The following is a 360,549-nucleotide window of genomic DNA, read 5'->3' on the forward strand; positions in this document are numbered from 1 at the left end:
CTGAGGGCGAACACTTCCTGGTGCTCGATGGTCAGGGCGGGTTGACGCGGTTGGAAGTCGAGGAGGAGTGGACGGCGCTGGCGCCCATTGAGGTCGTTGCCTCGGACTTGAGCGGCCTGTCGGAGGACCTGCGCGTGGCCATGGCTGTGTCCCATGCCAGTCACTTAGTCTACGTCACGGACCCGGTTGCCCTGACGGTTTTGGAGGTCGACCTGGAGTCGGCGGCGGTCACCACAGCCCTGACGCTTGAAGCCGTGCCCGCCAAACTGGCCTGGACCGGATTTGAGGGGACGCACGAAGAGCACGATCACTAAGCTCTGATTCTGCTGAGCGCTCGTTCCTATTTTAGAAAGTATAACCCAGGGCAAGGAAGCCTTTGACCAGCCGCTTTTCATCCACCAGCGGACTGTCGGTCAGGCTGGTATCCAGCTGTTCGACACCGATATTCCCGATCAGCTGCCAGCCCGTGGTGATTTCATAGAACACCGACAGCCCCAGCTCCGGGTTCAGGGCCGACCCGGGAGAGTAAGATGGGCGCCATTTGGTGGCGGCACTGGCCGGCACTCCGAACTCGTAGTCGGCCAAGTCATCGCTCAACCAGTTGATGCCCACGGAGGGTGACAGTCGAGCGTTGCCCCACTGGAAGCCACGGCTGAGCGACAGGCTGGCCACTTGCCCGCCAGAACGATCAAACAGGTCCTGACTGACGCTGCCCGACAGTCGGAAGTTGCCGGGCAGGTCGCCGATGACGGCGAGCCCCAGCATAAATGTAGTGTCCCGGTCACCCATGTCCGCCAGATATGAACTGTCGGCGTCTTCATAGGCACCCAGGCGCAGGTCTCCCTGAAGCGCCAGCCGCCAGTCAGTGCTGCCTGTCAGGGTGTAGCGCACCCTGGGTCCCGTCCATTGCAAGCGCTCCCCTATGTAGAAAATCGCCGGAATCGGCTGCACTGGCTGGGCGTTGCTGTCCCGGTAGGGGGAGCTCTGTCCGACCATCCCGATGCCGACTCCCAACTGGCCCGAAGGGCCGAGGGGGCGGTACAACTCCATCGTCTGTTCCTGGGGCTCGTTCTCGCTCAGGCGGATCTGGGCCCGCTGAAAGCTGGGCGGGCCCTTGGGTCGGTAGCCGTTGGACAGGGCGATCGGCTCTCGTGGGATGCCGATAAAATTCCGGTCCAGCTCGCCGTTGCCGTTGTCGTCCTGAAACAGGAGGATGGCATAGTCGCCCGCCGGCACATCCATCACCATGGGCTCGGCGGTAAGAACATCGAACCGAAGGCTGGGGGTGCCCAGGCTTCCGAACTGGTCCGCATCCTCGTAGAGGTAGAGGATGAGGTCTGCCTCTTGGTTCGCGCTTTTCGCCGTCACAGTAAGCTTCGCTCCGAAGGCGGCCTGGGCCGTGAGCAGCAGTAACAGCATTAAAGGCAGGGTGGTGCGGGACAGTGCAGCCATAACAGGTTTCCGGAACGAAAAAGTCTGTAGCGAGTACGCCGCCGCGGGCGCTTCGGATGAGCATATACTCCCTTGTTATAACCCTAGAGCCAATAACTATTTTCTCTGAGCAGGGCGTTTGGTTATGCTCGCGGGGTTTTATAACTACACTGGACGAGACTGTATGGAATGGCAAGGCTTGCTGTCCCTGCTGCTGACCCTTGGGGCGCTGGGCACGCTGATTTTTACCCGCATCGGACCGCACCTGGTCATGACGGCGGTGATGATTTTACTGATGGTGACGGGCGTGCTGACGGCCGAGGAAGCGCTCGCGGGGTTCAGTAACAGCGGCCTGATTACCGTGGCGGCCATGTTTGTGGTGGCAACCGGTATCCATTCCTCCGGCGGCATCGAGTTGGTGGTCCATCACCTGTTGGGCCAGCCCGGCAGTGTGCGCCGGGCGCAGATGCGGGTGGCGTTGCCGGTGGCCCTGTTCAGTGGCTTTCTCAACAATACACCGGTAGTGGCAACCATGATTCCCGCCGTGCGAGCCTGGGCCAAGCGGATTGATGTGCCCGCCTCCAAGCTGATGATCCCCCTCAGCTACGCCGCCATTCTCGGTGGCACCCTGACCCTGGTCGGTACGAGTACCAACCTGGTAGTCAACGGCCTGTACCAGTCCATGACTGGGGATGAAGGCTTCTCCCTGTTTTCCATCACGGCGGTGGCTCTGCCCGTGGCGGTGGTGGGCCTGGTGTTCATTCTGGTGTTTTTTCCGCGTTGGCTGCCGGACCGTCGGGAGAAGGCACTGTTCGGCAACCTGCGTGAATTCACTCTGGAAGTGGCGGTCGCGCGCGACGGGCCATTGGTCGGAAAGACCGTGGTCGAAGCGGGGCTGCGTAACCTCAAGCGCATCTATCTGGTGGAAATCGAACGCGCCGGTGCCATCGTGCCCGCGGTCGGCTCCGAGGAACCCTTGCAGGCCGGGGACCGATTGATTTTTGCCGGCGATACCGAAGCCATTTCCGATCTGCTGCGCATCAAGGGCATTGTCCCTTCCACGAACGGTGAACCGACGCTGGGGCGCGAGCACAGCGAGCGACGCCTGGTCGAAGCGGTGATTTCACCCCACAGCAACTGTATCAACCAGACCATTCGGGATTCCCAGTTCCGCGAGCGCTACGGGGCGGTGGTGTTGGCGGTGGCCCGCAACGGTGAACGGGTACCGGGCAGCCTCGGCACGATCAAGCTCAAACCGGGTGACACCCTGTTGCTGGAGGCGCGGCCTGCCTTTGTCAGTCGTCAGCAATACAACAAAGACTTTTTGCTGATCAACGACCTCCAAACCGAAGCACCCCGGCACCAGCGCGCCTACCTGGCCTGGGGCATTTTGGCGGCGGTGGTGCTCACGGCCGCTTTGGGTGTGTTGCCGATGTTGGAAGCGGCTCTGGTCGGTGCGGCTGTCATGATCGCCAGCGGGTGCTGCTCGGCCCCCCAGGCGCAAAAGAGCCTGGACCCGACTGTGCTGCTCACCATCGCGGCTTCTTTCTCAATTGGCGCCGCGCTGGATAAAACCGGCGTGGCCCTGTTACTGGGGCAGATGGCGGTGGATCTCAGCGGTGGCCACCCCTGGCTGATTCTGGTGATGGTCTACGTGACCGTTTCGCTGTTGACCGAGTGTGTCACCAACAACGCAGCAGCGATTATTATGCTGCCGGTGGTGCTGGAGATCACCGAGAAGGCCAGCCTCAATCCCGAGCCATTCATTTTCGCTGTGATGATCGCGGCCTCGGCCAGCTTCGCAACGCCACTGGGCTACCAGACCAACCTGATGGTGTACGGTCCTGGCGGCTACCGCTTTACCGATTTCCTGAAAGTCGGCGCGCCCATGAACGTCGTGGTGGGGGTGACCACGCTGGTCGTGCTGATTCTGGGTTGGCCGTTGGTGCTTTAGGGCGGCTGATTGAACCTTCAGGCATAAAAAAGGCGACACCGAGGTGTCGCCAACTAGCCGCAGAAAGGGACTGCTGAAAGGGGTTACTCGTTCGCGGGCTTGCCGATGGTGGCGAGAATGCCGCCGTCGACATAGACCACTTGGCCGGTGACAAAGTTGCTGGCCTTGGAGGACAGGAAGATTGCAGCGCCCTGCAGGTCGTCTGGGTCGCCCCATTTTCCTGCCGGGGTCCGGCTGATGATAAATTCGTTGAGCGGGTTGCCTTCCACGCGAATGGGCGCGGTCTGGCTGGTGGCAAAGTAGCCGGGGCCAATACCGTTGACCTGAACATTGTGACGGGCCCACTCGGTGGCCATGTTCTGGGTCAGCATCTTCAGACCACCTTTGGAAGCCGCGTAGGCGCCGACCGAGTCACGGCCCAGTTCGCTCATCATGGAGCAGATGTTGATGATCTTGCCCTGCTTGCGCTCGACCATTTTCCTGGCGACCGGACGGGTCATGGTGAACACGCCAACGAGGTTGGTGTCGATGACCTGCTGGAACTCCTCAACGGGCATTTCCAGCATGGGGACGCGCTTGATGATGCCGGCGTTGTTCACCAGGATATCGATCGGTCCCACTTCTTTCTCGATTTTCTCGACCGCGTCGATTACCTGGTCTTCTTTGGTGACGTCGAACTTGTAGCCAAATGCCTTGTAACCTTCCGCTTCGTACTCCGCCACGGCCTTGTCGATTTTCTCCTGAGAGGAGTGACCGTTGATCACGATGGTGGCGCCGGCACTGCCCAGGCCCTTGGCCATAGCCATGCCGATGCCGTGCGTTGCGCCGGTGATCAGGGCGACTTTTCCAGTCAGGTCAAATAGCGGGTGTGTCATCTTGCTCGCTCCTTACTTCAATTCGTGTGGCTGGTGGAAGTCCATGTCGGTGTAGTCGAGGTTTTCACCGGCCATGCCCCAGATAAACGTATAGTTTGCGGTACCCACGCCCGAATGCATAGACCAGGGTGGAGACAGTACCGCCTGTTCGTTGTGAATCCACAGGTGGCGGGTATCGTCTTTCGGGCCCATGAAGTGGCAAACGGCCTGGTCTTCCGGCACGTTAAAATAGAAGTAGGCTTCCATCCGCCGGGTATGGGTGTGCACCGGCATGGTATTCCAGATACTGCCGGGTTGCAGCTCGGTCATGCCCATCTGCAGCTGGCAGGTCTCGATGATGCCGTTGATCAGCAACTGGTTCACCCGGCGCTCATTGCAGGTTTCCGAAGAACCCAGCTCCAGCACGTTGGCATCGCCCATGCCGACCTTTTTGGTGGGGTAGGCGTGGTGGGCCGGGGCCGAGTTCAGGTAGAACTTCGCCGGATTGCCGGCGTCAACGCTGCGAAAGCTGACGGCTTTGGCACCGCGGCCGATATAAAGCGCACTCTTGGTTTCCAGCTCGTAGTCGGTTCCATCGACGGTAATGACACCGTCGCCACCGATATTGATAGCGCCCAGTTCGCGCCGATCGAGAAAGTGCTCGGCTTTTTGTTGGTCGACGGGCTCCAGGGTCAAGGTGTTTTTGACCGGCTTGGCGCCACCGACCATCATGCGATCATAGTGGGTGTACACCAGGTTGAGCTTGTCGTCTTCGAAGATCTTTTCGATCAGGAAGTGCTTGCGCAACTTTTCGGTGTCGTAGTGTTTGTAGTCGTCGATATGAACGGCAAAGCGTTCTTCAATCTGTTTCATGGATTACCTCATTCGCCTTTGAGCAGTTTGTGCATCTCTATGCCGGCCAGGATGAACGGCCCCGTGCCCTTGGGATCATTACGATACACCGGCTCGCTCATATAGTACTCGTAGCTGCCGTCTCGGCCAAAGCCTAGGCCGGCGACCAAGCAGATATTGGTCAAACTTACCTTATTGTCAGTGTGAACAATCATGAACTCCTGGATCAGGCCATCATAGGCCTTTTGAGCCACTGATCGGTAGGAGTCATCCAGATAGCCGTTGTTCAGCGCTTTGGCGTAAAAGTAAGTAAACATGGAGGATGCGCTGGATTCGCGGTAGTTACCCGGCGCATCCGGTTGATCCATGATCTGCCACCAGGTGCCGGTGGCCGGGTCCTGGTACGTTTTCAGGTCGGCAGCGATCTCGTTGATCATATCGATCAGCGGCTGGCGCAGCTCGGTTTCCTCTTCGGGGATATAGTCGAGCACATCGACGATGGCCATGGTCAGCCAGCCGAAACCGCGGCCCCAGAAGTGCTCTGATAGGCCTGTCTCCTCATCGGCCCAGCCCTGCTGCTTTTTCTCATCCCAGGCGTGGTAGTAGAGGCCGGTTTCCGGGTCGCGGAGTTGTTCACGGGAAATCTGGAATTCCTTGACCACTTCCTCCCAGCTATGGTGCTGTTGTTCGCCTTCTTCAAACAACAGGGCGTATTGGGCGAGAAACGGCATGCCCATGTAAACGCCGTCAAGCCACAGCTGCCAAGGGTAGCGCTCTTTGTGCCAGAAGGCGCCTCCGCTGGTGCGCGGGTGGTCCTTCAGGTGCAGACGCAGCTGTTGGGCGGCGAGCTTGTAGCGCTCCTCACCGGTTTCTTTCCACAGACGCAGGACAACGTCGCCGGGTTTGATGTTGTCGATGTTGTAGTTACTGGTTTTATAGCGGGCAATCTCGCCGTCTTGCCCGATGAAGGTACCGGTGGTTTTGGCCTTCACCTCGGCGTAGCGGGGCTCATCGGTGACTTTACTGAGCTCATCGTAGGCGAGCGGCAGCAGGCCGATGATGTCGTATTCGAACTTGGGCGGCCGCTCGCGGTTGGTGTCCCAGCCGTCGACGTGATAGCGGAGGGTTTTGCGTTCCAGCTCGGACTCGGCCAGGCGCTGACTCCAGCTCAACGCCGCGTCCGCGTCGGCCGGCGGGTGTTTCTGTGCCTGACTGTGGGCGAAGAAAGTGCGCTCTCGGGGGGGCATGGTCAGGCGCTCTGCCTGCTCCTCAAGGTAAGCGACAAAATCCTCTCGGGTTTTGATGCCATTGGCTTCGCCTTCCCACGCGGCCAGGAAGTAGTAGTCCACATCTTCCCCCGCAGCATCGAGCACGGACACATAATTGTGTTCGTCTTCGGTTTGGGTTTCCAGGTCAGAACGACGGAACAACAGGGCCATACCCAGGTTGTCATCATTCAGGGTTTGCTGGCCCCAACTGGCGACGTAGGTGTACGCCTTGCCCGTGATGTCGACCTCGCCCTTGATCAGCTCGGTACCCGGGTGTTTGACCAGACCGGCGGCGATATTGTCGAGCGGCTCGCTCAACTCCAGATCGACATGCACCAAACGGCTGCCGGCGATCATGGAAAGCTGCGCGGTCAGGTCCAGAGTCTTGTCGGCGACCTGCCAGTCGTTGTATTGAATGCTGAAGGAAGAATAGAGGTCCCCGTTCTCCAGAATGCGGGCATCCCAGCCGTCTACCTCAGAGACCCGTACCACTTTCTCACCGTCCCAATAGCCATAGCCGCCGGCACCGAGTGAGTCGCCCACCTTCAGGATATCCATGCCCCAGTCCGCCATCTCGTGGTAGGAGCCGAAGCCATCCTGGCCGACGTCTTGCAGAACCATATCGGTGGTTTTCTTGCCAAAAATGTCAAAACCGTTGCGCCAGTCCAGGTACATCCGGTAGCCCACCAGATCGGACTCAATACCGGGGCCTTCATAGCGAATGAAGTAGGAGTGATCGGAGTGCTCTTCGGGTGGGGTCAGCTGCTGGACGTTTTCGAATTCCCCGCCGACGTACTCGTATTGTTCTTCGCGATTTTCTTCGGAATGGGGCTGCCATTCACCGCCGGTTTTCCGGGAGATTTCCGCCTGGGTGCGCTTGGCGGCTTCGGGTGACTGGCTGGCCAGGTTCCGTTTGATGATCAATTCGGCGTGGGCTTCCGAGCCGAGGTCCACCAATGTGAATACCCCGTCCTTCTCGCCGTCACCGTCGCGGTCGATCAGTTGGGCCGGGATGGGCGAACCGTTCAGGAGGGTGCCCAGCTGAGCATTCAGTGCCGCCTGGCGATCGAGACCCAGGTCATAAAAGCTGACGTAAACCGGCTCATCGTTCAGTGCACGACTGAGCGCGTTGGACAATTCAATGCGGGCCAGAGGCATCGCCTCGGTGCTTGAATGGGCGCTGCTCTCGGTGGTGGCCGGTTGCGATTCGGAAGGGGCGGGCTTTTCACTGCAGCCTGTCAGGGCGGCGACCGCAATCAGCGCGGTGCCGGGGAGCTGTCGGTATTTCAGCATAATCTTCACCTTTCTGGGTCTCTCTTATTAGGAGCCGGTAGGCTCTGGTTGTTCTAAAAGATGACACATTGTCGGCGTTATTGCAGCGCCGGACGATCGTTGCATTGACGATTGTAGCGGAGGGCAACCGAAGTGGTGGCGGCCCGCGCGGGGGCCGGGCACAGCCTAACCCACCAGTGGCGTACCACTGGTGGGCTTTGGCCTGGTTGATAATCGCCCGGTTTCGCGGCTTTATGTGGCTGTAACAATGCCGTATGCCTTGATAACCGAGGTGGTTTTAAAGCTTGACCGATAAAACTCGGGGCTCCGAACCACTGGAGTTTTGGTCTCTCTCACCTCTCTCCACTGTCTCCCTCTTGCCTCTTTACCTCTTTTTTCATTCGAGGCCCGAGCACCCGTTAATGTCATTGTGGGTTGCTCGATACCGCGCTGGCACAGTGTCTCGGGATAGCGTTTCAGATACTGCCTGTAGGGCTATCGCAACGGTCTATCTTATTTGAGTCCGCTTTTCCGGGCGGGAAAAGCCTGTGCCGTTATGCAGTGGTTTCATTCTGGTACGCCTCGGCGGGAAAATCAAGACTCGAGAACAAATTTTTTTCTGTAATCGGCATTATATTAGTTCAATTATTTCGGTTTTTTGAGTGTAAACGGTTACACATAATTTTGTTTGTATCGGTAATCGGTTACATTTTGCGTCAATTTCGTTGTCCCGGAGCCTGTCGGTAAAAAGAGCGAAAATTTGTGATTTTTTTTGCAAGATGAACTCTCTCCTAAAATTGCGGGTATGACAGCGGTGTCATTTGCTGCAGGTGCGGGTTTTATCGAAATGACACCGCTGTCATTTTGAGATTGAAGAAAACCTCCCAAACGTTGTCCGGTGGTTGGCGCGTTTAAATGGTTGCGACAAAGGTGGTGACGGTGCTAAATTTGATCACGGTATTGACCGAATACCATTGCCGATTTTTCAGGCGCCGCAAGGCGCCTGTTTTTTTCTATCCCAGAAAAAGTGTGGGCCCTGATAAAAAGCTGCGGTCAAAGCAAAGGCCAGGGTACTTCGGCGAACCGGTCAGCAGGATATGCTGACAGGTTGTTTTCCTCCGAAACGGCTTTCCAGCGGTCAGGTGAGAGTGACTTTGGAAGCTCCAATCTTTGGGTGATCATTATTTTGGCAAACATCATTCATCTGCACGAACGTGACAACGTCGGCGTGTGCAAAGCGGCTCTTCCTGCCAACACGGCGTTACTCCAGCCCGATCTGACTCTGATCGACGATATCCCCGCCATGCACAAGGTGGCGCTGGTGGATATAGCGCAAGGGCAGCCGATCCTCAAGTACGGCCAAATTATCGGCTTCGCTTCCCGGGCAATTCACACCGGTGAGCATGTGCACAGCCACAACTGCAAAATGGGGGCGGCGGAGAAAGACTACGGTTTCTGCCGTAATGCCCAGCCCACTGACTTTGTGCCCGAGCAAGAGCGTGCCACCTTCCAGGGGTATCGGCGCGCCAATGGCAAAGTGGGAACGCGCAACTACATCGGTATCCTGACGACGGTGAACTGTTCCGCCACGGTGGCGAAAGCCATCGCTCAGCACTTTACCTTCTCCGGTGAGTTGGAGGATTATCCGCATATTGACGGTGTGGTCGCCTTCACGCACGAGACTGGCTGCGGCATGCGCTCGGACGGCGAGGGATACGAAACCTTGCGTCGCACCTTTGATGGCTACGCTCGTCACCCCAATTTCGGGGGTGTGCTGATGGTGGGATTGGGCTGTGAAACCATGCAGGTGCGCCGCGTTATGGAAGAAAGCGGTCTGGGGGATACCGATACCTTCCAGGCCTACACCATTCAGGACGTGGGCGGCACCCGCAAAGCCATCGAGCGTGGCATTGAGGTATTGCGGGGCATGCTGGCGGGCGTTAATACCCACCGGCGCGAAACGGTTCCAGCCAGTGAGTTGACCCTGGCCGTTCAATGCGGAGGCTCGGATGCGTTTTCCGGTATTACTGCCAACCCGGCGCTGGGAGCTGCGGGTGACATACTGATCCGCCACGGCGGTACCGTCATCTACTCAGAGACACCGGAAATTTTTGGCGCGGAGCACTTGTTGACTCAGCGTTCAAAAACGCCGGAAATCGCACAGAAGTTGCTCGACCGGATCGAATGGTGGCAGGATTATACCGCTCGCAATGATTTCGAGCTGGATAACAACCCATCCCCGGGCAATAAGGCTGGCGGATTGACCACGATTATGGAAAAGTCCCTCGGCGCCCAGGCGAAAAGTGGCTCCACTGAAATGGTGGGTGTCTACCTTTACGGTGAAGAGATTAAAGCGAAGGGGTTGGTGTTTATGGACAGCCCCGGGTTTGATCCGGTGTCAGTCACCGGGCAGGTGGCGTCGGGTGCGAACGTGGTATGCTTTACCACAGGGCGCGGCTCAGCCTTCGGCTTTAAACCCGCACCCAGCCTGAAGCTGGCGAGTAACTCTGAGCTCTTCAGCCGCATGGAAGACGATATTGATATAAATTGCGGGGGCATCCTGGATGGGGAAATGACCCTGCAGGAATCCGCTGAAGCCATCTTCGAGCAGGTTCTGGCCACCGCGTCGGGCGAGCCGACCAGGAGCGAGCTGCTCGGTTACGGGGATAACGAGTTCAATCCCTGGAAGATCGGCGCGGTTGTCTGAAAATATAGGTGGTTGGCTAAACGCATAGGGCGGTCGCCTATAGCCATAGAAAGTAACAAGGGGGCTGTGTCCGATCGATCGGGCGGCAGTACCAACAGTGGACCAACGGGTCACGTAATGCCGGGAGGTGAGAGACTCGGCAGCGCGCTTGCGGTGAATCAGAGCGAGAACGCCTGAACACCGCACCCCTTTGACTCCATACAACAAGAAGTGAGGTGCCGGAGACCCCGGATGCCTCACGTATTAGGACATCATTCCTCGCTGCACCCGCCAAAGTCGGGAAAAGCGACTATGGTTAATGGTGTCCATCACTTGAGGGAGACAATTCAATGAAAATTGCGATACCCAAAGAGCGCCGGGAGCACGAGCGGCGCGTGGCCGCAACGCCCGAGACGGTGAAGAAGTTGATCGCTCTCGGCGCTGATGTGGCTGTGGAGAAAGGTGCTGGCCTGTCCAGTCGAATCACCGATGAGGCCTATGAGGCGGCGGGCGCCAGCCTGATCGCTGATCTCGATAGTCTTTTGGGCGATGCCGATATCGTGCTCAAAGTCCAGCGCCCCTTGCTGGGCGGCGACAATCAGCCCGATGAGCTGAGCCCCATGAAACCGGGCGCGTTGCTGATCGCCGGTCTTTCCCCCTACGCCGATCCCGATGCCATCAAGCGTTACGCCGACGCTGGCGTGACCGCCATGGCAATGGAGCTGGTTCCCCGGATCACCCGAGCCCAGAGCATGGATATACTCAGCTCCCAGAGCAACCTGGCTGGCTATCGCTCGGTGCTGGAGGCGGCCTACCTGTACGACCGCGCCATGCCCATGATGATGACTGCTGCCGGGACTGTTGCTCCCGCCCGGGTGATGGTCCTGGGGGCCGGTGTGGCCGGCCTGCAGGCCATTGCCACCGCGAAGCGTCTCGGGGCGATTGTCTCGGCGACGGATGTGCGGGCCGCCGCCAAAGAGCAGGTTGAAAGCCTGGGCGGCAAGTTCGTCATGGTGGAGAGCGAGGAGACCGCCGGTGCGGAAACCGCCGGCGGCTACGCCAAGGAAATGAGTGAAGATTACCAGCGCCGGCAGGCGGAACTGGTGGCGAACACCCTGAAGAAGCAGGATATCGCCATCTGTACCGCTCTGATTCCCGGCCGCAAAGCCCCTACCCTGATCAACGACGAGATGGTGCACAGCATGCGCCCCGGCTCGGTGATCGTGGATTTGGCGGTAGAGCAGGGGGGCAACTGCACCCTGTCCAAACCGGGCGAAGTCGTGGATGTAAACGGGGTGACCATCATTGGCCACTTCAATATCCCCAGCCGTCTGTCGACCGACGCCAGCGCGCTGTTTGCCAAAAACCTGCTCAACTACCTGACACCTCTGGTGGACGCCGACAGCAAAAAGCTCAGCGTCAACTGGGAGGATGAAATCGTCGCGGCCACAACGCTGACGCGCGACGGTCAGGTGGTGCACTCCGCATTCCAGCCACAATAAAAGGGGGCCACCATGGAAGCCAATTTCATTCAGCAGTTATCGATTTTTGTGCTCGCGATTTTCGTCGGTTACTACGTCGTCTGGAGCGTCACCCCGGCGCTTCACACACCGTTGATGGCGGTGACCAACGCCATCTCCAGTGTGATCATTGTCGGTGCGCTGATCGCCGCCGGGCCCGAGGGCATGAGCTTGTCAAAAATGCTCGGATTCCTCGCCATGACGCTGGCCGCGATCAATATCTTCGGGGGCTTCACGGTCACCCAGCGCATGCTCGCCATGTACAAGAAGAAAAAGTAACCGGGGGAATTTATGACTGACTTACACGCAAATCTGACGGCGCTGGCCTACCTGGTCGCGGCGGTATTGTTCATCATGGCCCTGCGCGGCCTGTCCTCACCTGAGACATCCCGGGCGGGCAACCTCTTTGGCATGATCGGTATGCTGATCGCGGTGGTCACCACCGTGTTCAGTCCGGAAGTGCAATCCTACGAATGGATCATTGCGGCCCTGATCATTGGCGCGGTGATCGGTATTACCACCGCCAAACGCATTGCCATGACTGCCATGCCCCAATTGGTGGCGGCGTTTCACAGTCTGGTGGGTATGGCGGCGGTACTCGTGGCCGGGGCGGCCTTTACCAACCCGGATGCCTTTGGCCTGGTCGCCGCCGACGGCAATATCTTTGTCGGTAGCCGCATTGAAATGGCCTTGGGGGCAGTGATTGGTGCAATCACCTTCTCGGGCTCTGTCATCGCCTTTACCAAACTGCAGGGGCTGGTCTCCGGCGCACCGGTGTCTTTCGGCGGACAACATTTTCTGAACGCCCTGGTGGGGCTGGTGATTCTCGGTCTGATCGTCTTCTTCTGCGTCGACCAGCAACCCTGGATATTCTGGACCATGACTGCCCTGGCGTTTGTGATCGGTGTGCTGATCATCATCCCGATCGGTGGCGCTGACATGCCGGTGGTCGTATCCATGCTCAACTCCTATTCGGGCTGGGCCGCGGCCGGCATTGGCTTTACCCTGAAAAACGATGCCCTGATCGTGACCGGTGCCCTGGTGGGTTCCTCCGGTGCGATTCTGTCGTACATCATGTGTAAGGGCATGAACCGCTCCTTCTTCAATGTCATTCTGGGCGGCTTTGGTGGCGACAGTGACTCGTCGGGCCCGGCGGGTGACTCTGACGATCGGCCTGTGAAGCGCGGCAGTGCGGAAGATGCAGCGTTCATTATGAAAAATGCCGGTTCGGTGATTATCGTTCCCGGCTACGGTATGGCCGTGGCTCAGGCGCAACACGCGTTGCGCGAGATGTGTGACGAGCTGAAGCAGGCGGGGGTTACCGTCAAGTATGCGATTCATCCGGTGGCGGGTCGTATGCCGGGGCATATGAATGTGCTGTTGGCGGAAGCGAATGTACCCTACGATGAGGTATTTGAGCTGGAGGACATCAACAGCGAGTTCCAGACGACGGATGTGGCTTTTGTGATTGGCGCGAACGATGTGACGAATCCGTCGGCGAAGAGTGACCCGGCGAGCCCGATTTATGGCATGCCAATTCTGGATGTGGAGAAGGCGAAGACGGTGCTGTTTGTGAAGCGCGGTATGTCTCCGGGTTACGCGGGGGTGCAGAATGAGTTGTTCTATCGGGACAATACGATGATGCTCTTCGGGGACGCCAAGAAGATGGTGGAGACGATTCTCCGCAATCTTGATTAGGAGGTTTTTCAGCTTCGGGGGTGGGTGAGGAGCACACTGCTTCAAGACACGCCGTGAATACGTCCATGTAGGCTCGAATCGCGAGTCCCTCGCTCCACGGTCTTGAAGCAGTGTGCTCCTCACCCTCTGACCGGTTGGTAGAGGGAATGCTTGATGCGTTAACGTTGGCCTTTGGAGCGACTGGACGGTGGCTCCCCAAAGCGTGTGTGGAGTTGGTGTGACACTCGCACCGAAGTAGGGTCGGTGCGGGGCATAGGGTTGCTGGACCGTGGAGCGAGGGACTCGCGATTCGAGCCCCCAGGGATGGGTTTACGGCGTGTCCAGCAACCCTATGCCCCGTTCCGACCCGGTACAACGAAGTACAAAGCCTTCCGTTGAGAGAGCGAAAGGTGGGCTGTATGATGGTCAACACGACAATAAGAGAGAAGGTCCTTATGCAAAAGATACGAGACAACAAACGATCCAGTTGGAGAGGTTGGTCGCGCTTGTTGGCCGGCCTGGCCATCGCCGCCCTGCTTGCGGGTTGCGACGCCGTGGTGGACAAGACCGTGCACCTGAAAATGGGCCACGACCTCGACCAGAGCACCCCCGTGCACAAAGCCATGGTTCATATGGCTGAACGGCTCGAAGAACTTTCCGACGGCAGCATGGAACTCAAAGTCTACTCCAACGGCCAGCTCGGCTCAGAGCGAGAGCTCATCGAACTGCTCCAGATTGGCAGCCTGGCCATGACCAAAGTCTCCGCCAGCCCCATGGAAAGCTTCGTGCCCAAGATGAAAATCTTCAGCATTCCCTACGTCTTCCGGGACCACGAACATTTCTGGCAGGTTCTGGAGAGCGACATTGGCCGCGACATGCTGGCCGCCGGTGAAACCGTGGGACTGCGTGGCCTGGGTTACTACGACGCCGGCAGCCGGAGTTTCTACACCGTCGATACCCCGGTCCATAAACCTTCCGACCTGAATGGTCTGAAAATCCGCGTTCAGGAAAGCCAGACCTCCATGCAGATGGTCAGCGCGCTGGGGGGCTCTCCCACCCCCGTTTCCTGGGGTGAGCTTTATACTGCCCTGTCCCAGGGCGTGGTTGATGGAGCGGAAAACAACCCGCCCAGCTTTTTCATCTCCAAGCACTACGAAGTGTGCAAGTACTACACCCTGGATGAACACACTTACGTGCCCGATGTGGTCCTGATCAGTGACTATGTGTGGGACAGCCTTACCGAGCAACAGCAGCAGTGGCTTCAGCAGGCCATGGACGAGTCGGTCGAGTACCAGAAAAAGCTTTGGGCCGAGGCCACCGACCACGCGCTGGAGGAAGTCCAGAAGGCAGGTGTTGAGATCATTCGTCCCGACAAAACCCTGTTTATGGATCAGGTAGAGAGCATGCACGACGCCTACAAGGGCGAGCCGGTGTATGATCTGTTGCAACAGATTCAGTCCATGTAAGGACAGGAGCAATAACGATGAAAAGCGTAATGAATGGCATTGATAGTGTGCTCAAGTGGGTGTTGACCGTCCTTATGGCGGTGATGGTTCTAGACGTGACCTGGCAGGTCGTCACTCGTTTTATCCTGTCCGAGCCGAGCTCGGTGACCGAGGAGTTGGCGCGTTTTCTTCTTGTCTGGATCGGCCTGCTGGGCGCCGCCTACGCGTTTCGCGTGCGCGCCCACTTGGGGCTGGATCTTTTGACGTCCAATCTGCCCGTCCAGTCGAGGAAGAAAGTGGAAATTCTGATCAATGTTATCTGCTTTCTCTTCGCCGCAACGGTCATGGTCTATGGCGGCGCGAAGCTCGTGGCACTGACCCTCGACCTTAACCAGACGTCCCCGGCACTGCAGGTCCCCATGGGGTATATCTACACCGTCATTCCGCTCAGTGGGTTGCTTATCTGCTTGTTTGCGGTGGACCACATTATTCAGGGTTATGTGCCCAGTCACGAAGAAGAAGGCTTGCCAGTCGATTGATCCTGGCCGAGCCCGACAATAATAGAGGCGAAGATTTATGGAATTCTCAATTGTAGTCCTGGTTGTCAGCTTCGTGATCCTGCTGGCATTGAACGTACCCATTGCAATCAGTATTGGTGTTTCCACCGTGCTGACCATGCTGTTTACCATCGACTTCCAACCGGCGATGATGACCGTTGCCCAACGTATGGCCGGGGGGATTAACAGCTTTGCGTTGCTGGCGATTCCATTTTTTATCCTGTCCGGGATATTGATGGGGCAGGGCGGTATTGCCCATCGCCTGATTGAATTTGCCAAAGTGTTCTTTGGCATGCTTCCCGGTGGTTTGGCGTTTGTGAACGTCATCAGTTGCACGCTGTTTGGCGCCATTTCCGGTTCGGCCGTGGCGGCGACCTCTGCGGTGGGTGGCTTTATGGTGCCGGCAATGACCAAAGAGGGTTACGATCGTGGTTTCTCCGGTGCCGTGACCGTGACCGCTTCTACCACTGGGTTGTTGATTCCGCCCAGTAACGTGTTGATTGTGTACTCTCTGGCCAGCGGCGGTGTTTCCATCGCCGCCTTGTTCATTGCCGGTTATATACCTGGCCTGTTGTTGATGGCGGGCCTCATGACAGTCTGCGGTATCTGGGCCAAGCTCAAAGGTTACCCGGTAGGCGATCGAATTCCCTTTCGGGATGCGGTTAAAAAAACCATTGATGCCATTCCCAGTCTTTTGCTGATTCTGATTGTCATCGGTGGGATTGTGGCGGGGTATTTTACCGCGACTGAAGCCAGTGTGATTGCCGTGCTCTATGCCCTGGCACTTTCGGTTGTTTTCTACCGGGAGGTGAAGGTCAAGGAGCTACCGGGGATTCTGATCAAATCGGTAGAGACCACGGCCATCGTAATGTTGTTGATCGGTACCTCCACCGCCATGTCCTGGGTTATGTCCTATGAGAATATTCCCCAGACCATCAGTAGCGCCTTGGTTGCGCTCAGCGACAACCCTTACGTGATTCTGCTGACCATTAACCTGATCCTTCTGGTGGTCGGTATCTTTATGGATATGACCCCCGCGGTGCTTATTTTTACTCCGATTTTCCTGCCCGTGGTGACTGAGCTCGGAATGTCACCCCTGCACTTCGGTATTATGATCGTACTGAATCTTTGTATCGGGCTCTGTACGCCCCCGGTGGGCAGTGTACTCTTTGTGGGGTGCGGGATCGCGAAAACCACCATTGCCAAAATGTTCAAGCCATTGTTGCCGCTATACGCCGCCATGTTTGTCGTTCTTCTGTTGGTCACCTATGTGCCGGCGCTGAGCGAAGCATTGCCGCGTTTCTTCGGGCTGTATGATTGAACGAGATGGGCGGGAGTGAGAGAGGGGCGTCCGAGGGGGCGCCCCCCGAAGTCTTTAATTGTTCAGGTGCTGTTCAAACAAGGTCTTTTCGATAACGCCACCGCGGTGTTGAATCACAATACGGGCACTGCGAGTCCCGTTAGCGGCGGATTCCTCCGGGGATGCGCCTTCAAGCCGGGCGGCCAAGTAGCCAGCGTTAAAGGTATCGCCGGCGCCCGTGGTATCAACGACGTTGTCTACTTTGGGAACCGGAACGCGAGTCTCCTGTCCGTCGATGATCAGAATGGTTTCTTCGGCGCCGCGTTTGAGCACCAATTCGGGGACCTTGGCACAGCGCTTTTTACAGCCTTCGACGGAGTCGTCGCCCCAGAGCAGCTGCTCGTCGTCCAAGGTCAGCAGCGCTATGTCGGTCAATGCCAACATGGATTGCATCGCTTTCTGGGCTTGTTCAGAACTGCTCCAGAGACGGGGACGGTAGTTGCTATCGAAAACGATTTTGACGCCTTTTGTACGCAGGTTTTTCAGCGCATCGAACAGGCTCGAGCGCGCAGCCTCACTCATGATCGCCAGGGTGATGCCGCTCAAGTACACCGCGTCGAAGGCTTGCAGCTGCTGATACAATTGCACACTGTCATTGGGGTCGGAAAACAACTCGCGCGCGGGAGCTTCCCGGCGCCAGTAGAAAAACTCGCGCTCGCCATCGGGCGTGTTGCGGATGATGTAAAGCCCCGGTGAGCGGCCGGGAACGCGGGTGATCATCCCGGTGCCGATGCCTTCATCGTGCATCCGTTGGATGATCTGGTCGCTATAGGGGTCGTCGCCCAAACGGGTGACGTAGTCGGTCTGAAGACCCAGCCGGGCCATGTACACCGAGGTATTGTAAGTGTCGCCTGCGTAGGAGAGCGCCTTGATTTCTCGGGTCTCTTCCTGCGCGGTGGGGTAGGGCGAAAGTTCCACCATCACTTCGCCGACTGCTGCTATACGTGCCATAAAAGCGTGCCTGTAGGTCGATATCGGTCGTTAGAAATTGGAAAGCCGCACGGGTGTCGTTGAGTTATTGTTGAGCGGCTGATGTCGGGTAATGAACAGAAAATATACCACCGTGGGAGTGTGATTGCCAATTGAGAGCCCGCTAGCATAAACCGGCGAACCGACCGGTGGCGGGCGTGAAACCAGTCAGTATCAACCGAACGAAAGAGTGATGTTATGAAGCGTTTAAGCAATGAGACCCTGAGCCAGTTACCGTCTGCGGTGCAGACACCGCGTTACGATCGGTCCGCTCTCAAAGCGGGTATTGTGCACCTGGGCATTGGTGCTTTCCACCGCGCCCACCAGGCTTTCTATACCGAAGCGGTGCTTAACCAGTTTGGTGGCGATTGGGGCATTATCGGGTGCAGCCTGCGCTCGGCCGGTGTGCGCGACCAACTGGTTCCCCAGGATGGCCTGTACACGCTGGTAGAGCGCTCCAGTGACAGCGAAAAGTTTCAGGTGATCGGCGCTGTCCGGGACGTAATGGTCGGGCCTCAGGACCCTGCCGCTCTGGTGGCGACCATGGCCGATCCGGCCATTAAAATCGTCTCGATGACGGTGACGGAAAAGGGTTACTGCCACGACCCTGCCACCGGGGACCTGAACCTGAACAACCCGGACATTCGTCATGACCTGAAAAACCTGCACGCGCCCAAGTCCGCCATTGGCTACCTGGCGGCGGCTCTTAAAGCCAGAATGGAAGCCGGCGTTGCAAGTTTCACCGCGTTGAGCTGTGACAACCTGCCAAACAACGGTCAGGTATTGGAGAAAGCGCTGCACCAGTTTGCCGAGCAGGTTTCTGCCGACTTTGCCCAGTGGGTCAAAGACAATACGACTTTCCCCTGTACGATGATCGACCGCATTGTGCCAGCGACCACCGAGGAGGATCGCATCCACGTTGAGAATACAATCGGTTTGAGGGATGAGGGGACCGTATTTACCGAGCCTTTCACTCAGTGGGTTATTGAAGACAACTTCGCCAACGGTCGTCCACAGTGGGAGGAGGTCGGAGCGCAGTTGGTCGATGAAGTGGAAGTGTTCGAGAAGATCAAACTGCGCCTTCTCAATGGAGCTCACTCCACCCTGGCCTATGCGGGTTACCTGGCGGGTTTCGACTATGTGAGTGAGGTGATGGCCGAGCCGGCTTTTGTCAAAATGGTGGAAACCTATCACGCTCGGGAGGCCGGTGAAACGGTCACTGCACCGGAAGGCTTTGATATCGAATTCTACAAAGAGCAGCTGCGCGACCGGTTCCGCAATAAGTCGCTCAAGCATCGCACCTGGCAGATCGCAATGGACGGGTCGCAGAAGTTACCGCAACGGTTGTTGCATACACTGCGCGAGCAGCTGAACGGCCCGGGACACATTGACATCATTACGCTCGGCGTTGCGGCGTGGATCCGCTACGTTTCCGGCGTGGATGAGAACGGACAGCCAATCGACGTGTCGGACCCCCTGGCTAAAACCTTGCGCGATGCCTGCGACTCTGCTGAGGGCGATCCCGCAGCGATAGTCAAGGCAGTGGTCGGAATCAAAGAGGTTTTTGGCTCCGACCTGTTGTCGGAACCCCGTTTCCTTGAAGCGACCACAGCTTGGCTTGAAGCCTTTTATGATAAGGGCGTATTGGCCACCGTGAGGCAGCACTTTGGCGGCTGACGGCGGGCAATTTACCCGCCTGTACGCTCCAGTAAGGCGGGGCCCAAATGGCCCTGCCCCGATACCCAAAAGAATAAAAATATTCTGGGAGATAAAGTAGATGAAAGCTTTCCTGTTATTTCTGGTGGTGTGGTCCGCTGTCGTACTTCCGGGTTGCGACGCCGCCGGTGATGAGTTTCATGCTGTGGTCGATGAGCAGGGCGAAACCGTTAACGGCCTTCCGGTTTTCACCTCCATTGAGGCGGCTCTCAAGGCCGCCCCAGCCGATAGAGAAAACCCCTACCGTATTCTGATCCGTGCGGGCGAGTATCGTGAGAAGCTATTGATCGACAAGCCCAATATTCACCTGGTCGGTGAGGGAATACATAAAACCCGAATTCACTACGATGATTATGCGGGCAAGCCCGATGGTGAAGGCGCAGAGCTGGGCACTTTTAGGAGCTTCGTGGTTAAAGTCACCAGTACCGATGTGCATTTTTATCACTTGAGCATTGAGAACCGCTTTGATTTTCCCGCTAACGATGCCCGAAGCAAGGAGGACCCCGCCAGGGTCAGCGGCAGCCAGGCGGTCGCCCTGCATCTGGATAAGGGCAGCGATCGGGTTCTGGCCAGAGACGTCCAGTTGCTCGGACACCAAGATACCCTCTACGCCAATGGCCACCGCGCCTGGTTTGACCAGAGCCGGATAGCCGGCAATGTGGACTTCATCTTTGGTGCGGGAAATGTGGTTTTCACCGATACAGAGATCGTCACGACCGCGAGAGGGAAAGTGCATGATACCCACGGGTATGTGACCGCTCCCTCTACGAATATCGACTTTGAATTTGGCTTCACGTTTATCAACTGCGACCTGACTCATGAGCCCTCAGTGCCGGAGGATAGCGTGTCATTGGGTCGCCCCTGGCACCCCACCACCACTTTCCCCGACGGCCGTTATGCCAACCCGGACGCGATTGGTAAGTCGGTTTTTATCGGCTGCCGGATGGCGGCCCACATCAAAGAATCCGGTTGGTCTAAAATGGGGGGGACGGCCCCAAACGGCAAGCGCATCTACTTCTATCCAGAAGATTCGCGCTTTTTCGAATACGGCAGTGAGGGGCCGGGTGCCCACCGGAATGAAAGCCGCCGACGCCTGAGCGGTACAGAAGTAAAGCAGTACACGCTCGATCGCATACTCGGTGACTGGGATCCACAAAAAAACGGATCATAAAAAAACCGGGCTCAGGCCCGGTTTTTGTTTCCGTGATGTTGTCCATCAGGCGATGGTGATATCCCGGTCCAGGTAAACATCCTGAATGGCCTGCAACAGTTCTATGCCATCCCCCATTGGGCGCTGAAAGGCTTTTCGTCCGGAGATCAACCCCATACCGCCGGCGCGCTTGTTGATGACCGCGGTGCGCACCGCCTGTGACAGGTCGCCGCTGCCATTGGAAGCGCCGCCGGAGTTGATGAGTCCGATGCGCCCCATATAGCAGTTTGCCACCTGGTAACGTACCAGGTCGATGGGATGGTCGCTGCTCAGGTCGCTGTACACTTTCGGATGGGTCTTGCCCACCTTGACCGCGTTAAAGCCGCCGTTGTTCTCCGCCATTTTCTGTTTGATGATATCGGCCTTGATGGTCACGCCCAAGTGGTTCGCCTGGCCGGTCAGGTCGGCCGAAGTATGGTAGTCCACACCCTCCTGTTTGAAGTCACTGTTGCGCAAGTAGGTCCAGAGGATGGTGACCATGCCCAGTTCATGGGCCTGTTCAAAAGCAGCACTGATCTCCTGCAGTTGGCGACGCGAGTTTTCCGAACCGAAGTAAATCGTAGCGCCTATGGCCACAGCACCCATGTCGTGGGCCTGTTTGACCTGGCCGAACAGCGTCTGGTCATAGCTGGTGGGGTAGACCAGAGCATCGTTGTGGTTGAGCTTCACCACGAAGGGAATTTTATGGGCGTACTGCCGGGCGACCGAGCCCAGCGCTCCCATGGTTGATGCCACAGCGTTGCAGCCCCCTTCGATCGCCAGTTCGACAATATTCTTCGGATCGAAGTAGAGCGGGTTCGGGGCGAATGAGGCTCCAGCCGAGTGCTCGATACCCTGGTCTACGGGCAGCATGGACAGGTAGCCAGTGCCGCCAAGGCGGCCATGGTTGAGCAGCTGTTGGTAGCTTCTTAACACTGGAATGGGACGATCGGTCTGGCTCAGGGTGTTGCCGACGTAGTCGGCACCGGGCAGAGTGAGTTGTTCGGATGCGATTTTCTCACAGCGGTGAGCCAGCAGACTGTCCGCTTCCTCACCGAGCAGTTGGGCGATGTCTTTCATATCTCTTGTCTCTCTCAGTTGATTGATAATGCGCATTGACATGCGTCTATCGTTTTGGCCACCGACGAAAGCCGGTAGCGTCTCCCTCTCCATCATGGTTGCGGTCGGTGGGGAATGCTCTCACCCATTCCCTTTGATCGCCGACAGTAACCATCATGTCTTTTGACTACAGCTCGTTAAATACTGGGCACTTTTTGGGAATAATGGCTTTGTCCAGCACCCGATAGTCCGGCAGGCCGTTGCGGTAGGGCGGATAGGCTTCCCCCTCAATCAGCGGCAACAGATAGCGGCGCGCCGCGTCGGTGATTTCAAAACCGTTGTCGCTGATATAGTGCCGGGGCAGGGTGCGTTCGACGTTGGCGACCTGAGCCAGTGGCGCGCGGTCGATGTGCCAGCGATAGGGGCTGTCGGCCTCGCGAACAATGACGGGCATGACCGCATTCTCGCCCTCCACCGCAAAGCGAACGGCGGCGCGGCCCAGCTCGAAGGCCTGGTCGACGTCGGTTTTCGAGGCGATGTGGCGAGCCGAGCGCTGCAGGTAATCGCATACCGCCCAATGGCATTTGTAACCGCCATGTTTTTTGATTTTGTCGACAATCACCGGCGCTACGCCGCCGAGCTGGGCGTGGCCGAACGCGTCGGTGTTTCCCGCGCTGGAGAGGAATTCCCCTTCGGCATCTTTGGCACCTTCAGAAACGGCAATCATGCAGAAACCTCGTTCCTGAACGGCGCGATCCACGGCCGCCAGAAAGCGGGGTTCGTCCAGGGGAATTTCCGGAAACAGAATAATGTCGGGTCCGAGTCCGCGCTCGTCGCGAGCCAGACCGGCCGAGGCCGCGACCCAACCGGCGTGGCGACCCATCACTTCCATCACAAACACTTTGGTCGAGGTGCGCTGCATGGACGCCACGTCAAAGGAGGCCTCCAGCATGGACACCGCCGTGTACTTGGCCACGGAGCCAAAACCGGGGCAGCAATCGGTGACCGGAAGATCGTTGTCCATGGTTTTGGGTACGCCGATGCAGGTGATGGGGAAGCCCATTTTCTCCGACAGCTGGGAGACCTTGTGCGCCGTGTCCTGTGAATCGCCACCACCATTATAAAAAAAGTAACGGATGTCGTGGGCTTTGAACACTTCAATCAGACGTTCGTACTGCGCGCGGTGCTCGGTCAGGGACTTGAGTTTGTAACGGCAGGAACCGAAAGCGCCCGCGGGTGTATGTAGCAGGGCGGCAATGCTTTCTTCCGACTCGGCACCGATGTCGATCAGCTCTTCGGTGAGCGCCCCCAGAATGCCGTCGCGTCCGGCATAGAGGGTGCCGATGGTTTCGGGATGAGTTTTGGCCTCGGCAATAACACCGGCCGCCGACGCGTTGATCACGGCGGTGACACCGCCGGACTGAGCGTAAAAAGCGTTGTGTGACACAATACGTTCCTTTGGTTGATAAACGGCCGAACATCGGGCCGTAGTCTCTCGTCTCTCTCGTTATTTGGGCTCGTTTTTTTTGGCTTTCTTCTTTGCGTTTCCAACGCTTTTGTATGACAGAAAGACGCGCCGTCTTTGTGCGCGTTGCTCTATTCTGATGAGCCCGTATCGCTTGGTATTGAACCCGTTATGGTCGGGTTTTTCAGTCACATTGCCGATGAATTGATTGTTTTTGTGGTGGGGGATTTTTATTAGGGGGAACGAATTCTAGCACAGGCGAGCCTCCTTGCAATGCCTGTTTTTGATTCTTTTACCGTAACCGTTACCGACCGAGGTTGACGGAAAAGCGGAACGCGATGAGCGTCGTTTACAGTTGTATGATATTTCCCACGGTTTTTTACTCGACCTCTTCGGCGCCATTCATATCCAGCTCTTTGAGCTTGCGTGTCAAGGTATTGCGGCCCCATCCCAGAAGGTTGGCCGCGTCGCGTTTGCGCCCGGCGGTGTACTTGAGAGCGGTTTCAATCAAGGCCCGTTCGAATGTCGGCACGGCTTCGCTCAATAGTTGGTGGTGACCTCGGGCGAGCGCCTGATCGGCCCAATGACGTAGGGCTTTTTCCCAGTCGTCGGCCGGGGCGTTGTCTTCTTTGTTGCTGAGTAGCTCCGGTGGTAGATCTTCAATGTGAACTTCCCGGCCCGAGGCCATCACGGTAATCCAGCGACAGGTGTTTTCCAGTTGCCGTACGTTACCGGGCCAGGACATGGAGCAGAAAAATTCTTCGGTTTCAGGCAGCAGGATTTTGGTGTCCACATCCAGTTCACCGGCGGCTTTTTGCAAGAAGAACTTGGCGAGCTTGGGGATGTCCTCCCGGCGATCCGCCAGCTTTGGAATGTGAATTCGAATCACATTCAGCCGGTGGAACAGGTCCTCGCGGAAACGGCCGTCGTTCACCAGCGCCTCCAGGTTCTGGTGGGTGGCGGCGATGATACGCACGTCCACCTTGACCGGCGTGTGTCCGCCCACACGGTAAAATTCACCGTCGGCTAGCACGCGTAGCAATCGGGTCTGGGTTTCGGCGGGCATGTCCCCGATTTCGTCCAGGAACAGGGTGCCGCCGTTGGCCTGCTCGAAGCGCCCCTGGCGTTGTGCGGCCGCCCCGGTGAAGGCGCCTTTTTCGTGACCGAACAGTTCGGACTCCATCAGATCTTTGGGAATGGCGGCCATGTTCAATGCGATAAAGGGCTGTTCCCGACGGGGGCTGTGGCGGTGCAGGGCGTGGGCCACCAATTCTTTACCGGTGCCGGACTGCCCGTTAATCAGGACTGTAATGTTGGATTGGGATAAGCGACCAATGGCCCGGAACACTTCCTGCATCGCCGGCGCTTCACCAATGATTTCGGTGTTGACCTCCACCGCCTCGGCGGCATCGCCCTCGCTCTTCTGCTCTTGGGCGTGGGCCAGGGCCCGCTGGGTGACAGCGACCGCCTCATCGACATCGAAGGGCTTGGGCAGGTACTCGAAGGCGCCTCCCTGGTAAGCGGCGACCGCACTGTCCAGGTCGGAGTGGGCGGTCATGATGATGATCGGGATTTCCGGGTGTTGGGCGTGCAGGTCCTTGAGCAGGGCCAGCCCGTCAATACCGGGCATGCGAATGTCGCTGATGATGGCATCCGGGATGTCCCGTCCGAGTTGCCCGACGGCACTGTCGCCGGACTCGAACGTGCGGGCTTCGATGCCGGCTCCCTGCAGGGCTTTTTCGAGCACCCAACGGATGGATCGGTCATCGTCGATTATCCAGACTCGGTTAGACTTCTGCATGTTGTGCTTCCATTGGTAGATAGAGTGAAAAGCGGGTCTGCCCCGGCTCACTGTCGCATTCGATCAACCCCTGGTGCTGATGGACCAGGTGTTGGGAGATGGTCAGCCCGAGGCCAGTGCCCTCGGCGCGACCGGAAATCATGGGGTAGAAAATGTTTTTGACAATGTCTTCGGGAATGCCGGGGCCGTTGTCGAGAATGTCGATCCGGCACACCAGAGGGTGGTGCAGTCGGCCGATGGTATAGCGCCGTTGGATACGGGTGATCAACCGAAGCTCGGGGTTGGCGGTGCCGTGCTCCTGAAGGGCCTGCATGGCATTGCGGGCGATATTCAGGAAGGCCTGAATCAGTTGTTCCTTGTCGGCTTCCAGGTCCGGAATGCTGGGGTCGTAATCCCGGCGAATCTGGATGCCGCCGCTGCTTTCGGCCTTGATGATGGTTGCCACACGCTCCAGCACCTCGTGGATGTTCAGCGCTTGGCGCTGGGGCAACTGGTTCGGCCCGAGCATCCGGTCGACCAGGTTGCGCAGCCGGTCCGCCTCGTCGATGATGACGCCGGTGTACTCCTGCAGATCGCTGCCCGGCAGCTCCCGCGCCAGCAGCTGGGCGGCGCCACGAATGCCCCCGAGGGGGTTCTTGATCTCGTGGGCCATGCCGCGGACCAGGTTGCGGGTGGTTTCCTGGGAGGAGGTCAGCATTTCCTCGCGGCTGATTTTAAGCAGGCGGTCGATGGGTTGAATTTCAATCACCAGTCCGCCCTCGTCGCCAAAAGGGGTGACGGTGTAGTCCACGGTGATCTGACCGCCGGTCAGTAACTGCCATTCGGCGTGGCGCTTGGTGTAATGGTTGGACTGCTCGGCGGCGGTCAACAGCTGTTGAGTGGTGTCGGTGGATTCGTAGAAAAAATGGGTCAGGGGCTCGCCCATGGTGCGCTCGCAACTGACCGCCAGCAGAGCTTCCGCGGAGGGATTCATATGGCGCAGTCGCAGTTCTCCGTCCACCAGGATGATAGCGGTGCTCAGGCTGTCGAGCAGCGGTTTATGGAGTTCTCCGGTGTTCACTCAGTGGGGCTCCCGATTCAACGTGAAAGAAGGATGGCCAGCGGATCGCATGCACCGCCTTGGAACACACCCTTATGAGCTGGTCTATGCAAAAAGCAATCCAACTAAAGAGGGCGCGGAGCGCCCATTATTGGGCGCCTTCAGAGGAGAGTGTAGGGGAGATTTTCTGGAATCGCACCAAAATGGTGCTAGTGGCGTCGGCAGTCGCGCACGGCGCCTTTAAACGGTGCGTCAGGGTGTTGCGCGCCACCGTTCAATTCAGTTTTGACGGGCGGTGCACATAAATGGTGATTGTCTCGGTTTCCCGCAGCATGTTGCCATTCTCATCAATGATCATTCCGCGAATCTGATGCTCGCCGCGGAAGATTTCCTCGACCACATATTGGTTCGAGCGGGTTTCCGCCAGCAGCTCGCCGTCCAGGTAAAACGCAAAGGCATGCCCGGCAGCCAGGCCCGGGTTGGCGTTGAGCACAATGGGCAAGTCCCGCTGGCCCGGGTTCACATGGGACTCCGGGGCGGGGCTGGCCAGGCTGAGCTCATAATCGATGGCGCTCTGCTCCTGGTCGTCGCCCCCGTTTCGGTTGCGGTAGGCGGGGCCCGGTTGCTGTTCGGGCAGGGTGTTCACGGGGGGCAGGGTTTCGGCGCTCTCGGGTTGGGCACCATTGGGCGGACGGTCCGAATAGGAGACGTTCCCGTCCTCATCCACGCTCTTGTAGATGGCCTGCCCGAGCGTTGGAGAGGCAAGCAGTGACAGCAGGGTACCAATAAGAATAGGGCGCATAGTCAATTCTCAATAGGGCTTTTCCAGAGTGTAATCCCTGCCACTGAAAAAACAAAAGCCCGCTCGGTTTCCCGGGCGGGCTTTTGGTCGGTTGCCGGCACAAGACCGGCTCCGCCTTTAGCGGCTAGCTCCTACCCCCGCTTTTGACAACTAGTGCCTGCGGTGGCTTTTAGCAACTAGCGTCTGCGGCGGTTTTTAACAACGAGTGCCTACAGCGGTTCTTAACAACTATAGTACAGCTCGAACTCGACCGGGTGCGGAGTCATGTTCAGACGCTCGATTTCTTCGCGCTTCAGTTCGATATACGCGTCGATCACATCGTCGGTGAACACGCCGCCTTCCTTCAGGAAGTCGCGGTCCGCATCCAGTGCGTCCAGCGCCATTTCCAGGCTGGAAGCCACGGTCGGGATGTTCTTGCCTTCTTCCGGCGGCAGATCGTACAGGTTCTTGTCCGCCGCATCGCCCGGGTGGATTTTGTTTTGCACGCCGTCCAGGCCAGCCATGAGCAGAGCGGCAAAGCTCAGGTAGGGGTTGGCGGTCGGGTCCGGGAAGCGGGTCTCGATACGACGGGCTTTGTCGCTGGAGACGTAAGGAATCCGGATGGAAGCAGAGCGGTTGCGGGCGGAGTAAGCCAGCATGACCGGGGCTTCAAAGCCGGGCACCAGACGCTTGTAGGAGTTGGTGGACGCATTACAGAAGGCGTTCAGGGCACGGGCGTGCTTGATGATACCGCCGATGTAGTACAGAGCGGTTTCGCTCATGCCGGCATAGCCGTCGCCTGCAAACTGGTTCTTGCCGTCTTTGGAGAACGACTGGTGCACGTGCATACCGGAACCGTTATCACCGATCAGCGGCTTGGGCATGAAGGTGGCGGTCTGGCCGAAAGCGTGGGCCACGTTGTGCACGCAGTACTTCAGAATCTGGACTTCGTCGGCCTTTTTCACCAGAGTGTTGGCGCCAACGCCAATTTCACACTGACCGGCGGTGGCCACTTCGTGGTGGTGTACTTCGATGACCAGGCCCATGGCTTCCATGGCGTCACACATGGCGCCACGCAGGTCGTTCAGAGAGTCGACCGGGGGAACCGGGAAGTAACCGCCCTTCACGCCCGGACGGTGGCCGGTGTTGCTGCCGTCATAGCTTTCGCTTGAGGACCAGGCCGCTTCTTCGGAGTTGATCTTGTAGAAGGCGCCACCCATGGAGGCGGCCCACTGAACGCTGTCAAAAACGAAGAACTCGGGTTCCGGGCCAAACAGAGCGGTATCGCCCAGACCGGTGGACTTCAGATATTCTTCGGCGCGCAGGCCGATGGAGCGCGGGTCGCGATCGTAGCCCTGCATGGTGGTCGGCTCGACGATGTTGCAGCGAATGATCACGGTCGGGCTGTCGGAGAACGGGTCCATCACGGCGGTTTCGTCGTCCGGCATCAAAATCATGTCGGAATCGTTGATGCCTTTCCAGCCATTGATGGAAGAGCCGTCAAACATTTTGCCTTCTTCAAAGAAGTCCTCGTCCAGATCGCCGGCCGGGATGGTGACGTGCTGCTCTTTACCGCGGGTATCGGTAAAGCGCATGTCGACCCAGCGTGCTTCGTGCTCTTTGATCATGTCCAGTGTTTTTTTAGACATTGAATGCCTCCAATTGGTAATAGCCCCACGGGCTACGGATAAGAAAACCGGTGCATTAAACCTTGTTTTAACGCCGTCGGCTACATCGGCATCGGCTTGTGCGCGTGTCGCCAGCGTTTGTGTGCAAAAAGAGGGCAAGATGTATGCCATTTTGTGCAGGGGCCGCCGGTCGGTGCTTTAAAGGGCGCAGGGTGAGGAGGGTGCACCAAATTGGTCTTTTCCCCGCTCTAATATGGTGCACGCAAAGTCGGTTTTGCACTTAATTGGTGCGTCCATGTTTTTGTTTGCGATTGCCGCTTGTTCTATAATGCGCGCCTTTTCTCGCAAGCCGAATTTGCTAACAGTAGGCGCACATGCATTTTATCGTCAAGGTCTTTCCCGAAATCATCATCAAAAGCCCACCGGTGCGCAAACGCTTTATCAAGCAGTTGCGCGATAATCTGCGCCGGTTGCTACAGCCTCTGTCGGAGGACATTCACGTCAAGCGCGACTGGGAAAAGGTCGAAGTGCAGGCGCCCAATGGCGATGAGGTGTTGACCCGGCAGGTGGCGGACGTGCTGGCCCGAACCCCCGGTATCGACGCCTACGCGCTGGTACAGGCTTATCCGTTGGGCGATCTGGACGACATACTGGCCAAGGCTCGGGCGCACTGGTCCGAAGCGCTGGCCGGCAAGACCTTCTGTGTCCGGGTGAAGCGCAGCGGCAAGCACGACTTCAGCTCCACCGATGTGGAGCGTTACGTCGGCGGCGGCCTGCTGCAACAGACCGAGGCGGCGGGCGTAAACCTGCGCAAACCGGACATTACCGTCAGGCTTGAGGTCAAGCGCCAGTGGCTTTACGTGGTGGCCCGCCAGGAGCGGGGGCTGGGTGGGTACCCTCTGGGCGCCCAGAACGACGCCGTCTTGTCACTGGTCTCTGGTGGCTTTGATTCCATCGTGGCGAGCTACCTGACCATGAAGCGTGGCATGCGCACGCACTTCTGTTTCTTCAGTTTGGGCGGGCACGCCCACGAAATGGCGGTGAAAGAGGTCTCCTACTACCTCTGGCACAAGTATGGAGCGTCTCACAACGTCCAGTTCGTGACTGTGCCGTTCGAGGGCGTGGTGGCCGAGATTCTGGAGAAGGTGGACAACGCCTACATGGGAGTGATCCTGAAGCGGATGATGCTCAGGGCGGCCAGTCGTGTAGCCGAAGAACTGAACCTTCAGGCTCTGGTGAACGGAGAGAGTGTGGCCCAGGTGTCGAGTCAGACCATTCCCAACCTCAATGCCATCGATCGGGCCACTGACACGCTGGTGTTGCGCCCGCTGGTGACCATGGACAAGCGGGATATCATCCAGCTCTCCCGGCACATCGGTACTGAAACCTATTCCGCCAATGTGCCCGAGTATTGTGGCGTGATTTCGGTCAAACCCACCACGGCGGCCAAGCTGTACCGGGTGGAGGCGGAAGAGGAGCGTTTTGATTCGGGTGTGCTCGATCAGGCGATTGCCGAGCGGCGTGTGACGCCAATCCACCATCTGGTAGACGCCGGTGAGCCGGAGCTGGAAGTGCCGATCGAAACCGAACTGAGCGAAGGGGCGGTGGTGATTGATATCCGTCACCCGGATGAAATTGCGCTCAAGCCTCTGGCTTTGCCAGAGCAAAGTCTGCTACAAATACCCTTTTTCAGGCTGAACACGCAGTACCCGAGTCTCGATGAATCCCGCCAGTACCTGTTGTACTGTGAAAAGGGGGTAATGAGCCAGCTGCACGCGGCTCACCTGAGCGATGCCGGGTATCGCAATATCGGTGTATACCGCCCGGTGTGATGCCGATTTGAAGGAGAAGGTCATGTCCCGCGAACCCTCCGCTGGCCAGAAATGGGGGCTGTTTGGCGTCTCGTTGCTGGTGGTGCTATTGTCAGTGGGGTCCACCCTGTACGTGAGCGGCATCCCGGCGGGTTTTTGGGGCAGTGATGATCCCGAGCCGGAGGCCCGTTACAAGCACATCACCCTCACTGACGCCGAAATGGCCTGCACCGCCAGGGCTCGCGAGGTGTTCGGGCCCCGCATGAAGCGCCTGCGGGTTGATCGCTTCTCCAGCCGTCTGGATAAGGCTGACGAACTGTTCAAGGTGTTTATGGAGGCGGATATCTACCCCAACGAGACTCGCGAAGGCGTGGCGCGGGACACCTTTATCAACTGCTTCACGGCCACCGATGCGCCCGAGATCGAGCTGTTCCAGTATGCCAAGGACGGTGAGCAATTCATTGCCCCGGGCGAGGAAGAGAAAGGCATGTTCGGGCTGTAACACTGAGTGGGGCGAGGCTCCAGTACGGGGCGTCGCCACCTGAAAAGCCAATCTCTGGCGTTTTATCGCACTTTATTTGCGGTTTTGCGCATTTTTCCCGCAATTTTCATTTCTGTGTCGCCGTTACGTGGGTATAATGCCCGCCTTTTTCCAGAGTCCTCCCCTGAGAGTTTTCATGACAGACCAATCCGCTATTCAGAACTTGCGCAACATTGCCATTATCGCCCACGTTGACCACGGTAAGACCACGCTGGTCGACAAATTGCTGTCCCAGTCCGGCACCCTGGACCGACGCAGCGAGGGGGCCGAGCGCATCATGGACTCCAACGACCAGGAGAGAGAGCGCGGCATTACCATTCTGGCCAAAAACACCGCCATCAAGTGGCACGACTACCGCATCAACATCGTCGACACCCCCGGGCACGCCGACTTCGGCGGCGAAGTCGAGCGGGTACTGTCCATGGTCGACTCGGTGCTGCTTCTGGTGGACGCCGTTGACGGCCCCATGCCCCAGACCCGCTTCGTGACCAGCAAGGCCTTCGAGAAGGGCCTGAACCCGATCGTGGTCATCAACAAGGTCGACCGCCCCGGTGCCCGCCCGGATTGGGTCGTGGATCAGGTGTTTGACCTGTTTGACACCCTGGGCGCGACCGAAGAACAACTCGACTTCCCGATCATCTACGCCTCGGCGCTGAACGGTGTGGCCGGTATGGACGCCGATGATCTGGCGGATGATATGACCCCGCTGTTCCAGATGATCGTCGATAACGTCAAAGCGCCGGATGTCGACATCGAAGGGCATTTCCAGATGCAGATCTCGGCGCTGGACTTCAATAGTTACGTCGGCGTTATCGGCCTGGGCCGCATCACCCGCGGCAGCCTGCGCCCCAACCAGCAAGTGGTCGTGGTCGATCACGAAGGCCACCAGCGCAAGGCCAAAGTCCTGCAGGTGATGGGCTATCACGGCCTGGAGCGTGTGGAGACCAGCCGCGCCACCGCCGGCGAGATCGTCTGCCTGACCGGTATTCCCAATCTGGGCATTTCCGACACTCTGTGCAGCCCCGAACACGTGGAGGCCATGCCGCCTCTGACCGTAGACGAGCCCACGGTAAGCATGACCTTTCAGGTCAACGATTCACCCTTCGCCGGTAAGGAAGGCAAATTCGTCACCTCGCGCAACATTCGCGAGCGCCTGGACCAGGAGCTGATTCACAACGTGGCCCTGCGCGTACGTCAGGGCGACAGTCCGGACAAGTTTGTGGTTTCCGGTCGCGGTGAGCTGCACTTGTCCGTGTTGATCGAAAACATGCGCCGTGAAGGTTTCGAACTGGGGGTATCCCGCCCCGAAGTAATCCAGCGCGAAATCGACGGTAAGATCCAGGAGCCGTTCGAGCAGGTGGTGATTGACGTTGAAGAGCAGCACCAGGGTTCGGTGATGGAAGAACTGGGCCTGCGCAAGGCGGAAATGACCAACATGGAGCCGGACGGTAAGGGCCGGGTGAAGTTGGAGTTCATGGTCCCCTCGCGCGGTCTGATCGGTTTCCGGGGTCAGTTTCTGACCTTGACCTCTGGCTCGGGCATCATGACCAGTATTTTTGACCACTACGGTCCGGTGAAAGCCGGTGAAGACCACAAGCGTCAGAATGGTGTTCTGGTGTCGATGGTCAAGGGCAAGACGCTGGCTTACGGTCTGCACCCGCTGCAGGATCGTGGCCGTCTGTTTGTGGATTCCGGTGTGGATGTGTATGAAGGTCAGATCGTGGGTCTGCATTCGCGCAATAATGATCTGGTGGTGAATCCGACCAAGGCCAAGCAGCTGACTAACGTGCGTGCTTCGGGCACGGATGAGAACCTGACTCTGTCTCCGCCGGTCCGTCACACGCTCGAGCAGGCGCTGGAGTTTATCGAGGACGATGAGCTGGTGGAAGTCACGCCCCAGAGCATCCGTCTGCGTAAAAAGCACCTGACCGAGAACGAGCGTAAGCGGGCTAAAAAATAAACCCGACTTAGTGGATCTTTGAGGGCACGGCGGAGTGGGGGTATGGTGTTCATAGACCCGCCGTGAACCCATGACGTGAAAGGATTCACTAATGCCGCGATGGCATGGATGCCATGGAGCGGCCCCTGGGGGCTTCTCATCGGCATCCATGCCTCGGCTTTGGCTTCCTGCGTCGCCCTAACACCTACATCCATGTAGGCGTCAGAGAGTCTATGAACACCATACCCCCACTCCGCCTCAATGCCAGCGAATTCACTTTGCTGGTTTCGTAGGGTACGGTAAGGCGTCAGCCGCCACCTACCAAAACTCCCCTCGGTTCTCCGGCATCGTCATCGACCAAATTGGTGGGTGCGCTTCGCTTACCACACCCTACGTTCGTGGATACAAAGAGCGGATTCCCGCACTGAGGCGGCTACGGGGTACACCCGTCGAAGACTCTCTGAGGCATGGATGCCGATGAGAAGCCTACAGGGATGTATTCACGGCGGGTCTTCGACGGGTGTACCCCGTAGCCGCCGGACCTTAATGGAGCCATCCAAGCCTACCCTTTGAATCTTCCCCTTCACCCGTTATAGTTTCGTCGAAATAGGGCTGTCTATTCTGCTCTCGTCCTGAACAAGTATTTGTCGGAGAAAGAAAAAACGAATGGATGTTTGGTGGTTATCGGGATTTGTCTTACTCGGCGCCGTGACCGGCCTGGTCGCCGGCTTGTTCGGCATTGGCGGTGGCGGCCTGATGGTCCCGGTACTCACACTACTGTTCGCCGCCAAAACCTTTCCCGACCAACACCTCGTGCACTTGGCCCTGGGCACCTCCATGGCCGCCATCGTCCCCACCGCCATCGCCAGCCTTAAAGCCCACCACGGCCACAAAGCCGTACTCTGGCCCGTCGTTGCCCGACTCACCCCCGGCGTCCTGCTGGGAACCTTCGCCGCGACCTTTCTGGCATCATCCCTGTCCTCCGAACCGCTGGCGATTTTCTTCTCCATCTTTATGACCTACGTCGCCGTCCAGATGGTACTCAACCGAAAACCCAAACCCTCAAGACAGCTACCAGGCACCACAGCGCTGGTCACCACAGGCGCCGGTATCGGCGGCGTTTCGGCGTTGGTGGCCATTGGTGGAGGCACACTGACCGTGCCGTTTCTGACCTGGTGCAACGTGCGCCTACCGGTGGCCATCGGCACCTCGGCGGCGGTGGGCTTGCCCATCGCACTGGCGGGGGCGTTGGGGTATGTGGTGAACGGCTGGGGCGTGCCGGGGCTGCCGGCCAATACACTCGGTTATGTGTATTGGCCGGCGGTATTGGCCATTGCCTGCATGAGCTATTTTACCGCGCCCGTCGGGGCACGCCTGGCGCATCGCCTTCCGGTTCTTTGGCTCAAACGATTGTTTGCACTGCTATTGGTGGGTCTGGCGGTGGAAATGCTCCGGACGATATTGTGACGATTTTCGGGCGGAGCCTTTATTTTGGGCTGCGATAACGTTGATCGGCGGGCGGAATCATATCGCCATCTTCGTCCATTTCCGGAAAAGGTAGCTTGTACCTCTCGCAGTAGCGCACCATTTGCGGATGCATCCAGCGAAACAGGATCTCTCTGACCTCGGGGTCGTTTTCATCGATTTCCCGGTCGTACTGTCCCTTCTGCTGCCGTTGATGCAGGGCTTCCTGCAGAATGATCGCCGCCGCGACGCTGACGTTGTAGCTCTCTACCATGCCGATAATCGGAATGGTGACGTGAGCGTCGGCGTGCTTGGCCGCGTAGTCACTCAGCCCTTCTTTCTCTGAACCCATTACCAATGCAAACGGCTGGGTGTAATCCAGATCGCGGTAGTGCACGGCTCTGTCGGACCAATGCGCCGCCACCAGCTTCAAGCCGCGCTCGCGCAATACGCTCATTCCCGTTTCGATATCGGGGTGTACCACTGTGCCGGTGAACCGGCCACTGCCGCCGGCGGTATGGTGGTACACCAACCGGCCGCGATGGGGCTGGACCATGTGGATTTCGGGCATGCCCACGGCATCGGCGGTGCGCAACATGGCGGAGATGTTCTGCGCTTTGTGTACTTCATCGGTGAGCAGGGTCATGTCGTGCTGACGCTGACGAAGGACTTGTTTGAATTTTTCGAATCGGGCACGGGACATAGTATTCGGGAATAGTGAGCAAATAGCGGCGCATTATAGCATCGTCGGGCTTTGGTGATTCCCTTGGTGGGCTTGGGTTCTTGAGTCATGTCCGGGTCGGTGAGGGGTAAGCCCTTCCAAGACACGCCGTAAATACGTCCATGTAGGCTCGAATCGCGGGTCCCCCGCTCCACGGTCTTGAAAGGGCTTACCCCTCACCGACCCTCAGTGCCATTATTGAACCAAGGTGGGTTGCGTATCGTTTCTTCTGATTGAGGTGCTATCTCCTGGAACGATACGTCGGCACTGCGGAGGTTGGGCATACCGTCGCGAGACCGTGGAGCGGGGGACCCGCGATTCGAGCCCCCATGGATGGGTTCACGGCGTGTCTCGCGACGGTATGCCCAACCGGAGCATTTCACTACGAAGCGAAAATAGGATTTGTCCGAAGTCCGCAACTATGCCGTCAAAGCTCCTTGCGAAGCACATCCACAATCGCCGCAATATGATCATCCCGGTCATTCAAAGCGGGAATATAGTGATACTGCTCACCACCAGCCTCCATAAAGTAATCCCGGTTCTCCACCTCCAGCTCCTCAAGCGTCTCCAGACAATCTGCGCTGAAAGCCGGTGAGAGAATCGCAATGTGCTTGACCCCATCCTTTGGCAACTGCATCAGCGTCTCATCCGTGTAAGGCTTCAGCCACTCCTCCCTCCCGAAACGGGACTGGAAAGTCGTCAGGCAGCGGTCCTCTTCCAGCCCGAGCTTCTCCTGCACCAGTCGGGTCGTCTTGCGGCATAGGCAATAATAAGGGTCACCGTTGTCCAGGTAACGCTTGGGCATACCGTGGTAGGAGAACAGGATCTTTTCCGGCAGTCCGTGCGCGTTAATATGATCCTGCACGCTTTGCGCCAGAGCGCTGATGTAGAGCGGGTTGTCCACGTAGCCATTGATGAAACTCACCGAAGGCACCCAGCGCCAGGTTTTCAATTCGTCCGCCAGGGCGTCGAAAGTGGAGCCGGTGGTGGGCGCGGCGTATTGAGGGTAGAGCGGTAGTGTGACAATCCGGCGGATGCCCTGCTCCTGAAACTCCCGCAGGGCACTGGCGATAGACGGATTGCCGTAGCGCATGCCGATCTTGACCAACGCTTTCTCGCCCAGGGCGGATTGAACGGCCTCGCCCTGGCGCTGGGTGATGCTGAGCAGCGGCGAGCCCTCGTCTTCCCAGACTGAGGCGTAGGCTTCGGCGGACTTCTTCGGCCGCACTCTCAGGATCACGCCGTGGAGAATCAGGTTCCACAGCAACCGCGGCACCTCGATCACCCGAGGGTCCGACAGGAACTCGGCCAGGTAGCGTCGCAGCGCGGGTGTGGTGGGGGCATCCGGTGTGCCCAGGTTGGTGAGCAGCACCCCGGTTTTGCGTTGCACCGCACGGGTCTCTTCCGTAGGGCTGTGAAAGCGTTCTTCCACGCGGTCATTGACGGCTCGATAGCCTTGGTTCATGGGGGCTCCTGATTCATTGGCGTTCGGTGATCTCTCAACATACCCACTCAGTACGGAGAAATCCACCAGACGGACGCCTTGATCCAGCCCTTTGTGCAGGGCGTATTGTATTGAGACGCGGAAGAGGGTGTGACCATGTTTGAAAACAAGACTGCGAATGACCTGGGGGAGCAACCCAACGTGGAATCGACCCGACAGCCAGCGGTGGCCACGTTGTACTACGACGGACTCTGCCCCCTGTGCCAGAAGGAAATGACGTTGTTGGCTCGCCGCAAAAACGAGGGCCTGAGATTGCTGGACATTCACCGGCAATGGCAACTGCCAGCCAGCCAGCGCGAGGACATGCTGCGCCAGTTGCACTTGAGACTGCCCGATGGCTCTTGGTTAAAGGGTGTGGAGGCCAGTGTCGAGGCGTGGCGGCATACGCGTTTTGGTCGTTGGCTGGGGCTGTTGCGCTGGCCTCTGGTGGCTCCAGTGGTGGATAGGCTGTATCAACGGTGGGCCGAACGACGATTCGAGCGGTTGTACGGCCGAGGAAAGTATCTGTGTCGACTGCCTGAGGAGGCGGACAATGACTCTTGAACGACGCGCGGTGGTGTTGAGCTTCGCCGACTGCTCTCACTATCTGGTGGGTTACACCGAGACACCGGTGGGTATGGCGGATGAGATCGACGTGGTACGGGACGAGGGCGGCAAAGCGAGAAGATTTCCGAGCCTGTATGTGGCCAAGCGCTGGCTTGTCGAACAGGGCGCGGAGAAGGCGTGGTTGGTGATGCAAACGCCTTACGATGAGATGGTCGGGCGACCGGAGCCAGACAGCGGACCGGGAGAAATTCCGCTAATTTTGGTGGAGGGTAAGGACTGACCCGTGGGCTGGACTTCTCCTGGCGCTCACTCAATGGGCGCTGGTGTGCAAAACGATGCAGGCGGAATCGTGTTCGCCTGCATCGTTATCGCTGTTTTCTTACTTGGCGGGCTCAACTTTAATGATGGCGCCGTTGCTGTCATCGGTCAGCAGGTAGAGGTTGCCGTCCGGGCCCTGAACGATATCCCGCAATCGCTTGCCGATGCTTTCGTCGAAAAAGCGCTCTTCATGAGTCACTTTTTCGCCGTCCAGCTCCAGCCGTGAGACCAACTGGAACTTCAGAGAGGTCACCAGCAGATTGCCTTTCCACTGGGGGAACTGGTCTCCGGTGTAAAACGTCATGCCGCAGTTGGCGATGGAGGGGACCCAATAGTGGACAGGCTGCTCCATCCCTTCTTTGTGAGTCCCTGTGCCGATTTCCCCGCCGCCGTATTGCTCGCCATACGTGATGATGGGCCAGCCGTAGTTATTGCCGGCGAGGGTAATATTGATCTCGTCTCCCCCTTGGGGGCCGTGCTCACCGGTCCACAGTTCGCGCGTCTGGGGGTGCAGATCGGCGCCCTGCACGTTGCGATGGCCATAGGACCAGATCTCGGGAAGGGCACCCTTGGTGTCCACAAACGGGTTGTCTTCGGGCACGCTGCCGTCCGGGTTGATGCGGGCCACGGTACCAATATGACTATCGAGTTCTTGCGGATAATTGTCTTCAAAGTCCTGTTGGCGGTCGCCCATGGTAATAAACAGCGTGCCATCGTCCCGGAACACCAGGCGTGAACCGAAATGGCCATTGCTGTTGACCTTGGGTTTCTGGCTGAAAATAACTTCAACCTCTGACAACTGATCCATGGCGTCGGCCAGCAGCTTGCCGCGGGCGACGGCGGTACTGGTTTTTCCGTCTTTCCCCGGTTCTGAGAAGCTGAAATACACCCAGCGATTCTCGGAAAAGTCCGGGTCCAGGGCGACATCCAGTAGGCCGCCCTGGCCGCGACTGGCAATCTCCGGAAGGCCTTTCAGGGCGGGTCCTTTTTCCCCGGCGGGGGTGACCACGCGCATCTGGCCCGCGCGTTCGGTTACCAGCATGTCGCCATTGGGGAGAAAAGTCAGGCCCCAGGGATTTTTCAGGCCGTCGGTAATACGGGTGACTTTCAGGTCGGCCTTTTCTGTCTCCACCGTCATGGCGGAATCATCCGCGAGACAGGCGCTCGCCGACAGGCCCAGTACGGCCGAGGCGAGCAGGGGAGTAAACCGTTTAAGCAGGGAAGCCATTGTGGGTCTCCTTCATCAAAATGAAATCATGATCGGTAATGCACTACGTCACCCATCAGCCAATGAGTCACTGCTGTGGGTGGTCTGGAGCAAAAAAGTGGTCGATCGGACGTGGCTTAAGCCTAGCACAACCAGTGTGAAGAAGGGTTAAGCAGGGGCCGAGCGGCCCCCGGGGCGTTAACGCTTTAAATCGGAAACGGCAAAGTAGGCCGGCTTGGGTTGCAGGTCCCGATCGAACAGCAAGGGGTAGTTGGTCCGACCGCCGACCGGGAAATTGTTCTTCCAGGATTCGCCGTCGTGGGTGCCCCACAGCGTGATCCGGTCAATCTTGTCCCGGTGCTTGAGGAACAGTTTGAACATCTCCACGTAACGCTCGGTGAGCTGCTCCTGAGCGTCCGCTGGCAGGCCGTCAGCGTAGGGGTTCAGCTCGTCCGAGTACTCGAAACTGTCGGAAATTTCCGCGCCGGTGTGTTCCCAGGCGACCGGAAGCACGTCCACTTCCAGTTCGGTGCAGTGAATGCGCATGCCCTCGGCCGCATAGGCTTCGATGCTGGCCTCGAACTCGCGCAGGTCGGGATAGTCTAGTCCCACGTGGCTCTGCAGGCCCACGCCGTGAATGGGAACGCCCCGCTTGTTGTAATCGCGAATCACATCCACAAGGAACGCCCGTTTGCCGGGGTTGTGCATGTTGTAGTCGTTGTAGAGCAATTGAGCGTCCGGCTCCATTTCATGAGCCAGGCGGAAGGCGCGCTCGACATAGTCGGCGTTGCCCATAATGTTGTACCAGGCGCTTCGCCGCCAACCCTTGTCTTCATCAATGGCTTCGTTGACCACATCCCAGATTTTGATCTTGCCCTGGTAGCGGCGCATCAGCGTGCTGATGTGGGTGTCCATGCGCTCTATCAGTTCGGCGCGGTCAATGGGGTTCCCGTCGGGGTAAACAAAGAAGTCCGAGGGGGTCTGGGAGTGCCACACCAGGGCGTGGCCGACGATGGTCATGTCGTTCTCTACCCCGAAGTTGACGAAGCGATCCGCCAGTTCCCAATCCCACTCGCCCTGTTTGGGTTGAACCAGGCCGGACTTCATGCAGTTCTCCGCGGTAATCGCGTTGAACTCGCGTTTGATCAGGGTTTTCAGGTGCTGGTTGTCGTTGGCCAGTGTGGCATTGCTGATCGCAGTGCCCACCAGGAAGTCGTCCTGATACACTTCGGCCAGTCCGGTACGCTCGGCGGCGGTATGGATGGCGCAGGCTTTGATATTCGCCAGAGCCGCCAGTGAAGCGCTGCCCAGCAGGAAGTTGCGACGGGAAAGAGAAGTCATAAACAACGGCCTTCTTATTTGATAAACGGGGCCCGGACAGCGACCGGACCTCACCTTATGTTCACGATGACCATTAAATCACGGATCCCCCCGCTGGGGAAGAGCCTTCAGCGAGCGGGTGAGAGCCTTCAGTGACCCGATGAGAGCCTTCAGCGGCCAGGGTAAGAGCCTTCAGCGGCGGAAGGAAAAAGTCTTCAGCGGCGGAGGAAAAAGCCTTCAGCGCTTCCGAGCGAGGCGAGCGCAGGCGCGGTAGCGGTGACAGTCGGTCTGGTGGTCATTCACCATGCCGGTGGCCTGCATAAAGGCATAACAGATGGTGGAGCCCACGAAATTGAAGTCCCGCTGCTTCAGCGCCTTGCTCATGGCGTCAGACTCCGGGGTGGTGGCGGGCACCTCCTTGAGGCTTTTCCAGGCGTTCTGCTTCGGCGCTCCGTTGGTGAACTGCCACAGGAATTCGACAAAGTCCTCCCCGGCCTTTTCCATTGCCAGCAAAGCCTTGGCGTTGCGCACGGCGCTGGCCACTTTCAGGCGGTTGCGGATGATGCCCGGATTTTGCAACAACTTGTTCTGTCGGGCCTCGCTATAGCGGGCGACTTTCTCGGGTACGAAATCGTCGAAGGCCTCCCGGTAGGCCTCCCGCTTACGCAGCACGGTGATCCAGGCGAGCCCGGCCTGTGCGCCCTCCAGAATCAGAAATTCAAACAGCTTTTGTCGATCGTACAACGGCACGCCCCACTCGTGGTCATGGTAGGCTTGGTACAGTGGGTCCTCACCGCACCAGTCACAGCGCGTCGGGGTTTTGGGGGTGGGCATGGTTCACGCTCCTGATGAATCGCCTTATGCAATTGGATGCGTTGGCGCGGCAACTCCACTACACTAGGTTATAAATGATGGGTGCCCTGCCGGTTCCCTTGCGGTTTACTGCACGGTGTAAGGCGGTGCCAACGTAGCAAAAGGCCATTATGCTCACTTATTATCCCGAAATTAAACCTTTCCAGCGTCATCAAGTGCCCGTGGGTGGCGGTCATGAGCTTTACGTGGATGAGTCGGGCAGTCCCGACGGCATCCCCATTCTTTTCGTTCACGGCGGCCCCGGGGCGGGCTGCGGCAAGTACGACCGGCGCTATTTCGACCCCGACTCCTACCGTATCATTCTGTTCGACCAGCGCGGCTCCGGGCGTTCGACGCCGCACGCCAGCCTGGAACAGAACAACACTCAGGCGCTGGTGGAGGATATGGAGGTCATTCGTCAGTACCTGGGGGTGGAAAAATGGGCGCTGTTCGGTGGCTCCTGGGGTTCGACTCTCAGCCTGGTCTATGCCGAAACCCATCCGGAACGGGTGTTGGGGCTTATTCTGCGAGGCATTTTTCTGGTTCGCCCGCAGGATCTGGAGTGGTTCTACCAGGGCGGTGCCGCTCATGTGTTTCCCGATTATTGGCAGGACTTCCTGCAACCGATTGACTCCTCTAAACGGGACAATCTGATCAGCGCCTATCACGAGCTTCTGACCGGGGACAATGACCTGTTAAAAATGTCCGCGGCCAAAGCCTGGTCCATGTGGGAAGGTCGCTGTGCCACACTGCGGCCCAGCCACGAGGTGGTGGAGTCGTTCTCCAAACCTCACCGGGCCCTTTCGCTGGCCTGCATTGAAGCGCATTACTTTATGAATCAGGCGTTCCTGGAGCCGGATCAGATCGTGCGCGATGCTCACCGGTTGTCGGGCATTCCGGGCGTCATTGTGCATGGGCGCTACGACATGGTGTGCCCGCTGGATAACGCCTTCGCCCTGCAAAAAGCCTGGCCCGATGCGGAGCTGCAGATCGTCCGGGAAGCCGGACACTCCGCCTCGGAGCCCGGCACGGTCGATGCCCTGATTCGGGCCACCGATGCGCTGGCCCGCGAGATCCTTCATGAAGAAGATCATCTGGCCTAGGCACGCGTTATGTTGGGATTGATTCAGCGCGTCAGGCACGCCAGTGTCGTTGTGGATGAACGGGAAGTCGGCGCCATTGGCCCCGGTTTGTTACTGCTGCTGGGTGTGGAGAAAGACGATACCCGGGCCAATGCCGATGCCTTATTGAAAAAGGTGCTGGCCTACCGGGTCTTCGCCGATGAGGCGGGAAAGATGAACCTTAACCTACAGCAGGCCGGGGGCGGCTTGCTTGTCGTTTCCCAGTTCACTCTGGCGGCGGATACCCGTAAGGGCCTGCGCCCCAGTTTTTCCAGCGCCGGCTCGCCGGCACTGGCGGAAGAGCTTTACGACCACTTCGTTACTGGCGCCCAAGAGCGACACGATTCCGTGGCCACGGGAGTGTTCGCCGCCGATATGCAGGTGAGCTTGCAGAACGACGGCCCGGTCACCTTCATGCTGCAAGCTTGATGATTGCGCGAATAACCACCAGTCCGACGTTTTAGCAGAGCTCGACGCCACCGACTCACCAGAGTGTGACGGACTTCATCCCGAATCCCCTTCCCAGAGTAAGATCGTCTTCTACACTCTGAGAGCCTGGCCAAAGGCCGGGCATCAACCCATTCAATTCCCTTTTTAATAAAGGAGGTTGGCATGACTCGATTATCAATGATTGGGTTTGGCCTACTGGTCAGTCTTTGTATGAGCAACGCGTGGGCCGGTGGTAGCCACAGCTGCGGCAAACTGTCGGTGGAGACTCTGACCTCGGGTGCCTACCACCAGACCGTCACTGAAAGGCGTTACGTTCTCGCACGCACTGAAGCAGAGCTGGAAGCGTTGGAAGAACTGGTGGGTACCAGTTTTGATGTGGACCTGACGGAAACCATGGTACTCGGTGCGTTTATGGGCCGACGCAATACCGGTGGTTATTCCATTGAGGTCACCAAGGCGATAGAAACTGACAACGCGCTTCACGTCAAGGTACGCCTGACTTCCCCCGGGCCGAGCTGTCCGGTCACTCTGGCGATTACCTCACCTTACGAGGTGGTTGCGCTTCCCGTTGTGGATAAAGAGCTCGAGATACACGAGCGCACCGAAGTGCGCCGCTGTCGTTAGCTCTCCAAAGCTTGAGGTTTGGGGCCAGTAGGCATCCAAAACGAGCGCCGTTCCGCTCGGGGCGGAGCGGCTACTGCTCCGCCAGCGCCGTGCCCTTCCCCAGGTGTTGTTCCAGAAATCGCTCCAGTGCCCCGAGCGTGGCCAGCCGATCATCGTTGTGACTCAAGTAGTGGTTGGCCCCCTCCAGCTCGATATATTCAAATGATGCCTCAGCCCGCTCAAGAGCTTCGGCCATGTCCTGGCTTTGGCTGACGCGAACTTGTTCGTCCTGTGCGCCATGCACCAGCATTACCGGTATTGTAATGTCCGAGGCGAGGTTCACCGGCGAAATGGCGCTGAGTTGCTCGCGGTCGTCGCCGATCTGCAAATCCACAATATCGGTTTTGGAGTAACGGCTGCTGTAGCGCCGAACCAGTGCCGGAACGTCACTGACGCCGGCGAAGCTGAAGGCGCAGCGATAGAAGTCCGGTGTTTTCGCTGCTCCCATCAGGGCCGCATAACCGCCGTAACTACCGCCCACGATACAGATTTTTTCCGGGTCGGCGATGCCATCTTCGATCATTTTCAATGCGCCGTCCTGAACGTCATCCTGCATTTCCTCGCCCCAGTTTTTCAGGCCCGCCTGCATGAATGCGACGCCCTTGCCCGAGGAGCCGCGAAAATTCATTTGCAAAACGGCGTAGCCGCGGTTGGCCATCAACTGCGTCCAGTAATTAAAGCCCCGAGTGGTTTGCGCAATCGGTCCGCCGTGCGGAAATACCACGGCGGGAACTGGCTCACCCGCATAGTCTTCGGGCAGAGTCAGAAAAGCTTCTATTTCCAGGCCGTCGCGCGCCTTGTAGTTGTACGTTTTTTGGGGCTGCATTTTTTCGGGAGGCAGTTGCTGGTAGCGATACGCGATCGCATCGAGTGTGCCGGCCTCCCGGTCGCCCAGAAAGTAGGTGCCCGAGTCGGTGTCGCTGGAAGCCAGAACCAGATATTTCTGCTCGTCTTCGCTGAAATCAATGATGTAGTTTGTAGTGTTCGGCAGTGCGTTATTGATGGCAGCCTGGAAATTTTTATACTCATCCTTCCAGAAAGTAAAACCTTGCCCATTGACGTGGGAAACGCCGATGACTTCGCCGGTTTTAGAGGAGTAGAGCAGTCTGCCATTAACATCGTTTTCGGGGTCGGCATAGACCAGTTCGCGGCTTACGGGTTCTTCGCTGAGGTCGACTTTGAAGACTGCCCGCAGCCCCTCGTGGTAAGCGGAAATGTATAGGATGTTGGGATCCTTGCCGAAACCGAGGGGGCGGACGGTGTCTTCTGAGAAGGCTTGGTATTGCCAGAGGGTGCGCCAATCTTCCTGCTCGTTATCGCGCACTCGCACACCGAATTGTGTCTCGTCACAGGTCTGCGACAGACGTACGCGATGTTGGCGGTCGGTCATCCAGTGACACACTCCCTTCTCCGGCGGGTGAAAACGGGTGACGTTGCGGTTGTTGAGGTTGACCTTGTAGATCAACGGCTCGATCGAACGGTGGGTGCCAATAATGCCGGACACGTGACCGGTCATTTGCATGAGGATGTGCGCTTTGTCCTCGGGAAGCATGTCGATGACATGGTCTTTTCGAAACGGCGGCACGTCGAATTGGCTCAGAAAACGGCCCGATAGAGCGGTTTGTACTTTGCCGGTTTTGACGTTGACGACCATCAGCGTGGTTTCCCGGCTGCTGAACTTGAATCCGGCTTGGGAGTTTACGCGCGCCTCTGGGTACATGGCGCCCACCAATAGGTGTTCATTGTTCGCCCAATGCATCCAGGTAATGACGTATTTTTCGTTTTTGGCGCTGAGGGGGAAGGTTCTCTCCCCGCTCTCTAGATCGACAATGTTGACGCTGCGCCCGCTCATTTCTTCCAGCTCCACACGAACGGTAGAGGCCAGATGGCGTCCGTTAGGTGAGAGCGACATGTGCTGCACATCGGGAAGGCTGGCAAACGCTTCCAGAGGCAGGCGCTCGGTGTGAGCGGTAAGAGGGAGGAAACAAAAAAACAGGAAAGTGACACATAAATGGCGCACAGAATCGCTCCTTGGTCTGTTGTTATCAGAATGCACCGACTTCTTCTCCTTGATCGGATCCGGCGCTTATGGTTAGGCTAACTTTAAGGTCATGGCCTGTCAAGGTCTGGGCGGTCGCTCGACATTAGTCGCATAAATTGTCGGGCCAGGGATTGAGCCAGTACTCCGACCGGCCAAGGGCGGTTTTATCTCGATGGTAGGGGTGGCACAAGTAAATGAGTTGTCGGTCCTGGAGGTGCAGCTGTTCGAACACCCCCTTGATTAACGGATGTTGGTAAAAGTAGCGATCAAAACTGCCATCCTCTTTGGCCCGGTGCAATCCTTGCTCAATACGCTCGGCGAGTTCCGCTTCGCGGGGGTTAACGTAAAAATAGACCGGCCAGGGGTAAACAATGGCCATTGAGGACTCAACAACCAGCCCTTCGGTGTTGAAGGTTTGCCGTTCGCTGAGCACCTCTTGGGCGCCTCTAGGGAAATAGTCGAAGCGTTCCGCGCGCAACATGCGAAAGAGCGCTTCGTATTTATCGGCGGTCACGACGGGAAGGCCGCTGGCGCGAAGGACCTCTACATCTGGCCATCCCGCCCCTTGTCCCGCGGTGAAGGCGCTAAGCTCTGCAATGTTTTCAATCTCAGCGAAAGCCGCTTTATCCTCTTCCCGGATGAAGGCAATTCGATAACCCATCAGACCTTTCAGCAATGGAAAGCGCACGGCGAGAAACCGGCGGTCTCGCTCCGGCATGGCGGTGGCGTCGATAACATCGATGTGCTCGCCCTTTTCCAGGTCCAGGTACAGACGCGCTTGAGGCGTGGGGTGTTCGCTGATTCGTACCTCGCAGGGGTGGTAGTCCGCTTCGGTTTTATCCAGTGCGAGCTGCAGCAGGCCTGAGAAGTACTGGCGGTGGTCGTGACGAATTTCCTGACGTAGCGGCAGGAGGATAGTGGCGATTTGCTCGCCCGCTTCGGGTTTACAGGCCCGCGCGACAGTTTCGGCGCTAATCAGCCAGGCGCCAGCCAATAACAGGAAGAGGTACCAAGGGCGAGTCATATCATTTCATCACCGACGCAATATCAGAACCGCTAACCCCAAAGATAGCAGAGCCCAGCTCTCTGCAGGGATCTGATCCCAATCGAGTCGGTGCGCCCAGGCAGCGAGTTGCCCGCCAAGATGGGGCCAGGCGGTGAGGCCGGCGCCGATCAGTGCCAGGGCGCCGATCACACTCCGGCGTTGGGACCGGCGGCGGAGTTGCTGCTGTCGCTCCATTTCCGCGGTCTGGGCTTCGAGTTGGGTGGCCACCTGCCCCAGGTTCTGCATCTGTTGCAGGCTGCCGAATACCAGTTCGGGTACCTGGGGAAACTTTTCCAGCCACTCCGGGGCGTAGCGTTGGAATTGCTTCCAAAGGGCCTTGGGATTGAAACGATCCTTGAGCCAGCGTTCCAGAAACGGGTGGGCAGTGACCCAGAGATCCAGGTCCGGATAAAGCTGTCGGCCCAGCCCTTCGATGTTGAGTAGTGTTTTCTGCAGCAACACCAGTTGCGGCTGGACTTCCATATCGAACCGGCGAGCGGTGCGAAACAGACTCATCAGCAAATGCCCGAAAGAAATGTCTTTCAGAGGCTTTTCAAAAATCGGCTCGCACACGGTACGTACTGCTGCTTCCAGTTCTTCGACCCGGGTCCCTTCGGGTACCCAACCGCTCTGCACGTGCAGCTCGGCCACCTGGCGGTAGTCGCGCCGGAACATGGCAAGAAGGTTGCGGGCGAGGTAGTACTGATCTTCCCGGGTCAGTGACCCGACAATTGCCATGTCCACCGCGATGTATTTCGGGTATTCCGGGTTTTCGGTGGCGACAAAAATATTTCCCGGGTGCATGTCGGCGTGAAAAAAATTGTGCTCGAATACCTGCTTGAAGAAAATTTCCACACCGCGTTCGGCCAGGGCTTTCATGTCCGTGCCCTGGGCTTTGAGCTCATCGATGTGGGTGACGGGGATGCCGTGAATCCGTTCCATTACCAGAACATTGTTGCGGGTATAGTCCCAATAGATTTCGGGCACATAGAGCAGTGGCGAGTCAATAAAGTTGCGGCGTAGTTGCGAGGCGTTGGCGGCCTCACGTTGCAAATCGAGCTCGTCAAAAATCGTGCTGCGGTAATCTTGGACCACATCAATGGGGTGAAGGCGCTTGCCGTCTATGCTGTAACGTTCGACCAGTCGGGCGATCATCATCAGCAGGCGCACGTCCTGCTCGATAACCCGCTCAATGCCGGGGCGCACAATCTTGATCACAACTCGAGTGCCGTCGTGCAGGGTGGCGCCGTGAACCTGGGCGACTGAGGCCGAGGCCAGCGGCTCCTGTTCGTAGCTGGCGAAGATGTTTTCCACCGTTTCCCCCAGACCGCGCTCCACCAACTGGCGGAAGTGATCTTTATCGAACGGGGGGACTTTATCCTGAAGCCGGTTCAGATCGTCCATCATGTCCACCGGCACCAAGTCCGGCCGGGTCGACAGCAATTGGCCGAACTTGATGAAAATGGGGCCCAGGTCTTCCAGCGCCCGGCGCAGCCGTTCGCCCCGGCTCATTTTTCCGGCCGGACGGAGTTTGCACGGCAGTAGCAACAGGCGCACGTAAAAGGGAAGCTCGCCCGGCGGGAACAGCAAGTCGAGGCGGTAGCGCCAGATAACAAAACCGATGGTAATCAGACGACGCAGAACGACAAACACGGTTATTCCTTAGGGTGACGGTGGGCGGTGAGCCGGGCGCGCAAATGCGCCAGGCGGGCCTGGGCACGGTCGACATCCAGCGCCAGCTCATCCACGGCTTCGTAAAAGTGGTTCAACTCTGCGGGACCGACCAACACGGCCGCTTCCTGGGTGAGGAATTCGCCCAACAGGCGACGGGCTTCCGCCTCTCTTGCTTTGAGCCAGTGTCCGCCGGTGCGCAGCCATTCGGCGCCCTGGTGACCGGCGACGTCCCCGAGGCGTTCGCTCAGCGCCTCTTCCCAGTCAATGTCCAACTCCCGGGTAATACGCTGCAGTTCCTGAACCAGATGGGTGCTGCCCTCAAGCTGTATACCCGAGCCGGCCAGGGTGGTCTGTGCGCCGCGCGCCAGACCGATAAAATCCTGAAGCCGCCCGGTGAGACGGCTCTGAACATCGCCCTCCCAGTGGCGGCTCAGGCGCAGGCCCTCGGCGCAGGGGTGAACGTACAGAGTCCACTCCGGCTGAGTGAACTGTAGCGCCAGTACCTGCCCGTCCAGCTTTGCCAGGGCCAGCCGGCTCGCGGGGTCGTATTGCAGTGCTCTCTGGATGGCCGCTTCGGCGGCGCTCAACGCCGCCATGGTCGCCGTCGTTGTCATATCAGGGTTTGATGCCTTTGTGCAGCGCGACCACACCACCGGTCATGTTGTGGTATTCGGTGTTTACAAAGCCGGCGTTATCCATCATCGCCTTCAGTGTCTCCTGATCGGGGTGCATGCGGATGGATTCGGCCAGGTAGCGATAACTGTCCGCATCGTTGGCGACCACTTTGCCCATAAACGGCAACAGCTTGAAAGAGTAGGCGTCGTAAGCCTTCTCCAGCAGCGGGTTGTTGGGCTTGGAAAACTCCAGTACCAACAGTCGACCGCCGGGCTTGAGTACCCGGAGCATGGACGCCAGCGCCAGGTCCTTGTCCGTGACATTGCGCAGGCCGAAGGCGATGGTAATGCAGTCAAAGGTGTTGTCGGGAAAGGGCAGGTACTGGGCGTCAGCCTGGGCGTACTGCAGGTTGCCGGCCACGCCCCGGTCGGTCAGCCGGTCGCGGCCGACATTGAGCATGGACTCGTTGATATCCGCCAGTACCACCAGCCCGTCATCGCCCACGCGGCGGGCGAAGGCGTAGCTCAGGTCACCCGTGCCGCCAGCGATATCCAGGACCTTCTGGCCCGCGCGCACACCGGCCAGTTCGATGGTGAAGCGTTTCCACAACCGGTGAACGCCGCCGGACATCAGGTCGTTCATCACATCGTAGCGGGCCGCCACCGAGTGAAACACATCGGCCACGCGCCCGGCTTTCTCCTCCACGGCCACCTGCTCGTAGCCAAAATCGGTGGTTTTTCTGTCGCTCATGGGGATGTCCGTTCGGGGTCCGTTTATAAAGGGCTCATTGTACACGCTAAACCGGCCGCGGGTGATGGTTCGGCGCGTCTGCCATTCAAGGACGGGGCTGCAGTTTCAGCACCTGCTGATCCTGGTCCACCTCAAAGCGGAAGTTGCGCAAGACGTTCATTCCCAGCAGTCCGTCGATATTGCCGGGAGTGTTGAAGTCGAGCACCGCGATGGCCACATCAGTCAGTTGATGCTTCCCCAGTTGCAGACTGTCCACCCGGTAGACCATGCCGCTGGAGGTGCCGCCCGCGGTATTGAACAACTGTGGTCCGAGTTCGGTAAAGCGGGCCGACGCACTGACCCGGTCAAACGCCTGTTGCGAGAGGGTGGTGATGCTGGCGCCGGTGTCGATCACCAGGCGAACGTCCTGTCGACCATCCAGTGTGAGGGGCAGGGCGTAATGGCTGCCGATGGCGTCCAGGGGAATGCTGCCCACCGGTGGGGGTGGTCGGCGCTCGGCTTGAGTGGGCGCGGTGTTGTTGTTCAACAGCGCCGAGGCCTGGGCGCCCACGCTCGGGTGACCGGCCAAACGCTCCAGTAGGTTCCGCCCCGCGACGGGTTCGCCATGGGTCAGATACAACTGCCCGAGGCGCAACAGCTCCGGCGGTTGGCTCAAATCGAGTTGTTCCAGGGTTTCGTAGAAGCTGATCAGCGTCTGCCAGCGCTGCTCGGAGACCAATTGTTGGTCCATGGCGTGGACGAACTGGTCGAACGCCTGGTTCACCAGGGAGCGCTGACTCGGCTGGGCCTCGGTGTAGGAAAACGCCAGTTGGAAGGTGCGGGCCGCTTCCGCCCAATAGCCGGATTGCTGTTGGTGGCGGGAGAGTAGCGTCAGCACGGCGATGTCGTCGTAATGAACGGAGAGAAAGCCCTCGACCAGTTGGGTGAGGGCGAGGTCGTCGCCGGAGCGGAGATAGCCTTCGAGGTATTCCAGAATGATCTGTCGCAACCGCCCAGCGGATGCCAGGTCCTGGCGTTCAACGTTCTGGTAAAGGTCGATGGCCGCGCCGAACGCCCGGTTTTCAAGGCGATCCCTCAAGATGGTTTCCCAGTCAGTTGTTTCTCTTTGAGGGGCGTCCTCGACGGGGGCGCTTTCCGCGAGCGGGTGACTCGGCACGTCGGTGGTATGCGATGGCGTCTCATTTTTCGGGCGGACATTGTCATTCAGGGGTATCGCCCGCCGCTCGGGGGTCGATGCGTGGCCTTCGGGGCTGGCCGGACCTTCTTGGGCCATCGTCGGCGGCGCGTCGTTCCGGCCGAGGTCGGAAGCACCGCGCAGCCACCAGCCGGTGCCCAGCCCGAGCGCCAGGAACAGCGCCGCAAACAGCAATGAGCGCAGGGGAGTGGAGAACATGCCGAGGGCCTGTGAGTGAGTGTGGTGTAAAGGTTACCGCAAAAATGTGATGGGCTTCTATTGTGATTTTTATAATAATGAGTATGATTATCATTAAGGATCTCAAAAACAATTGGAGGCGATATGGAACCAACTCCCGAAGGCTTGCCCGCGGCGCGGGCTCTGTGGGTAGGGCGTGACGATGACTTGCATGCGGTGGTGCGGGCCCGGTTCCGAACGGAGGGATGGTCCATTGCCAGCTGTCGGGCCGGTCAGGAAGCTTGCGACTGCGTTCTGCGAGCGGATATGGACATCCTGATTGTGGACGCCGATGCGCCCGGGCTTAACCCCTGGAGCCTACTGGCGGAGTTGCGGCAGTGGCAAAGCACGCCGGTAATCCTGTTGGCCCGCGACAGCAATCTGTGTGTGGATGCCTTTCGCCGGGGAGCGGATGACTTCCTGACCAAACCGGTGAACCCGGCGGAGCTCCTGGTGCGCAGTGAAGCGCTGTTGCGCCGCCTCAATGGGGCGACGGCAATGGATGCCGCCAACGACACCTTGACCTTAGGGCCCCTGATGCTCAGTCGGTCCGACCGAACGGTCCGCTACGACGAGCGCGCCCTCCGGCTGACGGCGATTCAGTTCAAACTGCTGTGGAGTCTCGCCCGCCATCACAACAGCCTGTTACACAAGGCCGACCTTCACCGTTGGGTGCTCAATAAATCCTATTGCCGCGACGATCGCAGCATTGATATGCACCTGAGCCGGATTCGCAAAAAGCTGATGATCGCCGGTATGCCCGCCGACGCGATCCAGACCGTCCGGGGTCATGGCTACCGCCTGTCGCTTCTACCTCCCGCCGGGGAGCTGATGCCCCGTGTTGAACGTCGCTCGGCCTGCCCGTAAACCGTTTTGACTGTTGACCCTCTCAAGGAGCCTGTTTTGAGCACAGACATTCTGACCTCCCGGGCGCAGGTTTACCTCGACTCGCCCGCTCGAACCCTGCACCGCCTGTGTAAGCATTTCAGCCATAAAGTCAGTGCGCGCTGGGACGACGCCCGGGGCGAGGTGGATTTTGGTATCGGCCGCTGTGAATTGCGGGCGGAAGACCAGGTACTTCACTGCCTGTGTCACTCGCAGGCGCCCGCCGATCTGCGTGATATAGAAGACACTATCGAGCGCCACCTCGGCCCCATGAGTGGGCAGCCCAAGAACCCGCCGGCGGTTCGCTGGGAGCGATGACGCTTCAGAGCAGTGCCGCGCTCGAGGCGCCCGCATTTCCTACGTTTCTTCGCTATGTTGGCGCCTCCGTGGCGGGGCTGCTGGCACTCACCGGTGCGGCGCTGGTGGATGGCATCCTGGTGGGAAGGTATCTTGGGGCGGAGGCGCTTGCTGCGGTAAACCTGTTGATCCCCCTCTGGACCCTGTTGTTCGGCCTGGTGTTGATGCTGGCCATCGGGGGCAGTGTGGTGGCGGGGCGTTATCTGGGGGCTCGCCGGCCGAGCGCGGCCAGCCGGGTGTTTTCCGGTTGTCTGTGGGGAGCGGGCCTGACCGGCGTTGTCCTGACGGTGCTATGCACGATAGGGCGTGGGCCGATCTTGCACCTGCTGGCGGTGCCGGAGGATCTGAGGCTGTTGATCCGGCCGTATTATCACATCGTCTTGCTCGGCTTGGTGCCCCAGTATCTGGCGGTAGTGCTCTATTACTTTTTACGCACGGCCGGTCAGCCGCAACAGGCCAGTCGGGCGCTCGTGCTGGGGGCACTGGTCAATATCCTGTTGGATGTCTGGCTGCTGGCGCTCTTGCGTTGGGATATTCGAGCCGCCGCCCTGGCCACCATCGCCGCGCAACTGACGCAGTGTCTGCTGCTGTTCTACCTCTTTCACCGCTCTTCCCACCCGCTTCGGTGGACAAGGGTCCGCGCGAGTGTCCGGCGCTTGTGGCAGTTTTGCGGCAACGGCCTGTCCGAGTTTGTGAACGAGGTGTCGGCCGGTCTCGTGCTGTTGGCCATTCATTGGTTGTTGAGCCGCCACTATGGCATTGCCGGGGTCGCGGGCTTCGCGTTGATTCACTACGGGCTGCTGCTCAATATCATGCTGGCCTGTGCCATTGCCGAAGTGGTGCATGTGCTGGTCAGTCAGAACCGCGGCGCCGGCCAGTGGCCCCGGGCTCATCGCTTTTTCCGGTTCGGAATGGTGATGGCGCTGAGTTCGGGCATGGTGCTGTGGGGGGCGATCCAATGGGGCAGTGATCCCCTGAGTCGCTGGTTTTTTGCCGACGCCCAACTGGCGGTGGCCCAGTACGCCCGGGAATTCTGGTCGGTGATCGGCCTGGTGTTCTGGCTGACCGGCGCGAATCTGGTGTTCTCCGCCTGGTTTACCGGGTTGCAGCAGCCTGGACGCTCGGCGCTGATTGCCCTGTCCCGCAGTCTGCTGTTGCCGCTTCTGTTTTTGATGGTATTGAGCGTGCAACCCGGAGTCTCTTTTCTCTGGGCGCTGCCGCTGGCGGAAGCCTTTACCCTCGTCCTGGCATTGGCCATGAAGGTGCGTCAATCCTCATTCTGGCGCTCAGAATTGGCTGTTGAATGATTGCCGTGCCAGGAAGTGTAACAATCGTAAAATCAAATGACATTGAGAACCATTCTCATATAATCGGTCGCACATCCTCCTCACAGGCATCGTTACGAGGAACCTGCTATGGCCGATTTTGCTCGACATCTCGCTGAGTACACCACTTTCCAGGCATTTGTGAATTGCTATCTGCGCGAGGTGGATCCCGGGCAGTGGCTGTGTTCGGATTCGCCGCAAACCCGGGCGCTGTTGCCCCAGACGTTGCTCACCGGGAAATCCCTTCTGCAGCTTCATCTGCCTCGCCAGGACGTCACCCTCTGGTTTCTGGTCAGTTACCGTTCGCTCGCCGGTCGCCATCGCATTGAAGCGGCGTTCTGTCGGCACTCGGCGGGGTTTCAGACCGGGCAGCTCAAGCAGGAGGGCTTCTGGAGCACCCTGTTGCTGTTGGTCAAGGAGCTGTTCCATGAGCGCGGCGGGCATGCCGGTGCGGGGTTGAAACACCGCCAACTGGAATTGACCCACCGCCTGACCGACAGCCTGCAGAACACCATCCGCTATCTGGAAGCGCGCTGGCAGACGCCCTACCGCGCGCCGGATCATTTCAACAGTGCGGAACAGAGTCTGCTACTCGGACATTGGTTGCACCCCACGCCCAAAAGCCGACAGGGCATTCTCGATTGGCAGCATGAAATGGTCACGCCGGAATTGCAGGGGCAGTTTCAGTTGCACTATTTCGCGGCCCATCGGGATCGGGTGGAGCAGCAGTCGCTGCTGGCCTCGGAGGCCGAGGTGCTGCTGCGCGAGGCGCTTCAGGTCAGCGATCACTCGGTGGGGGTGGCCCCCCACGAGGTTCTGATTCCCGTGCATCCGCTCCAGGCGCACTGGCTGATGGCGAGACCTCACGTCAAGGCGTGGATGGACGCCGGCGAGCTGCGCTACCTGGGTCCACTCGGTCACACCTTCTCTGCTACTTCCTCCGTGCGCACGGTCTACCACCGGGACGCGCTCTGGATGTACAAGGTCTCGCTGCCGGTGAAAATCACCAACTCCTTTCGGCAGAACAAAGTCCATGAACTGCGGGCGGGCGTGTTGATGGCGGGGCTCATGAAGAACCTGCGCTTTTCCGAGCGTTTCCCCCGCTTTCAGGTGATCAGTGATCCCGCCTACTTAACGTTGCGCCACCCCGACGGTGCGGAGAGCGGGTTTGAAACCGTGCTTCGCGATAACCCGTTCGATGCGGCCTCCGGGCGGAACGTGTACTGCCTGGCGGCCCTGCTGCAGGACGCCTGGCACCCGGAGCAGGAGCGTTCGGTGTTGTCCGAACTTCTGCACCGGCAGGCCACCCGGGAAAAGCGCTCAGTGCAGGCGGTGGGTGCGGACTGGTTCGAGGCCTATTGGCAGTGCGCCGTGGAGCCCTGCCTGGTGCTGTTCGATCACCACGGCATTGCCCTGGAAGCACACCAGCAGAACAGTCTGCTGAGATTGAACGACGGTTACCCGGAAACCTACTACTACCGGGACAACCAGGGCTTCTACCTGGACGAGCAGCAGCGAAATAAACTGCTGGGTTGGCAGCCGCAATTGAGCCCGGACAGCGAACTGTTTTATCCCTCTGCCAGCATTATGGACCGCTTTGGTTACTACCTGTTGGTGAATCAGGTGTTCGCCGTGGTTTATCGCTTCGGCGCGGATGGCATTCTTAGCGAGGACCGCTTGCTCGAACGCCTGCGGCACAAACTGGATAACTTGCGGCTGACACTTTCCGGCAGTGGTCGGGCGCTGATAGAACGCTGGTTGACCCAAACCCAGCTGCCGGCCAAAGCCAACCTGCTGACCCGGGTGGAAGACATTGACGAGCTGGAAGCGGACCTGGAGTTGGCCGCCTACACAAGCATCGACAACCCGCTGTGCTCCGCGAGCCACGCAGCCACGGCCCTCAGGGAGGCGGCTTATGTCTGAAGCAGCCCCCTCGCCCAACGTTGAAGCGGAACCGCCGGTCGTTCCTGAAACGCCCGCCGAGCGCGTGTTCCGCCAGGCCCTGGAAGCGGCACTGTTCGAGGGCTTGATCGACTATGTATTGGTGCCGGCGGAGAAAACGCTCTGGGAAACCCTGTATTTCAGTCTGGGTCGTCATGATTACCGCTGCGCCGGTCGGCTGCGCGGGTTTGGTCGGGTGCGTTTGAACACGGCCACGCTGTCCCGGGTTCACGCGGTACCCTCGGCGGTCGCACCCGAAGAGATGTTGCCACTGTTGTTGGACGCCTTGCCAGGCGACGAGGAAACCCGCCGGCGTTTTGAGCGGGAACTGGTGCAAACCCGGCAGTGGTGCGAGTGGAACGAGCGGCATTTACCACCCTTGGATGAACGCCGTTGTCTGCCTCTGGCGCAACTGGAAATGGCAATGCGCGAAGGCCACCCCTACCACCCCTGCTTCAAGGCCCGGATCGGTTTCAGCGAAAGGGACCACCAACAGTACAGTCCCGAGGCGGGCACGCCCGTGCGCCCCCACTGGATCGCCGTGCCGCGCGAACAGGTGGTGACCGCCGGCGCCGCGTCCCGGGCTGACACTTTTTGGCGCAACGAACTGGGCGATGCCGGTTACCAGAACCTTCTAGAAAGAGCGCGGGTTCGCGGGCTCGATCCCGAGTCGGTGACCTACGTACCGGTTCACCCCTGGCAGTGGCAAATGTACTTGGCGCAGCGGTGCCAGAAGGCGCCCATTCAAGCCGTAGACCTGGGCCAGCCGGGCGATGAGTATTGGGTCAGTCAGTCGGTGCGCACACTGATGAATCGCACCCACCCCGAAAAAGCCGACCTCAAGTTACCGCTGGGTATCGTCAACACCTCGGCGCCGCGCCACCTGCTCAGTCACGGTATTGAATCCGGGCCGCGTTTATCCCGATGGATCGCGGAGACGGTCGAGCGCGATCAATTTTTTCAGAAACACCCGCTGGTGATTTTGCGCGAATACGCGGGGCTGCGGGTAGCGGATGCGTCGGCCCATCCGGACGACGATCCGGAAGTCTGTGGCTTCGGTGCGCTGTGGCGTGAGAGTCTGATCGCCCGACAAAAAGCGACCGAACGAGCCGCGCCGCTGATGGCGCTGGCACTGATCGAAGCCGATGGCAGGCCCTTTATCGACCTTTGGGTGCAGCGCTACGGTCTGGAAGCGTGGCTTCGCCAACTGTTCCGTACGCTGATTCTGCCGGTATGGCATTTGGTGGCCCGGCACGGCATCGCGCTGGAGGCCCACGGGCAGAATACCCTTCTGCTTCATGAGAACGGCTGGCCAGTGCGCGTGGCGGCGCGGGATTTTCACGAAAGCGTCGAATACGTTGAGGACTTTCTGGCTGAGCCCGACAGGGCGCCCGCCTTTTCCCGGGAAGCGCGCTACGCCCACGCCAAGCCCAACCAGTATTACTGGATGACGTCGGTGGAAGCGCTGCGGGAACTGGTGATGGATACGCTGTTTGTTTTCCATTTATCCGAGCTGGCGCTGCTGTGCGAAGAACACTATCGCTTGCCCGAGAGCCGGTTCTGGTCCCTGGTGGCCGAGTGCCTGGAGGGCTACCGCAATGGGGGCCACTGCCGCCAGGAGCGACTCGATCTCCTGGGCTATCAGTCCCCCATGATTCAAGTGGAATCCCTGCTGCGCAAGAAACTGTGTTCCGGTGCCGATGAATATCACCACCGGGTGTTTAATCCTCTGGCGCACGCCAACCAACCATCGTTTTCTCACAAACACGCTTACCCAAAAGAGGTGCCTCATGCTGTTTTACCTCGATGATCACGCTTACGAACAACGCGATCTGGACAATCGCTGGGCGGCGTTGGAATCCCAGTCGGCACTGGCTTCCGCCCGGCGCATCGCGGTGTGCACTCACGATCGTTTCGAATGGCTGGCGATGGCGTTGTACGCCCGTCGGCACGGTCTGTCGGTGGCGCCGCTTCATCCGGATACACCGCTCGCGGCAGCATTGGATAAAGCCGCTCAGCTCGAGTGTGACACGCTGATCTGGCAGAGCTCGAATAATCTTCATCGGCTGGAACCGACGGAGGCGCCCTCGGGGACCTTGATTCAGTTCAGTTCCGGAACCACCGGCGAGCCCAAGCGCATTGAGCGTACCTGGGAGGAGATTGATACCGAGATCGAGCATTACAACCGGGCGCTGAATCTGTCCCCGGAGGTGGTGCCGGTGGTGGCCTGTTCGGTCACGCATTCCTACGGTCTGATTTGCGGGGTCATGGCCTCCATGGCGCGCGGGGCTGTGCCGCATATCGTTACCGGCTGGAACCCCAAACACCTGCTTAGGACCCTGCGTCAGTACTCCAAACCCATGCTTTACAGCTCGCCGTCCTTTATCAAAACCTTGTTGATGCTGTGGCCGGGAGACCAGCCCCTTTACGGCGTTATGACGTCCGGCAGCGTGATGCCGCGAGCCTGGTTCGAGACCTTGACCAAAAAAACGGTCAACGTCTGGCAGCAGTACGGCTGCTCCGAGGCCGGCTGTGTCGCCATCGCCCGTCAGCCGGTGGACGCCGATGTGATGGGCAACCCCCTGGGGCACTGTGAATTGCAGGCGGGACGGGATGCGGATGCACCGGACGAAGTGGTGATTCAACTGGGCGAGCGACAGGTGCGCACCGGCGACGCCGGTTACCTGGATGCCAATGGCGCGTTGCGGTTTTGCGGTCGTCTGGACGACACCATTATTTCCGCCGGTCTGAATGTGTATCCGCAGGAGGTGGAGGACGCGCTTCTGACCCACTCGGGGATTCATGACGTGGTGGTCTTCAAGCTTCCGGATGCGCTGGCCGGGGAGCGGGTAGCGGCGGTGTATACCGGCGACGCCTCTTTGACCGACCGGGAGCTGCGCTCGCTGTATCGCGAGCGCCTGGCGACGTATCAGTGGCCCACCTGGGTTCGGCATTTGGACCGGATTCCGCGTATGCCCAATGGCAAAGTCAGCCGCCGGGCGCTTGCCGCGCGCTTTGCGGCGGAGGGAAACAATGTGATGGAAGAGAGCGGCGAATCGCGCCAGGGGGTGGCCTGATATGACAGCCGTTGCCAACAGTGAGTTTGTGGGCCAAGTACGACAGTTGCTGGCGGTTCATCTGCCGCGTCTGCCGTTGGATGCGGTTACGCCCGAAGCGCACCTGACGTTCGACCTGGGGATGGACTCGGTGGAACTGATGCAGTTGCTGGTCTTGCTGGAAACCGAAGCCGGCTATGCCATTCCTGAGCATGCGCTCGACCCCGACCAGCTGCAAACCCTCGCCGATTTGGAGCGATTGATGACCAGCGCTTCAGAGCCGGCGGATACCGTCGGAGAGCCCGAGCTTGATGTGAAAGTGCACTGCGTTGTCAGTTGCTTGTGCCATCCGGTCAAACGGGCGGGACTCGATCATCGTCCCTTTTATTTTGGCGTCTGGGATGCGGAAGTGTTTGTCGATGAACACGCCCGTTTGCGGTATCACGCGGACGATGTCGATCACGGCTTTTTCTTTTCGTGGTTCGAGCGGCTTTATGGAGCAAGGATTGAACCCTGGTACGACCACAGCCTCAGTAAATCCCGAAACATAGACGCACTCGAAGCCCGGATGCGCCAGCGGAAGTCGTGGGAATACCTGATGGTCATGCTCGATCTGTATCGCCTGCCGGAACGGGAAAACCGGTTTCAACTGAACCCCTTCCCACATTACGTACTGCTGGAAGACAGCGTGCGGAGCGATCAGGTATGGATGTGGGACCCGGACTTCCGCTGGGAGGGCACGCTGGATCGCCGACGCGTTATGCACGCGGTCGAATCGCCGGCGGTGGCCGGTGGCTACATCCTCAACGTGCGCGACTTGCACGAGCCTGAAGCGGAGGCGGTGGCCGCCTACTTTGAAGTCTGCTTTCAACCCACCCTGAATGGCCTGACCCACTCCGTGGAGCAAATCATTCAACAGCATCTGCCTGGCGAGGGAACGCGAGAACCGTCCGCATTGGGTGCGGCGCTGGCGGAGCTGCCCGTTCTGGCAATACGTAAATACGCCTATGAGCACGGGCTGGCCTATTTCTGGCGTGCGTTGGGCCGCTCCGCCGACGAGTTTGAGCAGTGGTGTGATGTAATTGAGGCTCTGGTGAAAGGTTACGAGCAGCTGCTGTACCAGGCCAATAAATGGGCGATGACGCAAAAGCCCGAGGACCTGGCGGCGCTGTCCAACGCCGTGGCCTGGCAAAACGAAAGGGAACATCGCATTAAGCGCGCGCTGTTTCTGGCGTACAACGAGTGGCGCCAACGCTGTTTATCTTCCAGTCCGACGCCGGAGGTGGCCACCCTATGATGCATTTGTCCTTGTGTACCATCAGCTTTCGTCATCACCTGGTTTCTCTGCCGGAGTTGGCGACCTTCGCCGCCCGCTCCGGCCTGGATGGCATTGAACTCTGGGCCGCGCACGCGCGCAGCCTTCGCTCCCAGCCGGCGTTGAACGGCCGGTGGCTGGACGCCATGAACCTCGACGTCTCCATGCTTAGCGACTATCTGCCCTTTACCGGTTCCCCGCGCAAGGGCGAAGAGAAACTGGAAGATCTGTGTGAAATGGCCGAACACTGGAACACGACGAAGTTGCGAATTTTCGCCGGTAAAAAAGCCAGTGCTGATAACTCGTCGCTGGAAGTGCAGTCACTGGTATCGAGAATGCGGGACTACTGCCAGCAGGCCCATGAGTCGGGTCGCGATCTGTTGATCGAAACTCATCCCCACACCCAGGCCGACACCATCGGCTCCACACTGGAGCTGTTGAACGCCGTGGATCACCCGGCCCTGAAGATCAACCTTGATGTGTTGCACATCTGGGAAGCGGGTGAAGACCCGATCAAGGCCTGGCATAGGCTCTCGCCCCATGTCCACCATCTGCACTTCAAGAACATCAGCCAACGACAACACCTGCCGGTATTTGCCCCGGAAAACGTGTATTCGGCGGCGGGCTCTCGCGAGGGCATGGTGCCCCTGTTTGAAGGTGCCTATAACTTTGCCGGCTTTATCGAAATGCTACCCCGCGACCGGGTTCACAGCGCCTCTCTGGAATGGTTCGGCCACGACCCCTACGGCGTCCTCGCCGAAGACAGCCAGCAGATCCGGCGCGTCCGGGCTGGGCGCCTGTGTGAAGCGTAGGTCAGGTAAGGGCGTGAGCCCGCCACCTGACAAACAAACCCTGGGCGTCGTATTGTGAACCACCGCACAAAAGCCATTTTTTTTGAGGCGTGGCGCATTTTTCTGCCTACAAAGCCGAAAGGACTCGCTAGACTTCGGCTCGTTGAGTGATTCCGCGTCGCCATTGGCGGCGAAATCATTCGGAGATTGATGGACGCCAAGGACAGTCATTACGGACCTATGAAACACATTCTTCGCCTCCCCAGGACCGGGCAGCAATACAAGCTGGTTTCCAGCACCGCCCAACCCTCCCAAACGCCCACCCAACGGCCCTTGCAACTGAGCGAGCGACAGCAGAGCACCCTGCTTGCCGAAGTGGAAGTCATGCCCCCGAGCAACTGGGCGCAATTGTGGGAGGCGGTCAAACCCGCCAACAAGCCTCCCCTGGCGGATGCCCCCAGCGTAAAAGCCGCTCTGGCCGAATTGTTGAAAAGCCAGCAACTGCGCTGGCTTTCCCACAACCCCACCGAAGAACTGAAAAAAGCCAAAGGCACCCGCGGCAGTCAGCCCATTCAGGGCAAGCTCGAGAAGGCGGCTTATGGCGGCACCCACTCCGGTCAGTCGGTGGACTCTGCTGCTCCGGAGGCAGGCGACGCGGGTGGTGACGACGCCACGCCGGTGGGAAAGTCACCTGCAAAAGACGGTACGCCCCCGGTCAAGGAGTGCGCCACCGAAGGTGAACCCATCAGCATGATCTCCGGGGAAGAGCTGCTGCAACTGACCGATGCTCGCCTGCCGGGGCCCATGCCGTTGGACTGGACCCGCACCTACCGCAGCTCCCAATGTCAGGATGTGGGGCTGGGGGCGGGCTGGACCCACACCGGCTGTGAAACGCTCACCCTGAGTGAAGACCAGGCCTATTACCGCGATGCGGACGGCCGTGACATCTCCCTGCCACTGCCCGAGATAAAACAGACCAGCCGACACTGGTCCGAGGGCCTGGCCCTGGAGCGCGTCTCCGAGACCGGCTTTCTTCTGCGTCAGGAAGGCCAGTGGACCAAACGCTTTGCCGCGCGTGCCGCACATCGAGACACGCTATTACTGGTCCAACTCCAGCACCCCGCCTATCGTCCGGAGAAGGTGGTGTTGGGCGAGCGGGAGCCCGAACGGGGCTTCGCCATCAATCTTCGCTACAGCGCCGCCGGGCGCCTGCAGGCGTTTGAAGGCAACTGGGGCAAAAGCCTGGAGTTGACCCGGGACGCCTCTCACCGTGTCACCGGGCTAGCGTTGGTGGATGGCGCCAGCGGCCGGCAAAAAACGCTGGCCCAATACCGTTACAGTGAGGAAGGCGACCTCATCGTCCACCGCAACGCGGCGGGGGCGGAAGAGCGCTATCAGTACAGCAATCACCTGATTCGGGAGCGCCAGCTCAAATCCGGGTTTCGTTTCTTCTTTGAGTGGGACGGCGACGCGCCCGGTGCCCGTTGCACCCGTCAGTGGGGCGAGCGGGGAATCTACGACTACCGCTTCGAATGGGACCCGGACCACAAGTGCAGCCGGGCCACCGACAGTCGAGGTCACACCCGGGAATACACCTACAATGACTACGGCCAGGTCGTCACCGAAACCGACCCCGAGGGCGGTCGTCATCAGTACGCCTACGACCAGGGTCGCAAGACCGCCTACACCGATCCGGAAGGCCGTACTACCCGATACTTCTACGATGAAGACAAACGGCCCGCCGGCCTCGAAGATGCCCTGGGCCAGCGGGTCAGCCTGGGCTACTTCAATAACCGGCCTACACGGTTCAAAGACAAAAACGGCCACCTCTGGACCCGCCGCTACGATCAGCGCGGCCTGCTCACCGAACTGAAAGACCCCTTCGGCCTGGCGACTCATTACCGCTACAACCGCATGGGGCTGTTGACCGACGTCCGTGATCCCTCGGGCAATCGGACGCAGTACCAGTGGTCACCCGCCGGCGAGCTGCTCAGCGTTACCGACCCGGACGGTCATCAGCGCCGGTTGCACCACAATGATTGGGGCCAACTGGTTCAGGTGGATATCCGCCTGAAGGGCCGCATCAAAGCCGGCTCCATTCGTTTCAGCTACACCGATACCGGGCAGCTCAGTCGTGTCGTCAGTGCGAACGGCGATACCCACAGCTATGAGTACAACAACAGCGACCAACTCACTCGCTACAGCGACCCGCGCGGGCGCGTCACCGAGTTCAAATACGATGGTCTGAGCCAAGTGGTCGAGCGCATTGACCCGGAAGGCCATCGCCTCCAGTACGAATACGACAACGAACGCAACCTGACAGCCCTGATCAACGAAAACGGCGAGCGCTACGAATTTGTCTACGATGGCAACGAGCGACTGATCAAGGAAATCGGCTTCGACGGTCGGGTCCAGCATTACCAGTACAACGCGGCGGGCCACTTAACCCAGCACCTGGATGCGGGCGAAGTGCTCACCCGTTTTGAACGGGACCCGCTCGGTCGCCTGCAAACCTTGAGCCGGCGCCAGATCGGCTCCGATGAGGTGCAAGAACAAACCCGCTTTGCTTACGACCCGGCCGGTCAACTGACCGAAGCCTACAACGAACACCAGTACCTGAAGTTCGACTACAACCCCTACGGCAAGGTCACCAAGGAGCACCACTGTGACCTGAACGGCAAGCGCGAGCGCCTGCTCTCAACCGCACAAGATATTGACTTCCGTTATATCTGGCCGGGCCTGCGCAGCGGCATGACCCTGCCCGGTGGTGATGTCATCAATTACCGGTTCGATCAACAACTGCGCTGGACCGGGGCCTCGTTCAACGACCAAGTCCTGGCCGATATCGAGCGCGACCCCCTGGGCCGGGAACAGGCCCGCCACCAGGGTGGGCTGACCACCTACAGCGACTACGATCCAGCGGGCCGCCTGCTGCGCCAGCACAGCGAACGGCGCGATCAAAAGCACCCCGGCCCCATCCAGCGCGAATACGGCTACGACGCCTTCGGCAACCTCAGCCAACTCACCGACGGCCCCGACCAGCAGCGCTTTGTCTACGACCTGCTGGATCGCCTCAAACGCGTCGAAGGCACCTTCGAGGAACAGTTCCACTTTGACCCGGCGGGTAATCTGCTGGGCAAGCATGGAACCGCCCAAGGCAACCGCCTCACCCTGCAGGGCGACCGCAAGTACACCTACGACGCCCGCGGCAATTTGATCGAAGAGCGTCGCGGGAAAGGCGGCAAGCTCGTCACCCAGTACCACTACAATCTGGCCAATCAGCTGGTCAAAGTGGAGCGGAACGGTCAATGCACTGAATACCGCTACGACCCCCTGGGCCGCCGTATCGCCAAGCGTTCCGAGGCGCAGGAAACCCGCTTCCTCTGGGCCGCCGACCAGATGGTGCGGGAAACCTCGGGTGAGCACACCAGAACCTACGTCTATGAACCCGAAAGCTTCCGCCCCCTGGCGATGGTCCAGAACGAGCAGATCTACCACTACCATCTGGACCACCTCGGCACTCCGCGAGAGCTGACCAGCGACACCGGCGACATCGTCTGGAAAGCCCGCTACCGCACCTACGGCAACGCCGCCATCCAGGCCGTCGACGACATCGACAACCCCATCCGCTTCCAAGGCCAGTACTTCGACGAAGAAACTGGGTTACACTACAACCGGCATCGGTACTATAATCCCGAGACGGGGCAGTTCACCACTCAGGATCCGATTGGGTTGTTGGGGGGTGTTAACAACTATCAGTATGCGCCGAACCCCACTCAGTGGGTTGATCCTCTAGGGCTAAGCTGCAAAGAGGATAAATATAAGTCGACTCCATTGTTGAGTGAGTATGAGGGCGAAAACAACCCAAATAACCCTCAGCGTTGGAATGCGCCCATGGTTTGTGATTATTTTAATGGGCGCCAGTTAGAGAAGCATGAGCTTGATGTGAAGGATGGTCTGTTGGTTGAAAAGGCAACAGGGCTACCTTTTGATACCGCTGACTCTAATACGCACTGGGGGGACGCGATATTTATAATGGATCCCCAAGGTCGCATTTTCGCTTCGAAAACTCAAATTCCCTTTGAACTACATCACTCCAGCTTAAGCCAGGGACAACCGGTATCGGCGGCAGGGGAGATTAACGTAGCCCACGGGAGGCTGTTGACCTCTTCTAATAAAAGTGGTCATTATGCACCTAGCAATACTCTTAATAATCAATTTTTCGAGGAACTGGAGTCTCGTGGTATGAGCTCGCGTGAATTAGATGAAGTGGAACGCGGAGGCTGGAAAGAAGATGGTACTCCGATGAAACCTGTGAAGCACAAGAGCTTTAAAGAAGCTGAGAGCTGGAGTCCAGGAGATAAAATTCCTTACGATTGGGACGAGTTTTAATGGTAGAAGATACTCCTCCGCAGGGACTAAACGCGCTTCTATACTTTCTTAACTACGTGACGGATCTGTCAACTGAGCCAGTTCTACCGGATCATTTGATGCAGCAAATTGAGTCTGCCTACAAGCCAGAGATGGTAAGAATGATGTGTGAGGCTCTAAAGTGGTCGGTTGAGCATCCTGAGTTTGACTTTGAAGAACAGATACCATTGAGTTACAAGAACGAAGAAATTTACCTATACCTTGAAAAGGTGGATCGGCTTTTTGAAAGCAAAGGAATTTGCTGTAAATTTTTTCGACAAAAGGATGGTTGAAACGATGTGCGCTAGATCTGACGCTTAACCTATATTGGTTTGGGTCTAGCTCTGACCGTTATAAAGTGAATCCTAGCTGAGAAGATAGAGACAAATTTTGGTAGAGCTATAATTAAACATTTTTATAAATTAGGGCGAGTTCAGACGAAAAAGAGACTATCTTGAGGGGTGCTTTTGAAGGGGCAGAACGATTTAAAAATAGAATATGCATTAAAATGAATAATCTATTTAAAAGGTTTAAGGTCAATAGAAAGGGGGTGGACTATATTTGTTCAGATGTTCATGGTCACTTCTCCTTGCTTGAAAAAAAGCTAGAAAAAGAAAAATTTAACCCAAAGGTCGATAGGGTTTTCTGTCTCGGAGATTTGGTTGACCGAGGTCCTGAGAGCGAACTTGCGTTGAAGTGGCTAGATTACGATTGGTTTTTTTCAATTCAAGGAAACCATGAGCGCATGCTCATTGATTCGGTTGATCAATCCTCCGGTCATATGTTTTCTCAATGGTATGCTTGGGGCGGGTCTTGGGCAGAAGCTCTGACGCGGGACGAGTTGATGCTGTTCTATGAGCGGTTCGTCAACTTGCCTGTTGCGCTAGAACTTAATCTTCCTGACGGTAAAAGAGTTGGGTTGGTTCATGCAGAGCTTCCAGATAGCTGTGATTGGAATGATGTGAAGCAGGAGCTTCAAAAAAGCGATAAGTCTGATGTAGAACGGAATCTTCTGATTAGCGATATGCTATGGAAAAAGTCGCAGCCGTATCGGGCGGGTCCTGCGTGTATTGAGCCGGTTAAAAATATAGACCACGTGTTTCATGGACACACAATAGTTGATTTTATAACGACGCACGCGAATCGAACATTCATGGATTTGGGAAGTTATTTGAATGACGACATCGGTCTAATAAGGCCGTTGGATTTTGTATAGGGTGCCGTTTTGATAGTGGTAGGTTAGATGGGAGAGGCGTCATCTGACAATAAATTTCCACATCCCCCCGCTCGCTCAATCCCAGAATTTTTAGTGCTTTCGCGACAAGTAGCGCAGTTAGATCGGGCGGACCTCACTGATGCTCAGTCGTCTTGTGTGACACTTTCCCTGCTGTGGGCACGCATTCTCTTGACGATTATTTTCGCGCCCCCGTTATAAACCCTCGTTTTTCTATAAAACCTGTGTCGCAATCTCGTTATTTCGATTGGCGAAGGCTCAGGTTCTTTTGTAGTCTCCTAAGTAGAATATGTGGTAATGCTCGCGGCAATTCTCGCGACTTGGGGGAAACTTTCTGTGAACAAAATAGTGGTGGTAGCAATTCTGGCGTTGTTAGTGCTGGGAGTCACAACGCTGGCGCTGAAACCCGATCGACCGCAACCGGCTACTGAACGGTCGGGGTCGTCCAACTCATCTTTGGCGGTTGCCTCTGTGAGTGATCCTTTGCCCGTTGGTGCCGCCAATCCTGCAACCCGTCCCTCTACTGTCCGTTCGGGAGTTTCGACCTTGCCTGCAACGCCAACGTCCGCGCCCCGCCCATCAGAGGTGGACCTGTGGCGGCTGGACAAAAGTTCTCCCGATACTCGAGTCGACGGACACCCCGCCAAACGGCTGCAGACTGATCCTGCGCTGGTCGAGCAGTTCCATGTCGGTCAGAAACTGACGATGTACATTCCTCAGCGTGACATGAATGTGGAGGCTCGCCTGGAAAGCACCCGAAACCAGTCGGCGAATGTGCATATTTTTCAGGGGAAACTCCTGAATGGCAGTGACCAAGGGAGCCTTTTGGTGGCACGCGGAAGCATCGAAACCCACGTCACCATATCCACGGACGAAGGCACCTATTCCGCGATCATTGATAACGAAACCGGCAGTACCGTATTGATCGACGAGGGTGATATTACCGCGGACCAGGTGCCCTTTGAGGATGGCATCCCGGTACCACCCATCGAGCAGGGCCCGCCGCCGGGCGGTTAGCCAGAGGTCCTACGACTGTTGCACCCCCGAAGTACCTGTATCTGTATGTGGAGAGCTGGAATGAAAAAGCAAATGTTCAAAAAAGTGGCCGGAGCCCTGGCGGCGGGAAGTCTTTTATTGGGGGCGGCGCTCGCTCAAGCCGCCCCTCTGGTTGACGTGTTGGTCCTTTACATTGACGAGGCGCAACAAACCAGCGCCGGCCGGGATATCGAGGCCCGAATCGGCGCCTATATCTCGTACAACAACCAGGCCTTTGAAAACAGCAATGTGGATATGCGACTGCGCCTCGTTGGGGCAGAAAAAGTCGACCTCGATTATACCTATGTAACCAGCGAAAATCTGGGGGCCCTGCGCAGCAACAGCACCGTGGCGGCCTTGCGCCAGGAATACGGTGCCGATCTGGTTACCCTTCTGAATTTACGGCAGCCCATGTCGGGCGGTTATATTTGCGGTATTGGCTATATTCCGTGGGGAGATGCCAGTAACGGTCGTTTGGCCAGCAATGCCGGATCGGCGGCGTTCAGTCTTGTCGGGGTGGACTGCGGGCTGAGCACCTTTGCCCATGAACTAGGGCACAACATGAGTCTCGGGCACTCCTATGTGCAAAACAGTGGCGGTGGCGTCTGGGAGTGGGCGCGGGGCCATGGTGTACAGGGCCTGTTCAGTACGGTTATGGCCTATCCCCAGTCATATGGCACCAGAAATCAGATACAGATATTCTCCACCCCAGATGTGGTTGACTGTTCCGGGCAGCCGTGCGGCGTGGATCGCAGTCAGCCTCAGGGCGCGGATGCCAGCCGAAGCCTGAATAACCTTGCGCAACAAATTGCGGACTTCATGCCTCATGTAACGGACATTGATGGGCCGGACCCCGATCTTGAACCCTGCAGTAAACCGGAAGTTGAGGGCAACCTTGTCACCAACGGCGAGTTTGATACCTTGCTGGGGTGGCAAGCGCTGTTCAACGTGTCCCGTCTGACGCAGGCTGATCAACAAACCGATTGCGTAGACAAGCTCTTGCGGATCACGGATCGCACTCAGGTGTATAGCGACGGTTACCACGATTTAGGCAGAAAGTTGGAAGTGAACAACGAGTACCGGTTTACCGCGTCGCTCGGCGTGGCCGGAGCCGAACGTGACACGGTACGCATTGCGCTTCGCATAGAAGAGGGGGGTGGCATCCGTTATCAGTATCTGGACCCGGTGTCCGTGACCTCGGCTGAATTGACGGCTTACAGCGCCAGTTTTCTTTTGGACGCGACGACCGTGCCTGATAGTGTCGGTCTGATTCTCTATGGCCCTCAGCCGGGTGTGGATATTATCGCGGATGAGGTGGCGCTGGTGGACGTGTCCAACTCCGAGCCCGAACCGGATAACCAAACGGTGCTGAACGAGAGCTTTGAGCGTGAAGCCAGCGGTTGGTCGAGCTTCGGCGCCAGCCAAACGGCGTTTTCCTCCCGTGCCTCTGAAGGCGACTACAGCCTGCGAAACTATTCGCGCCAGTACAGCTATTCGGGCCCCATGCGGGAGGTCACGGGACTGTTCGATGCCGAAACAACCTACACCATGACTGCCGACATCTATGTGGAAGATGCGTCGGCAAGCTCCGCAAACGCGAGCGTATGGATTTACTACGTCGACGATCAAGGCTCCCATTGGCAAAGCGTGCTTAGTACCATGGTATCCACGAACAGTTGGCAGGGTATCGAAGGTGAATTTACGATCATGCCGGAGGGCGACATTCGCCAAATGCGCTTTCTGATCGGAGGTCCCAGCGCCGGGAGTGAGCTCTATCTGGATGAGTTGCGGGTAGTGCGTCCTTGAAGGCTCTCTGACGAATTCGAAGAAGGTGGTGCGAGGTGCTTTTGCGAGCGCCTCGCGCTGCGGGTGTCCGTAACAGTACGCTTTATTGGAGAGTGGGCTGTACGAGTGGAAACCTAGAAGTATGGAAGGAATCAGGATGTCAGGTGGCGCTTCGCTTACCTGACCTACATTCGAGCCCCCCTGCTTCGTAGGTCAGGTCGGTCCGACGCTTCGGAGCGAAGCGCCACCTGACAATAACTCTTCTTGAGCCCTTTGTTTGCTCAGAGTCAGACTTCCAAACCCTGCCGCAATGACCACTGCAGTGATATCAAACCCCGCCAACACCCAGTCGCCCTGCGCAAGGCTGATCCCCAAGTGGCGGTCGGTGGAAAGCGCATTGATGATAGGGATCATTCCCCACGCGAAAGCATTGAACGCAAAGAACTCCCGCCAGAGTGTTGTCAGAGGCCGTAGCCAAGCCAGGACAAACGTCATCCCCCAAATAATGAACAAGCTGTGCATTTCCCACACCATGCGTCCGCTCCAGTCGGCGGATAACAATCGGTTGGCCCAAAAGTAGGCGGCAATTCCGATCGGGAGTCCCGCGATTACGGCAGCGTAGAACCGTTCTACATTGGCGTAGGCGAAGCGGTTTTTGAGTTGCCGCTTCTTCAGCCAGTAGAGGCTGCCTGTCGCGATCATTAGCGTTCCCAGTAGACCACTGAAAATATAAAGCCAGCGCACACCCCAGTCGGCGAAGAGCCCCTCATGCAGAGCAATCAGGGTTTTCTCCACCGAGGCGGCGCCGCCGTAGAGTTGGTCTCCGCCCTCAATGCGTTCACCGGTGCTGGCCCGGTACAGAATTTTATGGGGTTTGCCCTGATAGTGGCTCGGGGACGCCTCGTGCAAATAAAACGATAGGCGTGCGTTCTGGTCGCCCGGGTATAATACGTAGAGCTGATTGATGGGCTCGCCGGCTTCTTTCTGAGCGGCTTCAAGCAATGGGACCACCGGTACCATTGCAGCTGCCTTGCCGGCTTTGGGTGCCGCCTCGGTGTCGGGGAAGGCTTCGTTTCGAAACGTACGTTCTCCGTCTTCTCCATAATGCGCCGTGACAATGGGTTGCATAAACGTCACGGCGAAGAATACCAGGCCGCTGTACACGATCATCAGTTGGAAGGGCAGAGCCATGACGCTGGTGACGTTGTGGAAGTCCAGCCAGGAGCGAGCGTGCCGGAACAGCCGCAGGGTAAAAAAGTCGCGGAAGATTTTACGATGAATGATGACGCCGGACACCAGGCCCACCAGCATCAGTAGGGTGCACAGGCCCACCAGCCAGTAGGCGGCGGTTTCGGGCAGGTAGTGCAACTGCCAGTGCAGGCGGTACAGCGCTTTACCGCCACCGGTTTTTCTTGGCTGAATCCAGTTTTCGGAGCCGTTTTCCAAAGAGAAGTACTCTGCCTTTCGATCCTGTCGTTGGCCATCGGCTCCGCGCGGCGGTTGCCATTCAATCCATAGGTTGCCATTTCGCGCGGTGGGTAAGATTACGCCCCACCAAACGGCATCCTGAACGCCGAGTTCCTCCAGCCTGTTTAGGCCATGTTGAACGAGATCGGCCTGAGTCATGTTGACCCTGCCGTCGGCCGATGGAATGCGGTACTGTTTTTGGTCGGGGTCGAGCGAGGGCTCATTCGACCACTGCATCGCCAAGGGCCGCTCCGGTTCCATCCAACGGTCGATTTCATAGTGAAAATAACCAATGGTGCCGGTGAGAAAAATAAAAAACATCACGGCGCTGAACAGAATGCCCACCCAGCGATGCAGCCACGCCATGGATGCGCGAAAGCCGGATTTCATGTGAGGGATCCTGAGGGGAGGGTCAATATCAACGCGCTCATGGTTCCGCAGGCGGCGGCCGGAAATAGCAAGCCCGCCCAGGCCCGCCAGTGGCTGCGCACGGCGAATGCCCAAAGAAACGCGGTGGTGTACACAATAAAACTGAGCAGCAGCGCCGTCAGGGTCGCTTGGGCACGGTCCACGGGAAGCAGCAGGCTCAGTAGCAATGGCAGGGTGACACTCAGAACATAGCCTCCCAGCAATGCGGCGACACTGCGGGAGGCTATGTCCAGCAATAGTGGAGTGTGGGGTATTGATCTGGGCATGATGATTACTCCCTCTACACACGGCAAAGAGCGCGAAGGCCTAAACCTCCGCGCTCAGAGCTTGTTGATAGCAGCGGGCCTCGTGTTTAGAAGCGCAGTGCCAGACTCAATCGGACGTCTCGGCCCGGTGCCGGGTAACCGACAACGCCGTCATAGCCGGGAACATGGGTGAAGTCCTCAATGCTACCGTGGTCCAGATATTCTTCATTCAATACGTTTTTGACGGTCAGTGTCAGGCTCAAGCCGTCCATCGCGCTCGGCTCCCAGTGAGCGTAGAGGTCGTGAACATCGTAGCCGGGTTTATCGATGCTCGCTTCGGCGGATTCCACATAAAGGTTGTTGAGGTCCTGAACGATGGTCGCGATCCAGCCAATGTCGACGGTGGAGGTCATCTGGTACGACGTATCGATATTCAGGGTGTTACCGGTGGAGGTGCCGAGGTAACCGTAGGCATAGCGAGTCACCGGTTCGCCGTCAATTTTGGCGGTGGTGTCGAGGAAGCTCCACTTGGAGAACAGTCGTTCGCCGCTGTAGGTAACGCCCAGGGTGTAGCCTTCGGATTCAAGATCACCCAGGTTCTGATAGTGCCGGGACCAGGGCACTTCGTTGCCGATGACGTCTTCAATCGTGGTGTCGTGAAGACCGGCAGAGAGCAGGAAGCGACCAATCTCGTAATCCAGGCCCAGCTCGATGTTTTTAGCCCGTTCCGCTTTCAGGTCCGGGTCGTTGGTCGTGCCGAACAGCTTGAAACCGTCATTGGTTTCCACGCCGCGCAGCGCCTCGGCGTAGCCACCGCTGAGCGTCAGGCGCCGAGTGAAGTCGTAGGAGAAGCCAGCGTTGGGGCTGAAGCCTTCTTCGGTGAACTCGTTGCCTTCTTTATCCACTGCTTCGAACTCATCGTAACGGATGCCGAAGGTCAGCAGCAGGGTATCGGTGGCCTGGAAGTTATCTTGAACAAAGACGCCCAGGACTTCGCTGGTCTCCACAAACGGATCCGCGGCGCCCGCTTCGCCGGCGAGTACTTCGTCATCCCGGTAGTCGGTGCCGTATTCGATGCTGTGGTTGGCGGCGTCGCTGGTGTTGCTGAATGTAAAGCCGGTGGTTTCCACCGAGCTCATGTAGTTGTCCCAGGGCCGGTAGATTTCAAAGTCGGTCAGATAGACATTGGCGTCCAGAAAAACCAGGTCACTGTCCGGTTTATCCCACTCGTATTGCACGGTGCTGGTGGCGCGATCGAACTCTAAGTGCCGCAGTGGGTTATTAGGACCTTCACCCCACTCGGGACGCATCAGCTTCTCACCTTCCTCGCTCAGCTTTTCATGGCTCAGGCTGACTCTGTGCCCGCCATTGAAATCGCCCACCAGTTTGACGAAGCCAAGCTCCTGCTCTGAGTTGGTGCCGGTCAACTCATTGCCGTCAGCGTCTTCCATGTTGTCCTGGTCGGAGGCGACGTAGCTGCCCATTGCGCTGAAGGTGTTGTTGAACCGTCCGAACACAGTGGCGCTGTTTTTGGTGCCCTCGCTGTTGGAAAAATACCCGGTTTTCAGAATCGCGCCCAGGTTGTCATTGCCCAGCAAGTCCGCGGGGTCTTTGGTTTCGAACTTGATGGCGCCGCCCAGGGCGCCAGGGCCGCTGGTGGCGTCGCCGGCGCCGACTTGCACATGAACCTGCTTGAGCAGCTCGGGCTCAATAGTAATCCGGCCGGTGTGGTGGTAGGTCACGCCGGACTGGGTCGCGCCATCCACGCTGATGTTGAGCGTGTCTTCGCCCAGGTTGCGGACGTAGATTTTCTGCGCCGCGCCCACTGAACCGCCTACCAGTACGGAGGTCACACCAGAGAAGATGTCGTCCAGATCATTGGCTTGGCGGCGCTCCAACTCATCAGAACCGAGCAGGCTGTCGACCGGTTGGCCGATGACCACCAGCTCCTCGGCAATGGTATAGGGGTTTTCGGTGTTGTCGCTCTCGGTCGTTCCGGTTTGGGCGACAGTGCTGATCGGCGCGAGTGCCGCCGCGAGAGCGAGCGGACTTAGAAGTGTCGCGGGTTTCATCAAGCGTTGCATGAGTCACGTCCTTTTTAGATGATCTAAAAAAGAAGCATTATCATTTGCATTGTGGCGCCTGTAAACGATTGTTACGTTTGTTACGAAGAGGTTGTTTCAGGTGCCGTCGAGTCCGCTTTCCACGCTGGCAGTGCCCCGTTTCCGAAGGCAGTGAGAGCGCGAATCGGCTACACTGGGCTTCCTTTTTTATTGTCTACCGTCAACACGAAGAGCAGGGAAACGTATGGATAGGATGGCCTTACGGGCGAGCGTCTCACGCAGCTTTTTTTTGTGCCTGGTTTTTTTACTCATCAGTTGCAGCCCGGGCGACGAACCCGCCCCCTCACCTCAATCTTCAAGCGCGGCCGCTTCCAGTTCGTCCGTTGCCCAGCAAGGCCCAGCGGCCACCAGTTTTGAGTTATCCGTGGCCGAGTTGACACCCTCCGGCGAGGGTGAGTTCTCCCTGTCCGGGGAAGTGACGTTGCCCGATGGTGCGGAGCTTTCCGCGGTGGAGGCGCTCCTGGACGCCGAGCTGGACGGGCAACCACTGGCCTTGGAATGGGAACCCATCAAGGCCCCGGTCACCTATCGTTTTGAGGTGCCCGCGATCGGCCAGACCGATGAGCCTCAGACGCTCACCTTGCGCTGGAATGGCGAAGCGGTGGGTTCGCCCCAAAAAGGCCAGCGGACCCTGACGGTGCCCGCCATCGACCAATTCGCGGTCACCGGGGCGCGGGTGGTTCGAAGCCCGGAAGTGTACGTGTCGGTGAGCTTTTCCAAACCCCTCAGCCGCCGGCAGAACCTCAATGGCCTGGTGCAACTCAACGACGAGGACGCGCGGGTTCAGGTTGATGGCACCCGGTTGCGGGTGTACCCGGACGAGGTGCCCGAAGGGGAAGTGACGCTTCGGGTGCTGGAGGTGATTCGCAGCGCCGACGAGCAGACTTTGGCGAGCGATTACCAGGACAGCCTGGTTTTGAAGCTGGAAACCCCCGGTGTGCGGTTTACCGGAAGCAGCAGCATTCTGCCGCCCGCTGACCAACTGTCCGTGCCCTTCGAGGCGGCCAACGTGGATTCAGTGCAGGTGACCGCGTTTAAAGTGTTTGAAGGCAATATGGGGCAGTTTCTGCAGTACCACAGCCTGACCGAAGCGAACATGGACGATTCCACCGGTCGCTACCTTTGGCGGAAAACCTACCGCTTGCCCGAGCCGGCCACTGAAGGCTGGCAGCGTTACAATCTGGACCTGACCGAGTTGATGGCCGAACATCCCGACGGCATGATTCAGCTCGCACTGAGCGTGGACCAGAGCAACTCGCTGTACCCCTGCGACCAACCGCGGCCGGATTCACCGCAGGATGAGGCGCCCCAAAGCCACGAGGGTGACTGGTCTTACGAGAACAACCAGAAGCCCGCCTGGTACCAGCGCTATTACCAGTCCCAGGGTTACTGGGTGTACAGCGAGCGCAATAATCCCTGTCACCAGAGCTACTATCGCTACAGTGATCAGGTTCAAGCCCGACGGGCCTTTCAGGTCTCGGGAATCGGCTTGCTGGCGAAGCTGGGCGGCGGTGACCAATTGGACGTAATTGCTACTGATCTGGTGGACGCTGAACCTTTACCCGGCACGACCCTCCGCGTATATAACTTCCAGCAACAGCCCATTGGTGAGGGCGCGACCGACGAGTACGGTATGGCCTCACTGACCGTCGACGGCCAGCCTTATTATCTGATGGCCGAGCGCGAGGGAAAAACCGGTTACCTGCGCCTCGCCCGCAATGAAGCACTGCCCACCAATCAGTTTGACGTGGGCGGGGAATCGGTGCGCGACGGTCTGAAAGGGTTTATCTACGGCGAGCGCGATGTCTGGCGTCCGGGCGATGACATCCATCTGACCTTCATTCTGGAAGACCCGGACAACGTCTGGCCGGCCAACCATCCGGTGACCCTGGATCTGTTCGACCCGCGCGGCAACAAAGTCACCAGCGAGGTGGCGCGCGAGCCCGTGGACGGTTTTTACACCTATACGCTGAGCACCGATGAAGCCGCCCCCACGGGCAACTGGCGCGCAGTCGTGCACCTGGGCAACCGGGTGTTCGACAAGGTACTGCCCATCGAAACCATCATGCCCAACCGGCTCAAGATGGACTTGGCGTTTGCGCAGACCCCCTTGCGGCTGGATGCCATGCCGGCGAAGGCCACGCTTTCGGCCCGTTGGCTGCACGGGGCCAGTGCGGCAGGCCTGAAGGCCGACAGCCAAGTGCGACTGAGCCCCAAAACCACCACCTTCGAAGGCTACAGCCAGTTCACGTTTGATGACCCGGCGCGGGATTTTCAGAGCGCCACTCAGTCGGTTTTTGAGGGCAACCTGAATGCCGACGGCGAAACCAATTTCGAGGTTCGCCTGCCGGTGGCCTCTCCTCCCCCGGGGCAGTTGCGGGCCACGTTTATCAATCGCGTGTTCGAGCCCGGCGGTGCGTTCAGCACGGCGCTGCGCCGGTTTGACTACCTGCCGTTCGAGCAATGGGTCGGTTTGCAGGTGCCGAAAGGCGACGGTTACAACGGCGCCATTGCCCGCAACCAGAGTCATCCGGTGACCCTTCAAAGCCTGGGCAGCGACGGCGAACCGCTCGCCGAGCGCGAGCTGGAGTTGACGCTCTATAAAGTGGATTGGCGCTGGTGGTGGGATCGCGGCAACGATGATCTCGCGATCTATGTCGCCAGTGAAAACCGCGCGCCGATCAAACGCGACACCCTCACCACCGATCAACAGGGCCGCGCGAACTGGACCCTGGAGAAAGACACCTACGACTGGGGCCGCTATCTGCTGCGAGTCTGTGACGCGGCGGGCAGCCACTGCGCCGGCGAGCTGATCTACTTGGGCTGGAGCCGACAGAATGCGGTCAATCCGGCGACGGCGACCCAGTTGATGCTTTCCACGGATCAAGACGAATACCAAGTGGGCGATACCGCCACCGTCCGATTGCCGGCCATCGAAAAAGGCCGCGTGCTACTCAGCCTGGAAAACGGCCGCGAGGTGCTCGAGCGGCGCTGGTTGGACCTTGAGCCGGGGCAGACCGATGTGGCAATCCCCGTGACCGCGGCCATGGCGCCCAACGTATACGCCCACATCAGCGTGCTGTTGCCGCACCAACAGCGCGCCAGTGATGCGCCCATGCGGCTTTACGGTTTGGTCCCCATCATGGTGGAAGACCCGTCGACCCGGCTCGAACCCGAACTCAACGTGCCCGAGCAGGTGCGCCCCGAGTCCCGTTTCGATATCACCGTGACCGAGGCCAACCAACGGGCCATGACCTACACCCTCGCGGTGGTGGATGAGGGTTTGCTGGGTATCACCGGTTACCGTACCCCTGACCCTCACAAGCACTTCTATCAACGAGAAGCCCTGGGCGTTTATACCTGGGATCTGTTCGATCAGGTGGTCGGCGCCTACGGCGCGTCGCTCCAGCGGGTGCTTGCCATCGGCGGCAGTGACGCCGAGGACGAAGACGACGGCAACCCCAGAGAGCGGCGCTTCCCGCCGGTGGTGAAATTCCTGGGGCCCTTCACACTGGAGGCAGGCCAAAGTCGCGACCATTCCGTGGAGCTGCCGCCCTATCTGGGTGAGGTGCGGGTCATGTTGGTCGCCGGCAAAAACCAGGCTTACGGCAAGGCCGAGCAGAGCGTCACCGTCACTCAGCCCCTGAGCCTGCTGGCCACACTGCCCCGAGTCGTGGGCCCGGGGGAAACCATATCCCTGCCGGTGCAGGTGTTCGCCAACGACGAGGGCATCGATGAGGTGGCCGTCACGGCCGAGGCCAGCGATCTCTTTACCGTGCCCGAAGGCGAAGGCCAATTGAATCTGGCCGATAAAGCCGACGGCATCGTCGAGCTCACTCTGAAAGTCAATGACCAGATCGGCAAGGGGCAGGTGACGGTTACCGCCCGCAGCGGTGACGAAGTCGCCACCCAGACGATTCATATCGAGTCCCGTGCGCCCAACCCGCCGTCGGTGCGGGCCGAGCAGGCCATGGTGGCGCCGGGCGAGGAGTGGACCGCCTCGCTTGAGGCTCACGGCATGGCGGGGACCAACAGCGCCAGCGTCGAGGTCAGCCGCCTGCCGCCGCTGAACCTGGAGCGACGCCTGGGCTACCTACTCAATTACCCCCATGGCTGCCTGGAGCAGACCACGTCCACGGCGTTCCCTCAGTTGTATTTGCACAAGCTGGTCGAGTTGTCGGATGCCCAGGCCCGGGAGCGGGAAGACAATATTCGGGCGGCGATCGAAAAGTTGGGCCGGTTCCAACTGGCCGATGGCCAATTCAGTTACTGGCCGGGGGCTCGTTACGCCAATGATTGGGCCTCCTTGTATGCCGGCCACTTCCTGACCGAAGCGCGGCGGCTGGGTTACGGCGTGCCGACGGAGCGTTACAACCGCTGGCTGTCACAGGCGCAAGCCGACGCCCGTCGCTTCCGCTACCAGAACGGCTTCGTCCAGGTGCAGGCCTATCGGCTCTACGTGCTGGCCCTGGCGGAGGAGGCGGACACCGCCGCCATGAACCGGTTGCGGGAACAATTGCGGCAGGACACCGACGTGGGCAGCGCCACCTCGCGGCGCCTGTTGGCGAGTGCTTACTACCAGCTCGGGCTGCCGGACGCGGGGCAAGAGCTGGTGACTGCGGCCCAGGGTCTGCCCGAATACGAAGACCCCGGCTACACCTACGGTTCCGCGCTTCGGGATCGGGCCATCTGGCTGCAGTTGCAGGTGCGAGCCGGCAATCGCTCAGGGGCCTGGGATCAGGCCGAAATGATTGCCGAGCAGCTGTCCGAGGATCGCTGGTACAGCACCCAGTCCGTGGCCTGGTCATTGCTGGCCCTGGCCGAGTTTGCCGGCGAACAGTCCGCCGACCAGCCGATGGACTTCTCCCTGAAGACTGGCTCGGATTGGCAGCCCCTACAAAGCCAGCAACATTGGTACCGCCAGGCGTTGACCTCTCCACAAGTCGCGGTGCGCAACGAGAGTGAGCAACCACTTCGGGTCATGGTCACCAACCGCGGCACGCCCGCGGCGGCCGATGAGCGTGCCACCAGCGAAGGGCTGAGCCTGGACGTCCGCTTCAGCACGCCGAGTGGTGAACCTCTGGATATCCGTGAACTGCCTCAGGGTACCGACTTTATGGCGAACATCACCGTCACGGGGGACTTCAGTGAGCTGGGTCGCTCACGCATTGAAGATATCGCGCTGAGCCTGGTGATGCCCAGTGGCTGGCAGATCCGCAACGAGCGGCTCGAAGGCGGCGACAGCCCACAGGGTTTTGACTACCTGGATATTCGGGACGATCGGGTGTTGGGCTACTTCAGTCTTTGGCGGGATTATCGTTGGCAATGGCGCTACAACGATCGCCGTCAGGAGCAGGTCACGCTACAGGTCGTTCTCAACGCTTCCTATGAGGGCGAATTCTATCTGCCGGGTTGGCGCGCCGATGCCATGTACAACGAGCGCATTCATGCCAATACCGAGGGGCAGTGGGTGCGCGTGGTGAACACTGACTAACCCATGAGCATGCGTCGCGTAAGGCTCGGTTGGGCCGCCGGGGTGTTGGGGGTGTCTCTGCTGGGGGCGGCGGCTCTGCTGCAGTGGTGGCCCCTGCCCGAAGCCCTCCATCAACGGGATTTCTCCCGCATGTTGCTGGCGCAAGACGGGCAATTGTTGGGCGCCCGCATCGCCGAGGATGAGCAGTGGCGTTTCGCCCCGGTGGAGCGGGTGCCGGCTAAATACCGGCAGGCATTGCTGGCCTTTGAGGATCAACGTTTTCCGTGGCATCCGGGGGTGGACCCTATCGCCATTGTGCGCGCCGCCTGGGGAAATTGGCGGGCGGGGGAAGTCACCAGTGGCGGCAGTACCCTGACCATGCAGCTGGCACGCATGGTGCGGGAGGATCCGCCTCGAACCCTTGGCAACAAGGCCTTGGAAGCCCTGAGCGCGCTTCATCTGGAATGGCACCACACCAAAGAGGAACTGCTGTCGCTCTACGCCAGCCATGCACCCTTCGGCGGCAATATTGTCGGCCTGCGGGCGGCTGCCTGGCGTTACTTTGGACGTGAGCCGGACCAGCTCTCCTGGGCCGAAGCGGCAACGCTCGCGGTCCTGCCCAACAGCCCCGGACTGATTCATCCCGGCCGTCAGCGGCAGGCGTTACAGGCGCGCCGTGATGCCCTGCTTCGCCGCCTGGCCGAGCAGGGCGTCATTGCCCCCATGGATCTCAAGCTAGCGGTTCGCGAACCGCTGCCGGAGCGTCCCCGGACCCTTCCCGACCAGGCGCCCCATCTGCTCGCGACACTCGCCGCGACTTATCCCGAGCGGTCCGTGTTTCAGTCCACGGTTGAAACGGGCCTGCAGGCCAGTGTTAACCGGATTGCTGGGCGCCACGGTCGTCGACTCGCGCGCGAGGGGGCACACAATCTCTCGGTCGTGGTGATTGATCATCGCGACATGACCGTGCGTGCCTACATCGGTAATCACGCCGCGAGCCAGGACGCCCGCTACGCGCCGGCGGTGGATATCGCCCAGCGCCCCCGCTCCACCGGTAGTATTCTCAAGCCCTTTCTGTACGGACTGATGCTCGAAGAGGGCGAGCTCCTGCCCACCACGCTGGTGCCCGATGTGCCCGCCTACTTCGGCGGCTACCGGCCGGAGAACTACGACCGGCAATATCGGGGCGCCGTCCCCGCCCACCGGGCCCTGGCTCGCTCTCTAAATGTGCCGGCGGTACATATGCTGCGGGACTATGGCATCGAGCGCTTCCAGCACCAGTTGCAGGACCTGGGCATGACCACGCTGTTCCGGCCGGCGGACGATTATGGCCTGACTTTGATTCTCGGGGGCGCCGAGGGCACCCTGTGGGAACTCACCAACCTCTACGCCCGACTGACTGCCACCGCGCGGGGCGGTCGCCTTGAGGCACTTCCAGCACGGGCGCGGCGCTTTGCCGGTGAATCTGTGACGCCGATGCCGCCGGACACCCTGGGGCAGGGGGCGTCGTGGCTGACGCTGCAGGCGCTGATCAACGTGGTGCGCCCCGGTGTCGACAGCCTTTGGCGTGATTTCAGTGGCAGCCAGACCATCGCCTGGAAAACCGGCACCAGCTACGGTCTGCGGGACGCCTGGGCCATCGGAAGCAACGGCGGTTATACCGTGGGTGTCTGGGCCGGCAATGCGGGGGGCGAGCCCGCGGCCTCGCTCGGCGGCCAGCACAGTGCGGCGCCGGTGCTGTTTGATGTGTTCGAACAGTTGGGGGACCAGCGCTGGTTTCCCAAACCGGAAAGTGCGCTGAAAACGGTCTCGGTCTGCCGGGCCGACGGCTACCTGGCCGGCGGCCAATGTCCCGCCCGGGAGATCGATGCGCCCCGGAACAGCCACTTCCAGATGGCCTCTCCGCACTTTCAGCGGCTGCATCTCGACGCCACCGGCCAGTTTCGGGTCCATGCCGGTTGTGAGCGGGTCAGTGCCATGCAGACCCGCGACTGGTTTATGTTACCGCCGCTGCAGGGCTACTTCTGGCGCCGGCAACACAATGACTATCACCCGGTGCCCCCCTGGCGCGGAGACTGCATTGCGCGCCTGAGTCAGTACTCGGACGATCAACCCATGGCGCTGATCTACCCCCGCGATGGCAGCCAGGTGTATATCCCCACCGAGCTGGATGGACGCCGGGGCAGGGTGGTATTACAAGCGGTGCACCGCCAATCCGAAACGGAGCTGTTCTGGCACCTGGATGAACAGTTTCTGGGGCAAACCCGACTCTTTCACGAGCAGGCGGTCTCCTTGGAACCCGGCTGGCACAAGCTGCGGCTGGTGGATCGGGACGGTTATCATCTGGAAAAATGGTTCAAAGTCTTGGGCTCTGAGTGAGAATCCGTTAACCTTGTCACGCTAATGGCGCGAGGGTTGTGGCACTATGCGCCCTTTGACAATTGACACGGAACCACAAGGAGTGACCGTCATGCGACCCCTCAGACGACACTGTTTTACCTTCCCTTTGTTTGTTTCCCCCCAGGCTCCACGGCCAGAAGTGGACGGGATACGTTTGGCTGACGATCAAGGACAGGAGTAAGCGAGTGACCCAGATAGGAGAAGGCGTTGCGGCCGGCGGCGGCAAGGACCCAAACAAACCCGACCTCGAAGAAAATCACTGGCTCGAACTCGAATACCGCTACCAGAATGGTGCGCCCATCTACGGCACCTACGAGGCGTTCGATAGTGAAGGCATGCTCTGGACGGGCCGGCTGAACGACGAAGGCCAAGTGTGCCTCGCGGGACTGCCCGCCGGTAACGTCCAGGTCAGCCTGCTACCGGAAGAAAGCACCGACAAAGAGCTCGAAGAAACCCGCAAAGCCATCCAGACCGTCCTCGACCAGATTATCGAAGACCAACGCGCCGAAGCCGAAGAGTACGAGCGCGAACTGGAACAGATGGGCGGCGCCCGCCGGGCTTTTACCCATATCCACTCTTTTGGCAAAGGCCTGTGGAGCGGCGCGGTCGGCGTGATCGAATTTGTGGGTGACACCGCCTACAAAGTCGTTCAGATTGCCGACTACCTCGGCCCGATCAATCAACTGGGCAACGTGCTTAAAGCGGGTTACCAGAGCTATCAAAGCGGCGACCTGACCTGGGACGAGTGGTATGACAGCGTCAATGAAAACCTCCAGAACGAGCACAAGAAAGACGTCGCCCGCCTGCTGGGCGTCGAGCCCGATGACCTGAGCGAAGAGCGCCTGCGCCAGCTCATGCAGATGGTCGCCGAAGCCTACGACATCGCCGCCTTCATCGCCGATGACCAAGAAACCCAGGACATGCTCAAGCAGTTCGCCGAGGACATGGCCGACGCCCAACACAGCGTCGAATGGGCCGAATTCGCCGGCGCCGGCGTATTCGAACTCGTTCTCGGTGCCCTGCTGGCCATCTTCACCGGTGGCGCCGGCAACGTCGCGCAAGCCACCTCCAAACTCCGCCACGCCGCCCGGCTACGCAACCTCGGCCACCTGTTCCGCAAACTGGCCCGCCTGCTGCGCCGCAAAAAACTCAACAAAAGCGTGGATGCACCGGTGGATCAGAAAACGACCACCAATACGGATCAGCCGGATACCATTGATCTGAAACCCAGATACACATCGGATCCAGAGGTTGAAAAGCCTAAAGCGGGAGATCGCATTCATAAACGTGTGCATACGGATGGTGCTGAAGGCGATCGGTACACGCTACAATCGGACGGTAGGCCAATGGGCGCGGAAGAGGGTCCGATGCCAGCTGAATTACGCGGGATGAAAGAGCTTCCTAGCAACCATGACGAATTGGTGGAGGAGGGCTGGCCCACATTAAACCACAATAACAATGAAACCTTTAGAACTTTTACCGAGGCGCGACCGGTAGAGCTGCCCGAGGGCACAAAAATTTATCGCATTGTGGATGAAACTAACAATGACGCCGGGGCCTTCTGGGCTTATGAATTGCCGGCGAACAAGACCGAGTGGCGTAGTGGTTATGCTGTCAAGGACGGGTGGAACGATAATGGCTACTATGTGGAACACGAGGTGGGCGAAGGTGGGCTGAAAGCCTGGGAGGGTCCCGCTGCTGGGCAGCCATATGAAGAGATTGAAGGAAAGGAGTTCTACTTAGGTGGTGGCGATACCCAACTATTTCTTACTCCCGGGAGCATGGAACCGTCTCCTCCCCAACTTACTGATTGGCCAGAATGGTGATTATGGAAAACTCATTGAAAAAGATACTGCTTAACCGAAAATTCTCTAGTGTGGAGTATATGCAGGAGCTGTCCCAATGGCACCAACTTGCCATCGATAGTCTTTCAGCAGCGTTGAACGAATTTTATCTTCACTCCTCTCGGCAGCAGGATTGGCACAAATGGCCTAAGTCTGACTGGCCGGAGACATGGGAGCAAAGAGTTCTGGAAAATCTAAAAGGCACTCAGTCCAACCTTGAAAAGGGTATTGAAAACTACAAGAATGGAAAGGTTTCCACGATCAGAAGTGTGTCCGGGAGTGTGCACAACATCTTCCGAAACCTTGATAACTTCGGTTGGGGATGGTGGAGTCACCTTCCCTCCTCTTACAGACAAGACTTTAATGACAAGCTGGTGAAAGCCAGTAAAATAGCCACAAACATCATGGATACGCTTTCCGATTATTGGAAAGATGACGAAATTCTCAATGAACGGATTACCGGTCCTATTGATGAGAAAGACTTGAGAAGGTATCTAAAACCAGGGGAAACTCTTTAAACCGGTAGACAAATAGAGATCAAGTCCCTCGAAGTTATGGAAATGGCCGGAACAGGAAGTCGCCATGGTTCTCGGTCGCAAATGATGGGTTTTCTATATATCGTAAAGTTTGGAGGACAATTTTTTCTGAAAAGCCGAAGAGCGTCAGAATTAGGAGTTATGCCAGCTTATATAGATGGCCTGGAGAGAAAAGGCCTGCTCTATTTGTTGTGGGCTGATAGCCTGTCTGCAGGAGCGCAGTGTGGTTTCTGTAACACTGTGATTTGGGTCGATGCTTCTGAAGACTTGGTCCTTTCGGAAAAGAAGCCTGATCACGTGCCGAGTAGCGGTGGCGGTTATAAACAGTACTATAACCAAAAGATTACCCGATTTTTGGAGTCTGTTCCCCCTTGCCCCTGTTGTGGGCGTCAAGAATTTGATCGATTTGTAAACAACGTCAACTTTCCTCGCCTGGAAGATGGGACCGTGGTGACGAAGCTAACACCCGAGTCGATAAAAAATGTAGACCCGGAAAAAGTAGACGTTTGGTTTCTTAAGAACGCTTGAAGTTAACGAACTCTTCGTACGTGGGTATTGATAGGTTGAAAGGGAGTGTGTGTTACGGGGCTGGCGGTTTGCGCTTGCTAAGCGATTTTCTAGGCTGGTGGTTTTGTGAATATTAATGAACTGGTCAAGTCCGCCAAAGCATTGGAAGTCTGTTTCCAGAAGACTGGAAATCTTCCTGCAAAGATAGCTGGATTGTACGGAGATTTGAAACCATACATAGAGAAATCAAAAAATGGAGAGCTAGACGCCCCCATGGCTAAGTCTAAGGTTCCCGGAGCCCACCTTTTCAATGATGGCGAGCTACGCCCATATCCGGACTTGGAAAGAGCTTACGCCCGCTTCCGGATGCAGTTATCGGGAGGCCTCTCAAAGAAGCAGGAGAAGGTGTTAGAAGAAATTCGAAGAATGTGAGTGACCTGGTGGCTTTGTGAAACTTAAAGCACTTAACGTAAAATGCTCGGAATGCGGTAGTCAGTATAAGGCTGGAGAGGTGGCCTCGGGATTGTATGGGGAGTTTATTTTACGTAGTTCAACGGCTTCGAGCGAGGCCTATCTGGATGCGCTAAATGACAACACCTATGAAGAGGTTTTTAGTTTAATAAAAACTAATGTAAAGATGGAAGGAAAGAGACCACGTGAAATTGCTGATGTAGTTAGAAAGACCTACGGCATAATTGCGTGCGACCCCGACGAAGAGGGTAGCTACTTCTGTATAGGGAAGTTCCCTCCGTGTCCCGTTTGCGGTAGCCAGAACATCGACTGCTGGGAAGCTATAGAGCCTTCTGAGATGGTGGATAAGAAGATTCCACATGTGACTCATAGGATATGGAGCTCTCTGTCTGGTGTAGAAAAAGAACGGGTAGTCGATGAAGTGTTGTCTAAATTTTGATGCGTGAACCTTGTGAACAAGTCTGAACTTAAGCGGGTGGCCATTAGCCTTAAAGAAGCATTGAGTAGAGAGCGAAGCTTGCCGCCCTGCCTGGGAAAAGTGAAAAACTCTCTTTCGCCTATAATCGAAAGAGCGATTCGAATGGAGGTTGAATTTCCTGTTGACGAAAACGCCATCCCCGGATCGTATCAATTCAATGAAGGGCTTATGAGGAACTTTCCTGATCTTGAAGAAGCTTACGTTGAATTTCGTATACAGCTGTCGGGCGGGGTTTCTTCAACGATGCAAAGCGTTTTGGATTCAATGGAAGGGAAAGATTAGCGAGCTCTTCAAGGGTGAGCTGTCTCAATCGGACGCCTGCAAGGTATCGAAAGGCCGAGAGCTGTGTAAATTCCTGGCGCTCTCTTGGTTGTAGAAAGAACTTGAAGTTACGACGGACTCTTTGGGTATTGGCTTAATCGGGAATTATGGAAAACTCCTTAAAGAAAGTGCTGCTAAAGCGAAAGTTCTCTAGCGTGGATTATATGCAGGAGATGTGTCATTGTCATCAGGGCGCCATAGACAGTCTTATAGTAGCGCTGAACGAATTCTACCTTCTCTCCCCTCGGCAGCGGGACTGGCGCCAATGGCCTAAATCCGATTGGCCGGAAACATGGGGGCAACGGGTTCTAGAAAATCTAAAAGGTACTCAGTCCAGCCTTGAAAAGGGTATTGAAAGCTACAAGAACGGAAAAATATCCACTATTCGAAGTGCATCCGGGAGTGTGCACAACATTTTCCGTAACCTTGATAACTTTGGGTGGAGGTGGTGGGATTACTTGTCGTCAAGCTATAAACAGGATTTCAACGATAAGTTGGTGGTTGCGAGTAAAATGGCATCTAACGTGGTGCGTGAGTTAGCGCAGGCCTGGAAAAGTGAGGATTCGATTTTAAAAGAATCGATAACGGGAAAGATTGATGAAGAGGACTTGACGCGTTACTTGATGCCTGGCGAATCGGTGTAGATGTTGATTGAACTTATGATAAAAAATCGAGAAATGGCTTGGTAATTATTACGCGCAAAAAGAAGTTTAAAGCCATGGGAGTTCTGTGGATAGTAATCTTAAAAAAGCTCTAGTTAGAAGAATGTTCTCCAGCACCGAGTACATAGAGGAAATGAAATTATGGGTCGATAAGGCCGGAGAACAGTTGAGCGAAGCTGTACGTCATTTTTACCGGTTTCCACCGCAAAAAGAGGATTGGCATAATTGGCATCGATCTGATTGGCCGGAAACCTGGGAGGAAAAGGTATTGCAAACTATTTCTTCATATAGCGAGGGGATAAAGAACGCAATTCAAGAGCATAAGAAAAGCGGTGAAAGCGCTCTTGTCGACGGTTGGGCATCAACTATATATAACATTTTCAGAAACATGGACGTGGTTGGCTGGAAATGGTGGGAATATATACCCAAAAATTTCAGAGAGGACTTTGAAGTTAGTCTTGTAAAAGCCAGCAAGATCGGAGCTAACATCACTCGAGAGTTGTCAGGTCACTGGCGTCATCCAGATTCGGTCCTTGATGAAGAGATTACAGGGCCAGTTGATGAGGTGGAGCTAAAGCGTTACTTGAAGCCCGGTGAATCGATGTAGATAATTTTGAATGCTTAGACTGAAGCCGCCTATTATGTATCGACTTGGAAAGCGGGCGAGCGCAAGAAATATCAAGATCTGAAGCTATAACTGCTCCGAGGGAGAAGGGGTTTTTTGAGAAGTGGTCCAGAGGGTATGTGTGCGTGGTGTCAGGAGAGACAGGCCCCTGGCTCCTGGTTAATCAAAAAGAGTATCACTTTACGGATTCGGAGTGGAAGGTTGAGGTTGAAATCCTAAAAGGCGAGAATGTGTTTCGCCTTTGGGTGCGGCGCGAGCTCGTTATTGAAGAAACGTATTCACCGGCTCCGGTGGATGACCTCGATCCTTGGTCTGATGAAGAGTCTGAAGATCTCTTTGTCTGGTTGACCAGAAAAAGAAATGATGAAGAGTTTATAGAGCTGTGGACTGATAAGTAACCGATAGTGAGGTCTGGGCTTTAATGTAGGTGGTCGAGGAAGATATGATCTTAACGATGCCTGAGCGACGAGGTGCGCGCGTAGAGTTTGATGAGAAGAGCTTATCTGTCCAGAAAGCGACTAGGCTTTGCGATCGAAAAAAGGGCGTACTCTCGTTCATTCAGACGCACACGGTAGCACTATATGAGAAATCCGGCGGCCTGATCTTGCAAATTGATCATCAGGTATGGGATCTCTTGTCGGAGCGTGTTTACTGCCGCTTTTCTCACGACTTCAGGTCAAAAACCACCTTGTTTAAGGTAAGCGGCGGCCAGTCTGAATTTTCTGTTGAGTACCCGGCATGGTGGTCATCCATACCGAACTTCGAACCCCTCGAACCCGAAATGGACGCTGAAGAAGACTTTATGGCCTACTTGTGCGAGGTGTCGAAGAATCGGGGTTTGTGTGAATCATTAATCTCTTCGTGGTCCTGAGTAAATAAGCCAAGGATAACTTCCTAGGTGTCGGCAAACGGGAGAAGAGGTTCAATGGATTTTAATAAGCTGAGCGCCGCCGCCGAGGCGGCGATCGATCAATTAAACCAGTACGCCGAGCGGTACGGGGAAGAGGGATTCTTGAAAGCCATACGGCTACAAATGGAATTCATTGTTGAGAACGCTAGCTCGGGCGTTGATCCCGTATCGAAGTTGGGCGATCGGACGTTCACTTATGCGGTAATGGCTTCCAGAGAGTTAGCGAGCCCCGAGGAGGTGTTGATCGCAGACAGGTTAAATCAGGTTACCAGGATACTGAGTGAGAGGTAGGTGGCCGGCCTGCTGGCCACAAAGCAAAATACGAGGCCGGGCCCTGCTTCCGCGCTCAATAATTGAAAATAGGAGAAATGGTTTATGGAATTCAACTCAAAACAAACTCGCTCTAGCTTGTCTCTTACCATGGTTATTCTTTCTGTTGTCCTGACCTCCCTGGCGGTTGTGCTGAATCTTTATATGGGTTCCCTGCAGGAGCCGTTGATCAGCGGCGCCATCGGACGTGGGCTGTTTCCCATTATTTTCAGCGCAATAGTGGTGGGGCTCTTTCAGATAGGGCGTCGCTTCAGAAGCCGTCGGTCCCGCTGGGTAGTGTATACATGGACCATGGGGGTGCTCTTCGTGATCGCCTTGCTGCAGGCGGTGCCCGTTATCCTCACCGGTGGGTTTTGGCGCTAAAGGGGCTGAGTATCCCTCCAACCCCCTCGCAAATTCCCACACTTTAGGCTATGGTATCCTTCAGCCATATGGTCACAATGAATACAAGAGTACTGACCATTGGCGATACACAAATATGTAGTGAGGGGTACCTATGATAAAGACAATCACAGCCATTGCCCGGCCGCTGGCCTTGGCGCTTGGGTCGGCCGCCATTTTCAGTGCCTGTACGGCGCCCGGGGTGGGGTCAGATAGCGGCGAAAGCAACGCCCGTTACGAATTGACCGATAAAGTCTACTTTGCCCGCCCTGGGGCCAATGTCCTGCCATTCAGTAACCCGCCTGGCGGGTTGTTCTTTGACTCCAAAACCAGCGGGGTCGAGATCATTCATCACGGCGAGCGCACCGCGACCAATGGCGATGTACGGCTGCAGGCGACGCCCGAACAGTGGGATGGCATGGGCCAGTTGGTGGAGCGTCGGGTTGAGGCTGACGAGCACCGCGTGGTGACTGAGCTGGCCTATCCCGAGCACGATTTCCAGTATCAGGTGATCACTACCACCGAAAACGGCAAAGTGCGTATCAGCGTCCAACTGGATGAGCCGCTGCCCGGGCATCTGGAAGGCGAAGCCGGGCTGAATATGGAATTCCTGCCAGCGGCCTATTTTGGCAAAGGCTACCTCGCCGATGGCGCGCCGGGCACTTTTCCCCGCCATCCGGCCGGGCCGATGCGGGTAAATGAGGAGGGGCGCACGGTTTCCACACCCATCGCCCAAGGTCGGGAACTGGTGTTGGCGCCGGAAGACCCCGAGCGCCGAATCTCCATTCGCAACCGGCACGATGACCGGGAGCTGATGCTGTTTGATGGGCGCAACAAGGCTCAAAACGGTTGGTATGTGGTGCGCAGCATGCTGCCGGCGGGGCAAACCGGTACCGTGGCCGAATGGGAGCTGGATATCCACGGTATCTCAGGTTGGACGCGGGACCCCGTTATCAGCTATTCCCAGCTTGGCTACCACCCGGCCCAGCCCAAGCAGGCCGTGGTGGAATTGGATAGCAACGCCCCCGGCGTCGACAGCATGCGCCTGGTGAAGGTGACGGAAAACGGTCAGACTGCCGTGGTTCTGGAAAAGGATCCGGAGCAGTGGGGCGAGTACCTGCGCTATCGCTACCTGACCTTTGATTTCTCCGACGTTCGGGAGCCCGGCTTGTACCAGCTGGAGTACGGCGACCAGACCTCGGGCGTATTCCGCATCAGCGAGGAGGCCCGCAGCGACACCTGGCAGCTCACGTTGGACGTGTTCTTTCCGGTGCAGATGGATCACATGACCGTGCGCGAGGCCTATCGGGTCTGGCACGGCGCCTCTCACCTCGATGATGCCCTGCAGGCGCCGCCGAACTACGAGCACTTTGATCTCTTCGCTCACGGCGACACCACCGATACCGCGTTCGAGCCTTTCGAGCACATCCCGGGCCTGAATTACGGCGGTTGGTATGACGCCGGGGACTACGATATTCGCACCCAGTCCCAGTACTTTACCGTGCAGCACCTGGTGCACGTGTGGGAGCAGTTCGGCGTTGACCGGGATACCACCACAGTCTCCCAGGCGAAGAAGTACACACAGATCCACCGGCCCGACGGAAAGCCGGACCTGCTGCAGCAGATTGAGCACGGGACCTTGGGGCTGATTGCCCAGCATCGGGCGGTGGGTCACGCCATCCCCGGCATTGTGGCCGGCCATCTGTACCAGTACCCCCACTTGGGGGACGGCTCCACCAAAACCGACAATAAGGTCTATGACCCGAGTCTGGATCCACTGTCGGATGAGCGCTCCGTGGGTGAGATGTACGAGCCCTCGACGGTCGATCCGACGCCCGAAGAGCCGGTGGTGAAAGAGGAGGGCAATCGCAGCGGCCGATTTGACGATCGTTGGGCGTTTACCTCGAACACGACGGCCCTGAACTATGGCTCCGCGGCCGCGCTGGCCGCTGCCAGCCGGGCGCTTCAGGGCTACAACGACGAGCTGGCCCAAGAGAGTCTGGCTACTGCCGAGCGTGTCTGGGAGTATGAGGCGGGGCGCGAACCCAATACCTTTCGGGTCGGTAACACGACCGGACGTGGTCTCAATGAAGAGCACCTGAAGGCGGCGGTGGAGCTGTTGCTGGCCACCGAGAAAGATCGCTATGCCCAGGCAGTGGGCGAGCTTCTGCCCAAGGTTCGCGATGACTTTGCCGGTCACGCCTTTATGCTGGTGCTGGCCTTGCCCTATATGGACGACGCCTACCGACAAGAACTGGAGCAACTCACCCGTGACTATCGGGCGAGTATCGCGCAGGTGGAGGCAGACAACCCGTTCGGCGTACCCATTACCCGCGGTGGCTGGGCCGGGGCGGGCACCGTGGTGGGCTTTGGAGTTACCAACTACTGGCTCAACCAGGCCTTCCCGGAGATCGTGGAGGAGGAGTTGGTGCATCGCAGTCTGAACTTCATCTATGGCCTGCATCCGGATTCCAGCTACTCGTTTGTTTCCGGACTGGGGCCAGCCTCCCAGACCATCGCCTACGGCAACAACCGGGCGGATTTTTCGTTCATTCCGGGCGGGATCGTCCCGGGGATTCTGGTGCTGCCGCCGGACTACCCGGAAAACAAGAGCAACTGGCCTTTTTTCTGGGGCCAGAATGAATACGTGATCACGGTGGGAGGCAGCTACCTGTTTCTTGCCAAGGCGGCGGAGTCCCTCCTCGCCCGCTGATTGCGGTATCCTTGATCCTTCCGCACAACGGCGCCCGTGAAGGGCGCCGTTTTTGTCTGTGAGGCGTCCATTTTCCCGTTCTTGCCGAACCCTCTATCACCCGCTAGTTTTGGAGATAGACGCAACACCCTTTGAGTTCCACGGTCAAACCGGTAAAGTAGCGGCTCACGGGACGACCCTTGATTGATCGGATCTGGATTTTGTTAACGTTTTTTTCCTCTTCGTGGTGGCGCTGGCCCAGGCTTGGCCTCGGTGTCGCCCTGCTATTGATCGCCCCCTTCAGTTGGGCTGCCCCCGAGATCAAGGTTGAGGGAGGCGACGAGGCCCTGCGCGAAAATGTCCGGAACTTTCTCTCCATCGGGGAGGAGCCTTGCGACACTGCGCTGTGGCGGCTGCGAGCCCGGATGCGCGAACTGGGCCGTCAGGTGCAATCCGCCGCCCGGGCCCTGGGCTACTACCATCTGGAAAGTGACCGTCAGCTCAGCCGCGACGACGAATGCTGGGCGCTCACCATCACCCTGCACCCTGGCGAGCCGGTGCGCATCACTGAAATGGATTTGCAGATCAAGGGCGAAGGCGGGAGCGATGGTACATTTCAGAAGATTATAGATAAGCCGGACCTGAACGAAGGTGATGTCCTGAATCACGGCCGTTACGAATCCCTGAAAAGTCGCTTTAATGTGTTGGCCTCGGCCCATGGCTACTTTGACGGCCAGTTCGAGCGGGCCCGGGTCGTTGTGGATAAGGATGAGTACAGCGCCCACGTGGAGTTGATCTACAACACCGGGCCCCGCTATCACTTCGGGGGCATCAACCTCAAGCACGACATTTTGAAAGAGTCGTTCATTCGCCGCTACCTGACCTTCGAGTCCGGCGACCCCTATGACACCGAACCGCTGCTGGAGCTGAAAAGCCGCCTCAATGCGGCCAACTACTTCCGCTCAGTGCGCGTCACCCCGCAGCTTCAGTCGCTTGAGGGAGAGCGGGTGCCCGTCGACATCGAGCTGGAAGGGCGCAAGCGCCACGCCTATTCGGCCGGTGTGGGCTATGCGACGGATACCGGCGCACGGCTGCTTCTGGGATACGAAAATCGCTACGTGAACCGCAGTGGCCACTGGTTCAATGCCGACTTGGAAGTGTCAGAAGTGGGTACCAATGTAGAGGCCTCCTACAACATCCCCATGAGCCGTCCTGCCCACGAAACCCTCCGGTTCTATTCCGGGTACCAGAGTGAAGAAACAGACGACACCCGCAGCGACGTCAGTACCCTCGGTACCAGCTACACCCGCTCGACGGAGGGCAGTGACTGGCTGCAGACCTACTCGCTCAACTACGAACAGGAATATTACGAAGTGGGGGGCGAACCCGAACAGCGATCGGACCTGCTGATTCCGGCCTTCAGTCTTTCGCGCACCCGTAGCGATGGCAGTAATTACCCCACCTCGGGCTGGAGTTTTCTCGGCCGGGTTTCCGGCTCACCGTCTTCACTGGGCTCGGACACGAGCTTCGTTCAGCTCTACGGCCGTATCAAGGGCATTTACGGTATTGGGCCGGGGCGGTTGCTGTTGCGCCTGGAGGGCGGTATCACCGAAGTGGGTGAAGTGGGCGACCTGCCAGTCTCCCAGCGTTTCTTCGCGGGGGGCGACGCCAGTGTGCGCGGTTACGACTATAAATCCCTGGGTCCCACGGAGATTGACGACCAAACGGGCGAGCCGGTTGTGGTCGGGGGGCGGAACCTGATCACGCAAAGCATTGAGTACGACTACCGCTTCAAGTCCAATTGGGCGGTGGCCGCCTTTTTTGATCAGGGCAACGCTTTTGACCACTCCGATGTGAACATGATGCGCAGCGCCGGTATCGGTTTGCGCTGGATTTCGCCCATCGGACCGGTACGCGTCGACGTCGCCCGTGCCCTGGACGGCGAAGAAGGCTGGAAGCTCCACCTGAGCATGGGGCCTGATTTATGAAGTGGTTCCGGCGAGTGTTGAAATGGTTGCGCTGGACGCTGCTCAGTGTGGTGGGCGTAGTGGTGGTAACGCTGGCGCTGGTCAGCGCCATACTGGCCACCGAGTCCGGCAGCCGCTGGGTGCTCAACCAGGTGGCGGAGCGCTTACCGCTGACCTTTGAGGGCATGAGCGGAGATCTGATCACCGGGCTTGATGTTCAGTCGGTCGAATATCGCCTGGAAAACCAGTGGTACCGTGTCGAGAACTTGTCTTTTCGCTGGCAGCCTCTCTCTTTGCTCTACAGTGCGGTCTCGGTGCAGTCATTGCGGGCGAGCGCCGTCGAGCTTCACTTGCCGCCACCCTCCGAGGAAGAAGAGCCTGCGAGCGCTTCTGAATCCATAGAGTGGCCCGATATTTCCCTGCCGGTTCGCATTGAGCTCGGCGGTGTCGATCTGCGCAATATCCGTATCTATCAGGGAGAGACTGAAACCCCTCTGGAACGGGTCAGCGGTACGGCCAGCCTTGGCACCTTCAATTTGCGGGTCTGGGACCTGACCGTCGCCGCTCCAAGCTATGGCGCTACCGCCAATGGGCGCATTGGCGTCAGCTACCCCTATGACGCCAAGTTGGCCCTGAAATGGCATTACCGCCTGTCGCCCCCGGAGGGGGGCGAGATCGAGTTCCGCGGGGAAGGCAACCTGGAAGGCGACCTGACCAGCCTGACAGCGGAGCACACGTTACAGTCGCCGGTCACGATCGAGAGCGACCTGCGCTTCTGGCCCAACCTCAGCGACCCGGAGGCGGAGCCGAAACTGGTGATGGACAGTCGTTGGCCGGAGCAGGCCCTTCCCGCGGCCGTCGGGCTCCCCGAGACGTTGGCGGATCTGCGCACCAGCGGTCGTCTTCAGGTCGAAGGTTGGCTCAGTGGGTATCAGGTCGATACCACGGTTCGGGCCTCCGGCTCGGGCATACCCGCACTGGAGTTGGATCTGGCCGGTGAGGGCGACCTGAAACAGCTCAATCTTGAGCCTTTGACGCTCGTGCTGCCGGAGGGTGACCTGCAAGCCCGGGGCCGCCTCGCCTGGGCGCCCAAGCTCCAGTGGGACCTGGCACTGTCATTGAATCAACTGAATCCGGCGGCGCTCCCCTGGGCGGCGCTGGAGTCCTGGCCGGGCAGTATCGGGGGCCAATTCACCAGCGAGGGGAAAATGACGCCGGAGGGGCTGCAGGCCGGAGTCAGCGAACTTGATATTGCCGGCCAGCTTCGCTCGTTGGCGCTAAGCCTGACTGGCCACCTCGACTATGACGGCGAACGTCTCCAGGCTCAAGCGCTGGAACTGGCACTCGGGGCTAACCGGTTGACGCTCAATGGCACGGTTTCGGATCAACTTGATATCGACGCACAGCTGTCCGCCCCGGTCCTATCGCAGCTGGACCCGGCGCTGGAAGGGGAGTTGACCGCAGATATCCAGCTCACTGGCCCTCTCAGCGAGCCCGGCGGTCGCGTCAGCGTCGAAGGGGTCGGTCTTTCCTGGCAGGACCGCTATCGCCTGGAGCAACTGACGATTTCCGCCGTAAGGCGAGGCCAGCGCTACCAGGTGGCGTTGGCGGCGGTCGATATCAACGTGCCCGGTGACCAGTTGCAGTCCTTCGCGGTAATTGGCGAGGGTGGCATTGACGACCATGTCATCAATGCCACCCTGGTGTCGGAAAACTGGGGGCAAGCCAACTGGCGCTTGGCCGGTGGGTACACCGGTAGCGCCTGGGACGGCGCGCTGACCAACCTCAAGCTCGAGCCGCCGGATCTGCTTTTTTGGGAACTCGACCGGGAAGCGCCCCTGACGGTGGCCGCCGATGAGGTGGTTGTGCGCTCTTTGTGCCTGAGTCCGGCCCCCCGCTGGCGTCAGGAAGAAGACGGTTCTCGCCGACAGGGCCCGGCCGAGGGACGAATTTGCGTCGATGGCCAGTGGCTGGCCCAAGGCGGTGCCAGCGCCGTGGCACTGGTCGAAGGGCTACCGTTGCGCCTCGCTCACCGATGGTTGACGCCGGAAGTGGTTGTGGAGGGGACTCTGGAAGGTCGCCTGGAGCTTCTGGCCCCACCTCAGGCCCAGCCCAACGCCCAGTGGCATCTCGAAACCCGCAATGGCGCGCTGCGCTACCAGTTTGGCGAAGACGATGCCGAGGTTTTCGAATGGCAGGGTACCCGCTTCGAGGGCACCTTGAAGGAAGGGCAGATCGATGCCCGGTTGCGCAGTGACTGGGGGGACAAAGTGGGCAGTCTGCAGGCCACTCTGGGCGTAAACACGGGCAGTGGCGCGCTGGAAGGACAGCTTCAGGCCGACTTCCATGCCCTTGAACCGCTGGAGGCCCTGGTCGCTCAACTGCAGGATGTTCGCGGGCAGTTTACCGCCGATCTGAAGGTCTCCGGCACCATCAAGAAACCGGACGTCAGTGGTGAGCTGCGGTTATCAGAGGCGACCGCGAAACTGCCGGAGCTGGGGCTACAACTGCAGCACCTGAACCTGCAGGCACAGACGGCGAATAATGAAGTGAATCTGCAAGGGCAGGTCACCTCTGGGGAGGGACAGCTAACTCTGGATGGGCAAGTAGATCAGCCCTGGAGCGCGGATCGCCAAATCAGTGTGACACTGACGGGGAAAGATTTTCAGGTGCTGAACACCCGCGAGCTGATGGTGTTGGTCACCCCGGACCTGACGTTGGAAGTGACGCCTGAGCGTATCGATCTGACCGGCACTGCCGTGATTCCCAAAGCCCGTGCCGAATTCAAATCACTGCCCCAGTCCGCCACCCGGGTATCCGATGATGTGGTGCTGAAAGACCCCGAGGGCGGCGGGGGTGAGCAGGCCGGACGTACCGTCCACGTCGACCTGAAAACGTCATTGGGCGATGACGTCCGTTTCTCGGGCTTTGGTCTGCAAAGTCGTCTGTCCGGTGAGCTGCAAGTGATCAAGGGGCCGGAGCGGGGCCTATTGGTGCTGGGCGAGGTGGGGGTTGCCGAAGGCCGGTACGAAGCGTACGGGCAAAATCTCAAGATCGAGCGCGGGCGGCTTATCTTTCAAGGGCCTTATGACAACCCCGGGTTGGACATTCGAGCGACCCGCACCATTGAGGACGGGGTCGATAGCGACATTGTCGTCGGGCTCCAGATCAGTGGTACCTTGCAGCGTCCCAGGAGTGAGATATTTTCCAACCCCTCGTTGCCGGACAGTGAGGCCATGGCCATGTTGTTTACCGGCAAATCGCTCAATTCCTCCTCCTCGGCGGACGCCTCCATGTTGGTCAACGCCATCGGGGGGCTTGGGTTGAAGCGCAGCGGCTTTATCACGGCGGAAATCGCTGACACCTTCAATTTGGACGAATTCCGGATTCAGACCGAGGACAACGTCCAGGAAAGTTCGCTGTACATCGGTAAATATCTCACCCCGGATCTGTTCGTCCAGTACGTGGTGGGGCTGTTTGATCAGACCTCCAGTGTGGGGCTGCGTTACGAAATTACCGAGTCCCTGCGCCTGGAAGCAGAGTCTGGTCTGCACCAGAGTGTGGACCTGATTTACAATATCGAACGCTAAGATCTCAACCGTCTGTTAACGCAGCAGGGCTGTGGACAGGCGCAAAAATTCCGAGGCCCGTTCGGCATCAATGGGCCGGCTGAAGTAGTAGCCCTGCATATCGTGACAGCCGAGGCGTCGGAGGAAGTCATGCTGCTCGCGGGTTTCCACACCCTCGGCGATGACCCTCAACCCCAGACTCTGCGCTAGCGTAATAATGGTACTGATGATGACCCGGTCGTCGTTGTCCCGGGTAATATCGCGCACGAACGATTGGTCGATTTTCAACTTGCTGATTTTGAAGCGCTTGAGGTAACTCAGCGAGGAGTAGCCGGTACCGAAATCGTCAATGGACAGACTGATACCGGCCCCGTGCAGGCGGTTGATCATGTCCACCGCGCGCTCCGGGTCATCCATCGTCATACTTTCGGTCAATTCCAGCTCCAGATACTCCGGTGGCAAGGATGCATCGTCCAGAATCGTCATGATCAGGTCCGGCAGATTGGGCTGATGGAACTGTGCTGCCGACAGATTGATGGCGATTTTCGGCGGCGCGATTCCGTCGTCAATCCAGCGGCGGAGTTGCTGGGTGGCCTCGCGCAACACCCACTCGCCAATGGGTACAATCAACCCGCTGCTCTCTGCTATCGGGATGAACTCTACCGGGGAAATGCGGCCCAGCTCCGGGTGCGTCCAGCGCAGCAGCGCCTCGAAACCGATGGTCGCTCCGGTGTGCATTTCCTGTTGCGGTTGGTAATGCAATTCAAACTGGTTGGTTTCCAGGGCCTGTCGCAGCGCGTTTTCGATCTGCATCAAACGCACATAATGGGTTTGCAGTTCGGGTGTGAAAAAACTGTAGGTGTTACGCCCTTTCTGCTTGGCCCGATACATGGCGATGTCGGCATTGGTGTAGAGCTGGCTCAAGTGATCGCCATCTTCGGGGTAGAGCGCGATGCCCACTGAGCTGCTGACCGACAGGTCGTAGCCGTCCACCCGGAACGGTCGGTTGAGCAGCGTCAGTAGTTTCTGCGCCGCATGAGCCGCGCCGCTGGCATCCGTATTCGGCAACAGCAGAATGAATTCATCGCCGCCAGGACGGGCGAAGGTGTCCTCTTCCCGCACCATGGCACGCAACCGGTCGGCAAAGGCCTGCAGTAATCGGTCCCCGGCCTTGTGCCCGAGAGAGTCGTTGATGTTTTTGAAGTTATCCAGGTCCAGAAACAGAAGGGCGACGGTGTCGCGGTTGCGCTCGGCAAGTTTTAGCGCGAATGTCGCCCGCTCTTCCAGCAATGACCGGTTGGGCAAGTTTGTCAGCGGGTCGTAGTAGGCCAGGCGGTGGATTTCCTCCTGGTCCTCCTTCAATCGGCTGATATCGCTGATGATGCCGATGTAGTAAGTCGGGCGACCCTCCTCATCGCTGATTTCGCTCACGCTCAACCACTCGGGGTAGATTTCGCCGTTCTTGCGCCGGTTCCAGACTTCACCCTGCCATACGCCTCGTTTCTTGATTTCATTCCACATGTCGCGAAAGAACTCGGCATTGTGTCGCCCCGACGACAACATCTTCGGTGTTTGCCCCAGAACCTCCTCTTCGGGATAACCGGTGATTCGTGTAAACGCATTGTTCACCATGACGATGGCCTCGTCGGCATCGGTAATCAACACTCCCTCGCTGCCGCGCTCGAATACCGTGGCAGCCAGCTCCAACTGCGCCTCGTTCTCCACCTGCTGACTGATATCGGTGTGAGTGCCAACGGTGATGCCGCGCAGCAGACCTTCCTCATCCCGCAGAGATTGGCCGCGCGAGAGAATCCATACCCAGTGCCCGTCGGCGTGTTTCATCCGGAAACGGTTTTCGTACATGCCCTCGGCTCCGGTGGCAATGTAGTTGGCGAACACCGCCTCGGCCTGCTCCCGGTCTTCGGGATGCAGCAAGTCGAGCCACGCTTCGTTCAAATTGGAGTGGCCATTCATGTCATAGTCGCTTTGCAGGCGACCGAGCATGGAAAAGTATTCCGGGCTGCATTGCAGGAAATTCTGCTCGTGAAAATACTCCCAGGCTCCGGTATTCGAGGCAGCAATCAATGAGCGGTAGCGCTCGACGCTGGTGCTCAGCTCCCCGGTGCGCTGGGCGACCTCTCTTTGCAGGTTACCTTTGTGCCACCGCAAGTCCAGCAGGGCCTTTGTCAGGTAGCCCAGCAGTGATGAGATCAGGATTACCGGAGCCCAGGCCACCGTGAACCAGGAGTGCGGAACCCAGCCGCCCGACGGTGTTACCGACAGCGTCCAGGTATTATTGGGTACCGCGATGACCTGTTCGACTGGCTCGTGCAGTTCCGCCTCGCTGTTGCTGCTGATCAACTGCCGCGTCCCGGTTTCCGGGTCTTCCCGCCATAGTTGGTAGTGGTAACCCTGGTCGCCAATTTCATCCAGGCGGCCCACTTCCAGCAACCGCTTCAGTCTGATGGTGACATTGGTGAACCCCCAGAACTCTCCATCGATCGTGACCGGGTAGCGAGCTACGACACCTTTACCGCCCTGTACCAATTCCAGTGGGCCGGCTACGCTCAGTTGGCCCGAGCGCAAGGCCATCCGGCTGCCGGCTCCCTGGGCTTGGTCCTCGAGCTGGTTGAAACCGATCGCCCCTTCATTGCCGCTTTGGGGCATGACCTGGGTGACCACGCCGCCGGGGGACAATGACAGGCCGACCACATCCGGGTAGAAACGCAGCATGTCACCGGCAATGGTTTCAAAGCGGGTTTCAATATCGTCGGAATTGCGGACAAAGGTGGCGAGCGTATAAGCGGCTGACAGCGAATGACGCAAGTGGGCCTCGAGAATACGCGCGCGGTTGGCCGCCTGACTGGAGGCCTGCAGGCGTTTCTCGCGAATATGGGACTGGCGTTCCTCCAGTACCCATACCGACAGAAGCCCGGAGCAGAGAACAAACGTCGCCAGTGCGGCCAGCCAGAAGCTGGCGCGAGGGTAGTGTTCGGCTGGGGACGAGCGGTTGGTCATAGCCAGAGTGCGCGCACCTCAAAAATGTCGGTCAGCGTGGTAGCCCAAGTATAGCGGTGCCACAGCCATCTTGGCCAAAACTTTGGTGCCATCGCTCTGGCGTCTGGATTTGGTACCATGAGTGCTTTATCTGAAAAGCGAGGCTGAAACGAGTGTCCGACATGATCGATATCGGCGTCAACTTAACCAGCGGCCGATTTCACAAAGACTTGAGTGAAGTGATGGGCAGGGCGCGGGAAGCCGGGGTGCATGCCCAAATTGTGACCGGCACCTCGGTGCATGCCAGTGAAGAGGCCCTGGCGCTGGCCCAAAGCTATCCGAATGAGCTCTATGCCACCGCTGGTGTTCATCCCCACGATGCCAAAAACTGGAGCGAAGAGTCCGCTGCTTCTCTCGCCGCGTTGGCGCGCGAGCCTGGCGTGGTTGCCCTCGGGGAATGTGGCCTGGACTTCAATCGCAATTTTTCCTCGTCTGAGGATCAGCTTCGCTGCTTCGAAGCGCAACTGATTCTGGCAGTGGAAGTGCAAAAACCCGTTTTCCTTCACCAGCGCGATGCCCATGAGGCGTTTATGCCACTGTTGAAACACTATCGGCCACAGCTGGTCGGCGCCGTGGTGCATTGTTTTACCGGGACGCGGGAGGAACTCGAGGACTACCTCGCGCTGGACTGTGCCGTTGGCGTTACCGGATGGGTGTGCGACCAACGTCGGGGGGCGGAGTTGCGGGAGTTGGTAAAGCACATACCTGCTGACCGCTTGATGGTGGAGACCGATGCCCCGTATCTTACCCCCCATAACCTGCCGAAAAAGCCCAAAGGCAACCGTAATGAGCCGGCATTTCTGCCCTACGTCATTGAAACGGTGGCTGAATGCCGGGGGGAAGCCCCCGACGCACTCGCTCGGCAAACGGCGCAGAATGCCAGAGTATTTTTCCAGCTGACATGATGGCCCGGCGGCTCCCGAAGGGCGCCCAGGCCCGGGGGAAGCGCCCTTTATAAAAAACGCCGCTGGCCTTGCGCGCAGCGGCGTTTCCGGTGTGTTTCGTGGGCTGGGTGGTTACCAGGCCTGTTCCGGTGTTTCCGGGTTGATAACCTCTTCCGACACGCCCGTGCCCAGTTGCACGTCTTCTTCACTGATGCCCCCATTCAGGTAAATGGCACCGGTGTACCGGCCTTCCAGGCGCAGCGGCCCGCCGCTGACGTTGTCGCTGAGGTTGACGTTGTTGAAGTGCACTTCATAGGAGTCGTCCACGGTCATCGCCAGGGAGTCGGACTCGATGGTCACGTCGTTCATCACAAGGTTTTTTACCCGCACGATCCGCGCGCCCATTTCGGCATTGGTCACCTTGATGTTGCTCAGAGTAATATTTTCCAGCCACTTCTCTGGCAGGCCGATCAGGGAGATAGCCGTCGGAACAGTGTCGATGGTGACATTGCGAATATCGATATTGCGCACGGTAGGCGCCACGCCGGTGGCTTCCGGGCCAGTATAGAAGCTGTTGAAGTTGATGGCTTCGTAAGTGATGTTCTTCATGGTGACATCGCGAATGTAGATGTTCTCGATCACGTTACCCCGGCCGCGTTCGGTCTTGAAGCGGATGCCCCGGTCGCTGCCATCGAAGTAGGCATCGTGCACGTAAATGTTGCGCAGACCGCCGGAGGTTTCGCTGCCAAACACCACGCCACCGCTGCCGGTGCGTACGTTTTTCGCCTCGAAGTGGCGGACCACCACGTTTTCAGACGGGATGTCGATTTCCAGGGCTTCCTCGTTCATGCCAGACTTCAGAACCACGGCATCGTCGCCGGTCTGGAAGTGGTTGTACTCGATCAGCACATTCTTGGAAGAGTCCACCACCACCCCGTCGCCGTTGGGTGCGCGCAGGCTGTTGATGTCCACATCGCGCACGATGATGTTCTCGCTGTAAATCAGGTGGACGTTCCACATGGGTGTATCCAGCAGGTGCACGCCTTCGACCAGGATGTCTTTGGATTTCCAGAACACGATAAAGCTCGGGCGCATGCCTTCGACGCCGGCCCCTTTGCCCCAGCCTCGGCGAGAGAGGGGAACCTGTGTCATTTTGGCGCGCGGCGGGGCGCCGTGTTCTTCAAACCACTCCCACCAGTGGTCGCCCTGGGCATTGAGCAGGCCCTGGCCGGTCAGCGCCACGTTTTCCACCTCTGAGGCGTAAATCATGGGCGCGTAGTTGTAGGCTTCTACGCCTTCGTGGCGTTGGGGAACGACAGGCAGGTAATCGTCTTTATCGGTGCTGAACAGAACCTCGGCGCCTTCGGCGATGTGCAGGTTGATGTTGCTTTTGAGGTGGATAGAACCGCTCAGCCATTTGCCTGCGGGAATCACCACTCGACCGCCACCGGCCTGGTGGGCGGCGTCAATCGCCTGGTGCACCGCGTCGGTGATCATATTGTCCCGGTCATTATTCATCTCCCGGGCGCCGAAATCGCGGATATTGAAACTCTTATTGGGGAAGGTGGGCCGCTTCAGCTGAGGCATTTCGAAGGGTGGGTTCAGCGGCGCGATGTCTTGGGGCACGGGCCCCATCTGGGCGGCGGCGGGCAGCCCGGCTGTGATCAATACGGCCGCGGCCAGCAGCGTCTGCAGACGACGAAGGGGCCACGTCAAGCGCCGAACAGTTGATGAATTCATAGGTTACTCCCGTCAAAATCGGTCTGATTGACATTATAAGTATTAGAAACGCCATGGTGGGCCTCTCACAACCCCCCAACAGCCCGGCGATAGTAGCACTTTTCGGGGTAGCTGTTGACTCCGGGGTGAGGCGGGAAAGGGTAAAGTCCCGTCAAAAACGCCAAAGGCGCGTAATCAACAGAACGCCCGCACAGGTCAGCCCCACGATCAGAGCCAACCAGAAGCCGCTGGCTCCGAGGGCCGGAACCAGCCAGTCTGTGAATGTCAGTACATAACCCAATGGCAGACAGATGCCCCAGAAAGAGAGCAGCATGATGCCCAGTGGGATACGGGTATCCTTGTAGCCTCGCAGCGCGCTGATGGCCGTGACCTGAAGGATATCGGCGAGCTGGAAGATGGCGGCGAAGACCAGCAGCCGGCTGCCCACGGCGATCACTTCCGGGTCACTGGTGTACAGGCTGACCAGGAACTCCCGTCCGAACAGCAGCACCGGTATGTGCACCATGGCGATGCCCAGCCCCAGCAGAAGCGTGGTACGTGCCAGCAGCCGGGCGGTATCCGGGGTGCCTGCGCCCATGAGAAAGCTCACCCGCAATGTCAGGGCGAAGCCCAGGCTCAGGGGCACCATAAAGACCACGGCCGTGATGTTGAGCACAATCTGGTGCCCGGCCACCACCACCGCTCCCAGCGGGGCGAGAAACAGGGCGATGACCCCGAACATGCTCACTTCCACAAACATGCTGGCGCCGATGGGCAGCCCCAGGCGCAACAGTTGCTGAATTCGGCTCCACCGGGGTGCGACCCAGTCGCCGATCAGGTGATAGCGACGGTAGTGCTTGCTGTAATGAAGGTAGGCGAGCATGATCAGCGCGGCGGCGGTATTGGACAGCGCCGTGGCCCAGCCGCAGCCGATGCCGCCCATCTCCGGTAAACCGAATTCGCCGTATATCAGCACATAGTTCAGGGGCAGGTTGATCAGCGCCGAAATCAGGGAAATTACCATGATCACCCGGGTGTGGCCCAGGCCATCGGTCAGCCCCCGCAACGACATCGTCAGCAGCAGCGCCGGCACCCCCCAGACAAAGGCCTGGAGGTAGCCCTCGGCAATAGCGGCGGTTTCGTCGCCCAGGCCCAATAGTGGCAGCAGTGGCCCGGCACTCAGCAGCAGGGCAATCATCAGCACGGTGGACGCGCCGGCGATGTAGAGGCCCTGCCAGGTCACCGACATGATCTGGTCGGTCTCGCCCGCCCCCCGGTGACCGGAAATGGTGGGTTGTTGCGCGCTCAGTACCCCGAAAAAGAACAGCAACAGTGGCGACCACAGACTGGTGCCGATGCCCACAGCGGCCAGGTCTTCGGCGCGATAGTGCCCGGCCATGACCGTGTCGATTACCCCGTTGGCCATCTGGGCCAGTTGCGCCACCACAATCGGGCCGCCAAGCAGTGCCAGGGTTTTCCATTCCGCCAACACCTGAGCGAGACGGCCGCTGCTCGGGCGGGTGGGGAGTGGCTGGTGTTCTTCATCCATCGGTGCGGCGTTCCAGGGTTGAGGCAGTGTCGGCTCGAGAGAGTGTGGGCGGAACACTATACCCGAGTTGGGCCGGCCTTTGGCAAAGCCCTTGACCTTCCGGGGCAGGCCGGGACAATAGGGCGGTGTTCACTTGGGATATGGCGGATAAGCGATAGGCGCATCCGCCGTCGCAATGCGACACGATCGATCACCTCTCATAACCCTGGAGCCACGAATTTGGCCACCAAATCAAAAACGAAAACCGCCTACGTCTGCAACGAATGCGGCGCTGACTTCACCAAGTGGCAGGGCCAGTGCAGCGAGTGCGGCGCCTGGAACAGCCTCTCGGAAGTGCGCCTGGGCCCTACCCCCTCTAACCGGACGGCCCGGTTTGAAGGCTATGCCGGCGCCCCCAGCGGGCAGGTCCAGACGTTGGCCGAAATCAGCCTGGAAGACCTGCCTCGCCTGGGTTCCGGGGCCGGTGAGTTTGACCGGGTGCTGGGCGGCGGCTTTGTCGCGGGCTCAGTGGTGTTGATTGGCGGTCACCCCGGTGCGGGCAAGAGTACCCTGCTGTTGCAGACGCTCTGTCATCTGGCCAGCAAAATGTCCGCGCTTTATGTCACCGGTGAGGAATCGATGCAGCAGGTGGCCATGCGGGCTCAGCGTCTCGGAGTGCCGACCGACGAGCTGCGTATGCTCAGTGAAACCAGCGTGGAGACCATTTGCGCCACGGCCCAGAAACTGGCACCCAAGGTCATGGTGGTGGACTCCATCCAGGTCGTGCACATGACCGACATCCAGTCGGCTCCCGGCTCTGTGTCCCAGGTGCGCGAGAGCGCGGCCTACCTTACCCGCTTCGCCAAGCAGACCGGCACCGTCGTGATCCTGGTGGGGCATGTGACCAAAGACGGTTCCCTGGCGGGCCCGAAGGTGCTGGAGCACATGATCGACTGTTCCATTTTGCTGGAGGGCGACAACGATTCGCGCTTTCGCACCCTGCGTGGGACCAAAAACCGCTTCGGTGCGGTGAATGAACTGGGCGTATTTGCGATGACCGAGCAGGGCATGAAGGCGGTCAATAACCCCTCGGCCATTTTCCTGCAACGGGCGGATGAGATTTCCTCCGGCTCCGTCGTGATGGTCATGTGGGAGGGCACGCGTCCGCTGTTGGTGGAGATCCAGGCGCTGGTGGATGACAGCCACACCGGCAACCCACGTCGGGTGGCGGTGGGGCTGGATCAGAACCGGCTGGCCATGCTGTTGGCGGTGCTGCACCGCCACGGTGGCATCATGATGGCCGACCAGGATGTTTTCGTGAATGTGGTCGGGGGTGTTAGGGTAATGGAAACCAGCGCTGATCTGGCGCTGTTGCTCGCCATTGTCTCCAGCTTTCGTGACCGGGCACTGCCGCAAGATCTGATGGTGTTCGGTGAAGTGGGCCTGTCGGGCGAAATTCGCCCGGTGCCCAGCGGACAGGAGCGCTTGCGCGAAGCGGCCAAGCATGGGTTTAAAAAAGCGATTGTGCCCAAAGGTAACGCCCCGCGCGAGAAAAAAGAGGGGTTGGAAGTGATCGCTGTGCGAACGTTGTCCGAAGCACTGGATGCGATTGACTGAAGCCTTGACGCAACGCTTCGCGCGCGCGTCGATAATGCTCGCGCTCCACGATCGTCGGAGCGCTCGCGACAAAACCTTGAAACATGCTCTATAGTTTACAGAGTGTCCGGTGTCGCCCAACACCATGTGACCGCCTCATCTCATCCACGTGGAGAACAACCTAAAACAAGGGCTCACCGGTGACTCCTACCGATTGATCACTACCAAAGGAGGAAACCGTGGCAAAGCGACTACCGCTTTACTTGGGGGCGTCTGCGCTCACCACTCTCGTTCTGGCATCGCCGACGCCGGCTTTGGCCGAGAACAATCTCTCAGCGGGTATCTGGGGCACCTACGCCTATTTGCCCGATGATGAAACCAGCAAAGACACCTGGGGCGCCTTTGAAGGCGAGGCCCTGATTCTTTATGCCGATGGCAGTGCCGAGGAAGGGGAGGGCCGCTGGCTCTACTCGGCAGAAATGCGTCTCGGCCCCGGCAGTTTTACCGACCCGGCCAACAACTCCACCGGTGATCAGTTCACTCTGCACAAAGCCTGGGTGGGCTGGCAGCTTGATGCGGATCATGTGGTCAAGGTCGGGAAAAGCCAAGTGCCTTTCGGTTGGAAAACCTACAACTTCTGGCCCGGCGACATTCTTCTGGCCGGTTTTGGTGACCAGATGGATGTTGGGGTAAAAATGTCCGGTGAGCGAGGCCGTTGGAACTATGACGCGGCGCTGTACCTGGCCGATGATTGGGGTTCCACCAGCACGGACACCGTCGATGACAACGGCCATTGGGGCAGCTCCACCACCTTTCGCAAAGTTCAGACCTGGGTGGGCAATCTCGAGTACGAATTCCTCGAAAACCAGACCCTCGGTCTGTCACTTCAGAGCGGCAAGCTGCAGGGCTTGAGTGATGCCGATCCGGCGACGCCGGGGACGCAGCGCTGGAATGACAGCGTGGACGGTGACCATCGGGCCGCTGTGCTTCACTACCAGGCGAACTGGAAACAGTGGTACGCGAAAGCCTCCTGGATCACCATGGAGCGCGACTTGCCGTCCCGTTATGCGAGCGATGCCGGGTTGGCCAACACCATCGAGAACAGCCGGCTCGCGGCGGAAATCGGCTACGACGTGGGAAACTGGTCCTACTACGTGGACTTGAGTCAGGCGGAACCGGACACCGCTGGTTCGGCAGCCGACAGTGTGACCGCGATCGCCCCCGGCTTTCGCTACGATTATGGCCCGGGCTGGGTTTATGTGGAATACCTGACGCAGGATGGCTTTGTGGACCGCAATGGCCAAGTGGGCGAAGGGGACTTTGACGCTCTGTATGTTTCTCTCGATTTTTATCTGTAACGCGTTTTATCAATACGCTTTTACCCAAGCAAGGTGGCACTATGTCTGATGAAAATAGCAAAAGCGCCGACCCCAGTTGGATCAAGATCAATCCGCCGGTTTTTTATGGCGCGGCCATTCTCAGTTTAATTTTTGTATTGGGGACCGTGATCGCCCCCGAGCAGGCAAGTACCCTTTTCGGCGCGGTGCAGAATTGGGTCATCAACACTGCGGGGTGGTTCTATGTACTCTCGGTGGCTCTGTTTCTGATCTTTGTGGTGGTTCTGGCATTGTCCGGCTACGGCCGAATCAAGCTCGGCCCCGATCACAGTGAACCGGATTACAGTTATGTGTCCTGGTTTGCCATGCTCTTTTCCGCGGGGATGGGTATTGGCTTGATGTTCTTTGGCGTGGCCGAGCCGGTCATGCACATGATGAGCCCGCCCGTGGGCGATGCCGCCACGGCCGAAGCGGCGCGCGAGGCCATGCGCATTACCTTCTTCCACTGGGGCATGCACGCCTGGGCCATTTACGCTGTAGTAGCGTTGTCGCTCGCGTACTTTGCCTTTCGTCAGAATCTGCCGTTGACCATTCGCTCCTCGCTGTACCCGTTGATTGGGGAGAAAATCTACGGGCCTATTGGCCACGCCGTGGATATTTTTGCCGTGCTGGGTACCCTGTTTGGTGTGGCGACCTCACTGGGCCTGGGGGTGATGCAGATCAACTCCGGCTTGGGCTATCTGTTTGATGTGCCCACCAACGTCGGTGTGCAGATCATGCTGATTGCCTTCATTACCATGCTCGCCACCATTTCCGTGGTGATGGGGCTTGACGGCGGCATTCGCCGAATTTCCGAGCTGAATATGATTCTGGCGGTGATTCTGGTCGGCTTTGTTCTGGTGGCCGGTCCGACGGTCTATCTGTTGCAGACATTCGTCCAGAACACCGGCTATTACCTGTCAAAAATTGTCGATACCACGTTCAACCTTTACGCCTACGAACCCAGGGACTGGATCGGTGGTTGGACGCTGTTCTACTGGGGGTGGTGGATTGCCTGGTCGCCATTTGTGGGCATGTTCATTGCCAGAGTCTCTCGCGGGCGTACCATTCGCGAATTCGTTGTCGGGGTGTTGGCCGTACCGGTAGGCTTCACCTTTCTGTGGATGACGGTGTTCGGTAATACCGGTATTCATATGATTCTGACACAGGGCTTTACCGAGCTGGCCGATGCGGTCGCGGCGGACTCCTCGGTGGCACTGTTTCAGTTCTTCGAGTATTTGCCGTTTTCGACCATTTTGTCCTTTCTCGCCACCATTCTCGTGGTGACCTTCTTTGTCACCTCGTCTGACTCCGGGTCGCTGGTTGTGGACATGTTAACCTCCGGTGGCGCGGGTGACGAATCGCCAGTGTGGCAACGTATTTTCTGGTCGGTGACTGAAGGCGTTATCGCTGCTGCCCTGTTATTGGCCGGTGGTCTGAGTGCACTGCAAACCGCCACCATTGCCAGCGCCTTGCCCTTCACGATCATCATGTTGTTGATGTGCTGGGGCCTGATACGTGCGTTGAGACTGGAATTGGTCAAGCGGACGAGCCTTAAAGATGCCATGCTCGCACCGCGTATTTCGAGCCAATCCCACTCTTGGCAGCAGCGCCTGACGCGCGTCATTCGTCACCCCAAACACGGCGAAGTACTGAGCTTTCTGAGTGGCACTGTCAAGCCCGCGCTGGAGCAGGTAGCCGAGGAGTTCGAAAAACAATCTCTGTCGGCTACGGTGGCGCATGATGACAAAGACAGGGTCTGGATCGAGGTGGCTCACGGTGAGGAGATTGATTTCTTCTACTCCGTACACGCTCGCCCCTATACACCGCCCACCTTTGTGATGAGTGACATACGCCGCAAACGCGGTGAGGAGCTGCGTTACTTCCGCGCCGAAGTGTATTTGCGTGAAGGGGGCCAGGACTACGACATCATGGGATGGACACGCGAGCAGGTTATTGCCGATGTGATTGATCAGTACGAAAAACACATGCACTTCCTGCAAGCCGTCCGTTAATCGTCGCATCATTTGTCCTACCAATGGTTTTCGCGCCGGTGTTCTGGTACACATCGGCGCGAAAACTTTCCTGCCTTGTTAACTGTGCCACAAACGTCACAATCGGTGGCATGGCATACCACTCTTCACTGGTGAAAAGCCTCAGGCTCACTATGATTCGGCCCTGCGTCAATTCGCATCAACGTCAGGGTGACTGTCATGGAAACAATAACAATAAGCAGTAAACGCGGCGTGGCTGCCTTCGCGGTGTCTGCACTTTGGGCGTCGCCGGCGTTCGCGCACGTCAAATGGTTTTCCGAGCCCGCGCCGGATAGCTCACCGGGCATGCCCGAAATTTCTACGATGATGATTGTCGGTACTTTGTTGGTGGCAGGGCTTTTATTGGCAAAAATTGTCGACACAATGGCTCATCAATTTTCATTGACGCCCCGTCGCCTTTACAGCCGCTCGACGCGCCCTCTGCGGCTGGTGTATTACCTTATCGCTATTTATTTTCTCGGTGCGGCGATTACCAATACGTTTCTCGCGCCGCACATTCGCGTACCGGAGTCGGTTCTGTACGCCGGAGTCGCGGTGCAGCTGGTCATCTACAGCGGCTTGCTCCTCGATCGTGGCCGGGGGCTTTGTGCCTTTCTGATTGTGCTGTTGTTTATTGTGGCCGGAGTGTCCGACCCTCTGTTTGTGGTTGAGTACCCGTTGTTGTTGGCGCTGGCCTGGATCGTCCTGTTTGCCGATGAACGGCCGTCGCCACTGGGCTTGCTGTTGGTAAGGTTCCTGCTTGGGTTTTCGCTGGTGACTCTCGCGTTTACCGAAAAGCTTAATGATCCAATGCGCGCTCTGTCGTTGCTCGAACAGCACGACTTCAATTTTATGGCCCGGGCCGGCCTTAACTACAGTGATCGTCTGTTTGTTTACTCCGCCGGCCTGGTGGAATTGCTGATCGGTCTGGTCTTGCTGGCGGGTTGGGTCACACGCTTGACCGTCTCGGTATTGTTCATGTTCATGATCGCCACCAACAGTTATTTTTTCTCAATCGGTGAGCACTACATGGGGTGGGTTGAATTGATCGGCCATCTGCCGATTTTTGCCTGCGGTATTCTCTTGTTGTTTTATCAGCCGGCGCCGGAAGCCCGCAAAGCGTCGGTCAATCGTCGGGGCGGGAAAGCAACAGTGCCAACAGCACCTGATCGACTTCGCTGAGTGGGCGATACTCCACGCCGGCGCAGTTGGCGTCGCGGTAGACCGTGGTGCCGCGAAGCCTCAGGCATTTGCGCGGCTGGCGGTCCAGCAGTTCGGTCACATCGGGGGAGGAGATCTCTTCGAGCTCGACCGTCAGACTGATTTCATCGCCTTCCTGTATGGGGTGGTCGCGATCGATGTCGAGACAGGCCCCGTTAAATGACATGTCCAGCAACCTGACATCCCAGCCACGGCTGTCATGCAACACGTGGGCGTGAGCGTGAACCGGGTGGCGGGGGTGTTCGCGGCGGTCGGGGGGAGCCATTACAGGCATGGCGATCTCCTCTGCAACGTCGTGATCAGGGGGAGGCAGCGTGAATCAGCTCGGAGAGCTCGCGTTCCATGACGGCCGGATCGCCGACGTTCAACTCCACCAGTCGGCGCAGGTGCTGAATGCTTTCCAGGCCGATGATTTCACAGGCCACACCGATGCGGCCGGGCTCGCGGTGGGCGATGCGCCCCTGCATGGCAATATCGACATTGTCGCTGAGGTGGATATCCAGATAAAGAGACGCGTCGACATCAAAGGCGGTATTGTCCGGCACGGCGAGCAGGGCGCCCTTGAGGGAAATGTCGAGCACTTCCGCATCCACGTTCAGCGCACCCTGGCTCACTTCCGCTGGTGCGTTGAAATGAATACGGCTGAACGGGCGGCGCTCTTCAAATTCCGTCATACCGGTCTCTCCTGAAGGTTCCCCTTTTGCGGCAGGGTTATCCCCTAAGTGTAGCCGCTTTTCGAATCGGAACAAGCGCCGGTTTGCGCGCTCCGAGCGGGGTTCCCTATAATCCCCCGCTCACCAACGCAGACGGACAGCATTATGACCCAGCGGCGCATCGGCATTGACCTCGGCGGCACCAAAACCGAGGTGATTCTTCTTGGCGGCGACAGCGAGACCCTGTTTCGCACCCGCATTCCCACGGTTCGGGACGATTACTCGGCCACCATCGAGTCGATTGCGGGTCTGGTGGAGCAGGCCGAAGCGCAGGCCGGGCTCGAAGCGCTGCCGGTCGGGGTGGGTATTCCGGGTTCGGTGTCTCGCAAGACCGGTCTGGTCAAAAACGCAAATTCTACCTGGCTCAATGGCAAGCCGCTCCAGGCGGATCTGTCCAAACGGCTGAAGCGTGAGGTCAAGGTTACCAATGACGCCAACTGCCTGGCTGTGTCCGAAGCCACCGATGGGGCGGCAGTGGGTTATGAGTACACTTTTGCCGCCATTTTGGGGACTGGCTGCGGGGCGGGCCTGGCTCATCGCGCAGAGGCGGTGGTGGGCCCCAATGGCGTCGCCGGTGAATGGGGTCACAACCCCTTACCCTGGACTTCTGAAACCGAGCTTCAGTCCCGTCAGTGCTATTGTGGCCGCTTTGGCTGCCAGGAGACCTTTCTCTCTGGCACTGGGCTGTGCCTGTCTTACAGGCGCCTCACCGGCGAGGCTCTTACGGGCCACGAGATTGCGGAGCGGGCCGGAGCCGGGGAGCGGGCGGCAGTAGCCGTGGTCAACGACTATCTGGACGGCCTCGCTCGCGGGTTGGCCGCGGTCATCAACGTGCTCGACCCGGACGTGATCGTCCTGGGCGGCGGCGTATCCAATATGGCGGTGATCTACGAGCGCGTACCGGCGTTGTTGCCGAACTACGTCTTTGGCGGGGAGTGTGACACGCCGCTGGTTCGGGCCGTGCACGGGGATTCCAGCGGTGTCCGCGGCGCCGCCTGGCTCAACCCCATCAAAAACTGATGGGGATCAGAGCCTTCAGCGACTTGTAGAGAAGAGCCTTCAGCGGTTTGTAGGAAAAGCCTTCAGCGGCTTGTAAAGAAAAGCCTTACCCGAAGAGCGAGAAGCTCTCCACGTTCAGCCAGAGGTGCACCAGAATACTGGCAATGTAGCCCAGAGCGATGACCGGCATCCACTTCAGGTGGCCGAAAAAGGTGTAGGCGCCGCGTGCCTGGCCCATCAGGGCCACCCCGGCGGCCGAACCGATGGACAGCAGGCTGCCCCCGGTGCCCGCCGTCAGGGTGATCAACAACCACTGGCCGTGAGACATTTCCGGCTCCATGGTCAGCACCGCGAACATAACGGGGATGTTGTCGATCAGCGCCGAGGCCAGCCCGAGCGTAACGTTCGCAAAGGTGGGGCCCGCGCCGTTGTAGAGTACGTCGGACATCAGCGACAGGTAACCCATAAAACCCAGGCCGCCCACGCACATCACCACGCCATAGAAAAACAGCAGGGTATCCCACTCGGCGCGGGCCACCCGGTTGAAGACGTCAAAGGGGACCACACTGCCCAGGCGGCGCAGCGCCGCCTCGTCTCCGGCCTGCTCGGCCAGAGCGCGCTTGCGCGCGAGCGAGCCCGGGAGCGTGCGACGCAGGAAGTAGCCAAAGAACTGCAAGTAGCCCAGCCCCATCATCATGCCCGCCACCGGTGGCAGGTGCAGGAAGATGTGACAGCAGACGGCGGTGGCAATGGTCAACAGAAACAGGGCCATGATGCGCAGAGCGCCGCGCTTGAGTTCCACCTCTTCGTAGACGGCCGCAGGCTTACGATCTTCCACGAAGAAGCTCATGACCAATGCCGGTATACCATAGTTCACCAACGCGGGCAGGAACAGGCTGAAGAATTCCTGAAACTGCACAATACCGGCTTGCCATACCATCAGCGTGGTGATATCGCCAAAGGGGCTGAAAGCACCGCCGGCGTTGGCCGCAATGACGATATTCACACAACACAGGTTGATAAAGCGGTTGTCATCCGGCGCCATTTTGGTAACCACGGCGCACATCAGCAATGCGGTGGTGAGGTTATCCGCAATAGGCGAGATGAAAAAGGACAGCAGACCCGTTAACCAGAACAAGGTTCTGTAATTAAAACCCTTTTGCACCATCCAGGCTCGCAGGGCATCGAACAGGCGACGTTCCTCCAGGGCGTTGATGTAGGTCATTGCCACCAGCAGGAACAGCATCAGTTCGGCGAATTCCAGCAACGTGTGTCGGAAGGCTTGTTCTGACTCATGGGCCATACCGCCCTGCACATAGACCCAGCCGATCATCATCCAGATAATACCGGCGGCGACCAGCACGGGTTTGGATTTGCGCAGATGAAGTTTCTCTTCACCCATCACCAATAAATAGGCAATGGTGAAAACGGCCAGGGCGGTGTAACCGACAGTGCTGGTGGTCAGATTGATACTGCCGACGGCGGCGAACACGGAGGGACTGAACAGAGCCAATAACAGGCCCAGCAGCCCAGAAACAGAGAGAGTTTTCTGAGACATCTTGGCTTCCGTTTTTACGATCGGATTGTAGGGGAAGGGGGTGAAAAAGCGCGCAGAATATTACCATAAGCGAGGATGAAATGCTCGCTGTTGGTGCAATTGTTAAGAGGGGCATTTCTGCTGTTTTTGCCCGAAGGGCCGTCAAAAATTGTCACCTGGCGACGTGGATTGTCGGTTTTGAGGCATAAGTGGCGTGCCAAGTGTCTATTCGGTCTCAGTAATTGCCGCCGCTCGAGTGTAGCCTGAGCCAATCATTAGAGGTATTGAATTAGGGGTACACACCATGGCGCTTTTAATGCGTTCCGCTCCAGCCACCGAAACTGAAGCTCGTGACTGGTTGGTCACCGAAATTTCACCCGAACAGTTCAGCAGCCACCGCTCCGCGTTGACCCAAGGCAGCTGGATGGGCTGGTTTGATATGGCGGTGTGGCTCAAGACTCCGGCCGGCGCCATGCAGCCCTTGCAGCTTGAACTCGTTTACCGTGATGCCTCGGGGGAGCACCGGGTTCCGGTGGACCGCTGCCCCACAGGTGGCCATCGCACCGTACTGCTCAATGCGGCCTTGCCTCTTTCCTTTACGGGTCGGGTCCGGTGGGCGGCGTTTGTGCTGAAGCGACTGGCACCCGAAGCCAAAGTCAGTCTGGATCTTTGCCACCTGGTGCCTCAGGAGCGCCGGACTGACCGGGTCAACTGAGGTTTTCGCAGGCGGCATCATACTCTGCTTGCTATACTGGGGGCTCTGTTCGGAGCCCCGCTATGCCTGGAAGCCGTTACTTTATTATTGTCGGTGTTTTTTTCTGCACACAGTTCAGCTCCGCATGGGCGGAGGATGTGATGTTGGGCACCAATGTGTCGGACTTCGAGCAGTTTTATAACCGCGGTGGCGGCTCCATCGAGCATGTTCAGTGCATCTTCTCCAAGCTTGGTTATTCCCCCATCGTTCAGCGAATGCCCTGGCGCCGGGCTCGCCAGGAAGTCTCCACCGGCCGGGTTGACGGATTTTTTACCGCCATCGCCTCGGTCGAGGTGGACAAGTACGCAACGCTCTCTGCGCCGTTGCTGCTCGAGAACTGGTATTGGTACTGGCCTTCCAATATCGACACGCCTCAAGACGGGCGCGGCGAGATGCGAATTGGTGCCATACTGGGCAGTCACCAGGCGGTGTGGCTGGACCAGAATGGCTACCCGGTACACTTGCGGGTGAGCACCCTCTCTCAGTTGGTCAAGCTCATGATCAGCGGCCGAATTGATACCTTTATTGCCGACCGGGACCACATGGAGGCGACCCTTGCCGAGCTCGCGGTCGGTCCCGAGCGCTATCAGCGGCGTTTCCTGCGGTATATGCCCCTCGGCGTGTATTTCGGCAATGAGTTCCTGGCGGAACACCCCGGATTTCTCCCCCGATTCAATACCCAGGTATTCCCCTGCGCCTCATCGGGTTTTGTGATGTCCGCCGATGAGCAGGCCGAGATTCATTACTGGTTGACGCCCCAGGTGACGCAGTGGCTTGAGGCGCAGCGAGTGGCACAGATCATTGCGGCCTACAATGAACGACGCGCGGACTGGCCCCCCCACAAGCGGGACCTGCTGGATGAGGAGTGGCGTGAAGCGTTTCAGACGGGGAATGAGGACGATGTGGCCCGACTGCTGGATAGCGCCCTCTCTGATCAGTTGCGGATGCTCGAGGTGGATAGCGAAGGGTTGGTGACCGAACTCATTCTCACGGACCGGCAAGGGCTCAATGTTGCGGTCAGCGACATGACATCGGATTTCTGGCAGGGGGATGAGAGCAAATTCACTCAGGCCCTGGGGTTGGAGCCGGGCCAGCTTCAGTTCGGCCCGGTCACTTACGATGAGTCCACCCGGTTGTTTCAGGTCCACGTCAGCCGCCCGGTCTATCATCCCGAAAGCGGTGAGCCCCTCGGTGTCATTATTGTCGGGGTCAACGTGGAAAAGGCCCTCTCGCGATCGCTCAAGGGCCAGTAACACTCGGTCGTTATTTCAACGGCTTATACTTCACTCGCCGGGGCTGAGCGTCCTCGCCCTTACGCTGAACAAAGTCCTCGTGGTATTCGGTGTAGTTGCCCTCAAAGAACACCACCTCGGAATCCCCTTCGTACCCCAGAATGTGCGTCGCCACCCGGTCCAGGAACCAACGGTCGTGCGAGATCACCATCACGCAACCGGGGAAGGCCAGAATCGCCTCTTCCAGCGCGCGCAGGGTTTCGATGTCCAGATCGTTGGAGGGCTCATCCAGCAGCAGTACGTTGGCGCCCTGTTTCAGAGTGTTGGCCAAATGCAGCCGACCGCGCTCCCCGCCGGAGAGCTCACCCACGCGTTTCTGCTGGTCCGAGCCCTTGAAGTTGAAGCGGCCCACGTAGGAGCGGGAGTTCACTTCGTAGTTGCCGATACGCAGAATGTCCTGCCCGTCGGAAATCGCCTCCCAGACGGTCTGATCGTCTTTCAGGTTCTCCCGGCTCTGCTCGACGTAGGCCACATCCACGGTCTCGCCCAGGGTGATGGTGCCGCTATCCGGCTCTTCGGTGCCGGCGATCATCCGGAACAGGGTGGACTTACCCGCGCCGTTGCCGCCGACAATGCCCACGACCGCCCCTTTGGGCACACTCATGGTCAGGTTGTCGATCAGCAGGCGGTCCCCATAGCCCTTGGAAACGTTCTCCAGCTCGATGACCTTGTCGCCCAGCCGCTCGCCCGGTGGAATGTAGATTTCGTTGGTCTCGTTGCGGGCCTGGAATTCCTGGCTCTGCAGTTCGTCGAACCGCGCCAGACGAGCCTTGTTCTTGCTCTGGCGGCCCTTCGGGTTCTGCCGGACCCACTCCAGTTCCGCCTTAATGGCTTTCTGATGTGCCGCTTCGGACTTGGACTCCTGCTCCAGGCGTTTTTCTTTCGCCTCGAGCCAGTCGCTGTAGTTGCCCTCGTAGGGAATGCCGTGGCCGCGGTCCAGTTCCAGAATCCAGCCGGCGGCGTTGTCCAGGAAGTAGCGATCGTGGGTAATGGCCACCACGGTGCCGGAGAACTTCTGCAGGAACTGCTCCAGCCAGAACACACTCTCGGCGTCCAGGTGGTTGGTGGGTTCGTCCAGCAGGAGCATGTCGGGCTTGGACAGGAGCAGGCGGCACAGCGCCACGCGGCGGCGCTCCCCACCGGAGAGCTTGGTCACATCCGCGTCCCAGGGTGGCAGGCGCAGGGCGTCGGCGGCCACTTCCAGCATGTGGTCCAGGTTGTGGGCGTCCCAGGCGGTGATGATATCCTCCAGCTCGCCCTGGCGCTTGGCCAGCGCGTCAAAGTCCGCATCCGGCTCGGCGTAGGCGGCGTACAGCTGCTCCAGCTCGGCCAGGGCGTCCACCGCTTCGCGCACGCCATCTTCCACGTTGCCACGCACGTCCTTCTCGGGGTCCAGTTGCGGTTCCTGGGACAGGTAACCCACGGAAATACCCGGCATGGGCCGCGCTTCGCCGTTGTAGTCCTTATCGACCCCGGCCATGATTTTCAGCAACGTGGATTTGCCGGCGCCGTTCAGGCCCAAAACGCCAATTTTGGCGCCAGGAAAGAACGACAGGGAAATGTCCTTCAGAATCTCTCGTTTGGGCGGCACCACCTTGCCAACCCGGTTCATGCTATAGACATACTGCGCCATGGGGGGTAACACCTCATTAAGACGGGATAAACAGACCTACTATAAAGAATCGCGCAAGGTACCGAAAGCGCGGGGAGAGTGCAATTGGTGGGGCGGAGCTTGGGCCGGTATACTCCGATGACCAACCGGAATAACCAAAACAGACGGACTATTACTATGGATTTCGAAGCAAAAAGGGAAGTTGCTCTGAAAGAGCTCAGTGAATCTGGCGTCCAGAAAGCCAACTTTCGACCTCCTGTCCTAGTACTCGCCTGGAAGCTTGGACTTAAGCTGCGCCCGCCGCATTACAACACTTTTTGGGCCAATACGCTCTTCAATGGGTGCTGGTTCTGTGTCCTTTGGGGGTTCGCCATGTGGTTCCTGATCTGGCGCAACCAGGGTATGCCGGTTTTGGGGGCGCTGTTGGCCGCCCTTTTTGCCGGGTTTCTCTTTGGGAGCATGATGGCGGTATATTACCGCTGGAGTGCCCGTAAGTGTCGGCTGACCCCATGGGAGGAAATCAACGACACGGAGCCACAGAGTGCCGAATGAGCTTTTGAGTCGCTATGATTTGATGTGGAGGGACGCCGTCCGGCGGCTGCAGGACGGTCAGTATGAGCTGGATCCGCTTATCAATTCCAGAAATGACACAAGAAGAGGGGTAACGGCGCTCGCTTATCTCAAAAGTAATCCGTATTTGACGAAGGAAATCGGTGATTTCCTGACTGAGCTGAAGCGCTCGGAGCCCCGCCAGTACTTCTATCCCGAGAGTGATCTTCATCTGACGGTACTTTCCATTATCAGCTGTGAGCCAGGCTTGCGTTTGGGCGAGCTTGATCGGGAGGCTTACTCAAAGACCTTCAGGCGTGCCGTGCAGAATGCAGGTTCGATAAAGATTCATTTCAGAGGTGTGACCGCTTCCCCTTCCTGCATTCTGATTCAGGGATTTCCTGAAGGTGAGGGGCTTGGCCGTATTCGAGACCGGCTTCGGGAAGCGTTTGGTGCATCGGGGCTGAAAACCTCAATTGATGCCCGGTATAAGGTGTCGACGGCACACGCGACGGTACTTCGGTTTCGCTCTCCGATACGTGACGCAGAGTTGTTGCTCAAAACTCTGTCGCCCTACAGGGCCCATCACTTCGGGACCCTTGAAGTTGACGAGGTTGGGCTGGTTTTCAACAATTGGTATCAAAACCAGTGGGCAACGACGCCGCTTTCTTGTGCGGGGCTTGGCAATACGAAGGAGCATACCAGCTTCTAATGCAAAGTCTGGTTAGGGTAACCGACTCCATGGCACATTGGAGCGTGTGCGACTCAACGGCGTATACGCGCTGTTTACATTCCGGATGCTTTCGGCGAGAGTTGTGTTGCCGACATGGTTTTCGACGGTTTCCGCGAATTAGCCCGTAACGTTTAACTTTTAGAGAAAAGCCATGAAATCCGTACTCAGACGACTGTTTTCTCCCATTCTCAATTATTTTGAAGCGGGGGAAGAGGAATACAGCTACAAAGCCTCCCATCGGACCATTTTGCTGGTGGTGGGTGCACTTTTTGTCGTGCTGTCGCTGATTTCGCTCGTGGCCGCCTTGGCGGCGGGGACTATCGGGGCGTTGATTCCCTTTGTGGTGTTCTTTGGGGCCGGCGTTGTCTGCCTGGCCGTTGGCGGCCTGGGGAACAACCGGGCGGTGTCCAAGATTTGGGGCAACAAGTAGAGAAGCATTTGGTTTTTCTATATAAAAACTGATTTGCATGTGAATTTTTCGGTGGTTTGCGCTATTCTCCTCTGACCAATATTAGAAAGTGAGAGAGGCCATTATGATAAAAATATCCCGAGCACTGCGCCTTAAGGCGTTTCTGACCACTGTGGCGATTGGCGGGCTCGGCCTGCTGGTCGCTTGCCAGCCCACCTCGGAGCAAGGCGAAACCCAAGTCACCGCGACCCAACCCCCGGAGCTCTGGTATCCGGAGCCCGCCGCCGACTGGAACGCCGCATTGCCCGTGGGCAATGGTCGACTGGGCGCCATGGTATTCGGTGGCGTGGACCGCGAAGTCCTGCAACTGAATGAGGACACTGTCTGGGCCGGTGGCCCCAACAACAACGTCACCCCCTCGCTCAAGCCCCACCTGGAAAAGGTCGCGGAGCTGGTTCTCGCCAACCAACACCTGGAAGCCCAGCAACTGGCTGACAAGCACATTCAGTCTACCAACGACGGCATGCCCTACCAGACAGTGGGCCGCCTCATCATCGACCCGTTGCACGCCGAACAAAGCCAGAACTACCGTCGTTCTCTGGACATCAACCGCGCCTTGGCTCACGTCAGCTACGACATCGACGGAGTCACCTATGGGCGGGAGACTTTTTCGGCCTTGTCCGCCCCGGTTATCGTCACTCGCCTGAGCGCGAGCGAGGCTGGCCAATTGAATCTTGATCTGGGCTTCAGTAGCCCGATGCGGCACACCGTCTCGGTGAACGACGAACGCCTGCGGGTGAATGGTTTCGGCGGTGATCACGAAGGCGTCGACGGCAAAATCCGGTTCACCGCTCTGGTAAAACCGGTGCTGGAAGGGGGCACGCTGGAATCCACAGAGCAGGGCCTGCGTATTCGCGGGGCGGACCAGGTCACCCTATACACCGCCATCGCCACCAATTTCGTCCACTACGATGATGTCTCCGCCGATCCGACGGCCAGGGCCGAGCAGCAGCTGGCTGAAGCGCTGCAACGCTCTTACGAGCAGATCCGCTCGGCGCATATCGCGGCGTATCAGGAGCAGTTCGACCGCGTCAGCCTGGATCTTGGGCGTACCGAGGCAGCGACTCAGCCCACCGACCAGCGGGTGGCCCGCTTCAGTGAACAACATGACCCGCAGTTGGCCGCGCTCTACTTTCAGTTCGGCCGCTATCTGTTGATCAGCAGCTCTCAGCCCGGCACTCAGCCGGCCAACCTGCAGGGCATCTGGAATGAACACACCAACCCGCCGTGGGATAGCAAGTACACCCTGAACATCAACGCGGAAATGAACTACTGGCCGGCCGAGTCCACCAACTTGTCCGAACTGCAGGACCCGTTTTTCGCCATGCTGGAAGACCTGTCAGTGACCGGGAAGGAGAGCGCCAGCAAGCTCTACGGCGCCGATGGCTGGATGGTGCATCACAACACCGATATCTGGCGCATCACCGGGCAGGTGGACGGCGCCCGCGTCTGGGGACAATGGCTGGGCGGTGCCGCCTGGTTGACGCAGCACATCGGCTATCGCTACCACCACACCGGCGATGAAGCTTTCCTGGCGAAATACTATCCCGTTCTGCGCGAGGCGGCTCGCTTTTACGCGGATATGCTCGTGGAAGATCCCGACACCGGCTGGCTCGTGCTGGTGCCCTCAAACTCTCCCGAGAACGATTACCTCCATCGGGACGACGATGTAGAAGCCGCGATCGATGCGGGCATCACCATGGACAACCAGCTGATGTTCGATCTCTTTTCTCTGGTGATGGAAGCGTCAGACGTCCTTGAGCAGGACGCCGAGTTTGCCGCGCAGCTTGAGCGTCTGCGGGCGCAACTGCCGCCCATGCAAATTGGTCAATACGGCCAACTTCAGGAATGGATGCAGGACTGGGACAGCCCGGAAGACAAGCACCGGCACGTCTCTCATCTGTACGGCCTGCACCCGAGCAACCAGATCTCCCCCTACCGCACCCCCGAACTGTTCAGCGCCGTGCGCACCAGTATGGAAATGCGCGGTGACGCTTCCACTGGCTGGTCCATGGGTTGGAAGGTCGGCCTCTGGGCCCGCCTTCAGGATGGCAACCGCGCCTATAAACTGTTGAACGACCAACTGACCCTCGTTGGGGAAACCACGGTCACGGAGGGCGGCGGTACCTACCCGAACCTGCTGGATGCCCACCCACCGTTCCAGATCGACGGTAACTTCGGCGTTACGGCCGGCATCGCCGAAATGTTTGTTCAGAGTCACGACGGTGCCATCCACCTCTTGCCCGCGCTGCCGGACGCCTGGCCCGAGGGCAAAGTCACCGGGCTGGTGACCCGAGGGGGCTTTGTGGTCGATCTGGCATGGGATGAAGGCAAGGTCCAAACGCTGACCCTGCACTCTCGTCTGGGCGGCCCCGTGAGATTGCGCATGGCCAAAGGGCTCAAACCGGAAGCCGACGTGCCGCTGCGGCGCGTGGTCGAAGGCTCTGACCCGGAGAACCCACTGATGCAGGTGCCCGAAGTCCCCGAACCGATCGTGCATGCGCCTGAGAAAGTGGCACCGGCCGGTGTGGCCGACACACAGCTGTGGGAGCTGGATACCCAGAAAGGCCAGACAATACATCTGGCGTTCTGATTTTTCCCGGTATTGGAATACGCAGGGCCGCAAGGATTGCAGTCCCTCTTGCCACCATCTTATACTTCTCAGACTCCCCCGCGGAAGGGGCATAAAAATGACATGGCAGCGCATGGAGAATTTCAATGAAAATGGGGATGTTTCACCTCGCAACGCATTTTTTCACCGCTCTTTTCTTTCTCCTTTTGGCGTTCCATGCCTCAAGCGAGCCGGAGCCAGGCTTTGATTGTGAGAAGGCTTCGAACTTCGTAGAGGTCGCCATTTGTGAAGACACCTTCCTTGCCAGCCTGGATGTGTACCTTAATGTCCTTTACCGTCAGTATTCGAATTTGAGTTTTTCTCCAGAAAGCCTGAAAGCTCAACAAATTACGTGGCTCAAAGAGCGCAACGCCTGTCAGACCCGTGAATGTGTAAAGACGAAGTACTTGGATCGAGTCCAGGACATCATTCAGGGCGCGCAAAATATTGATGAAAACTTCACTGCACTCGATCCTGCTGTTGTTGTGGAAAAGTTTCAGGGACATATGGAAAAGATGGCGGCAAGCGGAGCGATCATACCCCGCAGGGAGAATCCTTTCCTGCCCCCGCTTCCAGTTGAACCGCGTAGTGCTCAAATTGAGTCCTTCGAGCGAAAAGGCACAGAGAAATATGTTTTTCAGTATCGTTACAATCTGAAACATGAGACTTCCTCTGCTGGGTCTTTTAATGGGTCTTTCGTGGTGAATTCCTCGGGTGAGCTGCTAAGCGTAGACACGGTTGAGAAAACCGAAATGCAGACGCTGGGGGTCCCTGGCTCAAGTCGTACCTCCAGTCCCACTCGCAGTCCGGTTCTCAGGCCCACCTCTTCGATGAGGCGAATGGAGGTTGAAATGCCCAGCCGTCCCAGCCGCCCCGGAAGTGGCGCACCGAGCTTTAGCGGGACTGCGAATAATAGTGGCAGAGATACAAACGCTTCGGAAAAAGCAGCATTCAAGAACGACAGTGCGGACCTTGGGGTAACCCATGACGTGTTGAAGGATGCCGCTGACGAGGGCTTTGGTGACGCTGAGAGAGCGCTGACCTTCTTTGCCGTCAAGCCGCACAAATCCATATCAGGGGCGGGAGTGCTCCCGTGTGATCGTCATGATGGCCTGTTGTACCTGCTCAAAGGCAGTGACGGTTATGATCGTATTGAGTGTAGCTGGGGTCACGAAGTGATTGACGTTAGCGACGGCAACGATCACATCGATGGTGGCTGGGGAAACGAGATCATTGTCGCGGGTGAGGGCACCGATACGATTTTGGGAAGCTGGGGAGACGAAGTGATCTACCCCGGACCCGGCAACGACGAAATTGATGGTAGCTGGGGGAATCTGATCCTCATTTATGGAAAAGACTGGGGCACTGACACCGTGGAGGGTGAGTGTTCTCTGATCATATTTTCAAAGGAAAACAAGCCGGAAGACCTGGTGTGGAAAGACAACAAAACCCTATTCAACCAAACGAACGGAGGGTCCATTCAGCTTGACAGTGCTTGCTCGGAGACCTTTTATTCCAGCCGGTCATTCTAGAATACTCGAAACGTAAGTGAGTGCTTGCTCGCTGGTTGGGCCTCGGTTTGGCGTCACGGCGTGGCGCCTGTGCTGGCTAACCCGGTTGTCCCGACTCATCGGGCCCCATGTCTCATGCATTCGCCTCCACAAAGGGCCATCCACCCCATGCCAATTAATGTGGTCGACTAGACTCTCTGCTGATTAACCCCTATGATTGCGCTAACATCCGGCGGTGCCGCCCCTTTCGGCGGGGCTGAATGGCGCCCGGAACGGACAACGACCCGACGATATAACAACAAACCAGGAGATGACCGTGGCGCAAGCGAACTCCAACGAGCGGCTGGCCAAATTGAGCTGGCGCGAACGTATCGGCTATGGGCTGGGTGATGCCGGCTTCAATTTCTATTGGGCCATCATCGGCTCCTATCTGATCTTTTTTTACACCGATGTCTTCGGCATCAGCGCTGCAGCGGCGGCCACCATGGTGACCGTCACCAAAATTGTCGACGCCTTTACCGACCCCGCCATGGGCGCCATTGCCGACCGGACCCGCAGCCGGTGGGGCAAATTCCGCCCCTACCTGCTGTTCGGGGCGCTGCCGATGATGGGCGCCGGGCTGCTGACCATGGTCACCCCCGATCTGGATGAGACCGGCAAGCTCATCTGGGCCTACGCCACCTACATGCTCCTGATGCTCACCTATACCATTCTCAATATGCCCTATAACTCCCTCTCGGGCGTATTGACGGCGGACCCGCAGGAGCGCAACACCCTCAACAGCACCCGTTTTTTCTTCGCCTACTTCACCGGCATCGTGGTGGGCGCCGCGACGCCGGAATTGGCCGAGTACTTCGGCGGCGGTGACCGCTACAGCCCGATCGGTTGGCAGGTCACCATGAGTATTTACGCGGTCATTGCCTCCATTCTGTTTGTGGTCACCTTCTCCACGACCCGCGAGCGCATTGCGCCGCCCCCCGAGCAGGAAGCCCATCCGCTGCAGGACTTGAAAGTTCTGGTCACCTGCCGGCCCTGGTTGGTGATTTTCGTGCTGGCCATGGTGATCATGACCACCTTCACCTTGCGGGGCAGCTCCGCCACCTACTACTTCAAATATTTCGTTGAACGCCCGGACTTGTTGGGCTCGTTTATTGGGCTTCAGGTATTGGGCCTGATGATTGGGGCCATGTCTGCCTCCACCCTGACCCGGTTCGTGGACAAGGTGAAATTGCTCATGATCCTGATGGGGGTGGTCAGCGTTCTGTGCGTGGCCTTTGCCTTTGTGCCCAAGCCGGACGCGCTGGGCGTGGTTGACGTCAACGACGCCTCGCGCGAGACGTTGGCGGCCGAGGATCTGTTGGGTGAAGCGCACCGGCAAGGCGACACTTACACCTGGACCCGCTACGACAAAGTGTTCTGGATCATCAAGGACCGAGTCTCTTTGAGCAACACCTCGCCCACACTGAGCCTGGACGGACTGGATGATGAAACCATCAGCGTGATCCGCACCAGCGCCGACGGCACCGAGCTCGATAGCGCCCAGATTCCGAATGAAATCATTCTGATGTTCGTGTTCAGCATCCTGATCAGTATTGCGCTGGGACCCAAGGCGCCCATCACCTGGGCCATGTACGCGGATGTGGCCGACTACAACGAATGGCGCACCGGCCGGCGCGCCACCGGTATGACCTTCTCCGCCACCACCTTTTCCCAGAAACTGGGCGGGGCCGCTGGTTCGGCCATCATGCTCTCGGTGTTGGCCATGCTCGGCTACGAGGCCAACCAGGCGCAGTCGGATGCCTCACTCGATGGCATTGTGTACATGCAGACGCTGGCGCCCGGCGCTTTTGCGTTTATCGCCATCATCGCGCTCATGTTCTACAACCTGACGGGGGAAAACCTCGAGCAGATTCAGAAAGAGCTGGCCGAGCGCCGGCAGGATTAATCCCGGGTTTGAATTCCTTTAAGGGCGCGCCGGCCGCCGGCGGTGCGCCCGTTTTGTGACAAGAGGTCGTCCATGCTGTTTCCGTCCGATCAGGGCCGTCGTTTCAACCTCCAGAGCCCCACCCTCATGCCCCGCGCGGCCGCGTTTCTGTGGAACCGGCGAATGATGATCCAGGCCAACTGCCGGGGCTACGCGGTCAGTCAGTTCATGCAGCCGGAGCCGGCCAAGTACGCCTATGCGCCCAACCTTGAAGCCAAAACCTTCATGCAGCCGGAGCAGCCCTACTACGCGCATCACCCCGGGCGTTTTGTGTATATCAAAGACGAGGACACGGGCGAGATTTTCTCCGCGCCCTACGAACCGGTGCGCGCGGCGTACGAACAGTTCAACTTCTCCGCCGGACAGAGCGATATTCTCTGGCAGATGAGCTGCGCCGGTATCGACGTGGAAATGCAACTGAACCTCACCGCCGAAGACGTGGTCGAGCTCTGGGAAATTCGGGTACGTAACCGCAGTGATCGGCCGCGTCGGTTGAGTGTTTATCCCTACTTTACCGTGGGTTATATGAGCTGGATGAATCAGTCCGCCGAATATCGCCCCGAACTGGGAGCGGTGGTGGCCAGCTGCGTTACGCCCTATCAGAAGTACCCGGACTATTTCAAAAACAAACATTTTAAAGACAAGACGTACCTCCTGCACGAGCGCGAACCGGTGGCCTGGGATGTGCAGCGGGAGAACTTCGAAGGCGAGGGCGGCCTGCACAGTCCCACCGGGGTACAGCAGGCGCGGCTCGACTCTAACGACGCCCGCTACGAAACCCCGCTTGCGGCCCTGCAGTACCGAGTGGAACTGGCGCAGGAGCAAAGCGAGGTGTATCGCTTTGCATTCGGCCCGGCCTACGATGAGGCGGAAATCGAAACCATTAAAACGCGTTACCTCTCCGCCGACGGTTTTACCCGAGCCCGCACCGACTACGCCCGCTACGTCGCCCAGGGCGAAGGTGTGCTCCATATCAACACCCCGGACGAAAATCTGAACCATTTCGTCAACCACTGGCTGCCACGCCAGGTGTTCTACCACGGCGACGTCAACCGCCTGAGCACCGACCCGCAAACCCGCAATTACCTGCAGGACAATATGGGCATGACCTACATCAAGCCCGAGGTGGCCCGCCACGCCTTCCTGCATGCGCTCGGTCAGCAGGAATCAACGGGTGCCATGCCCGATGGCATACTCCTGCACGAAGAGGCCGAGCTCAAATTCATCAACCAGGTCCCCCACACGGACCATTGCGTCTGGTTGCCGGTATGCCTGCGCGCCTATCTCGACGAGACCAATGACCAGGCATTGCTGAACGAGCCTGTCACCGACGCAGAGGGCCAGACTCGCACTGTATTCGAACGCATCAGCCTTGCCATGGATTGGTTGTTGCAGGCACGGGATGAGCGCGGGCTGAGTTATATCGCCCAGGGTGATTGGTGCGACCCCATGAACATGGTTGGCTACAAAGGCAAGGGCGTATCGGGCTGGCTCTCGGTGGCTACCGCCTATGCGCTCAACCTTTGGGCCGACGTCTGCGAGCAACAGGGCCAGGGGAACCTTGCGTCGGGCTATCGAGACGGGGCGCAAGCGATTAACCAGGCGGTCAACAAACATTTGTGGGACGGCGACTGGTACGGCCGGGGCATCACCGACGACAATGTGGTCTTTGGCATCGCCCAGGATCCGGAAGGGCGCATCTTCCTCAACCCCCAAACCTGGGCCATGCTTGCCGGCACCTGCGACCCTGAGCAGCGCCAGAAAATGCTGAACGCGGTGGAGGCACAACTGGAAACCCCCTACGGCGTCATGATGCTCGCCCCGGCCTACACCGGCATGCGCGACGACGTCGGCCGTGTGACCCAGAAGCATCCGGGCTCGGCCGAGAACGGTTCGGTCTATAACCATGCGGCGGTGTTCTACGTATTCAGCCTGTTCGAACAGGGGGAGACCGAGCGCGGCTATCGCCTGTTGCGCCAGATGATTCCGGGGCCCGCGCTGGACGATTACCGCCAGCGCGGCCAGATGCCGGTCTACATTCCCAACTATTACCGCGGCGCCTACCACCAATTCCCCCGCACTGCCGGTCGTTCGAGCCAACTGTTCAATACCGGCACCGTCAGTTGGGTGTACCGCACCTTGGTGGAGGGCCTGTTCGGTCTCAAAGGTGAGGGCGAAGGCCTGCGCATCGCGCCCCAACTGCCGAAGAGCTGGCCCAGCGTGCGGCTGACCCGCCAGTTCCGGGGCGCCATTTTAGACGTAACCATGGAGCGGGGCGCAGAGGGCCAACCCATGACCCTCCGCGTGGACGACAAACCGGTTGACGGCACTCTGTTGATCGGACTGAACGCGGGGCAGCACTACAAAGTGGACGTCACCCTGCCGGGCTGACGCTTGGCGTGTAGACATCAGTGAGAGGCTCGGAGCAGCCTTCGCCGCATTGCGGCGGAAGATTTCATGGGGCTATACTGACGCTCGAATCATAGGAGGGAAAATATCATGATGATATGGCGAGCCATGACGGCCTTGACCGCAGCCCTGGCGTTGGGCGCCTGCCAGACCGAGCCCGAATCACCGGGAGACGTCCAAGCCCGCAGCTGCGCTGGCGGTTCGGATGTATGCGAATCGCAAGAGCTGCCGCAACTACCCCTCACCGCACGAGGGCAGGAGCCGGGCTGGCTGTTGAACATGAGCCAGTCGACCCTCACCCTTGATTACCAGTACGGCCAAAAGCAGTTCAGCGCCCCGACCCCGGAGCCGGAATCGACTGCCAACGGCGCCCGTTACCTGACCCGCAATGACGGCCAAACCCTGGTTTTTGAGCTGACCCGCGACTATTGCGAGGACAGCATGAGCGGTATGCCTTATCCCTACACCGCCACAGTCACCCTCGCCGACGAAGCAACCCTCAATGGCTGTGCCGGTGACCCCCGCGCCTTGCTTGTCGGGCCGGAGTGGGTTGTGGAAGACATCAACGGCCAGGGCATCATCGATAGCAGCCGCATTACCCTTAACTTCACTGAGAACGGGAACGTTCAGGGCCTGGCCAGCTGTAACCGCTACAACGGCCGCTACCAACTGACGGGACAGGGGCTTCGCATCGAACAGCTGTCGCAAACCCGAATGGCCTGCGCCCCGGCGTTGATGCAACAGGAGCAAAAAGTGCTCGAGACCTTGGCCAATGTGACGCGTTTTCGTCTTGATAAAACGGGAGCGTTGCACCTGGAGGGGGGCGAGGGCAAAGCATTAAAAGCTTACAAAAGCGGAACTGTCGAGTGATATAAAAGAGTGTTCGCCGGGAAAGAAGCCATAGGTTGCGTCCTGCTGATCGCGCATTCTGTTAGTGTTAAGTGGATGATTTTTTGATAAAGGAGGTAAATATGAAGCCAGTGGTATGGATGGTTGTAGTTATTCTACAGGTCACAATTCTAGGGTGTACCGATGGTTCTCAAGCCAAAATTTCAGCATTTGGTGGAGCTGCAAAGATAAAGTGCTACTCAGGGGATACTCTTATTTTTTAGGGCGAAAGCACCGGAAAATAAATAGTGAAGCGAATAGTGACGGTTATTACTTTGTAGATAAGCGTGACGGAAAATTAAAGGAAATTTCCGGAAACTGTATAATCGAGTACGTTGAATACTAGTAAACGCGTGTTTTCTGGGGGCGTGCTTTCTGCCCCGGTTGGGCCGCTTGGTAAATAAAGTTATGTTATCGGGATATATTTTTTCAGGACGTTAAAAACCAAAAGGAGGGATGACTGGAATGGATAATAAAAGAAGAAAGGTATCTAAAGGGTGGGTGGCTGTTTCATCAATATTGGCTGCTGTTGGAGCTGTCGTGCCTATACTTGTGTCGCTAGCGATTCCAGCTTTTAGTAAAACATTTGAATCATTTGGTACAGATCTTCCATTGCTGACTGACGTCGTCATAAATGCTCGGTATTTTTATATTTGGCTGTCAGGTCTTTGTGTTCTTGTCGCAGCAAGCAACATTCTTCTCAGGCTAAAACCCGTGTTAATCGTTTCGTGCACTTTCAGTGTTTCACTCATGTTACTGTTGCCTTTGGCAGCGATTGCACTTTATCTTCCGGCTTTCGGTCTGCGTGGAGTGTGATTTTTAACAAGAAGTTAGATCGTATGATACAAACAGTTACTCGTTGCTGTGAGGCTTGGAGGTTGCTGCGCTCGGTCGTGGTTTTCTTGGTTATGTATGACGCCAAATTTACGCTCCAGGGGGGTAGGTTATGAAAGAATCACTGCAGAACTGGTGGTCTACCGCTGATGCTAACGAAAAGCGCGCTCTCATCGTTCTTGGGGTAATTGGAGCTGGAATTTTCTTGTTTGCATCAGGGGTTACAATAGGTCGTGCCATGGCAGCGCTATAAAACTCCTGAATGAGAGCTCGTTGTTTTGCGGCGGCGGTTCAAACCAGTTGCCATTGAAGGAGGTCGAGTGATAGTAATTTATGGAATAAAAGAACGGCTAAATCCCATAAAGTCGAACCTGTCGGATGTCATTCATGGGTGTATGCGATCAGTCTTGGGAATGCCGGAAGATAAACGTGCCCACAGGTTTATCCCATTGGAGCCGGAGGATTTCTATTACCCAGGCGGCAGGAGCGACGCTTATACCGTAATTGAGATTAACATGATGGCGGGCCGAAAACCGGAGACGCAGAAAGCTCTTATCAAATCACTGTTTAAAGAGCTTGATTCGCAGCTATCCCTGGCGCCAATAGATGTTGAAATTACGATCAAGGAGCAGCAGCCGCACCAGTGGGGCTTCCGGGGAATGACAGGGGATGAGGCGAACGACTTGAAGTATAAAGTCAACGTGTAGCCCAGTAATCAGAGCGGCGCCCCCTATCAGGGTTGGCGCTGAAGGTATAGTGAGGAGCAATGATTGTGATGAAATATTTATACGGTGCAATGCTGGTGACAGTGCTGTCTGCATGTTCAGGGGATAGCTCTGACTCCTCCGACCGGCATTCGGTCTACGTTTATGATACTGATCTTTTCCGGAGTTGCGATCACCCCGAAAATGAGACATTGCAGCAAAGCGCGCAAACCCTGATTTCAGGCGGGGTGGATGTCATTTCCTCTTCCTGCGGGCAAATTACGGGACTGGCGTGGCCTGAGGTGTGCGGTGCTCCTACGGGCAGAATCAATGTCCACCTGATCCATCGGAATAATTTGGTGGATGCGGAGCCTTTGGGGTACAAAAGCGTCGACCGAATTGGTGAGGTCACCACGAATTACGACGCTGGCGTTCAGGGCGAGGTAGGCTACGAGCTTATTGAATGCAACGGTGGCGAGTAGCAAGTTTCCTCGTTTGCTATGAAAACAACAGCCTTTACTGTCTGGTGTGGGTGGTTCCCCGGATCTCCTTCAGAGGGTGCTCCTCACAAAACACCTCCTGCACCGCCATCTGCCAGTATGTATGGCTGAAACTTTAGCGGAACCTGACCGCCGCCGCATTACGCTGAGCTTACTTGCTAAAGGCTCGCCAAAAACCGCTCATAGGCGTTGATGGCATGATCCATTCGGGCATTGAGTGGCTCATCAATGGTTTGCCGCTCCGGGTGGCGTTTATAATAGGCTACCGACTGGCGAATCCCCTGTTCAAAACGCGTGGTTGCCCGATAGCCCGGCACAAAGGTTTTGATTTTGGTGTTATCCAGCACGAAGCTGTTGCTCGCATCGCCGCGCAAAGGGCCTTCGAATTCGGGTAGGAAGCGTGAAATACACTCTGTGGTCATGTGAATGGGCTTGGCTTTGACGCCCACCGCACTGCCCAACTCCGCAAGGTACTGATCCCAGGTTTTCACTTCATCGGAGGTGATGTGAAACGCGTGCCCCCGGGTTTGGCTGTGCCCCAACAGGCCGATAAAGCCCTTGGCAAAGTCGGTGTTATGGGTAACGCACCAGAGGGAGCTGCCGTCGCCGGGGACGATCACTTTCTTGCCTCTGGCAATTCGGTCCACCAGCGTCCAGGGGTGCGTAGCGCTGTTGACGGCAAACGGGATGCTGCCATCGCCGTAGGTTTGCGACGGCCGGACAATGGTTGCGGGAAAGCCATGCGTGCGGAACGCGGCCAGCAGCGTCTGCTCACAGGCTATTTTGTCGGTGGCATAGTCCCACACCGGGTTGTACTGCGGTGTCGATTCATCCAGCACGTAATAGGCCGGCGGTCTCTGGTAGGTCGCCACTGTGCTAATAAAAATATATTGGTCGGTTTTGCCGGTAAAGTACTCAATGTCCCGTTCAATGTCGTCGGGATGAAAGGCAATCCAATTGACCACCACATCAAAGTACCGGTCCTTCAGTAGGGACTTGATCTCGGAGCGGTTATTGATATCCCCCTTAAGCACTCTGGCGCCGTCGGGCGCACAATCGTTTCGGTTTCCGCGATTGAGCAGGTAGAGCTCCACGCCCTCATCCACCAATAATTGGGACACCGCCGTACTGATCTGCCCGGTGCCGCCAATAAACAGTACTTTCATTCGCCTGGCTCCTGAAACATTAATTTAATGATTGTGAATAATCATGCAGTGCTGAGTGTGCAGGAAACTCTCTTGGATTGAAAATCTGGGACAAGTGTACCTTTCAGACTAAAGGGGCACCAAACTACGCGTAGACCGTAAGTGCTAATGGCTTAAGTTGCGTCTTTTCCGCGGGGAAGGCGGATGAGAGCGCTCCAGATCTGTGTCCTTGCCATGGCGGTCATCACGACGGCATGTGTATAATTGAGCATATTGAGTATTAGTGAAGTCATACGCCCTGCGACGCTCGTGGGGAACGCCAGTATGAAGTCACTTTTACATTACAAGGCGATAGGCTATGAAAGAGTCGCTGCAAATATTGAAGGAGGTTAAATGATTGTAATTTATGGAATAAAAGAACGATTAAACCCAATAAAATCGAGCCTGTCCGATGTCATTCATGGGTGTATGCAGTCAGTCTTGGGAATGCCGGAAGATAAACGCGCCCACAGGTTTATCCCATTGGAGCCGGAGGACTTCTATTACCCTGGCGGCAGAAGCGACGCTTATACGGTGATTGAGATTAACATGATGGCGGGCCGAAAGCCGGAGACACAGAAAGCTCTTATCAAATCGCTGTTTAAAGAGCTTCAGTCGCAACTATCCCTGGCTCCAATAGATGTTGAAATTACGATCAAGGAGCAGCAACCGCACCAGTGGGGCTTCCGGGGAATGACAGGGGACGAGGCGAAAGACTTGAAGTATAAAGTCAACGTCTAGTCGAACAAGTAGCGGGCGATGGTCAAGGTAGGCTGTTGTTTTCATAGCAAAAAGAACCCTGACCAAATCTGAATATTCCGATTTCGTCTTTGCAGCCTGAGGGGCGCCGAACTACGCTTAAGCTGTAAGTGATAATGATTTCATTTACGGTTTGTCCAAGGAGAAAAGCGTATGAGAGCGTCCCAGATCTGTGCCCCTCCCATGGCTGTCGTCACGACGGCCGGTCTTCTGTTACTGATGTACTCCCTGATCAACACCGATTTCGAAGTCCCGCTTGTTACCGATCGGCCAACCATCGAATCCGTGGTGATGCCGAAAACAGAGTTGGAGGTTATGTACCCAGACCCTGCCGTGCGGCCGGATCCCCCGGCAAGCCAACCGGAGCCGATTGTTGAACCGCTACCGGATACCCGTGTCGCGACCGTTACCGATATCAATATTGGTGTGCCACAAGCCCAGAATACCGATCCCCGGCTTATTGATTACACCGGTGGCGATTTGATGCCCATTGTCAAAGTGGCACCCCAGTATCCGCGCGTGGCGTTGACCAGAGGGCTGGAAGGGTTTGTGACGGTCTCATACACCGTGACGGAAACCGGAAGAACTCGCAATATCGTGGTTCTGGAGGCTATCACCAAAGACGGAAAAGCCACTTCGGTATTCGATCGCGCTGCCATTGCGGCGGCTGAACAGTTCAAGTATCAGCCGCGCGTCCAGGATGGCACGGCCGTCGAAGTGCACGGAGTAAAAAATCGATTTGTCTTTGAGCTCGATTAGGCTTTCCTTTCCTGCGGGCCCGGCTGAAAGCTGGCCCGGTCCGCTCTTTGGCTCCATGACAGCACTCGACTAGTGGCCGAACTGGCTGCTTTGACGCTTTCGGTAAGCCAGCGGCGTGACGCCGAGCATCCGCTTGAAGTGGCGAATGAAGCTGCTATGGTCGTAGAAGCCGCAATCCAGAGCCACTTCGGAAACCGGTGCTTTGCCGTTGCGCAGGTGCTCACAGGCGATCAGGATGCGTAGACGAATAATATATTCTCGCGGGCTTGCCCCGAACGTTTCCACAAACCGGCGCTCCAGCTGTCGTTGAGAAAACCCGAAGTGTTGGGCGATGTCGGGAATGCTCAGGCGCTCTGAGTAGTGGGAGCGAATGTATTCCACCACTTTGAAAATGGGGCGTTCGGGGTGGTCGTGCATGCGCTCATAGCTTTGGACAATGCCGCACAACCCCACCACATCACCCTGGTGATCAAACAGCGGTACTTTGTGAGTGACGCACCACTCGGGCAAACCTTCGCGGGTGGGAAACAGCTCGATAAGGTCATGCAGTGGGGCGGCGGACTGAAATACGGCCGCGTCGTCCCGCCGGAATTTCTCGACCATATAGAGCGGAAAGAGCGTGTCATCCCGTCGGCCATGGAGCTCCTCGGCAGAAGAGCAGCCGCAGCGTTCCGCGAACGCCTGGTTGCCTGTCATGATATGGCCATCACGGTCTTTGACGAAGTAGAGCACGTTGGGCATATACTCGAAAATACGCCCGGCCGAGTATCGGGGGTCGAGTTGAGCCAGCCACGTGTCGAGTTGCTTCATGTCGAAATAATACAATTTTTTTACGACAAGGTACAAGCCACCTCTTCCCTTTAGCGCTAGCATGAGCCCAAGTGATAAATTTAATGAATTGGGAGTAATACAATGCAATTTGGCGCCAGCACATGGCTGTGGACCTCGCCCTTTACCAGCGACCAGGTGGAGTTACTGCAGAAAATAGCCGGTCTGGGCTTTGATTTCGTTGAGCTTCCGGTCGAGGATCCAGAGCATATCGCAGCAGATAAGCTGCGCCCTGTGCTGCGAGACCTGGGGCTGGAGGCCGTGGTCTGCACCGCTGTGGTGGGGGATCGGGACCTGAGTGCCGAGGATCCGGCCATACGCCAGAAAGCCCTCAACTACTTTGAATCCTGCCTGACGCTGGCCGAGGGCCTGGACTCCGGCGTCCTGGTCGGACCGCTCTACGCCCCCGTGGCCAAACCCCGGCTATCCACCGAAGCCTTGCGCACGGCTGAGTGGGAACGCTCGGTCGCCAGTCTGGCGCAGCTGTCCCAAACCGCCGGCGAGCGGGGCATTCGCCTGGGGCTCGAGCCGCTCAATCGCTTTGAAACCGACATGGTCTGCACTGTTGAGGATGCGAACCGCATGCTCGCGGATGTGAACAGCCCACACCTGGCCATTGCCCTGGACAGCTTCCACATGAACATCGAGGAAACTGACTTTCGCGAGGCGATCAGGCAGGCGGGTGAGCGGTTGGTTCACGTGCAGGTGTCTGACAGTCACCGCGGCGTCCCCGGAGAGGGCAACAGCGACTGGGCCGGGCTGCGCGAAGGCCTGCGGGCCGTGGGCTACAACGGCAAACTGTCGATCGAGAGCTTCTCCCCCGATGCTTCAAGCCTGGCCGAGGCGGTGTGCATCTGGCGGCGGTTTGCTCCCACACAAGACGAATTTGCCCGCAAGGGGCTGGATTTTCTGCGCCGTTGGTGGGCGCAGGGCTAATAATGATGATTAATTGAGACATTCCCGACGAGGAGGAACCATGGCGAATAACAAATTGCGAGTAGGACTGGTTGGACTGGGCTTTGGGGCGGAGTTTATCCCCATTTACCAGGCACACCCGAACGCGGAAGTAGTGGCTCTGTGCCAGCGCAACACAGACAGCCTGAACGAGCTGGCCGACAAGTTCGACGTGCCCGCGAGCGGACGCTACAGCACCTACGAAGACATGCTGGCCGACCCCAATGTGGACGCGGTACACATCAATACCCCGATTGGTGACCATGCCAAGCACAGCATTATGGCGCTGGAGGCGGGCAAACACGTTGCCTGCACCGTACCCATGGCCACCAGCGTGGAAGATTGCGAGCGCATCGTGAAAGCCACCAAGGCGAGCGGCAAGGTTTACATGATGATGGAAACCGTCGTCTACAGCCGCGAATATCTGTTCGTCAAAGAAATGTACGACCGCGGTGACCTGGGCCGCATTCAGTTCCTGCAGGCGAGCCACCAGCAGGACATGGACGGCTGGCCCAGCTACTGGGAAGGCATGCCGCCCATGCACTACGCCACTCACTGCGTCGGCCCGGTACTGGGCCTGCAGCGCAAGCTGGCCAGCCAGGTGCAGTGCATCGGCTCGGGCAAGATTCGCGATGAGTTCGCCAAAATTTACGGCTCGCCCTTCGCTATTGAATCCTGTCACATCCAGATGCAGGACTCGGACGTGGGCGCCCGCATTTACCGCTCGCTCTACGACACCGCTCGCCAGTACCGCGAAAGCTTCGATGTGTACGGTTCGGAGAAATCCTATGAGTGGCCGTTAATCGAGGGTGAAGATCCGGTCATGCACACGCGGGGTAAGCCCGAACCGGACGTACCGGAGAAGGTCAAAGTGCCGGATTACGCCCACTTGCTGCCGGAGGAAATCCGCTCCTTTACCGGCCAGGGTGTATACGATGAAGAGCACGAGCACCTGAGCTTCACCCAGGGGGGTGGTCACGGCGGCTCGCACCCGCATCTGGTACACAATTTCATCCGCGCCGTGCTGGAGGGCTATAACGCCTATCCCAACGTGGTGGAGTCGGCCAACATCACCTGTGTGGGTATTCTCGCGCACGAATCGGCGCTTGCCGGCGGTGAAGTCAAGGCCATGCCAGCATTTACCCTGGAGTGAGGCTCGCCTCACTCCAAAACGGCACACTCACAATAGCGATAATATTATGAAAATAACCCAATACAGAGGGGCCGTTCGGTGGCCCCGCGTTTCTACCGTGGTTCTGGCCTTGATCGGGTCATTGCTCGTTGCCTGTTCCAACTCCGAACACGAATCAAAGGGCGGCACTGCGACGGGCAGTGATCAAGACGGCGTTATCAATCTGTTGTTTATCGGTCACGGCCACCGCGAAGGTGCCGGCATTCACATGTCATACCGCAATGCACCGCTGTTCAATCAGTCGCTTGGCCGCGAAAAGATCTTTATGGAGTACGTCGAAGATCTCGAGCGCTTGAACGATGAAGGCTTGGCGAATGTTGATGCCGTCATGCTTTACGCCAATTACGCGGAGCTCTCGCCCGAGCGGGAAGCGGCCCTGCTGCGTTTTGTGGAAGAGGGCGGGGCTTTCTTACCGGTGCACAGCGCCAGCGCCTGCTTCGGTCACTCCGATGCGTTCGTTGACCTGGTTGGCGGGCGCTTCCAGAGCCACGGCACCGGTGAGTTCACCGCGACCATCGTGCCGGGGCAGGAAGATCATCCGATCATGAAGGGTTTTGACACCTTTGAAACCTGGGATGAGACCTACGTTCACAGCGATCACAATGAAGAGGGCCGCACCGTATTGATGCAGCGCGAAGAAGAGCCCTGGACCTGGACACGCGAGCAGGGTGAGGGCCGGGTATTCTATACCGCTTACGGTCACGATGAGAGAACCTGGGGCCAGCCGGAATTTCATGACCTGCTGATTGGTGGCATTCTCTGGGCGGTCGGTGAAGAAAAGCGTGAAGCCAACCGCGCGCTCGTCGAAACGCTGCCGGAGGCGACCTACCGCGAAGAGGGCACTATTCCCAACTACCGTCGCATTGAGCCCGCTCCGAAATTCCAGAAAGCGTTCAGCGTGGAAGACTCCATGGCGCTGACCATGGTGCCGGAAGGCTTTGAGTTGCAGCTGTTTGTCAGCGAGCCGGACATCGTCAACCCCATGGCGTTTACCTGGGATGAGAAGGGCCGTCTGTTTGTGGTGGAGTCCGTTGACTACCCAAACAACCGAAAGGACGGCGGTGAGGGAAATGACCGTATCAGCATGTGTGAGGATGTCGATCGGGATGGCCGGGCTGACCACTGTAAAGTCTTCGCCGATGGTCTGAGCGTTCCCACCGGCATCACGGCCTATGACGGCGGCTTCGTGGTCTCGCAGGCACCGGACTTTCTGTTCCTCAAAGACACCACCGGCGACGGCAAAGCCGACGTGCGCAAAGTGCTCAATTCGGGCTGGGGAACCCGCGATACTCACGCTGGCCCCTCCAACCTGCAATACGGCCACGATAACCACCTCTGGGGCGCGGTGGGCTATTCCGAGGCGCCGGAAAACGAAAACGGCGAGTCTTTCCAGAATGGCATCTACCGGATGGATTTCGACGGCAGCAACCTCGAACCCGTCGGTCAATTCAACAACAACACCTGGGGCCTGGCTTTCAGTGAAGAGTTCGAAGTATTTGGCTCCACCGCCAATAACGCCCCGGTTTTTCACGTTCCCCTTTGGCGCAACTATGTCTACGGTAAGCACGAGGAAGTGCCACCGCAGATGGCGGCGCAGATTGAAGACTTCCCGAACATCTTCCCCTCTACTTACAATTTTCTGCAAGTGGATTACCACGGCCGCTACACCGCCGGGGCCGGGTTGAATATCTACACCGCGCGCGCTTTCCCCGAAAAATTCTGGAACCGTGGCGCCTTTATGGGCGAGCCCACAGCGCATCTATTGGGTCAATTCTTTATTGAAGCGAAGGACAACAGCGTCGGTTACCAGGCAAAAAACCGCGGCTCGATCATCACCAGTACGGATGAATGGTTTTCTCCGGTGCACATGGAAGTCGGGCCCGACGGCCAACTGTGGGTGGCCGACTGGTACAACTTCATCATCCAGCACAACCCCATTCCCACCAAAGAGTCAGCGGGCTTTGATGCCGAGGAAGGCAGCGGCAACGCCCACATCAACCCACTGCGTGACCGCCAACGCGGCCGGATTTATCGCCTGGTGGCGAAAGAGGCGCCCGAGTACCAGCCGCTGGACCTGAGCAACGCCGACACCGCCACACTGGTGGAAACACTGTCCAACGACAATATGTTCTGGCGCATGACCGCCCAGCGCAAACTGGTGACCGAAGAGCGGGCCGATGCTGTCCCGGCGTTGCGGGCCATTCTGACCGGCGACCCCCGGCGTGATGCGTTGGGGCTGGACGTTGCCTCCATTCACGCCATCTGGACATTGCACGGCCTGGGTGCCTTCACCTCGACCTCCGGTGACGCGCTGGACGTGATTCAAAGCGCATTGGGTCACCCCTCGGGCGCTACCCGCAAAAATGCGGTACAGGCTTTGGTCGAAAACGGTACACCCGCCGACCTGATGTTGGCGGCTCAGTCCCTGGACGATGAAGATCCGCGCGCGCGCCTGTGGGCGTTACTGGCCATCGCTGAGCAAGCCCCCTCAAAGCAGGCGGCGGAGCAGTTGCTGAGCATGCGCACAGAGCTCCCGGTTGATCAGTGGTCGGCCCAGGCATTTACGCTGGCGGCCCTGAGTCATGATGCTTATTACTGGGAAGCGCTGAACGATGTCGACGTTACCGTCGAGGGCGATCTTCTGAAAAACTTTGAAAGCCACGAGCAGACGCCTGAGTATCTGGTGGCCAAACGTGTTCTAGCCGCCGACGCGGACGACCTGACCGAAACGCTGCGAAGCTGGGACGGTTTGCCTTCCGAACGGCTGGCGCTGATGAGCCTGGCGGTATTGGATGTCTGGCGCGATCGAGGAACCGAGCCCAGTGATTCGGAGCTGAAGGCGTTTCAAGCGCTGGTGGAGCAGGTGGACACCGAATCACAGATGGCTTTGAAGCTACGTTCCTCAGGGCTGGGGCTCGACTTCGCTCGTGTGGATGAGGCGGAGTACGCTGAATATCACGCGCAGAATGTGTTTGAGCCACAGGTCTGGCAGTGGGGCAGCGCCTCCAGAGGTGAAACTCTGTATCAGCAACACTGCGCAGGCTGTCACGGCGGCAATGCCGTGGGCGATCGCGCTCAGGCAGCGCCGCCCTTGGCGGGCATTGAAAACTGGTACGCACAAACCCAACTCCAGAAGTTCCACGCGGGGGTGCGCGGTACCCACTTCCGCGATCCCAATGGCATTTCCATGCGGGCAGCTTTGGACTTCCTGAAAGCTGAGGCTCAGCCGAACGGGGCCATCTCCAACCTGGCGCGCTACCTGGAAAGTCTGGAACGCAAAGAGCAGCCCGCAACGGTGGAAGGCAACGCCGAGCTGGGCGCCCAGCATTACGCCACCTGCGCCTCCTGTCACGGAGCTCAGGGGCAGGGCAATCGCGAGTTGGGCGCACCAGCGCTGGCTGGCCAGGCGGACTGGTACTTACTCACCCAGTTGAAGAACTATCGCTCCGGTGCCCGCGGCGGCGACCCGCGTGACCCCGCTGGTCAGCAAATGGCGACCTTCGCCAATATGCTGCCGGACGAGGAAGCGCTGCGGGACGTGGTGGCCTACATTCGTACTCTGGAGGGCGAAGACGAAGAATAGGTTTAAAATCCGCTGGACTTGTCCGCCCTACCGAAGGTTACGGTAGGGCGGCATTCAGGACATGGGTCTTCCCTCATGGGTATACTTGGCCAACATCGAAATGGACTGAAGGAGTGTACTGATGAACCGCTTAATATTACCGCTACTCTTATCGTTTGCCTTGCTCACCGCCTGCGGCAGTGACTCGGCCACAGAGCCGGCGCCTGAAGCTGAGCTGGTGCGGTTTGAAGTGGAGCCCTATCGACAGGCCTGCGTGGGGGAGGGACAGTTTCTCTGCCTGATCGTGAGAGCGGAGGATGAGGAGAGTGCGTCTTTGTTCTACGGAGGAATTATCGGGTTTGACCACCAGTGGGGCCACCAGTACACACTGCAAGTCCGGCGCGAGTCCATTCCCGAGGAAGAGCTCGTGGCCGATGGTTCCTCGGTCCGGCATGAACTGGTGGAGATCGAATCAGAGACCGAAGACCCGGAAGGCACTCGCTACGAGCTGACCGGCATTTTTCTGCTTGACCACACCTTCGAACGGGTTGACGGCCAGTACGAGATGATCGGTAAACCCTTCCAGTGCCAGGACACTGAAGTGTGCGACGACCTTGTTGCTATCAACGATACAGGCGGCATGGTGAACGTCACCATGGAGTACCGCGGCAACGGCGAGATCCGGTTGATTGATTGGGAGTAAAGGGGAACTCCCCAGCCGTTCATAAACGCAATCGGAGTAGACTCGCCAAAGGCGGGGGGGCGTTTATGCCCCCAGCCTACCCTCTACCGAACGCTACGGCGCTTGGCTGTCGAGCTCTAGCGCCATATTCCGAAACGCCTCTACCAACGTATCAGCTTCTTGCGCGCCTGAAATCAGGTACTTCTCGTTAACGACAAAGCCTGGCACCGACGTGACACCGGCGCTTTGATAGGCGCGCTCTTCGTCCATGACCGCCTGAGCGAATTCATCGCTTTCCAGAACCCGCTGGGCTTCGGCCGAATCCAGCCCGGCGGCTTTGGCGCAGCCGAGCAACACCCCGGTCTTGGAGACATCCTCCGCCCGCCCGAAATAGGCCTCGAACAGCGCCTTTTTCAGAAAGGTGGCTTTGTCATGAGTGGCGGCCCACTTGACCAGCCGGTGGGCGTCAAAGGTATTGCAGGTATAGCGCTCCTGCATTTTCTCAAAGTTGAGCCCCAGGGACTTGGCGATGTCCATCATGTTCGCCTGAGCGGCCCGCATCTCCTCCTCCGGCCGGCCGTACTTGCGTGCCAGTGCCGGCAGAATCGGCTCGGGCTCGGCGTTGTCGTCCGGGTTCAGCTCAAAGGCCCGCCACTGCTCGGTAAACTCAATCTCACCCGACAGCGCCCGTTTCGCCTGATCCAGCCGCGCGTAGCCGATGGCACACCAGGGGCAGGCAATGTCGGATACGATATCGATATGTAGGTGCTTCATGGGGTACTCCGGGCCAAGTGTTCTGCGAGTGTATCAAAGGTGGTCTACGAGTATGACCGCTCATGGAGCATTGCTAAGGGGTGAATCTTGGGCTTCGAGGGCAAGGGCAACTGGCCTTTGAGCCGAATATCAGCCATAATCGGCTCAAATTATGATCCAATAGAGTGTGGTAAACGGCTCATGTACATCTGGCAGCATCCAGACTGGCCCCATTTTTACTGGGACGAGACACGCCTTCGTCCCCGACTGGATTATTTGCGCCTGTTGCAGGGTCGTTTGCTGGGCCGGACCGAGGCCGCGCCCGAACAGGCCGACCTGGAAGTGGAAATGGATGCGCTTATCCAGAGCGCTATCCGTACCAGCGAAATCGAAGGTGAGCACCTGGATGTGGGCTCTGTGCGTTCTTCAGTCGCTCGGCAGTTGGGAGTGAAGCAGGCTGGTCTCGTTGGTAGGCCGACCCCCGAATCCGAGTCGCTGGTCGAGCTATTGCTGGAAGCCACTCGCAAGCCCGGTGAAGCCCTCACTCTCGAGCAGCTGTGCCGATGGCAGGCGATGCTCTTCCCGAAAGGCCCGGGGCTGTTGGCCGATATTCGGGTGGGGGCCTTGCGCGGCGAAGCGCCAATGCAGGTCGTATCCGGCCGTGTTGATCGCCCCAAAATCCATTTTGAAGCGCCACCGCGGAAAGGGCTGGATACTGAACTGAAGCAATTTCTTCAGTGGTTCAACGAGCCGCCGGGCAGTCTAAACTTGTTACTGCGCGCTGGTATTGCACACCTGTGGCTGATCACCCTGCACCCTTTTGATGACGGTAACGGACGAATTGCTCGTGCGGTTACCGACAGAGCACTGGCCCAGGCCGAGCGACAGTCAGTGCGGTTCTACTCCTTGAGCGCCGCCATCATGACTCGCCGCAATGCTTATTACGCCCAGCTTGAACAAAGCCAGCGTGGCGAACTCGATATAACGCCCTGGTTGACGTGGTTTCTGGATACGCTGGAGGAGGCTTTAGAGCAGGCACTCTTTCGCGTCGACCGGGTGCTGTCCAAAACCAGATTCTGGCAACGCCATGCCACCACCGTACTGAATGAACGGCAGATCAAGGTTCTGAGTCGTTTGCTGGATACCGCAGGAGACGAGTTCGCCCAGGGAATCAATGCCCGCAAATACCAGTCTCTGGCCAAAGTGAGTAAGGCCACCGCCACCCGTGATCTGACTGAGCTATTGGAAAAAGGCTGTCTGGAGAAAATGCCGGGTGGTGGGCGTAGTACGCGGTACACGTTGGCGATACGGCCCAAGTAGGTCGGGTTAGCGCAAAGCGTGTAACCCGACAGCCTCCGCGTACCGACTCTGCTAGTGCCATCTGATGGGGGCATCAACTACGCGTATTTATAGATTCGTGTGGTCGATCTGGGTGAACCGTAAACATCTCAAGCGGCTTGGGAGTTACCAGAATAAATTGCCCGAGCAACTTCCTCCGGCGAGGCACCCAGCGCCAGCAACGATTTCACCAGCAGATCAATAGAAACGCTGGGGTCGCCAGCTTCCATCTTGGCAATCCGGGATTGGCTGGATTTTACCCGTTTGGCCAACTCCACTTGACTCAAGTGTTGTTGGCTACGCCGGGCCTTTAACGAGTGACCGAGGGCCAGTTTCATTTCGATATAGGCGGACTCGTCCGGCGACAACTCCAGGAAATCCTGTGCATCTCCGACGGTCCAGCCAGCGGCTTCGAGTTTTTTGCGTTTATCGGCACGCATCGTCGTACATCCTGAATCTGGTCTTACATAGGTCGATAACCGATTTGGGGGTCTTGCCGGTCTTCTTCTTGAACACTTCGGCGATAATGATTGCGTCAGCGTCAATGCGGTAAACAATTCGCCATATCTTGTCTTCATCGGTAATTCGGAGCGCATGAGTATGTCGGCCAATCGATGGCATTGGCCTTGAGTGCGGCATGGTAAGCGCGACACCGCGTTGTAGCTCTCGCATTAGAAAACCTGCCTCTATTCTGGCTGCTGCCGAGAAGGGAGGCGATTTGACGTGTCCGTGTAGCCATACCAGTGGCTTGTCCTTTGGGCTCATGACGGTAAATATATGTCAGATATGGCATATTGTCAATGCGTGGCGCCCGCGTTGCTTGCGAGCCCGTGCGCCTGGGACTATATTCCGAGAGGTCTCCACCAACGTCAATCAGCAATCTGCCCAAAATTCCCGCTCTGAAAATCCCGCATGGCCTGGCGAATCTCCTCCTCCGTGTTCATCACAAACGGCCCGTAGCCGACAACCGGCTCGTCGATCGGCTCGCCACTGAGCAGCAACACCACCGCATCGCTGTTGGCCTCCAGAAACACCTCCGTACCGCTGGCGTCCAGCGTCACCAGATCCGCCTCGCGGGCGACTTCCTGGCCGTTCACCTGCACGGTACCATGCAGCACCACAACGCTGGCGGTCCAACCTTCTGGCAGGGTAAAGGGCGTTGCCGCACCCGCGCTCAGGCGAATGTCCCAGACATTCATGGGCGAGAACGTCCTCGCCGGGCCGGTGGCGTCGCCATAGCGCCCGGCGATCACCCGTACCCGGCCCGCGCCATCGGGTAGCGACACGCTGGGAATTTGCGCATCGGTAATGCCCTGGTAACCCGCCGACTGTCCCAGGTTGTATCGCGGCGCCCCAGAAGGACCTGCCCATGCTCGTGTCGACGCCATCGACATATCATACTACCATGTCGATTATTATCGATTTTATCGACATATTGCCCGGAAGCTTGTCGGGTCACTCAATGATTGGCGGCCACGCTTATGACATTTGAAGGCTGGATGCGGCTTAGGGGGCTTTCACCCTCTTCCATCAAAAAATATGACGGTGCTATTAAGGGGCCTATGTCCGAATGGGCAATGGACGGAGGCCTTATAGAAGGCCCCCTCACATCGATCCAGAATCACGGCCAATTCGAGACCATTGCCTCGGCGTTGAGGGACCTCCCGATATATCGGGAACGGAACGAGCGTGGTCACAATATGTACAACAGCGCGCTTAATAAATACGCGGAGTATTTATCCGAGAAGTTCGACAATGACGTTGAAGCCGATATCGACTCCATCCTTTCGGAAGACAGCGTCTCAGCCACCGAAAAGAGCAATCTCATCAAAAGCCGCATTGGCCAGGGCGTTTTTCGCCAGAGGCTAATATCGTTTTGGGGTGGCTGCTCAGTGACCGGTTACAACGATCCAGTGATGTTGGTTGCCTCCCACATCAAGCCATGGTGTGTCGCAACGAATGCAGAGAGGCTTGATCGGTACAACGGACTGCTACTGTTGCCGACTCTGGACAGAGCTTTTGATTCCGGGCTGATAACGTTTGGCGAAAGCGGCGGCATCATTATTTCGCCTCAGCTAGAAAGCCCCGAGCTACTACCTGTGTCGCCCGCCATGAGTGTACAGCTTCGTCCGATGCATGGTGAATATATGAAGTTCCATCGAGAGAGGGTATATCGTCATTCTTAGTTGCCTGCTCGCTGGCTCATGGGTTGGCGTATTAAGTCTCACACAAAATCAATGCGGCCCTAGTCGCTTCACCAAGGCCCTTTTGGAAAGTTGGAATATCCTTTTTCGGGGGGAAGATGAGACCTACGTGCAGAAGCTGGCTTCAGTCGTGACCTAGATGGGAGCAAAGGGAGTGTTCCATGAACGAGCTTTTAATTCCTTTTGGAATTCACTTGGAAACGGGCGAAATTATAGAGCCTGAAGACGCGCCCAGTGGGCGCGCCTGCAATTGTCTATGCCCCGGTTGTAGAGCCCCTTTATTGTCTCGACACCCAAAGGTCAAACGTTATCATTTTGCTCACGATTCGCGCCGATATGGTACCAAGCCAGAAGAGGACTGTCCGTTTAACTCCGCGCTAGCGGTCGCAATGATGGCGCGTGAAATAACGACCGAGCTGGCAGGAAAAATACTCGAGACACCACCGTTGAAGGATAGCCTCTACTGCTCCTCTTGCGGTGGATCGGACAAGGTTCAGGTTAGCCTCGGTGCGATAAACACAATTGATCAAGCCGAGGCCCATGTGAACGTTTACGGTCATCACGCTGATTTAATGCTAGAGGTGGGAGGTTATACGCTTCTCCTTGATCTGGTGTACAAAGGAAAGCCGCCTGTCTCGCCGAACACAAATAAGTTGCAGGCGGATAAAGTCGCTCTTTTAACCTTAGATTGCGATAGCTTCTCTATATCATCCTTTAAAAGAGACCGTAACCTTCGTTTCTCAGAGGCTGTTCTGGATTTTATCTTGCGTGACGGGGTAAAGGCATGGGCGTTTCACCCTAAAACCCTGTCAAAGCTCGAAAAAGCCAGGCGAAATCATCAATGCGTCAAGCCAACGTTTTATGTGGGTTCAGTTGGAGCCCCTATTCGTCGTCGCAATCCTCTCCCCGAACCGATAGGCGAGCGGTGCGAGAGCGATCCAAAGCACTATCAGTGCGTTATCTGTGGTGTTGAGTGGATACATGATGTCCCAAGCGCGCCTCGTTGCCCCAAGTGCCAAAACAGCCATCTCTATGCCAGAGAAATTGATTGACCAGCCCACCAAGCTAGAGTTTTGGTGACATACTGCTGTCTGATGTGATCCCAACTCCCTCATTTATCAGTGTCCGGGGTATGGGGGAAATGGGTGTCAACGGATTTTTGTGATTGAGGTCACAAATAGTCAGTTGTCCCAAAATCTGGATTTGACAGTCTTGTTCAATACGAATTAAGGTTCACGCAGCTATTGAAAGGAGATTCAAGTGAAGTATCCCTCTTTTGTGATTGGCCTTGCCATTTTCCTGCAGGCTTGCGCCTTGACCCCGTTGCCTTATATTACTGAGTGCGATCAGCCCGCATGCGAGCGACAGGCCTCCGAACAACCACTGCCTAACGGTGCCTCGGGCGGAGTCGAAGTCGTAACCAACAGTCACTTATCGTTTCATGTCGGTAGCCCCCCCAAGAAGCTTGTTCATCAGCAGGATATGCTGTTTATCATCTTCCCTGACGACACGAAAATCGCCGCATCGACTTTATCAGTAAGCGATTTTGGCTTGGAGAATAGTGAGCTTTCCGCCTATTCGCTCCTAAGCCTATCTTTAATGGAAAAGTTCAGTTCTTTACCGAACAGCCTAAGTCGGGCCGAACGGCATGTCATTCGGTCAATAAAGGTTGATGCGATGAGCGGTGACGAGACAGTGCGTTACACCCGTGAAACCATTACGATTTACCTCTATTCTGAAGCAGACGATAAATACAAGGCCTATGTGGTATCTGGGAAGGAGTCAACGTCCTGGACAATGCTGGACTTTTACGGTCTGAAGGGAGAAGACGTCAAAGACGTACTTTCCACTATTAAGCCGTTCTAAAACCAACTTTTGTAAGGAGACATTATGAGCGAACCATTGACCGCATCGGAAGTTCAAGACACGAAGGACATTCTTCAAAACTTTTACGGAGCACAGACACAGAACTGGCGGATTACCGTGAGAACCCTAGAGGTTCTGGGTCGTCTGATTGAAAAAACGAGGGCTTGTGACAGCATGATGGATTTAGTTCCGAGACCGTTTGGTGGTGGCTCGGTGATTAAGTGGGGCCAGAAACAGATACGACAAGCCGTGCTCAGAAAGTTAAAAGACAGCAGTGGAAAACATTATATTGCCTGCATGAGGGCTTCCGCCGCATCGATGAGAACGGATTTTTATATGGCGGGTCTCTAAGCGTATTTAGTTCGCTGACTTCGGCGGTCACCGTATGAGTTGGTGGATATTTGAAGAAACATGGCGGATGCGCAGGCTTATCCGCCATACCAAGACTTTCCGTAGGGCGGATAAACCTGCGCATTCGCCATTGCCTGTGTGAAATTATTACCCTCTCAATTCAGAATTTCACTTAGATACTGCCCCGTATAAGACCGCTTCCGCTTGGTCACAGTATCCGGTTTACCTTGCGCAATAACTTTCCCACCATGCTGGCCACCCTCCGGCCCCATATCGATAATCCAGTCGGACTCGGCAATCACATCCAGGTTGTGCTCAATCACCAGTACGGAATTACCCGCATCCACCAGTCGGTGCAGTACGTGCAGCAGTTTGTCCACGTCCGCCATGTGCAGCCCTACGGTGGGTTCGTCCAGCACGTAGAGGTTGTGCTGTGAGCGTCTTCCTTTGTTGTCTTCCGGGGTCATGTTGGCTTTGCTGAGTTCGGCCACCAGTTTGATACGTTGGGCTTCGCCGCCACTCAGGGTCGGGCTTTGTTGGCCCAGAGTGAGGTAGCCCAGGCCCACGTCCTGCAACAGGCTCAGGGCGTGGTGGACTTTGGTGATGGGGGCGAAGAACTCGGCGGCCTCGTCGATGTTCATGGCCAGGACGTCACCGATGTGTTTGCCTTTGTAGGTGACGCTCAGGGTTTCGTCGTTGAAGCGCCAGCCGTGGCACACGTCGCAGGGCACGCGTACGTCGGGCAGGAAGTTCATCTCGATTTTCTGCTCGCCCTGGCCGCCGCAGGCTTCGCAGCGGCCATCGCCGGCATTGAAGGAAAAGCGTGCGGGGGTATAGCCGCGCAGGCGCGCGTCCACGGTGCCGGCGAAGAGTTTGCGGATGGTGTCCCAGATGCCGATGTAGGTCGCCGGGCAGGAGCGCGGCGTTTTGCCGATGGGGGTCTGGTCGACTTCCAGAATGCGGTCGATGCTTTCCCAGCCGGTGATCTGTTCTACGCCGGTCCACTGCTGTTTTTTCTTGCGTTTGTGGGTAATGGCCTGCTTCACATTGGGGTAGAGCACGCCCCGTATCAGCGTGCTTTTGCCGCTGCCGCTGACGCCGGTAACGGCAACCAGTTGGCGCAGCGGGACCGACACGGTGACATTGTTCAGGTTGTTCTGCCGTGCGCCGGTCAGTTGCAGTTGTTCTTTGTCCCAGAGGCCGCGCATCTCCGGGTTGCGCAAACCGGGCAGAGGGTGGCGTAGCGGTTCGGAGAGCATTTTCCCGGTGAGGGAGCGTTTGTTGCTCATGATCTTTTTCAGGGTGCCGTACGCCACGACTTCCCCGCCGTTGACGCCGGCGCGCGGGCCCATGTCGATCAGGTGGTCTGCTTCGCGGATGGTGTCTTCATCATGCTCGACCACCACGACGGTGTTGCCCTGGGTCTGCAATTCGCGCAGGGTTTCGATCAGGCGGCGGTTGTCGCGCGTGTGCAGGCCGATGGTGGGTTCGTCCAGTACGTAACACACGCCCTGCAGGCTGGAGCCGAGCTGCGCCGCCAGGCGGATGCGTTGGGCTTCGCCGCCGCTCAGGGTGGGCGCGGCCCGGTCCAGGCTCAGGTAGTTGAGCCCGACTTTCTGCAGGAACTGGAGGCGGCTGTGCATTTCCGTGAGCAGGTCGCGGGCAATGGCCTGTTCGTACGCTTTGAGCTTGAGTTTTTTGAACCATTGCTCGGCGGCGTCTACCGGCAGTGAAGCCAGGTCGGCGATGGAATGATCGCGAAAGCGAACGGCCCGGGCCGTCGGGTTGAGGCGTTGGCCGTCGCAGCTCGGGCAGGTTTTCTCCGTGCCTTCTTCCTCGTCGGGCCGCCAGGTACGTTCTTCCCCGGTCTGCTCCTCGTCAAAGCCTTTGATGATTTGTCCCGTGCCGTAACAGCTTTTGCACCAGCCGTGTTTGGAGTTGTAGGAGAACAGGCGCGGGTCCAGTTCATCGAAGCCGCTGCCGCAACTCGGACAGGCGCGGTTGGTGGAGAACAGACGTTCGCCGCTGGCCTGTTTGCCGGTGCGTTTATCCACCGGGGCGACAATGACCACGCCGTTGCCCAGGCTCAGGGCCTGTTCCAGCCCTTCCCTCAGCGCGCGTTCGTTGTTGGGGGAAACGGTCACGTCTGACAGCGGCAGTTCGATATTGTGCTCGCGGTAGCGGTCGAGTTTGGGCCAGTCGGCGGTGGGTTGGTAGTCCCCGTCCACCCGCAGTTGCGGGTAGCCGCGCCCGGCGGCCCACTCGGCCAGCTCGCGGTAGATACCCTTGCGCGCCACGACCATGGGGGCGAGCAGCGTGACCTCCCGGTTGCGGTAGTCTTTCTGAACGCGGGCCAGAATGGCTTCGGGCGTTTGTGGCTCGATGGGCACGTCGCAGTCCGGGCAGTACTGGGTGCCGAGTTTGACGTACAGCAGGCGCAGGTAGTGGTAGATCTCGGTCAGGGTGGCCAGGGTACTTTTGCGACCGCCGCGACTGGTGCGCTGTTCGATGGCGACAGCGGGCGGGATGCCGTAGATGGCGTCCACATCCGGGCGGGACGCGGGCTGCACAAACTGGCGGGCGTAGGCGTTCAGGGATTCCAGGTAGCGGCGCTGGCCTTCGCCGAAAATCAGGTCGAAGGCGAGGGTGCTTTTACCGCTGCCGCTGACCCCCGAGATGACCGTGAGCTTGTCCCGCGGAATGGTGACGTCGATGTTCTTCAGGTTGTGCTCGCGGGCGTGGTGAACGCTGATCACCCGCTCGGCCGCCGGCGCGCGTTTTTTGGCGATGACGGGCAACGGGGCGCCCTGGGTCAAGGACTGTTCGTAGTCCTTGAGCGCCTTGGCGGTATAGCCGTCGGGTTGGGCCATCAGCTGCGTGGGTGTGCCCTCGGCCAGCAATTGACCGCCGGCATCGCCGCCTTCGGGGCCGATGTCGATCAACCAGTCGGCCCCGCGAATGACGTCCAGGTTGTGTTCGATCACCAACAGCGAGTGGCCGGCATCCTGTAACTGCCGGAAGGCGCCCATCAGGGTGGCGATGTCGGCAAAGTGCAGGCCGGTGGTGGGTTCGTCGAACAGGAACAGAATGTGCTCTTGATCTTTGGCCCGCGTGTTCGCGAGGTGGCCGGCCAGTTTCAGGCGCTGGGCTTCGCCGCCGCTCAAGGTGGGTACGGCTTGGCCCAGTTGGACATATTCCAGGCCCACGTCCGAGAGCGGTTGCAGGCTGCGTTGCACCTCGGGTTTGTCCCGGAAAAATTCCAGCCCTTCGGCGACGGTCATCGCGAGGGCGTCGGCGATGGAGATGGCCCGCGGGGTGTCGTTGCCGGCGGCGCCTTCCAATACTTTGACTTCCAGAATTTCATCCCGGAAACGTCTGCCATCGCAGTCCGGGCAGCGCAGGTACACATCGCTCAGAAATTGCATTTCCACATGCTCAAAACCGTTGCCCTGGCAGGTGGGGCAGCGGCCATTGCCGGAGTTGAAGCTGAAGGTGCCCGGGGTGTAGCCGCGTTCTTTGGCCAGGGGGGTGGCCACAAACAGTTTGCGAATCGCGTCGAAGGCGCCGACGTAGGTGGCGGGTGTGGAGCGGGTGGTTTTGCCGATGGGGCTCTGGTCGACCATGACGGCGCGGTCGATGTGTTCCAGGCCTTCTATGCGTGTGTGTTCGCCCGGGGCTTCGGTCTGCTCGCCCAGGGATTTTAGGATGGCGGGGTAGAGGATCTGGCGCATCAGGGTGGATTTGCCGGAGCCGCTGACGCCGGTCAGGCAGACGAGTTGGCCCAGGGGGATGCGAACGTCAATGTTCTTGAGGTTGTTTTCTCGGGCCCCATGGATGGTGATGGCGCCTTGCTGGTCCGCCTGGTCCGGAGAGACCTGTCCGGGACTCGCCGTGGACCCATCCGTGGGGGCTCGAGCACAGCTTCCCTGCTGAGCACGGTCCCGGACAGGTGTACCCGGAACCTGCTCATGGTTGCCCGAAACCTGTTTGGTTCCGTTCAAGTAGCTCGCGGTGAGGTTGGTTTTGCGTTTGAGCAACGCCTTGGGGGTGCCGAAGAATTCGATGTGGCCGCCATTGCGGCCGGGGCCCGGGCCGATGTCGAGGATTCGGTCGGCGGCCAGGATCACTTGGGGGTCGTGTTCGACCACGAGGAGTGAGTTTCCGGCGTCGCGTAGGCGGTGGAGGACTTTGACCAACCGCTCGATGTCCCTTGGGTGGAGGCCGGTGCTGGGTTCGTCCAGGACGAACAGGGTGTTGACCAGGGAGGTGCCGAGGGCGGTGGTGAGGTTGATGCGCTGGACTTCGCCGCCGCTCAGGGTGCGGGATTGGCGGTCCAGGGTGAGGTAGTCCAGGCCGACTTCGCACAGGTAGCCCAGGCGCGCGCGGATTTCTTCCAGCAGTAGCTGGGTGGGTTCATCCGCCCGGCTGTTCAATTGTTCGAAGAAATCGCCGCAGCGGGCGAGGGGCAGTTGCATCACGTCGGCGATGTTCAGCCCCGGCAGTTGGTTGAACTGGGCGGGCGATAGGGTGCTGCCCTTGGGCACGAAACGGTGGCGCCCGTTCAGGGCCTGCTCGGCCGCCTCGCGGGAGCCGACGCGCCACCAGAGTGAGCCGGGCTTCAGGCGGGCGCCGCCGCAGTCCTGGCAGGGGGTGTAGGCGCGGTATTTGGACAGTAGCACCCGGATGTGCATTTTGTAGGACTTGCTTTCCAGCCAGTCAAAGAACTCCCGTACGCCGTACCAGACGCCTTTGTCCCAGCCTCCTTCGCCCTGGAGAACCCACTGTTTCTGGTCTTCCGTGAGGTCGGCCCAGGGCTTGGTGATGGGGATGCCGCGCTTTTTGGCAAAGCGGATCAGGTCCCGCTGGACTTCGTTGAAGGATGGCGTCTGGATCGGTTTGATGGCGCCGTCTTTGAGGCTCTTGCGATCATCGGGAATGACCAGTCCGTAGTCCACGCCGATGATGCGTCCAAAGCCCCGGCAGCTCTCGCAGGCGCCCAGCGGCGAGTTGAAGGAGAATTGGCTCGGGGTCGGCTCCGGGTAGTCGATGTCGCAGCTCGGGCAGTGGTGGTGGCTGGAAAAGCGCACCGGTGTGCCCGCCTCGCGATTGTCGTCCAGCGGGTAAAGCAACACGTGGCCCTTGCCGAAGTGCAGGGCGGTTTCCACCGCCTCAGTCAGGCGGCTGCGGTTCTCAGCGGTGAGCTTCAGTCGGTCCTGCACCACTTCGGCCCGGTTGCCGTCGCGCCGGTGCAGGCGGGCGTAGCCCTGCTGGTTGAGCAGTTGCAGCACCTCATCCTCACTGAGCTTTTCCGGGACGTTGATGGGCAGGCAGATCATCAGGCGCTGGCCCTTGGGCCAGTCCCGGTACAGGGCTTCCACGATGCTCTGCGGGGTGTCCTTGATCACTTCCCGGCCGCAGCCCTGGCAGTACAGGTGCGCGAGCCGGGCGAACAGTAGCTTGAGGTAGTCGTTCAGCTCGGTCATGGTGCCCACGGTGGAGCGGGAGGTGCGCACCGTGTTGCTTTGCTCAATGGCGATGGCCGGCGGAATGCCGTCAATGCTGTCCACGGCGGGCTTGTCCATCCGATCCAGAAACTGGCGGGCGTAGGCGGAGAAGGTCTCCACGTAACGGCGCTGGCCTTCGGCGTAAATGGTATCGAACGCCAGAGTGGACTTGCCCGAGCCACTGACGCCGGTGACCACCACCATTTCCCCCAGGGGGATGTCCAGGTCCAGGTTCTTGAGGTTGTTCTGCCGCGCGCCGCGCACGGTGATGACTTCATGAGGCATAGAGGCTGCTGCGTCCGGTGTTGGAGGCTGATAGAGGCTCCCTAATATACGGGAGTTGGTCAGTACGACCAAGGCGGCCGGAAGGATGACCGGCCCTGTGTTATAGTCACAATGTAACTAAGGCGGCCTCGACGCCGCCGTTCACTCAGAATAATCAGAGGATTCCGTTATGTGGCTGACCGGTCCCAGAGCGTTGCGTTCACTCGGCGCGTTTGCGCTGCTTTTTCTATTGGTGCTGACCGGCTGCGCCATGCCTTCCGGTAAGCCGGACGAGGCCAGCGTGCGCACCTGGGAAATGCAGCAACTGGTTTTCCACGCCGAGAACCCCTACAACAACCCCTACACCGAGGTGGATGTCTGGGTGCGCCTCACAGGCCCGGATTTCGACAAGCGGGTGTACGGTTTCTGGGATGGTGGCAATCGCTTTGTGGTGCGTTTAGTGGCCACAGCGCCAGGTGAGTGGTCCTGGGAGTTGGGCTCCAACCAGCCGCAAGACGCCGGGCTGACTGACCGCCGCGGGCACTTTACCGCCGCAGGCTGGAGCGAGGCGGAAAAACAGGAGAACCCCAATCGCCGCGGTTTCGTGCGCGTCAGCGAGAACGGTCATGCGCTGGAATACGCCGATGGCACGCCCTTCTTTATGGTGGGGGACACCTGGCTGGCCGGCTCCACCTGGCGTCTGCCGTTCCGTGACGCCATCACCTCTGATGGCTATGTGCCGGGCCCCGGTATTGGCTTTGAAGATGCGGTGAACTATCGCAAGAACCAGGGCTTCAACTCCGTCAGTATGATTTCCGCTTTTCCGAACTGGGAGGCGGATATGAACCCCAGCACCTATGCCGATGAAAACGGCATCTACCTGCGTAACGCCTGGGAAAAGTTCGGGTATGACGTGTCCGACGAGCAGGGCACCGATGCCTCGGGTGGCGACAGTTACTGGGGGACCTTCACCGCCAAAAATATGCGCGACGAGTATGGTCACTTGCCGTTTGTGCCTTCCGAGGTCCATGAGGGGGTATCAAATTTTAACCGCCCGCAGCCGGAATACTTTCAGAGCCTGGACCGGAAAATGGCGCACCTGTCCAAGGAGGGTTTCGTTCCCCTGTTGGAAACCGTGCGCCGGGATGTCGGGCCCTCCTGGGATGCCTATTTTGATTTCAAGGAAAGCTTTGCCCGCTTCGCCCAATACTTGATCGCCCGCTACGGCGCCTACAATTTTGTCTTCAGCGGCATACACCTGGATTGGGTGCCGGAGGATTTCAGCCTGACCGCCGAGCAGTTCAATGAAGCGCTGACTTACCACCTGGACACCTACGGGCCTCCGCCATTTGGCCAGCCGCACACGGTGTTGATCGATCGGGCCACCCATACGACCCTGGGTTCCGGCGATGAAGTGCCCTGGCTGGATATGCACAGCGTGGGCAACAAGCCGCGGGATCATCGAGTGGGTGAAAACCTGGAAGCGCAATTCTTTCTGGAAGATCCGCCCAAGCCGACCATCAACTTTGAACCCTATTACACGGGTTGGCTACACGAGATCAATAAGCCCGGCGGCGAAGAGCCCCCGCCCAACTCGCGGCGCGATAATTACTTCGCCCGGGCGCAAATGTACGGGTCCGTCTTATCCGGTGGTCTCGCCGGGCATGTGCATGGCACCGCCGCCTATGACATGACCAGCACCGGTGAGCCCGCCGGCGCCCGGCCCCATATTTGGGATGCGTTGCGTTACGAGTCGGCGAACTACATGCAGCACCTGGAATCCTTCGTTCTGTCCGAGGGAAAACGCTACCAGAATCTGATACCCGCCACCGACGACATAACACCACGCAAGGCGCCCAATGCACCTGAAGATGGGCTCGATGGCTGGTCTTACATGATGCGCACCGCCGAGGCGGATTTGGCGCTGCTGTATTTTGAGAACGCCTCGGTGGCGCCGCGACTCAGCGGGTTTGATCCGGAGGTTACCTATACCCTGCAATGGTTTGACCCGGTACATGGCCAGTGGCAAGAGCCGGTCACCGTGATAGCGAATGCGGATGGGGTGATAGAAGTCAACGTCTTTCCGGGCGGTCAACCCCTGGCCAAGCGGGACTGGGCGGCAAAAATCATGAAGTAAAAAAGCGGGTCGGGGGACACCCCGACCCGGTGGTACTTTACTTGGCGCCCTCTAATAGCCGACGCGCTCGGCGTAGGCAATAATTTTCTCGCCGTAGTCACCGCCCCAGCTGTAGCCGTTGCGACGCTCGGCTGAAATTTCCATGATGTCGTAATACTTCCCGCCGTCCCGGTCGCTGAAGAAACCTTCGTTCGTTTGAAGATCGTAAAAGCGATACCACATCCGGTCGCCTTCACTGTAGACGATTTTCTCCTCGACCGATTTGTTGTACGTGTGATCCGCCAGATAGGTGTCCGGACTGCGGAACCAGGCGATACCGGCATGCACCGCGGCCTTGACCTCGGGCGTCTGCGGCTGGGTCATCAGGAACGCAATGATTTCCACCGACTCACTGCCGCTGAGGGATTCAAGCTCATAGGCCCGGGCCGCTTTCGGCAGGTAGTCGTCCTTGCCGTGCTGGGCGCACCAGACGGTCAAATCCCCGTCCTGCTCCCATTGGGCTTTGAGGATGTACTCGACGCCGTGGTCGATGGCCTGCTTCATCTGGGCCCGATCGGTGTCGTCGAAAATATCGGTGTCGAACGGTGCGTTTTCCAGGTGTGCGTGATACAGCGCAGTGAGCACGCGGGTCATGGCATTGTCATTGAAGGTGACGTGATCGGAGTAGCCCCCGCGCAGGGGATAATACTGGGGCCAACCGCCGGCGTCGTATTGGGCTTCGAGCAGGTAGTCCATGGCCTTGCGCACCGCATCGCGGTATTTGGTATCGCCGGTCTCGTTGTAGACCTCAGCCAGGTAGATCATTTCCGTCACCGTCGCGCCGTTGTCGATAGTGCCCAGGTCATTGCCGCCGGTACCCATGGAGTCGTAGGACTGGTTTTTGGGCCAGCCACCGTGATCGTATTGGTAAGACAGAACGATATCGGCCTTGCTGTCGCTCCAGGCGTTTCGGGCCGAATTGAAACGGCTGTGAACCGGGTTGCCGCTCTGGTCCAGCATCAGGCCGTCGCCTCCGCTGCTCGCGTCGCAGTCCACGGCGGAAGGGTTGTTGCCGACGATGGTCAGAGAGTCGACATTGGGCAGCCCTTCCGAGCTGCTGGCCACAAGGCGGATGTCATTGTTGCCCGCCGTAAGGGCGACGGTGGCGGTGGCGGAGGTCCAGGCGGTCCAGGCGCCCGTGGTGGGGAAATCAATACTGCTCTCGGTGCTCTCGTTGACCTCAACGTCAGCCGGTCGTGGATTGACGGAAGCGTAGCGAACCTCCAGCGTGTACTGTCCGTCCTCGGGAACGCTCACCCGATAGGATATTGCACCGCCCGTGATATTGTCAGTGTTGGCGAAGCCGGTGCCGTTGAAGCCCTCATTGTCACTATCAATGGTGCCATCAAGGTGACAGAAACCCGCGTCGAATTCTTCAATGGTGACGCTGGTCCCATCCCCGGTGCTGGGCGCACTTGAACTGCTCAACGACGAGCTGGAACTGCTGGACTCATCATTGGCGCTGGATGAGGATGAAGTATTTTCTGAGGGCGAGTCTGAGCCGCCACACGCGACCAGCAAGCTGCCGATCGCCGCGTACAGGGCGAGGTTAGGGATTTTCATGGTTGATGATTCTCTCTTTTTTATCGGTTTGTGATGATGTTCGACGCTTACTCTCGGAGCGCCATGGTTATTATCATTGTCGCAGGCATTATTGCCCGTCGTTGTCATTTTGAGACAACAATATGAGAGTTTTTTAATGAACCGTCAAGGATGACGGTGTAGGGGAGTCGTGCGGTGTTGAGCCCTTTCGTCACGAATGCAGGGCGAAGGGAGCGCTGCCGAGAGCCTTGGGCTCTCGGCAGCGTGAGGAGCTAGTACCCTACGCTTTGCGCGTAGGAGATGATGTCTTCACCATAATCGCCACCCCAGCTGTAGCCGTTGCGGCGTTCTTCGGAAATTTCCATAATGTCGTATACCTTGCGGCTGTCCCGGTCACTGAAAAAGCCACGGTTGGTGTACAAGTCATAGAAGCGATACCACATCCGGTCGCCTTCGCTGTAGACGATTTTCTCCTCGACGGAACTGTCGTAGGTATGGTTGTCGAGGTAGGTGTCGGGGCTTCGGAACCAGTCGACCGCCGCCCGAACGGCGGCTTCAATTTGCGGCGTTTGGGGTTGGGTCATCAGAAACCCGATCACTTCCACTGACTCACTGCCACTTAACGATTTCAGCTCATAGGCGCGCGCCATCTTGGGTTCATAGTCGTCTTTCCCATGTTGAGCGCACCAGGCCGTCAGGGTTCCGTTTTGTACCCACTGGGCGTTGAGGATGTAGTCCACGCCCTGGTCGATGGCCTGCCGCATTTGCGCTCGATCGTTTTCACTGAAGATGTCGGTGTCAAAGGGTGCACTTTGCTGGTTGGCATGGTGCAGTACGGTCAGCACGCTGGACATGGCATTGTCGTTGAAGGTGACGTGATCCGAGTAGCCTCCGCGCAGTGGGTAAAACTGCGGCCAGCCACCCGTGTCGTATTGGGCCTCAAGCAAATAGTCCATGGCTCTGCGCACCGCGTTGCGGTAGCGGGTATCGCCGGTATCCCGATAGACTTGGGCCAGGTAAACCATTTCCGTGACGGTGGCGCCGTTGTCGATGGTGCCCAAGCCGTCACCACCATCGCCCATGGAGTCGTACTCCTGGTTCTTGGGCCAGCCGCCGTTGTCATACTGGTGGGAAAGAATGATGTCTGCTTTGCTCTGATCCCATTCGGTGCGGGCACTTTCGAAGCGGTCGTGGACCGGGTTGCCCTCTTGTGAAAGGAGTGGGGCGTTATCTGCGCTACTGCTACTGGAGGAGCTACTCTGGTTGGAGCAATCCGCCGCGGTGGGGCTGTTCCCGACGACTGTCATTGCATCGATATTGGGCAAGCCATCACTGCTGGTGGCAACGACGCTGATGTAATTTTCCCCACCGTTCAAATTGACCGTGCTGGTGTCGACCGTCCAACTGGTCCAGCTACCGGTAGAGGGGAAGCTGAGGTTGGCCTCGTTCGAGCCGTTGACCACGACAATGGCGGGTCTGTCGGTGGCAGAGGCATAGCGCAGTTCCAGAAGATAGCTACCATTGCTGGGGGCATTGACGCGGTAGCGAACGGCGCTGCCGTTGGCATTGTCGGTATTGGCAAAGCCCTCACCGGTAAAGCCGGCATTGTCATTGTCGACCGTTCCGTCGACGCCACAAAAACCGGTCTGGCTTTCCTGGATCGTGATTTCTCCGCCGCTGGTCGAACTGGTGGAGGACTGGCTGCTCGAAGACGAGGTGGTGCTTGTTGAAGAAGCGCTGGATGTCGACGAGGCGCTGCTGCTGGAGCTCGACGGAGGATTGTCGCCACAGATATCACCAGTCACCACCGGCGTCTCGGCCGTGCCGTTGGTGTTGACCTGAAAACCGAACGAGATGGACTGTCCGGGTGAAAGGGTGCCGTTCCAGCTGAGGTTTGAGGCTGAGTAAGGATTGCTTCCGCTGACATCGGCGTTCCAGCTGCTGGTGACCTCGTTGTTGTCATACGTCCAGGAAACGTTCCACCCATCAATGGGGTCCGAACTCGTATTGGTGATGTCGATGGAGGCGGTGGCGCCACTGCCCCATTCGTTTTGTACTCGATACTCACAGATAGCACTTTGAGCGTTGACACCTGAGGCCGCGAGAACGCCGGTTGCCATCATCGTTGACAAGGTGAGCAATTTTATCGTTGATAGTTGCATTGAGGATCTCCGTTCTTTATTGCTATAGAAAACAAATTTTTTATTTCGTTTAATGACTACTGAAGCGACTGCTTAACCTCACTGGCTTCACGCATCCGATAGTAGGCATGGAGATCCGCTGATTCAAATATGGCAACAATATTAAATGCAAAAATGAGACGTAAGTACGGAAATCAGGGATTGCCAGGGTAGAAGCCGGTTCCTCTTGGCCCGACCGGCGTAGGATTGAGCATTTTTGTTGACCAATGCGACAGGGTGCGTAGTCGGAAGGGTTGAGTGTGCTGACGTTATCCGCCATTATCATTTTCTGATACGGGCCCTCTTCCGAGCGGGCAGATACAGCCAAAAAGGTCACTGACAATGGAAGAACGTAACAAGCTCGCGGTGTTGATTGACGCGGACAATATCAATGCCTCCATTTGTGAGGCCCTCGTGGGTGAGATCGCCAAGTATGGCGTCGCCAGTGTTAAAAGGGCCTATGGCGACTGGACGACAGACCAGCTCAAGCCCTGGAAGTCCGTATTGCACGAGTACGCCATTGGACCTATGCAGCAATTCAGTTACACCAAGGGAAAGAACTCCACGGACTCCTCCATGATTATCGATGCCATGGACCTTCTCTATACCGAGCGATTCGATGGCTTCTGTCTCGTTACCAGCGATAGTGACTTTACCAAGTTGGCGACAAGAATTCGTGAATCCGGTCTGCTGGTTTACGGTTTTGGCGAACAAAAAACGCCGGATTCGCTTCAGGCGGCCTGCGATAAATTTGTCTTTCTGGAAGCGTTGGCGTTACCGGAAGAAAAAGAAGGAGGGAGCGAGGGAAGCAGCAAGCCCACTCGTCGGAAAACCAAAAAGGAACTGAACCAGGATGCCAAGCTCGTAGGGTTGCTGCGTGGCGCGGTTGAGGCGGCGGCTGATGATGACGGTTGGGCGTCCATTGCCGCGGTCGGGTCCCATATCGCCAACCAGAGCTCTTTCGACTCGAGAAATTTCGGTTACAAAAAACTGAGCAAACTGATCGAAACGACTGAGCTGTTTGATATGGAAAAACGCAACGTCCGAGGGAACAATGCTTATGACCTGTATATTCGAGATAAGCGCACAATGTAGTTCACACTCGGGGGCAGAGAAAACTGAGAGGCGAAGCGCGTTCGATGCATCAATTTGATATCGCTTTATTAGTAATCGTGGGCAGCGCTCTGCTGCTGGGCCTGGTGTCAAAGTTTCTTAAACGGATTGGACTGCCCGATGCCGTGACGCTGCTTCTGCTCGGCGTGGCCCTGGGGCCGGTCGGCCTTGGCTGGTTGCACCCCGACTCCTGGGGAAAACCCATGATGATTCTCGAGCAGGTGGCCCGGCTGGCCTTGGCGATTGGTCTGATGGATATCGCGCTTCGGCTACCGAAGCCCTACGTGTTCACCCACTGGCGTAGTCTGTTGGTGGTGCTTGGGGTCGGAATGTTATTCATGTGGTTGAGCAGTAGCGTGCTTGTGGGAGCAGTTCTGGGTCTCTCATGGGGTTCGGCCCTGCTGATTGGCGCGGTGGTGACTCCCACTGATCCGGTTGTGGCGTCTTCCATGGTGACAGGACCGGTGGCGGAAAAGACGCTCCCTTCCCATTTGCGCCGAATCATTATGGCGGAGTCGGGGGCCAACGACGGCCTGGCGTATGTTTTTGTACTCGGCATGATTTTCTTTCTGACTCTCTCTCCCCCGGAGTCGCTTGCAACCCGTGTGGTGGAGGTGATGGTTGCGGATGTCCTGCTGGCCTTGTTGCTGGGTGCGACGATTGGTTATCTGGCCGGTTTCGGTTTGCGGGCGGCGGAAAAAAAGGACCTGATGGACCCCCAATCCGTAGTGATGTTTGCGACGGCACTTGCGTTGGGGACCCTGCCCTTGGTCGATCTTCTGGGCAGTAACGGCATTCTTGCCGTTTTTGTGGCCGGGTTGGCGTTTGACCAGCAGGTGGGCGTGCGCGAGCGGCGACAGGAAGAACATGTTGTCGGTGGATTTGACCGGTTTTTTACCGGCCCCATTTTTGTGCTGGTCGGGCTTATGCTCCCCTGGAGCGAGTGGGCAGCGATGGGATGGCCGACCGTTGGTCTGATCATTAGTATTTTGTTGTTCCGGCGCCTGCCTGTGCTTCTGTTGTTGAGTGGGCGGCTGCGGGAAGTTCCCAGCCTGGTGGACGGCGCTTTTGCGGGATGGTTTGGCCCCATCGGCGTGGCGGCGGTTTATTACGCGGCACTGGCTTCTCACGAAACCGATGTGCCGGAACTGTGGCCAGTGGTAAGCTTGTTGGTTTCGGCCTCTGTTTTAGTCCACGGCCTGACGGCGGTTCCTTTTTCTCACCTGTATCGCCGACTGACAGCTTCTTAATACGTTATCGACTAGATGAATACTCTCGCTGCCCATCCACCCGAGGTCACTTTGGACTTGCTTCGGGAAGAACACGCCTCCGTCCTGTTTCAACTGGTTGACCAGAGCAGGGCGCATCTTCGCCGTTGGCTTCCCTGGGTAGATGCCAATCGCTCAGTCGCGGATACCGAGACGTTCCTGCGCGAGGTGATTGCGCAGCATCGGGCCGGGAAAGGGCCCCAATATGCGGTGTACTGGCGCTCGGAGCTGTGTGGTGTTTGCGGCTTTCACACCTTCGACCTCACAACGCGCTGTGGCAGTGTCGGCTACTGGTTGGGGGCGCGATACTGTGGATTGGGGCTCATGACCGCTGCGATCCGCCAACTGGTTGAGGTGGGGTTTGGCGAGTACCGACTTGAGCGCATCGAAATCGCCTGCGCCACACAGAACCTGAAAAGCCGAGCGATTCCCGAGCGGCTGGGTTTTTACTATGAAGGCGTGGTACAGAACCGAGAGTATGTCGATGGTCGCTATGTGGATCATGCGATTTACTCCCTGCTGGCGCAGGAAACGCCAATGACGGAGTAGCCCGAACGGGTGTCAACACGAGACATCGAGGTATATACTCGGCTATGGAGATAGAGAGTGAGAGAACCTGCATCAGACAGGAATGATCACCAATAAGTAATAAACCAGGTGAACCTTATGCCAATCAACCTTTTACGTCGCCCTGTGATGGGTGCGGCTCTGTTCGTCTGTGCAATGCATCCCGCTGTTGCGCAGGAACCCCTTCCCTTCGCCGATGAACCAGTGATCAAGGTCGATCTGAACTTCGCTGGGCGCCAGGAGGGCGAGGTCAACCAACCCGGTTTTGAGCCCTGGCCAATACCCTCGGCCCGCTCGGTCAGCCAAGCTTTCGATGGCGTGACGTTTACCCTGTCTTCTTCTGGAGACGGCGGTCTTGGGCTTCGCTCCAGCTGGTACAAAACCGCCATTGCCACCGCGCAACTGACCGGCGATGGTGTGTTGGTGGATTTCGGCGACGGCGACCCTCAGGGCGGCGCCGTTTCCCTGACCGTGAACGGCCTGTCGGAGGAAACCCACACCCTGCTGCTCTATCTGAGTAGCGTGGATAATTGGGCGGAGTCGTCGGTAGCGCCACTGAATATTTACGTCAATGATCGGCGGGTCCACACCGATGTCGTCATGAGCAGTCGGGTGACCGACAACAGCGACGCACAGACCGCCTACGTAACCTTTTCGCCCGACGGCGGACAGGTAAAGGTGCGCATCGAGGCCGATGGCGGGACGGGAGCGGATATCGAGAATGTCGTGCTCAACGGCTTCGAACTCAATACGCCCAACTTTGCCAAACAGGCCCGCGCCCCCGTGCCGGCCGATGGTGATCTCCATGCCGATGCCGATGTCGGGGCGGGTGAGCTGCGCCTGGAATGGACGGCGGCCGAAGGCGCGGTGAAACAGGCGCTGTATTTCGGCACCGATAAAACGCGGGTGGCCGAAGGCGACGACTCGGTGTTCGTTCGCGAGCAAACGCAGACGTACGCCGACCTGACCGGTCTGTACAGTCTTGACGACTACTTCTGGCGCGTTGATCAGATAGAAGCGGACGGAACCGTAACCCGAGGTAATGTCTGGCGTTTCCGCCCTAGGCAACTGGCCTTTCCTGATGCTGAGGGATACGGGCGGTTCGCCATCGGCGGCCGCGGAGGCAAAGTGGTGAAAGTCACCAACCTGAACGACAGCGGGCCGGGCAGTTTGCGGGCTGCGGTGGAAGAGGAGCAGGGACCGCGCACGATCGTATTCGATGTGTCGGGCATAATCACTCTGGAATCGCGCCTGTCCATCAATGACTCATTCGTAACCGTCGCCGGGCAGACCGCTCCGGGCAAAGGCATTGTCATCCGCAGTGCACCGTTTGGCTTGAGTGGTGCCAACGATGTGATCCTGCAACACATTCGGGTGCGGTTGGGGGCGGGCGAGACCTATGACGGCATCGGCATGGCAGGCAGTGATCACTCCATCGTGGATCACAGTTCCATCAGTTGGACCATTGACGAGGCTTTTTCGTCCCGCAACGGGAAGAACATAACTTTGCAGCGGACCCTGATTGCCGAAGCGTTGAACGTGGCCGGTCACAGTAACTATCCGGAGGGTACTGCACACGGATACGCCGCCAGCATCAGCGGCGACATTGGCAGTTTCCATCACAATCTCTTGGCGCACAACGCGGGGCGAAACTGGTCGTTGGCCGGCGGCCTGGACGGTGATGGAAACTACGCCGGTCGGTTGGATATCTTCAATAACGTGGTTTACAACTGGGACAACCGCACCACCGATGGCGGTGCGCACGAAGTCAACTTTGTGAACAACTATTACAAGCCGGGGCCGGCTACGAGCGAAATGTACGCGCTCAACATTCAGTACGATAACTTCCCCGGCACTCAGCGATATTATTGTCTGGGCAATGTGATTCCAGGGCAGGCCGATGAGTTGAATCAGCGCTTTGCCTGTCGAGTAAAAAATGGACAGCCCGATGGTTATCAACCCTTCGTTTACGAACCCTTTTTCCCTTCACACGCGACCATTCACACCGCGAGACAGGCCTACAAGAATGTCCTTTCGGATGTCGGCGCGATCGCGCCGGTGCAGGATCACCAGGACATTCGGGTGATCAATGAAACTCTGGCTGGCACGACCAGTTCAACGGGTAGTCAAACCGGTTTGCCCGGGCTGCCGGATCATCAGGACGATGTGGGCGGCTACGAAGATTACCCAGAAGTGCACCGCGATGCGAGCTGGGACCCGGACAACGACGGCATGCCCACCTGGTGGGAAAACCAGCTCGGCCTCGACCCGCAGTCAGCCGGCGATGATGCCAATCGTGACCCCGACCGAGATGGTTACACGCAGCTTGAAGAGTACCTCCACTGGGTGAGCGGCCCGCTTCTGATGACGACCGCGGGGCATTCGATTTCTGTGCCGTTGGTCGAGCTTTTCCGTGGCTATACCGAAGCGCCGCGCTACACCGTACGTCATGTTGGCAACGGTTCGGTGGACATTGCCGGCGAGGCAGCGGTATTCACGCCGACCGAATGCGGTCTGGGCTTCTTTTCCCTCAAGGTGACCGACGCCTCGGGCGATTTTATGACCCGCAACGTCAGGGTCTTCGCCGATGCGGATGGCTGTGAACGAGAGCCGGATTACTCTGACGTGATGGTTGAGCAGCCCCGAGTTGTACCACTGGAGCCTGACGAATCCGATGAACCCGATGCTCAAGGCGGTAACGATGGTAACGATACCCCGGTTGGAGGCGGAAGTTCAGGTGGCGGAGGGGCTCCTTCGTTACTGTGGCTCTCGCTATTGCTGGTGATGGCGTTCCGGGGCATGCTGGGTGCGCGCCTGGCTCAATAACGGGCGATCAAAAACGTTGGCGGTGCCGTTGCCAGCTTTGGTAGGGTACGGGCTTTATTGAGTTGATTGAAGAAGAGGTAACGAAATGGATCAGCAAACCCGAACGGAAGTTGAGGCGGCCGCGTTTCGTCGATTGGTCGAGCACCTGGATAACCGGAAAGACGTTCAGAATATCGATCTGATGGATTTGGCGGGCTTTTGCCGAAACTGCCTTAGCCGTTGGTATATGGAAGCGGCAAACGAAAAGGGCGTGGAGCTGGACAAAGAAACCGCGCGGGAAATTATCTACGGCATGCCGTATGCGGAATGGAAAGAGCGGTACCAGAGCCCAAAGTAGAAATGGCGAGGTTCATAGACAGGGTGGGTGGGGAGGAGCGTCCCTGCTCCCTGAGTGTTCGGTCAGCGCACGGCTCCTGACACAATGCCAGGAGCGTGCGTTGCGACTTACTCCTCTGGAGTGTTGTCCCACAAGCGGATCAGCAGGTTCCATTTCTCCTGCTCGAAGCCTTCCCAGGTACCCCACTCATCGGTGTTGGAGACCGGATCGTAAGCATGCTCGTACAGGCCACCCGTATCCTCCGATTCGGGGTTGGTGGACCAGTAGCAGCCTTCGATGTCCTTCTCGATCATGTAATCGACCAGAGCGTTCTGCCACTCCATATCGATACCAGCGTCGACGTGGTCCCAAAGAGTGCGGTGACGCGGTGGTGCATCGGCGGGCCAATTTGCGTGGCCACCAAACTCACCGATGATCATGGCGTAGCCTTGATCACGCAGATAGCCGAAATGCTCTTCCCAACCGGCTTCGATGCGCTGGGGGTCGATCACAATATTACAATCCGCTTCGCCGGCTGCATCACCTTCCATACCCTCACACTCGGGCTGGGCAGGGTCCATAAACTGCTTCTGTACGAACACGGATGGGCCGTAGGTGTGCGGCGACAGGATCAGGCGCTCCTTCGGAATGTCCAGCGGTGCATCCGCAAACGGATAGAGGTTCTCACCCCAGTTGGGGTTGGTCTCTTCTGAGCCGTGAGGTACTTCTTCGCCCGCAGAGGTCCCACCGGAAATACCTTCAACCATAATCAGGACATCGGTGTTGACTTCGTTGATCGCCTGATAAGCCTTCTCAGACAGGTCTTTCCACTCGGCCCAGGTGTAGTCCCAGGGTTCGTTGAAGATGTCGATGGCCATGATGTTGTCAACGCCCAAATCCTCCGAGAGGCCGGCGATTTCACGCAGGTCTTCCAGCCACAGCTCTTCGTTGTACAGGTCGACCTGAACATCCGGATCGTCTACCGGGCCGCACGAATACCCTTCACGTTTGAAGTCATAGTTCTCACGCTCAGCGTCGGCGTAGGGGGGCGTGGCACCCAGACGACCGGCGCGCCAGCCCACATAGTTGGAGCAGGAGTGAATGTCGATAATGACGTTGATGCCGTTTTCGTCGGCCTGAACGATGAAGTCTTCCAGCGCTTGACGGGCGTTATCCTGTTGGACCGAGGGGTGGTTTTTCAACACACCGCCCTCACGTACGTAGCCGATCCCTTGCGGATCGTTCGGGTCCAGAGTCTGAGGCGCGATGGGCAGACGGATGGTGTTGATACCTTGAGCGGTAATCTCATCCATGGTCTGCTGAATGGTGCGACCGGAGTCGACCCACCACATGTTGCCGACATACAGCTCCATGGGTGCGCCATCGGGATTATTTTCCGCATCTTTTGGCTCATGCTGACCTTCAAGGCCGAACCATGCCGAGCACTGAACCGGGTAGGGTTCACCATTTTGGGTGATGCTGCCCGCCTCGTTCACGCGGAAGGTGCCACCGGTATCGCCAGCGCTGCTGGCGCTTGAGGCGGAGGAGCCAACGGACGAAGCAACAGAAGAGGCAACGGAGGATGCCACGGAAGATGCTACGGAGGAAGCAACGCTGGATTGCTGAGAGCTTGACTGGCTGCCGCCCACGATGCCGTACGGCGCGGGCTGAGAGCTACAGGTCGGGCGGCTGACGCAGCTTTGTCCGTTCTCGTAACCCCAGCCGCTGTTGGTATCTTCACAAAGCGGAGTGAGGGTGCCGTACCAGTTACATTGTTGACCGTCTTCGGTTCCAGTGCTGCTTACCGCGGAGCTGGCCGCGCTGCTCACAGAACTGCTTGAACTGCTCGCCGGGGCGCTGCTGGAAGTGCCGCCACCAGAGCAGACATCACCGGTAACCGTCGGTGTCTCAACGTTGCCGTTGGCGCTAACTTGCATGCCAAATTCGATGCTCTGGCCCGGCTGAATGGTGCCGTTCCAGCCCATGTCGGTGGCGGTGTAGGGGTTGCTGCCGGAGACCTGAGCGTTCCAGCTGTTGGTGACCTGGTTGTCGTTGTAAGACCAGCTGACGTCCCAACCATTGATGGTGGTGTTGCTGTTGTTGGTGATACGGATTGCAGCGGTGGCACCGCTGCCCCACTCATTGCTCACGACATATTCGCAGTTCGCCGATTGCGCGGCGGCACCCTGACCTGCCGCAGCCAGGCCCAAGCCCAGCATGGCGGCGTATATGCCATTGCCTTTCAGTTTTTTGCTTATCATTTGTGGTTATCTCCTGGTGTTTCTGAAATGAAGACACTCACGCGCCTACTATTGTTATATAGCGCGACAAAGTGTCGACGCTTGCACCGCTTTCGGGTATTACCCGAAAGGCGGCGATCATGGTATCTCAAATTGTTAAAGTGAAAAGGACTGTATCCTTATAGTTTGATCTACTACTTTTTTTAATGATTTATCGCTTTTAGAACGTTGCACTTTTATTAAGAAAAAGAAAAAAAGTCGTCAAAAGTTGTTTTTGGAACAATAAAAAATATTGGCTTTTTCTTGGGCTGACAATAAACGTCAAAAACGAAGGCGTATATGAAGGGGGGGGCTACATTCGGGAACGAAATAAAGGGGACGCCACTCATTTCCAATGCTGATGACTGAACACATAGTGTTTTCGCGTCATTCAACAACCTGAAAAGCGACAAAGGCTGGGCGGTGCGTTTTTGCCGAGCCTATCGAGGATAGGGGCTGTTGGTGGAGATGGGCGTCAACGACGTGAGTTTATCCTCGTACTTCAAAATCGGTGTTCGCCTGAGGGGCGGCGGGTTTGATGTCTACTTGGGTCACCGAAGCGTGTTTCGGTCCTTCCCAAAGCCATCCCTCAAAGGCATCCAGAGCGTCGATATCGCCCTGCGCGAGTGCTTCCACACGGCCGTCCGGTAAGTTTCGGACCCAGCCGGCAAGGCCGAGTGCCTGGGCCTTCTGTTGGGCGTTCGCCCGGTAGCTCACTCCCTGAACCACTCCGCTGATCACAAAATGTCTGGCGTGTGTCATCGAAAGCTCCTTTCGGCTTCTACCTCAGACGTCAGTTCTCCAGGGAGCACCGGTTGGTAAAAATCCCCGAACAGTTCCGGGATGAGAATTTTACGCTCTCCCGTGGCCTCTGCCAGCTCGGTGTCCTTCCAGGGAATAATGTAGAGCAGTTTGGGCAGTTCCTTATTGGCCTTGATGGTTGTGGCGTCCATCTCGATCTCGATGCGTGGGACTTGCTGAGCATGGGCGTTGAAACCCACAAGCAGCAATAGGGTCAGGAGTGCGGTGCGCATCTAACCTCCCTGGCGCTCAAGCGCGCTCTGTAACTGTCGTACCCACTGGGCGGTGCGCTCGTCACTATCCACCAAGGCAAGGTACGCTTCGTAGTGTTCAATGGCAGAGCTTAGATCCTGATAGTAGGTGTCGTAAAGCAGGCCAAGGTTGTAGTGGGCGTCGGCTGAGCGAGGATCCTGTCGTAAAGCGGCTTCGAAGTGTTGTTCAGCGGTTTCGATCTCGGCGCGTTTCAGGGCCATGGTGCCGGCGAGGTTGTGCGCGGAAGCGAGGTCTGGATTGAGTTTCAGGGCATTCTCGAGCGCTTTCTCCGCTTGTGGCCCATGGTCGTTGTGGTAGTAGGCCGTCGCCAGGTGTACCCATAGTTCCGCCCGCGCGGGGCGTTGTTGTACCAATCGTTCGATCTGCTCGGCGGCGGCGGAGTAGTCGCCGGCCTGCCCATGGCGCAGCGCTTTTTCATAAAGCTGCTGTTGGGGCTCGGTCAGTGGCGTGGACGTACCGCTTGCGCTGACCGATAAGTTGTCAGTGGTCGGCGTCTGGCTGCAAGCGCTGAGTAATGCTATTGCCAGTAAGACCATGACGACTTTGCCATGGCGTCGCGGGTAAATGGTCATGGCTGTGCCTCGCGTTGTTGCGCGAGCGGGGGCGTGCCGGTCTGCCCCTCGCTGTGGTTCAGGGTAAAGCGGGCCTTGGGCTCGCGTGCATAGCGGACCGGAAAGAGCACCGCCAAGCGCTGACGGCTTTGCGCCATCCACTCGTTGAAGCCCTCCGCGCGGGCGCGTTTGAGGTTGCGCTCATAGAACTCGATGGCCTTGTCCTCGAAGGGGAAGGCGCGGTCCTCCAGCAGAATGTTGTATTGAATCAGCGTCTCGCCGCTGAGCTGGGGTGGCCGGTCGGATTCCAGCAGTGCCCGCGCCAGGGTTTCGTAAATACGGCCGATCCGGTGAGTGGCTTCGGAGGTAACATCACTCAATCCATAGGAGGCAGCCTGGGCATAGCGCTCGATCGCACTCTGCATATGTTCGGTTTTTCGGGCCAGACTGTTTTCCAACGGCAGTGACAGAGGCGTGTTGTCGTACTGTTCGTGGTGGCTGCGTGCCAGACTGAGTGCGGCGCTCGCCGCAAGGCGACGGGTGCGTTCAGTTTTCTCGTTGTCGGGCTGCTGGCGGTCTTGGGTCAACAGCTTGCGCTCCCAGAACTGGCGCTTGTCCGGCTCTGCAGTCTGGGTATACAGACGGGCCAATTGATGCATGGCTTCGGCGTTCTGGGGATAGGGCGTAGGATAGCTGTGGGCGTACCGGCGAAAGGCGTTGATGGCGCCCTCGACATTTTTTTCATCCAGATAAAGCTGTGCGGCTTTCCATTGGGCCGCCCGTTGCGCGGTCGCGTCTTCCTCCGAGCCCGCGAGCTTTTCGTATTGGCGGGCGGCTGCTTCCGTCTGGCCACTGGCCAGGTAAGCGTTACTCAGCTGGCGTTCGGCGTCCGCGCGCAAGGGGTGGTCGGGATAAACGGATTGGAAGCGTTGAATCAAACCGATGGTCAACTCCCATTGCGCTTGCTCGGCGGCCAGAGACAGCGCGTTGTACAACCCCTTGGGGGCGTTGTCGGTGTTCGGGTCCATCTCGTGAATGCGCTGGTAGTGGCGGATGGCCTCCTTCCACTCTTTCGCTTGTTCCGCGCTTTCGGCTTGTCGGTACACGCTGAGCGCCCGCTGTTGATGGGCTCGCTGACGCAGTGAGTCGGGCAGAGCGGTCAGTGCCAGTAAGCGACTGGCGGTTTGTTCGGCGTTGGCATATTCCGACGCGTTCAACTGGCTCTGCAGTATCAGTGGATAGGCCTCGGACTGCGTTTTGGCGTCATTCAGGGCGTAGTGCGCGAGCGAAATGGCGGTGTCGTAGTGTTCGGCCTGGTAGGCGTACTGCGCCGCGTTCAATGCGATGGCGGGGGTGCGCTCGTCATTCGGGTAGAGCCGGGCAAAGGCCTCGGCGTATCGGCCATAGTCATCGGTCCAACGTTCCGGTGCCTGATCGGTGAGGGTGTTCAAGAGCGCAAGGGCCGCATAGGCGGCTTCGGGGTCGAGAATGACAGTGCCGTCAAAGGCCGCGCGCCGGCACTGATGGAAGGCGGCCTCAGTATGCTCGGCTTCCGCCAGCAGATCCCCATAGGCCAGAGCAATGCCGTCTTGCTGGGCATAGCCGTCGAAGTGTTCGAGGTAGCGCTCGTACCACTGCTTTGCCTGGTCGAAGTGGCTGGACTTGCCGCTGTCCTGATATCGGGCGTGATGGTAGCGGGCGGCGTCTTTCCAGTGCTGACGTAACTGTGTGCGACTTTGCTCGGCGGCGGCCGAGCGGGGTTCGGTGCCCGCTCGCTGCTGATAGCTCTGGTACAACTGTTCGGTGGCGGCGATGGCCTGCTGCTGAAAGCCACCTTCACGCCACAGCTCCACCATTTCAGAGCGCGCCTGCAGCGCTACCCATGGGTCGGGCTGCGTTTCCAGCAGGTGTTGCCACTGGGCGACCGCATCGGAGGTTCGACCCTGGGCGTGCAGCAGTTTGCTGGCGGCCCGGTAGGGCGCATACCAGTCCTCGATACCGTGTTTTCGGAACAGGCTGGTGACCATATTGGGCGAAGGTGCTTCCACCATGGCGAGCGCCAGGGAACGATAGTATTCGTCGTAGATGACCCGGTCTTCGTCACCCAGCGGCGTTTCACTCAGCGTTGCGGCGCTGGGAAATTCCTGGGCGTGAATGACGGCGATAAAATCTTCCAGTGCCGGTTCAATCAAAGACTGTTTGTACCGCGACCAACCGCGTTTGAACAGCGCACGTTCGTGAAAGCCGGTGTCCCGGCTGCTGTGCAGCGCGGCGGTATAGGCGATTTCCGCGGCCAGATAATCGCCCCGACTGAAAGCCGACTCCGCCAGGCGGAATTGGGCTTCGGGGTATAAGGGAGAGTCGGGGTGCTGGTTCACCAACTGTTGCAGAGCGTTCAATGAGGCTTCATGGTGGCCGAGCTGGTCGTGGCTCTTGGCGAGCTGATACCACTTTCGGTCGTTGCCTTCGGCTTCGGGAAATTCGGTCAATGCGGTCTTGAGCAGTTCAATGGTGCGCTCCAGTGTGTCGCGGTAGCGGCGGTCTTCCTGATAGTTGTCCTGGTCGCTCCAGCGATGGCTCTCCTTGAGCTCCAGATCGGCCAGGCGGGCCAACGCCTGATTGCGCGCGCGATCACTGTCGGGCGCCGACTGAAGGAACTGATAGTAAGCCGCTTTGGCGTCGTTGCTGTCGACGCTACCGCTCAGGGCATTGTTGGACGTTGTCGCCGAGACGCGCGAGGCCTGATCCAGCTCCGCCAGGGTGGCGCGCTTGGGCGCTTGTTGGCTGCAGCCGGTCGTGAGCAGAACGATGGCCGCGATGGATAATGAGAATTTATTGCCGATCATAAATTGTGGCAAGCCCGTACTGACTTTGGCTCAGGTAGGTGTGAATCTGTTCACGCCGCTCCTTCAGAGCCTGGTTCGAGGGATTGTCCTCCAGTTGTCGGTCAATGGTTTGCAGCTTTGCCTGATAGTGCAGCAGCGCTTCCTGGTAGCTGGCCTGCGCCAAGGTCAGGCGGTTCATCTGATCGTAGGTAAACGCCACGAGAAACGGCCCGTCCGGCAAGGCTGGGTGGTTCAGGGCCTTGAGTTGGAGAAACGCATTCAGTGCGCCGGTGTAGTCCTGCAGATGCAGAGCACTCAGGCCAATGCCTCGCCAGGCGAAGGCCGCGTAGCGGCTGTCCTGGTCCAGAGTGCCAAAGGTTTCCCGGGCATCCCGGTAAAAGCCCTGCTGTAATTGCGACAGCCCCAGCATCATCCGCAATCGGTTTTTGGATTCCGCGTCAATGTCTTCCGTCAACAGTTGCATCAGCTCGCGTTGAGCGTCGCTCCACCAGTCCTGTTTGAGGTAGGCGATGGCGAGGTTGGTGCGCGCCTCGGCGTAGTAGGGCTCGCCTGGTTGGAAGGCCTCGTACACCTCAATGGCACGCCGGTGTTGGCCCTGACGCTGCCAGTTCAGGCCCTGAACCAGGCGCAAGTACAGGCGCTGTGTTTCGCTCAACGCATAGTGCTGAGAGAGGGTGGGCAAGGTCTTCTGCACGCTTGCCCAGTCGCCCGCCTCGACCGCCGCACGGATGTCGGCCACGCGCTCGCTCAGGGCGTCCCGGGGGGCGCCCGGCGAGTGCGTACTCCATCCGATCAACAACGCGAGCGTCAAGGCCCCGTATTGTTGTTTGCTCCACCGTTTCATCGTGGCTGTGTCAGCCTTCCAGCTGACACTGGAACTGGCCTTCCTCATCGATGCCCACGTGCACCCGGGTCAGGGGCTCGTCGGACACCATTCGCGCCAGACATTCGGAGGCCAGCTGCGGCAACAGCGTGCGGGTCAGAATGTTTTCGATGTTGCGCGCGCCGGTGTCCACTTCCTGGCTGCGGGCGACAATGTGTAGGAGTACATCCTCGTCATAGCTGAACGCGGCGTTGTAGTGGTCGTGCACGCGGCGGCGGATCTTTTCCATGTTAATGGCGCAGATGCGCATCAGGTCTTCATCGCCGAGCGGGTAATAGGGCACGATGGTGGTGCGCCCCAAAAATGCGGGTTTGAAATGATTCAGTAACTGGGGGCGGAAGTTATCCAGCAGTACGTCCGGCTCGATGGGCGCTTCCTGGGACTGACACAGGGCCCGGATGTGCTCTTCCCCCGCGTTCGAAGTCATGATGATCACGGTGTTGCGGAAGTCGATATCCCGGCCTTCCCCATCCTTGATGGTGCCTTTGTCAAACAGGTTGTAGAACACATCCTGAACGCCGGGGTGGGCTTTTTCCATTTCATCCAACAGGATCACGCTGTAAGGTTTGCGCCGAACCGCTTCGGTCAAGACACCGCCTTCACCGTAGCCCACATAGCCGGGAGGGGAGCCGAGCAGCATGGAGACTTTGTGCTCCTCCTTGAACTCGGACATGTTGATCACGGTGAGGTTGTGCTCGCCTCCGTACAGGGTATCGGATAGCGCCAGGGCGGTTTCGGTTTTACCGACACCGCTCGGGCCGACCATAAAAAACACGCCGATGGGTTTGCGCGGATCGGTAAGCCCGGCGCGGGCAGTGCGGATGCTCTGTGCAATCGCCTCCAGCGCGTGGTTCTGCCCGATAACCCGGTCGCTCAGAGTGTCACGTAACTTGAGCACGGACTGGATCTCATCCGCCAGCATCTTGCCCAGGGGGATGCCGGTCCAGTTGGACACCACCTCGGCGATGGCCTGGCCGTCCACATGGACTTTGATCATGGGGGTGTCGCCCTGGCACTCGGCCAATTGGCTCAGCAGGCCCTGCAGTTCCTCTCGGGACTGTTCGGGAGATTGCTCAAAGGGTGTGCCTGGCACTTCTTCTGATACGCCTTCGAGGGATTGCTCGTGGGCCGTCTCAATGTCTTTCTGGAGACGGTTGATAGACTGAACCAGTTCCTGTTCCGTCTGCCATTGCTGCTGCTGGGTATCGAGGAGGCTCTCCAATGCGGTCTGTCGTTCTTGCAACTGGTCAATGCGCTCCTGGCAATTACCGAGCGCGGCGTTTTCGCGCGTCAGGTTGCGCAGGGTGGCCGCGATCTGTTCCAGTTCGCGCCGGGTATCTTCGATCGGGGCGGGCGTGGCGCTTTGGCTTAACGCCACGCGGGCGCAGGCGGTGTCCAGCAGGCTGACGGATTTGTCGGGGAGTTGGCGCCCGGGCATATAACGACTGGACAGGCGCACGGATTCGACAATGGCCTCATCCATAATACGAACACCGTGATGCGCTTGGAGCATGCCGCCGATGGCGCGCATCATATCGATGGCTTTGGTCTCGTCGGGCTCCTCCACTTTCACCACCTGGAAGCGACGGGTCAGTGCCGGGTCACGCTCAAAGTACTTTTTGTATTCGGCCCAGGTGGTGGCGGCGATGGTACGTAGTTCCCCTCGGGCCAGTGCCGGCTTGAGCAGGTTGGCGGCGTCACCCTGGCCTTCTTTGCCGCCGGCGCCAATCATGGTGTGGGCTTCGTCGATAAAGAGAATGATGGGTTGTGGCGAGGCCTTGACTTCGGCAATGACGGATTTGAGACGGTTTTCAAATTCGCCTTTGACGCTCGCGCCCGCCTGAAGCAGGCCCAGGTCCAGGCTGCGCAACGCTACGTTCCTCAGGGGCTCGGGGACATCGCCCTTGGCAATGCGCAAGGCAAAGCCTTCCACCACGGCGGTTTTACCCACGCCGGCTTCCCCGGTCAGAATCGGGTTGTTCTGACGACGGCGAATCAGAATGTCGACGATCTGTCGGACCTCCTGGTCCCGCCCCCAGACCGGGTCGATCTTTCCGTCTTTGGCCGCCTGGGTCAGGTTGACCGTGTACTTGTCCAGGCAGGGGGTATTGCTTGCCTGGGCTTGCGATTGCGATGGCTCACCCGAGTCGGTGGCGGCGCTCTGCAGTTCGGATTCCGGGGTCGTGCCCACAATGGCTTTAACCAGTTCCCGAACGGATTCCGGTGGTACCGTCTCCAGTTCGCGGCAACTGGCCACGGCGGAGCGACGCAGGGTATCGTCCATCAGTAGCGCCGCCAATAAATGGGCGCTGGTGACTTGCGGATGACCATATTCCACAGAGGCCAATACCCAGGCATGTTTGGCCAGATCCACGACACTTTGCGCCAGGGCCGGCGGACGGGTGCTGCCGTTCTTCAGACGGTCCAATTCCCGGTTGAAGTGGGTGATCAACGTGTCAGGGGAGAGTTCGAACTTCTCCAGAATCGCTTGGGCGTCGGTATCGTTCACCTCAAGCAGTTTCACCCACCAGTGTTCGATTTCCACGTTGTAGTGGCCCCGGGAAAGGCAGAGTCCAGCGGCGCCTTCCAGTGCGTTGCGGGTGGTGTTGTTCAGTTTGTTGACCAGTGATTTCAAGTCCAGGGTAATCATCGGAGGCTCCTTGGTTAGGCCGCGTCGCGGTCGGTTCCATTCGCGGTTGAGTTCGGATATGAGTCGCTTCCGGCATGTTGTCCGGAAACGGGAATTTTGAGCGTGTCCTCGGGTGAGGGCGCCCGGTAAATGCTTTGCGGCAGCCGGCTGTCCCAACCGAGCCGCGAGGGCATGGCGCCGCCCAGGGCCATGTCTTTGGGCAAGGCGGTGGTTTTGACATCGAGAGTGATATCAAATTGATTGTCCACACCCAAATAGAGTGAACTCAGTTCGTTGAGTGCATTCAGTGCCTGGCTACCCGGCGCGAACCGCTGGTACTGCGTTTCGTCCAGTGGCCCGATTGTCAGGTCCACTTTGTTCTGTGCCAGCCAGGATTTCTGGCCCAGCAAAGTGCTGCGCCCCAGGCAATTGTTCTGTCCCTTGGGCTCGGTGAGCGTCGGCAGGCGACAGCGCATGCTCGGGAGTACGTCGCACCAGGTGCCGGAGAATTCGCTGACCTTGGCGGGGACGCGAAAATACCCGCGAACCATCTGCTCCAGGTTGCCGGCGGTTTTGACTTGTTGGCTGAGCAGGCCCCCGTAATAAATCAGTGCTTCCCCAGGTAGCTGGGCCGAGTCTCTCAGTAGCCTGGGGGATAGCCCCAACATGGACAGCAGAACTTCTGTGTGGCGATCAATGGTTTTTCCGTGACCGCGATGGCGCCGTGCCCGCTCATACTCCAGCGGGAGTTTGTATTTACTGGCGGCGCGCCAGTAAAGACTGGCGCTACGGTGGTTGAACATATCCAGAAAGCGCGTAAGCGCGGGGTCTTTGGCTTTCTGTCGTTCGAGCAACAGTTCCGTGTAGTGAAAGGGCAGTGGCCCGATGGCGCCGTCCAGGCCGAAGGTGTTGCACTGCAGGGTCCACTGCTCATTGTGGCGCTGTAGCTCAGAGACTTCGGCCGTGGGGAAGCTCAGACTGTGCTGGCTTTTAAGGCGCACAGCTTCCTGGCCCGGTGGCCGAAAGTCGACGCCCGGTGCGACCGTGGCCGGTCTGTGGGGGCTGGCGCTCTCCTTGCCTTCTGAATGATGCGTTTCCAGCAGACGCAGAATCTGCAGAAAGGAAAATTCCTCCGGCGCGGCTTGTAACTGATCGATTACAGACATTGCCGGCCTCCCGCGCGAATGGGGCACTCTTTGTAGAAACCGTCGTGTCCCTTGCGTCGGATGCGCACTTGGCTGAATGAGTTTATGGAGCAGTAGAGCGCAAAAAAGTGTTCAATCACCCGGGTGAAGAGACACAGACTGATTCCCGAGAGCAGGCGATCGTCAACTGTCAGCGTCACTTCCATGCCACGACATAACGTTGGTCGCCCGGCGATGTGCAGGGGCGCGTTCACTGGCCGAACCTGAAGGTCGACAATCGCTTCCACCAGAGATCGGTGCGCCGAGGTCTGTTTGAAATCGTACAGACGTAACATTTCCTGCAGCGCTTCCCTGGCATCGGGCCCACTCAGTGAACGTTGGTTGAGCTGCAGGTGAGACAGCAGTCGCCAGCGGGCGCTGTTGCCCAATGGTGGACGAATGGTCTCTGTCGGTTGCGTCAGGCAGCGGATGGATCTGGTCGGCGGGCTGCCGTCGGCGCACTGCAGTTGCGGCTCCTTGCTGTTGAACGGCAGGCGCGCTGGCTGGTCCCGGTTGCTACAGGTGGTCTGTATCATCAGGGTTTTCTCCCGGGCGACGCTGGGAGCGAAGTCCAGATCCACCAGGCTCAGGTAGACATCGGTACCGTCGTCCCGTTGGCTCGGCTTCAGCTTGGCGTGGCGTCGCTGGGCAAACCAGAACGTCTGGTCCTGATGATAATCCCGATCATGATTGAGTCCATAAAAAGGGCGGTATTCGGCGCTCTTGCCATAGGCATCCGCCGCGATGACCTGGTCGACCGAGTAGATCTCAAAACCGGTGGGACGGCGAACGTCCGGTAGAATCTGGTACTCATACTGCCGGTGGTCCAGCTCGATCGGGTCGGTCTGGTGCGCAAACAGGTTGACGGCCGGCGTCGCGCCCATGACAAAATTCTGGGCTCGCACGTGATGTTCGAGCTCGACATCGGCCTCGCGCAGGTAGATGTAGAGCTCCAGTTCGGGTAGCTCGGGACAGAGCCGGTTCACGTCGATGCCGTTGATATCGATAAACAGAAACTTTTCCGGAAAAGCGAAGTACTCCGTGAGCAGGCGGAACCCGATAAAGGCGTTGTCGGGGTAGGGCAGCAGCCCTTCATCCGTTTCAAAACCGACCGGCTGAATGGCATCTGCGCCGAGAAAAACCGGGCGAGTGCCGCCATCGCTGATCACCACGTTTTCACATTGGTTCACCAAGAGCTCGTACAACGGATGGATATGCTGTGACTGACCTTTCAGGTAAAAGCGCAGTTTTTCCGGAAGACCTTCGGCCAGGTTACCGCTCTCAAAGAAGGGTTCCAGGCGCAGCTTGAGGACGCTCGCCGCGCCGCGCAGACGGTCCGAACCCGGTGTGGCAAACGGGCGACCCATCAGTTGGGCATCGGTCAGGCGCGCCGGCACCATGTCGGTGTCGTAGCAGGTCGTGAACCGACACTTTTCGCCCTTGAACGGACGGGTGTCGAGTGCGGTACCTTTGGGGACCGTAAAGGTGGCCTCCAGCTGTTCCGGGTCCGGCTCGAACTGGACAATCGTCATGGAGGGAATCGGACGCTGGTAATGCGGAAACAGCGTCGTCAGCAGGGCGTCGCTGAATTCCGGGAAATCGTCATCCAACCGGTGTTGAATGCGTGCATTCAGATACGCGAAACTCTCCACCAACCGGGATACGTGCGGGTCTTCAATGGTTTCGGAGGAGATTCCCAGTCGGCTGGCAATCTTGGGGTTTTCTTTTGAAAACTCCGCGCCCATTTGCCGAATGAAAGCCAGCTCGCGCTCGTAGTAAGGCAGCAGTTCATCAGCCATGGAGCGACTCCTTTACATTTACGCTGCGCGAGACTGGCTCAAGGATAGAGTCGAACACCACACTCTGCGGCGCCGGGTCGGCCCAGAGGACGGCATCGATGCGAAAACGCAGAGTGCGGTCGGTTCGTTCGCGGTTTTCCAGGTGGGTGATCTTGACGCTTTTAAAGCGGGGTTCGTAATCCCGAAGGATACGCTCGAGCTCCCGTACAAACGCCTGCTTTTTTTCCGGATTGGAAATATTGACTGTGGCCAGGTCCGGAAGGCCGTAGTTGAGTAGGGAGTGCTCCAGCTCGGTCAGCTCCTCGGGTGGTGAGACCATGCAGTAGCGACTGTTGAGTAAGCTCTCCAGGTCACGCCGCACGCTCTGGCGCAGTTCTGTCAGATACTGGTGGCGCCCCGGTGGCGGCTCGCGCGTGGCTTCCGGCTCGCGATCGATCAGACGATCGAGAATGGACGGCCGAAGCTGCTTGGTTTTTTCCACGTAGCTCATTGTGTGATGACTCCTTTCCCCTGAATCAATGGGCCTGTACCAACTCGGTGACCAGCTCCAGCTCCGACACCATCTGGTCTACCTGGTAATGCGGCACAAGATGAATGATGCAGGCGTATTGCCCCGGACGTTCGGGGTGCTCGTTGACCGTCACCGCCGCTTCTCTGAGCGGGTAGCGGGCCTGCTCTTCCCATTCCAGGTCTTCCCGCCCGGTAGTGTAGCGGAATAGCCATTGACGCAGAAAACGTTCGCATTCGTCAGCGCTGATGAATGCGCCGATTTTGTCCCGGATCATGACCTTGATGTAGTGCGCCACTCGAGAACCGCAGAGCACATGCTGGAGCATGGCCGAGAGCTTGGCGTTGACGGTCTGGTCGGCGGAGCGTTTGGGCTTCTGGATGGAGGCGTTACTGTAGAACGCCGAGAATGGCGTCTGGTAGCACTGACATAAGGAAATGAAGCCCAGCTCGGCCAGCTCCCGCTCTCGCCGGTCGGTAATGACCACATCCGTCAGCGGTTTGGGGATCTGATTGCGCGCATCCCCTTCAAAATAATCCACCGGCAGCGTGGTGACCAGGCCGCCGCCCACCTGATCTCTCGGGACCCCCCGAATATGACCGAACCAACCGACGTTTGCGAACTCGCGGATGAGCACGCCTCCGAAAGCGTAGGCGGCATTGCCCCAGAGGTACCCGTCGCCATGTCGGCGGCCTTTTTCTTCCCGGAAGGGAACGCCCTTGAAGCTGCCGGCTTCGGCGCGATACGGCCGACGCATCAGAGTTCGCGGCAGGGTCAGCCCGACAAAGCGCGAGTCGGACTTTTCCCGAAGAGAGCGCCACCGGATGTACTCTTCCTGGGAGAAGACGGCGTCCAGGTTGATCGGTTTGCCCAATGCGGAAAAATCGTCCACGCCAAACAGCTCCGGAGAGGCTCCCGCCACAAAGGGTGCGAACGCCGCCGACGCCACTTGAGAAAGGCCCTCAAGCGTAGTGATGTCGTCGTAGGGGTGGCCTGAACTCGGTCGGTGGCTGATTTGAAAATCGCCAATCAGTACACCAAACGGTTCACCCCCGGGGTGACCATATTCGTCGTTGTAGACCTTCTGGAACAGTTGGCTCTGATCAAAATCGAGCGCTTTGTCGATATCCCGACTCACTTCAGCCCAGTGTATGTCGAGCACTTTTATCTTGATGTTCCGCGCCCCTTCGGCTTGCAGCACCAGATACCAGAGGCCGCGCCAGGAGGCTTCAAGGGCTTGAAAGCGCGGGTGGTGCAGAATCGCATTGATCTGTTGGCTGATCAGCCGATCAATACGGGCCACGGTGCGATTGATCGAGATCTTGATGTCGAGAGCGCTATCGACGGGTCCTGCCGGCGCCATGTCTGACAGAAAGTACGCCAGCGCACGTCGGGCGTCCGTTTCCGCCAAAAAATCATCGAGCCCGGTCAGGTGCGCGCGTTGCTCGCACACGGTCTCCAGGCTGACGGTCGCGCCGGAGGAGCGCGGGGAGGCTTCGGCAAGGTTCGTCGACATTGCTTAGATCAGAGTCCAGTCAATTGAAAGCAGTGGCGGCCAGACGGCCGCCACTTTATCGGTGCACTTAGCCCGCTTTGGGGATATTGGCAACCAGGCGCAGGGAGGCGGTGAGCTCTTCCATTTGCAGCCAGGGCCGCATCCAGGCGACGGCGTTGAAGACACCGGGTTGCCCGGGTACTTCTTTGACTTCCACGTGGGCTTCCGCCAGCGGAAAGCGGGCTTTCATTTCGGCGCTGGCACCGGGGCTGCCGTTCACGTAGTTGCCGATCCAACGGTTCAACCACTCTTCGGCCTCGCTCGCCTCCATGAAAGAGCCGACCTTGTCGCGGGCCATGACTTTCAGGAAATGGGCAATGCGCGAGGTCGCCATGATGTAGGGCAGACGAGCGGAAATGGCGGCGTTGGCCGTGGCGCCAGGGTCGTCGAACTTGGGCGGCTTCTGAGTGGTCTGGGCACCGAAGAACACGGCGTAATCAGTGTTCTTGTAGTGACACAGCGGCAGAAAGCCAAGTTTACTCAGTTCCGCTTCGCGCCGATCGGTAATGCCGATTTCGGTCGGGCATTTCTGGTCGACGTCACCATCGTCGCTGACAAAGGTGTGGCTTGGCAGGTGATCCACCCGACCACCGCCTTCGGCGCCGCGGATGCTGGTGCACCAGCCGTATTCGGCAAAGGCACTGGTCAAGGTCGTGCCCAGGGCGTAGGCGGCGTTCATCCAGCAGTAGTCATCATGGTCGGTGGCCAGGTGTTTACCATCTTCACCCACAGTGACTTCTTCAAAGTTGAACGCTTCCACCGGCTTGGTGGCGCTGCCGTAGGGCAGGCGGGCCAATACGCGCGGCATGGTGAGCGTGACAAACCGGGCGTCGTCGCTTTCGCGGAAGCTGCGCCACTGGATGTACTCGGCCGAGTCGAAAATTTTCTCCAGATCCCGCGGCTTGGACAGTTCGGTATAGTCTTCAAAGCCGAACATCTTCGGAGAGGCTGCCGAGAGGAATGGGCAGAAACCGGCAGCTGCCACGTTGGACATCTGGCTCAGCAGAGAGATGTCATCCGGATGGGAGGAGAACTCGTAGTCGCCGATCAGGGCGCTGTATGGCTGGCCGCCTGCAGTGCCGAACTCGCTTTCGTAGATTTTCTTGAAGATCTGGCTCTGGTCGAACTCAACCGCCTTTTCCAGGTCCTTGGTCAGTTCTTTTTTGCTCAGGTTGAGCATGCGGATCTTCAGCTGCGAGCCGGTTTCGGAGTTCATCACCAGGTGGTTCAGCCCGCGCCAGGAGCCCTCGAGCTTCTGAAACTTCTCGTGATGCAGAATCTCCGACAGTTGCTCGGACATCAATTGGTCCACGGCGGCGATGGCTTTGTTGATGGTCACAGTGAGGTTCTTGTCCCACTTGACGGTGCCGGCCATGGCTTCCTGTGCCAGGGTTTTCAACAGGTCCTGGGTCTCGTCGGCCGGGGTCTGACGGGTCGCGGTGATGGCCTGTTCGAGAAAACTGACCTCTTCGACCTCAGCTTCCGCCTGATCTACGACTTGCTCTTCATTATTCGCCATCTTTCGCTTCCTCCTTTTTCTCCTCGCCAACACCCAGCTCGCCGGACAGGGCCGACAAGGCTTCGGTATCACTCAGAACGTTTTCCAACAGGGTTTCCAGATCTTCCGAACGGTCGGCCTTGGTCAGCAGGTCGCGCAACTTGTTGCGGGTTTCCATCAGCTTGCGCAGGGGTTCAACCTGCTGTACCACGCGGTGAGGCTCGAAATCTTCCATGCGGTTGAAGTCCAGGTCGACCTTCATTTCGCTGCCGTCGGCTTCCAGTTTGTTTTCCACCTGGAAGCCAAGCTTGGGGTTGATCTTTCCCATCAGGTCGTTGAAATTGTCCCGATCGATCTGGGAAAACTTGCGTTCCTTGAGCGATTTCTTCCCTTCGGTGTTATCGCCCGAGTAGTCGCCCATCACGCCCATGACAAAGGGCAGCTCTTTTTCGCTGATGGCGCCGTTGGTTTCAACGTCGTAGGTAATATGAACACGCGGCTTGCGCACGCGCTTGAGTTTATCGTGGATGCTATCGGACATAATCCCTAATCCTCTGTCAGTGGTTTGGATCGTTTCGGTTCCTGCAATCAGGGCGCGTTAATCTTCTTCGATTTCCACTCCCGTAAGCTCGCTGTAATGCGTGCGAGAAGACGAATCCGGAATCAGTTCCTGAATCAGCTCGTCCAGGCGCATATTGCCCCATTTGACGGCCTTCTGAAGGACGTAAGAAACCGGTGAATGCGGTTCGGTTCGGCGGAAAAATTCGGAGATTTCCCGCAGTTGGCGGAAGGCGTCTTCCCGCGTCATGGCACCTTTGCGCGTCGCTTTTGCGGGTTCTGAGGCGCTGGTCGCCTCGTCTTGGTCAGTATCCTCTTCGGTTTCCGCGCTCTCGTTGGCCGCGGCAAACTTGTCTCGCCCCAAGTGGTTGATGGCGCCCCGACACTCTTCGAGCACATCAAGGATGTTACGTGCTGGCGGGGCAGTGTCGATGCCGCAGTGCTGATCCAGCAGTTGGTGGCAGGCGCGAAAGTGTTCCAGCGCCTGGTCCAGATCACCCAACTGGTCGGTGAAAAATGTATCGGAAGATTCCAGGACGGCCTTTTCGATATCGGTGATGCCATAGCCCAGCTTGTCTTCCTTGGCCTGGCGCGCGTCTTCATCGGCGAGCTTTTGAATATCGAGTGCCTGTTGGTACTGCCAGAAACTGAAAGGCGCCGGAGGCTGGCCTTCGGTGATGGGTACTTTGCGGATGGGAGCAATCAAAACGCCTTCCGCACCCTCGCCATTGAGGCCGGACAGTGGCGCGACCCGGGTTTCCAGGCCGTCTTCATCGGGCATGGGGTACAGGTCGTCCCAGTACTGCTCCACCAGACCGTGAATCAAGGCAAATGCATCGCGCAGGCCCTGAAAGCCGTACTTTCGTACCAGCGCTTCGGTGTACCAACTGGCCACTTCGAGATCTTTGCTTTGTTCTTTTAGTAGCTGGGGGGCCAGGGTCAGAACTTCCCGCCAGTGCTCGTCAGCTTCGTTGGAGTCGCCGTCGTGAACACTCTTGCGCTCGGCGGCTCGGGCGCTGGAGCGCTCGCGTTTGACGGTCTGATATAGAGATTGCGGCGAGGCATCGGCGCGAGCATCATCGCCAGCAGGCGTCTCGTCCGAGATGGGAGCCAGTAGAGCGTCCAGATCGATTGCGTTTGGTGAAGCCATTGCCTTTTATCTTCCCTTTTCTGTCTCGCAAATTCCTGTCGCGTCCAACCTTGGAGTAAAGGTGACCATGAAGGTGGTTTCTTGGTTTTCTGAGGTGGAGCAGGTGTCGTCCGTCGCATTTATAAACATAAAGGTCCCTTTTTCTTGATGCCTTGGCGATTTGGGAAACTACCACAGGGCGACGCTAAACTTAAACGTTTCTACCGAAATTGCCAATGAAAATTTGAAGCAATGTCGAAAAATGTGACCAAGTGCAATTTTTTATTTACCGATTGCGGGAAAAGCTGTTGTACAATTCCGTCGAGCAACAGAGTTGTGGCACACTGCGCCCAGTAGTCAGTGGCGATGCGACCATAAGCCGCGGCGATGCGACAATAAAGCCTCCGCTTGGCGCATTTATCACTCTAAAAGAAAACGGATATTTTCGGGATGACATTTGGATGACTCTACACCTCAGGATAACCAAAGCACCGGACGGCACCTCTCCTTCTCAGACGGTTCACGCAATAGACGAAGCCGGTGGCACCCTGGGTCGCGGCCCGGATAACACCCTGATGCTGCCGGATCCGGAGCGTATTCTCTCAAGCCGACATTGCGAGTTTGTGCACCAGGGCGGTCATTATCAGATTGTCGACTGGAGCACCAATGGCACATTTTTGAACAGCTCCTCGGAGCCCCTGGGCAAAGGAACATCGGCCGCGCTCAATCACGGCGATGTTATAGAGGTGGGGGATTACTGTTTTACCGTAGAGCTCGCCACGCCGATGGATACGGGTACACAAAATACGCCCTTTGCGTCGCCCGGTTCGCCGTTCGCGACAGTGGAGGAGCCTCTGCCCAGCGCGGCCTCCGCAATTCCTGACGACCCCTTTCAGAGCGACCCGTTCGGGGCTATGCCCGAGCCCGCACCAGTGAATGGGCACGACTCCCTGGACCCCCTGCAGCTGTTAGATGGCGTCAACGCTCCCCCTGCGGGTGGCGACATGCCCGCCTCAGCCTGGGAAGCGCCGATTTCCGACGACCTCGGTTTTTCCGGTCGGGCTCAGGGCCCGGGGCCGTTTGCTGAACCGCCGGGGCCGGACGACAGGTCGTTGGCGCCTCAAGATCCCGGGGCCGAGGCTTTGGCCTGGCCCGAGTCCAAACCGGAAAACCTGATACCGGACGACTGGATGGAGGCGGACGATTGGCTGGAAGACCAGCCCGCCGCGCAAGCACCGGTCCCTCCGGTTTCCCCGGTTGACCCGGAGCCGCCTCGTTCCGAATCATCGTTGGAATCTCGGGAGCCTGAGCCGCCATTCGAGCCCGAAGAAGCGGTGGCACCGGAACCTCCCCCCGTGCGGATTCCGCGTCCCGGCGCCCAGACAGCGAAAACGGCGCCGCCACCGCGCGAGTCTGCCAGCGACAGCGATGCGCTTTTTTCGGCAATGGGGATCGACGTTCAGCGTCTTTCGGATGAAGAGCGTGCTGAGTTGCTGCCGTTGATCGGCAAAATGATGCGCGAAGTGGTGGATGGCATGATGCAGGTCTTGCGCTCGCGGGCGAGCATCAAGAACGAATTCCGGATGAATGTCACCACCATCCAGCCGGTGGAGAACAACCCGCTGAAATTCTCCGCAGACGTGGATGAAGCGCTCGACAACATTTTTCTTCGCCGGTCCCAGGCTTACAAGGAACCTCTCAGCGCGGTGCGCGAGGGGTTTCAGGAGATCGCGGAACACCAGTTGGCCATGATTGCCGGCATGCGCAGTGCGTTCGAACAGATGTTGCGCGACTTCGATCATGAGCGTCTCGAGTCCCGCTTCGATCAGCAGGGCAAGCGCAGCGCAGTGGCAATGGTCCGACGCGCCCGGTACTGGGAGCAGTATCAGGATTACTACCGGGAGCTGAGTGACAACATTGAGCGCTCGTTTCAGCAGATTTTCGGCGACGAGTTCGTTCAGGCGTATCAGGATCAGCTGCGACGCCTTTCCTCGTTGCGCTCCTCCTGATGCTTTTAAAACACTGTAAAAGGATTATCGCTATGCGCATTTTGAACCGTGGTTTCCTGCTGCTTGCCCTCGTGGCTATGACGCTGGCCGGCTGTTCCAGTCGGGAGAGCAAGGTGGGTGGCATGCTCAATTTGCAAACGGACCTGACGCTGACGTTGGACGCGGCGAAAGCCATTAACCCGGACGTGCAGAACTCCCCCTCCCCGGTGTTTCTGCGGGTGTATGAGCTCAACTCTAAGGAGGCGTTTGCCCAGGCCGACTTTATTGAGTTGTATGAGCGCGATGAGTCCGCTCTCGGCGACACTCTGGTACAGCGACGTGAGCTGTCGCGGCTCGTGCCCGGGGAGGTGCGCTCCCACAAACTGGTATTAGACAGCAATACCCGCTATGTCGGTGTCCTGGCGGAGTTCTTCCAGTTTGAAGATTCGGTGTACAAGGTCGTCGTGCCGGTCACCTCGCGCAATGTGTTTCGCGACACGCTGAAAGTGCGCATCTCCGGCAACCAACTCTCCGTCGTCAATTAATCGGAATAGGGAACGTTTTATGTCACTCAGCAGCAAGGTGATCTGGTCAGAGGGAATGTTTTTGAACCCTCAGCATTTCCAGCAGTACGACCGCTACGTCGAGCGCTATATCGACGCCAAGTGCAGCGCCCTGGGGGCGTACGGTTGGGGTCTGCAGTCCTGGGAGCTGGATCAGCAGCTGTTGAATCTCGGTAAGCTGTCGGTGCTTCAGGGGCAGGGGGTATTCCCCGACGGAACGCCGTTCAACTTTCCGGAAGTGGACGATGCCCCGCCCGTTTTGGAGTTGCCTGAAGGGCTGCATAACACCCTGGTGTATCTGGCGGTTCCGGTGCGCCGCGCTGGCGCCGTGGACGTGTCGCGGGATGATGATACGCAAGCGTTGGCGCGTTACTATGTTTCCGAAGTCAGTGCCCGCGATGTCACCTCAGACGGCGGGGATACCCGTCCGGTGGATGTGGGCAAACTGCGCTTGCGACTGATGCTGGAAACCGAGGACTTGAGCGGTTACGCCTGTATTGGCGTGATCCGCATCGCGGAAACCCGAGACGATCACAAAGTCCTGGTGGATGATCAGTACCTGCCCACCTGCCTGGATGTATCAGCCGCGCCTAAACTGGGTGGTTTCCTGCCGGAGCTGGGCGGCCTTCTGCATCACCGTGGAGAAGCCATCGCCGGGCGGCTGGCCGACGCACGTCGGGGCGGTACCGCCGAAATCGCCGACTACATGATGCTGCAGATGATCAATCGCGTCGAGCCGCTGATCAATCACCTCGCGCAGGTGCGCAACCTGCATCCGGTGATTCTGTTTCAACAGTTGTTGCTGATGGCTGGCGAGCTGTCGACATTTGTGGCCAAAGACAAACGCCCGCCGGATTTTGCACCGTATCGGCACGACCAACTCCAGGAAACCTTCCAGCCCCTGATGGGTATTTTGCGTACCTATCTGTCGATGGTCTACGAGCAGACCGCGATCGCGCTGCCGTTGGAAGAGAAGAAGTATGGTATTCGCGTCGCGGAGTTGTCGGATCGCAGTCTGTTGAACTCCTCTTCCTTTGTGTTGGCGGTTCGGGCGGATGTGGCGGAGGAAACCTTGCGTTCGCGGCTGCCCGCGCAAATCAAGATCGGGCCGGTGGAGCGGATTCGTCAACTGGTGAATGCCGCCATGCCGGGCATCGAAATCAAGCCTTTGCCTGTAGCGCCCCGGCAAATTCCTTACCGCTCCGGTTACGCCTATTTCGAGCTGGAAAAGCGCAGCGCTTTCTGGAAAGAAATGGCTATGTCCGGCGGGTTTGCTTTGCATGTGGGTGGGGATTTCCCCGGGTTGGAAATGGAATTTTGGGCCATTCGGCAATAATGCCGGGAAAGGACTGAGGAGCGCTTATGGATTCCCCCGATAAAACGGTATTTCGCCAGCCCAAGCCGGGTGGTGACCGCACGCGCATGAAGCCCTCTCCGGGCGCCCGGGTGGAACCACCACCGCGGCCGGCCGAGCCCATAGCGCCACCGCCACGTGAACCCGTCGCTGCGCAAGCGTTACTTCCCAGTCGCGGGCTAAACCCTTTGGTGAGCGCGGCGGATACATTGTTGGCAGTCCATAGCAAAGTGCGGCAGTCTGCCCGTCATCCCGACGTCGCGGGGCTCTATCGGCAACTGACCCAGGAAATTCGCCAGTTCGAAGCGAAGGCGCGTGAGCAGGGCCTTCCCCCCGAAACGGTGTTGGCGGCTCGCTATATCCTCTGCTCGGTATTGGACGAAGCCGTTCTCAATACGCCCTGGGGCAGTGACAGCCCCTGGGCGCAACGCACCTTGCTCAGCGCCTTTCACAACGAGACCTCCGGCGGCGAGAAGTTTTTCCAGATTCTCGATCGTATGAATCAGGCGCCGTCGCAAAACCTCGATATGCTGGAGCTGATGTATCTGTGCTTGAGTCTGGGTTTTGAGGGGCGCTATCGGCTGGCCCACCGGGGCCGGGATGTGCTCGAGCAGATCAAAGACGATGTTTATCGCACGATCCGCCGCTACCGGGGTGAGCACGAACGTTCGCTGTCGCCCTCATGGGAAGGATTGGGGCGGACCCGCTCGACCTTGACTGAAGCCATTCCTTTATGGGTCTGGGCCGCGATGGTCGCATTGGTGTTGGTGCTGACCTATTCGGGCTTTCGCTATTGGTTGTACACCAGTTCTTCTCCTGTGGTGGAGCAGTTGCAAAGCGTCAACGAATCCATTGAGTCTTCCAGTCCGAACGCTTTGTAGGGGCGAAAAAGGGAACCCACGCACTTATGAAACGCATAAAAGCTTTTTTTAGCCACCCGGTTACCATCTCTCTATTGGGCGTGCTGCTGCTGTCGCTATTGATCTGGTTTGGCGGCCCTTACATCAAATTTGGTGAAGATAATGTGGCGCCTCTGGGCGGAAGCACCGCGCGGCTGCTGGCCATCCTGGTATTGCTGGTGCTGTGGGGGCTGAACAACCTCAGGCTTCAGTGGCAAGACCGTAAACAGAACAGTGCCCTGGTGGACGACATCAAGGATAGTCATCAGGCCGGCGCTCAGGATTATGCGGGCAGCCAGGCCAGCGATGAAGTGCACCAGATTCAGCAGCGATTTACCGACGCGCTCAGCACCTTGCGTCAGCGTCGCTTTCGGGGTGCCGCGAATAAAAATCGGGCCCTCTATGAGCTGCCCTGGTACATCATTGTGGGCCCGCCCGGTGCGGGCAAAACCACCGCTCTGGTGAATTCCGGGCTGGAGTTCCCGCTGGCGGACAAGTTCGGCAAGGGAGCACTGCAGGGCATCGGAGGCACGCGCAACTGTGACTGGTGGTTTACCAATGACGCCGTGCTGGTGGATACGGCCGGTCGTTACACTACCCAGGACAGCCACCGGGTGGTGGACAGTTCAGCCTGGGAAGGGTTTCTGGCTCTGTTGAAAAAACACCGCCGTCGCCGCCCGATCAACGGCGTCATTGTGTCGGTCAGTGTGCAGGACCTGTTGACCCAGACGGAAGAAGAGCGTCTGCGTCACGCCCGCACGATTCGCACCCGGATCGATGAGCTGATGGCCAAGCTGGAAGTCCGGTTCCCGGTGTACCTGATGTTCACCAAGGCTGATCTGATTTCCGGCTTCAATGAGTTTTTCGAAGATCTGGGAAAGGAAGAGCGGGACCAGGTATGGGGGTTGACCCTGCCCAGGGCCAGCCAGCCGGATGAGGCCCCGGATTTTGAGTACATTGGTCGGGAGCTGCAGAACCTGGAGGCCCGCCTGTACGATCGGGTGCTGTGGCGCATGCACCAGGAACGTGATGGGGCCCGGCGCAGCGCCATTGAGCAGTTCCCCAAACAGGTGGAGCAGGTGAATGCGCTGGCCCAGTCCTTTGTGCAGCAGACCTTTGCGGCGAACCGCTATCGTTACCAGCCGTTTTTGCGCGGCGTGTACTTCTCCAGTGGCACCCAGGACGGCACGCCGATTGACCGTCTGATGAGCGCTGTCTCCGCGCAGTTCGGGTTTGCGCGTGAAGCGATGGAAACGGGACTCAACCGCGGGAAGAGTTTCTTTTTGGGGCGCCTGTTCCAGGATGTGATTTTTCCAGAATCAGAATTGGTGGGTACCAATCCGCGCTACGAGCGCTGGCGGCGCTGGGGGCGCCGGACCGCTTACGGTGCGCTCGCAGCCTCCGTGGTAGGGCTGCTCACGGTATGGACCGGCAGCGTTGGTCGCCATGCCGGTTATATGGAAGATGTCCGCGGCCACCTGAGCGACTTCGAAGCCGCCTCTCAACCCGATCACTGGCGTGGAGGGGCACGCGCTACTCTGGCACCTCTTACGGCCCTGGCACAAGCCAGCAGTGTCTACGATCAGGAGGCGCACCCTTGGCTCAGTGGTGTTGGCCTTTACGATGGACGCATTGATGAGCGCGCGGACGCGGCCTATCACCAGTACCTGCGAGGGCCTTTCTCCCAGGCGCTGTTGCGCGAGCTGGAAACGGCTCTGCTCGATACCGATGAAGACCTGGCGCTCTACAATCACTTTCGGGTGTATCAGATGTTTGGCGATGTTGAACGCTTGGAGCCCGAGCGGGTGATCAACTGGTTTGCCGGGCACTGGGAGCGAAACCCTGCGTTGGCGGGCAATGAACAGGCACAATTGAAGCAGCACCTGGCTGATCTGCTTGCGCTGGATCTGAACAATCAGCCGCTGAATCAAAGCCTGAGTCGCCGAACGGCTCAGCGCCTGCTACAGGTGCCGGTGGCGCAACGGGTTTACAACCGCATCCAGGACAAGCCCGAGTATCAACGTCCGGTTGATCTGCGCGCGCAGTACGGCGATCAGTTGACCACGGTTTTCGAACACGGCCCGGCGCTACGTGAAGCCAGCCAGATTCCCTGGATGTTTACCCGCGAAGGTTACAAGACCATCGATCTTTCGAGTCGCTCGCCGGTGCTTCGTGAGCTGGTCAATGATCGCTGGATTTTCGCCAGTCTGGACGAGTCTGCCCAAGAGTTGAGTGAAGAGGATCTCGGTGAGTTGAGCGAGCGGGTGACCGCACTGTACCTGGACGACTACATCCGGGCCTGGAGTCACGCGCTGCAGTCGCTGGAAGTGAAACCCTTCAGCAGCCTGAACCAGGGTAGCGACGTTCTGGCCCGGGCGGCGGACCCCTTGTACTCTCCGCTCTACAGTGTGCTTCAGGTCAGCGCTCAGCAGACGCGATTGACCAATCCGAAAATGAAAGAGGCAGTGGGGGGCGCCGGTCGCAGTCGGCGCGCGGATATGGCGACCGACCTGATTGCCTCCACCATGGACTCGACGCGCGTTGACAAGCACTTCAGTGAAATTCACCGGCTGATGGGCGGTGACAGTGGTCAGGCACCCATTCATGTGGTGTTGGATGAGCTGAGAAAGCTGAGCGACTTTTTGCAGGACATCCGCATGGCTCCGAACCCGGACCAGCGGGCCTTTGAAATTGCCCGTGAACGGTTTGCTGCTGGTGCGGGAAACCCGGCGACGAGTTTGCGCGGTTACGCTCGCAACCTGCCTCAACCCCTGGAGCAATGGTTAACGACGTTGTCCCAGGAAACCTGGCGGGTGATCCTGATTTCCGCCCGGTCCCACGTGACCAAAGAGTGGCAGATACAGGTTTACCAACCCTATCAACGCATGGCCGCCGGCCGTTATCCGCTGGTCGCCGGCGCCGATGCCGAAATGTCACTGTATGACTTTAGTGAGTTCTTCAAACCGGGCGGCATGCACCAGCGGTTCTTCGAGCAATACGTGGCTCCGTTCGTCAACACGCGTGGGCAATGGTCCAACCGCTCCGTCGATGGCTACAGCCTTGGTCTCTCCCCATCGGCTCTGACACGATTGCGCCAGGGGATGGAAATTACCGAGGTGATGTTCCAGGACGGAGAAGCCACGCCCAGCTTGACCCTGGAATTCAAACCGCGTCTGTTGAGTAAAGAGAACGCCCGCTTCTCGGCGGATATGGGCGGGGAAGTGCTCAGCTACAACCACGGGCCGAAATTCTGGCGCTCGGTGGAATGGTCCGGCAACCGTGCCGAGAATCGCTTGCGGCTCCAGTTTGAAGGCCTCAATGGTGGTCGGCGAGATCGCACCTACACGGGCCCCTGGGCCTGGTTGCGGGCACTGGATGAAGCGGATGTCGACAAGACGCCCCGCGCCGACGTGTTTCACCTGACCTTCGCGGTTGTCAGTGCTGAGCGTCGCGACGAAATGGTCTATGAGGTCAAAACCCGTAGTGTCGACAACCTGTTTAACAATAACCCGCTGCGTCAGTATCGCTGCCCGGAGGTGCTGTAATGTTGAGGAATGCCTCCACGGGTTTTTTTGGCAAATTGCCGGCGCACGGGGACTTTATTCACCGGGGCTTGTCGACTCACTGTATCAACGTCTGGGACGACTGGTTACAGGCCGTGGTCGGCGCCACCCAGGAACAGTTGGGGGAACACTGGCTGGACGTTTACCTGACCAGTCCCATCTGGCGTTTCGCACTTTCCCCCGGCGTGATTGACGGGCATTTGTGGGCGGGTATTTCCCTGCCGAGTGTTGACCGGGTGGGGCGCTACTTCCCCTTTACGATTCTCAGCTGTGCCGCTGCGCAAGTGCCCGCCACGGTAATGCTGACCGACAACGATGACTGGTTTGAAACCATGGAAGAGATCGCCCTGGCGGCGCTCGATGGGCAACTGGTGCTCGAAGAGATGGCGGCACGCGTTCAGCAGGTCCCATTGGCCACTTCGTCCGCCTACACCCAGGCGCGTCCGGCGCCGGGAGGCGGTCAGCGAGTGGTCGCCATGCAGGATGAAGAAGACAGCCCCGGCTCGGTTTATCCGTACCTGTTGGACGCCGCGCTGACGTCTGCAGCACCGAGTTACAGCATCTGGTCGACCCGTGGGTCGGACCGGGTGGAGCCCTGCGTCGCCACCGCCAATGGTCTGCCCCCCGTGGCCAGCGTGGCCGCGATGTATACCGGTCAGTGGCGGGACTGGCAATGGGAGCAGCCGTACGATCGTCGAGGAGGGGAGCATGGAATCTAGAGCCCTGTCGGAGCCGGATACCACCTACCGCCGTCCGATCCGGTGGCGGGCCTGCTCGGCGACTCACGAAGGCGCCGTGCGCAAGTTGAATGAAGACGCCCTGTTGGCCCGTACTGACTGTGACCATTGGGCGGTCGCGGACGGCATGGGCGGGCACGAGGTGGGCGACCTGGCGAGCCAGAAAATCGTCGAGGCCCTGGAGAGCCTGAGTGTTCCCGAACACCTTGCCGATGCTGTGGACTGCGTCGAGGACTGCGTTCTTGGCGTCAACCGGGATCTGCAGCACTACGCCTTGACGCACCTCGATGGCGCGACCATGGGCAGCACGCTTGTGGACCTGCTGATCCGCGGCCGTATCGGCGTCTGCTTCTGGGCTGGTGATTCACGCCTGTATCGCTACCGACGACACCAACTGAAGCAACTGACTCGCGACCACAGTCAGGTGGAAGACATGGTGCAAATGGGACTCATCAGTCGCGATGAAGCCCGGGGGCACCAGTGCAGCAACGTCATTACCCGGGCAGTCGGTGTGGAGGATCGACTGTATCTGGATCTGCGCCTGTTTGACGTTCAGGTGGGAGACCTTTACCTACTGTGCAGCGACGGCCTGCACGGCGTTGTCGAGCCGGACAGTATTGCCGAGATTCTCGACCGGCGCGACCCGCAAGCGTGTGTGGACGCACTGATGGAGGCGGCCATGGCGGCCGGTGCGCCCGACAACATATCCGTCGTCGTTATTAAAGGAGAACCCGGCCGGGTAACCGCTGCTGGTCGGGATCAAGTGCTAGAGGACAGCAACGCGAGTTGATGGAACGCCATGAGTGATCAAAAGGATCCGAAAACACGAGTGTCACCCAAGAAGCCTTCGCCCCGGAAGGATGAGACCGTATTTGCTCCCCCAAAAGCAAAGCTCACCCCCGAGAAGAGCGAGCCCGGTGCTGACGCGACCCGGTATGTCTCGCCGGCGCGCCGGCAACAACGGGGCCCCGGCGACGCCACTCTGGTCAATCCCCATTCGCCTACCGTTGTGGCACCCAGAAAAGAAGGCGCCCGCTCCAGAAAGAAAGCGTCCCCGGAGGCGCCACACGGACTGCTGAAAAACCGGTTCATGCTGCAGGATGTGCTCGGTGCCGGCGGCATGGGGGTGGTCTACAAGGCCAAGGACCGATTGAAAGTGGAAGCCCAGGATCGCGATCCCTATGTGGCGATCAAGGTTCTGAGTGACGAGTTCAAATCCCACCCCGAAGCATTTATTGCCCTGCAGCGGGAGTCGCGCAAGACCCAGCGTATTGCCCATCCCAATATTGTGAATGTGCACGATTTTGACCGCGACGGTGACATGGTTTTCATGACCATGGAGTTTCTCGACGGCAAACCGCTGGACAAGCTGCTCTCCCAGTACCGGGGCGTGGGGCTGCCGAAGGAGGATTGTCTCAAAGTCCTTGAGGGAATCTGCTCCGCGCTCGAGTATGCCCATGCCGAGAACATCGTTCACGCTGACCTCAAGCCCGGCAATATTTTTGTGACCCACCGCGGTGTACCCAAGGTGTTTGACTTCGGGATTGCACGAGCGGTCGCCAAAGCTGAACGCACGGACGATAACCTGGAAGACAAGACCGTCTTCGACGCGGGTAACCTCGGTGCGTTGACGCCGGCCTATGCCAGTCTTGAAATGTTGGAAGGCTCGCCCCCGGATCGGCGGGATGACATTTATGCACTGGGCTGCATTGCCTACGAAATATTCTCCGGGGAACATCCGTTCAACCGTGTTCACGCCGATGATGCGGCCCGTCAGAAATTGCGAGCCAAGCGTATACCCGGTTTGAACCGGTACCAGTGGCGGGCCATCGAGAGTTGCCTCGCGTTTCGGCGGGAAGACCGGATGGCCTCGGTGTCGGATTTCTGGAAGGCCTTCACTCACAAGCGGGTAGCGACGCTCAAGTACGCCGTCGGGGCATTGGTGGTGCTGACCTCGATGGCAGCCGCCGCCTACCAGTACCGCGCGGAATGGATGCCCCAGTTTTCAGAGCAGGAGGTACGCTCGGAGATCGAGCAGCAGTTGCGCCTGGAAATGCAAAGGGAATCCCTGTTGGCACTCTTGGCGAACGCCACGTTTACCCCCCGGTGGGAGGATAATCTCTGGCAAAGCTACCGAGACCTTCGAGAAACATTGGGTGACTCCGACGTCTGGATGGAGACCCAGCGGTCGACCGTTTACCAGAAGTACCTGGACCAAATCGGTGAGCGTTTGGCCGACGATGATTTTGAAGTGGCTCAGCGGTTGTTGGCCAATGCCCATCGTTACACCGATGATGTTGCGGCACTGCAGGCGCTGGAGCAACAGGTGGCCGAGGCGATTGAGCGGGCCAAAGAAGAGGAGCGTCGTCAGGCACAGGCACGGGAAGCCGCCCAGGCGCTCGCCGTGGAGCAACAACAGAAGCGCGCCCAACAGGTAAAAATCAATCACGCATTTGATACGGCCCTGGCCACGGTCGATCGACAGTTGGCCTGCCGACAACAGCTGAACATGGAAGACCTTACCATCGCGATCCGAAAGTTACGCGAACTCGATGCGGGTCGCTATCGCAAACAGGAAAGTCGCATTGTCAGCAATCTGGCCAGCTGCATTGAAACCATTGGTTCGACCTTCCCCGATCGGGCGATGGTGTTCAAACAACAGGCAATGCAGCTGTTCCCCCGCAGCGCCCAGATCGCGGGCATCGCCATCGAGCCCAAAGACCCTTGCGACCCGTCGCTGGCGGGTGCGGGCAATCGCGGCCCCAGGGCGAGCTGTCGCGATGCCATCGCCGGTGTGGGAACGGGGCCGACGTTGGTAGTGATCCCCGGGTTCGGCGGCCGACCGCCTTATGCGATCGGGCAGGAAGAAGTAAACGTCGCGGATTACAACCACTTTTGTCGCGCCACCGGTTGTGAGCCGCTGACACGCCACGGCGAACAATGGCCGGTCACCGGCGTCAGCTTTGAACAGGTGGAGCGATATGCGAGTTGGCTGACGGAAAAGACGGGCTATCAGTACCGGCTGCCCACAAAAGAAGAGTGGCGTCACGCCGCCAGTGCGAATGGTTCCCCTGCGGATCCCAACCGCAATTGCCGATTTGAGTCTCGCGGCATTCAGCGGGGTGGGTCCCTGGCGCGGGCCGGAGTCGGTCAACAGAATCGTTGGGGATTGGTCAATCATCTCGGAAACGCCCGGGAATGGGTCTATGCCGGTGGCCAAGCAATGGCGGTGGGGGGCTCCTACGATACCCCCATGGACGAGTGCACTCTGGGTCGTGAAACCGCGCACTCCGGCCAGGCGGACGCCCATACCGGCTTTCGTTTGGTGCGGGAACTGAATCTCGAATAGGGCTCGAGTTATGAACACAGAAAACACCGTGCAACGCATCCATCAGTTGGTGGACGAGTACAACAACCATCAACTGTCGACGGCGGATTACCGGCTTCGCCGGCGGCAGTTGCTCGTTCATATTGATGCGAATGTCAATGGCGTGGCGCCGCAAAGCGAAACGCCAACCGATTTGATCACTTTACGAAAATCCAATTAATTGAGGGCAGAGTATGGACTTCATTCGATTTTTTCAGGTGGGGGGGCCGTTTATGTGGGCCATCCTTTTTATCATGGCCGTCGGTCTGGCGATCGTGTTGGACCGGTTCTTTTACCTGACCCGCACCCAGAAGTCGGTCAATCGGGTCTGGCAGAAGCTGGCTCCGATGCTCAAAGCGCAGGACTTCGAGCGGGCCTCCCAGTCACTGACTGATCTGAAAGACCCGCTGGGTCGAGTCTTGAGCTATGGCTTCTCCCGCTTTAAGGGTTCGCCGAAACGGGACCTGGTGGAGTCTGCGATGGAAGAAGGTGTCATGGAAGTCGTGCCGGAGGTGGAAGAGCGCACCCATTACCTGGCAACGCTGGCGAATGTTGCCACACTGCTCGGTCTGCTGGGGACCATCGTCGGGCTTATTCAGGCCTTTACCGCCGTGGCGGAAGCGAACCCTGCGGATAAGGCGGAAATGCTCTCGGCGAGTATTTCGGTGGCAATGAACACGACGGCGTTCGGGCTTTGTGCGGCGATTCCGCTGTTACTGTTTCACTCCTATCTTGCGACCAAGGCGAGCCGCGTTGTTGACAGCATTGAAACCTCTGCGGTCAAGTGCTTGAACCTGATGGTGCGGGAGTAAGGCAATGCGAATGCGCCGCAAGCGCCAGAGCGTTGAAGCCGCCGAGCTGAATATCACCGCGTTCATGAACCTGATGGTAATACTGGTTCCGTTTCTGTTGATCACTGCGGTCTTTTCGCGCATGACGGTGCTGGAGCTGAACCTTCCCGCTTTGGACGGTGACGCCTCGGCCGAGCAGGAACCGGTAGATCTTCAATTACAGCTCATTGTCCAGGATTCCTACCTCGCCCTGCGAGATGCCAACCTGGGTCTGATCCAGCAGATTGAGCGCACGGATGATTCCAGGCAATGGTCCCGGTTGAGGGAGCTGTTGTTGGAGTTGAAAACACGCTTTCCCGAGGAGACCGGTATTGCCCTGCTCCTGTCCCCCTCGGTGTCCTATGACATGATGATCCAACTGATGGACCGGGTGCGGAGCGCGGAACAGGTACAACTGGGTACGCTGGAGCGGGTCGAGCTCTTTCCGGATATCTCTCTGGGCGATGCACCCGATGAGCAGGGAGGGAATGCATGAAGTCCTTAAGCCGAAGAGCGCGCCGTATACAGCGGCGCCAGGGCCTGCGGAAAGTTCCCGGCCTCAATCTGGTGTCTCTGATGGATATTTTCACGATTCTCGTTTTCTTCCTATTGGTGAACGCCTCCAGTGAGAGCGATATTCCGAGCCAGAAAGTGCTGACGTTGCCGGAGTCCACCGCCGAGAATGCCCCCGAGCAGACGCTTCGGGTCATCATTACGCCCGATGACATTCTGCTTCAGGGTGAGCGTGTTATGGCCACCGCCGATATCGATTCCAGCTCGGGCGCTCCAGCGGTTTTGGCGCCTCTGGAGCGGGCATTGCAATACCGGCAGTCGTTGGCGGCCTCCCCCGATAACACCCTGACGGTGGTGGCTGATCGATCGGTGCCCTATGCGGTTGTCAGACGGGTGATTGAAACCAGTCGGACGCTGAAGTTCGAACGCATTGCTTTTGCGGCAAGCCAGGTGTCCGACAGTCCGTTATCCGAGAATGCTGAGGGAGCCGAGCCCTGATTATGTCCCCAACGACTGACACACTCGACTACGGTGCCCTGGTCACCCAGTGGCAGCCTGGAGGAAATCGGAACACCGGCTACCAACGTTGGCTCTGGGCCTGTCTGATCGTGGCTTTCGTGGTCGCGGTCACTCTATCCCTGGTGGATGTGCCTGAGCCGGAACGAGCGACACGGGCGGATATCCCCGAGCGCGTCGCTCGTTTTATGGTGGAACAACCCAAACCACCACCGGAGCCGGCTCCCAAACCTGAACGTAAGCCCAAACCGCTCCCTGTGGTGGAGCCGGAGCCATTGGTCGAGCGGGAAAGACCGCCACAGGAAAACCGGGAACCCGTGACCGAAGCGCAGAAAGCTGCCCGCGAGGAGGCGGAGCAATCGGGTCTTCTGGCTATGGGCGATAAACTGGACGGACTGATGGATACCTCTGGGGTGGACACGATGCTTGGCACGGAAAGCAGCGGTGGAGCCAGTGTGGGCTCGAGCGCGGCCGGCTATGGGGATGGCGATCTGGCATCGGCCAGTGGCCGCACCCGGGCGTCCAACGTGGATGCCAACACGGTGAGCGTCGACGGGAATGCACTGGCAAGGCGTGAAATCGCCAAAGTGCAGGCGCCCGAATCGATGGAGTCGACGGCCGATGGTCAGGCAGAACGGACCCGAGAAGGTTTCGCCAATACCGGACGAACCGACGAAGAGGTGAGCCTGGTGTTCGACCGGAACAAAGGCATGCTCTATTCGCTCTACAATCGTGCTCGAAGAAGTACGCCCGGACTACAGGGCAGGTTGGTGGTTGAGGTGACCATTTCGCCCTCTGGGCAAGTGACAGCGGTGGAGATTGTTTCAAGCGAACTCGACTCTCCTTCTCTGGAGCAGCGGATACGGGCGCGGATATTGCAGTTCCAGTTTGAGCAGAAGCAGGCGGAAACCATCACGATCATCTACCCCATTGAATTTTTGCCGTCGTAGCATTGGTTCGGATGAGCGCGGCGGAGTTTGACGCCGCCAAATCGATAGTGGCGTCACAAGCATTGTTTGATGGTTTATTAGGCGGTAAAAAGATTGAACTGGTTCACATTAAAACTGAGATTTTTTCGTCTTTAAGTGACGCTTTTCTCGAAGTGGGAAAAAACCACTTTAAATTTGAATGTGCGGTTGTTCGTGCCATTTGAATTGGATATTATCTCGAACGGATAGCAGGGTTGAGTCGCTTTCCACTGACAAATTGTTGAATGCGAACAGGGTTCAGGAAATTGTCAGTCGGGAGTTGCATTCAGGTCTGGCTATCTACAAACAGCAAACGCAAGGAGACTAAACAATGGCAATTTATCTTGAATACGAAGGCATCAAAGGAAACGTAACAGCGGAGGGTTATAAGGACCACATTGCTGTTCAGTCCCTGTCTTTCGGTGTAGGTCGCGGCATCTCTATGGAGCCCGGCAACCTGTCCAACCGTGAAGCGACTCGCCCCACCGTAAGCGAAGTAACCCTGACCAAAGTGGCTGACAACTCGGCAACCGCTCTGTTCAAGGAAGCCGTGACCGGTTCCGCGGGTAAGAAAGTAACCGTCAAGTTCGTGCAGACGGGTGCCGACAAGGTTACCGAGTACATGGATTATGTACTGGAAGATGTTCTGGTCAGCGGTTATCAGATTTCCGGCAGCGGAGACGGTGACCCGGTCGAGACCATCTCCCTGAGCTTCTCGAAGATCATGGTTAACTACAATGACTTCGACAAGTCCAACAAGTCTTCCAGCCCGCAGCGCGTGGGTTACGACTTGACGACCGCCAAGCCGCTGTAAAAGGCGCATTTTGCCCCGGAGGTTCTCCGGGGCATCATATTCATTCGCCAGAGCTCCCGCAGTTCTGGATCCAAGGAACGATACCGCGCCAGGTCGCGTGGCTAAAAGGTTGCTAAGTCTATGGGGCAGCTTACTCAGGAAAATCGTCTGGTCGCCATCAGCGACTTTTCACTCGGAAAAGACACATTTCTCGTCAAATCCCTGAAGGGTGCAGAACGGGTGTCGGACGTATATGCGTTCACACTGACCCTCGTGTCCGAAAAGCTGGACATAAAAGCGAAGGACGTGATGGGGAAGCTCGGGTGCGTCACAATCCAGGACGGAAAAGAGCGTGAGTTTTCCGGGCACGTTGACCAGTTCACGGTCGGCGAAGTTAAGGACGACAACCTCAGAACCTATACCATGGTACTCAAGCCGTGGTTATCCTTTTTGCAGTACTCCAATAATCACCGAGTCTTTCAAAACAAGACAACCAAGGATATTGTCAGCGATATCTTCGCCGAACAAGGTTTGAAGGATTTCGACTTCCGCGCCGAAGGTGGCGCCGTTAGAGAGTATTGCGTCCAGCATAATGAGAGCGACCTGCACTTCGTGCGGAGGTTGCTGGAGGAAGACGGCATCGCCTTCTTCTTCGAACATACCAGCGGCAAGCACAAGATGATCCTGGTGGATCAACCCAACGCCTACCCCACGTTGCCCGACAGTGACCTGGAATACTCTCTGGGCGTGTCGCCGGACAGGCAAATTCACCAGTGGGAGCACCGCTATCAATATCACAAAGGCACCTGGTCGCTGACTGATTTTGATCTTACCGAGCCCGACAAATCACTGCTGGATTCAGCGCAAAGCCAAAGCGATTTCGCTCGGAATAGCCAATTTGAACACTATGAGTACCCCGCATTCTACAATTTGGCTGAGCCAGACCTGATTCCCAAGCTTCGCATGCAGGCTGAGGAGGTTCAGCGGGACCAGGTTTTCGGAAAGTCAAATTGCAGCCAGCTTCTGGCCGGAGGAAAGTTCTCCCTCGCCAAGCACGAATCCAGTGCGGAAAAGGGAACCTACATCCTGCTGGAAGTCACCCACGAAGTGCTCGACGAAACTCAGACCACGGGTGGGGAAGCGGACCAGAAGTACCAGAACGAATTTATCTGCGTGCCCTCCGACACGGTCATCCGGCCCAAGCGCCTGCATAAAAGGCCCGTTATGCCCGGCCCGCAAACGGCATGGGTGGTTGGCCCCGAAGGGGAAGAGATTTACATTGACGAGTACGGTCGTATTAAAGTCCAGTTCCACTGGGACCGCGAAGGCCAGCGCAACGAGGACAGCTCATGCTATCTCAGAGTGGCTCAGTCCTGGGCGGGCAACCAATGGGGTGCATCGTTTATTCCCCGAATCGGGCAGGAAGTGGTTGTGGACTTCGTCAATGGCGATCCGGATCGGCCCCTGGTCACCGGAGCGGTTTACAACGCCAAGAACCGGCCGGTGTACAGCTCCAAGACCCAAAGTGGCTTCAAGTCCCGCTCGACAAAGGGCGGTGGGCCAGACAACTACAACGAATTCCGCTTTGAGGACAAGAAGGGAGCAGAGCAGATTCTGCTTCACGCCGAGAAGGACTACGACGTAGAGGTTGAGAACAACCAGACGCTGACGGTCGACAACGATCGAACCAAGACGGTCCGTAATGATGAAACTTCGCTGATCGAGAATGACCGTAAAAAAACGGTTAACAATAACCAGAGCGAAACCATCGGCAAGGACAAAACGATTGACGTCGGTAAAGACCATCGGGAGGTCATCGGCGCGAATAAGCAGCTCGAGGTGAAAGAGAACCACTCGGAAGTGATCGGCAACAATATGTCGGTAACGGTCAAGAAAGATCTGACCGAGTCAGTGGAAGGCAATTACCGGGAGTCCGTAAAGAACGAGTATTCGCTGGATGCCAAGATCATCAACCTTCAGGCGGGCGATGAAATTACCTTGAAAACCGGCTCCGCCATGATTCAGATGAAGAGCAATGGTGATATCACGATCAGTGGTGCCAATATCAATGTCAAAGGCTCTGGAAATGTGGTGCTCAAAGGCAGCAAAGTGACCAGCAATTGATCGATAAAGCGGGGATGTTAGTGACATGACGGAAACCTCTTGGCGCGACGCCGAAGCAGCGGGTGACACCGAGGTTCTCGAAGAGCACTGGCCTCAGGGTGAGTTTTTGCTCGGGACCTTGGTCGATCTCGATGACCAGGGTCTGCCCTGTGTGCGTGTGGCGTACAAAGGCGCTTATCATCGGTTGTTGGCGACGCCTGCGACCCGCGTGACCCGTGAGGCTCTCGGGCGCCAAGCCGTAGTCATGTTCGCCGGGGGCAGTATTCAGGCGCCGGTGTTGCTCGGGTTTGTTCACTCGCCGCTGGATATGGCGTTGGAAGAGTTTGCAGGAGAATCAGAAGAGACTTCTCCCGGCAAGATGGAGGCCGAAGTGGACGGCCAGAAAACGGTCATCGAAGGCAAGCAGCAAATTGTATTGCGTTGTGGCGCGGCCAGCATCACATTGACCGAATCGGGGAAAATTGTGTTGAGAGGCGAGCATCTGGTCAGTCGTTCCAGCGGCGTGAACCGGATACTGGGCGCTTCCATTCAAATGAATTGATGGGCGAGGGACATGCTCCAGCTTGATAACAGCACACCGTTTGAGGCGGAGTTGTCGCTGCTGAATGACGAAAGCGGCGTTGACACGCTTTACATTATCGTCAAGGCGACGTTCGAGGACCGGGGGGGCTGGACTGTCTCCGACGAGCCCCATCCCATCTGGCAGGGCGACAGCTACTACGGCGAACCCGGTGCTTCCAGCCTGCGTTATCCGAGTGAGCAGCACTTGGGCAAGACCGCCACCGATGTATTGGTGGAAGGTCATGCTTGGGGCGAGGAGGCGAGGGCGGTCTGCCGACAGGCGGTGGGCGTGTCGGTGGGCTCGGTAAGCCGCGAGTTGGCCGTGTTCGGCGATCGAGTGTGGGAGCGTGGCCGAATATCCTCACCGGAGCCCTTCGTGCAGATGCCGATTCGATTCGAACGGGCTTACGGTGGTTCGGTTGAACGGGACGGGCGTTGGGTCGTGTACGACGAACGCAACCCGGTGGGTCGGTTTGCTCTGGGCCGCTGCTCCGCGGAGGATGCAGAGGGCGAGCCCCTGCCCAATGTCGAGCATCCTCAGGCGTTGTTGCAATCGGTGAATGATAATCCCGAGCCGGTGGGTGTGGGGGCGGTGGCACCGAATTGGTTGCCGCGAACACGCCATGCCGGCACCTATGATCAACAGTGGCGTCAGACGCGCGCTCCTTTTGCGCCGGAGGATTTTTCCCGGCGCTTTTTTAATGTGGCGGCTCCGGGGCTTATTTACCCGGGCTGGATGGAGGGCGGGGAGCCGTTCTCATTGGGTGGAATGCATCCGGAAGGTCTTTGGCAGGGTCATCTCCCGAGGGTGACTCTGTCGGTGAAAGCCTCGCGGCGTGGAAGCGTCTCCGCGTTGGAGCCTCGATTAGAGACGCTCCTTCTTGAGCCCGAACAGCGTCGGTTGGCGATCACCTGGCGCGCTCAAATGCAGTGCCCTAAAAAAGTACTGGATATCGAATCGGTTCAGGTGGCTTTGGGGCGAATGTCCTGAAGGCGCAGCGCCTTGCAGGTAGTTAATACATAAGGATCAGGTATATGGCACAGACGACCTTCGCCAACGGACGCGGTATCGCTCACAAAGGCAGCGGCGGTATGAGTACCGTTTTTCCCGATGTCTGTAAGACCCCTGTGGGCTCTTCGATCATTCCCATACCCTATCCCAATATTGGTCAATCCTCCGATACCTCAAAAGGGCCGAAATCCGTCAAAGTGGATGGTGAAATGCCGATGGTAAAAGGCGCGGTGTACAGCAAAAGCAGTGGCGACGAGGCCGGCGTAAAAAAGGGCATTATCAGCGGTAAGCACAAGGCCGAGTGCGAGTACATGATGTATTCTTTTGATGTGAAAATGGAAGGTAAGAACGTCTGCCGCATGGGCGATCCTTTATATCACAACAAGAAAAACATCATGGGTTAGGCGGACATGACGGCGGCGATTAAACATATCAGCGCACCTGACCTGGGCTTTGAGTCTCAGTTCGACGACTACGTCGATGAGAGCGCCTTTCTCTGGCTGCTGCGCTCCCGGGCTCTGTCCCAGCCACACTATTCCCCCCATGATCTGGCTGAGTTGGAAAGCCGGATCGACGGTCAGCTTCTGGCGCTGTCCATGGCGCCCGAGTCGGCGTGGCGATCGTGTCAAAAAGCACTGCTGCAGAATGAGCCGGGAGAGGTGTTTACCGCTTCGGTGGTAGCGTTTCAAAGCCTGGATGTGAATCGAATCCAGCGGGCGGTGGAAGCGGCCACGGATACGCCGACAGGGGTCTCGGCACTGGTTTCCGCATTGGCGTGGATGCCCGGACGGTATTGTCATGAGTGGCTCAAGCGGTTTCTCACCAGTAAAGAACTTGCTCACAAACGGCTGGCGCTGTCGGCGTGCATTGCTCGTGGTGAGGACCCCTGCGATTACTTGACCCGAATATTAAGACGAGAGGATTGCCGCGCGAACGAGACCCTCTACGCGGAGGCGGTGAAGGCCGCCGGTGTTTTCAAACGGCGCGATCTGTCGCCGTTTATTGCCGAAGCACGTGAGGCAGAACAGTCTGCCGTGCTTTTCGCTGCTCATGAGGCGGCGATCCTTTTGGGGGACCGGCGGGCAGCGCTTGGGCTGACACCACTGGCGCTTGAGCCGGGTAGGTTCCAACTCGCGGCGCTGGATCTGGGTGCCCGGGTTCTACCCACCGCCGAGGCCAAGCGCTGGATTTCAATCGTGCATCAGAAAGCGGATGTATCCGAGGGCCCCCGCCTGGCGATAAAAGCGTCGGCGGCGCTCGGTGATCCGGAAGCCATTCCGTGGCTGCTGGGCTGCATGAAGAGTGCCGAGCTCGCCCGGTTGGCCGGGGAAGCCTTCTATCAGATTACCGGCATCCATCTCGAGGATCAGGAGCTCTGCCACCGGCTGCCTCAACTCCCGCGCGACGCCTCCGAGGACGAGCCGGATACGCCGGTCCCCTCTCCCGACGAGGATGAGCACTTGCCTTGGCCCAACTCTGAAAAAGTCACGATGCTCTGGCAAACCGTCAAACACCGGTTTGAGGGGGGACAACGCTATTTACTCGGCCGCCCTGTGTCGGCGGAACACGCTCGCGGGGTGTTTCAAAATGGTTATCAGCGTCAACGCCGGGCCGCCGGCCTGGAGTGGGCGTTGCTTGAACCGGCATGTCCTCTCCCCAGTCTCGAGCAACGTCAGGAGGTTCTATGAGTTCAGAGCGGGTGCTTTATCTCGCGGGAAGCGGGATGATTACCGCCATTGGTGGGTCGACCGAAATGGTATGGGCGGCAACCGGAGCGCAGGTCAGTCGCTACGCGACCAGTGGGTATTTCACCGGCGATCGAAAACTGATTATTCAGGCGCTGGTTCCCGATCAGGCTCTGCCGGACCTGCCGCATTATCTCAGTGCTTATCCGTCGCTGTCTCTGCGTGAAAAGCGCATGCTGGCCATGTCTCGCGTGGCGGCCACCCAGGCTCTTCAAGCTTATGCCGGCTCAGTGCCGGTACCGGTGTTGTTCGCCGGTCCGGAATCCTATCCCGGAATCGACTCTCAAATCAGCAAAGGCTTTTCCCGCGCATTGTTTGAGCAGCTGGAGCATTTGCCCATCGCCGCGGGTAAAAGCCGGAGTGTCAGTATAGGACGGCCCGCAGCGATCGAGGCGATCAAGCTGGCGTTCCACTATGCGTACGATGTGGGTCACACCAATGTTCTGGTGGGAGGGGCGGACAGTTATCAGTTTTCACCGCTGTTGAAACTACTGGATGGTCAAAAGCGTCTGTCGGCGCAGAACCTGGCGCCCCACTCGGGCAGCGATGCGTTTGCCCCTGGAGAGGCCTCGGGCTTTTTGTGGTTGACCTCTGATCCGGCGCAGGCGCTTCAGCATCGGGGCCGACGGATTGCATTATCGGAACCGGGTTTCGGCTATGAGACGGGACACTGGTTCAGTGAAAAGCCCTATCGCGGTGAGGGGTTGGACCAGGCGTTCAAGCAGGCGATTGCGGGGCGTTTTGCGGGCAAGACCATCAAGAACATATACAGTAGCGCGAATGGCGAACGTTTTTGGGGAAAGGAGTTGGGCGTCGCCATGACCCGGAACCACCAAAACTTCAGCGACCCGAAAGTGCATCACCCGGCGGAGTTTTACGGAGACATTGGCGCCGCGACCGGCGCCGTGCTGATTGGATTGGCGAGTCAGACGGCCCTGCATCTGCCGGGAGACGATACCCACCTGGTGTACGGTTCAGCGGATCAGAGCTACCGTGGCGCCATCTGCCTGCAGGCCGAGCCGGTAGCGGCCTGAGGCAGGAGCCAAGCGGGTCGCGGCGAAAAGCGTCCGGAGCTGCCTCGAGACGAAGGCCTCTTCTAGCGTTCCCGCGCGCGATCCGTGATGCTTCGACTGTTACGAGCCGCGTCCACCCGTTCCCTTGTGCTTCTCTGAAAACTCTGCTGGCTGCGTTCCGGTTGGCGGTACTGGCGCTCCCGGGCGCTGTCTCTCGGCTCCTGCCGTTCCACTCGGGAGTGACGATCGGTCCGGGTCGTGTGGCGTTGTTCCTTGGCGTGGTTGGTTTCCTGTCGTTGTGCCCTGTGTTGCTCCGTTCGGTTTCCGTCATCCCGGTTTTCCCGGCGTGCATTCAACGGTGCTTTGTAGTTGTCCTGCCGCTCCAGTCGAGGTAGCTCCCGCTCGTTCGCGCGGCGTTCGGGTTGGGTGTGCAGCCGATGTTGCAGGGTGGCAGCCCGGTGATGTCGTTCGGTGGCCAGGCCCGGTTGAGCTCGATGGGCCCGGGCGGGGGTGGTGTATTTGTGGCGCACGTTGGTGTGCCGATACTCTACGCCGCGGCGGTGGGTGGGATTGTGGTGCCAGCGCTTGGCTTTTTTGTAGCGCACGACGCTGCGGCTGGAGTGAAAGCGCGGACGTTGGTGGCCGTGGTGGACGTCGATGACCACCGTGTGGTGGTTGCTCCACTGAAAGCCGCTGAAGTAAAAACCGTGATGGTCAATCCGGGTTCCGAAACTCCAGAATATGCCGCCATGCCAGTAGCCCCGGGAAGGGCGATGCCAAACCGTTGGGGGGTGGTGGTGCCAGCGCCAAGGGCCGTAGACGACACGGGTGTCATAGTAGGGAATGTAAATGACCTCCGAGACCCGTGGCTCCACAATAATGGTTTTCTGCTCGACCACGACCTGCTGGTGTTCCGTGGTTTTCAGGTGCCCGGACTCGTAAGCTCTCTGGCGCAGGTCCTGAACGCTGGCCAGCACGTTTTCCTCATCCTGAAGGAAAGCATCCCCCAGGCGCTGGGTCCAGTCCAGGTCATCGCTCATACGCTCGAGCAGGTGAGGAAACGCGACCAGCGCTTTCACGCTGGGGTCCCAGGGTTCATTGTCGACCGCGCTCACGGCCGCGCCGCCGTCCTGGTCGGGGTGACGTTCCGCCCAGCGGTGGGCCTGAACCACTTCCAGTGGGTAGGTGCTGGCAATCAGAACGTGAGACAGAACGGTGTCGGGGTAGAGGGCGATCGGGGCGAGTAGCTGGTTCAGCTCGGCCTGGCTGTAATAGTCGTCGTCGGCCAGGCAGCCAAGGCTCAGCAACAAGAGCAGAGTGGCGCCGATGGCTTGTGTGACTGCGTTTGTCTTCATGGGGTGTCCTCCCGGAAGTGGCGCTCGTTCGCCGAGCGTACACCCCCTTTATAGCCTCGGACGGCTTAACCAAAGCTGAATATTGCCGGATAGCGGTTGGACCCGATAGTCTCGGTCCGGTTCAGTTCACCGCCACCAGCGCGCGGCGGGGGGCTAACGGCATGCGCGCCAGAGGTTGGTGTTTGTTGCATGGTCTCGAGGGCCGGTCAAGTCAGCAGCGGGGTTGAACGCCACAAAATGAATGACGCTCCGGTTGCAGGTGAGGAATTTTCTTGGAAGGGCGCTGGTCGATTGGTGTACAATTCTGCTCCATTTTTAACTTCCGGCGGGCTGTTGCCTGGCCTGTCGCCCTTCTCAGGATGTGTTCATGTTTGACAAAACTCAGACGATTGCCGATTTTGACCCCGAAATCTGGGGTTCCATCCAGAATGAAAGCCGTCGCCAGGAAGAGCATATTGAGCTGATTGCCTCGGAGAACTACACCAGCCCGTTGGTGATGGCCGCCCAGGGCACCAAACTGACCAACAAGTACGCTGAAGGTTACCCGGGCAAGCGCTACTACGGTGGCTGTGAGTATGTGGACCAAAGCGAGCAGCTGGCGATTGAGCGGGCCAAGGCGTTGTTCGGCGCCGACTATGCCAATGTTCAGCCCCACTCCGGCTCCCAGGCCAATTCCGCCGTGTACGCGGCGCTGTGTAAGCCGGGCGACACTATTCTGGGTATGAGCCTGGATGCCGGTGGGCACCTGACCCACGGCGCCAAGCCTAACTTCTCGGGCAAAGTCTACAATGCCGTTCAGTATGGTCTGAACCTTGAAACCGGCGAGCTGGACTATGAAGAAATCGCCCGGCTGGCCCGTGAGCACAAGCCGCGCATGATCGTGGCCGGTTTTTCCGCCTACTCCCAGATCGTCGATTGGCAGAAATTCCGGGACATCGCTGACGAAGTGGGCGCTTACTTGCTGGTCGATATGGCCCACGTGGCCGGTCTGGTTGCGGCCGGGGTCTACCCGAGCCCGGTGCAGATTGCCGATGTCACCACCTCCACAACCCATAAAACGCTTCGCGGGCCTCGGGGTGGGATCATCCTGGCCAAGGCCAATGAAGAGATTGAGAAGAAGCTCAATTCCGCGGTATTCCCCGGCGGTCAGGGCGGCCCCTTGATGCACGTGATTGCCGCCAAGGCCATCAGTTTCAAAGAGGCAATGAGCCCCGCCTATAAAGAGTACCAGCAGCAGGTTGTGAAAAACGCCAAGGCAATGGCTTCCACATTCATTGAGCGCGGTATCAAGATCGTTTCGGGTGGCACCGAAAACCATCTTATGCTGGTGGACCTGATCGGTAAGGAATACACCGGTAAAGACGCCGATGAGGCGTTGGGCCGGGCCAATATTACTGTCAACAAGAATGCCGTGCCCAACGATCCGCGCTCTCCTTTCATCACCTCTGGCCTGCGTGTCGGCACCCCGGCCATCACCACTCGCGGCTTCCGCGAAGAGGAGTGCAAGCAATTGGCGGGCTGGATGTGTGACATTCTGGATGCCCTGGAGGCGGGCAGTGCCGACGCCGTGATTGACGAAGTCAAAGGCAAGGTGCTGGATGTTTGTGGCAAGTTCCCGGTCTATGGCCGCTGAAGGGCTGTGCAAAAAGTGCGCAGCTGTGCTTGCAACCCCCCTGCAAACTCCCTAGAATAGCCGCCCCTAACCGGCCCGGGCCTTTTGGCCCGTGCCACTCCTTGCTTCACTCCGATGGTTATCGGGGGAAGCTTTCACCCGTAAGGAGCAACAATGCGTCATTACGAAATTGTCTTTATGGTCCATCCTGACCAGAGCGAGCAAGTGCCCGGTATGATCGAGCGCTATACCGCCAGCGTCAAAAACACCGGTGGCCAGGTCCACCGTCTGGAAGACTGGGGTCGCCGTCAGATGGCTTACTCCATCAACAAAATCCACAAGGCTCACTATGTACTCATGAACGTCGAGTGCACCGATGAGGCGCTGGAAGAGTTGACCACCAACTTCCGTTACAACGATGCCGTCCTGCGTAACCTCGTGATTCGCGAAGACGAAGCCATCACCGAAGATTCTCCCATCCTGAAAGCGGACAAAGATGCCCGCGAGCGCACCTCCAAGCAGACTCGCCCGGCGCGCCGCGAAGAGGGTGATAACGCTTCCTCGGACGATGACAACTCGTCTGACGAGAAGTCTGAAGCCGCAACCGAGAAAGAAGGGGAATAAGAGATGGCACGTTTTTTCCGTCGTCGCAAGTTTTGCCGTTTCACCGCCGAAGGCGTGAAGCACATTGATTACAAAGATCTGGAAACACTGAAGGCGTACATCACCGAAACCGGCAAGATTGTACCCAGCCGTATTACCGGTACCAAGGCCAAGTATCAGCGCCAGCTGTCCTCAGCGATCAAGCGCGCTCGCTACCTGGCTCTGATTCCGTACACCGATAGCCACGAGTAAGACGCGGCGTTTTATCGGTTGTTGAAGGAGTGCGAACTTGCGGGCGCTGGCTGAGTTCATATTGCGCGGTCGTCTGCAGGCTGCAGTGGTTGCCCTGATCGGAAACTGGATACCACTGCTCACTCCCGCCGCGGTGGCGTTGGTCACCTTGCGCGCGGGAGCAAACAACGGGCTGCTGATTCTACTCTGGGGCTTGCTCCCGGCGTTGTTATTGCTCGGGATCAGCCAGATCGCTCCGGCGATGGCTCTGATGGTGATGGGCGGCACGGCCCTGACTTTTATGGCCGCCCTGCTGCTGCGGCGCGGGAGCGGCTGGCCCACCTGCCTGATGGCGTTGGTGGCGCTGGCGAGCTTGTTCTCGTTGTTGTTGGCCGTGGCATTGCCGGAGAGCGTTCAGGCAGTGCAAGGCTGGTTTGAGCAGGCCTGGAGCGAAATGAGAGGCCCAGAGGGTGACGTGCCGGCAATCGGTATCACCTTTGCGGTGGGGGTAGTTGCCTGCAGTATGGCATTTCCCTCAGCGCTGGGCCTGATACTCGGGCGCTGGTGGCAGTCGCTGGTGGTGAACCCCGGTGGCTTCGGCGCTGAATTCAGGGCCTTGAAGCTCCATCCGGCGCAGGCGGCGGTGTGCATGGCCGCAGCGATGTACTGCCTCTTTCAGAACCTGGACTACACGCTCTGGTTCTGGCTGTTTGCGCTGCCCCTGCTGTTTCAGGGGGTTGCCGTGGTGCACGGTCTCGCGGCAATAAGAGGCTGGGGCACACAGTGGTTGGTGTTGTTTTATGGTGCCCTGTTTTTACTGGGCCTTGTAGCGCATCTGTTGGTGCTGTTCGCATTTCTGGATACATGGCTGAATTTTCGCGAGCGGGCAAAACCCCGGGCCTGACGGCCCGCGCTTCGCTCGCCGGATCATACAACTTAGAGGGTATACGAGATGGACGTTATTCTGCTTGAGAAAGTGGGCAAGCTTGGTGGCATTGGTGACCAGGTTGCCGTTAAAGCCGGCTTCGGCCGCAACTTCCTGCTGCCGCAGGGCAAAGCGATTCCGGCGACACCGGAAAACGTGAAGGAATTTGAAGCGCGCCGCGCCGAGCTCGAAGCGGCTGCCGCCGAGAAGTTGAGTGGAGCGGAAGGTCGCGCTGCCAAGCTGGCCGAAGTCAGCGTCACCATCGCTGCCAATGCCGGGGACGAAGGCAAGCTGTTCGGTTCCGTCGGCACGCGTGACATCGCCGAAGCGATCACCAAAGCTGGCGTTGAAGTCAGTAAGTCGGAAGTGAAGCTGCCCCAGGGCGCGATTCGCGAAACCGGTGAGTACGAAATCGACGTGCAGGTGCACGCCGAGGTGACTCAGACTGTCAAGCTGAGCGTGGTGGCCGAGTAATCCACCCTCAGGGGCGGGCCCGCGTGGCTCGCCGGTGACAAATCTGACGAATTCGGGCACTATCGACCCCTCGGGGAGCAATCGATAGTGCCCGTTTTTGTGTGTGACAACCCCTGATGAGATTCCATGTCTGACTTACCGCTGGATATACCGCCGGAGGAGGAAACCTCTCCGGCCAAAATGCCTCCGCCCCACTCGGTAGAAGCCGAGCAGGCGGTATTGGGTGGCCTGATGCTGGAGAACATGCGCCTGGAAGCCGTGCGCGAAATGCTCTCCGAAAAAGATTTCTTCCGGGACGACCACCGGCAGATCTTCAAGATGATGTGTGAGCTGTCGGAAGAAAACCAGCCGCTGGATGTCATTACCCTCTCGGAAGAGTTGCACCGTCACGACGAGCTTGAACGTGTTGGTGGTTTGGGCTACCTGACCGAACTGGCCGCCAACACCCCGAGTGCGGCCAATATCCTGGCCTACGCCAACATCGTGCGGGAGCGTTCTACGCTCCGACAACTGATCAGCGTCGCTCAGGAAATCAGCAAGTCCGGCTATAACCCCTTGGGGTTGGATGCTGATGATCTGCTGCAGATCGCCGAAAAACGGGTGGCGGAAATCGCTGAGGATCGGCCCAAAGAGGGCGGATTGCTCGAGCTGAACGAACTGCTGAAAAGCACCGTTCAGCGGATTGACGAGCTGTTTCGCTCCGGCAGCGATCTCACCGGGGTCAGCTCCGGCCTGGAGGACCTGGACAAGCGCACCTCCGGCTGGCAGCCCGGAGAACTCATCATTCTCGCGGCCCGGCCCTCTATGGGTAAGACCGCGCTCGCGCTGAATTTTGTTGAATCTTCCATTTTCACCCAGTCCCGTCCCACTCTGGTGTTCAGCATGGAGATGCCCTCGGCCTCCCTGGTGATGCGGATGATGTCGTCTATCGGGCGAATTGATCAGGGAAAAATCCGTAACGGCAAGCTCACCGAAGAGGATTGGCCCAAGCTGTCCGCGGCGGTCAGCAAGCTTAAAGACAAGCTCCTGTTTATCGACGATACCCCGGGCCTCTCTCCCACGGAGATGCGGGCACGGGTGCGTCGTATCTCACGGGAACACGGCAACCCGGGCATGATCATGGTGGACTACCTGCAGCTGATGCAGCTGAGTGGCCCCAGCGAGGGGCGGACCCAGGAGGTCTCGGAAATTTCTCGCTCGCTCAAGGCCATGGCGAAAGAGTTCGACTGTCCGGTTATCGCTCTTTCCCAGCTCAACCGGGGGGTGGAGCAGCGTCCCAACAAACGCCCGATGAACTCGGACCTGCGGGAGTCGGGCTCCATCGAGCAGGATGCCGACGTGATTTTGTTCATCTATCGGGATGAATACTACAATGAAGACAGCCCGGATAAGGGGGTGGCCGAGCTGATTGTCGGCAAGCAGCGTAACGGGGAGGTGGGTACCAGTCGGGCGGCCTTTATCGGCAAGTACACGCGCTTTGAGAACCTGGCGCCTGAATACATGCAGCAGGACGAGTATTGACGTCAAAAGCAACGTTTGGCGCCGCCAAGTGGGTCCATTGAACAAAGATTGTACATGGCGATTCGAGCGTGTATTATCCCCGCCCCACTCTGGGTAAAATGGTAACGTCCGGCTTGTCGCGGGCGCTGAGATCAAGACGCCACATCGCCGCTGAAACGAGCCAGTCATGCAGGTTTTTCACCAGATCCAGTCGTTGCGCAAAGCGCTGGCCGATGAGCGTCGCCAGGGCAAGCGTATCGGCTTTGTGCCCACCATGGGCAACCTCCACGATGCGCACCTGGCGCTGGTAAAGCAGGCTCGGGTGCACTGTGACTGTGTGGTGACCAGTATCTTCGTCAATCCCCTGCAGTTCGGGCTCAACGAAGACTGGGACAAGTACCCCAGAACCCTGGAGGCCGATACGGCCAAGCTGGAAGCGGTGGGCTGCGACTACCTGTTCTGCCCGGACGAGACGGAGATTTATCCCAACGGTATGGCGGAGCAGACCCGCGTCGTCGTGCCCTCCATGACAGATGTGCTGTGCGGCGCCAGCCGGCCCGGCCACTTCGAGGGCGTCACCACCGTGGTGACCAAGTTGTTCAACATTGTTCAGCCCGATGAAGCAGTGTTTGGCGCCAAAGACTTTCAGCAACTGGCCGTCATACGCCGGATGGTGGAGGATCTGTGCCTTCCCGTTGAAATCCGGGCCGGAGAGATTGTCCGCGAAAGTGACGGTTTGGCGCTCAGTTCGCGCAACAGTTTTATTGGTGAGGATGAGCGCCCGGCGGTGTCTCAGTTATACCGGAGTCTGTGTTGGATCCGGGAGCAGATTCAAGGCGGTCGGCGGGATTATCTTGCGCTGGCCACGGCCGCGAAGGAACAGATTCAGGCGGCGGGTTTCAGGCCCGACTATGTCAGCGTGTGCAACAGCCACACACTGGACCCGGCAGCGGACGACGATGCCGAGATTACCATCCTGGGTGCCATGTACACCCGGGGAGCGCGCTTGATTGACAATGTATCCCTTGTGTTGGACGCTTAAGTCCGCACCGAACACGGGAGAAGCTTATGCTTTCAACCCTGCTGAAAGGCAAACTGCACATGGCCGCGGTAACGCAGGCCGAACTCTGGTACGACGGCTCCTGCGCGATTGATCGCGATCTGGTGGAGCTGGCGGGTTTGCGCGAATTCGAGCAAATCGACATCTACAACGTCAACAATGGCGAGCGGTTCACCACCTACGTCATTCTCGCCGAGGCGGGCTCGGGCACCATTTCCATGAACGGCGCTGCCGCGCGCAAGGTTCAGGTGGGCGACCGGGTTATTATTGCCAGCTACGGCCAGTACAGTGAGGCGGAGCTGCTGAACCATAAGCCCCGCCTTGTCTACCTGGATGAATCCAACCGCGTCGAGCGGACCTCGAATACCATCCCTACCCAAGTGGCGTAACCTTAATCGAGTTCCCCCTCAGCCAGGGCAAGACGCTCTTGCTGAGGGAGAGCTTTCGTCTTTGCCTCCCTTTCAAATATCCGCAACCAGAAATGTCTTTCGCGGGAGATGGTTACCTCTGATTGACAACGTTGTCTGTGGCCAATTTTGCGAACTGCTGTTAAGCTTTACCTCTATAGCTCTGCGACATCGTCAACAATGATCGGATAATAGACATCAGCAAGCGAGGCCATTCATGTCCGAACAACATCTGTACCCTGTTCCCGACGCCTTTAAGGCGCACGCCGCTATCGATGCTCAAGGGTATCGTGAAATGTATCAGCGCTCGGTGGAGGATCCCGACAGTTTCTGGGCGGAGCAGGCCGAGGCCTTCCTGACCTGGGACAAACGCTGGGATACGGTGTGCGAGAGCGATCTGCGCAAAGGGCAAATCGCCTGGTTCAAAGGCGGCAAGCTCAATGTGAGTGTCAACTGTATTGATCGTCACCTGGAAACCCGCGCGGACCAGGTGGCCATCATCTGGGAAGGGGATGACCCCGCTGAAGATCAGATGATCACCTATCGTGAGCTGTCCACCGAAGTAAACCGCCTGGCCAATCTGTTGCGTGAGCGCGGCGTCAAAAAGGGCGATCGGGTGTGCATTTATATGCCGATGATTCCCGAGGCCACTTACGCCATGTTGGCCTGTGCCCGGGTCGGTGCGATTCATTCTGTGGTCTTTGGGGGCTTTTCGCCGGATGCGCTGAAGGACCGCATTCTCGATGCGGATTGCCGCGTCTTGATCACGGCGGACGAGGGGGTTCGCGGCGGCAAGCGTATCCCACTCAAAACCAATGCGGAAAAGGCCCTGGATAACTGCCCCGACGTGCACACCTGCCTGGTGGTGAAGCGCACCGGCGCCGACATTGCCTGGAAAGAAGGGCGGGACATCTGGTACGACGACACCGTCGAGACTCAACCGGACCATTGCGAACCGGAAATGATGGACGCCGAGGATCCGCTTTTTATCCTCTATACCTCCGGCTCTACCGGCAAGCCCAAGGGAGTGATGCACACCACCGGTGGCTATTTGCTGCAGGCGGCCATGACCCACAAGTACGTATTCGACCACCAGGAAGGGGATGTGTACTGGTGCACGGCCGACGTGGGCTGGGTGACCGGCCACACCTATATCGTTTACGGGCCTTTGGCCAATGGCGCGACTACCGTCATGTTTGAAGGGGTACCCACCTATCCGGACGCCTCCCGTTGCTGGCAGGTTGTGGACAAGCACCAGGTCAATACCTTCTATACCGCACCCACGGCCATTCGTGCGCTCATGGGAGCGGGTGACAAATGGGTGACCCAGACCTCGCGCGAGTCCCTCAAGCTACTGGGTACGGTGGGTGAGCCCATCAACCCGGAGGCATGGGAGTGGTACTACCAGGTGGTGGGGAACAGCCGCTGCCCGATCATGGATACCTGGTGGCAGACCGAAACCGGTGCCCATATGTTGACGCCGCTGCCGGGCGCCACGGACCTCAAGCCCGGCTCGGCCACCCTGCCGTTTTTCGGGGTGCAGCCGGTGCTGCTGGACAATGATGGTAATGAAATCAAGGGCGCCGGATCCGGCAACCTGGCGATCAAGGCCCCCTGGCCCAGTCAGCTTCGCACCGTCTACGGGGATCACCAGCGCTGCATCGATACCTATTACAGCACCTATCCCGGGTATTATTTCACCGGTGATGGGGCCCGTCGCGACGAAGACGGCTACTACTGGATCACCGGTCGGGTGGACGATGTGTTGAACGTCTCCGGTCACCGCATGGGGACCGCCGAAGTGGAGAGTGCCCTGGTGCTTCACCCCAAAGTCTCCGAAGCGGCCGTGGTGGGTTATCCCCACGACATCAAAGGGCAGGGCATTTATGCCTACGTGACGCTCATGAGCGGTGAAGAGCCCAGCGACGAGTTGCGCAAGGAGTTGGTGGCCCTCTGCGTCAAAGAGATCGGCGCCATCGCCAAGCCGGACATTATCCAGTGGGCGCCGGGACTGCCCAAGACCCGCTCGGGTAAAATCATGCGGCGTATTCTGCGTAAAATTGCCGCGGATGAATTGGATAGCCTGGGGGACACCTCCACACTGGCCGACCCGACCGTCGTCGATGATCTGATCGAAAACCGGGGCGGTTGAACCGCCCCACAATAACCCCTAGGGGAGTCGAACATGAGAGAGAAACGGCGGAAGAATCATCAACCCTGGCAGGCGCTGTTACCGGCGGTCATCGTCGGTGCCAGCCTGCTTGTGAATGCGATGCCTTCTCTGGCAGAAAAGGCTGAGCCCGCGGTCCAGTCAAAGGCGCCTGAGCGGCTTGAGCGCCAATGGGAAACGCAAGGGCTGCGAGTGCCTGAATCTGTTCTTTACTACGAGGCGGAAGGCGAGCCCTACCTGTTAGTCTCCGAAATTGATGGCGAGGGCAACAAGGCCGATGGCAAAGGAGGAATTGCCAAGCTATCCCTCAGTGGCGAAATTCTGGATCAGGACTGGGTGACCGGCCTGGATGCGCCCAAAGGCATGGCGATTTTGCGCGACACCCTGTACGTGGCTGACCTGGATGAAGTGGTGGCGATCCGTTTGAAAACCGGGCAGGTGCAGGCACGCATTCCGGTCGAAGGCGCGGTCTTTCTGAATGATGTGGCCATTGATGACAGCGGTGAAGTTTATGTGTCCGATACTCGCACCGGCAAGGTTCATCAGATCGGTCGTGGTGCTGGCGCGGAACTGTTCCTCGAAGGGCTTGAAGATCCCAACGGGCTTTATGCCGATGGCGACACCCTGTATATCGGCGCGGGCAAAACGTTGCTTAAGGTGGCCGCCGACGGTCAGCAGGAAACCGTTGCCACCGGTTTTGAATCCGGCATTGATGGGGTTGAGAAAATCGGTGCCGACGAGTTTCTCGTCACCTGTTGGGTGGGGCTGGTGTATCACGTCAAGAACGGCGAGGTTACCCGCCTGATGGATACCCGTGACCCGAGAATGAACACCGCTGATCTCGGCTGGAACCCGGTCGATGGTATCGCCTATATCCCGACCTTCTTTACCAACTCGGTGGTCGCCTATCGCTGGCGCTGATTGAGCTATGCCCCCAGAGCTGATCGACAGCCACTGTCATTTTGATTTCGAGGCTTTTGATGAGGATCGAGAGGACATCTGGTCCCGCTGTCGGTCTGCGGGGGTGCGTCAGCTCCTGATCCCGGGGACCGAGCCCGAACAGTGGGCGCGGGCTCAGGGCCTGTGCGAGGCCATGCCCGACTGGTACTTTGCTGCCGGCATCCATCCCTGGTGGCAGTACAAGGTCCGGGGGAAGGAATGGCTTGACGCCTGCCGGCGCGCGCTGTCTCATTCCCATTGCCTGGCGGTGGGTGAATGCGGTCTGGACAAGTTTATCGACACACCCATGGCGGAGCAGGAGGCACTGCTGGAGCAGCACCTGCAGCTCGCTTATGAACAGCGGCTCCCCATCGTGCTGCACTGCGTGAAGGCTCACAACGAGCTGATTCGGTGGCTGAAACGGTACCCGCTGGAGCGGGGAGGTGTGATTCACGCTTTCAGTGGCAGCGTCGATATCGCCGAGACCTACTGGCAGATGGGATTTCGCTTGGGCGTTGGAGGCACCATAACGTATGAGCGGGCCAAGAAAACCCGCGAGGCCGTCAGTCGTATTCCGGCTGAGGCGCTCCTGCTGGAAACCGACGCGCCGGACATGCCGCTGTGCGGAAGGCAGGGAGAGCGGAACAGCCCTGAGTACCTGCCGGACGTCGCCCGAGGGCTTGCGGAGCTTCGGGGCGTGACCATTGAAGAAATAGCCGCCATCACCACCGCGAACGCCCAATTACTTTTTGGGTTTCAGCACTGAACAATCCTGCAGATATCGTTCAACGGCCTGTGCCGCGGCGGCAAACCCGAAGCTGCCCGTCACCATCAACACCGACCCCAATCCGCCCCCGCAATCGAGCTTGACGCCGCTGTCAGGATCCCGGTTGCCTTTATCACCGGTGCAAACACTGCCGTCCAATTGGGGGAAGTGCATCTGTTCATGGGAATAAATGGCGTCTACCCGGAAGCGCCGCTTGGCGTCCTTGCGAAAACCGTGGTGCCGGTAAAGCAGGTTCCGGACCTTGCGCAGCATGGGGTCATAGGTCGTTTGCGCCAGGTCGTTGCAGGCAATCTGTCTCGGGTCCCGCTTGCCCCCCGATGAGCCCACTGTGATCAGACGCATTTTCCGGCGGCTGCAGTAGGCCACCAGGTGGGCCTTGATGTGAGCGGCGTCGATAGCGTCAATCACGATATCATGCTGTGGCCCGATCAGGGTTTCGACATTGTCGCTGGTCAGGAAGGCTTCTTCACTGTGGATTGTCAGCTCCGGGTTGATGGCCCTGAGCCGGTCGCTGACCACCTGGTTTTTTGAGGCGCCAATGTAACCTTCAAGGGCGTGCAATTGTCGGTTGGTGTTGGTGACACAGACCCCATCAAGCTCAATCAGCGTGAGAGTGCCAATGCCGGTGCGGGCCAGTGCTTCCGCGGCCCAACTGCCGACGCCCCCCAAACCTACCACCGCGATATGGGCGTGAGCCAGGTGTTCAAGCGCCGCCTCCCCGTAAAGCCGGCCGAGGGCGCCAAAGCGTTGTCGGTAACCGGTACTTAAAACCGGGGTGTCGGTGCTGGGGATCGGTTTCATAAGCCTCCGAACAGCTGAAGTGATTCAGGTGCCATTTTAAAGGATTTGTCACACCCCGGCTAAAAATTATCCTAAAAGGGTTGAGATATATGAAATCCTATGCAAGTATTAAAGCGCTGGATTCTAATACAAGCTTCGCGAGACAGTGCTTCCAGGCATTGATCATCGTAAAAAGCGACCGGCAACAACCATAAGTGATGATAGTTTGAGTGAGAGAGAGGAATGGGAGAAATGAACACGTCACGTGTCGTTCTGTCTGCCAATGGAGATGCTTTGCCAAAAAAGCACTCTGTTGTGTCCCCCCTGAGTGTGCCTGCTTTCAAGGTGCCTTTGTAAATCTTACGTGTTGGCTTATCTGTGTTCGTTCGCAGAGGCTACTTATTGTCGCTATGGTGGCGTTTGTCCTATTTCCGTCTATTCTGAATAGGACAGCGATTGCTGGTCGTTAAAGCTTTTATTTTCTCCTGATTAAGACGGGGGAAACTGATGACAGTAGTGAGAGATTGATAACAACCGTAAGAGATAATAACTCAGGAGGCATCATGTCCTACATGAAAAACATCATCGGCCGCCGGTTTCTGGCCAACACCTCGATGACTGCGTTGGCCCTGGCTGTTGCTGGCGCGGCGCAGGCTCAAACCGCCGTTCAGGAAGAACCTGTATTAGAAGAAGTGGTCGTCACGGGGTTTCGCCAAAGTTTGGAGCGTGCTCTGGACATAAAGCGCGAGTCCGCCAATAACGTTGAAAGTATCGTCGCGGAAGATATGGGTAAAATGCCCGATCTTAACCTGGCGGAGTCCCTGCAGCGGGTTCCCGGTGTGGCGATTACTCGTGAAGGTGGCGAGGGCCGTAGCATTACCGTTCGGGGTCTGGGGCCCGACTTTACTCGCAGTACTCTAAATGGCATGGAAGTACCCGGCGGTGCCGGCGGTCTGGATTCCTCCGGTGGTGTGAATCGCGGCCGTTCGATGGACTTCAATATCTTTGCCTCCGAGCTGTTCAACCGTATCGACATCCACAAGTCTCCCACCGCTTCTGTGGAAGAGGGTGGTTTGGCCAGTACAGTGGAATTGCATACCGCAAAACCCTTTGATAACCCCGGTCTGAATCTCAGCGCCAGTGCCCAAATGACCGTCGATAATATTTCCGGTGAAGAGGATCCCCGCTTTTCGGCGTTGGTCAGCAACACTTTCATGGACGATACCTTTGGCGTCTTGTTCTCTGTCGCCAGTTCTACTCGTACGGTTCGTCAGGAAGGTTTCGGTACCGTCCGCTGGACCTCTCCATTTGCCAATGGCGACCGCGGCTGGGCGGATACCAGTGGCACTACGGTCAACGGCACGCCGAACCCGGATGTGAACCACCCAGAATATGAGGCCGGTGACGATCCGCTGGATTACATGTGGCACCCGCGCCTGCCTCGGATGGACTATTTCGGCAACACTCAGGACCGGACTGGCGCGACAGCCTCGTTCCAGTTCCGTCCGAGTGATCGTCTGGAAATGAGCTTGGACTTCGTTGGTTCTCGGCTGGAAAACGATCGCGAGTCCTACAACTACTTCGCCCAGTTCCGTAACCTCCAGGACACCATTACGCCCAATAGCGTGACCCTGGATCCCAGTGGCCGCTACATGGTGGCAGGCAGCTTCAGCGGTGTGCAACCGCGCTCCGAGAGTCGCGGTCAATTCTCCGAAACAGACTTCCTGCAATCCGTATTCAGTGCCGATTACGACCTATCCGATCAGACAACCTTGAGCTTCGTGTTGGGGAATGCCACCTCAGAGCACGACGAAGAACAGTACCGGTTCAACCTGACGGCAAACAGCCCCTCCACGTTCTCGTTTGACTTCAGTGAGAATGCCAATATTGCCGAAATGAGTTATGGTTTCGATATTCTGGATCACAACAATTACGAGTTCACGGGCCCCGTGATTCGTAAGGACGTCGTTGAGCGAGATAACAACACCTTCCGGGTTGATTTGGAAACGCACCAGGGTGATGCCTCCTTCAAGACCGGCTTTATCTATAACGACCGCACGGTGGACTCGCTGCGTTATGACCCTACCGAGGGTACTTTGACGCCGCCGTCTGACACGTCTGACTCTCTCACAACCACTATTCGTGGCTTGGGCATTGACGACTTCGCTGATGGCCTGGACGCCCCCGGTGACTTCCCGACCAACTGGCTGGTGGCGGACTTCGGCAATACCATTGAAGCCTACAGCGCGGGTCAGTTCACGCCAGTACCTCTCGACTCCTCTTCCTGGAACGTACAGGAAGAGACCATGGGTGTGTATGGTGAAATGGACTTTGAAACCGACGTGTTCAACCGTCCATTGCGGGTCAACACCGGTCTTCGTATCGCTCGTACCTTCATGACCTCTGAAGGGGTGGCTGAGGATCCCATCACCGGAGATCCGGAACCGATTACTGGGGAGAACAACTATACTGATATTCTGCCCTCCACCAATATCGTCTGGGAAATTGAGGAAGACCTGCTGATTCGCGCGAACATCTCGCGCAATATGACCCGTCCCGGTCTGGGCAGCCTGTCTCCCACCGTGACTGGTGTGACACCGGTCAACGGCAATATCAGTCGGGGCAACCCGGAGCTTGACCCCATCCGTGCCAACGCCGTGGACCTCGGTGTCGAATGGTACTTTGGCGATCAGGGGCTACTGGCCTTGACAGTCTTCCACAAGGACATCGAAAGCTTCATTATCGGTGACGAAGTTGAAGGACCCCTGTCTGCGGAATTGCGTCAACTGGTGTCGGGTTACCCAGAGTACGACCCCGACTCACCACTGTATGAACCGAGCTCCGTGCCGGTTGATGGCAGCGACTGGTTTGTTTCCCAGCCGGTGAATGGCGATGGGGCACAGTTGGATGGTTTCGAGTTGGCCTACCAGCAAACGTTCACCTTCCTGCCCGCACCGTTCGACAATATGGGGGCCATTGCGAACTACACTTACGTAGAGTCCGAAGCACGTTTTGGGGATGTGGTCAGCACCCTGCCGGGTCTGTCTGAAAGCAGCTACAACTTCACGCTGTATTACGAAACAGACCGCTTTGGCATCCGTGGCTCCTGGAATGGCCGGGATGATTACATCACCAGCCCGAACGGCAGCAACGGTAACGCTCAGGAAGCGACCACCGGTCCGACCCGTCTGGATATGTCAGCCTTCTATAACATCACTGACGACTTGAAGTTGACATTGGAAGGTATCAACATGACTAACGAATCCGAGCGGTTGTACACCACCGGTCCTCAGGGTGACCTGAACTTGGTGCGTGAATACAACACCACCGGCAGGGAGGTTTACTTGGGTCTGCGTTACACTTACTAACCAATCCAAGTTTGCTGCAGGGCAAGCGCCCTGGTAAACCTGAAGCGCCACCCCACAAGGGTGGCGCTTTTTTTTACAAGTGCAAAAAGTGCAAGAGGCGGGAGATGTGGTTACACTGATTGCAGTAGGTATTCATACCCTGCAGAGGTTAAGAGTGACGTTACGATTGCCCCCCATCCAAAAATCCGCTTCTGGTGAGGCCCGACGCATTGGCGTAGAGCTGGAAATGAACGGCCTGACGCTGGACCGGTTGAGTGCCGAGGTGGCGCGGCACTTCGGGTTGACCGTCAGCACGGGAGGCGGTCGCTACGAGCGTGTGCTGACCGGGGATCCGGCCGGGGAGTGGCAGGTCGAGTTTGATTTTGATCTGCTCAAAAAACTGGGGCGAGAACAGCGCGACGCCGGAACGCTGGCCGGAGAGCTGGGGGACTCGGCAGAGGAGGCGCTAAAGTGGCTAGCGGAGAGTCTGGTGCCCATGGAGCTGATCAGCCCGCCGTTACCCATGGATCGTCTGGGGGAGGTGGAATCTCTCATCAAGCGTCTGCGGGATTGCGGCTGCAAGGGAACCTCGGACAGTCTGTTAAACGCCTTTGGTATGCAATTCAACCCGGAGGTGCCCGATAGCGACTCAACGACGATTACCCGTTATTTGAAGGCGTTCGTCTGCCTCTACGAATGGCTTTACGCGCGCGCCGACATCAACTTGTCTCGTCAGGTCACGAACTATATCGACCCCTATCCGACCGATTACTGTCGCCGATTGGTGGAAGTGGCGTACTGGCCGGATCAGGCCGCGCTGATTGACGATTACCTCAGAGACAACCCCACGAGAAACCGCGCGTTGGATATGTTGCCACTTTTCGCCTTTCTTGATGAGCCGCGTGTTCGAGCGGTGGTCGGAGATGCCTTGGTCAAGGCCCGCCCCACGTTCCATTACCGACTCCCGGATTGCGAAATTGATCGTCCCGAATGGAACCTCTCGACGGCCTGGAATGACTGGGTCGAAGTGGAGCGGCTGGCAGAGGACCCGGATCGGCTGGCCGGATGCTGTCAGGCCTATTCTGATTTTCTGGACGATCCGGTCGACCGTTGGTTCGGAGATTGGGTAAAACACCTGGAGGCGAAGTGGCTGCACCCCTGATCGCGGTGACCGGCCCGCAAAAAGGGGCTTGGGGGCCTCGCTGGCTGGTGGCGCTTTTGCTGCGCCGCTACGGCGCTCAGCCGATACAGGTACGCCCGAGCGACAGTGATGCGTTGCCTGCCTTTGATGGCGTTGTTGTCACCGGCGGGCACGATGTTCAACCGGTGTTGTATGGTGCCGAACCGGAAGTACAGCCCAAGTACGATCCAGAGCGTGACGAGCTGGAAAAGCGGGTCATCCACAAAGCGCTGGCCGAAGCGCGGCCCATTCTTGGAATCTGCCGTGGGGCTCAACTACTGAATGTTTGCCTGGGTGGCTCGCTGGTGCAAGACCTGCGCCTGCATCGCCGAAACACCTCTCATCGTCGCTCCATCCTACCGCTGAAAACGCTGGAGGTTGAGGCGGGAAGTCGGTTGTCGGAATGGATGATTCGCCCCCAACGCCAAATCAACAGTCTGCACAATCAGGCCATCGACCGGTTGGGGCGGGGGTTGTCCGTCTCCGGGCGAGATCATGATGGCATCATCCAGGCGGTGGAGGACGCCAGTGTCGACTTTCGGATCGGCGTTCAGTGGCATCCCGAGTTTCTGCCCTTTATGGCCTGTCACCGGCAATTGTTTTCAGCACTGGTTTCCAGTTGCCACCGTTCGCCATCGGACAATCGGCAGGTATAAAAAAACCGGCCCCGGGGAGTGGGCCGGCCAACTTGCAAACGCAAGCGGGTGGAGTGAAGTCGCTATCAGAACTGCAGGCGCAAGCCCACTTTTACAGTATCCAGGTCGGTATCTTCTACCCCTTCCCAGTCTTCGATTTCAGTGTCGATCTGGTAACGGCTGTACTCGACAATCATTTTCAGGCTGGAAGTGAGCGCGATATCCGTGCCCGCGGCAAAGAACGGATCGTTGCCATCGGTGTCAGCGCTGCCGACTGGGGTGTCGATGCTGGCGTCCCAGAAAAACTGACCGCCTTTGGCATACAGCCCCCAGTTGTCAGACATTGGCAGTCGGCCCACCAGGGCCAGACCGTAACCTTCAGCCTCGGCTTCCGCCAGGTCACCACCATATTCACCAAAATAGGTGGCGCTGCCTTCCAGGCCGAGGTAGGGGTTGAAGAAACCACCGAATGTGACTTCAATCAGGTCCTTCTCGTCGTCGAACTCGCCCCCACTGGCTTTGAAGCCACCGTAGCTGCCGCCGATGTAAGCATGGGCGTCATTGTCCGAAGACTGTGCCAGCGCGGCTCCCGATGTGAGTGTCAGCAAGCCGGCAAAACCGTAAACAATAGACTGTTTCATGCGATGGTTCCTCTTTGGTTGTCTTTGAATGAGTCGTGTCAGGCACGACGGGAACACAGTCCCTGTGCTCGGTCGTTTTGAAATAGGGGAGTCGAGAATGAACTCCTTTTCACCTCGCTCCGGGGCACCCTAAGGTTCCTGCGGGTGCAGTCGCGCTATCCCTGATATTCCGATTGCGACACGGTTCCATCTCCGTTGGCGTCCATGGATTCAAAGCGGCTGTCGCTGATGCCTGCATTTTTCGCTTCGTCCTTGTCGATGCTGCCATCACCGTTCTGGTCAACAACAGAGAAAGCGGAGCTGTCATTGGTACCGGTTTCGGTGTCGGTGTCGCCGTTGCCCCAATCCTGAGCAACTGCGGACAGAGAGCCCAAAGAAAGCAGAGCGGTAGCCGTCAACGCGTAAATAGTCTTCATGTTCATAATGTCACCTCATCGTTCCTGTTGATGTGTTTGCCAGCGGATCTGATGTTGCGCTGGTATCGAGGATATTGCGAAGGTTGTGCCACTATTGTAAAAGTCTTTAAAATCAAATGGTTATGTTGTTTCTTGTGGTGGCTTGCTCGTCGTGGCGAGGTGGACGTGTTGCTGAATTGCGACAGGGTTTACCTCTCGATGACGTGGAGCCCAGTAGAATAGGGACGGTTGACGTGTTGCTAAACAGCAACAGTTTGAACATTGGCCGCAAAAGGCGTTGAATCAGGTCTTGGAGAAGAGGAGTTCCCCCATGTCTCAACCCAAAGGGCTGTCGCTGTCCCAGCAATGGTTGCTGATCGCCGTGGTCACGATGGTGCCGGTGCTGGTCGTGGTGGCCTACGCCTCCTGGTCGCTTTATCAGCAATTGCAATTGCAACGGGAGCTGGTCAGTCGCTCCGATAGCCTGCGGGTGCAGCACAGCCAGCTTAATGAAGAAGCGCGTGACCTCGAGCGTTTCGCCCGACAATATCGCCTGTTGCGCGACGATACGTTTCTGGAACCCTACATGGAGAAATATCAGAGTCTTCTCTTGGATGTGGGCGAGCTGAGGGATTTTTTGCGGCGGGAGCGCAACGCGCAAGGCGGTCCTGTTGCCGAAGCGCAACACAATGAACTGGCAGCCACCCTGACGGGCTTGAGTGCTTCTCTGGCAGGGTTGGAGCCTGCCGTACTGGAAAGCTCGGATGAGCAGGGTTTTGCCGACGCACTCCAGGAACTCAGTCAGGCCCGGGCGCATTTGGGCTCCGCCGTCTCCGCTTATGGCGATGCGCTCAGAACCCGCGGAGAAAAAGCGCTGCAGGATATTCTGCAAAGGCTGTTTCTTATGGGGGTAATCAGCCTGCCGTTGACTCTGACATTAATGGCGCTGGGGTTCTTACAGATGATACGGCCTATTCGCCGGCTTTCCTGGGCTATTCGAAACCTCGGTCATGGCGATTGGAATACCCCCATTGCCGTGACGGGGCCCCGGGACTTCCAGGCGCTGGGAGAGCGTCTGGAATGGATGCGGGATCAGTTGCGTGACGCAGATCAGCAGAAGCAGGCCTTTTTACGCCACGTCTCTCATGAGCTCAAAACCCCGCTGTCGGCGATTGTCGAAGCGGGCTCTCTATTGAAAGACGAAGTGCCCGGCCCAATCAACACCAAACAGGAGTCCGTCGTTCGTATTTTGTTGGAAAACTCTCGCAATCTGCAGGAACTTATTCAGCAATTGTTGAACTACAACACTACCACTCACAGTGTCGGTTTGCGGCGCCAGTCCGTCAGTGTGTCTGAACTGTGCGCCCGGCTCACGGCGCGCCTGGATCAGCAGAACTGGCGTCACCGCGTTATCTGGGAGTGCGCGGGTCGCCCGGACACGCTGAAGGCCGACCCGCAATTACTGGAGATGATATTGACCAACTTACTCTCCAACGCCTACCACTACTCTCCCCATGACGGTCGCGTCAGTGTCTCCTGGGGAATGGAGGATTCCGAGGCCTGGATCTGTGTCGAAGATGAGGGCCCGGGAATCGATGCCGCCGATCAGGAAAAGATTTTCCAACCCTTCGTGCAAGGCCATGTCCGTCGACACGGGTCGGTGCACGGTAGTGGTGTTGGCTTGGCCATCGTAAAAGAGTCCGTCGCCCGGTTGGGGGGAGAAGTGAAGGTCGAATCCCGACCGGACAAGGGCAGTCGCTTTTTGTTGCGATTTCCGATGAGCCCGTCGTCAGATAAGGAGAATGTTGCATGATACGAAAGGGCGCAATCGGCGTATTGTCAGGGTTCCTGATGAGTTGCGCGTTGATGCAAAATGGCACTCTGGAGCCACAGCCTCAGGTGAAAGGAGCCCCAGAGTGCCCCGTGGTGTTGCAGGCTCGGCCGGAGCCGGCGTTTGTACCCCAAGGCGAGGCGATTGCCCTACTGGAGTTTCGTCGCGTTCAATGCGCTCGTCCAGAGTCTGAGCGGGATTCGATGGTGCAAAGTTATCTTGAACGGTCCTCCAGGCAGGCCGTAATGCGAACCCTGATGCTGGCGACCTGCGCTCCCGATCAAACGCCCGGGCTTTTGGCCAATTCACTGGTGAAGGCTCGGGACATGGAGCCGCACTCGGCGGACATTGCGGCGTTGTTGGACTTGCTTGCCGCCCAAGCCGAATCCTATGGGTTGCTTGAGCGGCGTCTTAACGCGACCCGGAAAAAACTGGACGATATGATTCAAGGCATTCGAGCGATTGAAGCCGAGATGGGCGAGGCCTCCGTCGGCGAGGGAGCACAACCATGACAGCAACCAATACGGAAACCGCAACAGACCCATTGATTTTGTTGGTGGATGATGACCCGGGCATACTGCAATTGTTGAGTATGCGGCTCAACGCCCATGGTTACCGGGTCAATACCGCAGCCAGCGGGGGCGAGGCAATTGCGAGCCTGGAGCACGAGTTGGCGGCGGCCGTGGTCACGGACCTGCGCATGGAGCCGATGGATGGCATGACGCTGTTTTATCATCTTCAGCAACACTGGCCCAACCTTCCGGTCATCATGCTGACCGCTCACGGTTCGATTCGGGAAGCGGTTGATGCCACCCAGCAGGGGCTGTTCTCTTTTCTCACCAAGCCGGTGGACAATCGCGAATTGCGGCAGGTATTGGAGCAGGCGATTGAGCTGGGCGGTACTGGTCCCGTGCCCGATGCCCAGTGGTCCGATGCCATCGTCACTCGCAGCGAAAGCATGTTCAAATGCCTGGAGCAAGCCCGGCGGCTGGCCCGCAGTGACATCAATGTGCTGATCAGCGGGGATAGTGGCACCGGTAAGGAGTTGTTGGCGCAGGCGGTTCATAAGGCCAGCCCCAGGGCCGAGGCGCCGTTTATTGCCGTGAACTGCGGCGCTATTCCCGCGGACCTGCTGGAGTCGGAGCTGTTCGGTCACACAAAAGGCGCGTTTACCGGTGCCACTCAAAACCGGGACGGGCTGTTTATCGCCGCCGATGGGGGCACCCTGTTTCTTGATGAAATCGGGGATATGCCCATTGGTCTGCAAGTGAAACTCTTACGTGTCCTGCAGGAGCGAAAAGTCAGGCCACTGGGCTCCACCTCGGACCGGACGATCGACGTCCGGGTGCTGTCCGCCACGCACCGGGACCTGGATCAAGCCATCGCCGAACAGACCTTTCGCGAGGATCTTTACTATCGGCTCAACGTCTCGCAACTGTCGTTACCCCCGCTGCGAGAACGCAAGGAAGATATCCCCTTGCTCAGTCACCACCTTCTGCAGACGATTGCGCAGCGAACCGGCGATACCGTCCGGCAGCTGTCGCCAGGCGGTCAGCGGTTGCTGTTGCAGTACGACTGGCCGGGCAATATCCGGCAACTGGCCAACGTAATCGAGCAACTGGTCGCGCTGTCTTCCGCCACGGTCATTCCGGAAACACTGGTGGCCGAAATTTTGCCTGAACAGGAAGAGCCGTCTCTCATGCCTCTCAAAGAAGCGAAGAAGCAGTTCGAGCGGGATTACGTCGTAAGGCTGCTGCGCATGACTGGCGGCAATATTACCGAAGCGGCGAGGCTGTCCGGGCGTAACCGCTCCGACTTTCACAAGATCATGAAGCGCCATGACCTGGAGAGCGACCGGTTTCGCTCGGCGCCTTAGCTCGCGCCGGGGTGGCGTAGAATCCAGTGCGCCCAGCCCGTATAATTCCGCCAGAATTTCGACTCGCCGACCTGGAGCCCCCATGGCTGAGCGCCCCTCTGAAACTGACAATTACCTGGAGATATTTCTTCGGGACACTCCGATGATCGATACCCGGGCGCCGGTGGAGTTTGCCAAGGGCGCCTTCCCCGGGGCGGTCAACCTGCCGTTGATGACCGATGAGGAGCGTGCCCGGGTGGGCACCTGCTACAAGGAGCAGGGCCAGTCTGCGGCGATCGAGCTGGGGCACGAGCTGGTTCAGGGAAGCGTCAAACAGGCACGCGTGGAAGCCTGGATGGATTTCGCCCGGGCCCACCCGGACGGCTACCTCTACTGTTTTCGCGGGGGGCTGCGTTCGCAGATCTGCCAGCAGTGGCTTTACGAGGCGGGCTGTGATTACCCGCGTATCACCGGTGGCTACAAGGCCATGCGCTGGTTCCTTTTGGAGCAGATGGAACGCCTCTGCGCTTCTCATCCAATGGTGGTTCTGGCCGGGCGCACCGGTGTGGCCAAAACCGATTTCCTGCTGCGCTGGCCCCAGAGCATCGACCTCGAAGGGCGGGCCAATCACCGGGGCAGCGCCTTCGGCCGGCGCGTTGGCGGCCAACCGAGTCAGATCGATTTTGAGAACTCGGTAGCGGTAGACCTGCTGCGTTGTCATCACCGCCGGCCCGAACAGCCGGTATTGGTGGAGGATGAAAGTCATCTGATCGGGCGCTGTGTACTGCCGATGCCGCTGAAAGAGGCCATGGAGCGTGCTCCTGTCGTCGTGCTGGAGGTGTCTCTGTCAACACGGGTCGAGCACACCTACACCAATTACATTCTGCGTAAGCTTGCCGAATGGCAAGCCCATCTGGGGGAAGAAGCGGGTTTTGAACGGTTCGCTGAGGACCTGCGCGTTTCCATGGGACGGATCCGAAAGCGCCTGGGGGGCGTGCGCTATGATGAAATGAGCCGGTTGCTCGAGCAGGCGCTTGCGGCTCACCGCGCTGGAAATACCCACTTGCATCGTGTCTGGATACGGCGTCTGCTGGAAGATTACTACGATCCCATGTATCACTATCAGTTGGATAAAAAGTCCGATCGGGTCCGCTTTCGGGGCGATCCCCGTGCCGTAGAGGAGTACTTGCAGGAGCGGATGGGCTTGGCGCTCTGATCCAAACTCACTCCATCGTCGTTCTCCCGTCTGACAGAAACGATGCGGGACGACTATGGTGCAGGTCAAACTCATTCTGGGCGATCAGTTGAACGCCCATCACTCCTGGTTCCGTCAGGCGGATACGTCGGTCGTTTTCGTCATGGCCGAGCTTCATCAGGAAGCCGATTACGTCCGCCACCACCGGCAAAAATTATTGGCCTTTCTGGCCGCCATGCGCCAATTTGCCGGGGCCTTGACGAAAGCGGGTCATCGGGTCCGTTACTTTACACTCGACGACAGCGCCCGCTTCAGGGACCTGCCCGAGCTCTTACGCTTCGTGTTGGAAGAAGAAAAAGCCGATGGCTTTTCCTATCAGCAACCGGATGAGTACCGGTTGGACCAACAGCTGGCCGAGTTTTGTCAAAGCCTCACCTTAGACACCCAGTGCGCGGACAGCGAGCACTTCGTGACCCCGAAGGACGCCTGGGACCGCTACCCCACTCACCGCATGGAGTTCTTTTACCGAGCGTTGCGGCGCGAGCACAAGGTGTTGCTCACAGAGAACGGAAAACCCGAAGGGGGGCGTTGGAACTTCGATGGCGATAATCGCGAGGCGCTACCACGTGCCCAACCCCTGCCCGAACCGCTTTTGTTTGCCCAGGACGTAACAGACATTGATGCCATGCTTGATCGACACGGGGTGAACAGCATGGGGAACGCCGACCCGAAAGCCTTGCTCTGGCCTCTGAGCCGCTCTCAGAGTCGGCAGTTATTGTCGCGCTTTCTCTTGAGCGCAGCCTGCCGCAATTTGGCCGCTACCAGGACGCCATGACCCCCCATGGCTGGAGTCTCTACCACAGCCGGCTTTCCTTCAGCCTCAATACCAAAATGCTGCATCCGATGGAGGTCATACGGGCAGTGGAGGGCCATTGGCGGGAGCATCCCGATCGAGTGTCGTTGGCACAGGCCGAGGGCTTTATTCGCCAGGTGCTGGGGTGGCGGGAATATGTCAGGGCGCTTTACTGGCGGCACATGCCCGGCTATGGACGGCGCAACTACCTGCGCGCCCAACGTTCGCTGCCGTCCTATTACTGGACGGGAAAGACCCGGATGGCCTGCATGGCTCATGCGATCGGTCAGTCGCTCGATTACGCCTACGCTCACCATATTCAGCGGTTGATGGTCACCGGCAACTTCGCCCTCCTGGCCGGAGTGCACCCGGACGAGGTGGATCAGTGGTACCTCGGCATCTATATCGATGCGGTGGAATGGGTGGAAATGCCCAACACTCGCGGCATGAGCCAGTATGCCGATGGCGGCCTGATGGGGAGCAAGCCCTACGCGGCCTCGGGGCAATACATTCACAAAATGAGCCACTACTGTGAGAACTGTGTCTACAGCGTCAGGGAAAAGACCGGCGAGGGCAGCTGTCCCTTCAACAGCCTGTACTGGCACTTTCTGGATCGAAACCGCGAGCGCCTCAAGGATAACGCCAGACTGAAGCTGGTTTACGCCAACTGGGACCGACAAAGCCTCGAGAAGCGTCAGGCGACGCTGCAGACGGCAGCGCGTTACTTGCGCGAGATCGATCAGCTGTAAACTTCGACTTTCCTGAACCCGACAACTAGGATAAGGTTGTCGGAAAAATATACAGGAGAAGTGGCAATGAATCGGGACCCCGATACAAGTAAAACAACGAACAGCCGTTTCGCCTTTGGGCTGGAAAAGGCACTTGCGGTATTGGTTGTATTAACGGTGGCAGCCCTTGTCTTTGAACGCCAGATACTGCAGACCTCTCTCACACTGGACGCCAGTGACGGATCAGTGGCCGTTTACGATGATTCGGTAAGCGGAGGCACCACCGAATCCGAAATCCTGGACTCCGAGGCGATTAGCTGGCGCTGCAACCTCGCAGAAAGCAAGCAATACAGCTATTGCGGTTTTGAACTGATCTTTGACCCGTTGCGACGGCAAAGGGGGCTGGACCTGAGCCGTTACGACCAGATTCATCTATGGCTGGATTACGAAGGGCCCACCGAAACCATTCGCGTCTATTTGCGCAATTATGATCCGGCTTACAGCACTCCAGGGCGCAATGACAGTACCAAGTACAACCAGGTGGAGTTCGATCGTAAGCGCACTGAAGGGGATGGCCCCGCGTCCTTTTCCATGAAGGATTTCTTCGTGGCCAATTGGTGGTTTCAGCACAACCGGTTGCCGCCGGAGCTGACTCACCCTCAGTTCGACAATATCGTGGTCCTGGAAATTCAGACCGGTCTCTCACCGGTGGCGGGCGAACACCGTTTCCGCCTGTCTAAGGTGGAGCTTGTCGGGCAAGCCCTGTCTTCCGAACAGTGGTATTTCGCCATTATGGCGACATGGCTGGTCGTGGCGCTGGGGTTCCTATCGGCCCGCATATGGCGGCTCAAGCAGGAGGTGACGCTCAAAAGCCGTCGAGAGCGGGAACTGGTGGAGGTGAACCGCCTGTTGGACCGACGCGGGCGCTCGTTGGAGGATCGGGCGAGAAAAGACCCGTTAACCGGAGCCTTTAACCGGGAAGGGATAGAGGAGGCCATCAAACAGGGATTGCTGGCGTTTCGCCGCAATGGCGAGCCTTTGTCGTTGATCTTCCTGGATGTGGACCACTTCAAGGCTGTCAATGATAACCATGGCCACGGGGTGGGGGATCAGATTCTCTCGGGGCTGGCGAGCACGGTTCAGAAGCACGTGCGGGGTAGCGACGGCTTTGCCCGCTGGGGCGGGGAGGAGTTTGTGCTTGTCTGTCCCAACACTGGCCGAGCGGAGGCGACCAACCTGGCGGAGAAGTTGCGGGGATTGCTCGAAGGCGAGCAGTTCGGCACACCGGTATCGATTACCGTCAGCTTTGGTGTGGCGATGCTGAAAGACGGCGAAGGCGTGGAGCAACTGTTTCACCGGGCGGATGAGGCGCTGTACCTTGCCAAACAGCTGGGACGTAACCGGGTTGAAACCGCCGAGTAAAGGCAGTCCATACTCCATTCTGGGGATTGCCTGAGGGGCCGGGGCGTGCGATCATATGGAAATGGTTCTCATTTAACCGTGTCCCTTTTTAAGGCTTTTCAATCCACGAGGAAACCCCATGACGTTTACACGTTCCCTGATGATTCTGCCCCTGCTGGCGACCCTGTCCTTGTCTGTTCAGGCGGACGACAGGCTCGACCACTACAAGGGCAAGCCGGCGGACACCCTGGAGCAGGCCCTGGCCAACTTCGCCGAAGGCAACCGCGAGCTGCGGCAACTGTTAGAAGGGGAAGTCAGCAATGCGGATCTGGCCCGGGTTCACCAGCTGAGCTACACCCTGGAAAATGCTCTGGGCAAGATGAACAAAGAGATGAGGGTCTTGGCCATGCTGCTGGAACAGGTTCACCTGGCTTCAGAAACCGCGAAGGCGGAGACGGTGCAGGGCAGTGGCCGGGCCTATTTTGAGATTGTGGATACCCTGGAGCTGGGCGGAGACGAGCAATAAAGCCGTAACGCTCTGTCTTGCCTGGACCTTGGCGCCATAAAAAAGCCGGCTCATCGGGAGCCGGCTTTTCTCGTTCAGGGCAACCCTTAACGCGTCCGACGACGGACCCGGAACAGAGCCAGCAAACCGGTCGCGAACAGGAGCAGAGAGGTCGGCTCCGGGACGCTGGCCTTGGTGACGGTCAGCAGGTTCTGAGAATAGCTGTTTTCCAGGTAGTGGAAATCGTATACGCCAGTCACCAGGCTGTTGTCCGTCAGGCTGTTCAGCCATCCCTGAGCGGTGGCTTTCGCGCCGCCAAACCAGTCTGCTTCAAAGTGGTGGTAAGACAGGTTCAGAGGCTTCCAGGAGTATTCTTCAACCACTTCCCAGAGGGCCAGTTGGAAAGCCGCGCTATACTGGACTGTGCTTTGTGCCTCGTCGTAGTAGTTGGAGAACAGCCGATCAATATAGGTGGCTTGAGTGGCGCTGAACGCTCCCAATCCACTGGTGACGTTATAAGTCTTGGGGCTCTTCAATGTGGTATCTATCTGCACACAGAAGGCACTCAAGCCATCGTCCCACTCCGCGATGCCGGTGGTGTTCTCTGACGTGGAGAAGTCGAATTCGCCAGCGTATACCCGCTGGGAGCTCCAACCGTCATAGATATTGCCTGTCGGGGCGCCTTCGCTCGACAGGTTATTCTGGTAAGTCAGTTTGATAGTGGCAGCTTGAGTCGCTGCTGCAGCCAGGGTCAACAGACCGGCTGTCATGGCCAGACGCAATACTTGGATGGTTTTCATAGCAGTTCCCGTGCAATTTTTGGCATATTGGGACCGGTGTAGGTTTTAGGCCGCTGACCGGCGGTAAGCGCCAAAATAAATGCACGAACCGTTCCGAAAAAATAAAAGCCTTTCAGTTCAGTGGCTTAGAGCGTCAAAAGAAAGTTTTTGGCGCCACCCTTGAAGGGCTTTGTTAAGTTTGTCGACGCTCCTTCCTGGGCGTTACTCACTCTCCGTCAGACACGTGCGGATTCCGATCGGATGGGCCAGGGTTTTGTGTACCGGGCATCTGTCGGCGATTTCCAGTAACCGCTGACGCTGTTCGCTGGTCAGGTCCCCCTCAAGGTGAATCCGACGCTCGATCTCCTCGATCATCCCCTCTTTGGATTCGCAATCGGCACAGTCTTCGGCATGAATACGCCGGTGTTTGAGGTGGACCTGAATATCTTCAAGCGCCAGCTTCTTATGGTTCGCATACAGGCGCAGCGTCATGGAGGTGCAGGCGCCCAACGACATAAGAAGCAGGTCATAGGGTGTCGGGCCCAGGTCAGTACCGCCTTTATCGGTGGGCTCGTCGGCCTGCCATTGATGATCGGCGGTATAGAGTCCACGCAGGAACCGGGTATCCTTTTCGGTGATCAACACTTCGCCGCGCTCGACAGAAGGGCGGTCCTGGCTCTCTGCCTTGGGGGCGTTGAGTTTTAGGTAACGACTGGCCCAAGCCGTTAGCGTCAGGGCGACGTACTCGGCATCCTCCCGGCGGCTGAGGAGGTGGTCGGCATCGTCCAGAGACACGAAGCTCTTGGGGTGCTTGGCGGCCTGATAGATCTTGGCCGCCTCACTGACATTGACGGTCTGGTCCGCGGGGGAGTGAAAAATCAGAATGGGTTTGCGCAGATCCCCCACGGTTTTCTCTACGGGCCAGAGCTTCAGATCCTCCAGCAGGTCTGCTCCCAGTTCAAAGGGGCGTCCGCCGATATTCACTTCCGCCTGTCCGTCCCGCCGGATATCACAGGCCTGATCGGCAAACAGGTGCTCGACGTGCTGGGGGGTGGCGGGTGCGGCGATGGTCACCAGCGCCTCGACCGAGTCAATATGCTTGGCTGCCACCAGAGCGGCGGCGCCTCCCAGACTGTGGCCGATCAGCAATTTTGGTGCCTGATGCTCACGGGCAAGAAACTCGGCGGCGGATTCCAGGTCGGAGACATTGCTCGTGAAGGTGGTGTTGGCGAAATCACCGTCACTGCCCCCGAGGCCGGTAAAGTCAAAGCGCAACACCGCAATGCCCTGGTCGGCGAGGCTGCGGGCGATCCGGGTGGCGGCAATGACGTCTTTGCCGCAGGTAAAACAGTGCGCAAACAGGGCAAACGCTTTGGGCGCGCCGCTTTCCGGCAGCTCCAGCGCACCGGCCAGGGTGTGTCCGGCGCGGTTGGTGAATTCGACTTTCCGGCGTGACATGGGCAGTCCTGTAGGTTTGGTGAGTGGCAAACGACATTCGGTTCAGATTGCCGATCATGGTAACCTGTCGAAGAACATTGTGTGAGTGCGAGAACGCAATAATGACAAAACGATTGACGGCTATGTGCCGAACATCCTTCTATCGCCGGCTTGGCCTTCGCTTGGCCAGCTGTGCCCTGGCGGTGTTGGCAGGGCCTTCGCTGGCCCAGAGCGAGCCAGACCCTTCCTCCTTGCAGCTGGCGTCCATTGGAGCGGCGGTGGCCCCGATTGATGCCCCGGCGCCAGTGTTTGCCAAGCGGGGGGACTGGGTGATGCCAATTGCCTCGGTCACCAAGCTGATGACCGCCTTGGTGGTTCTGGAGTCAGACGCCGACCTGGACGAATGGCTTACGGTCGAAAAGCGCCACTTCCCGGCGGCCAATAATGCTTTTTCGCGTATTCGCCCCGGCTCCGAGGCTCGGCGTCGGGATCTGCTGCAGATTGCCGTCATGTCCTCGGAAAACTACGCGGCTTATCTGCTCGCCCGCCACCACCCCGACGGCTACGATGCGTTTATCGATGCGATGAACGAGAAAGCGAGCGCGCTGGGAATGACGAAGACGCATTTTGTGGACTCCTCCGGTCTGTCCGAGAGCAATGTATCCACGGCGTCGGACCTGCTTAAGCTGGCCCAGGCCGCCTATGCGAATCCAGCCTTGCGAGACCTGAGTGGTGACGGGCGTCATACCGTCCATTTCCGCAACCCGGACTATTCGCTCTATTACGGCAACACCAACCCCTTGGTGCACAGTTCACGCTGGGACGTGGCGTTGACCAAGACGGGGTACCTGAACGAGGCGGGACGCTGCCTGGTGATGGTGGCAGACATCGAAGGTGAGCCCACCGCCATTGTGTTGCTGAATTCCTTCGGCACCCGCACGCCTCTGGGGGACGCGGGCCGGATCCGGCGGTGGCTGGAAACCGGGCAGGGCGGTTCGGTGGCCAGCGCTGCCGTTCGGTACGAAGAGGAAACGGTGCGCAAGTGGCAGGAGCGAGTGTCTGGTGCTGAAACCGCTGGCACCGAGGCATCGGGCAATGAGTCTGCTGGTGCTACCCAGGCTGGCGTACAGTCGCCGGGCAAGCCCTAGCCCACAGAGAGCCCCGCGAGCCATAGCTCCTGGGCTCACCTTTCCCCGGCGCAAAAAATATGTTCTTATAGTCAATAAGACATAATATAATAACGACCCACTCCGGGGGCTCTATGAGTCGACCATTGATCTCTCAATCAGAATCGTCCATTCGTCGGCACTGGTACCTGCTCGGCTGGGCAGCGGCGCTGCTGATCCCTTTGGGGATGGGGGCCGGGCTCTCGGCCTGTCAGCATCAGCGCTCCCAATCCGAGCCGCCCATTGACCGCCAGGCCTTGGTGACGCGCCACCATCCATCCGTTCAGACGCTGAATCCGCTGTCGCCGTTTTCTCTGGGCAATGGCGAGTTTGCGTTTACGGCGGATGTCACTGGTCTACAAACCTTTCCCGCTGAATACGAATCGGGTATTCCGCTCGCCACCCAGTCCCACTGGGGGTGGCACTCAGAGGCGAATACCCGGGGGTACGAGCTGTCAGACACGTTTCAGCGCTATGACACCGACGGCCGCCCCGTTACCTACGCAGCCGACATGGAATCCCCCGCCGGTCAGTGGCTGCGGGCCAACCCCCACCGTTTGCACCTGGGCCAGATCGGCTTGGCCATGACGGCGGGCGACGGTGAGGCCGTCGGCCCGGAGCAACTTACCGAGATTGACCAGGAGTTGGACCTATGGCGAGGCGTACTCGACAGCCGGTTCGCCCTGGAGCAGACCCCGGTGTCAGTCCAGACGGTAGTGCATCCGTCCTTGGACCAAGTGGCCGCCCGTATTCAGTCGCCGCTGCTGGCCAGCGGGCAGGTACAGGTGAAACTGGCGTTTCCCTACGGCTCTCAGAGCTGGGGAACACCAACGGCGGACTGGTCCCGGCCTGACCGGCACTCCACTCTGGTATTCGAGCAGGGGCAGCAGTACCTGTTGCTGCGTCGTCGTCTCGATAACACTGAGTATTTTGTGCGAGTGAGCTGGGAAGGTGAGGCGACCGTCAGTCAGCCGGCGCGACATGAATTCCGGCTCTCGACTTCCCAGAACGAGTTGGCGTTGACGGTGCAGTTCAGCGAAGCGCCGCCTGCGGCCGATACCGCTGACATCGAGCAGACGCTGGCGGCCAGCGCCCAGCACTGGCCAGACTTTTGGCAAAGCGGGGGCGCCCTGGACCTCTCCGGCACCGATGACCCCCGGGCCCGGGAACTGGAGCGGCGGGCGGTGCTCTCGCGCTACCTCACGGCGATTCAGACCGCCGGCTCACTCCCGCCCGCAGAAACCGGGCTGACCGGTAATAGCTGGTTCGGCAAGTTTCATCTGGAAATGCACTGGTGGCATGGGGTGCACTACGTACTCTGGGATCGCCCGGAGCTGTTTGAGAAAAGCCTTCCCTGGTATCAGACGGCGTTGGTCGCCGCCCAAGAAAAAGCGCAGCGTCAGGGCTACGAGGGCGCGCGCTGGCCCAAAATGGTCGGGCCCGATGGGCGGGAAAGTCCCTCGAGCATCGGCGTATTTCTGATCTGGCAACAACCCCATCCGATCTACTACGCTGAACTGCTGTATCAACACCACGGGCAAGACCCGGAAGTGCTCGAGCGTTACCGGAACATTGTGTTTGAAACCGCTGCCTTTATGGCGGACTACCCGATCTGGGAGCCGGACAAGCAACGGTACCGACTGGGGCCGCCGTTGATTCCCGGGCAGGAAATCTACCCGCCCTCCGAAGCCTTCAACCCCACCTTCGAGCTGGCCTACTGGCGCTATGGCCTGAGAGTGGCCCAGCAGTGGCGAGAGCGGCTCGGGTTGGAGCGCCAGCCGAAATGGGACCAGGTGCTGGGCAACCTGTCGGCCTACCCCATGAATAACGGTCTGTACCAGAACTCGGAAAACGCCCTGAATACCTTTGGCGATGCCAAACACCGCCGTGACCACCCGACCATGCTCGGTGCTTACGGCATGCTGCCTGGCGCGGGGATTGACGAGAGCGCCATGGGCGATACCTTGGACGCGGTTCTGGCATCGTGGAACTGGGATCACACCTGGGGGTGGGATTACCCCATGGTCGCCATGAGCGCCGCTCGCCTCGGTCGCCCCGAGCAGGCGGTAAACGCCCTGTTGATGGATGTGCAGAAAAACCGGTACCTGAACAACGGCCACAATTATCAGAATGAGCGCCTGACGTTGTATCTGCCGGGCAACGGCGGCCTGCTCACCGCCCTGGCAATGATGGCAGCGGGCTGGGAAGGCGCCTCGAATAGACCGGCGCCGGGCTTCCCGGAAGACTGGAACGTGCGTTACGAGCAGCTACACCCTCTTCCCTGATTGACGGGCCGATACAGCACTGGAGCAAACACAATGCATCACTTGAGACAACACGGTTTGGGCCTCTGGCTGCTGGCATTATTGTTGCTCGGGGCCTGCGCGACCCAGGGACCCACCAGCGATCAAAACCATTGGCAAAGCGGAGACTACCGTTTGTCACTGGGTGAGCGCGGGCTGGACATTGAGTACCGGGGCGAAGTATTTGCCACCATCGACTCGTTCGAATTCAACTTTGTCAAAGGCACGATTACCGAGCTGGTCAAGCCGTCCGGTTCGAGCGACGGGCAGGCTCGACTGGACGTCGTGCTGGAGGGAGAAGATGGCTACACCCACGACTTTCCCGAACGTCTTCGTGTGATGGTGACGCAAGAGAACGGCCGCTTTCACTTTGAGGCCTCCCACCCAGGCTTCCACCACATCGGCATCAATCTGGTGGATCGGGACGAGCACTATTTTGGCTTGCTCGAAAAGCTCTACCCGGACAATCGGAAAAGCCCGGACTTGCGAGGGGAAACCGTGACTGTGGATGTCTATCATCAGGGCGAGCGCGACTACGCGGAAAACTACGCCTCGGCCTTTTCGGCGTTCTACATCAGCAGCGCCGGCTATGGCAGCTTCTTCGATACGTTCGCCAAAGGTGAGTATCGGTTCGCGCAAAGCGGGTTGACTCACGTTTACCACCAGACCGACGCGTTGGATTGGTATCTTATCCATGGCCCGACAGGGCAACGCATTCACCGGCGTTACTACGAGGTGATCGGCGAGCCCAAATCGGTTCCCCTCTGGGCTCTAGGGCCGGTGGTGTGGCGGGACTACAACACCGGAAAAGCGGAAATTCTCTCCGACCTGGAACATTTCAGCGCGCTTCGTATCCCGCTGACCGCCACCTTCGTTGACCGGCCCTACAGTGACGGCGGGCACGAATGGTCCAAAATGAATTTCACCGAAGCCTTTGCTGACCCCGAAGAGTGGATCGGTACGATCAACCGCGACTATGGCATGGAGGTGATGAGTTGGGTTGGCCCCATGACTTTCGGCGATACCGACTTCCCCGGTTTGCTTCCCAATCACCGGACCTATATCGACCTGACCGACCCCGAAGCGCTGGTGGAATTCGAGCGCCGTTTGCAAACCCTGCAGTACGACGTGGGCATTCGCGGCCATAAAATGGACCGCGCGGATGAAAACTTTCCCATGACCGCCCTCTGGCACGAGCCGGTGCCGGAATCGCAAACCCGCAACACCTATGTCTATCTTTACTCCAAAGTGATCGACCAGTTTCTGCGGGGCGCCCACGGCGACAACCAGTTCAACTTCGCCCGTGCCGCTTATCACCGGACCCAGCCCTTTTTGAGCGCTGTCTGGGGTGGCGATGTGCGCCCTAACTGGCAGGGCATGGCGGGAAATCTGGCCAATGCCATGCGCGTTGGGTTTATGGGTTTTCCGGTCTGGGGCTCGGACACCGGCGGCTATCTGGGTGACGGTCGTATTGACGAAAAGCTCTACGCCCGCTGGCTGCAGTGGGGGGCCTGGAATGGCATGTTTGAAATAAAACTCGATGGCATCGGCGGGCAGGGGGAAGACCGCGTGCCCTGGCACTATTCCGAGCGTTTGCAGGCGGTCTTCCGTGAGGCTGCCGAACAGCGCATGGCCATGATTCCGTACAGTTATTCCCTGGCGAATACCTCGGCCTCCAACGGCGTGCTGATGAAACCCATGGCTTACGTCTATCCCAATGACGAACACACCTACGACCTGTGGGATCAGTACCTCTTTGGCGAGGCGTTTCTGGTGGCACCCATGCTGAGCCCGGACGATCAGCGGTCGGTCTATCTGCCGGCGGGTCATTGGTACGACTTTTACGACCTTACCCGCGCCTTTGACGGAAAGCGGACGCTCAGCGTCACGGCGGAGTTCGACCGCATCCCGGTCTTTGTTCGGGGCAATTCGCTCTATGTCACCGGGGATATCTATCGTGGCAGCGACCGCCGCTGGCGAGGTCCGCTGGAACAGGGCCGTTTAATCCTTCACGCTCTGCCGGGGCGTCCGGGGCAGGACACCGTATTTACCTATGTGGATGCCCTCGATGGAGATAGGGAGAAACGCATGACCCTCACCCGATCCGTGAATGAGGTAACACTGCAGACGCCAGCGTTGACAGTGCCGTCTGTTGTGCGGCTCCGCCTGGATCAGGCCCCTGCGCAAGTGTGGCTCAACGGTGCCCGAACAGAGGCGACCTACGATGCGGAGCGGAAGATACTCGCGCTCCCTCTGTCGGCTGGCCAGGACATTGAGCTCCGAGTCACGCTTTGAGATAAAGTACTCCGACCCGCTTTCAGGGCGGGTTTTGGGGGCTCTCTCTGTAAACGAATACATATAGAGCGTGAATTCCCTTTCAGACTGCAATTCTCCTCAGCAATACTTAATCTAACCCATTGATTTTAATGAAATATTAAAAGCAGTTTGATCTGTAAAATTGTAATCGGTTACAATTTTGCCGAGAATGGGATTCCATAACAGCGATAAATCAGCAGTGGCGCCTGTCGCCGCCCCAACGCAGTAGAGGTTAGAGATGATAAGAAAGAGTGTGAACAAACGTGCCTTGTCCGTATGGGTAGCCGCCCTGAGCTGCGCGTCCGCCCCTCTCGGTGCGGTCGCCCAGTCCGAGCAAGGTGCCGACTTACTGGAGGAAATCGTCGTCACCGGTATTCGCGCTTCTCAAGAAGCGGCGGTGGACATCAAACGCAACTCCAAGGTAGTGGTGGATTCCATCGTAGCGGAAGACATTGGCAAACTGCCCGACGTCACCATTGCCGATTCCCTCCAGCGGGTGACCGGTGTGCAGATCCAGCGTACTGCCGGGGAAGGCACCAGCCTGAACGTGCGCGGCATGCCCCAAGTGCTTACCACATTGAATGGTGAGCAATTCCTGAGTCCCTGGACCATTACCAATGTCGGCGCCAACTACTCGGACATCCCCGCCCCCATGATCGGCGGTGTCGATGTGTATAAATCCCAGCAGGCGGCGCTGCCCGCCGGTGGCATTTCCGGTGTCGTGAACCTGAAAACCCGACGTCCGCGCGATCTGGAGCAGGGCTGGACCGCCGTGGGCGCGGTGGAAGCTTCTCGCGGTTCCATCACCGAAGAGGACAACGCCAGTGGCAACGCCTTTGTCGGCTTTAATGGCGACCGTTTCGGTTTCACCTTGGCGGGTTTTGTGTCCAACTCCAATTCCGCCAATTATGAAATCTGGGAAGATGTGCGCCTCGGCTTTGTCAACGAGGGCGGCGACCCGCTGGACCTGAACAACAACGGCGATCTGAATGACCGCTACCTGGTGCCGGGTGGCTACGGTGTGAATGCGTTTGTCATGGAGCGTGAGCGTCAGGGCCTAGCGACGTCTGTTCAGTACGACTTTACCGATGCCCTGCGCCTGACAGCGGACGTGTTCTATACCAAAATGGATCAATACGATCGCGGCGTGGAAACCCAGTTTAACGGCAGCAACAGCGATGCCTACGATGTACTGCGCCCGGGCACCCTCACTCAGCAGGAAGCCGTGCTGCCAGCGACCGGTGAAACCCCCGAACGGGTGATCAACACGATTCAACTGGCCGTGGTGGAAGCACCGGATTTTCAGGCAACCACCCGCAGCCGTCAGAACTTTACCGAAGCGCTCAACACCAACATTGAGCTGTCTTTCGACGACGGTGGCGACTTTCGGGGCAGCGTTCGTTACGTGCGTGGCGACGCAGAAAAAACCTACAAAAACGCCACTTTCCAACAGGGCACGCCCGAGTGGTACTGGGTGGATGAAGACGGCGATGGCCAGGACGACCCGGTCGAGCCTTTCTGGGTGACCGTGGATTACCGCTCTCACTATCCGAGCTTTTCGTTTGAGGATGACCTGTCCAGCGCCGAACGTCTGAACCTGTTCCAGGCCTTTGCCGATGGCACCGAAGAGGACGCCAGTCTGGACGTTTTCCGCGCGGATGGCACCTACGAGTTTGATTTTGCGAGCTTTTACTCAGTGGATTTCGGAGTGCGCCACGGCCGTCGTGACGTCGAGCATGACCGCTTTATCTACATGACCCCCACCGGCTACTACTCCACCTGGGAAGACCCCAATGTGCCGGAAGAGAAGTGGTTTGAGCCACTGCCGGGCGACTACAAATGGCAGCAATACCCGGACTGGCGCGACTTCGCCGGTAACGAACAGCTGGGTCTGGAGCCGCACGACGAGCTGCGCGAAATGTTGATCGCCTACAACGATTTCGGCCCCTTTGAGGGCTGGGAATCTGGTGTCGCGGCGCTTGATCCCAAAAGTCTGGATGACCTGAACGGGTTCATGAACGTCATCTATCCGGGCGCCCAACGGTTCAATGACCCTTCCCGGGCCTACGAGGTTGAGGAGACTGAGGCCTCCGCCTACTTCCAGCTGAATTTCGATAACGTCGATGGCCTTTGGGGCGTGCCGTTTGACGGCAACCTGGGCGTACGCGTTGTGGAAACCGAGCGTGAAGTGGTCAACGCGGTTTACGACCAGGGGTCGGTTCCCGCGGAGGGCACCTACTACGGGGGTGGTTACCCCGCGACTCAGGGGCAGCCTCAAGGTTGGCAGATCATGTACAAGACTCTCGGTGAGGAAACCACTGAGACCTCTTTCACGGACGTGCTGCCCTCCGCCAACATCAACTTCTACCCGAAAGATGACGTGATCGTGCGTTTTGGCTATAGCGAAACCATGGCCCGCAATGATCTGACCAATGTCGGCTCGGGCGAAACCCTCTGGTTCCAGGAGTACCGCGTGTACACCGAAGATGGCAATCAGGTTGATGAAAACGGGGACAGCTACAAGGTGGTCACCAGCCCTGGCGGCGGCAACGATCAGGGCAACCCCTACGTCGAACCCTGGCGTGCCAACAACTATAACGCTTCGACCGAATGGTATTTCGGGGAAGGCGGTATGCTGGGCGCCGGTATTTTCCTGATCGAAGTGGAAAGTGCGACTCAGACCTTGCAGGAGCAGCGTCAATACCCGGACTCTGATGGCGTGGTACGCCGGTCGGCCAACATCTGGACCACCAAAAACGTACCGGCCTCGGATCTGAAAGGGTTTGAAGTGGGCTACAAACAGGCCATGACGTTCCTGCCGGGGCTGTGGAGCAACACCGGTGTGGAAGCCAACTACACCTACTCCGATAACGACTCCGGTGCGCAAGATCTGGAAGGCAACACCTTCCCGCTGAACGGTAACTCCGAGCACCAGGCCAACCTGATTCTCTGGTACCAAGGTGACCGGTTGAGTTCGCGCATCGCCTACAACTGGCGCAGCGAAATCTTCCAGGGTCAGGTCGGTTTGAACACCAACGAAGCGCCGATCAGCCTCGGTAACTGGAGCGAAGCGGCAGGGTATCTGGATGCGTCGGTGAACTATGACATCACCGACAATATTTCCGTCTACCTGCAGGGCACAAACTTGACCGAAACGGACTATCGCAACTATGCACAGTTCGAAAGTCAGTTCCGCTCAATCAGCGTGCAGGAGCGGCGCATCGCTATCGGCCTGCGGGCCCGTCTGTAAGACTCTCCTTGATGGGGCCCTTCGGGCCCCTTTTTTAATGGTCACCTTCTTTCGGGATGATCGATCCAAAGCCGGCTCATCCAAACTGTCTCGCTTCTCGATCTGGGGCGGCTTAGTATTTTTCGTGCCTGGCAGGAGGTCATTGTGTAATCGGTATCTTTGCGGGGCTTATATAAGCCGATCTTACTCGGCCAGCATTGGACCGCCATCTGAGCGGAATGTGTCACTTTTCTATAGTCAAAGTCACTAAAATTCCAGAATGTCGGCTTTATTTAGCTGATTGTCGCCAAAAACATCACTTTTAGTCCTTCTGCTTGTTTTTAATATTCTAGGCATATTTATCTGATTTATGCTTGCTCTACAGGAAGTGATCGCATAGAATTTATTGTAACCGATTACAAAAATAACGGTTTACGTCTCCAAGGCTCTCTTGGCGTTCGATAACTTCGACTCAGCAAACACTAACAATAACCGTCAGTAAACCCGATCTGATCAGTGAGGATGACTATGCCTACCAACCCCAGATTTTCAAAAACCCGCCTAGCCTGCGCTATTGCCACCGGCACCCTGGTTACCCTGGGCGTTCCTACATTCGCCCAGAGCCAAGCGGAGGAAGCATCCCCCGGTGTTGAGCAGGTGGTGGTGACCGGCATCCGGCGCTCCTTGGAGCGCTCCATCGACGTAAAGCGCGACGCGAATTCGGTTGTGGACGTGATCACCGCGGAGGACATTGGCAAACTCCCCGACTCGACAATCGTTGATTCGCTCCAACGGGTCACCGGGGTGCAAATCGAGCGGTCCGCTGGCGAAGGCTCTCGAGTGAGCATTCGGGGCTCAGCGAATGTGATGACCATGCTTAATGGCGAGCAGTTTCTGTCCGCCGGGAACATTACCGGTGTTCAGCCGGACCTGACGGATATTCCATCCACCATGGTTTCTGCGGTTGAGGTACAGAAGTCGCCCACAGCAACCACTCTGACTGGCGGTCTTACCGGCACCATTAATCTCAAAACACATCGGCCTCTGGATCTCGACGCAGGCCATACCACTTCCACGGAGCTGACATTGGCTACCGGCTCCAGAACGAAAGAGGAGGACTATGGCGTTCAGGCGTTCACCGGTTTTAATGGCGGCGATTGGGGCTATACGCTCAACGCCTCCTACTCGGACTTTACGCTGGGCGATGACCAGTCCGGTTCCAATGGTGGCGACTACGCCGGTTGGTGGGGCATGCCCAACGAGAGCTGGGCGTTGCCACAGCCAGGGGAAGATCTGAACAACAATGGCGAGATGGATAACTTCATTCAGTATCAGGGGTTCGCGGCGGCCAACCGCGTCAATCAAAGAAAGCGGTTGGGCATCAATGGCTCTCTGCAATTCCAATTGACCGATGCGATCTCGCTGTTGGGTGAAGCGTTCTATACGGATATGGAGCAAAGCCGTCGTCAGAGAGGCTTGTCGGTTACCGGGGCCTGGACGAACGACTGGACCAATCCCGTTTTCGGCGAACGCCGAGAGGCGCCTGAAGGGGCCAGCTATGGCGACTTTTACTCCGTGCAAGAATGGCAGATTAATGCCCTTCGTGTGGTACCCAACTCCAATGAGCAACTCGATCAACGCGAGTCACTCAACACCAATCTGGAATTGAGCTACGACAATGGCGGGGCGTTTACCGCCACCGTTCGATACGTGCATGGCGATGCCAGCAATGATTCCATGTCGTTTCAGATGGACGCCTATATCACCGATGGTACTCAGCATAACGGCTATTCCACGTACCCAGATGGCACGGAGGAGCCCGTTAACGTCGGCGGTTATCACGGCAGCCCCGCCCTGGCCTCCGACGGCACCCCGGCTTTGAATGAACAGGGCGAGTCGAGAGGCAACGCCGTGGTGGGGAGCGTGGCGTTTGTGGGGGACGGTCTCGTGTTTGATCTGCCCTCTGATCTGGGGGCGGATATATCTCAGTACGGTTTGGTTTCCAATCACCTGTACGGCCAGAATGGTGAGGCATCTCTGGATGTTCTGAGGTTCGATGCCTCCTATGAGTTGGATGTCGTTAATCTAACTTCAGTGGATTTTGGGGTGCGTCTGGGCACGCGCGATGTGGATTACGATGATTGGATCAATATTGCACTTCTGGAGAATCAGGCGGGAGAACCGTATGGCATCCGTTGGAAAGATGCGGACGGCGGGGCACCCAACACGGGTGAAACCTCTTACTACAACATCAAATTCTCGGATCCTATGATTCGAGATTATGTGGTTTCCGAGTCGGATTATCCTGGAGTCACTGGGGTAAACGACATTCTATACCTTGACCCGGCAAAGGTGGACGGTCGTAGTTTCACTAACACGCTGTTCCCCAATAATTTTGATTATGCCAACCCGGGTAATTCCTATGAGGTCGAGGAGAAGACCCAAACACTTTACGCGCAGCTGAATTTTGAAGGGGAGTGGGGCCAATTCCCCTACCGTGGTAATGTGGGTTTTCGGTACATCAAAACCGAACTGGAGACCACCTCCAACATTACCGAAGGAAAGGTCGATGGCGAGACGACCTTTACCTATAACGGAACAGACTACCTGATGGGGTCTGGTTGGGATAACAAAAACGTGGGCACTTATGTCACTCCCAACGACTATGACGACTTCCTGCCGGCGATCAATTTGGCAGTGACGGTGGCTCCGGATCATCTGTTGCGGTTTGCCTACAACAAGGCAATGACCATGCACAACCTGGATAACCTGGGGCAGGGTCTGACCGTGCAGCGACTCTATACCGAAGAGTATGGTGATGGGGTTTTCACCGTGGATACGGCCAGTCAGAACGGTAACCCCAACCTTGAGCCTCAGCGCACGACAAATGTGGACTTGTCTTATGAGTGGTATTTCGGCCGAGGGGGGCTTTTCAGTGCAGCAGCGTTCTATCGCGACAACGAGACCACGTTGATTACCGACTACATTATCCGTGACGATCTGGCGGATTCGGATGGGGTGATCCGAAATGACTCCGTGCGCACTAGTACGCTGGTTTCGGTGCCTGGCGGTGAGACCAAAGGGTTCGAGGTGGGCTATCAACAGGCCTTGGAATTTCTGCCCGGTTTCTGGGAGGACTTCGGTATTACCGCGAACTACACCTATTCTCCCAGTGAAAGCGAACAAACCGGCTTCTATGGGCAGAAGTTGCCTGAAGGGCGCAACTCGGAACATCAAACCAACTTTATCGTTTGGTACGAAAACGAACGCTTCAGCGCACGCCTGGCTCATAACTGGCGCAGCAAACAGTTGGAGTGGGTGGCAGACGTTTGGGGTACGCCGCTCGCCGTGTGGCAAGCGCCCACGGATGATCTGAGTTTATCCATGAGTTATGACATTGATGATACCTTCTCCATCAATTTCGAGGGAATCAATCTACTCGAGGAGCAGCGTACGCGCTACTTGGGATGGGAGGATCAGAAAGACAAATTCTTCTTCACCGAACGCCGGTTGAACGTGTCGCTTAGAGCCACCTTCTGAGGGTGGATGCTCCGTTCCGCTGAAAATTCTCCTTTCTGGGGCCAAATGGCCCCTTTTTTACGTGTGCCCGACTTGGATGACGTTTCCCAAAGCTGTTGACGACAGGCGACACCTGTAAGGTTGGTGCTGTACATAAACCCGCCTGTGAGAGCTAGCCTAGCGTCGGGCGATGATCCACACCGCGTGGACAATACCGGGAACATAACCGGCCAGCGTCAGCAGAATATTCAGCCAAAAGTGGCCCTTAAGGCCGACCTGAAGGAAGACCCCCAGTGGTGGTAGAAGAATCGAGAGCAGTACTCGCAGAAAATCCATATAACCTCCTGGTCGAGAATGTCAGGGAACGGTCACCGCTTGCCATAGAAGCCCAAACAGCCAAATGACCAGTGACACTGCCCCTACGACTACCAATAGCAGCAATAGTGCCGTAATCACTCCAAAAAACCGGCTGCGGTTTCGGGTTTTTCGCGGAGACGCCTCGTAATCCTGAAGGAGTTGGACGTTGCGCCGATTGGCCCGCCAAGTGACGTCAAAAATATCCCCAATCAGCGGGATGGAGCCCAGCGTGGCATCCAGAACAACATTGATGCCCATCCGTATCAGTACCGAGCGCGGAACCCCCATCTGCGCTGCCTCTTTGAGAATATAGCACGAGAGCAACGCACTGATGCCGTCACCGACCAGCGGAACCAATCCTATTAACGGGTCGAGCCCCAGTCGGACTTGGGTGCCGGGGATGCGGACAGCGCTGTCCAGATACCAGGCCAAGCGGTCCAGCCCCCGGTTTGAACGGTTGTGAGTCGATTTGTCCGCCACTTCAATCCCCATCGTTGTCACTTGTGATAGCGAAACTATGGGGGTGCGACGCACGGGAATCAAGTGTTGTCAGATGGACCGAAGGGTGGGGCCGAACCGCGTATGACAACAAATGTTTATGACGCACTCGTGACAGGCGGCCGTAAAAACGCGGAAAGATAAAAATAAATATTTTTGTGTCCCCCTTTTTAGCCCCTTTGTCTCTAGGTAGCCAGAACTGCCAAAACCCGGGCCCGGTTTTTAGCAGCACCTGTCCATTAGAAGCAATATTGGGGTACACATGAAACATCCATATTTGAGAAAAAGCCTACTGGCTCTGTGTGTGGCAAGCGCGGGCGCCTCGGCGCAAGAGGCGGCTTCCACCGATATGCTGGAAGAGATTGTTGTCCGGGGCAGCTTTTCGCAAAGCTTACAGTCCGCCATTGATACCAAGCGCAACGCCGACAGTGTGGTTGATGCCATTATCGCGGAAGACATTGGTAACTTTCCCGCGCAGAACATTGCCGAAGCGCTTCAGAGAGTCACAGGCGTTTCCATTGTTCGGGACCGCGGTGAAGGGGTTTATGTTCGAGTGCGTGGTTTGGGCTCCAACTTTCAGGTCACAACGCTCAACGGCAGAACAATGGCAGTGAATGAAAACGTGCGCACCTCCGGTCAATTTGGCCGGCAGTTTCGATTTGACACCTTGCCGGCGGAGCTGGTGTCCAGCGTTGAGGTCATAAAAAGCCCAACCGCGGATATGGACGAAGGCGCCATCGGCGGTACCGTCAACGTGAAAACCTTCCGTCCCCTGAATATCGGGGAAGACAAAGTCGCGGTTTCAGCCCAGGCCAGTCACTCGGAACTTGCTGAGCAGACCGACCCCAGACTTTCCGGCCTGGCCAGTTGGACCAATGATGACAAGAGCTTCGGTGTTCTGGTGTCCGGTGCCTACGCCGAGCGAAGTGTTCGCCAGGACCGCTCCCTGAATTTCGGCTGGACCGAAATTCCGGAAGGAGTCGGTACCGATGGTGATGGATCCGCCGACACCGGCGCCATCATTACCCCTGGAGGCATTCGGCCGACACTGGAGTTTGAAGATCGTGAACGTCTGGGCCTGGGCACGGCGGTTCAGTGGCGCCCGGCGGATAATGTCGATATTAACCTGGACGTGCTCTACGTTGATCAGAACGTTAATTATGACGAGTTTACCTACAGCGCCGACTACAACTATGATGAGCTGGTTCCCGGGTCAGCGGTTATTCGTGATGGTGCGCTGGTCGGTGGCGCCACCGAAAACGGCTCAGTGCAAATCGGTCGAGAAAGTTCGGGGATTCATGATGAAAACCTGGCTGTCGGTCTCAACGGTGAGTGGCTACTCGATAGCTGGACACTGTCTGCCGACCTGTTCCGCTCCGTCGCCGATAGCGAAGATGCCGACCCGATTCGCCGCACCCGCTTTCGTCGTACCGAAGGCATTGCGCTTGAGTTCCTTTTTCCGAAAGTGGATGGCGAATCCGTGCCGAGCATTGCCTATAACAATACGGACTTGAACACTCCGTCAGAGTGGCCTGGGCGTCGACTGGAGTGGCGTACGATTCGGGCCGAGGATGAAGAGCAGTTTGTTCAGTTTGATGCTCGTCGCGATCTTGACTGGGGCGGTTTCACCGGCTTTGCTGCCGGCGTCAAACTGCGCGAGCGCTCGCGCGACTATTTCCGTCGGGACATCCGCCTGTACGAAGGGATCGAAGGAGTCACGTTTGATGATAGCTATTTTACGGACTTCCCCGTCGACGACTTCCTGGGGGACGCCTCTGGCAGTTTCCCCCAGAAGTGGCTGATTCCTGACGAAACGCGTTTCTGGGAGAATTTCCCCAGCGCCGATCAACTGGACGAGCCGTTGACCAACGGGGATCTTCGCAACTCCTATCAGATCGACGAGAGCATCAACGCGGCCTATGCGATGCTGGACCTGGATACTGAAGCCGGTGGCATGATCCTGAGGGGCAATGTCGGGGTGCGTGTCTCACAAACAGAGCAGACCTCCAGTGGCTACGCGTCGGTCGATGGTGAAGCACAACCGGTCAGCTTCACCAGTGACTACACCAACGTTCTGCCCTCCGCTAACCTTGCGCTGGATATCACCGATTCGGTGACGACTCGGCTCTCGGCCGCCAAAGTCATTACCCGTGCGGATTTGCAGGATATGGCTCCACGATTGACCTTCAACTCCGGAGACATTTTGACCGCTACCGGTGGCAATCCGAATCTGGAGCCGTTCGAAGCCTGGCAGTACGACGCCACGTTGGAATGGTACCCGAACGAGGTGACTGCGTTGACCGCGGGGCTTTTCTACAAAGATATTTCCACATTCATTCAGACGCAAATGTCCGACTTGGCGTTCAACGGTGAAGTCTATCGCCTGACCTCTAAGGTGAACGGGTCCAATGCCGACGTGTCCGGGTTGGAGCTGGCCTATCAACAGGTGTTCGAAAGTTTACCCGAACCGCTGGATGGTCTCGGGGTGCAGGCCAACTATACTTACACTGACTCCAACGCGACTTACGTAGACGGGGACGAGACCATTGAGGGTGACCTTGAGGACGTGGCCAAAAACAGCTACAACCTGACGATCTTTTATGAAAAAGGCCCCTTCGCACTGCGTTTCAGTTATAGCTGGCGTGATGGTGTTCTGAACCAGATTGGAACCAACTCCCTTTCGACAGAGAATAAGGACGAGTTCGGCTCCCTGGATTTCAGCAGCTCCTTTGCGTTCAACGACGCGGTGGAGGTGTACCTGGAAGGCATCAATATTACTGGTGAAGTTCAGCAGGAGTTTGTAGATGGCGATGAATTCAGGAGCTACACCGATTACGGCCGTACTTTCTCTCTGGGCGTCAGGGCAACATTTTAACGGTGGGAGTTTAGACCGAAGCCCCGTAACGACAGCAGACTCTCCTAGGACCTCTGTGTGAGCTGTCCTCTCTTTGGCCGCATTCGGATGAATGCGGCCCTTTTTATTTTGAGGTGAACGATGAAAGTATCAAGACGTCACTTTTTGCGAAACGCCAGTGCGGCCGCAGTGGCATTTGGTGGGCTGGCCAGCCCCTGGGTTCGATCCCAGGTGTATGCGGTGGACCCAGAGTATGGCGTAGACCCGTTTGGGCAGCTGGTCAGAGATCCGGCCGGTTTGCTAAACCTACCGCCCGGTTTTAGTTATCGCCTTCTGTCTCGCACTGGCGATCGAATGAGTGATGGGCTAATCACGCCCAGCGCGCCGGACGGTATGGCGGCCTTCCCCGTCCCCGGGCGGAAACACAAAAGCTTTTTGGTGCGCAACCACGAGCTTGATTCTCTAGGCGCCGAGGTGGACGCCTTTGGCGGTGACCTCAATCGGGCCAGAAAACACGTCGGAGAAAAAGCGTTCGACCGTTTTCAAGCAGGGTTGCCCGTCAATGGGGGCACCACGACACTGGTGTTTGACCACCAGACGGGTACGCTTGAGCGGTCTCACTTGAGTCTTATCGGAACAGCACGCAACTGTGCCGGTGGTCCGACTCCCTGGGGTTCCTGGTTGAGCTGCGAGGAAACACTTGTGGGTGAGGGGCAAGGTTTTGGCCGCGAGCACGGCTATGTGTTTGAGGTTCCCGCCACCGCGACCGGCCTTGTCGACCCCATTCCTTTAACCGATATGGGTCGTTTCACGCATGAGGCGGCGGCTGTGGATAGTGAATCCGGGGTCATCTATATGACAGAGGATTATGATCACGCCTTATTTTATCGTTTCCTTCCCAATGAGCCCCAGCGGCTGGTGGCCGGAGGTAGGCTGCAGGCGCTGGTGATTGAGGGCTGGCCCTCGGCGCTGACGCGAAACTGGCCGGAGGACGTCGGTGACCAGAGCGCTCGCCCGGTGTCCATTGGCGAGAGTTTCCGGTGTCGCTGGATGGACCTGGAGGATGTGACCTCTCCCGATGGTGACTTGAGTATTCGGGGCGCCGACGAGGGAGCCGCCCGTTTTTCCCGCTGTGAGGGGGTTGCCTCTGCACGCCGAACCGACGGGCAGCGGGAAATCTTCTTCGCCGCTACCGGGGGTGGGCCCAAACACATCGGTCAGATCTGGCGCTACCGGCCGAGCCCCGACGAAGGCACCCGCCGGGAAAAGGAAAATCCGGGCGAGCTGACGCTGATGTATGAAAGCCGGGACCGGTCCCTGATGGAGTCCTGCGATAATTTGGCCATCGCGCCTTGGGGCGATCTGATTATCTGTGAAGACAGTTACTCTGACCAACCGGACATGGTGAATTACATTCGAGGCATGACCCCTCAGGGGCGTGTCTACACGCTCGCCATGAACGCCCACCCGGATAAGGGCGAGTTTTGTGGCGCCTGCTTTTCGCCGGATGGCAGCACGCTTTTTGTGAACATCCAACGCCCGGGGTTCACCCTGGCGGTAACCGGGCCGTGGCATCGGGTCCGTCCGAGTGCTTGACTCACGAACCCAGCGAAGGCGTCCGCTCCGGAATATAATTCGTCACAAAAACGCCACGTAAAGTTCATGCGTTTCCCTGTCCCTTAAAAGCGGTTTCAAGACTCTTATGAATGTCTGCTGAGGTTTTCAGACGCTGCACTACCTTCCCATTATCATAGGAGATCTTTTGTGAATCGTTTTTTAGGGGTTGTTATGGCGTTGGCGTTCAGCGCCCACGTCGACGCCGGTGAGGCGCTCAGCGTTCTTACTTACAATGTGGCGGGCTTGCCGGATGCGTTCAGTTCCGCAAGCCCAGCGACCAATACCGAAAAAATCAGTCCGTTGTTGAACGGCTACGATATCGTTCTGGTTCAGGAAGATTTCAGTTACCACAGTGACCTGGTTGGCCAGCTGAACCATTCCTATCAATCACCGCACTCGGGCGATATTGCCCTGGGCGATGGCATGAACCGATTCGCCTTCACCGATGTGACGGACTTTACCCGAGTGCAGTGGGATGACTGTCACGGTGTGTTTGATGACGGCACCGATTGTCTGACTCCCAAGGGGTACTCCTTTTCACGAATGACGTTGGATAACGGTGCCGTTGTCGATGTATACAATCTGCATGCGGATGCGGCCGTGGATGCACAGTCCAATGCGGCGCGAGCAAGCAATCTGATGCAGTTGCTGGCTGCGATCGAGACAGTTTCCGCTGGCCATGCCGTGGTTGTGGCGGGGGATACCAACTCCCGCTATACCCGCTCCCCCGACAAACTGCATGCATTCATTGCGGCGGGTTTCACCGATGTGTGGGTGGCGACCGCGCGCGGCGAAAACTACCCGGAAAGTGGTGATCCCGCACTCACCGACTGCTCGAACCCGAACAGCGGTAACTGTGAGCGAGTGGATAAAATTCTGTTCCGCAGCTCGCCCGCTGTGCGGCTGTCTTTGGCTCAGGCGCAAGTGCCGGCCGAGTTTGTGGACGAGAACGGCGATCCACTGTCAGATCACGACCCCGTGGCCGCATTGTTCGATGTAAGCTTTGATAATGGCTTGAGCCTGACTGAAACGGTGGGTGGACCTCACGGTCGTTTCTTCAACGACTTGGAGGTACTCCATAACAACGGTTACCCGAGCGTGCAAAGTGTCACCGTTCGGGCCGGAAGCCGTGTAGACGGGTTGGCCTTCGGTTACCGCAATGGCTTGACGCTCAGTCACGGCGGAACCGGTGGTTCGGTGCAGGCCATGACATTGGCCGAGGGTGAGTATCTTGAGCAGGTAACGGCCTGTCAGGCGAAACACAACGGGCATACCCGGGTATTTTATCTGTCTTTGACAACCAATATGGGCCAAAGCTTGGCGGCAGGAAGCTACCAGGGAACCTGCCGAACGCTAACCGCACCCGCCGGTTCGGGATTTATCGGCACCTATGGTCGTTCGGGCGATGAGATAGACCGAGTCGGACTGGTGGCTCGGGAGCAGTAACCCGAAGAAAAAGGGGCGGTCTTTCACGGCCGCTCCTCGGTGCCAGCCCGTTACTGCAAGTAGGCTTTCATGCCGAGCAGAAAGGTTCGGCCATAGTAGGTATAGCCCGCAAACTCGCTGCCGGCGACGGACTCCCACTCCGCTGCGTTGGTCAGGTTGATCCCCTCAAGGGTCATGCTCACACCGTCCGACAGGTGATAGGCGAATTGTGCATCGAGCGTGCCAAACGCATTGCTATCATGAGAAGCGAGGGTGGCGGTGCCCACGTTTTTCAGAACCCGGTCGCGCCAGTTGTAGTGAGCCCGAACGCCGAATCGCCGGGTTTCATAGACCAGCCCCAGGTTTATGGTCCGACCGGAGACATCGGCAAGGTCATCAGTGACGCTTTGACCATCAAGTCGGTAGTGCGCCCGCGAGTCGGTGAGCGTCACGTTGGCCTGTAAACCCAGTTCTCCCGAAAGCGGGGAAGGCAATGGCAGCATGTGCTGGAAGTCGAATTCCAGGCCTTGAACTCTGGCTCGTGCGCCGTTGCTTTTTGTGGTCAGCTCATAAGGCGTTCCATCAAGCTCAATGTTCAAAATATCGTTTTGAATAAAGTCGTCAAGATCGGTCCAAAATGCCCCGGCGCTGAAAAGGCTCTTCGGAGCGAAGTACCACTCCCAGGCCAGGTTGGTCTGCCAGGCCAGGGTAGGGGCCAACAAGGGGTTCCCGCCTACAGCGGTATGTTCGTCCCCGGAGTTGAGGGTCAGCCTTGGCGCCAGGTCTTGAAGGTCCGGTCGGTTCATGGTGCGGGCCAGAGCAAACCGCCACTGATGGTTCGTTGAGACTTGGTATGCCATATTGAGGGCGGGCAACCAGTGTCCGTAGCGGCTCTGGGCGGAGACCGGATCTGGAGGTTCTGAGTCCCCTCTGCCGCGATAACCGAAGGTGCGCTGCCGGGTGAGTGCATAGCGCAGGCCGATGTCTCCTCGCCATGGCGCTTGCTCCCAGTGGAGTTGTGAATAAAGGGCACTGACGGCTTCCTGAACCTGGTAGGAGTTCTGTTTGTCCTCGGCTGAAGGGGGGCGCTTTGCCAGCGCTTGAGTGTCCACCGCCGCCCAGAAAGCTGATTCGTCCGGGACCCACCATTGACGGGGAAGGCGTCCGGCGTCGCGGGTGAGGAAGTCGTCCACGGGCAATGGTTGGAAATGGCCCAGCGGAAAGTAGCGCCCATCGATGCCTTCGGTGATCAGCGCGTCTCGTCGCTGATAATCACGGCGGCGCTCCCGCCACTGCAGCCCGGTCTCCCACTGGGTAACCGCCCTGTTCTCGAACTGTCGAAGGGCGCTTAGCCCGACACTGGAGTAAGAGTCTTCGGAGTCGATCTCGCGCCATTCCAGGCGGCGCCCAGGGAAACGGGTCGGTGTGTCGAGCGTATCATCCAGCGAATCGATGGACGGTAGCCGGTTGGCATCGTTTTCAAAATACCGAAATGCGAAGGAAACGTCGTCTTCCCGGCGAAGGCGTGTTCGTCGTATTGGCTCGCTATTGTAGCTTCGGGTATCGGACTGAGTCAGACGGGCCTGCCATCGCCATGGACCACCGGTGTGCCGCAGTGCGAGGCTGTGTGCCTCAAAGCGGTCGGTCAGCTCCGTGGACTCGGTACCAATCTGGGATGATCCCGTTTCGGTGCGCCCGGCAACGAGAGCCTGTCGCCGCCATTCGATGCTTGCGAGGTCCAACTGGGTCGGGTCGTAGTCAGCGCTATAGCTGTATTCCCGGTAGCCGATGCGCTGGCCGAGGGCGAACGAATTGAGGTCGATTTCGGTGTGCTCCCCCAGCCGCCACTGCACGGCGGCGTTCAACCCGAGTCGTCGACGGTGCTCCAGTTCCAGTGTGGGCCGAACGCTGCCGGGCGAGAGGCTGTTGGCGGGAGGTGCTTCTGCATCTGTCGTCTCCGGCGTCAGTGAATACCACCGAAAGTTCAGCGCCCGATCCTGGCGTAGATGGCGCTCGCTGTAGCTCGCCCCCAGTAAAACACCCAGCGTTTGCTCGGCGTTGTGCCATGAGCCAATCAGGGAGGCGCGAGGGTCTTGTCGGTCAGCCAACTCTGAGTGGCTTATCGCCGTGGTGACATTCAGCGCCGGGGCGTCCAGCGCCAGCGGTTGGAATGTTTCGAGGTTCACACTGCCGCCGATGGCCCCTTCGGTATCGCTGGCCTGGGGTGATTTTCTCACCGTCAGACCGGCAATGAGTTCCGCCGGCAAAGTATCGTAGTGAAAGCGTCTCCCGTACTGTTCGGAAGTGCGAGTGTTCTCGTTGCTCGCGATCGGCGCACCGTTTAATGTGAGGGTGTTGAATTGTGTGGGCAACCCTCGAATACTGATGAACAGCGCTTCTCCCCGATCCCGAACGACAGAGACGCCGGGGCTGCGTTTGATCGCCTCCGCCACATTGAGCGCGGGGAATTCGCCGATTCGTTCGGCCAGTATGATGTCTTGATGTCGGCTGGCCTGTCGTTCCTGTTGTAAGGCGCGGCCCAATGCATCGGAATAGCGTCCGACGACCAAGAGCTCGTTCAAGGTCGGAGTGGCTTCGGGCTTTGCCGTGGCTGGCGCGGGTTGGGGGAGGATCAGCCAGCCGTCCCCAGTGGCCTGAGCGGTGAGTCTGGTGTCGGCCAGCAGCTGATTCAGCGCTTCTTCCAGTGACAACTCGCCTTGCAGTGCTGTGGAGCGTGTGCCCCGAACGGCGTCGGGTTTGAAAATGACCGGTCGCTCCGTGACTCGGGAAAAAGCGGAGAGGGCGTCAGCGAGAGGCTGGGCCGGTATGTCAAAGCGCTCCGCCCGGGCCACGAAGGGGGCGAGTGAGCACAGCACTCCCAAGCACAGGACGAGGCGATGGACTGCTCGGGCGGTAGACATCACCCAGCCTCCCGGCATCAGTCCGATGCGGGTTCGATCCAAATGCGTCCTGGCTGGTGATCGACCTTAAGTGGGTAAAGTTGGCTGAGCATGGTTAACGCCGTGTCCGTATCCTGCAGACGAAACCGTCCGGCCACTCTCAGCTCACCCAACTCAGCAGACGCGAGGCGGATCGGGGTTGGGCTGTGTCGGGACAGCTTCTCCAGCAGAAAAGCCAGGGTCTCATCCTGGACTTCGACCCAGCCCGAGCGCCAATCGACCAACTGAGCCAGTGCCACGGCTTGTACCTCCGAAAGCCCTGTTTCGGTAATCCGTACCCGCTCTCCCGCCCGCAGCAAGCTCGGCTTGGCATCGGGATGGGCTCGCACTTCAATGGCACCTTCATGGACGGTGACATCAATACCGCTGGCGGTGCGATCGATATTGAAGGCCGTGCCTACCGCAGTGACGGATGCCCTCCCCATCTGAACGGAGAATGGACGCTGCTTGTCCGGTGCCACGGCAAAATAGGCGGCGCCGCGCTTGAGCGCCACGAGGCGGCGGGTCTCTTCCAGGCGCACCTCCAGCGAGCTCAGAGCCGCCACGTGTACCGAAGAGCCGTCAGCCAGAGTGAGGTCCTTGGGGGCTCCCACCCCGGTCGCCACGGATTGCACAGTGACCGCCGGGCCTGTTGCGGGGGGGTAGAAACTGGGTACAAGCCACACGGCCAATAGCAGGCTGGCGAGGACGGCCCCGCCCCACCAGAATCGGTGCCAGGCGCGGGAGGCGACCCGGTAGCGCTCGCGCAGCGGGGTGTGCGTCTGGCTCTGCTGGGCGGCCTCGGTAAGCGCGGGGTCGGACCAGGTACGAAGCAGTCGATCAAAAAGAGCCTGGTTGTCGTCGGTGTTGAGCCAGCGGTTGAAACGATGGGCGCTGACTTTGTCCAGCTCTCCGTCTGACAGGCGCTCAAGCCAGGCGGCGGCCTCTTCATAGGCCGCCGTGCGGGGAGCGTGTGTGTTGATCGATTTGGAGCTCATGGTATGTGGCTAAGCCGTGTCGTTGCGGTCAATAGCTTGTTGCAGATCAATCATCGCCCGGGTGATGTGTTTCTTCACCGCTTCCTCGCTTAAACCGAGAGAGCGGGCGATCGCCTCGCGGCTCTCGCCGTGCAGGCGGCGGCGAATCAGCACCCGGCGGCGAAGGGGCGGCATGCGTTGTAGAATCGCCTGAAACTGACGGAAGCGCTCATCGCTCTCGGCTTGCTGCTCTGGCGTTGGGCCGGGGCATTCCGGGTCCATTTCATCGGTCAATGGGGTCGTTCTCGAGGGCGCTGTCATCAGGTTCTTGGCAATAGTCAGAGCATAGGCCACGGGGTTTCTGATGGACTGCTCCCGCGCCTTCTCCAAAACCCGAACAACCGCTTCCTGATAATAGTCAGCCACTTCAGTGGCGTCGGAGCTGTGTCGGGACAAGTAGCGCTTGATATGGCTGCTGCCATCAACCAGCGCTCGGCACAGCGCTTCCTGCGAGCCAACATCGGGTTTGGACATTGCGGGTTACCCTGGCTGTGGAATGGTTTTGAACCGGGCCACCCTAGCAGGGCATTGTGACAGTATTGAGAAAAGCTTAACGGCAGTCGGTTAATCGAGAGTCAATCGCTGCTCCAGACGGCTTTCGTGATGCTCGCCGGGCAGGTCTGTTTTCTGCCACTCTTCGCGTTCGGTGATGATAAGGCGGCCGTCTTCGACATGATAGTGGTTGACCACCTCTTCCCGGTGCTCTCCGCGAATCACAAACAGGATGCTACCTTTGGCCTCAAGCTTGAGGCGGCTGGCCAAGGGAGTGCCGTCAGGCGCTACCCACACCTCCAGGGTGGAGTGAAACTCCTTGATGTACCGGCGCATGCGTTTGTGCACCACGGATTTGTCCCGATCAAAGATCAGTCGGGTGGCGGTCCGGCCATTATATTCATCGGCGGCGGCCTCGCGAAAACGGGCGCGCTCCAAGTTTCGGTGCAATGCCTGGGCCGGGGAGAGCAGCGGTCGCAACTGATTCATGTCCAATCGCCAGATAAAGTCGTTTAGCGGGGTTTTGGCATCCGGGTCGCGCACCCGCCGTTGAGCTTCCTCGTCCAGGCGTTCGAGTAGATCGGGGCCGTACTGCAGGGTAAAACCCTCAGCGGTGTCGGCGAGGCTGATGGTGATCGCTCGTGTGGTTTCTTCCCTGTTCTCGCCTTTGCCCTCGGCCCGCCACAGTTCTGACTCCAGTTGGGCGCTGACCGGAGTCGCAGTGTCCAGTCGCTCCAGCGCTTCCATTAGCGCTGCCGGGCTTTCCGCCACCGCCCGGCCGGCCAATACTATCGCCAGCACGGTCAATGTGATTGAACGCAGGTTTACTCGGCGCATGGTGTCACTCCTTCCCGGTGTGCGTTGTTATTGGTTGACGTCTGAGACCCCCAAGGGGCCCGAAAGTGCCCTGGCTTGCTCCCTGTCTACCGGGATCGTTGCAGCTGTGCCATAATACCGCCCTGACAATAAGCCTCGGGTTTCGCTGAGCTCCATCGCCGGCGACAGAAGGGGTAAATCGCTAATTGAAAAACGCATAAGGAAGGCATCCCGGGCAGCCATACGGTCATATCACGGTCTCAGGCAGTTCCGCACCGCGAAAGACAGACTCCCCTGATCTCTTCCTGAATCCAAATGACGTGGTTCACGCGTCTACTTGTCTATTGTGTCTATCGCGAATGGGTAGGCGTATTCACGAGGGAATTGATCATGTTGAAGAAGTTCATTCTGCCGTTAGGCATCACGGCGGCGGGCATCGGCGCCATCGTTGTTCTGTTCGCGGCCAAGCCCCAACCCACGCCGCGCCCACCGGCGGAGGAACCCGCCAACGTCAGTGTTGCCGTCACGCAGATGCAGCCGCAAACCTTACGCCTGTCGGTACAGGCGCAGGGCACCGTCATGCCCAAACGCGAGATTGACCTGGTGGCGGAAGTCTCCGGCCGCATCACGCTGGTGGATGCCGGTTTTGTGGAGGGTGGTTTTTTTCAAAGCGGACAGCCGTTGCTCCAGATTGATGATCGCAATTACCAGGCGGCGGTGCTGGAGGCCCAGTCCCGGGTGGCCGAAGCTGAGCAGCGCCTTGCGGAGGAGCGGGGTCGCGCCCGTCAGGCCCAGCGGGAATGGCGGGACCTGGGGGAGGAAAACGCCAACAACCTGTTTCTGCGCAAGCCCCAGGTCGCGGCCGCCGAAGCGGGCCTGGCCTCGGCCCGAGGCGCGCTGAACGTCGCACGCCTGAACCTTGAACGAACCCGTATCACTGTTCCCTTCAACGGCCGGATTCGTCAGAAAGAGGTGGATATCGGTGAGTTTGTCTCGGCCGGTACCCGCTTGGCCACAGTCTACGACGCGGAGGTGGTGGAAGTGCGCCTGCCGCTGACCGAACAACAGGCGGCACTGATTGATCTGCCGCTGACGCCTCAGAACGCCATGGATTCCAGACCGCCGGTGCCGGTGACAATTCGGGGGAGTGTCGCGGGCCAGGCGCAGCAGTGGGACGGGCAACTGGTTCGCACGGACGCTTTTGTGGATGCCGACTCCCGCCTGTATTACGCCGTGGTGGAGGTACAGCGCCCTTTCGCATCTACCGACGCCCAAGGCCAGCCTCGGGCACCTCTGCTGCCCGGGCTCTTTGTGGAAGCCGATATTCAGGGAAGGGAGCTGGAGCGTGTGGTGAAGCTTCCACGCGAGGCGCTGTTTGAGCGCGACACGCTGTTGGTGCTTGATGAAGACAACCAGGTTGCGGAACAGCGCGTGACAGTCTTGCACAAAGACGCGCGTCATATCTGGGTGCAGTCCGACTTACCCGAGCTGACCAGAATCACGCTCGAGAAGCAGTCGTTGACGCCCGCCGGCACGATCGTGGACCCCGTCTCTGCTGTCGGCGGCGATGCCGTTGTAACCGCAGTATCCTCAAGCAACGACGGTCAGGGAGAGTAACCCATGCGAGCCCTGATCAAATGGTTTGTCGACAACCCGATTGCGGCCAACCTGCTGATGTTGGCCATGCTGGTCGGTGGCCTCAGCAGTTGGAGCGTGATCAAGAAGGAAACCTCCCCGACTTACGAAGGCAATCGCATTTTCATCTCCATGGCTTATCCGGGCGCGGCCCCGAGCGAGGTGGAGCAGCAGATTGTGGTGCGCATTGAAGAGGCCATCGCGGACCTGCCGGGTATTTTCCAGATTACGTCCGAATCCCGTGAAGGTTATGGCTCGGTCAATGTGGAGGTGACGGAAGGCTTCGATGTGCGCGAGCTGCTCAGCGACCTCAAGGGGCGGGTGGATGCGATCAATACCTTCCCGCCCTCCGCCGAGCGTCCGGTCATCAACCAGCTCGTGGTGCGCGATACGCTGATGTACATTGCGCTATACGGCGATGCGGATCGGCGCCAGCTGAAAGACCTGGGATACCAGATTAGAGACGAGATGGCCTTGCTCGAAGGGGTTTCCGAAGTCGTCATTACCGGTCTTAAAAACGATGAAGTCAGTATTGAGGTGTCCGAAGACGCTCTGCGCCGGTACAACCTGAGTTTCAATGAACTCGCCGAAGCCATCCGCGAATCTTCCGTTAACGTTCCCGCCGGAACCATTCGCACCAAAGACGGTGACCTGCAGATTCAGACTCGCGCCCAGGCGTATGACTATGAGGATTTCGCTCAGATTGTGGTGCGCAGCACCCGCGACGGTGGCCAGCTGCTGCTTCGTGACGTGGCGGTCATCAATGACGGCTTTGCCGAGCAGAATATCGACTTCACCATGAACGGCAAACCCGGTCTCAACATGGAAGTCAAAATGAGTGATAACCCCCTTCTGTTCGAAGGCACGGAGAACGCTCGTCGCTACGTGGAGGAATTCCGCAAGCAGTTGCCGGAAGGGTTGGAACTGAAAATCAACTTCGAGTCCAAAAGCATTTTCGACAGCCGCTTTAACCTGCTCAAGGATAATGCCCTGAGCGGCCTGATACTGGTTTTCATCATCCTGATGCTGTTTTTGCGACCGATGCTGGCGTTGTGGGTAGTGGCGGGGATCGCGACCACCTTTGCCGGCGCCATCTGGCTGCTGCCGTTTCTGGATGTGTCAATCAATATGCTATCCATGTTCGCCTTCCTGATGGTGCTGGGCATTGTGGTGGATGACGCGATCATCGTCGGGGAGAGTGTGTACCGGCATCAGCAGCGGGGGGAGGTTGGCAGCGTCGCGGCGGTTCGCGGCACCAACTCGGTTCTCAAGCCGGTGTTCCTCGCCGTCATGAGCACCATGATTTTCTTTCTGCCCATGCTCGATGTCCCTTCAGATATCGTGGTTTTCACCCGGTCCATTTTCTGGGTGGTATTTTTGTGCCTGGCTTTCTCCCTGATGGAGTCATTGTTTGTACTGCCCGCCCACCTTTCGCACATGAAGCCGGAAAAGCCCAGCCGGTTTTATCCGGCCCGGAAAATGGAAGCGATTCGCCACCGCTTCTCTGACGGTATGGAGCGTTTCGCCACCCAGCGTTATCAGCCCGCACTGGCGGCCATGATGCGCCGCAAGGGCAGCACCTTTCTCGGCTTCTTCTTCGTGTTCGCGATTACCCTCGCGATTGTGATGGCCGGGTGGATCAACGTCAGCTTCTTTCCGCAAATTCCCTCACCGATGGTGATGGTGAATGTTGGATTCTCGGAGGGTACCCCTTTCTCCCGGACCCAGGCGGTGGCCCAGCATATTCGCGATCAGGTTGACGTCTTGGCTGAGGACCCGGAGTTGTTGGAGCAAAACCGGGGGAATACATTTATTCGGGAGGTCAACCGCAACCTTAATGGCAATAGCGCCACCATCTTTGTGGGCTTGACCAATGATGAAGACCGCCATGTTGGCTCCGAGGCGATTGCAAACAAACTGCGAGAGTTGATCGGCCCTCTGCCCGAGGCCCAAAGTTACTCCCTGAACGCCACCATGAGCGGGAGCGGGCCAGACATCACCTTGAACCTCAACCTTTTGGACAATCGACGTGAAACCCAGCAGGCCGCTGTGGATGAAGTGGTCAAGTCGCTTTCCAGCTACCCGGGCGTGTTCAATGTGCGCAGTAATCTCGACTCCGAACGCACTGAAGTGGAAGTTTCGCTCAAGCCCTACGCCGAGACCCTGGGCATCACCCAGAGCGATGTGGCCAGGCAGGTGCGCCAAGGGTTTTATGGCGAAGAGATTCAGCGTATTCCCCGCGCCAAGGAAGATGTACGGGTCATGCTGCGCTATCTGGAAGAAGAGCGCCGAACCCTGGACACCCTCGACCATATTCGCATTCGCACTCCGGATGGGCGTGAGCTCCCCATCGCAGCGGTGGCCGACGTCGAGCTGGTGCCGGGGGCCAGCACCATCCGCCGGGTCAACCGCCGTCGGAATATTGCGATTACCGCAGAGGTGGAAGAAGGCCACGACGCCAATAAAATCGTCAGCACCATGATGGATGAAAACCTGATGAACTGGAAACAGGCGTTTGTCGGTTTCAGTTTGTCCACCGATGGCGGGTTGCGCAGCCAAGCCGAGTTTGGGGACAATTTTGCGTCCAACTTCCTGAAAGTCTTCGTTCTGGTATTGGCGCTGTTTGCGATCGCGTTCCGCTCGCTCTCGCAGCCGCTGCTGGTCATGCTGGCTGTTCCCTTCGGCTTTGTCGGGGCGGTGCTCGGCCACCTGATCGTGGGGGTGGATTTCAGCCTCTTTTCCGGCTTCGGCTTCCTGGCCTGCTCGGGAGTGGTGGTGAATGACAACCTGGTCTTGCTGGAGCGAATCAATACCCTCAGGGCCAGGGGCGAGGCCACGCTGGAAGCCGTGATGAACGCCGGCGTGGACCGTTTCCGCCCCATTGTGCTGACCTCGATCACCACCTTTGTGGGATTGCTGCCGATCCTGTTTGAACGCAGCCTCCAGGCTCAATTCCTGATTCCCATGGTGGTGGCGTTGTCGTTCGGGGTTCTGTTTTCCTCCGTGGTGACGCTCTTTCTGGTGCCCTGCGCCTATTTTGGGGGTGTTCGGCTTCGCCAGCGCGTACTCGGCCTGTTCGGGCGACCGTCGCCGGAGCTCAGCACGCCCGCCGCACCGTAGCCGTTCCGCACTCTTTGCGTTCCGGCGGGAGACTCATCCCGCCGGAACGATTGTCCGTATCCCCTCGCGCAATGAAACCTGAGCGATGCCCGGCTGTCTGTTGATGACGCTGCCTGGAGGGGCTATGCTCGAAAAATGCCAGTGCAGCGCCACCGCATACTAGCCAGAGGAGAGCAGAACCATGACCATTTTCGAAGCCCTGAGAGAGGACCACGAAAAACAGCGCAGCCTTTTGACCATGCTGTGCGAAACCGAAGGCGAATCCAAAAATCGCCGCGATCTTTACCGGGAGGCCCGGGATGAGCTTCAGCGCCATGCTGCGGCCGAGGAGCGTTATTTCTACGTGCCTTTGATGCAGCACGAGTTGACTCAGGAAAAGTCTCGTCACAGTGTGGCGGAACATCACGAGATTGATGAATTTATCGAAGCGCTGGACGAGACTGACATGTCCTCCCCTGCTTGGCTGATGACGGCCAAAAAACTCAAAGACAGGGTCTTTCACCACCTGGAAGAAGAGGAGCACGAAGTATTTCAACAGGCGGGGAAAGTGCTCCAAGACAAAGACAAGATTGGCTTGGCTGCCGACTATCGAAAGATGATGGCCAGCCCGGGTTCAAATTAGCGAAACTGCTTCCAGCCTATAATATTCATTAAACCGTCATCGAATAGGTGCTGATTTGTCATAGCGGTTCCTTAATGTCCTTGTCTTTTCTAGGTCGTTGAAGGAAATCTGCTATGCGTTACTCTATTGTGCTCTACCTGGTCCTGTTACTGGTGTCCTGTGGGGGCAGTGATAGCCCCTCAGGGGAAACGCCGAATCAACCGGCTCCGCCGCCCGGGGAAGATCAAGAGCCTCCGGAACCAACGGATTCGGATACGGGCGGTAACCCGCCGGCTGAAGAAACGCCATTACGGGTAGGCTTGCTCCCCGACACCCAAGGCGGTGGCGACAATGTATCTATCCACCCGATGGAGGCTGTGCTCAGCAAGCTTGATAGCATGGATGTCGACATCGTTATTGCGGTGGGCGACCTGACCGATCATGGGACCACCAAAGAGTTTGAACAGTGGACAAGCGTTGCGGAAAAGTACCGAGAGGCGGGAGTCGAGTTCCTGCCGCTAATGGGGAACCACGAGGATAGCTACGCTTACACCGTCGAATGGATCGATAATATGAAGGACTATATTCCCGAGGACGCGGTGCATATGAGTGGCGCCGAGTACCTGGATTATTATGTGGTTCGAGATAATGTTCTTATTATCGCCCTTCGTTACTACCACCTCCCGATTGCGTTTCAGTGGATGAAAGGCGTTATCAATGAGCACCGCGACAGCGTTGATCACATAGTCATCGCGAGTCACGACGGCCTGATTGGTGCAAAGTACGGTGAAACCAGAGAGCAGATTGTCGAGGGCGTAGCGGGCCCCAATCGCCTGCTGGATCAATGGGATGACATTCGCGATTTCTTCTCAAAGAACGACGTCATCTGGGTTCAAGGGCATGAGCATATGTATCAACGCTCAGTCGTGAAGGCGCCCATTGGACTGGATGCTGGTTCGTGGGAGAAAAACAACAGAAACTACCGCCTGCCTCAGTACACGCAAATCATGTCGGGTAACGCCTCTTATAAAGGCTATGAATTTCGTTATGGGGAGCGGGAGCTGGTGCAAGCTATTGTTCAGCAAAAAATGAATACAATGGCGAATGGCTCCGAAGCCTTTGATGCGAATGCCGGAATGTTAACCTTTACTGGCAAGCGGGTGGACTTTGAGACCTATTTTACCGAGCACACAGTAACGGCCAATGAGGAAGGGCCCAAGGAGCTGGCGGACCCCGAATGGCATTTGCTGGATAGATTTTCTCGTACGCTGGACCGATGCGAGCGCCTGGTTTACGCCAATACAATCCCCGAAGGTACACGCCCGGTTATGGTCCTCGACCCACTGTATCGGACCAACGAGTGTTATGCCGCTGATGGCAGCGTGGCGGAACTGATTGACGGTACGAATGACACGTTCAATCGGGTTGAAAGCCGCACCAGAACCTTGAGTTGGACCGAAGGCTTCAGTATCGCCCAAAGCCAAAGCGAGCTGATGCGAATGGCGTACCAGTATCTGTTCCAGTTCAGTCAGCCGTGGACGCCGAACCTGAACGGCGAGAACCGTATAGTGCCTAGCATGGACGATGCCTCAGAGGTGGAGGTCCCGGAAACCACGATCGATCTTAAAGAGCACGTGATGCTGAGCTGGATGCCCGCAACCTCCGAGACAGTCAGCGATATTCTTCTTGTCAGTGGTACTCAGAACCAGACCGGAACCTACAGTAGTGCCTATGGTGCTCCGAAGGATATCGAGGCGGATACTGGCCTTCCGGGAAGTCAGCCCGATGGCTCCGCAAAGGCGCCGGTTGTATTGCCTGAAACGGCCAGTCAAAGCTGGGACTTGGCAACCGCCGTTTCAGATGTCTATGTACTGCAGTTTTACGCACCTGAGAGTGAGGATCCCGCCCAGCTCACGCTGGGAGTAAAGACGGAAGACGGGGACTGGGTCGCTATGGCCGACGCTAGCTGCGTCATTGAGGCGACGTACAACCCCGAGTACCTCGTACAGATGCCGGAGCGTGAGGCGAACTGTGGGGACGAACCTCTTGTGGGCTATGACGCTAACCACGGTGGTCGATGGTGGGCTGTTCTCAACGCCGATGTTGAAGTGGCGCTTGTTCAAAAATAGCTGTTTTAGCCCACGCCGAGAAATCAAGGACGATTTTCCGTAGCTTAACGAGACCAGAACCCGGGAAAGAACAGTGCGAGCGCGGTGAAGTATTCGAGCCGCCCCAGAATCATGGCGCCGAACAGGGTCCAACTGCCGGTATCGCTGACGCTCTGGAAGTTGCTGCCGACTTCTCCAAAGCCGGGACCAAGAACGTTGATGCAGGCGGCCACGGCGGTGAAGGCGGACCAGAAATCCAGCCCCGTGGCCATCATGACCAATGTTAACACCATGCTACTGGTGGCCGAGAGCGCCATAAACGCCATGACCGCGCTGCGCACGGAATGGTCCACGGGTTGACGCTGAAATTTGACGAGAAATACTCCTTTGGGGTGCACCAACTGGTGAAATTCCCGTCGTATGATTTTGAAGGTGATAATGTTCCGGATGATTTTATTGCCTCCGGCGGTAGAGCCGGCGCAGCCGCCCAAGTAGGCGGTGACTACAAGGAAAACGGACGTGGCCAGGGGCCATGTGCTGAGATCCGCGGCGCCGTAGCCGGTGCTGGTGATAAAGGAAATAACGTGGAACAGGGCAAAGCTGATCGACGACGCCAGGGTGGGGTAACTTGATTGTTGGTACAGATAGAGCGCCAGGGCACTCGCGAGCACCAAAATACAGATCAGAAAAACCCGGGTTTCCTCGTCTTTCCAGTAAAGACCCAGCATGCGCCCTCTGAGAACACGAAAATGCAGCGCAAAGTTGATGGCCCCAAGCAACATGAAGACATTGCTGACCGCCAGTATCGTATGGCTTTCGAAGAACCACATACTGGCATCGTGCGTTGAAAAGCCTCCAGTGGACACCGTGGTAAAACTGTGTGCGATCGCATCATAAACCGACATGCCGGCCAAGGCATAAGCAATGGCGCAGGAAATGGTGAGCATCAGGTACACAAACCACAAATAGTGGGCGGCGCTGGAAATCCGGGGAGAGAGCTTGTCGTCCTTAACTGGCCCCGGCGTCTCGGCTTTGAGCAGCTTCATACCGCCGACATTCAGCATGGGCAGTACCGCCACCACAAAAATCACTACCCCCAGGCCGCCCATCCATTGCAGGAATTGCCGATACAGGAGGAAGGACTTGGGCATATCATCGAGCCCGGTCAGAATCGTGGCTCCGGTGGTTGTCAGAGCGCTGATGGACTCGAACGCAGCGTCGGTGTAACTCACGTCGGTGACGAGCATAATGGGGGCTGCCCCTAGCAGGCCGCAAACAACCCAGGTGAGCGTGGCAAAGATCATCGCATCCCGGTAGGAAATCCGGTCCATACGGAACTGGCTGTGAAGGCTGAATAACAGCCAAGCCAGAAGCATCATGGCTGTACCCGGAATCAGGAACTCCAGGTGCACGTGATCGTTAAAGGGCTCCAGTGATAGCAGGCCGAAAATGACTTGAACAAATCCCATCCAAAGGCAGGGAATGGCGAGCAGTTTCAGTATGTTCCTAAGGCTGTTCATATCACGGGGTTCAATCCGGTCCCGGGTTGGCGCTGTCAGAGGAAATGCTCGGCTCGGGGCAGAGGATGAACCGATAACCGATGCCCGGTTCGGTCTTGATAAATTCCGGCGCATCGGGGTTGTCGGACAGTTTTTTGCGGAGTTGGCTGACGATAATTCTCAGGTAGTGGGTATCTTCGTTGTGAGTTTCACCCCAGACCGCCGTCAAAACAGATTCATGGCTCACCAGACGACCGTGATTGCTCGCCAAGTAGTACAGAACCGCGAACTCCTTGCGAGCCAATGTCAGCGGCTCGCCCGAGAAGTACACGTTGTGGTTGTCCGGGTCTATGACCAACGCGCCAAAATCGAGTGTCCCGGTGCCGGTTGAGGGCGGCTGTCCCGGTAAGTCGCGCAGCAGTACGCGAACCCGCGCGATGAGCTCCTTGATCCCAAAGGGTTTGCTGAGGTAGTCATTGGCCCCGCCTTCCAGCAATTTGACCTTCTCCTCCTCGGCGTCCCGGGCGGTCAGCACCAGCACCGGGACGCGGCTCCACTGACGAAGCGCTTGCAATGTGGTGAACCCGTCCTGGTCGGGCAGCCCCAGGTCCAGAATGATCAGGTCCGGTCGGTGGCTGGATGCCAGCTCAAGCCCGCGTGCGGCGTTCTCGGCCTCCAGATAGGAGAAGCCTTCGGCGCCGAGGGAGATTCGCATGAACCGCCGAATCTGAGGCTCATCGTCGATGACCAAAATGGTGGGTTTCATTCCGCCGTTTCCTCCGCGATCGGAAGGGTAATGGAAAGAATGCTGCCAGCCTCTCCGGGCGCCAGGCAGATGCGGCCCCCGTGGGCGCGCACCAGCCCAGCGGCTACCGATAGGCCGAGGCCAATGCCACCTTCGCCGCTATCGCCGCTGCGGGTGGAGTAGAAGGGATCGAACACTTTCTCGCGCAATGCGGGGTTGATACCGGGCCCCTGATCTTCCACCGTGATAAGCATCTCGTTATCGTCAGATACTTGAGCACTGACGATAACGGGGGTAGCCGAAGGGGCGTACTTCAGAGCGTTATCAATCACGTTGTATAGGGCCTGATCGATCAGGGTTTCTCTGACCAGCACTGGTGGTAGGGCACCGCCTTTCCGGAATTGAATGCGCGGTGAGTCGAACCGCTGTATGACGCTCTCTATGATGGGCGTGATAGCCTGTGGGCGGGCGTTCAGTCTCACGGCGTTGTGTTGGAGCTTGGTGGCTTGCAGCAGGTTTTCGACGTAGCGGTGCAGCCGGTGGCTCTCCTCCAGAGCTCCGCTGAGCAACTCGTTTTTTTCGTCGTTGCTCAGACGGGGCAGGTAGGTTTGTAGCGTGCTCAAGGTGCCGATGATGGTGGCCAGGGGTGTGCGTAGGTCGTGGGAAATGGATAGCAGCAGGCTGGATTTAAGTTGAGCCTTTCGAAGCTCTTCCCTCTGCGTACGGAAATGGATGGTCACCTGGCTGGAGATCAGCGCGATGATCAGAAAAACGATCATGTTTGCGATATCCTCCATCTCCGTCATATGGAAGGTATAGCGGGGTTCGGTAAAGAAGTAGTTGAATACCAGCGCCCCCAGTGTCCCGGTCACAATAGCGGGAGCCGTTCCGCCCCGTAAGGCGACGGTAACAACGGCCAGCTGCAACAACAGAAGGGTGCCGAGGGTGGGTAAAAACCAGATTTCCAGAGCGAAGGACAGGGCTCCGGCTAACACGGTAACCGCGATGGCAAACAAGTAAGGTGACATAGGTGGCTTTAAGTCGGGTAGTATCGCCTGAGGGGAGGGGCCCCAGAAGCTTAGTGAACAATGTACCCCATGAACGCCTGATCGAACTATAAAATTACCGTAAAATCTTGCCCTGACTTCTTCCGGTTCAGTGATGATGGGTTCAACGGCTTTTGTTTGACAAAGCGGGGAATAAAACCCGTCGTGAGACGTTGTCTGTGATATGAGGCCTCGATGACTTTGGATTTTCGCTCGCAATTGGTGGCCCTGCTGCCGCGCCTGAGACGGTTTGCCCTCGGGCTGACGGCCAACCGGGAGGAGGCCGATGACCTGGTGCAGGCGGCTTGTGAGAAGGCGCTGACCAAACAGCATCAGTGGCAGCCGGGCACGCGGTTGGACTCCTGGGTCTATCGCATCATCCAGACCCAGCGCATCGACCATCTGCGCCGCACCAAGCATGCCCCGGTGAGTCTGGATGAGGGAGTGCTGGCGGAACGGGAGGATAGCCACAGTGCGGACCGGGCCGAGAACGAAGACCTGTTGCGGCACACGCTCAAGGCCCTGGAACAATTACCGGAGGAGCAGCGGGTGGTCATGATGCTGGTGGTGGTCGAGGGCTACTCCTACCGGGAAGCGGCTGAGGAACTGGGCGTTCCCAGCGGCACGGTAATGAGCCGACTGGCCCGAGCGCGCTTGAGGGTGCAGGCGCAACTGGCGCCCACTGACGATTAACGGATCGCCCACTGACGAAGAGATACACCGCGATGAACGATGCCGACTTTGAACTGATCATGGCTTACGCTGACGGCGAAACCGGGCCGGAAGACACCGCCCGGGCCGAAGCGTTATTGGCGGAGCAGCCCGAGGCACGCGCGACGCTGAAGCGATTGCGGGCGGTGGACTCTCAGGTAAAAGCGAGCCTGGCCTCGGTGCTGGATGAGCCGGTGCCCGAGCGGCTGACTCGCGCCGCATCGGACGAAAAGCCAGCCGGCGCGCGCGTGCTGCGCTTCCCGATGAAACAGCGCCCGTCCCATTGGGCACTGGCGGCCTCGCTGGTTCTGGCGTTGGGAGCGGTCTTCTTTTGGCGGGGAGCCCCCGGGCCGAACGCCGAGGCCATGCGGACCTTCGTGTTTCAGACCCTGGAGCAGACCCCCAGCGGCGAGCGGCGGACGCACCCGAAGCAGGACTGGCAGGTGATGCCGCTGGCCAGCTACCAGACCCCAGACGGTCGGTTCTGTCGGGAGTACGCGGGGCGGACCGACAGCGACACGCTTGCCGGCCTGGCCTGTCGTTCGACCGATGGCCAGTGGCAGACGCTGGTGTCTGAGGCGCAAACCCCGGTCGAGGGTTACCAGCCCGCCTCCGGGCCTTTCCCGCAGGCGGCGGTGGTCCTTCAGGAACTGAACGCCGGTGAACCGCTGAGCGCTGAAGAAGAAGCCGCTCTGTTGAACCGCGCCCCGGATTGAGGGCTTGTAGTGAGAACCGCGAGATGACTCTATTGTTTGCCAGCCATTTGTTGTCGGCCCGTCGTCGCCGCTGGGTACTGCTGCTGAGCCTGCTCTGCGCCATGCCGTTGGTGCCGCGGGCGGAAGAGCCGACCCCTTTCTGGAGTGAGGTCCGGGAGAGCGTGGACCTGTCGGTTTCCGCCGGAGCCCGTCATGAAGACAACCTGGTGGTGGAAGAGCTCGACTCGGTCTCCCGGGAGTCGGGCTCGGCCTGGGTGGGTTCGGTGGACCTCGACCTGGAGCACGAACTGGCGGGGGGACGCGAGCTCGGCGCCGGTTACTTTATGGAGCAGCGGACCTTTGAGCAGCACCCGGAGTATGACCTGGGGCTGCATTACGGCTATGGCGACCTGAGTCAGCGTTTGGGCCCGGTGCGCGTGACAACGCGCCTGGACGGCAGCGTGGCCTATCTGGGCGGGACCCGGTTGCTGGAAAACCGGCAGATCGGTATGGAGCTATCCAGCCTGGTCAATCGGTCGCTGTATGTCCGCGGTGAGTTGTCCTTCAAACAGACGGACCTCTTGCAGGCCCCGGAGCGCAACAACGACGATACCCGCACCCAGCTCGCCGGTTACTACTTTCTGGACGGCACCTCGCACTATGTGAGCGCTAACTATCGGTTCAGTGCCAAGCGCGCCCAGCAGTTTCGTTTTGATTATGACGCCCATCGGTTTGGTCTGCTGTACAACCGGCGCCTGTCGAGTTGGGCCACCCTGAAACTGGACTGGCGCTACGAGGAGCGCCAGTACCTCAGCGATACCTCTACCACAGCCAATGGCGTGCGTCTGGACGAACGTCAACGCTGGCGGGCGCGGCTGGAGGTGCCATTCACAGAGCGGTGGGAGCTGGAACTGCGTTACGAGCACCGGGACTACGCTTCCAACCTCGATAGCGTGGATTACACCGACAACCGGCTGGAAGCGCGCCTCACCCTGGAGCTACTCTGACAGCTGACTCTGCCCCGCCAGGCCGTGGCCGAACATCGGGTCCTTACCGGGCTCGCCCAGGTCCAGGGTGTCCGCTTCCAGAGCCTGAAGGGCGGCTTCGGGGGAGTAGCCCTCCGCCAGATACCGGACCAGAAGGGCGGTCACCGCCGGCGCGGCGAAGGAGGTCCCGGTCACCGCTTCAAACCCCTGCTCCCCCGCGGCGGCGCTCAGGCCCACCCCGTAGGCTGAAAAATCCAGATGATCACCGCGCACCGCATAGGCGTAGAGCGCTCGCTGCCGATCAATGGCGGTGACCGCGACCACCGTTGGGTAGGCGGCCGGGTATTGTGGGTCGGCCAGAGGGCCAGCATTGCCTGCCGCCGCCACCGGCACTATGCCCCGATCCCGCACTCGCTTGAGTGCCGTTTCCAGCGTCTGGTTGGCGGGGCCGGCGAGGCTGATATTGATGATGTCCACCGACTGGGAAACCAACCAATCCAGAGCGGTAATCAGGCTTTGTGTGGTGGCGATGGAACCGTAGCGGGCCTGTTCGGAAAAGACCGAAGCGGCGTATAGCTCAGCGCCGGGCACCAGGCCTTGCCACTGCGGAGTGCGCCCCACCAGCAGCGAGGCGATGGCGGTGCCGTGTGCCCGGTCTCGCTCGGAGGGATTGAGCACAAAGGCCTTTTGGGTCAAACGAGCGCCCGAAAAAGCGGGGTGGTCGGCGTTTACCGGGCCGTCCAGCATACCGATGCCGCCCTGTGCGTGAGCGGGTGTGGCGGGGGCGTAAAGCGCCGATAGGGACAAGGGGCCATTGGTGCTGGCCCTGGCGCCCTGGTTCAATTCGTAGCCGTGGTTAAAATCCACTGATAAACCCGGATAGGCCTCTCGCAGCTCGGCCCGCAAGGCCTCCAGTGACACACCGCTGCGAACGGTAAAGTTGCCCAGGTTTGTGCCCAGGGCGGGCAGGGGGCGGCGTTCTCTGAGCCTGAGCGCCGAGTGGCGGTTCAACTGATCCAGCAAGGCTTCATCAGCCAGCACCAGCATGTCGTTGCGGACGATAACCTCCCCGGTGTTCAGTTCAACCAGGCTGTCCAGGTCATCTTCCACGGCATCCAGCAGTCGCTCTTCCAGGGCGTCGGACAGTCGGTCGTCGTCGAGGCTGTCGTCTGCCGGCTCCAGGTCCTCGTCCAGCTCCTCCAACTCTTCAGTCAGGTCATCATCGTCCAACTCATCGAAATCGTCCTCGTCCAGTCGGTCTTCGGCGGCGTCCTCGGCCAGGTCCTCCGCAAGGTCTTCGGCCTCGTCATCGAGGTTGTCCTCCACCGCATTCTCGGCAGCCTCTTCTGCCAGTTCTTCAGCCAGATCCTCGGCCTCATCCTCCAGGGAGTCTTCCACGGCCTCTTCGGCTGCATCGTTGAGCTCGTCCTCGACTTGCTCTTCTACCTCGTCTTCAAGTTCGGCCTCGATATCGTCCTCAATGTCATCGTCCAGGTCTTCGATCTCATCTTCGAGATCGTCCTCAACGTCTTCCAGGTCGTCATCGCCCAATTGTGCCAAGTACAGAACGGGAGTGGGCGATGCGCTGTTCCCGGGGAACGGAGGCTGTGCCGTGCCGGTCGTGCTCAGCAGAAGGCCCATAACGCCGCCGAGGAGCCATTGAGGAAAGAGGGAAAGACCAGTAGAGGGCATGGTGGCTGGCTCGGGGTTGGGGCAACACCCACAGGGGTGAGCGAGTGGTTGTCTGGAGTTGTCCGGTACGGGGCGATTCAGGAGACAGAATAGAGCAGGGGAATTCCATTTGGCAATCCGTGTGACCTAAGCGGGCCCTTCCTTGGGGCCCGTGGTCGTGGCTCAGGCCTTAGGCTTCGGCGCTGTCATCGTCTTCCTGATCATCGCCGCTCTCTTGGTCATCGTCCTCTTGATCGTCTTCATCATCGTCGGAGCTGTCTTCGTCGTCCCGGTCGTCGGTGGTTTCCACCTGGTCGTCGGATTCGAACTCGACTTCTCCTGCGATCAGCAGGCCGTCAGAGCAAGCGGCGGCGTCCTCTTCACTCCCCTCGGCTTCGATCACGGCTCCGCTACTCAGAGCGGTGAAGAAGTTCACCCGGCCCAGGCTGCTGTCGTCGTCATCACCGAATGCGCCGTCGCTCAGGATGCTGGCAGTATCGATGGTGACACCGAGCATGGTGAAGGTGCCGGTCGAAACATCGATGCTGCCGGCTTCCACCGGGCCGCGCAGTGAACACGCCTCGTCATCATCGTCGTCGCGCTCGATCCGGTTCCAGGTGAGGGTGCCGTCTTGCGCGAGGTAACCCCGGGCTTCAATGGCATCACCGGCCTGCAGACGGGCCATGAACTCTTCCGGCTTCAGGCGATCGCCATCGTCCCCATCGTCGTCTTCCACCCGACTCAGGCCGGTGGGGGTGATGGTCACGCCCATGCGGGTGGTGAAACTCTCGGTACCGACGGTTTCGACACGGTCGGAGATTTCCACGTTGTTGGTCCGTTCCTGCTTGATACCATCATCGTCGGCGTCGATCTCAAGGTGGCCCTCGGCATTGAACGAGCCTTCGATTTCCACCTTGGTGCCGACCAGGCCGGCCAACAGGCTGGCGTCGGTCACGGTAATCACCTGGCCGTTGATGGTGACGCTATTGGGGGTGCTGTCGGTGTCGACGGCCTGCACAATGCCCTCGATTTCGAACTCACCCTCGCGCTCGTCTTCGTCTTCCCAGCGGTCATCTTCGCGTTCGATGTTGGTGGCCAGCAGGCTGCCGTCCGCTTGCACTTGCCCTTCGACTTCCACGAACCAACCATTGCTGAGCTGACCTTCCTCCAGGTCGTCCTCCAGCGCGCTCACCTCGTAGTGAACCTCCAGATCGCGAATCATGAAAGTGCCGTTAGCGGTGTCCAACCCGGCAATCGTGCCTTTGACTTCCGCTTCGTTGTCATCGTCATCACCGTCATCGCTATTGCCATTAAGCCGCTCCAGGCGGGTGGCAATAAAGCCGGAGTCAGTCGGGAAGCCGCTCACTTCAACCACCACGCGCCCTTCGCTGCTGTCCAGGTCGTTCAGATCGACACGGCCGTCCATATTGGCATCGGTGACGCCGTCGCCCAGCACGGTATTCGCATCGACGGTGACGGTTTGGCCCAACACCACCAGGGCGCCAAGGCTCGGATCCTCCGCGTTGGCGGAGACAGAACTGACCGGACCTTTGAGGTCCTCATCGAAGACCACGCGGGTTGCGCGACGGTCGTCACCGTCCTGATTCGCTTCGACTTCTACCCGCATGCCCAGGCGAAGGTCCTCTTCGGACATACGGCCTTCACCTTCAAATTCCACTTCGGCATTGGCAGTGTCGTAGCGAACGCCGTTGACATAAACGCTGCCGAAACCGGTAATCACCCCGGAGGAGCTGACCTTGTTGCTCGAGTCGCCGCTATTGTCGGGGTTGCTGGTGTTCGGGGTAGAGTCCCCGCTGCTGCCACCGCAGCCGGTCATGATCAGAGCGATGGATGTCGCCAGTGCGCTTTTTGTCAGATGTTTCATAGTGAGACCTCTTCTTGATTGATCGCTTAACTAGGGCGACGGGTCGCCGCCTTTCTGTGTGTTTCATAAGCGACAACGGGGGAGGCGGGGTTTTATTCCAAAAAATTTGCGAGGTTTCGCAAAATGTGAGGCAGTTCACGGGGCCAAGGGTGCTTGCTGGGCGACGCCGGTGGCCGAGACAGCCCTTGTGCCGGGTGCTACTATCGCGGAAAACCCGATTCAGACGGCTCGATGCCCCAGGGCGCGAGCACCGCAAGACACAGGTACTGGCTATGCAACACCTGGATGTACAGGTCACCGAACAGGCGCTTGACTGGTTGCGCGAGGGCGAGACGGTCTGGTTCTGCACCGTGCTCTCAACCTTTGGTTCCTCCCCCCGGGAGCCGGGCTCACTGTTTGTGGCGCGGGCCGACGGCCGCCACGCCGGTTCGTTGTCCGGAGGCTGCGTGGAGGAAGACTTTCTCGAACGGCTGCGCGCGGGGGCCTTCAATCAGACGGTGGAGCAAATCCGATACGGCTCGGAAGACGGTTTCGCAGGGGCCCGGGTCAGCCTGCCTTGCGGCGGGATACTGAACGTACTGATCGAACGGTTGAAGCCCGAGGAGCACAACCTCCAGCACATGGAAACCTTGCGGGCGAGCCTGCGCGGCCAACAGGGGGGAGTGCGGCGGGTGGCTCTCGACACCGGCGAAAAAACCTTTCTCGACGATGACCGCCCCGGCCCGAGAGTGACAGAGGACAACGCCCAGCGCTGTGTGTTTATCCGCGTGGGGCCGGCGGCGCGGCTGATCATCGCGGGCGTATCCCCAGTGTCGGTAGCGTGTGCGGAATTTGCCAAAGCCCTGGGCTATGAAGTCATCCTCTGTGACCCGAGAGAAGAGGCGTTCGCCGACCTTCACCTCGACGGCGTAACGCTGGAGCCGATACTGCCTTCACTGTATATCGCCACCCCCGGCCACTGCCATGGCGCCACCGCTATCGTCGCCCTCACCCATGACCCGCGAATTGATGATCTGGCGATGATCGAAGCGGTCGTCACCCCGGCCTTCTATATAGGAGTGATGGGCTCACGACGAACCTCCAAAGCCCGCGCCGAAAGACTGAGCCGCTCGGGAGGGCTGACCGAGCAGCAGATTGCCCGCATCCAGATGCCCATAGGGCTGGCGCTGGGGAGCAAAACCCCGGCGGAAATCGCGCTGGCGGTGATGGCGGATATACTGCGGGTGCGGCGGGGTAGAGAGCGGGAGGCGCTTTAATGGGCTATGGGGACGCTACGCAGCCCACTTTTTGCCATTCACCGAAAGCTCGGTTACCAGCGCCTCACCCATGCGCATTTGTCCGCCGTGGGCGCGGAATATGGCCTCGGCGGTTGACGTGTTTGTTTCAGACATAATGCTGCCACTTCTTGACAAGTGCTAACGCTATGTCTGACGAGTGGGGTCTGGCCTCTATCCGGTGGGCTCTACAAAAGCCGTAAGTAGGCGACAGGCACGCTCGACTAAATCGTTCGGAGCCCTCTCTATAAACTCCGCTGCTCTAGAATGGAAGTCGAATGAACGGGCCTGGAATGGGTGAATAACGCCTTTAGTACTGGTGCGGTCATCAAGCCCTACCTCGATAGGTAGCCCTCGATTTGTGCTTGTTATTGGGGCCACGATGGCGTAGCCGAGCTTTTCGTTGAAAACCGCCCTGGAGAGTACGATTCCGGGGCGGCGTTTGTTGATTTCTTTGCCACTGCTTGGGTGGAAGTCAATGGAAATGATGTCGCCTTGTTTTGGAATGTAACTCAAAACAGCTCCTTACCCATGGGCTGATCGTCCAGCCACTCTCTGTCCTCTTCTGTTGGAGCCAGCATGTCAGGCGTTATACCTTCCAAAAGCTCCTCTAAGGACGGGTCTTTCCTCCTAGGCGTCAGGACGATTTTGTTTGCTTCAATGGTAAGGTCCAACGACGACCCCACCTCCAAATGCATTGTTTCTAGAATCGCTTTAGGCAGGGTTACTATGCTTCCCCCGCCAGACTTCCGGATTGCTACCGTAGCCATTATGGTTACCCCTCATGTTTATACTGCTAGAGTGCAGTGTTCTTTATGGTGCATAAGCGAAGTTATACTCTAGTATAACTGCGGTCTTGTTGCAACAGTGGAGTGCATGTGGGCCACCAATTCGACACTTGAGGCTCAGAAATGAAAAACCTCTGAAATTCACTATTAAAATCAGGGACGTAGGTCTTTCTGTGTGGTGAAGGCGGGGAAAGCTGCACTGAAAGTTGCTCCTGCATTTTCAGCGTTTCCGCCATCCATGGCGGACCACCCCGACTCAGCGAGTCCAGCGCTCTCTGCCTGGCAGCCAATAAATGACCCCCAGATCTTTCGATCTGAGGGTCATTTATTGGTGGAGGCGGGGGGAGTTAAGCCCTTTTGGGCGGTCACTCAGTATCCCCCAAAATTACACTATACCTTTAAAATCAAAAGCGTAGGTATACATGTTGTCCACCTTGAGCCGCTATGCTGCCCGTCTTCTTCGACACAATTTCGACTCTTTTTTGTAAAGCTACATTTCATCGCTTTACCTCCTCGCCTGTGTAAGCAACTTCCTGTTTCCCGGCTAGGTGCTCTTCATGATTGATTTCCCCTATTGCTATATTCGCTAATATGGGTACCAATACGGGTATTAACCCCTGTTTTATCGTTCTGTTTCTGTATATCCCGATAGCTGCTTTCGTCTTGTGCTTCTTTTTTCCAAGCTTTAGTTTAGCTTTGATCTTGAAAAATATCGGCATCGTGTGGTTCCTCCGCAATAAGTATTGAGAACTCAGGGACTTGCGGAGGCCGTGTGATTGGCCTTACAATGACGGCTCGAATCTCATTTGCTCTGAGATTGGAAGCCCCGATTGGCTCGCAATGCTTGGTCGGGGCTTTTTTGATTTGAGCCTTCCCTCGAGTTCCTTGGTAACTAACGCATTCCAGATGCATCCAGCGCTTTTCTTGTAGCTCAAGATGATCTTTTGGGATAGTATACTTCCGGAGTTTTGAGGTCAAGGGTTTATAGAGGTCTCTACGAATTTTAACCGTTAAAATTCTACCTGTAAAAGACCTAGTTGTTATGGTTGGTGGTCCGGTTATAACCTAATTTGTTGTTTTGGGCTTCTTTTTACCGGGGCTTGCTTATTTGCACTTGGTCCTCATGCTCCCTTCCTCTTCCAACGATTAGCAACCTTTGCGGCGATTAACCGACCTTCCCTTGAGTTCCTAAGCTCTCCTTCGCCTCCTTGGTCATGGGGCTTATCTGCCCTGCTTCCGGCAATTCTTCACCGAATACCAGCCAATGCCTGTACTCCGGAAAACAGGCAGCAATAGCCGTTAGCTCGCTTGCTCTCAATGCCACCTTACGGCGTTGCACCTGAGCATACCTCGCGTAGCCCACTCCCGCTTCTTCCAGAACTGACTTTTTGCTTCGATCAGTGAATTTAAATAATAGTCTAAGCCTATCTGTCTCGCTCATGCGATATAAAACTATGCTATGAAATTATTTCAACCCTTTGAGATGGTTTCAGCACTGATGAGGAATAGCTCTGGCAAAGGTAGCCGGTCGTTGATGTGAAACATAGTGAGACAAAGCGCACGGACTTTCAAGAACTGGAAAGAAACCTTGCGCCCGCTCCCGAAAGGGGTTGTTTGCGCTCTGCGGCACATCTACGTGAGCCATTTCATGATGAATGGTGACGCCTTAACGGGTACTTGAACACAGTGGTATAAGGCTGACGATGCGGTATGTTCATCTTTCGTCTCAGCACTTAGCGGGGCTGTGGATTATCGTCCAAGGCTTGGTCAGTTGGGCTCAACTGGCTGAGACGGTGGAGGTTACTTGTACTCAATCCTGGCAGTCGATGTCCACACCAACATCATTCAGCCAGCTTCCTTTGCACGATTTCTCCTCGCTCAGCCTCCTTGATTGAGGTTTGGAGGGCATGGGCATTGGCTCGCGTAGACAGAAGGTGGCAGGTTTCCTCGTAAGCCTGAAAGTCTTCCAGGCTCATTAGTACCGCTGACCGGGTTTTTGAGCGACGAATCATCAACGGGGCGTGACCCTCATTCACTTTGTCCATAAAGCTCGCCAAATTCTCTCGGAAGGCGGAGAAACTAATAATTTCCACAATAGGCATCCTCGTTTGGCGGTTTGACTCGTGCAGGAAATCGTACATAGGCACGGTTTAATAGGCAAACAGGGAGCTTTTGGGGTGGATTTCGATGCTTTTCTACCGTTGAGGGTCAGACATAAAAAACCCCCAGATCTTTCGATCTGAGGGTCATTTATTGGTGGAGCCGGGGGGAGTTGAACCCCCGTCCGCCGGTACTCCGCTCTTGGCTCTACATGCTTAGTTTCCGTTTATTGATTTAGCCTCTTACAGCCCAACGGGCAGGACGTAAGACGCGATCCTGTTTAGGTTTTAACGGATCCACCACAGGCGAGTTTCACCGCGATCCAGTTCTGTTTGACAGTCAATAACGCGGTACTGGCACCTTGCTATTGACCGCTAGCAGGTTTTAGGCTGCTAGAGCGTAGTTGTCGTCGTTGGCAACTATTAGGTTGCAGCTTTGGATTTACGTGATTGGCTGCCATCACGACATGCACCTTGAGTTTCGTCACCGGCGTCGAATCCAAATCGGCCCCTAAAAACAGGGGGATCTGTGATTTGCCGGACCCGAGCATCAGCTTCGGGCACCGTCTGGGACTTCGGCCTAGGCCGGGAGTTCCATCTAGCTGGTTATTGTAGGGCTCAGGCGCACCCAAAACAACCGCTTTGTTCTATAGTGGGGCCATGAAAGACCTGATCCACCAATTCGGCCGATTGCGCCTGCTGGCGCTGGGGCTGACGTTTTTGCCCCTGGCCGCGATTCCGCTGGCCGGGGTGGTCTGGTTGTGGCAGACCGGGCACCTGTTCCACTGGCTGCTGTTGCTCGTGGCGTGCGGTGGCCTCGCGCTGCTGTTGCAGTGGTGGCTTGTCTATAACGACCGGCGCCGCATTCTTGAGGCCCGGACCCGGCCCGATGGCAATTGGTCCGCCACGGCCGAAGGGGCCTGGGAGAAAGTCGAGGCGCTGGCGCAGAGCGTGGAGCCGCAGAATTATTCCTGGCGGGAGGGCGCGCCGTTGTGGTCACTGGGGCAGGGCACGCTGGAGCAGGTGGCCAGGCATTTTTTCCCCGACAAAGAGCGGCCTTTGCTGGAGCTGACGTTGCCCCATGCGCTGTTGATCATCGAGCGGGCCAGCCGGGAGCTGCGTCAGGAAATTGTTCACACCCTGCCATTCAGCCACCGGTTCAGTCTCGGTTCTCTGGTGCGGGCACGTGACTGGCAGCAGACCGCCACGCGCTATCACAACGCCTACCGGGTAGGGCGTGCGCTGTTGAGCCCGGCCGGGGCGCTTTATAAAGAGTTCAACCGGGCTGTGGGTGGCCATATTCTGGACTATGGCAGTGAGCGGTTGCAGCGCTGGTTGTTGCAGGAATATGTGCGCAAAGTGGGGTTCTATGCCATTGAGCTCTACAGCGGCAATTTGCTGTTGAGCGGCGAGCTGACCAGTGGCATTGGGCATCCGTTGCAGGTAGTGGTGTTGGGCCCTGCCCAGAGCGGTAAAACCACTCTGATCAATGCTTTTGCGGCGGAAGAGGCCCGGGCCGAACCGGCCAGAAGCGAGAAGTGGGGCGATGTCTATCAACTTCACTCTCCCGAGTGGGGCGAGCTGGAGCTGTGGGATACCCTGGATTGGAAGCGTCTGCCCCGTCGCCATGCCCGTCGGGTGGTGGCTGCCGGCCGATATGCTCATCTGGGTGAGCCACGCGCAGACGGCGGACTGGGCGTACGAGGCCGAACAGCTTTCCCGGGTAAAACGCTGGTTGGCGGAGCGGGTCGGGCAGCCGGAGGCGCCGCTTCTGGTGGCATTGACGCCCAGCGAGGCAGTGGAGGCGGTGCAAGAGATGGCGCGAGTGGCTGACCGGTTTTCCCTCGCGCCAGAGAGTGTTGTGGCAATGCCATTGAGTCCGCCGCCGACGCAGCCCCCGGCGAACCGGCCGCAGAGAACGCCAATATGCGAGCCGCTGCATGCCGCCTTTGTTGTCCACTACCCCCAAGCGGTGCGCTGCCAATATTGGCGCTACCTGCGTCGACAACGCCGAGCGGAAAATCGCGAGTTGGCGGGCCGCCAGTTGCGCAATGCGGCCAGCAACGCCTGGCGGACCGCCCGCGGTGTGTTCCGGCGCGCACCAAAGCGCTAACGGCATCGTGGCCCCGGGGGTCAGAACTGGTTCAGTGGCAGCTTCAGGTAGTGGGTGCCGTTGTCTTCCGCGGGCGGGAAATGGCCGGCCCGCATGTTGATTTGGATCGAGGGCAGAATCAGCGCGGGCATTCCGAGAGTGGCGTCCCGCTTTTCGCGCATCTGGACAAACGCCTCCTCACTGACGCCCTCGTGAATATGAATGTTGTGCCGTTTCTGCTCGCCGACGCTGGTTTCCCATTGGTGAGCCTCGCGCCCTTCGGGCAGGTAGTCGTGACAGAGGAACAGCGTTGTATCGTCATCAAGGGCGTAAAGCTTTTGTACGGAACGGTATAAGGTTCGAGCGTCTCCCCCGGGAAAATCCGCTCGGGCGGTGCCGTAATCGGGCATGAAGAGGGTGTCCCCCACGAATGCCGCCTTCTCCACCACGTAGGTCAGGCAGGCGGGCGTGTGGCCGGGCGTATGGAGGACGTGGGCCGTCAAGTCACCAATCTGGAACTGGTCCCCTTCCTCAAAGAGTTGGTCGAACTGTTTGCCGTCCCGGGAGAACTCCGGGCCAATGTTGAAGATCCGACCAAATGTCGTCTGCACCGTCCGAATGTGGGCACCGATGCCGACCTTGCCGCCCAGCGCGTCGCGGATATAGGGGGCGGCCGACACGTGATCAGCGTGCACGTGGGTCTCCAGTACCCAAGCGCAGCGTAACTGTTCCTGCCGCACATAGTGGATGATCCGGTCGGCCGACGCGGTATCGGTGCGCGCGGCGGCGGCATCGTAATCCAGCACCGAGTCGATGACCGCGCAGGCACGGGTGGTGGGGTCGGATACAACATAACTGACGGTGTTGGTGGCATCGTCAAAAAAGGCTTTCACTGTTGGTTGCATGATGCTCTCCTTCGGGCCTTTGGGGGGCCATGCGGCCCATCGTGGATACGCCGTCGCGGGAAGAGACCGCGGCACGTTGACAACGTATCAGTACATTCGTATATTCGCAAGTATGAATATACTGGGTGTGCCGTTGCTGGTGCACCCGCTTTGTGTGCATGGGAGTGAACCTGATGTTGCAGGAGCTGCTGGTCATCATCTCGGGTAGTCTGGTCGGGTTCCTGCTCGGCATGCTCGGGGGTGGGGGCTCGATTCTGGCCGTACCCTTGCTTTTGTATGTCGTAGGCATGGCGGATGTTCACAAGGCGATTGGCACGTCCGCCGCCGCGGTGGCGATAAGCGCGGGCATGAACCTGATGATTCACGCCCGCTCGCACACCGTGAAGTGGCCTTGCGCCGTTGTGTTCGCGATTTTCGGGGTGGTCGGCGCCGCGGCGGGGTCAACTCTGGGCAAATGGACGCAGCCGGCGTTGTTGCTGGGCTTGTTTGGCGTTTTAATGGTGGGCGTCGGTGGGCTGATGCTTTTGGGTAAAGCGAACGGTCATAATCCGGACGTTCGCCTGACTCGGGCGTCTGCTCACTGGCTGCTACCCCGCCTGGCCATTGGGGGACTGGTGGTAGGGTTCCTGGCCGGTTTTTTTGGTATCGGCGGAGGCTTTTTGATTGTCCCCGGGTTAGTGGCTTCCACTGCCATGCCTCTGATCAATGCTATTGGCTCCTCTCTGATCTCCGTCTCCTCCTTTGGTATTACCACCGCCGCGAATTACGCGATCGAGGGCCTGGTGAACTGGCGCTACGTTCTGCTCTTTTCTGTGGGTAGTCTGGTGGGCGGGTTCCTCGGGGCCTGGGTTAGCCGTCACCTGGCGGTTCGCCGCCGCCTGTTGAGCGTTCTCTTTGCGGTCTTTGTCATGATGGCGGGGGTGGGGGTTATCTGGAGCGCCGTATAAAGGGATAACGGCGAGTGTGATCGCGAGGCGGCTCATCGGGGCCAAGAAAAAACCCGAACCACACTGGGTGGTCCGGGTTAAGGTTTCAAATGATGTCTGTTTGTATCGAATCAGTCCCGGGTCTGGGTGCGGGTCACGTCGGTGCTGATCTCGGCCACTACGCGGCGGTTCAGTTCGCGGCCTTCGACCGTATCGTTGGTCGCTGTGGGACGCTCCTCGCCGTAGCCTACGGCTTCAACACGATCGGCAGAGAGTCCGAAGCGGTTGATCAGTACCTGGCGAACCGACTCGGCGCGGCGCTGTGACAGGTCCTGGTTGTAGGCGGCCGCACCGGTGTTGTCGGTATGGCCTTCCACGGTGACCTGGGTCCGGTCGAACTGGTTCATGAAGTCCGCGACCTTCTTGATCTCCGACATATAGGCTTCGCGTACTTCGGCGCTATTGGTGGCGAACTCCACCCGCATCTCGATGGAGACGTTTTCGCTCAGCTCAATGGGGCAGCCGGTGCTGTCCACCTTGTACTGGCGGGCGGTGCCGGGGCACTGATCTTTGGAGTCGACCACGCCGTCCCGATCGCTGTCGCGCTCGCAGCCGCGGCTGTCGACGTTGGCACCGCGGGCCGTGTTCGGGCAGTTGTCCCGCTCGTTGATGACGCCATCATTGTCGCTGTCCAGTGGTTGACGCGGCTCCGGGGTGGGCTCCGGCTGCGCTGCTCTTTCACCGCTGTAGCCGAACAGGAAGCTCAGGCCGGTGCTGAATGCGACGTCAGTGTATTCGTAGTCAATGCTGTTCATCGCGCGCACGTCGGTGCGCCACAATACACGTTTCGTTAGTTCATATTTGATGCCAACACCGGCGTTGATCAGCGTGTCTTCTCCGTCGCTGCCGGTGTATACGGGGCTGTCGATCATTTGCTGGCCCGCGCCGAAAGCGAGGTAGGGGCGGGCCCTTTCGCCCAGGTCGGCGAGATGGTACAGCGCATCCAGCCGGTACTGTTCGCCGTCGACTTCGAACCCAGCGCCTTCCTCACGATTGGCTTCGAACTGGGTACCCATGAGTTCAATGCCCCAGCGGTCAGAGAGGTTCATGCCCAGACCGAGGTTGTAGTGGGCGGTGTCCTCCAGCGTATTACCGAACAACGAGCGTCCGATGCCGCCGTGCAGTTCGAACATGGGTCCTTTTTCCTGGGCGCTGACGATGGGGGATAGCGCAAGGGTCAATGCAGCGAGGGAAGCTCCGAGTTTCAAGGCCATTGTGACTCTCCTGATATTTCCGTGGCGAATGTAAGCATAGTGTAGACAATCTCGGTCCGGTTGTTGTTCCGGCGTTGTCATTTCCAGACTCTAATCGTGATGGTTGTCGTCTGAATTTCAAGGGGGACTCTCTTGAAGTCCGCCCCGTTTACGTTGCCAGCGTGATATCAGATCAATGCATCGGACTTGTCCCCTCCAAAATTGTGTGGCACTTAAACACTCAAATATTTTTGAACCAGTTCATCGCTGAGCTCCGATATGGCGCCGGAGGCCTGGTTGTGGCCCTTCTCCATGATGAAAAAGTCATCCGCGACTTTCCGGGCGAACGGCAACTTCTGCTCCACCAGCAACACCGTCAACCCCAACTCCTTATTCAATTTTCGGATCACGTTTCCGATGTCCCGCACAATGTTCGGTTGAATCCCCTCGGTTGGCTCATCCAGCAGCAGTACCTTCGGGTCCAACACCAACGCCCGGCCAATTGCCAGCTGCTGCTGTTGGCCGCCGGACAAATCACCGCCCCGTCGGTGGCGCATATCCAGCAAAACCGGAAACAACTCGTAAATATGATCCGGAACTCGGGTCACTTTATCGCTGCGGGCACCGAGGGAAATTTTCAGGTTTTCCTCGACCGTCAGCTGCGGAAAAATTTCCCGTCCCTGGGGCACGTAGCCGATACCGGCGCGAGCGCGCGCCTCGGTAGAAAGCTTGCTGATATCTCGCCCGTTGAGTTTGATCTGGCCTTCCTTGATCGGCAGCATGCCGGTAATGCATTTGAGCAGCGTGGTTTTCCCCACGCCGTTGCGGCCGAGAAGGCAGCCGCAGGTGCCCTCACGCACCTCCAGGGACAAATCCCAAAGAATGTGGCTCTGGCCGTAAAACTGGTTCACATGGTCAATGGTCAGCACGCTTACTCTCCCAAATACACTTCAATCACTTTCGGGTTATTTTGAACCTGGTCCATGGTACCTTCGGCCAGGACCGATCCCTGATGCAGGACCGTGACCTGCCGGGCGATGGAGCGCACGAACGCCATATCGTGCTCCACAACAATCACCGAATGTTTGCCGGCCAGTGAGGTAAGCAGCTCCGCCGTGCGTTCGGTTTCCTCGCCGGTCATTCCCGCCACCGGTTCGTCGACGAGCAACACCCGGGGGCTTTGCATCAGCAGCATGCCGATTTCCAGCCATTGCTTCTGGCCGTGAGAGAGCAGGCCGGCGGGCCGGTACAGCTCGGGCTTCAAACCGATCTGCTCCACCACTGAACCGATGCGATCTTTCTGTTCACCGGAAAGTGAGCGCGTCAACGTGAACCACACCCGCTTGTCGGCGCTGGTGGCAAGCTCCAGATTTTCGTAGACCGAGAGGTGCTCGAAAATTGTCGGCTTCTGAAACTTTCGACCAATACCGCCTCGAGCGATCTGGTGTTCGGACAATCCCAGCAGGTCGATCTGTTGTCCAAAATAGACGCTGCCTTCATCGGGGCGGGTTTTTCCGGTGATCACGTCCATCATGGTGGTTTTGCCCGCGCCGTTCGGGCCGATAATGCAACGCAACTCGCCATCGTCAACGTAGAGGTTCAGATTGTTGAGCGCTTTAAAGCCGTCAAAGCTGACGGTGACGCCCTCTACATAAAGAATGGGGCCGTGGCTGGTATCCAGCGGTTTGCCAAAGTTCGGGTCGCGAACCGGCAGCGCCCGCTGGCTGAATTGGTGAGCTTGCTTGATCAGGTTCACAGGGCCTCCTTGGATTCGGTGCTCTCTTCGCTGTTGTCGCTTTCGGTTTTCTTTTCACGCTTGAGCTTGTCGAACAGCCCGACCAAGCCCTGAGGCAGGATCAAGGTGACGATCACAAACAATGCGCCCAGCACAAACAGCCAGCTCTCGGGCGACCAGGTGGTAAAGAGGGTCTTGGCATAGTTCACCGAGAAGGCGCCGACAATCGCGCCAAACAGCGTGCCTCGCCCGCCGGCGGCGACCCAGACCACAAACTCAATGGAGTTCAGTGGAGAAAATTCGCCGGGGTTGATGATACCCACCTGAGGCACGTAGAGAGCGCCGGCAATGCCCGCCAGCATGGAAGAGAATACGAACAACCACAACTTGTAAGATTCGACCTTGTAGCCGCAAAAACGGGTGCGACTTTCCGCATCGCGAATGGAGACGATCACCCGCCCCATCCGGGACGTCACGATATACCGACAGGCCAGGTAGCCGAGAATCAACATCAGCGCGGAGGCGACGAATAATGAAATTCGGGTGCCCTTGGCCGTGATGGAAAACCCGAGAATGTCTTTGAAGTCGGTCAGGCCGTTGTTGCCGCCGAAGCCCATTTCGTTGCGGAAGAAAGCGAGCATCAGCGCGTAGGTCAGGGCCTGGGTAATAATGGCAAAGTACACGCCGGTCACCCGGGAGCGAAATGCCAGCCAACCAAATACCAATGCCAGCAGGCCGGGCACCAGAAGCACCATCAATGCCGCGAACCAGAACATATCAAAGCCCTGCCAATACCAGGGCAGGCTGTCCCAGTTGAGGAATACCATAAAATCCGGCAGAACCGGGTGGCCGTATTCGCCTCTGTCGCCAATCTGGCGCATCAGGTACATGCCCATGGCGTAGCCGCCCAACGCGAAAAAGGCGCCGTGGCCCAAGGACAGGATGCCAGCGTAACCCCAGATCAGATCTACCGACAGTGCCAGCAATGCAAAGCAGAGAAATTTGCCCAGCAGGGTCACGGTGTAGGTGGAGACATGGAAAGCAGAATCGCTGGGAACCAGCAGGTTACACACCGGGACCACAATGGCCATCAGAACAATCAGCCCCAGCACAATCATGCCGCCCCGGTCACTCAGTAATAAACGTTGTGTCAACATAAATAGCTCTCGCTCGTTCGTTGGGGCCTGTTATTCGGCCGCACGTCCTTTTTGGGGAAACAGTCCCTTGGGGCGTTTCTGGATAAACAGAATCAACATGACCAGAACCAGTACTTTGGCCAGTACCGCGCCCGCCCAGGGCTCCATGAACTTGTTGATGACACCCAGGCCCATGGCGCCCACCAGGGTGCCCCACAGGTTGCCGACACCGCCGAAAACCACGACCATGAACGAGTCGATGATGTAGGCCTGGCCCAGGTTGGGCCCGACGTTAGTCAGCTGCGACAGCGCCACCCCGGCCACGCCGGCAATACCGGAGCCCAGGCCGAAGGTCATGGCATCCACCCAGCTGGCACGCACACCGACCGCACGCGCCATTGAGCGGTTCTGGGACACCGCCCGAACCTTCAGGCCGAGAGAGGTGCGTTTGAGAATGGCCATCAATAGGAAAAACACAATCAGGCCGAAGGCGAGAATGTAGAGTCGGTTCAGTGTTAGCGACAGCGCCGGGTTCAACTGCAGCGAGCCGCTCATCCATACCGGCAGCTCCACGCTGCGGTTGAGCGGCGAGAAAATGGTGCGCGCTGCTTGCTGAAGAATCAGGCTCAGGCCAAAGGTGGCGAGCAGTGTCTCCAGGGGGCGACCGTAGAGGAAACGAATAACACCGCGCTCAATAGCAATGCCCACCAGTCCGGATACCAGAAAGGCGGCGGGAACCGCCATGGCCAGGCTCCAGGCAATCTGGTCGGGGAACAGCTGCTGAATCACCCAGGTGGTATAGGCACCAATCATCATCAGCTCGCCGTGGGCCATATTGATCACACCCATCACCCCAAAGGTGATGGCCAGTCCGATGGCGGCGAGCAGCAGGACCGAGCCGAGACTCAGTCCGAAGAAAATGCTTTCAACGAGTTTGTAAAATTCAAGTTTGGTCTGGATGGACTCCAGCGCTTCCGCGGCCGCTTCCTGTACGGCGGGTACCGGGTCGTAATCACGCAGACGACGCAGTTCATTGCGGGTCTCGCCCACCAGGGAGCCGCGCAGCGACTTGATGGCGGACAGGCGCACTCGCTCGTTGTCACTCTGCAGGTCGTACAGCGCCAGTGCGCTTTCAATCGTTTCGTTGACCAGACGGGCGTCTTCGACCTCGCCCCGGGCTTTCAGTAGCTCGACGTTGTTCTCGTCGATGCCCTCTTTGATCATCCGTTGAACCGCTTCGTAGCGGGTCTGGGTGTTCTCGGAATCGAGGTTCAGCCGCGCGAGGATGTTGCGAATCTGGGTTCGCATCCGCGTGGTGACCGGAATTCGTTTGGTGTCGATGTCGGTGCCCAGGCTTTCCCCCGTCAGGGCATTCTCCAGGCTGCCGTCGGCACGTTCAATCAGTATGCGGTTTTCATCCTCATCATCGCTGTAAAGGTTTCCTTCCAGCAAGGCGGACAGAATGACGGGGACTCGGGGGTGAGCCACTTGGGTTAGGGCGTCGATGGCGTCGTCCCGTTTCATCAGGCTCGCCTGTGCGATGGCTCGCGCCTGTTCGGCCAGAGCCTCTTCATTCTGAGCGTAAGCCGTTGTGCACACGCACAGCAACAGTGGCAGTAGAAGACTCAGGAACAGTCGCCCGATATGGGTCCTTGGTTGACCAGTGGTATTCATAACGTCGTGCTCTTATTGCCAGAATTGGTGCACCGCCCGAAGAGACTCCGGGCGGTGGTTCTTCCTGTGGCCTGTCGTTCTGTTTTACTCGGCGGCTTCCGCGCCCAGGCACTCTTTGGTTTTGGTGTTGTAGTTACCGCAGTTGATCGGGTCGGTCCAGTCGGCGATCAGGTTCTTGCTACCTTCGAGGTAATCGGACCATGCATCACCGGGTACCAGGTCTTCGGTCTGCCAGACGGTCAGGAACTGGCCGTTGTCCTGGATCTCACCGATCAGTACCGGCTTTTCGATGTGGTGGTTGGGGAGCATTTCGCTGACGCCGCCGGTCAGGTTGGGAACCTTCACGCCGACCATGGCATCAATCACGGCGTCAGTGTCGGTGGTGCCGGCCTTCTCGACCGCCTTCACCCACATGTTGAAGCCAATGTAGTGCGCTTCCATCGGATCGTTGGTCACGCGCTTCTTGTTGCCGATGAATTCATGCCACTTTTTGATGAACGCTTCGTTCTGGTCGGTATCCACGCTCATGAAGTAGTTCCAGGCGGCCAGATGGCCTACCAGCGGCTTGGTGTCGATACCGGAAAGCTCTTCCTCACCGACAGAGAACGCCACCACCGGAATGTCTTCGGCCGATACGCCCTGGTTACCCAGTTCGCGGTAGAAGGGCACGTTGGCGTCACCGTTGATGGTGGAGACCACAGCGGTGGGTTTGCCTTGGCTGCCGAAGCGCTTGATCTCGGACACAATGTTCTGCCAGTCGGAATGGCCAAACGGGGTGTAGTTGATCATGATGTCTTCGTCGGCCACGCCATTGGCTTTCAGGTAGGCTTCCAGAATCTTGTTGGTGGTGCGGGGGTAAACATAGTCGGTGCCGGCCAGAACCCAGCGCTTGATGCCTACATCGTTCATCAGGTAGTTCACGGCGGGAATGGCTTGCTGGTTCGGCGCCGCACCGGTATAGAACACATTGCGAGAGGACTCCTCCCCTTCGTACTGCACCGGGTAGAACAGAATGCCGTTGAGCTCTTCAATCACCGGCAAAACGGATTTTCGGGACACCGAGGTCCAGCAACCGAAAATCGCATCGACGTTTTCCTGAGTGATCAGCTCCCGAGTCTTCTCGGCAAACAGCGGCCAGTCAGAGGCCGGATCCACCACGACGGGCTCGAGCTTCTTGCCCAGCAGGCCGCCTTTTTTGTTCTGCTCTTCGATGAGCATCAGCATGGTGTCTTTCAAGGTCGTTTCCGAAATGGCCATGGTGCCCGACAGAGAGTGCAACACACCGACTTTGATGGTGTCTTCCTCCTGGGCCTGAGCGGACATACCGGCAAGCGCCAGACTACAGGCGGCACCGAATGTCCCGATCTTCTTCATTAGTTGCGTTAGCTTCATGGGTCAATCTCCGTTGAGGTGGTCTTTAAAATGTGTACCGCGGGTTAACGTGGTGAATTAACCTCCTGTCAAATACGGCTAATTTCTTCTTCCTGAAATCGGTGGCCCGTCGCTGGCTCAGTCAAGCTGAACGCGGTGGGCTTTGGGTCTGCCTGGCCTCGTGCAGCATGTGCAGGGTGATTTTTCGAACTTCGGCCTGGCTTTCCTCAATGTGACTTTTCAGCAACAGCTGCGCCTGTTCAGCGCGTCGTTTTATGATGGTTCTCAGAATCTTGGCGTGCTCTTGGTAGGTGGCCTCAATTCTCGGACGTTGGGTGAAATCGATGCGGCGAATGATCCGGAGGCGCTCGGTAATGTTGTGATGAACTCTGGCCATCTCCTCGTTACCGCAGGCTTCTACCAGGTGTATATGAAAGCGCTCGTCGGCTTCGCGCACGGTGGGGCCATCGTCCTGGCGGTCACTGGCCGCCACCAGCCAGAAATTTTTCAAGGCATCCAGGTCGGGTTTTCCGTCCATTTCACACAGTTTGCGAACCGCGGCCTGCTCGAGAATGATGCGCAGCTCATAGAGTTGATCGAATTTATGAAAGTCGAATGGCTTGACCTGCCACCCGGCCCGAAACAGAACGTCGACGAAGCCTTCCCGCTGTAACAGGGTCAGCGCTTCGCGCACTGGAGTGCGGCTGGCGGACATCCGCTCGGCCACTTCTTTCTCGGTGAACCGGTCGCCGGGCAGGAGCGCAAAGTCGAAAATCTCCTGTTTCAACGCGCCGTACACACGTTCGGTCAAACTCATTCGTTCGGCTTTCTGGTTCACGAGCATTCCGCCTTGAATATCATCATGTATGCAAGATGGTATTCAGCAGGAACTGTGCCAAAGCGTGCCGATTGCCGCTTGGGTGGGCTAAGTGTCTGAAACGACGGGAACTTCTGAGTTCTATTCAAGGGTTGAGACGGAGGGGCAATAACGCCGGCGCACGATCGCATGCACTTTTATGAAGCGCGCAATACGTTATTTGCCTCATGTTTGTTCGCACTTTAGCGTCGCTGAATCCGGCTGGCCGGCGACGCCTGTCGCGTTATTGTTGATTAATGTGACAGGCGTTTAAAACGGTGATGCAGTCGCGCTTTCCCCTGTGACCTGTGACCGCGTTAGCGGGCGCCATCTTTGATATGGTCCGCCCAGATAAGAACCAGGGAATACAAGGCTATGACCATCAAGCGCGCGCTCATTGTTGACGACTCCAAAACCGCTCAGCACCGGCTGAAACGAATGCTCAAGAAGTACGACCTCGATATCGTCGCGGTCGACTCTGCCGAGTCAGCTTTGAGCTACTTATCCAGCAGCGTGCCGGATGTGGTATTCATGGATCACCTCATGCCGGGTATGGACGGTTTCCGGGCGCTTCAGATCATCAAATCCCATCCTGCCACCGCCACGATTCCGGTGATCATGTACACCTCCAAAAGCGGCGATGTGTACACCAGCCAGGCGCGTGCCCTCGGCGCGCTGGATGTGGTCAGCAAAGACACCATCAATGCCTCGGATCTTCGCGACGTTCTGAAAGCGATTCACATTTATCCGCTCGAGGACGATTCGTCACAGAGTTCCAAGGCGGCTCCACCGAAACCCGTTCCAGCACCTGAGGCCGCCCCTCTGGCGACGCTGTCGGAAAGGCCCACCGAAGAGCGGCGCCAGCACGATCGTCGCCAGGGCACGCTTTCCACCGAGCTGCGCTTGCGCGACCTGGAACACAGCATTGATGACAGCCGCCGTATTATTACCTCGCGCCTGGTGCGTGAGGTGCAGGGCGTACGGCATGAGGTGCGCAAGGTGCTCACCGACATGACGGAGATGAAAAACCGCGTCGAAGCGGAGCGCGAGCCCCGTTATGACGAACCGCCACCGGCCCCGGAACCGGCGCGCCGACTCTGGCCCACGGCGTTGGTATTGGTGCTCGCCGGCGTGGTGTGTGTGGGGCTTTGGCAAATCAACCAGCGTATCGATCAGATGGCCCGCGAGCAGGCCGAGGGTGTCCGCCGGCTTGCCGAGCAACTGCCGCCCACCGATACTGTGGCCATGACCCCGGCCGCACAGTTGGCGGAACCGGAACAGGCTGAGTCTGACAACCTCTCGAATCAATATCTGCCGGACTTGTCCTGGGCGCTGAACCAGAGCAGTGTCCAGCCGTTTCACAAGGACATCGTCTCTCCCGAGTTGCAAGGGCGGCTGCGGGAGCTGGTGGCCCGTCTGGACAGTCGGCATTTTCAGGGCCGGGTCAGGTTGAGCGTCATGGGTGGGGACTTCTGCATCGTCACCAACATGAGCGGAGAAGCACAGTTGCCGGCCGACAGCACCCAGTTGGGTGGCTGCATCTTGATGAGCGAATTCCACGGCGCGGAGCCGACGGAGTTGATGGCGGAGCGGCTGGGGCCGATCATGCGCGAAGCCGCCATGCTCAGTCAGGGCCAGATTCAAGTGTCGATTCAGCCCATGGTCGATTCCTTTCAGAGTTATCCGCCTATGACGCCCACCACCAATGCCGGCGACTGGAATCAGGCCGCCCAGGCAAACAATCGGGTGCTGGTCAGTGTGGAACCGGAACAGCCGAAAACCGCCCAGTCGGAATAACAGGGCGGTTCTTCAACCGCCCGTTCGTTTTTATTCCTCCAGAACCAGCAGGATGTCGCCGGCATTGACCGGCTTGCCGGGTGAGCAATGCACAGCGCTGACTTTGGCTTTGCGATCGGCGTAGACGGAAAACTCCATCTTCATCGCTTCGACAATCAATAGCGGCTGGTCCGGCTCCACTTCCTGACCCGGCTCCACCAGCAGCTTCCAGATATTGCCGCTGATATCGGCGGTGACCGCATGGCCGTCCACCTCGTTCGGGTCCACAGCCGGCCCGGCCTGCAGCGCCGCCTCTACCTGCTTTTCTTCGTCCGCCTGCCAGAGTGCCACCTCTTCGGTAAAGGCCACCTGTTGCTTTTCCTGGAACGCCGCAATGCTCTCGGCGTTCTCTGCCAGGAAGCGTTCGTGTTCGGCGATGTCGAAATACGACTCCTCGATATCGATGTCCAGTCGCCCCTCGCGGAAGGCCTCGCGCATCTCTGTGAGCTTTTCTTCACTGACGGGGTAATAGCGCACCTGGTCGAAGAAACGCAACAGCCAGGGCTCGCCGTTGATAAACATGTTGCTCTTGAGAAACTTGTTCCAGATCGGCAGGGTGCGCCCGACCAACTGATAACCACCGGGGGAATCCATCCCATAAATACACATGTAGACGCCGCCAATGCCGACGGTGCCTTCGGCCGTGTAGGTGCGGGCCGGATTGTATTTTGAAGTCAACAAGCGGTGGCGAGGGTCCACCGGCACGGCGCAGGGCGCGCTCAGATAGACGTCCCCCAGACCGAGTACCAGATAGCTCGCGTTGAACAGCACATCGCGCACTTGGTCGATGGATTCCAGGCCGTTGATGCGCCGCATAAACTCGGTGTTGCTCGGCAACCAGGGGGCGGTGTCGCGTACCGATTGCCGATACTTGGCGACGGCCTCAAGCGTGGCGGAATCTTCAAAGGCCATGGGCAGGTGAATAACGCGGCTTGGAACCCGCATCTGGTCCACGGGCGGTAGTCTTTCTTCAATGGCCAGCAGCTGTTTGACCAGATCGCGCTGGTGCAAGACCCGACTGTCGTAATTCACCTGCAAGGAGCGAACGCCGGGAGACAATTCGATGATGCCCTCGATCGGTTTTGCCTTGAGCGCCTCCATCATGGCGTGCACCCGCAAGCGGAAGCGCAGGTCCATCCGCAGTGGGCCGTATTCCATCAGAATGTATTTGTCCCCCGCCTGGCGGTAGACCACTTCCGGGCGGCCCTCGGCTTCGGGCAATGCCGCCAGAATACAGGGGGACAGATCGTGTTCCCGCTCGGGAATCGTGAACTTACCGATAGGCTCCGGGGAGGCCAGTTGGGCGATCGCTTTATCCTGAGCGGTTTCCAGGGCGAGCGCTTCGTCAAAGCTCAGCTGTTTGAACCGCAGCTTGTCTCCGGGTTTCACTTGGCCGACTTTCCACAGCTCGGCTTTGACAATGGTGACCGGGCAAACGAAGCCGCCCAGGCTGGGGCCGTCTTTGGTGAGAATCACCGGCATGTCGCCCGTGAAGTTGATCGAGCCCACGGCGTACTCGGTGTCGTGAATATTGGACGGGTGCAGGCCGGCCTCGCCGCCGTCGCTGCGGGTCCAACTGGGCTTGGGGCCGTTCAGGCGAATGCCCAGCCGGTTGGAGTTGTAGTGCACCTCCCAGGCGGTATTGAAAAACATGTCGATGGACTCTTCCTTGAAAAAGTCCGGTGCCCCATGGGGGCCGTAGAGCACACCGATTTCCCATTCTCGCGGCCCCTCGGCGGCTTCTCCAGCGTAGTCGGGAATCAGCGCGGTGGGGCAGGGTTCGGGTGAGTGGGTGGGCGCCGGTGTTTCGCAGGCGGCCAGCTCGGGGTCGCTCACTCGCAGCATATCCGCCGCACGCAAAACGCGCCCGCCATGACCGCCGAACTGACCCAGGGCAAAGGTCGAACGGCTGCCCAAATACTCCGGCACGTCAAAGCCGTTGCGCACGGCCAAGTAGGTCCGGCAACCGTTCACGGACTTACCCACCTCGAGCACCTGCCCGGCCTTCACGCCCACCGGTTGCCAGAACTCGATGGCCTCCCCATCAACGGTGGCCGGAGAGCGGCCGCCGGTCAGGGCGATGACTGCATCGGTATGGAATTTCAGCTTGGGACCGACGATGGTGAACTCCAGCCCCGCCGCCTGCTCGTGGTTACCCACAATGCGGTTGGCCAACCGAAAGGCGTAGTCATCCATGGGGCCGGAAGGCGGAACGCCGATGCCCCAGTAGCCCACTCGGCCGGGATAATCCTGAATGCTGGTGTAGGTACCCGGCTGCATGACTTCCACCACCGGGGGGCGATACTCGAAACTTGCCAGTTTGTTGGTGGCCACGTCCCCGCTGGCGAAAAAGTCGGACGCCACGATCTGGCGAAGGTAATCCAGATTGGTGGCGATGCCGGCCATGCGCGTGCTGTTGAGCGCAGTGATCATGTTGGCGATGGCGTCGGCCCGGTCTTTACCTTTGACGATGATCTTGGCGATCATCGGGTCGTAGTGGGGGGAGACATCGGTGCCGGTGGACACCCAGGTATCGATCCGCGCGTTCTCGGGGAACTGCACGTCGGTCAGTGTTCCGGGGGACGGTTGGAAGTCCCGCACCGCATCCTCGGCGTAGACCCGCACTTCGATGGCAGCGCCTTCGGGCTTGATGGTCCGGTCCAGATCCGGCGCTTCGCCAGCGGCGGTCAGAATCATCCACTCGACCAGATCCACGCCGGTGCAGGCTTCGGTAATGGGGTGTTCCACCTGGAGGCGGGTGTTGACCTCAAGGAAATAAAAGTCATCGCGCGCCGGGTCGTAAATGTATTCGATGGTGCCGGCGGATCGGTACTTCACCGCCTCGCCCAGGCTGACTGAAGCTGCCAGCAGTTTGTCCCGTGTGGCGGCGGGCAGTTTGGGCGCGGGGGTTTCTTCTACAACTTTCTGGTTACGTCTCTGCAGGGAGCAGTCCCGCTCGCCCAGCGCCAGAACCTTCCCCTTGCCGTCGCCAAAAATCTGGACTTCCACATGGCGGGCGTTGTCGACAAAGCGCTCGAGAAACACGCCGCTGTCACTGAAAAAGTTTTGCCCGAGGCGCTTGACGCTTTCAAACGCCTCCACCAGAGCGGCTTCGTCGTCACAGCGGGTCAGGCCGATGCCGCCACCGCCGGCGGTGCTTTTGAGCATCACCGGGTAGCCGATTTTTGTGGCGGCGGTTTTGGCCTCGTCCAAGGAGTCGAGCAGTCCGGTGCCGGGCGTCAATGGCACGCCCGCCTTTTCGGCAATTTCACGCGACGTGTGCTTCAGACCGAACTCGCGAATCTGTTGCGGCGTGGGCCCGCAAAAGGCGATGCCGGCGGCTTCGCACTGTTCACAGAACTCGGCATTTTCGGACAGAAAGCCATAGCCGGGAATGATCGCCTGGGCGCCGGTTTCTTTGGCGGCGGCGAGAATTTTATCCACCTTCAGGTAGCTGTCAGCGGCGCTTTCTCCGCCGAGGGCGATGGCGATATCCGCCGCATCCACATGGGCACTGTTGCGGTCGGCATCGGAGTAAACCGCCACCGACGTAATGCCCATGCTCTTGAGCGTTTTGGCAATGCGTACCGCAATTTCCCCGCGGTTGGCGATTAGGACGGTCTGTAACATGTTCGGTCTCCGTGTCGGTCGTCGGAAAAATCTCGTCGGTCGTTCAGGTTCCGGGTGGCTTGCTAGCGCTGGGCCATATAGGCGCGCCAGCCGCCCAGTTCGGTAATGTCGTCAGCGCCTTCGGTGGCGATGGTTTCGCAGATGAAGCCTTTCACCTCGCGCCCGTCTTTGAGCGTCAGAGTGCCAATGCCCAGGGGCGAGGGGATCAATGCGACGAAGGAGCCAAACTGATCCACGGGAATATCCCAAAGCTCCACAATAAGCTCGCCGCCACTTTTGGCTTTCACCAGGCCGGGTTTGGGGGGAGTGGTGTTGGGCAGTGCATACAAACGATAGTGGGAGGCGGTCACCGTGCTCTCTACAAAGCGAGCGCTGCGCTCGGTGAGTTGATAATTCAGCGGCATGCCACTCAAGTGCGCGCCCACGACGGCAAGGCGCACGTGGCCGGCCGGGGGCTCGTCGCTCGCGGCGGGCTCGGGCAGGGAAAGATCGGTGGCGCCGCGCTTCCAGGGGTAGGCGCTCTGCCAGCGCCGGCCGAAATCGGCCAGGGCACCGTCCTGCCAGGCGGGCCCGATCAGAGTAATGCCAAAGGGCAGGCCGTCACCGCGAAGACCAGCGGGCAGTGCCAGGGCGCTGCAGTCGGCCAGGTTGACGAAGTTGGTCCAGGTGCCCAGCTGGCTGTTGATACGCACCGGGTCGGCCTGTACCTGCTCAATGCTCGGCAGACGCGGCGCGGTGGGCACCAGCAAGGCGTGGACTTCAGTCATCGCGGTTTGAATGGTACGGGCGAGTTCAGCGCGTTGATATTCCGCCCGGTAGGCATCGGTGGCGCTGAATTTGGAGGCCTGCTCGATAATGCCGCGCACCACCGGGTTCATCGACTCAGCGTGTTCGGCCATGAACTCCGCAATGGCGGCATGGCGCTCGGCCACCCAGGGCCCCCCGTAGAGCAGCTGGGCGAGGGTCTGCATGGGGGTGAAGTCCATGGGTACCAGCTCGACGCCTTCGGCCTCCAGTCGCTTGAGGGCCTTCTCCCAGGCCTGTTCGGCGGCGTGATCGCCAAACCAGTCGTGCTTGTCCGGAATGCCGAAGCGAAGGGCCTTGGGCCAGTAGCGGGTCGGGCGGGGTTGGGCACGGGAATAGCCATCCGCCGGGTCAAAACCGTCCATGAGGGTAGCGACGGTCTCGGCGTCCTCCACGCTCAGGGCAAAAATCGAGACACAGTCCAGGCTTCGACAGGCCGGTACCACGCCCTTGATACTGAAGCGGCCCTTGGTGGGCTTGAGCCCGACCAGGTTGTTGAAACCGGCGGGCACCCGGCCCGAACCGGCGGTGTCGGTGCCCAGGCTGAAGGGCACCAGCCCCCGTGCGACCGCCACCGCTGAGCCGGAGCTGGAGCCCCCCGAGACATAGGCCGGGTCAAAGCTGTTGGGCACCGCCCCATAGGGAGAGCGGGTGCCGACCAGGCCGGTGGCGAACTGATCCAGGTTGGTCTTGGCGATGACAATGGCGCCCGCGGCCCTGAGCTTTGCCACCGTGGTGGCGTCTTCTTCGGGCGTATAGCGAAACGCGGGGCAGGCGGCGGTGGTGGGCACGCCGGCCATATCAATGTTGTCCTTGATCACGAACGGCACCCCGTACAGGGGTTGCTCCTGAGGAGAGGTCAGCGCCTGAATCTGAGCGTCCACCTCGGCTTCGGTGAGGATATAGATCCACGCCGGGTCGTCGTCGGTGAGTTGCCCGCGCAGAGCGTGCAGGGTAGCGGTCGGGTCCAGGGCCTCGTCGCGGTAGGCCTTTTGCCAATCGCTCAGGGTCCAGCCGGTTTGTGGCGTCATTGCGGCTCCTAAAAAATACTATCTTGTATGCAAGACGGTATTCAGCAGGAACTGTGCCAGCGCTCGACGCTGGTCGCTCGGGGGTGAGAAAGCCTTGTAAAAACAGGGCGTTAGGTCCTTTCCTTGGCGAGAGGGTAAAGCGGAAAACGGTGGAGTTGGCGGATCGGGTGCGCTCCGTTTGGGCAGGGCCGCCTTCGGATGGGCAATGCTGGTGCAAAAATCGGTGAGAGAGTCGGGGTCGACAGCGGCGTGCGATAGGGACAGAAGGCGTTCGCTCACGACGAGGGTGCTCCCGATCGGGGGCGGATTCACCTCACGGGTAGTTTTTCAACCACCGGCTAGGTTACATTGCAGAAACTTTACCAAAAGGTCGACGAGGAAGAGCCAATGGCAATGAATTGGGAGCAACTGTTGTGCGCGCATCGGCTTGGACGACGGCCGGCGAAAAGTGAAGAGGGGCGTTCTCCGTTTTACTCCGATCACGACAAAATAGTTTTCTCCGGGGCTTTTAGACGACTGGCCCGCAAAACCCAGGTGCACCCGTTGGCTGCTAACGACCATGTGCACAATCGCCTGACCCATAGCCTTGAAGTGGCCTGCGTCGGCCGAACGCTCGGGATGCGGGTGGGCAACGCCCTGCAGGCCAGGGGCGAGTTGCCCCAGCCGCTGGTGCCGACCGATATTGGCGACATTGTGCAGTCCAGTTGCCTCGCCCACGATATTGGCAATCCGCCGTTCGGACATACCGGTGAAGAAGCCATTCGCAACTGGTTTCAAAAGGAAGGCCGGGTCTACCTCAAGGATTTGAGTGAAGCCGAGCGCGACGATGTCCGGTTGTTTGAGGGCAACGCTCAGAGCCTTCGGGTACTGACCACCCTCGAATACTACCAATACGAAGAGGGCATGCGCCTGACCTACGCCACGCTGGCTTCTTCCATCAAATACCCCTGGACCGCCACACCCAGTGTTCAGAATCAGCGACCCAAAAATAATAAGTACGGCGTGTTTCAGACCGAGCTCGATTACTTTCATGAGATCGCCCGCGAAACCGGCCTGCTGCCCGTGGGCGAGAACTGGTACTGTCGCCATCCGCTGGTCTACCTGATGGAGGCCGCCGACGATTTTTGCTACGGCATTCTGGACCTGGAGGATGGTCTGGAAATGGGCATTCTCGCCTGGCCGGAAATTTACGAGATTCTGCGCAAGGTGATTCAACCGGCCCAGATTCCCGAACTGGAACGCAATCTGGCCCGAGTCGATGATGGCCGTAAGCCCGCGATTTTGCGGGGCAAAGTGATCGAGGCGCTGATCGACTCGGGTACTGACGCGTTTATGCGACACCGGTCGGACTTTCTCGCCGGGCGCGTTGAGGGCGACTTGATTTCTCTGTGCGATGACAATGTCCGCGAGGCGGTGCAGGGGGCAAAAGATCTCGCCAAGCAGCGTATTTTCAACCACGCCAAGCGCGTCGAGCTGGAAATCGGGGCTTACAATACCATCGGCACTCTGCTTGGTACCCTGTGTGGTGCGGTTGATGCGTTGTTGGGCGACCCCGAGCGGGCGACCTACAAAGACGACCGGGTGCTGGCCTTGATCGGCGACAACAACTTTCACCCCTCCGTTTTTGCCAAAACCGGTCGCTACAAATACCAGGCCCTGATGGCGGTGATCGACTACATCAGCGGCATGACCGACAATTACGCCACCAACCTGGCGAAACAGTTCAATGGCATGGGCGAGGTGCGTTACTGAATGAGCCAGGCCTTTGTTTTGCGCTGGCATACTCGCGATGTGTTGTTGCTGCTGGTACTGCTGGCCTCACCCTTGTTTTTTATTGGCGGTCCTGATTGGTTGGCGCCCCCGGTGATACGGGAACTTTGGAGTCAGGGGCACTGGCTGTTCTTTGCCTGCCTGTTCTTCTGGTGGCAGGCGCGCTGGACGCTGACACATCCACGACAGTGGTTGTTGGCGACCCTCGCCGTGCTGCTCGTCAGTGCCTTGATCGAAGGGGCGCAGACGCTGGTAGGGCGTCAGGCCGGGTGGAACGACGTACTGTGCAATGTCACCGGCACGTGGCTCGGTCTGTTCTGGGGCCAGCGGGCCGAGCGCCGAGTCTGGCTCGGGCGCGTGATCGCGGTGGGCTTGGTGCTCTGGCAGGTGAAAGTGGTGCTCGCGGTCGGATTGGCGCAATGGCATCAGCAGCATCAGTTCCCGGTGCTGGGCGATTTTGAAAGCCGCTGGGATATGCCGTTTTGGGAAGGGCGGGTCGAGCGGGTTCCGGCACCCGTCGCCGAGGGTCGCTACAGCCTGGCATTTGAGGTGGGCGGTGACAATACTGCTTCACGTTACTCGGGCGTGCATCTCAAGCAACTGCCCGGAGACTGGCGAGGCTATCAGGCATTGGCCCTGTCACTGTATAACCCGGTCGAATCTCCCCTTGCCATGACGCTTCGCATTAATGACACCCAGCACGACCGGGGGGAGGGGGCGTTCAGTGATCGTTACAACGGGCGCCTTCAGCTTGAGCCGGGCTGGAACCACTACCGCATCGACCTCCAGACCGTTGAGCAGGCACCCGAGCAGCGCGATATGAATCTCGCGAGCGTTGAACGTTTGCTACTCTTCGCCACAGACATTGAGCAAAGTCGTTGGCTTTACCTTGATAACCTGCGGCTCGAGCGCTAGCTCACCGTGATAGCACCGCGGGTGGCACTCAAAGAAAAAGGGAACACGGAATTATGAGCCGGGAACAACTACTGATTCTCACCATTCTCGCCGCCAGTATTGGGCTATTCCTGTGGGGCCGTTGGCGGCACGACATGGTGGCGCTGGCGGCGTTGCTCGCCTGCGTCTTTACCGGCCTGATTCCGGGCAACGAAGCCTTTGTCGGCTTTGGCCACGGCGCGGTGGTCACGGTGGCCTGTGTGCTGATTCTGAGCCGCGGCCTCCAGACCACTGGCGCCATCGATGTGATGGCACAAAAGCTGTTGCCGCAAAAGGCCGGCCTTGGCGTCGGTATCGCGGCCCTGACCGCCCTGGGAGCGGTGCTCTCCGCCTTTATGAACAACGTCGGGGCCCTGGCACTGCTGATGCCGGTGGCGCTGCAGCTCGCCCGTAAGCAGGAAGTGGCTCCGGGTAAAGTGCTGATGCCCCTGGCCTTCGGCACCATCCTGGGGGGTATGACCACGCTGATCGGTACCCCGCCCAACCTGATCGTCTCCAGCTTTCGCGCCGACCTGGGCGAGGGCCCCTTTCGCATGTTTGACTACACCCCCGTCGGTGCCCTGGTCGCCCTCAGCGGCGTGGTGTTCATTACGTTGGTCGGCTGGCGTCTGGTGCCCAAGCGGGAACCGGCGGGGGCAGACAGTTTCGATACCGGCAGTTATCTGACCGAAGTCCGGGTCACGGAAAAGAACAAGATCGTGGGCAAGCGGCTGTCCGAGGCCGAGGCGCTGCTCAATGAGGACGAAGCGCAAATCGTCGGGCTGGTGCGCAATGACCTGCGCGTCCAGGCGCCGCACCCGGGCCGGGTTCTGCGCGAGGGGGATATCCTCGTGCTGGAGGCCGAGCCTGAAGCCCTCTCCTCGGTGCTGTCGGGGCTCGGCCTGGCGCTGGAAGAGAATGTGGAGGCTGAGGAAGTCGCCGAAGAAGAGAAAGCGGTCCAGGAAAGGTCTCCCGATGAGGAGAAACCGGAGAAAGAAAAACCGGAAAAGGATGAAAGTGACATCACCCTGCAGGAATGGGTGGCATTGCCTGATTCCACGCTCCTCGGTCGCAGCGCCAGCGATATTCAGCTGCGCAGTCGCTTTGGTATCAACCTGCTTGCCGTTTCCCGCCAGGGACAGCGTTCGGTCAAACGGCTGCGCTCCATCCGGGTGCGGGCGGGCGATGTGCTGTTGTTGCAAGGCGGGAGTGACGCCATTAATGCCTTTGGGCGAGCCTTTGGCTGCATTCCCCTGGCTGAGCGCTCCATTGGGGTGCCGGATAAAGGCAAGGCCGCTCTGGCGGTGGGCATCATGGCGCTGGCCATTCTCGCGGCCGCCCTGGGGCTTGTGCCGGCGGCCGTGTCCTTTGCGGCGGGGGTGCTCGCGTTTATGGCCACTGGCGTGGTGCCTCTTCGCTCCGTCTACCAGGCCGTAGACTGGCCGGTGATCGTGCTGCTGGGGGCGATGATCCCGGTGGCCGGGGTAATGGCCAGCACCGGTGCGGCCGATCTCGTGGCGCGGCAGATGCTGGAGAATGTGGCTCAGGGCAACCCCGTGGCGGCGGTGGTGATCGTGATGGTGATCACCATGACCCTCTCCGATTTTATGAACAACGCCGCCACGGCGGCGGTCATGTGTCAGATCGCGATCAGCAGTGCCGCCGTGCTGGGGGTGAACCCGGACACATTGCTGATGGCGGTGGCTATCGGGGCCTCCTGCTCCTTTCTGACGCCCATAGGCCATCAGAACAACACTCTGATCCTGGGGCCGGGTGGCTTCCGCTTTGGCGACTACTGGCGTCTCGGGCTGCCCATGGAGATCATTGTGGTGCTGGTGGGCACGCCGTTATTGCTGTGGGTCTGGCCCCTCTGAGGGGGTCCGGTTGGTGAATCGGCCCCATTTCCGTCATACTGTCGGTCCGTTTTGCTGAAAAACCAACTTCATGACCGCATGTAATGGGGAGAAGAGTACCGCTCGCGCGGGCTCCTCGCTGCTGACACGCCGTTTTCACCGCAGTGCCGCGCCGGCTACCGCCGAAACGGGGCGCACCTTTCTGGATATCCGTCGCCGTTTTCAGTTTCGCTCCATTACGCTGGGGCGCTGGGTCTCCGACGCGGAGAAGCAGCGCGCCGCTGACCTGTTTTACGGCGCCCTGTGTGATTTGATGGCTATACTGGAAGGACCGGAAACGCTGATTTCCCTGCGTGGTTCCCTGGCGCTGCAATACGGCAAGGGTGGGCAACGGGGCGTCGCGGCGCATTATGAGCCTGCTACCCACACCTTCGCCCTGGCAAAGAATGCGGGGCCGGGCAGTATCGCCCACGAATGGTTTCACGCCTTTGATCATTACATTTGTGAAAAGGCGTTTTGCGCCGGCAGGGGCTTCGGCTCCAAGGCTTGGCTGGCCAACGCCGAGGCGTTGAGTCATCCGCTGAACGAGCGCTTGCGTAATTGTTACCAAGCCGTGTTATTGAATGAACAGGGCACCCGGCCAAGCGAATTGTTCGAACAGTCCGCCGCGCAGGACAAACGCCTTGGGACGGTTTACTACGCCCTGCCCGAAGAGCTTTGCGCCCGCGCGTTCGAAGCGTTTGTGCAGGACGCGCCGATCAAAAATTCGTTTCTGGTGCAGGGCACCCGACAGTCTGAAGAAGCGCAGCTTGGCTTGTACCCGAGCGGCACTCAGCGCGAGCGTATTAACGCCGCCTTTACCGATTACTTTACCCACCTTGGGCGTGCGCTTTACGCGCCCGCCTGAAGGGACAACAGGAGATTGACTTGTGAGCAAAGAGAAAGAAACCAATGAGAGCTTGAAGGCCCTGAAAGACCGCTATGTAGCGGCCGGGGCGGCCAGCCCCAACAACCAGTTTGCCGATCACGCCGAAAATTCGGAACTCTGGGATGCCGATGGCAAGCGCATGATCGATTTCGCCGGCGGTATCGGCGTGTTGAATATCGGTCATCGCCATCCCAAGGTGGTGGCAGCGGTGAAAGCGCAGCTGGATAAGCTGATGCATACCTGCCAGACCGTTATGCCGTATGAAGGTTACGTGAAAGTGGCCGAAGCGATCAGCAAGGTGGCGCCCGTGCGCGGCCATGCCAAAGTGATGCTGGCCAACTCCGGCGCGGAAGCGGTTGAGAACGCACTGAAAATTGCCCGCGCCGCCACCGGCCGCACCAACGTGATCTGTTTCGACGGTGGCTACCACGGCCGTACCTTCATGACCATGGCCATGAATGGCAAGGTCAACCCCTACCAGGGCGATTTCGGCCCCATGCCCGGTATGGTATTCCGCGCTCCGTTCCCCGTGCCTTATCATGGCATGAGTGAAGAGCAGGCACTGCGCGGCCTGGAAATGACCCTGAAAACCGATTCCAACCCCAAAGACACCGCCGCCATCTTTATCGAGCCGGTGCTGGGCGAAGGCGGTTTTTACGCGGCCTCCCCGAGCTTTCTCAAAGCGGTGCGCGAGATCTGTGACGAGCACGGCATTCTGATGATTGTGGATGAAGTGCAGAGCGGTTTCGGCCGCACCGGGAAAATGTTCGCCATTGAGCACAGCGGCGTTGAGCCGGACATGATGACCATGGCCAAGAGCATGGCCGATGGTATGCCGATCTCGGCCGTGGTCGGCACCGACAAACACATGGACAGCTCAGGCCCCAACTCCCTGGGTGGCACCTACACCGGCAGCCCGGTCGCCTGTGCGGCGGTTCTGGCCGTGATGGATGTGTTTAAAGAAGAAGACATTCTGGGAATGAGCCAGCGCCTGGGTGAGAAGCTGGCGAAGCGTTTCGCTAAATGGCAGGAACAGTTTGAGTTCGTGGACAATGGCCGCAACCTGGGTGCCATGGCCGCGTTCGAGCTGGTCACTGACAAGAAGGGCCGCGAGCCGCGGCCCGATCTGGCGGCGGCTATTCTCAAAAAGAGTAAGGAGAAAGGCCTGATTCTGCTCAGCTGCGGCATGCACGGCAACTCCATCCGCTTCCTGATGCCCGTCACCATTCAGGACGAGGTCCTCGAAGAAGGGCTGAATATTGTGGAAGAGGCGCTCTCCGAGCTGGCCTGATTCCGCTGCATCGCCGCGCCCCATGGGGCGCGGCGTTTCCCTTCATTGATCCCCCCGCTCAATCCAGAATAAAACCCCACTGACGCGCTTTCATCACCGCCTGTGTCCGGCTCCCCCATCCAAACAGTCCCGGTAAATCGGAAAGTTGCTCCCCGCTTCTCGCTGGAGAGATATTAAACCGAGTGGCTATTTCTCTGTTGGGTCAGGTCCGTGCGGGTGCTCTCTGGGAGCGTTTATTTTCTTTTAAAAACAAACACTTAAGATCGGCTACATTTGGCTACATTTTGAGCGTTGTGGATTGTCGGCGGGAGTGCGACACTATCGCCGCGATGCGTTGCTGGTTTGGCGCGTAATTCAAAATTTATAACAATGAAAACTCCCGGGATGGTGTTCGGATGACCGACAAAAGCGAATTGCTTTCCCAGTTGCGGATTGACCGCGACGACCACGCCGATTCAAACTCTCCCAAATGGCCATGGCTGCTCGGGGGTGGCTTTCTATTGCTCCTCTTGGCCTTGGCGGTATGGGCTCTGTCCCGTCCCGACCCCATCAGCGTCGACACCCGCATGGCCAAGGTCACCCAGGTCCGCAACAGCGCGGCCAGCGTGCTGGACGCCACCGGTTATGTGACGGCCCGCCGCTATGCCACTGTGTCCTCCAAAGTGACCGCGAAAGTCATGGAGGTGTTGGTGGAAGAAGGTATGTCGGTGGAGGAGGGTCAGGTGGTGGCTCGCCTCGATGACTCCAATGCGAGTAAGAGCCTTGCCGTGGAGCAGGCCAACTTGAATCTCGCTCGGGCCCAACTGGCAGAAACACAAGCGCGGTTGACGGAAGCCGAGCGAGTGAGGGAGAGAGTGAACACGCTCTACCAGCGTGAGCTGGTCAGTGAATCCGAGCTGGATGTGGCCACCAGCAACTACGACTCTCTCAAGGCCCAGCTCTCCGCCCGGGAAGCTGGCGTTCTGAGTGCCACGCGTCTGGTAGAACTCCAGCAGCAACACCTGGAAGACCTGGTGTTACGTGCGCCGTTTGCCGGCGTGGTGGTCTCCAAAGATGCCCAGCCGGGAGAAATGATTTCACCGGTGTCCGCTGGTGGCGGCTTTACCCGCACGGGTATCTGTAGCCTGGTGGATATGGATTCGCTCGAAATTGAGGTGGACGTCAACGAAGCCTACATTCAACGCGTGTTTCCCGGGCAGCCGGTGCAGGCCACGCTGGAAGCCTATCCCGACTGGACCATTCCCGCCGAGGTCATCGCCATTGTGCCCACCGCCGATCGACAAAAGGCAACGGTCAAGGTGCGAGTGGGGTTCAGTGAGTTGGATTCGAGAATTCTGCCGGACATGGGTGTGCGTGTGGCCTTCCTTGAAGAGGGCGGCCGCGATGCTGGCGCACAAGACAGTGCGCTTTTGATACCGGGTAGTGCGTTGGTTGAGCGTGACGGGCAGCCCGTGGTGTTTGTGGTAAAGGATGCGGTGGCGCATCAACGAGTGGTTAAAGCCCGCGAGCGGTCCGGTGGGGAATGGGTGGTGCTCGCCGGTCTTGAGCCGGGCGAGCACTATGTCGTGGAGCCTCCGTCCAGGTTGGTTGAGGGCGCGGTAGTCACCACGGATTAAAATTCTGTGAAGGAGTCTGTTATGTCTGATGCGAACGAAGCGGCCCTCGACCCGCAAGCCTCTGCGGCGAGCGCTGGCAATGAAACGGCGTTGGTCCACTGTACCAACCTGGGCAAGAGTTACCGCAAGGGCAAAGAGTCGGTGCCCGTGCTCTCCAATCTCAACCTGAACATTCCCAAAGGCGACTTTCTCGCCTTGATGGGCCCTTCCGGGTCGGGCAAAACCACCTTGTTGAATCTGCTGGGCGGGCTAGACAGCCCCACGGACGGGTCGCTGGAAATCGCCGGCGAACGCATCGACCGGTTCAGCCGCAGCCAGTTAACCCGCTGGCGAGCACGCCACGTCGGTTTCATTTTCCAGTTCTATAACCTGATGCCGGTATTGAGCGCGGAGCGCAACGTCGAGCTGCCCTTGCTGCTAACCAAACTGTCATCGAAACAGCGGAAAAAACAGGTGGCGATCGCACTGGAGCTGGTGGGTCTGAAAGATCGGGCCAAACACAAACCGAGCGAACTCTCCGGTGGCCAGGAACAACGGGTGGCCATTGCCCGGGCGATTGTGTCCGACCCGGACCTGTTGTTGTGCGACGAACCGACCGGTGACCTTGATCGGACGACGGCTGATGACATTCTGTCTTTGCTGCAGACGCTCAATCAGCAGCAGGGCAAAACCATTGTCATGGTTACCCACGATCCTCTGGCGGCCGAGTACGCCCAGCGTACCTTGCATCTCGACAAGGGCACGCTGATCACGGGGAACTGACACCATGAAATACTTCTATTTCATCTGGAAAAACCTGGGGCGTAAAAAACTGCGGACCTGGTTGACGATCATGTCCATCGTGGTGGCCTTCATCCTGTTCGGAGCGCTTGGTTCACTGAGCGCGGCGTTTACCCAAGGCGCAGAGATTGCCGGGGCCGATCGATTGGTCACCATTCATAAAGTGTCGTTGATACAAAGCCTGCCTTACAGCTACGTCAACCGAGTGCGCAATACCGAGGGCGTAGAAGCCGTCACTTTCGCCAGCTGGTTTGGTGGCTACTACCAGGATCCGAAAAATCAATTTGCCCAATTCGCCGTGGATGCGGAAAGCTATTTCGATATTTACTCGGACTTGCTCAGCCTTCCCGAGGAGCAGATGGAATCCTGGCAGAACAACCGCATCGGCGCCGTCATCGGAACGGCCCTGGCCCAACGCTTTGGTTGGGAAGTCGGTGATCGGGTACCGGTGACCTCCATGTTTCCTCAGGAAGACGGCAACCGAACCTGGGAGTTTGAGATCGAAGGAATTTTTTCCGCCGAGGCGTCGGGGGCGGACAGCGGCAGCATGGTCTTCCATTACGAGTACTTTGATGAGGCGCGCCAGTGGGATAAAGGCACGGTGGGCTGGCTGATGATCAAGGTGGCTGACCCGCAGAATGCGGGCGAGGTGGCGGACCGGATCGATGCCATGTTTGCCAACTCCCCGGCGGAAACCAAAACCAGTACCGAAAAAGCGTTTATGGAATCCTTCATGAAACAGTTCGGGGATATTGGCACCATCACCGGGCTGATTCTCGGAGCGGTGTTTTTCACCATGCTGCTGGTCACGGCGAACACCATGGCTCAGGCGGTGCGCGAGCGCATCCCGGAAATGGCCATTCTGAAAACCCTCGGCTTTACCGACCGTTCGGTGTTGGTCATGATTCTGGCGGAAGCCGTTCTCATGGCGCTGATTGGTGGATTGATCGGCCTCGGTCTCGCGTGGCTGATGATTGGCGCGGCGGCCAGTCAGGTCGGGGCCTTTCTTCCCGGTTTCGCCATGCCGACGGATGTCTGGGTTCAGGGGTTGATCGCCATTGTGGTTCTGGGCTTGCTCTCCGGGGCGATCCCGGCGTTGCAGGGCATGCGCTTGAACATTGTGACAGCATTGGGGAGGCGGTAATCATGAAAGGTCTTACACAAATCTTTACCGTCAGCGCCATGAACCTGCGCAACCTGCCTCAGCGACTGGGCTCCTCCTCGGTCGCGGTGTTCGGGGTGGCGTGCGTCGTGGGTGTGTTTATCGGCGTGTTGTCGATGGCCTCCGGTTTTCAGCGCACCATGATTTCTGCCGGCTCCCCGGACACGGCGATTCTGATGCGCTCCGGTGCCACCTCGGAAATGAGCAGCGGCCTCGGGTTTGAGGAAATTCAGATTGTCAGCCAGTTGCCGCAGGTGCGTCGTGAGAACGGTGAGCCGGTGACTTCCGCCGAACTCTATGTGATTGTCGATATTCCCAAGCGCAGCACCAACACCTCCGCCAACGTGCCCTTGCGCGGTGTGGAGGATGGTGCGTTTGAGGTGCGCGACGGCATTGAAATTATTGAGGGCCGGCGGTTTGAAACCGGGCGCAATGAACTGATTGTCGGCCGTGGCGCCCAGCAGCAGTTTGCCGGTCTGGATGTGGGCAATACCATTCAGTTTGGCCAAATGGAGTGGGATGTGGTCGGTGTCTTTGCCGACAAGGGCGGCCTGTCTGAGTCCGAACTCTGGACTGATGTGCGGGTGCTGCAGTCGGCCTATCGTCGGGGTAACTCTTTCCAGAGCCTTCGGGTCAAACTCGCCTCGGAAGACGCGCTGGAAGCGCTGCAGGCGGAAGTCGCGAGCAATCCGCAGTTGGATATGGATGTACACCGGGAGACGGACTATCTTTCCGACCAGGCCGAGCCGCTCAGCAAGTTCATCAAAGGGGTGGGTTACCCGCTGGCAGTCCTGATGGCGCTGGGTGCCGTGTTTGGAGCCATTAACACCATGTACGCGTCGGTGTCTGCCCGCACGCGGGAAATCGCCACCCTGCGCGCGATCGGCTTTGGTGCCTTCCCCGTGGCCTTTTCCACCCTGCTTGAGTCGCTGATTTTGGCGTTGATTGGCGGTGTGATCGGTTCGCTGGTGGTGTACCTGATTTTTAACGGTTATACCGTCTCGACCATCAACGGCGCCAGCTTCAGCCAGGTCGTGTTCGATTTTGCCGTCACCGGCGATCTTTTGGTGCAGGGCATTGTCGCGGCGGTGTTCATTGGTTTGATCGGTGGTTTCTTCCCCGCCGTGCGTGCGGCAAGGTTGCCCGTGGCCACCGCCTTACGGGAGACTTGATTGGCTTGAAGGGCGCCCCGGGATGCTATGCTTAGTGGAACGATAAGTAACGGTGAACCAGGGAGCCTGATATGTCCGACCTGATTCTGGCGATTGACCAGGGGACCACCAGTAGTCGAGCCATCATTTTTGATCCAAAGGGTCGCATGGTGGCTCGGGCCCAGCAGGAGTTTTCCCAGCACTTCCCCGACGATGGCTGGGTCGAGCACAACCCGGAAGAGATATGGCAGGTCACCTGCCAGGTTTGCCAGGAGGTGTTGAACCAGCTCCCCGACGGCCAAACGGTGGCGGGTATCGGTATTACCAACCAACGGGAAACGACCGTTGTCTGGGACAAGGATACCGGCACGCCGGCCTACCCGGCCATTGTCTGGCAGGACAGGCGCACCGCTGAGCGCTGTCGCGCCCTGGCCGCCGAAGGGTTGGAAGACGACACCCGCGCGCGCACCGGCCTGCTGCTCGACCCCTACTTCTCCGCGACCAAAATTGCCTGGATACTGGATAACGTCGAAAACGCCCGCGCCAAAGCGGAGCAGGGCCAGTTGCTATTCGGCACCATGGATACCTGGCTGATCTGGAAATTCACCGGCGGGCGGGTCCACGCCACCGATGCCACCAATGCCTCCCGCACCCTGCTCTACAACATCAACGACCAGTGCTGGGACCCGATGCTGCTGGAGCGTTTCGGCGTGCCGGAAGCCATGCTGCCGGACGTAAAGGACTGCGCCGCGGACTTTGGCAGAGCCATAGAGGGGCTTGATGGCACCGAGCTTCCTATCGCCGGGGTTGCCGGTGACCAGCAGGCCGCGATGATCGGCCAGGCCTGCTTCGAGCCGGGGATGATCAAAAGCACCTATGGCACCGGTTGCTTCGCGTTGATGAACATCGGCGAAACGCCCCGCCTATCTCAGCACCGGTTGTTGACCACTATCGCCTACCGTTTTAATGGAAAGCCGACCTACGCCCTGGAGGGGGCTATTTTTGTCGCTGGAGCGGCGGTGCAGTGGCTGCGGGACAAACTGGGCATTATCCGGGAAGCGGGGGAAACCGAAGCGCTCGCGAAAAGCCTCACGTCCAACAAAGGGGTCTATCTGGTGCCGGCTTTCACTGGCCTCGGCGCGCCTTACTGGGAGCCGGACGCTCGCGCGGTGATCTGTGGCCTGACCCGTGACAGCGGCCGGGCGGAACTGGCCCGAGCGGCGCTGGAGGCGGTTTGCTATCAGACGCGGGACCTGTTCACTGCCATGGGAGAGGATGCGGGTGAGCGCCCTGAAACCCTGCGTGTGGATGGTGGCATGGTGGCCAACAATTGGTTACTACAGGCACTGGCGGACATTGTCGATGTGCCGGTGGAGCGGCCGGAAATCATTGAAACCACCGCCCTGGGTGCCGCCCGACTGGCGGCCCTGCAACTGGGTGTATTCACCGATTTGAAGGACCTGGCCCAACACTGGGCCCTGGATCGTCGCTGCGAGCCCATGATTTCAGAGCAGGAACGCAACGTCATGGTGAAAGGCTGGCAAACCGCCGTGCAGCGCACTCGCGCCCAACCTGAAACAGACCAATAAAAGATTGTCAGGTGGCGCTCGCGCTTACCTGACCTACGCGGTCGGACGCTCTGTAGGTCAGGTAAGTGAAGCGCCACCTGACAAAATGACGTTCAGCTATCCCAGCGCCCGCACGGTTTACCGCTACCCCTGCAATCGCGCCGCACCGCCCGGCAACCCCAAAATCGTCAGAATCTGCTGTTGGGCGGCCTCAAGGATGCGTTGCTGCTCCTCCTCGGCGGAAATACTTTTGGCGATGGCTACCGCTCCCACCATGGCAGCCAGAATGGAGCGGGACTTTTCCGTGACAGTCGCCGGCTCCGGTTTGAAGGGCAATTTTTTCAAGCGACTGAGAGCGGTGATTCGCCGCTCCAGCATGGTTTTCATCCTCTCGTAGGCTTCCTGGTAGAGCTGCCGTATTTCCGCCTTGTCGCTACCGATGTCGTTGAACAACACAGACTCCGGTCCCGGCTCGGTGCGATCTTTCAAGGCACCGAGGTTCAGGTAGTCAGTCACCAACGCCGTCAGGTGCTTGATGGAAAACGGCTCCTTGGCGAGCCGGTCTCGACGGCTGCGTTGAAACGCTTCCGACAGGTAAGCCTTGAACAGCGCCTGTTTCGACTCGAAATGCGCGTAGAAAGCGCCGTGGGTCATACGTGCGAGTTTCATGATCTGCCCGATGGAGACCTTGTCGAAACCGTAGCGGGCAAAAAGCTCGCTGGCGGATTTCAGAATGCGGTCTTTCGAGCGGGACTTGTGCGCTTTGGAATAGGGCATGTCAGGGCTCTCGTTGGGCGCTCGCGGGGGAGCTGGGGCGAATCATATTATCTTGATCATATATTAACTTGGCGTAGCCTGCTGCCCATTACCCCTTGTTCCTGTGCGTTAGAGGTCGACAAAATGAATGTGAACTCACCCATCGTTATTACCGGAATGGGCATTGTGAGTCCGCTTGGTTGCGGCGTCGATGCCGTGTGGCGCCGACTGACAGCGGCTGAGTCCGGTGTGCGTCTCATCGAACACTTTGATACCGAAGATTTCCCTGTCCGCATCGCCGGCATGGTGCCCAGCCGGGATCAAGATGGAGAGGCCGGGCTGGACGAGGCCTCGGTGATCAGCCCCAAAGAGCGCAAGAAGATGGACCGCTTCACGGTCTACGCCCTCGCCGCCGCCCAGGAGGCGCTGGCGCAAGCCGGTTGGGCGCCGGAGTCCGAGCGGGACCAGGCGGGCTCGGCTACCTTGATCGGCAGCGGCATTGGCGGTTTCCCCACGATCACCCAGGCGCAAACCACCATGAACCAGCGGGGCTATAAACGGCTCTCGCCGTTTACCGTCCCGGCATTCCTGGCCAACCTGGCCGCGGGTAATGTCTCCATTCGCCACGGCTTCAAAGGCCCCATGGGCTGTCCGGTCACGGCTTGTGCGGCCGGGTTGCAGGCCATCGGTGACGGCATGCGCCTGATTCGCAGCGGCGAGGCTGAGGTGGCGCTGGTCGGAGGCGCAGAAGCCTGTGTCGATCCTCTGTCCCTGGCCAGCTTCCATGCCATGAAGGCGCTTTCCACCCGCAATGAGTCGCCTTCGGAAGCGTCCCGCCCCTTTGATCGGGACCGGGATGGCTTTGTCATGGGCGAGGGGGCGGGACTGTTGGTGATTGAAACCCTGGAGCACGCCCAGGCCCGAGGGGCAACGCCCCTGGCGGTGATCAATGGCTACGGCACCAGCGCCGACGCTCATCACATTACCTCCGGTCCGGAAGACGGTTCGGGCGCGGCGCGGGCCATTGAGCGAGCATTGAAGATGGCGGGTTTGAACCCCGAAGACATTGACCACATCAACGCCCACGCCACCTCTACCCCGGTCGGGGATCGGGCCGAAATGGCATCGTTGCGGCGGGTGTTTGGCGAGCATTTACGGGGTATTCCCATCTCCGCCACCAAATCGGCGACCGGTCATTTGTTGGGCGCAGCGGGAGGGATAGAGTCGGTCTTCTCCGTTATGGCCCAGCGCAGCGCCACCCTGCCCCCCACGTTGAACCTGAATCAGGCGGATGAGGCGCTGGCGGATCTGGATCTGGTGCCCAAGACCGCGAGACAGCGGGCGTTGAAACACGTGCTGTGTAACGGTTTCGGCTTTGGCGGGGTGAACGCCTCGTTGATCGTGAGTGGATTATAGAGAAGAGGCTGTCAGGTGGCGCTTCGCTTACCTGACCTACAGGCTGTTCGATTGCGTAGGTCAGGTAAGCGAAGCGCCACCTGACAAATAGCCTTCCACACCTTCAAGCACCGGCCTGCTTTGCTGCGGGCTTCGCCTGCCGCGCCTTCAGTGCCACCACGGTGCGCGCGATAACCGCCCGCACCCAGAGCCAACTGGGGAACTGCCAGTACCCCAGTAGCAAGTCTCCGGTGTGCTTGAGCCGCTCCTGCGCCTGCCCCAACTGCATTTTCTGCACTGAGGTCAGCGCCTTGCCGGTTTTGTTGCGAGCCCGGATCATCTGCACCGCCAGGGACACGAACCGGTGCTTCTGCCGTTTGGCCCACTCGCTGCGGCTCACCAGGTCATCCGCTTCATTGATCAGGTCCAGGTGTAGCTTGAGCTTGGTGACCATATTGCCCAGCGGCTTGCTCGCATCATCGACCACCAGGTATCGCTGCACGCTGGCCACGGCATTGCGGACGTTGCGGGCCTGGCTGCTCCGGAACAGGCTGGCGGTCACCACTGTCCCCAGCAAGACGCCCAGAATGAAGGCTAAAAACGCGACCATGCTTGTTCTCCTACAATGCACACAGTGAACGGAACCAACCGGAGAGTGTGGACCGCTTTCGTTCCAGAAACTGCGCAGAGCGCCACACCTTCACACAGTGGTGGCGTTTATTTCCCGGTTTGCGCGCCATTTCAAACCCTGAATGTGATTTGCGTCCCGGTGGGTGCCGGTCCCGACGCGCCATGTTGACGGTGATACACTGAAGTGGGCCTCAAAAGGAAAAGAGCAATCCGCGGAGTGTCCGCACAAGGAGCGCGATGGCAACATAGGGATTTCCCAGGGTTAGAGAGGAAGGCGCTTGACATGACGACCTGCGAACCTACACCGCCGCGCTGGGCGGCAGTTATCACGGACTTGTGCCGATACATTGAAGCGGCGGAGCAGCCCCCGACGCTTGAAGAACTGGCCCAACGCGCGGGTTGGAGCCGCTACCACCTCCAGCGCAAATTCAAGGCAATCACCGGGCTGAGCCCGCGCGGCTACGCGGCGGCGGTGCGTTCGGCTAAAGTCCGGCAGGAGCTGAAGTCCGGTGAGTCGGTGACCGAGGCCATCTATCAGTCCGGCTACAATTCCAGCGGCCGGTTCTACGAGGCCTCCGGCCAGATGTTGGGCATGACCCCCAGCCGGTATCGGGCCGGTGGGGCGGACACCGATATCCACTTCGCTGTGGGCGAGTGCTCCTTGGGGAGCATCCTGGTGGCGCGCAGCGCGAAAGGCGTTTGCGCCATTTACCTGGGAGACGATCCAAATGCGTTGGCCCATGCTCTGGAAGACCAGTTTCCCGCCGCCAACCTGCTGGCCGGTGACCGGGAGTTCGAACAAGTCGTTGCCCAAGTGGTCGGGTTTGTGGAGTCGCCCGAGCTGGGGCTCGACTTGCCCCTGGATATCCGCGGCACGGCCTTCCAGCAACGGGTGTGGGAGCTGCTGCGGCAGATACCCATAGGGCAGACTCTGAGTTACGCCGAGGTGGCCAAACGGTTGGGTAACCCCAACGCGGTTCGCGCCGTCGCAGGAGCCTGTGCGGCCAATCGGTTGGCCGTCGTTATTCCCTGCCACCGCGTGGTGCGAAGCGATGGCAGCCTGTCCGGCTATCGCTGGGGGGTAGAGCGAAAGAAAATGTTACTCGAACGGGAGTCCTAAATGGCCGGATGTTGTGAGCACGACGGTGAAGAATTGGCCGCACTGCGCGAACGCCAGAGTGGCGTCCTGAAAATCGTTCTCGGCATTAATGCCGTGATGTTTGTGGTCATTATCGGCGCGGGACTCTATGCCAGCTCCTCTGCGTTGTTGACCGACAGTCTGGATAACCTGGGCGATGTGTTTACCTATGCCCTGAGCCTGTGGGCCGTGCAGTTGAGTGCCCGCGCGAAAGCGCAGGTGGCGTTCTTCAAAGGCGGTCTGATTCTGCTGGCGGCGTTGGCGGTACTGATGCAGGTTGGTTACAAATTATGGCACCCGGCGGTGCCCCTGTTTGAAGTCATGGGTCTGTTCAGTCTGCTGGCACTGATAGCCAACGGCACTTGCCTTACGTTGCTGTGGCGCCATCGGGGGGACGATGTGAATATGCGCTCGGTATGGGAATGCAGTCGCAACGATGTAGCCGCCAACCTTGCGGTTTTTCTGGCGGCGGCCGGCGTCTGGCTGACGGACGCGGGCTGGCCCGACTTGCTGGTGGCGTTTTTACTGGCGCTATTGTTTTTGCGTTCAGCGGTTCGTGTGCTGTCTTCCGCCCGGTCTTCTTATCGGAGTGAAACCTGATGACAAGACGAGTCGGCATTTACCTGTTTTCTCACGTGGAAATCCTGGACTTCGCCGGGCCCTACGAAGTGTTCACCGCCGCCACTCGGGTCCATTCGCGTGAACACCCGGGTGACCCCGCGCCGTTTGAGGTGGTCACCCTGGCGGAGACCCTGGCGCCGGTCCGGGCGAGAGCGGGGCTGGTGGTGACCCCGGATTACACGCTGGACGATCATCCGCCGTTGGATATCCTTCTGGTGCCCGGTGGCGTCGTGACGGACGAGCTCAATAACCCGCAGCTGATCGACTGGCTGGTTCGAACCGCCGCCGACACGGAGCTGACCGCATCCGTGTGTACGGGCGCTTTTTTACTGGCCAAGGCGGGCCTATTGAACGGAAAGCGTGCCACCACTCATTGGGAAGACGTGGAGGATTTGCGCCGAGACTTCCCGGAAACTCAAGTGCAGGAGAATGTGCGCTGGGTGGATGAAGGAAAACTGATCACCTCGGGCGGCGTAGCGGCCGGTATCGATATGAGCCTGCACATTGTGCGTCGGCTCAGTGGCGAAACGCTGGCGGTGAAAACGGCCCGTCAGATTGATGTTCCCTGGTCCGCCTGACGGCCCGGGGAATCACTCCTGTTCCAGTTCTTCCTTGTTGCGCTGGTACTCTTCGTGTTTATCCGGTACATGCTCCAGGCAGACCTCCTTCTGGCCATAGGGCAAATGGTTGCACTCGTCGATCTTGGCTTGCCGGCTACCGTCGTAGATACCCTGTTGGGTGAAGCTGCAACCGCTGGCGAAGGCAATACTCAGAACAAAAAGCGAGACGAATCGTTTTGAAGTTGGCGTGTTCATAATGGCTATCTCTGGGCCGTGATTGAGGGTTGGTGTCAGTGTCCCGTTAGAAGTTCCTCAGCGGTCGTCCTGCCAAAGCCACCGCAATCCCTCCGGGAGGAGCGCGCCGGGGTGGTCGTCATTGTGAACGCCGTCGGTCCAGACATGCGTAAACTGATAGCGAGGCCCCGTGTCTTCACGCTCATTGGCGGCGCGGTTGGCGTAACCCAGGGCGGCCACCATTTGCTGGTTGGCCAGAAACCAGTTCCCCCATTCGTTATCCAGGTCATTGGTGCCGTCCTGAAAGAAGACCCGCACGGGGCGGATGGCACTCCTTCGAATTAACGCGGGGTAATCCTGCCCGCCCAATTGCACGGGGTCGGCCTTCGGCTTGAAGCCGATGGACACGTAACTGCCAATGCCGCTGTACACCTTTCGGAAGTAATCCGGCCTTTCCCACGCCGCCGTAAAGGCGGCAATGGCGCCACTGCTGGTGCCGCCGATGGCGCGCTGTTCCGGGTCATCGGTCAAATGGTAATCGGCCTCAATAACCGGGATCAGCTCTTCAATCAGCATTCGGGCATAGCGGTCATTCAGCGCGTCGTACTCTTCGGCCCGGTGGTTGGGGTTGCTCATGCCCAGATCGTCAGGATAGGAGTCGGCCTTATGCCCGGGGGTGACGAACAGGCCGATGGTGACCGGCATGTCGCCCCGGGCGATCAGGTTTTCCATGACCTGGTGAATACGGATGGAGCCCTCCGGGTTGGTGGCGCGCTGGCCGTCCTGAAACACCAAAAGGCTCGCCGGGTTGGTCTCGCGGTATTGCGCTGGCACGAATACCCAATAGCGCCGTACAGTGCCTTCGAACACCTCACTGTGAAACTCGAACGGCCCTTTCAAAGTGCCTCGCGGCACCCCCTCTTGTGGGATGTGGTCGGCGGTGAGGCCGATGTTCGTGCGCACATTCAACTCGTGGGCGCTGGTCGCGGCAGCGAACGCACAGAGCAGAGACAGTATTAACCCTTTCATAGCCGATTCCTGCATCGTTATTGTTAATGGTGGGTGAACGATAGCAGATTTGGGGAAGGGGGTTCACTCTGTAAGATCGAGAGTGATTACCATTCTCGAAATTAGAATAATGTCGGAGTTCAGTCAACCAATTCGTTGTCGCTTACGTATCTGTTAGAATTTGAGCGAATGCTCAAACCATCGGCGATGGCCGCCCCTTTACAGGCCGCAACAGGAGTTTTTCATGCCCACGCTTTTTGACCCCATTCAGATCGGCGACCTGGCACTGCCCAACCGCATGATCATGGCACCGCTCACCCGTTGCCGCGCCAGTGTTGGCCGGGTGCCCAACGACATGATGGCCGAGTATTACGCTCAGCGCGCTGGCGCCGGTATGATCATCAGCGAAGCCACGTCGGTCACGCCCATGGGGGTGGGTTATCCCAACACACCCGGCATTTGGTCCGAGGACCAGACAGAGGGCTGGAAAAAGGTGACCAAGGCGGTGCATGAGCGCGGGGGCAAAATCCTTCTGCAGCTTTGGCACGTGGGCCGGATCTCCGACCCCATATACCTGGACGGTGAGTTGCCGGTGGCCTCCAGCGCCATCAAGCCGGAGGGGACTGTCAGTCTGGTTCGCCCCCAGAAAGAGTATGTTCAGCCCCGCGCCTTGGATACCGATGAAATCCCCGCATTGATCGAAGCCTTTCGCAAGGGGGCGGAAAATGCCCGTGCGGCAGGGTTTGATGGGGTGGAAATCCACGGCGCCAACGGATACCTGCTCGACCAGTTCCTGCAGAGCAGCACCAACCAGCGGACCGACCAGTACGGCGGCTCCCTGGAAAACCGCGCCCGGCTGATGCTGGAAATCACCGATGCGGTGCTCAGCGTCTGGGAACCGGGCCGCGTCGGAATGCACCTGGCCCCGCGCGGCGATGGCCACGATATGGGGGACGAGAACCCGGAGGCAACCTTCGGTTATGTCGCCCAAGAACTGGGCAAGCGCGGCATCGCTTTTATCGCCACCCGCGAGCATGCCGCTGAGGACAGCCTGGGCCCCACTCTAAAGGCGCGGTTCGGCGGCACCTACATTGCCAATGAAGGCTTTGATAAAGATCTGGCCAACCAGTGGCTGAAAGAAGGCAAGGCGGATGCCGTTGCCTTTGGCCGGTTGTTTATTGCCAACCCCGATTTACCCAAACGCTTCGAGGAAGACGCTCCCCTGAACGAGCAACATCCTGAAACCTTCTATGCCTCGGGCCCAATGGGCTATGTGGACTACCCGGCTTTACAGGCATACCCTGTCGACGCCTGATTTGTTGGTTGATGGCGCAGTATCAAAAGGTGGGCATTGCCCACCTTTTTTATTCAGTCCTCATCGAATTATTGTCAGGTCATCTCATTCCGGTTTTTCCGGGCCTTCTTCTGTTAAAAAAGTGTTGGCGTTGTACCTCGGGTTATTCCAAAAACAGGAGGTTAACGCGCTTCCTATTACGAATCGCCATGAAATAAGTGCACTCCTAAAATTACTGGCGCAAGCTTCAACGCGAAAGAAATTTCTGGTTGCCATTGTGAGAAGCTGGACTACGATAAAAGTGACGTCCAGGGCATGGGTTGCCTCATTGGTTTTTCATGTGGATCGTGAAAGCGTCGCCTAGCCAGGCAGTTCAGGGTGGTGGCACGGTAGCCCATGCGGTCACAACCGCTCAAGAATGGAGTTGGCACCTTGAAAACAGAAAAATTATCCCACCGTAGATTCATTCGCCATGGCGTTACATTGGTGGCGCTGCTCATGTTCTCGCACTTTTCTTCGGCCGAGTGCAAACCGCAGTCGAACTGGTTTCCGCATTCGCAGACGCCGGAGCCCAACCATCAAGCGTTTGCCAGCAAAACGAACTGCGAATTTCATCAATGGTCTTGGCAGATGTTTCTCTGGTTGACCAAAGATGTCGACGGAAAACCGCTGTTTCTGTCCATGATGCCACCTTATGAACTGCTCGGCATGTCGTCCGAGGGGTTGATGCCCCGCATGCAGAAAAGCGACTCGCCCGAATCTTTTGAGGAGTATCTGCAGGCGGGAACCGACGGCATCATGGTGGATCAGGACGGTAAAGCGGTCTACTACTCCCAGTACTTGAATAAGGACTTTGTTCAGTTCATTCAGGAGAATCGCTTGGTCGACCCGTCCGTCGTGCAGGACTTTGATCCCGATACCCCTTTCCCTGTTGGTGCGGTAGAACTGAAAGTGTCGTGGAAAGTCATGCAGCCGGGTGACTACCGGTCGGACATGTTTGTGATGAGTGGCGAGGTCAATCGCCTCGAGAACCGTGACGGAAAAATCGTGGTCAACCCCAATGAAACGGAAACCGTTCAGTTGGGGCTGGTGGGTTTTCATATTGCCGGTGTGGTGAAGGGTCATCCGGAGATGATCTGGGCCACCTTTGAACACAAAGATAATGCGCCCAATGTGCCCACTCCCCAGGAATTGAGCCCCGATACGCTCGGCCCCGATACCGTCATCAGTGAAAAGGACTGGACCTTCTATAAAGCGGGGACCACGTACCGGAATTGCAATGTGAACCTGGCCAGCACCAACCGGCTTACTCTGGATGAAGCCTCCCAGACACTGAAGCCGGTCACGCAAATATGCCGACAGTTTGAGTTCGGCAACGTACCGCCCGATCCGGATACCAAACCCGACCCAACGATTCAGACCAACAACGACAATATCGCCAGTCTGAACCAGGGGGTACATCAGGCGTTGAGCACTGATGATGTGTGGCGAAACTACTTTGAAGTGGGAGCCATCTGGTTCGCACGGATTGATGGTCTGAAGCCGGGGATGTCGCTGGAGAATGACGAGATCCTCACCGGCTCGCTCACATTGTCCAATGCCACCATCGAAACCTACACGCAGAATCAGAGCACCATGAACAATTGCTTCCGGTGCCACAATACGATGCAGGCCTTTACCAAAGGCGATAGCCTGGACCCGCTTCCGGCGCTTAATCTGAACATCAGTCACGCCTTCCAGAACATCTACTTCTGGTCCCAGAACACGCCGTCCCGGGAAACAAAGGACGAAGAATAAGGCCAAGAGGAGAAGACATCATGTCAGAAGCATACTTTCGCGTTCATCCCAGCATTAATTTCGCACGGGTCGGCACCAGTGCCGAGTTCTACATTGCACCGGAAACCGCGGCGGGGAAAGTCGTTGATAAAACGACGGGGCAGTTTGGTGGCCTGCCGATTAAGAAGGGTACCGAGAATATCCCCATCGAAGAGGCCGACCTGAGGGATGAAAAAAACAACCCGCTCCGCCAGGCGGCGCGGTTTCGAGTGTTCGCTTACGATCAACCACAACAACAGTACCCGGCCGAGGATCATGGCCGGGAAGTCAAGGTCGGCGACACCGTGGGGGGCAAGGTCATCCAGGACATTGTCTGGCAGGTTCATCTGGCCAACAAGAAAGCCAACAACTACCGAATAACCTCCGACGTTGATGGAGAAAAGAAGGAAGAAGGTGTCGTGGCTTATGAGGACGGCAAAACACCGCCCTTGCGCAATCCGCAAATCCCGGGGAGCGCGAGTGACGCCAACCGCCTGCGCACACTGGTGATCGATGCCGGACCGCGAGCCCTGTCCGTCGCGCAAGGGAACGGCGGCCCAGTACCCTTCAACGCCAGCACGCCGGCCAGCCATGTCAACCAGAAGGGCCAGGTCGAGTCCATCAGTGACTACCCCTTCAGCTTTCCCGATGATCACTTCACCCTGTACAACCCGCGGGGCCCGATTGACTCACTGGGTGAAATGCAACTGGAGGCGGGCACCGGCCGGTTGCTGGTAACCGGCGGTTACGGCAAGGCCAGTGGCATCATCACTGATGGCGCACCACCGGAGCTGAATGATGCCATCGACAATAACAAATGGTTTGACGATACGTCCGACGGGCCGGTTATTGCCACCATCGTGTTTAACGACGGTTCCATCACCCAGGCGGTACAGGGCTGGATTGTGTGCACCGACCCGGGTTTCGCCCCGCAAACCCGCAACGTGGTTTCCTGCTGGGACGACATCTATAACACCTGGGTTGAGCAGTTGGGGTTGGTTCCCGAAATGTTCGCCAACGGCCAGTACAATGCCAGCTACGACGCAGCGTTCGATGAGCATGTTCAGCCCATCTTCCATGCGGCGTTGCTGCAACGCTGGAACACCAACCTCCCCAGTGGCGGCGTCAATGGCCACAATTTTGTTGCCTCCATCCAGCCGGGGGATGATCCGAAAAAGAAAATCCCCAATCTTAAATCCCTGATTCGCGACCCCAATAAGCCTGAGGAAGACGAAGAGGGCGTGAAGATGCCGCTGGCATTGGGCGACGCAATGCGGAGCTTCCTCAGCCTCAGCCCAACTCAATACTTCCTGCTCATGCAATGGTACGACGGCAAATCCACCGAGAGTGCGCCGGCGCTGGGCGAGGGCGAAAGGCTGGATCAGGTCGCGCTGGAAAACTGCCTGGGGGGCCGTTACTCACCGGGGATCGACCTCACCTTTATTGTGCGGGATGTTCATTTTTACGAGCAGAACTGGCAAGGAAAAACCGGCCCTTTCCGGGTCAATATGCAGACACTGGATTACTCCAAGGTACAGTCTGACAAGCCCTTTCTGAGCGAAGGCTATATTCCCCTGAGGTCTGCTCCGGTCGAGCCTGGTGATCTGTGCAAGTTTATGTCTCTGCCCTGGCATACAGACTACAACAGCTGCGCCACGCATACGCCGGACCCCAACAAGCCCAAGGGTAACAATACGCTCTACTGGTCCTGGCCCGGCCAGCGCCCGGTGAATGTTTACCCCGCCAGCCAGTGCACCTTTGATGGTGATAAGTGGAACTTGGGCGGGCAGGTGTTCAGTGTGCGCGGCAACGAGGGGCACGGTACCGAAACCGGCTATCCGCAACAGGAAGGCCGCTACCAGTGCTATTTCGATTTCGTCGAAAACTGGCAGAAGGTGGGCTTTATCATTCAGGGAACACAGATCCCGGCGGAGCAGGGCGGCCACTACGGCAGTGATAAATTTCTGGAAGTCGCCAGCCTGTTTGAGACCGACGGCCAAGTGGTTGAACCCTGGCCGACGGCGGTATTACCGGGATACAAAGCACCAACGGACTGTGGGCCCAAGGGGTAGCCGCCGGATGCGCGTCGCCATCATCGGCAGCGGCCCGGCGGGCGTCGCCACCGCCGTGGCGTTGCGAAACCGGGAGGAAGGTCGTCATCTTGAGGTGACGCTCTACCACCGAAACGAGCGCCAACGTTGGCCGGTGGGGGAAACACTGCCGCCGGCCGCGTGGGGGGCATTGAGCCAGTTGGGCCTGGCCTACCTGCTGGACTCAAGCGTGCATACGCCGTGTCCCGGCAGTCTCTCGGTGTGGGGGTCGCACACACCGGTCGCCAACGACTTCATGCTTGAGGCCGACGGCACCGGCTTTCACCTGGACCGCCGTCGCTTCGAACGCGACCTGTTGGCCGCGGCCCGACGCCTTGATGTCGACGTTCAACCGGCCCGAACTCTTCGTCGTATCACAGACTTGCGGCATGGGTTTGAGCTGGGCTTTCAAACCGATGCGGGCCCCGAGCAGACCGTGGCGGACTTTGTGGTGGACGCCAGTGGCCAGTCGGCGAGTTTTGCCCGTCGCTTGCCGATTGCCCGCAATCGCGTGGACGAAGTCATCAGTCTTTACGCGCGCTTGCCTGTGCCGGAAAATGCGTCAATCCCGGACTACACGTTACTTGAAGCCACCCCCCATGGTTGGTGGTATTTGTCCCGTATTCCGGATAACCACTGCATCCTCTCTCTCACGACGGATAAAGAAGCCTTCGCGGAGCAGGGGTTCGGTCAGCTTGATCGCTGGTGCCATGCCTACGAACAGGCTCGATGGTTGAATACCCGAATGACGCTCGCCGAAGAAGGGATGTTGAGGGACGCGACGGTGCAGCGCGCGACCGCCAGCTCCGCCATTCTGTCCAATTGTGTGGGTGAGCGCTGGCTGGCCGTGGGGGATGCGGCGTGCAGTTATGACTCAATCACCTCTGCCGGCATTACCAAATCCCTGATGCAGGGCCGGCAGGCCGGTAACGCCATCGCTGATTGTATGGCGGGCGACCCGCAGAGCCTGCAGCGCTATCAGGCCAGCGTGTTTGACCAGTTCAATCGCTACATCGGGCTGCGCCATTACCTCTACCACCGGGAAACCCGGTTTCCCGGTGCTGGCTTCTGGCAGCGCAGACAGGCCATCAGTGCCTAGCCCCGGATTTCAACTCACCGATTTTTCACCGGCACCGCGCACAATTCACGGGTAATGAGCAAAAACGTGAAGGCCTCCTGGCGTTTCTGTGGGGCCGATCACGATATTGCACCGTGTTTTTATCTAGCATTGGTGGCGAGGCCATGTTCCGCGGCTCGCCCGTCATGCTCGTCAGGAGGGATGCGCTATGCCAGTTCTTTATCGTTTGTGCTTGGGTCTGTTGGCCGTGCCGGCTTTTGCCGGTGCTCAGTCCTCAACCGTTGAGCATTTTGATTGTTTGATCAACCCAGCGGTCAGTGGTCTGGTGTCCTGTCTACCCCCGGAGGACCACAGCTCTCTGGAATATCAGTGGGACATGGGCGACGGTACCGTTTACACCTCGGATGAAAGCCACCCGCACATCTACCACACCTATTCGCAGCCGGGTGAGTACACCGTCACCCTGACGGTCAATCGCCACGAGGTGGCGGCGACGACTCAAAGCGTTCTGTCTATTCCGGAGCCGCTGGAAGAGGATGCCTCAAGTCAGCTCGCCGGAGGTGACTTCCGGTAGCCCCATCAGGTCGGTCAGGCCCACGTCCTGACCGGCCTGGTTCAACGAATAACCAGCCCAACGGAGCCGAGCAACAGCAGGGCCATAACGCGATTGAACCATAACAACCGGCTGCCTTTCTGTAACCAGATGTTAAGTACCTGCCCGCCCGCGTTCCAGAGCGCCAACAACGGGACCGATAGTAATGCAAAGGTAAGCGCCACCGAGGCCAGTGAACCATCGCGCAGGGACGACTGCCCCAGGGCCGCGACCATAGTCAGGCACATCATCCACGCCTTGGGGTTCACCCATTGAAACACCGCCGCCTCCCAGACCGACATGGGGCGGGCTCTCACGTTCTTTTGGGTCGATAGCGCCCCGGCCTGCCACAACAGCAACGCCACGTAGATCAGGAACAGCACACTCACGGCCTTGAGAACCAGCGCTGCTTGAGGGTATGTCACCAACAGCTCGCCGAGCCCAATAGCCATGGCCAGTAGCAACACCTGGCACCCAAGGATGATTCCCACCATATGGGGAATGGAGCGGCGCACCCCGAAGTTCACCCCGGACGCCATCAACATCAGATTGTTGGGGCCCGGCGAGCCGACCATGACCAGAACAAAACTGGCCGTTGATAAAACAAGTTCGCTGTGCATGTTTTCACTCCTTGTTGAGTCATGCTCAGCGTAAGCGCACAATGCCAGACGATACAGATGCAGAAAGCAGGAGTTGAAGCGGTACAGGGCTGCCTAAGTAAAAACTGTACCGATCGATTCGAAAACATCTGTACCGTGTTTGCCTGAGGTGTTCGGATTACCCTGACGCCAGGGGGAGATTGCGAATGCTTTACCGGGAATTGGCCAGCCGTTTACAGCGCTTGATTGAAGACCAGGTGTACCCCACGGGTACCGCCCTGCCTGGCGTGCGCAAGTTAAGTCGCCAGCATGCCGTGAGTGTGTCGACAGTAGTGAACGCCTGCCAGGAGCTTGAGCGGCTCGGTTTACTGGAAGCCCGACCACGCTCCGGCTTTTTTGTTCGAACGCCCCCTGCCGCCAGTAAAACACCCCGGACCAGGACGGTCAGCCGCAGCCCGAAAGCGGTGACCGGACAGGAGCGGGTGTTGCAGCTGATTCATTCCGCCAACAACCAACGTATCGTCAACCTGGGGGCCGCCATACCCGACCCCGGTTTTTTGCCGGCTGCGGCTATTGAAAAAGCCTTTCGTCACGTCTGGCGTGAGCAGCGTCGCCGGTGCATGGGCTACGAATTCCCGCCCGGTGCTCCGGAACTGCGAGCACAAATCGCCCGCCACCTTGCCAGCCTTCATTGCGACGTCAGTCCGGACCAGGTCCTGATTACCAACAGCTGTCAGGAATCTATCGCGATCGCGCTCAAGCAGGTCACCAAACCCGGCGACATCGTCGTGCTGGAATCGCCCACCTATTACGGTTTGCTTCAGGTGGTGGAGGCGCTGGGGCTGAAGGCGCTGGAGCTTCCAACCGATCCGGAGGAGGGAATCTCTTTTGGAGCGCTTGAGTTGGCGTTGGAGCGCTGGCCAGTGGCCGCCTGTGTCATGGTGACCAACTACTCCAACCCGCTGGGGGTGTGCCTGTCGGATGAACGGAAGCAGGCCCTGCTGCGGATTCTGACAACACATAAAGTGCCCCTGGTGGAGGACGACATATACGGCGACCTTCCGTTCAGTGGTCCACGGCCCAGGCCGGTGAAGAGTTGGGATACGCAGGGGCTGGTTTACTATTGCGCTTCGTCCTCCAAAACCCTGGCCGCGGGGTTGCGCGTGGGTTGGTTGGTGGCAGGGAAAAACCATGAGCGGGCGGAATACCTGCAGTTTATCAACACTGTCTGCGTGAATACCCCGGCGCAATTGGCACTCGCGCATTTTCTGGAAAACGGACGGTATGACCGGTTGATGCGACACGCCGGCTCGGAGTATGCACACTCTGTCGCAAGGTTCACGGAGCGGGTGACACAGCTGTTCCCGGAGGGCACCCGAATCAGTCGGCCTGACGGCGGTTTTGTGTTGTGGTTGGAGTTGCCCCACAACATCGATACCTCAGAGCTGATTGAGTCGGCGTTGGCGGCCGGTGTCAGTTTCGCGCCGGGCAAGCTGTTTTCCGCTACCGGTAAGTTCGCCAACTGCCTGCGGCTGAACTGTGCGGTGAAGTGGGATGCGAGTGTCGAGCGGGGCTTGATTGCCTTGGCAAAGCTGGTGAGCTGAAGTCGAAGGGAACCCATGTAAGTAGAAGAGGGAAAGCGGGGAAGTCCTTTTCCCCGGAATTTGTGGCTCAAGAAGAGATTACCGTCCCAGGTAATTCATCAGCCAGGTCATGGCCGGGCGGGGCGTGCCGTTGTCGTAAATAAGGCCGCTGCCATCGACCCAGGTCCGACCGACCACGTAGCCCCAGAGCGTGATGCCGACCACGGAGGGGTGCTCGTAGAACATCGGGAATTGCTCCTGCATGATCTGCAGCTGGGCCTGGTCATTGGACTCGGCGATGTCGTACTCCGAAATGTAAATCGGCAGTCCAAGCGCGGCGATGTTATCCAGGTTGGTGCGAAGATCGCTCAGTGACCAACCTTCCAACCCATGGGCTTGCAGGCCGAGGGCATCCACCACGCCGGCTTCCACCGCCGGGCGGGCCATTTCGATAAACTCGCTGTTGTTCCAGCTCAGGGCGTTGTAATCATTCAGGATCAAGATGGAGTTGGGGCAATGTTCTTGTGCCAGCTCGAATACGTTGATGATCCAGTCGCTGCCGAACGCCTGCTCGGCGTACTGAGCCGGAGCATGGCCGGGCGTGGACTCGTTGACCACGTCGATCATTTCAGTGTTCGGGTAGCGGGTGCAGAAATCCCGAATCCACTCTTCAATTTCGGCGCGCTGCTCGGCCGGACTCAGGTTGTTGATCCAGCTTGGGGACTGGTTGCCCCAGACAAACGTATGTTGCTTGAAGGCAATGTTATTTTGCTGAGCATAGTTGTACGCGGCGTCCACCCCACTCCAGTTGTACTGGTCGCGCGTGCCTTCCACGGAGGACCACTTGCCCTCGTTCTCCGGGGTGATTTGATCCCAGTACTGAACGAAGTCCGAGCGAACGCTGCCGGAGGTGGTGATGTTGCCCACGAAAAAGTCGTGATCAATGGTGCCGCCATTACCGCCGTCGCCACCATCACCCGCTTCGCCGATTACTGAGAAGTCATCCGCGTAGTAGCTGGCGTTGGTGCTGTCGGACTCGATGATGAAGTGCTGAAAGGGCGTACCGCTTTGGGTATAGCTGCCGCTCAGTTGTGTCCAGCCGCTGGCGGAAACGCTTGCCTCCGCCACGCGAGTATATTCCTCGTAAGTGGAGGAGTCGGAGTCTTCCTCGCGCTTGGCCGTCAGGTAAAGGTTGGCGCTGGCGGAGCCGGGCGCCATTTTGACCCAGACGGAGACGTCGTACTGATTACCGCTGGCCAACCCGTTAGGGGCGAACGTCAGTCCGTGCCAGGTGTCCGTCCGACCGGAAATCAGGGCGCTGGCGGAGCCGCTGCGTGAGTCTTGCGTGCTGCGGTTGATGTCACCCGCCGTCGTGGACCAGTTCGTCAGGCCACTCTCCACGCCGCCGTTGCTGGCCAGTTCATCGCCATTGCCATCGGGGGCACTGGAGGACTGGTCGCTGGACGACTGGCTGCTGGAGGAGCTTGAAGACGAGGTGGGCGGGGCAGTTCGTTCGGCGCAGAAGCCAATATTGGAATCGCTCTGGCCTGGTTGCAGCGTGCTATTCCAGCCTGCGCCGGAGACTTGCAGCGTTGAACCGTTCTGGCTCCACTCGCCGTTCCACAGGTCAGTGACGGTACCCTCTACCGCAATGTTCAGGTTCCACTCAACCGCGCTGCCGGTGTTATTGGTGACCGTCAAGGTGGCGCAGTAGCCGCTGCCCCAGTCATTGGTGAACTGAATGCTACCAGTGACGTTGCTATCGGTGTTGCCGTCGGAAGACGAGACCGCCGAGCTGCTGCTGGAGTTTTCACTACTGGAGGAGTCGTTGCCGGAGCCCCCGGTGAACTGGAACCAGTTCAGGTTATGTCCGGCTGTAGAGCGCAGGTACACATCGTGAACCCCGGTCACTTCGGAAAACGAGACAGACTGTGTCTGCCACGTCTGCCAGCCACCGGTGTTGCTCACCTGAAGCGTGGCGAGAGGCTGGCTGTTCACATCGTCCAGCACAATTTCCAGGCTGGAGTCGATATTGGCCGCGACCCGAGCGTCCATACCGTTGGCGCCGGAGCCGAAGTCGACGCCGGTAATTCTGACCCAATCGCCCGGGCCCATCTGAATGTTCTGGGTGCCTTCGCTGGCCGGTTCGGTTTCAATGCCGTTTTCCGTATCGAACGTTTCCGCCTGGTTGATCGCGAAAGCGTCTACGTACTCAAGCTGCGGCACGCCCGCCGGGCCGGCGTTTACCGGCTGAATGGAGCCGTCGCCGTTGAAATACAGCCGGTCGACATTGATGGAGCGCTGGTAGGTGCTGGCACCGCGTTCATTGGCCACGGCCCGGTTGTGATAAAACATGTACCACTGACCGTCGAACTGCACCATGGACTGGTGGTTATTGTTGTTATTGTTCTCCCAGGGGTTGGGCAGAATCGTGCCGCGATGGGTAAACCCGGAGGTGGGGTTGTTGCTGGTCATGTAATCAATGCTCAGCCCACCGGCGGTATCGGTGGAGTAGGTCAGGTAATAGGTGCCGTTGCGCTTGTTCATATACAGCGCTTCAAAGAAATTGGGCGCATCAATCGATGTTGCGACACCATCGGTGCTGATCATGTCGTTGTTCAGGCGAATCACCCGCGCATTGCCGGGGCCGCCACCGCCGAAGTACAGGTAGGCCTGGCCGTTGTCGTCGATAAATACGCCGGGGTCAAACACCCAGTCGACGTTGGCACCGGGCGTGCTGCGGTCCACCAGTGGTTCGCCCAGTGGGTCGGTGTAGGGGCCTTCCGGGTTGTCGGCCACGGCGACGCCAATGGCGTTGGCGCCGTCGGGGTAATACAGGTAATAGCGACCGTTGCGTTCGATAAAGTCCGGGGCATAGGCCAGGCTGGCCCAGGGGCTGTCGGTCTGAGAATTCCAGACGATGCCGTGGTCCTGCCAGTTCACCATATCGTCGGAGGAGAACAGGTAGTAATCCACCAACTGGCTGTAGTCGGACTGGTCGTCCTGGTCGTGGGTTACCATCACATAGACCCGCCCATCAATCACTCGCGCTGCCGGGTCCGCTGTGTACACATGGGAGACAATGGGATTGTCGGCGTAGCCGGTCATGGGCGCGGCCATACCTAGGCCGGCGAGTAACGCGGAGGTTAACAACCTCGGTCGTGTGAGCTTCATCTCTTTCACCTCTTATTGGTCGTTATTGGCGTGACTTGATAGTCACTGGTTGTGAACCAATCAGAGTAGGGGAGTTTGAGGCGTGACAATGGCATTTTCTGACACCTTCATAGCACGATGCAGAAAATTGCAGGGATTCTGCAGTTAGTGAAAGGAAAGTGACGCCACGATGAGAGAGTCATGCGCTATTGAAGTCGGGGCTCAGGGCGTCTCGTCATCGTCGTGGCTATCGTGGAGTTTGAGCGTTTGAAAGGTTTTGGGCGTGCACCCGTACTCGGCTTTGAACAGCTTGTTGAAATACGAGACATTGTTGTAGCCGACCAGGTAGGCGATCTCGGAGATGTTGGCTTCTCCCGCTTCCGACAATAGCCGGGCCGCCTCGGTCAGGCGCAGCTTTTTCAGGTAAGCGGTAAAGGTCAGCCCCAGCTCTTCTCTTAAAATCTCATTGATCTTGGTGCGGTTGATGCCCAGAGTATTGGCGGTGGACTCCAGGCTCAGCTCGGAATTGGCGTACTCGGTGGCCATGTGGCGCAGCAAGGCGTCTTTTTCCTTGTCTCGTTGTGGTTCGATGGAGAGCTTCTTGTACGCCATCAGTGGCTGGTCCAGTTTTACCTTTTCTTTAAGGCCTGTGGTCAGCGCGCGAACATAGAGCCGAATCAACCAGACGATAAACAACACCCAACCCGCCGCCGTGATGGCCGCCGCCGCATAGAGGTAACCCGGTTCCGTGCCTTTAAGCGTCACATCGGTAATGCGGACCCGAGAGACCTGATCCATCGGGCTCTGCAGCGAGTTCACAAATGCCAGGCCCATGGTCTTGTCGAGTCGGTAGTCTGTCTCGCTGACTTCAAACCCGTAGCGATCCAGCCACCAGTAGGGTGTGCTCAGCTCATCGAAGTCAATGGTCACGTCCTGCCAGTGCGCATTGCAGGAAAACGCCATCGACGACACCCGGCGGGTTTCGGGCTTGAACGGGTCTGTGACCTCCTCATCAAAGCTGAACAACACAAACAGCAAGACATTCCGGGGATCACATAGCACCCGAAACGACAGATGGTCATAGTCTGTCAGGTCCACGAGTCGATAGGCCAGGTCGGGCTGAATGAAATAGAACGAATAGTGCGTATACGGAAATAGCTGCTCAGAGTCGAGCACAAACTCATAATCAATCGTACCGACGTCGCTTTTGACTTCCAGCCACGTGTCTCCAGTGGGCGAGGTGGGCTCAATGGCCGGAGCCCAGGGCAGCGCCGGGTCCTTCGCCGGGAACAGGGACGCGCTCAAGCGGGATTGGAGAAAGCCGCCGTACAATACAGCCGCTGTCAGCACTAACAACGTTAGGAAAGCGACCAAAGCCTTGCGATAGAATGCCAGCATTTTATTGGAGTTGTTATCTGCAGATGAATGGTAATTTACGCGTCAAACATCGCGTAAAGTATTATTACCATATCATTTTCGCCGACGCTAAAAACAGCGCTAGCGCACCTTTTCAACAAATTGCGGCCCAGGGGAACGACACCGACCGTGCCCCCGGGCCACACATTGACGCAATCGCAGGCGCTTTACGGATTTGGGGCCACCAGAACATCTTTTGCGGCATCCCATGAATCCTGTCCGCGATCGTAGATTTGAAACGCGCCGGCATCATCCCATGCGGTAGCGGCCATTCCATGTTCAATGGCCAGGTTGACATGGGTCCTCAGGTACGCCAACCGGTCGCTGGGATTGCAGACGTTCTTCGGGTTGTTGTAGTCATAATGAGGCGCCCCGAACTCGTTCACCATGACCGGTACGCCGGCCTGAATGGACCAGTCGTTCGCGGTGTCATAGATGGCCGCCAGCTCCGCTTTATCGCTGTCGCTGCCCCAGCGGCGGGTGCACTCGCCTGCAAAGGGCCAGGGGTCATAGGAGTGAAAGTTACCGATCAAATAGTTGTCATCCGGTAACTCAATGTCATTGAGGCTGGATGCGGGCGTGTAGTCATTCCCCGCAATGACGACCAGGCGTGTGGGATTGTGCTCGCGGATGATTGCCAGTATCCGTGAATTTAAATCATTCACTTGTTCGGCGGTCATTCCCACGGGTTCATTGAGCATTTCAAACAGCAATCGCGGTGACTTGTGCGCAAACCGTTGGGCGATCTGCGTCCAGATGGCGTCAAAGCGGGCGCGGGCGTTCGCGTCCTCGTAGTTTTCCTTCAACCAGGTTTCGTGATGGGCGTTCAAAATGACGGGGTAACCTTGAGCGAGCGCCCAATCCACCACTTGCTCGGTTCTGTTCATGCGTGCTTCATCGACGCGGTAGGGAGGGGCTTCGGCGGTATGGTTGTCCCAGGTGGCGGGAACTCGAACATGGTGAAACCCCGCCTCTTTGAAAGCCTCAAAGTAGGACAGCTCCGCCTTGGGCGCCCAGTCCCCTTCGTTGGGGTAGGCATCCAGGGTATTTCCCAGATTGATGCCCACACCCATGTTCAGGACCGTGTCATGGGCGTCCAGGGTGGTAGGCTCGGAGTAGCTTAGCTCAAAGTAGTCCAGTGCGGCGGGTGGCGTTTCAAACCGGAGCTGCAGCGTTTGCTCGCCATCGCTCAAGTAGAAGGTATCGGTGGTCAGCGTTCGCCACTCCCCTGTTTCTCTGCCGGCTAGCTCAATCGCAGACAGCGGTATCGGCTCACCGTCGACCGCGAGTGTCCAATTGGCTGTATCCTTGGCGGCTTGCGCGTAAAAGCTCAGCGTAAATTGCCCCGACGTGTCCACATCCAACCGATAATTGACGGGTCCGTCTTCGGGAGTGATGGCGGCTTGCCCGGAAAGCGAGTCGTCGGAGATCTGAGTGACGGTGGTCTCTCCGCAGTCAATGGCTGACTCGGCTTCTACCCGCGTAGTCTCCACTGAAATGTCGGCCGCCGGGCAGTCCGAAGAGGGTGTGCTGGCGCTGCTTGAGGAAGCAGCGGGCACCGAGGCCCTGGAAGAGGAAGACGATGAGGCTTCTTCGCTGGACGCTGAGCTGCCGGAGGTGGGGGTGGTGCCGCCGCTACTGCCGCAAGCCGTGAATAAAAAAGTACTCGCGATGACACTGGTGCCGAACAAGATACGGGAAATCAACATGGTGGACATTCCTGCGGATAAGAGCCGGGTGTAGAAGCGGGCGCTACGCGCCCGCCAGAAAAAATTAATGGGGTGAATACTCAATGTAGTCGTAGTAGGCCCAGGTGTTTTCCTGGAAGTATTGTCCCGGGAAGTAATAAGCCTCGGACGTGTTGTCGCCGTGCCAATGGTTGATCATCAGCCGCGTCGGATCGGAGGGCCAGGCGTACTGCGGAATTTCATTATTGGCGACGTAGCCGTCACCATTGTCCCGGTAGATGGTCCGAATCACCTGCTGGTTACCCCAGGCGTCGGTGACATACCATTGGATTCTCCAACTGCTCCAGTCGAAGCCGATGTGAACCATATCCCGGGTAATATTCAGGCCGTATTGTCCGAGGTCTATGTCCTGTTCCCAGCTTTCGTAAGTACCTCCCTGGGGTTGGTAGATGACGTTGGTGTGTACGACATTCCCCAACGTTGGAAGAAACTCAATGTCAATTTCCTGCCAGGCGCGGCCGGGCACATCGTGCCAGGAGGTATAGGTAAAAATGGAGGAAACGGTGCCGGGCGCGTTCCCGGTTTTAAGGCTTCCCTGAATACGCCCATAGGAGAGCAGATTGTGGGTGCGAAGCTCCGAACACTGGCCCGGACTCACACCCAGCGTGATGCCGTGTGAACTGGGGGTAATCATGCTGGGGTTGAAGGTACAGCCAAAGGGCGTGCCATTGCTACCGCTTCGGGCTTGCCAGATGCCGGCGTTAAAGCCCCAGGTGAAGTCGTCTTTGAAGTAGCCGGACTGGGCCAAGCCGGGTGTGGCCAGCAACAATAGGGAAACGAGCACAAGTGTGCGACGGATGGATGTAACCATGATAGGACCTCTCGTTATTGATATCAGTCGTCTTATGGATTGTTAACTGAGCCGGGGCGTCGATGGGACCTTTCCCGCGGGCCAGGACATCAGAATGTAGCGTCAACGAGAGAATCAATCGTTCGAGAAGGGGTGGGAACGTAAGTTCGGTCCTTTTTTATAAGTATTGGTGAGCAGGACAGTCAAAGCTGCTTTTAAAACGAAATAAGGCTTTGAGGCATGCTCCGATTACTGACTTTGGGATCTCCGGAATTGGGACGGCGTCTGCCCCACGTGCTTTTTGAAAAGGGTGTTGAATGTCGATTTGCTGGTAAAACCGGCGTCGTTCATCAGCTCCAGGATGGTTTTCCCGGACTGCTGAGGGTCTGACAGCAGCTGTTTGGCTTCTTCTATCCGGTAGCTGTTGACGAACTCGAAGAAGTTCTTCTCAAAGTGCTGGTTCAGAATGCGGGAGAGGGTCCTCTCCGGAATGGAGGCTTTGCGGGACAAAGTCTCGATGGTGATATCCTGCTGCAGATAGGGCTTTTGCTCGCGCATCAAACGGCTGACCCGGGACACTTGCTCGTCTTTGTACCCTCGGGCGGTAGCAGGCTCTTGAACGGGCTCGTCCACGCGGTCAAACAGGTGCACGTAGCGAATACTGGTGAACACCAGCACATTCACGAAGATGAACTCAATGTAATTGCCGACAATGCCCAGCATGTCCGCTCGTGCTGAGCCAATGCCGGCCCCCAGAAGGTGGACCACCAGGCGCCAGGTGGCAATAGTGATCAGCGCAATGACTATCCCTTTCAGCCAGCTTTTTTTCCGAACTTCCACATTAGCGTAGCGTTGTTTAAGCAGCTCGCGGTAGCGAGAGATGGCGACCAGGGCCCAAATCCCGTAGCTGATAACGCTGAAATGCCAGAGCGTGGTGATATCCGTCATGATCGACGACCACATGAACTCCAGGTGGGTCATCGCCCGGATTTGCTCGGTTTCCGGTAACCAGTAGTAATTCCAGGTAATGACGACGCCGACCACAACCGCCGGGATCAAGTGCAACAGATCACGCCAACGGAACCGGAAGCTCCGGTATAGCACGCTGGCCACGTACCAGTACAGCAAGGGGCCCTGAAGCAAACTCAGAATGGTACCGATGAACAGTAAGTCCGGGTTGGCCTGGAGAATCAGGCTTCTGAGGTGCTCGCTCCAGATGAACAGCATATCCAGGGACTGGATGGCCTTGACCACCAGAAAGGCCCCCAATAGCTGATTGCTTCTGCTGGCACTCTGTTTGGCCAGAACCAGCAGTATCGCCAATACCAGACACTGACCGGCCGCCATCAGTAGGACCAGGTCATTGATATTGAAAATTACCGCATTGTGGCTAAACGTCGCAGTCTCCATCGGCCCCGGTTCACTTTGCTTGGAATCGTTATAGTACCGCAGGGGGGAAAGCGCGGGGGAAGCGACCCCGGCGCCTGCGGTTTCGGGCCGGGAGAATACCATATTCCAATCGGGCGTAAACCCAAGTCGCTGCCTCGGTGAGCGCTCGGCTCACCGGAGAGGGCGCCGGGGTATCAGCGTGTCGTGGCGCCGCCGTGTCTCGAAATAAAATCCTGATGCAGCGGCATGTAATCAACGGCCTGGGCGATAACACTCTCGATGTGCTTCAGCCGCCGCTCAATCTCCCCGCCGGGAATCGTGTCTACCAGCGGGTGGTAGCGCTCCGGTAGTATGCCTTGCCCGATAAACACTTCCGCCCAGCTCACCCCGCTGAACAGCTCGTTGCCCTCCTTGTGAACATAGCCATTGGCCTGGAAAAGTACGAGCTTTTCCTGCAACGTGTCGGGAACGGGCATGGTTCTGACGTAATTCCAGAATTCGGTGTCTGCCCGGCGGGTGGCGTGGTAGTGCAGAATGATGAAATCCCTGATCCGGTCGTACTCGTCGTGGGCTTCCCGGTTGAAATAGCGTCGGTTCACCGGTGAAAAGGCCCGATCCGGGAAAAACGCCATCAGTTTTCCGATAAAGGACTGAATCAAGTGGATGCCGGTGGACTCCAGAGGCTCGAGAAACCCGCTGGACAGCCCGATGGCCACACAGTTCTTCTCCCAAAACGAGGTCCGCTTACCCACTCTGAAGGTGAGGAGTCGGGGTTCGCTGACCGGACGGGTTTCCAGGTGGTTCAGCAGTACCGAGCGTGCTTCCTCCGGCTCCATGAAGGCGCTGCTGAACACATGGCCGTTCCCTGTGCGGTGTTGCAGTGGAATGCGCCACTGCCAGCCGGCCCCGTGGGCCTGCGATACCGTATGCGACGGCAAGGGGGCCGTGGGCTCGCTGGCCACGGCCCAGGCCCGGTCGCAGGGGAGCCAATGCCCCCAATCCTCAAAGTCCACCCCGAGCACCTTGTCAATGAGCAGGCCTTGGGCGCCGGAGCAATCGATAAAAAGTTCTCCCTCCACGAACCGTCCGTCTCCCAGGGTCAGGCCGGTGAGATGGCCGGTCTTCGGGTCGCTCTGCACCTGCCGAACAACGCCTTGGGTGCGTGTCACCCCGCGCGCTTCGGCGTATTCGCGCAGGTAAAGGGCGTACAGGCCGGCGTCAAAGTGGTAGGCGTACTGAATCGTGGACAGGGGCGAGTCCCCGGCCTCTATGGGGCGCATGAACTTCCCATGAGTGGCGGCCAGCGCGCTCAGACAATAGCGCCCCAGCGGTTCGGCCTTGCCCTCGCGCTGCATCTTGCACCAGAAGTGATGGAACGCCAGGGCTTCCATGTTGCGGCCCAAGCTACCGAAACCGTGGATGTAGTGCTCGCCCACAGCGCCCCAGTCCCGGAATTCGATACCCAGCTTGAAGGTGCCCCGGGTCTTGCGGATGAAGTCGTCTTCATCAATGCCCAGGGTCTGATTGAACACCTGGATCTGTGGAATGGTGGCTTCGCCCACACCGACCGGGGGGATGTCCTCGGACTCGACAAGCTCGATGGCGCAAAACTCGGGGGCCATAAATTTTGCGAGGGCGGCGGCGGTCATCCACCCGGCGGTGCCTCCGCCGAGGATCACGATCTTTCTGATTCTCTGTTCGCTCATGTTGCCAGCAACTTTCCTGCACCAAAATAGTGCTTTTGAGGGGCGTCAGCGCGATGCCGTCACATTCATTATTGAGAGGCTGATTCTGGCGAATTCGCTCGAAAACGGCGTTCGACTTTCGGGGTTTTCTCGGAAACCGGATAGTCGAACGTCCGGATATCAGTAGAGGCGTGCGCTTGGACGACGTGTTGGCGCCCTTTTGCGACATTGGGTGGAAGCTGGGCTTGGCCGTTGAACATTTTAAGAAAGGGGCCGGTCAGCCCAGCGGCTTAAGCACTACGCAACGATCAAATAATACCAACGAGAGGGGACAATCGTGCACTCTACCCATAATCTATACGCAAAGCCCAGGTTTCATCGGTCAGTACTGTTCAGTTGTATGTTGGCGGCCAGCCTACCCGTGGCGGCTCAAACCGCTGGCTCCGAGCAAGCGGCTTCCGGCACTGGTGACGGAGGCGGCCTCCTGGAAGAAATCGTGGTGAAAGGCCTGCGGCAAAGCCTGCAGAATGCTCAAACCATCAAGCGTGAGGCGGACACTTTCGTGGACGCCATTTCGTCCTCAGACATTGGCGCGCTGCCCGATCGCAGCATCCTGGAATCCATTCAGCGGATTCCCGGCGTGCAGATCGGGCGCTTCGCCTCCCCGAAAGACCCGGATCACTTCGGCACCGAAGGCTCTGGCCTGATCATCCGGGGGCTGAGTCAGGTCCGCTCGGAATTCAACGGTCGGGATACCTTCAGCGCCAGTTCTGGCAGCGGTTTGTCCTTCTCAGACGTGCCGCCGGAGCTGATCGGCAATGTACTGGTGTACAAAAACCAGACCGCCGATATGGTCGAAGGCGGGATTGGCGGCACGGTCTCCCTGAATACCCGTAAACCCTTCGACAGTAAAGGGCGGCATTTCGGGATCACCGTGGATGGTCAGGTCAACAGCCTGGATGAGGATTGGACGCCCACCGTCTCGGCGCTGTTCAGCGATCGAGTGAACACCGACCTCGGCGAGTTCGGGGTGCTTCTGAGTGTGGCCGACTCGACCCTGGAGCAAGTCTCCCACGGCATGCAATCCGCTCGCTATGAGCTTCGCCCGATCGCGGGTGATTCACCCGGGCATCCGGGCTTTGGCTATGTGCCAGAGTCCAGCCGCTACGTCTACGACGGCAGCTTTGCCGGTGCGCCAGAGGGAATGGCCGTGGGTGATGAAGGCGTCATTGTGCCTTTGGGTGGCAACGTCAGCCAGAAATTCGACCGCCGCGAGCGCAACGGTATCGCCGCCTCCCTGCAGTGGGAAAGCCCCGACCAGACGTTGCTGGCGACCGCTGAATTCATTCGCTCCGACGCGTCCCTGTCCTGGACCGAATACGCCATCCGTAACGACGTCGAACTCAATGACCCCAACGCGCGGCCCATTGCCGATGTTACCGGCTCGGGTGAGGACTTCACTCCCGCGCAATGGCAGTTCACTGAAGATGGCATTTTCCAGAACGGCAGTATTTCCAGCACCTCCGCGGGCTGGCGAGCCGAGGATCCTACCGGGCGCATCCCGCAGAACGCGGACTGGGCCACCACCCAAGTCAATGAGTTCGGGGCACAGTACAGCTCCAATACACGCTACCGGGACGAAAATCGGCTGACCGAAGATGCGTCCTTCAATCTCAAGTGGACCCCCAACGACGTCTGGGAACTGAGTGCCGACTACCAGCACGTAAACGCCGAAACAGAAATTGATGATCATCAACTGATTTACGTAACGCGTGCCAATGCCGACATGGCGCTGAATGCTGTGGGCTCCAGCATCAATATGCGGCTGGAAAACCCCTGGTCGTTCGCCACCGAAGAGGAGATTCAACCCTCCCAGGCGCTGCAGCCCGAGGGCGTTGACCTCACCAGCTCCAACTACTTCCAGCAGGACTCCTCGTTTGTCTCCCAGGCGTTGATGGACTTTGTGGAACGCTCCGAAGGCGAGCTGGACGCCTTCCGGTTGGACGGCACACGCTTCCTGGATAACACGCCCTTCCTGACGGCCGTCAAGTTCGGCGCCCGGTATGCGAAGAAGACTCAATCCGTGGGCGCCACCCGTTTCAATTGGGCACCCATCCGGGCGTCTTTCAACTCCCCGATCGGCTGGTTGGACGATCCCGAAGTCGTTGCCAGCGGCTTACCGGGGACGGACCAAATCGTTGATTGGAGTGACTTTGACGCGGGCGATGGCTTTACCATACAAGGCGGGAATCAGATGCTGCATCCGGCGGCGATCAAAGATCGCGACGCCTTTCAGGACATCATTCAACCATTGGTGGAAACCCGTTGCGACACCAGCCGTCTGTTGAGCGAGCGTATTGACCCCAACCAGTCCGCCGTGGTGGACGGCGTCTGTAACGAGGCCGGAGCCTACGACATCGTCAACGGTTTCTTCCGTCCCGACGAAATTTTTGAAACCGAAGAAGAAAGCGTAGCGGCCTATGTGCGCGTGGACTTTGCCAGTGAAATCATGGACCGTCGTCTGGCGGGTAACATCGGCCTGCGCCACGTCGAAATCGAGACGGTGACCACGGGTGCGACCCAGTTCCCGGGCTTCAGTTCGGAGTATCCGGTGCCGGAAGGCACGAACGTATTCACTGACGATTTGGCGGAAGAGTATGGCCAATACGTTTTCAACGACCTGGAAGCCGGCATCGATATCGGCGGCGACGGCGTTGACCCCCGCTTCCTGGGTGAGGTCAACAACTTCCTGCCGGAGGACGTTCTTGCTTTCGCCAACAATGGCACCAGCCCGAGGGCGTCGGCGCAAACCACGGACCACTGGCTGCCCAGTCTGAACCTGAAGTACGAACTGACTGACGACCTGCTGATGCGGTTCTCGGCTTCAAAAGCCATCTCCAAGCCCGACATCGGCCAGCGCCGGAACTACCTCAGCATTCAACAGGACACGAGTGAAGGTGGCACCACCGTCAGCCGTACCCGCCTGTGGGGGCCGCAGGTGGATGAAGATGGCAATGCCATCCTGGATGAAAACGGCAACCAGGTCATCGAGCCGTTCCCGTATATCAGCGCTGAATACCCGGATAACGTCAACGCGGCGGGTGAGCCCATCCCTGATGGCATTCCCGAGGCCAACGGTGAAAACCTGGAGCAGGTGAACCTGATTCGCCCGGGAAGTGTCGACTTTTCCGGTTTCTCGGCCAGCTCGGGCAACCCGTTCCTTGAGCCAACCGAGTCTGATCAGTTCGATATGTCGTTGGAGTGGTTCTTTTCGGACGTCGGCTCGCTGACCACCACGGTTTTCTACAAAGACCTGAAGAACTACATCGTCTCCGGCAGCCGGACTGAGCAGATCATCAACCCGGAAACCGGCGCCGTACAAACGGTCAGGATTTCCGGGCCGGAAAATGGCAGCGAGGGCGAGATCAAAGGTTTTGAAATTGCCTATCAGCAAACCTATGATCAGCTACCTTCGCCCTTCAACGGTCTGGGTCTTCAGGCGAACTACACTTACATCGATTCAGAGGGCATTCCCAACCAGAACTTCTCGGGCATTGACCCAGAGGCGGCGGAACGGAATACCGCGTTCGATGACCTGCCGTTGGAGCGCCTCTCGGATCACGTGGCCAACCTGGTGGTCTTTTATCAGAAAGGGCCCGCTGAAGTTCGCTTTGCGTACAACTGGAACTCCGAGTTCCTGCTGACCGCGCGTGATGAGATCACCACGTTGCCGGTCTGGAATGATGCACAGGGCTTCCTCGATGCGAGCTTCAAGTACGATGTAACAGATCGCTTCCGCCTATCCTTTGAGGCCAAAAATCTGAATAACGAAGAAGTCGTTACGCGTATTCAGGTGGACAACGACCTGAAACTGTTCAGGTCCTCGTTTGTTCAAGGGCGTAGTTATATTCTTAAAGCGAGCTACTCTTTTTAACTACTGAAACTTCTGGTCTGCATACCACCCCTTCCCCCCCCCCAAGGGTGGTATGCGCTTTTCTTCTGACCGACCCCTTTCCGCCCCAGCGAGATCAAGAGCGTTCCTCCCTTTGCTGGCCGGGCGGCGCTTGCCTCGCGGATTTCTTCATCTAGCTCATCGTTGATTTTGACGATGCTTACTGCTACTTCGATATATGAAGCGTATACGAAACGTATTGCAACGCCAAGCCTTCACTCAGCGCTTGGCTACCAGACTCAGATGGAATATGAAGAACGCCTTAGCAATGTGTCCTGAATCACATGACCACAACTTCCCCTCCTAAGAAGGTCATTGTAAAATCATAATAGTATGGATAGCATGGTAACAGTGTTCGGAACCTTGTGTTGGCGTCAATAATAAGGATTATTCTGTTAGGTTAGGGGCTTAGTACTAAATATAGTTGTTTTAAAATTCGATCTATAATAATGGCAATCCTATGGTCGCTGAACTTCAACCTTTCGCGTTCGATCCCCGTCGCCCCGATTTCGAGCCTTACGGCTTGACATGTGTTTATTGGAAACCTTCCCTTATGAAACGGCCGGATCACCACAATGAAGTGGAGGTCAATCTGCTTCGGTCTGGGTCCGTTACTTACTTGCTGGGGGGGAAGACGGTGACCGTGGAGGCGGGAAAGATGAGCGCGTTTTGGGCGGCCATCCCGCACCAGATAGTCGACTATTCCAATGTGAAGGAATACTTTGTGGCCACTATACCGCTACAGATGTTTTTTCAATGGCGCTTGCCAGACGCATTTGTGCAACCGCTCATGCAAGGCCAATGTTTAAGTGAACCTGGCTCGGAGGGGATCACTCAATATGACGCGATGCTGTTTAAGAGTTGGGTGGCGGACTTATCCGGCTGCACGCTCCTGAATAAGAGACCGGTAATGCTGGAAATGCAAGCGAGGATGGAACGGTTTGCCCGCCGTTTTCTTGGCGACACTGAAAACCGGGTTGAGAGCTCTCTGTCATCCGGATTGCCGGATTCCAGGTTGAATAAAGTTGAAAAAATGGCTTGTTTTGTCGCGAAAAATTATACCAAAAAAGTGACGGTTCAGCAGGTAGGGCATTTAGTCGATTTGCATCCGAACTATGCCATGAAACTCTTTCAGAAAACGTTTGGTACAACACTCATCAGTTATCTGACGCAACTCCGAGTTTCGCACGCGCAACGTTTGCTCAGTACCACGGATCTGCCCATAACGGAAATTGCTTTAGAGTCTGGGTTTTCGTCAATCAGTCGATTCAATGACGCTTTCTATAGCTCCTGTGGTCAGTCTCCAAGAGCGTATCGCAACGCCGGTTAGGTACAGGGTGTGGATTGATTACAGGGGGGAACCTTTAAAACGAAGCCCGCAATGCACTATTGCGGGCCACGTTATCGATCCTACTGAACGTTGATAACCACTCGACGATAGGCGTGTAGGTTCGGCGATCCGTTATCCCTCAATGTTAGAATAATGTGGATATTCTGGCCAGCCGCGTTGGACGGTACCTGCACCGTCGCGTTGGCGGAAGAGCTGCCGCTGATGCTGACGGACCCGTTGTAGGAGCTTGGCTCATCGTAAAACGACCAGGAGTAGGTCAGGCTATCGCCATCCGGATCGCTTGAGCCATCGGCGCTCAGCGCGATGCTTGAGCCGGCCGACGCATTCATGTACAGCACGGTTTCGTCCGCGTTGTCGTTCACAACGGTTTTCGGGTGGTGGTTGGCCCCGGAGTAGTCGCTTTGGATGCTCCAGTCCATCCGCGCCTGGAAGTCGTTGTGAATCGCCGAACTCCAGCGGCTAATGCCACTGCCGCCTTCGGATGCTTCCGTATACATGTAGTAAGGATCGTACTGGGCATCTTCACCGCTCATGCAGCTCATGCCTCGTACGCCTGACTGTTTATCAGGGCCGAACCGACCGCCCCAGCCTCCCTGTGCGACCTGAGATGGGTCGTTCAGCCCCGGGTGGGCGAGGTGCAGAAAGGCCGGAGTATCACCTTCGGTGGCGTAACGACGATCCGGGTACGCCGCGCCCAAAGGCCCGTGACTTTGAATGTGCTGGTCCAAATAGCTGTCGGACGGCTGCCAGCTGTACACCGATGTCGCGCGAATATAAATCAGGTTGGGAAAGTTTTTCGCCAACCAGGTGCCGGCGTTGTCCTGCCCAAGCACGTCGTAAACCCGCAGCTTGCTGATGAACTCATCTAGCTCGGACTGGGAGCGGGTGTTCTGCACCTTCCAAACCGCCTGCGCGATGGTGTTGCAACCGCCCCAGCAAGTGACCCAAACGGGGCGCGGGTCGTCTTTGTCCACGGCCTCGATAATCAGCTCGGAACCAGCCGTATCACGTCCGGCGCCAACATCGCCCATGCCATATCCGGTTTGCCCCATGACGTTGATGGATTGCAGGTAATCCGGTGTGGGGAAGCCGTCGGCGTGTTGGCTGAGATTCGGGTATGCCTGGGCATAGGCGTTGAGAATGCCGTCCACAATCGAGGTGCTGCTCGTTGACTTTTTCCAGCAGCCAGTAGTGGTAATGATCCCTTCCAGGTCGTACTCGTTAGCCATTACCAACTGCCGCACCAGGGACTGTTCATCATCGGGGTCCGCGCCCATATCTGTGGTGTTGATGATACGCCAGCGGTCCCCCGACCCGGGCTCGACCGTCGGCTCATCGTATTCGCCACCATCGGGCGAATACACCGCAAAGCCGCTCAGGGTGGCGTTATCGATGAGCCCCTCCAGGGTTATATCCAGATAGCCGTCACTAACGGCAACCTCGTCCGGCGTATAAGAGTAGGCCGTGTCATGCCCCACCTGGGCGAACAGATCTACGCTGGACAGAACCTGCGCTCCTTCAACGCTCACGTTGAACGAGCGTGCGCCCGTTTCACTGTGATAGATCTCGGCGAAATGCAAGTCGACCGAGTAGGTCGCATCGGTTACGGGGATTCTGTAGCGATAGCTGCCGTAGCGTTCCGTTTGGAAAAGCGCATCCTCGGCTGCACCGGCAATGGGATCCGATGTCGCGCTTGTGGATCCTCCCAGAGAGTGCCGGTCAGACCGGTACTGGACGCCGTTGAAGGTCACACTCGCGCCGCCGGCGTTCACTGCATAGACCAAATCGCCTCCACTGCCACCATCTGATGAAGTGCTAGAGGAGCTTGATACGCTGCTGGAGCTAGAGCTCGAAGAGACCGAAGTCGAGCTACTGCTGCTCGCCCCGAGGGGGGTGCCAAAGCCGATGGAGCCGTTGCAATGAAGCATTTCCGAGTAGGAACCGCCGCCACAACTTCCGTCGTAAGCACCGGTATTGTCCTCTTGGTCCTCAGCTTGGTATACCGTTCCGTTCACAATGACATAGTCAACCTGAACGTCCCGGCTGCCGCCATCGTTGGTGAAGGCGACACGCAGTTCACCAGAGGCGTCGGTCTGGACGCTGTAGTCAGCATAGGCGGTGTCCAACGTCCAAGTTTGGATGGTTTGACCGCCAATTTCCAGATTGGTCGACTCTCCGCCAGCGACACCTCTCATACGCACCGTGACGCTGTTCGACCCGGTTGAACTCAAGGAAGAGGAGCTGAGAGCGCTGCTTGAACTGAGAGTGCTGATCGATGAGGCGACGGAACTGGCAACCGAAGAACGGCTGGACGAGCTCGTGGTTCCGCCACCAGTGCACGTCGGTAGCTCAAAATCCCCGTTGTGTGTCCCCTGGAATCCGAAGCTGGTGCTTTGCCCCGCTGCCAGATACCCGTCCCACGAAAGATTTGACGCGGTAACCGTGTTGCCGGACGCTGACAGCTCCGCGTTCCAGGAGTTGGTGATGCCCGGGCCTTGATTAAAATCTAGCGCCACCTGCCAGTTGTCGACGTCAGCCGCGCCATCGTTCTCTACAGTGACCGTTAACACATATCCACTATTCCAGGAATCAGCGGTTGCCGAGCAACTGATGGCATGACCGTGACTCGCTAACAAACAGAGCCCAAAAGCTGTGATTGTTGCCGAAGTAGTGGAGAGGAACTTACTTTTTTTCATAACCGCTCCTAAATGTTATTGGTGGTAGTTCTATTGAGGTCTAGTTACCTATCGCCGATAGTAAAGGCGATGTGTCAGGCTAAGGTCAGCTGCTTAAAAATACTTCCTGTTTCCCAACGATTATTGCCGGAAAAATAAAAACTTGAGACTTAAAGATGAAAATGGCGAATCCAAAATATGAATTAATGCAATGACCAGAAATGGTGGCGGGAAAAACCTTGAAAATCATTTTGACAAGTTGGTGTCGGTAGCGTGCCCAAGTGTGACTACTGAATGGGCGGTTGTGATAAAGTCTATTCTACTCTTTAAGACAAGGTAGATAACCGATGATAACTTTAGCCCTCTTCTTTCGAAAATGGAAATCTGTGGTGTCGCTCACCACGGTTTTGCTGACCTCGGCGTGCATGGCTAATATGCCGCAGTCGCTCGACGATCAGGTTCAAGCTCGCACCGGACCACATCAGGGTTCCGGAGCTCGGCACCGAATGCTGGTGCTTACCGACATCGAAGCCGACCCGGACGATGCCCAAACTTTGGTGCGCTTACTACTTTACGTCAATGAGATCGAATTGGAGGGCCTTGTCGCCACCACATCCGTGCATCAAAAGACCATGGTCGCGCCCGAATCGATTCATAAGATTATTGACGCCTACGAGGAGATTCGCCCCAACCTGTCACAGCACGCTTCGGGCTACCCCAGCGCTAAGCAGCTGAAATCGTTGGTCAGTCAGGGGTTGCCACTTTATGGCATGGCCGCGGTAGGCGCCGGAAAAGACTCCGAAGGCTCGGAAAAAGTCATCGAAATACTTGAGCAAGACGACGACCGGCCCTTGTGGATTTCTGTGTGGGGCGGCCCCAATACCTTGGCCCAAGCCCTTTACAAATTGCGGGAAACGAAAAGCGAATCAGAGCTAAATCGGCTGGTGAGCAAGATCCGGGTTTATACGATTTCGGACCAGGATGACTCGGCGGCCTGGATTCGTAAGAACTTTCCCGACCTGTTTTACATCGTCAGTCCCGGCGGTTACGGGGCGGCGACCTGGACGGGAATCAACGCGGTGATTGACGGCATCGATAACACCACCATCAGTAATGGCTGGATTGCGGAAAATATTCAGCAGTCCCACGGCCCACTGGGCGCTCAGTATCCGGACGTTGCTTATGGTATGGAAGGTGATACACCTGCATGGTTGAACCTGGTCCCCAACGGTTTGAGTTTGCCTGAGCGACCGAACTGGGGCGGCTGGGGAGGGCGCTACGAGTTGTATACCCCGGAGCTGGGCAATATGGACCCGCGGGGGTTTACGGGAGGCGTACCGGTCGAGCCGGAAACACGTCCAATCTGGACCAATGCCGACGATAGTTATGAACCGGTGATTGCTTCGGACTACGGTCGATCGCTAAAGCCCATGGGTAAAACGTTTGACGGTTACCGAGTAACGCTCTGGCGCTGGCGCGACGACTTTCAGAACGATTTCGCCGCACGCATGGACTGGACAGTGAAACCCTACGATGAGGCAAATCACCCCCCGGTTCCTGCCCTCAACCATCCAGAGAGAATCTCGGTGCGCTCCGGAGGCTACTTTCATCTGGATGCACGTAATTCTCACGACCCCGATGGCGATAGCCTGCAGTTTTTATGGTTCAACTACCCTGAGGTGGGCAGCATGCCAGAGCAGCCGGTGGCGATAAACAGTGCAGAGAATATGGTTCGGGTACACGTTCGCGCGCCCGAGGTAGAAGAAGAGCACGAGTTGCACTTTATTCTGAAGGTAACCGACCGCGGAACTCCAAGGCTGACCCGTTATAAGCGGGTGATCGTTACCGTAACTCCCTAGCCGGTTTTTTGATTAACGGAGGAGCGACCCCAAAATATCCTCTCCTCCGTAACTTTGGTCCCTAATCGTTTTTGGGTTCGATATCGACAGTCAATTTATCCAGAACCACTCCGGCATCTACCATCCATATGCGAATGGTCTGTAAACCAGGCGAGTCAATTTCATGCTCCGAAACGCCAATCGACGCCGCTCTCAGGGTGTTGTTGTTCCAGGTGTCCGAGTATTCCAGGGCGTTAATATCGATGATGCTCGGAGCCTCGTCATTTAGAGATATGGCGTAGCGGAGCCCGGGGTGATCCGAGGTCAGTCGGTGAGTGGGCAATGCCTGGGTTTGAATCTCGACTGGGCCGGTACTGAAAGCATAGAATCGGTAGCTAACAGACGGGCTTCGCGAAGATACTTCGTCAGTGTCCACGCTTGGGGCCGTGACCGGCTCTATTGTTACTCCATCACCCGAGGCGGCGGCCTCATCAACTATGTCCCAGCCGACACCGTTCGCAAGGTCGTAGCGCTCCTCGAAGTTTTCAGCCTCCATGATCACCCTTCCGTTGTCCTCCACCGCGTCAGGTAACGTCGATAGCTCCAGGTCTTCAGGATTGAATACTTCAAGCTTGATGGTTCGCTTGGAGCCGGCGCCGACTATGTGGACCGACTCTAGTAATGCGCGAGCGTGGGGAGCTTCGCTCCAGTCTATACTTACCCAAATTCTCGCATCCTCGGCTCCACTGGTATCGCTCAATTCGATCCATGGGGCGCTAGCTTGGGCTGTCCAGCTCATCTCATTGGCGCCTTGATTGAAGACGTCAATAAAATAGCTGGAGTCGGCGGGCCGATTAAAGACAGGAAGCTTTCCGGTCGTGCCATCTTCTATAGGCCTCTCAGAACCTTCTACAGCTATACCCAGCTTGGCTGACGCGGGGGGATTGTAACTGCCGGTTTCCGGCATTGCCCAAGCGTTCTGCGTCTCGTAAGCCCAGCGTGGTAGCTCTGAGGTCGGCATAGGGCTGAACATGTGATTCCACTTTCCGCCGGCGTTCACCTCGTTGTAGAACTGTGTTTCGGCTAGCAGCTCGTCCTGCGCGGTCTCTGCCTCAGCCGAAAGCTCATCGGTAGCCGCACGGTTCTGCTTTGCCCAAAGGCGGCTTCGCTCAGCGAGAATAACTCGGCGGTTGGCAAGGTTTGAGGCGCGTACCGGATAAAGGATCATCTCATAGAAAGCCGCCTTCTGAGCGTCGGGTATCCGAGCGTAAATAGCGTTGGCTGCTTCGGTCATGTCTGTAAATTTATCAAGCCGCTTTTGAGCTTCGTCCCCGTCTGATACCAGGCTAAAGCCGCTCTCTGTGCGGTCAAGATGTTCAGGACGTTTTAGGATATTTAGACGAAAGTACTCTCCGAGAACCTTTGCGATGGCACTGGCGTGCTCGGCATCGAATGTTCGCTCGGCCCACTGAGTCAAGTAGCCTTGCTGATCGAAGTCACGGAAGGCTTCAGGGTTGCGGGCTAGGCGCAGAAAGAAGTCCGTGCCGATTTCGTAGGGCTTTATGTCGCCAACGTTAACGATCCATATTTTGTGGGCATCGAAGTCCCAGGCTTTCATCATTTCTGATTGAGTCATACCCAGAGGGGTGCTGTGAAGCCATAGATAGCTCTTGGGTACCCCCCAATACTGAAGGTGATAGTAGACGCCGGAACCCCCCGATCTCTGATTTTCCGCATTGGTAGAGAGCTGGCGAATGTAACCGTGATTATCGTCCGGCCATACGATAGTAACGTCTTCGGGAAGCTCCAGACCGGCTTGATACTGCACCAATGTTTCCTTGTAGGGGATGAATATCTGGGGGATCTCCGAGGGGTCGGCATGAACGTGGTCCGTGATCATCCGTCGCTGGTCGGGAATGATGGAATTCTGAATTTTTGCTGCTTTTTCCTCGTCGCTAGTACCCTCTGGAGCCAGCATTCCGGCGTCTGCTCGGCCCCGCATGCCGATGGTGTAAATATTCTCGTAGTTCGCTGTTTCCGCAACGCGTTTTTCCCAGAAGTTGTAAATGCGTTCACGATTATTCCAGTAATCGTAAGGTCCGTGAACACCCTCATTGTACTCGTGGCTGTTGGTCAACATTGGCTCGTGGTGAGATGTGCTGATGACAATTGCATAGTCGTCGGCAACGACCTTGTTGTCTGGGTTCTTATAAAAGGGGGTGCTTTCGACAGGGAATTCATGCATTGCGGGCCAAATCATGTTGGCGTGCAGGCGCAGCAGCAATTCAAAAACGGTAGCATAGGTTTTGGGACCGATATTTCCGACTTCAGGCTCAAAGGTTTTTGCAGCCCAGGGCTGGAAGCCCCAATCCTCATCGTTAATAAAGATACCCCGGTATTTCACCCCTGGCGAAGGCTGAGTGTGAGTGCCCGCGACATAGAGAGCGGATTTTTTCTTTATTGGTACATCGCCCCAGAAGTACCAGGGGGAGACCCCAATCGACTCAGATAGTCCGAAGACACCGAAGGCTGTGCCGCGCCGATCACTGCCGGCGATGACCAGACCCTGACGCAGACCGGGTAACGGATTATTCACCACCATCGCGGTGTAAGCCTCCCATTTGCCCTCAATGGCGGATACATCGATTTTTCCCGATTCGACCAACCCGTCGATGAGAGGGCTTTTCCCCAGTGTGCCGATGAGTATGGCCGTGGAGGACTCCGGAGTTTCGTTGGACGTTTTTGGCGACAAGCCGGTGACTCGCTCTATGTCATCGCGCAATGCAGTGGCCGCGACCTCTACGACTTGGGCATCCTCTGAGCTGTAGTGTATAGGAGCCGCGTACCCTTCCCCGGCTACCTGAAAGGCACCATCGACCGGTGTTTCGGAGGTGGGCATGAAGGTTGTTTCGAAGTAACCACCCTGGGAGCGAGTATCGGCTGTCATACCGTCGTAAGGGGTCCAGGCGCCAGCAGAGCGGTACTCGGACATCGGAGCGGTCTCAAACGGCTTTGCTATCAGCAAGGCGACCACGAGCGCGACGACGGTCATTGCCCCCAACGCAATTAGCACTTTGGGGCCTTTTCCGGGAAAACTGTATGGTGATCTACTGGACGCGATCTGCTCGTTATCCGCATGATTCATTGTTCGGCTACCTTTGTTTATTGCATTTTACTAACGATGAGCGCCTGCTTGGTACTTAAAGGTATTCTAGTATACAAGGTTGCGTTTGCCTATTCTAGCATCTCCAATGGGGTGGTTATAAGCGACCTTCGGTTAAAACATCTAAAGAGTGGAGTTAGGAGACGGTTATAGCTGAATGCTTTACCCTAGAAGGGGGGCAGAGTTTGGTATTTATTTGGGAAAAACACTTAGGGTTTGGGCAGTTTGTTGTGGAAAACAGGAAGTATTTGTGTGTGTGGGACAACTATACTTCGCCAGACCGATTTTCATAATCTCTTGCGAAAATGCCTCATGATGTAGCTGCTAGCTCGGCGTCATACTGCGGAGGAAGTAGAGTGGAGGTAAAACATAATTACGCACTATTTTTAGGAGTTCTACCATGATAAAACGAATACAATGTAAATGTATTTGTGCAGCGGCCGTATTTGTTTCTGTCCACGCCGCCCACGCCATAACTGCGGGGGCGGGCGAAGCCACGCTCAACGTGAACAACAATTGGGGGACTGGTTATTGTGCCAGTGTGACTGTTGCCAACGATGGCACCACTGATATAACTAACTGGGCCGTTGGGCTCGATCTGAACGGGACGACGATCAACAACCTGTGGAATGGCAACCTGAGCGGAGACAGCGTGACCCCCGTCGCCTATAGCGCCAACGTGGCCCCGGGCAGCAGCACCAACTTTGGTTTCTGTGCCAGTGGTAGTGGCTCGCCCAGCATTGCGACCTTCGACGTCGAAGGCGGTGGCACATCAACCAGCTCCAGCTCCGAAATCTCCAGCCGTTCAAGCAGTTCCTCCAGCTCTGTCAGTTCCGCTACAGGCGGCGACAACAGCGTTACCGTGCGCATGAGTGGCGTGACTGGCGAGGAGCGCGTCAGCTTGGTAGTCGGTGGTCAAACGGTTGAAACTTGGACACTGAGCATCGGGATGCTGGACTACAGCGTGAATACCAATGTTTCTGGGGAGCTTCGCGTTGCCTACACGAACAACTCAGGTGATCGCGACGTCCAAGTTGACTACGTGATCGTAAACGGCGTCACATACCAGGCGGAAAACCAGCAAGACAATACCGGGGCCTGGGACGGAGAGTGCGGCGCGGGTTCTTACTCGGAGATGCTGCACTGTAACGGTTCCATCGGTTTTGGCAACCCTTTCGATGGGAGCGTTTCGTCGTCTAGCTCTAGCCGCGAATCCAGCTCATCCAGTGAAGCCGCCTTTTCCAGCAGCGTTAACTCCAACGGATACTTTTCAATCGAGCCTGATTTTCAGTTGTCGATGCTTGCTGACTTCCCTGTGGGGGTTGCTGTGACGGCTGGCAAGAGCGAATACAGTATGTTCAATATCGGCGATGCCGCGCAGCGGCAAGAGGTGATTGTCGACCACTTCGATCAAGTCAGTGCCGGCAACATCATGAAAATGAGCTACTTGCACCCCGAGGAGAATGTTTACACCTATGAGGATGCGGACCAGCTGGCAAACTTCGCTCAAACCAATGGCATGACCGTTCACGGTCATGTCCTGGTATGGCACTCCGATTATCAGGTGCCCGACTTTATGAAAGGGTATGACGGTGACTGGAAAGCCATGCTGACCGAGCATGCAACCAATATTATCACTCACTTCGATGAGGCGTTCGGTGACACTGTCGCCAGTTGGGATGTAGTCAACGAAGCTGTGGATACTGGCACGTCCGACGGACGGCGTCACTCACCGTTTTACGACTATGAACCGCCCGCCGCAGGTGAGATTCCTCCCTATATTGAGGTCGCTTTTCAGGCCGCTCATAACGCCAAGCCTGAGCTGGATCTTTACTATAATGATTATGACAACACCGCAAACCAGGGCCGCTTGAATAAAACCCTACAAATCGCTGAGCGGTTGAACGAGCAGGGCACGATCGACGGTGTCGGGTTTCAAATGCATATCTATATGAACTACCCGAGCCTGAGCCACTTCGAAAATGCGTTTCAGGCGGTGGTGGATATGGGGTTGAAGGTGAAGGTAACTGAGCTGGACATCTCTGTGGTGAATCCATACGGCGCGGGAGATCCACCGCCTCAGCCGGAATATGATGCGGAGTTGGCCCAGGCGCAGAAAATCCGGTTCTGCGAAGTGGCCAAAGTCTATCTCGACACAGTACCCGCCGCTCAGCGCGGAGGGTTCACAGTATGGGGGCTCACGGATGATCAGAGCTGGCTGATGAGAGTATTCCGCAGCGCCACCGGTGCGGATTATGACGATGTCTGGCCTCTATTGTTCAATGCTGACCTGTCTGCGAAGCCCGCCCTGCAAGGCGTTGCGAACGCGTTCAATGGCGTATCCTGTTCAGCGGGGTAACCCCACCCACCCGCCACGTCTGTTCTGTGGGCGTGGCGGCCCATCCCCTTCGGGGGCATCTTCGCTTTTATGGCGAAGTGCGTGACCTTGTGCGGCGCATAACGGAGGCAACAAGGAGGGGGGGAGTTAGCATCAATTCAGAAGGCGGTACATCTCCGAGGCGGCGAGCAGGAAGGCGCCCACGCCAAAATTGGCTGTGGAGTCAGCATCGACCACTTGGCCTGGAATGGCGCGCTCACCAATCGGCTGGATGTAGCCGACCATACCATTCTCCTGTAGCGCCGTGTTGGACAAATACTGCCAGCCTTTCACCGCGACGGGTAAGTACGCTTCCTTGTCGAGAAGCCCGTTGTTGATCCCCCAAAGATAGCCATAGGTAAAAAAGGCCGTGCCGCTGGTTTCATAACCTGGTGCGTGTTCGGGGTCGAGCAGGCTGCGCGTCCAGTAGCCGCCGGGCTGCTGTGCTTCGGCCAGAGTGGCCGCCATTTTCCGGTAAATGCTGAGATATTCGCTGCGGTGTTTGTGGTCTTCGGGCAAGTCCGCCAATACTTTCGCCAGGCCGGCGAATACCCAACCGTCGCCGCGCGCCCAGAAATCCTTGTGGCCATTCAGACTCTTGTGCTCGGGGTAGACGTATTTGGCATCGCGAAAGAACAGCCCGGTTTCTTCGTCGTACATGATGCTTTTGGCATAGCTGAAGTATTCGTGCAGCTTTTCAAGGTACAGCTCATCGCCGGTAACCTGATAGAGCTTGGTCATGACCGGCATCACCATATACAGGCCGTCCGCCCACCACCAATAATCCGACGGTTCGGTACTCATCTGGTACTCCATGACCTCCTGGGCGCGGGCAATTTTCTCTTGGCCGCCCTTGATCTGGTAGAGGTCAATGTACGTTTGAAAGCAGATTTGCCAATCACCGAACAGCACGAACTCGTCGGTTTCCCCGTAGCCGTATTTCCACTCGGAAGGTTTGTCCGACTTGGTTCCCATCCACTCGTTGCGCTCACCCCAACGAAGGGAATAATCCAGATAGTCCTGGTTTTCGGTAACGAAGTAGGCCTCCATATTGCCGGTGTGATAGGCGGCATGCTCCCAAAAGGCCCAGCCGGGTTGCGGGTGTTCGCTTTGCCAGTAATCGTTGGCGCGAGTCAGCTGTTCCTTTACGGTCGCCGCCTGGGGCAGGGAAGAGGTGGGCCCCTGGTCGTGGGTCACACACCCGGTGAGGGCAAACAGTGCGGGGAGTACGGGTAACAGAGGGCGCAGGCGCTGTGGTTTCATGCTATTTCCATTCCGATAGAAGCTGAACGTTATGATTAGACTATCGAATGAAGATAAATCATATAAATATGAATGTAAAGAATGTAGGGCGTAGGACCGACCCAAACGCCCGGTCGCTAAGGGTTCATTTTCAGGCGCTCTTCATCCCGCAGGGTTAGCACTTCATAACCATCGGCTGTTACCGCAATGGTGTGCTCCCACTGCGCGGAAAGCTTCTTGTCCGCTGTGACCACGGTCCAGCCATCGCGCTTGGTTTTCACCTTCGCCTTACCCTGGTTGATCATGGGCTCAATGGTGAATGTCATTCCCTCTTTAAGAGCCACGCCTTTCCCGGGCACGCCGAAGTGCAGTACCTGAGGCGCTTCGTGCATCTCAGTGCCGATGCCGTGGCCACAGTACTCCCTAACGACTGAATACCCGTTCTCTCGCGCGTGTTGTTGAATGGCGTGGCCAATATCACCGAGTGTGGCCCCGGGCTTCACCGTCTGAATACCCTTCCACATCGCCTCGTAGGTTTGATTCACCAGCCGTTTGGCGACGGGAGAGACCTCGCCAATCAGATACATCTTGCTGGAGTCGGCGATATAGCCGTTCCTCTCCAGGGTGATATCCACGTTGATGATGTCCCCGGTCTTCAGCTTGTGCGCCTCCGAGGGCATGCCGTGACAGACCACCTGGTTCACCGAGGTGTTGAGGACGTAAGGGTAGCCGTACTGACCTTTGCTGGCGGGGCGGGAGTGCAACTCGTCGACGATAAACCGTTCCGCCAGGTTGTTGATCTCCATGGTGGAGAGGCCTTCCTTGACCAGGGGATCAAGATAGGCAAATACGGAGGCCAGCAGGCGCCCGGACTCGCGCATCAGCGCCAACTGGTCGGGCGTTTTGATCCGAATATCACTCATGGGCGAGACTTGCCAACGCCACATTCGCATTCTTCAGCTCTGAGCGCATGATCTCGGTAAAGGTCATGCCCGGGTTGGTTTCCGCCAGCATGCCGACCTTGATCCAGAACTCCGCCTGCGCGTTGATCGACCGAACCATGGCCGTACTTGCCTTGCGAACCTCCTCATGCAATTCGTCGTTGATCTTTACTATGCCCATAATGACCTCGATATACGAAACATACATGAATCGTATATTAAGTGTTGGGTGGGTGCAAGTCACTCAAAACTCAATCACACAAGAAGATGCTTTTTGGACCGGTTTCAGTCTGGTTTCCAGTGAAAAAATGTGAAAAGTTGTGAAGCCAAAGTGAAGCGTCAATAGTTCTGCGTTCACCTGTGGATATTTTAGCGGAGGGTCTCTGGCTTTCTGTATAAACTAAAAATCCCCGTCAAATGACGAGGATTTTTGAGCGTTTACGTTAGTTGTAGAGGCTGACTTTCAACGCGATTACCTAATAATCGCTTTCGCCCAAAGCAGGATAGGCGTTCTCAATCAGCATAAGATACTGCTTGTGAAACCAGCCGCCGGCGTGGGGTGCCAGCTCGGGGATGGGCTGGACCGCCAGGTTGCCGTCTCGAACTTCACCGGCAATGCACATGGTATCCAACTGCTTGCCGTCGTAGATCGGGTTGCTGGCCGCATCCACAATCGCACGGTCGATGTCATCCAGAGCGTTATAGGCATCCGACCCGACGGGATAGTCCTCCACGTCAAACGAAATTCCGTCAGATTCACCCGGTGGTTTCATCCAGAAAAACGCATCCAGATGGGGGCGCGTGCTGTCGGGGCTGGCTTTGGGCATTTCACCCACACCGGCTTTATCCACGTTACACCAGTGGCCACGGTGAGCGCGCTGATCGACACGCTGGCTGCTGTCCGTGCCTTTGGCAACGCTGCCGGGTTGTGGGCGACCGGGGAAGCCCCAGCCGTTACGCGCGGTGTCGATAATAAACCCGGGTTCGAAGTCCGGCTGCTCTGAGCGAACCCGTGCATTGAACGAGTCGATATAAGTCATTTCATCGACTGCCTTGTTCCACTCGTAGAAGTCCTGCAGCGCGGCACGGTCCGCTTCGGCATTTGAAATGGCAGGTTCCTCGACCGGCGTATAGCCCGAAGTATTCGACGCGAAGCCTCGCACCTTCTCAAAGCCGCTAATGCCGTCAGTATTGGCACCTTCAATCAACTTCAGAAAGCCTTCAACCCCGCGTTTTAGGTTGCTCTGGTTGTTCATGGAATCATCCCAGCCCAACCATCCGGCGTGACCAATATCCAGGTAGGTGTACACGTTGCCCGGCTTGTGCAGCTCTTCGATCGCGATCTGCAAGCCGTGGCCGTAGACTCCTAAACCGGGTTCAAGACCAGGTGCATAGTACTCTTCCAGAAGTGTGTCGCAGTAGGTGGTGCCGTTGTCGGTGGTCAGCTCCGGCCAAATAAGCGAGGGGCCGTCCGGATTCAGTGTGGTATTGGTGATCATGTTGGGGTAAGAGTCGGGCTCCAGCATCGCTACGATACGCAGGTTCTTATACTCGTGCTTCTTGTTGAAGGTATCGACAATAACGCCCAGGTATTCCTCGCGGTAGCGTTGTATCCCGTCCAGCACCGGATGCTCGACGCCCGGTTTTCCCACTTCGCACAGCTGGCCATTGGAGGCGAAGGCCGCACAATCGCGATCGGGGAGGTTGTAAATAATGACCACGATGGTCATAGGAGACATCTCTCCGTCCTGTTCAGCGAAGTACTGCTGCTGGGCGACGGCCGCATCCAGGTGACCTTCCAGAGATCGCCGGCCCGCTTCCGGATCGCCATAAATGGTGGCGATCGAATCCATCCAGACGGCGCTCGGCTGACGTTGCACGTACTTGATCTTATCGGCCAGCTCGGTATTGCCCTCGGCTTCCACGAGTTCTAACGAATAGTCCATCATGGTTTTGATGTCGGGGCTCAGGTAAAAATACGAGTCTTCAAAGGGGTTGCCCTCAGTCTGAAAGCTCTCCCCAGGGGTGCCTTTGGCCTGCTGGTCCAAAGGAATGCTGCCGTCATAGGTGGTCGGATCGACGATGTTGATCGCTTCCTGGTCCGGTTCGCCAGGTGCGGAGGAGCTACTGGCGGTCGAACTGACGCTGCTTGTCGATGATTCGGAGCTGCTGCTTGAAGCACTGGAGTGACTGCTTGAATCGTCAGAGCTCGCGCTTGACCCGCCGGTGCTGCTGTTTTCAGCACTCGAGCTGCTCGTTGCGGCATCCGCACTACTGGCGGAGGCGCTGGAGTTATTAATCGGTGTCGTTCCCACCGAAGCGCTTGAACTGCTGGCCGGAGGCGTAGGGTTATCGGTGGAAGCGTTGGAGCTGCTGCTGTCAGCAGGGGTAGAGCTGTCCATAGACGCGCTGGAGCTGTTTTCCGATGGGGTCGAGCTGCTGACGCTATCGCTGGAGTTGTTCTCGGGTGGATTCGGGCTGGCCGATGCTGAGCTGTTACCCGCCGAGGAGGACTCCGCGCCGTTACCGCCGGAATTGTCAGAGCCGCTGGAGCCGCCACAAGCAGACAGTACCGCCACTGAGCCTATAACCAACAGTCCTCTCATCAGGCGATGGGCGGGCCACCGCAATTTTTCGTTTCGCATTGCATTCTCCGTAATGAACCAAATGCCGATCGTAAATTGAGCCGCATTGGTTCCGTGGATGTCTTTTTCAGACATCCAATGGCGTTGTGTAGGGGTGAAAAAGTATTATTGGTGACGGTCGTTGAGGGGACACTCGTACCAAAAGGATGGGTAAAGGTGTGCTCTCTCCGCTTTGGGACGACCACAGCTCGTCACAAAGTGTGGTGGTTGCTGATTTTACAGGGCGGGTTGGGACATTCTGTCGGTGGCATCACAGTTATAACAAAAGCGTAGGTCCCGGTGAGGGAAAGTGAGACCTACTACTCATAACTAGCGTGAAGAGGGGCGGAGGAAAGTGAAATTCTAAATGGTGCACACTAGAGCGTGGCCAAATTTTTCGACAGGCTCGCCCGTGTTGCTTTTACCCATTTCTCGGTATTCTTGGGCCTCAACAACACGAAGGCCGTTGCGCTCCAAAAGCGCGGTAGCGCTCTGTCGGTCATAGAGCATAAATCCGTAGGCGGTAAAAGCCAGCGTCTCCATGAAAGAGCGATCTCCAAAAGCCAGGCAGAATAGGCCGCCGGGGCGCATAACCCGAGCGACCTGGGCGAGGTGGTCAGCGGGCTTGTCCCAAAAGTAGAGCGTGTTCACCGCCAATACCTTGTCGAAGGTATTGTCCGGGAAAGGCAAATTGTCCGAATTGCCTTGGAGAAATCGCGCCTGGTTCGTAGCGACCCATTCCGCGTTGGTGCGCTCTGCTTCAGCCACCATATCGTCAGACCAGTCAACGCCTGTGTAAGTAATACCGGGGTTAGCCTGGAGTAGTTCGGAAACGAAGCGCCCGTTCGCGGGCCCCAATTCCAGTACGCGGTCTGAGCCTTCCAGCGCAAGAAGTTGATGGCAGGCCCGATTGACCCCGGCGTTCACCGTATTCATGGTCGTACCAACCTCTAGCCCAATAGAGCCTTGCGGCTGACGCAGGTGCTTCGCCAGTTCTTTCGGGTCCAACGCTTCTTTCTTGATGTCTGATGACTTGTCCATCGGTAATCTCACTGTAGTGGGCTAACCGCCAAGAATAATAAAGCTAACAAGCTAGGTTCTCTGTGAATATACAGAAAACCATTCAAAAGTAGTAGGGAGAGTGCGATGATCCAACTTGGTGGGCATTGGCTTTGACCACGAATAGAGGGCAGCGCCCGGCCTTTCGCAGGAGCGCTGCTTTTCGACAGTACTGCGTTGGCGCTAGAACTGGGTGATGAACTCCCATGTGGCAGGGTGAACCCAAGACGAGCCAATGGGGTCGTTGTTCGGAGGATAGTTGTGTCCTCCATCGAACGTGGCCCAGCGCACGGGGTAGTTGTCCGGGCAATCATAATCGTAGGTGACGTGGCCGCTGCCGGGGCTGGCCTCGGGTACATTATTGGGTGACATGCAACCGTTGTTCGCCACGAACCGGTCTCGAGAGCGGCGTCCAGACTCAATGGGGCAAGTTGGGTCGTCCAACCCGTGCACACCCATGTAAGCGAGGGGCTCGCCGGTGTTTTCGGGGAAGTAGATATTGTAGTCGGCGGTAGCGTACACCACCACGCCCCGCAGGAGGTCCTGATGGTTTTGCGCCAGAGCGTTGGTGTACATGGCCCCGAAACTGAACCCAACGGAGAAGACTCTTGATGTGTCGATGCACAGGCTGGAGGCAAGATGCGCGTTCAACTGCTCGAAAAAGACGTGGTCGAGGTCATCACCGCGCCAAGGAGAGCCATTCGTGTATCCCTGAGGCGCAACGAATATCGTGTTCTGCTCTGTGTCGAGCGCTTTGAGTCCGAACCACTGGGACCAGCCCTGCACAGCCTCGGCGCTTCCGCCCATCCAGTGCATCCCGAAAACCACTCGGTAGGGCGTATTGGAATCGTAGCTGTCCGGAAGAGAGACAATGTATTCTCGCTGAAGACCAGCGCTGGTCATCGTGTGGGTACCGCTACCCAAGCCGGGAGACTGACCACAGCCGGCGCTAGGCACGGGGGGGTTGCCCAAGGGGTAGCCATTACCGGGATTGCTTCCGCACTGGACCGCCTGTGGACTGTCGCCGGTTACGCTCAACGAGTCGATATTCCCCAGCCCCGGGCTGGTGGTCGCCTGCAGGCGGACCGTATTCTCGCCGGCACTCAAAACAACTTCCGCGCTCGCTGACGTCCAGCTGGTCCAAGAACCCGTCGCGGGGAAATCCATCATGGCTTGGCTCGACCCGTTGATCATTACGTTACCGAGCCGGTTGGCCGAGCCGCCGTTCGCATAGCGCCACTCCAGCGTATAGTTGCCGCTGCTCGGGACATTGACGGTCCAGTTCACGCCGTTGCCTGTGGCGTTGTCGGTGTTGGCGAAACCACTGCCGTTGAAGCCAGAGTGGTTGGTGTCGATGGAGCCATCCACGCCGCATAGGCCGGCCGCTTCCTCGATCACGACCGTGGTGGGCTCGCCACCGGAGACCCGTTCAAACACGACGTCGTCGATACTGGTCCACTCGCTGTCCTCGGTGGTGATACCGATCTGACAGCTGCCGCCACTCACTTCAATGCCCTCGACGGCCACTTCAGTCCAGTTGCCCCAGCCTGCGGCGGGGATCGTGGATGAATAGGAG

The 360,549-nt window shown here is 58.2% G+C and carries 279 protein-coding genes, 1 other RNA gene and 1 pseudogene (1 of these 281 cut by a window edge); 175 read left to right on the plus strand and 106 right to left on the minus strand.

Features of this window, described 5'->3' with window-relative positions; all coding sequences use genetic code 11:
* On the plus strand, positions 1-314 hold the final stretch of the coding sequence (locus tag G547_RS19555) for a hypothetical protein (protein ID WP_051234561.1). It extends 1,015 nt beyond the left edge of the window; only the last 314 of its 1,329 coding nucleotides appear in the window; its start codon lies off the left edge, out of view; its stop codon occupies positions 312-314.
* Between the two features lie 31 nt (positions 315-345).
* On the opposite strand, the gene G547_RS0101570 is transcribed toward G547_RS19555, so the two are convergent.
* Positions 346-1,452, minus strand: coding sequence for a MipA/OmpV family protein (locus tag G547_RS0101570; RefSeq protein ID WP_027328344.1), 1,107 nt, complete (start codon positions 1,450-1,452; stop codon positions 346-348).
* Between the two features lie 163 nt (positions 1,453-1,615).
* On the opposite strand from G547_RS0101570, the gene G547_RS0101575 reads away from it, so the two are divergent.
* Positions 1,616-3,385: an SLC13 family permease gene (locus G547_RS0101575; RefSeq protein ID WP_027328345.1), complete on the plus strand. Its 1,770-nt coding sequence runs from the start codon at positions 1,616-1,618 to the stop codon at positions 3,383-3,385.
* 83 nt (positions 3,386-3,468) lie between these two features.
* Here G547_RS0101575 and G547_RS0101580 read toward each other — a convergent pair whose 3' ends face one another.
* The 3 genes from G547_RS0101580 to G547_RS0101590 are packed head-to-tail and all read right to left on the minus strand — an operon-like array spanning position 3,469 to position 7,652.
* A complete protein-coding gene (locus tag G547_RS0101580; RefSeq protein WP_027328346.1) occupies positions 3,469-4,260 on the minus strand; it encodes a gluconate 5-dehydrogenase in 792 nt (263 codons plus the stop codon).
* Between the two features lie 12 nt (positions 4,261-4,272).
* Entirely contained in the window at positions 4,273-5,112 is an 840-nt protein-coding gene (gene kduI / locus G547_RS0101585) for a 5-dehydro-4-deoxy-D-glucuronate isomerase (protein WP_027328347.1), read from the minus strand.
* 8 nt (positions 5,113-5,120) lie between these two features.
* Complete coding sequence (locus G547_RS0101590; protein WP_027328348.1) at positions 5,121-7,652, minus strand: glycoside hydrolase family 88 protein; 2,532 nt, start codon at positions 7,650-7,652, stop codon at positions 5,121-5,123.
* Positions 7,653-8,817: 1,165 nt separating this feature from the next.
* Between G547_RS0101590 and G547_RS0101595 the strand changes: the two genes are divergently transcribed.
* The 7 genes from G547_RS0101595 to G547_RS0101625 all read left to right on the plus strand — a co-directional run bounded on the left by G547_RS0101595 (position 8,818) and on the right by G547_RS0101625 (position 16,837).
* Positions 8,818-10,338 carry a UxaA family hydrolase gene (locus G547_RS0101595; protein ID WP_027328349.1) on the plus strand — a complete coding sequence of 507 codons (1,521 nt, stop codon included), beginning with the start codon at positions 8,818-8,820 and terminating at the stop codon, positions 10,336-10,338.
* Positions 10,339-10,667: 329 nt separating this feature from the next.
* Positions 10,668-11,819, plus strand: a complete 1,152-nt coding sequence (locus G547_RS0101600; protein WP_027328350.1) for a Re/Si-specific NAD(P)(+) transhydrogenase subunit alpha — start codon at positions 10,668-10,670, stop codon at positions 11,817-11,819.
* A 12-nt stretch (positions 11,820-11,831) separates the two neighbouring features.
* Positions 11,832-12,116: a proton-translocating transhydrogenase family protein gene (locus G547_RS0101605; protein WP_027328351.1), complete on the plus strand. Its 285-nt coding sequence runs from the start codon at positions 11,832-11,834 to the stop codon at positions 12,114-12,116.
* 12 nt (positions 12,117-12,128) lie between these two features.
* Positions 12,129-13,535: an NAD(P)(+) transhydrogenase (Re/Si-specific) subunit beta gene (locus tag G547_RS0101610; RefSeq protein ID WP_027328352.1), complete on the plus strand. Its 1,407-nt coding sequence runs from the start codon at positions 12,129-12,131 to the stop codon at positions 13,533-13,535.
* 434 nt (positions 13,536-13,969) lie between these two features.
* Positions 13,970-14,980, plus strand: a complete 1,011-nt coding sequence (locus G547_RS0101615) for a TRAP transporter substrate-binding protein (RefSeq protein ID WP_051234563.1) — start codon at positions 13,970-13,972, stop codon at positions 14,978-14,980.
* A 17-nt stretch (positions 14,981-14,997) separates the two neighbouring features.
* A complete protein-coding gene (locus G547_RS19560) occupies positions 14,998-15,498 on the plus strand; it encodes a TRAP transporter small permease (RefSeq protein ID WP_051234565.1) in 501 nt (166 codons plus the stop codon).
* Between the two features lie 37 nt (positions 15,499-15,535).
* Complete coding sequence (locus tag G547_RS0101625) at positions 15,536-16,837, plus strand: TRAP transporter large permease (protein ID WP_027328354.1); 1,302 nt, start codon at positions 15,536-15,538, stop codon at positions 16,835-16,837.
* A 54-nt stretch (positions 16,838-16,891) separates the two neighbouring features.
* Here the strand turns inward: G547_RS0101625 and G547_RS0101630 are convergent, their stop codons facing one another.
* A complete protein-coding gene (locus G547_RS0101630; protein ID WP_084645534.1) occupies positions 16,892-17,827 on the minus strand; it encodes a sugar kinase in 936 nt (311 codons plus the stop codon).
* A gap of 216 nt (positions 17,828-18,043) precedes the next feature.
* Here G547_RS0101630 and G547_RS0101635 point away from each other — a divergent pair, with 216 nt between their 5' ends.
* On the plus strand, positions 18,044-19,522 hold the full coding sequence (locus tag G547_RS0101635) for a mannitol dehydrogenase family protein (protein ID WP_027328356.1): 1,479 nt from the start codon (positions 18,044-18,046) through the stop codon (positions 19,520-19,522).
* A gap of 100 nt (positions 19,523-19,622) precedes the next feature.
* The gene (locus tag G547_RS0101640; protein ID WP_027328357.1) at positions 19,623-20,732 is read left to right on the plus strand and encodes a pectinesterase family protein; all 1,110 of its coding nucleotides are present in this window, start codon (positions 19,623-19,625) and stop codon (positions 20,730-20,732) included.
* Between the two features lie 45 nt (positions 20,733-20,777).
* Here G547_RS0101640 and G547_RS0101645 read toward each other — a convergent pair whose 3' ends face one another.
* The 6 genes from G547_RS0101645 to glnA form a co-directional block, all read right to left on the minus strand.
* Positions 20,778-21,872: a class I fructose-bisphosphate aldolase gene (locus G547_RS0101645; protein WP_245573308.1), complete on the minus strand. Its 1,095-nt coding sequence runs from the start codon at positions 21,870-21,872 to the stop codon at positions 20,778-20,780.
* A 124-nt stretch (positions 21,873-21,996) separates the two neighbouring features.
* Complete coding sequence (locus tag G547_RS0101650) at positions 21,997-23,259, minus strand: 6-phosphofructokinase (RefSeq protein ID WP_027328359.1); 1,263 nt, start codon at positions 23,257-23,259, stop codon at positions 21,997-21,999.
* 394 nt (positions 23,260-23,653) lie between these two features.
* Entirely contained in the window at positions 23,654-25,075 is a 1,422-nt protein-coding gene (gene glnG, locus G547_RS0101660; protein ID WP_027328360.1) for a nitrogen regulation protein NR(I), read from the minus strand.
* Positions 25,062-26,135, minus strand: a complete 1,074-nt coding sequence (gene glnL, locus G547_RS0101665) for a nitrogen regulation protein NR(II) (protein WP_027328361.1) — start codon at positions 26,133-26,135, stop codon at positions 25,062-25,064. Before glnL ends, glnG begins: the two co-directional genes overlap by 14 nt.
* Positions 26,136-26,388: 253 nt before the next feature.
* Entirely contained in the window at positions 26,389-26,916 is a 528-nt protein-coding gene (locus tag G547_RS0101670) for a DUF4124 domain-containing protein (RefSeq protein ID WP_027328362.1), read from the minus strand.
* Between the two features lie 221 nt (positions 26,917-27,137).
* Complete coding sequence (gene glnA, locus G547_RS0101675; RefSeq protein ID WP_027328363.1) at positions 27,138-28,544, minus strand: glutamate--ammonia ligase; 1,407 nt, start codon at positions 28,542-28,544, stop codon at positions 27,138-27,140.
* Positions 28,545-28,897: 353 nt separating this feature from the next.
* Here glnA and thiI point away from each other — a divergent pair, with 353 nt between their 5' ends.
* From thiI to G547_RS0101695, 4 genes are all read left to right on the plus strand, one after another.
* Positions 28,898-30,355, plus strand: coding sequence for a tRNA uracil 4-sulfurtransferase ThiI (thiI, locus tag G547_RS0101680; protein WP_027328364.1), 1,458 nt, complete (start codon positions 28,898-28,900; stop codon positions 30,353-30,355).
* Positions 30,356-30,377: 22 nt separating this feature from the next.
* The gene (locus G547_RS0101685; RefSeq protein ID WP_027328365.1) at positions 30,378-30,836 is read left to right on the plus strand and encodes a hypothetical protein; all 459 of its coding nucleotides are present in this window, start codon (positions 30,378-30,380) and stop codon (positions 30,834-30,836) included.
* Between the two features lie 175 nt (positions 30,837-31,011).
* A complete protein-coding gene (typA, locus tag G547_RS0101690; RefSeq protein WP_027328366.1) occupies positions 31,012-32,835 on the plus strand; it encodes a translational GTPase TypA in 1,824 nt (607 codons plus the stop codon).
* A gap of 645 nt (positions 32,836-33,480) precedes the next feature.
* The gene (locus G547_RS0101695; protein WP_027328367.1) at positions 33,481-34,281 is read left to right on the plus strand and encodes a sulfite exporter TauE/SafE family protein; all 801 of its coding nucleotides are present in this window, start codon (positions 33,481-33,483) and stop codon (positions 34,279-34,281) included.
* 19 nt (positions 34,282-34,300) lie between these two features.
* On the opposite strand, the gene G547_RS0101700 is transcribed toward G547_RS0101695, so the two are convergent.
* Both G547_RS0101700 and hemH read right to left on the minus strand, forming a co-directional pair.
* On the minus strand, positions 34,301-34,981 hold the full coding sequence (locus G547_RS0101700) for a TrmH family RNA methyltransferase (RefSeq protein ID WP_027328368.1): 681 nt from the start codon (positions 34,979-34,981) through the stop codon (positions 34,301-34,303).
* 445 nt (positions 34,982-35,426) lie between these two features.
* The gene (gene hemH / locus G547_RS0101705; RefSeq protein ID WP_027328369.1) at positions 35,427-36,464 is read right to left on the minus strand and encodes a ferrochelatase; all 1,038 of its coding nucleotides are present in this window, start codon (positions 36,462-36,464) and stop codon (positions 35,427-35,429) included.
* A 135-nt stretch (positions 36,465-36,599) separates the two neighbouring features.
* On the opposite strand from hemH, the gene G547_RS19565 reads away from it, so the two are divergent.
* Positions 36,600-37,046 carry a thiol-disulfide oxidoreductase DCC family protein gene (locus G547_RS19565; RefSeq protein WP_084645537.1) on the plus strand — a complete coding sequence of 149 codons (447 nt, stop codon included), beginning with the start codon at positions 36,600-36,602 and terminating at the stop codon, positions 37,044-37,046.
* Positions 37,036-37,329: a DUF6482 family protein gene (locus G547_RS19570; RefSeq protein ID WP_036186394.1), complete on the plus strand. Its 294-nt coding sequence runs from the start codon at positions 37,036-37,038 to the stop codon at positions 37,327-37,329. Before G547_RS19565 ends, G547_RS19570 begins: the two co-directional genes overlap by 11 nt.
* Positions 37,330-37,428: 99 nt before the next feature.
* On the opposite strand, the gene G547_RS19575 is transcribed toward G547_RS19570, so the two are convergent.
* The 3 genes from G547_RS19575 to G547_RS0101730 form a co-directional block, all read right to left on the minus strand.
* A complete protein-coding gene (locus G547_RS19575) occupies positions 37,429-38,595 on the minus strand; it encodes a PQQ-dependent sugar dehydrogenase (RefSeq protein WP_036186397.1) in 1,167 nt (388 codons plus the stop codon).
* Positions 38,596-38,772: 177 nt separating this feature from the next.
* A complete protein-coding gene (locus G547_RS0101725) occupies positions 38,773-39,915 on the minus strand; it encodes an endo-1,4-beta-xylanase (RefSeq protein WP_036186400.1) in 1,143 nt (380 codons plus the stop codon).
* 216 nt (positions 39,916-40,131) lie between these two features.
* Positions 40,132-40,728, minus strand: coding sequence for a DNA-3-methyladenine glycosylase I (locus tag G547_RS0101730; protein ID WP_027328371.1), 597 nt, complete (start codon positions 40,726-40,728; stop codon positions 40,132-40,134).
* 149 nt (positions 40,729-40,877) lie between these two features.
* On the opposite strand from G547_RS0101730, the gene pip reads away from it, so the two are divergent.
* The 3 genes from pip to G547_RS0101745 all read left to right on the plus strand — a co-directional run bounded on the left by pip (position 40,878) and on the right by G547_RS0101745 (position 42,941).
* Positions 40,878-41,849, plus strand: a complete 972-nt coding sequence (pip, locus tag G547_RS0101735; protein WP_027328372.1) for a prolyl aminopeptidase — start codon at positions 40,878-40,880, stop codon at positions 41,847-41,849.
* Between the two features lie 9 nt (positions 41,850-41,858).
* Positions 41,859-42,296 carry a D-aminoacyl-tRNA deacylase gene (gene dtd, locus G547_RS0101740; RefSeq protein ID WP_027328373.1) on the plus strand — a complete coding sequence of 146 codons (438 nt, stop codon included), beginning with the start codon at positions 41,859-41,861 and terminating at the stop codon, positions 42,294-42,296.
* A gap of 183 nt (positions 42,297-42,479) precedes the next feature.
* Positions 42,480-42,941, plus strand: coding sequence for a protease complex subunit PrcB family protein (locus tag G547_RS0101745; RefSeq protein WP_084645539.1), 462 nt, complete (start codon positions 42,480-42,482; stop codon positions 42,939-42,941).
* A 70-nt stretch (positions 42,942-43,011) separates the two neighbouring features.
* On the opposite strand, the gene G547_RS0101750 is transcribed toward G547_RS0101745, so the two are convergent.
* The 6 genes from G547_RS0101750 to G547_RS0101775 form a co-directional block, all read right to left on the minus strand.
* Positions 43,012-45,000 (minus strand): alpha/beta hydrolase family protein, encoded by a 1,989-nt coding sequence (locus G547_RS0101750; RefSeq protein WP_036186405.1) that lies wholly within the window; start codon positions 44,998-45,000, stop codon positions 43,012-43,014.
* Between the two features lie 124 nt (positions 45,001-45,124).
* Entirely contained in the window at positions 45,125-46,045 is a 921-nt protein-coding gene (locus G547_RS19580; protein WP_051234567.1) for a substrate-binding periplasmic protein, read from the minus strand.
* A gap of 9 nt (positions 46,046-46,054) precedes the next feature.
* Positions 46,055-47,719, minus strand: coding sequence for a ubiquinone biosynthesis regulatory protein kinase UbiB (gene ubiB / locus G547_RS0101760; protein WP_051234569.1), 1,665 nt, complete (start codon positions 47,717-47,719; stop codon positions 46,055-46,057).
* Positions 47,720-47,721: 2 nt separating this feature from the next.
* Positions 47,722-48,354: a ubiquinone biosynthesis accessory factor UbiJ gene (locus G547_RS0101765; protein WP_027328377.1), complete on the minus strand. Its 633-nt coding sequence runs from the start codon at positions 48,352-48,354 to the stop codon at positions 47,722-47,724.
* A 1-nt stretch (position 48,355) separates the two neighbouring features.
* Positions 48,356-49,105, minus strand: coding sequence for a bifunctional demethylmenaquinone methyltransferase/2-methoxy-6-polyprenyl-1,4-benzoquinol methylase UbiE (ubiE, locus tag G547_RS0101770; RefSeq protein WP_027328378.1), 750 nt, complete (start codon positions 49,103-49,105; stop codon positions 48,356-48,358).
* An 85-nt stretch (positions 49,106-49,190) separates the two neighbouring features.
* Positions 49,191-50,498 (minus strand): retropepsin-like aspartic protease, encoded by a 1,308-nt coding sequence (locus G547_RS0101775; protein ID WP_027328379.1) that lies wholly within the window; start codon positions 50,496-50,498, stop codon positions 49,191-49,193.
* Between the two features lie 123 nt (positions 50,499-50,621).
* Between G547_RS0101775 and G547_RS19585 the strand changes: the two genes are divergently transcribed.
* The 13 genes from G547_RS19585 to mep72 all read left to right on the plus strand — a co-directional run bounded on the left by G547_RS19585 (position 50,622) and on the right by mep72 (position 68,671).
* Positions 50,622-51,383 carry a response regulator transcription factor gene (locus G547_RS19585; RefSeq protein WP_051234572.1) on the plus strand — a complete coding sequence of 254 codons (762 nt, stop codon included), beginning with the start codon at positions 50,622-50,624 and terminating at the stop codon, positions 51,381-51,383.
* Between the two features lie 36 nt (positions 51,384-51,419).
* Positions 51,420-51,719 carry a DUF2218 domain-containing protein gene (locus tag G547_RS19590; RefSeq protein WP_211224470.1) on the plus strand — a complete coding sequence of 100 codons (300 nt, stop codon included), beginning with the start codon at positions 51,420-51,422 and terminating at the stop codon, positions 51,717-51,719.
* Positions 51,716-53,065 carry an MATE family efflux transporter gene (locus tag G547_RS19595; protein WP_036186409.1) on the plus strand — a complete coding sequence of 450 codons (1,350 nt, stop codon included), beginning with the start codon at positions 51,716-51,718 and terminating at the stop codon, positions 53,063-53,065. The genes G547_RS19590 and G547_RS19595 overlap by 4 nt, the downstream gene beginning before the upstream one ends.
* Before the next feature lie 108 nt (positions 53,066-53,173).
* Positions 53,174-55,006 carry an IucA/IucC family protein gene (locus tag G547_RS0101795; RefSeq protein ID WP_027328380.1) on the plus strand — a complete coding sequence of 611 codons (1,833 nt, stop codon included), beginning with the start codon at positions 53,174-53,176 and terminating at the stop codon, positions 55,004-55,006.
* Positions 54,999-56,834, plus strand: a complete 1,836-nt coding sequence (locus G547_RS19600) for an IucA/IucC family protein (RefSeq protein WP_051234574.1) — start codon at positions 54,999-55,001, stop codon at positions 56,832-56,834. The genes G547_RS0101795 and G547_RS19600 overlap by 8 nt, the downstream gene beginning before the upstream one ends.
* On the plus strand, positions 56,815-58,101 hold the full coding sequence (locus tag G547_RS19605; protein ID WP_051234576.1) for an AMP-binding protein: 1,287 nt from the start codon (positions 56,815-56,817) through the stop codon (positions 58,099-58,101). Before G547_RS19600 ends, G547_RS19605 begins: the two co-directional genes overlap by 20 nt.
* A gap of 1 nt (position 58,102) precedes the next feature.
* Complete coding sequence (locus G547_RS0101810) at positions 58,103-59,377, plus strand: DUF6005 family protein (RefSeq protein ID WP_036186412.1); 1,275 nt, start codon at positions 58,103-58,105, stop codon at positions 59,375-59,377.
* Positions 59,374-60,207: a sugar phosphate isomerase/epimerase family protein gene (locus tag G547_RS0101815; RefSeq protein ID WP_211224471.1), complete on the plus strand. Its 834-nt coding sequence runs from the start codon at positions 59,374-59,376 to the stop codon at positions 60,205-60,207. Before G547_RS0101810 ends, G547_RS0101815 begins: the two co-directional genes overlap by 4 nt.
* A gap of 219 nt (positions 60,208-60,426) precedes the next feature.
* Entirely contained in the window at positions 60,427-64,578 is a 4,152-nt protein-coding gene (locus G547_RS19610; protein ID WP_051234578.1) for an RHS repeat-associated core domain-containing protein, read from the plus strand.
* Positions 64,578-64,889, plus strand: a complete 312-nt coding sequence (locus G547_RS0101825; protein ID WP_027328383.1) for a hypothetical protein — start codon at positions 64,578-64,580, stop codon at positions 64,887-64,889. Before G547_RS19610 ends, G547_RS0101825 begins: the two co-directional genes overlap by 1 nt.
* 215 nt (positions 64,890-65,104) lie before the next feature.
* Positions 65,105-65,812, plus strand: a complete 708-nt coding sequence (locus tag G547_RS19615; RefSeq protein WP_051234580.1) for a metallophosphoesterase — start codon at positions 65,105-65,107, stop codon at positions 65,810-65,812.
* Positions 65,813-66,127: 315 nt separating this feature from the next.
* Positions 66,128-66,847, plus strand: a complete 720-nt coding sequence (gene bamI, locus G547_RS22410) for a biofilm-associated metzincin protease inhibitor BamI (RefSeq protein WP_483803749.1) — start codon at positions 66,128-66,130, stop codon at positions 66,845-66,847.
* Between the two features lie 60 nt (positions 66,848-66,907).
* Positions 66,908-68,671 (plus strand): biofilm-associated metzincin protease Mep72, encoded by a 1,764-nt coding sequence (gene mep72 / locus G547_RS0101840; RefSeq protein WP_051234582.1) that lies wholly within the window; start codon positions 66,908-66,910, stop codon positions 68,669-68,671.
* Positions 68,672-68,863: 192 nt separating this feature from the next.
* Here mep72 and G547_RS19625 read toward each other — a convergent pair whose 3' ends face one another.
* The 3 genes from G547_RS19625 to G547_RS0101855 form a co-directional block, all read right to left on the minus strand.
* Positions 68,864-70,507, minus strand: a complete 1,644-nt coding sequence (locus G547_RS19625; protein ID WP_051234584.1) for a PepSY-associated TM helix domain-containing protein — start codon at positions 70,505-70,507, stop codon at positions 68,864-68,866.
* The gene (locus tag G547_RS0101850) at positions 70,504-70,812 is read right to left on the minus strand and encodes a DUF3649 domain-containing protein (RefSeq protein ID WP_027328386.1); all 309 of its coding nucleotides are present in this window, start codon (positions 70,810-70,812) and stop codon (positions 70,504-70,506) included. The genes G547_RS19625 and G547_RS0101850 overlap by 4 nt, the downstream gene beginning before the upstream one ends.
* An 86-nt stretch (positions 70,813-70,898) precedes the next feature.
* On the minus strand, positions 70,899-72,875 hold the full coding sequence (locus G547_RS0101855; RefSeq protein ID WP_051234586.1) for a TonB-dependent receptor domain-containing protein: 1,977 nt from the start codon (positions 72,873-72,875) through the stop codon (positions 70,899-70,901).
* 403 nt (positions 72,876-73,278) lie between these two features.
* Here G547_RS0101855 and G547_RS19630 point away from each other — a divergent pair, with 403 nt between their 5' ends.
* The 17 genes from G547_RS19630 to G547_RS0101940 all read left to right on the plus strand — a co-directional run bounded on the left by G547_RS19630 (position 73,279) and on the right by G547_RS0101940 (position 96,101).
* The gene (locus G547_RS19630) at positions 73,279-78,408 is read left to right on the plus strand and encodes an alpha-2-macroglobulin family protein (protein WP_169449416.1); all 5,130 of its coding nucleotides are present in this window, start codon (positions 73,279-73,281) and stop codon (positions 78,406-78,408) included.
* A 3-nt stretch (positions 78,409-78,411) separates the two neighbouring features.
* Complete coding sequence (pbpC, locus tag G547_RS0101865; protein WP_211224472.1) at positions 78,412-80,766, plus strand: penicillin-binding protein 1C; 2,355 nt, start codon at positions 78,412-78,414, stop codon at positions 80,764-80,766.
* A gap of 206 nt (positions 80,767-80,972) precedes the next feature.
* Positions 80,973-82,613 (plus strand): hypothetical protein, encoded by a 1,641-nt coding sequence (locus G547_RS22415; RefSeq protein ID WP_051234590.1) that lies wholly within the window; start codon positions 80,973-80,975, stop codon positions 82,611-82,613.
* Between the two features lie 2 nt (positions 82,614-82,615).
* Positions 82,616-83,149, plus strand: coding sequence for a hypothetical protein (locus G547_RS19640; RefSeq protein ID WP_157209747.1), 534 nt, complete (start codon positions 82,616-82,618; stop codon positions 83,147-83,149).
* A gap of 36 nt (positions 83,150-83,185) precedes the next feature.
* The gene (locus G547_RS19645; protein ID WP_157209748.1) at positions 83,186-83,695 is read left to right on the plus strand and encodes a hypothetical protein; all 510 of its coding nucleotides are present in this window, start codon (positions 83,186-83,188) and stop codon (positions 83,693-83,695) included.
* Positions 83,696-83,800: 105 nt separating this feature from the next.
* On the plus strand, positions 83,801-84,106 hold the full coding sequence (locus tag G547_RS19650) for a hypothetical protein (RefSeq protein ID WP_036186415.1): 306 nt from the start codon (positions 83,801-83,803) through the stop codon (positions 84,104-84,106).
* Positions 84,107-84,122: 16 nt separating this feature from the next.
* On the plus strand, positions 84,123-84,584 hold the full coding sequence (locus G547_RS0101890) for a hypothetical protein (RefSeq protein ID WP_157209749.1): 462 nt from the start codon (positions 84,123-84,125) through the stop codon (positions 84,582-84,584).
* Between the two features lie 12 nt (positions 84,585-84,596).
* Positions 84,597-84,905 carry a hypothetical protein gene (locus G547_RS23280; RefSeq protein ID WP_157209750.1) on the plus strand — a complete coding sequence of 103 codons (309 nt, stop codon included), beginning with the start codon at positions 84,597-84,599 and terminating at the stop codon, positions 84,903-84,905.
* 194 nt (positions 84,906-85,099) lie between these two features.
* Entirely contained in the window at positions 85,100-85,588 is a 489-nt protein-coding gene (locus tag G547_RS0101900; protein WP_157209751.1) for a hypothetical protein, read from the plus strand.
* Positions 85,589-85,673: 85 nt separating this feature from the next.
* Positions 85,674-86,213 carry a hypothetical protein gene (locus G547_RS0101905; RefSeq protein WP_157209752.1) on the plus strand — a complete coding sequence of 180 codons (540 nt, stop codon included), beginning with the start codon at positions 85,674-85,676 and terminating at the stop codon, positions 86,211-86,213.
* A gap of 146 nt (positions 86,214-86,359) precedes the next feature.
* A complete protein-coding gene (locus G547_RS0101910) occupies positions 86,360-86,629 on the plus strand; it encodes a hypothetical protein (protein WP_157209753.1) in 270 nt (89 codons plus the stop codon).
* A 44-nt stretch (positions 86,630-86,673) separates the two neighbouring features.
* Entirely contained in the window at positions 86,674-87,102 is a 429-nt protein-coding gene (locus G547_RS0101915; RefSeq protein ID WP_027328394.1) for a hypothetical protein, read from the plus strand.
* 54 nt (positions 87,103-87,156) lie between these two features.
* Positions 87,157-87,432: a hypothetical protein gene (locus tag G547_RS0101920; protein ID WP_027328395.1), complete on the plus strand. Its 276-nt coding sequence runs from the start codon at positions 87,157-87,159 to the stop codon at positions 87,430-87,432.
* An 84-nt stretch (positions 87,433-87,516) separates the two neighbouring features.
* The gene (locus G547_RS0101925) at positions 87,517-87,834 is read left to right on the plus strand and encodes a hypothetical protein (protein WP_027328396.1); all 318 of its coding nucleotides are present in this window, start codon (positions 87,517-87,519) and stop codon (positions 87,832-87,834) included.
* 133 nt (positions 87,835-87,967) lie between these two features.
* A complete protein-coding gene (locus G547_RS0101930; RefSeq protein WP_036186421.1) occupies positions 87,968-90,565 on the plus strand; it encodes a glycoside hydrolase family 9 protein in 2,598 nt (865 codons plus the stop codon).
* 179 nt (positions 90,566-90,744) lie between these two features.
* Positions 90,745-92,532 (plus strand): autotransporter assembly complex protein TamA, encoded by a 1,788-nt coding sequence (locus G547_RS0101935; RefSeq protein ID WP_051234596.1) that lies wholly within the window; start codon positions 90,745-90,747, stop codon positions 92,530-92,532.
* On the plus strand, positions 92,529-96,101 hold the full coding sequence (locus G547_RS0101940) for a translocation/assembly module TamB domain-containing protein (RefSeq protein ID WP_027328399.1): 3,573 nt from the start codon (positions 92,529-92,531) through the stop codon (positions 96,099-96,101). Before G547_RS0101935 ends, G547_RS0101940 begins: the two co-directional genes overlap by 4 nt.
* A 15-nt stretch (positions 96,102-96,116) precedes the next feature.
* Here G547_RS0101940 and G547_RS0101945 read toward each other — a convergent pair whose 3' ends face one another.
* Positions 96,117-99,098 carry an EAL domain-containing protein gene (locus G547_RS0101945; protein ID WP_051234598.1) on the minus strand — a complete coding sequence of 994 codons (2,982 nt, stop codon included), beginning with the start codon at positions 99,096-99,098 and terminating at the stop codon, positions 96,117-96,119.
* Between the two features lie 161 nt (positions 99,099-99,259).
* Between G547_RS0101945 and G547_RS0101950 the strand changes: the two genes are divergently transcribed.
* Complete coding sequence (locus tag G547_RS0101950) at positions 99,260-100,042, plus strand: TatD family hydrolase (protein WP_027328401.1); 783 nt, start codon at positions 99,260-99,262, stop codon at positions 100,040-100,042.
* Between the two features lie 111 nt (positions 100,043-100,153).
* Here G547_RS0101950 and G547_RS19655 read toward each other — a convergent pair whose 3' ends face one another.
* Positions 100,154-101,761 carry a glycoside hydrolase family 28 protein gene (locus tag G547_RS19655; RefSeq protein WP_051234600.1) on the minus strand — a complete coding sequence of 536 codons (1,608 nt, stop codon included), beginning with the start codon at positions 101,759-101,761 and terminating at the stop codon, positions 100,154-100,156.
* A 151-nt stretch (positions 101,762-101,912) separates the two neighbouring features.
* Positions 101,913-103,289 (minus strand): MATE family efflux transporter, encoded by a 1,377-nt coding sequence (locus tag G547_RS0101960; protein WP_027328402.1) that lies wholly within the window; start codon positions 103,287-103,289, stop codon positions 101,913-101,915.
* Positions 103,290-103,508: 219 nt separating this feature from the next.
* Here G547_RS0101960 and radA point away from each other — a divergent pair, with 219 nt between their 5' ends.
* The 4 genes from radA (at position 103,509) to G547_RS0101980 (ending at position 109,455) form a co-directional block, all read left to right on the plus strand.
* Complete coding sequence (radA, locus tag G547_RS0101965) at positions 103,509-104,885, plus strand: DNA repair protein RadA (RefSeq protein WP_027328403.1); 1,377 nt, start codon at positions 103,509-103,511, stop codon at positions 104,883-104,885.
* Positions 104,886-105,103: 218 nt separating this feature from the next.
* Complete coding sequence (locus G547_RS0101970; protein ID WP_051234602.1) at positions 105,104-106,222, plus strand: hypothetical protein; 1,119 nt, start codon at positions 105,104-105,106, stop codon at positions 106,220-106,222.
* A 41-nt stretch (positions 106,223-106,263) separates the two neighbouring features.
* Positions 106,264-108,255: a BCCT family transporter gene (locus G547_RS0101975; protein ID WP_027328405.1), complete on the plus strand. Its 1,992-nt coding sequence runs from the start codon at positions 106,264-106,266 to the stop codon at positions 108,253-108,255.
* 198 nt (positions 108,256-108,453) lie between these two features.
* A complete protein-coding gene (locus G547_RS0101980; protein ID WP_157209754.1) occupies positions 108,454-109,455 on the plus strand; it encodes a DoxX family membrane protein in 1,002 nt (333 codons plus the stop codon).
* Here the strand turns inward: G547_RS0101980 and G547_RS0101985 are convergent.
* A complete protein-coding gene (locus tag G547_RS0101985; protein WP_027328407.1) occupies positions 109,400-109,768 on the minus strand; it encodes a PilZ domain-containing protein in 369 nt (122 codons plus the stop codon). The two genes, G547_RS0101980 and G547_RS0101985, sit on opposite strands and share 56 nt — an antisense overlap.
* Positions 109,769-109,793: 25 nt before the next feature.
* Positions 109,794-110,168: a PilZ domain-containing protein gene (locus G547_RS0101990; RefSeq protein ID WP_027328408.1), complete on the minus strand. Its 375-nt coding sequence runs from the start codon at positions 110,166-110,168 to the stop codon at positions 109,794-109,796.
* Positions 110,169-110,312: 144 nt separating this feature from the next.
* On the opposite strand from G547_RS0101990, the gene G547_RS0101995 reads away from it, so the two are divergent.
* Positions 110,313-111,227 carry an ROK family protein gene (locus G547_RS0101995; RefSeq protein ID WP_027328409.1) on the plus strand — a complete coding sequence of 305 codons (915 nt, stop codon included), beginning with the start codon at positions 110,313-110,315 and terminating at the stop codon, positions 111,225-111,227.
* Between the two features lie 85 nt (positions 111,228-111,312).
* Here G547_RS0101995 and nhaD read toward each other — a convergent pair whose 3' ends face one another.
* Positions 111,313-112,764 carry a sodium:proton antiporter NhaD gene (nhaD, locus tag G547_RS0102000; protein ID WP_027328410.1) on the minus strand — a complete coding sequence of 484 codons (1,452 nt, stop codon included), beginning with the start codon at positions 112,762-112,764 and terminating at the stop codon, positions 111,313-111,315.
* 283 nt (positions 112,765-113,047) lie between these two features.
* On the opposite strand from nhaD, the gene G547_RS0102005 reads away from it, so the two are divergent.
* Together G547_RS0102005 and G547_RS19660 are read left to right on the plus strand one after the other, a co-directional pair.
* The gene (locus tag G547_RS0102005; protein WP_157209755.1) at positions 113,048-113,458 is read left to right on the plus strand and encodes a hypothetical protein; all 411 of its coding nucleotides are present in this window, start codon (positions 113,048-113,050) and stop codon (positions 113,456-113,458) included.
* Between the two features lie 62 nt (positions 113,459-113,520).
* Positions 113,521-114,750: a transporter substrate-binding domain-containing protein gene (locus G547_RS19660; RefSeq protein WP_051234605.1), complete on the plus strand. Its 1,230-nt coding sequence runs from the start codon at positions 113,521-113,523 to the stop codon at positions 114,748-114,750.
* A gap of 10 nt (positions 114,751-114,760) precedes the next feature.
* On the opposite strand, the gene ettA is transcribed toward G547_RS19660, so the two are convergent.
* Positions 114,761-116,422 (minus strand): energy-dependent translational throttle protein EttA, encoded by a 1,662-nt coding sequence (ettA, locus tag G547_RS0102015; protein WP_027328412.1) that lies wholly within the window; start codon positions 116,420-116,422, stop codon positions 114,761-114,763.
* A gap of 156 nt (positions 116,423-116,578) precedes the next feature.
* Here ettA and G547_RS0102020 point away from each other — a divergent pair, with 156 nt between their 5' ends.
* The 11 genes from G547_RS0102020 to G547_RS22435 all read left to right on the plus strand — a co-directional run bounded on the left by G547_RS0102020 (position 116,579) and on the right by G547_RS22435 (position 129,575).
* The gene (locus tag G547_RS0102020) at positions 116,579-116,953 is read left to right on the plus strand and encodes a DUF6404 family protein (protein WP_027328413.1); all 375 of its coding nucleotides are present in this window, start codon (positions 116,579-116,581) and stop codon (positions 116,951-116,953) included.
* Positions 116,943-117,662, plus strand: a complete 720-nt coding sequence (locus G547_RS19665) for a 2'-5' RNA ligase family protein (protein WP_211224473.1) — start codon at positions 116,943-116,945, stop codon at positions 117,660-117,662. Before G547_RS0102020 ends, G547_RS19665 begins: the two co-directional genes overlap by 11 nt.
* A gap of 172 nt (positions 117,663-117,834) precedes the next feature.
* On the plus strand, positions 117,835-118,113 hold the full coding sequence (locus G547_RS0102030) for a hypothetical protein (protein ID WP_027328414.1): 279 nt from the start codon (positions 117,835-117,837) through the stop codon (positions 118,111-118,113).
* 103 nt (positions 118,114-118,216) lie between these two features.
* Entirely contained in the window at positions 118,217-120,745 is a 2,529-nt protein-coding gene (locus tag G547_RS0102035) for a glycoside hydrolase family 95 protein (protein ID WP_084645547.1), read from the plus strand.
* 125 nt (positions 120,746-120,870) lie between these two features.
* Positions 120,871-122,295 carry a hypothetical protein gene (locus tag G547_RS23285; RefSeq protein WP_036186427.1) on the plus strand — a complete coding sequence of 475 codons (1,425 nt, stop codon included), beginning with the start codon at positions 120,871-120,873 and terminating at the stop codon, positions 122,293-122,295.
* Between the two features lie 295 nt (positions 122,296-122,590).
* Positions 122,591-124,219, plus strand: a complete 1,629-nt coding sequence (locus tag G547_RS0102050; protein ID WP_027328418.1) for an MFS transporter — start codon at positions 122,591-122,593, stop codon at positions 124,217-124,219.
* A gap of 72 nt (positions 124,220-124,291) precedes the next feature.
* Positions 124,292-126,649 carry a GH36-type glycosyl hydrolase domain-containing protein gene (locus G547_RS0102055; RefSeq protein WP_027328419.1) on the plus strand — a complete coding sequence of 786 codons (2,358 nt, stop codon included), beginning with the start codon at positions 124,292-124,294 and terminating at the stop codon, positions 126,647-126,649.
* Positions 126,650-126,757: 108 nt separating this feature from the next.
* A complete protein-coding gene (locus tag G547_RS22430) occupies positions 126,758-127,537 on the plus strand; it encodes an META domain-containing protein (RefSeq protein WP_051234606.1) in 780 nt (259 codons plus the stop codon).
* Between the two features lie 483 nt (positions 127,538-128,020).
* A complete protein-coding gene (locus G547_RS23290) occupies positions 128,021-128,371 on the plus strand; it encodes a hypothetical protein (RefSeq protein ID WP_157209756.1) in 351 nt (116 codons plus the stop codon).
* Positions 128,372-128,709: 338 nt separating this feature from the next.
* On the plus strand, positions 128,710-129,096 hold the full coding sequence (locus tag G547_RS0102065) for a tautomerase family protein (protein ID WP_027328420.1): 387 nt from the start codon (positions 128,710-128,712) through the stop codon (positions 129,094-129,096).
* Between the two features lie 59 nt (positions 129,097-129,155).
* On the plus strand, positions 129,156-129,575 hold the full coding sequence (locus G547_RS22435) for a hypothetical protein (RefSeq protein ID WP_051234608.1): 420 nt from the start codon (positions 129,156-129,158) through the stop codon (positions 129,573-129,575).
* Positions 129,576-129,751: 176 nt separating this feature from the next.
* Here G547_RS22435 and G547_RS0102075 read toward each other — a convergent pair whose 3' ends face one another.
* Positions 129,752-130,759, minus strand: coding sequence for an NAD-dependent epimerase/dehydratase family protein (locus G547_RS0102075; protein ID WP_027328421.1), 1,008 nt, complete (start codon positions 130,757-130,759; stop codon positions 129,752-129,754).
* A gap of 372 nt (positions 130,760-131,131) precedes the next feature.
* On the opposite strand from G547_RS0102075, the gene G547_RS0102080 reads away from it, so the two are divergent.
* Together G547_RS0102080 and G547_RS0102085 are read left to right on the plus strand one after the other, a co-directional pair.
* A complete protein-coding gene (locus G547_RS0102080) occupies positions 131,132-131,518 on the plus strand; it encodes a tautomerase family protein (RefSeq protein ID WP_027328422.1) in 387 nt (128 codons plus the stop codon).
* 171 nt (positions 131,519-131,689) lie between these two features.
* Positions 131,690-132,295 (plus strand): energy transducer TonB, encoded by a 606-nt coding sequence (locus tag G547_RS0102085; RefSeq protein WP_027328423.1) that lies wholly within the window; start codon positions 131,690-131,692, stop codon positions 132,293-132,295.
* A 69-nt stretch (positions 132,296-132,364) separates the two neighbouring features.
* On the opposite strand, the gene G547_RS19685 is transcribed toward G547_RS0102085, so the two are convergent.
* Positions 132,365-133,105, minus strand: a complete 741-nt coding sequence (locus G547_RS19685; RefSeq protein ID WP_169449417.1) for an AraC family transcriptional regulator — start codon at positions 133,103-133,105, stop codon at positions 132,365-132,367.
* A 102-nt stretch (positions 133,106-133,207) separates the two neighbouring features.
* Between G547_RS19685 and G547_RS0102095 the strand changes: the two genes are divergently transcribed.
* From G547_RS0102095 to G547_RS19695, 4 genes are all read left to right on the plus strand, one after another.
* On the plus strand, positions 133,208-134,059 hold the full coding sequence (locus G547_RS0102095; protein WP_027328424.1) for a sugar phosphate isomerase/epimerase family protein: 852 nt from the start codon (positions 133,208-133,210) through the stop codon (positions 134,057-134,059).
* Positions 134,060-134,099: 40 nt separating this feature from the next.
* Positions 134,100-135,230: a Gfo/Idh/MocA family protein gene (locus G547_RS0102100; protein WP_027328425.1), complete on the plus strand. Its 1,131-nt coding sequence runs from the start codon at positions 134,100-134,102 to the stop codon at positions 135,228-135,230.
* Between the two features lie 46 nt (positions 135,231-135,276).
* A complete protein-coding gene (locus tag G547_RS19690) occupies positions 135,277-138,852 on the plus strand; it encodes a PVC-type heme-binding CxxCH protein (RefSeq protein WP_084645551.1) in 3,576 nt (1,191 codons plus the stop codon).
* Between the two features lie 121 nt (positions 138,853-138,973).
* On the plus strand, positions 138,974-139,534 hold the full coding sequence (locus tag G547_RS19695; protein ID WP_036186432.1) for a DUF4377 domain-containing protein: 561 nt from the start codon (positions 138,974-138,976) through the stop codon (positions 139,532-139,534).
* A 93-nt stretch (positions 139,535-139,627) separates the two neighbouring features.
* Here the strand turns inward: G547_RS19695 and G547_RS0102115 are convergent, their stop codons facing one another.
* Positions 139,628-140,287, minus strand: a complete 660-nt coding sequence (locus G547_RS0102115; RefSeq protein ID WP_027328426.1) for a DsbA family oxidoreductase — start codon at positions 140,285-140,287, stop codon at positions 139,628-139,630.
* Positions 140,288-140,467: 180 nt separating this feature from the next.
* On the opposite strand from G547_RS0102115, the gene G547_RS0102120 reads away from it, so the two are divergent.
* Positions 140,468-141,586, plus strand: a complete 1,119-nt coding sequence (locus G547_RS0102120; RefSeq protein WP_027328427.1) for a Fic family protein — start codon at positions 140,468-140,470, stop codon at positions 141,584-141,586.
* A 128-nt stretch (positions 141,587-141,714) separates the two neighbouring features.
* Here the strand turns inward: G547_RS0102120 and G547_RS0102125 are convergent, their stop codons facing one another.
* The 3 genes from G547_RS0102125 to G547_RS19700 all read right to left on the minus strand — a co-directional run bounded on the left by G547_RS0102125 (position 141,715) and on the right by G547_RS19700 (position 142,992).
* Positions 141,715-142,044, minus strand: coding sequence for a helix-turn-helix transcriptional regulator (locus G547_RS0102125; protein ID WP_027328428.1), 330 nt, complete (start codon positions 142,042-142,044; stop codon positions 141,715-141,717).
* Positions 142,031-142,369 (minus strand): type II toxin-antitoxin system RelE/ParE family toxin, encoded by a 339-nt coding sequence (locus G547_RS24010; protein WP_027328429.1) that lies wholly within the window; start codon positions 142,367-142,369, stop codon positions 142,031-142,033. The genes G547_RS0102125 and G547_RS24010 overlap by 14 nt, the downstream gene beginning before the upstream one ends.
* Before the next feature lie 104 nt (positions 142,370-142,473).
* Entirely contained in the window at positions 142,474-142,992 is a 519-nt protein-coding gene (locus G547_RS19700; RefSeq protein WP_051234615.1) for a pirin family protein, read from the minus strand.
* 93 nt (positions 142,993-143,085) lie between these two features.
* Here G547_RS19700 and G547_RS0102140 point away from each other — a divergent pair, with 93 nt between their 5' ends.
* The 4 genes from G547_RS0102140 (at position 143,086) to G547_RS0102155 (ending at position 146,025) form a co-directional block, all read left to right on the plus strand.
* A complete protein-coding gene (locus G547_RS0102140) occupies positions 143,086-143,790 on the plus strand; it encodes an HNH endonuclease (protein WP_027328430.1) in 705 nt (234 codons plus the stop codon).
* A gap of 179 nt (positions 143,791-143,969) precedes the next feature.
* A complete protein-coding gene (locus G547_RS23295) occupies positions 143,970-144,860 on the plus strand; it encodes a competence protein CoiA family protein (RefSeq protein WP_157209757.1) in 891 nt (296 codons plus the stop codon).
* Between the two features lie 208 nt (positions 144,861-145,068).
* Complete coding sequence (locus tag G547_RS0102150; RefSeq protein WP_027328432.1) at positions 145,069-145,674, plus strand: hypothetical protein; 606 nt, start codon at positions 145,069-145,071, stop codon at positions 145,672-145,674.
* A 24-nt stretch (positions 145,675-145,698) separates the two neighbouring features.
* Positions 145,699-146,025 carry a hypothetical protein gene (locus G547_RS0102155; RefSeq protein WP_036186434.1) on the plus strand — a complete coding sequence of 109 codons (327 nt, stop codon included), beginning with the start codon at positions 145,699-145,701 and terminating at the stop codon, positions 146,023-146,025.
* Positions 146,026-146,180: 155 nt separating this feature from the next.
* Here G547_RS0102155 and uvrA read toward each other — a convergent pair whose 3' ends face one another.
* Positions 146,181-151,814 carry an excinuclease ABC subunit UvrA gene (gene uvrA / locus G547_RS24015; RefSeq protein ID WP_027328434.1) on the minus strand — a complete coding sequence of 1,878 codons (5,634 nt, stop codon included), beginning with the start codon at positions 151,812-151,814 and terminating at the stop codon, positions 146,181-146,183.
* Between the two features lie 169 nt (positions 151,815-151,983).
* On the opposite strand from uvrA, the gene G547_RS19705 reads away from it, so the two are divergent.
* Positions 151,984-153,930, plus strand: coding sequence for a DUF5060 domain-containing protein (locus G547_RS19705; protein ID WP_051234617.1), 1,947 nt, complete (start codon positions 151,984-151,986; stop codon positions 153,928-153,930).
* 51 nt (positions 153,931-153,981) lie between these two features.
* Here G547_RS19705 and pelA (G547_RS19710) read toward each other — a convergent pair whose 3' ends face one another.
* The gene (gene pelA / locus G547_RS19710; RefSeq protein WP_051234619.1) at positions 153,982-155,532 is read right to left on the minus strand and encodes a pectate lyase; all 1,551 of its coding nucleotides are present in this window, start codon (positions 155,530-155,532) and stop codon (positions 153,982-153,984) included.
* Positions 155,533-155,783: 251 nt separating this feature from the next.
* Positions 155,784-157,673 (minus strand): pectate lyase, encoded by a 1,890-nt coding sequence (gene pelA, locus G547_RS0102175; RefSeq protein ID WP_027328435.1) that lies wholly within the window; start codon positions 157,671-157,673, stop codon positions 155,784-155,786.
* Between the two features lie 360 nt (positions 157,674-158,033).
* Here pelA (G547_RS0102175) and G547_RS0102180 point away from each other — a divergent pair, with 360 nt between their 5' ends.
* From G547_RS0102180 to G547_RS19720, 5 genes are all read left to right on the plus strand, one after another.
* On the plus strand, positions 158,034-158,786 hold the full coding sequence (locus tag G547_RS0102180) for an NYN domain-containing protein (RefSeq protein ID WP_027328436.1): 753 nt from the start codon (positions 158,034-158,036) through the stop codon (positions 158,784-158,786).
* 44 nt (positions 158,787-158,830) lie between these two features.
* Positions 158,831-160,054 (plus strand): cation:proton antiporter domain-containing protein, encoded by a 1,224-nt coding sequence (locus G547_RS0102185; RefSeq protein ID WP_027328437.1) that lies wholly within the window; start codon positions 158,831-158,833, stop codon positions 160,052-160,054.
* A 15-nt stretch (positions 160,055-160,069) separates the two neighbouring features.
* Positions 160,070-160,621 carry a GNAT family N-acetyltransferase gene (locus tag G547_RS0102190; protein ID WP_027328438.1) on the plus strand — a complete coding sequence of 184 codons (552 nt, stop codon included), beginning with the start codon at positions 160,070-160,072 and terminating at the stop codon, positions 160,619-160,621.
* Positions 160,622-160,738: 117 nt separating this feature from the next.
* Positions 160,739-163,465: a pectate lyase family protein gene (locus G547_RS19715; RefSeq protein ID WP_051234621.1), complete on the plus strand. Its 2,727-nt coding sequence runs from the start codon at positions 160,739-160,741 to the stop codon at positions 163,463-163,465.
* A gap of 85 nt (positions 163,466-163,550) precedes the next feature.
* Positions 163,551-163,802, plus strand: a complete 252-nt coding sequence (locus G547_RS19720; RefSeq protein WP_036186436.1) for a DUF1244 domain-containing protein — start codon at positions 163,551-163,553, stop codon at positions 163,800-163,802.
* Positions 163,803-163,909: 107 nt separating this feature from the next.
* Here the strand turns inward: G547_RS19720 and G547_RS22925 are convergent, their stop codons facing one another.
* From G547_RS22925 to tssA, 14 genes are all read right to left on the minus strand, one after another.
* Entirely contained in the window at positions 163,910-166,042 is a 2,133-nt protein-coding gene (locus G547_RS22925; protein WP_084645557.1) for a cellulase family glycosylhydrolase, read from the minus strand.
* Positions 166,043-166,549: 507 nt separating this feature from the next.
* Entirely contained in the window at positions 166,550-166,822 is a 273-nt protein-coding gene (locus G547_RS0102210; protein ID WP_027328440.1) for an acylphosphatase, read from the minus strand.
* A complete protein-coding gene (locus tag G547_RS19725; protein WP_051234623.1) occupies positions 166,819-167,094 on the minus strand; it encodes a hypothetical protein in 276 nt (91 codons plus the stop codon). The genes G547_RS0102210 and G547_RS19725 overlap by 4 nt, the downstream gene beginning before the upstream one ends.
* Positions 167,095-167,706, minus strand: coding sequence for a tetratricopeptide repeat protein (locus tag G547_RS22440; protein ID WP_051234625.1), 612 nt, complete (start codon positions 167,704-167,706; stop codon positions 167,095-167,097).
* The gene (locus G547_RS0102225) at positions 167,703-170,531 is read right to left on the minus strand and encodes a tetratricopeptide repeat protein (RefSeq protein WP_027328441.1); all 2,829 of its coding nucleotides are present in this window, start codon (positions 170,529-170,531) and stop codon (positions 167,703-167,705) included. The genes G547_RS22440 and G547_RS0102225 overlap by 4 nt, the downstream gene beginning before the upstream one ends.
* Positions 170,518-171,375: a tetratricopeptide repeat protein gene (locus tag G547_RS0102230; RefSeq protein ID WP_027328442.1), complete on the minus strand. Its 858-nt coding sequence runs from the start codon at positions 171,373-171,375 to the stop codon at positions 170,518-170,520. Before G547_RS0102230 ends, G547_RS0102225 begins: the two co-directional genes overlap by 14 nt.
* A gap of 10 nt (positions 171,376-171,385) precedes the next feature.
* Positions 171,386-174,064: a type VI secretion system ATPase TssH gene (tssH, locus tag G547_RS0102235; protein ID WP_027328443.1), complete on the minus strand. Its 2,679-nt coding sequence runs from the start codon at positions 174,062-174,064 to the stop codon at positions 171,386-171,388.
* A 14-nt stretch (positions 174,065-174,078) separates the two neighbouring features.
* On the minus strand, positions 174,079-175,209 hold the full coding sequence (gene tssG, locus G547_RS19735; protein ID WP_051234627.1) for a type VI secretion system baseplate subunit TssG: 1,131 nt from the start codon (positions 175,207-175,209) through the stop codon (positions 174,079-174,081).
* Positions 175,200-177,026, minus strand: a complete 1,827-nt coding sequence (tssF, locus tag G547_RS0102245) for a type VI secretion system baseplate subunit TssF (RefSeq protein WP_027328444.1) — start codon at positions 177,024-177,026, stop codon at positions 175,200-175,202. Before tssF ends, tssG begins: the two co-directional genes overlap by 10 nt.
* A complete protein-coding gene (tssE, locus tag G547_RS0102250; protein ID WP_027328445.1) occupies positions 177,019-177,516 on the minus strand; it encodes a type VI secretion system baseplate subunit TssE in 498 nt (165 codons plus the stop codon). Before tssE ends, tssF begins: the two co-directional genes overlap by 8 nt.
* A 25-nt stretch (positions 177,517-177,541) precedes the next feature.
* Positions 177,542-179,050, minus strand: a complete 1,509-nt coding sequence (tssC, locus tag G547_RS0102255; RefSeq protein WP_036186440.1) for a type VI secretion system contractile sheath large subunit — start codon at positions 179,048-179,050, stop codon at positions 177,542-177,544.
* Between the two features lie 67 nt (positions 179,051-179,117).
* The gene (gene tssC, locus G547_RS0102260; protein ID WP_027328447.1) at positions 179,118-180,608 is read right to left on the minus strand and encodes a type VI secretion system contractile sheath large subunit; all 1,491 of its coding nucleotides are present in this window, start codon (positions 180,606-180,608) and stop codon (positions 179,118-179,120) included.
* On the minus strand, positions 180,598-181,128 hold the full coding sequence (tssB, locus tag G547_RS0102265; protein ID WP_027328448.1) for a type VI secretion system contractile sheath small subunit: 531 nt from the start codon (positions 181,126-181,128) through the stop codon (positions 180,598-180,600). Before tssB ends, tssC (G547_RS0102260) begins: the two co-directional genes overlap by 11 nt.
* Before the next feature lie 57 nt (positions 181,129-181,185).
* Positions 181,186-182,295: a type VI secretion system protein TssA gene (gene tssA / locus G547_RS0102270; protein WP_027328449.1), complete on the minus strand. Its 1,110-nt coding sequence runs from the start codon at positions 182,293-182,295 to the stop codon at positions 181,186-181,188.
* Positions 182,296-182,735: 440 nt separating this feature from the next.
* Here tssA and tagH point away from each other — a divergent pair, with 440 nt between their 5' ends.
* The 21 genes from tagH to G547_RS0102375 all read left to right on the plus strand — a co-directional run bounded on the left by tagH (position 182,736) and on the right by G547_RS0102375 (position 204,841).
* On the plus strand, positions 182,736-184,283 hold the full coding sequence (gene tagH, locus G547_RS0102275; protein ID WP_027328450.1) for a type VI secretion system-associated FHA domain protein TagH: 1,548 nt from the start codon (positions 182,736-182,738) through the stop codon (positions 184,281-184,283).
* Positions 184,284-184,315: 32 nt separating this feature from the next.
* Positions 184,316-184,807, plus strand: coding sequence for a type VI secretion system lipoprotein TssJ (tssJ, locus tag G547_RS0102280; protein WP_051234629.1), 492 nt, complete (start codon positions 184,316-184,318; stop codon positions 184,805-184,807).
* Positions 184,808-184,826: 19 nt separating this feature from the next.
* Complete coding sequence (tssK, locus tag G547_RS0102285; protein WP_027328452.1) at positions 184,827-186,161, plus strand: type VI secretion system baseplate subunit TssK; 1,335 nt, start codon at positions 184,827-184,829, stop codon at positions 186,159-186,161.
* Between the two features lie 26 nt (positions 186,162-186,187).
* Positions 186,188-187,060, plus strand: coding sequence for a type IVB secretion system protein IcmH/DotU (gene icmH / locus G547_RS0102290; protein ID WP_027328453.1), 873 nt, complete (start codon positions 186,188-186,190; stop codon positions 187,058-187,060).
* Between the two features lie 26 nt (positions 187,061-187,086).
* Positions 187,087-190,623 carry a type VI secretion system membrane subunit TssM gene (tssM, locus tag G547_RS0102295; protein ID WP_027328454.1) on the plus strand — a complete coding sequence of 1,179 codons (3,537 nt, stop codon included), beginning with the start codon at positions 187,087-187,089 and terminating at the stop codon, positions 190,621-190,623.
* The gene (tagF, locus tag G547_RS0102300; RefSeq protein ID WP_027328455.1) at positions 190,623-191,360 is read left to right on the plus strand and encodes a type VI secretion system-associated protein TagF; all 738 of its coding nucleotides are present in this window, start codon (positions 190,623-190,625) and stop codon (positions 191,358-191,360) included. The genes tssM and tagF overlap by 1 nt, the downstream gene beginning before the upstream one ends.
* Positions 191,350-192,168, plus strand: coding sequence for a PP2C family protein-serine/threonine phosphatase (locus G547_RS19740; protein WP_051234631.1), 819 nt, complete (start codon positions 191,350-191,352; stop codon positions 192,166-192,168). The genes tagF and G547_RS19740 overlap by 11 nt, the downstream gene beginning before the upstream one ends.
* Positions 192,169-192,177: 9 nt before the next feature.
* Positions 192,178-194,727, plus strand: coding sequence for a bifunctional serine/threonine-protein kinase/formylglycine-generating enzyme family protein (locus G547_RS19745; RefSeq protein ID WP_051234632.1), 2,550 nt, complete (start codon positions 192,178-192,180; stop codon positions 194,725-194,727).
* Positions 194,728-194,737: 10 nt separating this feature from the next.
* Complete coding sequence (locus tag G547_RS0102315; RefSeq protein ID WP_027328456.1) at positions 194,738-194,926, plus strand: hypothetical protein; 189 nt, start codon at positions 194,738-194,740, stop codon at positions 194,924-194,926.
* Between the two features lie 13 nt (positions 194,927-194,939).
* A complete protein-coding gene (locus tag G547_RS0102320) occupies positions 194,940-195,557 on the plus strand; it encodes a MotA/TolQ/ExbB proton channel family protein (RefSeq protein ID WP_027328457.1) in 618 nt (205 codons plus the stop codon).
* A 4-nt stretch (positions 195,558-195,561) separates the two neighbouring features.
* Positions 195,562-196,071 carry an ExbD/TolR family protein gene (locus tag G547_RS0102325; RefSeq protein ID WP_027328458.1) on the plus strand — a complete coding sequence of 170 codons (510 nt, stop codon included), beginning with the start codon at positions 195,562-195,564 and terminating at the stop codon, positions 196,069-196,071.
* On the plus strand, positions 196,068-196,586 hold the full coding sequence (locus G547_RS19750) for an ExbD/TolR family protein (protein ID WP_051234634.1): 519 nt from the start codon (positions 196,068-196,070) through the stop codon (positions 196,584-196,586). The genes G547_RS0102325 and G547_RS19750 overlap by 4 nt, the downstream gene beginning before the upstream one ends.
* A gap of 2 nt (positions 196,587-196,588) precedes the next feature.
* Positions 196,589-197,554, plus strand: coding sequence for an AgmX/PglI C-terminal domain-containing protein (locus tag G547_RS19755; RefSeq protein WP_051234636.1), 966 nt, complete (start codon positions 196,589-196,591; stop codon positions 197,552-197,554).
* Between the two features lie 11 nt (positions 197,555-197,565).
* Positions 197,566-197,757, plus strand: coding sequence for a hypothetical protein (locus G547_RS0102340; RefSeq protein ID WP_027328459.1), 192 nt, complete (start codon positions 197,566-197,568; stop codon positions 197,755-197,757).
* Positions 197,758-197,903: 146 nt separating this feature from the next.
* Complete coding sequence (locus G547_RS0102345; protein WP_027328460.1) at positions 197,904-198,386, plus strand: Hcp family type VI secretion system effector; 483 nt, start codon at positions 197,904-197,906, stop codon at positions 198,384-198,386.
* A 120-nt stretch (positions 198,387-198,506) separates the two neighbouring features.
* Positions 198,507-200,489, plus strand: coding sequence for a type VI secretion system Vgr family protein (locus G547_RS0102350; RefSeq protein ID WP_027328461.1), 1,983 nt, complete (start codon positions 198,507-198,509; stop codon positions 200,487-200,489).
* A gap of 25 nt (positions 200,490-200,514) precedes the next feature.
* Positions 200,515-201,030, plus strand: a complete 516-nt coding sequence (locus tag G547_RS22445) for a DUF6484 domain-containing protein (RefSeq protein WP_051234638.1) — start codon at positions 200,515-200,517, stop codon at positions 201,028-201,030.
* Positions 201,031-201,042: 12 nt separating this feature from the next.
* A complete protein-coding gene (locus G547_RS0102360) occupies positions 201,043-202,041 on the plus strand; it encodes a DUF2169 family type VI secretion system accessory protein (protein WP_027328462.1) in 999 nt (332 codons plus the stop codon).
* Positions 202,042-202,085: 44 nt separating this feature from the next.
* Positions 202,086-202,466: a DUF4150 domain-containing protein gene (locus G547_RS0102365; RefSeq protein ID WP_027328463.1), complete on the plus strand. Its 381-nt coding sequence runs from the start codon at positions 202,086-202,088 to the stop codon at positions 202,464-202,466.
* Positions 202,467-202,472: 6 nt separating this feature from the next.
* Positions 202,473-203,750, plus strand: coding sequence for a TIGR02270 family protein (locus tag G547_RS19765; protein ID WP_051234640.1), 1,278 nt, complete (start codon positions 202,473-202,475; stop codon positions 203,748-203,750).
* Complete coding sequence (locus G547_RS0102375) at positions 203,747-204,841, plus strand: hypothetical protein (RefSeq protein ID WP_027328464.1); 1,095 nt, start codon at positions 203,747-203,749, stop codon at positions 204,839-204,841. Before G547_RS19765 ends, G547_RS0102375 begins: the two co-directional genes overlap by 4 nt.
* Positions 204,842-204,903: 62 nt before the next feature.
* Here G547_RS0102375 and G547_RS19770 read toward each other — a convergent pair whose 3' ends face one another.
* On the minus strand, positions 204,904-206,175 hold the full coding sequence (locus G547_RS19770; RefSeq protein ID WP_051234642.1) for a DUF3300 domain-containing protein: 1,272 nt from the start codon (positions 206,173-206,175) through the stop codon (positions 204,904-204,906).
* Between the two features lie 367 nt (positions 206,176-206,542).
* On the opposite strand from G547_RS19770, the gene glyA reads away from it, so the two are divergent.
* The 11 genes from glyA (at position 206,543) to G547_RS0102435 (ending at position 216,862) form a co-directional block, all read left to right on the plus strand.
* Positions 206,543-207,808, plus strand: coding sequence for a serine hydroxymethyltransferase (glyA, locus tag G547_RS0102385; RefSeq protein ID WP_027328465.1), 1,266 nt, complete (start codon positions 206,543-206,545; stop codon positions 207,806-207,808).
* Between the two features lie 153 nt (positions 207,809-207,961).
* Positions 207,962-208,411 (plus strand): 30S ribosomal protein S6, encoded by a 450-nt coding sequence (gene rpsF / locus G547_RS0102390; RefSeq protein ID WP_027328466.1) that lies wholly within the window; start codon positions 207,962-207,964, stop codon positions 208,409-208,411.
* Positions 208,412-208,414: 3 nt separating this feature from the next.
* The gene (rpsR, locus tag G547_RS0102395) at positions 208,415-208,642 is read left to right on the plus strand and encodes a 30S ribosomal protein S18 (RefSeq protein WP_027328467.1); all 228 of its coding nucleotides are present in this window, start codon (positions 208,415-208,417) and stop codon (positions 208,640-208,642) included.
* A gap of 37 nt (positions 208,643-208,679) precedes the next feature.
* Complete coding sequence (locus G547_RS0102400; protein WP_027328468.1) at positions 208,680-209,525, plus strand: hypothetical protein; 846 nt, start codon at positions 208,680-208,682, stop codon at positions 209,523-209,525.
* Positions 209,526-209,573: 48 nt separating this feature from the next.
* Positions 209,574-210,020: a 50S ribosomal protein L9 gene (rplI, locus tag G547_RS0102405; RefSeq protein ID WP_027328469.1), complete on the plus strand. Its 447-nt coding sequence runs from the start codon at positions 209,574-209,576 to the stop codon at positions 210,018-210,020.
* Positions 210,021-210,200: 180 nt separating this feature from the next.
* Entirely contained in the window at positions 210,201-211,541 is a 1,341-nt protein-coding gene (dnaB, locus tag G547_RS0102410; RefSeq protein ID WP_036186822.1) for a replicative DNA helicase, read from the plus strand.
* 166 nt (positions 211,542-211,707) lie between these two features.
* A complete protein-coding gene (panC, locus tag G547_RS0102415) occupies positions 211,708-212,562 on the plus strand; it encodes a pantoate--beta-alanine ligase (RefSeq protein ID WP_027328471.1) in 855 nt (284 codons plus the stop codon).
* 26 nt (positions 212,563-212,588) lie between these two features.
* Positions 212,589-212,969, plus strand: coding sequence for an aspartate 1-decarboxylase (gene panD, locus G547_RS0102420; protein ID WP_027328472.1), 381 nt, complete (start codon positions 212,589-212,591; stop codon positions 212,967-212,969).
* A gap of 235 nt (positions 212,970-213,204) precedes the next feature.
* The gene (gene acs, locus G547_RS0102425) at positions 213,205-215,139 is read left to right on the plus strand and encodes an acetate--CoA ligase (protein WP_027328473.1); all 1,935 of its coding nucleotides are present in this window, start codon (positions 213,205-213,207) and stop codon (positions 215,137-215,139) included.
* 33 nt (positions 215,140-215,172) lie between these two features.
* Positions 215,173-216,078: an NHL repeat-containing protein gene (locus G547_RS0102430; RefSeq protein ID WP_051234644.1), complete on the plus strand. Its 906-nt coding sequence runs from the start codon at positions 215,173-215,175 to the stop codon at positions 216,076-216,078.
* A 7-nt stretch (positions 216,079-216,085) separates the two neighbouring features.
* The gene (locus tag G547_RS0102435; RefSeq protein WP_036186445.1) at positions 216,086-216,862 is read left to right on the plus strand and encodes a TatD family hydrolase; all 777 of its coding nucleotides are present in this window, start codon (positions 216,086-216,088) and stop codon (positions 216,860-216,862) included.
* On the opposite strand, the gene G547_RS0102440 is transcribed toward G547_RS0102435, so the two are convergent.
* Positions 216,839-217,684, minus strand: coding sequence for a tRNA threonylcarbamoyladenosine dehydratase (locus G547_RS0102440; RefSeq protein ID WP_027328476.1), 846 nt, complete (start codon positions 217,682-217,684; stop codon positions 216,839-216,841). The two genes, G547_RS0102435 and G547_RS0102440, sit on opposite strands and share 24 nt — an antisense overlap.
* 542 nt (positions 217,685-218,226) lie before the next feature.
* Between G547_RS0102440 and G547_RS0102445 the strand changes: the two genes are divergently transcribed.
* The 3 genes from G547_RS0102445 to G547_RS19780 all read left to right on the plus strand — a co-directional run bounded on the left by G547_RS0102445 (position 218,227) and on the right by G547_RS19780 (position 222,846).
* Complete coding sequence (locus G547_RS0102445) at positions 218,227-221,031, plus strand: TonB-dependent receptor (RefSeq protein ID WP_051234646.1); 2,805 nt, start codon at positions 218,227-218,229, stop codon at positions 221,029-221,031.
* A 166-nt stretch (positions 221,032-221,197) separates the two neighbouring features.
* The gene (locus tag G547_RS19775) at positions 221,198-222,172 is read left to right on the plus strand and encodes an amidoligase family protein (RefSeq protein WP_211224475.1); all 975 of its coding nucleotides are present in this window, start codon (positions 221,198-221,200) and stop codon (positions 222,170-222,172) included.
* Entirely contained in the window at positions 222,157-222,846 is a 690-nt protein-coding gene (locus G547_RS19780) for a gamma-glutamyl-gamma-aminobutyrate hydrolase family protein (protein ID WP_036186450.1), read from the plus strand. Before G547_RS19775 ends, G547_RS19780 begins: the two co-directional genes overlap by 16 nt.
* A 65-nt stretch (positions 222,847-222,911) precedes the next feature.
* Here the strand turns inward: G547_RS19780 and G547_RS19785 are convergent, their stop codons facing one another.
* Together G547_RS19785 and G547_RS19790 are read right to left on the minus strand one after the other, a co-directional pair.
* Complete coding sequence (locus G547_RS19785; protein ID WP_051234648.1) at positions 222,912-223,466, minus strand: porin family protein; 555 nt, start codon at positions 223,464-223,466, stop codon at positions 222,912-222,914.
* 155 nt (positions 223,467-223,621) lie between these two features.
* Positions 223,622-223,888, minus strand: a complete 267-nt coding sequence (locus tag G547_RS19790; RefSeq protein ID WP_036186453.1) for an EF-hand domain-containing protein — start codon at positions 223,886-223,888, stop codon at positions 223,622-223,624.
* A gap of 304 nt (positions 223,889-224,192) precedes the next feature.
* Here G547_RS19790 and G547_RS0102470 point away from each other — a divergent pair, with 304 nt between their 5' ends.
* From G547_RS0102470 to G547_RS19805, 8 genes are all read left to right on the plus strand, one after another.
* Entirely contained in the window at positions 224,193-225,674 is a 1,482-nt protein-coding gene (locus G547_RS0102470; RefSeq protein ID WP_027328478.1) for a sensor histidine kinase, read from the plus strand.
* Positions 225,671-226,204: a hypothetical protein gene (locus G547_RS0102475; RefSeq protein WP_027328479.1), complete on the plus strand. Its 534-nt coding sequence runs from the start codon at positions 225,671-225,673 to the stop codon at positions 226,202-226,204. The genes G547_RS0102470 and G547_RS0102475 overlap by 4 nt, the downstream gene beginning before the upstream one ends.
* On the plus strand, positions 226,201-227,568 hold the full coding sequence (locus G547_RS0102480) for a sigma 54-interacting transcriptional regulator (protein ID WP_036186457.1): 1,368 nt from the start codon (positions 226,201-226,203) through the stop codon (positions 227,566-227,568). Before G547_RS0102475 ends, G547_RS0102480 begins: the two co-directional genes overlap by 4 nt.
* 82 nt (positions 227,569-227,650) lie before the next feature.
* Positions 227,651-228,763 (plus strand): tRNA 2-selenouridine(34) synthase MnmH, encoded by a 1,113-nt coding sequence (mnmH, locus tag G547_RS0102485; protein WP_027328481.1) that lies wholly within the window; start codon positions 227,651-227,653, stop codon positions 228,761-228,763.
* Positions 228,764-228,818: 55 nt separating this feature from the next.
* On the plus strand, positions 228,819-229,577 hold the full coding sequence (locus tag G547_RS23740) for a cryptochrome/photolyase family protein (RefSeq protein WP_245573309.1): 759 nt from the start codon (positions 228,819-228,821) through the stop codon (positions 229,575-229,577).
* The gene (locus tag G547_RS23745; protein WP_245573311.1) at positions 229,574-230,344 is read left to right on the plus strand and encodes a cryptochrome/photolyase family protein; all 771 of its coding nucleotides are present in this window, start codon (positions 229,574-229,576) and stop codon (positions 230,342-230,344) included. The genes G547_RS23740 and G547_RS23745 overlap by 4 nt, the downstream gene beginning before the upstream one ends.
* Before the next feature lie 66 nt (positions 230,345-230,410).
* Positions 230,411-231,745: a GGDEF domain-containing protein gene (locus G547_RS19800; protein WP_051234650.1), complete on the plus strand. Its 1,335-nt coding sequence runs from the start codon at positions 230,411-230,413 to the stop codon at positions 231,743-231,745.
* 118 nt (positions 231,746-231,863) lie between these two features.
* Positions 231,864-232,250, plus strand: coding sequence for a DUF6746 family protein (locus G547_RS19805; RefSeq protein WP_211224476.1), 387 nt, complete (start codon positions 231,864-231,866; stop codon positions 232,248-232,250).
* A gap of 86 nt (positions 232,251-232,336) precedes the next feature.
* Here G547_RS19805 and G547_RS19810 read toward each other — a convergent pair whose 3' ends face one another.
* Together G547_RS19810 and G547_RS0102510 are read right to left on the minus strand one after the other, a co-directional pair.
* Positions 232,337-233,029 (minus strand): PEP-CTERM sorting domain-containing protein, encoded by a 693-nt coding sequence (locus G547_RS19810; protein WP_051234652.1) that lies wholly within the window; start codon positions 233,027-233,029, stop codon positions 232,337-232,339.
* A 201-nt stretch (positions 233,030-233,230) separates the two neighbouring features.
* Positions 233,231-234,466, minus strand: coding sequence for a bifunctional alpha/beta hydrolase/OsmC family protein (locus G547_RS0102510; protein ID WP_036186460.1), 1,236 nt, complete (start codon positions 234,464-234,466; stop codon positions 233,231-233,233).
* Between the two features lie 122 nt (positions 234,467-234,588).
* On the opposite strand from G547_RS0102510, the gene pbpG reads away from it, so the two are divergent.
* From pbpG to G547_RS0102535, 5 genes are all read left to right on the plus strand, one after another.
* Positions 234,589-235,593, plus strand: coding sequence for a D-alanyl-D-alanine endopeptidase (gene pbpG, locus G547_RS19815; protein ID WP_084645563.1), 1,005 nt, complete (start codon positions 234,589-234,591; stop codon positions 235,591-235,593).
* A gap of 113 nt (positions 235,594-235,706) precedes the next feature.
* A complete protein-coding gene (locus G547_RS0102520; protein WP_211224477.1) occupies positions 235,707-237,896 on the plus strand; it encodes a hypothetical protein in 2,190 nt (729 codons plus the stop codon).
* 33 nt (positions 237,897-237,929) lie between these two features.
* Complete coding sequence (locus tag G547_RS0102525; RefSeq protein WP_027328484.1) at positions 237,930-240,209, plus strand: TIM-barrel domain-containing protein; 2,280 nt, start codon at positions 237,930-237,932, stop codon at positions 240,207-240,209.
* Positions 240,210-240,483: 274 nt separating this feature from the next.
* Positions 240,484-243,480, plus strand: coding sequence for a TonB-dependent receptor (locus G547_RS0102530; RefSeq protein WP_027328485.1), 2,997 nt, complete (start codon positions 240,484-240,486; stop codon positions 243,478-243,480).
* Between the two features lie 507 nt (positions 243,481-243,987).
* Positions 243,988-246,999, plus strand: coding sequence for a TonB-dependent receptor (locus G547_RS0102535; protein WP_027328486.1), 3,012 nt, complete (start codon positions 243,988-243,990; stop codon positions 246,997-246,999).
* Between the two features lie 156 nt (positions 247,000-247,155).
* On the opposite strand, the gene G547_RS22930 is transcribed toward G547_RS0102535, so the two are convergent.
* Positions 247,156-247,314 carry a YqaE/Pmp3 family membrane protein gene (locus tag G547_RS22930; RefSeq protein WP_036186466.1) on the minus strand — a complete coding sequence of 53 codons (159 nt, stop codon included), beginning with the start codon at positions 247,312-247,314 and terminating at the stop codon, positions 247,156-247,158.
* A 21-nt stretch (positions 247,315-247,335) separates the two neighbouring features.
* Positions 247,336-247,827: a DUF4112 domain-containing protein gene (locus G547_RS0102545; protein ID WP_051234654.1), complete on the minus strand. Its 492-nt coding sequence runs from the start codon at positions 247,825-247,827 to the stop codon at positions 247,336-247,338.
* 268 nt (positions 247,828-248,095) lie between these two features.
* Between G547_RS0102545 and G547_RS0102550 the strand changes: the two genes are divergently transcribed.
* The 3 genes from G547_RS0102550 (at position 248,096) to G547_RS0102560 (ending at position 253,750) form a co-directional block, all read left to right on the plus strand.
* Complete coding sequence (locus G547_RS0102550; protein ID WP_027328488.1) at positions 248,096-250,708, plus strand: TonB-dependent receptor; 2,613 nt, start codon at positions 248,096-248,098, stop codon at positions 250,706-250,708.
* A gap of 120 nt (positions 250,709-250,828) precedes the next feature.
* Positions 250,829-252,283 (plus strand): alkaline phosphatase PhoX, encoded by a 1,455-nt coding sequence (locus G547_RS0102555; RefSeq protein ID WP_027328489.1) that lies wholly within the window; start codon positions 250,829-250,831, stop codon positions 252,281-252,283.
* 168 nt (positions 252,284-252,451) lie between these two features.
* A complete protein-coding gene (locus tag G547_RS0102560) occupies positions 252,452-253,750 on the plus strand; it encodes a jacalin-like lectin (protein ID WP_027328490.1) in 1,299 nt (432 codons plus the stop codon).
* Between the two features lie 50 nt (positions 253,751-253,800).
* On the opposite strand, the gene G547_RS19825 is transcribed toward G547_RS0102560, so the two are convergent.
* The 4 genes from G547_RS19825 to G547_RS0102580 all read right to left on the minus strand — a co-directional run bounded on the left by G547_RS19825 (position 253,801) and on the right by G547_RS0102580 (position 259,034).
* Complete coding sequence (locus tag G547_RS19825) at positions 253,801-256,650, minus strand: TonB-dependent receptor (protein ID WP_169449418.1); 2,850 nt, start codon at positions 256,648-256,650, stop codon at positions 253,801-253,803.
* 17 nt (positions 256,651-256,667) lie between these two features.
* Positions 256,668-257,666 (minus strand): FecR family protein, encoded by a 999-nt coding sequence (locus G547_RS0102570; protein ID WP_027328491.1) that lies wholly within the window; start codon positions 257,664-257,666, stop codon positions 256,668-256,670.
* 9 nt (positions 257,667-257,675) lie between these two features.
* Entirely contained in the window at positions 257,676-258,179 is a 504-nt protein-coding gene (locus tag G547_RS22450) for an RNA polymerase sigma factor (RefSeq protein ID WP_051234660.1), read from the minus strand.
* Between the two features lie 90 nt (positions 258,180-258,269).
* On the minus strand, positions 258,270-259,034 hold the full coding sequence (locus G547_RS0102580; protein ID WP_027328492.1) for a hypothetical protein: 765 nt from the start codon (positions 259,032-259,034) through the stop codon (positions 258,270-258,272).
* A gap of 369 nt (positions 259,035-259,403) precedes the next feature.
* Between G547_RS0102580 and G547_RS19835 the strand changes: the two genes are divergently transcribed.
* From G547_RS19835 to G547_RS0102600, 4 genes are all read left to right on the plus strand, one after another.
* Entirely contained in the window at positions 259,404-260,630 is a 1,227-nt protein-coding gene (locus G547_RS19835) for an efflux RND transporter periplasmic adaptor subunit (RefSeq protein ID WP_036186469.1), read from the plus strand.
* Positions 260,631-260,633: 3 nt separating this feature from the next.
* A complete protein-coding gene (locus G547_RS0102590) occupies positions 260,634-263,768 on the plus strand; it encodes an efflux RND transporter permease subunit (RefSeq protein ID WP_027328493.1) in 3,135 nt (1,044 codons plus the stop codon).
* 181 nt (positions 263,769-263,949) lie between these two features.
* Positions 263,950-264,390 carry a hemerythrin domain-containing protein gene (locus G547_RS0102595; protein WP_027328494.1) on the plus strand — a complete coding sequence of 147 codons (441 nt, stop codon included), beginning with the start codon at positions 263,950-263,952 and terminating at the stop codon, positions 264,388-264,390.
* Positions 264,391-264,503: 113 nt separating this feature from the next.
* Positions 264,504-266,498, plus strand: coding sequence for a metallophosphoesterase family protein (locus tag G547_RS0102600; RefSeq protein WP_084645571.1), 1,995 nt, complete (start codon positions 264,504-264,506; stop codon positions 266,496-266,498).
* A 44-nt stretch (positions 266,499-266,542) separates the two neighbouring features.
* Here the strand turns inward: G547_RS0102600 and G547_RS0102605 are convergent, their stop codons facing one another.
* From G547_RS0102605 to G547_RS0102615, 3 genes are read right to left on the minus strand one after another with little or no spacing between them, the layout of a single operon-like run.
* Complete coding sequence (locus G547_RS0102605) at positions 266,543-267,997, minus strand: TrkH family potassium uptake protein (protein WP_027328496.1); 1,455 nt, start codon at positions 267,995-267,997, stop codon at positions 266,543-266,545.
* A gap of 10 nt (positions 267,998-268,007) precedes the next feature.
* Positions 268,008-268,742: a response regulator gene (locus G547_RS0102610; protein ID WP_027328497.1), complete on the minus strand. Its 735-nt coding sequence runs from the start codon at positions 268,740-268,742 to the stop codon at positions 268,008-268,010.
* Positions 268,739-269,749 carry a sensor histidine kinase gene (locus G547_RS0102615; protein ID WP_027328498.1) on the minus strand — a complete coding sequence of 337 codons (1,011 nt, stop codon included), beginning with the start codon at positions 269,747-269,749 and terminating at the stop codon, positions 268,739-268,741. The genes G547_RS0102610 and G547_RS0102615 overlap by 4 nt, the downstream gene beginning before the upstream one ends.
* Before the next feature lie 213 nt (positions 269,750-269,962).
* Between G547_RS0102615 and G547_RS0102620 the strand changes: the two genes are divergently transcribed.
* The 3 genes from G547_RS0102620 to G547_RS0102630 are packed head-to-tail and all read left to right on the plus strand — an operon-like array spanning position 269,963 to position 272,180.
* The gene (locus G547_RS0102620; RefSeq protein ID WP_027328499.1) at positions 269,963-270,460 is read left to right on the plus strand and encodes an RNA polymerase sigma factor; all 498 of its coding nucleotides are present in this window, start codon (positions 269,963-269,965) and stop codon (positions 270,458-270,460) included.
* A gap of 32 nt (positions 270,461-270,492) precedes the next feature.
* Entirely contained in the window at positions 270,493-271,194 is a 702-nt protein-coding gene (locus G547_RS0102625; RefSeq protein WP_027328500.1) for an anti-sigma factor, read from the plus strand.
* 23 nt (positions 271,195-271,217) lie between these two features.
* Positions 271,218-272,180, plus strand: a complete 963-nt coding sequence (locus tag G547_RS0102630; protein ID WP_027328501.1) for a surface lipoprotein assembly modifier — start codon at positions 271,218-271,220, stop codon at positions 272,178-272,180.
* On the opposite strand, the gene G547_RS22455 is transcribed toward G547_RS0102630, so the two are convergent.
* A complete protein-coding gene (locus G547_RS22455; protein ID WP_051234661.1) occupies positions 272,172-273,800 on the minus strand; it encodes a S8 family serine peptidase in 1,629 nt (542 codons plus the stop codon). The genes G547_RS0102630 and G547_RS22455 overlap by 9 nt on opposite strands.
* Before the next feature lie 220 nt (positions 273,801-274,020).
* Positions 274,021-275,715, minus strand: coding sequence for a DUF5666 domain-containing protein (locus tag G547_RS0102640; RefSeq protein ID WP_027328502.1), 1,695 nt, complete (start codon positions 275,713-275,715; stop codon positions 274,021-274,023).
* A 272-nt stretch (positions 275,716-275,987) separates the two neighbouring features.
* Between G547_RS0102640 and G547_RS0102645 the strand changes: the two genes are divergently transcribed.
* The gene (locus G547_RS0102645; RefSeq protein WP_027328503.1) at positions 275,988-276,971 is read left to right on the plus strand and encodes an XdhC family protein; all 984 of its coding nucleotides are present in this window, start codon (positions 275,988-275,990) and stop codon (positions 276,969-276,971) included.
* Positions 276,972-277,163: 192 nt separating this feature from the next.
* On the opposite strand, the gene G547_RS0102650 is transcribed toward G547_RS0102645, so the two are convergent.
* From G547_RS0102650 to ssrA, 5 genes are all read right to left on the minus strand, one after another.
* Positions 277,164-277,505: a type II toxin-antitoxin system PemK/MazF family toxin gene (locus G547_RS0102650; RefSeq protein WP_027328504.1), complete on the minus strand. Its 342-nt coding sequence runs from the start codon at positions 277,503-277,505 to the stop codon at positions 277,164-277,166.
* Positions 277,502-277,759 (minus strand): AbrB/MazE/SpoVT family DNA-binding domain-containing protein, encoded by a 258-nt coding sequence (locus G547_RS0102655; RefSeq protein WP_027328505.1) that lies wholly within the window; start codon positions 277,757-277,759, stop codon positions 277,502-277,504. The genes G547_RS0102650 and G547_RS0102655 overlap by 4 nt, the downstream gene beginning before the upstream one ends.
* 515 nt (positions 277,760-278,274) lie before the next feature.
* Positions 278,275-278,496 carry a hypothetical protein gene (locus G547_RS0102660; RefSeq protein WP_027328506.1) on the minus strand — a complete coding sequence of 74 codons (222 nt, stop codon included), beginning with the start codon at positions 278,494-278,496 and terminating at the stop codon, positions 278,275-278,277.
* A 1,122-nt stretch (positions 278,497-279,618) separates the two neighbouring features.
* Positions 279,619-279,870, minus strand: a complete 252-nt coding sequence (locus G547_RS0102670; RefSeq protein ID WP_027328507.1) for a type II toxin-antitoxin system Phd/YefM family antitoxin — start codon at positions 279,868-279,870, stop codon at positions 279,619-279,621.
* 161 nt (positions 279,871-280,031) lie between these two features.
* Positions 280,032-280,388: a transfer-messenger RNA gene (gene ssrA / locus G547_RS22935) on the minus strand.
* A gap of 148 nt (positions 280,389-280,536) precedes the next feature.
* Here ssrA and G547_RS19850 point away from each other — a divergent pair.
* Together G547_RS19850 and G547_RS23300 are read left to right on the plus strand one after the other, a co-directional pair.
* Positions 280,537-281,709 carry a hypothetical protein gene (locus G547_RS19850; RefSeq protein ID WP_051234663.1) on the plus strand — a complete coding sequence of 391 codons (1,173 nt, stop codon included), beginning with the start codon at positions 280,537-280,539 and terminating at the stop codon, positions 281,707-281,709.
* Positions 281,702-281,989, plus strand: a complete 288-nt coding sequence (locus tag G547_RS23300) for a hypothetical protein (RefSeq protein ID WP_157209761.1) — start codon at positions 281,702-281,704, stop codon at positions 281,987-281,989. Before G547_RS19850 ends, G547_RS23300 begins: the two co-directional genes overlap by 8 nt.
* A gap of 20 nt (positions 281,990-282,009) precedes the next feature.
* Here the strand turns inward: G547_RS23300 and G547_RS0102685 are convergent, their stop codons facing one another.
* Entirely contained in the window at positions 282,010-282,873 is an 864-nt protein-coding gene (locus tag G547_RS0102685) for an MBL fold metallo-hydrolase (protein ID WP_036186480.1), read from the minus strand.
* A gap of 173 nt (positions 282,874-283,046) precedes the next feature.
* Between G547_RS0102685 and G547_RS0102690 the strand changes: the two genes are divergently transcribed.
* Positions 283,047-283,820 (plus strand): sulfite exporter TauE/SafE family protein, encoded by a 774-nt coding sequence (locus G547_RS0102690; RefSeq protein ID WP_027328510.1) that lies wholly within the window; start codon positions 283,047-283,049, stop codon positions 283,818-283,820.
* A gap of 110 nt (positions 283,821-283,930) precedes the next feature.
* Here the strand turns inward: G547_RS0102690 and G547_RS19855 are convergent, their stop codons facing one another.
* The 7 genes from G547_RS19855 to G547_RS0102725 all read right to left on the minus strand — a co-directional run bounded on the left by G547_RS19855 (position 283,931) and on the right by G547_RS0102725 (position 291,806).
* The gene (locus G547_RS19855; protein WP_051234665.1) at positions 283,931-285,073 is read right to left on the minus strand and encodes an OmpA family protein; all 1,143 of its coding nucleotides are present in this window, start codon (positions 285,071-285,073) and stop codon (positions 283,931-283,933) included.
* A 212-nt stretch (positions 285,074-285,285) separates the two neighbouring features.
* Positions 285,286-285,981 (minus strand): urea ABC transporter ATP-binding subunit UrtE, encoded by a 696-nt coding sequence (gene urtE / locus G547_RS0102700; RefSeq protein WP_027328512.1) that lies wholly within the window; start codon positions 285,979-285,981, stop codon positions 285,286-285,288.
* Positions 285,982-285,983: 2 nt separating this feature from the next.
* Positions 285,984-286,766 (minus strand): urea ABC transporter ATP-binding protein UrtD, encoded by a 783-nt coding sequence (gene urtD / locus G547_RS0102705; protein ID WP_051234716.1) that lies wholly within the window; start codon positions 286,764-286,766, stop codon positions 285,984-285,986.
* A 38-nt stretch (positions 286,767-286,804) separates the two neighbouring features.
* Positions 286,805-287,944: an urea ABC transporter permease subunit UrtC gene (urtC, locus tag G547_RS0102710; protein ID WP_027328514.1), complete on the minus strand. Its 1,140-nt coding sequence runs from the start codon at positions 287,942-287,944 to the stop codon at positions 286,805-286,807.
* 30 nt (positions 287,945-287,974) lie between these two features.
* On the minus strand, positions 287,975-289,597 hold the full coding sequence (gene urtB, locus G547_RS0102715; protein WP_051234668.1) for an urea ABC transporter permease subunit UrtB: 1,623 nt from the start codon (positions 289,595-289,597) through the stop codon (positions 287,975-287,977).
* An 84-nt stretch (positions 289,598-289,681) separates the two neighbouring features.
* On the minus strand, positions 289,682-290,989 hold the full coding sequence (gene urtA / locus G547_RS0102720) for an urea ABC transporter substrate-binding protein (protein ID WP_027328516.1): 1,308 nt from the start codon (positions 290,987-290,989) through the stop codon (positions 289,682-289,684).
* Positions 290,990-291,110: 121 nt separating this feature from the next.
* Complete coding sequence (locus G547_RS0102725) at positions 291,111-291,806, minus strand: GntR family transcriptional regulator (protein ID WP_245573313.1); 696 nt, start codon at positions 291,804-291,806, stop codon at positions 291,111-291,113.
* Positions 291,807-292,199: 393 nt separating this feature from the next.
* On the opposite strand from G547_RS0102725, the gene G547_RS0102730 reads away from it, so the two are divergent.
* Positions 292,200-293,621, plus strand: a complete 1,422-nt coding sequence (locus G547_RS0102730) for a response regulator (protein WP_027328518.1) — start codon at positions 292,200-292,202, stop codon at positions 293,619-293,621.
* 30 nt (positions 293,622-293,651) lie between these two features.
* On the opposite strand, the gene uca is transcribed toward G547_RS0102730, so the two are convergent.
* Both uca and atzF read right to left on the minus strand, forming a co-directional pair.
* Entirely contained in the window at positions 293,652-297,290 is a 3,639-nt protein-coding gene (uca, locus tag G547_RS0102735) for an urea carboxylase (protein WP_027328519.1), read from the minus strand.
* A 62-nt stretch (positions 297,291-297,352) separates the two neighbouring features.
* Positions 297,353-299,125, minus strand: a complete 1,773-nt coding sequence (gene atzF / locus G547_RS0102740) for an allophanate hydrolase (protein ID WP_027328520.1) — start codon at positions 299,123-299,125, stop codon at positions 297,353-297,355.
* A 387-nt stretch (positions 299,126-299,512) separates the two neighbouring features.
* Between atzF and G547_RS0102745 the strand changes: the two genes are divergently transcribed.
* From G547_RS0102745 to glpK, 11 genes and pseudogenes are all read left to right on the plus strand, one after another.
* Positions 299,513-300,877 (plus strand): deoxyguanosinetriphosphate triphosphohydrolase, encoded by a 1,365-nt coding sequence (locus G547_RS0102745; RefSeq protein WP_211224478.1) that lies wholly within the window; start codon positions 299,513-299,515, stop codon positions 300,875-300,877.
* The gene (locus G547_RS22460; protein WP_051234670.1) at positions 300,878-301,810 is read left to right on the plus strand and encodes a VanZ family protein; all 933 of its coding nucleotides are present in this window, start codon (positions 300,878-300,880) and stop codon (positions 301,808-301,810) included.
* A gap of 41 nt (positions 301,811-301,851) precedes the next feature.
* A pseudogene (locus tag G547_RS23920) lies at positions 301,852-302,703 on the plus strand (SLC13 family permease); the annotation flags it as partial.
* A gap of 165 nt (positions 302,704-302,868) precedes the next feature.
* Positions 302,869-303,702, plus strand: coding sequence for an SLC13 family permease (locus G547_RS23925; protein WP_342664677.1), 834 nt, complete (start codon positions 302,869-302,871; stop codon positions 303,700-303,702).
* Between the two features lie 70 nt (positions 303,703-303,772).
* Positions 303,773-304,588 carry a CLCA_X family protein gene (locus tag G547_RS19865; protein WP_169449419.1) on the plus strand — a complete coding sequence of 272 codons (816 nt, stop codon included), beginning with the start codon at positions 303,773-303,775 and terminating at the stop codon, positions 304,586-304,588.
* A 22-nt stretch (positions 304,589-304,610) separates the two neighbouring features.
* Entirely contained in the window at positions 304,611-305,900 is a 1,290-nt protein-coding gene (gene gabT / locus G547_RS0102770) for a 4-aminobutyrate--2-oxoglutarate transaminase (RefSeq protein WP_036186491.1), read from the plus strand.
* A 395-nt stretch (positions 305,901-306,295) separates the two neighbouring features.
* On the plus strand, positions 306,296-307,516 hold the full coding sequence (locus tag G547_RS0102775) for an efflux RND transporter periplasmic adaptor subunit (protein ID WP_027328525.1): 1,221 nt from the start codon (positions 306,296-306,298) through the stop codon (positions 307,514-307,516).
* A 21-nt stretch (positions 307,517-307,537) separates the two neighbouring features.
* Complete coding sequence (locus G547_RS0102780) at positions 307,538-308,278, plus strand: ABC transporter ATP-binding protein (protein WP_084645578.1); 741 nt, start codon at positions 307,538-307,540, stop codon at positions 308,276-308,278.
* Between the two features lie 4 nt (positions 308,279-308,282).
* The gene (locus tag G547_RS0102785) at positions 308,283-309,440 is read left to right on the plus strand and encodes an ABC transporter permease (RefSeq protein ID WP_027328527.1); all 1,158 of its coding nucleotides are present in this window, start codon (positions 308,283-308,285) and stop codon (positions 309,438-309,440) included.
* A 2-nt stretch (positions 309,441-309,442) separates the two neighbouring features.
* Complete coding sequence (locus G547_RS0102790) at positions 309,443-310,630, plus strand: ABC transporter permease (protein WP_036186494.1); 1,188 nt, start codon at positions 309,443-309,445, stop codon at positions 310,628-310,630.
* A gap of 71 nt (positions 310,631-310,701) precedes the next feature.
* A complete protein-coding gene (gene glpK / locus G547_RS0102795; protein WP_027328529.1) occupies positions 310,702-312,198 on the plus strand; it encodes a glycerol kinase GlpK in 1,497 nt (498 codons plus the stop codon).
* Between the two features lie 123 nt (positions 312,199-312,321).
* Here the strand turns inward: glpK and G547_RS0102800 are convergent, their stop codons facing one another.
* Positions 312,322-312,954: a TetR/AcrR family transcriptional regulator gene (locus G547_RS0102800; protein WP_027328530.1), complete on the minus strand. Its 633-nt coding sequence runs from the start codon at positions 312,952-312,954 to the stop codon at positions 312,322-312,324.
* 123 nt (positions 312,955-313,077) lie between these two features.
* On the opposite strand from G547_RS0102800, the gene fabF reads away from it, so the two are divergent.
* Positions 313,078-314,349, plus strand: a complete 1,272-nt coding sequence (gene fabF / locus G547_RS0102805) for a beta-ketoacyl-ACP synthase II (protein WP_211224479.1) — start codon at positions 313,078-313,080, stop codon at positions 314,347-314,349.
* 103 nt (positions 314,350-314,452) lie between these two features.
* Here the strand turns inward: fabF and G547_RS0102810 are convergent, their stop codons facing one another.
* Complete coding sequence (locus tag G547_RS0102810) at positions 314,453-314,938, minus strand: hypothetical protein (protein WP_027328532.1); 486 nt, start codon at positions 314,936-314,938, stop codon at positions 314,453-314,455.
* Positions 314,939-315,241: 303 nt separating this feature from the next.
* Here G547_RS0102810 and G547_RS19870 point away from each other — a divergent pair, with 303 nt between their 5' ends.
* The 3 genes from G547_RS19870 to G547_RS0102825 are packed head-to-tail and all read left to right on the plus strand — an operon-like array spanning position 315,242 to position 317,295.
* Entirely contained in the window at positions 315,242-316,078 is an 837-nt protein-coding gene (locus tag G547_RS19870) for a bifunctional transcriptional activator/DNA repair enzyme AdaA (RefSeq protein WP_051234672.1), read from the plus strand.
* Positions 316,079-316,696 carry a cation efflux transmembrane domain-containing protein gene (locus G547_RS0102820; protein ID WP_027328533.1) on the plus strand — a complete coding sequence of 206 codons (618 nt, stop codon included), beginning with the start codon at positions 316,079-316,081 and terminating at the stop codon, positions 316,694-316,696.
* Positions 316,696-317,295, plus strand: a complete 600-nt coding sequence (locus G547_RS0102825) for a DJ-1/PfpI family protein (protein WP_027328534.1) — start codon at positions 316,696-316,698, stop codon at positions 317,293-317,295. Before G547_RS0102820 ends, G547_RS0102825 begins: the two co-directional genes overlap by 1 nt.
* A gap of 12 nt (positions 317,296-317,307) precedes the next feature.
* Here the strand turns inward: G547_RS0102825 and G547_RS0102830 are convergent, their stop codons facing one another.
* Both G547_RS0102830 and G547_RS0102835 read right to left on the minus strand, forming a co-directional pair.
* On the minus strand, positions 317,308-317,532 hold the full coding sequence (locus tag G547_RS0102830) for a hypothetical protein (RefSeq protein ID WP_027328535.1): 225 nt from the start codon (positions 317,530-317,532) through the stop codon (positions 317,308-317,310).
* 57 nt (positions 317,533-317,589) lie between these two features.
* The gene (locus tag G547_RS0102835; protein ID WP_027328536.1) at positions 317,590-318,540 is read right to left on the minus strand and encodes an alpha/beta hydrolase; all 951 of its coding nucleotides are present in this window, start codon (positions 318,538-318,540) and stop codon (positions 317,590-317,592) included.
* A gap of 223 nt (positions 318,541-318,763) precedes the next feature.
* Between G547_RS0102835 and G547_RS0102840 the strand changes: the two genes are divergently transcribed.
* The 5 genes from G547_RS0102840 (at position 318,764) to G547_RS0102860 (ending at position 325,370) form a co-directional block, all read left to right on the plus strand.
* A complete protein-coding gene (locus tag G547_RS0102840; RefSeq protein ID WP_027328537.1) occupies positions 318,764-319,834 on the plus strand; it encodes an alkene reductase in 1,071 nt (356 codons plus the stop codon).
* A gap of 411 nt (positions 319,835-320,245) precedes the next feature.
* On the plus strand, positions 320,246-321,610 hold the full coding sequence (locus G547_RS19875) for a hypothetical protein (RefSeq protein ID WP_211224480.1): 1,365 nt from the start codon (positions 320,246-320,248) through the stop codon (positions 321,608-321,610).
* 20 nt (positions 321,611-321,630) lie between these two features.
* Positions 321,631-323,700, plus strand: coding sequence for a LodA/GoxA family CTQ-dependent oxidase (locus G547_RS0102850; RefSeq protein WP_027328538.1), 2,070 nt, complete (start codon positions 321,631-321,633; stop codon positions 323,698-323,700).
* 7 nt (positions 323,701-323,707) lie between these two features.
* Positions 323,708-324,817, plus strand: a complete 1,110-nt coding sequence (locus tag G547_RS0102855; RefSeq protein WP_027328539.1) for an NAD(P)/FAD-dependent oxidoreductase — start codon at positions 323,708-323,710, stop codon at positions 324,815-324,817.
* Between the two features lie 187 nt (positions 324,818-325,004).
* Positions 325,005-325,370, plus strand: a complete 366-nt coding sequence (locus G547_RS0102860) for a PKD domain-containing protein (RefSeq protein ID WP_027328540.1) — start codon at positions 325,005-325,007, stop codon at positions 325,368-325,370.
* A gap of 41 nt (positions 325,371-325,411) precedes the next feature.
* Here the strand turns inward: G547_RS0102860 and G547_RS0102865 are convergent, their stop codons facing one another.
* Entirely contained in the window at positions 325,412-326,008 is a 597-nt protein-coding gene (locus G547_RS0102865) for a LysE family translocator (RefSeq protein WP_027328541.1), read from the minus strand.
* Between the two features lie 185 nt (positions 326,009-326,193).
* Here G547_RS0102865 and G547_RS0102870 point away from each other — a divergent pair, with 185 nt between their 5' ends.
* Positions 326,194-327,591, plus strand: a complete 1,398-nt coding sequence (locus G547_RS0102870) for an aminotransferase-like domain-containing protein (protein WP_036186497.1) — start codon at positions 326,194-326,196, stop codon at positions 327,589-327,591.
* 78 nt (positions 327,592-327,669) lie between these two features.
* Here the strand turns inward: G547_RS0102870 and G547_RS22465 are convergent, their stop codons facing one another.
* The 3 genes from G547_RS22465 to G547_RS0102890 all read right to left on the minus strand — a co-directional run bounded on the left by G547_RS22465 (position 327,670) and on the right by G547_RS0102890 (position 333,632).
* Complete coding sequence (locus G547_RS22465) at positions 327,670-330,744, minus strand: endo-1,4-beta-xylanase (protein WP_084645580.1); 3,075 nt, start codon at positions 330,742-330,744, stop codon at positions 327,670-327,672.
* 201 nt (positions 330,745-330,945) lie between these two features.
* A complete protein-coding gene (locus G547_RS19885; RefSeq protein WP_051234678.1) occupies positions 330,946-332,121 on the minus strand; it encodes a helix-turn-helix domain-containing protein in 1,176 nt (391 codons plus the stop codon).
* Between the two features lie 185 nt (positions 332,122-332,306).
* Positions 332,307-333,632 (minus strand): cellulase family glycosylhydrolase, encoded by a 1,326-nt coding sequence (locus G547_RS0102890; protein WP_245573315.1) that lies wholly within the window; start codon positions 333,630-333,632, stop codon positions 332,307-332,309.
* On the opposite strand from G547_RS0102890, the gene G547_RS23750 reads away from it, so the two are divergent.
* Entirely contained in the window at positions 333,598-333,882 is a 285-nt protein-coding gene (locus G547_RS23750) for a hypothetical protein (protein ID WP_245573317.1), read from the plus strand. The two genes, G547_RS0102890 and G547_RS23750, sit on opposite strands and share 35 nt — an antisense overlap.
* A gap of 30 nt (positions 333,883-333,912) precedes the next feature.
* Here the strand turns inward: G547_RS23750 and G547_RS0102900 are convergent, their stop codons facing one another.
* From G547_RS0102900 to G547_RS0102910, 3 genes are all read right to left on the minus strand, one after another.
* A complete protein-coding gene (locus tag G547_RS0102900) occupies positions 333,913-334,698 on the minus strand; it encodes a family 16 glycosylhydrolase (protein WP_027328545.1) in 786 nt (261 codons plus the stop codon).
* A gap of 228 nt (positions 334,699-334,926) precedes the next feature.
* Positions 334,927-336,087, minus strand: a complete 1,161-nt coding sequence (locus tag G547_RS0102905; RefSeq protein WP_027328546.1) for a helix-turn-helix domain-containing protein — start codon at positions 336,085-336,087, stop codon at positions 334,927-334,929.
* A 173-nt stretch (positions 336,088-336,260) separates the two neighbouring features.
* A complete protein-coding gene (locus G547_RS0102910) occupies positions 336,261-337,772 on the minus strand; it encodes a tryptophan halogenase family protein (RefSeq protein WP_027328547.1) in 1,512 nt (503 codons plus the stop codon).
* A 379-nt stretch (positions 337,773-338,151) separates the two neighbouring features.
* On the opposite strand from G547_RS0102910, the gene G547_RS19890 reads away from it, so the two are divergent.
* Both G547_RS19890 and G547_RS0102920 read left to right on the plus strand, forming a co-directional pair.
* The gene (locus G547_RS19890; RefSeq protein ID WP_051234680.1) at positions 338,152-341,685 is read left to right on the plus strand and encodes a TonB-dependent receptor; all 3,534 of its coding nucleotides are present in this window, start codon (positions 338,152-338,154) and stop codon (positions 341,683-341,685) included.
* A gap of 571 nt (positions 341,686-342,256) precedes the next feature.
* Entirely contained in the window at positions 342,257-343,033 is a 777-nt protein-coding gene (locus G547_RS0102920) for a helix-turn-helix domain-containing protein (RefSeq protein ID WP_245573319.1), read from the plus strand.
* An 80-nt stretch (positions 343,034-343,113) separates the two neighbouring features.
* Here G547_RS0102920 and G547_RS22470 read toward each other — a convergent pair whose 3' ends face one another.
* On the minus strand, positions 343,114-345,750 hold the full coding sequence (locus G547_RS22470; RefSeq protein WP_084645585.1) for a nucleoside hydrolase-like domain-containing protein: 2,637 nt from the start codon (positions 345,748-345,750) through the stop codon (positions 343,114-343,116).
* 485 nt (positions 345,751-346,235) lie between these two features.
* Between G547_RS22470 and G547_RS0102935 the strand changes: the two genes are divergently transcribed.
* Entirely contained in the window at positions 346,236-347,588 is a 1,353-nt protein-coding gene (locus G547_RS0102935; protein ID WP_245573323.1) for a DUF1593 domain-containing protein, read from the plus strand.
* Between the two features lie 61 nt (positions 347,589-347,649).
* Here the strand turns inward: G547_RS0102935 and G547_RS0102940 are convergent, their stop codons facing one another.
* Complete coding sequence (locus G547_RS0102940; RefSeq protein ID WP_027328551.1) at positions 347,650-350,712, minus strand: glycosyl hydrolase 115 family protein; 3,063 nt, start codon at positions 350,710-350,712, stop codon at positions 347,650-347,652.
* Positions 350,713-351,130: 418 nt separating this feature from the next.
* Between G547_RS0102940 and G547_RS22475 the strand changes: the two genes are divergently transcribed.
* Entirely contained in the window at positions 351,131-353,089 is a 1,959-nt protein-coding gene (locus G547_RS22475) for an endo-1,4-beta-xylanase (RefSeq protein ID WP_084645587.1), read from the plus strand.
* Between the two features lie 132 nt (positions 353,090-353,221).
* Here G547_RS22475 and G547_RS0102950 read toward each other — a convergent pair whose 3' ends face one another.
* The 6 genes from G547_RS0102950 to G547_RS19905 form a co-directional block, all read right to left on the minus strand.
* Complete coding sequence (locus G547_RS0102950; RefSeq protein ID WP_084645589.1) at positions 353,222-354,370, minus strand: glycoside hydrolase family 88/105 protein; 1,149 nt, start codon at positions 354,368-354,370, stop codon at positions 353,222-353,224.
* A gap of 116 nt (positions 354,371-354,486) precedes the next feature.
* Positions 354,487-355,272, minus strand: coding sequence for a type I methionyl aminopeptidase (gene map / locus G547_RS0102955; RefSeq protein WP_027328553.1), 786 nt, complete (start codon positions 355,270-355,272; stop codon positions 354,487-354,489).
* Positions 355,265-355,471, minus strand: a complete 207-nt coding sequence (locus tag G547_RS0102960) for a ParD-like family protein (RefSeq protein ID WP_027328554.1) — start codon at positions 355,469-355,471, stop codon at positions 355,265-355,267. The genes map and G547_RS0102960 overlap by 8 nt, the downstream gene beginning before the upstream one ends.
* 295 nt (positions 355,472-355,766) lie before the next feature.
* The gene (locus G547_RS0102965) at positions 355,767-357,935 is read right to left on the minus strand and encodes a glycoside hydrolase family 6 protein (RefSeq protein WP_169449420.1); all 2,169 of its coding nucleotides are present in this window, start codon (positions 357,933-357,935) and stop codon (positions 355,767-355,769) included.
* A 342-nt stretch (positions 357,936-358,277) separates the two neighbouring features.
* Positions 358,278-358,955, minus strand: a complete 678-nt coding sequence (locus G547_RS0102980) for a class I SAM-dependent methyltransferase (RefSeq protein ID WP_211224481.1) — start codon at positions 358,953-358,955, stop codon at positions 358,278-358,280.
* Between the two features lie 201 nt (positions 358,956-359,156).
* Positions 359,157-360,549 (minus strand): carbohydrate-binding protein (locus G547_RS19905; protein ID WP_157209762.1); only part of this gene is annotated, 1,393 nt, incomplete at its 5' end.

The sequence above is a fragment of the Marinimicrobium agarilyticum DSM 16975 genome, from assembly GCF_000423345.1.
In the GTDB taxonomy this organism is placed as follows: Bacteria; Pseudomonadota; Gammaproteobacteria; order Pseudomonadales; family Cellvibrionaceae; genus Marinimicrobium; species Marinimicrobium agarilyticum.

Bases quoted from the DNA above. Each gene is read 5' to 3' on its own strand.
- mep72 (WP_051234582.1), top strand. From the start codon at position 66,908: ATGAAAAAGCAAATGTTCAAAAAAGTGGCCGGAGCCCTGGCGGCGGGA.
- G547_RS24010 (WP_027328429.1), bottom strand. From the start codon at position 142,369: ATGAGCCCAAAGGACAAGCCACTGGTATGGCTACACGGACACGTCAAA.
- map (WP_027328553.1), bottom strand. From the start codon at position 355,272: ATGAGTGATATTCGGATCAAAACGCCCGACCAGTTGGCGCTGATGCGC.
- G547_RS0102825 (WP_027328534.1), top strand. From the start codon at position 316,696: ATGACAAGACGAGTCGGCATTTACCTGTTTTCTCACGTGGAAATCCTG.
- G547_RS0101610 (WP_027328352.1), top strand. From the start codon at position 12,129: ATGACTGACTTACACGCAAATCTGACGGCGCTGGCCTACCTGGTCGCG.
- G547_RS0102055 (WP_027328419.1), top strand. From the start codon at position 124,292: ATGCTGTTTCCGTCCGATCAGGGCCGTCGTTTCAACCTCCAGAGCCCC.
- G547_RS0102155 (WP_036186434.1), top strand. From the start codon at position 145,699: ATGAGCGAACCATTGACCGCATCGGAAGTTCAAGACACGAAGGACATT.
- fabF (WP_211224479.1), top strand. From the start codon at position 313,078: ATGAATGTGAACTCACCCATCGTTATTACCGGAATGGGCATTGTGAGT.
- G547_RS0101930 (WP_036186421.1), top strand. From the start codon at position 87,968: ATGATAAAGACAATCACAGCCATTGCCCGGCCGCTGGCCTTGGCGCTT.
- tssK (WP_027328452.1), top strand. From the start codon at position 184,827: ATGTCACTCAGCAGCAAGGTGATCTGGTCAGAGGGAATGTTTTTGAAC.
- G547_RS22930 (WP_036186466.1), bottom strand. From the start codon at position 247,314: ATGGATTTTCTGCGAGTACTGCTCTCGATTCTTCTACCACCACTGGGG.
- G547_RS0102960 (WP_027328554.1), bottom strand. From the start codon at position 355,471: ATGGGCATAGTAAAGATCAACGACGAATTGCATGAGGAGGTTCGCAAG.
- G547_RS0102350 (WP_027328461.1), top strand. From the start codon at position 198,507: ATGGGGCAGCTTACTCAGGAAAATCGTCTGGTCGCCATCAGCGACTTT.
- G547_RS0102600 (WP_084645571.1), top strand. From the start codon at position 264,504: ATGCGTTACTCTATTGTGCTCTACCTGGTCCTGTTACTGGTGTCCTGT.
- G547_RS19805 (WP_211224476.1), top strand. From the start codon at position 231,864: ATGACGTTTACACGTTCCCTGATGATTCTGCCCCTGCTGGCGACCCTG.
- G547_RS0102855 (WP_027328539.1), top strand. From the start codon at position 323,708: ATGCGCGTCGCCATCATCGGCAGCGGCCCGGCGGGCGTCGCCACCGCC.
- G547_RS22440 (WP_051234625.1), bottom strand. From the start codon at position 167,706: ATGACCATTTACCCGCGACGCCATGGCAAAGTCGTCATGGTCTTACTG.
- G547_RS22925 (WP_084645557.1), bottom strand. From the start codon at position 166,042: ATGATAAGCAAAAAACTGAAAGGCAATGGCATATACGCCGCCATGCTG.
- tssC (WP_027328447.1), bottom strand. From the start codon at position 180,608: ATGGCGAATAATGAAGAGCAAGTCGTAGATCAGGCGGAAGCTGAGGTC.
- G547_RS0101590 (WP_027328348.1), bottom strand. From the start codon at position 7,652: ATGCTGAAATACCGACAGCTCCCCGGCACCGCGCTGATTGCGGTCGCC.
- G547_RS0102475 (WP_027328479.1), top strand. From the start codon at position 225,671: ATGATACGAAAGGGCGCAATCGGCGTATTGTCAGGGTTCCTGATGAGT.
- G547_RS19640 (WP_157209747.1), top strand. From the start codon at position 82,616: ATGGAAAACTCATTGAAAAAGATACTGCTTAACCGAAAATTCTCTAGT.
- pbpC (WP_211224472.1), top strand. From the start codon at position 78,412: ATGAGCATGCGTCGCGTAAGGCTCGGTTGGGCCGCCGGGGTGTTGGGG.
- G547_RS0102605 (WP_027328496.1), bottom strand. From the start codon at position 267,997: ATGAACAGCCTTAGGAACATACTGAAACTGCTCGCCATTCCCTGCCTT.
- G547_RS0101700 (WP_027328368.1), bottom strand. From the start codon at position 34,981: ATGTCCCGTGCCCGATTCGAAAAATTCAAACAAGTCCTTCGTCAGCGT.
- G547_RS0102340 (WP_027328459.1), top strand. From the start codon at position 197,566: ATGAGCGCGGCGGAGTTTGACGCCGCCAAATCGATAGTGGCGTCACAA.
- G547_RS19740 (WP_051234631.1), top strand. From the start codon at position 191,350: ATGGAATCTAGAGCCCTGTCGGAGCCGGATACCACCTACCGCCGTCCG.
- G547_RS19610 (WP_051234578.1), top strand. From the start codon at position 60,427: ATGAAACACATTCTTCGCCTCCCCAGGACCGGGCAGCAATACAAGCTG.
- G547_RS19585 (WP_051234572.1), top strand. From the start codon at position 50,622: ATGGAACCAACTCCCGAAGGCTTGCCCGCGGCGCGGGCTCTGTGGGTA.
- G547_RS19890 (WP_051234680.1), top strand. From the start codon at position 338,152: ATGTTGGCGGCCAGCCTACCCGTGGCGGCTCAAACCGCTGGCTCCGAG.
- G547_RS0102520 (WP_211224477.1), top strand. From the start codon at position 235,707: ATGAGTCGACCATTGATCTCTCAATCAGAATCGTCCATTCGTCGGCAC.
- tssF (WP_027328444.1), bottom strand. From the start codon at position 177,026: ATGGCTGATGAACTGCTGCCTTACTACGAGCGCGAGCTGGCTTTCATT.
- G547_RS19715 (WP_051234621.1), top strand. From the start codon at position 160,739: ATGCCAATCAACCTTTTACGTCGCCCTGTGATGGGTGCGGCTCTGTTC.
- G547_RS0102645 (WP_027328503.1), top strand. From the start codon at position 275,988: ATGCAACACCTGGATGTACAGGTCACCGAACAGGCGCTTGACTGGTTG.
- uca (WP_027328519.1), bottom strand. From the start codon at position 297,290: ATGTTACAGACCGTCCTAATCGCCAACCGCGGGGAAATTGCGGTACGC.
- G547_RS0101600 (WP_027328350.1), top strand. From the start codon at position 10,668: ATGAAAATTGCGATACCCAAAGAGCGCCGGGAGCACGAGCGGCGCGTG.
- tagF (WP_027328455.1), top strand. From the start codon at position 190,623: ATGTTGAGGAATGCCTCCACGGGTTTTTTTGGCAAATTGCCGGCGCAC.
- G547_RS0101995 (WP_027328409.1), top strand. From the start codon at position 110,313: ATGACCCAGCGGCGCATCGGCATTGACCTCGGCGGCACCAAAACCGAG.
- pip (WP_027328372.1), top strand. From the start codon at position 40,878: ATGCTCACTTATTATCCCGAAATTAAACCTTTCCAGCGTCATCAAGTG.
- G547_RS0102950 (WP_084645589.1), bottom strand. From the start codon at position 354,370: ATGAAACCACAGCGCCTGCGCCCTCTGTTACCCGTACTCCCCGCACTG.
- G547_RS0102820 (WP_027328533.1), top strand. From the start codon at position 316,079: ATGGCCGGATGTTGTGAGCACGACGGTGAAGAATTGGCCGCACTGCGC.
- G547_RS0101960 (WP_027328402.1), bottom strand. From the start codon at position 103,289: ATGGATGAAGAACACCAGCCACTCCCCACCCGCCCGAGCAGCGGCCGT.
- acs (WP_027328473.1), top strand. From the start codon at position 213,205: ATGTCCGAACAACATCTGTACCCTGTTCCCGACGCCTTTAAGGCGCAC.
- G547_RS0101625 (WP_027328354.1), top strand. From the start codon at position 15,536: ATGGAATTCTCAATTGTAGTCCTGGTTGTCAGCTTCGTGATCCTGCTG.
- G547_RS0101730 (WP_027328371.1), bottom strand. From the start codon at position 40,728: ATGCCCACCCCCAAAACCCCGACGCGCTGTGACTGGTGCGGTGAGGAC.
- G547_RS0101605 (WP_027328351.1), top strand. From the start codon at position 11,832: ATGGAAGCCAATTTCATTCAGCAGTTATCGATTTTTGTGCTCGCGATT.
- G547_RS0102840 (WP_027328537.1), top strand. From the start codon at position 318,764: ATGCCCACGCTTTTTGACCCCATTCAGATCGGCGACCTGGCACTGCCC.
- G547_RS0101975 (WP_027328405.1), top strand. From the start codon at position 106,264: ATGTCTGATGAAAATAGCAAAAGCGCCGACCCCAGTTGGATCAAGATC.
- G547_RS0102120 (WP_027328427.1), top strand. From the start codon at position 140,468: ATGTACATCTGGCAGCATCCAGACTGGCCCCATTTTTACTGGGACGAG.
- G547_RS0102035 (WP_084645547.1), top strand. From the start codon at position 118,217: ATGATAAAAATATCCCGAGCACTGCGCCTTAAGGCGTTTCTGACCACT.
- G547_RS0102190 (WP_027328438.1), top strand. From the start codon at position 160,070: ATGAATACTCTCGCTGCCCATCCACCCGAGGTCACTTTGGACTTGCTT.
- G547_RS0101915 (WP_027328394.1), top strand. From the start codon at position 86,674: ATGATCTTAACGATGCCTGAGCGACGAGGTGCGCGCGTAGAGTTTGAT.
- G547_RS0102360 (WP_027328462.1), top strand. From the start codon at position 201,043: ATGCTCCAGCTTGATAACAGCACACCGTTTGAGGCGGAGTTGTCGCTG.
- G547_RS22445 (WP_051234638.1), top strand. From the start codon at position 200,515: ATGACGGAAACCTCTTGGCGCGACGCCGAAGCAGCGGGTGACACCGAG.
- G547_RS0102115 (WP_027328426.1), bottom strand. From the start codon at position 140,287: ATGAAGCACCTACATATCGATATCGTATCCGACATTGCCTGCCCCTGG.
- rpsF (WP_027328466.1), top strand. From the start codon at position 207,962: ATGCGTCATTACGAAATTGTCTTTATGGTCCATCCTGACCAGAGCGAG.
- tssC (WP_036186440.1), bottom strand. From the start codon at position 179,050: ATGTCGACGAACCTTGCCGAAGCCTCCCCGCGCTCCTCCGGCGCGACC.
- G547_RS0102780 (WP_084645578.1), top strand. From the start codon at position 307,538: ATGTCTGATGCGAACGAAGCGGCCCTCGACCCGCAAGCCTCTGCGGCG.
- G547_RS22455 (WP_051234661.1), bottom strand. From the start codon at position 273,800: ATGGGCCTTCTGCTGAGCACGACCGGCACGGCACAGCCTCCGTTCCCC.
- G547_RS0102225 (WP_027328441.1), bottom strand. From the start codon at position 170,531: ATGATCGGCAATAAATTCTCATTATCCATCGCGGCCATCGTTCTGCTC.
- G547_RS0102445 (WP_051234646.1), top strand. From the start codon at position 218,227: ATGTCCTACATGAAAAACATCATCGGCCGCCGGTTTCTGGCCAACACC.
- G547_RS19720 (WP_036186436.1), top strand. From the start codon at position 163,551: ATGGATCAGCAAACCCGAACGGAAGTTGAGGCGGCCGCGTTTCGTCGA.
- G547_RS0102030 (WP_027328414.1), top strand. From the start codon at position 117,835: ATGAAATCCGTACTCAGACGACTGTTTTCTCCCATTCTCAATTATTTT.
- G547_RS19755 (WP_051234636.1), top strand. From the start codon at position 196,589: ATGTCCCCAACGACTGACACACTCGACTACGGTGCCCTGGTCACCCAG.
- G547_RS0102910 (WP_027328547.1), bottom strand. From the start codon at position 337,772: ATGAGCGAACAGAGAATCAGAAAGATCGTGATCCTCGGCGGAGGCACC.
- G547_RS0102095 (WP_027328424.1), top strand. From the start codon at position 133,208: ATGCAATTTGGCGCCAGCACATGGCTGTGGACCTCGCCCTTTACCAGC.
- thiI (WP_027328364.1), top strand. From the start codon at position 28,898: ATGCATTTTATCGTCAAGGTCTTTCCCGAAATCATCATCAAAAGCCCA.
- G547_RS19575 (WP_036186397.1), bottom strand. From the start codon at position 38,595: ATGGCTTCCCTGCTTAAACGGTTTACTCCCCTGCTCGCCTCGGCCGTA.
- G547_RS19700 (WP_051234615.1), bottom strand. From the start codon at position 142,992: ATGGCGTCGACACGAGCATGGGCAGGTCCTTCTGGGGCGCCGCGATAC.
- pelA (WP_027328435.1), bottom strand. From the start codon at position 157,673: ATGCAACTATCAACGATAAAATTGCTCACCTTGTCAACGATGATGGCA.
- G547_RS0101855 (WP_051234586.1), bottom strand. From the start codon at position 72,875: ATGCAACGCTTGATGAAACCCGCGACACTTCTAAGTCCGCTCGCTCTC.
- tssH (WP_027328443.1), bottom strand. From the start codon at position 174,064: ATGATTACCCTGGACTTGAAATCACTGGTCAACAAACTGAACAACACC.
- G547_RS19825 (WP_169449418.1), bottom strand. From the start codon at position 256,650: ATGTCTACCGCCCGAGCAGTCCATCGCCTCGTCCTGTGCTTGGGAGTG.
- G547_RS0101985 (WP_027328407.1), bottom strand. From the start codon at position 109,768: ATGCCTGTAATGGCTCCCCCCGACCGCCGCGAACACCCCCGCCACCCG.
- G547_RS0102570 (WP_027328491.1), bottom strand. From the start codon at position 257,666: ATGAGCTCCAAATCGATCAACACACACGCTCCCCGCACGGCGGCCTAT.
- G547_RS19785 (WP_051234648.1), bottom strand. From the start codon at position 223,466: ATGAAACAGTCTATTGTTTACGGTTTTGCCGGCTTGCTGACACTCACA.
- bamI (WP_483803749.1), top strand. From the start codon at position 66,128: ATGCTCGCGGCAATTCTCGCGACTTGGGGGAAACTTTCTGTGAACAAA.
- G547_RS22470 (WP_084645585.1), bottom strand. From the start codon at position 345,750: ATGAAAAAAAGTAAGTTCCTCTCCACTACTTCGGCAACAATCACAGCT.
- G547_RS0101775 (WP_027328379.1), bottom strand. From the start codon at position 50,498: ATGTTCTCCACTCCCCTGCGCTCATTGCTGTTTGCGGCGCTGTTCCTG.
- G547_RS0102230 (WP_027328442.1), bottom strand. From the start codon at position 171,375: ATGAAACGGTGGAGCAAACAACAATACGGGGCCTTGACGCTCGCGTTG.
- G547_RS0102185 (WP_027328437.1), top strand. From the start codon at position 158,831: ATGCATCAATTTGATATCGCTTTATTAGTAATCGTGGGCAGCGCTCTG.
- G547_RS0102615 (WP_027328498.1), bottom strand. From the start codon at position 269,749: ATGTCACCTTACTTGTTTGCCATCGCGGTTACCGTGTTAGCCGGAGCC.
- G547_RS0101580 (WP_027328346.1), bottom strand. From the start codon at position 4,260: ATGACACACCCGCTATTTGACCTGACTGGAAAAGTCGCCCTGATCACC.
- G547_RS19645 (WP_157209748.1), top strand. From the start codon at position 83,186: ATGGAAATGGCCGGAACAGGAAGTCGCCATGGTTCTCGGTCGCAAATG.
- G547_RS19580 (WP_051234567.1), bottom strand. From the start codon at position 46,045: ATGACTCGCCCTTGGTACCTCTTCCTGTTATTGGCTGGCGCCTGGCTG.
- G547_RS23285 (WP_036186427.1), top strand. From the start codon at position 120,871: ATGAAAATGGGGATGTTTCACCTCGCAACGCATTTTTTCACCGCTCTT.
- G547_RS0102470 (WP_027328478.1), top strand. From the start codon at position 224,193: ATGTCTCAACCCAAAGGGCTGTCGCTGTCCCAGCAATGGTTGCTGATC.
- G547_RS0101575 (WP_027328345.1), top strand. From the start codon at position 1,616: ATGGAATGGCAAGGCTTGCTGTCCCTGCTGCTGACCCTTGGGGCGCTG.
- tssB (WP_027328448.1), bottom strand. From the start codon at position 181,128: ATGTCCGATAGCATCCACGATAAACTCAAGCGCGTGCGCAAGCCGCGT.
- G547_RS19655 (WP_051234600.1), bottom strand. From the start codon at position 101,761: ATGAATTCATCAACTGTTCGGCGCTTGACGTGGCCCCTTCGTCGTCTG.
- G547_RS0102580 (WP_027328492.1), bottom strand. From the start codon at position 259,034: ATGCGCCGAGTAAACCTGCGTTCAATCACATTGACCGTGCTGGCGATA.
- G547_RS0101765 (WP_027328377.1), bottom strand. From the start codon at position 48,354: ATGACAACGACGGCGACCATGGCGGCGTTGAGCGCCGCCGAAGCGGCC.
- G547_RS0102630 (WP_027328501.1), top strand. From the start codon at position 271,218: ATGACTCTATTGTTTGCCAGCCATTTGTTGTCGGCCCGTCGTCGCCGC.
- dnaB (WP_036186822.1), top strand. From the start codon at position 210,201: ATGCCTCCGCCCCACTCGGTAGAAGCCGAGCAGGCGGTATTGGGTGGC.
- G547_RS0102940 (WP_027328551.1), bottom strand. From the start codon at position 350,712: ATGAATCATGCGGATAACGAGCAGATCGCGTCCAGTAGATCACCATAC.
- G547_RS0101825 (WP_027328383.1), top strand. From the start codon at position 64,578: ATGGTAGAAGATACTCCTCCGCAGGGACTAAACGCGCTTCTATACTTT.
- G547_RS0102590 (WP_027328493.1), top strand. From the start codon at position 260,634: ATGCGAGCCCTGATCAAATGGTTTGTCGACAACCCGATTGCGGCCAAC.
- G547_RS0102785 (WP_027328527.1), top strand. From the start codon at position 308,283: ATGAAATACTTCTATTTCATCTGGAAAAACCTGGGGCGTAAAAAACTG.
- G547_RS22430 (WP_051234606.1), top strand. From the start codon at position 126,758: ATGATGATATGGCGAGCCATGACGGCCTTGACCGCAGCCCTGGCGTTG.
- G547_RS22450 (WP_051234660.1), bottom strand. From the start codon at position 258,179: ATGTCCAAACCCGATGTTGGCTCGCAGGAAGCGCTGTGCCGAGCGCTG.
- G547_RS0102005 (WP_157209755.1), top strand. From the start codon at position 113,048: ATGGCGCTTTTAATGCGTTCCGCTCCAGCCACCGAAACTGAAGCTCGT.
- G547_RS0101725 (WP_036186400.1), bottom strand. From the start codon at position 39,915: ATGACTTCTCTTTCCCGTCGCAACTTCCTGCTGGGCAGCGCTTCACTG.
- G547_RS19870 (WP_051234672.1), top strand. From the start codon at position 315,242: ATGACGACCTGCGAACCTACACCGCCGCGCTGGGCGGCAGTTATCACG.
- pbpG (WP_084645563.1), top strand. From the start codon at position 234,589: ATGTGCCGAACATCCTTCTATCGCCGGCTTGGCCTTCGCTTGGCCAGC.
- G547_RS19750 (WP_051234634.1), top strand. From the start codon at position 196,068: ATGAAGTCCTTAAGCCGAAGAGCGCGCCGTATACAGCGGCGCCAGGGC.
- mnmH (WP_027328481.1), top strand. From the start codon at position 227,651: ATGGCTGAGCGCCCCTCTGAAACTGACAATTACCTGGAGATATTTCTT.
- G547_RS0102080 (WP_027328422.1), top strand. From the start codon at position 131,132: ATGATTGTAATTTATGGAATAAAAGAACGATTAAACCCAATAAAATCG.
- G547_RS0102325 (WP_027328458.1), top strand. From the start codon at position 195,562: ATGCGAATGCGCCGCAAGCGCCAGAGCGTTGAAGCCGCCGAGCTGAAT.
- G547_RS0101925 (WP_027328396.1), top strand. From the start codon at position 87,517: ATGGAATTCAACTCAAAACAAACTCGCTCTAGCTTGTCTCTTACCATG.
- G547_RS19835 (WP_036186469.1), top strand. From the start codon at position 259,404: ATGTTGAAGAAGTTCATTCTGCCGTTAGGCATCACGGCGGCGGGCATC.
- G547_RS0102850 (WP_027328538.1), top strand. From the start codon at position 321,631: ATGTCAGAAGCATACTTTCGCGTTCATCCCAGCATTAATTTCGCACGG.
- G547_RS0101990 (WP_027328408.1), bottom strand. From the start codon at position 110,168: ATGACGGAATTTGAAGAGCGCCGCCCGTTCAGCCGTATTCATTTCAAC.
- G547_RS0101940 (WP_027328399.1), top strand. From the start codon at position 92,529: ATGAAGTGGTTCCGGCGAGTGTTGAAATGGTTGCGCTGGACGCTGCTC.
- G547_RS0102100 (WP_027328425.1), top strand. From the start codon at position 134,100: ATGGCGAATAACAAATTGCGAGTAGGACTGGTTGGACTGGGCTTTGGG.
- atzF (WP_027328520.1), bottom strand. From the start codon at position 299,125: ATGACGCCACAAACCGGCTGGACCCTGAGCGATTGGCAAAAGGCCTAC.
- G547_RS0102900 (WP_027328545.1), bottom strand. From the start codon at position 334,698: ATGGTTACATCCATCCGTCGCACACTTGTGCTCGTTTCCCTATTGTTG.
- tssJ (WP_051234629.1), top strand. From the start codon at position 184,316: ATGCGCATTTTGAACCGTGGTTTCCTGCTGCTTGCCCTCGTGGCTATG.
- G547_RS0102920 (WP_245573319.1), top strand. From the start codon at position 342,257: ATGAAACGGCCGGATCACCACAATGAAGTGGAGGTCAATCTGCTTCGG.
- G547_RS19615 (WP_051234580.1), top strand. From the start codon at position 65,105: ATGAATAATCTATTTAAAAGGTTTAAGGTCAATAGAAAGGGGGTGGAC.
- glnG (WP_027328360.1), bottom strand. From the start codon at position 25,075: ATGCAGAAGTCTAACCGAGTCTGGATAATCGACGATGACCGATCCATC.
- G547_RS19685 (WP_169449417.1), bottom strand. From the start codon at position 133,105: ATGAAGCAACTCGACACGTGGCTGGCTCAACTCGACCCCCGATACTCG.
- G547_RS19600 (WP_051234574.1), top strand. From the start codon at position 54,999: ATGTCTGAAGCAGCCCCCTCGCCCAACGTTGAAGCGGAACCGCCGGTC.
- G547_RS0102730 (WP_027328518.1), top strand. From the start codon at position 292,200: ATGACCATCAAGCGCGCGCTCATTGTTGACGACTCCAAAACCGCTCAG.
- G547_RS0101635 (WP_027328356.1), top strand. From the start codon at position 18,044: ATGAAGCGTTTAAGCAATGAGACCCTGAGCCAGTTACCGTCTGCGGTG.
- G547_RS0102555 (WP_027328489.1), top strand. From the start codon at position 250,829: ATGAAAGTATCAAGACGTCACTTTTTGCGAAACGCCAGTGCGGCCGCA.
- G547_RS19770 (WP_051234642.1), bottom strand. From the start codon at position 206,175: ATGAAGACAAACGCAGTCACACAAGCCATCGGCGCCACTCTGCTCTTG.
- urtC (WP_027328514.1), bottom strand. From the start codon at position 287,944: ATGTTGACACAACGTTTATTACTGAGTGACCGGGGCGGCATGATTGTG.
- pelA (WP_051234619.1), bottom strand. From the start codon at position 155,532: ATGAAAATCCCTAACCTCGCCCTGTACGCGGCGATCGGCAGCTTGCTG.
- G547_RS0101630 (WP_084645534.1), bottom strand. From the start codon at position 17,827: ATGGCACGTATAGCAGCAGTCGGCGAAGTGATGGTGGAACTTTCGCCC.
- G547_RS0102320 (WP_027328457.1), top strand. From the start codon at position 194,940: ATGGACTTCATTCGATTTTTTCAGGTGGGGGGGCCGTTTATGTGGGCC.
- G547_RS19570 (WP_036186394.1), top strand. From the start codon at position 37,036: ATGACTCTTGAACGACGCGCGGTGGTGTTGAGCTTCGCCGACTGCTCT.
- G547_RS19560 (WP_051234565.1), top strand. From the start codon at position 14,998: ATGAAAAGCGTAATGAATGGCATTGATAGTGTGCTCAAGTGGGTGTTG.
- G547_RS0102480 (WP_036186457.1), top strand. From the start codon at position 226,201: ATGACAGCAACCAATACGGAAACCGCAACAGACCCATTGATTTTGTTG.
- G547_RS0102085 (WP_027328423.1), top strand. From the start codon at position 131,690: ATGAGAGCGTCCCAGATCTGTGCCCCTCCCATGGCTGTCGTCACGACG.
- G547_RS23295 (WP_157209757.1), top strand. From the start codon at position 143,970: ATGAACGAGCTTTTAATTCCTTTTGGAATTCACTTGGAAACGGGCGAA.
- G547_RS0102315 (WP_027328456.1), top strand. From the start codon at position 194,738: ATGAACACAGAAAACACCGTGCAACGCATCCATCAGTTGGTGGACGAG.
- rpsR (WP_027328467.1), top strand. From the start codon at position 208,415: ATGGCACGTTTTTTCCGTCGTCGCAAGTTTTGCCGTTTCACCGCCGAA.
- tssA (WP_027328449.1), bottom strand. From the start codon at position 182,295: ATGGCTTCACCAAACGCAATCGATCTGGACGCTCTACTGGCTCCCATC.
- tagH (WP_027328450.1), top strand. From the start codon at position 182,736: ATGACTCTACACCTCAGGATAACCAAAGCACCGGACGGCACCTCTCCT.
- glnA (WP_027328363.1), bottom strand. From the start codon at position 28,544: ATGTCTAAAAAAACACTGGACATGATCAAAGAGCACGAAGCACGCTGG.
- G547_RS0102430 (WP_051234644.1), top strand. From the start codon at position 215,173: ATGAGAGAGAAACGGCGGAAGAATCATCAACCCTGGCAGGCGCTGTTA.
- G547_RS19725 (WP_051234623.1), bottom strand. From the start codon at position 167,094: ATGCGCACCGCACTCCTGACCCTATTGCTGCTTGTGGGTTTCAACGCC.
- G547_RS0102660 (WP_027328506.1), bottom strand. From the start codon at position 278,496: ATGCCGATATTTTTCAAGATCAAAGCTAAACTAAAGCTTGGAAAAAAG.
- G547_RS0102535 (WP_027328486.1), top strand. From the start codon at position 243,988: ATGCCTACCAACCCCAGATTTTCAAAAACCCGCCTAGCCTGCGCTATT.
- panD (WP_027328472.1), top strand. From the start codon at position 212,589: ATGCTTTCAACCCTGCTGAAAGGCAAACTGCACATGGCCGCGGTAACG.
- kduI (WP_027328347.1), bottom strand. From the start codon at position 5,112: ATGAAACAGATTGAAGAACGCTTTGCCGTTCATATCGACGACTACAAA.
- G547_RS0102655 (WP_027328505.1), bottom strand. From the start codon at position 277,759: ATGGCTACGGTAGCAATCCGGAAGTCTGGCGGGGGAAGCATAGTAACC.
- G547_RS0102440 (WP_027328476.1), bottom strand. From the start codon at position 217,684: ATGAAACCGATCCCCAGCACCGACACCCCGGTTTTAAGTACCGGTTAC.
- G547_RS0102640 (WP_027328502.1), bottom strand. From the start codon at position 275,715: ATGAAACATCTGACAAAAAGCGCACTGGCGACATCCATCGCTCTGATC.
- G547_RS0102525 (WP_027328484.1), top strand. From the start codon at position 237,930: ATGCATCACTTGAGACAACACGGTTTGGGCCTCTGGCTGCTGGCATTA.
- G547_RS0101685 (WP_027328365.1), top strand. From the start codon at position 30,378: ATGTCCCGCGAACCCTCCGCTGGCCAGAAATGGGGGCTGTTTGGCGTC.
- urtB (WP_051234668.1), bottom strand. From the start codon at position 289,597: ATGAATACCACTGGTCAACCAAGGACCCATATCGGGCGACTGTTCCTG.
- icmH (WP_027328453.1), top strand. From the start codon at position 186,188: ATGGATTCCCCCGATAAAACGGTATTTCGCCAGCCCAAGCCGGGTGGT.
- rplI (WP_027328469.1), top strand. From the start codon at position 209,574: ATGGACGTTATTCTGCTTGAGAAAGTGGGCAAGCTTGGTGGCATTGGT.
- G547_RS19690 (WP_084645551.1), top strand. From the start codon at position 135,277: ATGAAAATAACCCAATACAGAGGGGCCGTTCGGTGGCCCCGCGTTTCT.
- G547_RS19565 (WP_084645537.1), top strand. From the start codon at position 36,600: ATGTTTGAAAACAAGACTGCGAATGACCTGGGGGAGCAACCCAACGTG.
- G547_RS0102790 (WP_036186494.1), top strand. From the start codon at position 309,443: ATGAAAGGTCTTACACAAATCTTTACCGTCAGCGCCATGAACCTGCGC.
- G547_RS0102810 (WP_027328532.1), bottom strand. From the start codon at position 314,938: ATGGTCGCGTTTTTAGCCTTCATTCTGGGCGTCTTGCTGGGGACAGTG.
- G547_RS0102180 (WP_027328436.1), top strand. From the start codon at position 158,034: ATGGAAGAACGTAACAAGCTCGCGGTGTTGATTGACGCGGACAATATC.
- glpK (WP_027328529.1), top strand. From the start codon at position 310,702: ATGTCCGACCTGATTCTGGCGATTGACCAGGGGACCACCAGTAGTCGA.
- G547_RS0102140 (WP_027328430.1), top strand. From the start codon at position 143,086: ATGACATTTGAAGGCTGGATGCGGCTTAGGGGGCTTTCACCCTCTTCC.
- G547_RS0101745 (WP_084645539.1), top strand. From the start codon at position 42,480: ATGACTCGATTATCAATGATTGGGTTTGGCCTACTGGTCAGTCTTTGT.
- G547_RS19765 (WP_051234640.1), top strand. From the start codon at position 202,473: ATGACGGCGGCGATTAAACATATCAGCGCACCTGACCTGGGCTTTGAG.
- G547_RS0102935 (WP_245573323.1), top strand. From the start codon at position 346,236: ATGCTGGTGCTTACCGACATCGAAGCCGACCCGGACGATGCCCAAACT.
- G547_RS0102865 (WP_027328541.1), bottom strand. From the start codon at position 326,008: ATGCACAGCGAACTTGTTTTATCAACGGCCAGTTTTGTTCTGGTCATG.
- G547_RS0102980 (WP_211224481.1), bottom strand. From the start codon at position 358,955: ATGGACAAGTCATCAGACATCAAGAAAGAAGCGTTGGACCCGAAAGAA.
- G547_RS23745 (WP_245573311.1), top strand. From the start codon at position 229,574: ATGACCCCCCATGGCTGGAGTCTCTACCACAGCCGGCTTTCCTTCAGC.
- G547_RS0101645 (WP_245573308.1), bottom strand. From the start codon at position 21,872: ATGTCAATGCGCATTATCAATCAACTGAGAGAGACAAGAGATATGAAA.
- G547_RS19885 (WP_051234678.1), bottom strand. From the start codon at position 332,121: ATGCTGGCATTCTATCGCAAGGCTTTGGTCGCTTTCCTAACGTTGTTA.
- tssG (WP_051234627.1), bottom strand. From the start codon at position 175,209: ATGTCTGTAATCGATCAGTTACAAGCCGCGCCGGAGGAATTTTCCTTT.
- G547_RS0101695 (WP_027328367.1), top strand. From the start codon at position 33,481: ATGGATGTTTGGTGGTTATCGGGATTTGTCTTACTCGGCGCCGTGACC.
- G547_RS0101950 (WP_027328401.1), top strand. From the start codon at position 99,260: ATGATCGATATCGGCGTCAACTTAACCAGCGGCCGATTTCACAAAGAC.
- G547_RS0102860 (WP_027328540.1), top strand. From the start codon at position 325,005: ATGCCAGTTCTTTATCGTTTGTGCTTGGGTCTGTTGGCCGTGCCGGCT.
- G547_RS0102375 (WP_027328464.1), top strand. From the start codon at position 203,747: ATGAGTTCAGAGCGGGTGCTTTATCTCGCGGGAAGCGGGATGATTACC.
- G547_RS19865 (WP_169449419.1), top strand. From the start codon at position 303,773: ATGACCGCATGTAATGGGGAGAAGAGTACCGCTCGCGCGGGCTCCTCG.
- G547_RS22460 (WP_051234670.1), top strand. From the start codon at position 300,878: ATGAGCCAGGCCTTTGTTTTGCGCTGGCATACTCGCGATGTGTTGTTG.
- panC (WP_027328471.1), top strand. From the start codon at position 211,708: ATGCAGGTTTTTCACCAGATCCAGTCGTTGCGCAAAGCGCTGGCCGAT.
- G547_RS0102595 (WP_027328494.1), top strand. From the start codon at position 263,950: ATGACCATTTTCGAAGCCCTGAGAGAGGACCACGAAAAACAGCGCAGC.
- G547_RS0101795 (WP_027328380.1), top strand. From the start codon at position 53,174: ATGGCCGATTTTGCTCGACATCTCGCTGAGTACACCACTTTCCAGGCA.
- G547_RS0102125 (WP_027328428.1), bottom strand. From the start codon at position 142,044: ATGCGTGCCGATAAACGCAAAAAACTCGAAGCCGCTGGCTGGACCGTC.
- G547_RS0101640 (WP_027328357.1), top strand. From the start codon at position 19,623: ATGAAAGCTTTCCTGTTATTTCTGGTGGTGTGGTCCGCTGTCGTACTT.
- G547_RS0101615 (WP_051234563.1), top strand. From the start codon at position 13,970: ATGCAAAAGATACGAGACAACAAACGATCCAGTTGGAGAGGTTGGTCG.
- G547_RS22475 (WP_084645587.1), top strand. From the start codon at position 351,131: ATGATAAAACGAATACAATGTAAATGTATTTGTGCAGCGGCCGTATTT.
- nhaD (WP_027328410.1), bottom strand. From the start codon at position 112,764: ATGTCTCAGAAAACTCTCTCTGTTTCTGGGCTGCTGGGCCTGTTATTG.
- G547_RS19625 (WP_051234584.1), bottom strand. From the start codon at position 70,507: ATGAAATCCGGCTTTCGCGCATCCATGGCGTGGCTGCATCGCTGGGTG.
- G547_RS0101670 (WP_027328362.1), bottom strand. From the start codon at position 26,916: ATGCGCCCTATTCTTATTGGTACCCTGCTGTCACTGCTTGCCTCTCCA.
- tssE (WP_027328445.1), bottom strand. From the start codon at position 177,516: ATGAGCTACGTGGAAAAAACCAAGCAGCTTCGGCCGTCCATTCTCGAT.
- dtd (WP_027328373.1), top strand. From the start codon at position 41,859: ATGTTGGGATTGATTCAGCGCGTCAGGCACGCCAGTGTCGTTGTGGAT.
- G547_RS19705 (WP_051234617.1), top strand. From the start codon at position 151,984: ATGTGGCTGACCGGTCCCAGAGCGTTGCGTTCACTCGGCGCGTTTGCG.
- G547_RS19790 (WP_036186453.1), bottom strand. From the start codon at position 223,888: ATGAACATGAAGACTATTTACGCGTTGACGGCTACCGCTCTGCTTTCT.
- G547_RS23750 (WP_245573317.1), top strand. From the start codon at position 333,598: ATGGCTGACTCGGCTTCTACCCGCGTAGTCTCCACTGAAATGTCGGCC.
- G547_RS0101570 (WP_027328344.1), bottom strand. From the start codon at position 1,452: ATGGCTGCACTGTCCCGCACCACCCTGCCTTTAATGCTGTTACTGCTG.
- G547_RS19695 (WP_036186432.1), top strand. From the start codon at position 138,974: ATGAACCGCTTAATATTACCGCTACTCTTATCGTTTGCCTTGCTCACC.
- G547_RS19800 (WP_051234650.1), top strand. From the start codon at position 230,411: ATGAATCGGGACCCCGATACAAGTAAAACAACGAACAGCCGTTTCGCC.
- G547_RS0102905 (WP_027328546.1), bottom strand. From the start codon at position 336,087: ATGGAGACTGCGACGTTTAGCCACAATGCGGTAATTTTCAATATCAAT.
- G547_RS19855 (WP_051234665.1), bottom strand. From the start codon at position 285,073: ATGGCCTTGAAACTCGGAGCTTCCCTCGCTGCATTGACCCTTGCGCTA.
- G547_RS0102365 (WP_027328463.1), top strand. From the start codon at position 202,086: ATGGCACAGACGACCTTCGCCAACGGACGCGGTATCGCTCACAAAGGC.
- G547_RS0101810 (WP_036186412.1), top strand. From the start codon at position 58,103: ATGACAGCCGTTGCCAACAGTGAGTTTGTGGGCCAAGTACGACAGTTG.
- G547_RS0102625 (WP_027328500.1), top strand. From the start codon at position 270,493: ATGAACGATGCCGACTTTGAACTGATCATGGCTTACGCTGACGGCGAA.
- G547_RS22435 (WP_051234608.1), top strand. From the start codon at position 129,156: ATGATTGTGATGAAATATTTATACGGTGCAATGCTGGTGACAGTGCTG.
- G547_RS19660 (WP_051234605.1), top strand. From the start codon at position 113,521: ATGCCTGGAAGCCGTTACTTTATTATTGTCGGTGTTTTTTTCTGCACA.
- G547_RS0102610 (WP_027328497.1), bottom strand. From the start codon at position 268,742: ATGAAACCCACCATTTTGGTCATCGACGATGAGCCTCAGATTCGGCGG.
- G547_RS19745 (WP_051234632.1), top strand. From the start codon at position 192,178: ATGAGTGATCAAAAGGATCCGAAAACACGAGTGTCACCCAAGAAGCCT.
- G547_RS0102075 (WP_027328421.1), bottom strand. From the start codon at position 130,759: ATGAAAGTACTGTTTATTGGCGGCACCGGGCAGATCAGTACGGCGGTG.
- G547_RS0102550 (WP_027328488.1), top strand. From the start codon at position 248,096: ATGAAACATCCATATTTGAGAAAAAGCCTACTGGCTCTGTGTGTGGCA.
- G547_RS19850 (WP_051234663.1), top strand. From the start codon at position 280,537: ATGAAAGACCTGATCCACCAATTCGGCCGATTGCGCCTGCTGGCGCTG.
- G547_RS0102745 (WP_211224478.1), top strand. From the start codon at position 299,513: ATGGCAATGAATTGGGAGCAACTGTTGTGCGCGCATCGGCTTGGACGA.
- G547_RS0102020 (WP_027328413.1), top strand. From the start codon at position 116,579: ATGGATTTCGAAGCAAAAAGGGAAGTTGCTCTGAAAGAGCTCAGTGAA.
- G547_RS0101945 (WP_051234598.1), bottom strand. From the start codon at position 99,098: ATGACCAACCGCTCGTCCCCAGCCGAACACTACCCTCGCGCCAGCTTC.
- G547_RS0102775 (WP_027328525.1), top strand. From the start codon at position 306,296: ATGACCGACAAAAGCGAATTGCTTTCCCAGTTGCGGATTGACCGCGAC.
- G547_RS19810 (WP_051234652.1), bottom strand. From the start codon at position 233,029: ATGAAAACCATCCAAGTATTGCGTCTGGCCATGACAGCCGGTCTGTTG.
- glyA (WP_027328465.1), top strand. From the start codon at position 206,543: ATGTTTGACAAAACTCAGACGATTGCCGATTTTGACCCCGAAATCTGG.
- G547_RS19605 (WP_051234576.1), top strand. From the start codon at position 56,815: ATGCTGTTTTACCTCGATGATCACGCTTACGAACAACGCGATCTGGAC.
- urtA (WP_027328516.1), bottom strand. From the start codon at position 290,989: ATGAAGCTAACGCAACTAATGAAGAAGATCGGGACATTCGGTGCCGCC.
- G547_RS0102345 (WP_027328460.1), top strand. From the start codon at position 197,904: ATGGCAATTTATCTTGAATACGAAGGCATCAAAGGAAACGTAACAGCG.
- tssM (WP_027328454.1), top strand. From the start codon at position 187,087: ATGAAACGCATAAAAGCTTTTTTTAGCCACCCGGTTACCATCTCTCTA.
- G547_RS0101815 (WP_211224471.1), top strand. From the start codon at position 59,374: ATGATGCATTTGTCCTTGTGTACCATCAGCTTTCGTCATCACCTGGTT.
- G547_RS0102835 (WP_027328536.1), bottom strand. From the start codon at position 318,540: ATGAAAGGGTTAATACTGTCTCTGCTCTGTGCGTTCGCTGCCGCGACC.
- G547_RS0102965 (WP_169449420.1), bottom strand. From the start codon at position 357,935: ATGCGAAACGAAAAATTGCGGTGGCCCGCCCATCGCCTGATGAGAGGA.
- G547_RS0101850 (WP_027328386.1), bottom strand. From the start codon at position 70,812: ATGCCCAGATCAATACCCCACACTCCACTATTGCTGGACATAGCCTCC.
- G547_RS23290 (WP_157209756.1), top strand. From the start codon at position 128,021: ATGGATAATAAAAGAAGAAAGGTATCTAAAGGGTGGGTGGCTGTTTCA.
- G547_RS0102620 (WP_027328499.1), top strand. From the start codon at position 269,963: ATGACTTTGGATTTTCGCTCGCAATTGGTGGCCCTGCTGCCGCGCCTG.
- G547_RS22465 (WP_084645580.1), bottom strand. From the start codon at position 330,744: ATGAAGCTCACACGACCGAGGTTGTTAACCTCCGCGTTACTCGCCGGC.
- G547_RS0102210 (WP_027328440.1), bottom strand. From the start codon at position 166,822: ATGACACACGCCAGACATTTTGTGATCAGCGGAGTGGTTCAGGGAGTG.
- typA (WP_027328366.1), top strand. From the start codon at position 31,012: ATGACAGACCAATCCGCTATTCAGAACTTGCGCAACATTGCCATTATC.
- hemH (WP_027328369.1), bottom strand. From the start codon at position 36,464: ATGAACCAAGGCTATCGAGCCGTCAATGACCGCGTGGAAGAACGCTTT.
- G547_RS0102830 (WP_027328535.1), bottom strand. From the start codon at position 317,532: ATGAACACGCCAACTTCAAAACGATTCGTCTCGCTTTTTGTTCTGAGT.
- G547_RS19595 (WP_036186409.1), top strand. From the start codon at position 51,716: ATGACGCTTCAGAGCAGTGCCGCGCTCGAGGCGCCCGCATTTCCTACG.
- G547_RS23740 (WP_245573309.1), top strand. From the start codon at position 228,819: ATGGTGCAGGTCAAACTCATTCTGGGCGATCAGTTGAACGCCCATCAC.
- ubiE (WP_027328378.1), bottom strand. From the start codon at position 49,105: ATGAGCGACAGAAAAACCACCGATTTTGGCTACGAGCAGGTGGCCGTG.
- G547_RS0102435 (WP_036186445.1), top strand. From the start codon at position 216,086: ATGCCCCCAGAGCTGATCGACAGCCACTGTCATTTTGATTTCGAGGCT.
- G547_RS0102800 (WP_027328530.1), bottom strand. From the start codon at position 312,954: ATGCCCTATTCCAAAGCGCACAAGTCCCGCTCGAAAGACCGCATTCTG.
- uvrA (WP_027328434.1), bottom strand. From the start codon at position 151,814: ATGCCTCATGAAGTCATCACCGTGCGCGGCGCGCGGCAGAACAACCTC.
- G547_RS0102870 (WP_036186497.1), top strand. From the start codon at position 326,194: ATGCTTTACCGGGAATTGGCCAGCCGTTTACAGCGCTTGATTGAAGAC.
- G547_RS0101980 (WP_157209754.1), top strand. From the start codon at position 108,454: ATGGAAACAATAACAATAAGCAGTAAACGCGGCGTGGCTGCCTTCGCG.
- G547_RS0102690 (WP_027328510.1), top strand. From the start codon at position 283,047: ATGTTGCAGGAGCTGCTGGTCATCATCTCGGGTAGTCTGGTCGGGTTC.
- G547_RS0102685 (WP_036186480.1), bottom strand. From the start codon at position 282,873: ATGCAACCAACAGTGAAAGCCTTTTTTGACGATGCCACCAACACCGTC.
- G547_RS0102510 (WP_036186460.1), bottom strand. From the start codon at position 234,466: ATGTCACGCCGGAAAGTCGAATTCACCAACCGCGCCGGACACACCCTG.
- G547_RS0102545 (WP_051234654.1), bottom strand. From the start codon at position 247,827: ATGGGGATTGAAGTGGCGGACAAATCGACTCACAACCGTTCAAACCGG.
- G547_RS0101920 (WP_027328395.1), top strand. From the start codon at position 87,157: ATGGATTTTAATAAGCTGAGCGCCGCCGCCGAGGCGGCGATCGATCAA.
- ettA (WP_027328412.1), bottom strand. From the start codon at position 116,422: ATGGCGCAGTATGTCTATAGCATGAACCGGGTTGGCAAGGTGGTGCCG.